The 444,846-nt window shown below is 52.1% G+C and carries 409 protein-coding genes, 6 tRNA genes, 4 rRNA genes, 2 other RNA genes, 3 pseudogenes, 2 riboswitches and 1 other annotated feature (1 of these 427 running past the window's edge); of the genes and pseudogenes, 313 read left to right on the top strand and 111 right to left on the bottom strand.

The annotated features are described in order from the left end of the window. From BN1247_RS14890 to BN1247_RS14990, 22 genes are all read right to left on the bottom strand, one after another. A protein-coding gene (locus tag BN1247_RS14890) for an N-acetylmuramoyl-L-alanine amidase family protein (protein ID WP_054951075.1) crosses the window boundary here: on the bottom strand, positions 1–1,336 show its 5' portion. Its footprint begins 389 nt before the window's first position; the window shows 1,336 of its 1,725 coding nt (coding positions 1–1,336); it begins with the start codon at positions 1,334–1,336; the stop codon falls past the left edge of the window. A 306-nt stretch (positions 1,337–1,642) separates the two neighbouring features. Next, positions 1,643–1,759, bottom strand: a 5S ribosomal RNA gene (rrf, locus tag BN1247_RS14895). Between the two features lie 67 nt (positions 1,760–1,826). After that, a 23S ribosomal RNA gene (locus BN1247_RS14900) occupies positions 1,827–4,761 on the bottom strand. Between the two features lie 178 nt (positions 4,762–4,939). Beyond that, positions 4,940–6,503: ribosomal RNA gene (locus tag BN1247_RS14905) — 16S ribosomal RNA — on the bottom strand. A 327-nt stretch (positions 6,504–6,830) separates the two neighbouring features. Then, positions 6,831–7,055, bottom strand: a complete 225-nt coding sequence (locus BN1247_RS14910) for a pro-sigmaK processing inhibitor BofA family protein (RefSeq protein ID WP_231633307.1) — start codon at positions 7,053–7,055, stop codon at positions 6,831–6,833. Positions 7,056–7,184: 129 nt separating this feature from the next. Next, the gene (locus BN1247_RS14915; protein WP_054951077.1) at positions 7,185–7,499 is read right to left on the bottom strand and encodes a YaaL family protein; all 315 of its coding nucleotides are present in this window, start codon (positions 7,497–7,499) and stop codon (positions 7,185–7,187) included. 79 nt (positions 7,500–7,578) lie between these two features. Next, positions 7,579–8,175: a recombination mediator RecR gene (gene recR / locus BN1247_RS14920; protein WP_054951078.1), complete on the bottom strand. Its 597-nt coding sequence runs from the start codon at positions 8,173–8,175 to the stop codon at positions 7,579–7,581. Next, positions 8,175–8,486: a YbaB/EbfC family nucleoid-associated protein gene (locus BN1247_RS14925; protein ID WP_054951079.1), complete on the bottom strand. Its 312-nt coding sequence runs from the start codon at positions 8,484–8,486 to the stop codon at positions 8,175–8,177. The genes recR and BN1247_RS14925 overlap by 1 nt, the downstream gene beginning before the upstream one ends. Positions 8,487–8,498: 12 nt before the next feature. Further along, the gene (gene dnaX / locus BN1247_RS14930) at positions 8,499–10,211 is read right to left on the bottom strand and encodes a DNA polymerase III subunit gamma/tau (RefSeq protein ID WP_054951080.1); all 1,713 of its coding nucleotides are present in this window, start codon (positions 10,209–10,211) and stop codon (positions 8,499–8,501) included. A gap of 173 nt (positions 10,212–10,384) precedes the next feature. Next, positions 10,385–11,809 (bottom strand): ATP-binding protein, encoded by a 1,425-nt coding sequence (locus BN1247_RS14935; protein ID WP_231633309.1) that lies wholly within the window; start codon positions 11,807–11,809, stop codon positions 10,385–10,387. 194 nt (positions 11,810–12,003) lie between these two features. Next, positions 12,004–12,269: signal recognition particle sRNA large type (gene ffs / locus BN1247_RS17325), an RNA gene on the bottom strand. Positions 12,270–12,313: 44 nt separating this feature from the next. After that, positions 12,314–13,759 (bottom strand): DUF6179 domain-containing protein, encoded by a 1,446-nt coding sequence (locus tag BN1247_RS14940; protein WP_147675261.1) that lies wholly within the window; start codon positions 13,757–13,759, stop codon positions 12,314–12,316. Next, on the bottom strand, positions 13,743–14,216 hold the full coding sequence (locus BN1247_RS14945; protein ID WP_054951082.1) for a DUF6323 family protein: 474 nt from the start codon (positions 14,214–14,216) through the stop codon (positions 13,743–13,745). The genes BN1247_RS14940 and BN1247_RS14945 overlap by 17 nt, the downstream gene beginning before the upstream one ends. 408 nt (positions 14,217–14,624) lie before the next feature. After that, a tRNA-Ser gene (locus BN1247_RS14950) sits at positions 14,625–14,715 on the bottom strand. Positions 14,716–14,877: 162 nt separating this feature from the next. After that, the gene (locus BN1247_RS14955) at positions 14,878–16,161 is read right to left on the bottom strand and encodes a HAMP domain-containing sensor histidine kinase (RefSeq protein ID WP_054951083.1); all 1,284 of its coding nucleotides are present in this window, start codon (positions 16,159–16,161) and stop codon (positions 14,878–14,880) included. Continuing rightward, positions 16,158–16,892, bottom strand: a complete 735-nt coding sequence (locus BN1247_RS14960) for a response regulator transcription factor (protein WP_074011194.1) — start codon at positions 16,890–16,892, stop codon at positions 16,158–16,160. The genes BN1247_RS14955 and BN1247_RS14960 overlap by 4 nt, the downstream gene beginning before the upstream one ends. A gap of 144 nt (positions 16,893–17,036) precedes the next feature. After that, the gene (locus BN1247_RS14965; protein WP_054951084.1) at positions 17,037–17,696 is read right to left on the bottom strand and encodes a hypothetical protein; all 660 of its coding nucleotides are present in this window, start codon (positions 17,694–17,696) and stop codon (positions 17,037–17,039) included. Positions 17,697–17,788: 92 nt separating this feature from the next. After that, positions 17,789–18,259: a tRNA adenosine(34) deaminase TadA gene (gene tadA / locus BN1247_RS14970; protein ID WP_231633467.1), complete on the bottom strand. Its 471-nt coding sequence runs from the start codon at positions 18,257–18,259 to the stop codon at positions 17,789–17,791. Between the two features lie 739 nt (positions 18,260–18,998). Next, entirely contained in the window at positions 18,999–19,688 is a 690-nt protein-coding gene (locus BN1247_RS14975) for an ABC transporter permease (protein ID WP_054951085.1), read from the bottom strand. A gap of 55 nt (positions 19,689–19,743) precedes the next feature. Continuing rightward, the gene (locus BN1247_RS14980; protein ID WP_054951086.1) at positions 19,744–20,670 is read right to left on the bottom strand and encodes an ABC transporter ATP-binding protein; all 927 of its coding nucleotides are present in this window, start codon (positions 20,668–20,670) and stop codon (positions 19,744–19,746) included. A gap of 101 nt (positions 20,671–20,771) precedes the next feature. Then, positions 20,772–21,707: a sensor histidine kinase gene (locus BN1247_RS14985; RefSeq protein ID WP_054951087.1), complete on the bottom strand. Its 936-nt coding sequence runs from the start codon at positions 21,705–21,707 to the stop codon at positions 20,772–20,774. Further along, complete coding sequence (locus BN1247_RS14990) at positions 21,704–22,420, bottom strand: response regulator transcription factor (protein WP_054951088.1); 717 nt, start codon at positions 22,418–22,420, stop codon at positions 21,704–21,706. Before BN1247_RS14990 ends, BN1247_RS14985 begins: the two co-directional genes overlap by 4 nt. A gap of 125 nt (positions 22,421–22,545) precedes the next feature. Between BN1247_RS14990 and BN1247_RS14995 the strand changes: the two genes are divergently transcribed. Together BN1247_RS14995 and BN1247_RS15000 are read left to right on the top strand one after the other, a co-directional pair. Further along, positions 22,546–23,193, top strand: coding sequence for a Crp/Fnr family transcriptional regulator (locus tag BN1247_RS14995; RefSeq protein WP_054951089.1), 648 nt, complete (start codon positions 22,546–22,548; stop codon positions 23,191–23,193). Between the two features lie 74 nt (positions 23,194–23,267). Continuing rightward, positions 23,268–23,768, top strand: a complete 501-nt coding sequence (locus BN1247_RS15000) for an OsmC family protein (RefSeq protein ID WP_222705244.1) — start codon at positions 23,268–23,270, stop codon at positions 23,766–23,768. A 153-nt stretch (positions 23,769–23,921) separates the two neighbouring features. Here the strand turns inward: BN1247_RS15000 and BN1247_RS15005 are convergent, their stop codons facing one another. The 9 genes from BN1247_RS15005 to guaB all read right to left on the bottom strand — a co-directional run bounded on the left by BN1247_RS15005 (position 23,922) and on the right by guaB (position 32,511). Next, the gene (locus tag BN1247_RS15005; RefSeq protein WP_054951091.1) at positions 23,922–24,656 is read right to left on the bottom strand and encodes an ABC transporter permease; all 735 of its coding nucleotides are present in this window, start codon (positions 24,654–24,656) and stop codon (positions 23,922–23,924) included. After that, positions 24,634–25,572 carry an ABC transporter ATP-binding protein gene (locus BN1247_RS15010; RefSeq protein ID WP_054951685.1) on the bottom strand — a complete coding sequence of 313 codons (939 nt, stop codon included), beginning with the start codon at positions 25,570–25,572 and terminating at the stop codon, positions 24,634–24,636. The genes BN1247_RS15005 and BN1247_RS15010 overlap by 23 nt, the downstream gene beginning before the upstream one ends. Positions 25,573–25,685: 113 nt before the next feature. Further along, a complete protein-coding gene (locus BN1247_RS15015) occupies positions 25,686–26,594 on the bottom strand; it encodes a sensor histidine kinase (protein WP_054951092.1) in 909 nt (302 codons plus the stop codon). After that, positions 26,591–27,298: a response regulator transcription factor gene (locus tag BN1247_RS15020; RefSeq protein WP_054951686.1), complete on the bottom strand. Its 708-nt coding sequence runs from the start codon at positions 27,296–27,298 to the stop codon at positions 26,591–26,593. Before BN1247_RS15020 ends, BN1247_RS15015 begins: the two co-directional genes overlap by 4 nt. A gap of 71 nt (positions 27,299–27,369) precedes the next feature. Then, positions 27,370–27,446: transfer RNA gene (locus BN1247_RS15025), tRNA-Arg, on the bottom strand. A gap of 141 nt (positions 27,447–27,587) precedes the next feature. After that, positions 27,588–27,677, bottom strand: a tRNA-Ser gene (locus BN1247_RS15030). Between the two features lie 187 nt (positions 27,678–27,864). Continuing rightward, positions 27,865–29,142 carry a serine--tRNA ligase gene (serS, locus tag BN1247_RS15035; RefSeq protein WP_054951093.1) on the bottom strand — a complete coding sequence of 426 codons (1,278 nt, stop codon included), beginning with the start codon at positions 29,140–29,142 and terminating at the stop codon, positions 27,865–27,867. A 45-nt stretch (positions 29,143–29,187) separates the two neighbouring features. Continuing rightward, positions 29,188–29,379 (bottom strand) — a binding site (T-box leader). A gap of 233 nt (positions 29,380–29,612) precedes the next feature. Further along, entirely contained in the window at positions 29,613–30,896 is a 1,284-nt protein-coding gene (locus BN1247_RS15040; protein ID WP_231633311.1) for a D-alanyl-D-alanine carboxypeptidase family protein, read from the bottom strand. 157 nt (positions 30,897–31,053) lie between these two features. Beyond that, the gene (gene guaB, locus BN1247_RS15045) at positions 31,054–32,511 is read right to left on the bottom strand and encodes an IMP dehydrogenase (protein WP_054951094.1); all 1,458 of its coding nucleotides are present in this window, start codon (positions 32,509–32,511) and stop codon (positions 31,054–31,056) included. 101 nt (positions 32,512–32,612) lie between these two features. Between guaB and BN1247_RS15050 the strand changes: the two genes are divergently transcribed. After that, positions 32,613–33,752 carry a YaaC family protein gene (locus tag BN1247_RS15050; RefSeq protein ID WP_054951095.1) on the top strand — a complete coding sequence of 380 codons (1,140 nt, stop codon included), beginning with the start codon at positions 32,613–32,615 and terminating at the stop codon, positions 33,750–33,752. A 161-nt stretch (positions 33,753–33,913) separates the two neighbouring features. On the opposite strand, the gene gyrA is transcribed toward BN1247_RS15050, so the two are convergent. From gyrA to dnaA, 7 genes are all read right to left on the bottom strand, one after another. After that, positions 33,914–36,460: a DNA gyrase subunit A gene (gyrA, locus tag BN1247_RS15055; RefSeq protein ID WP_054951096.1), complete on the bottom strand. Its 2,547-nt coding sequence runs from the start codon at positions 36,458–36,460 to the stop codon at positions 33,914–33,916. A 24-nt stretch (positions 36,461–36,484) separates the two neighbouring features. Beyond that, positions 36,485–38,413 carry a DNA topoisomerase (ATP-hydrolyzing) subunit B gene (gyrB, locus tag BN1247_RS15060; protein WP_054951097.1) on the bottom strand — a complete coding sequence of 643 codons (1,929 nt, stop codon included), beginning with the start codon at positions 38,411–38,413 and terminating at the stop codon, positions 36,485–36,487. A gap of 27 nt (positions 38,414–38,440) precedes the next feature. Beyond that, on the bottom strand, positions 38,441–38,674 hold the full coding sequence (remB, locus tag BN1247_RS15065; RefSeq protein ID WP_054951098.1) for an extracellular matrix regulator RemB: 234 nt from the start codon (positions 38,672–38,674) through the stop codon (positions 38,441–38,443). Beyond that, positions 38,674–39,783, bottom strand: coding sequence for a DNA replication/repair protein RecF (recF, locus tag BN1247_RS15070; protein WP_054951099.1), 1,110 nt, complete (start codon positions 39,781–39,783; stop codon positions 38,674–38,676). The genes remB and recF overlap by 1 nt, the downstream gene beginning before the upstream one ends. A gap of 11 nt (positions 39,784–39,794) precedes the next feature. After that, complete coding sequence (gene yaaA, locus BN1247_RS15075; protein ID WP_054951100.1) at positions 39,795–40,013, bottom strand: S4 domain-containing protein YaaA; 219 nt, start codon at positions 40,011–40,013, stop codon at positions 39,795–39,797. A gap of 13 nt (positions 40,014–40,026) precedes the next feature. After that, positions 40,027–41,163, bottom strand: a complete 1,137-nt coding sequence (dnaN, locus tag BN1247_RS15080) for a DNA polymerase III subunit beta (RefSeq protein ID WP_054951101.1) — start codon at positions 41,161–41,163, stop codon at positions 40,027–40,029. Between the two features lie 266 nt (positions 41,164–41,429). Beyond that, on the bottom strand, positions 41,430–42,776 hold the full coding sequence (dnaA, locus tag BN1247_RS15085) for a chromosomal replication initiator protein DnaA (RefSeq protein ID WP_054951688.1): 1,347 nt from the start codon (positions 42,774–42,776) through the stop codon (positions 41,430–41,432). Between the two features lie 618 nt (positions 42,777–43,394). Between dnaA and rpmH the strand changes: the two genes are divergently transcribed. From rpmH to BN1247_RS15145, 12 genes are all read left to right on the top strand, one after another. After that, positions 43,395–43,529 (top strand): 50S ribosomal protein L34, encoded by a 135-nt coding sequence (gene rpmH, locus BN1247_RS15090; RefSeq protein WP_054951102.1) that lies wholly within the window; start codon positions 43,395–43,397, stop codon positions 43,527–43,529. 53 nt (positions 43,530–43,582) lie between these two features. After that, the gene (rnpA, locus tag BN1247_RS15095) at positions 43,583–43,933 is read left to right on the top strand and encodes a ribonuclease P protein component (RefSeq protein ID WP_054951103.1); all 351 of its coding nucleotides are present in this window, start codon (positions 43,583–43,585) and stop codon (positions 43,931–43,933) included. Positions 43,934–43,942: 9 nt separating this feature from the next. After that, positions 43,943–44,152 carry a membrane protein insertion efficiency factor YidD gene (gene yidD, locus BN1247_RS15100; protein ID WP_054951104.1) on the top strand — a complete coding sequence of 70 codons (210 nt, stop codon included), beginning with the start codon at positions 43,943–43,945 and terminating at the stop codon, positions 44,150–44,152. A 16-nt stretch (positions 44,153–44,168) separates the two neighbouring features. Continuing rightward, positions 44,169–44,921, top strand: a complete 753-nt coding sequence (gene yidC, locus BN1247_RS15105) for a membrane protein insertase YidC (RefSeq protein ID WP_390622051.1) — start codon at positions 44,169–44,171, stop codon at positions 44,919–44,921. Next, positions 44,918–45,544 (top strand): RNA-binding cell elongation regulator Jag/EloR, encoded by a 627-nt coding sequence (gene jag / locus BN1247_RS15110; RefSeq protein ID WP_054951105.1) that lies wholly within the window; start codon positions 44,918–44,920, stop codon positions 45,542–45,544. The genes yidC and jag overlap by 4 nt, the downstream gene beginning before the upstream one ends. 694 nt (positions 45,545–46,238) lie before the next feature. After that, entirely contained in the window at positions 46,239–47,621 is a 1,383-nt protein-coding gene (gene mnmE / locus BN1247_RS15115) for a tRNA uridine-5-carboxymethylaminomethyl(34) synthesis GTPase MnmE (RefSeq protein ID WP_054951106.1), read from the top strand. Between the two features lie 12 nt (positions 47,622–47,633). Continuing rightward, positions 47,634–49,520: a tRNA uridine-5-carboxymethylaminomethyl(34) synthesis enzyme MnmG gene (gene mnmG / locus BN1247_RS15120; RefSeq protein ID WP_054951107.1), complete on the top strand. Its 1,887-nt coding sequence runs from the start codon at positions 47,634–47,636 to the stop codon at positions 49,518–49,520. Then, positions 49,510–50,235: a 16S rRNA (guanine(527)-N(7))-methyltransferase RsmG gene (gene rsmG, locus BN1247_RS15125; protein WP_054951108.1), complete on the top strand. Its 726-nt coding sequence runs from the start codon at positions 49,510–49,512 to the stop codon at positions 50,233–50,235. Before mnmG ends, rsmG begins: the two co-directional genes overlap by 11 nt. 192 nt (positions 50,236–50,427) lie before the next feature. After that, a complete protein-coding gene (gene noc / locus BN1247_RS15130) occupies positions 50,428–51,252 on the top strand; it encodes a nucleoid occlusion protein (protein WP_054951109.1) in 825 nt (274 codons plus the stop codon). Positions 51,253–51,393: 141 nt separating this feature from the next. After that, positions 51,394–52,155 (top strand): ParA family protein, encoded by a 762-nt coding sequence (locus BN1247_RS15135; RefSeq protein ID WP_054951110.1) that lies wholly within the window; start codon positions 51,394–51,396, stop codon positions 52,153–52,155. Continuing rightward, positions 52,148–53,002, top strand: coding sequence for a ParB/RepB/Spo0J family partition protein (locus BN1247_RS15140; RefSeq protein ID WP_054951111.1), 855 nt, complete (start codon positions 52,148–52,150; stop codon positions 53,000–53,002). Before BN1247_RS15135 ends, BN1247_RS15140 begins: the two co-directional genes overlap by 8 nt. A gap of 366 nt (positions 53,003–53,368) precedes the next feature. Beyond that, positions 53,369–53,884, top strand: coding sequence for a DUF4446 family protein (locus BN1247_RS15145; protein ID WP_054951112.1), 516 nt, complete (start codon positions 53,369–53,371; stop codon positions 53,882–53,884). Between the two features lie 133 nt (positions 53,885–54,017). Here BN1247_RS15145 and yyaC read toward each other — a convergent pair whose 3' ends face one another. Then, the gene (gene yyaC / locus BN1247_RS15150) at positions 54,018–54,611 is read right to left on the bottom strand and encodes a spore protease YyaC (RefSeq protein ID WP_054951113.1); all 594 of its coding nucleotides are present in this window, start codon (positions 54,609–54,611) and stop codon (positions 54,018–54,020) included. A gap of 101 nt (positions 54,612–54,712) precedes the next feature. Between yyaC and BN1247_RS15155 the strand changes: the two genes are divergently transcribed. The 19 genes from BN1247_RS15155 to BN1247_RS15245 all read left to right on the top strand — a co-directional run bounded on the left by BN1247_RS15155 (position 54,713) and on the right by BN1247_RS15245 (position 73,720). Further along, positions 54,713–55,750, top strand: a complete 1,038-nt coding sequence (locus BN1247_RS15155) for a YkvI family membrane protein (protein ID WP_054951114.1) — start codon at positions 54,713–54,715, stop codon at positions 55,748–55,750. 66 nt (positions 55,751–55,816) lie between these two features. Then, on the top strand, positions 55,817–56,029 hold the full coding sequence (locus BN1247_RS15160) for a DUF951 domain-containing protein (protein ID WP_054951115.1): 213 nt from the start codon (positions 55,817–55,819) through the stop codon (positions 56,027–56,029). Between the two features lie 122 nt (positions 56,030–56,151). Then, positions 56,152–57,270, top strand: coding sequence for a redox-regulated ATPase YchF (gene ychF / locus BN1247_RS15165; RefSeq protein ID WP_054951690.1), 1,119 nt, complete (start codon positions 56,152–56,154; stop codon positions 57,268–57,270). A 221-nt stretch (positions 57,271–57,491) separates the two neighbouring features. After that, positions 57,492–57,794, top strand: coding sequence for a 30S ribosomal protein S6 (gene rpsF / locus BN1247_RS15170; RefSeq protein WP_054951116.1), 303 nt, complete (start codon positions 57,492–57,494; stop codon positions 57,792–57,794). A gap of 17 nt (positions 57,795–57,811) precedes the next feature. After that, positions 57,812–58,243 carry a single-stranded DNA-binding protein gene (gene ssb / locus BN1247_RS15175; protein WP_054951117.1) on the top strand — a complete coding sequence of 144 codons (432 nt, stop codon included), beginning with the start codon at positions 57,812–57,814 and terminating at the stop codon, positions 58,241–58,243. Between the two features lie 172 nt (positions 58,244–58,415). Further along, positions 58,416–58,643 carry a 30S ribosomal protein S18 gene (gene rpsR, locus BN1247_RS15180; RefSeq protein ID WP_054951118.1) on the top strand — a complete coding sequence of 76 codons (228 nt, stop codon included), beginning with the start codon at positions 58,416–58,418 and terminating at the stop codon, positions 58,641–58,643. A 111-nt stretch (positions 58,644–58,754) separates the two neighbouring features. After that, complete coding sequence (locus BN1247_RS15185; RefSeq protein ID WP_054951119.1) at positions 58,755–59,054, top strand: MazG-like family protein; 300 nt, start codon at positions 58,755–58,757, stop codon at positions 59,052–59,054. Positions 59,055–59,059: 5 nt separating this feature from the next. Then, positions 59,060–60,001: a DUF2232 domain-containing protein gene (locus tag BN1247_RS15190; protein ID WP_187119805.1), complete on the top strand. Its 942-nt coding sequence runs from the start codon at positions 59,060–59,062 to the stop codon at positions 59,999–60,001. Between the two features lie 46 nt (positions 60,002–60,047). Then, a complete protein-coding gene (locus BN1247_RS15195; RefSeq protein ID WP_054951121.1) occupies positions 60,048–62,012 on the top strand; it encodes a DHH family phosphoesterase in 1,965 nt (654 codons plus the stop codon). Then, complete coding sequence (gene rplI / locus BN1247_RS15200) at positions 62,009–62,452, top strand: 50S ribosomal protein L9 (RefSeq protein WP_054951122.1); 444 nt, start codon at positions 62,009–62,011, stop codon at positions 62,450–62,452. Before BN1247_RS15195 ends, rplI begins: the two co-directional genes overlap by 4 nt. A gap of 37 nt (positions 62,453–62,489) precedes the next feature. Further along, complete coding sequence (gene dnaB / locus BN1247_RS15205; RefSeq protein WP_054951123.1) at positions 62,490–63,839, top strand: replicative DNA helicase; 1,350 nt, start codon at positions 62,490–62,492, stop codon at positions 63,837–63,839. A 289-nt stretch (positions 63,840–64,128) separates the two neighbouring features. After that, a complete protein-coding gene (locus BN1247_RS15210) occupies positions 64,129–66,906 on the top strand; it encodes a sigma-54-dependent transcriptional regulator (RefSeq protein ID WP_054951124.1) in 2,778 nt (925 codons plus the stop codon). Positions 66,907–67,158: 252 nt separating this feature from the next. Then, positions 67,159–67,578 carry a PTS sugar transporter subunit IIA gene (locus tag BN1247_RS15215; RefSeq protein WP_054951125.1) on the top strand — a complete coding sequence of 140 codons (420 nt, stop codon included), beginning with the start codon at positions 67,159–67,161 and terminating at the stop codon, positions 67,576–67,578. 18 nt (positions 67,579–67,596) lie between these two features. Next, positions 67,597–68,067 (top strand): PTS sugar transporter subunit IIB, encoded by a 471-nt coding sequence (locus BN1247_RS15220; RefSeq protein ID WP_054951126.1) that lies wholly within the window; start codon positions 67,597–67,599, stop codon positions 68,065–68,067. A gap of 101 nt (positions 68,068–68,168) precedes the next feature. Next, complete coding sequence (locus BN1247_RS15225; protein ID WP_054951127.1) at positions 68,169–68,951, top strand: PTS mannose/fructose/sorbose/N-acetylgalactosamine transporter subunit IIC; 783 nt, start codon at positions 68,169–68,171, stop codon at positions 68,949–68,951. Beyond that, entirely contained in the window at positions 68,932–69,783 is an 852-nt protein-coding gene (locus BN1247_RS15230; RefSeq protein WP_054951128.1) for a PTS system mannose/fructose/sorbose family transporter subunit IID, read from the top strand. Before BN1247_RS15225 ends, BN1247_RS15230 begins: the two co-directional genes overlap by 20 nt. Before the next feature lie 58 nt (positions 69,784–69,841). Next, positions 69,842–70,915 (top strand): SIS domain-containing protein, encoded by a 1,074-nt coding sequence (locus tag BN1247_RS15235; protein ID WP_054951129.1) that lies wholly within the window; start codon positions 69,842–69,844, stop codon positions 70,913–70,915. A gap of 100 nt (positions 70,916–71,015) precedes the next feature. Further along, positions 71,016–72,026: an SIS domain-containing protein gene (locus BN1247_RS15240; protein WP_054951130.1), complete on the top strand. Its 1,011-nt coding sequence runs from the start codon at positions 71,016–71,018 to the stop codon at positions 72,024–72,026. Between the two features lie 407 nt (positions 72,027–72,433). After that, positions 72,434–73,720, top strand: a complete 1,287-nt coding sequence (locus tag BN1247_RS15245; RefSeq protein ID WP_054951131.1) for an adenylosuccinate synthase — start codon at positions 72,434–72,436, stop codon at positions 73,718–73,720. A 194-nt stretch (positions 73,721–73,914) separates the two neighbouring features. Here the strand turns inward: BN1247_RS15245 and BN1247_RS15250 are convergent, their stop codons facing one another. Continuing rightward, the gene (locus BN1247_RS15250) at positions 73,915–74,727 is read right to left on the bottom strand and encodes a YheC/YheD family protein (protein ID WP_054951132.1); all 813 of its coding nucleotides are present in this window, start codon (positions 74,725–74,727) and stop codon (positions 73,915–73,917) included. A 341-nt stretch (positions 74,728–75,068) separates the two neighbouring features. Here BN1247_RS15250 and yycF point away from each other — a divergent pair, with 341 nt between their 5' ends. The 5 genes from yycF (at position 75,069) to BN1247_RS15275 (ending at position 80,549) form a co-directional block, all read left to right on the top strand. Beyond that, positions 75,069–75,779, top strand: a complete 711-nt coding sequence (yycF, locus tag BN1247_RS15255; protein WP_054951133.1) for a response regulator YycF — start codon at positions 75,069–75,071, stop codon at positions 75,777–75,779. A gap of 34 nt (positions 75,780–75,813) precedes the next feature. Next, the gene (locus BN1247_RS15260) at positions 75,814–77,595 is read left to right on the top strand and encodes an ATP-binding protein (RefSeq protein ID WP_315969658.1); all 1,782 of its coding nucleotides are present in this window, start codon (positions 75,814–75,816) and stop codon (positions 77,593–77,595) included. Then, entirely contained in the window at positions 77,592–78,935 is a 1,344-nt protein-coding gene (gene yycH / locus BN1247_RS15265; protein WP_054951134.1) for a two-component system activity regulator YycH, read from the top strand. Before BN1247_RS15260 ends, yycH begins: the two co-directional genes overlap by 4 nt. Position 78,936: 1 nt before the next feature. Next, complete coding sequence (gene yycI, locus BN1247_RS15270) at positions 78,937–79,659, top strand: two-component system regulatory protein YycI (protein WP_054951135.1); 723 nt, start codon at positions 78,937–78,939, stop codon at positions 79,657–79,659. Between the two features lie 101 nt (positions 79,660–79,760). Continuing rightward, positions 79,761–80,549, top strand: a complete 789-nt coding sequence (locus tag BN1247_RS15275) for an MBL fold metallo-hydrolase (protein ID WP_054951136.1) — start codon at positions 79,761–79,763, stop codon at positions 80,547–80,549. Positions 80,550–80,724: 175 nt separating this feature from the next. On the opposite strand, the gene BN1247_RS15280 is transcribed toward BN1247_RS15275, so the two are convergent. Further along, entirely contained in the window at positions 80,725–80,919 is a 195-nt protein-coding gene (locus tag BN1247_RS15280) for a hypothetical protein (RefSeq protein ID WP_231633321.1), read from the bottom strand. A 155-nt stretch (positions 80,920–81,074) separates the two neighbouring features. Here BN1247_RS15280 and BN1247_RS15285 point away from each other — a divergent pair, with 155 nt between their 5' ends. Beyond that, positions 81,075–82,286 carry a S1C family serine protease gene (locus BN1247_RS15285; RefSeq protein ID WP_054951138.1) on the top strand — a complete coding sequence of 404 codons (1,212 nt, stop codon included), beginning with the start codon at positions 81,075–81,077 and terminating at the stop codon, positions 82,284–82,286. Between the two features lie 147 nt (positions 82,287–82,433). On the opposite strand, the pseudogene BN1247_RS17500 reads toward BN1247_RS15285, so the two are convergent. Next, positions 82,434–82,598, bottom strand: a pseudogene (locus BN1247_RS17500) (rhodanese-like domain-containing protein); the annotation flags it as partial. 193 nt (positions 82,599–82,791) lie between these two features. On the opposite strand from BN1247_RS17500, the gene BN1247_RS15290 reads away from it, so the two are divergent. From BN1247_RS15290 to BN1247_RS15300, 3 genes are all read left to right on the top strand, one after another. Next, positions 82,792–83,022: a hypothetical protein gene (locus BN1247_RS15290; protein WP_054951139.1), complete on the top strand. Its 231-nt coding sequence runs from the start codon at positions 82,792–82,794 to the stop codon at positions 83,020–83,022. 199 nt (positions 83,023–83,221) lie between these two features. Continuing rightward, positions 83,222–85,012 (top strand): DNA helicase RecQ, encoded by a 1,791-nt coding sequence (gene recQ, locus BN1247_RS15295; RefSeq protein ID WP_054951692.1) that lies wholly within the window; start codon positions 83,222–83,224, stop codon positions 85,010–85,012. Between the two features lie 210 nt (positions 85,013–85,222). Beyond that, a complete protein-coding gene (locus tag BN1247_RS15300) occupies positions 85,223–86,407 on the top strand; it encodes an MFS transporter (RefSeq protein ID WP_231633323.1) in 1,185 nt (394 codons plus the stop codon). Positions 86,408–86,602: 195 nt separating this feature from the next. Here BN1247_RS15300 and BN1247_RS15305 read toward each other — a convergent pair whose 3' ends face one another. From BN1247_RS15305 to hutH, 3 genes are all read right to left on the bottom strand, one after another. Beyond that, a complete protein-coding gene (locus BN1247_RS15305; RefSeq protein WP_315969659.1) occupies positions 86,603–87,238 on the bottom strand; it encodes a thioredoxin family protein in 636 nt (211 codons plus the stop codon). A 77-nt stretch (positions 87,239–87,315) separates the two neighbouring features. Next, entirely contained in the window at positions 87,316–88,638 is a 1,323-nt protein-coding gene (locus BN1247_RS15310) for a Na+/H+ antiporter family protein (RefSeq protein ID WP_054951140.1), read from the bottom strand. Positions 88,639–88,838: 200 nt separating this feature from the next. After that, positions 88,839–90,311, bottom strand: a complete 1,473-nt coding sequence (hutH, locus tag BN1247_RS15315; protein ID WP_054951141.1) for a histidine ammonia-lyase — start codon at positions 90,309–90,311, stop codon at positions 88,839–88,841. A 353-nt stretch (positions 90,312–90,664) separates the two neighbouring features. Between hutH and BN1247_RS15320 the strand changes: the two genes are divergently transcribed. The 4 genes from BN1247_RS15320 to BN1247_RS15335 all read left to right on the top strand — a co-directional run bounded on the left by BN1247_RS15320 (position 90,665) and on the right by BN1247_RS15335 (position 96,194). Continuing rightward, positions 90,665–92,200 (top strand): AbgT family transporter, encoded by a 1,536-nt coding sequence (locus tag BN1247_RS15320; protein WP_074011197.1) that lies wholly within the window; start codon positions 90,665–90,667, stop codon positions 92,198–92,200. 91 nt (positions 92,201–92,291) lie between these two features. Further along, a complete protein-coding gene (locus BN1247_RS15325) occupies positions 92,292–93,485 on the top strand; it encodes a M20 metallopeptidase family protein (RefSeq protein ID WP_054951142.1) in 1,194 nt (397 codons plus the stop codon). After that, the gene (locus BN1247_RS15330) at positions 93,482–94,819 is read left to right on the top strand and encodes an amidohydrolase (protein ID WP_054951143.1); all 1,338 of its coding nucleotides are present in this window, start codon (positions 93,482–93,484) and stop codon (positions 94,817–94,819) included. The genes BN1247_RS15325 and BN1247_RS15330 overlap by 4 nt, the downstream gene beginning before the upstream one ends. Before the next feature lie 67 nt (positions 94,820–94,886). Beyond that, positions 94,887–96,194 carry a helix-turn-helix domain-containing protein gene (locus BN1247_RS15335; protein ID WP_054951144.1) on the top strand — a complete coding sequence of 436 codons (1,308 nt, stop codon included), beginning with the start codon at positions 94,887–94,889 and terminating at the stop codon, positions 96,192–96,194. 105 nt (positions 96,195–96,299) lie between these two features. On the opposite strand, the gene BN1247_RS15340 is transcribed toward BN1247_RS15335, so the two are convergent. The 5 genes from BN1247_RS15340 to BN1247_RS17840 form a co-directional block, all read right to left on the bottom strand. Continuing rightward, the gene (locus tag BN1247_RS15340) at positions 96,300–97,583 is read right to left on the bottom strand and encodes an L-lactate MFS transporter (protein ID WP_231633325.1); all 1,284 of its coding nucleotides are present in this window, start codon (positions 97,581–97,583) and stop codon (positions 96,300–96,302) included. Positions 97,584–97,690: 107 nt separating this feature from the next. Continuing rightward, entirely contained in the window at positions 97,691–97,987 is a 297-nt protein-coding gene (locus BN1247_RS18610; protein ID WP_074011199.1) for an FmdB family zinc ribbon protein, read from the bottom strand. Positions 97,988–98,030: 43 nt separating this feature from the next. Then, on the bottom strand, positions 98,031–99,218 hold the full coding sequence (fmdA, locus tag BN1247_RS15345; protein WP_054951146.1) for a formamidase: 1,188 nt from the start codon (positions 99,216–99,218) through the stop codon (positions 98,031–98,033). Between the two features lie 361 nt (positions 99,219–99,579). Next, positions 99,580–99,735: a hypothetical protein gene (locus BN1247_RS17835; RefSeq protein WP_187119806.1), complete on the bottom strand. Its 156-nt coding sequence runs from the start codon at positions 99,733–99,735 to the stop codon at positions 99,580–99,582. 109 nt (positions 99,736–99,844) lie between these two features. Further along, complete coding sequence (locus tag BN1247_RS17840) at positions 99,845–100,012, bottom strand: hypothetical protein (protein ID WP_157360872.1); 168 nt, start codon at positions 100,010–100,012, stop codon at positions 99,845–99,847. 217 nt (positions 100,013–100,229) lie between these two features. Here BN1247_RS17840 and BN1247_RS15350 point away from each other — a divergent pair, with 217 nt between their 5' ends. Beyond that, entirely contained in the window at positions 100,230–100,970 is a 741-nt protein-coding gene (locus BN1247_RS15350) for a Cof-type HAD-IIB family hydrolase (RefSeq protein ID WP_261796049.1), read from the top strand. Between the two features lie 120 nt (positions 100,971–101,090). After that, a complete protein-coding gene (cls, locus tag BN1247_RS15355; RefSeq protein WP_054951147.1) occupies positions 101,091–102,536 on the top strand; it encodes a cardiolipin synthase in 1,446 nt (481 codons plus the stop codon). Between the two features lie 71 nt (positions 102,537–102,607). Here cls and BN1247_RS15360 read toward each other — a convergent pair whose 3' ends face one another. Then, positions 102,608–103,912, bottom strand: a complete 1,305-nt coding sequence (locus BN1247_RS15360) for an NCS2 family permease (protein ID WP_054951148.1) — start codon at positions 103,910–103,912, stop codon at positions 102,608–102,610. 302 nt (positions 103,913–104,214) lie between these two features. Here BN1247_RS15360 and BN1247_RS15365 point away from each other — a divergent pair, with 302 nt between their 5' ends. Continuing rightward, the gene (locus BN1247_RS15365) at positions 104,215–104,733 is read left to right on the top strand and encodes a YwhD family protein (protein WP_054951149.1); all 519 of its coding nucleotides are present in this window, start codon (positions 104,215–104,217) and stop codon (positions 104,731–104,733) included. Between the two features lie 203 nt (positions 104,734–104,936). Further along, complete coding sequence (locus BN1247_RS15370) at positions 104,937–105,170, top strand: hypothetical protein (RefSeq protein ID WP_054951150.1); 234 nt, start codon at positions 104,937–104,939, stop codon at positions 105,168–105,170. 116 nt (positions 105,171–105,286) lie between these two features. Here BN1247_RS15370 and BN1247_RS15375 read toward each other — a convergent pair whose 3' ends face one another. Beyond that, a complete protein-coding gene (locus tag BN1247_RS15375) occupies positions 105,287–107,389 on the bottom strand; it encodes a transglycosylase domain-containing protein (protein WP_147675262.1) in 2,103 nt (700 codons plus the stop codon). A 212-nt stretch (positions 107,390–107,601) separates the two neighbouring features. Here BN1247_RS15375 and speE point away from each other — a divergent pair, with 212 nt between their 5' ends. The 23 genes from speE to BN1247_RS15495 all read left to right on the top strand — a co-directional run bounded on the left by speE (position 107,602) and on the right by BN1247_RS15495 (position 130,899). Next, positions 107,602–108,441: a polyamine aminopropyltransferase gene (gene speE, locus BN1247_RS15385; RefSeq protein ID WP_054951153.1), complete on the top strand. Its 840-nt coding sequence runs from the start codon at positions 107,602–107,604 to the stop codon at positions 108,439–108,441. After that, positions 108,441–109,328: an agmatinase gene (gene speB, locus BN1247_RS15390; protein WP_054951154.1), complete on the top strand. Its 888-nt coding sequence runs from the start codon at positions 108,441–108,443 to the stop codon at positions 109,326–109,328. The genes speE and speB overlap by 1 nt, the downstream gene beginning before the upstream one ends. Positions 109,329–109,433: 105 nt before the next feature. After that, the gene (locus tag BN1247_RS15395) at positions 109,434–110,318 is read left to right on the top strand and encodes an SPFH domain-containing protein (protein ID WP_054951155.1); all 885 of its coding nucleotides are present in this window, start codon (positions 109,434–109,436) and stop codon (positions 110,316–110,318) included. Then, positions 110,315–110,503: a type II toxin-antitoxin system antitoxin gene (locus BN1247_RS15400; protein WP_054951156.1), complete on the top strand. Its 189-nt coding sequence runs from the start codon at positions 110,315–110,317 to the stop codon at positions 110,501–110,503. The genes BN1247_RS15395 and BN1247_RS15400 overlap by 4 nt, the downstream gene beginning before the upstream one ends. 73 nt (positions 110,504–110,576) lie before the next feature. Beyond that, entirely contained in the window at positions 110,577–111,080 is a 504-nt protein-coding gene (locus tag BN1247_RS15405) for a YwiB family protein (RefSeq protein WP_054951157.1), read from the top strand. Positions 111,081–111,140: 60 nt separating this feature from the next. Continuing rightward, on the top strand, positions 111,141–112,811 hold the full coding sequence (gene argS, locus BN1247_RS15410; RefSeq protein WP_054951158.1) for an arginine--tRNA ligase: 1,671 nt from the start codon (positions 111,141–111,143) through the stop codon (positions 112,809–112,811). 504 nt (positions 112,812–113,315) lie between these two features. Beyond that, positions 113,316–115,442, top strand: coding sequence for a (Fe-S)-binding protein (locus BN1247_RS15415; protein ID WP_054951159.1), 2,127 nt, complete (start codon positions 113,316–113,318; stop codon positions 115,440–115,442). A 125-nt stretch (positions 115,443–115,567) separates the two neighbouring features. After that, entirely contained in the window at positions 115,568–116,749 is a 1,182-nt protein-coding gene (locus BN1247_RS15420) for an acetyl-CoA C-acetyltransferase (RefSeq protein WP_054951160.1), read from the top strand. Between the two features lie 30 nt (positions 116,750–116,779). Beyond that, the gene (locus BN1247_RS15425) at positions 116,780–117,631 is read left to right on the top strand and encodes a 3-hydroxybutyryl-CoA dehydrogenase (protein WP_054951161.1); all 852 of its coding nucleotides are present in this window, start codon (positions 116,780–116,782) and stop codon (positions 117,629–117,631) included. Positions 117,632–117,642: 11 nt separating this feature from the next. Then, positions 117,643–118,770, top strand: coding sequence for an acyl-CoA dehydrogenase (locus BN1247_RS15430; protein ID WP_147675263.1), 1,128 nt, complete (start codon positions 117,643–117,645; stop codon positions 118,768–118,770). Positions 118,771–118,803: 33 nt separating this feature from the next. Beyond that, the gene (locus tag BN1247_RS15435; protein WP_054951162.1) at positions 118,804–119,943 is read left to right on the top strand and encodes an acyl-CoA dehydrogenase; all 1,140 of its coding nucleotides are present in this window, start codon (positions 118,804–118,806) and stop codon (positions 119,941–119,943) included. A gap of 74 nt (positions 119,944–120,017) precedes the next feature. Next, a complete protein-coding gene (rpoE, locus tag BN1247_RS15440) occupies positions 120,018–120,503 on the top strand; it encodes a DNA-directed RNA polymerase subunit delta (protein WP_187119807.1) in 486 nt (161 codons plus the stop codon). A 179-nt stretch (positions 120,504–120,682) separates the two neighbouring features. After that, entirely contained in the window at positions 120,683–122,290 is a 1,608-nt protein-coding gene (locus tag BN1247_RS15445) for a CTP synthase (protein ID WP_054951164.1), read from the top strand. Between the two features lie 120 nt (positions 122,291–122,410). Then, on the top strand, positions 122,411–122,776 hold the full coding sequence (locus BN1247_RS15450) for a response regulator (protein ID WP_054951698.1): 366 nt from the start codon (positions 122,411–122,413) through the stop codon (positions 122,774–122,776). 68 nt (positions 122,777–122,844) lie between these two features. Next, entirely contained in the window at positions 122,845–123,699 is an 855-nt protein-coding gene (fba, locus tag BN1247_RS15455; protein WP_054951165.1) for a class II fructose-1,6-bisphosphate aldolase, read from the top strand. Positions 123,700–123,785: 86 nt separating this feature from the next. Continuing rightward, positions 123,786–124,436 carry a fructose-6-phosphate aldolase gene (fsa, locus tag BN1247_RS15460; protein WP_054951166.1) on the top strand — a complete coding sequence of 217 codons (651 nt, stop codon included), beginning with the start codon at positions 123,786–123,788 and terminating at the stop codon, positions 124,434–124,436. Positions 124,437–124,533: 97 nt separating this feature from the next. Then, positions 124,534–125,793: a UDP-N-acetylglucosamine 1-carboxyvinyltransferase gene (locus tag BN1247_RS15465; RefSeq protein WP_054951167.1), complete on the top strand. Its 1,260-nt coding sequence runs from the start codon at positions 124,534–124,536 to the stop codon at positions 125,791–125,793. Positions 125,794–125,886: 93 nt separating this feature from the next. Then, on the top strand, positions 125,887–126,852 hold the full coding sequence (glpX, locus tag BN1247_RS15470) for a class II fructose-bisphosphatase (RefSeq protein WP_054951168.1): 966 nt from the start codon (positions 125,887–125,889) through the stop codon (positions 126,850–126,852). A 69-nt stretch (positions 126,853–126,921) separates the two neighbouring features. Then, entirely contained in the window at positions 126,922–128,193 is a 1,272-nt protein-coding gene (gene rho, locus BN1247_RS15475; protein ID WP_054951699.1) for a transcription termination factor Rho, read from the top strand. Between the two features lie 97 nt (positions 128,194–128,290). Further along, the gene (locus BN1247_RS15480; protein ID WP_054951169.1) at positions 128,291–129,337 is read left to right on the top strand and encodes a peptidoglycan DD-metalloendopeptidase family protein; all 1,047 of its coding nucleotides are present in this window, start codon (positions 128,291–128,293) and stop codon (positions 129,335–129,337) included. 127 nt (positions 129,338–129,464) lie between these two features. Then, positions 129,465–129,668: a 50S ribosomal protein L31 gene (rpmE, locus tag BN1247_RS15485; protein ID WP_054951170.1), complete on the top strand. Its 204-nt coding sequence runs from the start codon at positions 129,465–129,467 to the stop codon at positions 129,666–129,668. 75 nt (positions 129,669–129,743) lie between these two features. Continuing rightward, a complete protein-coding gene (locus BN1247_RS15490; RefSeq protein WP_054951171.1) occupies positions 129,744–130,328 on the top strand; it encodes a thymidine kinase in 585 nt (194 codons plus the stop codon). Between the two features lie 127 nt (positions 130,329–130,455). Next, entirely contained in the window at positions 130,456–130,899 is a 444-nt protein-coding gene (locus BN1247_RS15495) for a YhcN/YlaJ family sporulation lipoprotein (protein ID WP_054951172.1), read from the top strand. A gap of 62 nt (positions 130,900–130,961) precedes the next feature. On the opposite strand, the gene BN1247_RS15500 is transcribed toward BN1247_RS15495, so the two are convergent. Next, a complete protein-coding gene (locus BN1247_RS15500; protein ID WP_054951173.1) occupies positions 130,962–131,288 on the bottom strand; it encodes a helix-turn-helix transcriptional regulator in 327 nt (108 codons plus the stop codon). Between the two features lie 169 nt (positions 131,289–131,457). On the opposite strand from BN1247_RS15500, the gene BN1247_RS15505 reads away from it, so the two are divergent. From BN1247_RS15505 to BN1247_RS15765, 53 genes are all read left to right on the top strand, one after another. Beyond that, positions 131,458–131,664, top strand: a complete 207-nt coding sequence (locus BN1247_RS15505; protein ID WP_054951174.1) for a helix-turn-helix transcriptional regulator — start codon at positions 131,458–131,460, stop codon at positions 131,662–131,664. A 304-nt stretch (positions 131,665–131,968) separates the two neighbouring features. Beyond that, positions 131,969–133,036 (top strand): peptide chain release factor 1, encoded by a 1,068-nt coding sequence (gene prfA, locus BN1247_RS15510; RefSeq protein ID WP_054951175.1) that lies wholly within the window; start codon positions 131,969–131,971, stop codon positions 133,034–133,036. Between the two features lie 5 nt (positions 133,037–133,041). Further along, the gene (gene prmC, locus BN1247_RS15515) at positions 133,042–133,929 is read left to right on the top strand and encodes a peptide chain release factor N(5)-glutamine methyltransferase (RefSeq protein ID WP_054951176.1); all 888 of its coding nucleotides are present in this window, start codon (positions 133,042–133,044) and stop codon (positions 133,927–133,929) included. Positions 133,930–133,997: 68 nt separating this feature from the next. Further along, positions 133,998–134,645 (top strand): stage II sporulation protein R, encoded by a 648-nt coding sequence (gene spoIIR / locus BN1247_RS15520; protein ID WP_054951177.1) that lies wholly within the window; start codon positions 133,998–134,000, stop codon positions 134,643–134,645. Positions 134,646–134,947: 302 nt separating this feature from the next. After that, a complete protein-coding gene (locus tag BN1247_RS15525; protein ID WP_054951178.1) occupies positions 134,948–136,078 on the top strand; it encodes an L-threonylcarbamoyladenylate synthase in 1,131 nt (376 codons plus the stop codon). Between the two features lie 118 nt (positions 136,079–136,196). Beyond that, positions 136,197–136,760, top strand: a complete 564-nt coding sequence (locus BN1247_RS15530; RefSeq protein ID WP_054951179.1) for a manganese efflux pump MntP — start codon at positions 136,197–136,199, stop codon at positions 136,758–136,760. A 32-nt stretch (positions 136,761–136,792) separates the two neighbouring features. Further along, positions 136,793–137,584 (top strand): low molecular weight protein arginine phosphatase, encoded by a 792-nt coding sequence (locus BN1247_RS15535; protein WP_054951180.1) that lies wholly within the window; start codon positions 136,793–136,795, stop codon positions 137,582–137,584. A gap of 64 nt (positions 137,585–137,648) precedes the next feature. Then, the gene (gene rpiB, locus BN1247_RS15540) at positions 137,649–138,107 is read left to right on the top strand and encodes a ribose 5-phosphate isomerase B (protein ID WP_054951181.1); all 459 of its coding nucleotides are present in this window, start codon (positions 137,649–137,651) and stop codon (positions 138,105–138,107) included. Then, positions 138,104–138,643, top strand: a complete 540-nt coding sequence (locus BN1247_RS15545) for a TIGR01440 family protein (protein WP_054951182.1) — start codon at positions 138,104–138,106, stop codon at positions 138,641–138,643. The genes rpiB and BN1247_RS15545 overlap by 4 nt, the downstream gene beginning before the upstream one ends. Before the next feature lie 43 nt (positions 138,644–138,686). Continuing rightward, complete coding sequence (locus tag BN1247_RS15550; protein ID WP_147675264.1) at positions 138,687–139,934, top strand: serine hydroxymethyltransferase; 1,248 nt, start codon at positions 138,687–138,689, stop codon at positions 139,932–139,934. A 277-nt stretch (positions 139,935–140,211) separates the two neighbouring features. Continuing rightward, the gene (gene upp, locus BN1247_RS15555) at positions 140,212–140,841 is read left to right on the top strand and encodes a uracil phosphoribosyltransferase (RefSeq protein ID WP_054951184.1); all 630 of its coding nucleotides are present in this window, start codon (positions 140,212–140,214) and stop codon (positions 140,839–140,841) included. 235 nt (positions 140,842–141,076) lie between these two features. After that, entirely contained in the window at positions 141,077–141,298 is a 222-nt protein-coding gene (locus BN1247_RS18615) for an AtpZ/AtpI family protein (RefSeq protein WP_390622052.1), read from the top strand. A gap of 13 nt (positions 141,299–141,311) precedes the next feature. Continuing rightward, complete coding sequence (locus tag BN1247_RS15565) at positions 141,312–141,707, top strand: ATP synthase subunit I (RefSeq protein WP_054951186.1); 396 nt, start codon at positions 141,312–141,314, stop codon at positions 141,705–141,707. After that, positions 141,708–142,418 (top strand): F0F1 ATP synthase subunit A, encoded by a 711-nt coding sequence (atpB, locus tag BN1247_RS15570; protein WP_054951187.1) that lies wholly within the window; start codon positions 141,708–141,710, stop codon positions 142,416–142,418. Positions 142,419–142,632: 214 nt separating this feature from the next. Continuing rightward, positions 142,633–142,851 (top strand): F0F1 ATP synthase subunit C, encoded by a 219-nt coding sequence (atpE, locus tag BN1247_RS15575; protein WP_054951188.1) that lies wholly within the window; start codon positions 142,633–142,635, stop codon positions 142,849–142,851. Positions 142,852–142,956: 105 nt separating this feature from the next. Continuing rightward, a complete protein-coding gene (atpF, locus tag BN1247_RS15580; RefSeq protein ID WP_054951189.1) occupies positions 142,957–143,445 on the top strand; it encodes a F0F1 ATP synthase subunit B in 489 nt (162 codons plus the stop codon). Next, a complete protein-coding gene (locus tag BN1247_RS15585; RefSeq protein WP_054951190.1) occupies positions 143,442–143,984 on the top strand; it encodes a F0F1 ATP synthase subunit delta in 543 nt (180 codons plus the stop codon). Before atpF ends, BN1247_RS15585 begins: the two co-directional genes overlap by 4 nt. 26 nt (positions 143,985–144,010) lie before the next feature. Then, positions 144,011–145,528, top strand: coding sequence for a F0F1 ATP synthase subunit alpha (gene atpA / locus BN1247_RS15590; RefSeq protein WP_054951700.1), 1,518 nt, complete (start codon positions 144,011–144,013; stop codon positions 145,526–145,528). 41 nt (positions 145,529–145,569) lie between these two features. After that, on the top strand, positions 145,570–146,421 hold the full coding sequence (gene atpG / locus BN1247_RS15595; protein WP_054951191.1) for an ATP synthase F1 subunit gamma: 852 nt from the start codon (positions 145,570–145,572) through the stop codon (positions 146,419–146,421). 61 nt (positions 146,422–146,482) lie between these two features. Then, positions 146,483–147,895, top strand: a complete 1,413-nt coding sequence (gene atpD / locus BN1247_RS15600; RefSeq protein ID WP_054951192.1) for a F0F1 ATP synthase subunit beta — start codon at positions 146,483–146,485, stop codon at positions 147,893–147,895. Positions 147,896–147,924: 29 nt separating this feature from the next. Continuing rightward, positions 147,925–148,329: a F0F1 ATP synthase subunit epsilon gene (locus tag BN1247_RS15605; RefSeq protein ID WP_054951193.1), complete on the top strand. Its 405-nt coding sequence runs from the start codon at positions 147,925–147,927 to the stop codon at positions 148,327–148,329. Positions 148,330–148,583: 254 nt separating this feature from the next. Further along, complete coding sequence (locus BN1247_RS15610) at positions 148,584–148,955, top strand: NADH-quinone oxidoreductase subunit A (RefSeq protein WP_054951701.1); 372 nt, start codon at positions 148,584–148,586, stop codon at positions 148,953–148,955. Beyond that, positions 148,946–149,464 (top strand): NuoB/complex I 20 kDa subunit family protein, encoded by a 519-nt coding sequence (locus BN1247_RS15615; protein WP_054951194.1) that lies wholly within the window; start codon positions 148,946–148,948, stop codon positions 149,462–149,464. The genes BN1247_RS15610 and BN1247_RS15615 overlap by 10 nt, the downstream gene beginning before the upstream one ends. Then, positions 149,461–150,360: an NADH-quinone oxidoreductase subunit C gene (locus tag BN1247_RS15620; RefSeq protein WP_082415964.1), complete on the top strand. Its 900-nt coding sequence runs from the start codon at positions 149,461–149,463 to the stop codon at positions 150,358–150,360. Before BN1247_RS15615 ends, BN1247_RS15620 begins: the two co-directional genes overlap by 4 nt. A 5-nt stretch (positions 150,361–150,365) precedes the next feature. Continuing rightward, positions 150,366–151,466, top strand: coding sequence for an NADH-quinone oxidoreductase subunit D (locus BN1247_RS15625; RefSeq protein WP_054951195.1), 1,101 nt, complete (start codon positions 150,366–150,368; stop codon positions 151,464–151,466). Continuing rightward, positions 151,467–152,480 (top strand): NADH-quinone oxidoreductase subunit NuoH, encoded by a 1,014-nt coding sequence (nuoH, locus tag BN1247_RS15630; RefSeq protein WP_054951196.1) that lies wholly within the window; start codon positions 151,467–151,469, stop codon positions 152,478–152,480. A 14-nt stretch (positions 152,481–152,494) separates the two neighbouring features. Next, positions 152,495–152,914, top strand: coding sequence for an NADH-quinone oxidoreductase subunit NuoI (gene nuoI / locus BN1247_RS15635; RefSeq protein ID WP_054951197.1), 420 nt, complete (start codon positions 152,495–152,497; stop codon positions 152,912–152,914). A 2-nt stretch (positions 152,915–152,916) separates the two neighbouring features. Beyond that, a complete protein-coding gene (locus BN1247_RS15640; protein ID WP_082416073.1) occupies positions 152,917–153,411 on the top strand; it encodes an NADH-quinone oxidoreductase subunit J in 495 nt (164 codons plus the stop codon). Next, on the top strand, positions 153,412–153,717 hold the full coding sequence (gene nuoK, locus BN1247_RS15645; RefSeq protein WP_054951199.1) for an NADH-quinone oxidoreductase subunit NuoK: 306 nt from the start codon (positions 153,412–153,414) through the stop codon (positions 153,715–153,717). It abuts the gene before it with no gap. Between the two features lie 113 nt (positions 153,718–153,830). Beyond that, on the top strand, positions 153,831–155,702 hold the full coding sequence (nuoL, locus tag BN1247_RS15650) for an NADH-quinone oxidoreductase subunit L (RefSeq protein WP_054951200.1): 1,872 nt from the start codon (positions 153,831–153,833) through the stop codon (positions 155,700–155,702). Then, complete coding sequence (locus BN1247_RS15655; RefSeq protein ID WP_054951201.1) at positions 155,702–157,240, top strand: complex I subunit 4 family protein; 1,539 nt, start codon at positions 155,702–155,704, stop codon at positions 157,238–157,240. The genes nuoL and BN1247_RS15655 overlap by 1 nt, the downstream gene beginning before the upstream one ends. Before the next feature lie 5 nt (positions 157,241–157,245). Further along, complete coding sequence (locus BN1247_RS15660; RefSeq protein WP_054951202.1) at positions 157,246–158,790, top strand: NADH-quinone oxidoreductase subunit N; 1,545 nt, start codon at positions 157,246–157,248, stop codon at positions 158,788–158,790. Between the two features lie 253 nt (positions 158,791–159,043). Then, positions 159,044–159,277, top strand: coding sequence for a DUF1146 family protein (locus BN1247_RS15665; RefSeq protein ID WP_054951203.1), 234 nt, complete (start codon positions 159,044–159,046; stop codon positions 159,275–159,277). 192 nt (positions 159,278–159,469) lie between these two features. Beyond that, the gene (locus tag BN1247_RS15670; protein ID WP_054951204.1) at positions 159,470–160,237 is read left to right on the top strand and encodes a YwmB family TATA-box binding protein; all 768 of its coding nucleotides are present in this window, start codon (positions 159,470–159,472) and stop codon (positions 160,235–160,237) included. Between the two features lie 24 nt (positions 160,238–160,261). Next, a complete protein-coding gene (gene murA, locus BN1247_RS15675; RefSeq protein WP_054951205.1) occupies positions 160,262–161,581 on the top strand; it encodes a UDP-N-acetylglucosamine 1-carboxyvinyltransferase in 1,320 nt (439 codons plus the stop codon). Between the two features lie 153 nt (positions 161,582–161,734). Beyond that, on the top strand, positions 161,735–162,829 hold the full coding sequence (gene spoIID, locus BN1247_RS15680) for a stage II sporulation protein D (RefSeq protein WP_054951206.1): 1,095 nt from the start codon (positions 161,735–161,737) through the stop codon (positions 162,827–162,829). A gap of 86 nt (positions 162,830–162,915) precedes the next feature. Beyond that, positions 162,916–163,614: a M23 family metallopeptidase gene (locus BN1247_RS15685; protein WP_054951207.1), complete on the top strand. Its 699-nt coding sequence runs from the start codon at positions 162,916–162,918 to the stop codon at positions 163,612–163,614. A gap of 143 nt (positions 163,615–163,757) precedes the next feature. Beyond that, positions 163,758–164,048: a sporulation transcriptional regulator SpoIIID gene (spoIIID, locus tag BN1247_RS15690; protein WP_054951208.1), complete on the top strand. Its 291-nt coding sequence runs from the start codon at positions 163,758–163,760 to the stop codon at positions 164,046–164,048. A 510-nt stretch (positions 164,049–164,558) separates the two neighbouring features. Further along, complete coding sequence (locus tag BN1247_RS17505; protein ID WP_054951209.1) at positions 164,559–165,548, top strand: DNA-directed RNA polymerase subunit beta; 990 nt, start codon at positions 164,559–164,561, stop codon at positions 165,546–165,548. 66 nt (positions 165,549–165,614) lie between these two features. Then, entirely contained in the window at positions 165,615–166,040 is a 426-nt protein-coding gene (fabZ, locus tag BN1247_RS15700; protein ID WP_054951210.1) for a 3-hydroxyacyl-ACP dehydratase FabZ, read from the top strand. A 200-nt stretch (positions 166,041–166,240) separates the two neighbouring features. Beyond that, positions 166,241–166,972, top strand: a complete 732-nt coding sequence (locus BN1247_RS15705; RefSeq protein WP_054951703.1) for a glycerophosphodiester phosphodiesterase — start codon at positions 166,241–166,243, stop codon at positions 166,970–166,972. A gap of 121 nt (positions 166,973–167,093) precedes the next feature. Beyond that, positions 167,094–168,818 (top strand): phospho-sugar mutase, encoded by a 1,725-nt coding sequence (locus BN1247_RS15710; protein WP_054951704.1) that lies wholly within the window; start codon positions 167,094–167,096, stop codon positions 168,816–168,818. 445 nt (positions 168,819–169,263) lie between these two features. Beyond that, the gene (locus tag BN1247_RS15715) at positions 169,264–170,331 is read left to right on the top strand and encodes a glycosyltransferase family 2 protein (protein WP_054951211.1); all 1,068 of its coding nucleotides are present in this window, start codon (positions 169,264–169,266) and stop codon (positions 170,329–170,331) included. A gap of 131 nt (positions 170,332–170,462) precedes the next feature. Further along, the gene (locus BN1247_RS15720) at positions 170,463–171,179 is read left to right on the top strand and encodes a phosphocholine cytidylyltransferase family protein (RefSeq protein ID WP_054951212.1); all 717 of its coding nucleotides are present in this window, start codon (positions 170,463–170,465) and stop codon (positions 171,177–171,179) included. Between the two features lie 27 nt (positions 171,180–171,206). Further along, entirely contained in the window at positions 171,207–172,271 is a 1,065-nt protein-coding gene (locus BN1247_RS15725) for an iron-containing alcohol dehydrogenase family protein (RefSeq protein ID WP_054951213.1), read from the top strand. Between the two features lie 15 nt (positions 172,272–172,286). Beyond that, on the top strand, positions 172,287–173,063 hold the full coding sequence (locus BN1247_RS15730; RefSeq protein WP_054951214.1) for an ABC transporter permease: 777 nt from the start codon (positions 172,287–172,289) through the stop codon (positions 173,061–173,063). A gap of 2 nt (positions 173,064–173,065) precedes the next feature. Continuing rightward, the gene (locus BN1247_RS15735; RefSeq protein ID WP_054951215.1) at positions 173,066–173,800 is read left to right on the top strand and encodes an ABC transporter ATP-binding protein; all 735 of its coding nucleotides are present in this window, start codon (positions 173,066–173,068) and stop codon (positions 173,798–173,800) included. Positions 173,801–173,806: 6 nt separating this feature from the next. Further along, entirely contained in the window at positions 173,807–174,931 is a 1,125-nt protein-coding gene (locus BN1247_RS15740; protein ID WP_231633329.1) for a CDP-alcohol phosphatidyltransferase family protein, read from the top strand. A gap of 50 nt (positions 174,932–174,981) precedes the next feature. Next, positions 174,982–176,361, top strand: a complete 1,380-nt coding sequence (locus BN1247_RS15745) for a sugar transferase (protein WP_054951217.1) — start codon at positions 174,982–174,984, stop codon at positions 176,359–176,361. A 32-nt stretch (positions 176,362–176,393) separates the two neighbouring features. Beyond that, positions 176,394–177,287: a UTP--glucose-1-phosphate uridylyltransferase GalU gene (galU, locus tag BN1247_RS15750; protein WP_054951218.1), complete on the top strand. Its 894-nt coding sequence runs from the start codon at positions 176,394–176,396 to the stop codon at positions 177,285–177,287. Positions 177,288–177,471: 184 nt separating this feature from the next. Further along, entirely contained in the window at positions 177,472–179,349 is a 1,878-nt protein-coding gene (locus tag BN1247_RS15755; protein ID WP_054951219.1) for a SpoIID/LytB domain-containing protein, read from the top strand. A gap of 16 nt (positions 179,350–179,365) precedes the next feature. Then, positions 179,366–179,875 (top strand): hypothetical protein, encoded by a 510-nt coding sequence (locus BN1247_RS15760; RefSeq protein WP_054951220.1) that lies wholly within the window; start codon positions 179,366–179,368, stop codon positions 179,873–179,875. A gap of 35 nt (positions 179,876–179,910) precedes the next feature. Continuing rightward, entirely contained in the window at positions 179,911–180,831 is a 921-nt protein-coding gene (locus BN1247_RS15765; protein WP_054951221.1) for an NAD-dependent epimerase/dehydratase family protein, read from the top strand. A gap of 363 nt (positions 180,832–181,194) precedes the next feature. Here the strand turns inward: BN1247_RS15765 and BN1247_RS15770 are convergent, their stop codons facing one another. The 3 genes from BN1247_RS15770 to BN1247_RS15780 form a co-directional block, all read right to left on the bottom strand. Further along, positions 181,195–181,956: a YigZ family protein gene (locus tag BN1247_RS15770; RefSeq protein WP_261796050.1), complete on the bottom strand. Its 762-nt coding sequence runs from the start codon at positions 181,954–181,956 to the stop codon at positions 181,195–181,197. A 52-nt stretch (positions 181,957–182,008) separates the two neighbouring features. After that, positions 182,009–183,112, bottom strand: coding sequence for an LCP family protein (locus tag BN1247_RS15775; protein WP_054951223.1), 1,104 nt, complete (start codon positions 183,110–183,112; stop codon positions 182,009–182,011). A gap of 260 nt (positions 183,113–183,372) precedes the next feature. After that, positions 183,373–184,350, bottom strand: coding sequence for an LCP family protein (locus BN1247_RS15780; protein ID WP_082415967.1), 978 nt, complete (start codon positions 184,348–184,350; stop codon positions 183,373–183,375). Between the two features lie 223 nt (positions 184,351–184,573). Between BN1247_RS15780 and BN1247_RS15785 the strand changes: the two genes are divergently transcribed. From BN1247_RS15785 to BN1247_RS15820, 8 genes and pseudogenes are all read left to right on the top strand, one after another. Then, positions 184,574–187,021, top strand: a complete 2,448-nt coding sequence (locus tag BN1247_RS15785; RefSeq protein ID WP_054951225.1) for a S8 family peptidase — start codon at positions 184,574–184,576, stop codon at positions 187,019–187,021. Between the two features lie 96 nt (positions 187,022–187,117). Continuing rightward, positions 187,118–187,471: pseudogene (locus BN1247_RS18465) on the top strand (S-adenosylmethionine synthetase N-terminal domain-containing protein); the annotation flags it as partial. A gap of 163 nt (positions 187,472–187,634) precedes the next feature. Then, positions 187,635–188,510, top strand: a pseudogene (gene metK, locus BN1247_RS15795) (methionine adenosyltransferase); the annotation flags it as partial. Between the two features lie 169 nt (positions 188,511–188,679). Then, positions 188,680–189,969, top strand: coding sequence for an O-antigen ligase family protein (locus BN1247_RS15800; protein WP_054951227.1), 1,290 nt, complete (start codon positions 188,680–188,682; stop codon positions 189,967–189,969). Between the two features lie 88 nt (positions 189,970–190,057). After that, a complete protein-coding gene (locus BN1247_RS15805) occupies positions 190,058–190,474 on the top strand; it encodes a hypothetical protein (RefSeq protein ID WP_054951228.1) in 417 nt (138 codons plus the stop codon). A gap of 120 nt (positions 190,475–190,594) precedes the next feature. Beyond that, a complete protein-coding gene (locus tag BN1247_RS15810) occupies positions 190,595–192,382 on the top strand; it encodes an ATP-dependent helicase ComFA (protein WP_187119808.1) in 1,788 nt (595 codons plus the stop codon). Between the two features lie 208 nt (positions 192,383–192,590). Beyond that, entirely contained in the window at positions 192,591–193,394 is an 804-nt protein-coding gene (locus BN1247_RS15815; RefSeq protein ID WP_054951230.1) for a ComF family protein, read from the top strand. Positions 193,395–193,523: 129 nt separating this feature from the next. Further along, positions 193,524–193,796, top strand: a complete 273-nt coding sequence (locus BN1247_RS15820; RefSeq protein ID WP_054951231.1) for an HU family DNA-binding protein — start codon at positions 193,524–193,526, stop codon at positions 193,794–193,796. Between the two features lie 105 nt (positions 193,797–193,901). Here the strand turns inward: BN1247_RS15820 and BN1247_RS15825 are convergent, their stop codons facing one another. The 4 genes from BN1247_RS15825 to BN1247_RS15840 form a co-directional block, all read right to left on the bottom strand. Then, entirely contained in the window at positions 193,902–194,249 is a 348-nt protein-coding gene (locus BN1247_RS15825) for a PTS lactose/cellobiose transporter subunit IIA (protein ID WP_054951232.1), read from the bottom strand. A 29-nt stretch (positions 194,250–194,278) separates the two neighbouring features. Then, positions 194,279–195,580, bottom strand: coding sequence for a PTS sugar transporter subunit IIC (locus BN1247_RS15830; protein ID WP_054951233.1), 1,302 nt, complete (start codon positions 195,578–195,580; stop codon positions 194,279–194,281). A 35-nt stretch (positions 195,581–195,615) separates the two neighbouring features. After that, positions 195,616–195,930: a PTS sugar transporter subunit IIB gene (locus tag BN1247_RS15835; protein WP_054951234.1), complete on the bottom strand. Its 315-nt coding sequence runs from the start codon at positions 195,928–195,930 to the stop codon at positions 195,616–195,618. A gap of 144 nt (positions 195,931–196,074) precedes the next feature. After that, the gene (locus BN1247_RS15840; protein ID WP_054951235.1) at positions 196,075–196,320 is read right to left on the bottom strand and encodes a hypothetical protein; all 246 of its coding nucleotides are present in this window, start codon (positions 196,318–196,320) and stop codon (positions 196,075–196,077) included. A 578-nt stretch (positions 196,321–196,898) separates the two neighbouring features. Here BN1247_RS15840 and BN1247_RS15845 point away from each other — a divergent pair. From BN1247_RS15845 to argF, 13 genes are all read left to right on the top strand, one after another. Next, complete coding sequence (locus BN1247_RS15845) at positions 196,899–197,096, top strand: cold shock domain-containing protein (RefSeq protein ID WP_054951236.1); 198 nt, start codon at positions 196,899–196,901, stop codon at positions 197,094–197,096. A gap of 169 nt (positions 197,097–197,265) precedes the next feature. Then, on the top strand, positions 197,266–197,820 hold the full coding sequence (hpf, locus tag BN1247_RS15850; RefSeq protein ID WP_054951237.1) for a ribosome hibernation-promoting factor, HPF/YfiA family: 555 nt from the start codon (positions 197,266–197,268) through the stop codon (positions 197,818–197,820). Positions 197,821–198,060: 240 nt separating this feature from the next. Next, positions 198,061–200,613 carry a preprotein translocase subunit SecA gene (gene secA / locus BN1247_RS15855; RefSeq protein WP_054951238.1) on the top strand — a complete coding sequence of 851 codons (2,553 nt, stop codon included), beginning with the start codon at positions 198,061–198,063 and terminating at the stop codon, positions 200,611–200,613. A 108-nt stretch (positions 200,614–200,721) separates the two neighbouring features. Then, positions 200,722–201,829, top strand: a protein-coding gene (gene prfB / locus BN1247_RS15860) for a peptide chain release factor 2 (RefSeq protein WP_147675265.1) whose coding sequence is annotated in 2 segments (ribosomal slippage) — positions 200,722–200,796 and positions 200,798–201,829 — 1,107 coding nt in all. Because the reading frame shifts where the segments join, the coding sequence is not laid out codon by codon here. Between the two features lie 826 nt (positions 201,830–202,655). Continuing rightward, positions 202,656–204,650: a transketolase gene (gene tkt / locus BN1247_RS15865; protein WP_054951240.1), complete on the top strand. Its 1,995-nt coding sequence runs from the start codon at positions 202,656–202,658 to the stop codon at positions 204,648–204,650. 240 nt (positions 204,651–204,890) lie between these two features. Further along, positions 204,891–205,256, top strand: coding sequence for a c-type cytochrome (locus tag BN1247_RS15870; RefSeq protein ID WP_054951241.1), 366 nt, complete (start codon positions 204,891–204,893; stop codon positions 205,254–205,256). A 272-nt stretch (positions 205,257–205,528) separates the two neighbouring features. After that, entirely contained in the window at positions 205,529–206,563 is a 1,035-nt protein-coding gene (gene argC / locus BN1247_RS15875; RefSeq protein WP_054951242.1) for an N-acetyl-gamma-glutamyl-phosphate reductase, read from the top strand. Positions 206,564–206,659: 96 nt separating this feature from the next. After that, positions 206,660–207,913 (top strand): bifunctional glutamate N-acetyltransferase/amino-acid acetyltransferase ArgJ, encoded by a 1,254-nt coding sequence (gene argJ / locus BN1247_RS15880; protein ID WP_082415970.1) that lies wholly within the window; start codon positions 206,660–206,662, stop codon positions 207,911–207,913. A 106-nt stretch (positions 207,914–208,019) separates the two neighbouring features. After that, positions 208,020–208,862, top strand: coding sequence for an acetylglutamate kinase (gene argB, locus BN1247_RS15885; RefSeq protein WP_054951243.1), 843 nt, complete (start codon positions 208,020–208,022; stop codon positions 208,860–208,862). Next, entirely contained in the window at positions 208,816–210,114 is a 1,299-nt protein-coding gene (locus tag BN1247_RS15890) for an acetylornithine transaminase (protein ID WP_074011201.1), read from the top strand. The genes argB and BN1247_RS15890 overlap by 47 nt, the downstream gene beginning before the upstream one ends. Next, positions 210,111–211,313: a carbamoyl phosphate synthase small subunit gene (locus BN1247_RS15895; RefSeq protein ID WP_074011203.1), complete on the top strand. Its 1,203-nt coding sequence runs from the start codon at positions 210,111–210,113 to the stop codon at positions 211,311–211,313. The genes BN1247_RS15890 and BN1247_RS15895 overlap by 4 nt, the downstream gene beginning before the upstream one ends. After that, a complete protein-coding gene (locus BN1247_RS15900; protein ID WP_054951245.1) occupies positions 211,306–214,686 on the top strand; it encodes a carbamoyl phosphate synthase large subunit in 3,381 nt (1,126 codons plus the stop codon). The genes BN1247_RS15895 and BN1247_RS15900 overlap by 8 nt, the downstream gene beginning before the upstream one ends. A 65-nt stretch (positions 214,687–214,751) precedes the next feature. Continuing rightward, a complete protein-coding gene (gene argF / locus BN1247_RS15905) occupies positions 214,752–215,717 on the top strand; it encodes an ornithine carbamoyltransferase (protein WP_054951246.1) in 966 nt (321 codons plus the stop codon). Between the two features lie 65 nt (positions 215,718–215,782). Here argF and BN1247_RS17845 read toward each other — a convergent pair whose 3' ends face one another. After that, positions 215,783–215,965 carry a hypothetical protein gene (locus BN1247_RS17845; RefSeq protein ID WP_147675266.1) on the bottom strand — a complete coding sequence of 61 codons (183 nt, stop codon included), beginning with the start codon at positions 215,963–215,965 and terminating at the stop codon, positions 215,783–215,785. Positions 215,966–216,165: 200 nt separating this feature from the next. On the opposite strand from BN1247_RS17845, the gene BN1247_RS15910 reads away from it, so the two are divergent. From BN1247_RS15910 to BN1247_RS15940, 7 genes are all read left to right on the top strand, one after another. Continuing rightward, a complete protein-coding gene (locus BN1247_RS15910; RefSeq protein ID WP_054951247.1) occupies positions 216,166–217,410 on the top strand; it encodes an argininosuccinate synthase in 1,245 nt (414 codons plus the stop codon). A 21-nt stretch (positions 217,411–217,431) separates the two neighbouring features. Next, complete coding sequence (gene argH, locus BN1247_RS15915; RefSeq protein WP_074011350.1) at positions 217,432–218,829, top strand: argininosuccinate lyase; 1,398 nt, start codon at positions 217,432–217,434, stop codon at positions 218,827–218,829. 379 nt (positions 218,830–219,208) lie between these two features. After that, positions 219,209–219,895 carry a cell division ATP-binding protein FtsE gene (ftsE, locus tag BN1247_RS15920; protein ID WP_054951249.1) on the top strand — a complete coding sequence of 229 codons (687 nt, stop codon included), beginning with the start codon at positions 219,209–219,211 and terminating at the stop codon, positions 219,893–219,895. Next, positions 219,885–220,775 (top strand): permease-like cell division protein FtsX, encoded by an 891-nt coding sequence (ftsX, locus tag BN1247_RS15925; protein WP_054951250.1) that lies wholly within the window; start codon positions 219,885–219,887, stop codon positions 220,773–220,775. The genes ftsE and ftsX overlap by 11 nt, the downstream gene beginning before the upstream one ends. A gap of 58 nt (positions 220,776–220,833) precedes the next feature. After that, entirely contained in the window at positions 220,834–222,081 is a 1,248-nt protein-coding gene (locus BN1247_RS15930) for a murein hydrolase activator EnvC family protein (protein WP_054951251.1), read from the top strand. A 190-nt stretch (positions 222,082–222,271) separates the two neighbouring features. Beyond that, positions 222,272–223,726 carry a S41 family peptidase gene (locus BN1247_RS15935; RefSeq protein ID WP_147675267.1) on the top strand — a complete coding sequence of 485 codons (1,455 nt, stop codon included), beginning with the start codon at positions 222,272–222,274 and terminating at the stop codon, positions 223,724–223,726. 86 nt (positions 223,727–223,812) lie between these two features. Beyond that, positions 223,813–225,210: a PDZ domain-containing protein gene (locus BN1247_RS15940; RefSeq protein ID WP_054951252.1), complete on the top strand. Its 1,398-nt coding sequence runs from the start codon at positions 223,813–223,815 to the stop codon at positions 225,208–225,210. A gap of 512 nt (positions 225,211–225,722) precedes the next feature. Here the strand turns inward: BN1247_RS15940 and BN1247_RS15945 are convergent. After that, entirely contained in the window at positions 225,723–226,199 is a 477-nt protein-coding gene (locus tag BN1247_RS15945; protein ID WP_054951253.1) for a hypothetical protein, read from the bottom strand. 508 nt (positions 226,200–226,707) lie between these two features. Between BN1247_RS15945 and uvrB the strand changes: the two genes are divergently transcribed. From uvrB to BN1247_RS16095, 30 genes are all read left to right on the top strand, one after another. Then, complete coding sequence (uvrB, locus tag BN1247_RS15950) at positions 226,708–228,687, top strand: excinuclease ABC subunit UvrB (protein ID WP_187119809.1); 1,980 nt, start codon at positions 226,708–226,710, stop codon at positions 228,685–228,687. 8 nt (positions 228,688–228,695) lie between these two features. After that, complete coding sequence (gene uvrA / locus BN1247_RS15955; RefSeq protein WP_054951255.1) at positions 228,696–231,560, top strand: excinuclease ABC subunit UvrA; 2,865 nt, start codon at positions 228,696–228,698, stop codon at positions 231,558–231,560. Positions 231,561–231,759: 199 nt separating this feature from the next. Next, the gene (locus BN1247_RS15960; protein ID WP_054951256.1) at positions 231,760–232,155 is read left to right on the top strand and encodes a DUF302 domain-containing protein; all 396 of its coding nucleotides are present in this window, start codon (positions 231,760–231,762) and stop codon (positions 232,153–232,155) included. A 112-nt stretch (positions 232,156–232,267) separates the two neighbouring features. Further along, on the top strand, positions 232,268–232,606 hold the full coding sequence (locus tag BN1247_RS15965) for a phage holin family protein (RefSeq protein ID WP_054951257.1): 339 nt from the start codon (positions 232,268–232,270) through the stop codon (positions 232,604–232,606). Positions 232,607–232,743: 137 nt separating this feature from the next. Continuing rightward, positions 232,744–233,856 carry a PucR family transcriptional regulator gene (locus tag BN1247_RS15970; RefSeq protein WP_082415973.1) on the top strand — a complete coding sequence of 371 codons (1,113 nt, stop codon included), beginning with the start codon at positions 232,744–232,746 and terminating at the stop codon, positions 233,854–233,856. Positions 233,857–234,104: 248 nt separating this feature from the next. After that, positions 234,105–235,214 (top strand): ABC transporter ATP-binding protein, encoded by a 1,110-nt coding sequence (locus BN1247_RS15975; protein ID WP_054951259.1) that lies wholly within the window; start codon positions 234,105–234,107, stop codon positions 235,212–235,214. A gap of 237 nt (positions 235,215–235,451) precedes the next feature. After that, a riboswitch (cobalamin riboswitch) is annotated at positions 235,452–235,642 on the top strand. Between the two features lie 232 nt (positions 235,643–235,874). Further along, a complete protein-coding gene (locus BN1247_RS15980; RefSeq protein ID WP_054951260.1) occupies positions 235,875–236,951 on the top strand; it encodes an ABC transporter substrate-binding protein in 1,077 nt (358 codons plus the stop codon). Continuing rightward, positions 236,908–237,978: a FecCD family ABC transporter permease gene (locus tag BN1247_RS15985; protein WP_054951261.1), complete on the top strand. Its 1,071-nt coding sequence runs from the start codon at positions 236,908–236,910 to the stop codon at positions 237,976–237,978. Before BN1247_RS15980 ends, BN1247_RS15985 begins: the two co-directional genes overlap by 44 nt. Before the next feature lie 2 nt (positions 237,979–237,980). Beyond that, positions 237,981–239,543 carry an ABC transporter ATP-binding protein gene (locus tag BN1247_RS15990; protein ID WP_054951262.1) on the top strand — a complete coding sequence of 521 codons (1,563 nt, stop codon included), beginning with the start codon at positions 237,981–237,983 and terminating at the stop codon, positions 239,541–239,543. Between the two features lie 151 nt (positions 239,544–239,694). Next, a complete protein-coding gene (locus tag BN1247_RS15995) occupies positions 239,695–240,306 on the top strand; it encodes a cob(I)yrinic acid a,c-diamide adenosyltransferase (RefSeq protein ID WP_054951263.1) in 612 nt (203 codons plus the stop codon). 247 nt (positions 240,307–240,553) lie between these two features. Continuing rightward, positions 240,554–243,280: a terpene cyclase/mutase family protein gene (locus BN1247_RS16000; protein WP_054951264.1), complete on the top strand. Its 2,727-nt coding sequence runs from the start codon at positions 240,554–240,556 to the stop codon at positions 243,278–243,280. Positions 243,281–243,341: 61 nt separating this feature from the next. After that, positions 243,342–243,911, top strand: coding sequence for a class D sortase (locus tag BN1247_RS16005; RefSeq protein WP_315969670.1), 570 nt, complete (start codon positions 243,342–243,344; stop codon positions 243,909–243,911). A 251-nt stretch (positions 243,912–244,162) separates the two neighbouring features. Continuing rightward, positions 244,163–245,098 (top strand): HPr(Ser) kinase/phosphatase, encoded by a 936-nt coding sequence (hprK, locus tag BN1247_RS16010; protein ID WP_054951266.1) that lies wholly within the window; start codon positions 244,163–244,165, stop codon positions 245,096–245,098. A gap of 115 nt (positions 245,099–245,213) precedes the next feature. After that, positions 245,214–246,107 carry a prolipoprotein diacylglyceryl transferase gene (gene lgt, locus BN1247_RS16015; RefSeq protein WP_231633333.1) on the top strand — a complete coding sequence of 298 codons (894 nt, stop codon included), beginning with the start codon at positions 245,214–245,216 and terminating at the stop codon, positions 246,105–246,107. Between the two features lie 18 nt (positions 246,108–246,125). Then, complete coding sequence (locus BN1247_RS16020) at positions 246,126–247,088, top strand: nucleoside recognition domain-containing protein (protein ID WP_054951707.1); 963 nt, start codon at positions 246,126–246,128, stop codon at positions 247,086–247,088. A 91-nt stretch (positions 247,089–247,179) separates the two neighbouring features. Next, positions 247,180–247,680, top strand: a complete 501-nt coding sequence (locus BN1247_RS16025) for an acyltransferase (RefSeq protein ID WP_054951268.1) — start codon at positions 247,180–247,182, stop codon at positions 247,678–247,680. Between the two features lie 185 nt (positions 247,681–247,865). Beyond that, positions 247,866–249,044: an ATP phosphoribosyltransferase regulatory subunit gene (locus BN1247_RS16030; RefSeq protein ID WP_054951269.1), complete on the top strand. Its 1,179-nt coding sequence runs from the start codon at positions 247,866–247,868 to the stop codon at positions 249,042–249,044. After that, positions 249,037–249,777: an ATP phosphoribosyltransferase gene (gene hisG / locus BN1247_RS16035; protein ID WP_054951270.1), complete on the top strand. Its 741-nt coding sequence runs from the start codon at positions 249,037–249,039 to the stop codon at positions 249,775–249,777. The genes BN1247_RS16030 and hisG overlap by 8 nt, the downstream gene beginning before the upstream one ends. Next, the gene (gene hisD, locus BN1247_RS16040) at positions 249,774–251,132 is read left to right on the top strand and encodes a histidinol dehydrogenase (protein ID WP_074011204.1); all 1,359 of its coding nucleotides are present in this window, start codon (positions 249,774–249,776) and stop codon (positions 251,130–251,132) included. The genes hisG and hisD overlap by 4 nt, the downstream gene beginning before the upstream one ends. Positions 251,133–251,247: 115 nt before the next feature. After that, positions 251,248–251,850, top strand: coding sequence for an imidazoleglycerol-phosphate dehydratase HisB (gene hisB / locus BN1247_RS16045; RefSeq protein WP_054951708.1), 603 nt, complete (start codon positions 251,248–251,250; stop codon positions 251,848–251,850). Next, on the top strand, positions 251,851–252,459 hold the full coding sequence (hisH, locus tag BN1247_RS16050) for an imidazole glycerol phosphate synthase subunit HisH (RefSeq protein WP_054951271.1): 609 nt from the start codon (positions 251,851–251,853) through the stop codon (positions 252,457–252,459). Beyond that, complete coding sequence (hisA, locus tag BN1247_RS16055; RefSeq protein ID WP_054951272.1) at positions 252,459–253,190, top strand: 1-(5-phosphoribosyl)-5-[(5-phosphoribosylamino)methylideneamino]imidazole-4-carboxamide isomerase; 732 nt, start codon at positions 252,459–252,461, stop codon at positions 253,188–253,190. The genes hisH and hisA overlap by 1 nt, the downstream gene beginning before the upstream one ends. A gap of 27 nt (positions 253,191–253,217) precedes the next feature. Beyond that, positions 253,218–253,979 (top strand): imidazole glycerol phosphate synthase subunit HisF, encoded by a 762-nt coding sequence (gene hisF, locus BN1247_RS16060; protein WP_054951273.1) that lies wholly within the window; start codon positions 253,218–253,220, stop codon positions 253,977–253,979. Then, positions 253,973–254,677: a bifunctional phosphoribosyl-AMP cyclohydrolase/phosphoribosyl-ATP diphosphatase HisIE gene (gene hisIE / locus BN1247_RS16065; protein ID WP_054951274.1), complete on the top strand. Its 705-nt coding sequence runs from the start codon at positions 253,973–253,975 to the stop codon at positions 254,675–254,677. Before hisF ends, hisIE begins: the two co-directional genes overlap by 7 nt. Positions 254,678–254,782: 105 nt before the next feature. Next, on the top strand, positions 254,783–255,733 hold the full coding sequence (locus tag BN1247_RS16070; RefSeq protein ID WP_054951275.1) for a ribose-phosphate diphosphokinase: 951 nt from the start codon (positions 254,783–254,785) through the stop codon (positions 255,731–255,733). A gap of 295 nt (positions 255,734–256,028) precedes the next feature. After that, positions 256,029–257,777: a HEAT repeat domain-containing protein gene (locus tag BN1247_RS16075; RefSeq protein ID WP_231633335.1), complete on the top strand. Its 1,749-nt coding sequence runs from the start codon at positions 256,029–256,031 to the stop codon at positions 257,775–257,777. Positions 257,778–257,904: 127 nt separating this feature from the next. Beyond that, positions 257,905–258,774 carry an RNase adapter RapZ gene (gene rapZ / locus BN1247_RS16080; protein WP_261796051.1) on the top strand — a complete coding sequence of 290 codons (870 nt, stop codon included), beginning with the start codon at positions 257,905–257,907 and terminating at the stop codon, positions 258,772–258,774. 16 nt (positions 258,775–258,790) lie between these two features. After that, positions 258,791–259,840, top strand: a complete 1,050-nt coding sequence (locus tag BN1247_RS16085; RefSeq protein WP_074011206.1) for a gluconeogenesis factor YvcK family protein — start codon at positions 258,791–258,793, stop codon at positions 259,838–259,840. Between the two features lie 6 nt (positions 259,841–259,846). After that, complete coding sequence (gene whiA / locus BN1247_RS16090) at positions 259,847–260,791, top strand: DNA-binding protein WhiA (protein ID WP_054951276.1); 945 nt, start codon at positions 259,847–259,849, stop codon at positions 260,789–260,791. Positions 260,792–260,838: 47 nt separating this feature from the next. After that, positions 260,839–261,105 carry an HPr family phosphocarrier protein gene (locus BN1247_RS16095; protein WP_054951277.1) on the top strand — a complete coding sequence of 89 codons (267 nt, stop codon included), beginning with the start codon at positions 260,839–260,841 and terminating at the stop codon, positions 261,103–261,105. An 85-nt stretch (positions 261,106–261,190) separates the two neighbouring features. Here the strand turns inward: BN1247_RS16095 and clpP are convergent, their stop codons facing one another. Both clpP and BN1247_RS16105 read right to left on the bottom strand, forming a co-directional pair. Further along, complete coding sequence (gene clpP, locus BN1247_RS16100; protein ID WP_054951278.1) at positions 261,191–261,784, bottom strand: ATP-dependent Clp endopeptidase proteolytic subunit ClpP; 594 nt, start codon at positions 261,782–261,784, stop codon at positions 261,191–261,193. Between the two features lie 326 nt (positions 261,785–262,110). Further along, positions 262,111–262,185 (bottom strand) — tRNA-Arg (locus tag BN1247_RS16105). A gap of 94 nt (positions 262,186–262,279) precedes the next feature. On the opposite strand from BN1247_RS16105, the gene rpoN reads away from it, so the two are divergent. From rpoN to BN1247_RS16150, 9 genes are all read left to right on the top strand, one after another. Beyond that, positions 262,280–263,632 carry an RNA polymerase factor sigma-54 gene (rpoN, locus tag BN1247_RS16110; protein WP_054951279.1) on the top strand — a complete coding sequence of 451 codons (1,353 nt, stop codon included), beginning with the start codon at positions 262,280–262,282 and terminating at the stop codon, positions 263,630–263,632. 183 nt (positions 263,633–263,815) lie between these two features. Continuing rightward, the gene (locus BN1247_RS16115) at positions 263,816–264,862 is read left to right on the top strand and encodes a sugar-binding transcriptional regulator (RefSeq protein WP_054951280.1); all 1,047 of its coding nucleotides are present in this window, start codon (positions 263,816–263,818) and stop codon (positions 264,860–264,862) included. Positions 264,863–264,868: 6 nt separating this feature from the next. Next, positions 264,869–265,867: a type I glyceraldehyde-3-phosphate dehydrogenase gene (gene gap, locus BN1247_RS16120; protein ID WP_054951281.1), complete on the top strand. Its 999-nt coding sequence runs from the start codon at positions 264,869–264,871 to the stop codon at positions 265,865–265,867. 250 nt (positions 265,868–266,117) lie between these two features. Then, positions 266,118–267,302, top strand: coding sequence for a phosphoglycerate kinase (locus BN1247_RS16125; RefSeq protein ID WP_054951282.1), 1,185 nt, complete (start codon positions 266,118–266,120; stop codon positions 267,300–267,302). 231 nt (positions 267,303–267,533) lie between these two features. Next, positions 267,534–268,289, top strand: coding sequence for a triose-phosphate isomerase (gene tpiA, locus BN1247_RS16130; RefSeq protein ID WP_054951283.1), 756 nt, complete (start codon positions 267,534–267,536; stop codon positions 268,287–268,289). Between the two features lie 12 nt (positions 268,290–268,301). After that, the gene (gpmI, locus tag BN1247_RS16135; RefSeq protein ID WP_054951284.1) at positions 268,302–269,855 is read left to right on the top strand and encodes a 2,3-bisphosphoglycerate-independent phosphoglycerate mutase; all 1,554 of its coding nucleotides are present in this window, start codon (positions 268,302–268,304) and stop codon (positions 269,853–269,855) included. Positions 269,856–270,030: 175 nt separating this feature from the next. Continuing rightward, positions 270,031–271,326 (top strand): phosphopyruvate hydratase, encoded by a 1,296-nt coding sequence (gene eno / locus BN1247_RS16140; RefSeq protein ID WP_054951285.1) that lies wholly within the window; start codon positions 270,031–270,033, stop codon positions 271,324–271,326. A gap of 496 nt (positions 271,327–271,822) precedes the next feature. Next, positions 271,823–272,164, top strand: coding sequence for a hypothetical protein (locus BN1247_RS16145; protein ID WP_054951286.1), 342 nt, complete (start codon positions 271,823–271,825; stop codon positions 272,162–272,164). 378 nt (positions 272,165–272,542) lie between these two features. Continuing rightward, on the top strand, positions 272,543–272,848 hold the full coding sequence (locus BN1247_RS16150; protein WP_147675268.1) for a hypothetical protein: 306 nt from the start codon (positions 272,543–272,545) through the stop codon (positions 272,846–272,848). Between the two features lie 192 nt (positions 272,849–273,040). On the opposite strand, the gene BN1247_RS16155 is transcribed toward BN1247_RS16150, so the two are convergent. From BN1247_RS16155 to BN1247_RS16180, 6 genes are all read right to left on the bottom strand, one after another. Continuing rightward, a complete protein-coding gene (locus BN1247_RS16155; protein ID WP_054951288.1) occupies positions 273,041–274,381 on the bottom strand; it encodes a (Fe-S)-binding protein in 1,341 nt (446 codons plus the stop codon). Then, positions 274,378–275,790, bottom strand: coding sequence for a glycolate oxidase subunit GlcD (gene glcD / locus BN1247_RS16160; RefSeq protein WP_054951289.1), 1,413 nt, complete (start codon positions 275,788–275,790; stop codon positions 274,378–274,380). Before glcD ends, BN1247_RS16155 begins: the two co-directional genes overlap by 4 nt. Positions 275,791–275,824: 34 nt before the next feature. After that, a complete protein-coding gene (locus tag BN1247_RS16165) occupies positions 275,825–276,694 on the bottom strand; it encodes a LutC/YkgG family protein (protein ID WP_082415976.1) in 870 nt (289 codons plus the stop codon). Continuing rightward, the gene (locus tag BN1247_RS16170; protein WP_054951290.1) at positions 276,691–278,118 is read right to left on the bottom strand and encodes a LutB/LldF family L-lactate oxidation iron-sulfur protein; all 1,428 of its coding nucleotides are present in this window, start codon (positions 278,116–278,118) and stop codon (positions 276,691–276,693) included. Before BN1247_RS16170 ends, BN1247_RS16165 begins: the two co-directional genes overlap by 4 nt. Positions 278,119–278,209: 91 nt before the next feature. Further along, positions 278,210–278,926: a (Fe-S)-binding protein gene (locus tag BN1247_RS16175; protein ID WP_054951712.1), complete on the bottom strand. Its 717-nt coding sequence runs from the start codon at positions 278,924–278,926 to the stop codon at positions 278,210–278,212. A 228-nt stretch (positions 278,927–279,154) separates the two neighbouring features. After that, positions 279,155–280,741 carry an L-lactate permease gene (locus BN1247_RS16180; protein WP_054951291.1) on the bottom strand — a complete coding sequence of 529 codons (1,587 nt, stop codon included), beginning with the start codon at positions 280,739–280,741 and terminating at the stop codon, positions 279,155–279,157. Between the two features lie 237 nt (positions 280,742–280,978). Between BN1247_RS16180 and secG the strand changes: the two genes are divergently transcribed. From secG to BN1247_RS16205, 6 genes are all read left to right on the top strand, one after another. Next, a complete protein-coding gene (gene secG / locus BN1247_RS16185; protein WP_054951292.1) occupies positions 280,979–281,212 on the top strand; it encodes a preprotein translocase subunit SecG in 234 nt (77 codons plus the stop codon). Positions 281,213–281,332: 120 nt separating this feature from the next. Continuing rightward, on the top strand, positions 281,333–282,016 hold the full coding sequence (locus tag BN1247_RS16190) for an alpha/beta hydrolase (protein WP_054951293.1): 684 nt from the start codon (positions 281,333–281,335) through the stop codon (positions 282,014–282,016). 123 nt (positions 282,017–282,139) lie between these two features. Continuing rightward, entirely contained in the window at positions 282,140–284,509 is a 2,370-nt protein-coding gene (gene rnr, locus BN1247_RS16195) for a ribonuclease R (RefSeq protein WP_054951294.1), read from the top strand. A gap of 216 nt (positions 284,510–284,725) precedes the next feature. Further along, positions 284,726–285,196, top strand: coding sequence for an SsrA-binding protein SmpB (gene smpB / locus BN1247_RS16200; RefSeq protein ID WP_231633343.1), 471 nt, complete (start codon positions 284,726–284,728; stop codon positions 285,194–285,196). Positions 285,197–285,283: 87 nt separating this feature from the next. Next, positions 285,284–285,649, top strand: a transfer-messenger RNA (tmRNA) gene (gene ssrA / locus BN1247_RS17340). Positions 285,650–285,697: 48 nt separating this feature from the next. Next, positions 285,698–285,773: transfer RNA gene (locus BN1247_RS16205), tRNA-Thr, on the top strand. An 85-nt stretch (positions 285,774–285,858) separates the two neighbouring features. Here BN1247_RS16205 and bla read toward each other — a convergent pair. Then, positions 285,859–286,752 (bottom strand): class A beta-lactamase, encoded by an 894-nt coding sequence (bla, locus tag BN1247_RS16210; protein WP_054951296.1) that lies wholly within the window; start codon positions 286,750–286,752, stop codon positions 285,859–285,861. 347 nt (positions 286,753–287,099) lie between these two features. Between bla and BN1247_RS17850 the strand changes: the two genes are divergently transcribed. Together BN1247_RS17850 and BN1247_RS18470 are read left to right on the top strand one after the other, a co-directional pair. After that, positions 287,100–287,237, top strand: coding sequence for a PNPOx family protein (locus tag BN1247_RS17850; protein WP_157360873.1), 138 nt, complete (start codon positions 287,100–287,102; stop codon positions 287,235–287,237). 162 nt (positions 287,238–287,399) lie between these two features. After that, positions 287,400–287,522, top strand: coding sequence for a hypothetical protein (locus BN1247_RS18470; protein WP_261796052.1), 123 nt, complete (start codon positions 287,400–287,402; stop codon positions 287,520–287,522). A gap of 120 nt (positions 287,523–287,642) precedes the next feature. On the opposite strand, the gene BN1247_RS16215 is transcribed toward BN1247_RS18470, so the two are convergent. After that, a tRNA-Ala gene (locus BN1247_RS16215) sits at positions 287,643–287,718 on the bottom strand. 266 nt (positions 287,719–287,984) lie between these two features. Between BN1247_RS16215 and BN1247_RS16220 the strand changes: the two genes are divergently transcribed. The 3 genes from BN1247_RS16220 (at position 287,985) to BN1247_RS18045 (ending at position 290,205) form a co-directional block, all read left to right on the top strand. Continuing rightward, positions 287,985–288,794: an N-acetylmuramoyl-L-alanine amidase gene (locus BN1247_RS16220; protein ID WP_054951297.1), complete on the top strand. Its 810-nt coding sequence runs from the start codon at positions 287,985–287,987 to the stop codon at positions 288,792–288,794. Positions 288,795–289,042: 248 nt separating this feature from the next. Further along, a complete protein-coding gene (locus BN1247_RS16225) occupies positions 289,043–289,819 on the top strand; it encodes a metallophosphoesterase (protein WP_054951298.1) in 777 nt (258 codons plus the stop codon). A 17-nt stretch (positions 289,820–289,836) separates the two neighbouring features. Continuing rightward, a complete protein-coding gene (locus BN1247_RS18045) occupies positions 289,837–290,205 on the top strand; it encodes a hypothetical protein (protein WP_187119810.1) in 369 nt (122 codons plus the stop codon). On the opposite strand, the gene BN1247_RS16230 is transcribed toward BN1247_RS18045, so the two are convergent. After that, on the bottom strand, positions 290,155–291,240 hold the full coding sequence (locus BN1247_RS16230; RefSeq protein ID WP_315969674.1) for an MBL fold metallo-hydrolase: 1,086 nt from the start codon (positions 291,238–291,240) through the stop codon (positions 290,155–290,157). The two genes, BN1247_RS18045 and BN1247_RS16230, sit on opposite strands and share 51 nt — an antisense overlap. Before the next feature lie 247 nt (positions 291,241–291,487). Between BN1247_RS16230 and BN1247_RS16235 the strand changes: the two genes are divergently transcribed. From BN1247_RS16235 to BN1247_RS16245, 3 genes are read left to right on the top strand one after another with little or no spacing between them, the layout of a single operon-like run. Further along, the gene (locus BN1247_RS16235) at positions 291,488–292,501 is read left to right on the top strand and encodes an ABC transporter ATP-binding protein (RefSeq protein WP_054951299.1); all 1,014 of its coding nucleotides are present in this window, start codon (positions 291,488–291,490) and stop codon (positions 292,499–292,501) included. Next, on the top strand, positions 292,494–293,285 hold the full coding sequence (locus tag BN1247_RS16240) for an ABC transporter permease (RefSeq protein ID WP_054951300.1): 792 nt from the start codon (positions 292,494–292,496) through the stop codon (positions 293,283–293,285). Before BN1247_RS16235 ends, BN1247_RS16240 begins: the two co-directional genes overlap by 8 nt. Positions 293,286–293,289: 4 nt before the next feature. After that, complete coding sequence (locus tag BN1247_RS16245) at positions 293,290–294,075, top strand: ABC transporter permease (protein WP_054951301.1); 786 nt, start codon at positions 293,290–293,292, stop codon at positions 294,073–294,075. 7 nt (positions 294,076–294,082) lie between these two features. Here BN1247_RS16245 and BN1247_RS16250 read toward each other — a convergent pair whose 3' ends face one another. From BN1247_RS16250 to BN1247_RS16265, 4 genes are all read right to left on the bottom strand, one after another. Next, positions 294,083–294,460 (bottom strand): YmaF family protein, encoded by a 378-nt coding sequence (locus BN1247_RS16250; RefSeq protein WP_231633345.1) that lies wholly within the window; start codon positions 294,458–294,460, stop codon positions 294,083–294,085. Between the two features lie 101 nt (positions 294,461–294,561). Then, entirely contained in the window at positions 294,562–295,890 is a 1,329-nt protein-coding gene (locus BN1247_RS16255) for an alkaline phosphatase (RefSeq protein ID WP_054951303.1), read from the bottom strand. Between the two features lie 60 nt (positions 295,891–295,950). Next, positions 295,951–297,168, bottom strand: a complete 1,218-nt coding sequence (locus BN1247_RS16260; RefSeq protein ID WP_054951304.1) for a CDP-alcohol phosphatidyltransferase family protein — start codon at positions 297,166–297,168, stop codon at positions 295,951–295,953. A gap of 108 nt (positions 297,169–297,276) precedes the next feature. Next, positions 297,277–297,564, bottom strand: coding sequence for a hypothetical protein (locus tag BN1247_RS16265; RefSeq protein WP_054951305.1), 288 nt, complete (start codon positions 297,562–297,564; stop codon positions 297,277–297,279). Positions 297,565–297,691: 127 nt separating this feature from the next. Between BN1247_RS16265 and BN1247_RS16270 the strand changes: the two genes are divergently transcribed. Both BN1247_RS16270 and BN1247_RS16275 read left to right on the top strand, forming a co-directional pair. Next, entirely contained in the window at positions 297,692–298,627 is a 936-nt protein-coding gene (locus BN1247_RS16270) for a 4-hydroxy-3-methylbut-2-enyl diphosphate reductase (protein WP_054951306.1), read from the top strand. Between the two features lie 92 nt (positions 298,628–298,719). Further along, positions 298,720–299,292, top strand: a complete 573-nt coding sequence (locus tag BN1247_RS16275; RefSeq protein WP_054951307.1) for a DUF4190 domain-containing protein — start codon at positions 298,720–298,722, stop codon at positions 299,290–299,292. A 55-nt stretch (positions 299,293–299,347) separates the two neighbouring features. Here BN1247_RS16275 and BN1247_RS16280 read toward each other — a convergent pair whose 3' ends face one another. Together BN1247_RS16280 and BN1247_RS16285 are read right to left on the bottom strand one after the other, a co-directional pair. Then, positions 299,348–300,091 (bottom strand): FHIPEP family type III secretion protein, encoded by a 744-nt coding sequence (locus BN1247_RS16280; protein ID WP_054951308.1) that lies wholly within the window; start codon positions 300,089–300,091, stop codon positions 299,348–299,350. 57 nt (positions 300,092–300,148) lie between these two features. After that, entirely contained in the window at positions 300,149–300,460 is a 312-nt protein-coding gene (locus BN1247_RS16285) for a DUF1811 family protein (protein ID WP_054951309.1), read from the bottom strand. Positions 300,461–300,559: 99 nt separating this feature from the next. On the opposite strand from BN1247_RS16285, the gene BN1247_RS16290 reads away from it, so the two are divergent. The 8 genes from BN1247_RS16290 to BN1247_RS16325 all read left to right on the top strand — a co-directional run bounded on the left by BN1247_RS16290 (position 300,560) and on the right by BN1247_RS16325 (position 310,698). Then, positions 300,560–301,483, top strand: a complete 924-nt coding sequence (locus BN1247_RS16290; protein WP_054951310.1) for an alkaline phosphatase family protein — start codon at positions 300,560–300,562, stop codon at positions 301,481–301,483. Between the two features lie 199 nt (positions 301,484–301,682). Then, positions 301,683–302,459 carry an enoyl-ACP reductase FabI gene (gene fabI / locus BN1247_RS16295; RefSeq protein WP_054951311.1) on the top strand — a complete coding sequence of 259 codons (777 nt, stop codon included), beginning with the start codon at positions 301,683–301,685 and terminating at the stop codon, positions 302,457–302,459. A 209-nt stretch (positions 302,460–302,668) separates the two neighbouring features. Continuing rightward, positions 302,669–303,079 carry an adenosylmethionine decarboxylase gene (gene speD, locus BN1247_RS16300; RefSeq protein WP_054951312.1) on the top strand — a complete coding sequence of 137 codons (411 nt, stop codon included), beginning with the start codon at positions 302,669–302,671 and terminating at the stop codon, positions 303,077–303,079. 115 nt (positions 303,080–303,194) lie between these two features. Beyond that, the gene (locus BN1247_RS16305; RefSeq protein ID WP_054951313.1) at positions 303,195–303,428 is read left to right on the top strand and encodes an indolepyruvate ferredoxin oxidoreductase subunit alpha; all 234 of its coding nucleotides are present in this window, start codon (positions 303,195–303,197) and stop codon (positions 303,426–303,428) included. Between the two features lie 280 nt (positions 303,429–303,708). Further along, complete coding sequence (locus BN1247_RS16310; RefSeq protein WP_054951314.1) at positions 303,709–306,111, top strand: 3-hydroxyacyl-CoA dehydrogenase/enoyl-CoA hydratase family protein; 2,403 nt, start codon at positions 303,709–303,711, stop codon at positions 306,109–306,111. A 12-nt stretch (positions 306,112–306,123) separates the two neighbouring features. Continuing rightward, on the top strand, positions 306,124–307,305 hold the full coding sequence (locus tag BN1247_RS16315) for an acetyl-CoA C-acyltransferase (RefSeq protein WP_054951315.1): 1,182 nt from the start codon (positions 306,124–306,126) through the stop codon (positions 307,303–307,305). 185 nt (positions 307,306–307,490) lie between these two features. After that, the gene (locus BN1247_RS16320) at positions 307,491–309,272 is read left to right on the top strand and encodes an acyl-CoA dehydrogenase family protein (protein WP_054951316.1); all 1,782 of its coding nucleotides are present in this window, start codon (positions 307,491–307,493) and stop codon (positions 309,270–309,272) included. A 409-nt stretch (positions 309,273–309,681) separates the two neighbouring features. Further along, complete coding sequence (locus tag BN1247_RS16325) at positions 309,682–310,698, top strand: RluA family pseudouridine synthase (protein WP_231633347.1); 1,017 nt, start codon at positions 309,682–309,684, stop codon at positions 310,696–310,698. Here BN1247_RS16325 and BN1247_RS16330 read toward each other — a convergent pair. From BN1247_RS16330 to BN1247_RS16345, 4 genes are all read right to left on the bottom strand, one after another. Further along, the gene (locus BN1247_RS16330) at positions 310,693–311,643 is read right to left on the bottom strand and encodes a hypothetical protein (RefSeq protein WP_147675270.1); all 951 of its coding nucleotides are present in this window, start codon (positions 311,641–311,643) and stop codon (positions 310,693–310,695) included. The genes BN1247_RS16325 and BN1247_RS16330 overlap by 6 nt on opposite strands. Before the next feature lie 290 nt (positions 311,644–311,933). After that, positions 311,934–314,222, bottom strand: coding sequence for a gamma-glutamyltransferase family protein (locus BN1247_RS16335; RefSeq protein ID WP_054951318.1), 2,289 nt, complete (start codon positions 314,220–314,222; stop codon positions 311,934–311,936). A 134-nt stretch (positions 314,223–314,356) separates the two neighbouring features. Beyond that, positions 314,357–315,286 (bottom strand): LysR family transcriptional regulator, encoded by a 930-nt coding sequence (locus tag BN1247_RS16340; protein WP_054951319.1) that lies wholly within the window; start codon positions 315,284–315,286, stop codon positions 314,357–314,359. Between the two features lie 126 nt (positions 315,287–315,412). Beyond that, positions 315,413–316,255: a DegV family protein gene (locus BN1247_RS16345; protein ID WP_054951320.1), complete on the bottom strand. Its 843-nt coding sequence runs from the start codon at positions 316,253–316,255 to the stop codon at positions 315,413–315,415. Between the two features lie 313 nt (positions 316,256–316,568). On the opposite strand from BN1247_RS16345, the gene ggt reads away from it, so the two are divergent. The 14 genes from ggt to BN1247_RS16415 all read left to right on the top strand — a co-directional run bounded on the left by ggt (position 316,569) and on the right by BN1247_RS16415 (position 331,867). Then, positions 316,569–318,425, top strand: a complete 1,857-nt coding sequence (gene ggt, locus BN1247_RS16350) for a gamma-glutamyltransferase (RefSeq protein WP_054951321.1) — start codon at positions 316,569–316,571, stop codon at positions 318,423–318,425. A 430-nt stretch (positions 318,426–318,855) separates the two neighbouring features. Further along, complete coding sequence (locus BN1247_RS16355) at positions 318,856–319,854, top strand: TAXI family TRAP transporter solute-binding subunit (RefSeq protein WP_054951322.1); 999 nt, start codon at positions 318,856–318,858, stop codon at positions 319,852–319,854. A 52-nt stretch (positions 319,855–319,906) separates the two neighbouring features. After that, positions 319,907–320,446 (top strand): DUF1850 domain-containing protein, encoded by a 540-nt coding sequence (locus BN1247_RS16360; protein ID WP_054951323.1) that lies wholly within the window; start codon positions 319,907–319,909, stop codon positions 320,444–320,446. Further along, entirely contained in the window at positions 320,436–322,463 is a 2,028-nt protein-coding gene (locus BN1247_RS16365) for a TRAP transporter permease (RefSeq protein ID WP_054951324.1), read from the top strand. The genes BN1247_RS16360 and BN1247_RS16365 overlap by 11 nt, the downstream gene beginning before the upstream one ends. Before the next feature lie 194 nt (positions 322,464–322,657). Next, the gene (locus tag BN1247_RS16370; protein WP_054951325.1) at positions 322,658–323,278 is read left to right on the top strand and encodes a DUF47 domain-containing protein; all 621 of its coding nucleotides are present in this window, start codon (positions 322,658–322,660) and stop codon (positions 323,276–323,278) included. A gap of 14 nt (positions 323,279–323,292) precedes the next feature. Then, a complete protein-coding gene (locus BN1247_RS16375) occupies positions 323,293–324,294 on the top strand; it encodes an inorganic phosphate transporter (RefSeq protein WP_054951326.1) in 1,002 nt (333 codons plus the stop codon). Between the two features lie 121 nt (positions 324,295–324,415). Then, the gene (locus BN1247_RS17510) at positions 324,416–327,049 is read left to right on the top strand and encodes a transglycosylase domain-containing protein (RefSeq protein ID WP_054951327.1); all 2,634 of its coding nucleotides are present in this window, start codon (positions 324,416–324,418) and stop codon (positions 327,047–327,049) included. A 229-nt stretch (positions 327,050–327,278) separates the two neighbouring features. Next, complete coding sequence (locus BN1247_RS16385; protein ID WP_054951328.1) at positions 327,279–328,304, top strand: ABC transporter substrate-binding protein; 1,026 nt, start codon at positions 327,279–327,281, stop codon at positions 328,302–328,304. Positions 328,305–328,369: 65 nt separating this feature from the next. After that, positions 328,370–328,942, top strand: a complete 573-nt coding sequence (locus tag BN1247_RS16390) for a glycerol-3-phosphate acyltransferase (protein ID WP_054951329.1) — start codon at positions 328,370–328,372, stop codon at positions 328,940–328,942. 168 nt (positions 328,943–329,110) lie between these two features. Then, on the top strand, positions 329,111–329,458 hold the full coding sequence (locus BN1247_RS16395; RefSeq protein ID WP_054951715.1) for an arsenate reductase family protein: 348 nt from the start codon (positions 329,111–329,113) through the stop codon (positions 329,456–329,458). 281 nt (positions 329,459–329,739) lie between these two features. After that, positions 329,740–330,279 (top strand): peroxiredoxin, encoded by a 540-nt coding sequence (locus BN1247_RS16400; protein ID WP_054951330.1) that lies wholly within the window; start codon positions 329,740–329,742, stop codon positions 330,277–330,279. 156 nt (positions 330,280–330,435) lie between these two features. After that, positions 330,436–330,879, top strand: coding sequence for a redoxin domain-containing protein (locus BN1247_RS16405; protein ID WP_054951716.1), 444 nt, complete (start codon positions 330,436–330,438; stop codon positions 330,877–330,879). Positions 330,880–330,900: 21 nt separating this feature from the next. Then, the gene (gcvH, locus tag BN1247_RS16410) at positions 330,901–331,290 is read left to right on the top strand and encodes a glycine cleavage system protein GcvH (RefSeq protein ID WP_054951331.1); all 390 of its coding nucleotides are present in this window, start codon (positions 330,901–330,903) and stop codon (positions 331,288–331,290) included. Positions 331,291–331,453: 163 nt separating this feature from the next. After that, positions 331,454–331,867 (top strand): hypothetical protein, encoded by a 414-nt coding sequence (locus BN1247_RS16415; RefSeq protein ID WP_054951332.1) that lies wholly within the window; start codon positions 331,454–331,456, stop codon positions 331,865–331,867. A 5-nt stretch (positions 331,868–331,872) separates the two neighbouring features. Here the strand turns inward: BN1247_RS16415 and BN1247_RS16420 are convergent, their stop codons facing one another. Next, a complete protein-coding gene (locus BN1247_RS16420) occupies positions 331,873–332,373 on the bottom strand; it encodes a peroxiredoxin family protein (RefSeq protein WP_147675271.1) in 501 nt (166 codons plus the stop codon). Positions 332,374–332,485: 112 nt separating this feature from the next. Then, a riboswitch (SAM riboswitch) is annotated at positions 332,486–332,599 on the top strand. A 75-nt stretch (positions 332,600–332,674) separates the two neighbouring features. On the opposite strand from BN1247_RS16420, the gene BN1247_RS16425 reads away from it, so the two are divergent. The 9 genes from BN1247_RS16425 (at position 332,675) to sufB (ending at position 342,286) form a co-directional block, all read left to right on the top strand. Then, positions 332,675–333,709: a methionine ABC transporter ATP-binding protein gene (locus BN1247_RS16425; RefSeq protein WP_054951334.1), complete on the top strand. Its 1,035-nt coding sequence runs from the start codon at positions 332,675–332,677 to the stop codon at positions 333,707–333,709. Continuing rightward, a complete protein-coding gene (locus tag BN1247_RS16430; RefSeq protein ID WP_315969680.1) occupies positions 333,693–334,355 on the top strand; it encodes a methionine ABC transporter permease in 663 nt (220 codons plus the stop codon). The genes BN1247_RS16425 and BN1247_RS16430 overlap by 17 nt, the downstream gene beginning before the upstream one ends. Before the next feature lie 78 nt (positions 334,356–334,433). Continuing rightward, the gene (locus BN1247_RS16435; RefSeq protein WP_054951335.1) at positions 334,434–335,297 is read left to right on the top strand and encodes a MetQ/NlpA family ABC transporter substrate-binding protein; all 864 of its coding nucleotides are present in this window, start codon (positions 334,434–334,436) and stop codon (positions 335,295–335,297) included. A gap of 125 nt (positions 335,298–335,422) precedes the next feature. Then, entirely contained in the window at positions 335,423–336,754 is a 1,332-nt protein-coding gene (locus BN1247_RS16440) for a tetratricopeptide repeat protein (RefSeq protein ID WP_054951336.1), read from the top strand. Between the two features lie 363 nt (positions 336,755–337,117). Continuing rightward, positions 337,118–337,906 (top strand): Fe-S cluster assembly ATPase SufC, encoded by a 789-nt coding sequence (sufC, locus tag BN1247_RS16445; protein WP_054951337.1) that lies wholly within the window; start codon positions 337,118–337,120, stop codon positions 337,904–337,906. An 18-nt stretch (positions 337,907–337,924) separates the two neighbouring features. Then, positions 337,925–339,235, top strand: coding sequence for a Fe-S cluster assembly protein SufD (gene sufD, locus BN1247_RS16450; protein WP_054951338.1), 1,311 nt, complete (start codon positions 337,925–337,927; stop codon positions 339,233–339,235). Between the two features lies 1 nt (position 339,236). Next, positions 339,237–340,460 carry a cysteine desulfurase gene (locus BN1247_RS16455; RefSeq protein WP_054951339.1) on the top strand — a complete coding sequence of 408 codons (1,224 nt, stop codon included), beginning with the start codon at positions 339,237–339,239 and terminating at the stop codon, positions 340,458–340,460. After that, positions 340,447–340,875, top strand: coding sequence for a Fe-S cluster assembly sulfur transfer protein SufU (sufU, locus tag BN1247_RS16460; protein WP_054951340.1), 429 nt, complete (start codon positions 340,447–340,449; stop codon positions 340,873–340,875). The genes BN1247_RS16455 and sufU overlap by 14 nt, the downstream gene beginning before the upstream one ends. 13 nt (positions 340,876–340,888) lie before the next feature. Next, a complete protein-coding gene (gene sufB, locus BN1247_RS16465; protein WP_054951341.1) occupies positions 340,889–342,286 on the top strand; it encodes a Fe-S cluster assembly protein SufB in 1,398 nt (465 codons plus the stop codon). A 236-nt stretch (positions 342,287–342,522) separates the two neighbouring features. Here the strand turns inward: sufB and galU (BN1247_RS16470) are convergent, their stop codons facing one another. The 3 genes from galU (BN1247_RS16470) to shc all read right to left on the bottom strand — a co-directional run bounded on the left by galU (BN1247_RS16470) (position 342,523) and on the right by shc (position 347,499). Then, a complete protein-coding gene (gene galU / locus BN1247_RS16470) occupies positions 342,523–343,464 on the bottom strand; it encodes a UTP--glucose-1-phosphate uridylyltransferase GalU (RefSeq protein WP_074011209.1) in 942 nt (313 codons plus the stop codon). A gap of 147 nt (positions 343,465–343,611) precedes the next feature. Beyond that, complete coding sequence (locus BN1247_RS16475; RefSeq protein WP_054951342.1) at positions 343,612–345,384, bottom strand: glycosyltransferase; 1,773 nt, start codon at positions 345,382–345,384, stop codon at positions 343,612–343,614. 228 nt (positions 345,385–345,612) lie between these two features. Next, complete coding sequence (gene shc / locus BN1247_RS16480; protein WP_054951343.1) at positions 345,613–347,499, bottom strand: squalene--hopene cyclase; 1,887 nt, start codon at positions 347,497–347,499, stop codon at positions 345,613–345,615. A 97-nt stretch (positions 347,500–347,596) separates the two neighbouring features. On the opposite strand from shc, the gene BN1247_RS16485 reads away from it, so the two are divergent. Further along, the gene (locus BN1247_RS16485; RefSeq protein WP_147675272.1) at positions 347,597–348,451 is read left to right on the top strand and encodes a DUF72 domain-containing protein; all 855 of its coding nucleotides are present in this window, start codon (positions 347,597–347,599) and stop codon (positions 348,449–348,451) included. A gap of 42 nt (positions 348,452–348,493) precedes the next feature. Next, complete coding sequence (locus BN1247_RS16490; RefSeq protein ID WP_054951344.1) at positions 348,494–349,318, top strand: sulfite exporter TauE/SafE family protein; 825 nt, start codon at positions 348,494–348,496, stop codon at positions 349,316–349,318. Positions 349,319–349,500: 182 nt separating this feature from the next. Here the strand turns inward: BN1247_RS16490 and BN1247_RS16495 are convergent, their stop codons facing one another. Then, on the bottom strand, positions 349,501–349,980 hold the full coding sequence (locus tag BN1247_RS16495) for a QueT transporter family protein (protein ID WP_054951345.1): 480 nt from the start codon (positions 349,978–349,980) through the stop codon (positions 349,501–349,503). An 88-nt stretch (positions 349,981–350,068) separates the two neighbouring features. Between BN1247_RS16495 and BN1247_RS16500 the strand changes: the two genes are divergently transcribed. The 15 genes from BN1247_RS16500 (at position 350,069) to BN1247_RS17865 (ending at position 367,683) form a co-directional block, all read left to right on the top strand. Next, positions 350,069–350,347 (top strand): DUF6154 family protein, encoded by a 279-nt coding sequence (locus tag BN1247_RS16500; protein WP_231633349.1) that lies wholly within the window; start codon positions 350,069–350,071, stop codon positions 350,345–350,347. A 215-nt stretch (positions 350,348–350,562) separates the two neighbouring features. Continuing rightward, positions 350,563–350,874, top strand: coding sequence for a YunC family protein (locus BN1247_RS16505; protein ID WP_054951346.1), 312 nt, complete (start codon positions 350,563–350,565; stop codon positions 350,872–350,874). A 525-nt stretch (positions 350,875–351,399) separates the two neighbouring features. Beyond that, the gene (locus tag BN1247_RS16510; protein WP_054951347.1) at positions 351,400–351,948 is read left to right on the top strand and encodes a DUF420 domain-containing protein; all 549 of its coding nucleotides are present in this window, start codon (positions 351,400–351,402) and stop codon (positions 351,946–351,948) included. A 272-nt stretch (positions 351,949–352,220) separates the two neighbouring features. Beyond that, a complete protein-coding gene (locus BN1247_RS18475) occupies positions 352,221–354,152 on the top strand; it encodes an ABC transporter ATP-binding protein (RefSeq protein ID WP_054951720.1) in 1,932 nt (643 codons plus the stop codon). A 59-nt stretch (positions 354,153–354,211) separates the two neighbouring features. Further along, positions 354,212–355,156 (top strand): hypothetical protein, encoded by a 945-nt coding sequence (locus BN1247_RS16520; RefSeq protein WP_054951348.1) that lies wholly within the window; start codon positions 354,212–354,214, stop codon positions 355,154–355,156. Positions 355,157–355,320: 164 nt separating this feature from the next. After that, on the top strand, positions 355,321–356,061 hold the full coding sequence (locus BN1247_RS16525; protein WP_054951349.1) for a MurR/RpiR family transcriptional regulator: 741 nt from the start codon (positions 355,321–355,323) through the stop codon (positions 356,059–356,061). A 495-nt stretch (positions 356,062–356,556) separates the two neighbouring features. Further along, entirely contained in the window at positions 356,557–358,110 is a 1,554-nt protein-coding gene (locus tag BN1247_RS16530; RefSeq protein WP_054951350.1) for a PTS transporter subunit EIIC, read from the top strand. Between the two features lie 18 nt (positions 358,111–358,128). Beyond that, complete coding sequence (locus tag BN1247_RS16535; RefSeq protein ID WP_054951351.1) at positions 358,129–359,505, top strand: class-II fumarase/aspartase family protein; 1,377 nt, start codon at positions 358,129–358,131, stop codon at positions 359,503–359,505. Between the two features lie 86 nt (positions 359,506–359,591). Beyond that, entirely contained in the window at positions 359,592–360,803 is a 1,212-nt protein-coding gene (locus BN1247_RS16540; RefSeq protein WP_054951352.1) for an NAD(P)-dependent malic enzyme, read from the top strand. Positions 360,804–361,080: 277 nt separating this feature from the next. Further along, positions 361,081–362,196, top strand: a complete 1,116-nt coding sequence (mmgD, locus tag BN1247_RS16545; RefSeq protein WP_054951353.1) for a citrate synthase — start codon at positions 361,081–361,083, stop codon at positions 362,194–362,196. Positions 362,197–362,411: 215 nt separating this feature from the next. Beyond that, on the top strand, positions 362,412–363,842 hold the full coding sequence (locus BN1247_RS16550) for a bifunctional 2-methylcitrate dehydratase/aconitate hydratase (RefSeq protein WP_054951354.1): 1,431 nt from the start codon (positions 362,412–362,414) through the stop codon (positions 363,840–363,842). Positions 363,843–363,887: 45 nt separating this feature from the next. After that, positions 363,888–364,805 carry a methylisocitrate lyase gene (gene prpB / locus BN1247_RS16555; protein WP_054951355.1) on the top strand — a complete coding sequence of 306 codons (918 nt, stop codon included), beginning with the start codon at positions 363,888–363,890 and terminating at the stop codon, positions 364,803–364,805. A 169-nt stretch (positions 364,806–364,974) separates the two neighbouring features. Beyond that, complete coding sequence (gene yunB, locus BN1247_RS16560; protein ID WP_054951356.1) at positions 364,975–365,781, top strand: sporulation protein YunB; 807 nt, start codon at positions 364,975–364,977, stop codon at positions 365,779–365,781. A gap of 259 nt (positions 365,782–366,040) precedes the next feature. Next, positions 366,041–367,546 carry a sodium-dependent transporter gene (locus BN1247_RS16565; protein ID WP_054951357.1) on the top strand — a complete coding sequence of 502 codons (1,506 nt, stop codon included), beginning with the start codon at positions 366,041–366,043 and terminating at the stop codon, positions 367,544–367,546. Further along, positions 367,543–367,683, top strand: coding sequence for a MetS family NSS transporter small subunit (locus BN1247_RS17865; protein ID WP_147675274.1), 141 nt, complete (start codon positions 367,543–367,545; stop codon positions 367,681–367,683). The genes BN1247_RS16565 and BN1247_RS17865 overlap by 4 nt, the downstream gene beginning before the upstream one ends. A gap of 243 nt (positions 367,684–367,926) precedes the next feature. Here BN1247_RS17865 and BN1247_RS16570 read toward each other — a convergent pair whose 3' ends face one another. The 3 genes from BN1247_RS16570 to BN1247_RS16580 form a co-directional block, all read right to left on the bottom strand. Further along, a complete protein-coding gene (locus BN1247_RS16570) occupies positions 367,927–368,913 on the bottom strand; it encodes a M23 family metallopeptidase (RefSeq protein WP_054951721.1) in 987 nt (328 codons plus the stop codon). 204 nt (positions 368,914–369,117) lie between these two features. Then, entirely contained in the window at positions 369,118–369,630 is a 513-nt protein-coding gene (locus BN1247_RS16575; protein ID WP_054951358.1) for a DUF4149 domain-containing protein, read from the bottom strand. A gap of 149 nt (positions 369,631–369,779) precedes the next feature. Next, a complete protein-coding gene (locus BN1247_RS16580; protein ID WP_054951359.1) occupies positions 369,780–370,508 on the bottom strand; it encodes a YhcN/YlaJ family sporulation lipoprotein in 729 nt (242 codons plus the stop codon). Positions 370,509–370,611: 103 nt separating this feature from the next. On the opposite strand from BN1247_RS16580, the gene BN1247_RS16585 reads away from it, so the two are divergent. After that, positions 370,612–370,917 (top strand): YutD family protein, encoded by a 306-nt coding sequence (locus BN1247_RS16585; protein ID WP_054951360.1) that lies wholly within the window; start codon positions 370,612–370,614, stop codon positions 370,915–370,917. A gap of 81 nt (positions 370,918–370,998) precedes the next feature. On the opposite strand, the gene BN1247_RS16590 is transcribed toward BN1247_RS16585, so the two are convergent. The 5 genes from BN1247_RS16590 to BN1247_RS16610 form a co-directional block, all read right to left on the bottom strand. Further along, on the bottom strand, positions 370,999–371,262 hold the full coding sequence (locus BN1247_RS16590) for a hypothetical protein (protein ID WP_147675275.1): 264 nt from the start codon (positions 371,260–371,262) through the stop codon (positions 370,999–371,001). Positions 371,263–371,338: 76 nt separating this feature from the next. Continuing rightward, positions 371,339–371,614, bottom strand: a complete 276-nt coding sequence (locus BN1247_RS16595) for a DUF3055 domain-containing protein (protein ID WP_054951362.1) — start codon at positions 371,612–371,614, stop codon at positions 371,339–371,341. A 144-nt stretch (positions 371,615–371,758) separates the two neighbouring features. Further along, a complete protein-coding gene (locus BN1247_RS16600) occupies positions 371,759–372,367 on the bottom strand; it encodes a MerR family transcriptional regulator (protein WP_054951363.1) in 609 nt (202 codons plus the stop codon). Between the two features lie 256 nt (positions 372,368–372,623). Further along, on the bottom strand, positions 372,624–372,956 hold the full coding sequence (locus BN1247_RS16605) for a spore coat protein (RefSeq protein ID WP_054951364.1): 333 nt from the start codon (positions 372,954–372,956) through the stop codon (positions 372,624–372,626). Between the two features lie 83 nt (positions 372,957–373,039). Continuing rightward, on the bottom strand, positions 373,040–373,249 hold the full coding sequence (locus BN1247_RS16610; RefSeq protein ID WP_054951365.1) for a hypothetical protein: 210 nt from the start codon (positions 373,247–373,249) through the stop codon (positions 373,040–373,042). A gap of 265 nt (positions 373,250–373,514) precedes the next feature. On the opposite strand from BN1247_RS16610, the gene BN1247_RS16615 reads away from it, so the two are divergent. From BN1247_RS16615 to BN1247_RS16680, 14 genes are all read left to right on the top strand, one after another. Beyond that, a complete protein-coding gene (locus BN1247_RS16615) occupies positions 373,515–373,949 on the top strand; it encodes a DUF86 domain-containing protein (protein WP_054951366.1) in 435 nt (144 codons plus the stop codon). 40 nt (positions 373,950–373,989) lie between these two features. Further along, entirely contained in the window at positions 373,990–374,646 is a 657-nt protein-coding gene (locus BN1247_RS16620; protein WP_054951367.1) for a helix-turn-helix transcriptional regulator, read from the top strand. Between the two features lie 228 nt (positions 374,647–374,874). Continuing rightward, a complete protein-coding gene (locus BN1247_RS16625; RefSeq protein WP_054948550.1) occupies positions 374,875–376,170 on the top strand; it encodes an IS110 family RNA-guided transposase in 1,296 nt (431 codons plus the stop codon). Positions 376,171–376,586: 416 nt separating this feature from the next. Next, on the top strand, positions 376,587–377,057 hold the full coding sequence (locus tag BN1247_RS16630; protein WP_054951368.1) for a redoxin domain-containing protein: 471 nt from the start codon (positions 376,587–376,589) through the stop codon (positions 377,055–377,057). A gap of 246 nt (positions 377,058–377,303) precedes the next feature. Continuing rightward, on the top strand, positions 377,304–378,707 hold the full coding sequence (locus tag BN1247_RS16635) for an FMN-binding glutamate synthase family protein (protein WP_054951369.1): 1,404 nt from the start codon (positions 377,304–377,306) through the stop codon (positions 378,705–378,707). Between the two features lie 129 nt (positions 378,708–378,836). Beyond that, positions 378,837–379,700 carry an ABC transporter ATP-binding protein gene (locus BN1247_RS16640; RefSeq protein ID WP_315969685.1) on the top strand — a complete coding sequence of 288 codons (864 nt, stop codon included), beginning with the start codon at positions 378,837–378,839 and terminating at the stop codon, positions 379,698–379,700. Further along, positions 379,693–381,900 carry an ABC transporter permease gene (locus tag BN1247_RS16645; RefSeq protein WP_054951371.1) on the top strand — a complete coding sequence of 736 codons (2,208 nt, stop codon included), beginning with the start codon at positions 379,693–379,695 and terminating at the stop codon, positions 381,898–381,900. Before BN1247_RS16640 ends, BN1247_RS16645 begins: the two co-directional genes overlap by 8 nt. Continuing rightward, positions 381,901–382,590, top strand: coding sequence for a hypothetical protein (locus BN1247_RS16650; protein WP_054951372.1), 690 nt, complete (start codon positions 381,901–381,903; stop codon positions 382,588–382,590). It abuts the gene before it with no gap. A 46-nt stretch (positions 382,591–382,636) separates the two neighbouring features. After that, entirely contained in the window at positions 382,637–383,236 is a 600-nt protein-coding gene (locus BN1247_RS16655) for an RNA polymerase sigma factor (RefSeq protein WP_054951373.1), read from the top strand. After that, positions 383,233–384,054, top strand: coding sequence for a hypothetical protein (locus BN1247_RS16660; protein ID WP_054951374.1), 822 nt, complete (start codon positions 383,233–383,235; stop codon positions 384,052–384,054). Before BN1247_RS16655 ends, BN1247_RS16660 begins: the two co-directional genes overlap by 4 nt. Positions 384,055–384,165: 111 nt before the next feature. Then, positions 384,166–385,512, top strand: coding sequence for a cytochrome P450 (locus tag BN1247_RS16665; protein ID WP_054951375.1), 1,347 nt, complete (start codon positions 384,166–384,168; stop codon positions 385,510–385,512). A 99-nt stretch (positions 385,513–385,611) separates the two neighbouring features. Next, entirely contained in the window at positions 385,612–386,499 is an 888-nt protein-coding gene (locus BN1247_RS16670) for an ATP-binding cassette domain-containing protein (RefSeq protein ID WP_054951376.1), read from the top strand. Between the two features lie 138 nt (positions 386,500–386,637). Then, a complete protein-coding gene (locus BN1247_RS16675) occupies positions 386,638–387,039 on the top strand; it encodes a hotdog fold thioesterase (RefSeq protein WP_054951377.1) in 402 nt (133 codons plus the stop codon). Positions 387,040–387,259: 220 nt separating this feature from the next. Further along, positions 387,260–388,234: an MBL fold metallo-hydrolase gene (locus BN1247_RS16680; RefSeq protein WP_054951378.1), complete on the top strand. Its 975-nt coding sequence runs from the start codon at positions 387,260–387,262 to the stop codon at positions 388,232–388,234. On the opposite strand, the gene BN1247_RS16685 is transcribed toward BN1247_RS16680, so the two are convergent. Further along, complete coding sequence (locus tag BN1247_RS16685) at positions 388,231–388,740, bottom strand: phosphatidylglycerophosphatase A family protein (protein WP_054951379.1); 510 nt, start codon at positions 388,738–388,740, stop codon at positions 388,231–388,233. The two genes, BN1247_RS16680 and BN1247_RS16685, sit on opposite strands and share 4 nt — an antisense overlap. A gap of 142 nt (positions 388,741–388,882) precedes the next feature. On the opposite strand from BN1247_RS16685, the gene BN1247_RS16690 reads away from it, so the two are divergent. The 3 genes from BN1247_RS16690 (at position 388,883) to BN1247_RS16700 (ending at position 391,622) form a co-directional block, all read left to right on the top strand. Beyond that, the gene (locus BN1247_RS16690) at positions 388,883–389,653 is read left to right on the top strand and encodes an SDR family oxidoreductase (protein WP_390622055.1); all 771 of its coding nucleotides are present in this window, start codon (positions 388,883–388,885) and stop codon (positions 389,651–389,653) included. Between the two features lie 231 nt (positions 389,654–389,884). Next, on the top strand, positions 389,885–390,967 hold the full coding sequence (locus tag BN1247_RS16695; RefSeq protein ID WP_147675276.1) for a hypothetical protein: 1,083 nt from the start codon (positions 389,885–389,887) through the stop codon (positions 390,965–390,967). Between the two features lie 85 nt (positions 390,968–391,052). After that, positions 391,053–391,622, top strand: coding sequence for a GNAT family N-acetyltransferase (locus BN1247_RS16700; protein ID WP_054951382.1), 570 nt, complete (start codon positions 391,053–391,055; stop codon positions 391,620–391,622). Between the two features lie 78 nt (positions 391,623–391,700). Here BN1247_RS16700 and BN1247_RS16705 read toward each other — a convergent pair whose 3' ends face one another. Continuing rightward, complete coding sequence (locus BN1247_RS16705) at positions 391,701–392,078, bottom strand: DUF3899 domain-containing protein (RefSeq protein ID WP_054951383.1); 378 nt, start codon at positions 392,076–392,078, stop codon at positions 391,701–391,703. Positions 392,079–392,501: 423 nt separating this feature from the next. Between BN1247_RS16705 and BN1247_RS16710 the strand changes: the two genes are divergently transcribed. The 6 genes from BN1247_RS16710 (at position 392,502) to BN1247_RS16735 (ending at position 400,387) form a co-directional block, all read left to right on the top strand. Continuing rightward, positions 392,502–394,193 (top strand): peptide ABC transporter substrate-binding protein, encoded by a 1,692-nt coding sequence (locus BN1247_RS16710; RefSeq protein ID WP_054951384.1) that lies wholly within the window; start codon positions 392,502–392,504, stop codon positions 394,191–394,193. A gap of 227 nt (positions 394,194–394,420) precedes the next feature. Further along, entirely contained in the window at positions 394,421–395,350 is a 930-nt protein-coding gene (locus BN1247_RS16715; protein ID WP_054951385.1) for an ABC transporter permease, read from the top strand. Next, the gene (locus BN1247_RS16720; protein WP_054951386.1) at positions 395,350–396,282 is read left to right on the top strand and encodes an ABC transporter permease; all 933 of its coding nucleotides are present in this window, start codon (positions 395,350–395,352) and stop codon (positions 396,280–396,282) included. Before BN1247_RS16715 ends, BN1247_RS16720 begins: the two co-directional genes overlap by 1 nt. A gap of 11 nt (positions 396,283–396,293) precedes the next feature. After that, on the top strand, positions 396,294–397,310 hold the full coding sequence (locus BN1247_RS16725; RefSeq protein ID WP_054951387.1) for an ABC transporter ATP-binding protein: 1,017 nt from the start codon (positions 396,294–396,296) through the stop codon (positions 397,308–397,310). A gap of 165 nt (positions 397,311–397,475) precedes the next feature. Beyond that, positions 397,476–398,468, top strand: coding sequence for an ABC transporter ATP-binding protein (locus tag BN1247_RS16730; RefSeq protein ID WP_054951388.1), 993 nt, complete (start codon positions 397,476–397,478; stop codon positions 398,466–398,468). A 131-nt stretch (positions 398,469–398,599) separates the two neighbouring features. Further along, a complete protein-coding gene (locus BN1247_RS16735; RefSeq protein WP_054951389.1) occupies positions 398,600–400,387 on the top strand; it encodes an ABC transporter substrate-binding protein in 1,788 nt (595 codons plus the stop codon). Positions 400,388–400,407: 20 nt separating this feature from the next. On the opposite strand, the gene BN1247_RS16740 is transcribed toward BN1247_RS16735, so the two are convergent. Continuing rightward, positions 400,408–400,641 (bottom strand): NifU family protein, encoded by a 234-nt coding sequence (locus tag BN1247_RS16740; protein ID WP_054951390.1) that lies wholly within the window; start codon positions 400,639–400,641, stop codon positions 400,408–400,410. A 369-nt stretch (positions 400,642–401,010) separates the two neighbouring features. Here BN1247_RS16740 and cysK point away from each other — a divergent pair, with 369 nt between their 5' ends. The 6 genes from cysK (at position 401,011) to BN1247_RS16770 (ending at position 405,850) form a co-directional block, all read left to right on the top strand. Then, positions 401,011–401,937 (top strand): cysteine synthase A, encoded by a 927-nt coding sequence (gene cysK / locus BN1247_RS16745; RefSeq protein WP_054951391.1) that lies wholly within the window; start codon positions 401,011–401,013, stop codon positions 401,935–401,937. Positions 401,938–402,098: 161 nt separating this feature from the next. Further along, on the top strand, positions 402,099–403,238 hold the full coding sequence (locus BN1247_RS16750; protein ID WP_054951392.1) for a bifunctional cystathionine gamma-lyase/homocysteine desulfhydrase: 1,140 nt from the start codon (positions 402,099–402,101) through the stop codon (positions 403,236–403,238). Between the two features lie 139 nt (positions 403,239–403,377). Next, positions 403,378–403,719 (top strand): DUF1462 family protein, encoded by a 342-nt coding sequence (locus BN1247_RS16755; RefSeq protein ID WP_054951393.1) that lies wholly within the window; start codon positions 403,378–403,380, stop codon positions 403,717–403,719. Between the two features lie 77 nt (positions 403,720–403,796). Then, a complete protein-coding gene (locus BN1247_RS16760; protein ID WP_054951394.1) occupies positions 403,797–404,063 on the top strand; it encodes a DUF1450 domain-containing protein in 267 nt (88 codons plus the stop codon). A gap of 1,106 nt (positions 404,064–405,169) precedes the next feature. Further along, on the top strand, positions 405,170–405,418 hold the full coding sequence (locus BN1247_RS16765) for an aspartyl-phosphate phosphatase Spo0E family protein (RefSeq protein WP_054951395.1): 249 nt from the start codon (positions 405,170–405,172) through the stop codon (positions 405,416–405,418). 75 nt (positions 405,419–405,493) lie between these two features. Beyond that, the gene (locus BN1247_RS16770) at positions 405,494–405,850 is read left to right on the top strand and encodes a HesB/IscA family protein (protein ID WP_054951396.1); all 357 of its coding nucleotides are present in this window, start codon (positions 405,494–405,496) and stop codon (positions 405,848–405,850) included. A 140-nt stretch (positions 405,851–405,990) separates the two neighbouring features. On the opposite strand, the gene BN1247_RS16775 is transcribed toward BN1247_RS16770, so the two are convergent. The 3 genes from BN1247_RS16775 to BN1247_RS16785 form a co-directional block, all read right to left on the bottom strand. Further along, entirely contained in the window at positions 405,991–406,260 is a 270-nt protein-coding gene (locus BN1247_RS16775; RefSeq protein ID WP_054951397.1) for a hypothetical protein, read from the bottom strand. A 7-nt stretch (positions 406,261–406,267) separates the two neighbouring features. After that, positions 406,268–406,483, bottom strand: coding sequence for a hypothetical protein (locus BN1247_RS16780; RefSeq protein ID WP_054951398.1), 216 nt, complete (start codon positions 406,481–406,483; stop codon positions 406,268–406,270). A 211-nt stretch (positions 406,484–406,694) separates the two neighbouring features. Further along, complete coding sequence (locus BN1247_RS16785; protein WP_054951399.1) at positions 406,695–407,696, bottom strand: NAD(P)/FAD-dependent oxidoreductase; 1,002 nt, start codon at positions 407,694–407,696, stop codon at positions 406,695–406,697. Positions 407,697–408,000: 304 nt separating this feature from the next. Between BN1247_RS16785 and BN1247_RS16790 the strand changes: the two genes are divergently transcribed. From BN1247_RS16790 to BN1247_RS17515, 3 genes are all read left to right on the top strand, one after another. After that, positions 408,001–409,206 (top strand): NAD(P)/FAD-dependent oxidoreductase, encoded by a 1,206-nt coding sequence (locus tag BN1247_RS16790; RefSeq protein ID WP_054951400.1) that lies wholly within the window; start codon positions 408,001–408,003, stop codon positions 409,204–409,206. 160 nt (positions 409,207–409,366) lie between these two features. Further along, the gene (locus tag BN1247_RS16795) at positions 409,367–409,633 is read left to right on the top strand and encodes a YuiB family protein (protein WP_082415986.1); all 267 of its coding nucleotides are present in this window, start codon (positions 409,367–409,369) and stop codon (positions 409,631–409,633) included. Positions 409,634–409,828: 195 nt separating this feature from the next. Next, positions 409,829–410,584 carry a 3D domain-containing protein gene (locus tag BN1247_RS17515; RefSeq protein ID WP_231633353.1) on the top strand — a complete coding sequence of 252 codons (756 nt, stop codon included), beginning with the start codon at positions 409,829–409,831 and terminating at the stop codon, positions 410,582–410,584. Here the strand turns inward: BN1247_RS17515 and BN1247_RS16805 are convergent. Further along, positions 410,581–411,063, bottom strand: coding sequence for a divergent PAP2 family protein (locus BN1247_RS16805; protein WP_231633355.1), 483 nt, complete (start codon positions 411,061–411,063; stop codon positions 410,581–410,583). The genes BN1247_RS17515 and BN1247_RS16805 overlap by 4 nt on opposite strands. A gap of 260 nt (positions 411,064–411,323) precedes the next feature. Here BN1247_RS16805 and BN1247_RS16810 point away from each other — a divergent pair, with 260 nt between their 5' ends. From BN1247_RS16810 to BN1247_RS16820, 3 genes are all read left to right on the top strand, one after another. After that, complete coding sequence (locus BN1247_RS16810) at positions 411,324–411,896, top strand: TetR/AcrR family transcriptional regulator (RefSeq protein WP_054951402.1); 573 nt, start codon at positions 411,324–411,326, stop codon at positions 411,894–411,896. A 71-nt stretch (positions 411,897–411,967) separates the two neighbouring features. Beyond that, the gene (locus tag BN1247_RS16815) at positions 411,968–414,349 is read left to right on the top strand and encodes a YhgE/Pip domain-containing protein (protein ID WP_054951403.1); all 2,382 of its coding nucleotides are present in this window, start codon (positions 411,968–411,970) and stop codon (positions 414,347–414,349) included. Between the two features lie 299 nt (positions 414,350–414,648). Then, a complete protein-coding gene (locus BN1247_RS16820) occupies positions 414,649–416,280 on the top strand; it encodes an esterase/lipase family protein (protein WP_054951404.1) in 1,632 nt (543 codons plus the stop codon). Between the two features lie 244 nt (positions 416,281–416,524). Here BN1247_RS16820 and BN1247_RS16825 read toward each other — a convergent pair whose 3' ends face one another. Next, on the bottom strand, positions 416,525–418,030 hold the full coding sequence (locus BN1247_RS16825; protein WP_054951405.1) for a sensor histidine kinase: 1,506 nt from the start codon (positions 418,028–418,030) through the stop codon (positions 416,525–416,527). Next, positions 418,017–418,709, bottom strand: a complete 693-nt coding sequence (locus BN1247_RS16830; RefSeq protein WP_054951406.1) for a response regulator transcription factor — start codon at positions 418,707–418,709, stop codon at positions 418,017–418,019. Before BN1247_RS16830 ends, BN1247_RS16825 begins: the two co-directional genes overlap by 14 nt. A 252-nt stretch (positions 418,710–418,961) precedes the next feature. Here BN1247_RS16830 and BN1247_RS16835 point away from each other — a divergent pair, with 252 nt between their 5' ends. The 8 genes from BN1247_RS16835 (at position 418,962) to BN1247_RS16870 (ending at position 429,292) form a co-directional block, all read left to right on the top strand. Then, a complete protein-coding gene (locus BN1247_RS16835; RefSeq protein WP_054951407.1) occupies positions 418,962–420,017 on the top strand; it encodes an ABC transporter ATP-binding protein in 1,056 nt (351 codons plus the stop codon). A gap of 1 nt (position 420,018) precedes the next feature. Then, positions 420,019–420,990 carry an ABC transporter ATP-binding protein gene (locus BN1247_RS16840; protein ID WP_054951408.1) on the top strand — a complete coding sequence of 324 codons (972 nt, stop codon included), beginning with the start codon at positions 420,019–420,021 and terminating at the stop codon, positions 420,988–420,990. A gap of 36 nt (positions 420,991–421,026) precedes the next feature. Further along, on the top strand, positions 421,027–422,682 hold the full coding sequence (locus BN1247_RS16845) for an ABC transporter substrate-binding protein (protein ID WP_054951409.1): 1,656 nt from the start codon (positions 421,027–421,029) through the stop codon (positions 422,680–422,682). Between the two features lie 184 nt (positions 422,683–422,866). After that, the gene (locus tag BN1247_RS16850) at positions 422,867–424,513 is read left to right on the top strand and encodes an ABC transporter substrate-binding protein (protein ID WP_054951410.1); all 1,647 of its coding nucleotides are present in this window, start codon (positions 422,867–422,869) and stop codon (positions 424,511–424,513) included. A gap of 42 nt (positions 424,514–424,555) precedes the next feature. Continuing rightward, positions 424,556–425,557, top strand: a complete 1,002-nt coding sequence (locus BN1247_RS16855; protein ID WP_054951411.1) for an ABC transporter permease — start codon at positions 424,556–424,558, stop codon at positions 425,555–425,557. Positions 425,558–425,669: 112 nt separating this feature from the next. Continuing rightward, positions 425,670–426,566, top strand: a complete 897-nt coding sequence (gene nikC, locus BN1247_RS16860; RefSeq protein WP_054951412.1) for a nickel transporter permease — start codon at positions 425,670–425,672, stop codon at positions 426,564–426,566. Between the two features lie 170 nt (positions 426,567–426,736). Then, entirely contained in the window at positions 426,737–428,230 is a 1,494-nt protein-coding gene (dacB, locus tag BN1247_RS16865; protein ID WP_054951723.1) for a D-alanyl-D-alanine carboxypeptidase/D-alanyl-D-alanine endopeptidase, read from the top strand. 126 nt (positions 428,231–428,356) lie between these two features. After that, entirely contained in the window at positions 428,357–429,292 is a 936-nt protein-coding gene (locus BN1247_RS16870; protein WP_054951413.1) for a S66 peptidase family protein, read from the top strand. Between the two features lie 23 nt (positions 429,293–429,315). Here BN1247_RS16870 and BN1247_RS16875 read toward each other — a convergent pair whose 3' ends face one another. Then, positions 429,316–430,176, bottom strand: coding sequence for a LysR family transcriptional regulator (locus BN1247_RS16875; RefSeq protein WP_054951414.1), 861 nt, complete (start codon positions 430,174–430,176; stop codon positions 429,316–429,318). A 364-nt stretch (positions 430,177–430,540) separates the two neighbouring features. On the opposite strand from BN1247_RS16875, the gene BN1247_RS16880 reads away from it, so the two are divergent. Then, positions 430,541–431,338: a class I SAM-dependent methyltransferase gene (locus BN1247_RS16880; RefSeq protein WP_054951415.1), complete on the top strand. Its 798-nt coding sequence runs from the start codon at positions 430,541–430,543 to the stop codon at positions 431,336–431,338. Between the two features lie 181 nt (positions 431,339–431,519). Here BN1247_RS16880 and BN1247_RS16885 read toward each other — a convergent pair whose 3' ends face one another. The 4 genes from BN1247_RS16885 to BN1247_RS16900 form a co-directional block, all read right to left on the bottom strand. Beyond that, the gene (locus BN1247_RS16885) at positions 431,520–432,632 is read right to left on the bottom strand and encodes a PRK06851 family protein (protein WP_054951416.1); all 1,113 of its coding nucleotides are present in this window, start codon (positions 432,630–432,632) and stop codon (positions 431,520–431,522) included. A 209-nt stretch (positions 432,633–432,841) separates the two neighbouring features. Further along, positions 432,842–434,521 carry a sensor histidine kinase gene (locus BN1247_RS16890; protein WP_054951417.1) on the bottom strand — a complete coding sequence of 560 codons (1,680 nt, stop codon included), beginning with the start codon at positions 434,519–434,521 and terminating at the stop codon, positions 432,842–432,844. Further along, positions 434,511–435,206, bottom strand: coding sequence for a response regulator transcription factor (locus BN1247_RS16895; RefSeq protein WP_054951418.1), 696 nt, complete (start codon positions 435,204–435,206; stop codon positions 434,511–434,513). The genes BN1247_RS16890 and BN1247_RS16895 overlap by 11 nt, the downstream gene beginning before the upstream one ends. After that, complete coding sequence (locus BN1247_RS16900; RefSeq protein ID WP_054951419.1) at positions 435,158–435,838, bottom strand: phosphatase PAP2 family protein; 681 nt, start codon at positions 435,836–435,838, stop codon at positions 435,158–435,160. Before BN1247_RS16900 ends, BN1247_RS16895 begins: the two co-directional genes overlap by 49 nt. Positions 435,839–436,106: 268 nt before the next feature. Between BN1247_RS16900 and bcp the strand changes: the two genes are divergently transcribed. The 9 genes from bcp to perR all read left to right on the top strand — a co-directional run bounded on the left by bcp (position 436,107) and on the right by perR (position 442,396). Continuing rightward, positions 436,107–436,574: a thioredoxin-dependent thiol peroxidase gene (bcp, locus tag BN1247_RS16905; protein WP_054951420.1), complete on the top strand. Its 468-nt coding sequence runs from the start codon at positions 436,107–436,109 to the stop codon at positions 436,572–436,574. A gap of 338 nt (positions 436,575–436,912) precedes the next feature. Further along, positions 436,913–437,491 carry an RNA polymerase sigma factor gene (locus BN1247_RS16910; RefSeq protein WP_054951421.1) on the top strand — a complete coding sequence of 193 codons (579 nt, stop codon included), beginning with the start codon at positions 436,913–436,915 and terminating at the stop codon, positions 437,489–437,491. Next, positions 437,451–437,933 (top strand): anti-sigma factor family protein, encoded by a 483-nt coding sequence (locus BN1247_RS16915; RefSeq protein WP_054951422.1) that lies wholly within the window; start codon positions 437,451–437,453, stop codon positions 437,931–437,933. The genes BN1247_RS16910 and BN1247_RS16915 overlap by 41 nt, the downstream gene beginning before the upstream one ends. A gap of 42 nt (positions 437,934–437,975) precedes the next feature. Continuing rightward, entirely contained in the window at positions 437,976–438,572 is a 597-nt protein-coding gene (locus BN1247_RS16920; RefSeq protein WP_054951423.1) for a DUF6677 family protein, read from the top strand. After that, positions 438,573–439,751, top strand: coding sequence for a DUF4097 family beta strand repeat-containing protein (locus tag BN1247_RS16925; RefSeq protein ID WP_054951424.1), 1,179 nt, complete (start codon positions 438,573–438,575; stop codon positions 439,749–439,751). Positions 439,752–439,846: 95 nt separating this feature from the next. Beyond that, positions 439,847–440,800, top strand: a complete 954-nt coding sequence (locus tag BN1247_RS16930) for a D-2-hydroxyacid dehydrogenase (protein ID WP_054951425.1) — start codon at positions 439,847–439,849, stop codon at positions 440,798–440,800. A 66-nt stretch (positions 440,801–440,866) separates the two neighbouring features. Then, a complete protein-coding gene (nth, locus tag BN1247_RS16935) occupies positions 440,867–441,517 on the top strand; it encodes an endonuclease III (RefSeq protein WP_054951724.1) in 651 nt (216 codons plus the stop codon). Between the two features lie 16 nt (positions 441,518–441,533). Beyond that, entirely contained in the window at positions 441,534–441,812 is a 279-nt protein-coding gene (locus BN1247_RS16940; RefSeq protein WP_054951426.1) for a cyclic-di-AMP receptor, read from the top strand. 137 nt (positions 441,813–441,949) lie between these two features. Continuing rightward, positions 441,950–442,396, top strand: a complete 447-nt coding sequence (perR, locus tag BN1247_RS16945) for a peroxide-responsive transcriptional repressor PerR (protein WP_054951725.1) — start codon at positions 441,950–441,952, stop codon at positions 442,394–442,396. Between the two features lie 66 nt (positions 442,397–442,462). Here perR and BN1247_RS16950 read toward each other — a convergent pair whose 3' ends face one another. Beyond that, positions 442,463–442,783 carry a DUF2614 family zinc ribbon-containing protein gene (locus BN1247_RS16950; RefSeq protein WP_074011212.1) on the bottom strand — a complete coding sequence of 107 codons (321 nt, stop codon included), beginning with the start codon at positions 442,781–442,783 and terminating at the stop codon, positions 442,463–442,465. A gap of 449 nt (positions 442,784–443,232) precedes the next feature. Here BN1247_RS16950 and BN1247_RS16955 point away from each other — a divergent pair. Continuing rightward, positions 443,233–444,796: ribosomal RNA gene (locus BN1247_RS16955) — 16S ribosomal RNA — on the top strand. Positions 444,797–444,846 lie beyond the last annotated feature (50 nt).

Raw genomic sequence — 444,846 nt, forward strand, 5'->3', positions numbered from 1 at the left:
GGGTCATGATGACACGAGCCCCTGCCTCGCGCAACAATTGTTCCACGTAATGCGCTGTCGACAAGGTGATGTCTTTTTCCCTTGTCCCGTGTTGCCCGATCGCCCCAGGATCGCTACCGCCATGTCCAGGATCGATCACAATCGTTTTACCTTGGAATACAGACGGCGGTGTCGGCTTTGGCTTCGCTGCCGCTCCTATGACCACGTATCCGGCCGACACCCACCCTTTACCATTATTAAAGGCAATGCGATGCCAACCGTTTTTCGTCTCGTAAATCGACACTGTCGCACCGTACTTCAATGTCCCAATCACGCTAGCACTCAAACCCGGGCCACTCCGCACGTTAAGCACATCGGCAGTCACACTGCCTTGCTTTGGTTTCGGCGCGGGCTTTGGCTTCGGTGCTGGTTTCGGTGCTGGCTTCGGTTTTGGCTTCGGTGCTGGTTTTGGCTTCGGTGCTGGCTTCGGTTTTGGCTTTGGTGCTGGTTTTGGCTTCGGTTTAGCCTTCGTTACTTTAAGGTAGTCGCCAGACACCCACCCGCGCAACTTTTTGTACTCGATTTGATACCAGCCTTTACTTTTTTTCAGCACCTTTACTTTGGTACCCTTCAGGAGCGTGCCGTCGACTAGCGCCTTCGTCGACGCTGACCGGCGCACGTTTAGAACCGATGCAGTTACGGTGCCATTACCGTAGGTAGGGGACGGCTTTTTTGGCTTCGGTTTCGGTTTTGGCTTTGGTGCTGGTTTTGGCTTCGGTTTAGCCTTCGTTACTTTAAGGTAGTCGCCAGACACCCACCCACGCAACTTTTTGTACTCAATTTGATACCAGCCTTTACTTTTTTTCAGCACCTTTACTTTGGTACCCTTCAGGAGCGCGCCGTCGACTAGCGCCTTCGTCGACGCTGACCGGCGCACGTTTAGAACCGATGCAGTTACGGTGCCGTTACCGTAGGTAGGGGACGGCTTTTTTGGCTTCGGCTTCGGTTTTGGCGCAGGCTTCGATTTAGCTGCAGACGTTTTAGCCTTCGTCACTTTAAGGTAGTCGCCAGACACCCACCCGCGTAACTTTTTGAACTCAATTTGGTACCAGCCTTTGCTTTTCTTCAGCACTTTCACAGTCGTACCCTTTAAGAGCTGACCGTCAATCATCGCCTTCGTCGACGCCGTTCGGCGGACGTTTAAGACTGATGCAGTTACCGTGCCTTTACCGTATGTAGGAGACGGTTTTTTAGCCGCTTCAGCAACTGAAATAGGGTCCACAGAAAAAAGTGCCGTTACATTTAATAGCGCAATTGCTAGTACAACGGCAATTAATCGTTTGCTTTTTTTTACCAATTTAAGCCTCCTCACCCTTAATTTTTGGGTTGTTCCCTACTAAGAACCAAATATACCATCAATTTAATATTAATGAAAGGCAAACTGTATATTTCTAATGAGTAAGAAGATAAAGTTCGCCAATATTTGTTAATATAGGTGGATAAGGAGTATAGAAAGGACAAATGTAGCGCATAAAACGTTTCCTAATAGTAACCAAGCCATCCATTTCGTAAAGCGTCATTGAGATAATAATATTTCTGCTGAAGGCATTAATGAAGTCATTAAAAAAAAAGCCTGAATAAGGCTCTTTTTTACTATGTATCCGTCTGGCAACGTCCTACTCTTCCAAGGGCTCGCGCCCTAAGTACCATCGGCGCTGGAGGGCTTAACGGTCGTGTTCGGGATGGGAACGCGTGTGTCCCCTCCGCTCTCGTCACCAGACAGGAGATGTCGTATGAAGTTGTTTCCTTCAAAACTAGATGGAAGCATTCCCAGTTACTTACTTATATTGATTAAGCCGATCGACCGATTCGTATCCGTCAGCTGAACACATTGCTGTGCGTACACCTCGGACCGATTCTCCTCGTCTTCTACAAGGGGTCTCATGGGAAATCTTATCTTGAGGGGGGCTTCACGCTTAGATGCTTTCAGCGCTTATCCCGGCCACACTTGGCTACCCAGCGGTGCTCCTGGCGGAACAACTGGTACACCAGCGGTGTGTCCATCCCGGTCCTCTCGTACTAAGGACAGATCCTCTGCAAATTTCCTACGCCCGCGACAGATAGGGACCGAACTGTCTCACGACGTTCTGAACCCAGCTCGCGTACCGCTTTAATGGGCGAACAGCCCAACCCTTGGGACCGACTTCAGCCCCAGGATGCGATGAGCCGACATCGAGGTGCCAAACCTCCCCGTCGATGTGGACTCTTGGGGGAGATTAGCCTGTTATCCCCGGGGTAGCTTTTATCCGTTGAGCGATGGCCCTTCCACTCGGTACCACCGGATCACTAAGTCCGACTTTCGTCCCTGCTCGACTTGTAGGTCTCGCAGTCAAGCTCCCTTCTGCCTTTGCACGCTTACACGCGATTTCCAACCGCGCTGAGGGAACCTTGGAGCGCCTCCGTTACTCTTTAGGAGGCGACCGCCCCAGTCAAACTGCCTACCTGACACGGTCCCGCTACCGGATAACGGTAGTCGGTTAGAACTTAACGATGATCAGGGTGGTATCCCAACAGTGCCTCCACCGATCCTAGCGAACCGGCTTCTATGGCTCCCACCTATCCTGTACAAACCACCGCCAAATTCAATATCAGGCTACAGTAAAGCTCCACGGGGTCTTTCCGTCTTGTCGCGGGTAACCAGCATCTTCACTGGTACTACAATTTCACCGGGTCTCTCGTTGAGACAGCGTCCAAGTCGTTGCGCCTTTCGTGCGGGTCGGAACTTACCCGACAAGGAATTTCGCTACCTTAGGACCGTTATAGTTACGGCCGCCGTTCACTGGGGCTTCAGTTCAGAGCGTTGCTAACGAATCGTCAGCTAACCCTTCCCCTTAACCTTCCAGCACTGGGCAGGCGTCAGCCCATGTACTTCGCCTTACGGCTTCGCATAGACCTGTGTTTTTGCTAAACAGTCGCTTGGACCTCTTCACTGCGACCCCCTCAGGCTATTCACCTTAACGGGGCACCCCTTCTCCCGAAGTTACGGGGCGATTTTGCCGAGTTCCTTAACGAGAGTTCTCCCGAGCGTCTTAGGATTCTCTCCTCGCCTACCTGTGTCGGTTTGCGGTACGGGCGCACAACCTTCTCGCTAGAGGCTTTTCTCGTCAGTGTGAGATCAGGGATTTCGCTACTGCAATCTTCACTTAACCGTCGGCTCAAGGTATGCGTAAACGGGGATTTGCCTCCGTTTACCCTCTCGCCTTCCGGACAGAACTCCATCAGTCTGCTCCCTTACCCTCCTGCGTCCCCCCTTCGCTCAATCGAAGGTCGGCGGTACAGGAATATCAACCTGTTGTCCATCGCCTACGCTTTTCAGCCTCGGCTTAGGCCCCGACTAACCCTGAGCGGACGAGCCTTGCTCAGGAAACCTTAGGCTTTCGACGGAGAGGATTCTCACCTCTCTTTTCGCTACTCATACCGGCATTCTCACTGCCTTGCACTCCACCGACGCTTTCGCGTCTGCTTCTATGCGCAAGGTACGCTCCCCTACCACGCAAGGTAGATCCTTGCATCCATAGCTTCGGTGATCCGTTTAGCCCCGGTACATTTTCGGCGCGACGTCACTTGACCAGTGAGCTATTACGCACTCTTTAAATGATGGCTGCTTCTAAGCCAACATCCTGGTTGTCTAAGCAACGCCACATCCTTTCCCACTTAACGGATACTTAGGGACCTTAGCTGATGGTCTGGGCTGTTTCCCTCTCGACGATGGATCTTAGCACCCAACGTCTGACTCCCAAGGTCGAAAACTGTGGCATTCGGAGTTTGACTGAGTTCGGTAACCCGGTGAGGGCCCCTCGCCCAATCAGTGCTCTACCTCCACGTTTTATCCTTGAGGCTAGCCCTAAAGCTATTTCGGGGAGAACCAGCTATCTCCGAGTTCGATTGGCATTTCACCCCTACCCACACCTCATCCCCGCATTTTTCAACATACGTGGGTTCGGGCCTCCAGTGCGTGTTACCGCACCTTCACCCTGGACATGGGTAGATCACTCGGTTTCGGGTCGACGGCGTGCAACTTAGATCGCCCTCTTCAGACTCGCTTTCGCTGCGGCTCCGCCTCATACGGCTTAACCTCGCTACACGCCGTCACTCGCCGGCCCATTCTACAAAAGGTACGCCGTCACATCTCTACGGATGCTCCGACTGCTTGTAGGCACACGGTTTCAGGTACTCTTTCACTCCCCTTCCGGGGTGCTTTTCACCTTTCCCTCACGGTACTGGTTCACTATCGGTCGCCAGGGAGTATTTAGCCTTGGGAGGTGGTCCTCCCGGATTCCCACGGGGTTTCACGTGCCCCGCAGTACTCGGGGTTCGCCTCGGAGTGACTAAAATGTCGACTACAGGATTGTTACCTTCTCTGATGGGCCTTTCCAGACCGCTTCGTCTATCCCAGTCATTTCTTACTCCATGTGAGACGCCCCACAACCCCTCGAGGTAAACCTCGAGGTTTGGGCTACTTCCGTTTCGCTCGCCGCTACTCAGGAAATCGAGTTTTCTTTCTCTTCCTCAGGGTACTAAGATGTTTCAGTTCCCCTGGTTGCCTCCGCGTTGCCTATGTGTTCAGCAACGGGTACTCTCCTATGAAAGAGAGTGGGTTTCCCCATTCGGAAATCCTCGGATCAGCCTGCTTACGGCTCCCCGAAGCATATCGGTGTTCGCTCCGTCCTTCATCGGCTCCTGGCACCTAGGCATCCACCGTGCGCCCTTTGTAGCTTAATCTTATTCTTTCATTCTGGAATGATACATCTTACGATCATCCCGGTGAATGCTTCCTATCCAGTTTTCAAGGAACAAATGCCGCGCAAGCTAACGTGTCTCGCTAACTTCCGCAGCTGTTTGAAGGAATGTTCCTTCAAAACCAAACGAACACTGCCAACGTGCCTTATATACTCCGTAGAAAGGAGGTGATCCAGCCGCACCTTCCGATACGGCTACCTTGTTACGACTTCACCCCAATCATCTGTCCCACCTTCGGCGGCTGGCTCCTAAAAGGTTACCTCACCGACTTCGGGTGTTACAAACTCTCGTGGTGTGACGGGCGGTGTGTACAAGGCCCGGGAACGTATTCACCGCAGCATGCTGATCTGCGATTACTAGCGATTCCGGCTTCACGCAGGCGGGTTGCAGCCTGCGATCCGAACTGAGACCGGCTTTATGGGATTGGCTCCGCGTCACCGCTTCGCTACCCTTTGTACCGGCCATTGTAGCACGTGTGTTGCCCAGGACATAAGGGGCATGATGATTTGACGTCATCCCCACCTTCCTCCGGTTTGTCACCGGCAGTCAACTTAGAGTGCCCAACTCAATGCTGGCAACTAAGCTTAAGGGTTGCGCTCGTTGCGGGACTTAACCCAACATCTCACGACACGAGCTGACGACAACCATGCACCACCTGTCACTCTGTCCCCGAAGGGAACACTCTATCTCTAGAGCTAGCAGAGGATGTCAAGCCCTGGTAAGGTTCTTCGCGTAGCTTCGAATTAAACCACATGCTCCACCGCTTGTGCGGGCCCCCGTCAATTCCTTTGAGTTTCAGCCTTGCGGCCGTACTCCCCAGGCGGAGTGCTTAATGTGTTAACTTCGGCACTAAGGGTATTGAAACCCCTAACACCTAGCACTCATCGTTTACGGCGTGGACTACCAGGGTATCTAATCCTGTTCGCTACCCACGCTTTCGCGCCTCAGCGTCAGTTGCAGGCCAGAGAGCCGCCTTCGCCACTGGTGTTCCTCCCGATCTCTACGCATTTCACCGCTACACCGGGAATTCCGCTCTCCTCTCCTGCACTCAAGTCCCCCAGTTTCCAATGCCATCCCACGGTTGAGCCGTGGCCTTTCACATCAGACTTAAGAGACCGCCTGCGCGCGCTTTACGCCCAATAAATCCGGACAACGCTCGCCCCCTACGTATTACCGCGGCTGCTGGCACGTAGTTAGCCGGGGCTTCCTCCTGTGGTACCGTCACGCTTAAGGCAGTGACTCCTCAAGCCATTCTTCCCACATGACAGAGCTTTACAACCCGAAGGCTGTCCTCGCTCACGCGGCGTTGCTCGGTCAGGGTTTCCCCCATTGCCGAAAATTCCCTACTGCTGCCTCCCGTAGGAGTCTGGGCCGTGTCTCAGTCCCAGTGTGGCCGATCACCCTCTCAGGTCGGCTACGCATCGTCGCCTTGGTGAGCCGTTACCTCACCAACTAACTAATGCGCCGCGGGCCCATCCGAGAGCGGTAGCTTGCGCCACCTTTGGACAGTCGGTCATGCGACCGTCTGTCGTGATCCGGTATTAGCGCCGGTTTCCCGACGTTATCCCCGTCTCTCGGGCAGGTTACCCACGTGTTACTCACCCGTTCGCCGCTAGGTTCCGCTGCGTCCACCCGAAGGCTTCGGCTGCTTCACCCCGCGCGACTTGCATGTATTAGGCACGCCGCCAGCGTTCGTCCTGAGCCAGGATCAAACTCTCCATAAAAGGTAAGTTTGTTATTCCTAACTGTTGTCCATCAAGTGAATGATGGGTTCCTCGCACGTTGGCTTGTTCGTTCAGTTTTCAAGGAACATTCTCGTTCTTTGCTGCCGCGCTCTCTCGAGGCGACTTTCTTATCTTATCACGCAGCTGAGCGTTTGTCAACAACTTTTTTTAAGTTATTTTCGCTCGAACCCGTGCCCGCCGCGGCTATCTTATCTTGCCGCTTTGGCTGTCGCTGGCGTTCGCGGTAACCCGCTCTCACGGCGACAAGTTATATACTATCACGGATCGACGGCTCACGTCAACACCTTTTTTTAAAAAAAATCGCTGTTATACAATCCACAGCTTGACGATCGTCAAACAAACTAGTCCCGGCAAGCCTAAAACACCCGTCACAAAAGCCGTCACTGGATTGATCGGCAAGTGAAAGTCCCATAACCCGCCCAATAAATTGATAAGAAAAAGGACGATACCGCCAATCGCCGTATAAAGCAAACCTAGCCAAATCCATTTGAGTGGTTTCGCTGCGTAGGCTGTCAGTAGAAGCACTGTCACCTCCACCTCCTTCCTGTTTCGTGCCTATCTTACTATATCGTTTTCTGCTGCAGTCCTTCGTCGCCGCGCTTTCGCCCCTTGCTGCCCCAAACTAGGGGGGCAGAAAAAGCTGGTGCTTTTTCGCGGGACTTATCGTCCGTCGACGTTGTGCGCCACTCCGTCGGACTCGGTCATCCCACACAGTTCTACATCTATAGCGACGTATTCCTTTGTGGTGTGTCCTTTCTTTTTTGCCTGCTTGATTAAATAGGCGTACATAACTTCGGCCGCTTGAAGCCGATACACAGCGAAGTCGATCAGTTCGGGTTCGCGAGCCCAATTTAAGGTGCTGTGTGCCGAGCGCCATTCGCGACGTGTCCGCGCGAGCGCGAGCAATAAATCGTCTGCTTGCTCCTCGCCATTTTGTCCGGCGTGCACTTGGCGACTAAAACGAAAGCGAGCCATCCGGATTCCGCCTCCCTCGGGACAAGTCAGTTAATACATGTATAGTCCCGGGATGGATCCAGTATGACTCGCTTTTTACTTACAGTTCACGCCGGCCTTCCAGCGCTCGCGTCAACGTCACTTCATCTGCATACTCTAGATCGCCGCCGACAGGTAGCCCGTGGGCGATCCGCGTCACTTTAATGCCGAAAGGGCGCACTAATTTGGAAATGTACATGGCCGTCGCTTCCCCTTCGATGTTCGGGTCTGTCGCTAAAATGAGCTCCTGCACTTCATCGTTCTCCAACCGCCGCAAAAGTTCGGCGATGTACAGCTCCTGCGGTCCGATGCCGTCCATCGGGGAAATAGCGCCGTGCAATACGTGATACAACCCGTTAAATTCGCGCGTTCGTTCCATTGCGATCAAGTCCCGCGGGTCTTGCACGACACAAATGACCGAGCGATCCCGTTTGCTATCCGCGCAAATCGCACACGGATCGCGGTCCGTAATGTTGTAGCAAACGGAACAGTAGTGTAGGTCGCGCTTGACGCCGACGAGTGCCTTCGCAAAATCGGTCACATCGTCGTCTTCCATCGTCAAAACATGAAAGGCCAAGCGCTGTGCCGTTTTCGGGCCTATGCCGGGCAAGCGCATAAACCCTTCAATTAACTTGGCGATCGGTGCTGGATAATGCATTAAAACAATCCGGGGATGTTTAAACCGCCGGTAAATTTCCCCATATCTTTAGCGACGAGTTCGTCCACTTGCTTTAACGCTTCGTTAACAGCCGCAGTCACTAAATCTTGCAACATTTCAACGTCGTCCGGATCGACTGCTTCCGGCGCAATCTCGACACTCAAAATTTGCTTATGCCCGTTAGCCGTCACCTTCACGACGCCACCGCCAACTGTCGCCTCGACGGTCTTTTCGGCTAATTCCGCCTGTGCCTTCTCCATTTGCGCCTGCATTTTCTTTACTTGTTTCATCATTTGATTCATGTTTTTCATGCGGTTATCCCCCTAGTCTTTGATCTCGACCAAATCTTCGCCAAACCACTCTAACGCCTTCTGCACGTGATCATCTTCGCCACCTTCAGCAGCAACCGCTTGTTCACGCGCGCCGCCTTGTGCTTCTAACTGTTGCCAGTCGCTCTTCATACACGTCACGAGCTCACTGTCGCTTCCTGTAATCGCGGCGACCACTTCTTCAATTAACTGCTTGTGACTCGGTTTCTCGGTCGTTTCCCGGTGAATGGCACTTTTAAAAGCGACGACGATGTGACTGCCGTCGGCGGCTACCGGTTCACCGTCCATGAGCCAAGCGTGTACGCGGACGTTTTTTTCCTTTATATGCGAAAGGACGTCTGGCCATTTCGCTTGTACAGCCGACCGCTGCTGAATGCTTCCCGTTTGCCACACCGTCTGCAGTTTTTGCCGCTCCGCACTCGTCAATCCGCTTTGTTGTCTTTTTCCGTACGCTTTTCCCGTTGCCGCTACTTTGGGAGTAGTTGTCCCCTCTTGTTTTTGCACGGGGACGCGTACGATTTCGCCAGAAAGTCGCTTTAACTCCCGTTCCAACGTTTGCACCCGTTTAACGAGCGGGGCGAGCGCATCACTCGGCACCTCGGGCGCGGGCGCGCTACTTTGCTCGCGGGCGTGGGTGAGCTTCAAAAGCAACATCTCTAACAGGACGCGTGGCTGTGACGTCCACTTCATCTGTTGCAACGTCTCATTCGTCTGTTCCATCATGGCAAAAAGATCGTCTTCTGTAAACAGTGGCGCCACCCGGCCGAGGGATTGGTGCGCTCGCAATCGCGCCTCGGTTTCCGCTAAGTGTGGCGCTGTTTTAACGAGTAACAAATCGCGAAAGTAGCATAATAAATCGTGGGTGAACTTTTCCGGGTCATACCCTTCCTGCATCAACTCCGCGGTAACGTCCAACACGCGCGACGCCTCGCGTTTCGCGGCGAGCGACATAATTTTATCAAAAAAGGAATCGGCTACCGTTCCGATGACAGCGCGAATGTCTGCCTCGGTGATGCGGTCATCGCCAAACGCGTACACTTGATCCAGTAAACTCAGAGCGTCCCGCAGCCCACCTTCCGCCACTTGGGCAATTAAGTACAGCGCCGCCTCTTCGATCGCCATGCGTTCACTTTCGCAGATGGCAGCGAGCAACGTCACAATTTCGTCCGCCGCGACGCGGTGGAAGTCGAAGCGCTGACAGCGAGAAATGATCGTTAGCGGCAATTTGTACGGCTCCGTCGTCGCCAAAATAAACAAGACGTGCTCCGGCGGTTCTTCCAACGTTTTCAGTAGAGCGTTAAAAGCTTCCGTCGTCAGCATGTGAACTTCGTCGATAATATATACTTTTTTGCGAACTTCAGTCGGGGCATATTTAACTTTTTCCCGCAGGTCGCGAATTTCTTCGACGCCGCGGTTGGATGCCGCGTCAATCTCGACGACGTCTAGCACAGCGCCTTGCGCAATTTGCCGACAGGCTGTACAGTCGTTGCACGGCTCAGCTGCTGGCCCCCGCTCACAGTTGACCGCCTTGGCCATTACTCTTGCTGCACTCGTCTTTCCCGTCCCCCGCGGACCGGAAAAAAGATACGCGTGAGAGAGGCGCCCCTGTTTGATCGCGTTTTGCAAGGTACGCGTAATGTGCTGTTGTCCGACGATATCTGCAAAGGTTTGCGGCCGCCACACCCGGTAGAGTGCACGATAAGTCATGAGTTTGCCTCCTGTAGGATCAAGCACTTTTCCTGTATATTATACACGATTCCCCCCCCGTCCGGGCAACAAACGACGTAGCCCTTCGCCTGCGTACACGTGTCGCGGCATCCGCTTGGAGACAAACGTTGCAACACCCCTGCTCAATAGGATTAACGATGTAACGTCGGTTGTCAGTACAGCTTTAAACCGCTGTAGCGGCAAGGAATAAACACACTAAACGTCGTCCCGAATCCTTTCGTCGATGCGCGAATGTTCCCACCGATGTCGTGAATAATGCGCTGGCACACCGGGAGTCCGAGACCTGTCCCGTTCTCCTTCGTCGTAAAAAACGGATCAAATATTTTATCGATGACGTAGTATGGGATACCGGGGCCTGTATCTTGAATATCGATGACGACCTCTTGCCCAGAAGAGGCAAGCCGTTCCCGCACGGTCAACTTTCCGCCTTCGACCATCGCTTCAATCCCATTTTTACACAAATTAAGGAAAACTTGTTTTAACAATTCACTGTCCGCAATGACAGGCGGTACGTTTTCCTCGCGTTCATAATGAACGTCGACATTATGTAGTAAGGCTTCATTGCGAATAATCGGTAGCAATTCGGAAAAAACCGCGGCAACATCCACTTCTTCGTAACTTGCGTGACGCGGTTTGCTCAATAACAGGAATTCACTCACAAGATCGTTAATACGATCGATTTCTTTGAGCATAATATCTGTATATTCTTGTTCCTTTAGTAAGCCCTTTTCTACTAGCCCGTACTTTAGCACTTGTAAAAACCCTTTAATTGACGTTAACGGATTGCGAATTTCATGTGCTGTACCAGCAGCAATTTGTCCGATCATCGCGAGGCGGTCGCTGCGCTGAATTTGTTCGTCCAACGAACGTAGCTGGGTAATGTCTTTAAAAATGACATATGCTCCAACTGTATGACCCATTTCGTCAAATAACAAGTTAGAGTCTAACAACAATTCATAGCGCTGCTTACCGTTCGTCCACGAAGTCACTTTGTTGCGTACAGTCACCCCGTCCAACAAGTTTTTTTGAATCAGTTGCTGTTCGTTCGGTATTTCTGGGAACACTTCTGCGAGTGACTTATGGAGCACATCTTCACGTGTCACCCCGAGTAATCGGCACGCTAAATCGCTCAGCGCCACAAGGCGACCCTCCTGGTCGACCACCAAAACACCTAAATCGATATCCGAAATCAAGCTATTCGCAAAGCGCTGTACTAAATGATACGTATGTACATGCATGACGTTGACAAAGTGGAACAAATAAAAGCAATCTTCACCGTCGCGCCATCGCTGGTACCCGACCGTGCTGAAAAGTCGCTGCTTGTTAGCCGTCACAATTTCCCCTTCTAGCAGTGTAAACGGTTTTAACGAACACAATGGCGGTTCACCGAAAAGCGTGACGTACCGACTGCGATGTTCTCCTTTTAATTGCGAAAGACTCGCCCCTGTAGCCTGCATAAAAATCTCGTTTACGTGAATGATGTTTTCGTGATCGTCCACGAAGAGCGCCGCAAAGGGAAGCTGTCCCATAAGTTGGAATAGATCCGTTAACGACGTTTGTGAGGAAAAATGGATCAACTGCCGTCACCCCTTTAATTTACGCCGAACTGCAGCGCTTTTTGTTACATATTCGCCTTAAGGGTAGGCATTCCTGCTAACGGGCGTAATTTCGTCGACAGTTTGACACCTGCTACGAAAGAATTTTTTCTTGTCACAACAAAAAAACACGCCTCATCCGAAAGTGCGTGTTTTGATCGAATATTAAGTAAAAGCCGTACACCCGCCCTTGACTAACGCTCACCGAGCGTATCCGAACAGTTAGCTCGAATCGGGCCACCCTGCGGCACACGAAAGGATTCACTTACCGCTGCTTCCTTCCGGACCTGACGGGGTTCATGAAATTCCGTTGCGCAGGACCCGACTGTCAACACCACTTATTCGAACCAGACCTCGACAAACGTATAGCCGCAAACAGGAATTCGACCCCGCTACAGCGGATTGCGGGTACAGGGCACCGCTACCTCCCCGTCTAGTACGGCATCTAATATTGTAACATATATGCATCTGCCGCCGCAATGCAAATTACGAAAAAAACGCGACTTCCTCATAGTCAATCTGAGAAATAACAGTTTCGATGGCGCTGAGCCGCTCTTTGCTTAAACGTTGCAAAAAATGAACATAATGCGTTTTCCATTCAGCATCGGTCTCTGTGCTGTCCCACACGATCACATCAAATTGTACGGAGCTGTTCCGTAGCTCTTCATAAAACACGATTTTTGCAAAGATGGCAAGTTCCGTATCGCCAAAAGTCGCAAACAACGCCTCATACTCCTCCGCGAACAAACAATCGGCATCGAGTAAATCCAAATAATCGTACAACGAATGGAAGTTTTCCCTAATGAGTTGAACCTTCGCTTCTGTTTGGTCACAGCGCACAATTTTTTCAATCAATACGCGCAAGCGTACATCGCTCATTTTGTCGGCTTCGTTCACTAACAGCACCTTCTGTTTCGGCTGCTCTTCTATTTCCGTAATGATGACCGACTCCAAGCTGTCGTGATTAGCAGCCCCCGCGACGCGCTGTACAAGGTCGTTTCGGCATTCGTTCATGTAAGCTGTGAGGGAAGGATCCGTCTGTAACTCTTGTTGCAGTCGAGCCATCGCGCGGTGAATGGCAGATCTGATTTCAGCGTCACTTGAGCGGGCGAACGACAATCGCAGTCGGTTAAATTGCTCAGCTGTTAGGGTGACCTTATTCGCATCCCCACCAGACAAAACCGAGAAAACGGCATGGTCCAGTACTAATCTAAAAATGTTAAACAGCTCAATCCGGTAATCAAAGCGGCACACTTTTCCGTAGTCGGACAATAACTGTCGCACGTCCTGTTCGGCAAACTGGTGGCAAAATCGCGTCTCGATGGCAAGGTGCTCCAAATATTGCTTCATGTAAAATACACCTTGCAAGCGCATGTCGTCAATCGCCAGTGGATAATCAATGCTCGCCATCGTATGGTGCGCCTCAAAAACAATACCGTATTTTCTCATAAACACGGGAAACGCTTCATCAATCGTTAAGTTGTAGGCGTCTACCGGGACAGCTAATTTATTTTTTTTGATCTCTTTGTAGAGCTGTTTCGTTTCTATGAAGCATTGGCTGACTAGGGCAAGCCCCTCTTCGTACACATTTCTGACGTCGTTGCCTTTCAAACACTGAACAGCCGCGTCTGGTTGGGCAAAGCTTAGCGTATAAGCGTCAACCGCGTACATGATGGAGGCCATGATTCCTTCAGCCGTGTCGGTCGCAACCGAGGAACTTTCCCCTTTCGTGTACCGACTGATCAACTCTCGCAGGATCGACATTAGCCCGTGTTGGACGTTGTAAACGTCCTCGCTGCTTAACATCCCCGTACGCAGCCCTTCATTCAGGAGAGAGACGGTGTATGCGTTGCGCTGTAGATTCGCCTCATTTATTTTACTCCGTGCAGCTAATGCCGAATCGTCGTTTAAGTTCTCACAATCCAAACTCATCATCCTCTCCGAACAGAGATTCACTGTGCAATGCGCGCCTTCTGAATTGCTCTGCAAACTCCTCCAGCGTGCTCTTTAACAGCTCTAACGAACCGGCACATTCATTGTCAAAGTAATCTTTCATCAAGCCGATCAGCTTCGCGTCGCCGATCTTATCTTCCGTTTCGTTTCTTAAATAATAAAAGATCTCGTGCAACTCATGCAGCGTAGTTGCATAATTTTCATTATTGATATAAGGGGACGCGCAAAACAGTTCCATTAGTTGTTTCGTTACCTCAAAACCCAGTTCGACCCGTCCATAATCGCGGAGCACTTTATTTCTAGCAGTGATCATCTGTTGTATTTGCGCGGGAGTTAAGGTTAGACCGAACGCTTGCGTCTTCTGATTCATTTCGAGTAATTCATTCACAACCTTTTCCGGAACCGGAAAGTTGTAAACGCGGAATAACGAGGACAATTCCCTTCCCCCCTTCAATCGATCGGCATCGGCGACCTGTTCGCTCGGCTACTCAGCCTGTGTACAGTGTAGACGTTTTTCCATTTTCCCTCCTCCGATCTTTAGAGGTCGGTTTTGCTAAAAAAAACTGTTGACACCGATCTTTTTTTATGGTATGTTATAGATGGGAGATTATAAATGATGACATAATGCTAATCCCAATTATTATATACCATAACCGTGACTTCCGTGTCAAATATATGTTTTCGAGTATAAATAACTTACTATTCGGAAATTAACTTACGCACTCGTTCGTATCGGTCAAAAGGACTGATCGGTGCCTGATGTGCAGGATGACACAATATGCACGTTGCGTGTAGATGTAAAAAGAAGCTGCCCGAATGTCGGACAGCTCTCTCTTTATTCGTCTGGCGGAGAGGGTGGGATTCGAACCCACGGCGCGGCAGTACCGCGCAACGGTTTTCGAGACCGTCACCTTCAACCACTCGGACACCTCTCCATCTGAGTGCTTATTTTATCAAACAAACAATATTGTACCATGAATGTCGTCGCATCTCAATAGGCATTCGCGGGAAAAATTAAGAAAAACGGATAAAACGCCCGTCATCCATTTCGCACATCGTCACTTGCTGCAATCGCACAGCCGGCGGTAACCCGCTTTCTACGGCACGGCGTCAGCTAGCGGTAATACGATCGTAAACGTACTCCCTCTACTGTCACTGTTTACAGTAATCGTCCCTTCATGCCGCTCCACAATTAGTTTAGCGATAGCGAGCCCGAGGCCGGTTCCCCCAGAGTGGCGTGCTCGCGAACGGTCGGCGCGGTAAAACGGCTCAAAAACGACACGCACATCGTCAGCGGGAATACCGACACCGGTGTCGCTAATTGTCAGAAGCAACTGCTTACGCTCCCGTTGGCACTTTACCGTAATCGTCACCTTACCGTTCAGTCGGTTGTAGCAAATGGCATTTTCGACGATGTTGCTTAGCGCGCGATTGAGTAAATCGCGTTGTCCTAAACAGACGGCAGCCTCGTCCGCATGCAAGGAAACGTCCACTTGTCGTTCAGCCGCAAGCGGCGCTAACTCTGTCGTCACTTCCGCCAGCATCTGTGCTATGTCGATCCTTTGTTTGCGGCGAATGATGTCGCGGCGCGACAAGTGCAACAGTTCGTCGACTAAGCAGTTTAAGCGGGCAACTTGTCGTTTTAACACGTATAGCGTTGCGCGATAGTCTTCCGCCGTCGCCTCATCGTCGTCGAGTTGCACCTCTACATTCGTCTGCATAACCGACAACGGCGTACGTAATTCGTGCGACGCACTGGACACAAATTGATACTGGTGCTGAAACACATCTTCCAACCGGGTTAACATCGCGTTGAACGATTGCGCCAACTGCTTCATCTCGTCGTCCGGTCCGTCAGTCGGCAAGAGTTGTTCGTCAAGGCGGGTAAAGCTGTCGGGGCGAATGTGAGCGATCGTCTCACTCAACTGTTTGATCGGCTTTAGTGGCTTTTTAGCTAGCCAGTACGCGCCTGCGCTACCCAACACGACGACACCGCTCAAACTAACGACGGAAATGACGATTAAATCGTCCAACGCTTTTTCTATCGTTTGTTGTTGTACAGCTTCCTGAGGAACAAGCTCAAACGAATGATCGTTAGTCAATTCCATTTGGTGCGGGGTTAACAATGGTGCTGAAGCTGTTTCGCTTTCCTGAAGAGGCAGCTGTGAACTCTCGTGTAACTCTTTTTGTTGTGTATCCCGCTGTGCCTCCCGATTGAGAGATCCCTCATTCACGATCGATACAGTAGGAAAAACTGCCACAGCTAACCCGTTGATGGACGCGATTAATGCGATGCCCGAGAGCGACAACATCGTTGCTGTCCATAGTGCAAGGCGCCATCGCAACGTCAAACGGAATCTTTTTCGCTTCATTTTGCTCATCGCCGCACTTCCCTTGACTCGTCATTGTCCGTCACCGTAGGCGTTCCGTTTACATGCCCCTTTACATTTAAGCGGTACCCGACGCCGTGAACCGTTTCGAACGTAACCGGCTGTGCGACCCGTTGCCCGAGCTTACGCCGCAAGGCATTAATGTGGACGCGAACGACATTTGTAAACGGATTCACCGACTCGTCCCACAAACTTTCTAACAACTCCTCTTGGCTAACGACGACGCCGGGACGCATAAGAAAGTATTGCAACAAGGCAAATTCCTTCCGCGTCACCGTTAGCGGCTGTCCGCCGTACGTCACCGTTTGCTTCGCTGGATCGACCGTTAACGAGCCGCAGCGGAGCACGGGCTGCTGTAACTCGAAGCGTCGCCGCGTCAAGGCGCGAATTCGCGCGCGCAACTCGGTAAAGGCAAACGGCTTCGTCACATAATCACACGCCCCTAGATCGAGTCCTTGCACCCGTTCCGCCACTTCCGTTCGTGCGCTTAAAATAAGTACTTTGCTTTGCGGCCGTTCCTCGAGTACGCGTGCGAGCACGTCCAAACCGTCCATGCCCGGTAAATTGAGATCCAACAACATTAAATCGTAGGTGTTTACTTCTACGTAATAAAGTGCCTCTTCTCCGTCTAACGCCACGTCTACCGCATAGCCGTCTTTGCGCAAACCTTTGGCTAAGGCGTGCACTAGATCCACTTCATCCTCCACGATTAACAGCCGCAAAGCTTTTCCCCCTTAATCTGTTGAACAGTAGCGGTCACCCGGATCTTCCGCCCGGGCATTCCGCTACAATCAATCCAAACGCGAGTACGCACGTCTAGATAACAACATTACCCGCGGTTACACAGTTATGTCCAATGAAGCCAGTTAGATCGTGATATAGCCGTTGTAGTTAATCCCGTGTGGCCCGATATTCCAAACCATGATCCGATAGTTACCCGTTTTATTCACTTTAAAGTTAGCTTTACCCGAACCGCCGCTTAGCGTCGTATAGTAAAACGTTCCCGAACTGTCCAGTAAGCCGACTCTTACTTTGGACGCCCCCGGTACCCAAGTGAGTGAGATTGACCCAGTTTCACCAGTTACAAAGCTCCAAGGGCCGTATTGATGCGCATAGTTTACACCGAGTGACCCACTAACGCGGTAAGTCGCTTCCTTTCCGTTGTCGTCTCCCGCCACTTTGTCAGCCTCTGTTAAGGTAATATTCTGGACATTCTTCGGTAGCTGCTTCGTCACATTGGCGGGAGCCCCGTTAATAGTAACCGTATTCGATTGCTCTGCCTTTTTATCCTTAGTCGCATTCGCCGGGGGATCATCAACGATCTCCATCGTCACGTCAGCAGAAGCGTCCTTTGTCACATCGACCAGTTTAAACTGCTCACTAGGATTCTTAATCGCCTTCTCGGACGGGTTTAACGACATCACACCGGAGTTTACATCCGATCCATTCGCAGCGACGACCACCGTAGACACCCCTAACACGACGACGAGGATAGCAACGCCAACTAACCACTTCTTTTTACTCATTTTTCGTATACCTCCTTCAAAAATCGTGGCATAACTGTGTAACCACTTTTATTGTAGGACGGAAGGTATAAATAATTTGTTAAGTTTAATCATTACTTGTTGCGTTGCCGTAGCGAGCGAAAGAAGTTGCTGAGGCGCGCGGCACACTCTGCCTGCAATACACCACTTTCGACGTGTACGCGGTGATTAAAGCGTGGCTCGGTTAGCAAATTCATTAACGTCCCAGCACAACCCGCTTTCGGATCTGGCGTGCCGTATACGACTCGTTTAAGGCGCGACTGTACGATTGCCCCCGCACACATCGGGCACGGTTCAAGCGTGACGACGAGGGTACAACCAGGCAACCGCCAACCGCCTAACTGCGCACTAGCGGCTCGAATCGCTACCATCTCCGCGTGGTTCGTCGGATCTTTCGTCGTTTCGCGCAAATTATAGCCGGTAGCGATAATATCACCGTCTCGTACGATCACGGCGCCGATCGGTACTTCCCCGATCGCTTCCGCGCGATCGGCCTGTTCTAAAGCAACTTTCATATAAGGGATCCATTCGTTCTCCACGTAAATCGTTCATCCTCAACTTAGTAGTATCATTAATAAAAGTTACCACTCGACAACGGAGGGTGTCAAACAGAAGCGACCGCCATCCATTTATGGGTGGCGGTCGTGTGAATTGGTGGTCGTCCTTCGTGCCGACTCACACTTCTCTTGGTGGATATCGGTCGTTTTTCCTCGCAAATAATGCCTTACGAAAAGTGAACGCTAAGGAAATTCCAGTAATATAAAAACACCGAATATGTCAGCCCCAACACGATGACGGTCGCGAAACCAGCCTTCCGCCACCAGTTAACGACTGCACGTACTCTTTTCCAAAGACCGATTAACCAGAAAGAAAGGATAAACGAAAGGATCGGAAGTGAGCATACGATGTCGTTATACCAAGCCGGAAACCCATACATGATCTCCAGACCACCACTTTTGGCAATTAAACGAAATGTAACGACAAAAAACAGACTGTTCAGTACCTCCCGTCACTCACTGCTTCGAGTCGGAAAGGATCGGCCAAAAATGCGAACCATTTCCCATACCCGTAGGTGGGATGTCGGCTAATCATGTAATTCCAGGCGAATAAATAACATGAATACTATAGAAAATTTTCTCCAGTTCAATTGAATACTCCTCTCGGTACGATAATCCGTAGAATACGCAGGATTAGTTCCGTGTGAATGTGCCGATGGCAAAGCGTAAAAGATTAACAATTAGTGCGCAAACGAGGAGCGGCTTAACTGGGGCGACCGAGACCCGTTTAAAGGACGTCGGTCGTTTCCACTTTGCGGATGGCCAAAACGGCAATCGCAATCCCGACGGCTGCGAGCGATAACGGAATGTAAATAATTGAGGCTACAGAAAACACCGGATTGTGTGAGCTGATGAGCACGACGAGTAAGAGGGCGGAAACGATCGTCGCTGGGACAGATTGTTTTCGCATCCCGAAGTATAAAGGAATTAAGCTCGTCCCCGTCGCGGCAAAGGCAAAGGCGACGATGCTTAGCAATTGCTGCCCGATCGTATCAGCTAACGTGCCCGGAATAAACGGAACGTATGTGTTCAATCCGAAAGCGACACCCATGACGAACAAGTTGGAAATGACCATCGTGAAGAACGTGAGCCCACTGACGATCAATAGTTTGGCGGCCATGAGCTTCTTCCGTCTGATCGGGTACATGAACGTAATGAACACCGTTTTGTTTTTATATTCTTCGATGACGAGTTTGGCAATGAGTACAGCGGCAAAAATAGTAAACGTTGCCCGTACGATCGCTCCCATCACGACAATAGCTTCCTCAGCACTAGCAAATGCCGCAGTTTGTTCTATTTTTTCGATATAGCCGATAAAACATACTAACGCCGCAATGAGCACATTCGCAATGACCGCTCCACTGACATACCAACCTAATTTCACTTTCTGCAATTCCAATTTTATTAATTTCATCATTTGATGGCACACCTCGTTTGATCGTTCCTCTTGTTTGATCGTACACCCCTGTTTTTTACGAAACGTCTCTCTGTCCCTCATGAATTAAGTTCAAAAAATACTCCTCTAAAGAAGTAACCTTTTTGTTAATCCCTTCAATCGCGACGTCGTTTAGAACGAGCGTTTTAGAGATTTCTGCCTGGGACACTCGCGCGTCGTAAATGCGGACGATTTTCTCATTAACCGTTTTGAAGTTGGATATATGGAGTTGATCGGCGAGCACAACACACGCTTTACGTTGATGGGCAGTCACTAATTCGATGTATTCCGTATGTTGCCCTCTTATGTTGTCCATCGTCACTTCCTCAATCAGCCGACCGTCGCTAATCACGCCGATCGTATCGGCAATTTGCTCGATTTCCGCGATGATGTGACTCGAAATCAATAGCGTGATTCCGTATTCTTTACTTAACATGTCGAGCACGTGGCGAATCTCTTTAATACCTACAGGGTCGAGGCCATTAATCGGTTCATCTAAAATTAGCAATTCCGGTTTCGTTATAATCGCTCGCGCAATACCTAACCGTTGTTTCATTCCGAGAGAAAAGTTTTTTACCATCTCGTCCTCGATATTTTTTAGGTTGACTAATTTTAGCGCGTCATCGATCGCACCTTTGTCGTAGTAGCCCATGTATTCACAATGCAGCGCTAAATTTTCTCCCGCCGTTAGCCTTTCATAAAAAATAGGGTATTCGATGATACTACCTATTCGTCCTAAATAGTCGTATGAAGTAGGCGTTACCTTTTCCCCAAAAATTTCAATTTCCCCTGCGGTCGGTTTGACGAGGTTCGTGAGCATTTTCATGACTGTCGTTTTACCAGCGCCGTTCGGACCGAGAAAGCCGTAAATTTCTCCTTTGCGAATGTGCATATTAACGTTCGACACCACTTCCTTTCCTTGAAAGGACTTCGTCAAACCATTCGTCGTTACAACGTACGCCACCCGTCATCACCTTTCTTCCTGTCGCTTACGCGTACTATCTTCTATTGTAGCTATGAACCGTTTCTTTTTTGTTTCTCAATTCTTAAGAAAACCTTACGTCGTCAATACGTCAACCGGTTTAACTTAATCGTGAACGTCGTTTGACGATACGGCTCACTCTGTAAGGTAATCGTCCCTCCCATTTCTTCAACGAGCTTTTTCGTAATCGTCAAACCGAGCCCGCTACCTTGAAACGTTTTGTTTCGAGACTCCTCAAGTGTATACATGCGCTCAAAAACACGCGCTTGTTCGCGTTCGTCGATTCCCTTCCCGCGATCCCACACGGCGACAGACACGTGCGTGTTATCGTATGTCAAGGAGAGGCCGACTACTTTTCCGTCAGCGCCGTATTGAATCGCGTTGGACAATAAATTGTGTAACACGCGGTTAAGCGCCTCCGCGTTAGCGACGGCGTACACGGGGACGTCGGGAATTTGAATCGCCACGTCAAAACCTTTCGCTTGTAGCGTATCGTAAAATGAGAGCATATTGTTTTTGCAGCATTCGTTCATTGACACCCGCGTTAAAGGGATCTCTTTATCCCCGGACTCCAACTTAGCTAAATCAAAAAATGTATTGATCAACTTAATAATTTCCACTGTTTTATTGTAAACGTTATCGAGCAGTCTTTCCCTCTCTACAGCGGCCATCCCGTGGTCGTGCTGCATCATTTCGATATACCCTAATACGACGGTCAACGGCGTTTTTAAGTCGTGGGAAATGTTCGCTAGCATTTTTTTCATTGAACGTTCCGTTCGCGTGAACTGGGCGAGGTTTTGCTGGGTGACGTCCAACAACCGGTTGATCTCAACTAACAGAAGCTGCAGTTGTTTGTCATCCGTCACGTGTAACAACTTCTCAGCTGACTCTTGCTTCAATATGCGTCGCAGCTTGGCGGATAAGGCATCTAGCTCTACATCCCTCCGCTTCTTTAGCCGGTATTGCCCGATATTGACGGTAGCTAGCACAACGATGACACTGACGAGGAGAATCGTCATTGTTCGAATTCCCCCAAGCGATAGCCGATCCCCCACAACGTTTTTATATACTTAGGCGACGACGGGTCATCTTCTATTTTTTCGCGCAACCGACTCATGTGGACGTTAATAATGTTTTCGTCGCCGTAATAATCGTCCTGCCAAACCGCGCGGTAAATCTGCTCTTTCGTAAACACTCGCTCGGGATTTGTAAAAAACAACTTCAATATTTGCCACTCTTTTGCCGTGAGCTTAATCTCTTCCCCGTTTTTCTTCACGCGCATATTTTCAATGTCGAGCGCAATGTCCCGTATGTGAATCACCTGGTGCTGTACATCCTTATCGCCGTCTTTTGGGCTGCCGGTATACTGTGTCGCGCGGCGGATCGCTGCTTTCACACGCGCCGTCAGCTCAATTAAGGAAAACGGTTTGGTCACGTAATCGTCTGCTCCAAACCCGAGACCTAACGCTTTTTCCACATCGCCGTCTTTGGCAGAAACGATCAACACAGGAACGGTACTTTTTTCGCGAACAGCTTTTAAAAAGTCCATGCCGTTAAGCTTCGGCAACATCAAATCGAGCAGAATTAAATCAAAAGACTCCCGCGCAAACGCACGCAATGCTTCTTTGCCGTCACACGCGTGTGCGACGCGGAATCCTTCCTTCGTTAGATGGTTTCCTACCATGTCACTAATCGCTGGATCGTCTTCTACGAGTAAAATGTAATGATGCATGTTGCGTCACCGGCCTTATCGTGTAGTCATTTTAGCTATATGTTTTATGTTATCCTATTGTTGAGATGTGTGACAGGATCGTTTAGATTATACATCATTGAGCAACGTGAAAGGGGATCGTCCAAGTGGCATCAAGACAGCAACCGCTCCAACTGTTTCCGGAAACAATCCGGCGCGAGTGGTTGAACAGACCACAAAAAAGCTTTGCGAAAGGACAGATGATTGTCACGCCCGGTGACTCGTCCGCCTATTTGTACTTAATCGTCGCGGGGAACGCCCGCCTGTTCCATTTACACCTCGATGGCAAAGAATGCACGCTCGACATTTTGTCTGCTGGCGATTTTATTAACTGGCTCAACTTATTTATCGATAGTGAAAAAGAGTCCTTTTGTCGGGGGTTAACGGATGTTACCGTCGTTTCCGTTCCTAAAAAGGAAATATTCGCGGTAATTGAATCGACGCCGCCAGGACTAGCCATGTCGTTGCTAAAAGACATGGCGCTGCGCTTGCACGAGACGACGGCGATTTTGGAACAAGTCGCTTACGGAAAAGTAGAAGAGCGGATCGTGTTTTTGTTTGAAAAACTGACAGAAGGGCGTGGACAAGCAGGAGAATGTGTGCCTTTACCGCCATTTTTAACACATAAAGACCTCGCTGGGATGATCGGCTCAACGCGAGAGACGGTCACGTTTTTACTTAATAAGTTGCAACAAGAAGGAGTGGTTGTACAAAAGGACAACCAGCTCTTGTTTCGCAAGGGAGCGCAAAATTGATGATGTGTAAGCTCCCTTACATACAAAAGAAGGACACCTTGTTACGATGGGATTATCAAACATCCTAACGAAAGGTGAATGACGTGAACAACATTAACTTTACAGCAGTGAAACAAATGGCAGCAGCGATTCAGTCCAACCCCGAGTTAAAAATGCGCAACTGGCAGGCGAAAGTGACTTGGAAAGACGGCGTGCAAAACGACGTACAAATTAGGGAGTTCGCCCCTTTCCGTACGGACGAACCAGCACCGTTAGGCGGGACCGATGTGGCACCGAACCCCGTCGAATATTTAATCGCCGCAGCAGCGAGTTGCTTTACGATTACGTTCGAAGTGCTCGCTAGTGAACAAGGGATTCGATTGAATGACGTAGAAGTGGAGATTGAAGCGGATTTAAATGCGGCCGTCTTTCTCGGCTTAGAATCAGGGGATGGCGGAATTTTAAATCCCGTCATTCATTTGAAGGCTGACACTTCCGCGTCGCCTGAAGCAGTAGAAAAAATTGCTCGTACAGCATTGGAAAAATCGCCGGTGCTGGCTAGTTTGAAAATGGAAATCGGTTTACAAGTTCATTAATTAAGTGAAGGTCAGCTGGATCGAGCTGACCTTTTGACTGCAAGAAAACATAAAACCGTTAAGGGCGATGCACCTTCCGAACAATTATACGAGCTTAACCCCAAAATACATCGGTTTTTATTAATTCCAAAATATCCATTAATAAGCCCCCTTTTACATATCCTGTTTCTTAAAATATACAAAACTAGCGGAAACGCCGAGGAGGAAAACTAAGCATATAATCATAAGAGCTGTTTCAGTCGGATAGTGAAATTTTGCAATATCCCCACTTGCAATCAAATAAGGAGACGACCATGGAAACAGCACCGCTAAGTCTTCATTGGCAAGTGCAACATTACAAAGAACGACTGCTGCAGCGACAATCATCGGTGTCACTAAGTTTTTAAGCCAAAGTGTTATAAATACGAAAGGCGACATGGTAAAATACAATAATAAAACGCCTAAAAAATACTCCTTTAGCGACTGCGTAATAACGTCAACGCTAAATGCCGCGGCATTGCCGACAACACTTAAAATCAACGTGGATCCCCATGCTACTGCTGTTAAAAGGATCATCCACACAAACAGCATCAGGAATTTCGCTGTTAAAAAAGCTTCTTTTGAAACAGGAACAGTTAGTATGGACTTCATTGTTTTTTCAGCAAACTCTCGGCTTAAGAGATGGGCAGCGATCACGCCGTAAACGATCACCCCAAACAAAAGCAATACATACAAGTTTGTCTGCTCTAACATGTCCCAGTAAGTAATAACCTTATCAGGTTTTGTAATTTTTGCCTTTATAAGCCCTGCAAAAACCATTACAGGCGCTACAAGTGCACCTAGAGCACTAATAAAAAACATCTTTGAACGTTTTAGTTTTAAAAATTCACAGTAAAGCAGATTGAGCAAGATCCCCACCCCCAATCAAGTTTGAGAAGTAATCTTCCAGCTTTTCTTCACTAATATTGATTTTTGATACTAATATACCGTTTTCTACAAAATAGCGATTAACTGTTGATCTCATCTCTAAATGAGAATACAGGCGAATACTTCCCTTATCATGTACACTATAATCAGTTAGTCCAAACTTTTGCTCAAGCAGAAGACAAGCTTTGTTTTCATCTGACACGACAAACTCAACATACTGTCTGTTTCGCTCATGCAGTTCCTGCATGGATACTTCCTCAATAAGCTGACCTTTGTTCATAACCCCGATAATATGTGCAAGCTGTTCAATCTCGCTTAAAATATGACTTGAAATGAGTATGGTGATACCTTTTTCAACACTAAGCGTTTCTAGGTATTTCCGCACTTCCCGTATACCTACTGGGTCAAGACCGTTAATTGGCTCATCCAAGATGAGTAACTCCGGTTCGTGCATAATTGCCGCCGCTATGCCAAGACGCTGTTTCATCCCAAGAGAATAATTGCCAAAGGTCTTTTTTGTTTCCTGGTCAAGGCCGACGATTTTAAGTGCATGTTGGACGCTGTTTGGATCGTGCTGTCCTCTAAGGCGAGCAAAGATTTGTAAATTCTCTGCCCCTGTTAGGTTTTCATAAAAACCCGGTGTTTCAATCATTGAGCCAATACGGCGGTAAGTTTCCTTTCGGTTTTTTCTGTAATCCTCCCCGAACAATGAGATTTCTCCACTCGTAGGAGTTGCAAGGTTTAACAACATCCGCAACGTCGTCGTTTTGCCCGCACCGTTTCTGCCCAGTAGCCCATAAATTTTACCCTGTGGGACGTGCATATTTACACTGTCCACACCTTTTTGTTCGCCAAATTGTTTTGTCAGCTTTGTTGTTTTAATGACGTACTCGGTCATTTGCATAACCTCCCACTCCTTACGACACTTATTATATCAAGCAATACTGACCCTCCCCTTACGCAAGTCTTACTTCTTCCTTACTTGCACAAAAAAAGAGATGACAAAGGCATTCATCTCTTAACGAGCGGCAGCTTAATGGTAAATTGTGTGTACTCATCCACTTGGCTTTGTACGAGCACCTTACCACCCTGCATCTGTGCAAGCTCTTTAACAATATAAAGGCCAAGACCACTGCTGCACTTGCTTCTTGCCTTGTCCACTTTATATAGTCGTTCGAAAATATGAGGTTGTTTATTTTTGGCTATACCAATCCCGTTATCTTTTACTGTGATGCTAATTGTATCGCTATACTGGTTTATGGCGACCTCTAAACAGCTGCAACCGCTATGCTCTACTGCGTTTTGAATGAGGTTTGATACCATTCGTTCATATGCTACGACATCGAGGGCAACGATCCATTCCTCATCTGGAATTTCTATTTTGGGGGTAATTTCTTTTTGTTCTAATGTAGGCAGCCAATCAATAACGATCTCCTTAGTCCTTTCGCAAATATCGGTATTCTGCATGGACAGCTGCATTTCTTTAGAATCAATCTTGAACCAGTCAAACAGCGTATCTACAAGCCCCTTTAAGTCATATGCCTTTTTTCTTGCAATTTTTGTGTACTCTTCTCTTTCGTCACCTTGGACAATACCACTTTCCAGTGCATCTAAATAACCGAGCAATGATGTTAGGGGCGTCCTGACATCGTGTGAAAAGCTTATGAGCAATTCTTTATTGGCTTTTTCCAGCTTTTTCAACCGAGATAATTCTTTATTATGGGAATAAATGAGGGCATTAACTTCATATCCTAATTTGGAAACTGCTCCGTTGCCTTTCATAAATACCTTTTTGTTATCTCCGCGCTTAGCTGCTGCGAGCGCATCAAGGATCTGTCTTAACTGTTTCCTCTGCTTAACGAACAGAAATATTAACAGGCCGCAAACGAGTACGAGGATCACTATAATATAACCGGTCATTTGCTTTCCCCACCGTTAAATTTATAACCAACGCCCCAAACAGTCTGAATAAATTGTGGCTGGTCAGGATTAGGCTCGATTTTTTTACGAACCCTGCGAATATGCACCATAATGTTATTATCATCAAAGGCATAGTCATCCTTCCATACGGCGCGATAAATTTGTTTTTTTGTAAAAACCTTGCCATTGTTGTTTGCGAGGAAATAAAGCAAATCAAATTCTTTTGCTGTAAGTTCAACGGACGCCCCAGAAACTAAAACTTCTCTTTTATCCGCATTGATTGAGAGGTTTTCAAATGTTAACATAAGTTGACTTTGTATATGACTCTCGCCACCTAAGGCGGTGTAGCGCCGAATGAGCGATTGAACTCTTGCAACAAATTCATTCATGCTAAATGGTTTTGTGAGATAATCGTCCGCACCGAGCCGAAGACCCAAAACAGTGTCGATTTCTCCATCCTTTGCAGTTAGCATAAGTACCGGTACGCGACTTGTTTTACGCAAATCTGAAAGCACGTCAAAGCCGTTTTTCTGTGGGAGCATGACATCAAGCACAATAAGTTGATATCCATTCGTTAAACCTTCTGTAAGACCGTCAGCGCCATTATGTTTGACTGCAACGCTATAGCCCTCTGTTTCAAGGTATTTTTTAACAAGAAGACAAAGATCTACATCATCGTCTACGATTAATATTTTTTTCTTCAAGATGTCACCTCCACTAAAAATGGCGCGGTTTCTCAAGTAATCGAAAAACCGCGCCATATCAACGTTTTTCATGGCGCGCCCGGCAGGATTCGAACCTGCGACACCCAGTTTAGGAAACTGGTGCTCTATCCTGCTGAGCTACGGGCGCCCAATAATTGGCACCGCAATTAATATCAGAAATATGCAAATACGCGATCAGGCATGATTGCGATCGCCATTGGAACATATGTCGTCAATAACCTTAACGACTTCGTAAGCGCTACGCTATGTTATTCATGAAAAGGAATTGTGGCGGAGAGGGTGGGATTCGAACCCACGGAGGACGCAAGCCCTCTACGGTTTTCAAGACCGTCGCCTTCAACCACTCGACCACCTCTCCAAAACAGTAACGAATTAATGATAGCACATTTCCGCTCGCCCCTTCAAGAGGAAAAAAAGGGCGGAGCTCGCTGTATGCCCTTTTAACAGTAGCATACCCCCGCCCCATCTTCCCCAGTCCCCTCTCCTGTAGCACTAATTTATCCGCTTTTTGGCATGCTGTTACACATGCTGCCGGGGAAGTGGTGTCAATTTGCGATAACCGTCTTGCCGCCCATATAAGGCTGCAAAACGTCGGGAATGGCCACGCTGCCATCTTCCTGTTGGTAGTATTCCAAGAGGGCGGCAATCGTGCGGTCGATCGCGAGACCCGATCCGTTTAGCGTGTGCACGAATTCCGGCTTTCCTTTCGATCCGCGCCGAAAGCGGATGTTGGCGCGGCGCGCTTGAAAATCTTCGAAGTTGCTACAGGAGGAAATTTCTCGATATGCACCGCTTCCGGCCATCCACACTTCGAGGTCGTACGTTTTCGCTGCTGAAAAGCCGAGATCGCCCGTGCACAAGTTGACGACGCGGTAAGGGAGTCCCAACAACTCGAGCACCCGTTCCGCTTGTCCGACTAACGTTTCCAACTCAGCATACGAGTCCTCCGGTTTCACGAACCGCACCAGCTCGACTTTATGAAATTGGTGCAGGCGGATTAACCCGCGCGTATCGCGGCCGTGCGCACCCGCCTCAGAGCGAAAACAGGAGCTGTAGGCGGTAAAGCAGCTTGGCAAATCTTTTTCGGCCAACACGTCGTCACGGTAGTAATTCGTGACAGGTACTTCCGCCGTAGGGATTAAGTAGTAGTTGCTGTCCTCTAATTTAAACGCGTCTTCCGCAAATTTCGGTAACTGCCCCGTCCCGGTCATACTTTGCCGATTGACGATGTACGGCGGTACGAGTTCCTTATACCCGTGCGCATCCACGTGCAAATCGAGCATAAAGTTGACGAGCGCGCGCTCTAGCCGTGCCCCTGCTCCTGTATAAAATACGAAGCGCGAACCAGTCACTTTACCCGCCCGTTCCCAATCGCAGATTCCTAACTCAGCTGCGATGTCCCAATGCATTTTCGGCGCAAAGCTGCGCTCGGCGGGTTCGCCGACGTAGCGCACGGGGACGTTGTCGGCATCGGACTCCCCGTCGGGGACACTGTCGTGGGGTACGTTCGGGATCCCCAGTAACACCTGTTGTAACTTAGCTTCCGCCTCCCGCAACTGTTCATCTAACCGCTTAATTTGTTCCCCGACTTCGCGCATTGCGCGAATGTCCGCTTCCGCGTCTTCGCCTGCTTTTTTCTTCTGGGCAATTTGCTGTGAGACGCTGTTACGTTCACTCTTCAATTGTTCACTTTCTTTTAGCAGTTTGCGCCGCTGCACATCTAAGCTAGAAAACTGCTCCAGTGCCTCGGCTGCTTCGCCGCGCCGGGATAACCGCTCTTTGTACGCCGCAAAATGTTGCCGCAGCTTCTTCATATCCAACACGACACACCACTCCTTTCAAAAAAGTAAAAGGCCCTTCCACCCCGTAAAAGGGACGGAAGGACCGCGTTGCCACCCTAATTGGCAGAATTGTTTCCTGCCCACTTTCGTTTCGATAACGGTGAATGCCGTCTTCGCGCTCAGAGGTGGATTCGCCTTTTTACCTGCACCGGTTCACAGCGACCACCGGCTCTCTGCAGCAGTATATAAAAGGTTACTCGGTCTCGTCATCGCGTGTTAATGTATAATCCTTTAAGTCACCTTATATTTTACAGTAACCATTTCCTGTTGACAACTCACCTGCTATTTAGGAATACGAACAAATGATGTGCTGTCATTCGTTTTACCCATAAGCAGAGGCATTTATACGTTATAGCTACGACTTTGGCGACATGTTCAGCGACTGAAGAGCCGTTGCCAGCAAGCGTACACCTTACATTAAACAGTCGTAGAAACGCGGTTAACTAAGCCAACTAGGAGAACAGCCCTTTGATGCTGTCGGCAATTCCGTTGAAGAAGTTGACGAAAATGTCCTTGATGCTGCGGAAAAATAGCCGCAGCCAACTCGCTTCTTCGACATCGTCTTTCGCGACGAGCTTTACCGGCTCAATGTTCGGAACCGGCTTTCCGTTTATAGTATAAGTGACTTCCCCGACGACATCACCTTTTTTAATTGGGGCTTGCAAATCGCCTTTCAACGTCACTTGCGGTTTGTACTTCTTCTCTGCAGACGTTTTGTAAGCCATGCGCACCCGCGCCGCCGTCGTGACGCCGACTTCTGTTTCCGTGCCACCCGTCACTTCAACTGTCTCGAAACCTTTTACTGTAGCGTTTTTCTTCATAAATTCTTTCACTTTGAAGTTAGAAAAACCGTAGTCTAGCAGCTTTTTCGTCTCTTCAAAGCGCGTGTTGCGCGACTTTGTCCCCATGACGACTGTAATGAGACGCATCTTACCCCGCTTGGCCGTTCCAGTAAAGCAAGCGCCAGCGGCATCCGTTTCGCCCGTTTTAAGGCCATCGACACCTTCGTACTCAAAATCGAGACCTTTAATCATCCAGTTCCAGTTGACCATATCGATCGCACCCGGTTCTCCTTTGCGGAACGTTTGCTCCGGAATCGTGGAGAACTCCGTAATTTCTGGGTAATCCTGCAGTAAATGTCGTGCGAGCGTCGCGCTGTCCTTCGCCGACATATAATGCTTGCCGCCTACTTTTGGCGGATCGGGATACATGTTTTGCGGCAAACCGGTACTGTTGCGAAAATGGGTATTTATTAACCCCATTTTTTTCGCTTTGGCGTTCATCTGCTCGACGAAAGCCGTCTCGTCGCCAGCGAGTAACTCCGCCAAGGCGACGGTGGCGTCGTTCGCGGAATAGACGGACATGGCGGTAAACAGTTCTTTCACCGTACGTACTTCTTTTTCCGCTAACCACACTTGTGAGCCTTCAATTTTTGACGCGTTCGCGCTCACCTTTACTTTTTGATCCCAACTGATGTCACCTTTTTTAATCGCTTCGAGCACCAAATACTCGGCCATCATTTTTGTCATACTGGCGGGAGGTAAGGGCGTATCTTCCTTCTTTGCAAGCAAAATACTACCGGATTCCGCATCCATTACAACGTATGATTTTGCCTTGATCTTTGGTGTTTTTTCCGCCGCCTGTGCACGCGGAGCAAATCCTCCGCTTACGAGCAGCAAGATGAAGGCGAGAATTGTCATTCGCCACAACCACGGCTTTGCCTTCTCTTTAATCACGAGGCCACCTCCCGAGTCACTCTCCCAATATGTACAAGCCGTAAATATTGTATCACAAGCGCACACACAAAAGAAGACAGGGAATACATCCCTGCCCTCGTTGACCGCTCCAATTTATGCCATGCAAACAAATTCCCGTTTATGCAGGCTTACTTCCCTACAAGTGGTAGTTCGGCGCTTCCTTCGTCACTTGTATGTCGTGCGGGTGGCTTTCCGACAGCCCCGCGTTACTTATGCGTATGAAGCGCCCGTTGTCCCGCAAATCGTTTAGCGTCGCTGTGCCGCAATAACCCATGCCAGAACGAATGCCGCCTACTAATTGGTAAACAGTGTCAGCCAGCGGCCCTTTATAAGGGACCCGCCCTTCGATCCCTTCCGGCACAAGCTTCTGTTCATTTTCTTGGAAGTAGCGATCGCTACTACCGGCCTTCATCGCCCCGATCGAGCCCATGCCACGGTAAACTTTAAAGCGGCGGCCTTGGAATATTTCCGATTCTCCCGGGGACTCCTCTGTGCCGGCGAGCAAGCTGCCGAGCATGACCGCGTGTGCCCCTGCTGCCAATGCCTTCACGATATCGCCGGAATAGCGGATGCCGCCGTCGGCGATAATCGGTACGCCGTACTCGCGCGCAACGGTCGCACAGTCGTAAATGGCGGTAACTTGCGGGACGCCGATCCCGGCAATGACACGTGTTGTACAGATGGAACCCGGGCCGATACCGACTTTGACGACGTCGGCGCCAGCTTCAATTAAGTCGCGCGTACCTTCCGCTGTCGCTACATTGCCCGCGACGATGACGACGTCTGGGAAGTGCTTGCGCATGGCGGCAACTGTCTCTAGTACGCCGTGAGAATGTCCGTGCGCCGTATCGACGACGAGTAAGTCGACGCCAGCATCGACGAGGGCGGTCGCACGTTCTAACGTATCTTTCGTCACGCCTACAGCCGCGCCGGCGAGTAGTCGCCCTTGGTCATCTTTCGCCGATTGTGGGAAGGCAATCGCCTTTTCGATATCTTTAATCGTAATGAGCCCTTTTAGTTCATTGTGGGCGTCGACGAGGGGTAATTTTTCAATCTTATGTCGTTGTAAAATGTGTTCTGCGTCTTTTAACGTCGTACCGACTGGCGCAGTGACTAAGTTTTCACTCGTCATCACGTCGGAAATCAGTAGCGAGTAATCGTGAATAAACCGCAGGTCGCGGTTAGTGAGAATACCGACCAGTTTTTTATGTCCATCGACGATCGGCACGCCGGAAATGCGGTACTTCGCCATCAGTTCTTCTGCGTCATACACTTTATTGTGCGGGTGTAAGTAAAAAGGATTCGTAATGACGCCACTTTCGGAACGTTTCACGCGGTCGACTTCTTCCTTTTGTGCGTCAATGGACATGTTTTTATGAATGACACCGAGCCCGCCCTGCCTAGCTAAGGCGATCGCTTGCGCTGACTCAGTCACTGTATCCATTCCTGCACTTAAGAGGGGAACGTTCAACCGAATGCGCGCTGTCAACTGTGTCGAAACATCGACATCGCGCGGCAATACGTCCGATTTCGCTGGAAGTAGCAGCACATCGTCAAATGTTAATCCTTCTTTGCTGAATTTATCTTCCCACATGTGGATCATCATCCTTTAGACGTCGTCTTATTTTATGCAGTGTAACAAAACGTATAAAAGCCTGTCAAGGTAATAAAAATAGGCGTTAAGGAGGCAATCGTGTGACGCGTTCGAACCGTTACGTTTTCGCTGAACAACCAGAGCAAAAAATGTGGGATACACTTTTGTTTTTAGAGGGTGAAACGGCCGCGCGGCAGCTACTCGAGCACCGCTATAGCACACGCGAGATAAACGACGCCTCAAGGTTAGCTTTTCAAAACAGCGCGCCATTTATATATTATTTAAAGCAAGCTCGCGCATATTTCCTCACCGCCCAGTCGGCGAGCTTACTCGTTAAACCGCCGCTGCTCTACTACGGCATGATGGGGCTGACGAAGGCGTACGTGCTCACACTCGACCCGTTCTACCCCAACCAGACGAGCTTGCTTAAACACGGTATGACGACGCGCAAATTGAAAAAGCGCGCCTACGATTTACTCGCGGACAGCGTAAAAGTACAAAAAGAAGGCTTATTACCGCACGTGTTGCGTTTACTCGGGCTAAGACAAGCGCTAGAGGAAAAGTTTGAGCTCCACCACTTGTTCGGCCAACTACCGCATTTGTACGACGTATGCGCTCAAGTGGCATGCCCTTCGTACCTCGAACCGCTCGTCGTCGAAGGGGTACCTTCCACTCGTGAGAGTGGCAGCAGCAATGAAAACAGCGGCACAAGTAGCAGGCACGGTACCTCGATCTTAGTGCAACAAACGGTCCTCGACCACTTTCACTTAAGTGCCGCAAGTTTTGTACACCTGCTCAACCGACACCATACGACGCTGGAGGGCGGCCAGTTCCAATTACAAGTGGGCGAAGAGGCTGTGCGCGAAGGAAGGGCGCAATGCGCTTCACGCGGATCATACGTGTCCCTCGTATGGTATCATCCCCACGTTAGCCACGTCTCGGAGTCCGGCAGTGGCTTTCAAAACGATTTGATCGTCGGCGATTCGTCGAGCCGCTTCTTTTTGCGGTTGCTCACTGAGCGTAAGTTCCACCTACCGGAATTTTCCTATTACCTGCTGTTAGTGTTCCATCTCGGGATGCTCGCCCGCTACGAACCCGAGCGGTGGGGTGAAATCGTCCTCGGCTTCGGCAGTGACGAGTTATACGTCGTGCACGCGATCGTGCAAGCGGCGGAACAGCATTTTCCGAATTTATTAGTAAGTGAGCTGCTGCAGGAACGATTCGTTTTTCGCCACATGTAAGCGGGCTTGCAGCTACCGAAAACGAACGCTGACGAGATCAGAAAGGATAAGAATAGAGCCGGCCAACATCGCTGCAGGGCCGCCCCCTATGACTAACACCCGTTCTTTTGTCCCCCAGCGGTTTGTTTTCCGCTCACGACTACATCTCCGTTAATGACAATCTACTCGTCGCGGTCGGATCCGTCCTCATACCGAGACTGTTCCCCGTCAATCGGATCTTCTTCGTCCTGTTCGCCTTCACTTACGTCTTTACCGTCATGGGCGTTCGCCTCTTCCACCCGATTGTCCATCTCTTCAACGCGAGCAATCGTCGCAACCTGTTCCTCGTCTTTCAGGGCGATCAACTTCACCCCTTGCGTATTGCGGCCCATGACAGAAATTCCGTTCACTGACTGTCGAATGATAACGCCCGCTTCAGTGACGATCATTAAATCGTCGTCTTCTAAAATGACCTTTATCCCGACGATTTCACCGTTACGTTTGGTGATGTTGAGTGTTTTGATCCCTTTACCTCCGCGCGTTTGCAAACGGTACTCGTCCAAAGACGTCCGCTTGCCGTAACCGCCTGTAGTGACGACGAGGACGTGTGCGTCTTCTTTGACGATATCCATCCCGACGACTTTGTCTCCAGCGGACAAAGTAATCCCTTTGACGCCCGTTGCGTTGCGGCCCATCGTGCGCACGTTTTTTTCCGAGAAGCGAATCGATTGCCCGTGCGCCGTACCCATAATGATTTCTCGGTCGCCGTCCGTGAGTCGCACGTCGATCAGTTCGTCGCCTTCGCGCAAGTTGATCGCAATGAGGCCTGCTTTGCGGATATTCGTATAGTCGACGAGCCGCGTTTTTTTCACGATACCGTGACGGGTAGCGAAAAACAAGAACAGCTCCTCAGAGAATTGGGTGACGGGAATAATTGCTTCGATGTATTCACCACGCTCGATTTGAATTAAGTTGATAATCGGCGTGCCGCGCGCAGCGCGCCCCATCTCCGGTATTTCGTACGCCTTTAGGCGGTATACCTTGCCGAGGTTTGAGAAAAATAAAATGTAATTGTGCGAGTTGGTAATGATCATCTGTTCGACGAAGTCGTCTTCTTTCGTTCCCATCCCGCTCATGCCGCGCCCGCCGCGCTTCTGACTGCGGTACGTCGATAGCGGCATCCGCTTCGTATAGCCGCTGTGAGTCAGAAGAACGGCGACTTCCTCTTCCGGTATGAGGTCTTCCATCTCGATGTCGCCTGGATCGTACGTAATACGCGTGCGCCGCTCATCCGCGTACTGTTCCTTAACGGCGAGTAATTCTTCGCGGATGACGGCGAGGATCTTCAGTTCGTCAGCGAGAATCGCCCGTAATTCGCTAATCGTTTGTTGCAGTTCGGCGTATTCCGCTTCGATTTTTTCCCGCTCCAGGCCTGTTAGGCGCTGCAACCGCATGTCGAGAATCGCTTGTGCTTGTTTTTCCGACAAATCGAAGCGATTCATTAAGACTGTTCTCGCTTCTTCCGTCGTCTTAGAGCCGCGAATTAAGCGAATCACTTCGTCCAAGTTATCGAGCGCGATGCGCAAGCCTTCTAAAATGTGGGCGCGTGCGAGTGCTTTATCGAGATCGAATTGCGTACGCCGCCGGATGACGTCTTTTTGGTGCTCCAAATAGTGGTAGAGAGCGTCGCGCAAGTTCAACATGCGAGGTTCGCCGTTTACGAGAGCGATCATGTTGACGCCGAAACTCGATTGTAACGCCGTTTGCTTATACAAGTTATTGAGCACGACTTGCGGGTTGGCGTCACGTCGCACTTCGATGACAATGCGGAGTCCGTCGCGGTCCGATTCATCGCGCAAGTCGGTAATATCTTCTATCTTTTTCTCGCGCACGAGTTCGGCAATCCGCTCAATGAGACGCGCTTTATTCACTAGGTACGGGATTTCTTCGACAATGATCTTGCTTTTACCGCTCTTCGCCTCTTCGATAAACGCCTTAGCGCGCATGACGATACTACCGCGCCCGGTAGCGTACGCTTCGCGAATCCCCTTCATACCGAGAATGAGAGCCCCGGTAGGAAAGTCTGGCCCTTTAATATGTTTGGCCAATTCGTCGACCGTCGCATCCGGGGCGTCGATGAGGTGGACGACTCCGTCGATCACTTCACCTAAATTGTGTGGTGGAATGTTTGTCGCCATGCCGACGGCGATTCCCGACGTCCCGTTGACGAGTAAGTTTGGAAAGCGCGCCGGCAGTACGTGTGGTTCTCGCTCCTCACCGTCGTAGTTAGGACCGAAATCGACGGTGTTTTTGCCAATATCCCTTAGTAGTTCGGTGGCAATTTTTTCTAAGCGCGCTTCGGTGTAACGGGGGGCCGCAGCGGCATCTCCGTCGATCGAGCCAAAGTTGCCGTGCCCGTCAACTAACGTGTACCGTTGAGAAAAATCTTGCGCCAAGCGCACCATCGTTTCATAAGCGGGACCGTCGCCGTGCGGATGGTATTTCCCGATGACCTCCCCGACGATACGCGCCGATTTTTTGTATGGCTTATCCGGGGTCACCCCCAATTCGTTCATCGCGTGCAAAATACGGCGGTGGACCGGCTTAAGGCCGTCGCGCACGTCGGGGAGCGCCCGACTGACGATGACACTCATCGCGTAGTCCATGAACGAATGGCGCATTTCTTGACTTATATTTACTTCGAGAATTCGCTCGTTACGTTCCGACATGAAATAATCCTCCGCTCATTCGTACTATACGTCTAAATTGCGCACTGTTTTGGCGTGTTGCTGAATAAACTCACGTCGCGGCGCGACGCGATCGCCCATTAACGTCTCAAAAATTTCGTCTGCTTCCATCGCGTCTTCGAGACTCACTTTAAGCAACGTACGGTTTTCCGGATCCATCGTCGTTTCCCACAACTGTTCGGGATTCATTTCCCCGAGACCTTTATACCGTTGCAAGTTGGGTCGCGGACGCTCGCCGATTTCCGCGAAGATGCGATCTTTTTCTTTGTCGTCGTACGCGTAGTACACTGATTTTCCCTGCTCGATTTTGTACAGCGGCGGTTGCGCGATGAGCACGTACCCTGCTTCGATGAGCGGGCGCATGTAGCGAAAGAAGAAAGTGAGCAACAACGTGCGTATGTGTGCCCCGTCGACGTCAGCGTCGGTCATAATAATGATTTTGTGGTAACGCGCTTTGGAAAGGTCAAAGTCTTCGCTTATGCCGGTACCGAGCGCGGTGATAATCATGCGAATTTCTTTGTTCGACAAAATTTTGTCTAACCGCGCCTTCTCGACGTTAATAACCTTACCCCGAAGCGGTAAGATCGCTTGAAACTTGCGGTCGCGCCCTTGTTTGGCCGAACCGCCGGCGGAGTCCCCCTCAACGATGTACAGTTCACTGATCGACGCGTCGCGCGAGGAGCAGTCCGCTAATTTCCCCGGTAAGGAGCTCACTTCCAAGGCACTTTTCCGCCGCGTCAGCTCCCGCGCTTTACGTGCTGCTTCGCGCGCCCGCGCCGCCATGAGCGATTTATCGATTACTTTTTTCGCCACAGCCGGATTTTCCTGCAAAAACTCGGACAACGCTTCTGCGAACAGTGATTCAGTAATGTAACGCGCCTCACTGTTGCCGAGTTTCGTCTTTGTCTGTCCTTCGAATTGCGGTTCGCGTAGCTTAATGCTAATGACCGCCGTTAGCCCTTCGCGCACGTCGTCTCCACTTAAATTCGCTTCGTTTTCTTTTAACAAGTTGTTTTTGCGCGCATAATCGTTAATGACGCGCGTCAACGCCGCTTTAAAGCCCGACTCGTGTGTCCCGCCTTCGTGCGTGTGAATGTTGTTCGCAAACGAGTATATATTCGACGTGTAGCTGTCGTTGTACTGCATCGCGATTTCGATACTGACGTCCTCTTTTTCCCCTTGGACGACGATCGGTTTCTGATGCAGCACGTCGCGGTTGCGGTTTAAGTAGGTGACGAACTCACTGAGCCCGCCTTCGTACGCGTACGTGTCTTCACGCACTTTGCCTTCTTCGTCTTTGCGTTCGTCGCGCACAGTTATACGTAAACCGCTGTTCAGAAAGGCCAGTTCGCGCAGCCGCCCTTGCAAAATGGTGTAGTCGAATGCCGTTACTTCGGTAAAAATTTCCGGATCGGGTTTAAACGTGACGCACGTACCGTGCGCTTTCGTTTTCCCGACGACTTCTAGCGGACTAATCGGCACGCCGCGGCGGTACTGCTGCTCGTACACGTTTCCTTTTTGCTCTACACGCACTTTAAGCGATGCGGAAAGGGCGTTGACGACTGACACCCCGACGCCGTGCAATCCACCGGAAACTTTGTACCCTTCGCCACCGAATTTACCGCCGGCGTGTAACATCGTCATGACCGTTTCCACCGTCGACTTGCCCGTTTTTTCATGGACGCCGGTCGGGATTCCTGCACCGTTGTCCGTCACGCTCACACTGTCGTCTTCGTGGACGGTGACGACGATGTGGTCACAGCGCCCAGCTAGCGCTTCGTCAATCGCGTTGTCGACGACTTCCCACACTAAGTGGTGCAAGCCGCGGCTACTCGTCGAACCGATGTACATCCCCGGTCGTTTGCGAACAGCTTCCAACCCTTCTAACACTTGAATTTGTGACTCGTCGTACACGTGTGTTTGCTCTTTGCCCAAAGAGTATCACCTACTCCATATCATTTGTCAGTAAATGGATGATTCCAATCGGCGCTTTAACGTGAAAGATGAAATGGGTGAATAGTACAACCCTCGCTTCGTCACCACGATTGACTTTATTTCTTCCGCTTCCGCTAAATACCGATACCGTTCGCCAAACGCGTGCCGTGGCAGCGGCGCTGTCTTTTCGATATCGATCGAGAGCACAGCAATAACAGCATCTGCTTGGATGACGGTCGTCCCGCCGATATCGACATACATTACGCTTTCCTCACCTTTCCACTCTCCACGTCGTAAATAGCGGCTTGCTTGAGCGCGCCGACGTGGATGTCCGCAGTACTCGTCGTCGTCACGAATGTTTGCACTTTTTGCCGAATCGTTTGCAGTAAATGCGTTTGCCGCGATTCGTCTAGCTCAGATAATACGTCGTCTAAAAGTAAAATCGGGTACTCGCCAATCTCTTCAAAAATAAGTTCTATTTCAGCTAGCTTTAAGGAAAGGGCGGTCGTCCGCTGTTGCCCTTGCGAACCGAACGTCTGTACATCGATGCCGTTGACCGCAAAGGCGACGTCGTCGCGGTGTGGCCCGACGAGTGTCAGCCCCCGTTCCCGCTCGCTCGCTCGGCGTTTTTTCAGTTGTTCGTGGTACATATCTGCTAATTCGGTTGGCTCTATTTCGTCCTCTGCGAGAAACGTCCGGTAGGTGAGTGCAAGTGTTTCTTGTTCATTCGTAATTTGTGACTGGATCGTTTGTGCCCAAGTTTCTAGTTTACGAATAAAGTGCCTTCTTTTCAAGAAAACCTCCACGCCGGATGCGACGAGCTGCTCGTTTAACACTTCTAACAAAACCTCGCCGCCGGACGTGCGCCGCAAATTTTTGAGCAAGTTGTTGCGCTGCGCGAGTATTTGATTGTACCGCGATAAATGATGGACGTATGCCGGCTTTACTTGACTAATGGCGACGTCGAGAAAGCGGCGGCGCATGCCCGGACTCCCTTTGACGATAGCCAAGTCCTCTGGCGCGAACATGACCGCGTTCAGCGTGCCGATATAGTCCGATAGCCGGCGTTGTTCCACTCCGTTCCGCTTTACTTTTTTACCTTTGCCCGAAAGCACGACTTCCAAACGGTGTGTGCGACCGTCGCGCGCCATTTCCGCCTTCAGAATACTAAAAGGGGTCTGCCAGCGAATCAGTTCGCGTTCGCGGTGCGTCCGATGCGATTTGCCTAAGGCGAGCAAATAAAGCGCTTCTAGTACGTTCGTTTTTCCTTGCGCATTCGCACCGCGAAAGATGACAACCTGTTCGGGAAACGCGCCACAAAACGACTCGTAGTTGCGGAAATCAGTGAGTTGTAAGCTGTTCACGCGCAAAGCGATTCCTCCTACGACGGTGCGACGACGGAAACTGTCCCCCAACCGTCAACTGTTACGACATCTCCGGCGACAAGTTTACGACCGCGCCGGGATTCCGTCTCACCGTTAACAAGTACTTCTCGCTCTTGGAGAAACCACTTAGCTTGTCCCCCTGTTTGAATAATATCGAGCCGTTTCAATAGTTGCCCTAGCGTGATGTGTGCAGTCTCCAATACAAATTGTTCCACTTTGCGCTCACTCCTAATACGTGCGAACAGGCAAGATTAAGTAAAGGCAATGGTCGCCGTCGGTTGGTACAATGACGAAAGGCGCCATCGGACCGATAAATTCGATGCGGATCTGCCCACTGTCAAGCACGCGCAGTACATCCATCATAAATTTGGCGTTAAAGGAGATGTGTAACGGTTCGCCTTCGATCTCCTTCACTTGCACCGATTCCGATACTCTGCCGATTTCCGGTGTATGAGCCGAGATTTCGACTTTCTGATCGTCTGTCTCTAATTTTACCACATTATCTTTGCCCGCTTTCGTTAAAACAGCTGCGCGGTCGATCGAATTGAGTAATTCGCGCGTATCGAGCACCATTTTTATTTTACCCGATTGGGGAATAATGCGCGACGTGTCGGGATAATTCCCCTCTAACAAACGCGAATAAAACAAAATGTGTTTCGATTTAACCAATAGTTGGTTATCGGCGACAACGACGTCGGCGAGCTCATCGTCGTCTTCCAATATTTTGTTTAAATCCGACAAACTTTTTCCCGGTACGACGACGTTGTGAAAACTGTGCTCGCCCGTTACTTCTACTTGTGCGTCTCGCTGCGCCAAGCGGTGACTGTCAGTGGCGACAAACCGCAGGTTTCCTTCCTCAAGCTGCCAAAGTACGCCCGTTAAAATCGGGCGCGATTCCGTTGTCGACACGGCAAATGACGTCTGCCGGATCATTGCCTTGAGTAGACGGTTGGGGAGGCTGAATACTTTGTCTTCGACCAGCCGCGGCAAGCGCGGAAATTCATTCGCGTTCATGCCGTTTAGCTGAAAATCTGCTTGGCCAGAGCGAATGGTCGTCGTATATTGCGGATGTACTTCGATTTCCACCGTATGCCCCGGCAGCTTGCGGACGATTTCCGAAAACAGGCGCGCTGGAAGGACGATACTTCCCGTTTGTTCAACTTCGAGTACAGGATCGTCATCAATCGTTTGCGGTATTTCCACTTGTACAGAAATGTTTGAATCACTAGCCGTCAATGTGCAGTGTGACTCTTCGACTGTCAGTTTAATCCCGGTCAAGATCGGTGTCGTCGTCTGCGCGGATACGGCAATTGTTACGTGGGATACAGCTTCGACGAGCGGTTGTTTTCGTATCGAGAATTTCATCAAAAAAAGAGCCTCCTAATAATGAATGATCGCGACATATATTAATAAATCTTTAATAAAACAGTAGTAATAGTCATAGGCGCTGTGAGTATGTGGATAACACGCAAAATGCTAGGAAATGCCGATATACACAGGCTGGGGATAACCTGTGTATAAAAGTGCGTGCTTATGCACATTTTCCGACTTGTGCATAACGCCGTCCGGTGGCGTCGGGCACGTACATCACCTTTTAAAAGTGTTGCCCGGTTACCCGGTTACCTAGCCTTTTAGCCGTTTTTAATACTTTCGGTCAACGTGTGGATCGCCTGGTTCAATTCCGCATCGCTCTGACGTTGTTTAGCGATCTTGTCATACGCGTGAATAACGGTCGTATGGTCGCGTCCGCCGAATTCTTCCCCGATTTTCGGCAAGGAAAAGTCGGTCAACTCGCGCGAGAGATACATCGCGATTTGCCGTGGGAAAACGACGGTACGCGTGCGCCGCTTCGCCTTCATGTCTTCGACGCGCAGTTTGTAGTAGTCACTCACGACACGTTGAATGTCGTGAATGGTAACTACTTTCGGCCGATTTGCCGGGATAATATCTTTAAGTGCTTCGGCGGCGAGCTCGACGTTGATCTCCCGGTTGGTGAGCGAAGAATAGGCGACGATGCGAATAAGTGCTCCCTCGAGTTCGCGAATGTTCGTGTCGATTTGATTGGCGATGTACACCATGACGTCGTTAGAAATAACGAATCCTTCCGCTTTTGCCTTCTTGCGCAAGATAGCGATGCGCGTCTCTAAGTCTGGGGGCTGGATATCGGTAATGAGTCCCCATTCGAACCGGGAGCGTAACCGATCCTCTAATGTCGGGATTTCCTTCGGTGGACGGTCGCTCGAGATGACGATTTGTTTTCCTTCCTCGTGCAACGTATTAAACGTATGGAAAAATTCCTCTTGCGTTTGCTCTTTGCCAGCGAGAAATTGAATGTCGTCGATCAACAAGACGTCGATGTTGCGGTATTTGTTGCGAAACTCGACCGGATTGTTGTCGCGGATGGCGTTAATAAATTCGTTCGTAAATTTTTCCGACGACAAGTACACGATTTTCGCTTCCGGGGTGTGGTCGCGCACGTAATGGCCGATCGCGTGCATGAGATGCGTTTTTCCAAGTCCGACTCCGCCGTAAATAAAGAGCGGGTTGTACGATTTTGCCGGCGCCTCTGCGACAGCGAGGGAGGCGGCGTGCGCGAAAATATTTCCGTCGCCGACGACAAACGTATCGAACGTATACTTAGAGTTAAACATGTTGCGGTGTTCGTCGTCCGGTAGCGGGCGCGGCGGCAGTTGTGGTTTCGAGCGCTCAGTTTGTGGCGACGTTTCTTCTTCCGGAATGATAAATTTGATGTCGATTTTCATGCCGGTCAATTCTTCGATCGTGTCTTGAATAAACGCGATGTAATGTTTCGCTAACCAATTGCGTACAAATATATTCGGCGTTCCGATAATGAGGGTGCCGTCTTCGTACGTGACTACTTTCGTTTGCGCGAGCCACGTATCGAAACTCGGTTTACTCACCTTACCTTCAATGGCCTGTAACGTTTCATGCCACAGCTGTTCAACTGTTTCGGCCATAGGTTGCATGTGCCTTGCTCCTTTCCCCAATTTTCCCATGAAGAATTAAGCCGCAGCGTGCGGCTTACGATTTAGGAGTGTCACCCAAATATGTAGTAACTAACTGCGGCCGTAAAATATTTTTACTTTCAGTGCCAATCCAGTGCCGATCGGAATGGCGGTTACGTTTATATAGTGTATCGAAATATGCACATAGTGTGCCTCAAAATATACACATCCCGCCGCACTTGTCCACAACGTTATCCACAGCCTGTGAATAAAAGCAGGTATTTTCCGGTTTTCCACATGGCAAAAGTAAGTTAATCATATCAGATTAACCTTGCTGCTGCAATGAATACACCTGTTCTCGTACAGTTATCTACAAGTAGTGGGCGCGCGTTATCCACACCACTATATTTTGTGAATAACTGTTTGACTAGCTGTCGAAAATGAGGAAAGGGTGTCGAAGATTGTCCACAAGAGGAAAAGTAAGGTGTCAATAAATTGTGGGTGGCAAGGGAGGTCGCTTGCCTTGACAAAGAAAAAGTATGCTCGTTATAATATGTGAGACTGTCTACTGAAAATGTATGATACGTTCATATTGGATTTTTAGTGTCGACGAGGGAGGTGCCGACCCAGGTGAAACGCACATTTCAGCCGAATGTACGGAAGCGTCACAAAGTACACGGTTTTCGCAAGCGGATGAGTACAAAAAACGGTCGTAAAGTCATTAAGAACCGTCGCCGCAAAGGAAGAAAAGTGTTATCTGCCTAGGCCACCGTTTTTAAGTGGCCTATTTTCATTTTGTGTGAGGATGACGATCGTTCATGCAGCAGCAATATCGCCTCAGAAAACGGCGTGATTTTCAGCGCGTGTTTAAATACGGAAGATCGGTTGCCAACCGTCACTTTGTCGTGTACGCCCTGAAAAAGAATGGTCAAACGTCAGTGCGGGTCGGTGTTTCCGTCAGTAAAAAGGTCGCAAAGCGCGCCGTCGACCGCAACCGCGTGAAGCGTTTGGTGAAAGAGGTCGTGCGGCAGTGGGTGGGGCAACTCGCGCCTGAATACGACATTGTCGTCATTGCCCGCGGTGCTGCGGTCGACTTAAGCTACGGGCGCGTCGAGCAAAGTTTACACCATGTATTGAAGAAATCCCTACTTTTTACACGTGGGAAGTGAGGGGTTTTTATGCGTACTGTCATGCTTCTGCTCATTAACTTTTACCGCAAAGTGCTCTCACCGTTAAAACCGCCGACATGTCGGTTTTATCCGACGTGTTCCGCGTACGCTTATGAAGCGATTGCGCGCTACGGCGCGTTCAAAGGCGGTTGGCTAGCTTTTAAGCGGATTTGTAAGTGTCACCCGTTTCATCCGGGCGGAATAGATCGTGTACCTTAACGAGGAGTGGTGACTTTTGTTACGACGAAAGCGGTATGTCGCGATTACACTCATTATTTGCTTCGCCGTCGTTATGGCAGGGTGTTCGACGGCAGATTTGCAGAAGAAAGAAATTGACCCGAACAACGGTTTTTGGGATCGCTTTTTCGTTTACCCGTTAAACTTAGCTTTAGAATGGTTTGCCAAATTACTGTTTAACATATACGGGCTTTCCATTTTAGTTGTCACGATTATATTACGGTTGCTTATATTGCCGCTGACGGTAAAGCAACTAAAAAGTTCAAAGGCAATGCAGGCGATTCAGCCGGAAATGAAAAAGATTCAGGAGAAATACCGGAACAACCAGCAGAAAATGCAAGAAGAGACGATGAAGTTGATGCAAAAGCATAACGTCAATCCGCTCGCCGGCTGTTTACCGCTCCTCGTGCAAATGCCGATTTTAATCGCTTTTTACCAAGCGATTATGCGTAATGCACACATTAGTGAAGCGAGTTTTCTCTGGTTACAACTCGGGAGTCCGGACCCGTACTATATTTTGCCCGTCGTCGCTGGGATCACGACGTACTTACAGCAAAAGTTAATTACCGTCAATACGAACCCACAAATGAAGGCGATGCTAACGATCATGCCGCTGTTCATCGTGTTCGTAGCCATTAACTTGCCGTCTGCCCTTGCGCTTTACTGGGTATATGGTAACCTATTCACAATGGTGCAATCTTACTTTCTCCGGGACATGTACAATGGACGTAAGGAAGGTGCTGTCAAGTGAATAAAGTGACGGCCTCAGGGAAAACGGTGGAAGAAGCGATCGAACGGGCACTGGCCCAATTAAATACAGTCCGCGAGAAGGTCGAAGTACACGTCATCGAAGAGCCTTCTCGCGGCTTCCTCGGTTTTTTCGGCAGTAAGGAAGCGAAAGTGGAAGTCGTGCGCATCGCCGACCCGCTGCATGATGCGATCGCATTTTTGAAGGATGTAACGTCGAAGATGAACTTAGCGATCGATGTGTCCGCTGAAGATAACGACGCGCACACGGTCTTACATCTGCGAGGAGACAATATTGGCATGGTGATTGGCCGCCGCGGCCAGACGTTAGACGCGCTCCAGTACTTAACGAATATCGTCGCCAACCGGGCACATGCGCGGCGCATGCGCTTTGTACTCGACGCCGAGAACTATCGCCAGCGGCGCCTAGAGGCGTTGGAAAAGCTGGCCGACCGCCTCGTGGAAAAAGTTAAGCGTTACCGCCGCGAAATACGGTTAGAGCCGATGAATCCGCTCGAGCGGAAAATCATTCACACGCAAGTACAAAAGCACAGCGGAGTGACCACGTACAGCGAAGGAGACGAACCGTACCGCCGGGTTGTCATCGCGCCGCGGGAAGGGAAGTAAGGGCAAGCCGATTTAAGGGAAAGCGGAGGTTGTGAGGGAGTAAGTGTACACACGCGGTAACATTTTTTGTAAGTCACAGGGGCTAAAGGGCTATCTTACGTGTCTTGTCTCTCCGCTTGTTTAATGCGCGGCGTTGTCGTTTTATGCGACGGCCAAATGTGTATCATTAGAATGAAAGCGCTGTAATACCGAAGACTCGTCGGGGATTTTCTTCGGCAAAGAATGTGAAGAGGTGATCAAAAGGGCTTTTTTACTAAGGAAATATTGAAATTATTAATCGTCCAATAAGAACGACTAGCAGCCCTTGTCTCCTCGATTAGTATACACAAGGGAGAATTGACTAAAAGTGTTTCATCCAGTTCACTGGTCTAGTCTTGTTACGGTTGCCGCCCATGCCGCTTTTTGTCAATAGAAGTTGCGACCATCACAAGCGATCTGATCGATTATTTAGCGGCCGTTACCGTAAAGCCCACCATACAAAAAAAAACCTTGCGCAGGTTTTTTCTTCGCCACTCAGTTAGACAAAGCACGCTAACCGCTGCTACGCGCCCCCAGAGGAAAAGATTTTAGCAGACCGCCCTGTGGATAAAATAGCGCTTGTACATGGTAATTGTTATCCACATGTGTTAATCTTTACTGTTAGGAAAAACTAATATCAACAGTTGTGGATCGTTTGAATGTGGAGTGAATACGAATGTTAGATACAGATACGATTGCGGCTGTCGCCACTCCGATGGGAGAGGGAGGCATCGCGATCATTCGCGTAAGCGGAGCGGAAGCGATCGCCGTCGTGGATTGCGTGTTCCGAGGGAAACAACGCTTATCCACTGTGGACAGCCACACGATTCATTATGGGCATATCTGTGCGACAGAGAGCGGGGAAACGTTGGACGAAGTGATGGTGACGGTGATGAAGAGTCCGAAGACGTTTACGCGCGAAGATGTCGTTGAAATAAATTGTCACGGGGGCGTTATTCCCGTGAAGCGCGTCTTAGAGGAAGTGCTCCGCGCGGGGGCGCGTTTGGCGGAACCGGGCGAATTCACGAAGCGCGCTTTTTTAAACGGGCGCATCGATTTGTCGCAGGCGGAGGCGGTCATTGACTTAATTCGCGCGAAGACCGACCGGGCGGCGAAACAAGCAGTCGGACAGATGGAAGGGAAGCTGTCGCGCATGGTTCAGCCGTTGCGACAGCGCATTCTCGAGCTGTTGGCAGCGATTGAAGTGAATATCGACTACCCGGAATACGATGCGGAACAAGTGACGTTCGAGTTAGTGTTAACGGCCGGAGAAGAGATCCAAGCCCACATCGGCCGTTTACTTCGTACGGCAGAACAAGGTAAAATTTTAAGAGAAGGTATTCAAACGGCAATCATCGGCAGACCGAACGTCGGGAAGTCGTCGTTGCTCAACGCGTTAGTGCAGGAAAATAGGGCGATTGTAACCGATATTCCCGGAACGACGCGGGACGTCATTGAAGAATACGTCAACGTGCGCGGCGTGCCGCTGCACCTAGTCGATACGGCCGGGATCCGCAAAACGGAAGACGTCGTCGAGCGGATCGGCGTCGAACGGTCCGAGCGCGCGCTCGAGGTCGCCGATTTGTTACTAGTGGTCGTCGATAGCAGTGCACCGCTCAACGCTGAAGACGAGCGACTGCTCACTTTGACGCGCGAACGGAAAGGGATTGTCATCGCAAATAAAATGGACTTGCCACAGGCGCTCAGCGATGCGGACATTAAGCAGTACACCGGGGAGACAACGCCGCTCGTCCACCTATCGCTACGCCGCGAAGAAGGGATCGAAGAATTGGAAAAGGCGGTCGCCGCATTGTTCTTCGGCGGTGAATTAGCGGCTGACGATGCGGTTTACGTTAGCAACGTGCGCCATATTCACTTGTTGGAGCAGGCTTTAGACAGCTTACAGGAAGCGTTAGCTGCTGCCGGGCAAGAGATGCCGATTGACATGGTGCAAATCGATTTGCGGCGCACGTGGGAATTACTCGGCGAAATCATTGGCGATACAGTGGCCGAAGATCTCGTCGACCAACTGTTTTCTCAATTTTGTCTCGGGAAATAAGGGGGCTTTACGATGTCATACGAAGGTGGCCATTTTGACGTCATCGTCATCGGCGCTGGCCACGCCGGGTGCGAATCTGCCCTGGCGGCGGCGCGCATGGGCTGCTCGACCTTGCTATTGACACTCAGTTTAGACACGATAGCGTTCATGCCGTGTAACCCGTCGATCGGCGGTCCGGCGAAAGGGCACGTCGTGCGCGAAATTGATGCGCTCGGCGGCGAGATGGCGCGCAATATCGACCAGACATATATTCAAATTCGCATGCTCAACACCGGTAAAGGGCCAGCAGTGCGCGCCTTGCGCGCCCAGGCGGATAAATTTTTGTATCAACAGGTGATGAAAGGGACGCTGGAAAGCGAACCTAATTTGTTGTTGCGGCAAGCGATGGTCGAAGAGTTAATTGTCGAGGACGGTACCGTGAAAGGAGTCCTTACGAAGACAGGTGCGACGTACACAGCGGAAGCGGTCGTATTAACGACGGGCACGTACTTGCGCGGCAAGGTGATTCTCGGGGAATTGGCCTACGAAAGCGGCCCAAACAACCAGCAGCCTTCGATTAATTTATCGTATAATTTACAGGCGCTCGGTTTTGACCTCGTCCGCTTTAAGACGGGGACGCCGCCGCGCGTGCATCGGGACAGTATCGATTTTGATAAAATGGAGGTTCAGCCAGGGGACGAGGAACCGCGCGCGTTTTCTTATGAGACGACGACGTTCAATCAAGACCAGTTGCCGTGTTGGCTCACGTTTACGAAAGAGGAAACGCACCAAGTCATTCGCGATAATTTGCATCGCGCGCCGATGTATTCCGGTATTATTGAAGGGACGGGACCGCGCTACTGCCCGTCGATCGAAGATAAGATCGTCCGCTTCGCCGACAAAAACCGGCACCAAGTATTTTTGGAACCGGAAGGGCGCCATACGGCAGAAATGTACGTGCAAGGGCTGTCGACGAGCTTGCCGGAAGAAGTGCAACAGCGCATGTTGCGCACCGTCCCCGGTATGGAGGACGTGCGTATGATGCGCGCTGGCTACGCGATTGAGTACGACGCAATCGTACCGACGCAACTGTGGCCGTCGCTAGAGACGAAACGGGTGAAAAACTTGTTTACTGCCGGACAAATCAACGGTACGTCAGGTTATGAAGAGGCGGCCGGACAAGGGATTATGGCGGGCATTAACGCCGCGCGCCGAGTACAGAAGCAAGAACCGCTCGTCCTTGACCGTTCCGAGGCGTACATCGGCGTTATGATTGACGACCTCGTGACCAAAGGGACGAATGAGCCGTACCGACTGTTGACGTCGCGTGCCGAATTTCGCCTGTTGCTCCGGCACGATAACGCCGACTGGCGCCTGACGGACATCGGCTATCGGATCGGCTTAATTAAAGAAGAGCGCTACGTGCGCTTTCAGCAAAAGAAGGCGGCAGTTGAGGCGGAACTTCAGCGACTGCAAGAGACGAAAGTGCGTCCGGAGCCGGAAGTACAAGCGATTTTGGAAAGAATTGATTCCAAACGGTTGGACAACGCTGTCCCTCTGGCGAGCCTGCTCAGGCGGCCAGAAGTGAAATACACGCACATCGCGCAAATGAGTCCGCCAGAGCAACCACTCGGTGACGACGTACAAGAACAAGTAGAAGTACAGATCAAATACGAAGGGTACATCCGTAAATCGTTGCTGCAAGTGGAGCGGATGAAAAAGCTAGAGAACAAGCGGATTCCGGATTGGGTTGACTATGACCGCATTTCCGGACTCGCCTCGGAATCGCGAGAGAAACTGAAGAGGATCCAACCGGTGTCGATCGGCCAAGCGAGCCGCATTTCCGGCGTTAATCCGGCTGACATCTCCATCCTGCTCGTATATATTGAACAAGGTGGGCGTATTCACAATGCGACATGACGATTTAGAAGAACGATTTGCTGCGCGACTGAAAGAGCAAGGGATTCAGTTATCTGCTCTACAGCGCGACCAGTTTGCGCGTTATTACGAACTGCTCGTCCAGTGGAACAAAAAAATGAACTTGACGGCGATTACGGAGCGGCCAGACGTGTATTGGAAACATTTTTACGATTCCCTGACGCTCGCCTTTGGGCAAGGCGTAAGCGACGTACGTTACGTGATCGATGTCGGCTCGGGAGCTGGATTTCCTAGCTTGCCGTTGAAAATTGCATTCCCTCACCTGCAAGTAACGATTGTCGACTCGTTAAACAAACGGCTCACTTTTTTGCGCGAGCTGTGTACGGAGTTGCTTTTAAGTGATGTACAGACAGTACACGCGCGCGCAGAAGCGCTCGGGCAAGACGGCGATTACCGCGAGGCGTTTGACCTCGTCACCGCGCGTGCCGTCGCACGGTTGAACGTGTTAAGTGAATACTGTCTGCCCTTTGCTCGCGTCGGTGGCCAGTTTGTAGCGATGAAAGCGGACGCTTATGAAGAAGAATTGCACGAAGCGGAGCGGGCGATTGCGCGACTCGGCGGCCGGGTGAGCAACACGCAAACTCTTGCGTTGCCGGAACAGCTCGGTAGCCGAGCAATCATTACGATTACAAAGGAGCACGTCACGCCGAAAAAATATCCACGCCAACCGGGTACGCCAGCGAAATCGCCACTGTAATAAAAAAAAACATCTACTTTAAACGACACCTTTCGACTCGTTCAACGATGTATCGACACGTTTCGCAATGTTTCACGTGGAACATTGTCGAACGGGCTCGTATAATTGACGTAGCATAACATTTTCCGTTAGCAGGGAAATAAGGTAAAATGACGAATAGTTAGGGGAAGGGAAAGTAGGTGGTATACGGTGATGAAAGAACCGTTTGCACGATGGTTTGGATCGCAAACGAATGGCGGACGGACAGAAGAACACGTCGTGCAACTGTCGGTTGAACTCATTGATCCGAGCCCATATCAGCCGCGCACGGTGTTTAACGACGACAAACTGGAAGAACTGTGTCAAACGATCCGCACTCACGGCATCATCCAGCCGATCGTCGTGCGTAAAAAAGGCGACAGGTATGAGTTGATCGCCGGCGAGAGGCGGCTGCGAGCGGTAAAAAAACTAGAATTAGAGAGTATACCCGGTATTGTCCGCGAGTTTAACGATAGCCAAGCGGCTTCGATGGCACTTATAGAAAACTTACAACGTGAAGGGTTAACGGCGATCGAGGAAGCGATCGCTTATCGCCAGTTAATCGACTTGCACGGCCTCACACAAGAAAGTCTTGCGCAACGGTTAGGTAAAGGTCAGTCGACGATAGCAAATAAACTGCGCTTACTCGCACTGTCGCAAGTCGTGCAAGATGCGTTGATGCAGCGAAAACTGACGGAGCGGCACGCACGGGCGTTACTCGCCCTGGACGATGCACAAATGCAAGAAAGTATGTTAAAAGAGATCATAGAAAAAGAGTTAAACGTCAAGCAAACGGAAAAACGCGTTCAGCAGTTGCGAGAGCAACAACGCGGCAATAAGAAACGTAAGAAACGCTCCGCCATTTCGCGCGACACGCGGTTAGCGCTCAATACGATTCGCCAATCAGTAGATATGATTGCGAAGACGGGGTTCGAGGTGTCAACCGACGAGAAAGAGTTCGACAACTACATCCAATTCGTCATAAAAATTCCGAAATAGGAACGGACCGGTTCATTCTATTTTCGTTTTTTACTAAATGATGGTGACTCGAGAACGCTTTTCTCGTTATATGATGGTAGTGACATCATATCATTCCCGTTCAGTGGAAGTAAGTTGCTTAACGGTAGAGAGGTGAAACAGTTGTCTAAAGTGATTGCCGTTGCGAATCAAAAAGGCGGAGTCGGTAAAACGACGACAGCTATTAATTTGGGGGCGAGTCTCGCCTCGCAAGGGAAAAAAATATTGCTCGTAGATATTGACCCGCAGGGCAATACGACGAGTGGGATTGGAATTAACAAGGCAGAAGTTGAGCAGTGCATTTACGATATACTCATTAACGACGCGAACCCGCTAGACGTGATTCTTCCGACACTCTTGCCCAACTTAGAAGTGATCCCTGCGACGATTCAACTCGCCGGGGCAGAAATTGAACTCGTGCCGACGGTGTCGCGCGAGGTGCGCTTAAAGCGGGCTTTGCAGATCGTTAGCGATTCTTACGATTATGTCATTATTGATTGTCCGCCGTCACTAGGTGTGCTCACGATTAATTCCTTAACTGCTGCAGATTCGATTTTAATTCCGATTCAGTGTGAGTATTACGCATTAGAAGGTCTCAGTCAATTGTTAAACACGATTCGCCTTGTGCAGCGACATTTGAACAAGGAACTGCAAATTGAAGGTGTGTTATTGACGATGTTTGATGCACGCACTAATTTAGGCATTCAAGTCGTTGACGAAGTGAAAAAGTATTTTCAAAACAAAGTGTACCGCACCGTTATTCCGCGTAACGTCCGTCTAAGTGAGGCGCCGAGTCATGGAAAATCGATTATTACGTATGACCCGCGTTCACGCGGCGCCGAAAGTTATATGGATTTGGCAAAGGAAGTGATTGCGCGTGAGTAAACGGTTGGGGAAAGGTTTAGACGCGTTAATTCCGACGTTGGACATCGCGGAAGATGACAACGTGACTGAGGTAGCGGTCGACGAGCTTAGACCGAACCCGTACCAGCCGCGCAAACATTTTTCCGAAGAGGCGCTGGAAGAATTGGTCGCCTCGATTCGGGTGCACGGCATTGTCCAGCCGCTAGTCGTGCGCCAATCAATTAAAGGGTACGAAATCGTAGCCGGTGAACGCCGCTATCGCGCCGCGGTACGTGCAAGCTTGGAGTCGGTACCGGTCGTCGTTAAATCGTTTAGCGATAAACAGGTGATGGAAATCGCGCTGATCGAAAACTTGCAGCGCGAAGATCTCAATCCGATTGAAGTCGCCAATGCTTACCAAAAGCTAATGCAAGAATTCTCCTTAACACAAGAGGAACTCGCGCTAAAGGTAGGGAAGAGCCGCCCGCATGTCACAAATTTTTTACGGTTGCTACAGTTACCCGCTTCATTGCGCGAAGATGTTTCACGTGGAACATTGACGATGGGACATGCCCGCGCCTTGTTAGCGATCAAAGATTTGGAACAACAAAAGGCGCTTGCCAGTAAAGTAAAGCAAGAACAGGCGAGTGTGCGGCAGCTAGAAGAGTGGATTGCCCGCATTAACGAAGCACAACGAAGGAAAGATCAAAAAACGAAGCGCAAAGTAACGCGCGACTATGCGCTACAAAGCTATGAAGAAAACTTGCGGACGACGTTAGGCACGGCAGTACGCATTCACGAAGGAAAGAATAAAGGGAAAATCGAGATCGAGTTTTTTTCCCGCCGCGACTTGGAGCGGCTCATCGAGCTCCTATCGGACAAGCATTAATTGATGCCGAACTGTACGTGTGTACCAGAAAAGTTTGCTCTTAGAACTTGCAACAAAAAATTTTTTCGCGAAAAAAATTGCAACTTAAAGCGTGCGAATGACGTCTTACGATTAGGCGTTAATCGGTACGCATACGGGCGGCAGTTATTCTTCTTTTGCTATGCGACGCTTTGTACGGCATCGCACCGCGTATGTCCGTTTCACGATGTGAACGCTGAACGACGTCTTTTTTTCTTGTCGAGAAGGGTGTAGTATGTAAGGTATATTTGGCTTGTCGGTGTTCCCAAGGGGGGGCGTTTCGTGACAGCGGCTCCCGTTTTGTCCGAACAGAGAGGGAAATGTAGGTAAAAGGGTGGAGAAAAGTTAATGAATTCGTTGCAGGAGTTGTTAGCTCCTTACAGTAGTGAGTGGATCGTTGGGCTTGCATGCGTCCAGTTGATTTTTGCTGTGTGGCTTCTGATCACTTGGGTGAAGTTCAAAAAAATACGTCGCCAGCAGAAACGTTTACTTAAAGGGGTAAGTGATCAGACGTTAGAAACACTATTGACGGGTTACGCTGAACGATTACAGGCGGCCGAAACGACAGTGGCCGAATTGTCGGGACTTTTCGAGATACTAGATGAGAGGCTTAAGCAACAGAAGGGACGTGTCTCGATTGTTCGTTATAACGCATTGACTGAACAAGGCACTAATCTTAGTTTTTCCATTGCGATCGTCGACGAGGAAAAAAACGGTATCGTCTTAAGTAGTATATACGGAAGTGAGCAGTCTTACATTTATGCTAAACCGCTAGAGAACGGTGCATCCGAATATCAACTGACACAAGAAGAAAAAAAGGTGATCGCCATGGCGAGCGAAGTGAAACAAGAAGTGTACGCATAAAAAACCGCCGCACCTTTAAAAAAAGAAGTGTCATCAAATCCCCTTCATGCATGAAGGGGATTTCTCATGACTAATCTCCAAAAAGGGCAGAGGAAGACAATGAACTTTCCCGGGAGGTTAGACGATCACGCACTTACAACGGCGGAAATTCATTTGTATAACGCCTGTCCCGCAAACGTGCGATTGACAAGAACAGAGAAGAGGCGATCGTGTCCGCCATTTTAACGACCGTACTTAAACGCGTATTTTGCAACACGATATACTCCATAAACCCGCCGACATTAACGATCCCGGTAATGTGTAGGTGACCGACTTCTGGTAACTTCTTATTGACCCCTGCGCCCGGTTTTAGTGGTCCGACGCCGAGTTGGACGTTACCGACGCTACTCAATTGGCCTAAACAGGCATCGATGGCGATGACCGTCGTCTCTTGGTATTCTAGCGCGATGAGGCGCAGCGTGTCTTGCAAATTGACAGCGTGTACGGGATGATCTAACGTTCCGAACACGGTGAGTCCGTTGAGCTTTAGTCGATCTAGTTTAGAACCGACAAGCGGCCCTAAGGAGTCGCCCGTCGAGCGGTCCGTACCGATGCATATACAGACAATTTGGCGCTTATGCTGGCAGTTGTGGAGTGCAGCTAACAGATGCTTTGCCAGCGAGCTAACCGCTTGAGGATGAGTGTATGCGATACGAAAAGACTGGGCAGCGTTTGCCGATGACGCCATAACACCCAACCTCCAAAAAAATAATTAGTATCAGTATACGGCAATTGACAGTCCAATATACATAAGAGGACAACCTAACTATTATTTGCGGAGGGACTGGCATGAAGCCAAATATTCAGCAGGCGTGGAAGATTTGCTTTACGATCGTCGGAACGAATATCGGGGCCGGCTTTGCGTCCGGTCGTGAAATATGGGAGTTCTTCGGGAGCTATGGCCTACAGAGTACGGCGTACTTGCTGTTCTCGATGGCTTTGTTTGCACTCAGCAGTATGATCATTTTGTGGGTAAGTTGGAAAGAGCAGACCGATCACTATTACAGTTTGCTAAAAGTGGTCATGGGCGAACGCGCGGCGAAATACTTTGACGGGCTCATCTTACTCTATTTAATCGCCAGCTCACTCGTTATGTACGCTGGCAGCGGCGCCACCTTCACCCAGTGGAATTGGTCGTACTTACTCGGTTCAAGTTTGCTCGCCATAGCCGTATGGACGATTTTGTTTTTCGATGTCCAGGGCATCCTTTCGCTTAACGTCATGGTGATGCCGATTTTGACAGTGATCCTCTGTATCGTGTGTCTCGTCTTCTTGAGGCAACACACGGAGCAACCTGACCCCGGAGCGGCAAATCTGCCATGGTTACCTGTGTGGCCGTCTGCGGTAACGTATACCGCTTTAAATGTCATCCCACTGATGGCCGTGCTAGCGACATTCGGAAAAAAGATCCAGCATCCGCTGGAAATCGCCATTGCTGGCGGCGGCAGTGCGCTCTGTTTAGGTGCCGTCGGGGTCATGTTAAACGCTGCACTGCTTCGCATCGAGCATCTCATCCCGCTATACGATATCCCGCTGTTTGCCCTCATCGAATCATACTCCCCGCTGTGGATCGGCATTGTGTCACTCATTTTGTGGCTGGCGATCTACACGACAGCCGTCAGTAACGTGTACGGAGCTGTCTTCCGCATCAAAAGCTGGACAACCGCGCCGCCGTGGTTACTTGCACTCATGTTATCGGTCGGGATGATTCCGCTCGCTCAATTCGGATTTGCCAAACTGTTGGGCGTCATTTACCCGCTGTACGGTGTCGTCAATATGATCGTATTAGCGATGATTATGTTTTACCCGCTCACTCGCATCCGTTAAACGATTGCTATTCTCGTTTATTCACCGTATAATGAAGCAAAAAGAGACAGGCAGTGTGAGCGTGAAGTGGAAAAAAAACAGTTTGGCTTAGGCGATATTGTACAAATGAAAAAACCGCATCCGTGTGGAACGAATGCTTGGAAAATCATTCGCATGGGGATGGATATTCGCTTAAAGTGTACGGGCTGCCAGCACAGTGTGCTATTGCCGCGCACCCGGTTTGAACGGCGCTTAAAAAAAGTGTTAATCCCCGCCGCCCCAGAGCAGGAACAACAATGAGCGAACTCGTGCTACGACGGGAACGCTTTTTTTGTGGAAGTTTTGCTGCTGTACGTGCGTTCGGTGATCATTGAAGGGAAAAGTCCGGTAGTTTCGTTTGGCGGTTAAGACGAATTTTAATGATGGAAAGGATTGGTTTTTGCGTGCTGTCAACTGGAATCGTTGGATTACCAAATGTAGGAAAATCAACGCTATTTAATGCGATCACACAAGCGGGGGCGGAGTCGGCCAACTACCCGTTTTGCACGATCGACCCAAACGTCGGCGTGGTGGAAGTGCCTGACCGGCGTCTCGATCAATTGGCGGATATCATTAAGCCGCAGCGGGTGTTGCCAACCGCGTTTCAATTTGTCGACATCGCCGGCCTCGTCAAAGGGGCGAGTAAAGGCGAAGGGCTAGGAAACCAATTTTTATCCCACATCCGCGAAGTCGATGCGATCGTGCACGTTGTGCGCTGCTTTAAAGATAAAAACGTGACACACGTCTCCGGAGCGGAGGACCCGGTCGCCGATATTACGACGATCAACTTAGAATTGATCCTCGCCGACTTAGAGACGGTGGAGCGACGTATCGATCGCGTCTCGCGGCAACTTAAGACGGGAGAGAAGCGATATAAACTGGAAAAGGCGCTGCTCGAACGGATTAGAGACGCTTTTGAGCGGGAATTGCCGGCGCGCAGCGTGGTGGTGACAGAAGACGAGCGCCCGCTGTTGCGCAACTTGCACTTGCTAACAATGAAGCCGATCCTATACGTCGCCAACGTCGGCGAGGACGACATAATGGCGGTCGAGGACAATCCGTACGTGCAGCGCGTGCGCGAGTTCGCCGCGGGCGAAGGTGCCGAGGTCATTCCGATCAGTGCGAAAGTAGAAGCGGAAATTTCCGAATTGGAAGGCGAAGACAAGGCGCTGTTTTTGGAAGAACTCGGTTTAGAAGAGGCTGGCCTCGATCGGCTCATTCGCGCCGCTTACCGCTTACTCGGGTTGATGACGTTTTTTACGGCAGGTGAGAAAGAAGTGCGCGCCTGGACGGTGCGACAGGGGGCAAAAGCGCCCCAGGCGGCCGGGACGATTCATACCGACTTCGAACGCGGCTTTATTCGCGCCGAAGTCGTCTCCTATGACGATTTGCTCGCCGCAGGGTCATACGCTGGCGCCCGTGAAAAAGGTGTGCTGCGGTTGGAAGGGAAAGACTACGAAGTGCAAGACGGCGATGTGATGCACTTCCGCTTTAATGTGTAACGACTTGTACTTGAGTGAACATTCCTCGGGCACACCTTATTGGCAAGCACATGTGCCACCGTGTGCGGGACTCACATTTAAGTCACTATTTGTTCGCTTCTCTTGTCAAAGGGTAGTTTACTTTGCTATAATTATGTAATGCGAGTAGGCGAAATACGTTTGCTTCGCTCCTTGTCCCAGCTGACAGTTGGGACCGTCAGTCCAGAAGGAGGTGCTAATGAATGACTCATTACGAATTGATGGTGGTTTACGCTCCGAACTTAGAGGAAGAAGCCTTAGGTGCCGCGAAAGAAAAAGTGCAACAAGCGATTGCGAACAACGGCGGCACGGTCGGCGAAGTGAAAGAGATGGGTAAACGCCGCCTCGCTTACGAAATCAACGATTTTCGCGAAGGCGTGTACCAAGTCGTTAATTTCGAAGCGGAAAATCTTGAAATCGTAAATGAACTCGAACGCGTCATTAAAATCGACGATCGTATGATTCGTCATTTAGTCATCAACTTGACGAAAGATAAGAAAGAATAATATGGGAGGGTGCGTCCATGATTAATCGGATCGTGTTGATTGGTCGTTTAACGAGGGATCCAGAGCTCAGGTATACGCCGAACGGTGTTGCAGTTACGACGTTTACGCTCGCTGTGGACAGGCCGTTCACGAATCAACAAGGCGAACGCGAAGCGGACTTTATTCGCATCGTCACGTGGCGACAGCTGGCGGAGCTGTGTGCCAACTATTTGAAAAAAGGTCGGCTCGCGGGAGTAGACGGTAGGTTGCAAGTGCGGTCGTTTGATAATAACGAAGGCCGACGCGTGACCATGTCCGAAGTTGTCGCAGACAATGTGCGCTTTCTCGACTCCGGTGGAGGACGCCAGCAAGACAATGTTTCACGACCTTCCGGTAACAACAACATGGACGACCCTTTTGCCCAAGAGGGAAATACAATCGATATATCGGACGACGATTTACCGTTTTAAGAGGTGCGCCACTGCTCGCGAAAGCTGTCCGCGCATGCGGCGCAGGCGCCGCGACAGGTGAACGGCGTCGCAGGCGTGGCTGCAAAGTGCGACGACAGGTAAAAAGTCGCGGCTTAAGCGAGTGAACGAAGGCGTGCGAATACGTTAATTGTTGTGTGAGGGAGGGATACAAGTGGCTCGCAGACGCGGAAATAAACGCCGCAAGGTGTGTTATTTTACAGTTAACAAGATCGACTACATCGATTATAAAGACGTCGATTTGCTGAAGAAGTTCATGAGTGAACGCGGGAAGATTTTACCGCGCCGGGTGACCGGAACTTCGTCTAAGTATCAGCGGCAACTGACCCGCGCGATTAAACGTGCCCGTCAAGTTGCGTTGTTGCCCTATACAACTGAATAAACGTAAAAACACCTCTAAGGGCATCGTTCGATGCCCTTATGTTGTATGACTTTATGATGAGTAAAGATGCGAGTAAAGAGGATGTCAAAACGGGATGGAGGAGCGAGAAAGATGGAGCGCCAACAAATTGCAAAAAACCTCAAAGTACTAGAATGGTTAAAATGTGAAATACTTGATCACGTCGCAGCCGTATATCGCCATGTGATGCACGGTAAACTGCACGGCGCGCTCGACGCGTTAGCCAGTTTAATCGTCGCTGTCATTATGATGGCACGGCGCCTCGGTTTTTCTTTCCGCGAATTAGAAAATGCAGTCACAAAAAAACTGCGTGAACACGTGCGACAAGGGCACCAAATGGAGGAATGGTACGGTGACCTTTCGGCACTGGAGGAATATATGAATAAGAGGTGACATTGTTGTCGGAGCAAACCACTGTGCGCGATGGTTTTGTAGCGTCAATCTTTTTTTGGTTATTGCTCACCGTTTCAATCGTTGGGCCGCCCTTTGCGCTCATTAGTTTTATCCTTTTGCCGACCCCGTTTATCGTGTTTACGGCGAAGCATTCCCGCCGAGCGGGCGCGGTGCTTGTGCTCATACACAGCGCGTTAAGTTTTTTTCTCGGTGTCATTTGGGTGGCGATTGCGTTCGTCATGGGGGCAGCCGGTTGGGCGATGGGGCAGTACCATCACGAGAGCCGCCAAAACATTAGACAACTCCTACTTACCGGGACCGCGACGTTACTTTTCGGCTTTATCGCGATTCTCGCTTTACTGAATGCCGTTTACAACATTTCGCTTCAAGGTGAATTGGAACAGCAATTTGAAGCGAACCTACCCCTGTATGAAGAAATGTGGGGAAACTTCGGCATGCAAATGGACGAAAAGCAGCTGTCGCAAGTGAAGGAGACGCTGCTGTCGCTGCTGCCGGCGATCTTCACGATGATGGCCGTGACAGTCGCTTTTGTTAACCACGGGGTTAGCCGAGCGATCTTGAACCGTCGCAACATATCGACAGCAAAGTTGCCCCCGTTTCACGAGTGGCAACTGCCACGTAGCTTAGTGTTGTGGTACGGTGTGAGTGTAGTCGCGCTATTACTCGCAGGTACGAACAATTATTGGCAGACTGCGTCGTTAACAGCCGTCACACTGATCCAACTGTTGTTCGTCATTCAAGCGTTCTCACTTATTGCGTTTTTTGTCACGCGTTTCATTCGCATACAGACGGTTTGGAAGGTACTCATCACCGTCTTACTAATACCGTTTATTGCCTTCTTGCTTCCGATGCTGTTCATCCCGTTGTCGCTGTTCGGGATGATTGCAGTAGCCTTCGACTTGCGCAAGAAATTTCGGCGTCCGTAACTTGACAGATGCCGATGGAGTGCTAACGTTAAGGGGCTGTAGATTCATGCCGAGATTTTTGTTAAAGCGGTGGCACGGTTACCATATCGTGTTGACGCTCGTTTTTTGCGTCATCTTAATCGCTCTATTATCGCTGACACACTGGGTGTACGGCCTTGTCGGACTCGGGTTGCTTTTCGGTCTCGCGTACTACTTGTTTGCGGCGGAAAGAGCATTTCAACGCGATTTTACCGACTACGTCTGTACGCTCGGCGAGCGGGTGAAACGGGCTGGTAGCGACGCAGCCGAGCAATTGCCGATCGGGATCGTACTTTACGATGAAAATTTGCGCATCGATTGGCACAACCCGTATGTCGAGAAGATCGTCGGCGAACAAGAACAATTAATTGGCCAAACGATTGCAGACTGCTTTCCGACGCTCCGCGACTGGCAGCCGACAGAAGAGACGGTCGAGTTTCAGTTTGCCGACAAAGTGTATACAGCAGAGACGAAGCCGGGCGAACGGTTAATGTTTATATCGGATGTGACCGAGTTTAGACATTTAGAGAAAAAATATGACGCGGAACAAATCGTTTTCGGTATTATCCATCTCGACAACTTAGATGACGTGACACAAGAAATGGATGATCAAAATCGCATTTTGTTGCAAACGACGGTGACGAGTGCGATTACGGAATGGGCGAATGCCAACGATATTTTACTGCGGCGACACGGCGATAAATATTTAATGATTTTTCACAAACAGACGCTGGCGCTGCTGGAGCAAGCTAAGTTTGATATATTAGATATAGTGCGGGAAAAAACGGCCGACAATAAAATACCCGTCACGTTAAGTATCGGCATCGGCAGTTATACCGGATCGCTATTTGAGCGCGTCCGTGTTGCACAAGGGAGTCTAGACGTTGCCCTCGCCCGCGGCGGCGACCAAGCAGCCGTGAAAAAAGGGGAGCGGATGACGTTTTACGGCGGTAAGTCGAACGCTGTCGAGAAGCGGACGCGCGTGCGTGCCCGCGTCATCGCCCACGCCTTGCGCAACCTCATCCGCGAGAGCGAGCGCGTGCTCATCGTCGGGCACGAGAATCCGGACATGGATGCAATAGGGGCGGCCGTCGGGGTATGGAAAGCGGCGAGTTTGCAAAATAAAGAGGCGTACATCGTCGTAGACGAAGACAACCCGTCGATTACGCACTTAATGTCCGCCATTTACGCGCACGATTATTTAGGCGACTACATCGTGAACGGAGAGGACGCACTCGCGCAGTGCAATCGGCGCACGCTCGTCGTCGTCGTCGATACCCATCGTCCGACGATGACGATTGAACCGCGACTGTTGCAAAAGTCGGCGCGTGTCGTTGTCATCGACCACCACCGACGCGGTGAGGAGTTTGTCGAAGACCCGGTGCTCGTCTACATGGAACCGTACGCGTCTTCGACGTGTGAGCTCGTCACCGAGTTACTACAGTATCAGACGGAGCGCGTGTCGATGGACAAATTGGAGGCGACGGCCTTGTTTGCCGGCATCGTCGTCGATACGAAGAGCTTCGCCTTCCGCACCGGCTCGCGCACGTTTGAAGCGGCCTCTTTTTTGCGGCGGCACGGTGCTGATTTAGCCCTCGTACAAACACTGTTGAAAGAAGATCTCGACATGTTCGTGCAGCGGGCGGAAATCGTACGCCACACAGAAGTCGTGTACGACCGCGTCGCGGTTGCAGTCGGGGGCGATGACGCCACTTACGATCAGTTGCTCATCGCGCAGTCCGCGGACACACTACTCAATATGAACGGCATCGCCGCTTCGTTCGTCATCGCGAGACGGCCGGACGGGGTCGTCGCGATTAGTGCGCGTTCACTTGGCGACATTAATGTGCAGGTCATTATGGAAGAGCTGGGCGGCGGGGGGCATTTGACGAATGCTGCGACACAACTTCACGAGACGACGCCTTCTAAAGCGAAAAAGACATTACTACAAACGTTAAAAAAATTTGAGCTCGAGGAGGAGAACGGCGAATGAAAGTCATTTTACAAAAAGATGTGAAAGGCCAAGGAAAAGCAGGGGAAGTTAAAAACGTCTCTGACGGGTATGCGCGTAACTTTTTACTGCCGCGGGGCTTGGCGGTGGAGGCGACGGCCAGCAATTTGAACGCGCTCAAAGATTTAAAGCGGAAAGAGCAGCAAAAAGAGCAACAAGACGAGCAGGCGGCACGTGCTCTAAAAGTTAAATTAGAGCAGTTCGATTGCAAAATAGCGGCGAAGGCGGGAGAGAACGGTCGCTTATTTGGGGCGGTCACCTCGAAGCAAATTGCGGAGGCGCTCAAAAAGCAAAAAATGACCGTCGACCGCAAAAAGATTGTCTTATCCGAACCGATTCGCACCCTCGGGGTGACACAAGTGGCGGTAAAACTGTACCCCGGCATTCAGGCGACGCTCAACGTACACGTCGTGGAACAGTGAGCCAGTTGTTTACGTGTGAGGAAACGGTGAGTAGGCGATGAGTGAGCTGTTTATGGAGCGGGTGCCGCCACAAAACATCGAGGCCGAACAAGCTGTATTAGGTGCCATTTTTTTAGAAAAAGAGGCCTTAATTACCGCTACCGAAATTCTCGTTCCTGAAGATTTCTATCGCCAAGCGCACCAGCGGTTGTTCCAAGTAATGGTTACTTTGTCCGAAAACAGCGAGCCTGTCGACTTAGTGACAGTGACGGCGAAGCTTTCCGACGAAAACTTGTTAGAAGAGGTCGGCGGCGTCACGTATTTAACGGAGCTGGCAAACGCTGTGCCGACGGCGGCCAACGTCGAACATTACGCGCACATCATTGAAGAAAAGGCCGTTTTGCGCAAACTGATTCACGTGGCGACGCACATTGCTAGCACGGGGTACGCGGCGAGTGAAGACGTGTCGGAAATTATTGCTGAGGCGGAGAAGCGCATTTTGTCGCTGTCGGAAAAGCGGACGAGCGACTCCTTCATCCCGATTAAAGACGTGCTGTTAGAGACGTTTGAACGGCTAGAGGCCATGCACGCAAACCAGGGACAGCTAAGCGGGATTCCTTCCGGATATCCTGACCTCGACCGCATGACGTCGGGGTTCCAAAAATCCGACCTCATTATCGTCGCCGCGCGTCCTAGTGTCGGTAAAACGGCGTTCGCCCTCAACGTCGCGCAAAACGTGGCGGCGCGTTCCGGGGAGACGGTAGCGATCTTCAGTCTAGAAATGGCTGCTTCACAGCTCGTGCAGCGGATGCTCTGTGCGGAAAGTAACATCGACTCACACAAGTTCCGTACCGGGGCGCTCGAAGATGACGATTGGGGCAAACTGACGATGGCGATCGGTACTCTCGCCAACGCGCCAATTTACATCGACGATTCCGCGGGGACGACGATGTACGACATTCGCGGCAAATGTCGCCGGCTGAAAGCAGAGCGCGGCGAAATCGGACTCGTCCTCATCGATTACTTGCAGCTCATTAACAGCCGCCACAATCGCGACAGCCGCCAGCAGGAAATTTCCGAAATCTCGCGTTCGCTCAAAACGTTGGCGCGGGAGCTCGACTGTCCGATCATCGCCCTGTCACAGCTCAGCCGCAGCGTCGAGCAGCGGCAAGATAAGCGGCCGATGCTATCTGACTTGCGGGAGTCCGGTTCGATCGAACAAGACGCCGACATTGTCGCCTTTTTATACCGCGAAGATTATTACGACCCGGAGACGGACAAGCAAAACATTATCGAAATTATTGTCGGCAAGCAACGGAACGGTCCGGTCGGCAAGGTAGAACTCGTCTTTTTAAAGAACTACAACAAATTTGTCAGCCTAGACAAGACCCATATGGTCGAAGCGTGAACCCCCTTCCTCGCGTTTATAGGAAGGGGGTGTATTTATTGTCGCGTCTACCGAACGCACCTTCCCCCCCACGATTTCTCCCGTTAGACTCTGCTTCGGCACTTTTCCCAATCGTTCCCTGTGGCATGCGTTTGTCAACGAACGAGGCGTGCGTTATATTGGGGTTAGGAGGAATAACTTAATATTTTTTAGTAAAAATTCAATAAAGTAACAGATGATAGTTTCTTATGTCGTTCAACGACATCGTTTACACGAATTGTAGGTAATTGCAAAGAGGTGGCATACAAAGATGTTAAAAGAGGATCTTCTTTCGTACCTCGATGAAGAGACACGTCGATTTGTATGGGAACAACAGCGAGAGACAATTACCGCGGCAGCGATGGCCAAGCAGTTTCGCGTGAAAAGGAATACGGTTAGTCACTATCTCAACCAAATGGTCAATGAAGAACGTGTAATAAAAATTAATACGAGACCCGTCTATTTTTTAAGTCGCTCTGTTTTCGAGGAGAGGTTTTTTTCACCCACCAGCTGTGTGTTTGAAAGCTTTGACCAATTGCAGAAGAGTGCACCCCAGGCGACCGCCGCGTCGGACTTATTTGACCAGCTAATCGGTGCTCAGAGGAGTTTGCGCAAAGCGATTGAACAAATTAAGACGTCCGTGTTTTATCCAGACGGCGGATTGCCGCTTATGTTGAATGGCCCGACGGGTGTCGGTAAAAGCTATCTCGCCCATCTCATTTACCGTTATAGCGTCGCACAGGGCGTGTTGCCTGCCGATGCCCCGATGATCAGTTTTAACTGTGCCCAATACGCCAACAACCCCGAGTTGTTATCGAGTCAATTGTTTGGCTACGTCAAAGGGGCCTTTACTGGTGCCGAGACGACGAAACAGGGGATGCTCGACTTCGCCGACGGAGGTATTCTCTTCTTGGACGAGGTCCACCGACTGAATCCAGAAGGACAGGAAAAATTGTTCAGCTTTCTCGATCGCGGGGTCTTTCGCCGCATGGGGGAAAGTGATGGTGGGCATAAAGCGCGGGTGCGCTTTATTTTTGCCACCACAGAAAATTTGGAGCAAAGCTTTTTGCCGACTTTTTTGCGTCGTATCCCGATTCGCGTGTGGGTACCAGCGCTAGATGAACGCGGGGAGCAAGAGAAGAAGCAGTTCATATACATGTTTCTAATCGACGAGGCGCGCAAATTGCAGTTGCCCTTGCGCCTCTCCAGCCGTACCGTCGACGCGTTAGTTAAACATACGTACGAAGGGAACTTAGGGGATTTAAAAAATACGATTACGTATATCGCCGCTTCTGCATATGTGAAGCAGAAGGATCGCCCCGAAGTGTCGCTGACATTGCGCGATTTACCGGAGAACGTGTTAGAAGATACGATGCGTTACACGGAAAACAAATACAAGCCAAACGACGATATCGTCATTTCACCGCATGCGACGTTAGATCAACTATACGAATCGAGCGCGTCGCGCCTCAAGCTGATCAAAGAGACGTATGAGCGCATCTTAGCATTTTGCGAGAAAGCGATTGCGAAAAAGTACGATTACGCGACGTTCGAACAAAATGTGTTTCAAGAAATACTCGTCCTCTTTGATAAGCTCATTTTTCAATCGTCTTCAGAAAGTACGGGTGTCATGATGGAATTGACGACGGTGAGCGTGCAGGAAGCGATTCGCTACTTGGAAAGTGCGCACAACGTCATGTTTAATGGCAACAGTGTGTATGCCGTGGCTCACTTTCTGTACCATAAGGGCGACGTGGCCTTTCAATGGAACGCGAAACAACAAGCGACGATTGCTAAAATCGCTAAGTTTGTCGATGCGCATTGTAAAGTGGAACAGCGGTTGGCGAAGCAGCTCGTCCACCTGTTAGAGAACAAACTCGACGTAAAGTTGTACCGCATGGACAAAATCTTTTTGACCTTATATTTGAAAAGCATGCACATCGAACGCGCCAGCCAGCAAATGAAGGCAGTTATTATCGCGCACGGCTACGCCACTGCGAGCAGCATTGCGAACGTGGCCAACCGCTTGCTGCGGCGCAACGTTTTTGAAGCGTTTGACATGCCGATCGACGTTTCTGTCGAAGAAATCGTTAAACAATTATCGCTTTTCATAGACGGGCACGACGTGTCGAAAGGATTAGTTATTTTAGTCGATATGGGCTCGTTAGAAGGTATTCATTCACAACTTAAGGACCAAGTGAACGGTCCGGTAGCGATCATCAACAACGTTTCGACACAGATGGCCTTTTTCCTCGGTGCCATGTTGGACAAAGAGATGTATTTAGAAGAAATGATAGAAAAACTTAACACGTACAATAAGACGGAGTACAGCATCATTTACCCGGTAAAAGAAAAACAAAAGGTCATCGTCACCTCGTGTTTGACGGGAATGGGTACGGCGGTACAAATTCAGAAGTTGCTGGAAGCGAGTATTCCCGAAGATCTCGGCATTGACATCATTGCCCACGATTATGACCGCTTGAAAATGCACGGGGCGTCGGAAGCAATTTTCCAAATGTATCACGTTCTCGCCATCGTCGGTACAGCTGATCCGGGGCTGGAGCAAGTGAATTATATTTCGCTTGAAGATTTGATCTCTGGCGAAGGGGAAGAGGCGTTGCGCAAGACGCTGCAACCTTATTTTAGCGAGAAGCGTATTCAAGAAATAAATAATAATATTATTCGCCACTGTTCACTCGAACGAGTCATAGAATCGGTGACGATCTTAGATACAGAAAAAATACTTGCACACGTGGAGGCGTTTCTGCAGCGCTTAGAATTATTACTGAATAAACGGCTGACGAACGACAAAAAAATAGCTCTTTCCGTTCACGTCAGTTGTTTAGTCGAGCGCCTAATCCGGCAAGCGCCGATCGAAAACTACGCCAACCTAGCGCAATTGGAACAGTGTCAAAAAGAAATGATAGAGAAGATCAAAGAAGCATTTAGTGTCATAGAAACGATGTATAATGTCAAAATAAACGACGCGGAAATCGGCTACATTTACGATTATTTGGCGCAAGAGTCAAGTGGCGACAACGATTTTTAACGTTAAGCGATATGTGAACTAGGCGCGTGACACAATGTTGGCACGCGTCTTGCTTATTTACTTGGGTAGATGGCTTAGCCATCGTTTCTGTAGTAAGTAAATAAAGTGAAATGATGGCACATATTTCACCTTCGAATGAATGGCGAAGACAATTTGCGTGCAGGAAGGAGTGTATGCCTAGGAAGCATAAACGGCAGAAATTAAAGCGCATATTGGACGGAAACAGTTGATGAGGAAGTGACATAAACGACGATGAGATATTTTTTATTTGCGACTCACGGTAGGTTTGCCACAGGCATACTCGATTCCGTAGAGCTCATTACCGGGAAGCACGACAACATTTTAACCATTAACGCCTATACGGACGAAAACGATGATCTCGACGCGCAAATCGCGCAAGTGCTCAGTAGACTTGCAACAGCGGACGAACTTGTCGTCGTCACTGACCTATTCAGTGGCAGCGTGAACAACGCGTTCATGAACCGCTTAGACGACGAGAGGATTCATTTAGTCGCCGGATTAAACTTGCCGCTGGCGATTGAACTCGTGACGATGAGTGCGCAAGAGCCGGATACGGTCAAGCTGATTGAGACGGCTCTCAACAGTTCAAAGCAATCGATCAAATATTGTAACCAGGAGTTGCACTTCGAAAGGACAGACGACGACTTTTAAGTGAAGGGGACGGTCACTGTGATTAAGTTGTTGCGGGTCGATCACCGCTTATTACATGGACAAGTTGCTTTTTCTTGGACACAAAATTTAGGAGCAGATTGTATCTTAATCGCCAATGACGACGTGCCAGTTAACGAGCTGCGCAAGACGACGATTAAACTGGCCAAACCGCAAGGTGTCAAGCTTGTGATCAAAAATATCGTCGACTCGATTAAAGCGCTGCAAAGCGGCGTTACCGACAAATATAAACTGTTTATTGTCGTCGAATCCGTAGCAGACGCTGAAAAACTCGCCAGTGCCTACCCTGACATCCGTCAAGTTAACTTAGGGGGGATAAAAGCGAAGGAAGGGGCGCGCAACATTTCCAAAGCGGTCAATCTGTTACCGGAAGAAGAACAGCTCGTGAAAAAAATGGTCGCACAAGGCGTTGAAGTAGAAATTCGGCAAGTTCCTAACGACAAAAAACTGCTCGCGCAAGACGTGCTATAGACGGTCTAGCGCTAGGTTCCCTCGCGGGACTATAAGACAATGCTAAATAGGATGACCAAGAAATGCATGATCCAAATACGTGACTACAGGAGGTATAACAAATGGGTACTGCACTAATGCTCGGGCTCGTCGCCTTTTTCGCCCAATGTGAGTACGCCTTAGGTACGAGTTTAATTTCCCGCCCACTCGTCACCGGGCTACTTACCGGCCTTGTGATGGGGGATGTGAAGACGGGCGTCATTATGGGCGCGACGTTGGAATTGGCCTTCATCGGGTCATTCTCCGTCGGTGCTGCCATTCCGCCCGACGTCGTAACGGGTGGCGTGTTAGGGACAGCCTTCGCCATTTCATCCGGCGCGGGTGCAGAAACGGCCTTGCTCCTCGGTTTACCGATCGCCACCCTTGCACTCGTGTTAAAAAATATTTACTTGGGTCTGTTCTTGCCGATTCTTTCGCACAAAGCGGACGAATACGCCGCCGAGGCGAATACGCGCGGGATTGAAGCGATGCATTTAATCGGGGGATTCGGCCTCTCCCTCATGCTCGGCACCGTCGTGGCGATATCGTATTTCGTCGGTAGTGACGCGATCAAAGGTGTGCTAGACTCGATCCCTAAGTTTGTGCAGACAGGTTTGGAAGTCGCCACAGGGATACTTCCAGCACTCGGGTTTGCCATGCTTGCAAGATTGCTCATCAATAAACAAGTTGTCCCTTATTTCTTCTTAGGATTTGTCATTGCCGGCTACTTAGGCGTTCCGGTAACGGGGATTGCCATCATCGGGGCAATTATCGCCGTAGTCATGGTTAATATGATGAAATACGCCAAACCGCAATTGGCGACGAGCGAAGGAGGAGTAGCTGACGATGACGACGATGACTTCTAATAGCGAACAGGAAGCGGCTGTAGCCGAGTGTGTCAATAAGAAAGATCTCAAACGCGTGTTTTGGCGCTCCTTTCAGATGGAGTTTTCGTGGAACTACGAACGGCAAATGAATTTAGCTTATACGTACGCGATGATCCCCGTTTTAAAGAAACTGTATAAGAAAAAAGAAGAATTAGCACAAGCATTGCAGCGTCATATGGAATTTTTCAATACGACGCCTCACATCGTCACGATGATGCTCGGCATTTCGACGGCGATGGAAGAACAACATGTGAAAGACAAAAATTTCGATCCCGACACGATTAACAACGTTAAGGCTTCTTTAATGGGACCGTTGGCCGGTTTGGGCGATTCCTTCTTCTGGGGTACACTGCGCCTCATCGCCACTGGGATCGGGACTTCGCTTGCGCTGCAAGGTAACATACTTGGTCCCATTTTGTTCTTACTCGTCTTCAACATCCCCCATATCCTCCTTCGGTATGTGCTCACCGGATTGGGCTATAAGATGGGGACGGGATTTTTACAACGTCTGCAAAAGAATGGCACGATGAGTCACTTGACGTATGGCGCCGCTATATTGGGCTTGATCGTGATCGGCGGCATGAGTGCCTCGATGATTGAGATGCACGTGCCGTTGACGATTGGCAGTGGCAAAGGGGCGACAGCTGTGCAAGACATCATAAACGATATTATGCCGGGACTGTTGCCGTTAGGAGCCTTTTGGCTTATTTATTGGTTGCTAGGGAAAGAAGTTAAAGCGACGACGATTTTGCTTGGAATTGCCGTTGTCGGCATTTTAGGTGCTTGGCTCGGCGTTTTGGGCGTCAAGTAATCCTTCTTTTCCCACCCTTTTCCAGCAAGGGGGGGCGCGACAGAAGGGGAGTGGTACGATGAAAGAAACAATGTTGACGTATATAAATGAAGAAGTGTACATGTGCCGCCATATTATAGCTAACGCTAGCGACAATTTACGTCAATTTGCGCAACTAGTGGCTGCTAAGCGGCCGCAAAACTGGCTCGTGTTAGCCACAGGCTCAAGCGCGAACGCGATGTGGAGTGCGAAGTACTACGTGGAAAAAGTGGCGGGTGTTTCGCTCGACATTCGAGAGCCGTTTAACTTCGTCCATTACGAAGACGTCCACGCGGAGACAGATCTAGTCGTCGCCGTTTCCCAAAGTGGACAAAGCTATTCCACGATTGAAGCACTGAAAAAGGTACAGGCACACAGTGCGCTACCTACCGTTGCACTAACTGCAGAAGCGGATCGTCCACTGGCCGACTACGCCGATGTTGTCATCGATATCGGCTGCGGCCCGGAAAAAGTCGGTTTCGTGACGAAGGGATTTACAGCGACCGTCTTAACCGCGATGTTAAGCGGCATTGTCAGTGGCAAGGCTACCGGTGCTTTATCGTGGGAAGCTGCCGCCGCGGAAACCGCCCAGTTAGCGCATGTGACGGAGCAAATACCGCACATTATCGATAAAACAGAGGAGTTTTATCGCATGCACGCGGCAGAACTGACCGCCTTGTCGCGGTTTGCGGCAATCGGCTACGGTCCTACGGTAGGGACAGCGAAAGAATGCGAGACGAAGTTTACGGAAACGGTTCGCGTACCGACACAAGGGTTTGAATTAGAGGCGTACATGCACGGACCGTATCTAGAAGTTGATGCTGATTACGGCTTGTTTTTCATTAACACGAACAGCCCGCTTCACAGCCGCGCCGAAAAGCTGCGGCGCTATTTGCAAGACTATACGGTACATTGTTTTACTGTTACCAGTCTGGCTGAGCCAACAGATGACAAAACGCTCGCCTTAGCGGTTGACGTCGCTGAGCTCATGAGTCCACTTGTCATGGCGATTCCGTTTCAACTCTTATCTTACCGCGTGGCGACTGGTAGAGGAATTGACCTAAGCGTGCGTATATTTGACGATTTTGATGAAGTACTAAAGAGCAAAGTATAACAAGAGCGACAAGTAGTCGCCGCATTCACTATAAAGGACGAGTGGCGTAAAAAATTACGCAACTTATCGCGTTACATTATTACTAATGGGGTGGATCGCAATGCTGAAATTCGATGAAAATGTGTATTTGGAAAACGGGCGCCTGACGTATGAAACGCGGGAGGAAATCGAGCAGGTAGCCGATGAAGTTTCTAAGGAAGGATTTAAGAATATCTTTTTCATTTCCGTCGGTGGCTCGATCGCGATTATGTGGCCGATCCAAGAAATGCTAAAACAGCTGACCGACATTCCAGTGTTTGCTGAACAAGCAGGGGAAGTTGTGTTAACGGGACACAAACAACTAACAAAAGACTCGATCGTGATCATGGCTTCTAAATCCGGCGATACGAAAGAAACTGTCAAAGCGGCCGAATGGTGCCAGGAACGCGGATACCGCGTCGTCTCACTCATAGGAAAACCAAATACGCCGTTAGAAAAAGCAAGTAACTGGGTCATTCCGAACAAAGCACTTAACGGCGTCGAGTTTGAATACATGCAACTATTCATGCTCGTATTTAAAATGTTACACAATAGAGGAGAATTTCCGGCTTACGAGCGCTTTGCCGATCAATTGGAGAAGCTACCGCAAAACTTACTGGCAGCGAAGAAAAAGTTTGAACCGATGGCTGACGAAATCGCGAAAAAGTACCACAACGAACCTTACAACATTTGGATTGGCAGCGGGGAAATGTGGGGCGAAGTCTACCTCTTCTCCATGTGTATTTTAGAAGAAATGCAGTGGGTGCGGACGAAAGCTGTGTCTTCGTCGGAGTTTTTCCACGGTACGTTAGAATTAGTAGAAGAAGGCGTGCCTGTCTTTCTTGTGAAAGGTGAGGGGAAACGGCGCACAGTCGATGAGCGGGTAGAAAAATTTTGCAGTCAGCACACGAATAAGCTAGTCGTCATCGACACGAAAGATTATGCACTGGAAGGGATCGACGACGAATTCCGCTGGATATTAGCGCCGACTATTTCTTCGCCGCTCCTCGTCGACCGCTTAGCGCGTTATTACGAAAAGTATACCGGCCACGATTTAGACATTCGCCGCTACTACCGGCAATTCGATTATTGATTGCGGTCGAACGCGCGGATTGAACGAGCGAGTTTAGACATACAATAATGGCTGATCCATCAACGGTATGGGTCAGCTTTTTTGTGCATCACAAGTGGTCTCCAAGCGGTCTCCAATATCGTGTGTCACCTGTTTGTCCCACAAGCTGTGTGTACGATTGTGACGGATTGCGGATTATAAATTCGTATACAACAGTGGTGACGAAATGAGAGTCGTTAAAGGTATATTTAAGAAAGGTTATATCACGTTTCGGTAACAGTCCCAGACCGGTGGATACATGTACGAATAAATAACGGTTTAAAGGGATTATTGTTCGGTTTTCATTTGACAAAAGCGTTTTTTAACTGCTAAACTGAAACTGAACAGGGAATAAGAACGTGTAAAATGCGAATGAAGAGGTGAGTGCCTTGTCGTCTGTTGTTGTTGTAGGAACTCAGTGGGGAGACGAAGGGAAAGGCAAAATAACGGACTTTTTAGCGGAAAAGGCTGAAGTCGTCGCCCGGTATCAAGGTGGAAACAATGCCGGCCATACGATTTCGATTAAAGGGAAAAAGTACAAATTGCACCTCATCCCCTCGGGGATTTTTTACACTGATAAGCTGTGCGTGATCGGCAATGGCATGGTGATCGACCCGCAGGCGTTAATTGAGGAGCTCAGTTATTTACACGAAAACGGATTCAGCACGAATAATTTGTTCGTTTCTAACCGGGCGCATGTCATTATGCCGTACCATATTACGTTGGACCGCTTAGAGGAACAGCGCAAAGGAGTCGGCAAGATTGGCACGACGGGGAAAGGGATCGGCCCCGCCTACATGGATAAAGCGGCCCGCTGCGGCATCCGCGTCGCTGATTTACTCGATAAGGACGTGTTTCAGAGTAAATTAAAACAAAACCTCGAAGAAAAAAATCGGTTGCTGCAACGGTTATACGACAGTGAAGGCTTCGACTTTGAGCAGGTGTTTACCGAATATAACGCGTATGCCGACCAGTTGCGCCCGTATGTGACGGATACATCTGTCGTATTAAACGATGCGATCGACCAAGGACAGCGCGTGCTGTTTGAAGGTGCGCAAGGAGTCATGTTAGATATCGATCAAGGGACGTACCCGTATGTCACGTCGTCCAATCCCGTCGCTGGCGGGGTGTGCATCGGATCCGGCGTCGGCCCGACAAAAATTCACCACGTCGTCGGGGTAGCTAAAGCGTACACGTCCCGCGTCGGCGACGGTCCGTTCCCGACCGAATTGACGGATGCGACCGGCGACCGCATTCGCGAGATTGGGAAAGAGTATGGGACGACGACGGGGCGTCCGCGGCGCGTCGGCTGGTTTGACAGTGTCGTCGTGCGGCATGCGCGCCGCGTCAGTGGGCTCACCGGGCTTTCCCTTAATTCCGTGGACGTGTTGACGGGGCTACCGAAGATAAAAATTTGTACCGCTTATCGCTACCGCGGCAAAATCGTCGAGGATTACCCGGCCAGTTTGAGTATGCTCGCGGAATGCGAACCGGTCTACGAAGAATTGGACGGCTGGACGGAAGATATTACCGGAGTCCGCACGCTCGACGAATTGCCGCTCGCGGCGCGTCACTATGTCGAACGCATTAGCCAATTGACCGGTGTACCGTTGACGATTTTTTCCGTCGGCCCGAACCGCGAACAAACGAACGTCGTCCGCAGTATTTACGCTTAAAGCCGTCCTACGGCGCCACACGACTCATTATAGCTACTTATGAGGGCTCCACAGGGCTCCGCGCTACACATTTTTATGCGGCGCGGAGTCCCTTTTTTATGATGCACACTACCCGCTTTCCGAGCGGTATGGCGAAGCTGTCGAAGTCAAACGGAATTCGCTTAAAGTGCGTCAAGATGTCCTCTCACCAATCGTCATCCGCGCTGTTGTGTCCTTTTGTGGGCGTAAGCGGATAATGCGCGCTTCTGCTCATCCGCTATAATTTTGCGTTGGTTGTCGATAATTTGGCGGTAACGCGGGGGATCGACTGTCTGGAATAAATGAAACAGCGGCCGCGTGTTCACTTCAAAAATCCACGGACACCCGCTGTCGTCAAAGCCGACATCTAACCCTAGCACGCGCAAGCGCGTAAACCGCTCGCAGAGGGCAGAAGCCGTCTCGAGCGCAATGGCGGTCAACTGCTGCTGGGCGTTCTTAATTTGTTCCTCACTAGCGTGGAAACTCTTGCTCAGTGCGTCGGCAAAAGAGAGGGCCATTCCGCCGCCAGCGCGATTCGTGACAACTTTTGCTTTCGCTGCTACTTTTGCGACCATGCCCATGATGACCCACTTCGCCTCCGGCTTTTGTACGACGATGCGAATGTCGAACGGGCGCCCTTTAATGCGCGCGAGCGGAATCCCGCGTTGTAAAATGTACCGTTTTCCGGAAAGCATGCGTTGTGTTAAAAAAGTGAGCAACGCGTTGTCGCCGATCACGTTTTTGCGCACGGTGGCATAATGGACGACATATTGTCCTCTCGCCGGCATTTCGACGCGCACGACGCCAACCCCCCCACCTCCTTTGTCCGGTTTCAAGTACACTAAACCGTATCGCTCTAACAGCGAGAATAAGTGCTCCCTCTGAAACCACGTCGTCGTTGGAATGTACGGCACGAGGCGCTTATTTTTGAGCATCACTTGTGTCTTCAGCCATTTACTGGCAATCTGTTGAAAAGGATATTTCCCCATGGCCTCCCCTTCTTCGTCCGCATAAGTGCTTGAAAAGTGCAGGAATCCTCCCTGCTTTACGCGTGTTGTTATTGCCGTTACCGTCGTTACCGTATCGTATTCAATCGCACTGTGGGAGGGAAGGGATTGTGTACACGAGTGGCGGAAGAGGTGAAAAGACGCTAGCGAAAAAAATGTCGCACATGCCGATGGAGGGGCGGCCGACCCTGCAATTCCCTCTCTGCACCCCGGTACAGTATGTTATCATTTGGTATATAGGGACGTTGTTTTTTGTTGTTTATTGTATGCCACGAATACGTTAAGAACACGCGTATTCGTTTACCATAGGAGAGGTGGACAAAGTGGTAGTAAATATTTTAGTTGTCGAAGACGAAAAGCCGATCGCCGATATTTTAAAATTTAACCTCGAAAAAGAAGGGTACGCGGTGACGTGTGTCGAAGACGGAAACGAAGCGATTCGCTCCGTCGAAAGCGCGCCGCCCGATCTCATTTTGCTCGATCTCATGTTACCGGGCAAAGACGGGATGGAAGTATGCCGCCACATACGCCAAAAACACCGCATGCCGATCATCATGCTCACGGCGAAGGACTCCGAGGTCGACAAAGTGTTAGGGTTGGAACTCGGTGCGGACGATTACGTGACGAAGCCGTTCAGTAACCGGGAGTTATTAGCACGCATTCGTGCCAATTTGCGCCGTTTCGAGCAGCAAAGCGAGCGGGACTCCGCCGCGGGCGAACAAGTAACGCGCATCGGCAATGTCACGATCGACATGCGCAGTTATTCGGTCGAAAAACAAGGGGAAGCGATCGAATTGACGCACCGCGAATTTGCCTTACTGAACTATCTCGCGCAAAATGTAAACCGCGTCCTCACGCGGGAACACTTGTTGCAATCCGTATGGGGGTACGACTATTTCGGCGACGTGCGCACGGTGGACGTCACGATCCGGCGCTTACGCGAAAAAATAGAAGATGACCCCAGTAAGCCGCAATATATCGTCACTCGCCGTGGGCTTGGATACACGATGCGGAATCCACACGCTGACAGGTGATGTTATGCGCCCGATGAGACGCTTATTTCAAACCGTGCAATGGAAACTTGTCATCATATATATTTCACTCATCCTCATTGCGATGCAAATTATCGGTCTTTACTTTATTCGCACCGTGGAGGGGTCGTTTGTCGACAATTTTACGGACTCCTTGAACTACCAGGCGCAGTCGCTCGCATTTAACGTCGAGCCGTATTTAAGTGACGGGCATGAAGCAGAAGGTGAAAAGTGGAAAGATCTAAATAAACTAGTGAACAATATTTTGACACTCAATAACGGTGGGGCGCAAGTGATCGACCGCAACGGCATCGTCGTCGGGGCGTCGGAGTCGGAAAAACAACTGCGCGGCCAGAAAAATGTCCAAGTAGAAGTTAACCGGGCCTTACTCGGAACGCGCGCCTCCGACATCCGTACCGACCGCATGTCCGGACATCGCATCATGGTCGCGACTGCCCCGGTGCAAAACGACGAGGGACAAACGGTCGGGGCCGTCTATTTGTGGGCGTCTATGAAAGGGATGTACGATACCGTGCGACGCATTAACAACATTTTAGCGACGGGGACGATCGTCGCCCTCGTCCTAACGGCCGCTCTCGGAGTCCTCTTGTCGCGCACGATTACGACTCCCGTCAAGGCGATTACGGAACAGGCAACCGCCATGGCTTCCGGTGATTTTAATCAAAGAGTTAAAATTATGAGTAATGACGAAATTGGCCAGTTAGGGGAGGCGTTCAACCATTTAACGGTGCGCTTAGATGAGGCGTTGTCCCAAAACGAGGAGGAACGGGGAAAACTCGCTTCCGTCCTTGCAAATATGAGTGACGGTGTCATTGCGACCGACTGGCAAGGGCGCATCGTCGTCTACAACGAGCGGGCACAGCATATTTTGCAGCGCAAGATCCGGCAAGGGGATGACTTGGTGGACGTATTGCCACCTTTTTCGCCTAAGCCGTCGTGGCCGTTGTTAGAGGAACGCGAGGTGTATGCCGAGGTCGGTTCCGGAGAAGAAGCTGTGACGCACCTGAAAATGTCGTTTACGACGTATCAGCGGCAAGACAGCCCGGGTGGCGCGATCGTCGTCGTGCAAGATGTGACGGAGCAAGAACGGTTAGAACAGCAGCGGAAGGACTTTGTAGCGAACGTGTCGCACGAATTGCGTACGCCGCTGACGACAATCAATAGTTATTTAGAGGCGTTAGACGACGGTGCGCTGCACGATCCCGAGTTAGGTCCACGTTTTTTGCACGTGACGCAAGCGGAGACGGAACGGATGATTCGCCTCGTAACCGACTTGTTGCATTTATCGCGTTTAGATTCAAAAGAGACGTATTTTCATAAACAAGAGGTGCCGCTCCTCCCGCTATTAGAGGAAGCGACTAACCGCTTCTTAATTCCGTGTGAACAGAAGCGGATCGCGCTGCAATTAAATGTCGCTTCTCCGCTGCCTACTGTGCGGGTCGATCGCGACCGGATCGTGCAAGTGGTGAACAACTTATTGTCCAATGCGCTAAAATATACACAAGAAGACGGTAAAATCGAAGTGAGTGCTGCAGTAGAAAGCGAGTCGTTCGTGAAAGTCAGTATACGCGATAACGGCATCGGCATTCCTAAGCAAGATTTATCGCGAATTTTTGAGCGGTTTTATCGCGTCGATAAGGCGCGTTCGCGCGCCATGGGCGGAACGGGGCTCGGTTTGTCGATTTCCCGGGAAATTGTACGCGCCCACGGGGGGCAAATCGACATTGACAGTTGCGTGGAGCAAGGAACGACTGTTTCGTTTACGTTGCCAGCGGTACGTAAGGGGGAATTCACGTGATCGAGCGGGTAAAATCGGTCGTATTAGCTGTGCTCATGTTGACGAGTTTGCTCTTAACGAGTTTGTTGTGGTACAGTTCCCCCAATGCGGAAGAGCTTGACCGGAACAATTACATCCCGCAGCAGGCGATTGGTGAGCCTGTGGAGTTGGAGCAGCTCGTCCTACCGCGCACGCTTGTGTTCCATTCCGGTACAGGGCGACATGCACTCGTGTTTGCCGACAATCAGCTGTACGATCGCATTGTTTCCTCGTTACACGACTGGCGCGTGTTACAAACGAAAAAGCGCGTCGTGAGTAAAAAAGAATGGGAGCGGCAACTACAGCATGCACAAGGTTGGGAACTCCGTTTTCCGACTTCTCTCCCCACGAGTTTGTTCGTCAACCGGCTGTTGCCGGATTTGAAAAACTTGGAAGAGCAACATTGGATTGACCGCATATGGATTTACCGCGAGCGGGGCGAAATGTTTGCCCTTTTCATCTCCGACCTCGAAAACAGCGTGTACGAGAGCAAAATCGTCATCGAAAGCGGAGATGATTTTCTGTGGGATCCCGATGGCAAGATGTTGGCAGTGAATCCAATTTTGTCCACGGAGACGTCGGCACGAGGGGAGGCTCCGGCGATCGTCAACATACAGTACTTCCCTGTGCAGCCGCTCGTCCTCCCTGAGAGACAAGCAGCGCTAAAAAGCATTGAACTGGATCATATGAAGAACTTGCTCTTTTTAGACCCGTCACTCGTGCGCGCCGTGACAAACCACGAGGACAATACGACGATTATGCAAGACGGTTCCCGCTCTGTTCGGTACGTCAAAGCGAATCGGATGCTCTATTATCAAAACTACAAAAAAAGTGTCGACTCGAAGTCGATCGCCACGGACTTGCGCCAAGCGATTAAGTTTGTCAATCAAAACGGGGCTTGGATGGGCGACCATTTTTTAGTGGTTGGCGAAGGAGTAGAAAGTGCGGAGCTGGCCAACCGCTATGCTTTTCGCGCGCTGCAACACGGGCTACCCGTATACGATAAAAAGAATAAAAATCGCTACGATACGCTGTTAACTGTCGAGAGTGAAGGTGGTCAAGTGTTGCGCTACAGTCGCTCTCTGTATTATCCGTCGCAGAAGAGCGACGTAACCGCAAACCGTACGGTCACTGCGGGGGGAGATGATTTGCAGCACTTAATGAAAAATGTCGATTTACGCCGCGTACGCGACATGTTTCCCGCTTACGAAGCCGTCACTAAAAAAGGGAAAGGTCTGTTATACGTTCCTGGATGGCGAATCCAATATATTGACGGAACCGAGGATTGGTTTTCGCCGCCTGTAAAGGGGAAGAAGGGATAAGATGGACTGGAGCAGGGCAAAAACGATTCTTATAATTTCTTTCGCTTGTTTAAACGCGCTCCTCGCCTATCAACTGTACGTGACGTGGACCGACCGCAATGAGGACAATGTCGTCAGTACGCGTACAGTCGAAGAGTTGAATCAATTACTCGCGGCGCACCAAATACATTTGGAAGACACGCTGCCGATGGATCTGCAAAAAATGGCATACGTCCAAGTACGCGTGGAACGGGACGATACTTCTTGGCACAGTTTGTCACCTGCGGTCGATGCAACCTCTGACAGAAGTCGCCAAAAGGTCGAAGCGGAACTAAAAAAGCAAATACCTTCCTTAAGTGGGTACGAATTCGCTATACTTGAAGGGAGCCGCGGGGAATGGCGTTACTACCAATTAGTTGACCAGTACCCGGTTTACGCGGCACCGCTAGCGATCAAACACGTCGATCAGCAGTTAACGGCTTTTCGACAAATTAAAGTACAAGTTTTGTCAAAAGAGCAGCCGAATGTCGTCATCTCGGCACACGCCGCCTTTAAAACGGCAGTCGAAGAGGGGTTCGTTCCGCACGGCGCGACGGTTAAACAAGTGCGCCTTGGCTATATCGGCCAGTTAGCAGAGGGAGACAAGCAGTTTTTAGTTCCCGTATGGCGCTTTCTCGTCGACGGTCGCGAGCCGACCTTCGTCAATGCCGTTACGGGGAGTATTGAAACAGAACACTTACAGTAACTTTGTATGGTGCAAGTGTCCGTGCAACACGTGTCCAAGCCAAATAATGTATGAACAACGTTTTGACCGGTTGGATCATCTAACTTGCGAGGAGGTAAACTGTGCGATTTAGTATATTAGCGAGCGGAAGTACGGGGAACGTTACCTACATTGAAACAGAACGCGTCCGCGTGCTCGTCGATGCCGGACTGAGTGGCAAGCAAATAGGCGCCCTGTTAGGAAAAATTGGCGTTAAACCGGAGTCGCTCGACGCCATTTTGTTAACGCACGAGCACCTCGATCACGTGAGGGGGTTAGGCGTGATGGCGCGGCGCTACGGTCTTCCGATTTATACGAATGAAGCGACGTGGCAGGCGTTGCCGAAATCGGTCGGGGACATTGCCGAAGCGCAGCGGCACATTCTACCGTGTGACGCGGAGATGACGATCGGCGATTTAGCCGTCGAATCTTTTGGCACGTCGCACGATGCGGCGGAGCCGATGGGATTTTGTTTACACCATAAAAACGCAAAGCTGAGCTTAATGACTGACTTAGGGTACGTAAGTGAAAAAATTGTCGCTAAAGTGCGTGGCTCTCACACGCTCATCTGCGAGGCGAATCACGACACGAACATGCTACAAATGGGGCGCTACCCGTGGAACGTGAAGCGGCGCATTTTAAGTGACGTCGGGCATTTGTCGAATGAAGATGCGGGAGATGCGCTATTGGACATTCTCGTGAGCGAGACGCGCAACGTGTACCTCGCCCATTTGAGCCGCGACAACAACATGATCGACCTCGCGCACATGACAGTGGCGAATGTTTTGACCGATTCCGGGGTAGAAGTAGGGAAAGAAGTACGGCTACACGATACATACCACGATCGGCCGACTCCGCTCGCTGAAACGTAGCGAGCTACTCGGAGGGCGATCTCGCGCAGCGGCGTTAGCTCGGGGCGACTCGCTGTCGATCGTCGCTCTGTGATCGTCGCTCTCCTTTACTGTTCGGCACCGTGCAGCGCACGGGGTGGCGGTTTTGTGGCCGAGTGTTAATGTAGACGCCTAACTTCATGGGTAGTCGCTTGTTTTACGGATTGTCGCTGAGGGCTGCAAGGTGCAATTGTGCGTCCAAGTCTGCTTTTGCTTGCGTGATTTCTTCACGCGTTACGAGACGTTTGGCGATTAATAGTTCGATCAGTGCGCCAATTAATAACGCATTTTCATAGTCTACGTCCTTCAAATCTGCGAGTTGTGCCATTACATTCACTTCTTCTATAGTCACCTGAAAGTCCCCCTTTGTCATCGATTATGGCCTTATCGCCCATTTTTAACACGTTTTCGAACTAAGCTGTAAAGGAATTGTGAATAAAAAGGTGGTTAAGATATATTAAGGAGAGGAAAGATTATATAACGCGTTAGCGGAAGGATGGAGCAGTCATGGGATATTACGATGAGGATAGTAGATATGAGCGGCAGCGTGCGCCGAAACGGAGCTCTTACATGTGGACTGCGCTTATTTCGGCGGTGATTGGCGGGCTACTCGTACTCGGTTTATCGCCGTTTATCTTACAACAGCAGCCCGGCGCAGAGCCACAATCGAAGGCAGACGTCGGTCGGAACAAAGACCAAGTGAACAATAAGGAGCAAGTGAAGTCTGTCAGTGTGAAGGTGACGGACAACATTGCCGATGCAGTCGACAAAGCCCGGCCAGCTGTCGTCGGGGTCGTTAACGTCACGCGCGGTGTCGACCCGTGGACGCGGGACGAACAATCGATGCAGCAAGGGACGGGGTCAGGCGCTATTTTCGAGAAAAAAGGTGGCAAGGCGCGCATCGTCACGAATAACCACGTCGTTGAAGGTGCCGATCGCCTCGAAGTCGTCCTAAGCGACGGGACACACGTGCCAGCAGAATTGGTCGGGACGGATGAACTGACCGACCTCGCCGTATTGGAAATTGACGCAGCCAAAGTGAAGGCAGTCGCCGAGTTCGGCGATTCAAGTCAATTGCGCGTCGGGGAGCCGGCGATCGCGATTGGCAACCCGTTAGGATTAGAATTTTCACAGACGGTCACTTCGGGCGTCATCAGTGCGGTCGACCGATCGATTCAAGTGAATAAAACGAATTCGATTCACGTCGTGCAAACGGATGCGGCGATCAACCCTGGCAACAGCGGGGGGCCACTCGTCAATATCGCCGGGCAAGTGATCGGCATTAACAGTTTAAAGATTGCCCAACAAGGGATTGAAGGGCTCGGCTTTGCCATTCCGATCAACGACGCCAAGCCGATCATTCGCGACCTCATGGCCCACGGACGTGTCATTCGCCCGCACATGGGGGTGCGGGTGACCGGTCTCGACGTGTTGTCGATGCAACAGCGGCGCATGCTTAACTTGCCGAACGATATCGAGGAAGCTGTGTTCGTTTACCAAGTTGACCGCGGTTCCCCAGCGTATGACGGCGGCGTGAGGCAAAACGACGTCATTGTCAAGTTAGATGAGACGAACGTCGCCGGCCCGGCCGAGTTGCAGTCGTACTTACACAAGGAGAAAAAAGTTGGCGACAAGATGAAGGTGACGTTGTATCGCGACGGGAAAAAGATGACGACCGAGATGACGCTCGGCGAGACGCCACTCAACCTGTTGCAGTAAAAGTTTCCAGGCAGCAATGCCGGGGCGGTTCCCACTGCACAATAGACGTCTAATTAGCGGCGGTGTCGTTTTCGCTACTCAGGATACGAAAACGTACCGTCAACTAAAAAATGAAGAGGAAGTGAACCTAGCCGTGAGAGGAAGCGGCTAGGTATTTTTTTGTACCGAATTGTCCGGGTAACTAATCCAGTCACTCCAACTGCCCGCGTACAGCTTGACGTTCACATCTTTACCGCTGAGGGCGAGGGCGAAGGGGTTCGCACACGCGGTGACGCCCGAGCCACAGTAGACGATGACTTCGGAGTTGTCGCTGGATCAGGTGATAACGCGGACGAATGATGTGTACGCTTTGCCAGGCGCTGAGAGGGGTTACTTTCCTGTGGCGCGTACGAACCCGCGTACGAACCACGGATCGCGCAGATGTTTTTTACGTTCGTGCTGTTGCAGTCACACAATTGGAACGATTTATGCAGTGCAAGCGTTAAAAAAGTAAGGGGGGAAGATTGTGTTATTTGTCAGGCAACAGACTCTCGACCGTTGGGTCGAACAACTTAAGCAAACAGTATACGAAGTAGACGGCACTGACTATTCTTTCATCGATCCGTATATTCGAAACAAACGATTTGTGGTACTCGGGGAGAGCAGCCACGGGGTAGGCGACTACCAAAGGATGAGAATTGCGCTCATCCATTATTTACAGCAACAACACGGGTTTGCAGGTGAGCCCCCCAACTAGGTTGCAAGGGGATTGAATACGGAATAAATGGGTGTGCGCGACATGGATACGAGGAGGTAGATCTTTTTTAATAGGTGCGGTGAGGCGGTCACCGTGTGTCATGGGAGAAAAACGGTGGTACAATGGATGGAAGAACACGTGTCGTCTTTCGAGGTGACATGAGTAACGGTATGAGGTGTTATAGCAGTTGGCACACGCAATGGCATTCGCGCAAGATGTGTTACAAAACTACTACGGGTACCCGTCTTTTCGGCGCGGGCAGGAGGAAATTGTCGCTAGCATTTTAGCGCGCCGCGACACGCTCGGCATTATGCCCACCGGAGGTGGGAAGTCCCTCTGTTACCAAATTCCCGCGTTATTGTTAGACGGCGTCACTCTCGTCATCTCGCCGCTGATTTCCTTAATGAAGGATCAAGTCGATGCGCTACACAGTATTGACGTCCCGGCGACGTACATAAACAGTTCCCTTTCGCAAGAGGAAGTCGACGAACGGATGGTTACGGCGGCACAAGGATCGTACAAGCTGTTGTACGTGGCGCCGGAGCGGTTGGAGTCGCCTAGGTTTACCGCGATGATCAAAAAGTTGCCCGTGCCGCTCGTCGCGGTGGACGAAGCACACTGTTTGTCGGCGTGGGGTCACGACTTTCGGCCCAGTTATTTAGCGATCGCCAAGATGATCGACTTATTGCCGGTGCGACCGATCGTCGCCGCGTTTACGGCGACCGCGACGAAAAAAGTGACCGAAGACATTGTGAACTTGTTAGGCTTGCGCGGCAATAATGTGTTCATCGCCGGCTTTGACCGGGAAAATTTGACGTTTAACGTCGTGCGTGGCGCGAACAAGCGCGATTTTGTGACCGAGTACGCGGCAGCCAACCGCGAGCAGTCCGGCATCGTTTACGCGGCGACGCGCAAAGAAGTGGATCAACTACACCACTATTTACAGAAAAAAGGGTTTGCCGTCGGCAAGTACCACGCAGGTTTAACGGAAGAAGAGCGGACGCTCGCGCAAGAACAGTTTTTGTACGACGACGTGCGTATTATGGTCGCGACGAACGCCTTTGGCATGGGCATCGACAAATCGAACGTCCGCTACGTCGTGCACTACAATATGCCGAAAAATATGGAGGCGTATTACCAAGAAGCGGGGCGAGCCGGACGCGACGGGGAAAAAAGTGCGTGTACGCTTTTGTTCAGCCCGCAAGATGTGCAAATCCAAAAATTTCTCATCGAACAGAGCCAAGCGGCTGACGAACGAAAAGCGTTTGAGTATAAAAAGCTGCAGGCGATGGTCGATTACTGCCATACAACGCGTTGCTTACGCCAGTACATCTTGCACTACTTTGATGACGCCCACGATGGCGACTGTGGCAACTGCAGCAATTGCAATGACTCGCGGGAGCTGGTCGACGTCACGGTCGAAGCGCAAAAAGTGTTCTCCTGCGTGCGCCGTATGAACGAAAACTTTGGCGCGACGATGGTGGCGAAAGTGCTCAAAGGGTCAAAAAGCCAGAAGGTGTTGCAACTCGGCTTACAGCGCTTGTCCACCTACGGCATTATGACGCGTCAGACGGAAAAAGAGATCGTCGACTTTATCCACCGCTTAATCGCGGAAGGCTATTTGACGTTGACGGAAGGGCAGTACCCTGTCGTAAAGCTGGCACCACCAGCCGTCGGTGTGTTAAAAGGGAAAGAAAACGTGTGGCAGAAGGTTCAGCAGAAACAGGAGCAAATCGTCGCCGACGACAGTTTGTTTGAAGCGCTGCGCCGGTTGCGCCGGCAGCTTGCGCAAGACGAAGGCGTACCGCCATACATCATTTTTCCCGACAGTACGCTTCGCGAAATGAGCCGCGTCTGCCCACTGAACAAATCTGCGCTACGAGGTGTCAAAGGGGTCGGCGAGGCGAAGTTAGCTAAGTACGGGGAAATTTTTTTAACGTTTCTTCGCGATTACGTAGCAGAGAACGAGCAACTGACAGCGGGGGATTAGTAGACGCGAATCGGTAAGTGGTTGCGAAGAAGTTGTAATGAATGAGGCGTACTTGTGATACGGCAACAGTTATAGTCGAGAGGTAGTTACAAAAGAACAAGTTGTGATACAAATGCAGTTGTGAATGAACAAGAAGGAGTAGTGAAGGGGAGTAGTGAAGGATCTCGTAGCAGGAGAAGTATAGAAAGAGAGAGAAAGAAGGTTAACGCCGTGGAGAGGATTGAGCGAGAGCCATACTACCCGATTTTAATTTTAATCGGCGTCGCCCATTTTTTGAACGATTTAATGACATCGGTCGTACAGGCAATGTTGCCGGTCCTGCAGAAAGATTTGCACTTGACATACGCTCAGCTTGGTACAGTCGTCATGGTCAGTACGTTGACGGCGTCACTGTTACAGCCCGTCGTCGGACTGTTTACCGACAAACAGTCGCGCCCGTGGTTATTGCCGTTGGCGGCGTTTTTTTTCGTGTGCGGTTTACTTGGGGTGGCGAATGCGCACAACTATGCGACGACGCTGCTCTCCGTCGTGCTCATCGGGTTCGGTTCGGCTACGTTTCACCCGGAAGGCTCGCGTGTCGCCCATTTAGCTTCCGGCCCGCGCAAAGGGTTGTCGCAGTCGATTTTTCAAGTCGGCGGAAATGCGGGACAAGCGTTTGGGCCTATAGCGGTTTTGTTTGTTTTTTTGCCGTTTGGACTAAAAGGTGCTTATTGGTTAATTGTCGCGGCAGGAGCATCTGGCGCCATTTTGCTCGTCATCGCGAAGTGGTACCGGCAGTTCAAGGTGAGGAAAGCAGTACAACGCGAAGGGGAGAACGCTGCGCCACAGTACGGGGCACTCGCGTTACTCGTCGCTGTCGTGAGCATGCGTTCGTGGATTCATAGCGGTGTCTCCAGTTTTTTGCCGCTCTACTATGTCAATGTGGCCGGGTGGACGCTTAAAACGGCAGAAATCGCTCTGTTTATTTTTTTGTTGGCGGGTGCAGTCGGGACGTTTTGTGGCGGCGTGTTATCGGAACGGTATGGCATGAAAAACATACTCATCTTCTCGATGGTCGGGACGATTCCTTTTTTGTTACTGTTGCCGTACGTCGACGGCGTCTGGTCGTTCGTCGTCGTCTTTATCGTCGGTTTCATCAGCTTATCGAGTTTTTCGGTGACGGTCGTGTACGGACAGCATTTGTTTCCGGGAAAGATCGGCCTCGTCTCTGGCCTTATGATCGGGTTTGCGATCGGCATGGGAGGCATCGGCGCCTCGCTCATGGGCGGTTTAGCCGACCGTATCGGCTTAGCGGCGCTGTTGCAGCTGTTTGCCGCGCTGCCGCTGCTCGGGGGGTTGCTCGGGCTGCCGCTGCCGAACGATCAACGGGAGCGGCAGTTGAAACAGTCGGCGTAAAGTAGCGGCGTTGCGACTGAAACACCGCATATACGGGCCAAGCCAATAACCGACAGTGTCCATCGGAGCTCCTTTTCTTCAAGTACAAAACATACAAAAACCGTAAGTATTACGTAAGAAAAACGGAAGGGAGCAGGAGTGCCCTTCCGTTTACGTGGCGTGGCATTAACGTTGTCGCGTGTCGCGTTATAACATTCAAATTAACGGTTGCAGCCGCTCTTGCAAGCTACGGCTCACAGCCCGCCAAAGTGACTCGTCGGACAGAATGCGCGCCTTGAATGTCCGGTACATTTCGCGTTGCTTCTCCTCGTACGTCGGGTCGTCTTCGGCGGGAATCGTGGTGCGAAGGTCGTCGATCAGTTGTTGTACTTCCGGTGCGCGCGGACCCCACACCGCTTGTTCGTCGCCAGACTCATCGATAAAAATGAAAATTGGGATCGAGCGAGACGTGCCGTTCGTCAAATACTGATCCATCAGTTCTAGATTTTTGTCGCGGACGAGCAACCGGATGTCCATCGCTGCTGTGTCGGCAATGTGCATCAAAATCGGCACCGACAGCATCGCGTCGCCACACCAATCGGCCGTTAAGGCGATGACGCGCAATTGCTGTGCCTGCAACTGGGTAAAGAAGGCGCGATCTTCTTCCGTCAGGGCAAAAGTCTCGTATACGTGCAGCATATCTTTTTTATTAATTTTCATGCTGTCGATATAATCTTCGGTCGTCATTCCGGATTCAAACCAATCGTTTAGCGTTACCTTTTCATTTAACAGGTTTTCTTCGTTTGCCATCATTTTTTCAGCCTCCGTCATATGTGCTTCGCGCACTGTCACACGACACATTCTTTCTAAACCAAAGTATATAAAAAACCGTTGGCGAAGACAAACGGTTCCTTTGTGAGGTGTAACGTTTATAACACCATTGCGGCGACGATCCCGAAAATGAACAGCGGAATGTTGAAGTGAATAAACGTCGGGACGCACGTATCCCATATGTGATGGTGTTGCCCGTCGGCATTTAATCCAGACGTCGGGCCGAGTGTGCTGTCGGACGCAGGGGATCCGGCGTCGCCGATCGCGCCAGCGGTGCCGATTAACGCCGCAGTCGCTAGCGGACTAAAGCCGAGTGCCGCACAGAGCGGGACGAACACTGTGGCGAGAATGGGGATCGTACCGAACGATGTCCCGATGCCCATCGTCACGAGCAGACCGACGGCGAGCATGATCGTCGCACCTAACAGTTGGCTGCCGCCGAGCCATTCACTAGCGGCTTTGACGAGTTCGTCGGTGGCGCCCGTCTCGCGCAAAATATGGCCGTATCCGGAAGCGATTAGCATGACAAAGGCGATGACGCCCATCAGTTTGATGCCGTCTTGCACGAGTCCGTCGCCGTCGGTCCATTTGACGACGCGGGTGAAGAATAACGTCAATATACCTCCGAGCGCACTGATGACGAGCGATTCGTACTTAAATTGTAAGGCGACGACGACAACGATGGCGACGATCGTCAACGTGTGTTGCCACGTCCAAGCCTTTTTGGCTTGCTCTGCGGCAGCAGCTGCTTCGTTTGACGCGGCAAAAGTAACGAACGAGTCGTACGTGCGCGGTTTGCGGTATGTGAACAATACGGCAATGATGAGCCCGAGCACCATACCGCCGACCGGGATGAGCATCGCGGACGGAATTTGTGACAGTTCGATTGCCACTCCATTTTTCGTCATCTCTTCTTGGACAATCCCTTGGAAAATTAAGCCGAAACCAGCCGGAATAAGAATGTACGGTGCTTTTAATCCGAAAGTGAGTGCCGTGGCGACGGCGCGACGGTCGATCTTTAAGTGGTTAAAAATGGCGAGTAACGGCGGAATGAGAATCGGAATAAAGGCGATGTGGACTGGAATGACGTTTTGCGATAAGCAGGCGAAAGCGGCAATCGTAAAGACGATGACGGTGTGTTTCCCTTTCATCTTCGGGAGCACAGACTGGATAAGCAGTTCTGTAATACCCGTACGGGCAATAATGACGGCGAAAATCCCTAGTAAAAGATAACTGAGCGACGTTTCTGCTTGTCCGCCCATCCCGGCGATGAGCGTTTTGAATGTCTCTTCTATCGGTAATCCTGCTGACAAGCCGGCGACGGCTGCCGCCGCGAGCAAAGCAAATATGACATTAATGCGGGCTAAACTGAGGGCGGCGAGCACGAGTACAGATAAAATGACAGGGTTGAGTAGCAGCACGTGACAATCCTCCTCTTTTCGCGGTAATGAATAATATTATTTTATCATATTACCACATTAAAGTGGCGATACGATAAAGGTAATATCTGCAAACTGGCAGTATGGAACCGAGAGGCGCAACGATGCCGCCTCTCAGGTTAACGAAAAGGATTGGGCTGCTCGCGGACGTTGGGTCGTACGATTGTGGGGCGGCCGTACCGTCATTGAATCCACGCCGCAACGCGCTCGATGTCGGCGCTCAGCGAGCGGTCACTCGTTAGCGGCGCCACTAACGAGCGCACGTCGCGGTGCAGTTGCTGCGTGCCCCGTCCTGCCTTTTCCGGTCCGCGCACGTCGAGTGCTTGGGCAGCGCAAATTGCCTCGATCGCTAACACGCGGCGGGCGTTTTGTACGATTTTTAGCGCGTGGCGCGCTGCGGTCGTTCCCATGCTCACGTGGTCTTCTTGGTTGGCGGAAGACGGAATCGAATCGACACTCGCTGGGTGGGCGAGCACTTTGTTTTCCGAGACGAGTGACGCGGCGACGTATTGCGGGATCATCAACCCCGACTGCAACCCCGGTTCAGGGCTTAAAAAAGCGGGCAAGTCGTTCAACTGCGGGTTGACGAGCCGTTCGATGCGCCGTTCCGAAATGTTGGCCAATTCGGCGACGGCGATTTTTAAGAAATCGAGTGCCAAGGCGATCGGTTGTCCGTGGAAGTTGCCGCCGGATATAATTTCACCACTTTCTGTAAAAATGAGCGGGTTGTCCGTTGCTGCGTTCATTTCGATTTCTAGTTTTTGCTTGACGTAAGTGAGCGCTTGGCGGCTTGCCCCGTGCACTTGCGGGATGCAGCGCAGCGAGTACGCGTCTTGTACGCGCTGTTCACCTTGCCGCGTGACGAGTGTGCTGCCTGAAACGCGGGTCAAGATGCGCTGAGCGACTTCGGCCTGTTCTGGATAAGGGCGTACGGCGTGTACGTCAGGGGCAAACGCGTCAGTAATGCCGCGCAGCGCTTCTAACGTCATCGCCGCAATGTCGTCGGCGCGGTGCGCGACAGCCTCCGCATGCAAATAGGCGATCAGTCCGGTTGCCGTCATCGCTTGCGTGCCGTTGATGAGTGCCAGTCCTTCTTTGGCGGCGAGGCGAAGCGGTGTGAGACCAGCCTTAGCTAATGCGTCGCTGCCGGATAGGCGCTGACCGCCTGTGATCGCTTCCCCTTCGCCGACGAGGACGAGGGCAAGGTGCGCCAGCGGTGCTAAATCGCCGCTCGCTCCGAGAGACCCTTCACTCGGGATGACTGGGTGGATCTGTTCATTTAATAGCGCGAGGAGCCGTTCGAGCAGTTCGCGGCGCACGCCGGAAAAGCCCTTCGCCAGCGCATTTGCACGCAGTAGTAACATGGCGCGGCTAATCGGTTCCGGAAACGGTTCGCCGACGCCGCAAGCGTGACTGCGAATAAGGTTTAGCTGTAAGTCACTGACCATGCCGTTTTGAATCGCTACATCGCTAAATTTGCCGAATCCGGTCGTAATTCCGTAGACGACGTCGTCATTTTCGACAGCCTGTTCGACGAGGGCGCGGCTTTCTTCCACGCGTTTCCACGCAGCAGCTGTTAAAGCGACTTTCTCGCGGTCAAATACAACCGCGCGGCACATGTCGAATGTGAGTGTCTTTCCATCGAGTAAAATCATGTACGCTTTCCCCCTCAATATAAAAAGGAGGCCACACTAAATAAGTGTGACCTCCTAATGGACTAATGGACTATAGGTCGCTTTCAGTACGAGCACTATATTGTCAAATACTGCGTCAATGTTCTACCGTACGACGCAACCGGCGAACATAACACGTCCTTTTCATTATACGAATAGGAAGCGCTTTTAACAAGAGGCGACTTCTGCTCTTTGTGATACGAAGACGACATCACTTTTTTCCTAGAAAAATTGAGCAACACCTTGACAACTAAGGAGTAAGCGCATACTATTTATTTACGGAATATATATGGAATATATCCGAATATGGTCAAAAAAAGACAGGAGGTATTGTATTGAGTCAAACACCGCAACAGGTACAGCTAGAGGGTGGCAATCAACCGAAGGGATTGCTCCGCTTTTTGAACGTCATCGAGCGAATGGGGAACAAACTGCCGGAGCCGTTTATTTTGTTCTGTTACTTAGCACTGTTTGTTGTCATTATATCGGCGATCGTCAGTGCGCTCGGCGTATCGGTCGTCCACCCGGGAACTGGCGAGGATACGCCGATCAAAAGTTTGCTTTCTAAGGAAGGCATCACGTATATGTTGACGGAAATGCTAACCAATTTTACCGGCTTTAAGCCACTCGGTTTAGTGTTGGCGATGATGCTCGGGATCGGCCTTGCCGAAAAAGTAGGGCTGTTAGAAACTGCGATGAAGAAGACGATTGTCGGTGCACCGAAAGCGTTAATTACGTATGCGGTCATATTTGTCGGAATTATGGGCAACTTAGCTTCCGACGCCGCGTTCGTCATTGTGCCACCGCTGGCGGCGATGGTGTTCTACACGGTCGGGCGGCACCCGTTGGCCGGTTTGGCAGCCGGTTTTTCCGGTGTCGGTGCCGGCTTTACGGCCAACTTGTTAGTCACTGGCACGGACGCGCTACTTGCCGGTATTTCAACTGAGGCAGCAAAGACGATCGATCCGAATGTCATCGTTACTCCGGTAAGTAACTGGTACTTTATGGGCTCATCCGTCATTTTCTTATCGGTGATTGCAGCGCTAGTGACTGAAAAAATTGTCGAACCGAAGTTAGGACAGTACAAGGGCGAAGTGAAAGTGAAGATGGATGAAGCGACACCGCAAGAAGTGCGCGGATTGCGTCACGCGGCATTTGCTGGGATTGCATACGTCGCCTTACTCGTGTTGGCAATCTTCGTTCCGGGGTCACCACTCGTGAATGAAAAAGGTGGGTTAATTCCTTCGCCGTTTTTAGACGGCATCGTACCGATTATTTTGCTCTTTTTCGTCACGGTCGGGGTCGCGTACGGGGTAACGGTGAAGAAAGTTACACGCACGGGCGACATTCCGAAGTATATGGCAGAAGCGATTAAAGACATGTCTGGATATATCGTGCTCATTTTCGCGGCAGCGCAATTTATTGCCTACTTTAACTGGAGCAATCTCGGGACGTGGGTCGCCGTCGAGGGGGCCAACTTATTAAAAGCGATTAACTTGACGGGGTTAGGGGCACTCATCGCCTTTTCAATTTTAGCGGCACTTTTGAACTTGCTCATTTTCAGCGGATCGGCGCAGTGGGCGCTAATGGCGCCAATTTTTATCCCGATGTTTATGTTACTCGGCTTCAAACCGGAACTCGTGCAAGCGGCGTTTCGCATCGCCGATTCGTCGACGAATGTCATTACGCCGCTCAATCCATACATCGTCGTCATCCTCTCGTTTATGAAGGAGTACGACAAAAAAGCCGGTTTCGGTACGTTGATTTCGATGATGTTGCCGTATAGCATCATTTTCTTAAGCTTCTGGATCGTGTTGCTCATCGTGTTTGTCGTGTTTGGAATTCCGCTCGGACCGGGGGTGAGTATGTAAGGGGCAAGTAATTGAGCGACGTCCTTGACGATTAGGAAGTTAATTCGCGTCATAAGTGTAACGGCAAAATATATATAGGGGAGAGACCGCTATGGATTTTAAAGGAAAGGGCGCACGCGTTCGCGAGTTCGTTACGTCAGTTAGGAGGGATCTACATCGCCATCCCGAACTAGGGGGTGCAGAACGGCGCACGTCAGGGCGCGTACAGACGTTTTTGCGGGAGTGGGGCATCGACGTGTATACCGGCTTTGCCGGGACGGGAGTACTAGGGGTTATTAATCCCGAGAGTGATGGGCCGTGCGTCGCCTTGCGCGCCGATATGGACGCTTTACCGATTCAAGAAAAAAACGCATACGACTTCGTTTCGACTGTTCCCGGTACGATGCATGCGTGCGGGCACGATGCACATACGGCGATGTTGCTAGGGGCAGCCAAGTTACTGCAAGCGGAGGCCGACGCCTTGCCGGGAAAAGTGTTGCTCGTCTTTCAGCCGGCGGAGGAAGTATCGCCACACGGAGGAGCAGGTCCAATGATGCAGGACGGGGTGTTTCAGGCGTACCGCCCGGACGCCGTTTTCGGGCAACACGTATGGCCTGATTTGCCAGTTGGAGAGGTCGGTGTCGTGTCGGGGCCGATTATGGGTGCGTCCGACCGTTTCCGCATCGTCGTCAGTGGGCAAGGTGGACACGCGAGTATGCCGCACCAAGGGGTTGACGCGATTGTGATTGCGAACCAATTGCTACAAGCGATACAAACGATCGTCAGTCGCAACGTTTCGCCGCAAGAGGCAGCGGTCGTAACGGTCGGTCGCATGAGCGGCGGAGTCCGCTACAACGTGATTGCTGCTGAGGTAGAGATTGAAGGGACGGTGCGCACGTTTCGTCCGGAAGTGAAGCAGATGGTAAAGCAACGGCTGAGCGACATCGCCGAGCGCGTCGTGCAGGCGATGGGCGGAACGGTGGCGTTCGACTATTGGGACGGCTACCCAGCGACCGTCAATCGAGCGGCGGAGACGGAAACGGTGCGCGGGGCGGCTTTGCACATCCTCGGGGAGGGCGGGCTGCCCGACGTACAGCCGGCACTCGCGGGCGAAGACTTTTCCCGCTTTTTAGAGCGGTACTCAGGCGCCTTTTATTGGCTCGGTTGCGGCAGTCCCGACCCGTTGCTAAACAAACCGCTCCACGATGCAGAGTTTCACCTCGACGAAGCGTGCCTGCCGCTCGGCGCGGAACTGCTGGCACAAGTGGCGGCGAACTTTATGCGCGAAAGGCGGGATAGACAGTGAGCGATGCGCGGCCTACGAATGGCGACGGCAATCGCGATTGGCTCGCGCGCGACGTGGCGCAACTGTACCCCCAGCTCGTTAAGTGGCGGCGAGACTTTCATCGCTTTCCGGAACCGGGGTGGACGGAATACCGTACGACGGCGCGGATCGTCTACTGTTTGCGCGAGTGGGGGTGGCGTGTCTATTTAGGAGACGATGTGACGCGTGCCGACAAGCGCATGGGAGTCCCGGCGGAGTCCGTGTTGCGCGCCAGTGAGGAGCGGGCGCTTGGCGCTGGCGTCTCCGCTGAACTGCTCGCGGCGATGCGCGGCGGAAAGACGGGCGTCGTCGCCGAGTGGGCGACGGGAGTCCCTGGTCCAGTGATCGCGTTCCGCTTTGACATCGACAGTAACGACGTGGCAGAAGCGACTGACGAAACGCACCGACCGACAGCGGAACGGTTTAGCTCCGAGTACGCAGATTGTATGCACGCGTGTGGCCACGACGGGCATGCTGCGATCGGCTTAGGCGTCGCTCGCCTCGTCGCACAGTACGCGAACCGATGGAAAGGGACGATTCGCCTGCTGTTTCAACCGGCGGAAGAAGGCGGGCGCGGTGCGCTGGCGATGGTGCGCAAAGGTTGGCTCGACGACGTGGACGTCTTTTTAAGCGGGCATATCGGTTTTCGTAGCGATACACTCGGGGAGGTTGTGTTAAATGCACACGGTTTTTATGTGACGACGAAGTGGGACGCTGCTTACGCGGGACGGGCAGCGCATGCCGGCGGAAACCCGGAGCTCGGTAAAAATGCGCTGTTAGCAGCGGCGACAGCCGCGTTGAACTTACACGCGATTCCGCGACACAGTGGCGGTGCTTCGCGTGTCAATGTCGGGACGCTCTACGCGGGTACAGGGCGAAACGTCGTGCCCGCCGAAGCACACATGGCGCTGGAAGTGCGCGGGGAGGACGACACGGTGCACCGTTTTCTCGATGAAGAGACGGTGCGCATTTTACGCGCCGCTGGCGACATGTACGATGTAGGGCTCACATTGGACAAAGTCGGTTCAGCGGGACAGGCGGAAGGTGATGCGGCGTTAATTGAGCAGCTGCGGCCGCTTTGGCAGGGCGTGTCCGACGTGCACACGGTGCGCGACAGTGTCGTTTTTGGCGCTTCCGAAGACGCGACGCACATGATGCAGCGGGTGCAACAGCGCGGCGGGATGGCATCGTATATGCTATTCGGCACCCCGCTCGCCGCGCAGCATCACCAGTCGACCTTCGACTTCGACGAACGCGTGTTGCGCGTAGCGGTCGAAGGGTATGTACGGACATTGACGATGTTTCTGCAGGAATAGGATAAAATTAGGTAACGGTTGCGTCGCACGTCACACCGATCTGCTATAATAAAGGAAATATTGGCGGATGGTTGTGGTGCGAGAGATGGCGATTAAGGTGGGATTAATCGGACCTGAAGATTCGGTGAAACTGATGGTGGAGATGGGGCGGGAACACCCCAACCTGACGTTTCTCCCTTTTTGTTATCGAAATGTGCAAGAAATGACGGCGCACATTGAAGCGGAGCGCGCGGTCGATTATTGGCTCTTCTCTGGTCCTGTCCCTTACGAGTACGTCGTGCAGCGGGGAATGTTGACCGAGGAATGTGCGCTGTATACGCCGCTCATCGGTTCTAGTTTGACGAGTACGTTGCTGAAAGCGGTCATCCACCGCGGACTTAAACTTGCGCGCATCAGTTTTGATACGTATAAAGAGAGTGAAATCGCCGAGGTGTTTACGGAACTCGGCATTGAACCGGAACACTTCGACGTGTTGCCCTTTCACGACTACTTGGAAACGGAGAAGCTCGTCGCTTTTCATCGCGACTGTTACGAGCAGCGGACGGCGGATTACGCTATAACGTGCATCCAGTCCGTCTACCAGCAGTTGCAACAGGAAGGCGTGCCCGTGTTGCGCGTCGTACCGACGCGGATGATTATTCGCCAGACGATGGCGTTATTACAACAAAAAATTGCTACCGCTCATTACATTCACTCGTCGATTGCGGTCGTAGCGGTCGAATTCGCTTGGCAGTCGTCTGAGCCGGAAGCGACGTATTCGTATAAGTTCCGTCAGCAGCAGCTCGCCTTTGAAGAGAAGTTGCTCGCCTATGCCGAAACAGTCGACGGATCGCTGATCCGTACGGGCGACGTGTCGTTTTTCATTTTTACGACGCGCGGTGTGTTGGACGATCGGGCGCAGGCGGGGCACAGCATGGGACGGTGGTTGGAAGAATTGTACGCCGAGACGCAGTTGAAGGCGTACGCCGGCATCGGCTATGGACAAACAGTGTTTACCGCCGAAAAAAATAGCCGCCTAGCCTTGCAGTTTGCCAAACAGTACGAGCCGCTGCACGCCTTTCTCGCGACAGAAGAAGGAGAGGTGCGCGGACCGCTAACCGCAACGGGCGATGCGAGAACCGATGTCACTTTTGCGTTGCGTAACGACGAACAGACGTCGCCGCAGTGGATGCGCGTACAGGCGTATTTGCGAAAGTACGGAAAAAGCGACGTGACGGCGAACGAGTTAGCGACGTTGCTGCGGGTGACGACCCGCAATGCGCGACGTATTTTAGTTGAACTGGAGCAAGCGGGGCTCGCCCGGGTCGTCGGGGAAGAACGGCCGGGTCCGAAAGGGCGCCCGCGCAAAGTGTACCGCGTCGAAGTCGAACGGTAATGAGACAAGTGTGTCCTTGCGCGCCCATGCCAGTGGGCGCGTTTTTTGGCTATTAAGCCTCGACTCCAGGGTTAGCAAACAAAGGTTAACCTCTGTCATTGATCGTTAGGAGCACTTAGCTTCGGTATGCGCTCCGTCGTATGGTCTTCCGTTGAGCTCTTTTTGTAACTTGTTGAGATTGCGGTGTAGCCCGATCGCTGCAAAGAAAGCAATGACTAATAGTAGATCAAAAATGTAAAATGTCGTCGTGTAGCTCTTAGTCGCATCGTACACCGTCGATACGATCATCGGACCGGCGATGCCAGCCATTGACCAAGATGTCAGTAAATATCCGTGAATTGCGCCTAATTGTTTCGTCCCAAAAATATCGCCGATGAAGGCTGGGAGGCAAGAAAATCCCCCGCCGTAACAGCTAACAATAATAAAAGCGAGAATAGAAAAAAACACGTCATTGGAAGTGTAAGGGAGTAAGAAGAAAGCAACAACTTGGATCGCAAAAAACAGCAAATATATGTTTTGTCGTCCGATATAGTCAGAAAATGCTGCCCAACCAATGCGCCCTGCCCCGTTAAACAAGCCGATTAAGCCGACCATCGTCGCTGCGGCCATGACGGACATGCCAGTTATTTCTTGGGCCATAGGCGAGGCGACAGATAAAATCATAATACCTGCAGAAATGTTTATAAACATCATGGTCCAGAGGAGCCAAAACCGCGGAGTCTTGATTGCCTCGCTAGCTGTCATTTGTGCAAGGTCTGTCTTTACTTTTACACGGCCGGAAGTTACTGTTTCTTTCATACCGGGTGGCATCCAGCCCTCTTGCGGCCGTTTCAAATACGATGCGCCGAGAGACATGAGGAGTAGGTACATGACTCCTAAAATATAAAATGTGTTTGGGATGCTAGTCACTTCTATTAACCGACCTGCAATCGGGCCAGTCACTGAGGCGCCTGCTCCGAATCCCATCACGGCTATACCGGTAGCTAATCCCCGGCGGTCGGGAAACCATTTGACCAATGTTGAGACGGGAGAGATGTAACCGACGCCGAGCCCGATTCCTCCGATCACGCCGTAAAACAATAAAAAAAGTGGGTATGATTCAAGCGTTATGGCTACACCGGCACCTAATGTCCCTATACTAAAAAACGCCGCAGCCACGAATGCCGCTTTCCGCGGTCCGTATTTTTCTACAAAACGGCCTAAAAAAGCTGCAGACATCCCGAGCATAAAAATCGCGATCGTAAAGGCTAAGGAAACGTCTGTCGTATTCCATCCGTACTGTGTAGAGAGAGGTTTTTGATACACGCTGTAAGCATAGACAGAGCCGATCGATAGATGTATAGCTACGGCGGACAGTGCGATTAACCATCTGTTTTTTGTTTTCCCCACGATGCATACTCCTCTGCTGCTCATATTGTTGGAACGGAGAATAGGATACCGGAGACATTTTCATGGCCAGCGAGATAAAAAATGGGTGGCTTCCGATTTGAAAGATTTTAATGTCCTACTTGCCACGGACGGTGCGTCCGATGGTGGGTGTGTGTCGTTTGGTGGGAATGCGGGGTGTGGCTGTGAGTGCTCTCGTCATGTGCACGCGTCACCCTTTTAGGCTCTGCACCATACTCGATTCGCCTTCGTACGGATTGAGGAGTGGTAATGAGAGCAGGGGAGCCGTATACGCGTTTCGCAACGGAATGACACTTAGGACATATTGTATCTTTGTCAAGCTCTTTGATCGTTTGCCACGTTTCAAACGGTCCGCATGCGGTACACTTAAATGTATATAACGGCATCTGTTCACCCCCCCTCTGGTTAAAGTCGCCCCTTAATTATTGTTTAACGCGGCAACTTTGCGCGAATTTCTTCACTAAAAATGGCTGTCGGGATCGACACAGTGCAACACGCATTCGGTACGTCGACAATACCGGCAATTCTACCTTCAATAGGTGCACAACTAAGCAACATATACGCTTGCTCACCGGTAAAGCCGAGCGTCTTTAGAAATTCAATCGCATTTAAGCAGGCGCGGCGATAGGCGGTCGTTGAATCGATATAATACTGCTCACCGGTAAACTCGTCTACGGAAATACCTTCAAATACGAGGTATTCGGAGAACTGCGGCTCGACAGGTCCCGGCTTAAAGACCGGATTATCGACAATGTGGTATTTTTCCATGCCGCCTTTAATAACTTCAACATGTAAATCGATCCAACCGGACATTTCGATGCCGCCGCAAAATGTAATTTCGCCATCTCCTTGCGAGAAGTGCAGGTCACCGACGGAAAGTTTAGCGCCGTCGACAAAGACTGGGAAGTAGACGCGTGATCCTTTGGACAAGTTTTTAATGTCACAGTTGCCCCCGTTCTCTCGCGGTGGCACTGTACGCGCGCCTTCTTTGGCAACGCGTTCAAACTGTGCGCCGCGCAATGAACCGAGGACAGCGTAGTCGGGTGTGGGGGGGTTCGCTAAAGTCGGCACCCGCTGTGGGTCTTGCGCCCTAAGTTTAGCCTCCCGCTCGTTCCACTTAGCCAGCATGTCGTGGGAGGGAGCTACGCCGATGATGCCGGGGTGGATAATTCCGGCAAACTTAACGCCGGGAACGTGACGGGAGGTCGTGTAAATACCGTGAAAGTCCCAGATTGATTTCGCAGCTTGCGGATAGTGGTCGACGAGAAAACTGCCGCCGTTCTCTTTAGCAAAGATGCCATTAAAACCCCATTCGGCTTCGGGGAGTGGTCCGACATCTAAAATATCGACGACGAGCAAATCCCCTGGTTCAGCTCCTTCTACGTGGACGGGGCCACTTAACACGTGCACCCTTTCTAAGTAGGCATCGCGTATGTCGGACGGATCGTCGTCGTTGGCGATTTGACCGTCGGTCCACTCTTTACACTCCATGCGAAAGACCTCGCCTGGCTTGACAGAAACGGCTGCGGGTATGTCCGGGTGCCATCGGTTGTGTCCGGGGATTTCCTGTTCTTCCATCTGTTTTGTGACATCAATCGGGAAGATGACTTCTGGCATGAGGATACCTCCTAGATTTGTTCAACGACTGTGAAATAGTGACAACAATTCATGACACGATACGCATTAATTGTTTACGACGCTACTTCTTGTGAGTGATTGAACAATAGATGCCAGACAAACGCTGTTGTCAAACTGTTAGACACCCATGCACGGTTGGCGCTTTCATCATCATCCATACGCATTCACAAGGAAAAGTATCACAACCTTATTTTCGTATTAACTCTCAATGTACCTTAAATAATTATTTTTGTCAAATTAATAATAATATAGTTGGTATTTTGTACTAACTATTGATTTAAGTATGTGATGGTAGTAAATGATTGCACGTTACGGCGACATGTGATCCTGGCGCAAGCTTTTATGGCTGCACGCGTTCGATCGCAATTAGTAACGTTGGCCAATCGCTCGCTTGTTCAATCGCCGTAAACGCTAGCCGGTAGGCGGATACGAGCCATTCGACGCCAACGCGTTCGGTTGCGTCGCGAGCGGCGATCAGTAACTTCACGGCAATCACCTAAGGCGAAGAAGCTAAAAGGTGCCACCGCGGTACACGGTGGCGAGGCAGTTCGGGTGTGCCTTTCGGTTCAGCACTTTTTATGTCATCGGGCATTTTTCCACGCTTGTTACGTCGCAGGGAAATTCGGTCCGTCTACATTGCGGTTGTCAATTGGCTCGTCGTCCTTATGGGCCTGCTGTTGTGCATGCTGTCTCTGCTCGAGAGACATGTTTTCTTCGGGTACGTCGATCTCGTTGTGCGGTGTTTGTCGTTTGTCTGCTTCTCGTTTCGGCAACTGCACGCACCTCCTTTCCTCATGCGGTGGGAACATCTAACTATCGTGAGACTGAAACATATGTATATATTGTCCCACCGACCGGCTAAACATAAAGGATTGATAAAAAAAATGCCCGCCTTTTCCACTAACGACCGTTTTGTGCGATAATAGGGGAGGTGGAAAAGGAATGTCCGTTATTACTGCTTAGTACTGTAGAAACGATGGGGGTATTCAATTGTCTCACTTTAAAATAGTTGCTTTAGACATGGACGGTACATTACTTGACGACGAATTAAACGTCTCGCGTGCAAACCGGGAGGCGATCGCCGCTGCCGAGCAGCTTGGCGTTAAAGTCGTGTTAAGCACAGGTCGAAATATTGGCAGTGTACGCGAATACGCCGCTTCACTCAGCCTTTCTTCATATTTTGTCACAGCTAACGGCGCAGAAATTTGGGAAGGGCCAAACAACGTCTTGGCGCGGCACCGCATACCTACCGACATCATCGCCTGGTTAGTCGAACTTGCACATCAGCACGACACGCGCTATTGGGGAATTACGACTGACGGGCCGCGGCGGGGCGCACATTTTCCGTCTGACTTGCACGCAGAGGAATGGTTGAAATTCGGTTATTCCTCCTCCGATTTGCGTAAGTTAGCGGCCATTCGCGAAGTACTAAGGACAAGTGGGCAATTAGAGGTGACTAATTCTGCGGTGACGAATATCGAAGTCAATGCGAAAGGCGTCAGCAAAGCGAGTGCCCTTCAGACGGTCTGCCGCGAGCTGAACACGACGATGGACCGCGTCGTCGCGGTCGGCGACAGTTTGAACGATATGGCGATGATTCGCGAGGCTGGTTGCGGCGTGGCGATGGGCAACGCCCAACAAGTGGTTAAAGAGGCTGCCGATTGGGTGACGGAAACAAATACGTCCGACGGCGTCGCTGCAGCGATTGAGCGTTTCGTGTTGTCGAAGTGATCGGTATGACCGATCGCCGGAAGAGGTTTCGTGTTATCCGAGGCGGCAAATCATTTAGTTGGGGTTTGTCGCCGTTAAGGTTACAATAGATGAAACACGTTTGAATGTGAGGAAAAGGCTGTGTCTTGGTTCATATACGTGTTGCTGCTAACAATTTTTGTTATATATTTGTTTACGCTTGTCGTCATTATTTTAGAAAAGCGCAACCCTTCGAAGACGGTGGCGTGGGTCATCGTCGTGACATTTTTACCGGTAATTGGCTTTATTTCCTACTTAATGGTCGGACAAAATTTCCGGAAAAGGCGGAAGTTCCGCAGGAAGGAACTAGAAGACTTTGGGGAGTTGGCGCTACTTATCGACCAACAAGCGGTCACGAATGAGCCGGAACAAATGCTCGCGACGGATACAAACCGTCGCCGTCTCGTCAATCTCATATATAAAAACTCACAGGCCCCGTTTACGGTTAAAAACCACATTACCGTGCTCACGAACGGTGTAGAGACGTTTCACGCCCTCTTGCAGGCGCTCCGCACAGCGACGCACCACATTCACATGCAGTATTACATTTGGCGCGACGATGCCCTTGGCCAAGACATCGCGCGCATTCTGAAAGAAAAAGCGCGGGCGGGCGTAGAAGTGCGCGTCATTTACGATGCGGTCGGTAGTTGGAGGCTAAAAAAGTCGTATATTGCCGATTTACAAGCAGCTGGGGTACAAGTGTACCCGTTTCTTCCCGTGGCGTTGCCGTTAGCGACGAGTAAAGTGAACTACCGCAATCATCGTAAAATCGTCGTCGTCGACGGCAAAGTCGCTTTTACCGGTGGGCTCAACATCGGCGACGAGTATTTGGGAAAAGATACGCGGATGGGCTTTTGGCGCGACACCCACCTCATGTTGCGCGGCGACGCCGTTTACCCGCTGCAGGCGATATTTTTCATGGATTGGGCCTTCGTAAAAGACGATACGCACCATTGGCTGCACAGTGGCGCGTATTTTCCGGCTCACGCAATCGAGGAGAAGCACTTCGTGCAAATTGCCTCTAGCGGCCCTGACTCCGATTGGGAGGCGATTTTACAGGCGTACTACACAGCGATCGCCTCTGCCACGCACTCCGTGTACATTACGACACCGTACTTTATTCCCGATGATAGCATTTTGATGGCGATCAAGACTGCTGCCCTAAGCGGGATCGACGTCAAACTGATCATTCCCGCGCGGCCGGACCACAAAATCGTCTTTTGGGCGACGATGTCGTACGTGGAGGAGCTTCTCGAGGCCGGGGTAAAAGTGTACCAGTATGAAAAAGGGTTTGTGCACGCCAAAGTGCTCATCGTCGACGGCGTCGTCGCTTCACTCGGTACGGCTAACATGGATTTGCGTAGCTTTTTTTACAACTTCGAAGTGAACGCGCTCATTTACGACAAAGAAACGGTGACGCGACTGGAAGCAGATTTTTCCGAAGACTTGCGGCACTGTCGCGAGGTGACGCTCGCCGAAATGTACGGGCGCCCGCTGCGGCGAAAGTTAATCGAGTCGAGCGCCCGCCTGTTTTCACCGCTATTGTAACGAAACACCGGTTTACGCAACTTCGTGTTGCGCGTTTTTTTGCGGCGGCGGAGGGCACCTCGCACTTTCCCTCACTCGGGCAAAAAGGCGAGTTGCAAAATGAACAGCACCATAAAGACGTACAAGAGCGGGTGAACGTCGCGAAACTTGCCGCGCACAACTTTTAACAGCGGGTACGTAATGAAGCCGAAGGCAATCCCGGTCGCGATACTCGACGTGAGCGGCATGCTTAACATGACGAGAAAGGCGGGGAACGCTTCGTCAAATTCAGCCCACTTGATGTTAGCCAATCCGCCCATCATTAAACAGCCGACGATGATCAGCGTCGGTGCCGTAATCGCCGGTACAGAAGCGATGGCACTAACGAGCGGCGCAAAAAAGAGGGTGGCGAGCAATAAGGCGCTGACGGTGACGGCGGTCAACCCGGTTCGCCCGCCGCTGGCGACGCCCGAAGACGACTCGACATACGCGCTCGTCGGGCTTGTCCCCATAACGGCACCGGCTGTGACGCTGACAGAGTCGGCGAGCAGTGCCGCTTTAATGCGCGGGAATGTGCCGTTTTTCATTAAGCCAGCTTGTTCGGCGACACCGATCATCGTTCCCGTCGTATCGAACAGCGTCACGAGGAGAAAGGCAAAGACGACGGCGTACAGTCCCTCGCTGAAGACGGACGGAACGGCGAGGACAGCTTTGCCGAACGTCGGCGCTAAGCTCGGGGGCAGCGAGACGAGCGCACCGCTAATGGACAGCATTCCGCTGAGCCAAGCGATGAATGCCGTACAAGCCATGCCGAGAAAGAGCGCTCCCGGGACGCGGAGTGCCATGAAGATGAGCGTCAGCAGCAAACCGAGCAAACTGAGCACAGTGATCGGCTCGTGAAAATGGCCGAGACCGACGAGGTTTGCCTCGTTAGCGACGATGATGCCGGCCGAACGCATTCCGATAAAGGCGATAAACAGCCCGATGCCGGCGGTAATGCCGAATTTCAAACTGTCGGGAATCGCTTTGATTAGCGCTTCGCGAAAGGAAGTAAACGTTAACAACAAAAAGGCAATCCCCGCTAGCAAGACGGCGCCCATTGCCGTTTCCCAGCTGACGTCGCCGCGGCCGACGACGCTGTAGGCAAAGTAGGCGTTCAGTCCCATGCCGGGGGCAATCGCTATCGGGTAATTGGCGCACAGCCCCATAATGAGTGTACCGAGTGCCGCAGTCAATACGGTCGCTACGAACACGGCGCCAAAATCCATCCCCGTTTCTTGTAAGATCGCCGGGTTGACGACGACGATGTACGCCATCGTCAGGAAGGTCGTCAAACCAGCGACCATTTCCGTGCGCACATTCGTATCTCGTTTCTTAAGTTGAAACCAATTGGACAACGTAACCGCTCCTTTTTTAAAACACGAATGATAATACCTGTACAGTATATAATATTCGTTTCTAGTCCGTTAGTGCAAGCTTTAATTAGCGAAAAAAGCAAGGAGTTATGTTTTTAGTACGATTGCTTGCCCTGCGAAGTGGTGTGAAAGATGTGACGATGCTAGTGTCGCGTTACATTTTGGACAGCAGTCGTAATAAAATAGCGTGTCAATGGCTAGGGGCTGTACGAGGCTTTGCTATCGTTTAACAGGATGAGGTAAAATAAACATACACGTGCTTAACCGGATAGGAGGATGAGGAAATGGCGAGAAAAAAAGACTTGGGCGGCGGGTTTCAAATCATTAGCAAGACCGACTCGACGACACACGGCGGCTACGTAACTGGGACGCTAAACTTAAACGACATATCGGCCGTTCTCATCGACGACGATGAAGCGACGATCGACCTAGGGGCGATCCACGGAAAAAGTAAAGCAGAGCGGGGTATCAAGTTCATTAAAGACCCAGACTTAATCGAGAGTGAACTACCGAATGCGAAGACGTATTACATCGTCTGGGTCGCCGTCTCGCGCGGTGAGAACGGCCCGTATTACGCCGGGATTGCCGATTGCACCGTGGCGATTGACCGTGCGACGCGGCGCGGCTTCAAAAATATGGCCGAACACGTCAACCAAATGGATGCGGCGATAAAACGGAAAACACGGCTTCGCCACCTCGACGATCGGGCGAAAAAAGCGTTGAAGACGCTTTTGATGACTCACGACGAACAAATGTGGCACAATACGCCTGAGGAGACAAAAGAAGTTTTTGCGGCAATATGAAAGGTTTGTGAACAAAAGGGAAACCGCTTGCCGCACATGAGTAGCTTTCGGTACACTTGAATCGGACATAACCACATATACTAGGACACGCGAACGGCGGATGCTTACAGCATGCGCCGTTTGTGTATTTATAAGCGGTGCACTAGCTGGACACAATAGGTGTGCGCGCGTGACGCGCGCACACTATATTCGCTGTGGAGTGAATGACATTGACGCAAACACCGCAAGAACATTTCGCCCGGCACGGCGGCGTCCATTTTCAAAACAACCGCCCGCCTGCAGAAATTAACGCGTTTGTACGGAGCTTGCCGCCGGAGAAACGGGATAGTTTTTACGAAGTTCTGGCGGAATTGAGCGCAGCAGGACTCATTACGCTGTACAACGATCATCTATGGGCTGACGGCGAAGGCGAGCTCGGCGGCAGCGACGACTGTTAGTGTGATGGAGCGCGTGACCGTTCAACTGCGACGTGCCAGCTTATCGTACCTTTTGTCACAGGAGGTGTGGCGCCCGATCGGGTCGGTTGCGTTTGTAAGTGAATGAGCCTGACGGGTCATTCGCTTTGTAACCAGTCTTTCAGACGGTCAAACCAGCGGCGCCGCTTCTTTTTGTTCGTGTCGTCGTTGGGCGCATCCGGGCGTAGCGGTTTGCTTTTCTTGCCTGCGGCGTGTACGGTACACATACCGCTCGGCTCGCTGCCACTCTTGAAGTACTCTAAATAATACGTCGGGCAGTGCTCTGTGGCAAGTTTACCTGATTCCGCATCGATGTAAGCTGCAGTTACACCGCGCGGCACCGGGAATGTGCGCCCGGGTCGATCGCCGGCGGCCCGCTGCATAAATGTGCCCCAGATCCACTTCGACAGCCGCTCTTCGTCGCTAGACAACTCGTTATTTTCGTCGTAACCGACCCACACGGTGGCGACGAGTTCCGGGGTGAAGCCGACGAGCCAGCTGTCCCAATCGGTGGAGCCGGTTTTTCCGGCGACGGGGAAATTGACCATTTGCCGCACGATGTGCGCGGTACCCGCCTCGTCAGTAAAGACGCCTTGCATCATATGGGTGAGCACGAACGACGAGGCAGCTGAGGCGACCCGTTCGCGTGCGGCGAGCGGGTCTTCCTCGACTAAGACGTTACCTGCACTGTCTTCAATCCGCTTAATCGCGACAAGCGGGATGTGTTCGCCGTATCTGGCGAGTGTCGTATACGCTTCGCTCATCGCCAGCGGCGTGACTGGGGTCGCGCCGAGTGCGAGCGAAGGGTAAGGCTCGAGTTTGTCACCGATGCCGAGTTTTGTCGCCGTTTCCGCAAGGGGCGTAAGGCCTAAGCGGAAGTGTGTTTTGACGGCGTAAATGTTATCAGAGGTAGCGAGTGCTTCGCGCATCGTTATTTTTTTGTTCGGATAGACGTCGTTGTAGTTGTGCGGCTTGTACGTCTGGCCGTCGTATTTGAATGTCGTCGGTTCACTTTTTATTTTAGTCGTTGGTGTCATACCTTGTTCCAACGCTGCTAAATACAGAAAAGGTTTAAACGACGACCCCGGTTGCCGCGCCGCCGTGACGCGGTTGTATTGCGACTGCTCGTAATCGGTCCCGCCGACCATGGCGCGAATGTACCCGGTACGCGGGTCGACGGCGACGACCGCCGCTTGAATGTCGGCTTTTTTTGCGATGTGCTTTTGCACCGCTTGCTCTGCCGCCGTTTGTTGCTTCATGTCGAGTGTCGTATAAATGCGTAGGCCTCCGGCGTCAACTTGCTCGGGCGGCAAGTTGTAGCGGTTAATGGCTAGCTGGCGCACGTAGTCGCGAAAGTACGGTGCCCTCACTTTGACGGCGCGCGGCGGTTTGTACGCGAGCGGCTCCCGTTTGGCGGCGGCGACTTCCTCGGCCGTCAAATAGCCGACGTCACGCATCGCCTCTAATACAACGAGTTGGCGCTTTTTTGCATTGTCCGGGTGTAAATACGGAGAATAGACGCCTGCCCCTTTTGGAATGCCGGCGAGTAGCGCGCACTCGGCGACGCTTAGCTTGCGCAGCGGCTTATCGAAATACATATTTGCCGCTTCGGCGACACCGTACGCTTGCTCACCGAAGTATATTTCATTCAGATACATTTCCAATATTTTATCTTTGTCAAAATGAATTTCGAGTTGTAGCGCATATTTCATTTCCTTCAGTTTGCGTGTCCACGTGCGATCTTGCCCTAAGTAAAGGTTGCGCGCCAGTTGCTGCGTGATCGTACTCGCCCCTTCGACGATCGCTCGCTGTTTAAGATCCGTCCACAAGGCGCGGGCGATGCCGCGCGGCGAAATGCCGAAGTGGCTATAAAAGTGGCGGTCCTCGATAGCTAACACGGCGTTGATGAGGGCGGAAGGCATTTGCTCCAGCGGTACGTAGTCCCGTTTTTCCCCGCGGTGGAGCTCGCCGATGATGGCGCCGTCGTCGCTGTATATTTTTGTTGTCAACGGTTGTTTCGGTTCAGGTAACGGCTGGGATTTCAAGATGACATACCCTAAAAAAAGCGCAGCACAGCTGCCGAGGACGAAGAGGCCACACCAGCGTAAAAAACGTTTGCCAGCACGAAAAAACTTCGTGTCGCTGAGCGGCGTCCAGTCTGCACGCGGGCGAGGATTCGTTTTTTGCATCTCGTCTCCCATACGGATCGTTCCTTTCTCAAAAATGTAAGCGATTTGATGCGTGCGAAAATGTACGGTGCGGTTATGCGACTTTTTTTACCAGTATTGCTGCTAACGTCTGTTTGTATACGCGTGCGGCGCCTGAAAACGCCCGCCACTTTTTTCGGGTTTCCGGGCGTGTTTTTGATATAATGAGCAAAGATTCGATTTAGGACATAAGCGAGGGAACGTCAATGGAACTTTGGTATACGGAAAAACAGACGCCGCAGCTCGGCATTACGATGAAAGTGGCGCAGACACTGCACACGGAAAAAAGTGCGTACCAACAGATCGACATCTTAGAAACGGAGCAGTTCGGGCGCATGCTCGTGTTAGACGGCATGGTCATGACGACGGAAGTAGACGAATTTGTGTACCACGAAATGATCGCTCACGTCGCTCTACATACGCACCCGCATCCGGAAAACGTGCTCGTCGTCGGCGGTGGGGACGGCGGTGTCATCCGCGAAGTGATTAAGCACCCGGGCGTGAAGCGGGCGACGCTCGCGGAGATCGACCGCCGCGTCGTCGAGTTGTCTCGGCAATATTTACCTCAAATCTCCAGCGGGCTAAGCGACGAGCGGGTGACGGTTCAGTTTGTGGACGGGGTACGCCATATTGAGGAATATGCAAATGCATACGATGTCATTATTATCGATTCGACGGAACCGGTCGGGGCGGCCGTCGGGCTGTTTCAAAAACCGTTTTACGAAGGGGTGTTTCGCGCGTTAAAAGCGGATGGCATCATGGCCGCGCAAACGGAGTCGCCGTGGTTTAACCGCGACTTAATTAGGGGTGTGTACCGTCGTGTCAGCGAAGTATTTCCATTGGCGCGCCTGTACGCGGCCAATGTGCCGACGTACCCGAGCGGTCTGTGGACGTTTACGATCGGTTCAAAAACGTACGATCCGCTCGCGGTCGACCCGGAGAGCTTGCCGCTGCTCGACACGAAATACTACACGCCAGCTTTGCACCGCGCTTGCTTCCAGTTGCCGGAATTCGTCGCTGCGCTGACGCGCGAAGGTGACGCCTAATGCGGTTTTGCGAAGCGTATTCGGGGAAGGTGTTTATCGGCAGCTGTGCCGAGTTCACCTCTGCCCGCGCCGTGCTCTACGGGATGCCGATGGATTGGACGGTTAGTTTTCGTCCTGGCAGTCGTTTCGGACCGGCAAAAATTCGCGAGGTGTCCATCGGGTTAGAGGAATACAGTCCGTACTTGAAAAAAGATTTGACCGATCTTTGTTACTTTGATGCCGGGGACATTCCATTGCCGTTCGGCAACGCTGCCGGTAGTGTCGCGGCGATTCGCCGCTTTGTCGCTAAGCTCTTGGGCGAAGGGAAGTGGCCCCTCGGATTAGGCGGAGAACACCTCGTCACGTGGCCGGTCGTACAAGCGATGGTCGTTCACTACCCACAGTTGAAACTGATCCATATCGACGCCCACGCCGACTTGCGTACCGCGTACGAAGGAGAAGCGTTGTCCCATGCGACGCCAGTGCGTAAAATAGCGGAACTGATCGGGCCACAAAACGTGTACCAGTTCGGGATTCGTTCCGGCGACAAAAGTGAATTCGCTTATGCGGCACAGGCTAATGTAAATATGTATCCGTTTGACGTGTTAGCGCCGCTAAAACGCGTCTTACCGCAACTGGCCGGGTGCGACGTTTACGTGACGGTCGACATAGACGTGTTAGACCCGTCGTGTGCCCCGGGGACGGGGACAGCGGAAGCGGGGGGCATTACGTCGCGCGAACTGCTGGCCGCTATTCACGCCATCGCTGCCTCCGACGTACGCGTCGTCGGTGCCGACCTCGTCGAAGTCGCCCCCGTGTACGACCCGTCTGAGCAAACGCAAATTACCGCGGCGAAGCTCGTGCGCGAAATGTTGTTAGGGTTAGCGCCGTGCCAGGAATTGAAATAACTGTACCGATACAGATTCACCGCCCCGTAAGGGGGCGGTTTTTTCTTGCATCTTTAGTATTAAAGTGATATCATATTAATAACAAAACGATAAAGGGGCGTACTTATGAGCAAGACAGTAGAAACGCGTGCGTGGCGGATGAACGGTTTTCACATGATCGGTGTTGTGTTACTGCTTTTAGCAGCTGGGATCTATTTGTTTGTGGACGGTATCGTACTGGCCCCGGAACCGGTCGTAGCGGCAGGCGTGACGGGAGGTGTGCTCGTCGCAGCAGCCCTCTTTTTGGCGCTCGGTTTTACGATGGTGCAGCCGAACGAATCGCGGGTACTCATTTTTTTCGGGAACTATAGCGGAACGGTTCGCGATGCAGGTTTTTACTGGGTGAACCCGTTAGCGATTAAAACGCGAGTCTCTCTTCGGGTGCGCAATTTTAACAGTGGGACGTTAAAAGTGAACGATGCACACGGCAACCCGATCGAGATCGGCTCGGTCGTCGTCTGGCGCGTCGTCGACACAGCGCGGGCGACGTTCGACGTGGACGATTACGAGGAATTTGTCGCCATTCAATCGGAGACGGCGATCCGCGCCTTGGCGAGCAGTTACCCGTACGACAGCCCCGACGATTCTGTCCCGTCACTGCGCGGCATTCCCGAAGAAATCGCAGAATCGATGAAGCGGCAAGTGCAAGAGCGGTTACAAGCGGTCGGGGTCGAAGTGCTCGAAGCGCGTCTCAACCACCTGTCTTATGCGAAGGAGATTGCGCAAGTAATGTTGCGCCGCCAGCAAGCTGACGCCGTCATCGCTGCCCGGGAAAAAATTGTTGAAGGTGCGGTCGGCATGGTCGAAATGGCCTTGCAGCGGTTCGAGGACCAGCAGCTAATCAAAATGGATGACGAGCGCAAAGCAGCAATGATTAATAACTTAATGGTATCGCTCGTCGCGGACGGGGATGCCCAGCCGGTGATCAACACTGGTTCGTTATACACATGAGTAGCAAAAAGCGCTTTCTACTGCGCATCGACCCCGAGCTGTACAACGCGTTAGAGAAGTGGGCTGCCGACGAGTTTCGCAGTGTGAACGCGCAAATCGAGTACTTGCTAAAAATGAATGCCCGCAAAGCGGGAAGATATAAAACGGACACACATAAGGGGGAAACGTCGGGTGAAGACGCCTGACGTTTCCTTCTTGGCATGACGGCGACACAAGTGATAAGATAACGGAGAATTGGCGAGACAGGAGGCAGGTGCGGTGACGAAAAAAGGGATACCAGTCGCCGTCGTCATGACAGTGGCACAGCAACTGCCTGGGGAGCAAGCGTTCCAGCGCGAGGGGCAGGAGCAGCAAGCTGTGCAAGAGCACCGTTACACGGGCACGGCGTGGATCGGTAGCAAGCAGTGGGTCGTCCGCTATGTCGAACAAGCTCAGGCGGATGATCGCGAGCGAGAGCGGTCAGAAGTGCACACGACGGTGAAAGTAAAAGCGGATGAACTACTCGTCATTCGCCGCGGCGCGGTGGCGATGCGTCAACTGTTTCGTCCGGGAGTAGAGACGAGTGGGTCATATGTGACCCCGTACGGGGCGATGCACATGGTGACAGCGACAGAGCACCTCGCGCAGAAGACGACGGCGCCTGAAGAGAGCGACTCTACGGCGAAGGGGAACTGGTACGTTGCGTGGCGCTATCGCTTGACTTTAAACGGTGCCGACGCCGGTACATTTGCGATGACGCTAACCGTGCAACCACAGCAGTAGGCGATGCTAAAATTGAGTGATTCGATCGTAACAATATGCATATGTGGAGTGAACAAGCGAGTGAACATTTTAGAACAACTACAAGAGACATTAAAAAAAGAAATTGCGAAGGCTGTCGTCGCTGCCGGATTGGCGACCGCGGACAACGTGCCAGCCGTCGTCTTAGAGACGCCGAAAGATAAGGCGCACGGCGACTTGGCGACAAACATGGCCATGCAGCTTACGCGCATCGCACGGCGCAATCCACGGGAAATAGCTAGCTTACTCGTGGCACATATCGATCAACAAGCGGCTAGTATCGAAAACATTGAAATTGCCGGGCCAGGATTTATTAATTTCTTCCTACAGAAATCGGTGTTAACTGAAGTTGTTTCCACCGTACTTACACAAGGCGACGCCTACGGGCAAAGTGCGCACGGGGGCGGGGAACGCGTTAACGTCGAATTTGTCAGTGCCAATCCGACGGGTCACTTACATTTAGGTCACGCGCGGGGCGCAGCCATCGGCGATTCATTATGCAATATATTGGAAGCTGCCGGTTACGACGTCGGTAGGGAGTACTACATTAACGATGCGGGTAACCAAATGGACATGCTCGCCCTGTCCGTCGAAGCGCGCTATTTACAGGCACTTGGTCGCGACAAAGAGCTTCCCGCCGACGGCTACCACGGGCAAGAAATTGTCGCGCTAGGCCAAGAAATAGCTTCAGAGTACGGCGATCGCTTCGTTAACGTCTCTGAAGAAGAGCGGCGTGACTTCTTCCGCGAGTACGGGTTAAAGCGGGAACTGGCGAAAATTAAGGCGGACTTGAAACGGTATGGCGTCGCGTTCGACAAATGGTTTTCCGAGACGTCGCTGTACACGTCGGGGGACGTGCAAGAGACGTTAGACGAATTGCGAGAACTCGGGCACTTGTACGAACAGGACGGGGCGACGTGGTTAAAGACGACGGCGTTCGGCGACGACAAAGACCGTGTACTCGTAAAGTCGGACGGGTCATACACGTATTTGACCCCGGACATCGCCTACCACCGCAACAAGTACGCCCGCGGCTTTACCCGTTTGATTAACATTTGGGGGGCAGACCACCACGGGTACATTCCGCGGATGAAAGCGGCGATGGAGGCGTTCGACTACCGTCCGGAGCAGTTGCAAGTGATCGTGACGCAAATGGTGCGACTGTACAAAGACGGCGCTGAGGTGAAGATGTCGAAGCGGACCGGCAAAGCGGTGACGCTGGAAGAATTGATGGACGAAGTTGGCGTCGACGCGGCGCGCTATTTCTTCGCGATGCGCAGCTCGGACACGCACCTCGACTTCGACATGGATCTGGCTGTGTCGAAGTCGACGGACAACCCGGTGTATTACGTGCAATATGCGCACGCCCGCATTCATAGCGTGCTCAGACAAGCGCGGGAGAAAGGGATCGATGTCACGCGCGACGAGCAAGTGCTGCCGCGCCTCGTCCACGAGCGGGAAAGTGAGCTATTAATGAAAATTGGCGACTTTCCGCAGGAGGTTGCAGTGGCTGCTGAGCAGCTCGCGCCGCACCGTGTCGTCAACTACTTGTTTGACTTGGCGACACTGCTACACAGTTATTACAACGCAGAGCGCGTGCTTTCCGACGATGCCGAACTTACCCGCGCGCGGCTTCACTTGCTGCAAGCAGTTGCCACCGTCATTAAGAACGGCTTGGCGCTCATCGGCGTGTCCGCGCCGGAACGGATGTAATTTAAACGCTATACGGATGGATGCCATACACCTGCATACGATAGATGTAACGTTCGATGTAGCGTTTGATGTAACGTCTTTATCGGAGGGGGCTAATCGCCCCCTTTCTCCCTCTTCGTTTACCACTTATTCCACTCGTGTTGGACATGCGAACCGAATCATTCAATCAATTTTTTGTTCTGCCAATCAACCTTTCAAACTTCATTGCTTCGCGCTGCCCATTCGTGTGCTAACATGCCGTACGAGTACATATCGTACGTTTTGCCGTCGCGCTGTAAAAATTCGCAGTAGGTGCCTTCCGCCGCGATAGCGAGATTGTGTATGAAAAACAAAACATAATTGTGTATAATGTAACTTGTAAGGGCTGTCAAGATTTCCGGCCTGATTTTTTTGGCAGAAATAAAAAAGTGAATGAATGGCCACTCATTTTATGGTACAATAGCTGATAAATGAATAGGCTTACAACAAAATGCACACGAGTACATCAGATAAGGAGTGGCTCGAATGAATGTGTGGCAAATTGTCAATTTACTCATCTTTTTAGCAGTAGCAACTTATGCCTTCTATTTGTTCGCTTACATCGTGTACAGCCGTTATATGTTTATCAGGCTGGGAGAAAAGGCGCCCTTCAAAAAGCAATTTGACGCGCGCATGCGGCAAGTGTGGGTGAACGTATTTGGGCAGAAGAAATTGTTAAAGGATAAAAAGAGCGGTTGGATGCACGTCATCATGTTTTACGGCTTTATCGTCATCCAATTTGGCGCCATCGACTTATTTATTAAAGGGTTGGCGCCCGGGAAGCATCTACCGGTTCCCGCCTACGGGGCGTTTACGTTTATCCAGGAAATCACGACGTTGCTCGTTCTACTAGCGACGTTGTACGCCGCTTACCGTCGCTTCGGCGAGAAGTTGCCTCGCCTGAAGCAGAACTGGAAGGCAGGGCTCGTCATTTGGTTCTTGACGTCGCTCATGTTGTCGATTCTCTTCTCGGCGGCGTTCGAAATGGTGTGGTACGGCGAACCGCTCGGTTGGGCGCATCCGGTGGTCTCCCTCTTAGCATATCCGCTCTTCGGTTTGTCGGAAACGGCGGCGATGGTCGGGTTTTACGTGTTTTGGTGGATTCACGCGCTCGTCGTGTTCTCCTTTTTAGTGTACGTACCGCAATCGAAGCACGCGCACTTAATTGCCGCGGTCGTCAACACGTTTTTCAAGCGACTCGACCCGCCGGGGAAACTGTCTAACGTCGACTTTGCCGATGAAAATGCGGAGTCCTTCGGGAAGAATAAAATTGAGCAGTTTGACCAAAACAACTTGCTAGATTTGTACGCCTGCGTCGAGTGCGGCCGCTGTACGGACGTATGTCCGGCTGCCGGAACAGGCAAAATGTTGTCGCCGATGGACTTAATCGTGAAAATGCGCGACCACCTGACGGAAAAAGGAGCGGCGGTTACGTCGCGCACACCGTGGATGCCAGCGTTCGCTTTTTCTGGAGCGAACGAAGCGATTTTACAGACGGCGGCGACCCAGTCGAATGAAGGGGTCGAAGGGGTGCACCCGGAATACGACTACCCAGTCGAACTGATCGGCGACGTCATTACCGAGCAAGAGCTGTGGGCGTGTACGACGTGCCGCAACTGTGAAGATGCGTGCCCAGTCAGCAACGAACACGTCGGAAAAATTATCGATATGCGCCGCTATTTAGTGTTGACGGAAGGGAAAATGAGCCCCGAGGCGAGCCGCACATTCCAAAACATCGAGCGGCAAAGCAACCCGTGGGGGATTAACCGCAAAGACCGCATTAAGTGGGTAGAGGAGCGGGAAGCGCTCACTGTGCCGACAGTGAAGCAAGTGGACGAGTTTGACTACTTGTTCTGGGTTGGCTCGATGGGTTCGTTTGACAACCGCTCGACGAAAGTGTCGGAAGCGTTCGTGCGCCTGATGCACGAAGCAGGTGTGAAGTTCGCCATTTTGGGCAACGAGGAGAAAAACTCCGGCGATGTGGCACGGCGGATGGGGAACGACTTCTTGTTCCAGGAGCTTGCTGCGGAAAACGTCGCGCTGTTTGAAAAATACGGTGTGAAAAAAATTGTCACCTGTGACCCGCACGCGTACAACACGTTCAAACACGAGTACGCCGACTTCGGCCTCGAGGGCGTAGAAGTGCTGCACCATACCGATTTACTAGCGGAATTGTTGCGCGAAGGGCGTTTGCAGCCACAGCACGAAGTGAAGGAGCGCATTACGTACCACGATTCGTGCTACTTGGGGCGGTACAACGACCAGTACGATGCGCCGCGCGACATTATTAAGCATATTCCTGGCACCGAGCTCGTCGAGATGGCGCGGAGCCGCGAGAACGGGATGTGTTGTGGCGCTGGCGGCGGCATGATGTGGATGGAAGAGACGGAAGGCGTCCGCGTGAACGTCGCGCGCACCGAGCAGGCGCTGGCGGTGAGCCCGAGCACGATTGCGAGTGCTTGTCCGTATTGCTTGACGATGATTAGTGATGGCACGAAAGCGAAAGAGGTTGAAGAGCGCGTGCAGACGAAAGATGTCGCCGAAATCTTGGCGGAGTCCGTATTCGGCCCCGACAGTGATGGTGGGGTGCCCGCAACCGAAATGGTGCAATAGTGGAATTACAGTATGATCATCGTTAATTCATGTAACTTTCGTAGTCAGTAGGCGGCACCGCTCGTCACTGTGGCGAGCGGATGCCGTCCTATGCTCTAATTTTTTATGAGGAGAGAGGGACGTCGATGCGACAGACAGTTATTGTCGAGGGCGCACGGACTCCGTTCGGTAAGTTGGGCGGAGGCCTGAGTGCTTTACCAGCGGTCGATTTAGGTGCGGCTGCGATGCGCGCGGCACTACAGCGGGCACGCGTGCCCCAAGAAGCAGTAGAACACGTCATGATGGGAATGGTATTGCAAGGCGGGGCGGGACAGATTCCGGCGCGGCAAGCGGCGCGGAAGGCGGGTCTCGCTTGGGATGTCGGAGCGGAGACGATCAATAAAGTGTGTGCTTCCGGTTTGCGGAGTGTCACGATGGCGGAGCAAATGATACGCTGTGGCGATGCGGACGTCGTCGTCGCCGGCGGGATGGAGAGCATGAGTGGGGCGCCTTACGCCTTGCCGGCGGCGCGTTTTGGGCAGCGGATGGGGCACGGCGAGATGCGTGACTTAATGATTCACGACGGTTTGTGGTGCGCCTTTGAAAATGTACACATGGCCGTGCACGGCAGCAACGTCGCCGCTGAGTACGGGATCGATCGTCAGCGGCAAGATGAGTGGGCGCTACGAAGTCACGAGTTAGCGCTCGCAGCCATTGCCGACGGGCGCATGGGTGAAGAAATTACTGAAGTGATTGTACCGGAGCGCAAAGGGGAGCGGCGCGTTGTGACCGACGAAGGCCCTCGTCCGGATACGTCACTTAAAAAGCTGTCTGCGCTATCCCCGATCTTTCTGGCAGACGGGACGGTGACAGCGGGCAACGCGCCAGGGGTTAACGACGGCGCCGGAACGTTCGTGTTAGCTTCGGCAGAAAAGGCAGCCGAGCTCGGCGTTAAGCCGCTGGCGGAAATTGTCGGCCACGCGTCAGTCGGTGCGGAGGCACCATATTTAGCGACTGTACCCGCGCTAGCGACACAAAAGCTCCTATACAAGACAGGATACAACGTTCAGGATATTGACTTGTTCGAAATTAACGAAGCATTTGCGGCGGTGACGTTGACAAGTATGCAAATGCTTGGCGTGGAGTCCGCTAAAGTGAACGTCAATGGCGGTGCGGTAGCGCTCGGCCATCCGATCGGAGCGAGCGGAGCGCGCATTTTGCTAACTCTCGTTTATGAGCTTAGGCGGCGCGGCGGCGGATTAGGCGTCGCTGCGATTTGTAGTGGCGCGGCGCAAGGGGATGCGATTCTCGTGCGCGTTGCAGGATAGGTCACTGGAAAAAGGAGGATGTTACGACAAATGGCAATCGAGACGATCATGGTCGTCGGTGCGGGGCAAATGGGCAACGGCATCGCCCAAGTAGCCGCTCAGAGTGGTTACAGTGTCATTTTAAACGATATAAGTACAGAAGTAGTCGAAGGTGGGCGTGAAGCGATTACCGCGCGGTTAGAACGCCTCGTCGCTAAAGAACGGCTCACGCGGGAAGAAAAGGCAGGCGTTCTCTCGCGTATACGCCTTTCGACTGAACTAGATAGTGCGCGGCAAGCTGATTTTGTCATTGAAGCAATCGTCGAACGACTGGATGTCAAGTGCGACGTGTTGCGCAAGCTCGATGACGCGGCTCCTTCACACGTCATTTTAGCAAGTAACACGTCATCGCTGCCGATTACGGAAATGGCGGCAGCGACCGGACGGCCGGACCGCGTCATCGGCATGCATTTTATGAACCCGGTACCGGTAATGAAATTAGTGGAAATTATTCGCGGCTTACAGACGTCTGACGCCGTGTATGAGACGGTTGAAGGACTGGCGCGGGAACTTGGTAAGACACCAGTCGAGGTGCAAGACTTTCCCGGGTTCGTCGCCAACCGGGTGTTAATGCCGATGATCAATGAGGCGATTTACACCGTATACGAAGGGGTGGCGGCGCCGGAGGCGGTCGACGAAGTGATGAAGCTCGGAATGAACCATCCGATGGGGCCCCTGCAACTGGCCGACTTTATCGGTCTCGACACGTGTTTGTACATTATGGAAACGCTGTACGAAGGCTTTGGCGACTCGAAGTACCGCCCCTGTCCGCTACTGCGTAAATACGTGCGCGCCGGCTGGTTGGGCAAAAAGAGCGGCCGCGGCTTTTACCAGTACGGTTAGGGGGGACGTTTGTGCATCTACAGTTTACGGAAGAGCAACAAATGATGCGGCGTACGATACGTGATTTTGCACAAGAAAAAATTGCGCCGCTCGTGCGAGAAATGGACGAGGGCGACGTCTTTCCGACCGCGCTCATTCGCGACATGGGCGCACACGGATTACTCGGCATTCCGATTGCCGAAAAGTGGGGTGGGGCTGGTAGTGACTTCGTGACGTACACGATGGTCATTGAAGAAATATCTCGCGTCAGCGCCACTGTCGGTGTGATCCTCGCCGTTCATACTTCCGTCGGCACGATGCCGATCGTCTCCTTCGGGAGCGAGGAACAAAAAGCGCGTTTCGTCCCGAAACTGGCCCGAGGGAACTATATCGGCGCGTTTGCGTTGACGGAGCCAAATGCTGGTTCTGACGTGAAACACATCAAGACGCGCGCTGTGCGCGACGGCGACTCTTACGTGTTGAACGGAACGAAGATGTTCATTACGAACGCTGGGGCAGCGGACACGTACGTGACGTTTGCCGTCGCTGAACGGGGTATTACCGCCTTCGTGGTCGAAAAGGACACCCCCGGGCTCATCGTCGGAAAGCAAGAAAAAAAGATGGGGCTCGGCGGCTCCAATACGCGTGCCCTTACATTTGAAAATATGTGCGTCCCCGTCGCCAACCGGCTCGGCGAAGAAGGGCAAGGGCTGAAGGTGGCACTTTCCAACTTGACCGGCGGGCGCATCGGCATTGGGGCGCAAGCGCTCGGGATTGCTACCGCCGCCCTCGAACAGGCGCGGTCGTACGTTCAAGAGCGACGGCAATTTGGCAAACCGCTCGCGGAACTGCCGACCATCCAGAGTAAGTTGGCTGATATGGCCACGGCAGTCGAAGCGGCTCGCCTTTTCGTTTACCGTGCGGCTTGGTTGCGCGCCGAAGGTCGCACGTGTGCAAAAGAAGCAGGAATGGCTAAAATGTTCGCTTCCGATACGGCGATGCGCGTGGCGACCGAGGCAGTGCAACTGTTCGGCGGGTACGGCTACACGCGCGACTATCCGGTGGAACGGTTGTTTCGCGATGCGAAGGTGACGCAAATATATGAAGGGACGAACGAAATTCAGCGCATCGTTATTAGCAAGTCGTTGCTAAAGGACTAGCGGTATAAAACAAAGACAACGAGGTGGAGAGGAATGGATTTTCACTTAAGCGAAGAACACGAGATGATGCGAAAAATGGTGCGTGAATTTGCCCTTGAGGAGGTGGCTCCGACCGCGGCGGAACGCGATGAGGCGGAACGGTTCGACCGTTCCATTTTTGACAAGTTGGGGCAACTCGGCTTGGCGGGCATTCCGTGGCCGGAAGAAGTCGGTGGCGGCGGCGCCGATTTTTTAAGTTACGTTATCGCCGTCGAGGAACTGTCGCGCGTCGATGCGTCGACCGGCGTGACGTTGTCGGCGCACATTTCGCTCGCTAGTTGGCCGCTATTTAAGTTCGGGACAGACGCGCAAAAGCAAAAGTATTTGCGACCCCTTGCCGAAGGAAAGAAACTCGGGGCGTATGCGTTGACCGAGCCGAGCTCCGGTTCAGACGCTGCAGCGATGAAGACGACGGCGGTGCGCGACGGCGACGACTACATCCTTGACGGCACGAAAATATTTACGACGAACGGGGAAGCAGCCGAAACGTACATCGTGTTCGCCGTAACCGACAAGGAGGAAAAACATCGCGGCATTACTGCTTTTATCGTCGAAAAAGGCACTCCTGGTTTTTCCTTTGGCAAGAAGGAGAAAAAGTTAGGGATTCGTTCCTCGCCGACACTGGAACTCGTTTTCGACAATTGCCGCATACCGGCCGCTAACCGGCTCGGAGAGGAAGGGCAAGGGTTTAAAATCGCAATGATGACCCTCGACGGCGGGCGAAACGGCATCGCTGCACAAGCCGTCGGCATTGCCCAAGGGGCGTTAGATGAGGCGACTGCGTATGCGAAAGATCGGCTACAGTTTGGGCGGCCGCTCGCCAGTTTGCAAGCGATTCAGTTTAAACTGGCCGACATGGCGACGAAGGTTGAAGCGTCCCGGCTTTTGACATACCAAGCCGCCTGGTTAGAAAGTGTCGGGGCACCGTACGGTAAAGAGTCGGCGATGGCCAAGTTATTCGCCGGCGATAGCGCGATGGAAGTGACGACGGAAGCAGTACAAATATTTGGCGGGTACGGTTATTCGCGCGAGTACCCGGTCGAGCGGATGATGCGCGATGCAAAAATTACGCAAATATACGAAGGGACGAACGAAATACAGCGCCTCGTCATAGCTAAACACGTCTTAAAATAAGAGTATAAATATGTAAAAAAAAACTGTTTGACATCGACCTCCTTTTGGTTACAATAGTGATGTTGCCAATCAAGGTGAAGGATCACGGACAGAAGGGAAGTGTCACCATGACCGGAGAAGCTGCCTTGGAACTTTCGCCGGAAGAAGCGCGAGAAACGCCGATGATCGACCTCGTGTATGAGTTTTTGCACAATACAGGCGATCCCCTTAATTTTGCGGATTTGGTGAAGCGCGTTGCCGAAATAAAAGGATTGAGTGAAGGGGAAATGCGAGGCTACATGCCACAACTGTACACGGAGATTAACATCGACGGGCGTTTCATTTGTGTCGGCCGCAGTTTGTGGGGACTGAAAACATGGTACACTGTCGAACAGGGTAGTGATGCAGCAGTCGCGCAAAACGTGAAAGACGATGATGACGACTATTTCCTCGACGAAGAGAAAGCGGTCGATGGGGATAAACAGGTAGCCGAGGACGAAGAAGAGGAGATCGCTGAGGACGACGACCTGTTCGAGGAGAAAGATCTTGACGACGCCGAACTAGACGACGAGTCGTTTTAACGCGCTTGACAATGTGTGCTGCCAAGAGTAAACTTATCGTTGGGCGCTAAATACGCCATTGAGAAATCGGAAGCTACGCACACAAGCGTGCCCCCTTATTTTAAGGGTGGCACGTTTTTTTTGTATTATTTTTTCCCCTTCCCGTTCAGGCTATGGATAGCGAAAGGAGATTATACAATATGGCTAAGTACATTTTTATTACCGGAGGAGTTGTTTCTTCCTTAGGGAAAGGCATTACCGCCGCCTCTCTCGGACGCCTATTGAAAAACCGCGGTCTCAAAGTGACGATGCAAAAATTTGACCCTTATTTAAACGTCGATCCCGGCACGATGAGTCCTTACCAGCACGGGGAAGTGTACGTGACTGAAGACGGAGCAGAGACGGATTTAGATCTCGGCCACTACGAGCGGTTTATCGATAGCAATTTGAACTGCAATTCCAACGTGACGACAGGTAAAGTTTATTCGTCCGTCATTTCTAAAGAACGGCGCGGCGACTATATGGGTGCGACGGTGCAAGTTATTCCCCACATTACGAATGAAATCAAAGAGCGCGTGTATCGGGCGGGCAAAGTGGGGGACAGTGATGTCGTCATAACGGAAATTGGCGGTACGGTCGGGGACATCGAAAGTTTGCCGTTCCTCGAGGCGATCCGGCAAATTAAAAGTGAAGTAGGGCGGGACAATGTCATATACATTCACTGTACCCTCATTCCATATTTAGGCGCGGCTGCCGAATTAAAGACGAAGCCGACTCAACATAGTGTCAAAGAGTTACGCAGCATCGGGATTCAGCCGCAAGTGATTGTCTGCCGTTCCCAGCAGCCGCTCACGCAAGAAATGAAAAATAAGATCGCCCTGTTTTGCGACATTGACCGCGATGCCGTCATCGAAAACCTCGACGTGGACAACCCGTACGAAGTGCCGGTGATGCTGCAAGAGCAAAAGTTTGACGACATCGTCATCCGCCACCTCAACTTGCCTGCCGGCGAACCGCAAATGGAGGGATGGCACCGCCTGATTGAGCGGGTGAACAATTTGTCAAAAACGGTGACGATCGCGGTGATCGGCAAGTACGTCGCCTTGCGCGATGCGTATTTAAGTGTGCTCGAAGCGTTAAACCACGCTGGTTTTACGCACGATACAGAGGTGGACATCCGCTGGATCCAAGCAGATGAAATCGACAGCGACAACGTCGCGGCGCGACTCGCAGGCGTCGCCGGAATTTTAGTGCCTGGAGGGTTCGGCGACCGTGGCATTGAAGGAAAGATTGCCGCCATCCGCCATGCGCGCGAGAAACAAATTCCGTTTTTCGGTATTTGTTTAGGGATGCAGATGGCTTGTGTCGAATTTGCGCGTCACGAGCTTGGCCTCGTTGGAGCAAACAGCTCAGAAATGGACACTGCGACGCAGCATCCGGTGATCCATTTATTGCCTGAGCAACGCGAGGTCGAAATTCCGGGCGGGACGATGCGCCTCGGTGCGTACGATTGTCAGCTCAAGCCGGGAAGTTTGGCGCATGCCGCGTACGGGCAGGAAGTGATCAAAGAACGCCACCGCCATCGCTACGAATTTAATAACGCCTTCCGGGAGCAGCTGGAACAGGCGGGGATGCGCGTCACGGGTACGTCTACCGACGGAAATTTAGTGGAAATTGTCGAGCTTGCCGGCCACCCTTGGTTTGTCGGATGCCAGTTTCACCCAGAGTTTACGTCACGTCCCAACCGACCGCATCCGTTGTTTGAAGGATTTGTCGATGCTGCATTAGCGTACAAAAATAATCTATAAGCATTTTTTTACGAAGCTTTACCCATAATGAATAATCATTTAGAAGGAATATTGCCCGTTTAAGCGAAAGAGAGAAAGAGGCGGTAGTGAGGGAAAAGGAAGGAGTTGCTTAAATTGGCAATACGCAGGAAAAGACTGTTAATCGTTGATGACCAGTACGGCATTCGCATGCTGCTTAAAGAAGTGTTTCGCAGGGAAAACTACGTGACTTTCGAGGTGGATAACGGACGCGCTGCGATTGACATCGTGCAGCGCGAAAGGCCTCACCTCGTCTTGCTCGACATGAAAATCCCGGGGATGGACGGCATACAGATTTTAAAGCGGATGAAACAAGTCGAGCCGGACGTACGCGTCATCATGATGACGGCGTACGGAGAGCTAGAAATGATCAAAGAAGCGGCCTCACTCGGCGCACTGTCTTATTTTACAAAGCCGTTCGATATCGATGAGTTGTGTCAGGTAGTTAACAAACAGCTGCAGAACTAGCGATCTAACTATATTATTGATATAATGTCCATCGTGAGACAGAGTGTTTACTTTAAGGGGGAACTATTATGCCGCTCGTGCCGATGACACATTTTTTACCGCAAGCGAAAGAGCAAGGATTTGCGGTCGGCCAGTTCAATATTAACAACTTAGAATTTACCCAAGCGATCACCGAAGCAGGTATGCAAGAAAAATCCCCGCTCATTTTTGGAGTCAGCGAAGGCGCCATGCGCTACATGGGGATCGATTACGTCGTCGCGATGGCTAAAGTTGCAGCAGAACAGTCCGCGTTACCTATAGCCCTTCACTTAGACCACGGCAGCAGTTTTGACGTCGTCATGAAATGTATCCGCGCTGGTTTTTCCTCAGTTATGTTTGACGGCTCCCACTATCCGTTCGAAGAGAATATCCGGCTAACAAAAGAAGTCGTAAAAGCAGCACACGCAGTCGGCGTGTCCGTCGAAGGAGAACTCGGGACGATCGGCGGGGTCGAAGACGACGTTAGCGTCGATGAGAGTGAGGCAGCGCTCGCTAAGCCGGAAGAAGCGATTCGCTTTTACGAAGAGACGGGTGTCGACGCCCTTGCGATCGCGGTCGGAACGGCGCACGGGATGTACGCGGGTGAACCGAAGATCCACTTCGACATCATTAAAGAAGTGAGTAGCAAAATCGACGTGCCGATCGTGCTGCACGGTGGATCAGGCGTTCCCGACGAAGCGATCGAGGAAGCCATTTCCCAAGGCGTCGGCAAAATAAACGTCAATACGGAAAGCCAAGTGGCCTGTACGGAGAAGGTGCGCGAGTTATTAGCGGCCGATGGGGCGATGATCGACCCGCGGAAATACTTAGGTCCAGCGCGCGAGGCGATTAAAGCGGTCGTCGTAGACAAAATTAAATTGTTCGGCAGCTCGAACAAAGCCTAAGCGATGTGTGACACTTTAGACAGCCATACAGTCAGTTGACAGCGCACTTAGCTAGTTTTACGAGTGAACTGTAGGGAGGTTAGTTCATGAAGATTTTTATCGACACGGCCAATGTCGACCACATCCGCGAAGCGTATGCGTGGGGTGTGTTAGACGGGGTGACGACGAACCCGTCGCTCGTAGCGAAGGAAGGCCGCGACTTTGAAGAAGTGTTGCGGGAAATCGTCGAGATCGTCGGCGATTTACCGGTTAGCGCCGAAGTGCTCAGTTTGGATGCCGACGGCATGGTCGCTGAAGGTGAAAAGTTGGCCGCTGTGGCCGACAACGTCGTTATTAAAGTGCCGATGACGACCGAAGGGTTAAAAGCGGTGCACCGTTTTGCGCAACAAGGGATTAAGACGAACGTCACGCTCGTCTTTTCCGCTAACCAGGCGCTGCTCGCCGCGCGGGCAGGGGCGACGTACGTCAGTCCGTTTATCGGCCGCCTCGACGATATTAGCCACGACGGCATGCAATTAATCGACGATATTGCGGAAATTTTTGAGGTACACGGCATTCCGACGGAAATCATCGCCGCTAGCATCCGCCACCCCGTACACGTGACGGAAGCGGCAAAGCTCGGCGCCGATATCGGTACGCTGCCGTTTAACGTCATCGAAAAAATAGCGAAGCACCCACTAACCGATCAAGGAATCGAACGATTCCTCGCCGACTGGGAACAGGCGAACAAAAAGTGACGGTTGCTACAAACGCGGCAGTCGCGTCGATTGTCGCGTTTGTAGCGATTATTTTTTCCCGAAAGAAACACCGGGTAGATAGGGAGGCTTTTTCGTAATGGAAGTTTTAAAGATAAAAGGCGGACGGGCATTGCGCGGCGCGGTTCACGTCAGCGGCGCGAAAAATAGTGCTGTCGCCTTAATTCCGGCGACGCTCCTTGCGGAAACGCCAACGACAATCGAAAACTTGCCAGATATAAGCGATGTACGCATTTATCGTCATCTACTCGAAGAGCTAGGTGCACACGTGACACACGAAGGGCCGCTCATGCGGGTCGACACTTCCGACATTGCGAATATGCCGTTGCCGAATGGGCATGTGAAACAATTGCGAGCTTCGTATTATTTAATGGGCGCGATGCTCGGAAGGTTTAAAGAAGCGGTGATCGGGTTACCTGGCGGTTGTAACTTAGGCCCGCGGCCGATCGACCAGCACATTAAAGGATTTGAAGCATTAGGCGCACAAGTGACGTATGAACAAGGTGCCGTGCACCTTTCCGCCGACCGTTTAATCGGCTGCCGCATTTATTTAGACGTCGTCAGTGTCGGCGCGACGATCAACATCATGTTGGCCGCAGCGCGCGCGGAAGGGCAAACGGTCATCGAGAACGCAGCGAAAGAGCCGGAAATTATTGACGTAGCGACGTTGTTGAACGCGATGGGGGCGAAAATTAAAGGAGCCGGCACGGATGTGATTCGCATTTACGGCACGCCGCGACTGACGGGTTGCCGCCATGCGATCATTCCTGACCGCATCGAAGCGGGCACGTACATGATTGCCGCTGCTGCAACGAAGGGCGACGTCGTCATTGACAACGTCATCCCGAAGCATTTAGAGCCGATCTCAGCGAAATTGCGAGAGATGGGCGTTACTGTTCTAGAAGCGGAAGACTCTTTACGCGTCACTGGCGTGGAAGAAGTTGAATCCGTTGACATTAAAACCCTCCCTTACCCAGGTTTCCCAACTGATTTGCAACAACCGGTCACAACACTGTTAATCCGCGGGCGCGGCACGAGTATCGTCACCGATAACATTTATTCGTCGCGTTTCAAACACGTCGATGAACTGCGGCGGATGGGAGCGAACATTAAAGTGGAAGGGCGCTCAGCTGTCGTGGAAGGCGTGACAGAGCTGCAGGGGGCACGCGTGAAAGCGACTGACTTGCGCGCCGGAGCAGCGCTCGTCATTGCTGGATTGATGGCGCAAGGTGTGACCGAAATTACGAGTGTCGAACACATCGATCGCGGCTACGAGCATTTAGAAGCGAAATTACAAGCGCTTGGAGCGGAATCGTGGCGCGAACTGAAAGAAGATTAAAGCGAAAAAAAGCGGTCATCCGGGTTGCACTTGAAATAGTATAACATATATACTAAATTAGGTTATATTATTCCGGATGAGAGGATGAGTTTTGTGGAGCGTAGTTTGACCTTGGAATTAGTGCGCGTGACGGAAGCGGCAGCGCTGGCTTCCGGACGTTGGATGGGGTGCGGAAAGAAGAACGAAGCCGATCAAGCAGCGACAGAAGCGATGCGGACCGTATTTGATACGATTCCGATGCGCGGTACAGTCGTCATCGGCGAAGGCGAGATGGACGAAGCGCCGATGCTCTATATCGGTGAGCGGTTAGGGCTCGGCTACTTACCAGAAGTGGACGTCGCGGTCGATCCGTTAGAGGGTACGAACATCGTGGCAAAAGGTTTGTGGAATGCGATTTCAGTCGTCGCGGTGGCGGACCGCGGCTGTTTATTACACGCCCCCGACATGTACATGGAGAAAATAGCAGTCGGGCCAAAAGCGGTCGGACATATTGACATAAACGCTTCTGTCGCTGATAATTTAGATGCTGTCGCCAAGGCGTTAGGGCGCGACGTCGGAGACCTCGTCGCCGTCATTCTCGATCGTCCTCGCCACAGTCAACTGATCGAAGAAGTGCGTGCAGCCGGTGCGCGAATTAAACTCATTCCGGATGGCGATGTTGCTGCTGCCATTAATACAGCCTTTCCCGACACAGGTGTCGACATCGTATTTGGGGCCGGTGGCGCACCGGAAGGTGTCCTCGCAGCCGTCGGTTTAAAATGTCTCGGGGGAGAAATTCAAGGCCGCCTCTTGCCGCAAAACGAAGCAGAAACCGAACGGTGTAAGCGCATGGGTATTAGCGATCCGGGAAAAGTGCTGCGGATGGATGATCTCGTCAAAGGCGACGATGCTATTTTTGCTGCGACTGGCGTCACGGACGGTGAATTGCTCAAAGGCGTCCGCTACCGCGGCACGATGGCGACGACGCAGTCACTCGTCATGCGGGCGAGGACTGGGACAGTTAGATTTGTCGACGGGAAACACCGTTTAGAAAAGAAACCAAATTTCGTTTTGGAATAGATTTAAGCATCATTGGAAATGCTGGAGGAGAAAAAATGTTTATGGAAATGTGGTGGATTCGCTTTGGAAATGCACTTGGGTGATCTTGAGAGTAAAAAATTAACTGAATTATATAAATTAGCCAAAGAATATCAGATCCCCTCTTATGCACAGCTAAAAAAGAAAGAACTTATTTTCGCGATTTTAAAAGCGCAATCGGAGCGTGACGGTCTGACGTTTATGGAAGGCGTGCTCGAAGTTTTGCCGGAGGGCTTTGGTTTCTTGCGGCCGATTAATTATCTTCCTTCCGCCGAAGATATTTATATTTCCGCTTCGCAAATACGGCGCTTCGACTTGCGCACCGGCGATTTAGTGTCGGGGAAGGCGCGGCCGCCTAAAGAAAATGAGCGGTATTTCGGATTGCTGCACGTCGAAGCGGTAAACGGTCAAGACCCCGACACTGCTGCTCAGCGATTACACTTTCCTACGTTAACTCCGTTGCACCCTGACCGGAAAATTAATCTCGAGACGAGTGCGGAACGCCTCTCGGCACGCATCGTCGATTTAGTATCCCCAATCGGTTTCGGGCAGCGCGGCTTAATCGTCGCCCCACCTAAAGCTGGTAAAACGATCTTACTGAAAGAAATTGCTAACAGTTTAGTCGCAAACGTGCCGGAGGTCGAGCTATTTGTCTTACTCATCGACGAACGGCCGGAAGAAGTGACCGACATGCAACGCTCGATTAAAGGTGAGGTCGTCGCCTCGACGTTTGACGAATTGCCGGAAAACCATATTAAAGTGGCTGAACTCGTGCTCGAGCGCGCGCAGCGGCTCGTCGAACACAAGAAAGACGTCGTCATTTTGCTCGACAGTATTACGCGGTTAGCCCGCGCGTACAACCTCGTCATTCCGCCGAGCGGACGGACGTTGTCCGGCGGGATTGACCCGGCTGCCTTTCACCGCCCGAAGCGCTTTTTTGGTTCGGCACGCAACATTGAAGAGGGCGGTAGTCTAACGATTCTCGCTACGGCTCTCGTCGAAACTGGGAGTCGCATGGACGATGTCATCTACGAAGAATTTAAAGGTACGGGCAACATGGAGTTACACCTCGACCGCAAAATGGCTGAGAGGCGCATTTTCCCGGCGATCGACATCCGCCGTTCTGGCACGCGCCGCGAAGAATTGCTTTTGACGCGCGAACAATTGGACAAACTGTGGACACTGCGTAAAAATATGTCTGACCACCCAGATTTCACCGAAGGCTTTTTACGGAAATTAAAGCAGACAAAAACGAATGAGGAATTTTTAGCAACGCTAGATAGCTCTCCTTCTGCCAAGTCTTCCCGTACGCCAACCGCTTGACGGCTGTCTCTTTTTTTTGGGTCATCTATTCATATTGGGACAACGGCGCTGCATACTGTTGTACCAAAGCCGGCACAATTTGCAAAGAGGTGATGTGATGACCCCGAAGCGAAATAAACTGTTTCTTTCTTCGTTAGGGATTTATACAGCTTCTTGGTTGTTTCCCGTACACGGAAACGTAGCTGTCGCTTCAACAGAGGTGCCAGCTGAAGACGCGCATGCGGCGAAGGCGCATATTGCGGAAGAAGCGTTATACCGCTACTATCATCCACTGTCTTCTCTCGCTGAGGTCAGACCGTTAAAAACGTCGAAACATCCGCTCGTATACGAAGTACAAAACGGGGATACGCTTGGGGAGATTGCTAAGAAGTACGAGACGACCGCCGAGCAGTTGGCGGTGTTAAACGGTATTGTCGATACAAATGTCATCGAGGTCGGGAAAAAAATTAAGATCCCTTACCACGCTAAAGAAGTACGGATCAAGAAGGCACAACTTCTCACTGAAGTCGCTAAACAGTACAACGTCTCTAAAGCACTAATGGACAAGTTGAATCCGGATTTGAAGTGGTCGGACGGTAATTTGTATGCCGGGCAAGTGATAAAAGTCCCTAAGCGGATTGACATCGAGCCGCCACCATTGGCGAGAGAGCAGCTAATGGTCAAAACCGGCAGTTTACAGTTGGCGACGCGCACAGGAGATCGGCAGCAAGAACGGACGTCTACGGTCGACGAAAGGCGGGACACCGCTCAGGTACCAGCTTCAAATCGCTCGTTTAACGGGACGTTCAGCTGGCCTGTGGGGGGACAAATCACGAGCCCGTTCGGTGACGGTAGGGGGCACGTGGGCATCGACATTTGGAATAGCGCGGAAGGGCAAGCGCCGATTCGGGCGGCAGCGCCTGGTACGGTAACGTTTGCAGGCGTTAACAACGGTTATGGCAATCTCGTCATTATCGACCACGGATCGGGCTGGTCTACATATTACGCACACTTGCGGGCCATTCACGTCAGTAACGGGCAGTCGCTCGCTAAGGGAGAGCAACTGGGCTTTATGGGGACGACCGGAGACAGCACGGGCTATCACCTACACTTCGAAGTGCGTTTAAACGGCACTCATTTAGACCCCTTGACGATGTTGCCTTAGAGTCTTGTGCCGACCGCTTGCGCACCGTTTGTCTATCGTGCTATAATCGACTCTGTGCAAATAGTTAGGATCGGTAATCATGCGACCCTTATATATGTCAAATTACACGGAAAGAGGTGAAAGAACGATGCGCACAGCTATTCATCCTGAATACAAACTGACGAAAGTTACCTGTGCTTGCGGCAATACGTTCGAGACAGGTTCTACTAAGGAAAATTTGCGCGTGGAAATTTGCTCAGCATGTCATCCGTTCTTTACCGGAAAACAAAAATTTGTCGATACCGGTGGTCGGGTTGATCGGTTTAACAGAAAGTACAACTTGAAAAAATAACGATGACAACGAGTGGCAGGCAAGCGGCCTTATTCCCGCTTGCCTGTTTGCTTATACATACGGGGAGACATGGCTATGTTGTTTGTATCGCGAGAGGGATGGGTTGAAATCATTTGCGGCAGCATGTTTTCGGGGAAGACAGAAGAACTGATCCGCCGTATTAACCGGGCGAAAATCGCCAAACAAAACGTTCAAGTCGTTAAACCGATGGTCGATAATCGCTACAGCGAGCGAGCGGTCGTTTCACACACGGGCATTCAGGCAGACTGTGAGCCACTCGCATCGGCGAAGGACATTTTAAAAGTCGTCGACGCGGATACTGACGTCCTAGCGATCGACGAGGTGCAATTTTTCGACGACTCCATCGTCGATGTATGCACGACGTTAGCACGTCGCGGGGTTCGGGTCATCTGTGCCGGCCTGGACACCGACTTTCGGGGCGAACCGTTCGGGCCGACCCCGCTCGTCATGGCGACCGCGGAATACGTCACCAAGCTACAGGCGATTTGCATTAAGTGCGGGCAACCAGCTAATCGCACGCAACGATTAATCGATGGAAAACCCGCTTATCGCGACGATCCGGTCATTTTAGTCGGGGCTTCTGAGTCGTACGAAGCCCGCTGTCGACACTGTCACGAAGTACCGCAGCGTGGGCGCTGACACGACAAACACAAGAAGACGACCCTTTGAACGCTTATTGTGACGAGGTCGCCTTCTTTTTTTATTCCATTTTCCCCCGTTATGATGGTTGCCTCTATGGATACACTAAAGCCGAGGAGGTGGCTACGTGAAAAAACGGCGAGTCATTGGACTGTGCACCTTTTTGCTCTGTTTTTCCCTCGCGGCGTGTAGCGTTGGCCCCGAGACAGAACAGATCGGCGAACGGACCTCCAAACGGGTAAGTTATCGCTGGAACGATGGGGACAACAATTATGCGCGACAAAATCCGAATATTCGCGTCGGTAATCCGACGCCAACGACATTAAACAACGATGGTCGCAGGATGAAACTAGCAGCGGAGAGCGTTGACGGGGTAGCGAAGGCAAACGTGTATATCGTTGGGGGAAACGCATTAATCGGCTTAACGATTGATCGCAGTGAAAGCAGAGCGCGGGCGTTAGCAATTGAAGATGACGTACGGCGACAGTTGCGGGCGCTCATGCCGCGCTATGCTGTTTATGTCACCTCAAGTGCGCGCTCGTTTTTAATGATGCGTGGCAACTTTAGGTGACAGAGCGAAAAGAAAATACGTAAAAAAGGAAGCTGGCGATTCCCGATTGGTTTGCCAGCTTTTTATTTACGCTCCCTTATGATGTACCAAATGCGAATAAGCTCTTTTTGTTGTTCAGCGGGTGCGTCGCGAAATTCGCTTACAAAGCTTTCTGTAAGTGGATCATACCCTTCCGCTTCTCGCTTACAATCTAAAAAGTCGTCAACTGTCATTTGGAAAAAATCGGCTAACCGCTGCACCATTAACAAGTCAGGTACGCGGCGGTCGGTCTCCCACATAGCGATCGTGCTACGACTGACGCGCATTTGGTTAGCTAGCTCAGTTTGTGAAATACTGCGTAACTTGCGGAGGGTCCGCAAGCGATTTCCTAAACTTTTTTCTCCGCTCATAATCGTCCCTCCTACTAACAGCGTATCACGCATAGTGACAAAAATAAAGAGCTGCTTTGCTCGTCACCTATAGTGTCTGAAAACGTTTTATTATGTCACGACATGTGATAAACTAATTAGTGAAGACTAATGCGGATCGTGGAAAACGTTAGAAGGGGGGAGACTCTGCGTGAAGCAAACAAAATTAATCGCTTTGCGCGAGGCAAGGGGAATGACCCAAGTAGAAGTGGCTGCCTCGGTCGGAATTTCACGCAGCATGTACGCGATGATTGAACTGGGGCACCGTGTCGGCAGCTATTACACATTAAAACGCCTTGCGGACTTTTACAATTGCCCAATGGAGGAAATACTAGTATGCGGGGAACAGCGAAACTAAACGTGCGGGAGGTGAAAGCGGTGGCAAAATCATCTGATACGAAGCGCAAACCCGCCCCACACCCCGGCGGCGGCCCGCAACCTATGCTGTCATTTTAACTACGTCGAGCAAGCTTCTTCGCTAAAAATGACATCCAGGTGCCCTTTGGGTGCAACCTATGCTGTCATTTTAACTACGTCGAGAAGGTGGACAAGCCCGTGGCGCGAGGCGTACAGCGCACGCTTTTTTTCTCCTCAAAAGTGTACTATAATTAAAGGATGTTATCCTTTAACCGTGTACAGTGGAATCACGAGGTGAACAAAGCGTGCTCGATCAATTAAAAGCAGTTGCTGACCGTTATGAGGAATTAACTGCGTTACTGTGTGATGCAGACGTTGTCAGCGATCCGCAAAAATTGCGGCAGTACTCGAAAGAGCAATCTGACTTGCTAGAGACGTACGAAGCGTATAAACAATATAAATCCGTTTGCGAACAATTAGACGACGCCAAGTCGATGTTGGATGAGAAACTGGAAGCGGACATGCGCGACATGGTGAAGATGGAAATTGACGAACTGTCTGCGCGGCTAGAGGAATTATCGGATTCGATCCGCATGTTGCTCCTGCCGAAAGACCCGAACGACGACAAAAACGTCATCGTGGAAATTCGCGGTGCAGCGGGTGGGGAGGAAGCGGCCTTGTTTGCCGCCGACTTGTACCGCATGTATACGCGTTATGCCGAAGACCGACGGTGGAAAACGGAAATCTTGGAAGCAAACTACACTGAGTTAGGCGGCTTTAAAGAAGTTATTTTTTCCGTACAAGGCAAAGGGGCGTACAGTCGGCTGAAATACGAGAGCGGTGCGCACCGCGTCCAGCGCGTACCGACGACTGAGTCCGGCGGGCGCATTCATACGTCGACGTCGACAGTCGCTGTGTTGCCGGAAGTTGAAGAAGTCGAAATCGACATTGCGGAAAAAGATTTGCGCGTCGATACGTTTTGTTCTAGTGGTCCTGGTGGACAGAGCGTGAACACGACGCAGTCGGCAGTGCGTGTGACACACTTGCCGACGGGGATCGTCGTCTCATGCCAAGACGAAAAGTCACAAATTAAAAACCGCGAAAAGGCGATGCGCGTCTTACGCGCACGCGTGCTAGATAAATATCGCCAAGAAGAACAAGAAAAATTAGCAGATGCGCGCAAGACGCAAGTCGGTACCGGGGATCGCAGCGAGCGCATTCGCACGTACAATTTCCCGCAATCGCGTGTGACTGATCACCGCATCGGGTTAACGTTACACAAATTAGAAAGCATTCTCGACGGCGGGCTCGACGAAATCGTCGACAATCTTATTTTGGCCGAGCAAACCGAGTTGCTGCAGAAAGTGGAGTAACGTCTATGTGTCAAACGGTTGAAGAAGCCCGCAGGTGGGCTTCTTCCTTTTTACAGCGTGCCGGCATTAGCGAAAGGGAGTCGCAATTTGCGGCAGAGCGGTTGTTGCGGCATTTATTGCAGTGGGAGCGGGCCCGCTTTTTTGCGTATCGCGAGACACAACTGCCCCCGAAGTTGTGGCCTAAGTATGAACGCTTAATTATGGAACGGGCGGCGGGCGCGCCGTTACAACATCTCGTAAAGTATCAAGAGTTTTACGGGCGCGACTTTCGCGTGTCACCAGACGTGCTTATCCCCCGTCCCGAGACGGAAGTGCTCGTGGAGGAAGTCCTGCAAACGGCGCGTTTCATTTGGGGGGAACAGCCTTGTGCCGTCGTCGACGTCGGCACAGGGAGCGGGGCAATTGCCGTGACATTGGCGGCCGAACAGCCGTCGTGGCAAGTAGCTGCAGTCGATCTATCGCCCGCGGCGTTACGTGTTGCGACACATAATGCCGCGGCACACGGGGTGGGCGAACGCATGCGGTTCTTGGAAGACGATTTGCTGACGTCATTAGTTGCAGACGGCGAACAGTTTGACATCGTCGTCTCCAACCCGCCGTATATTCCCACTGGCGACATTGTCGATCTAGCTGTAGAAGTACGGGAACACGAGCCCCGCCTCGCCCTCGACGGCGGTACGGACGGGCTAGCCGTGTACCGCCGACTGACGGCGATGTTACCTTCGGTTGTGAAAGAGAAAAAAGGCTTGGTCGCCTTCGAAGTCGGAATTTTTCAGAGCGGACACGTCGCACGCTTGCTACAGCAGGCGTTGCCGTTTAGCACGGTGCGTACGATGTCGGATTTACAAGGCATCGCGCGCGTCGTCCTCGCTTCGTGGCAGCTTCATTCGTAAGTCGTCCGTTTATCGCTTTCCTTCTCTGGCCATACTGTTAGCGAGAGAGGGAAAGCGAGGAGAGCGGCATGTATAAAAAATACGTTTACATCGTTTTTGCAATTTTAATATTAATGATCAGTTGGGAAGGGCAAAAAAATGAGGCAGTCGTCGCCGCGGAGGGGACGATTCCGGATGAAGCCATTCGGCTGCGCATCTTAGCTAACAGCGACGATCCGCAAGACCAATGGTTGAAACGGCAAATACGGGACGAGGTCGTAGAGTCCATCGGGCAGTGGACAGGACAGTTGGACGACCTTGCCACTGCGCGAAGAGTGATCGTCGAACGGCTCCCCGAAATCAAACAGCTGGCGGAGCGCATCGTGCGCAAGCACGGTTTCCCTTACCGCGTTGACGTCGATTTTGGCCAGGTCCCTTTTCCGACGAAATTATACGGCCAAACGGTTTACCCGGCTGGCGACTATGAAGCGGTGCGCATCGCGATCGGTGAGGGAAGCGGCGCCAACTGGTGGTGCGTCCTCTTTCCACCTCTCTGTTTCGTCGACATGAGCAATGCCGACGCTGTAGCCGCTGCGCAGCAGACGGAGGAAAAACGAGAGGTAAAAGCGGGCGAACAGTCGTCACTCAGCACCGACAGCGATCAAGTAGAGGTCCGTTTTTTCCTCATCGATTGGTTACTCAGTTTGTTTGACCGTTTAATAGCGACCTTCGCCTGACAGCAGCCGACATACGCATCTCGTCGGCGTTTACAGTACCTGTCCGCTACCGAAACCCTTGATATTTCAAGGGTTTCTCTTTTTTAACTGCATCGACTCTAAAGATTCGGAGCCGAAGCGGTGCAATCGTAGAAAATTAGGGATTTGGGGGCAACACCTGCGTTAGTGCGTTTAGATTGACACAGTTGAGGTTCCCTTGAACAGCGGCGACAACAGCGGAGTAGCGACAGGGCGATTTTGCGCACACAGTTACTTGTGATACGATCGAACTAAGAGTAAAATCAGTAGATCGGGGTATACGAATGGAGACAATAGTTTGGAAGTTATCGGCTGAAGACGGTGTGCAACAGTTACTGCAACACCGTTACATCGAACAGGCTGCCGCAGCGCTAAGGAGAGGGGAACTGGTGGCCTTCCCGACAGAAACAGTGTACGGGCTAGGTGCCGATGCGACGAACGACGACGCAGTAGCAGCTATTTTTGCAGCCAAGGGACGGCCTAGCGACAATCCGCTCATCGCGCACATCGGTTCACACGCCCAACTGGAAACAGTTGTTTCCAGTGTGCCGCCCGTGGCCGAACGGTTGATCGAGCGGTTTTGGCCCGGTCCTCTGACACTCGTCCTCCCTTCGGCAGGGACGGTGTCGCGTAAAGTAACCGCGGGCCTGGCGACAGTCGCCGTACGCATGCCGAGCCACCCGATTGCGCGCGCGCTCTTGCAACAAACGGGGTGTCCGGTCGCGGCGCCGAGCGCCAACCGCTCCGGCCGACCGAGTCCGATTGCGCGCGCGCTCTTGCAACAAACGGGGTGTCCGGTCGCGGCGCCGAGCGCCAACCGCTCCGGCCGACCGAGTCCGACCGATGTCCAGCACGTGCTCGACGATTTGGCTGGACGTATTTATGTCGCGCTCGATGGGGGCGAAACGGGTTACGGCTTAGAATCGACAGTGCTCGATGTGACCGAGTCAACGCCTGTCGTTTTGCGGCCGGGTGGGATTACTTTAGAAGAGCTGCGGGACGCGTTAGGAGACGTTCAGGTCGATCCGTTTTTGCAGCAGCAAAGCGGCACACCGCGTTCGCCGGGGCTAAAGTACCGCCATTACGCCCCGCGCGGAGAAATGACATTAGTTAAAGGGAAGGAACGAGAGATGGTAACGCGTATTCGCGCGTTAACGGAACAGTACCAGCGGGAAGGGTGGAAAGTCGGCGTGTTGACGACAGCGGAGCACCGCAACGCTTACGAGGCTGACGTCGTCATCGCCTGTGGCCAGCGGAGCGAGTTGTCGACAGTTGCCCACGGACTGTACCGCGCCTTGCGGGAGTTTGACGAAGTCGGTGTCGAGCGGGTGTTAGCAGAGACGTTTCCGGAAGTTGGCGACGGCGCAACGATTATGAATCGCCTGCGCAAGGCGGCCGGCGGACGAATCATTTAACAGTTCGCGTAGGCGACCGCAAGTCGCCGCTAGTTGGCTCGGTGGATTGTCCACGTCGTCGCATGATTTGTCCCCTCCGGACATATGTTGTACGAGACATGTGTGCCGGAGGGATGACATGTTTCAAGGACCGGAATACTGGGGTCAATTTTTTACGTTGCTCCTCATTGCTGTCGCACTCGGGATGGACGCTTTTTCTCTCGGTTTAAGTATCGGCATCCGCGGGGTCACGATGCGCAAGGTGTATGTCATAAGCATATTAATCGGCTTTTTTCACTTTTTTATGCCTTTACTCGGGATGCTGATCGGGCACGTACTAAGTGTGGTGACGCGTACGGTCGCCACAAACATTGGCGGTGCCTTGTTGTGTATATTGGGGATCAATATGATCTGGTCGGGCTTAAAAAACGACCGGGAACAGGCGTCGTTGAACGTGTCTTCTGTCGGGGCGACGATTGTATTAGCGCTTAGTGTCAGTGTCGATACACTATCCGCTGGCCTATCGTTCGGTTTGTTTTCGGCTAATGTGTTATTGGCGGTTATATTACTCGGCAGCGGCGGCGCACTCATGGCGGGATTAGGGTTACTGCTCGGGCGCTACGCTAACAAATGGTTAGGGGATTATGGTGAATTAATCGGGGGGGCAATTTTGTGTGGCTTCGGGGTAAAATTTTTACTATAAGTTGAGAGCGATTGACAGAAGGAGGATGAGCTGTGCGCGTGTTATTTGTTTGTACGGGTAATACTTGCCGCAGCCCAATGGCGGAAGGGTTGCTGCGAAAAATCGCGGCAGAAGAGGGTCTGGAGATTGAGGTGAAGTCGGCGGGGGTCGCCGTCACTCCGGGTACTGCTTTTGCCCTCCATGCGCGAACAGTGCTTAAGGAGAAAGGCGCTTCCTTTAAAGGAAAGGCGACGTGGTTGGACGATCCGTTACTCACTTGGGCCGATCTCGTCCTCGTCATGACGAAAGCACACAAGGTCGTTCTATTAGAGCGTTATCCGGCATACGTCGACAAAGTGTATCTATTGAAGGAATACGTAGAAATGCGCGGCGAAATCGCCGACAAGCTCCGGCAACTAGATGAGTTGTATGCTGCAGCAGAGCTAAAACGAGCGCAGTTTTTCGCGGAGAACAAACGGCACCTCGAACAGTTGGAGCGACGGTTCAAACAACAGCAAGCGAAAAGTGGCGAACAACTGGAAAATAATCCCTCTAATGACCAATCTGGGAACCAAACGGACGACGATGCTGAGCAACATGCCAGTGATCAACTCGATGCGCCAACAGGCGAATCGTTCGAGCAGCAATTAGCCCGCTGGCGGGAGCGCTTGTACGAGTTGACCCGACCAGAGGAGGAAAAGATTCGCCAAATCGAAAGGGAGCTACCCGACTTCGACATCGTCGATCCGTTCGGTGGCACGCTAGATGAGTATCGCGCGTGCGGTGAACAATTGGAGACGCTCCTGAGGCGATTTGCCCGACAGTTAAAAAATGACGCTATATAACTTCACAGCTAAATTCGTTATAATAATTGACGTGTACGTAAAACCGTAAGGAGGTTCATTACGCATGAAAGTCGTTATCGGTTCTGATCACGGCGGATACCACTTGAAACAAGAAATTAAGGCGGTTTTAGCTGATTTGGAAGTAGAGGTAGAAGACGTCGGCTGCGACTGTACCGATTCGGTCGACTACCCGGATTTCGCCCTTCCGGTCGCGCAAAAAGTGGCAGCTGGAGAAGCGGATCGCGGCATTCTCGTCTGCGGTACGGGGATCGGCATGTCGATTAGCGCGAACAAAGTGAAAGGCATTCGCTGTGCGGTCGTTTCCGATCCGTATTCGGCGCGCATGAGCCGCGAACATAACGATGCGAACGTGCTCGCGCTCGGTGAACGCGTCGTCGGTCCGGGACTCGCTCACGACATCGTTAAAACGTGGATGGAAACGCCGTTCGCCGCCGGGCGACACGAGCGTAGACTCTGTAAAATAAGCGATATCGAGGCGGTAGACGGCGGTGACGAAGCATGACAACCGGGTTGGCGGAGCAAGTGGCACAAGTGCTGGGCGAGCTCCGTGCAGTCGCTAAGCTTACGGCGAACGACTTACTCGTGTTAGGTGTAAGTACGAGTGAAGTGGGTGGTGCACACATTGGCACGTCTAGCAGCGGTGAAGTAGCTGCGGCTATTTTGCAAGGCGTGGAGAACGTGCGCAAGCAGCACCCGTTCCACCTCGCGGTGCAATGCTGCGAACATTTGAACCGCGCCCTCGTCGTCGAGCGGCGGACACTCGAACAGTTTGCTCTTACTGAAGTATCTGTCGTACCCGTTCCGAATGCCGGCGGGGCGATGGCTGCTCATGCCTACCGCCATTTGCCGGACGCCGCTGTCGTCGAAAGTGTACAAGCCCACGCGGGGATCGACATTGGGGACACACTGATCGGCATGCACTTAAGGCCAGTCGTCGTACCGGTGCGCCCGACCCTTCAGACGATTGGCCGCGCACATGTGACGATGGCGCGCACGCGCCCGAAACTTATCGGCGGCGCGCGGGCCGTATACGCGTAAGATGCTAGACTATAAGCAATTTGCTTCTTAGGAGGAGATGTGGTTGCAACACGTTCGGCAAAAAGATCCGCAAGTAGCGGACGCGATGGCTCAAGAATTAAAACGGCAACAGGAGAAAATTGAATTGATTGCCTCGGAAAACTTCGTCAGCGAAGCCGTGCTCGAGGCGATGGGTTCGGTGTTGACGAATAAATATGCAGAGGGTTATCCGGGAAGGCGATACTACGGCGGCTGTGAATACGTCGACGTCGTCGAAAATTTAGCGCGCGAACGGGCGAAGCAGTTGTTTGGTGCAGACCACGCAAACGTGCAGCCCCACTCGGGATCGCAGGCGAACATGGCAGTCTATTCAGCTGTGCTGCAGCCGGGCGATAAAGTGCTCGGGATGAATTTAGCGCACGGCGGTCACTTGACCCACGGGAGCCCGGTTAATTTTTCCGGCAAGACTTACGATTTTATCGCTTACGGGGTCGATCGGGAGACACATCTCATCGACTACGACGACGTGCGCCGGATCGCCCGCGAACAGCAACCGAAAATGCTCGTCGCCGGCGCGAGTGCTTATCCGCGCAAGATCGACTTCGCCGTACTCGCCGACATTGCGAAAGAAGTCGGCGCCTACTTCATGGTCGATATGGCGCACATTGCCGGTCTCGTCGCCACCGGGCACCATATGAACCCGGTGCCGTACGCCGACTTTGTGACGAGTACGACGCACAAGACGTTGCGCGGACCGCGCGGCGGGTTAATCTTGTGTAAAGAAGAATACGCGAAAGCAGTTGACAAAGTGATCTTCCCCGGTATTCAAGGCGGTCCGCTCATGCACATCATTGCGGCGAAGGCAATTGCGTTCGGTGAAGCGCTGCAAGACCCTTTTAAACAGTATTCGGCCGACGTCATCGCAAATGCGGCAGCTTTGGCCGACGCCTTAATCGAAGAAGGGTTTGACCTCGTCTCTGGCGGCACCGATAACCACTTAGTGCTAATCGACGTCCGCAATCTCGGTTTAACCGGAAAAGTGGCGGAAAAGCTGCTGGACGATGTCGGTATTACTGCCAATAAAAACGGCATCCCGTTCGATCCGGAAAAACCGTTCGTTACGAGTGGGTTGCGCATCGGCACGCCGGCGGTGACGACGCGCGGTTTTGACCGCGAAGCGATGCGGGAGATTGCTGCTATTATAGGCTTAACGTTAAAACAACCGGAAAGTGAAGAGGCACAGCGCGTCGCAAAGCATAAAATTAACGTTCTTTGCAAAAAATACCCACTGTATACGGATTTAACGTATTAATAGGTTGTGAACAGTAAGTGTGCGTAAACAGACGCCAGCCCGTCTTCGCTTATGATAACCATTGACGGCGACGGCGGGGTCTGTCGCACCTTAGGCACCCCGTCGCCGCGCAAACGAAACTCGCGACAAAGTTCTTGTGTGGCAGCTCGTGGGCAGCGGTACGCGTGCAGTCAAGGGGGCAGCTATCTGTAAAAAAAATCGTTAGATGCAAGCATTGGACAAGCGGAGAGTTCCCCGGTAAAATGTTTTAGAAGAACTAGAGGGGATGACTTTTTTTATGAGTAAACTGTACATATTGGACCACCCGCTCATTCAGCACAAATTGACGTACATTCGCGACAAACGGACCGGGACGAAAGAATTCCGCGAGCTCGTCGACGAAGTCGCGACGCTCATGGCTTACGAAATTACGCGCGACATGCCGCTCGAAGAGGTGACGGTAGAAACGCCTGTCGCCGAGGCGACGTGCCAGGTCATCGCGGGAAAAAAACTCGGTCTCGTGCCGATCTTGCGCGCCGGACTCGGAATGGTCGAAGGTATTTTAAAGCTGATCCCGACGGCGAAAGTCGGGCACATCGGTTTGTACCGCGATCCAGAGACGCACGAACCGGTCGAGTACTACTGTAAACTGCCGTCAGACATCGAAGAACGCGAATTAATCGTCATCGACCCGATGCTCGCCACCGGCGGTTCGGCTGCGGCAGCGATTCAGTTGCTCAAAGAAAAAGGGGCGCGAAACATCAAACTGATGTGTTTAATCGCCGCGAATGAAGGCGTGTCTCGCGTGCAAAGTGAGCATCCGGACATCCCGATTTACATCGGCGCCGTCGACGAACACTTAAACGAAAAGCGGTATATCGTGCCCGGACTGGGCGACGCCGGCGACCGGTTATTTGGTACAAAATAACACCTGTCCGTTCACGGAAACGTCACAAATATTTTTGTAGTGCGCACGCGAATTACTTACAATAAAGAGATACGGAGCCATACCTCATCCTATATTTGTGATTTGTTTGACAAACAATAACGCCTATTGTAACATAGCGAAGGGTAGCTTTATTAATTGATAAAGTATCCTAAGTACAAGTGTGGTCGTTTGCGCATAAAAAGCCTGTTAGTGCTGGGTGCGAACTTCTCATGAGGTGCTTCCGTTGCCAAATCCAAAACCGAATCCTTGGCGTGAACTAAGCCTGTTAGGCGCGATAGGCATTAACTTTACGATATGGGTCCTAGGTGGGCTCTTTGGCGGTCGCTCGCTGGATCGTGTGCTCGGGACGCAACCCCTTTTTTTGCTAGTAGGTGTTTTTTTAGGGATTGCGGCGGGCGTTTACACGGTTGTGCAGCTGATCAAACGTTACCTTTAGGAGACGACACACGATGTTGAAGGAACAGGTTGTCAAGCTATTAAAATACTCCTGTTTTCTTCTCGCCCTTTTCGTCATCGGTTGGGGACTTACGGAGCACAAGGCGTTTTTTTTGGGCCTTATTTTAGGGACGTGTGCAGGCCTGTTTAATGCCCTGTTCATGGCGTACAAAGTATATCAGTTTGGAGTGCGGCAAGCCCAAGGCAGGCCGATGTTCGGAACGGGAATGCTCACGCGTTACGCGGTAGCGATCGTCGCCACGTTTTTTGCTGTGAGGTACCCGGAATGCTTTAACGTCGTGACGACGGTGATCGGTTTGGCGCTCGCGCAGCTGATTTTGTTCGTCAACGGGCTGTGGGACAGCGTGCGCACTAGCCGAACGCCAACAGTGCGAAAGGGGGGAGAGTAAGTGGAACACGGGAATCCAGTTGTCACGTGGCTGGGGATGCAGTTTAACTTGTCGACGATGTTAATGACCGTGATTACCGCGGTGATCGTGCTCATTATCGGGATCGCCGGATCGCGTCATTTGAGCATGCGCAACGTAGGCGGTATGCAAATGTTCATGGAATGGGTCGTCGACTTCGTAAAAGGCCTTGTCTCAGACACGATGGATTACAAAAAAGGGGAACGGTTTATCGGGCTCGCGCTCACGTTGCTCATGTTCATTTTCGTCGCCAACATGCTCGGTGTGCCGTTTGGCCTTATCGTAGACGGAGACTTGTGGTGGAAGGCGCCGACGGCTGACGCCCACGTCTCGATGACATTAGCGATTATGGTCGTCGTTTTAACGCACTACTACGGGATCCGGATGCGAGGCGCAGGTCCGTACTTCAAGGCTTATTTTGAGCCGAACTTTCTCTTTTTACCGATTAACATCATCGAGGAATTTACGAAAGTGTTGACGCTAGGTCTGCGGCTATTCGGAAACTTGTACGCGAAAGAAGTGTTACTAGCTCTGCTGGCAGGGGCATATCACGCGGGAGTTTTTGGCATGGTCGCCGCCGCACCGGCAGTACTCGCCTGGCAAGGGTTTGGGCTGTTTGTCGGCACGATCCAAGCGTTTATTTTTACTGTGCTCTCATTAGTGTATATGGCTCAAAAAGTCGAAGGGCATTAATAGGACAAAGTATCGCGCAGTACACGTATGGTGGCTTTAGAGGTTCCTTTGGAAAAAGTCACTCGTAGCATACTTGATTTGTAGGTACATTAACTTATGGTAGTAAGCGGAGGGTAAACGGCAAGCGGCACAAACTTGAGGACGCAGGCTACGGTTTACGCATTCCGTGTAACAAATAACTTATTTTACAGCAATTAAAGGAGGATACTTCATAATGGAATTAGTGACATTAGCAGCGGCAATTGCCGTCGGATTATCGGCAATTGGGGCCGGCATCGGTAACGGGATGCTCATCAGTAAGACGACAGAATCGATGGCACGGCAACCGGAAATGTTTGATAAGTTGCGTATGGTGATGTTTATCGGTATGGGGATCATCGAGGCGATTCCGATTATGGGTGCTGTTATTGCGTTCTTGTTAGTGTTTAGATAAGCGTCTTAAGCAATAGCTGGACCGCGCAATCGATGGCGGGGTCTGTTTACAGGCCTACGCCTTCTCTTTTTATGTCGCACACTGCGATGAAAGGAGTGAACGTCCATGCCCAATATCGAATGGGGCACCATGCTGTTTACGCTCGTCGTATTCATGATTTTATTAGCTCTTTTGAAGCGGTATGCACTGGGACCGTTACTAGGCATCATGCAAAAGCGGCAAGAGCGGGTAGAAAGTGAATTAGCGACGGCAGAAAAGAACCGTCAAGAATCTGAGACGCTCCTCGCCAAGCAACGGGAAGAGCTCGAAAACGTACGGCACGAGGCACAAGGCATCGTCGAACGTGCGACGAAGACGGCCGATACGCAGGCGCGAGAATTGTTGCAGGCGGCGCGCCAAGAAGCTGACCGCTTGAAAACAGAGGCTCAAAACGACATTCAGCGGGAAAAAGAGCGCGCCATTTCCGAGTTGCGCGATCAAGTCGGTACGCTGTCCGTTTTGCTAGCCTCGAAGATTATAGAAAAAGAATTGGACGACGCAGCGCAAAAGGCGTTAGTTGACGACTACATTAAAGAAGTGAGCGATCGCTTATGAGAGCAGTTGCCAAACGGTACGCCGCAGCGTTGTACGCACTCGCAGAGGAACAAGGTGTAGTAGACGCTGTGCAAAAGGAATTAGAAGTCGTCAGTGACACGTTAGAGCGTCATTCGTCGTATGCGTACTTGCTCAACCACCCGCACATTTCCGTACAGGAAAAGAAGGATATGCTGCTAAGCGTGTTTAGCGAAATGTTGTCGGACATTAGCCGTCATTTTTTACAATTGCTCGTCGATAAAGGCCGTCAAGAGATCATCGCGGACGTCGCGACTGAGTTTGCTGCGATTGCGAACGAGGCGCGCGGCGTATTCGTCGGGGAAGCGGTCTCCGCTGTGGCTCTTTCCGACACTGAGCGGAGCCAGTTGGAAGCAGCTTTTGCGGCGAAGGTGGGCAAGCGAGTCGAACTGCGCAACGTCGTCGAACCGACCCTTAAGGGCGGTGTTCTCCTACGTCTCGGGGACAAAGTTTACGACGGTAGCGTAGCCGGTAAGCTAACCCGGTTCAAAAAACAGTTGAGAGACGTACAAGTACAGTGAGACTGGGGTGAGTAGTGGGAATGGGAATGAGCATTCGACCAGAAGAAATTAGCTCGTTAATTAAACAGCAAATCGCTAACTACGAGTCGATGATCGAAGTGACGGAGGTAGGCTCGGTCATTCACGTCGGCGACGGGATTGCCCGAGTTCACGGGCTGGCAAACGTCATGGCTGGCGAGCTGTTAGAGTTTCCAGGCGGCATTATGGGCATGGCCCAAAACTTAGAAGAAGACAACGTCGGGGCGATTATTCTCGGCCCGTATGACAATATTCGCGAAGGTGACGAAGTGAAGCGCACCGGACGCATTATGGAAGTACCGGTGGGCGAAGCGCTGTTAGGGCGTGTCGTCAACCCCCTCGGACAACCGCTCGACGGCCGCGGGCCGATCGAAGCGAGTGAGTATCGCCCGGTTGAATCGTCGGCACCCGGGGTGATCGATCGGAAGTCGGTGCACGAACCGATGCAGACCGGTATTAAAGCGATTGACGCGTTAGTGCCGATCGGCCGCGGACAACGGGAATTGATCATCGGCGACCGGCAGACTGGTAAAACGACGATTGCCGTCGATACGATCCTTAACCAAAAAGGGCAGGACGTCATCTGCGTGTACGTCGCGATCGGCCAGAAACAGTCGACGGTCGCTGGTGTCGTAGAAAAACTGCGCCGCCACGGAGCCCTCGATTACACGATCGTCGTCTCCGCGACGGCATCTGATCCGGCGCCGTTGTTGTACCTTGCGCCTTACGCCGGGTGTGCAATGGGCGAGTACTTTATGTACAACGGTAAACACGTATTGTGCGTGTACGACGACTTGAGTAAACAAGCGGCTGCTTACCGGGAATTGTCCTTGCTGTTGCGCCGTCCGCCAGGACGCGAAGCGTATCCGGGTGACGTGTTCTACTTGCACTCACGCCTACTCGAGCGCGCGGCGAAGTTAAGTGATGAAAAGGGCGGCGGTTCGCTGACGGCATTGCCGTTTATCGAAACGCAAGCAGGTGACATTTCGGCGTATATTCCGACGAACGTCATTTCGATTACGGACGGGCAAATATTCCTCGAGTCCGACCTGTTTTACTCGGGACAACGTCCAGCTGTTAACGCCGGCTTGTCCGTGTCGCGGGTCGGTGGCGACGCACAGACGAAGGCGATGAAGAAAGTCGCTGGGCCGCTCAAACTCGAGTTGGCGCAATACCGGGAATTAAAGGCGTTCGCCCAGTTCGGTTCGGACTTGGACAAGGCGACGCAAGCGCGCCTAAACCGCGGGGAGCGCGTCGAAGAAATTTTGAAGCAAGGGGAAAACGAGCCGTTAACAGTGGGGCGGCAAGTCGTCTCACTCTATCTTGCGGTAAACGGTCACTTGGACGACATTCCGGTGGAAGACGTCGGGCGGTTCGAGAAAGAATGGCTAACCTTCTTAGACCAAGAAAACCCGGAAATTGTCAAGGCGATCGAGGCGAGTGGCAAGCTCGAAGACGAAGTGACAAGCAATCTCGAAAAAGCGATTGCGCTGTTTAAAAAAGGGTTTGCCGTTTCGGCTTCATAATAAATACGCGATGGACGAAAAGCATAAGGTGGTGAAGCCACATGGAGAGCATGCGCGAGATTAAACGTCGCATCGGGAGTATGCAAAATACGCATAAGATCACGAAGGCGATGGAACTCGTTTATGCGGCGAAGTTGCGCCGCGCCCAAGAACAGGCGGTTTCCTCGCGTCCGTATGCCGAAAAAATGCGCGACGTCATCGCGAGTATAACGACGAACACCGATTACTCGCACCCGATGCTCGAAAAGCGCTCGGTGAAGCGGACGGGGTACTTGGTCATCACGTCGGACCGCGGGTTAGCGGGCGGCTACAACGCCAATATTTTGCGGCACGTCGTGCAGCAAATTGAGGAGCGACACGCCTCCTCCGACGAATATGTCCTGTTCGTTATCGGGCGCAAAGGCGTCGACTTTTTCAAGCGGCGCAATTATCCTGTCATCGAAACGCTGATCGGTTTGTCGGATTCACCTGGGTTTAGCGACGTGAAAAGCATCGCCAACCGCGCGGTCAACATGTTCGCCGACGAATCGTTTGATGAACTTTATATACACTATAACGCGTTTCAAAATGCTGTGACGCAAATTCCTACGGAAAAGTTGCTCTTGCCGCTCGCCGATGTGTCGAGCGAGCGCACGGCGGCTAACTACGATTACGAGCCTTCAGAGGCAGAAGTGTTAGCAGCGTTGCTACCGAAGTACGCGGAAACGGTCATTTACAGCGTGTTGCTCGAAGCGAAGGCGAGTGAACACGGGGCACGGATGACGGCGATGGGCAATGCGAGCGAGAATGCGGACGAAATGATTTCGACGCTCACATTGCAGTTCAACCGCGCGCGGCAAGCGGCCATTACGCAAGAAATTGCGGAAATTACCGCGGGAGCTAACGCTTTGTAAGTCACACGCTCGTTACAGTTAGTGTGCAACATTAATATTCATTGAAGCAGGAGGGAAATAAATGAGCGAAGGACGCGTTGTCGAGGTAAAAGGCCCTGTCGTCGACATTGAATTCGCCGGCGGCCAATTACCCGAACTCAACAATGCCGTTCGCATTGTCCACAAAGCGGCCTCCAGCAGTGAACGCGACATCGATTTAACGGTCGAAGTAGCGGTTCACTTAGGAAATAACCGCGTGCGCTGTATCGCGATGGCGTCGACTGACGGCATCGTACGCGGCATGCAAGCTCACGATACGGGAGGGGCGATTTCCGTCCCTGTCGGAGAGGAGACCTTAGGGCGCGTATTTAACGTACTTGGTGACCCGATCGACGAAGCGGGTCCTGTACAAACTGAATCAAGGCACCCGATTCACCGCCTCGCACCGGATTTCGTCGATTTGACGACGGAAGATGAAGTGTTAGAAACAGGGATTAAAGTTGTCGACCTGCTGGCTCCGTACGCGAAGGGCGGAAAAATTGGTCTGTTCGGCGGTGCAGGTGTCGGAAAAACAGTTCTCATTCAAGAGCTCATTAACAATATTGCGCAAGAGCACGGCGGTTTGTCCGTGTTTGCCGGCGTCGGAGAGCGGACGCGGGAAGGAAACGACTTGTATCACGAGATGCGCGATTCCGGCGTCATCGATAAAACGTCGATGGTATTCGGACAGATGAACGAACCGCCGGGTGCGCGGATGCGCGTCGCCTTGACGGCACTGACGATGGCCGAGTACTTCCGCGACGAGCAAAACCAAGACGTGTTGTTGTTTATCGACAACATTTTCCGTTTTACCCAAGCGGGTTCTGAAGTGTCCGCTTTGCTCGGCCGCATGCCGTCAGCTGTCGGTTACCAGCCGACGCTGGCGACGGAAATGGGTCAATTGCAAGAGCGGATTACGTCGACGCGTAAAGGTTCCGTCACGTCGATTCAAGCGATCTACGTGCCGGCGGACGACTATACCGACCCGGCGCCAGCGACGACGTTTGCCCACTTGGATGCGACGACGAACTTGGACCGAAAATTGACCGAGATTGGGATTTATCCTGCGGTCGATCCGCTAGCCTCGACGTCTCGTATTTTGACGCCTGCCGTCGTCGGGGAAGAACATTACCGCGTGGCGCGTGGCGTGCAAGAAATTTTGCAGCGGTATAAAGAATTGCAAGACATTATCGCCATACTCGGGATGGACGAACTGTCGGACGAAGATAAACAAGTCGTTTCCCGCGCCCGCAAGGTGCAGCGCTTCTTGTCGCAGCCGATGCACGTGGCCGAACAGTTTACCGGTCAGCCCGGTAAATACGTGCCCGTGAAAGAGACGGTGCGCAGCTTTAAAGAAGTGCTCGAAGGGAAACACGACGATCTCCCTGAAGATGCGTTTTACATGGTCGGAACGATCGAAGAAGCGCGCGAAAATGCCGAGAGCAATCGGCGTTAACGCTATAAGCGTGGGGAGGGACGCAAACAATGCGAACGATGCAAGTAGATGTCGTCACACCTGATCACAAAGTGTTTAGCGAACAAGCAGAGATGGTCGTAGCGGAAGCGGCGGAGGGGGAGATCGGTATTCTCCCCGGTCACACGCCGTTCGTCTCGACGTTAAAAATTGGCCCCGTGCGCATTAAAATGGCGGAACACGAACAAATTGCCGCCGTCAGCGGCGGGTTCATCGAAGTGCACAACGACCACGTTACTATTTTAGCTGAGACGGCAGAATTGCCCGGCGATATTGATCTAGAACGTGCACGTGCCGCGAAGGAGCGGGCTGAACGGCGCCTTGAGCGCGTGCGAGACGATGAAATCGACTTTCGCCGTGCTGAATTGGCGTTACATCGAGCGATGAATCGCATAAATGTCGCGAATAGGCGATAAGGTAAGTTAACGTAGCGGGAAAAGAGGATGTGTCACGCATCGCTTTTTCCCGCTAGCTTTTTTTGTGTAAAAAAGTGGAAAGGGCCCAGCTGCGGGCTTCTTCTGCCACGTGAAGTTAGACACGATGTTATGCATTTGCTATAATTGTAGCCGTATACAGGAAGGGGAATTTTCGTCATTTTACTATCGTTTAATTCGTGGAAGCGCTTGCGACGCTTCTAGCGAATGACACTACCGTGTACGGGGGTACGCCTATGTATGCAAACAATCACTTTATGATCGCTATCTTCCTGTTGTTAGGACTCGTCCTACCGATCGTCGCGTGGACGCTGAGCCGCATGTTGCGCCCGTCTAACCCGACAGCGGCTAAGCGATTGACGTACGAGAGCGGGGTCGATCCGTTTCAACAAAGTTGGCTGCAATTCAACATCCGTTACTACATGTTTGCCTTGTTATTCATCGTCTTCGATGTGGAAGCGGTCTTCCTCTACCCGTGGGCAGTCGCGTACAACGCTCTTCGCAGCGATATCGGTTTATTCATTTTAATCGAAATGGGTATATTTGTATTCCTGCTCGTCGTCGGGTTAATTTATGCGTGGAAGAAGAAGGTGCTAGAATGGGATTGAATTTGGAAGAGCTTTCAGTGGAAGAAAGCGCATTCGTCAAGCGCAATGTGCTGATGACACGGTTGGAGCAAATTAAGGGGTGGGCACGCAGCAATTCGATGTGGCCGCTACAGTTCGGACTCGCCTGCTGTGCGATTGAAATGATGGCGACGAGCGGGGCGCATTACGACTTCGAACGCTTTGGGGTGTTTTTTCGCGGTTCGCCGCGGCAAGCCGACGTGATGATCGTCGCCGGGACGGTGACGAAAAAAATGGGGCCAGTATTGCGCCGCCTGTACGACCAGATGGCAGAGCCGAAGTGGGTCATCGCGATGGGTTCGTGTGCGACAGCGGGGGGGCCTTACGTCAAATCGTACGCGGTCGTTAAAGGGGTTGACCAAATCGTCCCGGTAGATGTCTACATTCCAGGCTGCCCACCGAATCCAGCGGCACTCATTTACGGGGTGAACAAACTACAAGAAAAAATTCGCTACGAAGCAAAAACTGGGAAGAAGGTGACCAGTGAGTGAGTGGAGAGCGAGAAAAACAGACAGACCGAACGAAAGTAGACGAAGCAGCGACAGGGGCGTCACCATTAGTGAATGACGCGAGTGGCGAGGTGACAAAAAAGAAAACGGTAACAACCGCCGCAGACGATGTCACCAAAGAGGGAAAAAAAGACGGTGCACGGCTGGAAAAAGGCGATGCGCCCCTAGCGAAAAAGGAAAAAAACGTTGGCGCAGCGAAGGCAGTTTCGAAGGAGAACGCCGCTACGGATGAAAGGGCAGTTTCGAAGGCGAACGACACTACGGAAGAAAAGGCAGCCTCGAAGGCGAAAGCAGCTGTGACGGCGAAGGTGGCCGCCAAAAAAAAGCAAGCGGCTAAAGCTAAAGCCCGCCCGCAGCGCAGCGCCAAGGCGAAAAAGGAGGAGCCGCCACCGGAGCCTTCGCCGAAACAGCCACTGTTAGACGATTACTTGCAAAAACTAAAAGCGGAACTTGGCACGGACATTGTGGAAGCAGCGACGATTAACCGCTTAAATGATCATTTGCCGACAATTCGCGTCAAGCGGGAACAGTGGGCCGTAGTAGCGCAATTATTACATACCGATCCGTTCTTCGACTTTGACTATTTGTCGGATTTAACGGCTTACGACGAGCAGGACTACTTGTCGGTTGTCGCCCACCTGCTGTCTTTGTCGCGGAAAGAGAGGCTCGCTGTCCACGTTCATACAGAGCGCGAGGCGGCGTGGGTGCCGTCGGTCACATCTGTCTGGGCTGCTGCAAATTGGAACGAACGGGAAGTGTACGATTTGTTCGGCATCGACTTTCGCGGTCATCCGAACTTGACGCGCATTATGATGCCGGACGATTGGGTGGGGCACCCGTTACGTAAAGACTATGAACCATTAGATGAGGAGGTGTGAGCACCGTGGTCCGAACAGAAGAGATGTTGTTGAACGTCGGCCCGCAACACCCGAGTACCCACGGTGTCTTGCGCATCGTCATTAAAATCGACGGTGAAATCGTGCGCGAAGCAAAGCCCGTGCTCGGTTACTTGCACCGCGGGACGGAAAAGTTAGCGGAAGATTTGACGTACACGCAAATCATTCCGTATACCGACCGGATGGATTACTTGGCGGGGATGACGAACAATTACGCTGTCTGTCATGCCGTCGAGACGTTGATGGGTTTAGAGATTCCTGAGCGCGCCGAATATTTGCGCATCATCGTCATGGAACTAAACCGCATTGCTAGCCACTGCATTTGGTACGGGACGTTCCTGCTCGATTTAGGGGCAACGACGCCGTTCATTTACGCGATGCGCGAACGGGAAACGATTTTGCAATTTTTTAACGAGCTGTGTGGGGCACGCATTACGTTTAACTATATGCGCGTCGGCGGCGTGAAGTGGGATGCACCGCCCGGTTGGATCGAGCGCGTGCGCGACTTTTTGCCGATTATGAAGGAACGCGTGCAAGAATATGAGCAACTCGTCACGGGAAATGAAATATTTCTCAACCGCGTGCGCGGCGTTGGCAAGTATACGCGGGAAGATGCGATCAATTACGCGCTCAGCGGCGCCAATTTGCGTGCGGCTGGCGTGAAATGGGATTTGCGCAAAGACCAGCCATACTCGATTTACGATCGCTTTGAGTTTGACGTCCCGACGGCAGAGGAGGCGGACTGTCTCAGTAAGTACCACTGCCGCATGGAAGAAATGCGCCAGTCGATTCGCATTCTGGAACAGGCGCTCGAACAATTTCCTACTTCCGGACCGGTGATGGCAAAAGTGCCGCGGGTGTTACGCGTGCCGGAAGGAGAGACGTACGTCGGCATCGAATCGCCGCGCGGCGAACTCGGCTGCTACATCGTTAGCAAAGGCAAAGCGAGCCCGTGGCGCATTAAGTGGCGTCGCCCGTCCTTTAGTAATCTACAAATACTTCCTAAGCTGCTGGTCGGCGAAAACGTATCCAACCTCGTGGCTATTCTCGGTTCGATCGATATCGTGTTAGGGGAGGTGGACGGATAAATGAGCGATTTATTGACCCAGCCGCTTTCCCAGGCCAATGTCACGTTAATGGTTTTAGCGGCTACTGCACTACTCTTCATCGTCCTCGGCTTCGTCACGTACGCGATTTTGTTCGAGCGCAAAGTGCTCGGGTGGGCGCAGGCGCGTCGTGGCCCCGTGCGCGTCGGTCCGTGGGGGATGCTCCAGACGGTCGCCGACGTGCTTAAGCTGTTGTTGAAGGAAGATACAATTCCGGAGCGCGCCGATCGCGGGCTGTTTATTATCGCACCGATCGTCGCATTTGTCCCAGCGTTTGCCGTCATCGCTGTCATCCCGTTTACGGAGAACCTCTACTTTAGCGACGTCGGCATCGGTTTGCTGTACTATTTTGCCCTGACTGGCATTACAGTAATCGGTATGCTGTCGGGCGGTTGGGCGTCTAACAACAACTATGCGCTGCTCGGGGCAATGCGCTCCGCGGCGCAGATGATTAGTTATGAAATCCCACTCATCTTATCGGTCGTCGGCATCATTATGGCCACCGGTTCGCTCAATTTAATCGATATCGTCGACGCCCAACAGAAAGTGTGGTTTATCTTACCGCAAATTGTCGGTTTCGTCGTTTTTCTCATCGCTTCCATCGCCGAACTGAGTCGGCTGCCGTTTGACTTACCCGAATCGGAATCAGAGCTCATTGCCGGCTATTTCGTCGAATACAGCGGCTTTCGCTGGGCGTTCTTCATGTTGGCGGAGTATGTGTACATTTTTGCGATGGCTTCTTTGACGACCGTTCTGTTCCTCGGGGGATGGCATCCGCCGTTCGCCGCGCTTAGCTTTATTCCGGGAATCCTTTGGTTCCTATTAAAGTTCTCTCTCATCGTCTTTTTCTTGTTCTGGATGCGCGCGACGTTGCCGCGGCTCAGAGTCGACCAGTTGATGGGCTTAGGTTGGAAAGTGCTTTTGCCGCTAGCGATCGCTAACATTTTTCTCTCTGCCCTACTCAAAGAAGTGCCGTGGATCCAGCAATTCTTTTAATTGGAGGTGATTTCATGCGCGGTCTTATTCAAGGTTTTTCGTTAACCCTAAAGCAAATGACGAAGAAAAAGGTCACTTACAGCTATCCGGACGAGCCGATCGAGATGCCGGACCGCTTTCGCGGGATCCAACACCTCGATCCGGAGAAATGCATCGTCTGTAATCAGTGTGTGCGCGTTTGTCCAACGGCGTGCATTCAACTCTCCGGCCGTGCGCACCCGGATCCGAACAAAAGAGGGAAAATATTGGAGACGTACGACATTAATTTTGAGATTTGTATTTTGTGCGATTTGTGTACGGAAGTGTGCCCGACTGAAGCGATCGTCATGACGAACAACTTCGAGTTGTCTGCGTACAGCCGCGATGAACTGTTCAAAGACCTCGAGTGGCTGCACGACAATAACACGAACGTCCGGAGTGAGAACAAAGTATGAATATCACTGGGGAACTTGTCGCGTTTATGATTATCGCCGTTTTTGTCATCGGCGGGGCCATCTTTATGATCAATATGACGAAGGTCGTGCACATGGTGTTTGCCGTCGCCTTGACACTCATCGGAATCGCCGGAATATTCGTCCTACTACACGCGGAGTTTTTGGCGGTCGTGCAAGTGCTTATCTACTCCGGCGCGATGACGATCTTGATGCTGTTCGGCATTATGTTGACGAAGCACCGGGACGAGGAACAGCCGAGTCGTGGCATACACAACGTACTCAGCTTTTTTGTCGTCGCTGCGTTTTTCGCTTTCCTCATGTGGGGTATTTATACGACGCCCTTTCCGGCAGAAACGGCAGATGTGAGTACCTTTACGGTGGAAAACATAGGGACAGTCCTGTTTAAAAAATATGTCATCCCGTTTGAGCTAACATCTGTCCTGTTGTTAGTCGCCCTCGTCGGCGCAGTCATTTTAGCGAAGAAGGAGGCGGACTAAGTGCCAGTGCATCCATATCTCGCGCTCGCAGCTATTTTGTTTTGCGTCGGTCTATACGGCGTCTTAACGAAAAAGAATGCTGTCATCGTGCTCCTTTCGATCGAATTAATGCTAAATGCCGTCAACATCAATTTAGTCGCTTTCGCCAAGTACGGTCTGGAAGCAAATATGACAGGGCACATCTTTAGTTTGTTTACGATTACAGTTGCGGCGGCGGAAGCAGCTGTCGGCGTAGCGATCATTATCGCTCTCTACCGCAAGCGCGGCTCGGTAAAAGTCGAAGATTTTGACTCCCTCAGGCGATGAGCAGTCGTTCGGAACGAACTGTTATGTACAGAGGTCATGCACGAACCGTTAAGTACAGAGTAATGCGTGTTTTACAGACGCTTATTTTTGATTGAAGAAGGTTGGGTGATCCCATGTTGGCTAACGCATGGCTGATACCGCTCTTTCCGTTAATCGCCTTTCTGCTAATACTCGTCAGCGGACGGAAGATGAACAGCGCTTCTTCCTTCGTCGGGATGCTTGCGACACTTGTTTCCCTCGTGACGGCTGGACTCGTCTTTTTCGAGCAGCTCACGTCGTCTGAACAAGTGCGCGTCGCGTTCGAATGGTTCAATGTTGGGGAGACGAGTTTAACGATGGGGTTTGAAGTCGACAGTCTTAATGCGCTTATGCTGTTGATCGTGTCCCTCGTCAGTTTCCTCGTACACCTCTATTCGCGCGGCTACATGGCAGGCGACGAGCGGATATCGGTTTATTACGCTTACTTGGCGCTATTTACATTTAGTATGTTAGGGCTAGTTATCGCCCCTAATTTGTTGCAGCTGTTTATTTTTTGGGAACTCGTCGGCTTAAGTTCTTTTCTGCTGATCGGCTTTTGGTACTTTAAGCCAGCAGCAAAAGCGGCGGCGAAAAAGGCGTTTATCGTCACGCGCATCGGCGACATCGGGCTGTTCACCGCGATGATTTTGCTATTTTGGCAAGTCGGCAGTTTTGAGTATGCGGCAATCTTCGCTGCAGTCGATAGTGGGAAAATTGCCGCGGGAGCTCTCAGTCTCATCGCTGTGCTCATCTTCGTCGGCGCCGTCGGGAAGTCGGGCCAGTTTCCGTTACATACGTGGTTACCGGATGCGATGGAAGGACCGACGCCGGTCAGTGCCCTCATTCACGCCGCGACGATGGTCGCCGCCGGGGTGTATCTCGTGGCGCGCCTGTTTCCGCTAATGGCCGCTTCGACCTTGGCGCTCGACGTCGTCGCTTACGTCGGTGCGTTTACGGCGATCTTCGCCGCACTGATCGCGCTGGCGCAAAACGACATTAAGCGCGTGCTCGCCTATTCGACGGTAAGCCAACTCGGTTATATGATGTTTGCCCTCGGTTCCTCAGGGTATACGGCTAGTCTGTTTCATTTGACGACGCACGCCTTTTTTAAAGCGCTGTTGTTCCTCGCAGCCGGGGCGGTCATTTACGCGTGGCACGGCGAACAAGACATTCGGCGCATGGGTGGCTTTTTCCAGCGCAACAAAGCGGTCGGCACATTGTTTTTAATCGGTTGTCTCTCCCTCGCTGGCGTGCCGCCGTTTTCTGGCTTTTTTTCCAAAGAGGAAATTCTCGCTGCCGCTTATGCCGATGGTCGCTTCGGCGTGTTTACCGTCGGGGTGGTCGCGGCGTTTCTGACAGCCTTGTACGTCTTTCGGCTCTTTTACCTCGTCTTTACCGGAGAGGTTCGCGGCAAACAAAGCGAGCTGATGCGAGTGCCCGCGGTGATGACGGGGCCGATGTGGGTACTAGCGCTGTTTTCCGTCGGTGCTGGATTTGTGCAGACGCCGTGGTACGATGGCTTGGCGCGCTGGCTGACCGGTGGCGGCAATTACGTACCCGCCGCTGAAAGTGGGGGTGCTCCGCTTTGGGTACCGTTTGTGGCAATCGCGGTGTCGCTTGCGGGGATCTTCCTCGCGTGGACGCTGTATGGCAAGCAGCAAAGGGCGAGCGCGCATGAGGACGCTACCCCTTCACTTGGCTACCGCTTACTTGCCAATAAGTTTTACATCGACGAGCTTTATGCGTACGGCATCGTGAAACCGCTCGGTGGCCTCGGCTACGCCTTACAAGTCGTCGACCGCTACATTGTGGATGGCCTCGTCGCCTTCGTGGCCAAAGTGGCGGTAATGATCGGGCGCGGCGGCAGTAAGCTGCAAAACGGTCAAGTGCAGACTTACGGGCTCGTGACGGCGCTCGGCGCCGTGCTCTTACTGCTCGTTCTCACGATTGGGGGGTATTTCGGATAATGGAACAGCTAATTATGACGTTGCTCACCTTTTCGCCCCTCATCGGTGTCTTGTTGCTCGCGTTTGTCCCCCGAGACAAGGAGAAGGCGTTAAAAGTAGTCGGGGCGTTCGGAACGCTGCTACCGCTCACCTTGGCACTCTTCCTCTTTTTCAACTTTCAAGTAGGAAAAGAAGGGGCGCAATTTACGCATACGTTAGACTGGATCGCGCTGACCTTTGAGATGCCGTATGGCGTAGCGAAGTTACCGATTGCATACAGTATGGGCGTGGACGGCTTGTCGCTGCCGCTCATTGTCTTGACCACGATTATTGCAAGTCTAGCGGCAGTCGCCTCGATGTACGTGAAGCAAAAGTGGAAGTCGTATTTCATCACCCTGCTCGTACTAGAAGTAGGGATGCTCGGCGTGTTCGCCGCCCGCGACTTGTTTCTGTTCTTCCTCTTTTTCGAAGTGACGCTCGTGACGACGTTTTTACTCGTCGGCGGCTGGGGGTATGTCAACCGGGAGCGGGCGGCGAACCAATTCCTCTTGTACAACGGGATCGGTTCCGGCATAATGTTGCTCGCCTTCATCGCCATGTGGTTCATCTTCGGCACGATGCAGTACGATGCGATCGCGGCGGAAGTTCCCGGTGTGACGAAATTGTTAGCCGATGCGGCGGACTCGCCACTTTTCCACGAGGATAAGTGGCTCATATCGGCAGCGTTTTTCGGTCTACTCGTTGCTTTCGGCATTAAGTTGCCGTTTTTTCCCTTTCATACGTGGATGCTGCGCGTGCACGTTGAAGCGCCACCGGCTGTCGTCATGCTGCACTCCGGGGTGTTGTTGAAGATGGGGGCGTACGGGCTACTACGCTTTGGAGTGGGGATGTTTCCGTGGTATGTGAAGGAGTTTGCTTATGTCATCGGCGTACTCGGGGTGATCAACATTTTGTACGGCGCGGTGCTCGCCTTCGTGCAGAAAGATTTGAAGCGGGTGATCGCCTACTCGAGTATTAGTCACATGGGCATTATTTTGCTCGGCATTGCAGCACTGAACACAGCTGGGTTGCAAGGGGCCGTGTTTCAAGCGGTGTCACACGGGTTTATCTCCGCTTTGTTGTTTTTCTTTATTGCCGCGCTCAGCGAGCGGACCGGGACGACACTCATTTCCGAACTCGGTGGTCTGGCCAAGTCTACACCAGTACTGGCGGGAATTTTCCTCGCCGCAGGGATGGCTACGCTCGGCTTACCAGGAATGTCCGGTTTTATCGGCGAATTTCTGGCTTTCCTCGGTATCTTTAAGACGGTGCCTCTCTTTGGTGCGGTCGGCGTATTTGGCATCGTGTTGGCCGCCGTGTACACGCTGCGCGCCGTGCTCCGGACGACGTACGGGCCGGAGCGGGAGCAGTGGCAAGCACTCCCCGATACGCGTGCGATCGAAGCCGTGCCGATGCTGGTGCTGTTAGCGTTTATCATACTTCTCGGCGTTTATCCAGCTGTCGTGAGTGAACCGCTGCAAATGACGCTGCAAACTATCGTAGCAGGGATCGGGGGTTAATCGGAATGGGAGCAGAAAAATATTTACTCGCTTACGATTGGACGTTGCTTACCCCTGAACTATCGATGATCGTCGCGGTGACAATTATGACGTTGGTCGATTTATTTGTAGGCAAGACAGGGCGCCGTTTGTCGCCGTGGATCGGCTTAGCCGGCGTCGTCGTCGCGGCTGCCTTCGTCCTAAGTGTACTCGGGCGGGAGCCATATCAAATATTGGCGGATACGTACCGTCTAGACGGTTTTTCCAAAGTGTTTAAACTCGTCATCTTAGGCGGGACCTTTCTCGTGCTGCTTTCTTCGCTGTCTTATGGGAAAAAGTCGCACATCCCTGATCGCGGCGAATATTACTCGCTGCTTTTGACCGCCGCGCTCGGTGGGATGATGATGACCTCTTCCGCCGATTTAATTACGCTGTACGTCGGGCTAGAACTTCTCAGTATCTCGTCGTACATTTTAGTCGGGACGCGTAAACACGTGCTGAAAGCGAAGGAAGCCGCGTTTAAGTATTTTGTGCTCGGCGGCGTGGCGTCGGCGTTTATGCTGTACGGGATGTCCTTCGTTTACGGTTTGACGGGTACGACCAACTTGTATGCGATTAGTGCCGATTTATCGCGGGCGGCAGAGGATGGCTACGAATTCTTTGTTGCATTGTCATTCATCCTCATCGTCGTCGGTTTAGGTTTTAAAATCGCTGCGGCGCCGTTTCACATGTGGGCGCCGGACGTGTACGAAGGTGCGCCGACTCCGGTGACCGCTTTCCTCGCCGTCGTGTCGAAAACGGCAGCATTTGCACTACTGTTGCGCCTCGTCTTCGTCGCTTACAGCGGGTGGATGAGTGCTGCTGCAGATTTCGGAGAGGGCGTATACGTCATGTTGCTCGTCCTCGCGGCGCTGTCGATGATCGTCGGTAACAGTGTTGCGCTACGGCAGCGCAATGTGAAGCGGATGATGGCCTACTCCAGTGTCGCCCAAGCCGGTTACGTCCTCGTGCCTGTTGCAGTGATCGCCTTTTTGTCGGGGCAAGGAGAAGGTGGTTACATTTTCCTTCCTACTAGCTTAAACGCCGTCAGCTTTTATTTAGTCGCTTATTTGTTTGCGACAGTCGGCGCCTTTGCCGTGATCGCAGCCGTAAACCGCGATCGCGACACGGAAGATATAAGCGCCTTTGCCGGCCTTTACGCACGTGCACCTTGGACGGCGTTAGCGATGCTCACGTTCGTCTTATCCCTCGCCGGCATTCCGATCACTGGCGGGTTTTTCGGGAAGTTTTATATCTTCTTTAGCGCACTGAGTGTGCAAAGTTACTGGATTGCGGTGATTATGGTCGCTGCTAGTGTCGTCTCGTACTTTTACTACTTTGAAATCGTGCGGCAAATGTTTTTCCGTCGCGCGGCTGTGCAGGAGAAGTTTACGCTTCCCGTCGGCTTGGCGATCGTCGTCTTAATCGGGGCGATTGGTACACTCGCGCTAGGGGTCATACCGCAAACGGCGTTAGACTATATCGGGCAACTAAACGTGTTCGAGCTGTTTTTCCCAACTCCAAATCAGTAACTTGCTACTTTGTCTGCACGCTAGACATAACATCCCCCTCCGTAGGAAGGGGGATGTTTTTTTTGAAAGGGGCTGTACTTTTTGGGAGGGTGGCTGTAATATACGATAGTAATGATGCGATAATGATGGGGTGCACTCCATAAATTGTCAGTTGGAGAAAGTCATACTTTTTCGCGCCAACTATTGTGTAGCAGAAATGTTTGCGATACTATAAAATAGTAATGTCATGCTCTTTTAAGGAGTTGTTGACACGATGACAGAGGGCCTTGGAGTTAGTGCCATCGTCAATATCACCCTGACACTTGTTTGCATCGGCGTTAGCTGGTGGGCTTTACAAAGTGTGAGGTTCGATCTCTTTCTTGCGAATACAAAAGGTGCGAAAGCGAAGACGCTAATGATTGTGTTGTCCATCGTCCTCGGCCACGGATTGGCACGTTTTTTGGTGGACTACATGGGCTGGTCGCGGATGCTCACTGATTTGTTTTAACGACTGTAACATTCGTGTGACAAAAGCAACAAATGGTTGTAAAAACGTCGAAAACAGTCGCATTTTGCCGCTGCTTACTATATAATGGGATTCGTATATAACGTGCATTTTCCATTGTAAATAGCAGTATAGAACCTCCTTTATTCGCGAACAATGTGTAATACATAGACACCGCGGACGGGAGAGGTTCATATGGTAAAGAAGTGGGGATTTTCTATTCTCGCCTTGGGACTTATTTTAGCGTATGCAAGTTCCGCTCGTTCATCTGCGCTGCCGGGGACAGCTTATGAGGCAACACCGCACGATCTAGCTCATCAGACTGTGCGACCTGATCCAACCCGCGAAACCGCACAGCTTGTAAAACTGTTTCAAGCAGACGGCATTCGCGTGACGACATGGACGATTCACCACGGCAGTTTGCTCGAACGGCCGCTAACGGATCGACAGTTAGCGCAGCTAGCCCGTTATTTTCAAGCCGCACCTAATTTCAAGAAGTCCGAACAGGTTTTCTTCTCACACTGGAGGCGAAACATTTCACTCGAAATTCGCGTTATTAGGCGTGGGTATGAAAAATCGGATTACGTCGTGGCCAAGATGACGGCACGCGAGCAAAGTGCGCACTTACTTAGTGAGGCAGTCGCACACGTGGCGAGCGGTTTGTCACAGGCAGGCATCGTGCCTGACCTACACGTCGCTGTGCAAGGAACGGCGAAGCACGTACTTAATCCCGAGGAACAGAAAGAGTGGGTCCAACAGGCGATAGAAACTTTGGACGCTTATGAGGTGGAAGCTTTGCGTGACGCGACTATGACGAGTGTCTCCGCGTTCTCTCCACATTTTGGCAGTTCCATCTTGTCTAACAAACAGCCGATTAATGTACAGATGGCGATTAGAAGCGACAAATTTGCTGGGCGAACTGTTTTTACAATGGGAACCCCAATTATCACAATTGAATACTAACCAACTAGCGCGGAGGGAAGAAGATTGGAGAAAATCGTAGTCCGCGGGGGTAGGCGGTTAAAGGGAAAGGTAAAAGTCGATGGGGCCAAAAACGCCGTGCTTCCCATTATCGCTGGAACCCTCTTAGGCGCACGCGGGGAGAGCCGAATATTTGAAGCCCCACCCCTTAATGACGTTCACAATATGGTGAAAGTATTAGCAGCACTCGGCGTCGATATTAGTTACGATAACGGACAAGTACGCGCCAATGCGGAAAAAATAGTTAATGTCGAGGCACCGTACGATCTCGTGCGCAAAATGCGCGCCTCGTTCCTCGTGATGGGCCCGTTACTCGCGCGGCTCGGAAAGGCGCGGATCCCGTTGCCGGGAGGCTGTGCGATTGGGACGCGTCCGATCGATCAGCATTTAAAAGGCTTTAGGGCGATGGGTGCATCCATTGAAATGGGGCAAGGTTTTATTGAGGCTTCGGTCGATGGTAAGTTGCAAGGCGCAAACATTTATCTCGACATTGCCAGCGTAGGCGCAACCGAAAATATAATGATGGCAGCAGCACTGGCGAAGGGTCTTACTGTGATCGAAAACGCCGCTCGCGAACCGGAAATTGTCGACTTGGCCAACTTCTTGAATAGTATGGGAGCTAAAGTCCGCGGGGCGGGGACGGGCGAAATTCGTATCGAAGGAGTCGATTTCCTGCGCGGTACAGAACATACGGTCATTCCGGATCGCATTGAAGCAGGCACATTTTTAGTTGCTGCGGCGATTACCGGCGGCGATGTGTTTGTCGCAGGTGCGATCGGTGACCACATTCGTCCCGTCATCGCCAAGTTAGAGGAAATGGGAGTAACCGTGCGGGAAGAGGACGAAGGGATTCACATTGCCGCAAACGGCGCGTTAAAGCCAGTTGATATTAAAACCCTTCCTTATCCCGGATTTCCTACCGACATGCAGGCACAATTAATGGCGCTCTTACTCGCGGCACAAGGCACCAGTCTCGTGACCGAAACAGTTTTCGAAAATCGTTTCATGCACGTCGAAGAGTTTAAACGGATGAGCGGGAACATTAAGATTGACGGTCGCACGGCAGTGATCGAAGGTGGGCACCAACTATCGGGTGCGCGTGTCAAAGCGACAGACTTAAGAGCAGGGGCTGCCCTCGTGTTAGCGGGCCTCATTGCTGACGGTGTGACCGAAGTGACGGAATTACATCATATCGACCGCGGTTACGTCGACTTTACGGGTAAGTTGCAGCAGCTCGGCGCCGACATCGAACGGTTGCCAGCAGAAGCGTCCGAAAGCGAACGCCACACGTCCCCAAAACTGGTCGTACAACCATCATATGCTTAAAATCCGCACTAATAACTGAAAAACAGGGCCGTCCACTCATACATTTCTGTGGACGGCCTTTTTACGTTCTTTTTACGTTCTATTTTTGTTCTGAAAGCTTTGCCTCCTTCATAATGTTAACAGAGGCCAACTTATAAGGGGGCGTGATACGTATTGAACAGAGCAATCGCAGGAATCGTCATGCTACTCGTCGTCACCATGTTAGTCGTACCAGCAGTACTCGTCAGTTTTCAAGCAAAGACACCGAAAGATCTACAGCCACAGCCGCAGCAGCAAGCGAAAGGGCGCGAGGTGAAAAAAACGGTGCCGTTGCAACAAGGGAAAGATGCGATCGACGTACCCGTGTACCTCTCGCGTGAACAACGCGTCATCCGCGTACCGCTCGAAGCGTACATTCGCGGTGTCGTCGCGGCAGAAATGCCTGCCGACTTTAATCACGAGGCCTTAAAAGCGCAAGCGCTAGCGGCGCGCACGTACATTATCGACCGCATTGCGAGACACGATTTTAGCGATATGGAGCGGTTGTACGGGGCGGACGCAGCCGGCGCTTGGGTGAGCGATACGGTGCAACATCAAGTGTACTATCCAGATGAGGCACTGAAGGCGAATTGGGGCGGCGCTTTTCAAGAAAAGTCAAGCCGCATTAACAAGGCCATCAACGACACACGCGGTCAAGTGATTACGTATGCCGGCCGTCCAATTTACGCCGCTTTTTTCTCCGCGAGCAACGGGCGCACGGAAAACTCCGAGGATTACTGGAAAGAAAAGTATCCGTACTTACGTAGTGTCGACTCGTCGTGGGACAAACAGGCACCCGCGTACAGAGCGGATCCTGTCACGATGTCGCTCGCTGACTTTCAGTCCCAGTTAGCGCAGTATACGGGTAAGCAGTTTGCCATACCAGTTAGTGCTGGGAACGGGGAGTGGCTGAAAGTCGTCCGCAAAACGAAAGGTGGCAAAGTCGCTGAGCTAACCGTGGGCGACGAGACGTTTACTGGGCGCGAAGTACGCGAAGCGCTAAACTTACGCTCAAGTGATTTTTCGTGGAAAATAGTAGGTGATCGCATTGCGTTTACGACCCGCGGGTACGGACACGGTGTCGGTATGAGCCAATGGGGCGCGAATTATATGGCGCAAGAAGGAAAGACGGCGGAGCAAATTGTGAAACATTATTATAAAGGGGTCAAAATCGAAGACTACTACCAGTGGGTGCGTGAAAAGGAGCAAAATAAGAAGCGCAAAGGGTAAGTGACGCGGACTTTTTGCAAAAATCACATATCTAAACGTATGAAAACGCCTTATGCTGTCAACACTGATGGCAGAGGTGATTAACTATGGACAACAAACCTGAGCAGAAATCTAGCAAGCCTGTTCAGAAGGTTAGTAAACCGACCGCCAAGTGGAAAAGGTTCTTCGGCAAGAAGTGGGTATTTCCGGGAATCTATATGTTAGCTGCAGCCCTTATCTTAGCCCTCATGTGGTGGATGCAAGGTTCGCGCATCGAGATGAACCCCAATCAACAGGGCACAGGTAGCCAGCTGCAACAGACGACTGACGATCGTAAATCCGTCCCTGCAAACGCGAAGGAAGAAAAAATGGCGTCTCCAGCTGCGAACGATACGCACGTGACGATGAAGTTTTACGACGAAGGTGCGTCAGCTAAAGAAAAAGAAGCGGCACTCGTCCAATACGACAACAGCTTTAGCCCGCATACAGGCGTAGACTTCGCACACAAAGAGGACAAGTCGTTTGCCGTATCGGCAGCTCTGTCGGGAACGGTCAAATCGGTTAGTTCTCATCCGCTAAATGGACAAGAAGTACGTCTGGAACACGCGGGCGGGTTAGAAACCGTCTATCAAAGTTTAGCGGAAGTGAAGGTGAAAGCAGGAGACAAGGTGGCGCAAGGTGACCAACTCGGCATGGCCGGCAGCAATAAGGTGGAAAAAGATGCCGGTCTGCACCTCCACTTCGAAGTGTGGAAGGACGGTAACCCAGTCAACCCTGAGACGTACTTGACGTCGAAGGGGCAATAACAAATTGTTCCATACCGTCTGCCGATCGTTCGGTGGACGGTTTTTTCTTTGACCAACAGCTTGTCAAGGCTTGTAAGACGTGAATAACCGCTATTTCGCCTCATATAATGTACCAGACATTCCGAATCAGGGAGGCGAAAGGAGTGCACGATTACATCAAAGAACGGACGATCAAGATCGGTCAATACATCGTAGAAACGCGGAATACCGTGCGTACAATAGCGAAAGAATTTGGCGTTTCCAAAAGCACCGTCCATAAAGATTTGACCGAGCGATTACCGGAAATTAACCCGGAATTAGCAACGCAAGTAAAAGAAATTTTGGAATACCACAAGTCGATTCGCCATTTAAGGGGAGGTGAAGCTACTAAAATAAAATATCGTCGCCCGAAAAAAATGCGTGAAGAGGAAGAGACCCAAACACTAAACGTATAAGCGCTATACCCCCTTAAGTTTTTAGACCTCATCGTCGCTACATACGCGATCCTCGACCATACACGGTTCACAATTTCCGTCACACACGCATATAAGGGTGGTCAAACGTAGACAAATCGTCATCCACCTGAACGGCAACACTATTCGCCCCCCCGGGATGACATACAAACATAATGAAGACAGGTGTAAAAGCGCAAATTGTTAGGAGGTACGACCGTGTACTTGTCGTGACCGCCTCTTCTCTTAAAGCGTTTCCGGACAAGTTGACAAAGCGGACAGCTAACAGAAGAAGCAGATTAACGGAAAGAACGCGCAACAGGACACCTTACGCGCTGCATAATGGCGTGGACAAGCCACCATACATATTCTCCCCGGTATTTATACAATATGCACATTGCCAGTTACGAGTTCGCATGATAGCATAAAAAGGTAAACGACACAGACCGTATGTATCACAAAGCTGTATTTGTGTGGTATTATTATATCCTTAAGTTGAAGGAGGGACCGCGTGTGACGAACAATGTCAAAACGGCAAGCGAGTCCCGCAAGCCGCATAACGAGCACAACTTAGAGAAAACAGAAAGCAGTGCCGAACAGGGGTCTCAAGCGGCGCGCGATTCCGCTGCCGTTACTATCAATTCAAAAGCGGACGACGTTGACGAAGCACCTAAGCGGCAAGCGGCTGGGGAGTCTCAGCCATTAGAAGAAGCGAAGTCTAGTGCTGGAACACCGGATCAGAAAACGGTCGACCAAGAACCGCAACACGTATCTGCAGGGAAAGCTGACAACAGTGAGCAGTTGCCCCCGCACAAAAAGGGGGCGGACGACCAAGAACCGCAACACGTATCTGCAGAGAAAGCTGACAACAGTGAGCAGTTGCCCCCGCACAAAAAGGGGGCGGACGACCAAGAACCGCAACACGTATCTGCAGAGAAAGCTGACAACAGTGAGCAGTTGCCCCCGCACAAAAAGGGGGCGGACGACCAAGAACCGCAACACGTATCTGCAGAGAAAGCTGACAACAATGAGCAGTTGCCCCCGCAGAAAAAAGGGGCCGACGACCAAGAACCGCAACACTCACCGAAAAAAATGGAAGACGACAACAAGCAGCGCCGCGAAGGGAAAAAGAGCGCCGGCGACAAGGTGTCAGAGGAGACGAGGGAGGCGCAGGCACAATCGAGTGCGGCCGCGGAAGTAGCGTTAGAGACAACGTCTGATGCAACTGTCGCGGTTGAGGAAGCGGACGGCGAGCAGGCGCAAACGAGGCGCGAGGCGCGCCAAATGAAACGGTTAGAAAAAAAAGCCATACGGAGTAGCTCCTGGGGCTGGCGCACCTTCCGCCTCGTATTCCATTTGTTATGGTTACCGCTGCTAACGGTATCGGCGATTGCAGCCGGATTATACATCGGTTATTCCGTCATTGGCGGACAACCGGCAAGCGAAGTGTTAGACTTTGACCTGTGGAAATATTTATACGATATCGTTTACGCCGGGGGCTAACAAACCAGCCATAATTAATACGATTTTTATGGAATTACGAGTACGGACTAGTTGGAGGGCGAAGAAGTGGAATTAGATATTAATGCCATCAAACAAATCATCCCGCACCGCTACCCTTTTTTACTCGTCGATCGCATCGTGGAATTGGAGGCGGGGCAACGGGCAGTCGGCATCAAAAACGTAACCGTTAACGAGCCTTTCTTTAACGGGCATTTTCCCGAATACCCAGTCATGCCAGGGGTGTTGATCGTGGAGGCACTGGCACAAGTCGGCGCGGTTGCCGTATTGGGCAAAGAAGAGAACCGTGGCAAGATCGGCTTGTTGGCGGGCATTGACAAGTTCCGTTTTCGCGAACAAGTAAAACCAGGGGATACACTCACGTTAGAAGTCGAGTTTACGCGAATGAAAGGGCCGATCGGCAAAGGGCGCGGCACCGCCAAAGTCGACGATAAAGTCGTCGCTTCAGGCGATCTCATGTTCGCCTTGCAATAAAAGAGCGAATGTGACCTATTTAACGACAAGGGGCAAGGGATTAACTGTGCCCCTTTTTTGTGACGTCATTGCGAAAACTAAAAGGCAGATGACTACCCTACTATGTTTCAACTACACTATAGAGGAAAGGCACACGGAACAATAGTCGCCGTTACATACATTCCGTATCGTGCATAAGGAGGTTGTAGCAGATGAAACGGATTACGCAAATATTTGCGCACCGCGGCGCGATGGGGACACACCCGGAAAATACGATGGCCGCTTTCAAAGAGTCACACCGCGTCGGCGCTGACGGCATCGAACTAGACGTACAGCTGTCGCGAGACGGTGTACCCGTCGTCATTCACGATGAAACGGTTGACCGCACGAGCAACGGCACGGGTTGGGTGAAGGATTTGACGTGGAGTGAGCTGAGGCAGCTCGACTTCGGCGCACCGTATGCGGACAGCTTCGCTGGCGAACGCATACCGTCGCTAGAGGAGGTGCTATCGTGGATCGCCCACACGCCGCTTACCTTAAACATTGAGCTTAAAAACGGCATCGTGCGCTACCCGGGACTCGAAGATAAAGTGATCACACTCGTTCAGCAGTACGGTTTAGAAGGAAAAGTCATCGTTTCTTCGTTCAACCATTACAGTTTAGTCGATGTCAAACAGCGTTACCCGCACATCGAAACGGCGATATTATTCATGGAAGGGCTGTATGAGCCGTGGCGCTATGCCCGGGAGATCGGCGCGAGCGGCCTGCACTGCCTCTTACCGGTCGCCGTGCCGGAATTTTTGCAAGCGGCGGCCGCTGCGGGCATGCCGGTGCGTCCGTTTAACGTGAATAGAGAAGAGGACGTCGTGCGGCTTATGCAAGGGGGATGTGACGCCATCTTTACGAACTGGCCCGAGCGGGCGCGCGAGTTGCGCGAACAGTTCGCGCGGTAACGGACAAACTTTCTTGAATCGCACACAATCGCTGGATAAAGAGGCGCAAATTGCCGCTAATCGTATGTTATGATGAAAAAAGTAGCTTTTGTGAGAGAGAGGCGATAGTTTGACGCAAGAAATGGCATTGTACCGTAAATGGAGCGAATTTACGGCGTTGGACGAACCGTTGAAACGTGAGTTACAGGAAATTCGTGGGGACGCGCGGGCGATTCAAGACCGCTTTTACCAGTCACTCGCATTCGGTACGGGCGGGATGCGCGGCGTCATTGGCGCCGGGACGAATCGGATGAACATATACGTCGTGCGCAAAGCGACTGAAGGGTTAGCGCGCTATTTACTCAAACAAGGGCCACAGACAAAAGCGCAAGGAGTCGCCATCGCGTACGACTGCCGCCACCAGTCGTCCCGCTTTGCCGAGCAGGCGGCGCTCGTGTTTGCCTATCACGGGATAAAAGCGTACGTCTTTGACGCGCTCAGGCCGACTCCGGAATTGTCGTTTGCCGTTCGCGAACTAGGGACAGCGGCGGGAATCGTCATTACGGCGAGTCACAATCCGCCAGAATATAACGGGTATAAAGTGTATGGGCCGGACGGCGGGCAAATCGTCGGCGACGTCGCAGATGCGATCGTCGCAGAAATTGCTGCAGTGACCGATGAACTGGCGGTGCGCGTTTTGCCGCGGGAAGAAGCAGTGGCGAAAGGCTTGTTTCAGTCGATCGGCGACGAGATTGACGCCAAGTATCAAGAGCGCCTGTTGACGTTGTCGCTCAACCGAGACATCGCACGCACAGAGGCGGCCGGCATGCCGATCGTTTATACACCGCTGCACGGAACCGGATATACCCCCGTCTGCGAGGGACTACGCAATTTCGGGTTTACGAACGTGTCGGTCGTGCCGGAGCAGGCAGAGCCTGACCCGCAATTTCCGACTGTTGCATCGCCTAACCCGGAAGAACACGCCGCGTTTGGGCGGGCAATAGCTCTAGGAGAGGCGCGCGGCGCAGAGTTGCTGCTCGCAACTGACCCGGACGCCGATCGCGTCGGCGTCGCTGTAAAGGATAATCGCGGCGAATACGTCGTCCTTAGCGGGAACCAACTCGGCGCCCTGCTGTTGGAATACATCTTGTCGGTACGCGCCGCGCGGGGGACGCTGCCGGAGAACGGCGTCGTATTAAAGACGATCGTCACGTCGAACTTAGGGCGAGACATTGCCGCGCACTACGGTGTGCAAACGCTGGACACGTTAACCGGTTTTAAATACATCGGCGAAAAAATTGGTCAATTCGAAGCGACTGGTGCGCATACATTTTTGTTCGGTTACGAAGAAAGTTACGGTTTTTTGGCCGGTGACTTTGTCCGTGATAAGGATGCGGTGCAGACGTGTTTGCTCGCAGCCGAAATGGCCGCCTACTACAAGGCGCAAGGGAAGACGCTGTACGAACAGTTACAGCAACTGTTCCACACCTACGGCTTCTACTATGAGGATTTGCGATCACTCACCTTCGAAGGCAAAGAAGGCGCCGAAAAAATTGTCCAGATGTTGGAGCGATTACGCAGCGAGACACCGCGCGTCTTGGCCGGTACGAAGGTGGAAGTTGCGCGCGACTATTTGCGCGGCACAGGACACAATCTACTGACCGGAGAAGAGACGCCGACGCATCTGCCGCGGGCGAACGTGCTTCACTATACGCTTCAGGACGGTTCGTGGTTTTGCATTCGCCCTTCCGGCACCGAGCCAAAAGTGAAGTTGTACTTTGCCGTTCACAGTACGGCCTCCGAAGAGGCAATCCAAAAACTAGACGCGCTCAAGGAGGCAGTTACCGCGCTGGTCGACAGTGAATGAGCGGCTAACCGGCCTACTGCCCTGGTCGCCCGACAAATGCCCCGATCGAACACATCGGATTCGGAACCTCGAAAAAATCGTAGACCACACCACACCGTAAGGTGCGACCCGTTGGAGCTGCTCGCGAGGGCAGCTCTCCTCTTAACCTAAACGGATGCAAACTATTATAGCGCTCACAAAAGTGTACAAACGTATGGAAATGATTACATCGAATAGGGCAATACTTGGGGTATTGACGAATATTACATAAGCCATTCGCAAGAAAGGGTGGTATAATAGTATACCTGAGGGCGTGAGTTTGACGCCGTTTTGGCATTGCTTACGTTACTATGTATAGAATCGCCTCGTCCCTAGCATCCTTCCTCGGTGGTGAAGGTGTCGCTCGTGAGACACACCGTAGAGGGGAAGGCGTAGCGAATCGAAAAAGAAGAGCGAGTGATTGACCATGGACAGTAAGTACATTTTCTCGCTTATATTAGTCGTGCGTAACGAGATTCATTATATTGAGCGCGTGTTGGAAGCTGTTTTGGCGCAAGATTTTCCGTGCGACCGTTACGAAATCATCGTCGTCGACGGCCAATCGAACGATGGGACGCAAGAAGTGATTGCCGATTACATCAAGCGGGACCCGTCGCGCATGACTTACTTAACGAACCCGCAGCGGACGTTGCCGACGGGTTGGAACATGGCAATTAAGTGTGCGCGTGGGGAGTACGTCGTCCGCGTCGACGGACATAGTCACATTTCGTACAACTTCCTCACTAAAACGTACGACGTCGTACGGCGTCACCCGGAAGCTACGTGCGTCGGCGGCGTGATCGAGACGAAAGGAAAAGGGTTCTGGGGCGAAGTGAACGCCTATGTGTATTCTCACCCGTTCGGCGTCGGCAATTCAAAGTTCCGCACGACGAAAGGACAGTGGGAAGGTTACGTCGATACCGTGCCGTACGGTGCCTACAAGCGAGACGTATTTGAACGGGTCGGCTATTTTGACGAAAGCCTCAAGCGGAACGAAGATTTAGAGATGCACGCCCGCATTCGCCGCGACGGGGGGCAGTTTTTTTTATCGACGGACATTCGTTCGACGTATTACGCGCGCAGCTCCCTTAGCGGGCTTGTTAAGAAGTCTTTCAGCGACGGTAAGTGGACGTTTGTCGCTTCGCGGCGCGGACAAGGTGTATTGCGCCCGCGGCACAAAATACCGCTGTACGTCTCGATCGTCGGGAGTATTTTAACCGCTGCTTCTTTTTTCAGTGCCACCAGCTTTTGGGTCTTGCTAAGCTTGGCAGCGGTGTACAGTTGTTTAATAGGCGTTGCTGCGGCAAAGTTGGGTAAACAAAAAGGGGCGCGCTATTTCTTCGCGTGCATGATCGCCTTCTTTTTGTTACACTTAAGTCGCGGTTTCGGCTCCGCAGCGAGCTACTTCAGTAAGGATTACTGGCGAGGTAAGCAAAGGCTTGCGCGTCAACAGCCGCACGTTTCTAATCCTTCGCTGGAGCGGCTACACCGTTAAAAGCTTAACGGGAATATAAGTATACGGAGCCACTTATATCATAAACCGTTCGTATGAAATTAATGTTACACACATGTTGCGAGAATATTACACACGTGTTAATTCGCGTTAACGTTTATGAGGTGAATCAGGTGAAAGTAGTAATTTTGGCCGCTGGCGTCGGCAGTCGGCTGCATCCAGAGACTGCGGACAAACCGAAGGCGATGATTTGCGTTAAAGACAAGCCGCTCATCCAATACCAGGTTGAAAGTGTACTTCGTGCAGGCTTTACGCACGACGACATTTACGTGCTCGGGGGATATAAAGTTGAGCGGATTAAAGAACATTTTCAAGGAACGGACGTCCACTTTATCGACAATCCGCACTATGCGACGATGAACAACATTTATTCGTTCTTACTAACGCGGGAAATCGACGACGACTTGTTGCTCATTAACTCGGACGACTTTTACGACGAACGGCTCATTCCGCGGTTGTTAGACGCAAGTGCGCGAACGGCCATTTTAGTCGACCAGCAAAAAGTACTCACCGAAGAAGCGATGCGCGTCCAGCTAGAAGACGGCGTGTTGCGCTTCGTTAACAAAAAAATTCCGCTTGCGAAAGCGGATGGGGAATATATTGGCATTTCCAAATTAGGTGCCGCTGAGTTAGACGCCCTCTACCGCCGCGCCGAAGAAATGATCGCCGCTGGCGATACGAACGCGTGGTACGAAAATGTGTATGAGGCGTGTGCTGAGCAAATCGACATTGTCGGCGTGGATACGGGGGACTACCGCTGGATCGAGATCGACGACTTTAACGATTTGGAAGAGGCACAGCAGCTAGCCACATCGCTCGTTCGCTCATAAGGGTTTGCGCATAAGGAGGGGATCGCTATGGCTCAGACGGTCGACATACCGACCCAACTAATTATCGAGCACGGGGCGATTGACCATTTACACCGGACAGACATTTACGGGTGGTTGGAAGGACGTAAAATTGCCCTTATCAGCGGCACCGGGGAGACGCGGAAATTTACGGAGCGCATTAAAGAGGCTGTCCTGCCGCAGGCGAAAGACGTGCAGTTGCTGCCGGCACAAGATAACGCGTTAGAGACGATTAACGCGATCGAACGGGAAGTGCTCGAAGCGGGCTCGGACATGATTATCGGCGTCGGCGGCGGCCGTGCACTCGACGTGGCCAAAGTGGTCGGTACGCGCTCCAACGTCACCGTCTTACTTATGCCGACCGCCGTGTCCAACGACGCCATTTGCTCGCCTGTCGCCGTCATCAAAATGTCGAAGCGGACGAGTATCGGCGTGCACATGCCGTCCGCGGTCATCGTCGATTTGGACGTACTCGCTTCGTCTCCGGAACGGCTCGTGCGGGCCGGCATCGGCGACTTGATCTCTAACCGGACAGCGCTGTACGACTGGGATTTGGCGCACCGCGCCGATCAAGGTAAAATGTACACGTTCGCCCGTCTAATGGCGAACAATGCGATCGAAGCGTTCATGAATACGATTAAAAGTGCGTCGTTAACAGAAACGGAGTTGTTGCGCGCGCTCACAGAATCGCTCGTCATGAGCGGGATCGCCATGTCCGTCGCAGGATCGAGTCGCCCGTGCAGCGGATCGGAGCACTTAATTAGCCATGCGTTAGACTATTATTGTGGCGGCAAGGCGCTCCACGGCGAACAAGTGGCGATCGGCGTACTCATTGCCGAATACTTGCAAGGGCGGCACCACTCGGAAGACAATTTGCGTCAGTATTACAAAAAGCTTGGCTTGCCGCTGCACTACGAACAACTCGGTTATACGCGAGAAGAGATGTGGGAGGCGATTCGCCGCGCCCCGACGATGCGCAACCGCTATACGATTTTAAACGAGTACGCCTTAACAGACGCACAAATTGAACAAATACTCACTGACGTTTTTCCGGACGAATCTCGCCTAAATTAGGGCAAGGAGTAAAACATGTTTAAAGAACTAGCAAAGTACAAAGAACTCGTATACTTTTTAGTGCACAAAGAGTTACGTATACGTTATCGCAACACGATTTTCGGGTTTTTCTGGACATTGCTTGAACCGTTAGGGCTCATGCTCATATATACCGTCGTTTTTTCGATGATTATGCGCTTTGGAGATAAGGTCGACAACTATCCGTTGTTTCTGTTGTCCGGGCTCATTCCGTGGATGTTCGTATCCCAGTCGTTGCAAAAAGGGACGCGCTCACTCACGAGTAACCAATCGCTCATAAAAAAAGTGTACTTTCCGCGGCAAATCTTCCCTTTGACGACGATCATCGCTAATCTCGTCAACTTCGTCATGGCGCTGTTGCTCGTCTTTGCTTTTGTCATTGTTTTACAAGGGAACATCCTTTGGTGGCGGCTCATCTTTTTACCGCTTATCATATTGTTACAGGCGGTGTTCGTGTACGGGGTGGCACTTTTTTTGTCGGTGGCAAACGTGTTTTACAAAGATGTGGAATTTATTTTAACTGTTGCCTTGCGCGGGTGGATGTATTTATGTCCGATTATTTACCCGCTCGAGCAAGTGCCGCAGGAGTTTCTCGATTGGTATTTACTGAACCCGATGGCGGTAATCATTTCTTTATACCGTTGGGCGCTATTAGGTTTTGAGACGGCGCCGCTCAATTACGTGTTTTACGCGATCGGTTTGACGTTCGTTGTACTCGCTATTTCGTGGCTCGCCTTCAATAAATTAAACCGTAGGGTAGGGGAAGTGATTTAACGATGGATGCGATCGCCGTCAAGCATCTGACCAAACATTTTCGCAAAAAATACGATAAGACGTTGAAGGGCTACTTTATCTCCTTGGCCAAGCGCGAGAAGCGGTACGAACAGTACACCGCCTTAAATGACGTGTCGTTTACGGTAAAAAAGTCGGAAGCGTTCGCCATCATCGGCGATAACGGCGCCGGCAAAAGTACGCTGTTTAAGGTGTTGAGTGGCATTATTCACCAAGATAGCGGCGAGATAGAAATTAACGGGAAAGTGGCGCCGCTCATCGAGTTAGGTGCCGGCTTGCACCGCGAACTGAGCGGGATGGAGAACATCCGCCTCAACTGCGCGATCTTCGGGCTTAACAAAGAGCAAATTGAAGAAGTGATCCCGCACATTATCGCCTTTTCCGAACTAGAAGAGTTCATCGAGACACCGGTGAAGTTTTACTCTTCGGGAATGAAGGCGCGGCTCGGCTTTTCCATCGCCGTACACATTGACGCTGACATCGTCCTCATCGACGAAGTACTAGCTGTCGGGGACAAAGCGTTTAAGAAAAAGTGCAACAAAAAAATGAAAGAACTGAAGGCTGAAGGTAAGACACTCGTCATCGTCTCCCACAGCTTGAAGCCTCTACGCAAACTTTGCGATCGCGCCTTGATATTGCACAAAGGGGAAGTTGTCAATATCGGGGAGGTTAACGCGATCATCGACAACTACGAACAGGGTAAAACACGAGGAGCGTGACCTTTGTTGGAAGGCAAACAATTTACGTTGGAAGATGTGCACCAAACGTATAAAGCGAAAGACGCTTGGTGGACCGTCTTACTGGTCGACCCGGTCGCTTCGCGACTCGTCGTACCAGTCGCTAACCGGACGAACATTACACCAAACCAAATTTCACTCGTTTCGTTTACAATAGGGATGGTGGCCGCGTATTGCTTTTATATGAGTACGACAGGTTCACTCATCACAGGCGCCATCCTTTACCATATTAGTTTTATTCTCGATTGTATGGACGGGAAAATCGCGCGTTTAAAAGGGACCGGCTCGATGTTTGGCGTGTTGCTCGACATTATGCTTGACCACATCCGCGTCGTCATTTGTACAGTTGCCCTAACGTTTGGCTTGTTTTATAAAACGGGCGACTACACTATTTTAATGTTGGCGCTGCTGTTTATTTTCGCTTACTTTTTTCGCCACTACACGGCGTTAACCATTTATAAGTTGCGGCGGCAAATGAAGGGGAGACTGAATAAGGCGCGGCGAAGACTGAAACGGGCTGAGAAACGGCAGTCGCGCGCCGAGTTGTTAAACGTGGAAAACATGTTAAACATCGTGACTGACGAACCGACCAATGAGCGGTTAAAGCGTCTGAAAGGTACGTACGAGGAGCAACTAGAAACGCTGCCTACAGGGATCGCGTCCGCCTCCTCCGCCGTCGGGCAGGAGACTGCGCATACGGGGGATCGCGATGCTGGCGGTAACTCTGCTCACATCGCTGACGCTGTAGAAGGCACTGATAAGGCGGAGGTGGTGGACGAAGAACAACTGCCCGTGTCACAGCGAAAAACTGATTTGCAGCACGGCTTTAAACAGAAGTTTACGCTTTATTTGCGCATTCGCGATGCCTTGTTGACGAAACGGATTCGCATGCATCTGTTTAGCGGCATCGAGTTTCAGATGTTTTTGTTCGTCGTCGCGCCAGTCGCTTATTTCTTTAGCGAAGTGATGAATGTGTTTAAAGGCACGATGCTGTTCGGCTCGATTTTACTACTCGCATTTGAGCTCGCCATCATTTACAAACTGTGGATGAGTACGCGAGACTTTGAAAGTGAGATGGCGCTAATCGCTGAGGAGCGGTTGCAGTACGACTGACAATCTGCCCTTCAAGCGAAGACTGATTGAAGAGAGAGGAGGGCTTCCGCATGAATCACCTGAAGGAACGCAAATTGTTGTATACATTCTTGCTACTCGTTGATACGTTCCTCGTACTCGGGTCGTATTACGCGGCGTTTTTAGTAAAGTTTCCGCTCGGCGATATTCCAGAGCGCAACTTCGAGGCGTACGTCGCCGTGTTACCGTGGATCGCTTTAATTTCGGTGATCGTCTTCTTAATATACGACACGTATGCGGTCGCTCGTCGGCTAACGTGGGAAACCGTGTCGTCGACCATCGTCTCGACGGTCGTCATTGCCGGGTGTGTCGGGCTCGCGTCGTTTGTTTTCCGTGCCTTCGCTTTACCGCGGTTAGTCATACTCATCGGGTCAGTCATCTCGTTTTTCGCTATTTTGCTGTGGAAGTTCATCTTGTCTGTCCTCATTAAAGAGAATAAACAGAAGGTGCTGCTCATCGGCAGTGACGAAGAAATTGCGCATGTGAAAGAAAAAGTAGCGGCTAACCTTCCGGCTGGCTCACAGTTTAATTCCTGCCACCCCGGGCAAAAGCGGGCGCACATTTTTAAAAAGCTACAAGAAGTCGATACTGTGTTCATTTGCGCCGGGGTCGAGCAGCGGGTGAGTCAAGAGATGATTCAAGCGAGTATGATGCATAACGTGCAAGTTTACGTCGTGCCCGCTTCGTACGAGTTACTGCTCAAAAACGCCGACGCGCGCACCTTCGACGATTTGCTCGTCATGTCGGTGAAAGATTGGGGCCTACCGCTCGAGCAGCAATTGATCAAACGGGTAGGTGATCTCGTCTTTTCGCTCTGTCTGCTCGTCGTCACCTTGCCGATCACCGTACTGACGGCACTCGCCATCAAATTTTCCGAACCGAAACACCCCGTCTTTTATAAACAGAAGCGCATCACGATGCACGACAAAGAGTTTAACATTTACAAGTTCCGCACGATGGTGCCGAACGCCGAAGGGAAGAGCGGCCCCGTACTCGCCGAAAAAAACGATAACCGCATCACGAAAATCGGTAAGTTTTTACGCGCGACGCGCATTGATGAATTGCCGCAGTTGTTTAACGTGCTGAAGGGCGACATGTCTGTCGTCGGCCCGCGTCCCGAACGGCCGCACTTTACGGAGATTTACAAAAAAACTTACGGCAACTACTGTTACCGCACCTCGGTGAAAGCCGGGTTAACGGGCTTGGCGCAAATTGCCGGCAAGTATGAAACGGACGTTGAAGATAAGTTGCGGTACGACTTATACTACATCCGCAATTACTCCGTCTTCTTCGACATTGTCATTATTTTGAAGACGTTCAAAGTCGTTTTGGATAAGCAGAAGGCAGACGGCGTGATCAAGCCGAAACAGCGGCAAACGAAGGTGAGCAGCGAAAAAAATGTCGGGATGTAACGGAAATATACGATTAAAGGGGCGATGATTGAGTGGCGATTAAGAAGGCGATCATTCCCGCCGCCGGGTTAGGCACCCGGTTTTTACCCGCGACGAAAGCGCAACCGAAGGAAATGTTACCAATTGTCGATCAGCCGACGATCCAGTACATCGTCGAAGAAGCCGTCGCTTCGGGCATTGAAGACATTATTATCGTCACCGGGCGGGGGAAGCGGGCGATCGAAGATCACTTCGACAAGTCATATGAGTTAGAGGCAATTTTAGCGGCAAAAGGCGAAGGCGGGGAAGAACAGCTGAAGCGCGTACAGCGCATTTCCAACATGGCCGACATTCACTACATTCGGCAAAAAGAGGCGAAAGGGTTAGGGCACGCGGTGTGGTGTGCGCGCAAGTTTATCGGGAGCGAGCCGTTTGCCGTCATGTTAGGCGATGACGTCGTCGTTGCGGATGAGCCGTGTTTAAAGCAGCTAATGGCCGTCCACGAACGGTTTAGCGCCTCCGTGCTCGGTATCCAACCGGTCGTACCGAGTGAGGTAAATCAATACGGTATCGTCGAACCGACGGGAAATACGGGACAACAGGGAGTTTACAAGCTTGCGAATGTCGTTGAAAAGCCAGATGCGGATCGCGCCCCTTCGAACTTGGCGATCATGGGGCGCTACATTTTGCAGCCGGATATTTTCGACATCTTACACGATTTGCCACCAGGGGCAGGCGGAGAAATACAGCTGACAGATGCGATTCGCGAATTGAGTAAACTTAAGCCTGTCGTAGCGTTCCAGTTTGCTGGCAAACGGTACGACGTCGGTAACAAGTTTGGTTTCATTCAAGCGACGGTCGACTTCGCGCTGGGCCGCGACGATTTGCGGCAAGACGTCGCCAAATATTTGGAGCGGACCGTCGCTGAGCTTAAACAGGGACAATGACGACTTGGCCTTTGTGTGAAGCGCAAGCTGAGCGTAAACGGTACGAATGTAGCGTCGGCTATCCCTAGCGAAGTTGCAATCGCAAGTGTTACGGTTCGACGTATTTACTGAAACGAAAGGCGAGACATTAACCGTTATAGTAGTTGTAAGCTAGTGATACATAACATTGGGGAGGAGTACAGTTGTGAAGCGAACGATGGCGATCGCCTGTCTGTGTACACTGCTAGCTGTCATCCCGCTCGTTACCGCTGCGATCGCTAAAGACAGTGAGGAGTCCCAACGATTGGAGATGGAAAAAGGTGCAGCTGATCGACGTGCTGATGAAGAAGGCGGTGTTGATGAAGAAGACGGTGCTGATGAAGAAAGCGGTGCTGATGAAGAAGACGGTGTTGATGAAGAAAAGGCGGTTAAACGCGATGAAGGTGAAGAAGGCGAAGAAGGGACAGATGCGGGCGACGATCGCGAAGAAAGTACGGCTGAACGCGATGTAGATGAAAAGCGCGCAGAAAAACGCGACGCTCAGTCTGAAGATGAGCAAGCTTCTGGGGCGAAGGCACGCACGGTTGCAGGGACCCAAGCGGCCGCCTACGATAAAATAATTTACCTGCCGACACGGAAGTACGTGAAAGTAAAAGCGAGCAAGGTGAACGTTTATCGGGAAGCGACAACGGGTTCTACCGTCGTAGGAACCGCTACAAAATCGACGACGTACCGTTTACTCGAGGAGAAAAGCGGCTGGTTTAAAATCCAATTTTCCGACAAGGTGACCGGTTGGATGCAAACGAATAGCGGCGCCAACGCGTTTAAAGTACCCTTCATTCGCGTCGCACTTTCCGCTGGAAGTAAAACGAGCAAAACGTTTCAGCCGAGTCAAACGAGTTATGCGCTGTTGGAAGACGGCTCGAGCAAAAAATATTACACGTTACAAGGTGGAACGACGTACAAAGTTAACTATGAGAGTAAAAAACTGGTTCTGTACGAAGGTACGCGGAAACTTGTGACGTCGACGAACGCTAACGCGAGTTTGCGCGTTTCTCCGGCCGGTTACGGCGGGACGTTCACGATTGGAAAGTACAAGTACCTTGGCCACCTTCACTTCAAGTACTACGACCCGTCGTTACAAGTTGTTAACGAAGTAGATATGGAAGACTACTTAAAAGGTGTCGTCCCGTTTGAGATGAGCGATTCCTTCCACCTCGAGGCGCTGAAGAGCCAAGCGGTAGCTGCCCGTACATATGCAACGCGACACCGCAACAGTTACGGCGGTAAAGCGAAGGATTATATTACCGACACCGTGTTATACCAAGTTTACCGCGGCTACGACGCGGCGTATACACAGTCGATTAAAGCGGTAGAACAAACAGCGACCGAAGTACTCGTCTATGGTGGCGCAGTGATCGACGCTGTCTACCACGCCTCGAATGGCGGGTACACGGAAGACGCCGCCAATGTGTGGACGGGGTCAATTCCGTACTTTCAGAGTTATCCCGATCCATATGACAAGCGCGCGGGGCAATATCACAACTGGACGTACAAAGCGAATGCGAAGGAACTCGCCGCGCTCGTGGCGAAAAACAACGACACGCCGCTCGATCGCATCGCCAAACTGTCTATTACAAAAAAAGCTGCTTCTGGCCGCGTCGTCGAAATGCGCATTAACGGCTATGAGAAGCAAAAAAGTAAGACTGTCACGCTACTCAAAGAACGGACGCGTACAGCGTTTAACTTGCGCAGTCAGCTGTACAGCGTGACGCGGAGTAATCCGAAAGTGTCGGTCGTCGACTCTTCAGGCAAAGCGAAGTCGCTGTCGTTAACTGACCAAACGGTTATCGCCGCCGATGCGGGAAGCACGAGTAAGTATACGGGTGCTGCAACGCTTTCCGACGGGACAAAAAAAGTTGACCGCCTTGCGACTTTTACGTTTACGGGGAGCGGCTTCGGACACGGCATCGGCATGAGTCAGTGGGGTGCGAAGCAAATGGGCGACGAAGGGAAAACGTATCGCGATATATTGTCGTTCTACTACCGCGGCACGAAGGTAGTCAAGCAGTACAACGAGTGAGCAGGGGGGAGAAACAGTGAAAAAATATTTAATGAAAAACGGGATAACGTTAGTGGCGATCGTAGCGATTCTTTGTGCGGGCATTACAGTCGTCGCCAGCCAAACGGGCACGACGTCAGCAGCTCCAGGGGAAGCGAGCGACCCGCTTGTCACTAAAAGTTATGTGGACAAGAAGGTTAAGGCAGAGATTAATAAATATAATACCGATATGAATAAAGGGACGATTATCGGAATGGACAAAGGCGTCATCATAAAGGGGAAAGTTGGCAGTAAATTCATCTTGCGCGAAGGTAAAGCGACGGTTTTCAGCCCGAAATTAGGTTTAATCAATACGACATCGGGAAAAAGTGTATTAAACGGTAAGAACGTCCCGCTCTCAAAAATGATGCTGCAACAGAATACCGGGCAAGGTATCCAAGCGACGACAAATTACACGGAAATTATGGTGATCGGTCCGTACTCGATCGACCGCAGTAAAAGTACGAAGGGCGGCGTAAAGATCGCTGGAAAGTGGACGTACAAATAATAAACGTATAATCCACAAAAGGGGGGACTATTGCGATGCGCGTATTAGTTACTGGCGGCGCAGGTTTTATTGGGTCACATATCGTAGAACAGGCGCTTGCGCGCGGTCACGACGTCTGTATTATCGATGACTTATCGAGCGGCAAGAAGGAGTTCGTCTTCCCGGAGGCGCAATTTCACGAGCTGAACATATTAGCGGACGAAGCGAAAAGAGTGATTAACGACTTTCGCCCGGAAGTAATTATTCATCAAGCGGCGCAAACAGTCGTGCAAAAATCGCTGGCCGACCCAGTGTTCGACGCAGAAGTGAATGTTGTCGGGACGATCCATTTATTGCAAGCCGCGCGCGCGTGTGGCTGTCCGCGCTTCGTGTTCGCGTCTTCCGCAGCCGTATACGGCGACAACGACCAGCTGCCGATTTCCGAGGAGCAAGTAGGCCGCCCACTCTCTTTTTACGGGAGTTCTAAATACGCATCTGAGCACTATATCGACGTATTTAGTCAACTTTACGGAATCTCTACAGCGATTTTGCGGTACTCCAACGTATACGGGGTGAGGCAAGACCCGCGCGGCGAAGGTGGGGTTATTTCCATCGTCATCGAGCAAGCCATTAAAGGTGATACGTTCCACGTATTTGGCGACGGCTTACAGACGCGGGACTACATTAACGTACGGGATGTGGCGGCAGCAAACATACGAATGGCGGAGTCAGATGTGAGTGGCACGTTTAACGTGTGCACGGCGCAGGCGACATCGCTCTTGCAAATTGTCGATACGGTGTCACGCATAAGTGGCAAGTCGTTAGATGTTGCGTTTGACGCACCGCGTGCGGGAGATATTTTGCACAGTGCACTCAGCTACGAGCTGTTACACAAACAGATCGGCTGGAAACCGACTGTAGCGCTTGCGGAAGGGTTAAAAGAAACTTACGACTACTATGCCGAGCGGGCTAAGTAGGCTAACGATGCGCGCACATAAAAACGGGGCTTAACGATATTAAGTCCCGTTTACTTATACCTTCTATCTTCAATTTAAGACGCTATAATTTTAATTAACAAGACCAATAAACCCCACAGAGGCACACTTCCTAACGTAGCGGTTGCTACACCAATCCAAAAAGGCGCGTGAACGTGTTGTGATTCGTTCATGTTGACACCCCCATCGGTTAGTTCGTACTTTTATTATAGGGGGTGTATGTTACAGTATCTTTACAGGGACGTTAAAACACATTAAGGAGTCGTTAACAGTACGTGAAGGATGCGTTAGGCCGAGCACGTTATAACGAGGAGCTCGGGACACCTTTATAAAAGTACTGACGATTTACACCGGGACGTCGACGTAGTCGCGGTGACTGACGACGTAGCTCACTTGTCGCTGCGGCCACTTGTCGAAATAGGCGCGCAGTTCCGCTTCGCGCTCTAGGGCGACCGAGACGGTAACGGTGACGTGCGCCGTAAACGAGCGGTCGTGCAGTAGGCTGCGCGCGGTTAACGGCTGCTCGATGCGGCTCCAAGTCGCGTAATCGATGGTCGCAACGAAGAACGCGTGCTCTTCTTTACGCACGAGTTGCGCTTGCTCGATGCCAGCCGCCGTCGCCCGCGTGTAGGCGCGTACTAACCCGCCCGCACCGAGTTTGATGCCGCCGAAGTAGCGCGTCACGACGACAGCTGTATCTGTCAGTTCATTTTTTTTAATCGTTTCTAAGATCGGGACGCCAGCGGTGCCACTCGGTTCCCCGTCGTCACTCGCTTTTTGGATGTGTGCGCGACGGCCGAGCACGTAGGCGTAACAGTTGTGGGTCGCATCCCAATACTTTTTTTGCGTTTGGCGGACGATCTCCTTCGCTACTTCTTCATTTTCTTCCGCACCGTCGAGCGGGAACACCTGGGCGATGAAACGCGACTTTTCAATCGTAATTTCTGCCTGGGTACCTTTCATAACCGTAAGGTAGGACAATGGCTTCTCCCTTTCAATCGATCTAAATATTATGGTGTCGCAAGAGGCGGCGCTTGTCAAATACGCGCTAAAAAAATGAGGAGGCAAGCGGCTAACGCCCTGCCCCCCCTCACGGCACCTTTTCACCGTATCACAAGCTCGCTCACATTCAACTTGTGGGGTACGGTGTGTGCTCGTCTTATTGCCCCGCTTCTGTTTGCGCCTCCGTGTCCGCCGATTCCGGCTCTAAATCCCCGCTGCCTGTACCTTCCGTAGCCTCTGCACCGTTTTGGTCACCCGTCGTCGTGTGCATGATCGGTGGTAATTCCAGGTGTTTGCGCAATAAATTTCCGACGCGTTCGGCCTCGCCGTCATTAAGCACATAATAGTAAACACCGTCGTTTAAGTCTTTCCCTTTCAAGGTGAGGGTTTCAATGTCCTTACCCGAGATCCCGCTAATTAATCCTTGAAACTCGAGTAACTGGTTCGCCGAGACGTTCATTTTCACATTCTGGCCAAGCGCATCGACTAAATCGTCAATTTTCGTGACGTTAGAGAAGTCTTTGCCCTTCGTTATGAGCTTCGTCAACACTTCGCGCTGCCGCTCGTTACGGCCTAAATCGTCCCCGAACTCTTTACGCATGCGCACATACGCAAGGGCATCTTCACCGTCTAGGTGGGCCGGGCCTTTTTTGAAATAGCGCCACGGTTCGCCGTCGAACGCCTTGGAGCGGAAGTCCCGCGGCACGTTCACATCGACGCCGCCGAGTGTGTCCACGATATCGACAAAACCGTGAAAATTGACATCGACATAGTTGTCGATCGGGATGTTCAATAACCTTTCAACTGTTTTTACCGTGCTCTCAATGCCAGTTCCTTCTTCTTCTGATTCCGCGAGCGAATACGAGTGGTTAATTTTGTCCTCCACATTAAAGGTTGGAATATACGTTAACGTGTCGCGCGGAATGCTCAAGAGCTTCATTGACTTATCTTTCGGGTTCACTGTGGCGACCATTAACACGTCTGGGCGACCGACGTCTTCTTCGTCGGAACGTTTATCGATGCCCATAATGAGAAAGGCACGTGGATCGTCGTTCGCAATCGCCGTTTCACGTAGCTCCGATTTGTCGCCGCGGCCGAGTTGATGGAAAGTTTTGTCAAACTTATTATATAGCTGCCAAAAGTACAGTCCACCCCCGGCGACGAGACAGGCGATGAGCAGCAACGAAATGCGCAGCACCCAGTTGCGCTTTTTACGCTTCGTTTCGAGCCGATCGTTGCGACTCTCGTTGATCTTCTCCATATTAACCTCACTTCATTTCTTTTAGAAAAATTTTCATACTAGCATGTGACCGAAACATTCTGTCGCTTTTCTATGAACGTACCACATATTATTTTTGTTAGAAATTAGTTTACCCTATCATAATGCTTCTTTTGGATTTCGGCAACAGGGTAGTAGGTGAAAAAACGACAAAATATGACAAAAACGCCGCGCATTGATAGCGCTTACTTGCTAAAAGTGGTGTTCAACTCCCCTCCAACGAACCGATCTGACGAACCTACTTATTGTAACTGCAGATGCGCGTGTAATGTTTCGACAATGTTTTTTTTACTCGTTTCGTCGGCGACAAAATAATACGCATCCGACCATTCATCGCGTCCACTTAGTTGCAACGATTCAATGTTGTCGTTACCGACCTGACCGTACAAACGGTGTAGTTGAAATATTTGCCACGGAGTTAAGTCGGTTTTTACATTTTGGCCAAAAACAGTCAAGATCTCGGTTATGTTGGCGAGTGTCGACCATTTCGAGGCGCGTGCGACTAAGGAGCGGACGACTTGTTGCTGCCTGCGATGGCGGTCAAAGTCGGAACTGTTTGTCCGTTCGCGGACATAGTACAGCGCGGCTTTGCCGTTTAGTTGCATCGAGCCTCGTTTATAGTGATAGCCGTGTGAAGCAAAGCTGTCTTTGACGTGGACATCGACCCCCCCGAATAAGTCGACAATTTGCGTGAAACCTTTCATATTGACACTAACTGTGTAGTTGACAGGGATGCCGAGAAACTGTTCGACTGTTTTTTTAGTCGAGGAGATCCCGTTGCCACGGGAGTATGCGTGATTGATTTTGTCATATGCGTCTCCCGAAACGTCTGCGAGCACTGTTTTCGTGTCGCGTGGGATGTTGAGCATTTTAATGGAGCGGTCTCTTGGATTTACAGTAAACACCATAATCGTATCCGTCCGTCCACTGTCCTTAAGTCGCTCGTCAATGCCGACGACGAGTATACTGAGCGGTTGCTTGCTAAGGCGTTTGCGTGGGTGTGCGCGGTCGCTAAGAGGTTCGTCCATATACTCGCCTTTATCGCGGTATCGCTGCGGCGACTGCTCCGGTTCTGATTTTATGTGGCGTCCTGAAGCGCCGCCAGACGGTTGTTGCTGCTCTCCCGTGAATACGGCTGTTAGCGCGAACGCTAGTAGCAGGCTAAGGCAAGTTAGGGTGAAAAGTAATATGCGCGATCGTGTGCTCCTCGATTTGGACATGTCACTGACTCCAGCTGAATAGTTATTATTATAGTATGCACAAACGGCGCCAGCAAATGCGCACTATTTCCCTCAAGTAAACGTGTGTAAGTGTGAATAAGCGAGCACGGGCGAAAATGAGAGTGAAAAAAACTGTCACAGTTTTTGTTGCCAATTTGATAGCGTGATATTCGCTTGTCGTGATAAACTAAGGAATAGTACGTACAGGAGGCGAGAGGCCGTTATGTTTAAGCAACTGATGAGTGTCTTTGTCATTGCGTTACTCCTGCTGCCAGTCGCCTGCCAACCAGCTTCGGAGAATAAGCAACAAACGAATACTAAAGAAGAGGCGGAGACGAAAGAATGGGTTGTGAAGTGGAAGGCGCAGCCGAAGGGCGAGTTCCTTAGGACGGTTGACGTGTTGCGGCAAAACGACACTGACAACACGATGCTCGTTAAGGTGAAGCCAGATGTCGATGAGGAGAAGTGGCTCGTCGAGTGGCAATTAGACGATCAAATCGAGTACATTCAACCGAACTTCGACTATAAACTAAACAACGAACCTGTTCTAGGGGAGGCTGCTCAATGGGAGCCTCCTCGCGACTATTTTTTACAGATGACGAAAGTATTTGAAGCGCTCCCACGGTTTAAGCCACAGCGGGATGTCACGATTGCAGTGATCGATACGGGGGTCGACACGAACCACCCGTTAATTGCACCACATCTCGTGAAACAGACGAATGTGTTATCTCCTGGTGAGGGAGCAGACGATATAACTGAAGACGACGTGCTTTACCCGGAGGAGCGGGGCAAAACGGCGCAAGAAATCGAACAGATGTATAACGACAATGAAGATTACGGCGGCTACGACGATTATTTATCGCGCACCGGGGCAGTCGGACACGGGACGAGCGTCATCGGCGTCCTCTTGCAAACGCTCGGGTTAATTGACGGCGACCAACCAGTTGCTCCGACGAAACATTCGGCCAAGATTATGCCGGTTAAAGTGATGGGTTATCGGGATGGGGTCAAAGAAGGCGGCTCGGATTTCGATATGGCGGAAGCGATTCGCCTGGCCGTCAACCGTGGCGCAGACATCATTTCGCTGTCGCTCGGTGATTGGGCTTATTCCAAAAACGCCCGCGACGCGGTAGCATACGCCGAACAGTCGGGGGTGCTCGTTACCGCAGCCGCGGGCAACCGGCAAGGGAGCATTAACGAGCCGATTTTTTATCCGGCCGCTTTTCCGACCGTGCTCGCCGTCGGCGGCGTGACGACAGCTGGCGTGTACGATCCATACTCAAACCGCGGGCCGGGAATCGATCTCGTCGCTCCGGACGAGATGATTTGGACGACGAACGTCGGTGGGGGCTTTCGCTATATCGACGGCAATTCGTTCGCTACGCCGCAAGTGGCAGCTGCTGCGGCCGTCGTCATGCAGCACGATCCAGCGATGTCTCCGGAGCGGGTGCGCAATTTTCTGCGGCAGACGGCTGACAGTTACGAAGACGGTTGGAGCGAACAGACTGGTTACGGGCGGTTGAATATGGCTCGCCTATTGACGGAACTGCCGAAGGCGACTATTTTTTCAGCTAACGACAGCCAGGAGCGTGCGGCGCGCGTGTCGGTCGACAGCGCGTTTGCTTCCGTGTTGCGCAAAGGAGCCACCGAAGAGTGGTTTAAGTTCGACGTGCCAAAAATCGGAACGGACATTAACTACCACCTTAAAATACACGTGAAGTTGCCGCGGGCGTTGGAAAAAGGGGTGGAGATGCGTGTCAAGCGACCCGGGAAAGGCGGGTTCGTCACGTACAACTTAACAGAGAGCGACGACGTGTTCGTCACGGTCGATCCAGGAGAGGTGTACCTCAGCTTCCGCTTTGCGGAGGACGAGCCCAGTCCATACGTCAGTTACAACGTGGAGACAAAAATCATGCCTGCACCCGACGCGTATGCGGATAACGATCACCCGTGGAACGCTTATGAATTAGATCCGTTAAATGACAGTTTGATCGAAGGGACGTTCCACAAAGAAGGCGTGCACAATTGGTTTCGCGTGAAAACGCCAGAGGCGGGTAACTTGACGGTTAAACTGTACGCGAGCAGTCCACGCATTAACCCGGTCCTCTTTATCCAACAGCTCGGCGGGACGTACGGTGTGTTGCTAGACGAAGGTAGCCCTCTCGCTGGGGAGGAGCGGACAATCCGCGCCGAAGCAGGCGGCGTTTACTATATACGCGTCAGCGACGGCAATATGAGCTCGTCGATGGGGAAGTACGATTTGCTGATCAATTACGAACCGCTCGTGGCAGACAGCAACGAGCCGAGCAACTCTTCCGAGCAGGCACTTCATTTACCTAACGGCACGGCTGTGAATGCGTCACTGTCGGGCTCCGTCGATTACGATTGGTACAAGTTCCAGCTTACGGAAGAAAGTGAGGTCACGTTAACGACGACGATCGTCGAGAACGATGCGCCGCTGGAACTTGTTTTGTACAACGACAAACTGACTGCGGTTGCGAACAAGTCGATGGATCCGCGCAGCGGTGAACTGAAGTGGACGGAAAAACTGTCTGCGGGCAAGTACTTCGTCCGTGTACGGCGTTTGTCGGGTACCGAGACGACCGCTTATCAAATGGGTGCGTCGGGTGCACATTTGCGCGCTCCCGATCAATCGCTGTCAGGCGAATAGGTAAAACTGTGCGTTCTAGCCGACATTGACAGTTGACAACGCGTTGCGCTAATATTAAACTTCGAGGGTAGTTTTTAACGATGCGGAGGAATAGGAATGGTAGATAAACGAGGGAGACGCTTGTTTACGTCCGAATCGGTGACGGAGGGTCATCCTGATAAAATTTGTGATCAAATCTCGGACGCTGTGCTCGATGCGATATTGAAGCAAGATCCGGAGGCGAGAGTCGCTTGTGAAACAGCGATTACGACAGGGCTCGTCCTCGTTGCCGGTGAAATAACGACGACGTGTTACGTCGATATTCCGAAAATCGTGCGCAAGACGATCGCCGATATCGGCTATACGCGGGCAAAGTACGGTTTCGACGCAAGTACGTGTGCCGTATTAACGTCGATCGACGAACAGTCGCCAGAAATTGCCGCTGGCGTCGATGTCGCCTATGAAGGGCGGGGAGCAGATACGGCGGGCCAAACCGGAGAAAGCCCCCGCCGCGCGGGGGGACAAAGACTAATGTTTTGCTTTTTGGTCTATGGAACAGAAGAAATAGTTGCTCTCCCCAATTCCTTTTGCCCTCAGTTTTCCCGCCCATTGCGTGTAGTTCGATGTCGCCTATGAAGGGCGGGGAGCAGATACGCGGGGCCAAGCCGAAGAAGCCGCTCTCGGCGCGGGGGATCAAGGCTTAATGTTTGGCTATGCGTGTAATGAGACAGAAGAATTGATGCCTCTACCGATTTCCTTGGCGCATCAGTTAGCCCGCCGTTTGAGTGAAGTGCGCCGCGACGGCACGCTACCTTACTTACGGCCTGACGGCAAAACGCAAGTGACCGTCGAGTACGACGGCGATCAGCCACTGCGCGTCGACACGGTCGTCGTCTCTACCCAACACGCCGACGATGTGACGCTCAAACAAATTACGCGGGATATGAAGCAGCACGTTATTAACGCCATTATTCCGTCCCACTGGATGGATGAAAAAACGAAATATTTCATTAACCCGTCCGGACGGTTCGTCATTGGTGGACCGCACGGGGATGCTGGTTTAACCGGAAGGAAAATAATAGTCGATACGTACGGCGGTTACGCGCGTCACGGGGGCGGCGCTTTTTCCGGTAAGGACCCGACGAAAGTGGATCGCTCCGGCGCGTACGCCGCGCGCTATGTCGCCAAAAATATCGTCGCAGCTCGTTTGGCGGAGCGCTGCGAGGTGCAGTTAGCTTATGCGATCGGTGTGGCCCAGCCCGTTTCGATTAGCGTCGATACGTTTGGAACGGGCAAGGTGCCTGAGCACGTGTTAGTTAAGCTTATTCGTAAGTACTTTGACTTGCGCCCAAACGGTATCATAAATATGTTAAACTTAAAGCAACCGTTGTATCAGGGGACTGCCGCTTACGGCCATTTCGGGCGCACGGATCTCGATTTGCCTTGGGAGCGGATTGATGTCGCTGAAGCGCTGCAAAAAGACGCGAACACTTTAACGAATGAAGAGTAGACGTCAAACATATAACCGCAGTTGCGACACTTACAGAAGAACAGCTGCTATATGACACACACATAAAAATGGTAGTTTTAACAAATAAGGCGTATATAGGCAACCCTTTCGTACACAGTTTACGTTGATATAGTAGGGTGAGAAAAAAAGCCTTATGGGGGATTTCATCGTGAAAATAAATAAGCAATACGTTGTGGAGGACGGGCCGCAAAACCGCCTGTTGCTCGCGCTGTTACTATGTACTGTCATGTCACCGATTCTACCGGGCATATGCTTGGCTGCCATCGCTGGATTAGCCCTATGGAAGTACCGCTGGTCGCTGTGCGATCGGGACCTTGTCTCAATTGCGCTACTCGGACTCGCCGGGGTCGCCGTCATTGCAACCATCGTACAGCAGACGATGTGGGGATTTGTGTCCATCCTTGCGTTTCTCATTTACTTTGCTGTTTACGGGTGGATGAAGCGAGAAGTGACTGTGCGCGACTTTGACCGGGGGCTTACGTTTGCCAGTGTGGCCGGAGTCGGCATCATCGTCGTTATGCTCATTGAACAATGGGGCGGTTTTGCTTTCATGCCGGATGCAGTGGGGTACTTTTTCGGGTTAGACTCGTGGAAACCGACCGAGTCGCTTAGAAGTACGGGTACGTCAGGGAACGCCAACTTGGCTGCTTCGCTGTTAGTTGCATTAGCGCTCGTCGCTTTTTACAAGTTGCTTAGCCCAGGGCAGACCGTCCAGGCGAAGATATTATGGACGGGTGTCGCAGGTTCTTATTTAGTCGGGATTGCGCTTACGGAAACGCGCATGGCGTGGATTGCACTCAGCTTTGGACTCGCGGTGCAGTTCGTGTTCGTATACGGCGAACGGGTACGGCGCGAAATGAAGCGCCTGCACGTTTCACACTACGTCGTCGGGCTCATCGCTTGCGGCATCTTTTTGGCCGCGAACGCCGATTTATTGCCGCGGCATGATAGTCTCGGCTCCGACATGCTACTACGCTTTGAAATTTGGGAGCGCGCGTTACGCATATTTAATGACAATTGGTTAGTCGGCGTACTGCCCCTTCACTTTGGCGAAGTATTTTTACACGAATTCGGCGTTTACGAATTTCACGCGCACAATATGTTTATCGGGATTGCCGTCGATTTTGGTATAGTCGGGTTTTGTCTGTTCATGTTGTTGTTCGTCTCGGCAGTCGTACGCGGTATTCAATGGTTCGCTATGGCGGACAATGCGCGCGATAAAGGTTTAGCCATCGTCTTATTGTCAATCGTCGCCTCCTATGTGGGGCAAGGGTTTGCCGACTACACGATCCTCGTGCCGCAAACCGGGTGGCTGTTTATAACGTCGCTTGCTTTCATGCACATTCGCTGGCTGCAACTCGCACCGCATAAACAAGCGAAAGCAGCGAAGCGCAAAATGGCGCACGTCGCCCAAGCCTTTCATTTAATCCCCAAATAAGTGGGGGTTTTTTTATGGAAAATACTAGTTTTTTGTCAGACACTCGCCCCTCCTGCTTTGCATACAATGCAGAAAAGGAGGGGGTAAGATGTTCGTTTGGATCTGTGCGCTCGTTATTGCAGCTGGATCGGCTGCTGGACTGTTCCTCCATTCGCGAACGCGTCATAAAAGGCCCCGAACGAAAAAGTACCTCGTCATCATTGCAGCGGATAGTCAATCGACCATCGAATGGTGGGTAAGGACGTATATGTTTTGGAACTGGCTACGCGGCGTCAATTGTGAGGTCGTCTGTATCGACTTAGGCTCTCAAGACGACACACGCGCCATCCTCGTACGTCTAAAACGGCGTTTTCGGTGGCTAGAAATTATAGAATACGCAATTGAGGAGCGGGGTGAGTCTGCTGAACAACTCATTCCACATGGGCTATTAGTGAAACAGCCCGTCGTACTCGATTTGCGCCAGCCGACCGACCTGCGCCTTAAAAGTGTCGTCCAACACCTTTAGGGAAAGCAAAATGTACAAAAAAGGCACTGTAAGTAGATTGAGAGTTTTGATATAATTGCCCTAAACGCCGTGTGATCGACGGATGACGGGTTGGTGTCAATGGATGTTTACACGTATGTTATGAACGGAAAATGTTTTCTGACGCTAGCGCCAGAAGTCGATGCAGCGCACTGGCACGTGCGTGGCGCCCGCGTGGCTGCGTGGTGGAAGTATCGGCAAGTGGCGCAAGCGGCGGCCGATGTGGCACGTTTGCTAGCGGTAGAGAAGCGGATCGGATCGAGGTGGCGAAAACGTCGCTGCGACAGCCGTCGCCAAGATGGCTCCCGTCACAGTGGCCGTCTTCGTCACGATTGTCCACGCGACAGTCGTCGCGGCCAGCCTCGCGGGGAACGGATTGCCGCAGTGTCACCGCTCGATGTGGCCAGTTGGGAGGCGTGCATAGCAGAATGGCACGAGTGGCAGCCGTTCTGCGCTGGTCGATCGCTGTTGTTACCTGAAGTGTACCGCCTGCTGGAAGTTAAAGTAGCGCTACCCGACCACTGTTTACTCACGGCGCGGCGCGTTAACCGTGCGCTACAAGTCGGTGTGCTACGAGGTGAGGCACACCTTTTGCCTGCGATTGAGAGACACAAAGCAGCAGCCGCATGGAAATGTGAGCGCTGTCAAGCAGGACGTACGGCGCTCAGAGAGGTGTCGTGTGCGACTTGTGGCCAATCGTGTGTGTACTGTGAGTACTGTTTGTTGCTCGGGCGCAGCACGGCCTGTACGCCGCTCTTGCAGTTTTTGCCGAGCGGGCGACAAGACGCCGTGGGGCAGCAGTGGCGACGCAGCCATCGGGTGACGGTCGCGACGGCGCCTACGTTAACAGCGGCACAGCAGCGGGCGGCGGACGAAGCAGTCCGTTTCGTCAGTAGCAGCCGCGACGAAACGATGTTGTTGTGGGCCGTTACCGGTGCTGGAAAAACGGAAATGACGTTTGCCGTGATCGCGCACGTATTGAGCTGTGGGCAGCGGGTTGCCGTAGCGACGCCGCGCAAAGACGTCGTCTACGAGTTAGCGCCGCGCCTTAAGGTAGCCTTCCCAGACACTCGCGTCGTCACCTTACACGGCGATAGCGCCGAAACGTGGGATAGGGGCGAGCTATTCGTCGCTACGACGCACCAACTGTTACGGGCCTATCGCGCCTTCCGCCTTATTGTCGTCGACGAAATCGACGCCTTTCCTTTCCGCGGCGACGCGGTGTTGGCGGCGGCGGTAACGCGTGCACTCGTGGCAGGAGGGCAGCAATTGTGGTTGACGGCGACGCCGTCCAGGCAGCAGCAAGCAGCGTTTTGGGCAGGGAAATTACCCGGTGTGACGATTCCGGTGCGTCACCACCGCCGTCCCCTCCCCGAACCGGTTCTCGCGCGCGAGCGCAGGTTGTGGCAACGTCTCATACGCGGACAGCGGCTGGCGGAAGTGCAGCAGTTTTTTGCGCACGTCTCTGCAGCGGGCGGACAAGCCTACGTGTTCGTGCCGAGTGTGGCGGCGATCGTTCCTACAGTTGCGTGGCTGAATCGGTATGTGCCTGACCTGTCCGTCGCCGGAGTGTCGAGTCGCGACGTAGCGCGTACGGACAAAGTGGCCCGCTTCCGCGCGGGGGAGCTCCGCTGTCTCGTGACGACGACAATCTTGGAGCGGGGAGTGACGGTGCCGCACGCGCACGTGCTCATTTTGCAAGCCGATCACCCGATCTTTGATGAAGCGGCGTTAGTGCAAATGTCCGGGCGCGCCGGTCGTTCCGCCGCTCACCCGCGCGGCATCGTCTATTGGGTTGCCGCAGAGTGGACAGCGGAGCAACTGCGGGCGAGGAAGCACATTATACGCATGAATCGGGAAGCGCAGGCACGCGGGTGGCTGGATGAGTGACGTTGGACAAGAGCGGATGGCACGCACAAGTTGTGCGCGCGATGCCGCGTGCCGTATGACTACCGCGCGGTAAGCAGGTACAATCTATTACGGAACCGTACCGGTTACGGCGGGCAGGGGATCTCATGCGTCGAATAGGCTGTCCCACGGTGGGAAGGTAGTTAGCTGGCAAGAAAAAATGTGGCATGGGTGAAAGAGGTGACCGGGGGTGTGTGCGTTCTGGAAGCGCGCCTTATTTCCGCAGGCGCATAGGTGTGCTTTTTGTTCGCGTGCCTTTGCGCGGCGGGCAGGGAACACGGTGACAGGCGTGTCGCTTTGTGCACAATGCACCGCAGAAATTGGATGGATCGCGCCCCCGCGCTGTGAACAGTGTGGGCGGCAACTGCCGGCGGATACGGCAATTGCTACAGACGGGATCGATCCACCAGATGCGACCGGCGTAGTGGACGCGGCTGCTGAAGTGGACGCAGCGCACATTTGTGGCGATTGCGAACGGTTTAGCGGTGTGCCGCTCGTGACAAACCGAGCCGTCGTCCAATATACGCCGCTGGCGCGCGAGCTCGTTAGCGTCTTTAAATACCGCGGGCGGCAGTCGCTCGCTGTACCACTCGGTCTCTTAATGGCTGAGCTCGTGCAACGCGAGTATCGCCGCCAGCTACCGCACGTCGTCACGTACGTACCGCTGCACGCGCGGCGCGAGGCCGAGAGAGGGTTTAACCAGGCTGCCTTGCTCGCGGCCGTCATCGCGCGGCAGCTGCGCCTTCCGCTACACCACTTGCTTGCGCGCGACATCGACACGCCAAAACAGAGCAAACGGGGGAGGCAGCAGCGGCTGGCCAGTTTAGACCGTGCCTTTTCCGTGAACGTGCCGGTGAGGAGAAACTTTTACCGCCAAGTTACGTTACTGATAGTTGACGACATCTATACGACGGGGGCGACACTTCGGGCGTGTGCCCGCGAACTGTCGCAACTCGGCGTGCCGCGACTATTAGCCGTCACGTTCGCTCGCTGAGGCGATCGAACAAAAAATGCTACAAAACTTCAGAACATAGGTATATTTTATGTGCATCCGGGTTAGAAAGAGAATGAAACGTTATACAACGTGCTCAAAGTTAGCATTTAATAAAGGAGAGTGTTAGGAATGAACAAAACGGATCTCATCGAAAAAGTGGCGACGGACATCGGCATGACGAAGAAAGACGCCACGGCCGTCGTCGATACGGTGCTAGAGACGATCTCTGAGGCGCTCCAGCGTGGGGAGAAAGTTTCGCTCATCGGTTTCGGTAACTTCGAAGTACGTGAACGTTCGGCGCGCAAGGGCCGCAACCCGCGTACCGGTGAAGAAATCGAGATCAAAGCGAGTAAGGTGCCCGCATTCAAACCGGGTAAGCAATTAAAAGAATCGGTTAACTAGAGAAGTAGAACAGCGCCCCGAACAACTGTCGGGGCGCTGTGCGTTATATTTTTATTCCACTAACTATGACGCCCGCTAACAGCGCGATAGTTTCCAGTGGGCTAATCAGTTGTCACTAGTGGCTTTTGCTTCTAGTTTCTCGATGCGTTTCTCCAACTGTTCGATGACGCGGTAACTGTGAATCATGCGTTTAATGAGATTCATTTCTGCGAGAGCCGTCATCAAGTGGTCTTGCGCGTGAATCGACAAGAAACTCGGCACCTCGTCACCAGTCGTTTGGATCAGTTCCGTTTGCCACTTGTGTCCACTTAAAAACTCTTCTTCCGCTTGTTGCAAATGTTTTTCTGCCGTGGCGAAGTCGCCCTCTTCCGCCGCGTCGAGCGCTTCGTACGCTTCGCCGCGCGCGTTTCCTCCGTGCAAGACAAGTTGGAAGATCGTTTGTTCTAATTCCACGATGCACCACTCCTACTACTATGTTTGTCTTATGCGTGTTGTGCTGCTCTGGCTTCTTCTTGTTTGACTAACTGCTTTTCGTACGCTTTAAAGAAGGGCCAGTAAATGAGGGCACAGATGACACCGTTCATAATTTGTACTAACCCCGCGAGTACCGAGCCACCTGTCGCCAAGAAGCCGCCGATGAAAATCGGTACCGTGAACGGCGGTTGCATAATAACTGGCGGTAAAATACCGGTGGCGAACAACATGTAGTTGATCGTCACGACAATCGCCGGGCCTAAAATGAACGGGATAAACATAAGCGGGTTTAAGACGATCGGCACCCCGAAAATGACCGGCTCGTTAATGTTGAAAATCGTCGGAACAAGTGCCGTCTTACCGACTTGTTTCAGCTGACGCGAGGCAGAGAAGAGCATGAACAAGACGAGCCCCCACGTCGCTCCCGAGCCACCGATGTGTGTAAACATGTGGAAGAACGGTTCGGTGACGATCCCTGTCGCTGCTTCGCCAGCGCTGACGGCCGCCGCGTTTTCGGCCAACTGTTTCATCCAGAACGGGTACGCGACCGAAGCGACGACGTTCATCCCGTGAATCCCCATCGACCAGAGCAACAGCATTAACACGATCATCCCGAGTGCAGCCGGATACGAGTTCGAGGCGGCGACGAGCGGGCTGAAAATGTTCAATACGGCTTGCGGAATGGTGATGCCGAAGTTGGCCCACACGATCCACTGCAAAATCCAGACGGTCGGTAAAATTAACAAAAACGGTACGAGGGCGCGGAACGTGCGCATGACGTACGGCGGCACCCCGGCAGGCATTTCGAAGGCAAACCCTTTATTAATGAGAAAGCGCATCGCTTCCGTCGTTAATATTCCAAGGATAATCGCCACGAACAAACCTTCACCGCCGAGGTAAGTCAAAATTTCTCCAAACGGCACTTTCGTAATGTCGGTCATCGGAAACGCCGTCATGAAGAAGGCGAGCATGGACAGAATCCCTGCCATCACTGAGTCCATTTCGCGTCGTTCGGCGAGACTGTACCCGACCCCGAAAGCGACAGTTACAGCCATGAGACCGAACGTCAACTGGAAGGGGAAGTTAATTTGCGGCAGAATCGGTTCGACCGCCTTCGCCCACGCTTGGATCGGTCCCCACTCAATCGCCGTCGGCGGGTTGGCGATAATGAGGAAAATCGATCCCGTTAAAATGACCGGAAGGGCAAAAATAACGAAAGCGTCGCGAATCGATTGTAAATAAATGTTTTGCGCCATTTTCCCGAGCGGGCCCATTAAGTGTTTTTCGAGCCATTTAATAAAATTGTCCATCGTTTGCTCCTCCTAATCGTATTGGACGTGGCGACTTACTTCAACATGTTCAGCACTTGGTCGAGAACTTTATCTCCGTCCATCATGGCAAAAGCGAACTGGTCGACGAGCTCGAGCGGAATGTTGTGCTGCTCAGCCACTTTCGACACTTCTTTTTTCAAGTGGCGCACTTGCGGTTCCAATAGGGCGACGTTGTATTGGCCCGCTTTTTTGCTAAATTCACCGGTGCCGCCAGCGTCGGCTGTTAGCGCAACGCCACGTTTTTCTGCTGCTTCTTGTACTTTTTTCGCTAACTGGCTCGACGTTGCGCCCCAGCTGCACAAAATGATCAATTTAATCGGTTGTTCCATGATAAATCCCTCCACTGTGCGTATTAGTTATCGGCTTTTATGACAAAGTTAAAGGAATCGTAGTTCCTGAAGTTGGTGTCCGCGCAGGCGGTCGACAAATAGTTCACATGCCCAATATACTCCATATGCCTAATGTGTCCTTTGTCACGCCTTTTTGCCGTCTGCTTTGCGGCGAAGTGCGGCGCTCACTTTTTCGTCGAACGCGCGGTAATGTTTGTTCATGAGCCACTGGCTCAGTCGCGTCGCGGCGAAAATGAGGACGGCAAAGGCGATGCCGAAGGCGAGAACGAGACCGGAAGAAGGTGTGCCGCGTACGACTGCGTACAGTCCGTAACCGATCCAGATGAAAGCAAATACAGCGGCATACCCTTTAGCAAAGCGCGAACTCATGTGGATTTCCTCCTCTCTTCGTGCGCGTTACCACAAAGACAAAGTGTTGCTGACGTATCGGAGTACCAGATAGGTTTTCCCGGCCAGCTGCACTGTATGTGCTGTTTTTCCAGAAACACCTTGTCACTTAATAAATAAGCAAGAAGCATGCCAACTCAATAGTAGCGGGCGATTTCAAGTAAAAATAAGCGCTGCACACACATTGCACACATTAAGAGGGAACGGGTGACACCATCCATCACACGGTGCAGGCGAAAATCCGCACACATTGCACACTTTTGTGCGCGTGCCGAAGCTATACTCGCGAACGTTTGCCAATTTCTATGTGATTGCTAAGTAACTGCCGTGGCCAATCTATATTGTGGAGGATGTGGACACGATATTGTGGATTGTGTGGATAAAACTGTGCATAACTTGCTGCGCGCCTATTTCTATTGTGGAAAAGCTGGGTGAAACGGCGCGGATAATAGTTAGTGAATATACTGTCATTGACTAAAAATGAGGATAAGTGGTATAGTAACATTGAATGAGATGCCCTCTCATATCACTCTTTAAACGAGAAAGGATTGTGTAAGTTAATGCAAGGCAAAGTTAAATGGTTTAATGCTGAAAAAGGCTACGGTTTCATCGAGCGCGAAGACGGCGGGGACGTATTCGTCCATTACTCCGCGATCAGTGAAGAGGGCTTTAAGACGTTAGAAGAAGGACAAAGCGTTGAATTCGAAATTGTAGAAGGCGCCCGCGGTCCGCAAGCGGCCAACGTCGTGAAACTGTAGGTTTTGCGGAGACGCGTTTTTTCAACAATTACGATACCCCTTGGCAACTGCACCAAGGGGTTTTTTAACAACTTGTTTACCGTTTAACTGGTATAATTGAAGTATAGCAGCGGGGCGATTCTGCTATGTAAGTGGGGAATTTAAAGCGCTTAAGGAGGGAACCAATGTTATGGAATATAACATTAGGGGAAATAACATCGAGGTCACGGACGCTTTACGCGATTATGTCGAGAAAAAGTTGAGCCGGATCGAAAAGTATTTTACGACCGCACCGACGTCGCCGGCGAACGTCGCGTTAACCGTACTCAAAGACATTCACAAAGTGGAAGTGACCATTCCTTTTCCGGGCGTCATGTTGCGGGCAGAAGAGAGCAATACGGACATGTACGCGTCGATCGACCTCGTCGTCGAAAAGCTCGAACGGCAAATCCGCAAATATAAAACCCGCGTGAACCGCAAAGCGCGGCAAAACGGCAGCTTGCGGACGCTGTTTAAAGCTAACGGCCAAGTTGATCCAGCAGTCGACGAAAACGACGAGGCTGGATTTGAAGTCGTGCGTACGAAACGGTTTACGTTTAAGCCGATGGATGTGGAAGAAGCGATTTTACAAATGGACATGCTCGGCCATAACTTCTTTGTTTTTTCCAACGCCGATACGCGGGAAGTAAACGTCGTGTACAAACGGAAAGACGGGCGCTACGGCTTGATCGAACCGGAAGCGTAAGGCGCCAGGTATTAATAGCTGTATGAGACTTGCGACTTTAGACGACATTATGAGATGTGATTGGTATAAAAAAACGGGGCCTGCTCTTTCGAGCAGGTCCTTTTTTTGCTTTTTTTACGATCGATTAGGTACTGCGCGTCCATTCGTGATAAAATATACAGTATGTGTTTTCGCTTATAGATCGTGTTCAAAAAGCGTTTTGTTGAGCGACAGTGAAAGGAGCGATGTGCATTGTCTCTAATGTCAGCTTTACGCAAAGTGTTCCCTAGTCAAAACGACCGCGAACTAAAGAAAATAACGAAAGTTGCCGATAAAATAGAGGCGTTAGAGCCGGAAGTGAGCCGCTGCTCTGACGAAGAGCTGCAGCAAAAAACGCCGCAATTTCGGGAACGGCTCGCGCAAGGTGAGACGCTGGACGACTTGTTGCCCGAGGCGTTCGCTGTCGTGCGCGAAGCGTCGAAGCGCGTCTTAGGTTTAAGGCACTTTTACGTGCAATTGCTCGGGGGGATCGTCCTGCACCAAGGAAAGATTTCCGAGATGAAGACCGGGGAAGGGAAAACGTTAGTCGCGACGTTGCCTGCCTACTTAAACGCCCTGCCCGGAAAAGGTGTCCACATCGTCACCGTGAACGACTACTTGGCGCAGCGCGACCGGGAAAGCATGGGAAAAATTTATGAGTTTCTCGGATTGACAGTCGGCATGAACTTACACGATATGGACGAAGAAGAGAAGCGGGCCGCCTACGCTGCAGACATTACGTTCGGGACGAACAACGAGTACGGCTTCGACTACTTGCGCGACAATATGGTGCTGTACAAAGAACTGATGGTGCAGCGTCCGCTCAACTTTGCCATCGTCGACGAAGTGGACAGCATTTTAATCGACGAGGCGCGTACGCCGCTCATCATTTCCGGACAAGCGAACAAGGCGACCGACTTGTACTATGCCGCGGATCGCTTCGCCAAAAGGCTGAAGCGGGAAGACGACTATACGCTCGACGAAAAGACGCGCACAGTGACGTTGACAGAGCAAGGGGTGGACAAAGCGGAAAAGGCGTTTGACATCGACAACTTGTTCGATACGAAAAACATGCTTTTAAACCACCACATTAACCAAGCGCTAAAAGCGAACGTCACCATGCACCGCGACGAAGATTACGTCGTGAACGAAGACGGCGTCATCATCGTCGACGAATTTACGGGCCGCCTCATGCACGGTCGTCGTTACAGCGACGGCTTGCACCAAGCGATCGAGGCTAAGGAAGGCTTACAGGTGCAAAAGGAAAGCATGACGCTAGCGACGATTACGCTGCAAAACTACTTCCGCATGTATCAAAAGTTAGCTGGCATGACCGGGACGGCGAAAACGGAAGAAGAAGAGTTTCGCAAAATTTACGGGATGGACGTCGTCGTCATTCCGACGAACAAACCGATGATCCGCAAAGACGAAACGGACATTTTATATAAGACCGAAGACGTAAAGTACCAAAAAGTCGTCGACGAAATCGTCGCACGTCACGCCAAGGGACAGCCGGTGCTCGTCGGGACGGTGTCGATTGCCAACTCCGAGCGCCTTTCGAAAATGTTAAAGAAAAAAGGCGTGCCACACAACGTGCTCAATGCGAAATTCCACCGCCAAGAGGCGGAAATTATTGCCCAAGCAGGACAGCTCGGGCAAGTGACGATTGCGACGAACATGGCCGGTCGCGGGACGGACATCGTCCTCGGCGACGGCGTGGCGGAACGCGGCGGCTTGCACATTATCGGCACCGAGCGGCACGAGAGTCGCCGCATTGACAACCAGTTGCGCGGGCGGGCGGGACGACAAGGCGATCCGGGGTCGTCGCAGTTTTTTCTCTCCTTCGAGGACGAGCTCATGCGCCGTTACGGCCAAGACCGGCTCAAGGGGATTATGGAAAAAGTTGGCATGGACGACGAGCAAGAAATCGAAGGGCGCCTCTTTACAAAGGCAGTCGAAACGGCGCAAAAACATATTGAAGGTGCCAACTTTGACACGCGTCGCATCGTGCTGCAGTACGACAACGTCATGAACGAGCAGCGCAACATCATATACAAACAGCGGCGTGAAGTGTTAGAGGCGGACAGCGTACGCGACATCGTGCGCGGAATGATTAAGGCGGTCATCGGACACGTCGTCGAGCTGCACACGCCGGAAGAGGAAGTGCCCGAAGATTGGGACGTCGACGCCATCGTCGACTACGTGAACGGCAATTTGTTAAAAGAGCCGGTCCGGTTAGAAGTCGACGACATAAAAATGCGTGAGCGTGACGAAGTGACGGCGATCATCGAGGAAAAAGTGCTCGCCTATTACGACCAGCGGGAAGCCGAGCTCACGCGGGAGCAAATGGACGAATTTGAAAAAGTCATCGTGCTCCGCACCGTCGACCGCAAATGGATGGATCACATCGACGCGATGGAGCAACTCAGGCAAGGGATTCACTTACGCGCCTACGGGCAAAAAGACCCGCTGCAGGAGTATCAGTTCGAAGGGTTCAACATGTTTAACCAAATGGTGTTCGAAATTTCGGAGGAAGTTTCTAAACACGTGATGCGCACAGAAATTAGCAGTGATCAACTTGAACGGGAAGAAGTGGCCGTTGAGCAAGAGGCGACAACGCGCAGTTACGACCAGCCGCCGGAAAAAGAAGAACCGCGCAAACGGCAACCGGTACGCGTACAATATAAAGCAGGCCGTAACGACCCGTGTCCGTGCGGCAGCGGCAAAAAGTACAAACAGTGTTGCGGCGCCCCCGGCAAAACGGGGACAGAATAACCATGCACGACACCACGTCGGCACTATACAACGTTAGCGCACAACGCGTTCGTACGATACGCAAGGGCGAGTTAACGTTCTTCCAAACGATAGAAAGGCAGATGACTGATGAACGATTACAGTGAACTGAAACAAGATGTGACGACTACAGCTAAACGACTGGCGGAAATAAGGGGGTCTCTTTGACCTCGCTCAAAAGAAGGAACAAATCGCAGCGCTCGAACAAGAGATGAGCGCGCCTGACTTTTGGAACGACCAGCGCGAGGCACAGCGCGTCATTGACGAGAACAACCGCTTGAAACATTTAGTTGAACAGATGGAAGTGTTGGATGAGTTGTACGACGACGTTCAAGTGCTGTGCGAACTGGGCAAAGAAGAGGGCGACGAGTCGTTGTTTGACGATGCCGCCGCACAGTTGCACGACCTTCATGAGAAACTGTCTGCCTTCGAGCTGGAACTGTTGCTCAGCGACCCGTACGACCAGAACAACGCCATCCTCGAATTGCACCCTGGCGCTGGCGGGACGGAGTCGCAGGACTGGGCCGACATTTTGCTGCGCATGTATACGCGCTGGGCGGCCGATCACGACTATCGCGTCGAGACGCTCGACTACCTCCCCGGCGACGAAGCAGGCGTGAAAAGCGTCACCTTGCTCATTAAAGGGCACAACGCGTACGGCTATTTGAAGGCGGAAAAAGGCGTGCACCGCCTCGTGCGCATTTCGCCGTTCGACTCCTCGGGACGACGGCATACGTCGTTCGTCTCGTGCAACGTCATGCCCGAAATTACGGACGACGCCGAGGTGACGATTAATAGCGAAGACTTGAAGATTGACACGTACCGTTCGAGCGGCGCAGGCGGACAACACGTCAATACGACCGACTCCGCCGTGCGCATTACGCACGTGCCGACAGGCATCATCGTCACGTGTCAATCGGAGCGCTCGCAAATAAAAAACCGCGAACAGGCGATGAAAATTTTGCGTGCGCGTCTGTACGAAGTGAAAGAGCGGGAGCGCCAGCAGAAGCTGTCCGAAATACAAGGGGACCAAAGTGAAATCGGCTGGGGCAACCAAATCCGCTCCTACGTGTTCCACCCATACAGTATGGTGAAAGACCATCGTACGAACGTCGAGGTCGGCAACGTGAACGCCGTCGTCGACGGTGAGATCGACGTGTTTATCGACACGTATTTGCGGCAGCATATCGGGAAATAATGGGCCAGTAAACGGCCCGTTTTTTTTATATATATTTTGTGTCGGAGATAAAAAAGTAAACTTTATCTTGACAAAGTACGCGTTTTTTGTAATCCCTTACATACAGAAGGGATGTGAGGAGATGTTCTCTATTAAGAACAAAAGGAAGTTGCTATTGTCTAGAGATATATTATTGGGAGTACATGTTGCCCCCCGATCAAAAAACGATGTGTCCCCTGCAATTTCCTGACTTTGAGGGGGCGACGGGCCACGTAGCCTTTAAATTGGCGTGGTTGAGTGACCCCGGGAAAGAAGATTCTGCGGTTACGGGGATGGAGACGATTCGGTTAACAGTTGAGAGAAAATAACTACCCAAACGTCGAGTGGGCGTGATTACTTGCTATTCGTACGTACGACATTGCTTTCCGTAAGCAGTCGAGCGAGCAAGCGATCACGCTTTTTTTGTGCCCGGGAAACACACGTTTCGTCGTCTCAGTAACCACTGAACAATTAAAGTCGCGGGGCTGTCCAAATTGTGACAACGACACGTTTCGTATGAGTGGGAAAAGAACAGTATAGGGCACTGACGTCACGACTCTATTTTGTGACAATGAAGATACGATAAATCCGCCCTTCGAGCACACAGGTTGGGCGAAGTATTTCAGACCCTTTTTTAAATAGCGTGTGAAAAAGACGTCGCGGACAACTTTGTGTATAATAAGGGGGAGTTTAGCCAACTGATCGCCGGTGAGGGGGTCGCTTAGATCACTTTAAGTTGTCACTTTTTGCTAAGCAGGCGCCCCATCGGTACACGACAACGATTACACTTAAGGGAGAATCGACGTTGATGACTTTTACAGAAAAAGACCAACTTGCGGTAAATACGATTCGCACACTGTCGATCGACGCGGTGGAAAAGGCGAATTCTGGGCACCCGGGCATGCCGATGGGCGCTGCGCCGATGGGCTACGTGTTGTGGACGCGTTTTATGCGCCACAACCCGCACAACCCAAAGTGGCCGAACCGCGACCGCTTCGTGCTGTCGGCCGGACACGGATCGATGCTGTTGTACAGTTTGTTACATTTGAGTGGTTACGACGTCTCACTCGACGATCTCAAACAGTTCCGCCAATGGGGCAGTAAAACGCCGGGCCATCCGGAGTACGGCCACACACCGGGTGTGGAGACGACGACTGGTCCGCTCGGGCAAGGGATCGCCACGGCTGTCGGGATGGCGATGGCGGAACGCTTTCTCGCCGAGACGTACAACCGCGACAAGTTTGATATATTTAACCATTATACGTATACGATCGTCGGCGACGGCGATCTGATGGAAGGGATCGCGGCAGAAGCGGCGTCACTTGCCGGTCACTTGAAGCTCGACCGCCTCATCGCCTTGTACGACTCGAACGACATTTCGCTCGACGGCGATTTGGACAAGTCATTTACAGAAAATGTGGCTAAGCGGTTTGAAGCGTACGGCTGGCACGTGTTACGCGTGGAAGCGGGTAACGACCTCGCGGCGATCGCCCGCGCCATCGAACAGGCGAAGGCGCACAAAGGGCAGCCGACGTTGATCGAAATTAAGACGAATATCGGCTACGGCAGTCCGAACCGACAAAATACGTCGGCCGCCCACGGACAACCGCTCGGTGTGGAAGAAATGGCGCTGACGAAGCAGACGTACAAGTGGGAGCACCCGGAATTTTTTGTGCCGGAAGAGGCGCGCGAGGCATTTCGCGTCGTCCAGGAAACGGGTGAGCGCGCGGAAGGCGAGTGGAACGAGCTCCTGAAGCAGTACGAAGCGGCTTATCCCGAATTAGCCAAACAGCTACAGCAAGCGCTGGCGGGCGAGCTGCCGGACGGCTGGGACGCTGACTTGCCTGTATACGAGGCAGGGAAAAAAGAAGCGACGCGAAACGTGTCCGGGGCTGCACTCAACGCTGTCGCCAAACACTTGCCGACGTTGCTCGGCGGTTCGGCCGACTTGAGTGGTTCGAACAAGACGACGTTGAACGACTTCCCGATGTACAGTCCAGACGACTACGCCGGACGCAACGTCTGGTACGGCGTGCGCGAACACGCGATGGGCGCGGCGCTGAACGGGATCGCCTTACACGGTGGCGTACGCCCGTACGCAGGAACGTTTCTCGTGTTCGCCGATTACTTGCGGCCGTCGATTCGCCTTGCGGCGTTAATGAACCAACCGGTCATTTACGTGTTGACGCACGACAGCATCGGTGTCGGCGAAGACGGGCCGACCCACCAACCGATCGAAGCTATGGCTGCGCTGCGGGCGATTCCGCAACTGACGGTCTTGCGGCCGGGGGATGCCAACGAAACGGTCGAAGCGTGGCGCTACATTTTGGAGCAAAAAGAAGGGCCGTGTGCCCTCGCCTTGAGCCGTCAGAGCCTGCCGGTGTACGCAGAAACGGCGGAAAAAGCCCGCACTGGTTTGCGGCGCGGTGCGTACATTTTGAAAGAAGCCGAGAGCGGCGATCCAGAAGCAATTTTAATCGCAACTGGCTCAGAACTGCAATTGGCGATGGAGGCGCAAAGCCGCTTAGCCGAGGAAGGCACGCACGTGCGCGTCGTCAGCATGCCGAGTTGGGAGCTGTTCGAGGCGCAAGACGAAGCGTATCGCGACAGCGTATTGCCCCCGGCAGTGACGAAGCGAGTGGCTATAGAAGCTGGCTTGACGATGGGATGGGAGCGGTACGTCGGATCCAAAGGCGCGATCGTCGGCATTAACCACTTTGGCGCTTCTGCACCAGGCGAAAAGCTAATGGAGGAATTCGGCTTTACCGTCGACAACGTTATTGCCCATTTGCGGAAGTTGTAAAGTGAAGGGGACCCTACGCCGTGAAAGTGCGTGTTTACTCCGTAGCGATTACTAATCACATTTAACGGACGATTACTTGTTAGCTTTGACGGGACAATAAACGGTCACTCACTCGCCGGTCTGTTTATATACAGGCCGGTTTTTTTTGGCGCAACGAGTATCGGCGCATAAGAAAAATTTGTGTATAGAATGAGTTTCCTCCGCGCAACCTAGCAAAAAAGACGGTTAGGAGGGTGACTCATGCGACGAAAGTGGTTAACGCTCGCGATCTGTTTATGTCTGTCGCTCGCGTTACTCGGCGGGTGCGGTGCGGCGAACAAGCAAAAAGGTGCACCGACCGAGGAAAAGGCTCCGGCGGCGCAAAAAGGTGATTACGATGAAGCAGCAGCGAAGGACGCGTATGAAAAAGGGACGTGCATGAGTTGTCACGGCGGCAACTTAGAAGGGAGCGCCGGTCCGTCGTTACAAACGGTCGGCAAAAACTTGAGTGCTGATGAAATCGTCGACATTATTAATAACGGGCGAGGTGGCATGCCCGCACTCGGCGATAAATTAAACGATGACGAGAAGGAAAATCTCGCAGCGTGGTTAGAGGCGCATAAGTAACGGGAGTGTCTATAACTAACGCGGGAATGTACGGCGTACCGTGTATGAAGAGGATGTGCGCCGCCTTTGCCGCCTTTCGCTGACGGCAACGTTCTGCGCCACGCGCTCGTCTTTGAGTACACGAACGCCTCGGTTTACGTGAACACGGTGAACTGGGGCGTTTTATTTATTTTAAAAACACCTATTGTATTATTATCAATGTCAATGTATAATAATACAAACTCATAGTTGCGATTAACTTTTATAATAATTTGCGAAGGTGGTTGTCTAACGTGCGTGTCGTCATCGTAGGATCTACCGGCTACGGTGGATTGGAACTCATTCGTTTATGTGAAGCACATCCGCAGTTGGAAATTGGGGCACTCGTTTCTACGTCTGTAGCTGGCGAGGCACTCGGTGACGTTTTCCCCCATTTGCGTCCTTTAGAGCTGCCCTTTACGCCGCTTAGCGTCGAAGCAATCGCCACTGCTGGTGAGGTTGTCTTTTTTGCGACTCCGGCTGGCGTTAGCAGTGAATGGGTACCGCAGCTACTCTCGCGGGGACTAATTTGTATCGATTTATCGGGGGATTTTCGCTTGCCGGACGGCGAGGTGTACCGCGAGTGGTACGGGCGAGAAACGGCTACAGACGACGAACTAGCACGCGCTGTTTACGGTTTGAGCGAATGGGAGCGGATCGCCGTGCGCGAGGCGCAGTTAGTAGCTAATCCAGGGTGCTACCCGACGGCGACACTGCTCGCATTGTTGCCGTTGTTGCAGCAGAAGTTCATCGTTCCGGAGACAGTCGTCATCGACGCGAAGTCGGGCGTGTCCGGGGCGGGGCGGACGGCGCAGTTGCCGCTGTTATTTACGGAAGTTAACGACAACTTGCGTCCGTACAAAGTGGATCGACACCAACACATTCCGGAAATTGAACATACGTGTCAGCGGGTGACGGGCGAGAGTCTTAACGTCTCCTTTACCCCGCACCTCATTCCGATGAGCCGCGGCATTTGCTGTACGGTGTATGCCTCGCTCGTTAGCGGAACGACGCCTAGCGACATTCGCGACGTTTACAGAGATCGTTACGGTACGGAACCTTTTGTACGCCTTCGTCCACAAGGGGAGTGGCCGCAAACGAAAGATGTGACTGGAAGTAACTACTGTGACATTGCGTTCCAAGTCGATCAGCGCACGGGGCGCGTCATTATCTTTTCCGTTATCGACAACTTGATCAAAGGGGCCGCTGGGCAGGCGGTGCAAAACTTGAACATACGGATGGGTTGGCCCGAAACGATGGGATTGAGCAGCTCGCCGCTTTATGTGTGACCGATGCGGTGGCGACGACCGAGTGATTCAGACGATATGGAGCAAGAAGATGTCGGATGAAAAAATTTAACCTTGCGGAGAGGGAGAGAGAGTCGGATGAACAGTCACGTACTAACTGCAACAACGCGGGAACAGGGCGACGGGTTTAAAATTGCTGCAGAACCGAGGATTACAGCGCCGCGTGGGTTCACGGCGGGAGGGATCAACTGTGGCATTCGGCGCTCGCGGCTCGATTTAGGGATCGTCGCTTGCACGGTCCCAGCGACAGCGGCGGCAGTATACACGACGAACGCGTTTCAAGCGGCCCCGCTCAAAGTGACACAAGCGAGTTTAGCGATTGAGGGCAAGTTACAGGCGCTCGTCGTCAACAGTGGCGTCGCGAATGCGTGCACGGGAGAGAAGGGAGAGCAAGATGCCCGCGCGATTCAAAATGAAGCGGCTGAGCTGCTCGGCATCCCCCCTCACTACGTCGGCGTCGGTTCGACGGGGGTGATCGGCGAACGGCTACCGGTAGCGAAAATGGTGAACGGATTGCGTACACTCGCGCCGCGGTTGGCACCGGAGGGCGCGGAACAGTTTTGCGAGGCGATTTTAACGACCGATACGGTGACAAAAAAAGTGCAGGTGACGGTGACGGTCGACGGCTGCGAGGTGCACATTGCCGGGGCGGCAAAAGGATCGGGCATGATTAAGCCAAACATGGCGACGATGCTTAGTTTTATTACGACGGATGCAGTGATCCCCCAGTCCGAGTTAGAGCAGTTGCTGCGGAAGACGACGGACGACACGTATAACATGATTACGGTCGACGGCGACACGAGCACGAACGATACGGTAACAGTGCTGGCGAGTGGATTGGCCGAGCACCGTTCGTTGCACGAAGGACACCCGGATTGGCTAGCGTTCGCTGCTGCCTTTCACTACGTAAACGAACAGTTGGCACAGGCGATCGCCCGGGACGGCGAAGGGGCGACGAAGTTGGTCGAAGTGAATGTGTGCGGCGCGCATACGGTGGCCGATGCGCGGCGAGTGGCGAAAACAATCGTCGGTTCGAGCTTAGTGAAGACAGCGGTGTTTGGCGCTGACGTCAATTGGGGGCGGGTTATTTGCGCGATCGGTTACGCGGGGGCGTCTTTTGATGCTACTCAAGTAGACATCGCCATTGGCGGGGTGCCGGTCGTGCAGCACAGCGTCGCGGTCGACACCTTGGAAGCAGACGTACGGGCCGCCATGCAAAGGGAAAAAGTTGTGATCGATGTCGACTTACACTCAGGGGATGTGGGAGCGACCGCGTGGGGATGTGACCTTACGTACGATTACGTGCGCATTAACGCGAGTTATCGCACGTGAATAAAGGCGCGCTGATTTTACGGTTACTGGGAAAGGTTAGTGGCGCCGCGGCAGTGGTGCTGCGGCACATTTTTATACACGTATTCAAAAGGAGTGGGGAGTGGGGATGAAGAACGAAACAGTCGTCATTAAGTTAGGGGGGAGCTTGCTGGGAGAGCTGCCAGACGCTTTTTTTCAGCAGTGTGCAGCATTGAAGCGCGCGGGTGTGCAGCTTGTCGTCGTGCACGGCGGTGGGCCAAAAATTAATGCGTACATGGAGCGATTGGCGCTCCCGGCGACGTTCTCGGGGGGGCTGCGCGTGACCGACGCGCCGACACTCGAGCTCGTCGAGATGGTGCTTGCGGGGACGCTGAATAAACAGATCGTCTCCCGGTTGGAAGGAGCTGGGGCGGCGGCGCTTGGCATTTCCGGTGTCGACCGTGGCTTGCTACGCGTACAGCCTTATGATAAGGCGCTCGGTTACGTCGGACGAGTCGACCGCGTCCGCGTAGACGTGCTCCGCAAACTGTCTTCCAGTGGGTGGATTCCAGTTGTCGCTTCGCTCGGCGTCGATGCGCAGGGACAGCATTACAATGTGAACGCCGATAGTGCCGCGGGAGCAATCGCGACCGCGCTCGCGGCAAATAAACTCGTCTTCGCCACCGACGTTCCGGGCATTTTAGCCCGCGATGGGCAGACGCTGAAGCAAGTGACGCCCCAGCAGCTAGAGCAACTGATCGAGGTGGGGACGATTGCTGACGGGATGATCCCGAAAGCGCAGGCCGTGTTGACGAGTGTCGCCGGCAATGTCGCCGCTGTCTGTATCGGTGACGGCAAGCATCCTGACATGTTACAGGCGTTGTACACTGGCGGCGGAGAGGCGTTTCCAGGGACGCGTGTCGTAGTGGAAGGAAGTGAGACAAATGGCGTTAATGGCGACGTATACGCGCTGGCCGATTACACTCGTTAAAGGAGAGGGCGCCTATGTGTGGGATGACGCTGGGAGGCAATATTTAGATTTTACAGCGGGAATCGGGGTCGTAAACGTCGGGCACTGCCACCCGCACGTCGTGCAGGCGCTCGAGAAGCAGGCACACCAATTGTGGCATGTGAGCAACTTGTTTACCGTTCCGGCGCAAGAAGAGTTAGCCGCGCGGCTGACAGCTGATAGTCACTTGGACGCTGCCTTTTTTTGCAACAGTGGTGCCGAGGCTAACGAAGCGGCGATTAAGTTGGCACGCAAAGTGGCCAGTGAACGGAAAGGGATCGAGGCGCCGGAAATTGTGACCTTTACGCATTCGTTTCACGGGCGCACGTTGGCGACGTTGACCGCGACAGGTCAAGAAAAGGTGAAACAAGGGTTTGCGCCGCTGCCATCCGGGTTTGAGACGGTACTGTGGGGCGATGCGGCGGCGTTGGCCGAGGCGCTTAAGCCGCACACGGCGGCAGTGATGCTCGAAGTCGTGCAAGGTGAGGGCGGGTTACGTCCGGCGGACTCCGCGTGGTTACACCAGGTTGCCGAGCTCTGCCGCGCCCGCGATGTGTTACTCATCGTCGACGAAGTCCAAACGGGAATGGGGCGCACGGGGACACTGTTTGCCCACGAGATGTACGACTTCGCGCCCGATATCGTCACGTTGGCCAAAGGGTTAGGGAATGGTTTTCCGATCGGTTGTACACTGGCGACGAAGGAAGTCGCACAACATTTTGGGCCGGGAAGCCACGGATCGACATTTGGTGGCAACCCGCTGGCGATGGCCAGTGCGCACGCCGTACTCGATGTGTTGACGGCGGAAGGCTTTTTGACCGAAGTAAAGCAAAAAGGGGAATGGCTTAAAGCTGCACTTGCGGAACAGCTGCACAGTCACCCGCTAGTCGCTGATGTGCGCGGGCACGGGCTAATGCTCGGCATTGCCTTGCGTGAACCGCGCGCGGCGGAACTCATTGCGGCATTGCAGGGACAAGGCATGCTCGTCTTACCGGCAGGTGCAGACGTCGTGCGCTTGTTACCGCCACTCGTTGTAACGGAAGAGCAGTTAAAAGAAGCGGTCGATTTACTCAAGGCTGCTTTTGCCGACGCAGTAGCTTCCGCGGATCCGACAGCAGCTTCCGATTCCGCTACACTTACGAAACACGAGAGTCCGTCAACCGTTTCGGTACCTTCTAATTCCGCTACACCTGCGGGATCTGCTGTCTCTCAGTCGGGGGTGCCGTCGCAATGAAGGCATACTTCACCTTGCAGTCAGGGGAATCGTTTAGCGGAAAATGGCTCTGCTCTCCCAGCGGGGCTCAAGGGGGTGTGGTACAAGGAGAGGTCGTCTGTTACATCGGTGCGGGCGGCTACGAGCACGTGTTGACGAACCCTTTGTACCGCGGGCAGATCGTCGTTTTTACGTATCCGTTAGTCGGCAATTACGGCTTTCCGCTTCCCAAAAGGGAACGGGACCGCGTGACTGTCGCCGGTGTCGTCGTGAGCGACTACTGCACATTTCCGAGCGCGCCTGATGGGACGGCGACGTTAGCCGACGTGTTAGCAGCGGACGGCGTTCCCGCCTTGTACGGGGTCGACACACGCGCCGTCGCAGCGTCCCTTCGCGGGCAGGCGTCTGTGTACGGTGCGTTCGGCCTTGCGAGTGGTGCGGAGTCGGTCGCGCGCATGGCGACAGCGGGGTCTGCGCGTACGGATGTGCACGCGCTGCAGCACGCTGACGTAGGAAAGGCAGTAACGTATGCCGGAGCGGCGGACGCCGCCCACCTCGTCGTGCTCGACTTCGGTTGTGTGCAACCGCTCGTCACTCGTTTGCGGGCAGCGGGATACCGCCTGACGATCGTGCCGTACCACTGGTCGGCACCGCGCATTTTAGCAGTGAAAGCAGACGGGATCGTGTTGTCCGACGGACCAGGCGATCCGCGCAATGTGTGGGCGAGGGCTGCGTCGCTGCCATCCCTCGCTACCAAGCTGCCGATGTTCGGTTTTGGGCTCGGTTACCACGTCGCCGCCTTGGCGCTCGGCGCTACGACGACACGCTACCCGTCTCCGTTCCGCGGCATGCGCCAGCCAGTCGTGCACATTGCTAGCGGACGCGTGCACCACGTGGTGCACCATAGTCGTTACATCGTCGCGAAGCAATCGCTCGCCGCGGCACATTGGAAAGTAACGCAAGTAAGTACAGACGGGCAGATCGTATTTGCGTGCGAGCACCGCGACTACCCGTTGTACGGTGTGCAGTGTCAACCGCACGCCAGCGAACCACACGTTCCGTTGTCGCAGCAGTTACAATACGGGAAACTGTCGCCCGAATCGCGTCAAGCTGGCGATGCATGGCACGCGGTCGAACTGTGGCCCCCGTACTGTGAGCAGATGTGGCACAGCTTTGCCGAGCGAGTCAATGTTGTGCGAAAGGAGAGCGTCTATGCCTAAGCGAACGATGTTGCAAAAAGTACTCGTCATCGGTTCCGGCCCGATTACGATCGGGCAGGCGGCTGAATTTGACTACGCCGGGACACAGGCGTGTCTCGCCCTGAAAGAAGAAGGGGTACACGTCGTCCTCGTCAACAACAACCCGGCGACGATCATGACCGACGAGGGAGTGGCAGACACGCTGTACTTGGAGCCGCTCACGGTAGAATCCGTCACGGCGATTATCGCGCGGGAACGTCCAGACGGCCTAATCGCCTCAACTGGCGGCCAGACCGGATTGAACTTAGCGCTTGGGTTGGCAAAGTCGGGGGTACTCGACCAATACGAGGTAGAACTGTTGGGCACGCCGCTCGCCTCGATTGAAAAAAGCGAGAACCGGGAGCAATTCAAACGCGAAATGCTGCGCATTGGGGAACCGGTTCCCGAGAGCACGGCGGCGCGAAACGTCGGTGACGCAGAGCGTTTTGCTGCAGAAATTGGCTTTCCGCTCATCGTCCGCCCGGCGTTTACACTCGGCGGTGCGGGCGGCGGAACAGCGGCAAATCGCGAGGAACTGCAGCAACTCGTGCGGCGCGGTATACAAATGAGTCCGATTCAGCAAGTACTCGTCGAGCAAAGCATCAAAGGTTGGAAAGAAATCGAGTACGAAGTGATTCGCGACGCAAACGACACGTGTATCGTCGTCTGCACGATGGAAAATGTCGATCCGGTCGGCATTCACACCGGCGACAGTATCGTCGTCGCCCCGGTGCAAACTATGTCTTACGCACAAGAACAAATGCTACGTCACGCCGCGGTAAAAGTCATTCGCACACTCGGAGTGGTCGGCGGGTGCAACATTCAATTCGGGTTTAACCCCGCGACCAGCCAGTACGCGATCATCGAAGTAAATCCGCGCGTGAGTCGTTCCAGTGCGCTTGCCTCCAAGGCGACCGGTTATCCGATTGCGCGTGTAGCTGCCAAATTGGCACTCGGTTACCGATTAGACGAAGTCGTCAATCCGCTCACAGGTGCGACGGACGGGAGTACAGAACCGGTGCTCGACTACGTCGTCGTGAAGTTGCCGCGCTGGCCGTTCGACAAGTTTCCCCAAGGTGACCGCCAGTTAGGGACGCAAATGAAAGCGACGGGAGAAGTGATGGCGCTCGACCGCAATTTTGAAGGAGCGCTCATGAAGGCGATCCGCTCTCTCGATACGGGACGGTACGGCTTGTTAGAGGCGGGAACGGATTCCTTGTCTGACGCCGCGTTACGCCGACGGTTGGCGCAAGCGGACGACGAACGGTTGTTTTTACTCGGCGAGGCGTTTGCCCGCGGCTGGTCGCTCGACGATGTGCACGATCTAACGTTGATCGATCCGTTTTTTTTATTTAAAGTAGAGCGGCTCGTCAGGTTGGAGCGACAACTGGCGGCGACACCTTGGAAAGAATTGCCGCAAGAGTTGCTCCACGAGGCGAAGCGGTATGCGTTTTGCGACACGCACCTTGCCACACTGTGTGGAGTCCCGGTAGACACTGTCCGTGCCCGTTGGCAACAGTGGGGGTGGCAGCCCGCGTTCAAAAGTGTCGACAGCTGTGCTGCCCAGTATGCGGCGCAGTCGCCGTATTTTTATGCGACCTGGGACGGCGTGGACGAAGTGGTCGTCACAGGTACAACAAAGGCAATAGAGGCTGCTCCTGCAGCAAACGGAGGTGACGCAACAGGCGCTAAAGACGAAGACGCTGCAAACGCAGCAGACGTGGCGTTTGTGGAAAGTGCAGCAGCAGTAGGCGCGGAATCGAAGCGGCAAAAAAAAGTACTCGTCGTCGGCTCGGGGCCGATTCGCATCGGGCAAGGGATTGAGTTTGACTACTGCTCCGTGCACGGGGTAAAAGCGCTGCAGCAGCTCGGCGTCAGAGCCGTCGTCGTCAACAACAATCCGGAGACGGTCAGTACAGACTATGTAACTGCCGATCGCCTCTATTTTGAACCGCTCACGATTGACGACGTGCTCGCCGTCGCCGAGAAGGAACGCGTCGACAGCGTGATCGTCCAGTACGGTGGACAGACGGCGATTCAATTGACGACTGCGTTAGAGGCGAACGGGCTGACTGTACTTGGAACGAGTGCGGAGACGATCGCGCGAGTCGAAGACCGGGAACAGTTTTACACGATGCTGAGACAGCTGGCGATCCCACACATCGTCGGGGAAACGGCGGCGTGCGCAGCCGACGTCCTGCCGATCGCCGCGGAACTCGGCTATCCTTTACTCGTGCGACCGTCGTACGTCATCGGCGGGCAAGGGATGCAAATTGTGCACAGCGAGGGGCAACTGCGCCACTTGTTACAGCGAGAGTCGTATCAGCCTTCTGCATACCCCCTATTGTGTGACCGCTACGTCGAAGGCGAGGAAATCGAAATCGACGTCGTCACCGACGGGTGTGACGTAGCGATCCCGCTCTTCATTCGCCAAGTAGAGAAAGCGGGCGTCCACTCCGGCGACAGCATTGCCTTTTTCGGTGCGGAAGGCATCGCGGAAAGCGTCCAGCGCGACATCGTCACATACACTGAGAATATCGCCCGGGCGTTACAGCACAAAGGCGTGCTCAACATTCAATTCGTCGTCGACGGGGACACCGTGTACGTGTTAGAAGTGAACGCGCGGGCGTCGCGCACCGTACCGCTCGTCAGCAAAGTGACAGGGTACCCGATCCTGCTGTGGGCGACGCGCGTGCAGCTGGGCGAGAAACTGGCTGACTTTGCCCCGTGCGGACTACTTAAGGAACCGCGCGGGTTCGCAGTAAAAGCACCGGTGTTTTCCGCGGAAAAACTGCGCGGAATCGATGCCGCCCCGAGCCCGAATATGCGCTCGACCGGAGAAGTGATCGGTCTCGGAGCGACTCCAGAAGAAGCGTTTGGCAAGGCCGTGCCAGAAGTACGCGCTCTGTGGGACGGCGACGGTGCAACAGGTGTACTGTTCAGCGTGTGCGACAGTAAAAAGGCGGCACTCGTCCCGTTTGCGCAACAATTGCACGATCGCGGAGTCCCGTTGTTTGCGACGGCGGGTACTGCGACGGCGCTACGGGCGCACGGGCTGAAGGTGACCGCTTGTTCGCTCGAGGAAGCACTCGGGCACATTGCCGCCGCGCGCATCCGTGCGGTCGTCAACGTGCCGACGCAGGGCGGCGAGGCGGATCGCGCCGGACGCAGGGCGGCGAGGCGGATCGCGCCGGCTTCCGCCTGCGTGAGCAATGCTTGTTGCACGGGGTGCCACTCTTTTATTCACTTGAAACGCTCGCCTGGTCTCTCCGCGTGCCACAAGAGCAGACGGCGCCTCGCGTTTCTTCGTTGGCACAATTTCGCGCCAACGCATGAGTCGTGTGCCAACGCATGAGTCGGCAGGTTACAACCATTTTCACTAGTAGAACGGTATCTCTCCATTTAGAAAGGAGCGTTTTTATGTCGGACAGTGAGCAAAGCGTAACTAAAACTACCGCACAGTCGTTAAAGGGTCGTCACTTTTTGACACTGCTAGATTACAGTACCGCACAATTACAGGGGCTCGTCTCGTTAGCGGCGCAACTCAAACAGCAGCATAAAGAAGGAGTCCCGTACCGGCCGCTAGCAGGCAAAACGTTGGCGATGATTTTCGCCAAAGCGTCAACGCGGACGCGGGTCTCGTTTGAGACAGGGATGTATCAACTCGGCGGGCACGCCCTCTTTTTAGGGCAAGACGATATTCAATTAGGGCGGGGGGAGACCGTTGCCGACACGGCGCGGGTCCTCTCGCGCTACGTCGATGGCATCATGGTTCGCACTTTTTCCCATAGCGACGTCGTCGAACTCGCCCGCTGCGCCAGCGTGCCGGTCATTAACGCGTTGACGGATCGCTTTCATCCTTGTCAAGCGCTCGCCGATATGATGACCTTAATGGAACAGTTCGGCGACGTTAAAGGACGAAAACTGGCGTACATCGGCGACGGCAACAACATGGCCCACTCGCTGTTAGCCGGAGCCGTAAAGTTCGGGATGCACGTTGCCGTCGCTGCGCCACCCGGCTACGAGCCACTCGCTGACATTGTCGCCGAGTGCCGGTCAATAGGAAAAGAGACGGGCGGCACCGTGACGATTACGAACGAACCACAAGTGGCAGTAGCAGGTGCCGACGCCGTCTATACGGATGTGTGGGCAAGTATGGGGCAAGAAGCGGAGACTGCGGAGCGACTGCAAGCGTTCCAGCAGTTTCAAGTCGGTGAGTCGCTTTTGGCGCAAGCGACGGAGCATGCCGTCTTTATGCACTGCTTACCGGCTCACCGCGGCGAAGAAGTGACAGCTGGCGTCATCGATGGCGCGCGTTCGGTCATCTTCGAGCAAGCGGAAAACCGCCTACACGCACAAAAGGCGATTTTAGCGAGTTTATTGTGACCTCTTTTTATCACTTTTTATTATTAGGAAGGCAGGTTGGGCGTTCACTAGTAAGGAGGCGGTTGCTACCCCTTTTTCTCTTCGCGGGCGAGGACGAATACGAGTACGGAGGCGATGAAGGCGATCGCCGCACTAATCATATACAATAGACGCGACATATAAAACAGTTCGGTCTCTTCGGGAAAGTTTGGTCGAGTTAGTTTTTGCCTCCAGTTTGGCGGGTGTCGCCTACGCACAGGTTGTGGCATCAGATCATCCCTCACTTTCTGTCCTACATGTATATTCAACAATAATAAAAGTTGATAATGCTTAGTGGCGACAGCGCAATCGGCACTCACTATCTCATGAATAAGCGGCAACCGAAAGTAGAAAAAAAACTAGCTTTTTGCGCGGAACTGTGTATAATTATTCTTAAGGATGAATGATTATTTAGGGGGACGATGTTTACATGGCTAAACAAAAAGTGGTGCTAGCCTATTCGGGCGGCTTAGATACGTCAGTGGCGATCAAGTGGTTGCAAGATAAATACGGATACGATGTCATCGCCGTCGCGCTCGATGTCGGGGAAGGGAAGGACTTAAACTTTGTACGGGAAAAAGCGTTACAAGTAGGCGCGATTAAATCACTCGTCATCGACGCGAAAGAGATGTTTGCCGAGGAATTTCTAAAACCGGCGTTGAAGACGAATGCGATGTATGAAGGGAAGTACCCACTCGTGTCGGCGCTGTCGCGGCCGCTCATCGCCAAAGTGTTAGTACAAGTCGCGGAAGCGGAAGGGGCCGAGGCGATTGCGCACGGGTGTACGGGAAAGGGGAACGATCAGGTGCGGTTCGACGTCGCCGCAGCGGCGCTAAACCCGGATCTACAAGTGATCGCTCCGGTGCGGGAGTGGGCGATGTCGCGCGAGGAAGAAATTGCCTATGCGAAAAACCACAATATTCCCGTGCCAGTCGATGTCGACAAGCCGTACAGTGTCGACCAAAACTTGTGGGGTCGCAGTAACGAGTGCGGCATTTTAGAAAATCCGTGGGCGGAGCCGCCGGAAGATGCCTACGAGTGGACAGCACCTTTAAACGAGACGCCCGATGAGCCGGCTGAAATTGAATTGACGTTTGAAAAAGGGGTTCCCGTCGCACTCGACGGTAAAAAAATGACGCTCGCAGCGCTCATTTCCAAACTGAATCAACTGGCAGGTAAGCACGGCGTCGGACGGATCGACCACGTCGAAAACCGTCTCGTCGGCATTAAGTCGCGCGAAGTGTACGAATGTCCGGCAGCGGTGACGTTAATGACGGCGCACAAAGAGCTAGAGTTTTTGACCCAGACGCGGGACATTTGCCAGTTTAAACCACTCGTCGAACAAAAATGGGCCCAGCTCATTTACGAAGGGCTATACTTCTCCCCGCTCAAAGACGCCCTCGACGCCTTCGTCGACGAGACACAGCAGTATGTCAGCGGTAAAGTACGCGTCAAGTTGTTTAAAGGCCACTGCACGGTGACAGGACGCACCTCGCCACAGTCGCTGTACAACGAAGAGCTAGCGACATATACGGCTAACGATACGTTTGACCACTCGGCAGCCGTCGGTTTTATCGAGCTGTGGGGTTTGCCGACGAAGGTGCACGCCCAAGTGACCAAAAAGCACGCTCAAGGGAGTTTCGTCGTCAAGGGCGAACAAGTCGAGCAGTTGTAGGGGGGATCGACAGTGACAAAAATGTGGGGTGGGCGCTTCACCCAACCGACGAATAAATTGGTAGAGGCCTACACGGCCTCTCTTGCGTTTGACCGCCGTTTGGCAGAAGAAGACATCCGTGGGAGCCTAGCGCACGTGCACATGCTCGGTAAAATCGGCGTATTAACGCAAGACGAAGTGACGACGATTAGCGACGGACTACAGAACGTGCAACAAAAAATCGCCGCCGGCGACGTAACGTACGATGTGGCCGACGAAGATATTCATATGAGTGTGGAAAAGTGGTTGACGGAGGCGATCGGCCCGCTCGGCGGCAAACTGCACACCGGGAGAAGCCGCAACGACCAAGTCGCCCTCGATTTGCACTTGTACGTGCGCCGCGCGACGGTTGACGTCGTGCGCCTCACCGCCGCCCTGCAAGAGGCGCTGCTCGCACAGGCAGAGGCGCACGTCGATACGGTTTTGCCCGGCTACACCCATTTACAGCGGGCACAGCCGATCCGCTTCGCACACCACTTACTGGCGTACGTGGCCATGTTTGGGCGCGACATTGCGCGACTGATCGACAGTTACGCGCGTGTCGACGTCTGTCCGCTCGGTGCGGGCGCGCTTGCCGGCGCTTCGTTCCCGCTCGATCGCCACATGGTTGCAGAGGAGCTCGCTTTTGCCGACCTGTACGACAACAGCATTGACGCTGTGAGTGACCGCGACTTCGTCGTCGAGTTTTTAAGTGGGTGTGCGCTGCTCATGACGCACTTGTCGCGCTTGTGTGAGGAACTCGTGCTCTGGTCGAGCCAAGAATTCGCCTTTATCGAATTAGACGACGCCTTTTGTACCGGTTCGAGTATTATGCCGCAGAAGAAAAATCCGGACGTCGCCGAACTCGTGCGCGGCAAGACCGGCCGGGTGTACGGAAACCTCGTCGCGCTTCTGACTGTACTCAAAGGGCTGCCGCTCGCTTACAACAAAGACATGCAAGAAGATAAAGAAGGATTGTTTGACACGGTCGACACTGTCGTCGGCGCGCTTAAGCTTATGGCTCCGATGATGGCGACGATGCGCGTCAACGGCGCTAACATGCGGCAAGCGGTGGAACAGGACTTTTCTAATGCGACTGACTTAGCCGACTATCTCGTGCGCAAAAACATTCCGTTTCGCCAGGCGCACGAAATTGTCGGGAAAACGGTGTTGTACTGCATCGCGCAGCAGAAATTTTTACTCGACCTCAGCCTAGACGAGTTTCGACAGTTTGCGCCAAAAATCGGCAACGACGTCTACGAGGCATTGGCGATCGAGCGAGTCGTCGATGCACGCGACGTGTACGGCGGGCCTGCGCGAGAACAGGTGGAAATTGTGATAGAAAAAAGAAAAAGCGCATTAAGTGAAACTGAACAGTGGTTGAAGCACGTTAACCTATAAGGATAGATACTTAAACACTCTCATTACCATCCCGGTCAAAATGAGAGTTTTTTTTGCACAAAAATAACATTTGTTTTTCGCAGGAGTCGCGTTATAATGTGATATAATCGTTTTGTTGAATTTTGTAGCCGCGTCGTTCGTAACAATTAGTCGAACAGCCTTTGCGGCTAGTACGAGACGATGACGAGACTCGCAAGCGACTGACGCGACTCATATGCGAATCGTACGAGATTTGGGCTGCGGATGCGACTTACGCACCTAGCTCTACTTAGCGACTACCCGCTTGCAACACTCGTCGCACGCGTGCACAATTGTCGCATGAACAGTGTACATACCGTGTCCTACGAGCCATTCTTACAGAGGAGTAGGGTGATCTAGTTTGATAGAAATGTATGACGTATGGAAGACGTACGACAACGGCAACGATGCCTTGCGCGCGATCGACGTCAAAATTGATCAAGGGGAATTTGTTTTTCTCGTCGGCCAGAGTGGCGCTGGTAAATCGACGTTTATTAAGCTCATTTACCGCGAAGAAAAGCCGACGAAAGGGAAGATTTACATTAACGGCATTAACGTCGACCGCATTAATGAGCGCAAAATTCCACAACTCAGACGGCACATCGGCATTGTTTTCCAAGACTTCCGGCTGTTGCCGCGGAAAACGGCGTACGAAAACGTCGCCTTTGCCATGGAAGTTATCGGCGAACCGCGGAAACGGATCGAAGAGCGCGTCTCCGAAATGTTTGAGCTCATCGGTCTCACCGACCGCATGCACGCCTACCCCGACGAACTGTCGGGCGGGGAAGCGCAGCGCGTCGCCGTGGCGCGAGCGATGGTCAACAGGCCGAGTGTGCTGATCGCCGACGAGCCGACCGGTAATTTGGATCCAGAAACGTCGCTCGATATTATGAAGTTGTTCGAAGAAATTAACGATATGGGTACGACGCTGTTAATGTCGACGCACAATCGGGACATTGTCAACAGCATGAAAAAGCGCGTCATCGCGGTTGAGAACGGGCAAATCGTGCGCGATGAGATGCGAGGGGATTACGGTTATGAGGATTGATGTCGGTTTCCGTCACATACGCGAGGGAGCAAAAAGTTTCGTCCGCAACGGCTGGATGAGTGTGGCCGCTGCAGGCGCTGTCTCGGTGACGTTACTTATACTAGGTGTCGTCTTACTACTCGCCATGAATGTCAACTACATCGTCAACTCGGTCGAGAACCAAGTCCAAGTGCGCGTCATGCTCGATTTAGAGACGAAAGAAGCGCAGGCAAAAACGATCGAGAGTGAAATGTTAGCGATCCCCGGTGTGAAGCACGTCGAGTTCGTCTCCAAAGAAGAGGCGCTGGAACAGTTGAAGACGGACATGGGCGACGCGAAGTTGCTCGAAGGCATGGAAGGGAAAAACCCGCTGCCGCACGCCTTTATCGTCAAGACGAGCGAGCCGGAACAGGTCGAGGCGGTCGCAAAAAAAATTAAGGTGATTGACGGCGTCAATAAGGCCGAATACGGGGCGGATTACACCGGAACGCTGTTCAGTACGACGAGCGTGTTGCGCACAGTCGGCATCGTCTTCATCGTCTTACTCGGCGTCGCCTCCGTCTTTCTCATTTCGAACACGATTCGCCTGACGATCTTAGCGCGGCGTCGGGAAATCGAGATTATGAAACTCGTCGGTGCGACGAACTGGTTTATTCGTTGGCCGTTTTTCATCGAAGGGTTGTTCATCGGGCTCATCGGGGCGATAATACCTACCATCTTATTACTAATCGGGTATTACAATGTGAGTGTCGATGTGATGAAGTCGTTGCAAATACCGTTCTTAAAATTGTTGCCGATGTACCCGACGGCGTACCAAGTGACAGGGTTATTATTAGCAATAGGGGCATTCATCGGAGCGGCAGGGAGTTTTCTATCGATGCGCCGCTTCCTAAAAATATAAAGTTACAGAAAGAGAATCGTGAATAATAGAATCGCGGGAGAATAAAGGAGGAATCGATGTGAAGAAGAAACTACTGCCGTTTGCCGTCGCTACGACACTCGTCCTATCTGCTATTTCTCCATCGGCAATTGCCGCAAACGTCGACGACGATATTAAGGAATTGCGCAAAGAGGTGAAAAAGCAGGAAGACAAGCAGGCGGAAGTGCAACAAAAGCTCAAGAAAAACGAGAATGCACAAAAACCAGTAGAGCAAGACATCGAAAAGTTGGACAAGCAGTTGTCAGATACGGAGAAAAAGCTTCGCAAGCTGAATGACGACATTGTCGTCACCGAAGAAAAGCTGGACAAGGCGGAACGCAAGTTAAAGGCAGCGGAAAAACGCGTGGCCGAGCGGGACGAGATTTTGAGTGAGCGCTTGCGCCTCATTTACGAAAAAGGGGAAGTGTCGTACTGGGAAGTGCTCTTAGGGGCAAAAGACTTCAACGACTTACTGTTGCGCTTCGACTCATTACATACGATTGCCCAGCAAGATAAGGAATTGCTCGAAGCGCAAAAGCGCGACCGCGACATCGTGGCCAAAGCGAAGCGAGCAGTCGAGCAAAACTTAGCGAAACTGAACACGCTCAAAGCTGAGGCGAAGGAGCAGCGCACGCTTCTTGCGAAGCAACAATCGAAGAAAAAAGTCGCACTCGCCAGCTTGCAAAAAGAGCATAGCAATTTGGAAAAAGCAAAAGAACAATACGCCCAAAAAGCGCGGGAACTCGCAGACGAACTCGCAAAAAAAGAAGAGGAAAAGCGGCAAGCAGAATTGCCGATTCAAGCGCCAGTACCTGTACCGAGCGACAACGGCGACTCCGGTAAGCAGCCGTCTAACGGCGGCAATCCCGCGCCTCCCGCGCCGAACAAAAATGATGCGCCTCCGAAGAACACCGGTGGAAAACTGTTGTGGCCGGCCAACGGTACGCTCACTTCCGGCTACGGGTCACGTAGTGGCGGGTTTCATAAAGGCATCGACGTGGCGGGACCGGTCGGCACGCCGATTTACGCTGCGGAAGGCGGCGTCGTGACGTTCGCTGGTGCGATGCAGGGCTACGGCAACGCAATCATCATTGCACACGGCGGCGGCATGTCGACGCTTTACGGCCACATGTACGATAACGGTGTGTACGTAAAAGCTGGTCAACGCGTCAGTCGCGGGCAGACAATCGGTGGAATCGGGAACAAAGGTTGGTCAACGGGTCCACACGTGCACTTTGAAGTGCTCATTAACGGCTCGGCAGTCAATCCGATGAGTTATTTGCGCTAAACGGAACATATGACCTGTTGCCGTCCATTGGCTAGCGTTTGGATGAAATTGAAAATTTTTGTTAGAGCGGACCCGTTTTTCCACTTGAGAAAACAGCGCATCATTTGATAAAGTGAAACAAGTGAGCTTTTAATAAAATGGTCCGGTTCGACATATACTGGGAACCAGACTGTTAAAGGTGGTGCAGCGGATGTTTTTGCGGAGGCGGACCGCTCTCTTTGTAGTTATCGTTTCACTTTTGAGCGTCAGTATGCTTACGAGTGCTTGTAGTTTGGGAGATTGGTGGACGGGACAACCTGTCAGTTCCAACCAGGAAGCTACGCCGGAGTCAGATCAGCAGGCGGTCAAAGGAAATAGTGATTTTTCTAAGCTGGAAAAGGCTTATAAGATTTTGAAGAAGAAGTCGATGTATGAGATTGACGACGACCAACTGATCGAGGGTGCCATTAAAGGGATGGTTGAGTCGCTTGGCGACCCTTATTCGGCGTATATGGATGCGGAAACGGCGGAACAGTTCCTCTCTTCTTTAGAATCGTCGTTTGAAGGAATTGGCGCCGAAGTGATGTTGCAGGACGGCAAGGTGACAATCGTTTCGCCGATCAAAGGATCGCCTGCGGAAAAAGCTGGACTGCGTCCGAACGATCACGTGTTGTCGGTAGACGGCAAAAGTTTGGACGGGCTGTCGCTGACGGAAGCTGTCGCGAAAATAAAAGGTCCCAAAGGAACGAAAGTAAAGTTAAGCATTTTACGCCCGGGCAGTTCGGCGCCGCAAAATATTACGATTACGCGCGATGAAATACCGCTTGAATCCGTTCACGCGGAAATGATGGATAATCGCATCGGTAAAATCCAAATTACAAATTTTGCTGAGAAAACAGCGCAAGACTTTGCTAAAGAGATAGCTAAGCTGGAAAAACGAGGCATGAAGGGTCTTGTCATCGATGTGCGCGGCAATCCCGGCGGCTATTTGAACGCCGTAGAAGAGATCGGTAGCATGCTCATACCGCACAACGAACCGATTTTGTGGACCGAAGGTAAAGACGGTAAACAAGACGCCGTACGTTCCAAAAATAAGGACAAAAAGAAGTATCCGATCGTCGTGCTCATCGACCGCGGCAGTGCGAGTGCCTCAGAAATTTTGGCAGCAGCGTTGCAAGAAGCGGGCGGTTCTACAGTCGTTGGGGAACGCTCTTTCGGTAAGGGCACAGTACAATCGGCTGACGATTTCCCCGATCACAGTAATTTGAAGTACACGATTGCCAAATGGTTGACCCCGAAGAAAAATTGGATCCACGAAAAGGGGATTAAACCTGACATTAAGGTGAAATACCCGGCGTATTTTGAAGCGACACCGCCGTCGAGCGAGCACGAATGGGCCTTTGACGACAATGCGGAAGAAGTGCGCGGTGCGCAGTTGATCCTCGAAGGTCTCGGGTTTAAGCCAGGGCGTCACGACGGCTACTTCAGTAAAGGAACAGAGAAAGCCGTTAAAGACTTCCAAAAGGCGCACGGAATTAAAGTGACCGGTAAGATTGGTAAACAAACGGCGACAAAACTACAGCAACAACTGTTTGAACTCGTGCGCGAACCGAAGAAAGACCCACAGTTGCAACGCGCGATTACGGAACTACAGAAAAAATTGTGACGACGTGCAGGAAACGTTAGTCGCTTTATCGAAGTACTTACGCTAACAGTTAGCGTGAGTACTTTTTTTTCTAGGAGTGTGTGCGTATGAACGTGTCGCTACATTCAGTGCTACATCCATTACTACATCCATTGCTGCAGTCGTTTTTTAATCCACTTTTGTACGTCGCTTTCGGAATGACGATTTGGCAAGCCTGGCGGCTGCATAAGGCACAGCTTTTGTTGTGGGGAACGCGCCTCTACCCCACTCGTCGAGACGTTTTCCATCGATTGGCGAGCGGTATTGTCGCGGGAATCGCTGTAAGCGGTGTAATTGCCCTTTGCGCGGCACCCATCGTTGACGTGCCGCATTTACAGCAGTTCGGGGATGCGTCACAATCACAGGTGTTGCCTGAAGGCGGAACGCAATTACAGGCGTTGCCTGCGGGTGCTTCGCAAGTACAGGTGTCACCTGGGGGTGGATTGCTGTCACAGATGCAGTGGATGGGCGCGTTAGCACTCTTGCTCGGACTCATTCGCACCCGTTTCCTCAACGTTTATTACGCGGCCGGGATGATCAGTGTGCTCGCCTTAGTCGCGCCCTTAGTCGAGACGTTGCCGTTGGTGCAGTCACTACCAGCTGTTGCGCGAGTGTTCGCCTTTTTGCATGCAGTCTATGTTCCCAGCTTGTTGTTTTGCGCTGCTGTTGTGGCGATCGCTGGCGGGGTGCTGACGATGTGGCGCGGTGGGGACAGTTACTGTCCGTCGTTAGTGTCGCACCGCGGTGCGGCGGTCGGCGTCTACGTGTTGCAAGTCTTTTGGGCCATTCCTCTCGTCCTAGCCGTAGGTGACAGCTGGCTCGTCGTCCCAGCGCTGTTCGTTTACGACGATCGCGCCACGGCACGGCGACGAGAACAACGCGCGCGGCTAAGTGGTGTGGCCATCGTCGTTTTTGGCCTCGTCCTCAGCTTTCTGTGCTGGGTGGGATCACTCTACCCGCCTTCGTCGTGGTTCGCCGCGGTGTGGGCGCTCGGCGGGGCGGAGCTCATTGTGTCGTTGTTGCGTTATGCGGAGAATAGACGGCCGTTTTTATTCGCGAACAGCGGCAGCGGTATTTGCGTGTTAGCGGTGAAAGCGAGGAGTCCGGCAGCACTGATGGGTGTTCGCGCCGGGGAAACCGTCATTGCGGTCAACGAGCAAGCGGTGAATGACATGAGCGAGCTCTACGCGGCACTCCGAAAATCCCCTGTGTACTGTAAATTGCAAGTTGCCGATCCCGCTGGCGAGCGGCGCTTCGTGCAGCGCTCGCGCTACGCCGATGAACCGTACCAGCTCGGTATCGTCCCCGTTGTGCGCACCGCGGTGACGGCGCCTGCTTTATCGCCGCGGCGCGGCTGGTGGACGCTGTTTGCGCCCTTGGAGCCCGCGGCTCAACACGGTGCGTGTCGAGGAGACGATCTCGCTCTGTCGCTGAAGGCGGACGACGACCCTTCTGCCTCGCACTAGGTGGGTGGATTCACAACTTCGTTTATACTGAACCCCCGAAACGACGCTCTGAATAGAAGACAGCGGTGTTAGCCGGAGGCGCAGCCGTACCGTTAATCGGAACGAGTAGGAAAAGGTTGCTCGTTATTATAAGCACTATCGGTTGAGGAGGTAAATTCCATTTTTGTTATTTATTATAATAAATACTTGCATATGATCAACTCCTTACGCTATATTAGGGTCAATAAGTCATTAACGAATTGGAGGGAGTAATAAATTGGGCATTTTGTCTTCTTTTTTTATACTGTTTTTGGTTTTTCTCCTATTCAATCACTTCGGTCTTAGATTGTCGGGTGTAAAAGGTTCTATTACTCTAATGACGTTTATATTATCGCTAGTTGAAGCGGTGTTAAGTTTATTGTTTGCAATATACGTTATTTAGGTGTAGGACTACATTAATATCTTTAAATGCTTATTCAACTAAAAACAATAGGGATCCCCCAACTATCGGCGATCCCTGTTGTATACCTAACTTAGTTTATTTTGGCCCTATGGATTTGGTACGTTCCACTTCCATAAAGACCAATCTCAATGTTCGTAGTATATTCAACCGGTGAATACTTTAGCGCTCTAAAGGATCCTTTAGTGCTCACTCTTACTACGCTTGGATCAGTTCTTTTTGAGGACTTTTTCGAACTTTTTGCGTATAGCGGGCCGCCGTAATCATCGTTATAGTAATAATTACCGACCTTTCCTTGTCTATATTTAAAGTCTCCATATAGCTTGTGCCAAAATCCCCCAAAGCCACCTATTCCACCATACGACACTTTGGCCGAAAAATTCTTCTTTTTCCAGGCCGGTTTCTTTTTCTTAGCAGTTGTAACAAAATCTTCTGTTTCTTCATCGTAGCTTACACTAAATGAAAATGTGACAGGTCTTTCACTAAAACTAAGCTCTTTAGCTCCAGAAACATTTGTTTTTCCTTTAGCGAGTTCTTCATTAATTTCCAATCGAAGCTCTTCTAGTTTCTGGTTGACCTCCTTTTTTTGCTCCGGAGTAAGTACCCAATCATCTTTTACATTATTTGAACCAGCAGCTAAAACTAGATTCTGACCGACAAAAAGGAGTGAGACAATTAGAGATAGACAAACTACCTTTGTGAAAAAAAATGATTTTTTTCATTTGAACAACCTCTTTTCTTGTTTAAATAAAATGTGCCGCTCAACTAAGTATAAAAATATTGAATAAAGCCCTTTAATCACCCCTTTCAAGCACCTTTCAAATATATAGACGCTTTAAGGTCAGAGATCGTTCCCTATTTATCAAATGTTATGCTCGCTTATAGATAAAACACTTTCGCACGTCATCTTTAGCATCCTTTTGCAGTAGTTATTGGTAATTACTTAGGGTAGTAGCGGACACGAGTGTGTTAGAGATAAAATGTTATTAGAACGCACGTTCCCTGACATGCCTTTTGTGGTATAATGAAAAGAGTGCCACAAAAGAGGTGATATGCTCGTGAATGAACGTTTTCAACTCGTTTCGGACTACAAACCTCAAGGTGACCAGCCACAGGCGATTGCACAGCTCGTGGCCGGCATAAACGACAACGAGCAGCAGCAAGTGTTGCTCGGGGCAACGGGTACCGGGAAGACATTTACGATGGCTAACGTCATCGCCCAGGTCAACAAACCGACCCTCGTCATCGCACACAACAAGACGCTCGCTGCCCAACTGTGCAGTGAGTTGAAAGAGTTTTTCCCGCATAATGCGGTCGAATACTTTGTCAGTTATTACGATTACTACCAACCGGAAGCGTACGTACCGCAGACGGACACATATATCGAAAAAGACGCGTCGATCAACGACGAGATCGATAAATTGCGTCACTCGGCGACGAGTGCGCTGCACGAACGGAACGACGTCATTATTGTCGCCAGCGTGTCGTGCATTTACGGGTTAGGGTCGCCGGAAGAATACCGCGACTTAGTTTTGTCGCTGCGCGTCGGCATGGAAATCGAGCGCAATGAGGTATTGCACCGGCTCGTCGACATTCAGTACAACCGCAATGACATTAACTTTACGCGCGGCACCTTTCGCGTGCGCGGCGACGTGATCGAAATTTTCCCCGCCTCGCATTCGGAACAGGCGGTGCGCGTGGAGTTTTTCGGCGACGAAATTGACCGCATCCGCGAAATCGACATCGTTACTGGAGAAGTGATCGCCGACCGCGACCATATTGCCGTTTTTCCCGCGTCCCACTTCGTCACGCGCGAAGCGAAAATGAAAGTGGCGATTCAATCGATTGAACAGGAATTAGAGGAGCAGTTAAAGGAACTGCGGGAAGCGGGCAAACTATTGGAAGCACAGCGCTTGGAACAGCGCACCCGCTACGACATCGAAATGATGCAAGAAGTCGGCTTTTGCTCCGGCATCGAAAACTATTCGCGCCACTTGACGGGGCGCAAAGCGGGGGAGACGCCGTATACGCTGCTCGATCACTTCCCAGACGACTACTTGATGTTCGTCGACGAATCGCACGTGACGTTGCCGCAAATTCAAGCGATGTACAAAGGCGACCGCGCGCGGAAGCTAACGCTGATCGACCACGGTTTCCGCCTGCCGTCAGCAGCGGACAACCGGCCGCTTAAGTTCGACGAATGGGAGCAGCACGTGCACCAAATCGTGTACGTGTCGGCGACGCCCGGGCCGTACGAACAAGAGAAAAGTCCATGCGTCGTCGAGCAAATTATCCGTCCGACCGGATTGCTCGACCCGAAAATCGACGTACGGCCGATTCAAGGACAGATTGACGATTTGATCGGAGAAATTAATGCGCGCCGCGAGCGAGATGAACGGGTGCTCGTGACGACGCTGACGAAAAAAATGGCGGAAGACCTCACCGACTACTTAACCGACGTCGGGATCAACGTGCGCTATTTGCACTCCGACATTAAGACGATTGAGCGGATGCAAATATTGCGCGACTTGCGCCTCGGTGTGCACGACGTCGTCGTCGGCATTAACTTGTTGCGGGAAGGGCTCGACTTGCCGGAAGTGTCCCTCGTCGCCATTCTCGACGCGGATAAAGAAGGGTTTTTACGCGCCGAGCGCTCCCTCATCCAGACAATTGGCCGCGCGGCGCGCAACGCGGACGGGCAAGTGATCATGTACGCCGATAGGATCACTGATTCGATGCGTCGCGCCATCGATGAAACGGAACGGCGGCGAACCATCCAACACACTTACAACGAAACACACGGCATTACGCCGCAAACGGTACAAAAAGCGGTACGCGACGTGATCGAAGCGACGCGCGTCGCCGAAGAACGGGCCGACTACTTGGACACCGATCTGCACAAATTGCCGAAAAAAGAGCGGCGGGAAACGATTCAGCGGTTAGAGCAAGAAATGAAGGAAGCGGCCAAAGCATTGCAGTTTGAACGCGCGGCTGAACTGCGCGACCTCATTATCGAGTTAAAAGCGGAAGGAGCCTAAATCGGTTCATGGCACATGAAAACATCGTCATCAAAGGTGCACGCGCACACAACTTGAAAAACATCGACGTGACGATCCCGCGCGACCAGTTCGTCGTGTTGACGGGACTGAGCGGCTCGGGTAAAACGTCGCTCGCTTTTGACACGATTTACGCCGAAGGGCAGCGCCGCTACGTTGAGTCGCTGTCTGCTTACGCGCGCCAATTTTTAGGGCAAATGGACAAACCGGACGTCGATTCAATCGACGGCTTGTCGCCAGCGATTTCCATCGACCAAAAAACGACGAGCCGCAACCCGCGCTCGACGGTCGGCACGGTGACGGAAATATACGATTACTTGCGGCTGTTGTTCGCGCGCATCGGTCGGCCGCACTGTCCGGTGCACAAGATCGAAATTACGTCGCAAACGGTCGAGCAGATGGTCGACCGCGTCATGACGTTGCCGGAGCGGACGCGCATACAAGTGCTCGCCCCGCTCGTACAAGGGCGCAAAGGTGAACACGTCAAGTTACTGGATAAAATTCGTAAAGACGGGTACGTGCGCGTGCGCGTCGACGGCGAACTGCGCGAAGTGACGGAAGAGATTAAGCTGGAAAAAAACAAGAAGCATACGATCGAAGTCGTCATCGACCGCATCGTCGTCAAGGAAGGCGTTGAGACGCGTCTTTCCGATTCACTGGAAACAGCACTCGAACTAGCTGGGGGAACGGTGCTCGTCGACGTGATCGACGGCGAGCAACTGCTATTCAGCCAAAACTTAGCCTGTCCAGAGTGCGGCTTTAGCATCGATGAGTTAGCGCCGCGCATGTTTTCGTTCAACAGCCCGTTCGGCGCTTGTCCGGCGTGTGACGGGTTAGGTAGCCACATGGAGGTTGACCCGGAGATGGTCGTGCCTAACCGGAAAAAATCGCTTAACGAAGGGGCGATCGATCCTTGGGCCAACTCGTCGTCGACGTATTACGAACAACTGCTGCACACGGTGTGTACCCATTACGGCATCGATCGCGATACGCCTTTCGGCGAGCTTTCCGCAGCGCACGCGGACGTTCTTTTGTACGGTGGCAAAGAGCGCATCCCGTTTCGCTATGAAAACGACTTTGGACATGTGAAGGAAACCTCCATACGTTTTGAAGGGGTCATCCCTAATTTGCAGCGCCGCTACCGCGAGACGTCGTCCGATTACGTGCGCGATCAAATCGAGACGTATATGAGTGAGAAGAAGTGCCGTTCTTGTAAAGGGGCGCGTCTCCGTCCCGAGTCGCTCGCCGTCCTCGTCGGAGGCGAAACGATTAATACGGTGACGAATCGTTCCATTCGCGAGGCACTGACGTTTTTCCGCGAACTCGAGTTAAGTGAGAAGGAACAGGCGATCGCGCGGCTCGTGTTGCGGGAAATAGAGTCGCGGCTCGGCTTTTTAGTGAACGTTGGGCTCGACTACTTAGAGCTCAACCGCGCAGCAGGGACCCTATCCGGCGGTGAGGCGCAGCGCATTCGCTTGGCGACGCAAATCGGCTCCAGCTTGATGGGTGTGCTGTATATTTTGGACGAGCCGAGTATCGGCTTGCACCAGCGGGATAACAACCGACTCATCGATACGTTGAAAAGTATGCGCGACCTAGGGAACACGCTCATCGTCGTCGAGCACGATGAAGACACGATGCTCGCCGCCGATTACATTATCGACATCGGGCCGGGTGCGGGGGCACACGGTGGCCGCGTCGTCTCGCAGGGGACGCCGGAAGAGGTCATGGCGGACAAACAGTCGCTCACCGGCCAGTATTTGAGCGGGCGCAAGTTTATTGCACTACCGGCCGAAAGGCGCCAGCCGAACGGCAAGTGGATCGACGTGCGCGGGGCGAAAGAAAACAATTTGCAAAACGTGGACGTCAAGTTTCCGCTCGGTACGTTTACGGTCGTCACCGGAGTTTCTGGTTCAGGTAAAAGCACACTTGTCAACGAAATTTTGTACAAAACGCTGGCGCGGGAGCTGCAGCGGGCGAAGGCAAAGCCTGGGGCACACCGAGAAATTCGCGGCTTGGAACATTTGGACAAAGTGATCGACATCGACCAGTCGCCGATCGGCCGCACGCCGCGCTCCAATCCGGCAACATATACAGGCGTGTTCGACGACATTCGCGACGTATTCGCCACGACGACGGAGGCAAAAGTACGCGGGTACAAAAAGGGGCGTTTCAGTTTCAACGTGAAGGGGGGCCGCTGTGAAGCGTGTCGCGGTGACGGGATCATCAAAATTGAAATGCACTTCCTTCCGGACGTGTACGTGCCGTGCGAGGTGTGTAAAGGGAAACGATACAACCGCGAGACGTTAGAAATTGGCTATAAAGGGAAAAACGTCGCTGACGTGCTCGACATGACCGTCGAAGAGGCACGCGAATTTTTTAAAAACATTCCGCGCATTAAGCGCAAAATTGACACGCTGTACGACGTCGGGCTCGGCTACATGAAGCTGGGGCAACCGGCGACGACACTGTCCGGCGGCGAGGCGCAGCGGGTGAAACTGGCATCTGAACTGTACCGCCGCAACACCGGTCGTTCGCTGTACATTCTCGACGAGCCGACGACCGGCTTACACGTCGACGACATCGCGCGCCTCCTAAAAGTGCTACAGCGGTTAGTCGAAAACGGGGAGACGGTCGTCGTCATCGAACACAATTTGGACGTTATTAAGACTGCTGACTACTTGATCGACCTCGGACCGGAAGGAGGCGACGGCGGCGGGCGCATCGTCGCCACGGGCACGCCGGAAGACGTGGCGCGGGTACCGGGGTCGTATACAGGGCAGTTTTTAGCGCCAGTACTGACGCGCGACCGCGCGCGGACGGCAGCGCTATACGATCGCGCCTCGAACGAGTAACAACGGAAAGGCACGGGAAGGCGGGAGGAGGACGTCTGCCCCTGCCAGTCTGTCCGCGACGTGGCGGATGCTTTTAAGCAATCCCTAGCTCGGGCAGGGGATTGCTTTACTTTTTTGCTGTCGAAAAAATGGTATACTAAATGGTGAAAATGTACGTGAAAGTAGGGACAAATAAGGTTTATTAAAGGAGAGACGGGAGATGTTGTTTCACTACACGATAGAGACGGCGCGTACGGTAGAAGAAACAGTGAAAGCGTGCGAAGAGAGTTGCCAGCGGCGGAAATTGAGTACTGTAGGACACCTGAATATTCCGCTCAAATTACTAGAAAAGGGCATCAATTTACCGCAGCAGTATCGTATATTAGAAGTGTACCATCCGGATGTCGCAAAAAAAGTACTGTCGTACAACCAGGTAGGTGGGTTATTCCTCACCTATAAAATCGCCGTCTACAAAGACAGGGAGACGGGAAAAACAACGGTCGGTCTCGTGCGTCCGACGGTTTTAATGGAGCTGGTGGACGATGACCGGTTGGTTGCAATGGTGCAAGATGTCGAAGCGGCACTCCTTGCAGTGCTCGACGAGGTGAAAGGCTGACATCGAAGCGTCGGGTCAGGTGTACCTTGTATGTTTCACCGGTAAATGTGAGAAGGTTGATACAGAGAAATATGTTTGGCGGCAAAAATCTCTCAAAAGGAGGGGTGCCAATATGCGGTGGATCGTGAAACTGATCTTCAATGCGATTGCGGTAGTGATCGCGGCAGAAGTACTGGATAGTATTCAAGTCAGCGGAATGGGGGCAGCACTCACGGCGGGGCTCATTTTGTCGATTGTCAATACGTTTTTTCGACCAGTGCTCGTGTTTCTCACTTTCCCGTTAACCGTTGTAACTCTCGGCCTGTTTTTGCTTATCATTAACGCTTTAATGTTGATGCTCACGAGTGCGCTCGTGCCCGGTTTTACCGTCGTCGGCTTCGGGGGAGCGTTTTGGGGCGCGGTCATTGTCAGTTTTGTAAGCTGGTTATTGAACGGGCTATTTCGCAAATGATCGTTGTCGTATGCGCGTTACGCTGTTGCAAACGCATAACCCCGACCTACGCACATAACACGCAAAGAACAGCGTGTCATTGTATCATTAATGAACCGAAGGCATTGAAAAGACCTTAAGGTCCGGGGTCTGTACGTATGAGTAAAAATTTGCGGGGAAGAAGTCCACAGTTTGGAGGGTTTAAACGCGTGAATGTGTATCGCCAGTGGCATGACATTGCGCCCGATTTGGCGCGCATTTTACAAACGGACGTCGCGTGGGGCACGTCGGAGGACTACCGCGAGTTTGTAGCGCGGGCGGGAGTAGAGGAGCAGACGTTTATTCCCGTCGCGACGCAGGACGGCGAAACGTGGGGCTGGATCATTTCCGGCACGTTGACAGCACGCGAACGCCAGTTGCTCGTGCTGTTAACGTCGCAGTCGTTGCGGCGGTCAGCGGACAGTGACGCACAGACAGAGGGGCCACTTCTTCCTCAGCGCGCGTTAGCCGATTACTTGTGCGACGTCGCTCACAGTGGTCACCTGTTGCCGGTGCCACCTGACTTAGTACATGTAGATATCGGGGAAAGAGTGCCGTTTTACGTCGTTTGTCACGGCAGTGCGAGGCAGCTAAATCAAAAAGAAGTTTTACGCGTGTTACAGTCTTTTTTTGACGGCGATGTGTGGGTCGTAAACGTGGCGCCGAACGATCGCCTCGTCTTGCCGCAAGTTTCGCTCGTTCTAGACGATACGATCGAAGATTGGAAGGACTCCCTTTACCACTGGGCTGCAGGGTTAGTTGAACTGTTTGCCGCTGAGCTCGGGGAGGATGTCCACTGTATCGTGCATCACTCGGCAGCAACCGTGCAGGCGTTGGGCCAATCCCTGTTGCAACTAAAGCAGTCGTATGTCCTCGGGCAGTCTATTTATCCGCGGCGAAATGTTTTTGCGACGTGGGACTTACCCTTGGAACGGTTACTGCACGGGTTGCCGTCGGATCTTTGCCGCACGTTTTTGCACGACTTGTCATACGACGCCCACAACTGGTGGCGTGACCAAGAGATGCGCGACACGTTAGAGACGTACTTTCGCCTTAACTTGAATGTAAGTGAGACAGCGCGACAGTTGTACGTGCACCGCAATACGCTCCTTTACCGCCTCGACAAGTTGAAACAAGAGACAGGACTCGACGTGCGCAACTTTGAGGATGCGATGCTATTACGCCTCGCGTGGCTGCTCACGGCCACTGAAGATGCCGAACCGACCGAGTAGCACGGAGACCACGCACGACTACAGGACTACACGATTACGCGACGACACGGCTTCAGGACGTTACACCATTTAGATCACTCTTTTAAATACTTTCATAAATCGCTTCATGTCGCTAGGAACGAAGGATGGGTGCCTTTTTTGGGTAATGTGCTCAAAAAAGGCGCCCATTTTTAGGAGGATTGTCTATAGCGGGATAGCCCGCGAAGGCGATAAAATAAATGTATAATACCTTCTTGGGGGCATGGATAATGGCAGGCTTAAAATTAAATCATATTTACAAGCGCTTTGGCGATGTGACTGCGGTTGAAGATTTCAATTTAGATATTAAAGATAAAGAGTTTTTAGTGCTCGTCGGTCCGTCTGGCTGCGGGAAGTCGACGACGCTGCGGATGGTTGCCGGTTTGGAAGAAATTTCGGAAGGGGAGTTGTATATCGGCGATCGTTTAGTAAACGACGTCGCCCCGAAAGACCGCGACATCGCGATGGTGTTCCAAAGTTACGCCCTGTACCCACACATGAACGTGTATCAAAACATGGCCTTCGGGTTAAAACTGCGCAAGTTTAAGAAAGAAGACATCGACAAACGCGTAAAAGAAGCGGCACGCATTCTCGACATTGAGCATTTGTTGGATCGTAAGCCGAAGGCGCTTTCGGGGGGGCAACGGCAACGGGTAGCACTCGGACGGGCGATCGTGCGCGAACCGCAAGTGTTCTTGATGGACGAGCCGCTGTCGAACTTGGACGCGAAGCTGCGGGTGCAAATGCGGACGGAAATTAGTAAATTGGCCAAACGGCTGGAAACGACGGTCGTTTACGTCACGCACGACCAGACGGAAGCGATGACGATGGGCGATCGCATCGTCGTCATGAAAGACGGCCTCATTCAGCAAGCTGACACACCGGATAAAATTTACAACGAGCCGGCTAACGTGTTCGTCGCCGGATTTATCGGGTCACCTGCGATGAACTTTATTAGCGGCTCTTTAGTCGAGACGGGCGGTAACGTGCACTTTAAAGCGAACAATGTCGACGTGGAGGTGCCGGAAGGACGGGCGAAGTTGTTGCGGGACAAAGGGTACGTCGGTAAAGACGTCGTCTTCGGCATTCGCCCGGAGGACATTCACGACGAGCCCGTCTTTTTGGAAGCTTCTCCGGAAAGCGTGCTGAAGACGAAGGTAGAAGTGTCAGAAAACATGGGTTCAGAGATGTACTTGTACTTAAGCGGACTCGGCGACGACATGTTTATCGCCCGCGTCGATGCCCGCGCCAACGTCGGTATGGGTGACGAAGTGAAACTCGCCTTCGACATGAACAAGTGCCACATTTTTGACAAGGAAACGGAAGAGGCTGTGTTTTAACCTGCCGATCCTTTAGGCGCCTCTTAAATAGAAACCGCGAGCTATTGATCAGCTGCGTCGGTAAAAAAGCACCGCCGTGAGGCGAGCGTTGGCTCGGTTTTGCGGCGGTGTATTAAGGTTGACTACTCCTCGAAAACAATTCCCACAGGAAGCATATGTCAATATTTTTGGAGCTGGCTTATTTTTTGGAGCAATAGCAGCCACACACCGAAATAGTGATATAATAGAGTGGCTCGATAAGTGAAAAGGCTATAAGGTCACTCGCAACGCGAGTGTTAAAAAGGGAAGTTTGGTGCGAAGCCAACGCGGTCCCGCCACTGTGATCACTAGGATGTGCTTGCAACCCCACTGTCGCCTTGTGCGTGACGGGAAGGGAAGGACGTCTGTGACGTGTCAGCCAGGAGACCTGCCTTATAGTTCTGTGCGGCCTTCGCGGAGAGGTGTAGCAGAGTCGTAGATCCTAGCGCCACGTGTAGCGCACGTGCGTCTTTATTTCCATTGAGCCATTACTGGTGCTTCGTGGGATTGCTAGGTGGTACGTACCTGTTTACATAAAGTCCCCCGCGCGGGGATTTTTTTAGTTGGATGTCATGTCGTTGGATGTCGTTGGATGACGGTAGATTCTTTGCTAGATCCGGTGGAAGGAAGGGAGATACACGTATGTTTAAGTCGAAAAGGTGGAATCGGTGGTCACTGTTTCTCACCGCCCTCCTCGTATTTGCGCTGCTAATCGGGTGCGGAGCGCCAGAGGCCGACGAACAGGCTAAAGGGGCAAACGACGGCTCTAACGTGGAGCAGCAAGCAGGAAAACAGGACGGGAAGCAAGGTGCGGCACAGCAGAAAGGTAAGCAAAAGTCCAAGGAGGAAGACGCGCAAGCGGAGGGTTCGTTTCCTGTTTCGATTACGGACGCTCGCGATGAAAAGGTTACGATCGAGAAAAGGCCGCAGCGGATCGTTTCTCTCATTCCGAGTAACACGGAAATTGCCTTCGCCCTCGGCTTAGGAGCGGAAGTCGTCGGCGTCAGCGATTTTGACAATTACCCGGAAGAAGTGAGCAGTAAAGAAAAAATTGGCGGCATCGAGTTTGACGTAGAAAAAATAGTATCTTTAAAGCCGGATCTCGTCCTCGCCCACGCGTCGAGTGCCGACAGTGCCAAAGAAGGGCTTAAACAGTTGCAACAGGCGGGTGCGACGGTGCTCGTCGTCAACGACGCCACGACCTTTGCCGACTTGTACCGCTCGATCGAGATGATTGCGGAAGCGACGGGAACAAAGGCAAAAGCGCAGGAGATTGTCGCTGGGATGAAGGAAAAGCTGGATGACATGAAGCGAGAGGCAGAAAAAATAGCAGCGGATGAGCGGGTGACGGTGTGGGTTGAAGTCGCGGCGCCGCCGGAAATGTACACGACTGGCACGGAGACCTTCATGCACGAAATGCTCACTGCGATTAACGCCACTAACGCAGCGGGAGACGTGGAAGGATGGGCGAAATTTACGGAGGAGGACGCGGTAAAGCAAAACCCGGACGTCATCGTGACGACGTACGGCGACTACGATAAAGAGGCGAAGAAAAAAATACTTGCCCGCAAAGCGTGGCAGGACGTGCCAGCAGTTAAACACAAGCGCGTGTACGATGTCGATCCCGATACGGTCACGCGTCCGGGGCCGCGCTTAATCGAAGGGGTCGAACAACTTGCGGCGGTCGTCTATCCAGACGTCTTTAAGAAAAAGAAATAACGTTGCACTGGCGTATGGGTTTGCGCTGGTACTGCTCGTCGTCGCGATGTTTTTGGGAGTAGCGGTCGGGAGTGTCCCGATTTCGTTTGCGACGATCTTGGATGTGTGTGCCGCGCAATTTTTCCCGCGGCAGTTTGCGTCTGAAGCTGATCCGATGGTGGCGAACATCGTGTGGTACATTCGCTTGCCGCGCGTCGTCCTCGCCGCGCTCGTCGGGGCGTCGCTGTCCCTTGCTGGCGCGGCGTTTCAAGGATTGCTCAAAAACCCGCTCGCCGACCCGTACACGCTCGGCGTGTCGTCGGGCGCTTCCGTCGGCGCCGTCGTCGTCCTCTTTTTCGGACTGAGTTTGCCTTTGTTCGGATCGTTTACGTTGCCGTTCGTTAGCGTGATCGCCGGGTTTGTCACGTTACTGGCCGTGCTCGCCTTTGCGCGTTTCGTCGAACGCGCCTTGTCTGTGCAGACGATTGTTTTGACCGGGATTATTTTCAGTTCGTTTTGCGGCTCGCTCATTTCCTTAATGATCGCTTTAACTGGGGAAGAACTGCGACAAATTATCGGCTGGCTGTTGGGGAGCGTCGCAATGCGCGGGTGGGAATACGTGGCACTGCTCGTGCCCTTTTTCGCCTTTGGCGCGGCTATTTTACTTGCGAACGGGAAGGAATTGAACGCTCTTGCCTTCGGGGAGGAGACGGCGCAGCAGTTAGGCGTCGACGTGCGCCTGCGCAAGATGGCGATTCTCGCTGGCGCCTCACTGCTTACAGGGGCGGCGGTCGCCGTTTCGGGGACGATTGGCTTCGTCGGACTCGTCATGCCGCATCTGACGCGGTTGTTGTGGGGACCTGACCATCGGCACTTGTTACCGCTGGCGATGCTGCACGGAGGCGCATTTTTAGCGATGGCCGATTTGGCGGCGCGGACGATTGTCGCGCCGCAAGAGTTGCCGATCGGCGTCATTACCGCTCTGATCGGTGCGCCAGTGTTCGCTGTCGTCTTTTGGCAACAACGCAAACGAGGGAAGCAGGGATAACTGTGCTAACAGTTGAGTGTCTCACAAGTGGATACGGGGAAAAAACGGTCTTGCACGACGTGTCGTTTACGGTGGAAAAAGGGGAAGTTTTTGGCATTGTCGGGCCAAACGGCAGCGGTAAGACGACATTGCTCAAAGTGGTGGGCGGGTTACTCCCGGTTCAGTGCGGCGCCATCTACTTGCACGGGCGCCCGCTCACAAGTTACAAGAGTAAAGAGCTGGCGCGACTCATGGCCGCGTTGCCGCAAACTGTCGAGCCGTCGTTTGCGTATACGGTACGCGAAATTGTCGCCCTCGGTCGCTATCCTTACCAGCGTGGCATGTTCGCGCCGTGGACGAGAGCGGACGAAGCGGTCGTTCGACAGGCGATGCTGCAGACGAATGTACAGCAGTTTGCGCACTCTCCGTTGCAGTTTCTGAGTGGCGGGGAACGGCAGCGCGTGTTTTTGGCGCGCGCCTTAGCCCAAGAGCCGCAGCTGTTACTGTTGGATGAACCGACGAACCACCTCGACCTTTCCCATCAGACAGAACTGTTCGACGCGCTGCGGCAATGGGTGAAAGAGGAGCAGTTGACGGTGGTGCTCATTTCTCACTCCCTCGATTTAGCTAGTCTTTACTGTGATCGGCTACTGCTGCTCGACCGCGGGGCGGTGACGGCGCTTGGCACGCCGGCAGCGGTACTGGAAGAGGAGCGGCTGGCGCGCGTGTACCGCACGATACTCAAGCGGCAAGACCACCCAGACGTGCCGCGGCCGACGATTACGCTACTGCCGCGCGCCCACCGCGACTACAAGCGGGAAGCGTCACTAGACGACTTGCGCGTAACGAAGAGTGAGCGGTTACTTAAGATTGAATCGCCCGCGCCATTGAAACGGCTGTCGTCTGCCGCCGTTGGCGGGGGAAGCGGCTGGAGTCACACCTTTGTCACCTGCTGTGTGCCGTCAGCGGATCGCGTGGCTGTCGGTGCGGAGGACGGCCACCAGCCGGCTGGCGAGTTAGTCGGCTATTTACAGCGACTCGGAATTAACGCTCCGGAGAGGGAGACGGTTGCAACGGTGACGGCGGCTGACGCTGTCGAGGTGGCGAGCGCATGCCACGAAGAGGACGGCTTGGCGTTGCGCGTCGTCGCGTCAGCGGGATTCTCTGAAGTGGGAGGCGTTCCCGAAAGGGGGGACAATTCCGATGTGGTCGCCCTTTCCGATCGCCAAACAGCGGGAGTCGGGACCGTGCACATTTTCGTGTTCGTGGCCGGCGAGTTGACGGAGGTGGCGTTTGTGCAAGCGTTAATGACGGCGAACGAGGCGAAAGTGCGGGCGCTCGCCGCGTGTGTCGGGAGCGGCCCGCGATTGGCGTCGGTCACAAATGTATCAGCGGCCCCGTCAGAGGAAGAGGGCTCATGGATGCGGAAGGTATCGGTAGCGGGGACCGCGTCGGATAGCATCGTCGTTGCCGCAACTCAAAACGGGTCACCGTACACGCGCGTAGATGCGGCGACTTCTGTCGGTCAGGCGCTTGCTCGGGCGGTTTATCGGGCGACTGTGGATGTAGTCGCCCAATGTCGGTAAAAGTTATTACACAAGTCGCGGCGCCGTTTCGGATGTGTCATTCAAGCTTTATTTAAGCTAAAACCGACGAGATAGTAAGTGTGGGGAGAAACTTTATTAAGGCAATCACTTCGGACAAACTTATAGTCGTCATTGTGTAGGGGGTATATGCGTGCGTTTGTATACGAAAACAGGAGATAAAGGACAGACGAGTGTCGTCGGGGGGCGGGTGGCCAAAGACGATGTGCGCGTCACCGCTTACGGAACGATTGATGAGGCGAACTGTTTTGTCGGGCAGGCGATTACTCAGCTAACAGGGGAGCAGTACGCCGATTTGATTCCGGAATTGCAGCGTGTGCAGCACGAACTGTTTGATTGTGGCAGTGACTTGGCGCGGATTGACAGTGGGCGGCCTTACAAAGTGAACGAGGCGATGGTGACGTTTTTAGAAACGCGCATCGATGCGTACATCGCGGAGGCGCCCGAGTTGAAACGTTTTATTTTGCCGGGAGGAACCGCTGCTGCTGCGACATTGCACATCGCGCGCACGGTGACGCGCCGCGCAGAGCGCTATGTCGTCACGTTGCAGCGCGAAGCGTCGCTCAACGAAGTGGTTTTAAAGTACTTGAACCGCCTGTCGGACTATTTATTCGCCGTCGCGCGGGTCGTTAACGCACGTGCAAATGTGAAAGACGTCGAATATGCGCGCAGTGGAATTGTCTTTCGCGGCGGCAAGCGGCAGGCACGCGGCGGTAAGCGGCAGGCAAAAAAACGAGACGAGTAGTCGCTGGGACATACAATGTTCGAAAATATGTGGCGAACTGTTGGAGATTTGGATGAAAACGCGTTTTTTTTTGCCTGTGATAACCGGGTAGCAGGATTTTTTCGACGCGTGGTAGAACTTGTTGTGATAGAACTTGTTAACGCATAAGGTTGCGATACAAGGTTAACCCCCAACACTTACTGACGAAACGAGCGAGCTAGGACAGCGAAGAGTCAAGTCGTTTTGTTGCATACAGGGAGGAGAAGACGTGCGGAAACTAAAAGTTACTGTCGCTTGTAGCGCGGTGCTAGCGCTGTTAGTGTCACTCGTCGCGGGAGCGGTACCGGCTATGGCTGCTGTAGTGAACAATATCGCGGTGACGAACAATATCGCGGTGACGGACGACATCGCAGCGGCACACAACACTCCCGCCGCTGATGTAAACAGGGTGCGAAGTGATCACCCAGTGCGCGTCAGTGTGCGCATCGAGGGAGCGCGCGAGACGCTCGTGCCGGAAACAGACCTCGACGTGCGTGCGTTAGACTTGCAAAAATATGTGGCAAAAGGTACAGCGGCAGGAAGCAAACAAGGCGCTGACGTCAGTAACGACGCCCGTAACGACGCCGGTAAACGGGGCAGCGCGCGCACTGACCGCTCGCCAAACGTCGCCGACGCTGTCGTCAGCGCTTTGCAGCAGCGGGGGATGGATATCAAAGACTCGCAAGTGTTCGCCCTTGCGGAAGGCGGTAAACGCATCGCGCGGTTAGCCGGCCTCGCCGACGGCGGACACAAGAAAGAGGGTTGCTGGATGTACGCCCTACACCGCGACCGCGCCTCAAGGTCAAAAGGAACGGTTAAAGTGGGGGCGGAACCTATGCTGCTGCAACAATTAGACCGCGAGCTCCAAGACGGCGATTCAATAGTCGTCTTTTTCGCCAGCGATCCGGCCAAGACGGCGTATGCGTGGTTCGCGCCCGCCGACGTTGTGGCGAAAGTCGGAGAGGACGTGCAGCTGCAATTAAAGAAGGTGCCGTTAGCCTCGCTCGCCTCTAACGCAAGTAAAGGCAATCGTACCGGTTCGTCTACGAAAGATAGCCAATCGACAACGCCGAGTAAGACAAACGGTAAAGGGTCACAGCCGCTCGCCGCAGCGACTGTGCGCGTCGACGATGCAGGAGTCGCACATAAAGGCGCGCCGCAGAGGCAAAATGGTCCAAACAAGCCAAGCAAGGCACGTAAACTGCACACGGACAAAGCCGGAAACGTGACGCTGAACGTTCGCGCCCCGAAAACGTACCGCCTGTCAGTGACTGACAACCCCACCGACGGCAGCGAACGCATCATTAACGCATACGCGCGAGTAACTGCCGACGGTGCAGAGGAGATGTCCCAAGCCTTATTTGTAGTAGACGGGCTAAAGGAAGGAATGATTGTGAACGAACGACAGTTGCAGTTTAAGGTGACGCCGAGTGACGGGCATCCGCTCGATGAGTTCATCGTCACTCACAACGGCAAACATGTGCAGAAACGAGCAGACGATTCATATAATTATGAGGTCACGTTGGTGGAAGGTGGGAACACGATCCACATTGCCGCAAAAGGCGAAGCTGACGAGGAAGAAAGTCAAACGTATAAAGTCACCTATGAACCCCGAAAAAACGACGCGCGCCGTCTGCAACAGGCGATTGACGCTGCGAGTGCGTACGTGCTTAAGAACGGGGTGACGAGTGTACATACCGCCGTCGCCCTAGCCCGCGCAAGCAAGGCACTGCCAGACGATTACGCGCAGACGTTTAAAGAAAAACTGACGGCCGAAACGGCGACCGTCACCGACATGGCCGAATGGACACTGGCGGCACAAGCACTCGGGAAAGATCCCCGCCGCGTCGAAGGGCACGACCTCGTCGCTAAGCTGTACAACAGCCCGGCGGAAGCGATGGGAGCGCAAGGGGGGCGTGGACCGATTATGGCTCTTATCGCCCTCGACAGCGGTCAATTTACCGTGCCGGCAAACGCATCGTGGACGAAAGAGAAACTCGTGCGGCACATCGTCGAACAGCAGCGCGAAGAAGGGTATTGGACAGAGTCGCCAAACGACCGTTTCGTCAATTACGACTTGACGGCGAAGGCACTCGTCGCCCTCGCCCCTTATAAAGGGCAAGCCGACGTACAGACGGCACTAGATAAAGCTGTCGACTTTTTGAAGGCGGCGCAAGACGCACACGGTGGCTTCGCCGAACCTGCGGCGGATACACACAATCGCTCCGTGCGGACGAGCGATGCGACGGCGCACGTCATCGTAGGTCTTGCGGCGCTCGGCATTGACGCCGCGGGGGAGCAGTTTAAGAAAAACGGAACCGATTTGCTGGCCCATTTGTTCAGTTTTCAAAACGAGGACGGCAGCTTTAAACCGGTCGCCGACGGGGCGGTAGAGCGACAAGCGACAGCGCACGCCCTGCAAGCACTCGTGGCGTACGATCTTTTTTCCAAAAATAAGGGGTCGCTTTACGCCTTCCCCGCCAAAAAAGATAACCGTCAACCCGTACTGACCGTTCGCGGGCTGACGGACAAGGCGACTGTGTCGGCGGCTAAGCTGACCTTTACGGCAACAGCTGTCGATGCACGGGGGGCGGATCTCACACCTGAGGTGCGCCTAAACGGCAAAGTCGTCGCGGCGAAACGAGCGGGCGAGTACGAGGTGACGCTTTCCCGCGGGAAAAACGACATCGCGGTGAAAGCGACCGATGCGGGTGGGCAAACGGTACAGCAAACGTATGAAGTAACGTATACGCCGGTGCAAAACGATACACAAGCCGGTCCGGGGAAAACGAACAACGATAAAAATAAAGGTAAACCACTGCCTAATACGGCGACAAACGTGTTTCGCTTTATGGCGCTAGGACTAGGTCTTTTTGTAGCTGGATGCGGGTTGTTCTTCTGGCAGCAGCGCCGGGTGGCCATCGTCAAGCAGTTAGCGAGGAGACGGTATTTGTAGCGATCGAGTCACACGGCTGGCTTACGCGCAAAACAATCGCGAGGACAAAGGGGGTGTGGTGGTGAAGAAGTTGTCCATCGTTCTGATGGCCGCTGGCGTGCTGCTAATCGGTTACAGCGTGTACCAACTGTGGAAAATGGATACGCTGCAAGAAGAGGCGCTGCAAGACGCGGAGACGGTAGTTGCGACAAAGGGCGAGAAAAAGGGTTCTGCTGAATATTTTGCACCGAAAACAGGTGACGCAGTCGGTATTCTTCGCCTCCCCCGCTTGCAGGAATCGCTGCCGATTGTCGAGGGCGTCACGGACGAACAGTTGGCGCGGGGAGTCGGCCATTATGCGGGGACGGCGTTTCCGACTGAAGGGAATCAAATCGTGCTATCCGGACACCGCGATACAGTATTTACGCGCCTCGGCGAATTGAAAATTAACGATGAATTGGAAGTGGAAGTGCCGTACGGGACATTTACGTACGTCATCGAGCGGACGGAAATTGTTCCGGCAGACGATCGTACCGTCATTCGTCCGACAGCGCCTGAGGAAGTGTTGACGGTGACGACGTGTTACCCGTTCGGTTACATTGGCGATGCACCTGACCGCTATATCATTCACGCCAAACGGAAACAGGATTAGCAGCGGTACATTGCAGTACATTTATTTCAACGGTTACAAAAACGCGTGAAAAAATTGTACGGGCGGCGGAGCGCGAGCCGCCCTTTCGCGTGAGCGCAATTATCGACAACTGCTGCAGCAACTGGCAGCTGCCAGTTGCCTCGGACAATCGGTAGTCGCCATTAAAGGAGTAAAGCTACTACCGCGACTTTCATCTTCGGAATAGATTTGCTAACATCGGGGTAATAGAAACTGCACAGCAGGAGGACATCATGGTAGATTGCGTAACAGTAGAAGATCTCGTGAGACGGTTTGACTTACAAGTGTTGTGCGGCAGTGTCGGTTTAGATCACAAGTTGTGTATAAGCGATTTGTCGCGGCCAGGTTTGGAAATGGCGGGTTATTTTACATATTATCCCGCGGAGCGCATTCAACTGTTGGGGCGTACAGAATTGACGTTTTTTCAAAGTTTGAGCGCGGAAACGCGCACAGACCGCATGCAGAAACTGTGTCGTCCAGAAACGCCGTGCATCTGTATTACGCGCAACTACGAAGCACCGCCCGAATTGCTTGAAGCAGCAGAGGCGATTGATTTGCCGGTGCTGCGCACGGATATGCCGACGACAAAGTTCGCAAGTAAGTTGACGAATTATTTGGAAGTGGTGTTGGCACCGCGGGAGACGTTGCACGGTGTGCTCGTCGACGTGTACGGCATCGGCATTTTACTCGTTGGATCGAGCGGGATCGGCAAGAGTGAAACGGCGTTGGAGCTCGTGAAGCGCGGCCACCGCCTCGTCGCCGACGATGCCGTCGAAATTCGCCAAGCGACGGAAAACCGCCTCGTCGGCGCTGCCCCGGAGCTCATTCGTCACTTGTTAGAAATACGCGGCCTCGGCATCATTAATGTGATGACGTTGTTCGGGGCTGGCGCTGTACGTAACCATAAGGCGATTTCCCTCGTTATGCGGCTAGAAGTGTGGCAAGAAAACCGCATGTACGAACGGCTCGGGTTAGACGAAGAGCGGATGAAAATTATCGACACCGAGTTGCCTCTGCTCACGGTGCCAGTCAGGCCCGGAAGAAACTTGGCGGTCATCATCGAAGTGGCGGCAATGAACTACCGCTTAAAAAGGCTCGGCGACAATGCGGCGGTAGATTTTGCTCAGCGCCTCAAAAGTGCCATCGAAGCCGATGACGAAGTGGAATGAACAAGTCGGCAGAACAAGTCGACTAAACAAGCTGAATAAAAAGGCGTGTTGGAATGACTAGTGAGATAAGATACAATAAACGTCGAAGTCAATGCACAAGGAGGGGAACCGACACGTGTCACTTTTTTTAGCATCTACCTTAAACCCCGTCGCTTTTAAGCTCGGGCCCTTGTCCGTGCACTGGTACGGCATTATTCTCGGTTCGGCGACCTTAATCGGATTGTGGGTCGCCATTCGCGAAGGGCGCAGACTCGGCGTACATAGTGACGTTTTTCTCGACATGTTACTGTGGGTATTGCCAGCGGCGATCGTCGGCGCAAGGCTTTATTTTGTCGCTTTTCAATGGGAGTATTACTCGCAGCACCCGGGTGAGATCATTGCCATCTGGAACGGTGGCATTGCGATTTACGGGGCACTGATCGGTGCCGTCATCGCCGGTTATTTTTACACGCGCAAAATTGATATGCCCTTTTTGAAATTGGCGGACATCGTCGCTCCGAGTATTTTGCTCGGGCAGGCGATCGGTCGCTGGGGGAATTTCGTTAACCAAGAGGCGCACGGCGGAGAAGTGACGCGCGCTTTTTTGGAAGGGTTGCATTTGCCCGATTGGATCATTCGCCAAATGTACATCGAAGGGGCGTATTACCATCCGACGTTCCTGTATGAATCGGTGTGGAACTTTGCCGGCGTTTTGGTGCTGCTCGTCTTGCGGCGGTTAAACTTGCGCCGCGGGGGGATGTTTTTCAGCTATATTGCTTGGTACGCGCTGGGGCGGTTTTTTATCGAAGGGTTGCGCACGGACAGTTTAGCCTTTGACGGACCAGGTTGGTTAGAGGCGTTCGTCGACGCCATCTGGTCGCCGATGAGTCTGTTCTTCGAACCGGGTGCGATGGCTTACGGCAATATTCGCACCTCGCAATTGCTTAGCTTATTACTGTTTATTGCTGCGGCGGCGGTCATCGTTTTCTGGCAAGTAACAGGAAAAGAGAAACAAAGGTATACGGACTGAGGTGAAGCGGGGTTGGCGATGAAGGTGATTAAGCGAATTAGTTGGCGGGACGGCGTGCGTTCCGGTTTAAGGACGGCGTGGTCGCTCGGCAAAGTACTGTTTCCGGTCACGTTCGCCGTCGCGCTGTTGCAACATACGAAAGTGATCGAATGGGTAGTCGCCGCTTTTACGCCGTTTATGCAGTGGATCGGGTTGCCTGGCGAGGCGGCGATTCCGCTTGCGCTCGGCAATTTGCTCAATTTGTACGCGGCGATCGGCGCTGCGTTAACGATGGATTTTACAGTGAAGGAAGTATTCATTCTCGCCGTCATGCTCAGCTTTTCCCACAATTTGCTCGTCGAAGGTGTCGTGTGCCGCAAAGTCGGCATCAGCCTGTTCGCGATTACAGCCGCGCGGTTGACGATGGCGTTCAGTACGGCGGCGCTCATTAACGTCGTGTGGCACGGGGGCGCTGAGCGGGCGTTCACGCTTGCCCGGAGCGGAAACGAGACGGAAGCGATTAACGGCTTTTTTCCCGTTGTCGGCGATGCGTTTCAAACGGCTATGTACGGGACGCTGCAGTTTGCACTCATCGTCTTCGCCGTTATGATCGGCATCCAACTGTTAAAAGACTTGCGCGTCCTCGCCTTCATCTCACAAAAAATGGAGGCGACGATGGGCTTTCTCGGCATCCCGGGTCGCGGCGCGGTGACGATGGCGGCTGGCTTGCTCTTCGGCATCGCCTTCGGCGCCGGCGTCATTATCGAACAGGCGCGGGAGCAAGCGTTCTCCAAACGCGACTTGTACATTATGTTGCTATTTTTGAGCGGGTGTCACGCAGTTATCGAAGATACGCTATTGTTTGTGCCCCTCGGTGTTCCCGTGTGGGCACTGCTATTGCTGCGCCTCGTCGTCGCTGTCGTTTTGACGATCGCGGTAGCGCGCATTTGGCGGGGGCCGGGCATGCAGCGGGCAGCAGTGCCGAGCGACATACGCAGCTAGGTTGTCACCTACATTAGCGGCAACTTCATCTAGGCGTGGTGGCTTACACATATGACATATAAGACTGTCACGGCGGGGAGGTTACTATAAGATGCGTCGCACAGATCGGTATCCCGTCCACGGAAGCAACTCACTTTGGCAAGTGTACCGCACGGTCTCGTTTTGGAAAGTAGTCAAAAACTTCATCGTCATCCAACTGGCGCGGTACTGCCCGAGTTTACGCATAAAAAACGCACTGTACCGGCATTTGTTACGGATGCGCGTCGGCGAGCAGACGGCCGTCGCGCTCATGGTGATGATGGACGTGTTTTTCCCAGAAAAAATTAGTATCGGCAACAATGTGATTATCGGCTACAACACGACCATTTTGACCCATGAGTATTTGTTGGAAGAGTACCGACTCGGGGAAGTAACGATTGGCTCAAACGCGATGATCGGCGCGAACTGCACGATTTTGCCCGGCGTAAGGATTGGCGAAGGGGCGATTGTCGGTGCCGGCTCAGTAGTGACGAAAGACGTGCCGCCGCATACGTTTGTCGCTGGTAATCCGGCGCAATTCGTCAAAGGCCTCGACAAGGACAGAGGAAGCTAACGTCAGGGTACCATGTGTGTCATTTCTTGCTTTTGGAAACGCCATCATCGGGTCCGTATAGCTATCCCTTGCAAAACTATAGCAAAAGGTGTGTTGACGCTACGTTGACGGCATGGTATAATTTCCGGCAATAAACAAAATCCTTTAGTTTGCTACCATACTAAAGCGATGAGGGAGAGAGCGCGATGACTAAGCCACTCGGATTTGAAAAGCCGGTGGGCGTTCGCGATTATTTGCCGGAATCAGTGTACAAACTGCGCGTGATCGAGCAACGGCTGAGCTCCTTATTCAACAGCTGGGGTTATGAGGAAACGATGACGCCGACATTAGAATATTACGACACAGTAGGAGTCGCCAGCGCGATCGCTGACCACCGGTTGTTTAAACTGCTCGATACACACGGTCGGACGTTAGTCCTCAGACCGGATATGACGACACCGATTGCGCGTGTCGTCGCTTCGGTTATGCAGCGCGAGGTGTTGCCGCTTCGCTTGTCATACCACGCAAATATTTTTCGCGCGCAAGAAAACGAGGCGGGGCGCAGCGCTGAATTTTTTGAGAAGGGCGTGGAGCTGATCGGTGACGCTTCAGTGGACGGGGATGCGGAAATGTTGGCGCTAGCTGTCGCCAGTTTGCAAGTGAGTCGGGTCAGCTCTTTTAAAATAACAGTCGGTCACGAAGCGTTCTTGACTGCTTTTTTACGGGAGCGAATTGCTGAGTCGCGCGTGCGGGATGCGTTAAAGCGCGAGCTGCACGACCGCGACTACGTCGGCTATCGACAGCGCGTCGCCACTTTACCTGTTGAGGAAGAAACAAAACGTGAATTAAACGCGCTCCTTTTACAGCGCGGCGGCGAAGATGTGCTCCGTGCGCAGTTACCGCATTGTCGTTCGCGCGAGGAAACGAGTGCCTTGAACCATTTGCTCGCGTTAGCGCAGGCGCTAGAGGCATACGGGGTGACGTCGTTTATCACTTTCGATCTCGGACTATTAGGGAAAATGAATTATTATACCGGTATTTGTTTTGAAGGGTACGCCGAACAGCACGGTTTTCCGCTCCTTAGCGGTGGGCGCTACGACGCGTTACTGCAAAAGTTCGGGCGGCCTGCGGCGGCGGTCGGTTTTTCGCTCAAGCTGGATCGTTTGGCCGAGTTGAGTCCCGTGCTGACTTCAATGCCGCGTCGCTGCTTAATCGTATACGCACCCGAGGCGCGTATGACCGCCTTAGCGGCGGCGGCTGCACGGCGTGAAAAAGAGTGGCAGGTCACCGTACAAGTGTCGACGGCGTTATCGCCTACCGCCCTTAAGCAGCTGCGGTCGCGGTATGACGAAGTCGTCGTCGTAAAGGGGGAGGCCGATGAATGAGCTGGATGCACGGGCAGGCCAGTTGAGGCAGGCTGCGGAGGCAGAACAATTGCTCACTGTGGCGATGCCGAAAGGGCGTATTTTTTCCGAAGCCACGGCGTTGTTACGGCGGGCGGGTATGCCGCTGCCAGCGGATTTGAGTGACGATTCACGTAAACTGATCGTACCCGTTCCCACAGCTAACGTTTCGCTAATATTGGCTAAACCTACGGACATTCCGACGTATGTCGAATACGGGGCGGCCGACATCGGTATCGTCGGCAAAGACGTGTTATTAGAAGAAGCGCGGGACGTGTATGAACTGTTGGACTTAGGCATCGGCCGCTGCCACCTCGCCGTCGCCACCTTGCCACAGCAAGAGTCGCGCCCATTCGCGCGCGTAGCGACGAAATACCCGCTGACCGCGACGCGTTACTTTCGCGCTAAGGGACAGCAAGTCGAGGTCGTCAAGCTGAACGGGTCGGTCGAACTCGCACCGATGATCGGATTGGCGGAGCGCATCGTCGACATCGTGTCGACAGGGCGTACGCTGCGCGAGAACGGGTTAGTCGAAACGGAGACCGTATGCACCGTGACGTCTAGGCTCATTGCCAACCGCGTCAGCTACGGCATGAAGTATGAGGTGATCGATGCGCTCTGTCGGCAATTGAGCCGTGTTGTACAGTTGGCCGAAGATAGCGTGTTAGGAGAAGGTAGCGTGTTAGGAGATGTTCGGGAGGGGAATGTGCGATGATTAGACGAGTAGCGCCAGCGGCTTTATCGATTGAACGGCAAGTAGAAATAGGGACTGCCGCACAGCGACAAACGGTAGACGACATCGTGCAAGCCGTGCGCGAGTGCGGGGACGACGCGGTGCGGCAGTGGACTGCTGCGCTCGACGGCGTGGAGTTGGCCGAATACCGCGTCGCAGAGGAGGAAATAGCTCGTGCCCTACAGGCGACAGACGCGGCGTTGCTGCGAGCGTTACAGAAGGCCGCGGAGCGGATTAGGCGGTTTCACGAGCGGCAACGGCGCACGTCGTGGATCGAGCCGGAAGCGGACGGGACGGTGCTCGGGCAGCTTGTACGTCCGTTGGAAACAGTCGGTGTGTACGTACCGGGCGGACGTGCCGCTTATCCTTCTTCGGTGTTAATGAGTGTCATCCCGGCGCGAGTTGCAGGTGTTCAGCGCATCGTCATGGTGACGCCACCGCACAAAGACGGGAGTGTCCACGCAGCGATTCTTGCGGCGGCACACGTGGCAGGTGTCAGTGAAATATATAAGGTCGGGGGGGCGCAGGCGGTGGCGGCGCTCGCCTTCGGTACGGCGACGATTCCGCGCGTCGACAAAATAGTCGGGCCGGGTAACATATACGTCACACTGGCCAAGCGCGCCGTGTTCGGTACAGTCGCCATCGACATGATCGCCGGTCCGAGCGAGATTGTCGTGTTTGCCGATGAAACGGCGGATCCGGTTGCGGCCGCTGCCGACATGCTATCTCAAGCGGAACACGACCCGCTCGCCTCCGCCGTGTTGGTGACGACGTCAGCCGCGCTCGCGGATGCGGTAGAGGCGGAGCTTTCGCGGCAGTGCCGAGAGCTCGCACGGGCCGACATCGCTGCTGCGGCTCTGCGCGATTACGGGGCGATTTGTGTCGCGGCGAACGAGGCAGAAGCAATTGCGGTCGTGAACAGGCTGGCACCGGAACATTTGGAACTGCTCGTGCGCGACCCGTGGGCAGTGCTCGGGCGCGTACACCACGCTGGCGCCATTTTTCTCGGACACAATAGTCCGGAGCCAGTGGGCGATTATTGGGCCGGACCGAACCACATTTTGCCGACGAACGGTACGGCCCGCTTTTCTTCTCCACTCGGCGTGGACGACTTCTTGAAGCATTCGAGCGTCATCGCCTACAGCGCGACGGCACTTGCCCGCGACGCGGCACAAATCGTCACATTGGCCGAAAGCGAAGGGCTCGGGGCGCACGCTGCAGCCGTGCGGGTGCGCGTCAAAGGCTGCGAGGCGGGGGCACACAAGGACCGCGCGGCTGGAATGCATGTGAACCGTACGGAAGAAATGCATGGAACCGTAAGGAAGATGTACACGTGAACCGTACGGAAGAGATGCATGTGAACCGTACGGAAGATGTACACGCGAATAAAGAGGGGGGATTGCCGTGAGGAGCGAAGGAATAGTGAAAACGAAGAAGCAGCCGCCAGCGCCAGTGCAGCAACCGCCAACGCCGCGAACAGCGGAAGTTAAGCGGACGACGAAAGAGACGGATATCGCGCTTGCGCTCTGTTTAGACGGCAGCGGCGAGACGCAGTTAAATACGGGAGTGCCATTTTTATCACACATGCTCGATCTATTTGCTAAACACGGCCAATTTGACCTCAGCGTTACGGCTAAAGGAGATACGGAAGTTGACGATCACCATACGACGGAAGATATTGCGCTCTGTCTCGGGCAGGCGATTCGGCGCGCTTTAGGGGACAAGCGCGGCATTTGTCGCTACGGGCACGTTTTTGTACCGATGGACGAGGCGCTCGGACAAGTTGTCGTCGATTTAAGCAACCGCCCACACCTCGAGTTCCGCGCTTCCTTACCGAGTCAGCGTGTCGGTACGTTTGATACAGAACTGGTACACGAATTTTTTTGGAAATTAGCGTTAGAGGCACGCTGTAATTTACACGTCATCGCGCATTACGGTTCCAATACACACCATATGATCGAGTCGCTGTTCAAGGCACTTGGCCGCGCCTTGGACCAAGCGGTACAAATCGATCCTCGCGTGCAAGGGGTGCCGTCTTCGAAAGGGGTACTGTAAGTGATTACGGTCGTCGATTACGGGGCTTACCATGCACAAGCGGTGGCGCAAGCACTCAAGCGGTTGACTAGCGATGAAACAGTAACAGTGAGCACCGACCCGGAAGTCATCTTGCAGAGTGACGGCGTCATCGTACCGGGCGGGGGCGTTTGCGCTGTGGCGATGCGCGGTATTCAACGCAACGGGCTACGCGACGTATTGTGGCAAACGTCACTTCGCGGAGTGCCGCTGCTCGGCATCGGACTCGGCATGCACGTATTGTTTTCCGAAAGTGAGGAACACGGGCTGCACCGCGGTCTCAATTTACTTCCCGGTTGTGTGGAGAAATTACCCGTTCCCCACGTCGGTTGGAACGCTCTAGCCATCGCTCAAGCGCACCCGCTGCTCGCCGGACTGGCAGGACAAATTGTGTACTTTTCCCACACCTACGGCGCGACTGTTGCCAATTACGATGAAACGCTAGCAATCGCGGACGACGGCGGGGGTATAGTCGCAGCGGTTGGTAGACATCCCGTTTACGGCGTGCAGTTTCATCCGGAAAAAAGCGGTGCCGCTGGAAAAAGGCTATTAGAAAACTTCGTCTCAATGTGCCGAAAGGAGCGGAAATGATGTTTACGATTTATCCGGCGATCGATTTGCGCGGCGGTCAGTGCGTGCGGCTCGTGCAGGGCGATTACGACCAGGAGACAGTGTACGGGCGCGATCCCGTCGCAGTTGCTAAGCGATGGGCACGCGAAGGGGCACAGTGGTTACACCTTGTCGATTTAGATGCAGCGCGTACGGGAAAAGCCGTCAACTTGCCGCAAATAGCGGCGATTGTCGACGCCGTCGACATTCCGGTACAAGTCGGTGGCGGCATTCGCGACCGCGCGCGCATCGAGCAGTTGTTCGCGCTCGGGGTGCAGCGGCTCATCGTCGGGTCGGCTGCCATTGACGACGTCGATCTCGTTAGCTGGGCACTGGAAGCTTACGGCTCGCGCATTGCGATCGGCATCGATGCGAAAGAAGGTTACGTGGCGACGCACGGCTGGTTACAGACGAGTGACGTTCATGCGGAAAAGTTAGCACAGCAGTTGCGGCAACGTGGTGCTAGGACGTTTATTTTTACCGACATCGCCCGCGACGGGATGCTCAGCGGGCCGAATATCACTGCCATTCGCCAGTTTGCTGCCGCGTCTGGCGGCGAAGTGATTGCTTCCGGCGGTGTAGCGACCCCCGCCCACTTGGCGGAACTAAAGGAGCTGGCGGAGAAAGGAGTTGTTGGTGCCATCGTCGGTCGCGCGCTTTACACTGGGGATGTCGTGTTGTCAGAGGCACAGGAGATGTTAGCTAAGGAATAGAGACGGCGATAGAAAGGACGGTTGACGATGGTTGCGAAGCGCATTATCGCATGTTTGGATGTGAAAGGCGGCAGAGTCGTTAAAGGGGTGTCGTTCACTCGGCTCCGCGACGCGGGCGACCCCGTCGAACTGGCGCGCGCGTACGACAGGGAAGGGGCTGACGAACTCGTTTTTTTAGACATTTCAGCGACGAATGAAGAACGCGAGACGACTGTTGAAGTTGTCCGCGACATCGCGGCCAATATCAGCATCCCGTTTACGGTCGGCGGGGGCATTCGCTCCGTCGCCCAGATGGAGCAATTGCTTCGCGCCGGCGCCGACAAAGTATCGCTCAGCACGGCAGCAGTGGAACAGCCACAGTTAATCGCTGAGGGCGCACGCAAGTTTGGCGGTCAGCGCATCGTCGTCGCCATCGACGCCCGATACGATCGGCAAAAAAAAGATTGGTTCGTGTATACGAGGGGCGGCCAGCAGCGAACGGCGCTGCCGGCGCGTGCATGGGCCGAACGAGCGGCCGAGCTAGGCGCTGGCGAGCTGCTTCTCACGAGTATGAACCGCGACGGACATAAAAACGGGTACGACGTGCCGCTGACGAGAGAAGTTGCGACTCACGTCGCGGTGCCGGTGATCGCTTCCGGCGGTGCAGGCAGTGCTGCTCACTTCGTCGACGTCTTAACCGACGGTAAAGCAGCGGCTGCACTCGCCGCATCCATTTTCCACTTCCGCGAAGTGACGATCTCCGAAGTGAAGGCACGACTTAAGGAGAAAGGGGTGGCCGTACGATGCTAACTGCGGCACGACTACCGGCACGCCTACGCTTTGACAGCAACGGTTTAGTTCCGGCGATTATCCAGGACGCCGCGACGAAAGAAGTGCTGACTCTCGCATATATGAATGAAACGGCGCTTACCCACACGGTAGAAACGGGCGAGGTATGGTTGTGGAGCCGCTCGCGACAGCAACTGTGGCACAAAGGGGAGACGTCGGGAAACACCCAGCGCGTCGTAGCGATCAGCTTTGACTGCGACGACGACGCATTGCTCGTGCAAGTTGTCCCGCGGGGGCCTGCGTGTCATACGGGGACGGTTTCTTGTTTCCGCGAAGCGGCGTATAGGGACAGCGAGGAACGAACAGATGCACCTACTGGAGCGACTAACGAGGAGCAACCGATATCGACAAAGGCAGCGAGTGACGACTTACTCCGCGTTCTGCGCGAATTAGAGGTAGTTGTCGCGGCGCGGGAGAAGGAACGGCCACAAGGGGCGTACACGACGTATTTATTCACTGAAGGACTGGACAAAATATTGAAGAAGGTCGGGGAAGAGGCGAGTGAAGTCATTATCGCGGCCAAAAACCGCTCGGCGAGCGAATTGCGCGCTGAAGCGGCGGACCTTCTCTACCACTTACTCGTTTTGCTACGCGAACAGCGACTCCCGCTAGCGAGTGTGCTTGAAGAATTACAAAGCCGGCAGCTACAGAGCGAGTAAAAGTAGCGTCGTCCGTGCTATAATATAACGAGATGAGAAAAGCGGATCGGTTGCTAAACCCATCCGCTCTTTCCATTAAAAAAACAGCGCAGAAAAAGGGGACGAATGGTGAAGGATACTAAGTTGTTTGCTGGCTCGTCAAATGCTCCGCTCGCGCGCGCCGTCGCCGAGCGACTGCAGGTCGATTTAGGAAAAGTACAACTGAGCCGTTTTAAAAGCGGGGAAATTTACGTGCACTACGAAGAGAGCATACGCAACAAAGACGTTTATTTGTTGCAGTCGTTTTCGCCGCCGATCAACGAACACTTCGTCGAATTAATGATTATGGCCGACGCGGCAAAGCGCGCTTCGGCACGCTCTGTAAACGCGATCATTCCGTACTACGGCTACGCGCGCCAAGAAAAAAAAGATGCTCCGCGCGAGCCGATTTCGGCAAAACTCGTCGCAGACGTGTTGGCGACTGCAGGCATTGAGCGCGTCGTGACGCTCGACTTACACGCGCCAGCAATTCAAGGCTTTTTTAACATTGCGGTCGACCATTTGACAGCGCTTGACATTATTACGAAGCGGCTACAGGAGATGCACATCGAAAAGCCGGTGATCGTCTCGCCCGACGCCGGGCGGGCAAAAACGGCGGAAAAGCTCGCGACGTACCTCGATGCGCCGTTTGCGATCATGATCAAGAGGCGTCCGGCACACAACGAAGCGAAGGTGACGCACATTGTCGGAGAGGTCGCCGGACGGACGCCGGTCATTATCGAAGATATGATCGATACGGGCGGCACGATCGTCAACGTCGTCGAAGGATTACGCGAAAAAGGGGCGTTAGACGCCATCGTCTGTGCGACGCACCCCGTCTTTTCCGACGGAGCGATTGCGCGGCTCGATCATCCGTACATTCGCAAACTGATTGTGACGGATACCCTTCCGCTACCGGAATTACTGCCAGACCGCTATGAAGTCCTCACAGTAGCGCCGCTCATCGCGCAAGGTGTAGAGATCATTCAGCACGGCGGTTCGATTAGCACGTTATTTCGCTCCGGCTCAGGTAGTTAATAGGCTTCTTGCCGTTCCGTCTACGCGTCGTTTTGTCTACGTTTCGCTCAGTTAACGGATCGCGAGCAATCTCGTTAAGTTGAGGCAGTGAACGGATTACGGGCGATTCTGCTCAGACCGTGGGTGGTGCCGCTTAAGGAGAGACCGTTAGCATTCTGTTCCAGTTCTTGTAGTTAGCCGACGGCAAATATGATATACTTTGGCCATACTATTTTTGGCGGTTGAAGAGTGGACAGACGTTGCAGCTAAGTGGCGTTAACGCTCCGACGTCCGCCTGACTGGAGGGAACCTTTCGTTGAATAAAAGAACAGGTGTCTCCCATCACTTTAAAAATGTCATTCGCCTGCCGATGGATGCAAACTTCTTTTTTGAACGGGCGGTTCATTCCTTAGAGCGGCACCATTACGATAAAGCGTTAAAATATTTCCGTTTAGCAGTGGAAAAAGAGCCTGCAAACCCAGTCAATTATTGCAACTTAGCCGGTGTTTTATCGGAAATGGGGCGTTTTGAAGAATCGAATGAGGTGTTGCGGCACGTGACGCAACACGTCGATCCGGATCTAGTCGAATGTTATTTTTACATGGCGAACAATGCCGCTAACATGGAAAGTTTCGAGGAAGCGGAGAAGTATATTTTGCGTTACCTGCAAGCTGACCCGGACGGGGAATTCGCCCAGGAATCGAGCGAGATGTTAGATATGATCGCATTGGAAATGGGACGAACCCCGCTTTCGCCCGAAGACGTCCCGTACGTCGAATGGATGGAAGCGCACGAACGGGCTCGTACATTGCTAGAAAACGGTCAGTTTACGAAAGCGCGTGAGCAGTTGCAAAAGCTCGTGGCAGATTATCCCGACTGTGTGCCGGGGCGGAACAATTTAGCATTGGCCTATTATTACAGCGGCGATTGTAAACGGGCGATCCAAGAGGCCGAAGAGCTGCTGTCCGACGCTCCCGGCAATTTACACGCGCTGTGCAATTTGGCCGTGTTTTACTATGATGCGGGCGCTACCGAGCGGCTGACGCCAATCGTGAACGGGCTGAAAAAGTGTATTCCTCTCGAGCGGGAGGCGCTGATCAAGCAAGCGACGACGATGGGAATCGTGCACGAACACGAAGCGGCTTACGACATGTTTCACCGCTTGCTGAAGTACGATTGGGAGGCAGAGCCAGCCTTGTTGCACAATGCGGCTGCGGCAGCGTTCAACACCGGACGGTTTCACATCGCCGAACGCTATTGGAAACAAGTCGAACGGGTCGACAGCACGGCAGGGATCGCTGCCTTCTATTTAAGCCAACTACCGCATTGGCGCGCGTTGGACAGTGCGCAGCGCCCGCGCATTAGTTATCACTACTATTTGCCCTTTGAGGAACAGTTTCGCGCGCTCGAGAACGACACGTCCCTCGAACCGGAGCAATTTTGTCGCGATCCGCTCATTCGCGCGTCGTTTTTTTGGGCCTTGCGCCACGGTGATTACAGTACGAAACTGAAAGTCATTCAGGCGCTCGGGTGGATCGGCGACGAAGACGTCGAAAACGTGCTGCGCGAGTTTTTGCTCGACAAAAAAGAAGACGACACGTTGAAGCGGATTGCCCTCTTCGTCTTGCGGCAAATGCATGCGGAAGGCGACGTCGCCGTCTGGCTTAACGGCAAACAGCTCACTGTGAACCCGAGCGAGGTGTACGCACAGTTACCGGTGTGGCGCCGTTCTTGGCAAGCGGTCATCGACAGCGCGCTGCGCGGGATGGAACTCGATTACGATGTCATCCAGCAACACGATGTGGAGGCGTTGTGGCTCGAGTACTTGCACAAAGTTTACCCGGACGTTCCGACGATCCGCAAAGCGGAAGGTTGGGCGGCAGCGCTCGAATATTTGGTCGCCCGCATGTACGGGCACGCGATTACACAAGGAGAAATTGCCGCGAAGTACGCCGTTTCCCCGGCGACAGTCGGACGCCACGCCCGGGACATCGAAGCCGTCTGCGGCGTTTTTCACCGCATGGCGTACCGAGTCGCCTTTCCGTTTCACGACAACGGGAAGTAAAACGTAAGCAAACGCCACCTTTTCATGTAAATATTGGATGTTAAGCATAGGTGTCCCCTGTGCTTTTTTCCTTTTTTGCGATAAGATTGAACCACGGGAAACTAAATCGTTGGGTGGTAACGACAAAGTGGAGAGAGAAGTTAACCTACTTATTATTACAGGCATGTCTGGCGCAGGTAAAACAGTTGCCGTGCAAAGCTTAGAAGACTTAGGTTTCTTTTGTGTCGATAACTTGCCGTCCCAGTTAATACCGAAGTTTGCAGAACTGATCGAGCAGTCGGACGGCAGAATCGGCAGGGTGGCGCTCGTCATCGACTTGCGCAGCCGCGAGTTTTTTCACTCGCTCATCGCGTCGATTGACTCGCTCGCGGCGCACCCACACATTCACTATCAAATCTTGTTTTTAGACGCGGACGACGGCGCGCTCGTGCGCCGCTATAAAGAGACGCGCCGGCGCCATCCGCTGTCGCAGCAGAGCTCTCTCTTAGACGGGATCCAAGAAGAACGAACGATGTTAGAGGAAATTAAAGGACGGGCCCACCAAATTATCGATACATCGCACTTGCGCCCGGCGCAACTAAAAGAAAAAATTACGGCGTTCTTTACCGGCGAAGAACAAAACCGACTCTCGATCACCTTTATGTCTTTCGGGTTTAAATACGGTGTGCCGATCGACGCGGACCTCGTGTTCGACGTGCGCTTTTTGCCAAACCCGCATTATGTCGATTCGCTTAGGCCGCTTACCGGTAAAGAACGCGATGTGTATGAATATGTATTAAAGTGGGCAGAAACGAAGCAGTTTTTGCAGCGGTTGACCGACTTACTCACCTTCCTGTTTCCGCACTACCAACGGGAAGGAAAGACGCAGCTCGTCGTGGCGATCGGTTGTACAGGCGGCAAACACCGTTCGGTAGCACTCGCTGAATATTTACACAGTCAGTACGAGGAACAGTTGCACGCGTCGGTCCATCACCGCGATTGGAAGAAAGATCACTAGTAAAAGAGGTGGCACGATGCCAAACACCTTTAATACATCGCCGAAAGTAGTCGCGATTGGCGGGGGAACGGGGCTGTCGGTTATGCTGCGCGGTCTGAAGCAGTACGATCTCGACCTAACCGCCATCGTGACTGTCGCTGACGACGGCGGCAGTTCCGGTCGCCTGCGCTCAGAACTGAAGATGCCGCCACCTGGCGACATTCGCAATGTGCTTACCGCTCTAGGCGGCGCAGAACCCCTTCTACAGCAGTTGTTGCAGTACCGTTTTAAAAACGGGAATGGACTTGCGGGGCACAGTTTAGGCAACCTTATCCTGGCGGCGATGAAAGACATTACGGGCGATTTCGTGACGGCCATTCAAGAAATGAGCCGCGTGCTCGCCGTGCGCGGGCAAGTGCTGCCGGCGTCGGAAGAAGACGTTGTGCTCAAGGCTGAGATGGCGGACGGCACCGTCGTGAGTGGCGAATCGAATATCCCGCGCTACGGCGGGCGCATTAAACGCGTGTTTTTGGAACCGCCTGAGCCAAAACCACTGCAGGCGGCGATTACAGCGATTGGTGAGGCAGACGCGATCGTCATCGGACCGGGAAGTTTATACACGAGCATTCTTCCTAACTTATTGGTGAACGATATGGCTACAGCGATTCGCGCGGCGGATGCGCTAAAACTGTACGTGTGCAACATTATGACGCAACCGGGAGAAACCGACGACTTTCAGGTGAGTGATCACGTGCGCGCCCTTCAGGAGCACGTCGGTGCTAGTTTGTTCGACTACGTCCTCGCCAACGACAACGAACCGCCGCCCGATGTCGTCGCTCGATACCGGGAAAAGGGCGCGACCGTCGTCCATTTAGACGAAGACGAGGTCAAACAGATGGGGTACGGGGTCATCGTCGATCACTTTTGGCAGTATGAAACGTATTTGCGTCACCATACGGGTCGTTTAAGTGCGCGCATTGTCGATCTCATTCGCGCATCGTCGCCTTCCCACGCAGTCGAAGGAAAGATGAATCAAACGTGTACCGAACGCCCGGGGGATGCTAGAGGGTGTACAGTAGAGGGGTGAACGAGCATGTCTTTTGCCTCGGATACGAAAAAAGAGCTGACGCAAATCGATGCGTCTCCGTGTTGCCAGCGTGCCGAGTTGTCGGCGATCGTGCGTATGAATGGCACGTTACAACTGCACGGCGGGCGGATAACGTTAGAAGTGCGCACGGAGAACGCTGCGATTGCGCGACGCATTTATACACTGTTAAAAAACTTGTTTAGCGTCCAAGCTGAACTGTTGGTACAACGCAAAATGCGCCTGAAAAAAAATAACGTGTACCTCGTACGCCTCCCGGGGCGCGGGATGGAGTTGTTAAAAAGCTTGCTGATCGTCGGTGACGAGGGCGAGTACATTCACGGCATCGACGAGGAGCTCGTCGGTGAGACACACTGCGCAGGGGCTTATCTCAGAGGCGCCTTTTTGGCCGGCGGCTCGGTAAACAATCCGGAAAGTGCTTCCTACCATTTGGAACTGGCGTCACTGTACGAAGAACACAGTCAAGCGCTTTGTAACTTGTGTAATTCGTTTCAACTAAACGCGAAGTTGATCGAACGCAAAAACGGCCACGTCGTCTACATTAAAGAAGGCGAAAAAATAACGGAGTTTTTTAGTCTTGTCGGCGCGCACCGCGCCTTACTTACGTTTGAGGACGTGCGCATCGTGAAAGACATGCGCAATTCCGTAAATCGCATTGTCAATTGTGAAACGGCGAATTTAAACAAAACGATTAGCGCAGCGATGCGTCAAGTGGAAAATATTCGCCTCATAGAGGAGTCGATCGGTCTCGACCAGTTACCACCGCGCCTTAAGCAGGTGGCAGAGGTCCGTTTAAGACATCCGGATATGAGCCTGAAAGAACTTGGTGAGCGCCTACCAGGCGAAAAAGTGAGTAAATCGGGTGTCAACCACCGATTACGAAAGTTGGAACAGATTGCTGACAACTTGCGAAAAAAGAGTAATCCGGGGTAAAATCGTGTTATAATAGGACAAGTGACATTTGTAGGGGGATGAACGCAATGGCAGAAACTGCAGAAAAAAACGTTGTCGTTAAATTAAAGACGGGATTACACGCTCGGCCTGCCGCGCTTTTCGTGCAAGAAGCGAATAAATTTGCCGCTGAAATCTTTGTTCACAAAGGTGACAAAAAAGTAAACGCGAAAAGCATTATGGGCATTATGAGCCTGGCGATTAGTACGGATACGGAAATTAAGGTTTCCGCGACCGGATCCGACGCCGCGGAAGCAGTCGAAACGTTAGCTGCAATGGTTGAAAAAGACGAATAAACGTGAAACACATGGAAAAAGGCATCGCCCCTCAATAGGATCGATGCCTTTGCCTTTTGCCTTTTGTCGTTTATTTGTTGTCTGTTTATTTGTTGTCCGGTTTTTGGCGAATAATGTCGTCGACTAAACCGTACGCTTTCGTTTCTTCCGCGCTCATAAAGTAATCGCGATCGGTGTCCCGTTCAATTTTTTCCAGAGGTTGGCCGGTGCGCTCCGCCAGAATCGCATTGAGGCGTTCGCGGGCGCGCAAAATGCGTTTCGCGCGGATCTCGATGTCAGACGCCTGCCCTTCGGCACCGCCGAGGGGTTGGTGGATCATCACTTCGCTATTGGGGAGCACGAAGCGTTTCCCTTTCTCCCCCGCAGCGAGCAAGAAAGCGCCCATGGAAGCGGCCAATCCGACGCAAATCGTCGAGACGTCCGCTTTAATGAGTTGCATCGTGTCGTAAATAGCCATCCCTGCCGTAATCGACCCGCCAGGGCTGTTAATGTACAGCGAAATGTCTTTATCCGCGTTTTCTGCGTCTAAAAAGAGCAACTGCGCGATGACTGTGTTGGCGACGTTGTCGTCAATCGCACTGCCGAGAAAAATGATGCGATCTTTGAGCAAACGCGAATATATATCGTAGGCGCGTTCGCCGCGGTTCGTTTGCTCGATCACTGTTGGAACTAACGTCATATGTGGAACCCCCTCAATAGTTTGTCATCTTTCCTGTTCTTATTGTAACCTTTTGTAACCCTTTGGTCAAGAAAGGTCAAACGCGTCTTAAGGCTGTAAATTTGCGATGGACGCGCTTCAGACGATGTCTTATGTAACGAAGTGGAGCTATTTTCTATTGTATACCACATTGTCGATTTCGATAAACGCGTTTGCGGCTGGGCGCGGCCTAGAAGCCGCCGACCGGTCACATACGCGAAGCGACTGACTGCCAATGACGGGACAGCGTACGAAGCGCTTCAAATGAGAAAAGCCAACCGCGGAGAACGCAGTTGGCTAATTACTGTTGGCGCGCCTACCAGGATTCGAACCTGGGCACCTGGTTCCGGAGACCAGTGCTCTATCCCCTGAGCTATAGGCGCATAAACGAACAAACATTATTATATACAAAATCCGAGTAAAAAGCAAGATGGTATTGCAGGCCGTTTTTGCTTATCATAAAGGTAGGTGATTGCGATGCAAACTGGCTTACATTTAGTGCAAGAGCAAAGACAACAATTGGTGATGACGCCAGAATTGCGCCAGGCGCTCTCTGTACTGCAGTATTCCGCCACCGAGTTAAACGCTTACTTGCAAGAGCAAGTGCTGGAAAATCCGGTACTCGATATAGCGGAGCAACCGGTGAAGAAAGGAGCGGGCGAAGGCGACGTATATGCGACGTCTTGGCACGGCGTTACCCGGTCGTCGCGCCGCAGTGAAGGCGAACTAGACAAGTGGTGGGAAAACGTCAGTGGCGAGCAGACGCTTCCCGAGCATATGGAGGAGCAGCTGCGCTTTAGTGAATTGGACGCCGCCGAACGGAAAATCGCGCGGTTTATAATTGGCCTTCTCGATGAACGAGGGTATATAAACATTTCTGTCCAGGATATATGTAAACGTTTTGATATTGAGGGAGTAGACGCGGAACGCGTGATCCACACGTTGCAGCAGTTTGAACCGGCAGGTATTTTTGCCCGCAATTTACAGGAATGCCTCTTACTGCAAATTGCTCGACAAAACGATCCTCATCCGCTACTCGCGGAAGTCGTCAAGCACCATTTGCAGCAGCTAGCAGATGGTAAGTGGCAACAAGTGGCGCGCGCACTTGACTGTGAATCGAGCGAGTTGCAACAAGTCGTCGAGGCGCTGCGGCGGCTAGATCCGAATCCAGGGTTGCAGTTGATCCACAAACCCGGCAACTACGTCATTCCTGATGTCGTGATCGAAGAGGTGAACGGAACGTACGTCATCACGGTGAACGATTATTACGGTGAGCGGCTACGCATTCATCCGGAATACGAACCGCTCAGACATACGTCCGCGCAGCACTCGAAACAAGTGGCCGATTACTTACACGACCGGTTTCAAGCAGCTGACTGGCTGTTCCGAAGTTTGGAATCGCGGCGGCAGACATTGTTAAACATTACGCGCGTTATTCTCGAGTACCAACAACAATTTTTTAAACAAGGGATCGCCTTTTTGCGCCCGATGACACTCCTCGACGTAGCGGAGCGGCTCGAGGTGCACGAATCGACCGTCAGTCGCGCGATCCGCAATAAATACATGCAAACGCCGCGCGGGCTCGTCCTATATAAAACGTTATTTTCTAGTGGCCTAAAGACAGTCGGTGGCGGTGAGACGTCGCGCGAAGGGGTCAAACAACAAATTAAAGAGATGGTACAAACGGAAAACAAACAGCGCCCCTTTTCCGACGAACAATTGGCGCGCGCTCTAAAAAGTAAAGGTGTAAAAATATCACGACGCACGGTGGCGAAATACCGAGAAGAGCTAATGATTCCTTCCTCGACGAAGCGTCGCCGCCTTGGCTAAAACGCTTTACTTAATTAAAATATATACTATTCGTGGACGTTACGTGTCTATTTTGCAAAACAGCTTGCATAAGTTGCGTCAAGTTAGCTAAAATAATGGTGTGACGTATTCGTCCACTTTTTTTACGTCCCGTGGGACATTATACGATACGCGGGACTATATCCGACCCGAGGGGAGAAAAGCATGGAGCAACTGTTGGCAATGCAAAAGCAGCTCCTGCCCGATTTACTCGATGTGATGCACACGCGGTATAACGTGCTCCATCACATCCGCCTGATGCAACCGATCGGGAGAAGGAATTTGGCTGCTGCGATGCCGATGACCGAACGCGTTCTCCGCCGCGAAGTCGATTTTCTCAAAAGCCAACAGTTAATCCAAACGGCGAGTATCGGGATGCGCTTGACGTCGGAAGGCGAGGAGCTTCTCGAAGGGATGGAGCCGTTGATCAAACGGTTGTTCGGCTTAGGGGAGATTGAGGAGGAAGTAGCCGCCGCATACGGTTTGACCGACGTCGTCATCGTTCCCGGCGACTCCGACGAATCGCCTGTTGTGAAGAAGGCGTTAGGCCGCGCAGGTGCACATATGCTCGCGTCTAAGGCGCGCAAAGGGGACGTCATCGCCGTCAACGGGGGAACGACAGTCGCTACCGTTGCGGAAATGCTGACGGCAACCTCGACGTTAAAAGAAACAGTGTTCGTACCAGCGCGGGGAGGACTAGGGGAAGCGGTCGAGTTGCAGGCGAGTTACCTCGCGTCCTCGATGGCAAAAAAGACGGGTGCTTCTTACAAGTTAATGCACATTCCGGAACAGATGAGCGAAGAGACGTATCATTCGTTAATGAATGAGCCGCACACGCAGGAAGTCCTGCAACTGTTGCACCGCGCCCGCATCGTCGTACACGGCATCGGCGATGCGCTAGCGATGGCTAGAAGGCGTAAAGTATCGCGGCAACGCATTGAAAAACTGTTGGCGGGTCACGCAGTCGGGGAGGCATTCGGGTACTATTTTGATCGATGGGGCAAGTTAGTTTACCGCATGCAGACGACAGGACTGCAACTTGAGGACGTGCGTCAAGCAGACATCGTCATTGCCGTCGCAGGCGGAAAAAGTAAGGCAGCTGCCATCGCTTCAGTCTGTCGTGGGGGCAATGGCGACATTCTCGTCACAGATGAAGCAGCAGCGCGACAAATGATACATCTTTATAAAAGTGAACCACACTTAGGAGGATGAAACATTATGGCAGTAAAAGTAGCAATAAACGGTTTTGGTCGCATCGGGCGTCTCGTCTTTCGCGCCGCACTCAAACGGGACGACATGGAAATCGTCGCAATTAACGATTTGACCGATGCAAAAACGCTAGCACACTTACTTAAATACGACTCCGTCCACGGCATTCTCGACGCCACAGTAGACGCGAAGGACGGGGCGATCGTCGTCGACGGTAAAGAAATTAAAGTACTGTCCGAACGCGATCCGGCACAATTGCCGTGGGGCGACCTCGGCGTCGAATACGTCGTCGAATCGACCGGCCGCTTCCGCAAGCGCGTCGATGCCGCCAAACATATCGAAGCAGGTGCGAAAAAAGTCGTTATCTCTGCACCGGCTGGCGATGCCGACTTGACGATCGTCATGGGCGTCAACGAAGAGCAGTACGATGCTGCGAAACACGACGTTGTCTCTAATGCTTCTTGTACGACGAACTGCTTGGCTCCGTTCGCTAAAGTGTTACAAGAAAACTTCGGGATCAAGCGCGGCTTGATGACGACTGTCCACTCATACACGAACGACCAACAAATTTTGGACCTCCCGCACAAAGACTTGCGGCGGGCGCGTGCAGCGGGCGAATCGATCATTCCGACGACGACCGGTGCCGCCGCAGCTGTCGGCCTCGTCTTGCCAGAACTTAATGGTAAACTGAACGGTTTCGCGATGCGCGTCCCGACCCCGAACGTGTCCGTCGTCGACCTCGTCGCCGAATTGGAAAAGGACACGACGGTCGAAGAGGTAAACGCCGCGCTGAAAGCTGCCGCTGAAGGGGAACTGAAAGGCATTCTCGGCTACTCCGAAGAGCCGCTCGTGTCCAAAGACTACAACGGCAACTCTAACTCCTCAATCATTGACGCGCTGTCGACGATGATCATCGGCGACAACCTCGTCAAAGTCGTCTCCTGGTACGACAACGAATGGGGTTACTCCGAGCGGTGTGTTGACCTCATCGCCCACATGGAAAAATAAGCTTAACTGTCACATACTTTCGCTGCTTAAGGATGCGTTCAAGAGGCGCTGTTACCGGCGTATGGTAGACCTTTAGTCGCTTTTTGAACAACTTAATGACAGCGGGATATAAGAGGGAGGAGATGGGATGTCTCCTCTTTCCTTTGATCACAAGTTAGTACGAGACGTTTTAGTTAGACAACACACAGGCGGGCAATGATCCGAAAAACCGTCCAAAGGATCAACTCTTACATTACGAGGAGGACTTCCCATGGAAAAGCAATCCGTTCGCGACATCGACGTACACGGCAAGCGCGTGTTTTGCCGCGTCGACTTTAACGTGCCGTTAGAAGATGGCCGCATTACTGACGATACGCGCATTCGCGCCGCATTACCGACCATTCAATACCTCGTCGAGCGCGGGGCTAAAGTTGTTCTCGCCAGCCACTTGGGGCGTCCGAAAGGTCAAGTCGTCGAACAACTACGGCTCACTCCGGTTGCACACCGCTTGCAAGAGCTGTTAGGAAAAGACGTACAAAAAGTAGACGAGGCAATTGGAGAAGCGGTCCAGCAAAAAGTGGCTGCCTTGTCGGAAGGCGATGTACTGCTACTCGAAAACGTACGCTTTTACCCCGGTGAAGAAAAAAATGACGACGAACTGGCGCGCGCTTTTGCCGCTTTAGGCGACGTATTCGTCAACGACGCTTTCGGCGCTGCCCACCGGGCGCACGCGACGACGGCAGGCATTGCGAAATACTTACCTGCTGTCGCCGGACTGCTGTTAGAAAAAGAATTAGACGTCCTCGGCAAGTCGCTCGACAAACCGGAACGACCGTTTACAGCGATAATTGGCGGGGCAAAAGTAAAAGATAAAATTGGCGTCATCGACAACTTGCTCGACAAAGTCGACAACCTCATCATCGGCGGCGGGCTCGCCTACACGTTCGTCAAAGCGAAAGGACTGGACATCGGGAACTCGCTGTTAGAAGAAGATAAAATCGACTTAGCGAAGCAGTTCATGGAAAAGGCAAAAGAGCGCGGCGTACGCTTTTACATGCCTGTCGACGCCGTCGTCGCCGATCGCTTCGCCCCGGATGCCGAGACGAAAGTCGTCGCGATTGAGGAAATCCCAGCGGATATGGAAGCACTTGACATTGGTCCGAAGACAGCAGACACTTATAGCGAAGTGGTTAAAAAGTCCCAGCTCGTCATTTGGAACGGACCGATGGGCGTCTTTGAATTTGACGCCTTTGCCAAAGGGACGAACGCGGTCGCACAAGCGATGGCCGACACCGTGGCAACGACGATTATCGGTGGCGGAGATTCGGCTGCAGCAGTTGAAAAAGCGGGATTGGCTGATCAAATGACGCACATTTCGACTGGCGGCGGCGCTTCGCTCGAATTTATGGAAGGCAAAGCGCTCCCGGGCGTCGTGGCACTAAACGACCGGAAGTAAGTAAAGTAAGTTACGATGCTTTTTCCGAAGGGATTATGCAGATAGCTAGCGAGTTAGTGACAGACGATACGAGCCAGTGACAGTCGATCTAGTCAGCGACAGTTGACGAGCTAGTGACAATCGATCTAGTCAGTGACAGTTGGCAAATTAGCGACTGTCCATCCGATTAGTGACAGTTGTTGAGCTGTTACTCTGAACGGCAACTGTCATTTAGAAGGAGGAGTTCCTATTATGCGTACGCCCGTCATTGCGGGAAACTGGAAAATGTATAAAACGATTGAAGAAGCACAATCGTTCTGGGCGGAGATTAGTAACCGGCAAAAGCCGGAAGGAGTAGAAGCGGTTATTTGTGCCCCGTACCTCGCCTTACCTACTCTAGTCGACGCTGCACGCGGCAGCGGAATCGGCATCGGGGCACAAAACGCGCACTGGGAAAAAGAAGGTGCCTACACAGGTGAAATAAGTGTCAATATGCTTCAAGCACTCGGAGTCGGCTATACGATTGTCGGACACTCGGAACGGCGCGCCTATTATGCGGAAACGGATGGGACGGTCAACAAAAAGACGAAAGCATTACTCGCGGCCAATATTATTCCGATCGTCTGCGTCGGCGAACAGCTCGCTGAACGGGAAAGCGGCGAGACGAAACGCGTCGTCGAACAACAAGTGAAAGGTGCATTAGACGAGGTACCTGCAGAGGATGTCAAGCGCATCATCATCGCTTATGAACCTGTATGGGCGATCGGGACAGGAAAAACGGCGACCGCAGAAGATGCGGGTGGCGTGATCCACTTCATTCGCCAGCTGATCGCCGAATTGTACGATGCAGAGACGGCCGCAGCGGTGCGCATTCAGTACGGCGGCAGCGTCAAGCCGAACAACATCGCCAGTTTCATGGCACACGAAGACATTGACGGCGCGTTAGTCGGCGGGGCTAGCCTCGATCCAGCATCGTACTGGGCACTCGTAGAAGCAGCCAAACAGTAGGAGGTTACGACTATGGCAGCACCAAAACCGGTGGCGCTCATTATTTTAGACGGCTTCGGCTTGCGCGAAGAACAGAAGGGCAATGCCGTCGCGCAGGCACACAAGCCGAATTTTGACCGATACTGGAATAAGTATCCGCACGCGATCTTGCGCGCTTCGGGCGAGGCGGTCGGTTTGCCGGACGGGCAAATGGGGAACTCGGAAGTCGGACATTTAAACATTGGCGCCGGACGCGTCGTGTACCAAGACTTAACCCGCATTACGAAAGCGATCGAAGAGGGCTCGTTTTTCCAAAACGAGCGGTTGCTTCAGGCGGTTGAGCAGGCGAAAGAAAAGGGCGGGGCGCTCCACGTCATGGGCCTGTTATCGGACGGCGGCGTGCACAGCCACCAGCGCCACTTGTACGCGCTACTCCGCTTGGCGAAAGAACAAGGCGTTGCGCGCGTTTACGTCCATGCCTTTCTAGACGGTCGCGATGTCACACCCGACAGCGGCGTCGGCTTTTTACAACAGTTACAAAAAGAAATGGACGCCATCGGCGTCGGCGAACTCGCTTCAGTGCAAGGGCGCTATTACGCGATGGATCGCGACAAGCGGTGGGAGCGCGTCGAAAAGGCCTACAACGCTATTCTTTTAGGGGAGGGCAAGCCGACGAACGACGCGGTGCAAGCCGTGCGCGATTCGTACGCTGCAGGTGTGTACGATGAATTTGTCGAGCCGATCGTCTGTGTCGATCAAGGCGGCCAACCAGTCGGTGTACTAGGTGACGGTGATGCAGCGATTTGCTTTAACTTCCGTCCGGATCGCATGATCCAATTGTCGCTCGCGTTAACCGACCCCGATTTTGCCGGCTTTGTGCGTAAAAAAGTGGCGCGCGATCTGACGTACGTCTGTATGACGAAATACAGTGACGACATTCCCGCCCCGATCGCTTTTCCGCCGAACCAACCGCAGGAAACGTTAGGGGAAATCGTCAGCGACGCAGGTTTGCAGCAGTTGCGCATCGCCGAAACGGAAAAATATCCGCACGTCACCTTTTTCTTCAACGGCGGTCGCGAAGCGGAATTTCCAGGGGAGCGGCGCATTCTAATAAATTCGCCAAAAGTGGCGACGTACGACTTAAAACCGGAAATGAGTGCCTACGAAGTGACGGAAGCACTCGTGCCAGAAATCGAGTCGGAGACGCTCGACATGATTATCCTCAACTTCGCCAATCCGGACATGGTCGGCCATTCCGGGAAGTTGGAACCGACAGTTCGCGCGGTCGAAGCGGTCGACGAATGTCTCGGTAAAGTCGTTGACGCCATTTTGCGCGTCGATGGGGTGGCGATCATTATTGCCGACCACGGCAACGCCGACATGGTGACAGACGAAGAAGGGCACCCCGTCACCGCGCACACGACATTTCCGGTACCGTTCATCGTGACGAAAGAGGGACTCACGTTGCGCAGTGAAGGGATTTTAGCCGATATTGCCCCGACGATGTTGCAGCTGATGCGACAGCCGCAACCTGAGGCGATGACCGGAAAGAGTATGATTGTGACCACCGAAGACGAACAGAATTAAGGCAGAGATCAGCCTCTGAAGTAAAGGAAAATGCGTCGTCCTATGGTAAATGTTTTAAATTGGCGTGCGCTAAGCGCGTGATAATGCTGGCATATGCAATGTGATCCGATGGATGAGCGACAAACGCGTTACTGAAACAGCTGTTGCTGTTAAACCCTTAAGGAGGTAGTAATTAATGACGACAATTTTGGAAGTGTACGGTAGAGAAGTGTTAGACTCGCGTGGTAACCCGACAGTCGAAGTAGAAGTCGTACTCGAATCCGGTGCCGTCGGGAGGGCGATCGTTCCGTCGGGCGCTTCGACCGGTGCTCACGAAGCTGTGGAATTGCGCGACGGCGACAAGGCGCGCTACATGGGGAAAGGTGTACAAAAAGCGGTGGCGAACGTGAACGACATCATCGCCCCTGAACTCGTCGGCTACGACGCGCTCGACCAAGTCGGCGTCGACAAAGCGCTCATCGCCTTAGATGGCACAGAAAACAAAGGGAAACTCGGCGCGAATGCGATTCTCGGCGTTTCCTTAGCGACAGCCCGCGCCGCTGCGGACGCGCTCGAAATCCCGCTTTACACGTACCTCGGCGGGTTTAACAGCAAAACGTTGCCAGCTCCGATGATGAACATCTTGAACGGTGGCGAGCACGCCGACAACAACGTCGACATTCAAGAGTTTATGGTGATGCCTGTCGGTTTTGACAGCTTTAAAGAAGCGTTGCGCGTCGGTGCGGAAGTGTTCCACAACTTGAAAGCTGTGTTAAAAGAAAAAGGATTGAACACCGCAGTCGGCGACGAAGGTGGCTTTGCCCCTAACTTGAGCTCGAACGAAGAGGCGCTGCAGACGATCGTCACCGCGATCGAACGCGCCGGCTACAAACCAGGCGAGCAAGTATATCTTGCCTTAGACGTTGCCGCTACCGAACTGTACCGCGACGGTCAGTATCACTTAAGCGGTGAAGGGGTCACGAAGTTGACCGACGACATGATCACCTACTACGAAGAACTGATCGGCAAGTACCCGATCATCTCCATCGAAGACGGCCTAGCCGAAGACGACTGGGACGGTTGGAAGAAACTGACGGAACGCCTCGGCAGCAAAGTGCAACTCGTCGGCGACGACTTGTTCGTCACGAACACGAAACGGTTGGCGCGCGGCATTGCCGAAGGTAGCGGCAACTCGATCCTAGTAAAGGTCAACCAAATTGGTACACTAACGGAAACGTTCGACGCGATCGAAATGGCGAAGCGCGCTGGCTACACGGCTGTCATTTCCCACCGTTCCGGCGAAACGGAAGACACGACGATCGCCGACATCGCCGTCGCCACGAACGCTGGCCAAATTAAAACTGGTGCGCCGTCGCGTACCGACCGCGTCGCCAAGTACAACCAACTGCTGCGCATCGAAGACGAACTCGGCCACACGTCCCAATACGCCAGCACCACCGCCTTCTACAACCTTAAAGGTCAATTTAGCTAAAGCTAAATTGACATCCCGAGTGCTGGCGCAGAGCGGCAGTGCAACCTTAAAGGTCAATTTAGCTAAAGCTAAATTGACATTCCGAGTGCTGGCGCAGAGCGGCAGTGCAACCTTAAAGGTCAATTTAGCTAAAGCTAAATTGACATCTCGAGTGCTGGCGCGGAGCGGCAGTGCAACCTTAAGGGTCAATTTAGCTAAAGCTAAATTGACATCTCGAGTGCTGGCGCGGAGCGGCAGTGCAACCTTAAGGGTCAATTTTAGCGACGTCGAATAAGCTACTCGGCTGATATGACATAAAATAAGAGCTATCCTTTCTCCTAGGGAGAGAAGGGATAGCTTTTTTCACGAGGCAAAGTCCTCAAATGCCGTAACGTGTCAGCTTAATCAAATGTGAAAAACAATTTTTGCAAATACAGTTGACGCGATAGATTAAATAATTTATAATAGTGTTCAGTTTATAAATGATAGCGCATACATTCCCGTTAGGGGGAGAGACTTGCCAAAGAAAGTATTAATTATTATTGTCGCTGTGATTGCAATCGGGGGGATAATAACTGTGGTCAAAGCATATGAAGAGAAGGATTTTGTAGAACAGAATCGGGAAAAAATTGAAGAGCGGGTGCGAGGTTACATTACACCCTATAAGCTCGATTCGGATAATATAGAAATTAGGAACATCGGCAAACCCCTACAGTTGCCAACGGGGGAAAAAGTGTTCAGCATAGACATTGAGTATACGGGGTTCCCTTATTTCACTATGATTTTGAGAGGTAATGCGGATACCCTTGGCATGAACGAACCTACAGATCATATTATTGTTGAGATAGCCGACCATTGACTACTTAAGGGGCCTCGGAATTATTGATCCAATTCGTCCCGAAGACACAAAGGTAAAATATTTTGACACAAGCGTTGGACTTAATTCCGAAATAAACCGCGACCTAAAAAGGGCGTTTAATGAAAGTGACGAGACGATTAATAAGTTAAGGCAATATATTCGAGACAACATCGAGTTAATTAAGAAGTTGGATACGAACATTCACATTATAGGAACTAAGAAGGGCATTGATGAGCAAAAAGCCGGAGAAATAAAAAAGAGCTTATGAATATTCTACCCAAAGGAAAGTATTACGTTAGTTTAGATAAGGGACTTAAAGACAGGTGTACCTAAAGAAGGTCTTTATAAAACTATAGAAATTAAGAGAGGTGCCGGAAAATGACGAGGTCGTTTACGCCAGGGGAACACCAGCCTATAAGTATGGATGCTAGTTATTGGGCAGAGAACTATGTAAGAGAGGTTCAACAAATAAAAAGTGAAGCGGATATTGAAAACCTTAAAACAAATATGGTGAAAGAATACCGTAGGTATTTGAACGATGAAAGCATTAACCTCGTAGAAGGTGTTCCACAACATTGGAAAGACACCGCGATGGTCGGTATTAAAAAGTTAAAATGGGAATCCGAAACGGGTTTTCACGCCAATGCAATTACGAGGGAAAATTTCCGCAAGACGTTCGTATAACAAACACCCTACCTCAGCCGGTCGTGGACAAAGGTAGGGTGCAACCTCATAGGGATCGATGCCATTAACGCTTCATACAACTGATTTTTCAACTACTCACACGAGCATATACTAACCCATGGAGGCTGGCGACATGTTCATACAGATTTTTTTACTCGATCAGCTTTTGCCACCACACTAACACACACTAACTCAAGACACCCGCTTATTTGCGTGTTCATACGCCCGTAGCAGCAAGTCGACAATGTGCACGGCTTCCATCCGATCGGACAAGCCTTCGCGTTCGATGCCGAGCTTCATTTGCAGCAAGCAGCCCGGGTTGGCGGTGACGATCGTCTTCGCTTCCGTTTTCTTCGCCTGCGCCATTTTGTAGTCCAAAATTTGCATCGACATTTCCGCTTCAATAATGTTGTAAATACCGGCCGAACCACAGCAGCGGTCCGCATCGTGCATTTCCACGTAAGTCACCCCGTCAATCGCCTGCAGTAGCTGTCGCGGTTCCTTAAATGTCTTTTGCACGTTTCGCAAGTGACATGAATCTTGGTACGTCACAATTTGCTCATCGAGGCTTAACGGCAATTTATGAAAGTCGAGCTCGACTAACACACTCGTAATATCTTTAATTTTGTTAGAAAAGGCTTCCGCGCGCTCGTTCCAATCGGGATCGTCCTTGAGCAAGTGGCCGTAATCGACTAAGAAGGCGCCACAGCCACCCGCGTTCGTAATGATGTAGTCGACGCCAGCTTCTTCAAACGCGGCGATGTTCCGCTTGGCCATTTCCCGCGCCCGCTCCCGTTCTCCGCTGTGTCCGTGCAATGCGCCGCAGCAGCCTTGTGTTTCCGGGACAACGATTTCACAGCCGGCAACCTGTAACAGCTTCGTCGTCGCTTCGTTCGTCGGCAAAAACATCGTGTCCATCAAACAGCCAGTGAAAAAGGCGACTTTCTTCTTCTGTTTCGCGAGGGGCATGAGATGGCGTGGCCGCTGTTTGATTTCCTTTTTCTTCGGTACGGGTGGAAGCACTTTTTCCATTGTCCGTAAATTTTCCGGAAACAACTTCATAATGCCCGTCGATCGGGCGACGCGTTGCAACCCGGAACGTTGGTATAACCCTAACAAACTCGTCACGCCGACCATGCGCTCTTGGTGCGGGAACAATTTGTCGAACACGAGGTTGCGCACCGCTTTTTCCGGTAGCGATTTTTTGTTGCTCTGGTAAATCGCGTCGCGCGCTTGCTCGAGTAAGTGGCCGAAATTGACGCCGGACGGGCAGACGATTTCACAGGCGCGACAGCCTAAACACATGTCGATCGAACGCTTCACTTCGTCGCTCGGTTCAATTTGTCCATCTACGAGGGCCTTCATTAAGGCGATTCTACCGCGTGGCGAATGGGCTTCGTCTCGACCCGTTTCGATATACGTCGGGCAGCTCGGCAAACAAAAGCCACAGCGGGTGCAATTCATCAGTTCATCGTAGTCCATCTTTTCCTTGAAGTCTTTTTGAATGCGCGCCTTCTCTTTGCGATCCATCATTTTCTTACCACCACCCTGTTTCGTTCCGATTTGGCGAAGATTTTACTCGGGTTCATAATGTTGTTCGGATCAAGTGCTTCTTTAATACTGCGCATTGCTTCGATCCCGGCTTCGCCCACTTTCAAATGCAAGTACGGTAACTTCATCGCGCCGACACCGTGTTCCCCTGTAATCGTGCCGCCCATCTCTACCGCCTGCTGGAAAATTTCCTCAAACGCTTTTTCGACGCGGGCGATTTCTTCTTCGTTGCGGGCGTCGGTTAAACACGTCGGATGTAAGTTGCCGTCTCCGGCGTGACCGAATGTACAAATGTTTACATTGTACTTTTCTGCGATTTCCGTAATCGCCTTAACCATTGGCGCAATTTCTGAGCGGGGGACGGTGGCGTCTTCCAAAATCGTCGTCGGCATTAACCGCGACAGTGCGGATAAAGCCGTACGCCGCGCCGCTGTTAACGCTTCTGCTTCTTCGTTTGTCTTAGCGATGGAGACGTCGAACGCCTTGTTTTCTTTACAAATCTTGGAGATTTTCTCGATGTCGCGGGCGACGACTTCCGCGGGGCCGTCCTGCTCGATGAGGAGCACCGCCTTCGCGTCAGTCGGTAAGCCGATTTGCGCAAAGTCCTCGACAACTTTAATCGTCGCTTGGTCTAAAAACTCGAGTGTCGCCGGAATGATGCGGTTAGCGATAATCGCTGAAACAGTTTCCGCCGCTGCTTCTAAATCGTGGTACAGGGCGAGCATCGTTTTTTTCGTCTCCGGTTGGGGCACGAGTTTTAAAATCGCTTCGGTGATGACGCCGAGGGTGCCTTCCGAGCCGACGTACAGGCGCGTCAAGTCGTATCCGGCGACGTCTTTCGCCAGTTTTCCGCCGGTGCGAATGACGTTACCGTTCGGGAGCACGATTTCCAAACCGAGGACGTAATCGCGCGTCACCCCGTATTTGAGTCCGCGCAAGCCACCGGAATTTTCGCTAATGTTGCCGCCGATTTGCGAGATGTGCATCGAACCGGGATCAGGTGGATAAAACAGACCGACCGCTTCCGCCGCTTTGAAGACGTCTAGCGTAAATACGCCGGGCTGTACGGTCATCGTTAAGTTTTCTTCATCGACTTCCAAGATATTGTTCATATGTTTGAACAGTAGCACGATGCCGCCTTCGAGCGGGGTCGTGCCCCCACACAAATTCGTTCCCGAGCCGCGCGGGACGATCGGTACTTTGTATTTGTTGCACACTTTCACGATGGCGGCAACTTCTTCCGTGTTGCGCGGCGAGACGACAGCGTCCGGCATCGCTTGAAACCGCGGCGTCGAATCGTAAGAGTAAGCTAGCAAGCTCGCATCGTTCAGTTCTACGTTTTGCGAACCGACGATCGCCTCTAGTTCCTTCCTCACTTTCCCCTTAAGCATCGGGCATTCTCCTCGTCATAAAAATATTTTTTCGTTAGTCGTCGACGACGATGTACGTGGCGTGGATCGGGCCGTGTACGCCTACAATTAACTTCATTTCGATGTCGGCACTGTTACTGGGGCCGGATATGAAGCACACGCAGGAAGAAATGTCCTCCCCGCGCTGCTCGGCGTCGTGCAAGGCCTTCGTCGCTTGCGTCATCCGCGGCACAATCGTCTGCTTCGGGATGATGGCGATGTACGCTTTTGGCAGTAAACTAATCGAACGGCCGTGGTCCTTCCCCGTAAACAACGTCACTGTCCCTGACTCGGCGAGAGTCATGTCACTGAACGTTATGCCGATATCGGCGCGTTCGGCAATGACTTGGTTTTGTTTGCCGAGCGATGCGTCCCAAATGTGCACGTTATGCCCTTCTGACTGCAACCCGTTGTAAAAATCGGTTAATCCGTAAGCCTCGTTACGCGCATCTCGTGCGGCGACGATCGACTTTCCAGCGTAACCGTCAATCGTTTCCTGCAACGCGCGCGGGAGGTCGGCGCGTGCGGTCCGTTTAAAAGCAGTGTGAATAGCGGCACACTGCGCTTCCAGTACGTCGACTAACTCATCCACTGTCAGTCCGTCAAACACATCCCACTGCGGGCGGACGGACCACGTTGGACGCTGGAAGCTCGATAGCGAGCTTTCAGCACCCTTTATTAAGCGTTCCGTACTCGATAGCGGGCGTGCAGCACCCTCTAATGGACGTTCAACGCCCGGCGGGGCAGTACCTTCTATCGGGTGTTCAGCACCCGTTGACGGTTGTGCAGTATCGAATGACGGCTGTATTGCACCCGCTCTGCGTCGCGGCCGACCGAGGCGATGAGCGATATGGTCTAAAAACGGTTCGCGGTTGTGCACGGTCATCGGGAATCACTTCCTCGTTGTCTGTCTTTAAACCAGGCGCGGAACGACTGTTTACTCGGTGCGGGGAAGTCGCGAGAGGCAGTCCAACCTTTTAGTGGCCCTGGGCCGTTTGCGATCGTGCCGTTTTTCGTCCACGGTTTCAGCACAGGCCGCGCCAGTTTAGCACTCGTTTTGTACAGATTCGGATGGCCTGCCCACTGGGCAAAACCTTTCATCGCTAACTGTTCCGCCTTTGGCGCTTTCTTTTCCCGCTCGACGATCAATTGCCTATGGCGTACGAGGTGTTCGTGCAGCGGGATTTTTACCGGGCACGCCTCCGTACACGCGGCGCACAAAGTTGACGCGTACGGGAGCTCTTTGTGCTCGTCGTAGCCGTCGAGTAACGGTGTCAAGACGGCGCCGATCGGGCCGGGATAAATCGAGCCGTAGGCGTGGCCGCCGACGTGGCGGTACACTGGGCAAACGTTAATACAGGCGGCACAGCGAATGCAGTGCAGGGCGGATTGGAATTCTGTGCCGAGTATGTTTGAGCGTCCGTTGTCGACGATCACTAAGTGGTATTCTTCCGGTCCATCCACCTCACCTTCGCGGCGCGTCCCCGTAATCGCCGTCACATAACTTGTCAGTTTTTGTCCGACGGCGGCCCGCGTGAGAAGACTGACTAACACGTCGAGTTCCTCCCATGTCGGTACGATGCGCTCCATTCCCATCACCGTAATTTGCGTGTCCGGTAACGTCGTCACCATGCGCGCGTTGCCTTCGTTCGTGACGAAAGTTACGGCTCCCGTTTCGGCGACGGCGAAGTTACACCCGGTGATGCCGACATCGGCAGACAAAAACTCCTGCCGCAGCTGTTTACGGGCGAATAGGGCAAGCTCTTCCGGCTTAGACGATCGATCGTACCCTTTTTTCGCGGCAAACGTCTCGCGAATTTGCTCCTTATTTTTGTGCAGTGCCGGGGTGACGATGTGGGACGGCGGATCCTCGTCTAATTGCAAAATCCACTCGCCCAAATCGGTTTCGACGACGTCTACCCCTACTTCTTGCAGCGCTTCGTTTAAGCCGATTTCTTCCGTTACCATCGATTTGGATTTGGCGACTTTTTTCGCCTTTCTCCGCTCGATCACCTGTTTAATATAGTCGTTCGCCTCGGCAGCCGTCTGGGCAAAATAGACGTGGCCACCGTGCGCCACCACTTGCTCACTCAATTGCTGTAAATAATAGTCGAGGTTGTCGATCGTATGGGCGCGAATTTGTTCCCCGAGCGTACGCCACTCCTCCCAATTTCCGAGCGTCTCCGCCGCATTTAGCCGTCCGCTGCGGAACCGCCCTTGCGCGCCAGAGACGGCTTGGCGCATGAAATCGTTGCGAATCCCTTCTTGCACCCGCTCTCTGTACGGACTGTGGCCGATCTTTATACTCACGCGCCGTTTCCCCCTTTCAACTGTCGGTCTTTTATAATGACTCGTTTTCCCAAAACCTTTCCGTATACTGGACTAACCGGATGATCAAGGCTCATCGGTGGTTTAATATTTCCGTAATGTGGGCGACTTTCACATCTTTCCCGTTGCGGGACAAGCGGCCGCCGATATTCATTAAGCAAGCCATATCGCCGCCGATTAAATACTCGGCGCCCGTTTCGACGACGTGTGTCGCTTTTTCTTGCACCATTTCGGTGGAAATGGCCGCATTTTTCACGGCAAACGTGCCGCCGAAACCACAGCAGTCTTCTTTTAACGGCAGTTCCACTACTTCGAGTCCGCGTACGTGTTCAAGTAAGGTGAGCGGCGCATCTTTGACACCTAACAGGCGCGTCATATGACAAGACGGGTGGTACGTCACTTTGGCCTTAAAGGTGGCACCGACGTCGACAATGCCGAGCACATCGACGAGAAACTGTGTGATTTCGAACGATTTAGCCGCCAGCCGTATCGCTTCCGGCTCCCATTCCGGGTCATCTGCAAAAATATCCGGGTATTGCTTTAACATACCGACGCACGAACCGGACGGACCGACGACGTACTCGGCGTGCCGGAAGGCGCGCATCATTTGTTTCATCGCTTGCTTCGACTGTCGCAAGTAGCCGCTGTTGTAAGCCGGTTGCCCGCAGCACGTCTGTGCCTCGGGAAAGTTGACGCGACAGCCCACGTGCTCTAACAGCTCAACCGTGTCCTTCCCTACATTCGGGGAGATGAGGTCACACATGCACGTAATAAACAGTGAGACGTTAATCGTAGTCATCCCCTTTATCGTTAACGTTCGAGATTGAGGTAAAAACTTAAATACGTGGGGCAAACCTTCACTGCTACTTTTATCATAAATCGTTGTAACGACACGCGACAAGGGTTGCCCCGGCCATTCCATAAGACACATGGCACAAATTACCGAACGAAAGCTTACGGTTAAAATCGTAAAATAATAAAGTTGGTGTTGCTTATCGGCGTTGCTTATCGGCGTTGCTTAAAAGAAGCTGAGTAAAATAAATCCGCCGATCCCGACTAAGATACCGTAAACAAGTGCCGGTCCTAACGTCTTACGAATAATATCGCCTTCTTTCCCTGTTAAGCCGACAACGGTTGACGCGGCGACGACGTTGTGCACACAAATCATGTTCCCCGCGGCAGCCCCAATAATTTGCGCCGCTAACACGATGTTGACATCCATTCCTGTCTCGAGGGCAATGCTGTGTTGCACCGGAGCAAACGTCAGCGTCGACACGGTGGCGCTACCAGTAATAAACGCGCCGAGTTCGCCGAGAAACGGTGCGACGAAAATCCACATCGACCCGAACGCACTCGCCAATGCTTGTGCAATATATTGTGGCATACTGATAAGGTCGTTCCCGTTCATCGCCGAGTTCGTAAATACTTGCACGAGGGCGAGGGTCGAGATGAGGGCGAAACTGGCATTTTTAATCGACACTAACGATTCTTGCATTGCCTTCGTAAAATGGGCGAAGGGCCGACGTTGGATCCACACAGCGACCAATGCGGCGAGCACTAAGACGGTCCCTGGCGAATACAACAGTTCCCATTTGGAAGTAATGCCTTCGACACCGAGAATGTTACTCCACGTCAAATTGACCGCGTTCAAGGCGAACGCTTTCACAGATGGGATGATGCGGGTCATGAGCAACAAGGCGATGACGACTAAATACGGTGCCCACGCGGTGAATAGCCCCATCTCCGACTTTCCCGCTTTCAATTCAAAACCATCTTTTAAGGCGTCGGTCCATTCTTCCTTCGGTAATAACCATCCTTTTTTTGCGGTTAACGTCGCGACGACTAGCCCAGTGAGCGACGCTAAAATGGAGACGAACTCCGGACCGAAGAGGGCAGCGTACAGAAGGGCTGACCCGGTATACGTCAAGCCGACGAGTAACGTCCACGGCAAGAAGGCTAACGCGTCAGAAAACCCTTTCTTCTTCCCAAAAAATAAGGTGAGGACGACGACGAGAATAAACGGCACGAACGTTCCGGCGACGAGATCGATCGACGCGATTTTCACACCGATGTTTTTGTAAAAGGCGAGATCTGCGCCGGGCAAGTTACTTAAGCCGACTTGAATCGGCGTCCCGACAGCACCGAAGGAAACGGCGCTGCTATCGGCAATGAGTGCTAACGCGGCAGCAGCCATCGGGTTGAACCCTAACGCGATCATGAGCGGACCGGTGACGGCGGCAGGCGTCCCAAACCCAGCAGCGCCTTCGATTAACGACCCGAACAAGAACGCGACGATGACCGCTTGTACGCGCATATCGCCGGAAATGTTGCGAAACCCTTGATTAATTCGGTCAACGGCACCCGTATGGCGCAACGTGTTCAGCAAGACGATCGCTCCGAACAGGATTAAGAGGATCGTCATTGCTTTATGTGTGCCTTCTAACACCGACGCTAACACGATCTTTCCTTCCATCCCCCATACTGTCAAACCTAAAGCGATTACAATGAGTGCACTAAAAAACATTCCTTTAAGCGCTGGCATCCTAAAAATGACTAAGAAAATGAATGGGGCGATGATCGCGCTTAGTGCCACCAGTAGTAACATTGTGATTAATTCCCTCCACTATCATTTTAAAGTGCTTTCATCGAGCGTCAAAAAAACGCTCCTTTAAACAGATGACATGGTCAGATGGTTATCTGATGACTCGATGATAGTTTAAGTGATATTTTGTATTTCGTCAAATAAATGTTTCGTAACCATCGAACGGGACCTTGAATTTAGTCGACACTTGTGGTAAAGTTACGGAAAGAAGGTAGGTTCGGATGTTAGGAGGGGTGGACTGTGGCGCTCGCAATGAAGATTTTACTCGTTATCGTTTCCATTGCACTAATCACTGTCGTCGTGTTGCAGTCAGGCCGCAGTGCCGGTTTGTCAGGTGCCATTGCCGGTGGTGCTGAACAGTTAATGGGCAAACAAAAAGCTCGCGGAATCGATGCGTTGCTCAGTAAGCTTACCGTCGTGCTCGCGGTGTTGTTTTTCCTTTTGACGTTGACGATTGGGTTTTTTATTTATTAGTGGATAAGCTATATAGTGTAAATACGTGTACAAAAACAGCAGGAATAGGGCCTTGCTGTTTTTTTGTTTCAGTTGTGGGCTGTTTGTCCGAAAACCGTTAAGGTAAAGGAGGAGTGTCACTTGGTCGGTTGTTTACTCCTGCACGGATTTACCGCGAGTCCGCTGGAAGTAGAGCCGCTTAAGCAGTACTTAGAAACATGTGGTCTGTACGTGATCGCCCCTACGTTAGCGGGTCACGGTGAGGATCACCAGCAGACATTAGAAAATGTCGTATGGCAGGAATGGGTGAAAAGTGCTGAAGAGGCGTTAATAGATCTTGTGGCCAGATGTGACACCGTTTATGTGCTCGGTCATTCGATGGGCGGTTTAATTGCCGCGTACCTGGCGAACCGCTACCCGGTGCAGAAATTAGTGCTACTAAGTGCCGCTGTGTTTTACATTAATCCTAAACAGATGGCTAAAGACTTGGTTGAGGCGCTGCCCGCCTTGTTACACGGCGAGGCCAGTAACCAATATAAGCGCTACCGGGCACGTATTAAAGCGACGCCACTGCGCGCAGTGGCGCAATTTCGCCGCCTCGTACGGGCACTGAAGCCGGAATTCGCGCACATTCGCATTCCTACGCTCATCGTCCACGGTGGGTGCGACGACATTGTCGACCCAAAAAGTGCGCAGTACATTTACGAGCAGATTCCGATTGCGGAGAAACACATACACATTTTGCCGCAATCGAAACATATCGTCTGTCACGATTGCGAGCGGGACGAACTGATGGCGGTCGTCGGTCAGTTTTTGTCAGCCTAGCCGCCGTTCTTATAGCGCCAGTGCGGCATTGACGCGAGCAAGTCCGCCCGGAATATCGTTTTTAGCACACGTGAATTACGGGTATACTGAAAAGAAATGTATAGCGGGAAGGGAGTTAACAGTTTGATCGAAAAAGAAGACATTATCGCGTTTATGCGTGAAAAGGCGTATAAACCGTTGACGGTACAAGAGCTGGAGCAACAATTTCAACTCGAAGGGGCAGAGGCGTTCCGCAATCTCGTCAAAACGTTAAACGAACTGGAGCAAAGTGGCGATATTGTGCGCACGCGGACGAACCGCTACGGCGTACCGGAGCGAATGAATTTAATTCACGGGAAATTAACGGCTCACCCGAAAGGGTTTGGGTTTGTCGTTCCTTTAGACGTTGCTCACCCCGATGTGTATATTCACGCCAACGACATGAACGGTGCAATGCATGGAGATACGGTGATCGCACGTGTCAACAAACAACAGAGTGGGCCAAAGCGGATGGAAGGGGAAATCGTGCGCATTATTGCGCGCAATTTTAAAACGGTTGTCGCGACGTTCCACGCCAACCGTAATTTCGGTTTCGCTGTGCCGGACGATAAGCGGCTGACAGCAGACATCTTTATCCCTCCGGAAGGCGTTAACGGCGCTTTGGACGAGCAAAAAGTCGTCATCCAATTGACGGATTATCCGAGTAAGCATAAAAGTGCCTCCGGGGAAGTCGTCGAAGTGCTCGGACAGAAGGGTGACCCGGGCGTCGATATTTTGGCGATTATTCGCAAGTACGCATTGCCGGAAGCGTTTCCGGAGGACGTCGAGGAAGCCGCTAGCCGCGTGCCGGAACAAATTACAGCCGCTGATTGTGAGGGGCGACGCGATTTGCGCGAGCGACAAATCGTGACGATCGACGGCAGAGATGCGAAAGATTTAGATGATGCCGTCTCGGTCGAAGTACTCCCGAACGGCTATACTAGGCTCGGAGTGCATATCGCCGATGTCAGTTATTACGTGACCGAAGGTTCTGCCCTCGATAAAGAAGCGTATCGCCGCGGGTGTAGTGTGTATTTAGTCGACCGCGTCATTCCGATGCTACCGCGCCGCTTGTCAAACGGCATTTGCAGCCTCAACCCGCACGTCGATCGTTTAACGCTCTCGTGCGAGATGGACATCGACGCGCAAGGTAATGTTGTCAATTATGACATTTTCCCTAGTGTCATTCGCTCGAAAGAACGCATGACGTACGACGATGTGTACCGCATCGTGGAAAACGAGGACACAGCGCTCAGCGATCGCTACCGCGAACTCGTCCCAATGTTTCAGTTGATGAAACAATTGGCACAGACGCTTCGGAAAAAACGGATTGCCCGCGGCGCGATCGATTTCAATTTCACCGAGGCAAAAATTGTCGTCGATGAGGAAGGGAAGCCACAAGATATCGTTCCGCGGCCGCGTACGATTTCCGAACAAATTATCGAGGAATTCATGCTAGTAGCGAACGAAACGGTGGCCACACACTGTTTTTGGCTCAACGTGCCGTTCGTCTACCGCATTCACGAACACCCGAACAGTGAAAAGCTGCAGACATTCCTTGAATTTGTTACGCACTTTGGCTTTACGGTGCGCGGGAAGGCGGACGACATGCATCCGCGGGCATTACAACAGTTACTGGAAACGATTAGCGGGGAGCCGGAAGAATCGGTCATTAGCCGCGTGTTGCTGCGCTCGATGCAGCAAGCGCGTTACGAGGCGCACAACGTCGGCCATTACGGCTTAGCTGCCGAACATTACACGCACTTTACGTCGCCGATTCGCCGCTACCCAGACCTAGTCGTGCATCGGATGATGCGCGAATTGATCAGAAACGATAACCAGTTGCCGGCGAAGCGAAGTGGCTATTGGCAGGAACAGTTGCCGGACATCGCCGAGCAGTCGTCGCAGCGCGAACGGGTGGCCGTTGACGCGGAACGGGAAACAGATGACTTGAAGAAAGCGGAATACATGTTAGACAAGGTCGGGGAGGAATACGTTGGCGTCATTAGCGGTGTCACTTCCTTCGGACTGTTTGTCGAGCTGGAAAACACAGTGGAAGGAATGGTCCACGTCAGCTACATGGTGGATGACTACTACCATTTTGTGAACGAGCAGCAACTGCTCGTCGGCGAGCGCACGGGTCAACAGTTCCGACTCGGCGATGAGGTGCACGTGCGCGTCAGTCACGTTAATCTCGAGGAACATACGATCGACTTTGAGTTGCTCGATCGAAAGACCCGTGCGAAGCGCAAAAAGAAGCAGCGCCCGACAGTCATCGTCGGCGAACATAAGCGAAATGGGAAGCGGAACGGAGACAGGAACAACAGAGGAGAAGGAAAAGCGGGTGGGAATAAAAATAGAAGTCGAGCTGGAAAATCTAAGGGAAAAATTCGCAAACAATCCGACGCGCAAGCGGCAAACAAACCGTTTTACGAGCCGTTCACAAAAAGGAAGAAAAAGAGAAAACGAAGATAGGAGACCCGCGCGGCTACGATAAGAAGAAGCGGTACGATCCTTTACACGATCCCCGCTCCTCTGTCCGCCCGATATATCGCGAGCGAACCCAGTGGAACCTGTGATATTCGCAGGATGTGTTGACGGCTCGGCGCTTTTGTTGGTATACTAATTTTTACCCCTAATAGCGTTGTACGCGACCGATATAAAGAGGAAAAAGGCATGGAGGTGAGCACAGTGGGGAAAAAAGGCGTTAAAGTGTTGGCGCGAAACAAGAAAGCGCGGCACGATTATGAAATTGAAGAGACGTTTGAAGCGGGGATTGTGCTCACCGGTACAGAAATTAAATCCATCCGTGCCGGGAAAGTCAATTTACAAGACAGCTTCGCCCGTATTATGAATGAGGAAGTTTTTTTGCTCAACATGCACGTGAGTCCGTTCGAACAAGGAAACCGTTTTAATCAGGATCCGACACGGACCCGCAAACTGTTGTTGCACAAAGACGAAATTAAGAAGCTAGTCGGTAAGACGCAAATAAAAGGGTATGCCCTCATCCCGCTCGACTTACACTTGCGGGGTGGTTTTTGTAAAGTGGAACTGGCGCTTGCCAAAGGGAAGAAACTGTACGACAAGCGACGGGACATCGCCAAGCGAGACGCGAAACGCGAGATGGAGCGTGTCTTTAAAGATCGTCAGCGGCAATTTTAAAATTTCCCCTTTACAAGAGATAGCGACAGGTGATATAATAAATCTCGTGAGGTTATTTCACATCTCGACTGACAGTACGTTGAATCCGGGGGCGTTTTTTGGATTCGACGGAGATAGTTCGAGCGTTAGTAGCGAGCCGAGGGGCTGCGTCCTTCGTAAAAACGCGGAACGCCAAATGTAACTGGCAAACAAGAAAACTTTGCTCTGGCTGCTTAATTAAGCTAGTCAGGATCCGCTACTCTATCGCCCATGTAGAGTAATCGGGTCTCATTAACAGTGGGATAGCCAACCGGAGTCGTTGCCGGCCGGGCGGTGAAACAAAGGTAACTAGCCGTAAGAATCGCCTGTCACTGGGCAGTTCATACGTGTGAAATTTGAATACAGTGACTGCGCTCGGAGAATCTGGCGTGGCGATATCTTCGGACAGCGGTTCGACTCCGCTCGCCTCCACCAAACTAATAGGAGCAACAAAACTGACAAGTTTTACGACAACTTAAATATGCTGACGTAGCTCAGTTGGTAGAGCACTTCACTCGTAATGAAGGGGTCGGAGGTTCGAATCCTCTCGTCAGCACCAATTGCCAAAGAACAGGGTTTTCCCTGTTCTTTCTTATTTATATTCAATATGAACCTCAATGTTTGGTTGTTGCTCGGGTTTTTCCTTACTCATGGTTGGCTTTAAGAGTATCGATTACCTTTTTTGTTGCTTGTGCAATGAGCTTGTCGTTATAATCAGCGTCCTTTTTATCACGACTGGAAAGTACAGCCAGAACAATGGGATCTTTATCCGGAGGCCAAATGATAGCAATGTCATTTCGCGTTCCATAAAACCCGGCTCCAGTTTTATCTGCAACTTTCCAACCTTTGGGTACTCCTGCCCGAATTAATGTATCTCCAGTAGTGTTTCTCTTGAGCCAATCTGTTAAAAGCGCACGTTTTTCCGTTGGGAGTACGTCTCCTATTGTGAAAGCCTGTAGACTGGTGGCAAGTGCTCTCGGCGTGCTGGTATCCCGGGTCTCTCCTGGATTAACCTCGTTTAACTCCGGCTCAAATCGTTCAGGGTTGGTAATTTCATCACCAATTTCCCGAAGCGATTTTTTAAGACCCTTAGGTCCACCTAGCTCCTTAAGAATGAGGTTATGCGCAGTATTGTCGCTATATCGAATCGAAGCATCGCAAAGCTCTTTGAGAGTCATTCCCGTATCGAGATGTTTCTCCGTGATCGGATTATAATCTACAAGATCATCACGGGTATAAGTAATTGTTTGATTAAGATCTTCTATTGACTTTTTTTGTAACAGTACGCCTACAGTTAATGCTTTATGAGTGGATACATGTGCGAAACGCTCATCGGCCCGATAAGTAACTGTTTGGTTTGTGCCAGTATCCAATGCAAAGACACCAAGTCTGGCATCAAATTGTTCCTCGAGCTTGGCAAAATCACCCGAATTTTTTGTTTGAGTAGAATGGGGATGATCGGCTGAACAACCTACAAGCGTTACACAGGCTAGAAGAAGTAAGGGTACAATTTTTTTGAGATTGGGAGTATATTTCATTAAAATAAGCTCCTTTCAAAAAGGTGTGGTTATCACTATTCTTAGACTGGCCTAAGATCTGTGACGGTTTTTCATAAACATTATATCAATTACATTCCTTAAGTAAAGGAGAAAATAAATAGGGAAAATTTGGCTATCATCTGTGCAACTTTCAGCTTCAATATTTGGCGGTACGACCCCCTTATTGTTGCTTTGGTGGTCGAGGCAGTTGTCAAGAAAAGTGCGCCTTCACTTTTTTGTTCAACCTATTTTATATGTTCGAGAAAAGTGTTATAATCGATGTATAAAGAAGAAGTCTATATTAATCGATCGACTGGGGTATGAGTAAAAGAGGAGGAAGGTTACCCGTGAAAGTGGAAAAACGTGTGCTCATCGAGCACCTAAAACGTCTGGACGTTTACGAACCGGGAATGAAATATTGGAACGTTGACCGGTTGGAAGAAGAGTACGTTAAAGCGCTCGGACAAAAAGGGATTTGGAAATAAGGCAGCAGTTTGTGGGGCTGCATGAAGCAAGGCGCGAACCGCCCTCTTCCCACCGCGGAAGAGAGGCGGTTTTTTGTGATTAAAAAAAATGGATTAATAATAAATAGAAAAGGCATACATCTTTGTAAAATTGTAAGGACTACGTAGAAGAGGACGGTAAAGATGCAAAAAAGTTGGCAGATTTTCTTAAACGATATAAGAAATATCGGTAAAAACTGGGTGGTAGCTGTCGTCGTCGGCGGGCTCATATTGTTGCCGTCAAGACAAAATGCCCTTCAACTGTAACCTATTGCAACGTAACATCGATAGCGAAAACCATTGTATAACGACCGCATATTTTTTCGGCCGTAAACATAAAAAAAACCTTGCAAAGCAAGAGTTTTCCCGCGATGCAAGGGTTTCGTTTGGTGGAGCATAGCGGGCTCGAACCGCTGGCCTCTACACTGCCAGTGTAGCGCTCTCCCAGCTGAGCTAATGCCCCACAACAGGTGCCTTTTGTTTCAACAAAATATATCATACAGCATTTAAATCGGTTTGTCAACAAAAAAATCGCCACATTGAACGTCGCAATCTACACGACGCCGATGGAAGCCGCCTCCACTTTTTCATTCGACAAAGATCGACAAAATTCGACAACGATAACGTTTATTTGGTATAGTTCTTAATGGAGAACAACGGAAGCGTAAAGTGCCGTAAGAGCTAGTCACGGCGTATGTCGTTAAATTTGCAGAAAGGAGCAAGCAAAAGATGAAAATTTATATCGATCCGGGACACGGGGGAACTGATCCTGGTGCAGTGGCTAACGGAATAAAAGAAAAAGATGTTACCCTCGCCATCGCCCTTAAAATTCGTGATTACTTGAAGCAATACGAAGGCGTATCGATTAAAATGTCGCGGACGAAAGACGAGACGGTAAAGTTACAGACGATCACGAACGAAGCGAATAAGTGGAAGGCCGATTTTCTTCTCTCAATCCACATTAACGCCGGTGGGGGCACTGGTTTTGAAAGTTATATTTATAAGTCGCTGTCGTCCGGGAGTAAGACGGCTAAGATCCAGAACTCCATTCACGCTGAGATCGTCAAACAAATCGGCATGACCGATAGAGGTAAAAAGAAAGCTGATTTTCACGTCTTGCGCGAATCGACGATGGATGCGTTGCTCACGGAAAACGGATTTATCGATCGGGCGAGCGATGCAAAACTGATGAAAGACAAAAAGTGGATCGAAAGAGTGGCGCGTGGTCACGTCAACGGATTAGCAAAAGCGTTTAGCTTAAAGAAAAAGCCGTCGATGTCGAAACCGAAGCCGTCCCCAAAGCCGACACCACAGCCGTCCGGTAAGCTGTACCGCGTGCAAATTGGGGCGTTCAAAGACCAAAAAAATGCGGCCGCTTTAGAAGCAAAGGCAAAAAAAGCGGGCTTCGACGCGATGATCAAGAAGGAAGGCACGCTGTACAAAGTGCAACTTGGTGCGTTTAAAGAACGAAAAAATGCGGATGCACTAGCAGAAAAGGCAAAGAAGGCCAAGTTCGACGTCACGATTAACTACAGTTAAGTGCCGTAAGGTGCACAGTTGCCGTACAGAAAGTAAAAAAGTAGCACGCTAGAAAAGTAGTGTACAGAAAGTAGTGTACAGAAGGCAGCCCGCTCTCAGTTTGAGGTCGGGCTGCTTCCATTATTTTTCGTTGCGGTGTACATACCGATGTTCTGCTTGACGAATAGCGTGAGACGATATAACGTGTTAAAAAAGGGTTCAAACGCGGTGGCGGCACCCGCCTTTTTGCTAGTTGATAGTAGGGGGAAATGACGATCGACAGTTATGTTTATATCGTTTTTATACTTGCAGTTGTATTGTTTTATACAACCTGTATATTTCCGACGCAATGGTTAAAAATCGAACGCGTCAATTACCCGCTCGGGTTAAATAAAAAGATATTACAAATTAGCGACTTGCACGTGGAACGCCTGCGGATTAGCCCGAACAAGTTAAGAGCGGTCATCGCCGCGGAACAGCCGGACTATATTTTTTTGACCGGCGACTTTACGAAGCGGAGAGAGATGCTGCCCCGCGTCGCCCAATACTTTGCCGTATTTCGCGACAGTGGCATTGCGACGTACGCCGTGCTCGGCAACCACGATCACGACGTGCCGTTCACCGAGGAAGACCGCGCCTTTTTTAACCGTTACGGCATTCATCTCATGCGCAATGAATCGCGGCGGCTCAGTCAATTTGCACTCATCGGCATTGACGATGCGTATAGCGGTTTTAGCGACGTCGAACAGGCGTTTCGCGGTGTCGACAAACAGCTTCCCAAAATCGTCATTACGCATGACCCAAATGTCGTGTTGGAGATTGACGAACCGTTCGCGTACTTAATGGGCGGCCATTTTCACGGCAAACAATTCAATGTGCCGTTTCTGTTTGCGCTTAAACCGATGGGAAAGCTGCCGCGGCAAGGAATATATAAAGGATTACACGAGAGTAAATTCGGCCCGTACTACATTTCTAAAGGCATCGGGCAATCGCGTTTGAATTTGCGCTTTTTAGTTCGCAGTGAAGTGACTATTCACTATTTGTAGAAATCTAACTGCCGAGCATGGGTGGTAGAGGATTTTTCCTATTTTGCCGCGGCGTCCCTTCCGCTTTCTATCGGCTCGGTTGCCGCAATGAAGCGAAAGGGATCGTTTACGGCAGGCACCGCGGGCGATTCGATATCGACGAAGATTGTTTGCCGCTCGGCGCAGCACTACAAGTGCAAATGTGCTCAATTTCCTCCGGTAACAGGGTAATTAGTTTGCCGTTCGCGGTAGACCGGTTCGCGGTAGATCGGAGACTGAACGCCGTGGGCGAGACACCACCGACATCCGTTCTTTTAACGACGTTGTGTGCGGTGCGGCGAATTTGCTATCAGTGGCTACTTCTGCAAATAAAGCGCGATGCCCATTGCACAGACGGCGAAGTCTAAGGTTAAAATGTCATATACTGGGTGGTCGGAGGGGATGCGCGCGGCGTTTAAATAGTCACTGACGAGTTGTGACAGGCGCACCGTAATGCCGTCGACACTTTCGCCGCTCGCGAGTGCGTCTTCGCCCGCCTCGACGAAGCGCGGAATCCAAGCAGACACTTCGTCAAGCGCCTCGTTGACGTCCTTCGTCGCGCCGTAGTGACCGAAACAGATCGTCTCGCTATTTAGGGCGCGAATTTTTGCGAGTGATGCTTGCATCGCCTCGGGGTCAAACTGATTAGGGGACGTCGTGGGCAAATAAAACGTTAAACCGCAGTCTCTTGTCTGGTGGTAGCGGATGCCGGCGGTGTCCCCGGTGTACACTGTTTTGCGCAGTGGATCGAAAATGCTAAAGTGGTGCTTGGCGTGACCGGGCGTATGTAAAAATTGTAATTTGCAGTCGCGCCCGATCGGTAGCGTTTCCATGTCTTCCTTCACTAATAGTCGTTCAGCCGGGATCGGTTCGATCGGCGCGAACAAGGCGTCGAACTGGTCGCCGTAGACGGACCGGGCACTTTTAATTAGTCGAGCAGGGTCGGCAAGGTGGCGCGCACCGCGGGGGTGAACGACGACGGTCGCGTTCGGGCAATGTTTTAGTAACACGCCGGCTCCTCCGGAGTGGTCGAGGTGAATATGGGTGACGACGATGTATGTCACCTCGTGTGGATGTATGCCGAGGGTGTGCAGCCCGTCTAATACATAGGGGATGGACGGGCTCGGCCCCGTTTCGATTAACGTTAACTGCTCGCCCTGAATGACGTATGTCCCGGTGCGCCCGGGCATCCCGAGGTCAAAGCCGTCAATGAGGTACGTGTCGTGTCCGAGTGCCTGTGGCTGTCCTTTGTGGTCGGCGTTTCGGGGGACCGTTTGCCCGGTCGTATGCTTCCTCGTGTTCACGGCATTGTTTCGATTCGTGCCCTTTTCACGGTTCGAGTTTTTATCCATTTTTGCTAATCTATTCGTATTTACTGCTTGACGATTCGACTGTTGTTCCATGAACGTCTTCTCTCCCCTCGAAAAGAAATGAGTCTACACGCAGTTCCTACACCTAATATTGTCCAATTTATCCCCCGCTTACGCAAGCCCTTACATATACTTTGCAGTTGATATACATGAAGAAATCGAAAACGAGAGACGTCAGATCGCATCCGCTTCGTCAGCGGGTTAACCATTGCTACACCTTTTTTATCCATTGAGTTACAGGAAAAGCTTCGATACACTAAATGATTGGAGGGAGACATTAATGGAAGATGTTATATATGTAGACAATTTGCGGAAGGAATTCAAGGCGTATTCGAGTCGCCCCGGCTTAAAAGGGGCGTTTCGCGATTTGTTCACCCGTAATTATGCGATCGTTCCTGCTGTCGACGGCATTTCTCTGCGAGTGAAACGCGGGGAGATGGTCGGATACATCGGGGAGAACGGTGCGGGTAAATCGACGACGATTAAAATGTTGACCGGCATTTTGACGCCGACTGCGGGGACGGTGCGCGTCAACGGAATGAATCCACACAAAGAGCGGGAAAAGTTCGTGCGCACGATCGGCGTCGTGTTCGGGCAACGCTCGCAGCTGTGGTGGGACATCGCCGTGCAAGAGTCGTTCCGCTTATTGAAAAAAATATATAAAGTGTCGGATCGCGCGTACGAGGAGCACATGGGGCACGTCATCGCTTCGCTCGACATTGCACCGCTGTTGGACAAACCGGTGCGCAAGTTGTCCCTCGGGCAGCGTATGCGCTGTGAGCTGGCAGCTGCACTCATTCACAACCCGCCGCTGCTTTTTCTCGATGAACCGACAATCGGTTTGGACGTCCTCGTCAAGTTGAAGATCCGCAATTTTTTACAGGAGCTTAACGAAAAATATAAGACGACGGTACTCTTAACGACGCACGACTTATCCGACATCGAAGCGCTTTGCGAACGCGTCGTCATGCTTGACGACGGTAAAGTTATTTACGACGGACGGCTCGATGATTTGCGTGCCAAGTGGGGCGAAGGGAAACAAATCTCGTTTTCGTTTGCGACACGCGTGACGCGGGACGAGCTACAAGCGCTCGTGCGGGAGTTGGCCGTCACGTGGACGGCGGGCAAAGGGGAAAACGTGTGGATTGCTAATGTGGCGAACGAGGAACAGGAGATTTCTGAACTAATTGGACGCGTCGTCACCGCACACCGCATAACCGATATGAAAATTGTCGATGCGTCGACTGAGGAAATTATTCGCAACATTTACGAAGAGGGTGTCGTGGATGCCTAAGTACTTGGAGATGATCCGCATCCGCTTTTTAATGTTGCTCGCCTACCGCACGAACTACTACAGCGGCATCCTCATTTACAGTATCAATATCGGCGCATACTATTTTTTGTGGCAGGCGATTTACGGCGACAAACAGACTCTCGCCGGCATCGATGTGACGCAAATGACGACGTACATCGCCGTCGCGTGGATGGCGCGGGCGTTTTACTTTAATAACATCGACCGCGAAATCGCCAGCGAAATTCGCGAAGGAAAAGTCGCCGTCGAGCTGATCCGTCCGTACAATTACTTACTGATGAAAACGATGGCGGGGTTGGGCGAGGGGCTGTTTCGACTCCTTTTTTTCTCTGTGCCAGGGATGGTCATTGTCAGCCTGTTGCTTAAACTCGACTTCTCCGCCTCTGTGGCGACGTGGGGATTATTTTTTATTTCCCTCGCTTTTAGTTTTGTCATCAACACGCAAATTAATTTATTGACCGGGATTTTAGCGTTTTTCTTGCAAAATAACATCGGCTTAATTCGCGGTAAACGCGTCGTGATCGACTTGTTTTCCGGTTTACTGTTGCCGCTCAGTTTCTTTCCTGGGTGGGCGCAAGCAGTGATGAATGTGTTGCCGTTTCAAGCGATTAGTTACATTCCGAGTATGATTTTTACGGAGGCATTTCAAGGGATGGAAATTGTTCGCGCGCTATCGCTGCAAGCCTTTTGGGTCGCCGTGCTCATCGTCCCGATTCAACTGTTGTGGGTGCTGGCGAAACGGCAACTGGTGGTGCAAGGGGGCTAAACACATGTTTTATTTGTCGGTTTTTGGTCGTTATACGGCGCAATATTTAAAGACGCGGCTCGCGTACCGCGTCGACACACTCGTGGCGATTTTTTCTGACTTGTTGTCTCAGGCAGTCAATCTCGTGTTCATTCTCGTCGTGTTCGGGCACACACAACTGTTGGCTGGCTGGACGCGGGATGAAGTCATTTTTATATACGGCTTTTTTCTCGTGCCGTACGCCATCTTCTCCGCTTTCTTTAATTTGTGGGATTTTAACGACCGCTATATTATAAAAGGGGAAATGGACCGCGTACTGACGCGGCCGGTGCACAGTTTGTTCCAAATCGTTTTGGAACGGATGGAGTTAGAGTCGTTGTTCGGGGCGGTAACAGGCCTCGTGGTGATGGGTTACGCTGGCTCGCGGTTAGGTTTGACTGTCACGTGGTACGACCCGTTCGTTTTTATCGTGTTAGTGGTGAGCGGGGCGATGATTTACGGCGGTATTTTTATCTCCCTTGCTAGCATTAGCTTTTGGTCGGACAGCCGGACGGACATTATGCCGATGATGTACAACATCGGCAACTACGGGCGGTACCCCGTCGACATTTACAACCGCATCATTCGTTACGTGTTGACGTGGATTTTGCCTTTTGCCTTCGTCGGCGTGTACCCTTCCGCTTACTTTTTAAGAAAAGAAGCGTGGTACGGTTATACGCTGTTGACTCCCGTGATGGGGACGATCTTTTTAACGCTGGCAATCCTGCTGTGGAATATCGGCGTGACGAAGTACCGCGGTGCTGGTAACTGAAAAGACGTTACTTCTCGGTGATGCCCCAGTAGCTGTGGGCGTGCGGGGGGCCGCCGGGACGGGCATCGACAGTCGTCTCCCCTTCGAGGATGTGGTAGTGACTGCCGTCGGGTAACGGAATCGCTGGACCAGTGACGCCGGCATAGTTGTGTTTGTGGCCGTCGTCAAACGTCGTCGTCCCTTCGAATTTGTGCACGTGCGGGACGCCGGTCGGCGCGGGTGCAGTCACGCCGAAGATGCGGTGGTAGTGGTGGAAGTCGTAGGACGTTTCCCCTTTATACGGGTGGACGTGTTCCGGTAGCGCACCGTCGTAAAATACCAATTGGAAGTCGTGGGCGTGATCGCCGTCGATCCGTATCTTCGCCTGTTTTTTTTGCTTACTCATTGCCATCTCCCCCTCGGGTGAGTTTCCTCATTTATCGATATGAGGGGAGGGGGGAAATGGACACGGCGAGTGGCTAACGGGACGTGTAGTTTTCATACGGTTTACGGTGAAAATCGAAGTTGCAATGCAGCAGCGATCAGCCGCGGCAGTTCGGTGTTGTCGCGCAGTCCAGCAAAGGTGTGGGAGGAAGGGCCGTAGGCGTAGAGCGGAATGTCAGTACCTGTGTGCGTGTCGCTCGTCCAACTGACAGCGGCGCGTTTGCTGATGACGACGTTAATGGCCCGCGCCGGTTGTTCTGCCCGCTTGATCGCTTCACCCTCTTCCGCTGTCAAAGTGATACCGGTGTGCTGAAACACGATTTCCGCGACGTTGCTACGGTCTGCGTTAAGCTTTGCGGCGATTGCGTTCCCCGAGGCGTTGACGTGGCGTAGCACTTCTAAATTTGCCTCTTTTTTGTTGTAACCGCCGACCGACATGCCTCCGGTGTCGTGATCGCCGGCGATCACGACGAGCGTATGGCCATCTGCGCGGGCGAAGTCGACGGCCGTCTGCACCGCTTGCTCAAAAGCGGCGATATCTTTCATCGCCCAGGCAGCGTCGTGGGCGTGGCTGGCGCGGTCGATTTGGCTACCTTCCACCATGAGAAAAAAACCGGAGCTGTTTTGGGAAAGAATATCGATCGCTTTCGCCGTCATTTCTTGCAAACTCGGTTCATTCGTTTCGTCGCGATCTAGTTCCGGCGCCATTTCGGCGTTAGCAAACAGACCGAGTATTTTATCGGCACGCGCTAAGCGCAAGGCGGCGCGGTTTTCGATCAGGCGAAAGCCGCGTCTGTTCGCTTCTACTACGAGGTCGCGCCCTTGTTGTTTCCCGCCCTTTGCCATCGGTAAAAAAAATTGCTTACCTCCGCCGAGGAGGACGTCGACGCGGTCGAGCATTTGTGGAGCGATAGCCCTTTCGTTGTGACGCGAGGTGACGTGGGAGGCGAATACGGCAGGTGTGGCGTTCGTCACGTTGGACGTCACGACGAGACCCGTTTTTTTGCCAGCGGAGCGCGCGGCTTCGAGAATCGTCTGCCGCTCCTTTCCTTGCGGGTCAACGCTGATCATCCCGTTGTTTGTCTTGACACCGGTCGCCATTGCCGTGCCGGCAGCGGCAGAGTCCGTTATTTTATTATCGGCGGAGTGCGTTTTCACCATGCCTACTAACAGGTCGTCCCAAGCGGCTTTGCGGCCCTTAAACCAGCGATAGTTCGTCGCGTGGTCGGCGGAAAAGCCGTCAGGGATCATGAAGATGACGTTAGTCGCTATTTGTTCCGGCGGGCCTTGCTTCGCTAAGCTTCGTACACTCGTAGGTGTGGCAACAATGGCGGTGAGGAAAATGAACGCGATAAAGAGAGATAGGTGTCGTCTAACTGTGTGACGGTACATCGACTTCCTCCTAAACTTACGTATGCCATTAAGTTTAGAAGGAGGAGACAATTTTATTCACTAAGCCTTCTCAGAGGTGAGCGGTGTCAGCTCTTGCGCGACCGGCTCCTCAACTCGTTCAGGGACGATCTTGTCAATTTTTTGCAGTGTGCGGTTTAGATCGCGCGTACTTAAAAACATTTTGTAAATAATGCTTAATTCGAAGGCGAGCAGTAAGATGGCGCTGGAAATGACTGTCTCCTTAATGATCCCACAAATAGGTGCAATAATAAATATAAACATTTGGAACTCGACGCCACTAAATAAATGGGGGCGAACTCGTACCTTTTCTAATGCGTGGCGTACTTTCATATACCATCCGAACCGCGATTTAAAGGTTTGTTGTAAATCTACCGTTCCTTTTTTTCGCTTCCGCTCAGGCTGTGGCTGTGTGGAGGTATCTTCAGTCGCATGGGCGGAAGCGTTCGCAGTGACCGCCTCAGCAGTAGCTACTTTTTCGTGTGACGCTTCATCCTTTGTTTGACGCACACCTGCTTGCGTATTATCTTGTGGCGCGGCGTTTGGCTGTAACGGATGATCCTGATCGGTATCTTCCGAATGTCTATAGAGCGGGACTGACTGAACGGGTTCGTTTCGATATTCCTGGTTTGCCACGTCAACGAGCGGAGGTTTTAAAGGGCCAAAATAGCGCTCCAGTTCTTTTTTTTGTTCTTGGGCAATCGGTTCGTGATGCGTCCGTTTCAGTCGCTTTAGGACAACTTTCCTTTTCTGATTGATCCGTTTGCGCATTTCGCGGCGAATCTTATACATGTTGAGGGCGTCTATGTAGCGGATTGCGTCTAGGGCGATGATGACAATCGCGTAATACACATAACTGAAGTCACCTGTCATGTGGAACTGGCCGACGCCGAGTGCTGTGGCACAAATAATGACGCGGACGCGGTCGAGCGTATAGTCGAGCCACATGCCGAACAGTGTGCCTGTTCCTTTCAGCCGTGCGACTTTGCCGTCCATACAGTCTAAAACAAAACTGAAATGGAACAATACGGCCCCGGCCACTAATGCGGAGTAATGACCTAGATAAAAATAGTACGCCGAAAATAATCCAATAATAAAGGCGAAGAGAGACAGTTGGTTCGGAGTGATGCGCGTATAGTTAGCGACTGGCAACACTAAGCGCGCCGCGAGTGGATCGACGAGAAAAACGGTCCACCAAGCGTCGCGCTTTTTGTAGGATTTTTCCTTAACGTCAGCTAACGTGAACTTCCCAAGTTCCATATAAAATAAGTACCTCCATCCAAAGTGAATGTAGGGGAAATATACCACAATTCAAACTGTCAATCAAGTAAGCGGATGCACAATGTTGATTGGCGGTGCGCAACACGGTCAAAAAATGATGAGGACGAGCAAAAAGTGGAGAAGAATACCGACACAAAAGCCTGATACAGTGACTAAATACGCTTGGTTAACCTTGAAATAAGATGATTGTTCGCGTTCCTGTGCGATGCGTCGTTTACTTAAAATAAATGCGAGCACAGGGATCGCTAGCGCTAAAATGAGGATTAGTGGGTTTGACGTGGCGATAGCGTATGTGACGCCTAGCGAGAAAAGCAGTGTGAACATTAAGCCGCTAATAAAACCGCTAAGAAAGAATCTCCCGTACGTTCGCTTCATCTGTCCCAGCCCCTTGTTTTACAATGATAAACGTCCTAACTGCACATAGCGACTACATGTGAAGTACGCTATAATCAAATTATGTAACGGTACTATTACGTTTACTCTCGATTTGGAGGGGAATGATATGGAAGTCATCAAAATTACACCGCGCGGCTACTGTTACGGTGTCGTCGACGCGATGGTGATCGCGCAGCGGGCGGCGAAAGACCCGACGTTGCCGCGCCCGATTTACATTTTAGGAATGATTGTCCACAACCGCCACGTCGTGGATGCTTTTGACGAAGAAGGAATTATTACTCTCGATGGAGAGAATCGGATACAACTATTAGATCAAATAGACAAAGGAACAGTTATTTTCACGGCGCACGGCGTGTCGCCAGAAGTAAGGGCGAAAGCGCAGCAAAAAGGGTTAACCGTGATCGATGCGACGTGTCCTGACGTGACGCGGACGCACGACCTCATTCGCGAAAAGACGGCGAATGGGTACGATGTCGTGTACATTGGAAAAAAAGGGCATCCGGAGCCAGAAGGAGCGATCGGCGTTGCCCCAGACCGCGTGCACTTAGTGGAGAAGGCGGCCGACGTCGCTGCCCTCGACCTTAGTAACGAGCAGATCATCGTGACGAACCAAACGACGATGAGTCAATGGGACACGCTGCAGTTGATGGACCTTATTCGCGAGAAATACCCGCAAGCCGAAGTGCATAACGAAATATGCATGGCGACACAGACGCGGCAAGAAGCGGTTGCTGAGCAGGCAAAACAGGCGGATGTCACGATCGTCGTCGGCGACCCGCGTAGCAACAATTCGAATCGACTGGCGCAAGTTTCGGAAGAAATTGCTGGTGTTAAGGCGCATCGCATTAGTAACGTAAGTGAAATAAAGCCAGAATGGTTGTTAGGCAAGAAAAAGGTTGCTGTCACTTCGGGCGCTTCCACGCCGACTCCGCTAACGCGCGAAGTGGTCAAATACGTCGAGCAGTTCGACGAAAATGATCGTCACACGTGGCAGCCGCAGCGCATGGTTGACGGTAAAAAAATATTGCCGAAAATTCGATAACTGTTGCTACAAACTATACGGAAAGGGACATTGGTATAAGTGACGATAACGTAAGAGAAGCTAGGGCGTTGAATGAGGAGGGAGGGGAGCAGATGGAAGAAAGAAGGAACGACAAAGAGTACGGCTATGCGTCGGGCGTTAAGATTGGTGGCGAAGCGGATCGCGACGCTAGCTACTCCGAATACGATGCCGACACCCGCTACGACCGCGATACACACTACGACGGTGCAAGCCATACAGAAAATACGCCGTTCACGGGTGCGTACAATGGAGGAGATCAGCCGCACGGACAGCGTCTTTACGAGGGAACCAGCGGAGCTCCGTACGGTGACGGATCACCAGTTGGGGGTACGTACGATAGTCATGGAGCGGGTTCGCTATACGGACAACACATGACAAAGAAACCTAACGGATTGGGGACGGCCGGGCTAATTTGCGGCATTGTCGGGGCTGTTTTGGCAATCGTTCCTGTATTTCTCTGGTTTTTCTCCTTCGTATTGGGTATTTTAGCCATCGTTTTTGGCGCCATTAGCAAAAAAAGAGACGGTTCGGGAATGGCCGCGATTGTGTTAGGTGCGGCTACCTTTGGGATCATGTTGTTGTGGGTCCTCGGTTTCGTATTATTGGCCGCGGTATTCGAAACACAAGGGACGCAAATGTACTAACAGGATTGTACTGACGGAACGGAAGAGGGGCTGGCTTTAGTGAGACCAGCCCCTCTTACTCGATGCGGTGGATGACGGCGGTCGGTCGCTTCGGTGGCGGGAGTCGCTTTTTCTTTTGCTTAGCGACGTATTTGACGATGTCGTCCGGGTGGGCGCTCGACCATTCCGGAGGTGCATGACCCTGTGGCGGGTGTACGACATAGTACGCGACGATCGTCTCTAGCAATTGTTCAAATGGATGGAGTGGGATGCGTTGCGCTAACAGTTTACGCATCACTTGCCACATTAAACCAGTGGTCATCCCTCTTTTCTCCAACTCTTTATACAGCAGAGGTGTATGGGTGCGCGCTTGTAGCCACCAGCGCGACGCTGTTTCAAACGTTAACAAGTCGGGTGCTTTTTTCTCCATAACGTAAAGTAAGTGGTCGAGCAACAGATCGGCCGCAGGTGTCCCGTCACTGTCCGTCCACACGCCAGCCTCGTTCGTCACGGGATGAACACCCGGCTCCCCCTCCTCGTGTACACTGCTGAACAGGAGCGGCGGGCGTAACACACCTTCGCCAGCCAGTTGCCCCCGCGTGCGCACGACGTAACGGTGCGGGGCGAGCTCGGTCGGCTTAATGCGGATGGCTGGGACAAAAAGACCGTGTGTACCCATAATGCGCTGTCGCAAGTGCTGGACGCGGATGGCAAGGTCCGTCTGTTTAAACAGCGTGTCGTACAGAGACGCCCCAAGCTCCAATGCGAGTACATCGTATTTTTGTTTGCTGTAAGCATCAGAGATGGACCAGTCGTTCATCGGATATGATCCCCCTTGCGCGTCGTATTTTCATCCTCTGTCACTGCCGGGATGTCATTAATAGTCGGGTTGGTAAAGGCGGCCAAGTGGGAAGGCGCGTTCCGGTTCCTCGTTGTTGAGGTAACCCCAAGCCATTACCCCGTTAATGTACGTTACTTTAAAAACGCCAGCCTCGCCGTGAATGTGGTAAACCGTTCCGGGCACGATGTGCTTCGGGTTGACGAGGTACGATTTTGCAAAGTAATATTGCTGTTCGAGCACATTCACCTCATAAAACCTACCGGCGCGCAGCTTCTGGTCTGCCTCTTGGCGTAGGCGCTCAGTTTCTTGGATAAGTTCATCGCGATTCATTTGGCTAAATCGATCCACGGGCTCTATCCTCCAGTAGTAAAAATACGGTGGTTGACTATTATTATAACAGACGACAGCAAGCGATCGTGCGACAGGGAACGAGAAAGGAGCGAAACGATGGCAGTCTTACTGTTATTTATCGATGGCGTCGGCTTAGGCGACCGCGCATCGTACAATCCGTGGTACGCGTTGCCGACGCCGCACGTAAACCGCTTGTTGGACGGGCAGTCGCTAACGAAAGAGGCTGTCGGTTCGTATGCGGACGGGGTGCAGCTCGTCGCGACCGATACGCTGTTAGGCGTCCCTGGGTTACCGCAAAGTGCGACGGGTCAGGCGACAATTTTTACCGGGAGAAACGCGCCTAAGTTTTTACAAAGGCATATGAGCGGCTTGCCGTTTCAACGTTTGCGCCAGTTCGTGCGCGAAGACAACTTGTACTTACAGTTGGAGCGCGCCGGGCTGCGGCCGACGTTTGCCAACGCGTATACGGAGGAGTACTTTGCCCGTCCGGCGACGAAGCGAGGCTGGATGTCGGTATCGACAGTAGCGATCGACAGTGCAGCGGCACCGCTGCGCTTCACGCAGCATTTGCTCCAAAACCGTGCGCTCTTCCACGATTTGACGCGGGCGTATCTACGCCAGCTTCGTCCCGACATTGCGGAGGTCACACCGGAAGAGGCGGCGGAGCACGCGCTCGCGCTCGTCTCGGACTACGACCTCGTCGTGCATGAATATTTTTTGAGTGACGTCGCTGGCCACAAACAGGTGCCGGGGATGATCGAGAACGTCGTCGATACGTACGACCGCTTTCTCGGGCACATCGCAAAGGGCAAGCGACGCGAAGACACAGTTATTTTGGTCAGTGACCACGGAAACAGTGAAGACTTTCGCCGGCGCACGCACACGATGAACGAAGTTCCCACGTTAATCGTCGGACCGGTTCCGCCGCTCGGCGAGGAAGGGCGAGCGAGTTGGGATTTGACGCGCATTGTGCCACTCATTCGTCGCGTGCTCGACGTCGAACACCTACAAGTAAATTGACAGCTGCTCACAATTTAGGTACATTTATTATTACATATTATGATCAGGTGCTAAAAGCGGACTGCGGCAGTGTTGAACAGGTGGATTGCTCGCTCGTTAGCGATTTTTTAAAGGGATACAGAGACACGCGGCATACTAGGGAATCTCCGGTGGGCACTCGTCCGCGCGCGGGCACTAATCACGGAAAGAGGGATGCACAATGACAAAATTAATGGATGGTAAGCGGTTTGTCGTGATGGGAGTCGCCAATCACCGTAGCATCGCTTGGGCGATTGCGCAAGCGATGCACGAAGCAGGGGCGACGCTCGCTTTTACATATTTGGGTGAACGGGAAGAGAAAAAACTGCGCGAGTTGATCGCAAAGGCGCAAATGGACGATGCGCTACTACTGCCGTGCAACGTGACGAACGACGGAGATATCGCTCACGCGTTTCAAACGATTGGCGACAAGTGGGGCACGATTCACGGGTTAGCGCACTGTATCGCTTTTGCTAAAACGGACGATTTAAAAGACGGCTACGTGAACACGTCGCGCGACGGCTACGCACTCGCACAAGACATTAGCGCGTACTCCTTAGTCGCCGTGGCACGGGCTGCCCGTCCACTCATGCGCGAAGGCGGCAGTATTTTGACGATGACCTACATGGGCTCGGAACGGGTCATTCCTAACTACAACGTGATGGGGATCGCTAAGTCGGCCTTGGAGATGAGCGTCCGTTACTTAGCGTACGATTTAGGAGAAGACAACATCCGCGTGAACGCCGTTTCTGCCGGGCCGATTCGCACGCTCGCAGCGAAAGGGATTAAAGATTTTAGTACGATGATCCATCACGTGGCGGAAAAAGCGCCGCTCAAACGGACGGTTGAAGTGACGGAAGTTGCCAACACGGCGCTGTTTTTAGCGAGCGATTTATCTTCGGGCATTACCGGTGAAGTGGTGCACGTCGACGGCGGATACAACATTATGGGCATGTAATCATTGGGCAGTAGCGGTTTCCGCGTTTTCCCTTGAATTCACTCTGTCCGTGTGGTAAAGTAGATTTCGTTACGCGATGGAGGATAGACACGAACCAATATTCACTTAAAGGGTTGGGACCTCGATGGACTAACCTTCCCCCGTGGTGAATGGTGACGGTCCTAGCGAATTTTTATCCTATCTCGTTTGCTAGGGAGGGGGACGAAAGCATGGAGCAAGTATTTTCCACTTTCGGACGGCATGTTGCGGTGGACACGTGGGGCGTCGATTTTTTGAAGCTTAACGATGTCCGCTATTTGGAGCAACAATTAGTGCAGGCAGCACAAGTTTGCGGGGCGACTGTTTTGTCGACGCAGTCGAAACAGTTTGAGCCCCAAGGTGTTACAGTTCTCGTCATGTTATCGGAGAGTCACCTCTCCATTCACACCTATCCGGAAAAGGGCTTTGCTGCTATTGACTGTTACACGTGCGGCACGTCGGTCGATCCGCAGGACGCAATTGACTATGTGCTCACAGCGCTGCAGCCAAGCGAGCGGTACAGTCACACGCTAATACGCGGTCAAGGTCCAATCGAGGTTATGGCAGTTGCTCCGACGGAGCGAGTAGCTGCGGAAGCATGATTTTTTTTGACGTTTTATTATAAAAAAAGCGTTTTCCTAGTGTATAATAAATGCGGATGCCAATCTACGTAGCAAAGGTAAAACCTAACCTAAATGCATAAGGAGGAAATAGGAGATGGCCTACATCATTACGTCCCCGTGTATCGGTGAAAAGCATGGCGATTGCGTCGACGAATGCCCAGTAGACGCAATTCACGAAGGTGAAGAGCAGTTTTTTATCGATCCAGACGTCTGCATCGATTGCGGTGCGTGTGAACCGGTATGTCCGGTAGAAGCGATTTATCAAGATGAGTTCGTGCCAGAAGACGAGCAGGAATTCATCGAGAAAAATGCCGAGTTCTTCCGGTAAATTTTCGCGATTCCGAAGAGGGGACGTGCTTCGCTTTAGCATGTCCTCCTCCTTTTTGCATTTTTCGAGTTTTTGTCAGGGGAAATTTAAACAAATTTGTCTGTTCCCCTTGACGGATGACGCATTTTACGTTAATTATATTAATTAGAGGTACCACTTTCCAAGCACAGCAAAATCGAAGCCTAATGTAATCGCTTAGGTTCAGAATGGTGTGCACACAAGGAAGTATTTTTTTTAACCCATAGTGAATGAGTGTTCATTCAAAATAGAGGAGGGAACAATGTTGCGCGATATTCGACAAGCGGCGGTGCTCGGAGCCGGGGTAATGGGAGCGGCAATTGCTGCTCACTTAGCGAATTGTGGGATCGATTGTTATTTGTTCGATATCGTTCCGCGCGAGTTGACGGGGGAAGAGGAGCAGCAAGGGAAGACGCTGAACGATCCAGAGGTGCGCAACCGATTTGCACTGCGGGCGTTAAAGCGATTGCAGAAGGAAAAACCTTCACCGATTTATACGAAAGGGACTCTCGAGCGTATCACCGTCGGCAACTTTGACGACGATTTAGACAAGTTGGCTAAAGTCGACTGGATCATTGAAGCAGTTGTGGAAGATTTAAGTATTAAGCGGCAACTACTCAACCGGGTAGAAAACGTGTGGCAGCGGGGGACGGTTGTCAGTTCGAACACGTCCGGCATTTCCATTACACAAATGGTTGAACAGTGTTCACCCGAGTTTCAAAAGCATTTCATGGGGACGCATTTCTTTAATCCACCGCGCTACATGAAATTGCTCGAAGTCATTCCGACGGAAGCGACCGATCGCGATCTCGTCCAATTTATGAGCGATTTTGGCCGGAACAAACTTGGGAAAGGCGTCGTCATGGCGAAAGATACACCGAACTTTATCGCCAACCGCATCGGCGTTTACGGGTTACTCGCGACGTATCGCGAAATGGCCGCGAGCGGTTTAACGCCGGAACAAGTCGATGCGATTACTGGTCCGGCGCTCGGGCGGCCCAAAAGCGCGACGTTCCGCACGTTAGATTTAGTTGGGTTGGACACGTTTGTCCACGTTGCAGACAACGTGCGGCACAACGTGGATGATAAGGAAGAGCAAGAGGCATTTGACGTACCGGCGAAACTTAGGCAGCTCGTGGAAAAAGGCTGGCTCGGTGAAAAGAGCGGGCAAGGGTTTTACCGCAAAATTAAAGGTAAGGGCGGTAGTACGATTTTGAGTCTCAATTTAGAGACGATGGACTACCAACCGCGGGAAAAACTGCGCGCGAGGTCGCTCGAAGCGGCCAAACGGGCCAAGACGCTCCCGGACAAACTGAAGACTCTTTTATACGCTGAAGACGTCGCTGGCAAATTCGCTTGGAACATTACGAAGCGCGTGCTGTTGTACAGTGCGGCGAAAGTACCAGAAATTGCCGACGACATCGCCGACGTCGATTTGGCGATGAAGTGGGGCTTCAACTGGAAGCTCGGGCCGTTTGAAATGTGGGATGCGCTCGGCGTCGAACGCGCGGTCGAGCGGATGCGTGCGGAAGGTGAGACGATCCCCGCGTGGGTCGAGGATATGCTCGAAAGTGGTCGCACCAGTTTTTACGAACGCATTGACGGTCAACCGACAGTGTTTACGCGCTCGGGGGACGTGCGCGAAGTGGTAGCCGATCCACGTGCCATTTCCCTCGCCGAGTTAAAAACGGCCGGAAAGCTCATTAAAGGCAACCGCGGCGCGAGCTTGATCGATATCGGAGACGATGTCGTCTGCTTAGAATTCCATTCGCCGAAAAATGCGATCGCTACCGATATAGTCGCGATGATGAACACGGCAGTGAAAGAAGTCGCCGCCAATTACCGTGGACTCGTTATCGGTAACCACGGCAGTAACTTTTGCGTCGGGGCGAACTTAATGATGATATTGATGGAAGCGCAAGACGACAACTGGACGGAAATTGAATGGGTCGTACGCCAATTCCAAGATGCGACGATGGCGTTGAAAGCGTGTCCGCGTCCGGTCGTCGCGGCGCCGTTCGCGATGACGCTCGGCGGCGGGGCAGAAGTGTGCTTCCCGGCAGATCGCGTACAGGCAGCGGCAGAAACGTACATGGGCCTCGTCGAGGTCGGTGTCGGTCTCATTCCTGGCGGCGGCGGAACGAAAGAAATGCTCATCCGCTATACGGACGGGACTGGCAAGCCAAACGCGGTCGGGCTGCAGGGGCAATTGAATCAGGCTTTCGAGCGAATTGCGATGGCACAAGTGTCGACGAGTGCAGCACACGCGCGGGAGCTCGGCTATTTGCGGCCGCAAGACCGGATTACCGTAAACGGTGACTACTTGCTGTTCGACGCTAAACAGTCCGTGCTCGAACTGGATGCAGCCGGCTACGAAGCGAAAGGGGCGGGACTCGTACCTGTCCTCGGGGAGAGCGGTTATAATACGTTGAAATTGGGCGCTTACGGCATGTTGAAGTCGGGCTACATTAGCGAACACGATTACAAAATCGCCTCTAAACTAGCGTACGTACTCGCTGGTGGGGACGTGCCGGAAGGGACGTACGTCACGGAACAGTACTTGCTCGACTTAGAGCGGGAAGCGTTCTTAAGTTTAGTCGGCGAGCCGAAGTCGCAGGCGCGCATGCAGCATATGTTGACGAAGAACAAACCACTGAGGAACTAAGGAGGAGAGACGATGAGAGAAGCGGTAATTGTCGCTGGTGTGCGCAGTGCAGTAGGCAAGGCGCGACGCGGCAGCTTAAAAGATACGCGCCCGGACGACTACGGGGCAGAAGTGGTGAAAGCGCTCCTCGCGCGCGTACCGGAAGTCGCTCCGGAAGAAATTGACGACTTATATCTCGGCTGTGCCTTTCCCGAAGGGGAACAAGGGATGAACGTCGGGAGAATTATCGGTCAGCGGGCAGGGCTCCCGGTAGAAGTGTCAGGCGTGACGATGAACCGGTTCTGTGCATCCGGTTTACAGACGATCGGGATGGCGGCGGCAAGCATAACCTCTGGGTTTGCCGACATCATCGTCGCCGGCGGCGTCGAAAGTATGACAATGGTGCCGATGGGCGGCAATAAACCGGCCCCGAACCCGTATTTGATGGACAACTATCCCGAAGTGTACATGTCGATGGGGCATACCGCGGAGGAAGTCGCGCGGCAGTACGGCGTAACCCGCGAAGAACAAGATGAGTTCGCCGTCGCCAGTCATCAGAAAGCGTATGCGGCAATTCAAGCGGGACGCTTTAAGGACGAAATTGCGCCGCTCCGCGTGAAGGTGAAGCAGTACTCGGAAGACAAAGGATTGCAAGTGACGGAGAAAGTGTTTGACACAGACGAAGGGGTGCGTCCGGACACGACGTTAGACGTGCTCGCCTCGCTCCGACCCGCCTTTTTGCAAACCGGCACTGTCACCGCGGGGAACTCGTCGCAAATGAGTGACGGTGCAGCGGCCGTCATGGTCATGTCGGCCGAAAAGGCGCAGCAACTAGGCTTGAAACCACTTGCTGTGTTCCGCTCCTTCGCCGTCGGGGGCGTCGCACCGGACGTAATGGGCATCGGCCCAGTTGCCGCCGTGCCGAAAGCGTTAAAGACGGCCGGTCTCACCCTCGATCAAATCGACTTGATCGAACTGAACGAAGCGTTTGCTTCCCAATCGATTCAAGTGATCCGCGCGTTGGAAATGGATCCGGCGCGGGTGAACGTGAACGGTGGCGCGATCGCGCTCGGACACCCACTCGGCTGCAGCGGCGCGAAGCTAACGGTGACGTTGCTGCACGAACTAAAACGGCGCGGGGGCAAGTACGGCCTCGTGACGATGTGTATCGGCGGCGGTATGGGCGCTGCGGGTGTACTAGAAATGGTGTCCTAGGGGAAAGCCACATTTTTAGAAGACGTGGCGTATACGTTGAAGGACGTAATCAAAACTGACAGTGCATGAAAAAATGCAGGGCGGAAGAAATGGACGGTAGTGTGCAAAGAGTGTATGGTTGGGAAAAAAGCGGAATGAAATAAACGACGTGTCTAAATAATGCAAGGCAAAAAGGAGAGATGGAGATGGCGTTACAGACAGAAGTACAAAAAGGCGGCCAATTTCTTATCGGCTCACCGGAAGTCGAGCAAGTGTTTACGCCGGAAGACTTTACCGAAGAGCACCAGATGATCGCCAAAACGACGGCCGATTTCGTGGAGAAAGATGTGCGCCCCGTGCTGGAAGAAATCGAAGCACACGATTTTTCACACAGCGTACGCTTACTGAAACAGGCGGGTGAACTCGGCTTGCTCGGCGCCGACGTCGCCGAAGCACACGGCGGCGTCGGACTCGATAAAATTAGTTCCGCGCTCATTACGGAAAATATGGCTGGCGGGCGCTCGTTCGGCCTCAGTCACGGCGCGCACGTCGGAATCGGGACGTTGCCGATCGTTTTCTTCGGCAACGAGAAACAAAAGCAGCAGTACTTGCCGAAGCTGGCGAGTGGGGAATGGATTGCCGCTTACGCCTTGACCGAACCGGAGTCCGGCTCCGACGCACTCGGCGCCAAGACGACGGCGAAGCTAAGTGCAGATGGCACGAAATATATTTTAAACGGGCAAAAGCAGTGGATTACGAACTCTGCCTTTGCCGACGTGTTCGTCGTGTACGCGAAAGTTGACGGCGACAAGTTTACTGCCTTTATCGTCGAAAAAACGTTCCCCGGCGTCTCGACCGGTCCGGAAGAAAAGAAGATGGGCATTAAAGGATCGTCGACGCGTACGCTCAACCTGGAGGACGCCGAAGTGCCTGTGGAAAACGTGCTCGGGGAAATCGGACGCGGTCACGTCATCGCCTTCAACATTTTGAACGTCGGGCGTTACAAATTAGCGGTGGGGTGTGTCGGATCAAGCAAGCGGGTTCTTGAACTGAGCACGAAATACGCTAAGGAGCGCAAGCAGTTCAAGACGCCGATCGCTAGCTTCCCGCTCATTCAACAAAAGTTAGCGGACATGGCGATTAAGACGTACGCCGTAGAAAGTATGGTTTATCGCACAGGCGGCTTATTCGAAAACTCGCTCGGTCAAGTGTCAGCTGACGACGGGCAAGCAATTGCGAAGGCGATTGCCGACTATGCGATTGAATGCTCGATGAACAAAGTATTCGGTTCCGAAGTGCTGGATGCGATCGTCGACGAAGGCGTGCAAATTCACGGCGGTTACGGCTTCATGCAAGAGTACGAAGTGGAAAATGCGTACCGCGACTCGCGCATCAACCGCATTTTCGAAGGGACGAACGAAATAAACCGCTTGCTGATCCCGGGCACGATCATGCGTAAAGTGATGAAGGGCGAGCTGCCGCTGCTGCAAGAGGCGCAGTCGTTGCAAGAAGAGCTCTTGACGTTCATGCCGCCGATGTTTGACGATCCGGACACGCTGGAAATCGAGGGGCACTTAATCGAAATGACGCGCAAAATCGCACTCATGACAGCCGGTTTAGCTGTCGAAAAGTACGCCGAGAAGCTGGAGCGCGAACAGGAGCTGCTAAGCGACATCGCCGATCTCGTTACCGCTTTGTTCGCGATGGAAGGCTGCTATTTACGGGCGCAAAAGGCCATTCAAACCGTCGGGCTGGAGAAGGCGTCGCTGCACGTCGATTACACGTCGGCGTTCGTGTACGACACGTTTGAAGAGGTTGAAATGAAAGCGCGCGGGATCCTTGCGGCGCTAGAAGAGGGCGACATGTTGCGTGCCCAACTCGCCGTGCTGAAAAAGTTAACGCGCTACACGCCGATTAACAAAGTCGCCTTGAAGCGTCGCATCGCAGCTGTCATTATCGAGGAAGAAGCGTACGTCTGCAGTAAATAGTGTGAGTGGAGGCGTTCGTTTCATCGTAAAGAGGGTCGTGCTGGAAGGAGTAAGTCGCGTCATAGCGAGGTAAATTGTCTCACAAGGAAGAGCGTTTTGCTCTCGTGTTGTTAACAGTATTAGCAGTACGTTTTCGTACGTTGAACGATCCACTTAAGCAAGATCCCATAACGAATACACATTATCCCCGCTCAGCCGTTGAGCGGGTCTTTTTTTACGCAGTCGCTTTACGTATTTTGGGTAAAGTGCGTGAGAGGGTTTGCGCTGCGTCGCTTAAGCACCACGAAGCTTAGGCGACGATGCCGATGGCCAGGTGAGTCAGGTTGAGACAAGGCACGCGAGTTGCGGGACCACCTGCGATTTGCTACAGTTGAACAGCAAACAATTAACCTTTTGGGAGCGTACGGCGATGTCAGATCGATCCGATATGTACGGTGCACGATACGATAGACTTAGCATATGTGGCCCATCCGATCGGGGCGACGCTTTTGAACAGCCTAGTAAGTTCGATCGACGAGGTGAGTCCGATTTTTCTTTTACGGTTGACGCCGCTGAAGAGGGAAAGCTCCTGCAACGGGTGTTACAGAGCCGCTTTCGCTTTTCGCGGCGCTTTTTAAGGCGATTAAAGCAAACGGGCGCAGTCACGGTGAACGGCGACATTGTCTATTTCACATCGCGCGTGCGGACGGGTGACGTCGTGCGCGTGCGGATGCCGGCGGACGATGTCCCACACCTACCGCCCGAACCGGTGCCGCTCGACATTTTACACGAAGACAGCGACATTCTCGTACTTAACAAGCAAGGGGGCGTCGTCGTCCACCCGACGAAAAATTATGCGCACGGGACGTTGGCGAACGGCGTCGTCGCCCATTGGCAGGCGCGGGGGGAGAACCGCCTCGTCCGCCCTGTCAACCGACTAGACAAGCAGACGACGGGCGTGTTAGTCGTCGCCAAACACGCGTATGCGCACGACTTTATTGCGAAGCAGTTGCACACGAAGGCGAGTGAGCGCGAATATCGCGCGCTCGTGCTCGGGCTCGTCGCGGAGGGCAGCGGGACTGTATCCTTACCGCTTGCCCGCAGTACGGAAAACTTAAGTCGCCGTATCGTCGCTGCGGACGGCAAGCGAGCCGTGACACATTACGACGTACTCGCACGCTTCCCCCGCGACGGGGCGACGTACGTGGCGTTGCGGCTAGAAACAGGGCGTACACACCAAATTCGCGTGCACATGCAGGCGCTCGGACACCCGCTCATCGGCGACGCGATGTACGGGGACGAAAGCGAGAACCGCCGCTTGATCATCCCCCGCCAAGCACTGCACGCGGTGTCGCTTCGCTTTACTCACCCGCGGACGCGCATCCCTGTACAGTTCTCGGCGCCGTTGCCGCCAGATATGCGCCACTTACTCGACTCGTTGTCATAGTGCCTGTTCGGTTCGCGGAGACAAGCCGCGCGGCAAACCGGCGTCTGCCATCGTCAGCAAGCCTGTCTCGGTGGATTGGGCGAGCATTTTGGCACTGTTAACGGCGATCGCTGCGGTCGCCGTATCGCCGAAAATTCCCTCCGGAACGAGGAGCCGTTCCGTCGAATCGCCAGTGACGACGATCTCGTCAAACTGTTCGACTCCGAGCGCCATCGTCAAATCCAAATTAATGTCGATCCCGCCCGTCGTTTTTCCGACCGACGTCTGATGCAGGCCACTGACACTACTTTCGCTAGGTGGGACGATCGGCGCGATCGTATTTGCGACGTCTGTCAAGGTGTGGCCTAGTCCGTACGCGATGAGACGCACCGACTCTTCTAATCCGACGTGGCCGATTTTACCGTCTGCAGCAAGTTGGCGAAATTTCGCTTCATCCATACCGACACCTACTTTTTGCTGAAGCGGTAGGCGCCGTTTAGAAACGTCTACTTGCCGTCGCACCTGGATGGCAGAGACAGCGTCGGTTACCGCCGTTAGGGCGAGGACGAGCGTGTCCATGACGAACCCGGGATTTACCCCTGTTCCGAGTACGGCTAACTTTCTTTCTCGCGCATACGCGTCGATTTCTGCCGCTAGGTCTGGATAGCGGTGCCACGGGTACGATAGCTCTTCACATGTGGAAACAACGGAAAAACCGTGTGCGAGCAGTGCGCGAATTTGTGGCCATACTCGTGGTAACTGTGAGCCCGTTGCGTGGATCGCAATTTTACTCGCTGCAGTACACTCCTGAGGAGGTATTTCCTCTAAGTGTGAACGAACTGCGATCCCGAGAGGCTGCGCCTCGATTAATGTCCCGAGGTCACGCCCTACTTTCGCCGGGTCGATGTCTACGGCACCGAGCAACGTCACGTTTCGTGCGCGGTAGCATTTACGCAAAATTTGCATACCGATTGGCCCCAGGCCAAATGGTAATATATAGAATTCATTAGAAGAGTGCTGCGCAGGGTTCATCTATAAATACCGCCTTTCAATTGGTGTATGCGGTTCGATAGTAACATTCGTTATGTGAATGAGGGAAATATGAAAACGTTATATAAGTTATAAGTATCATCTATAAATTGGTCTATTCGTTAATCTAAAATTATTAAACCCTACTAAAAAAAGGCTGCCTCTCGTTTGAGACAACCTTTTATCGCGAAGACATTTTTTTGTTTGTGTCGGTGTCGCCATACGCCTTATCTTTCGGATTTCCGTTGCTTTTCCTTTCCCTTTTTTCCCTTATTTGCCGACGTGTTGCCCTTCTTCTTTTTCTTCTTTTTTGAGTCCGTTTTTAACGTTTTAATCGGGTGCTCGACCATCGCGCTACCACCGCCGCGGCGTACCGGTTCAGCCACTGCTTGGACGAGGCCGCTCGGGGAAAAGGCGATGGCCGTCGCTGCGCCAATCCCTTGCTTTAATGTCGAGACGGAAAATTTGTGCCCGCGTTTCTTTAGTTTACGGTAAGTTTTGTCCTTCGTAAACGCTGGTTCGACGGTTGTACTGTCCGTAGAAATATTCATTTGCGATACGCGGGGGGCAGCGACTGCTTGCGGTAAACTCATTTCAAAGTCGAGATAACTGATGACGATTTGCAAAACGGTCGTAATGATTGTCCCGCTGCCTGGTGCACCGACGGTTAACACCGGTTGCCCGTCTTTCATGACAATCGTCGGCGACATGCTACTGAGTGGGCGCATCCCCGGTTCAGGTGCGTTCGGCTCCCCTTGTTTTCGGTTTAGTGGCACGTGGGCCGACAAGGCGTTGTTGAGCAGGAAGCCGTAGCCGGGGACGACAATGCCGTTGCCGCCGATCGTGACGATTGTCGACGTGTAACTGACGATGTTGCCGTCTTTGTCGGCTACAGACAGATGGATCGTCGACTGCTTGTCTGGATTGTAGCCACCTCGATTCGCGGTGAGCATGTAACCGGCTGTGCCGAGAGAGGTGTCCTCGCTGCCGATGTGACGAAGTGTCAGGTCGTTTCGTTCCTCGCTGCCCGTGCTATCGCGTGCCATATCCCATCGATCCTCGCCGCGGATGCACGCGAACGGCGTGGTGGCTATTTGTCCACCTGTTTGACCCCCTGCACTTAGTACACTGTCCGTCCCTCTACTCGCGGCGAACAGGGTGGATACGGTACCTGCAAGTGGCATGGAAACTGCGTGAGCTGCCGCGTAGTGGCGGAAAAACAAATGTTCGTCTTCGTCCATTTCTGGTGTGGGCCAGCGCGCCGGTTTTACATATGGCCACGGGTTGCCGGGACGAATGATACCTTTCGAGGCACGGCGCCCAATTTTTTGCCGTCTCTCCGCGGCATAACCTTTGGACAGTAGGCCGCTGAGTGGGATGTCGACGAGAGTCGGGTCGCCGAGGTATTTGTTGCGGTCGGCAAACGCGTGGCGGGAAGCTTCGATGTAGTAGTGCCAAGCTTTGTCGCGCGGCATTTTAGAGAGGTTATACCGCTCCAAAATGTTCAACGCTTCGCCGATCGTCGTGCTGCCGCTCGACGGCGGCGGCATGCCGTACACGTCGTAGCCGCGGTAGGACACTTTGATCGGGTCAGTCGTCATCGTTTCGTAATTCGCCAAATCGGCCAGTGACATGTCGCCCGCTTTGACAGGGAACGGACGTTTAGAGACTGTTGGCGGTCGGTTGACAGTATCGACGATCGCCTCTGCAATTTCCCCTTCGTAAAACGCGCTGCTACCGTGTTTGGCGATGAGGCGGTACGTGCGCGCCAAGTCGCGGTTCCGTACCGTTGTCCCGCTTTTAGGCACTCTTCCTTTGTGCGTCAGAAACAGTTTGCGACTAGAGGAAAACATGCGGAAGCGAGGAGCGTTTTCCGTCGTTTCCCGCACGTAATTGTCGTCGACGGCAAACCCTTTTTCAGCGACGGCAATAGCAGGTCTGAGCACTTGCCGCATTGACATCGTTCCGTACGCCGTTAGCGCCTCTTCCCACGCCATTACTGCGCCGGGAACACCGGCTGCAGCGCCACTACTCTGCCTGACGTTGGCCGGAAGGACGTTCCCTTTCGCATTGAGGAAGCTGTGCGCGCCGAAGGAGCGGGGAGCCATCTCGCGGTGATCGATGGCGACGAACCGCTTTTCTTTAGCCAAATAGATGAGCATCATGCCACCGCCGCCGATTCCCCCCGAGTAAGGGCGAGTAACACCTTGCACGGCAGCTGCGGCAATGGCCGCATCGACGGCGTTTCCGCCTCGTTTAAGAATGTCTAGCGCAGCTTGCGAGGCTGCAGGGTGTTCCGAGGCGACGGCGCCACCGGTTCCGGTAGCGGTTGGCCGCTGTTTTGTGGGCCAGTTGAAACGCGACTTGCTTTTGGCTTGGCGAGCTTGACTGACTAAAAAGAGGTCGTCAGACGCCACTCTTGTGAACGGCACTGACGTAGCTCCCGTTAACGGGAGTGTAAATAGTAACGATATAACAATCACAACGCGCACAATTTGTGCGCCTCGACGTTTCAATACATACTCCCCCTAAGTGGCAAAACGATAATTACAATATGACTCCAAATAAGTCATTATAAACGACTCTTGTAATCAGGTGGTTATTATTTTTAACGAGTTTTTCTGTCCAATGTCGTCAAAATTTACGCTTCTTACGTGTTATCCGCTGTCATCGGGGTGCTATCGTCAGTGTCATTTAGCATTTGTAACAAGCCGTGCATAGCAGGAGGAAAATAACTTGCGCCGTGCCATACGGCGGAAATGGAACTTTCGAGTTGTTCGTTGGCGATGTCGATCGCGACAACTTTTTTTGGTTCTAGAAGCGTAACCATGTCTTGCGGCATGATCGTCACGCCTAGTCCATAGGCAATAAGGTTAGCCATCGTCAAAATTTCTGGCCCGACACACAGCGTATTCGGGATAAAGCCGGCCGTCACACACGCCCGCTCTAACAAAAAGTACAGTGCCGGCGATCGGCGCGGGTCGTAGTGAATGAAGTGTTCGTTTTTCAGTTCGGACAAATTGACTGTTTTTTTGCTAGCTAGGCGATGGTTAGCAGCTACGACAAGTTGTAGCCGGTACCTCATAAGCTCGATCGTTTTCAAATCGTGAGTCGCTAGCAGCGTTAAATCGACGGGCGTGCGGATGAAGGCGATGTGGCAGTGCTGTTCCTTGAGCAGTTCGACGGCTTCATTGGATGTCGTCTCTTGCAAATAAAACTCTGTACCCGGGAAGTCCCGGTGCAGCGCATTGAGTAGTTTTGGCAAGTAAACACTTGCCGCAGACGGGACAGTCGCTATTTTTAAAACGGTGTGGGGAACGGCACTGTTCCGCGTAATCTCGCGCATCGTCTCTTCAATATTAGCAAAAGAATGGTTAAGTTTTTTGTATAAATATTCCCCTGCCTCCGTTAGCGAAACTTTGCGCGTCGTGCGATGGAGTAACTTAAACCCAAGTTCCTTTTCTAGCGCGCTAATCTGTTGGCTTAGACCGGGTTGCGAGATATGCAACTTTTGTGAGGCAATACTGAAGTTAAGGTGTTTTGCCAGCTCCAAAAAGTAGCGAAGTGCTAAGTAGTTCATAGCCACGCCCCCATTTTCATCCTAATCATTCTATTAGACGCTCACTCTGCATGCGAATTTAGACTTGATCGGTAAATAAGATTGCCAAGCAAACGTATGCTTGACAACTTTATTTACCTATTGGACTTACTCCGCATAATACATAAAGCCGATCGCCCCGGCACCCGTATGGGTACTAATAATTGGTGTCGTTACCTCTATTTCTATAAGATCAAAACCGGTTGCTTGCACAATTGCCTGTTTTAACTTAGATACGAGTTCCGAAGCTTCAGCGTGGGCAATGCCTATTTTCTTAATCGTTTTTCCCATCGCATCTTCCGTCAGTTTTTTCGTCAAATACTTCACGACTTGCGTGTGGGTCCTTACTTTAGCTACCGGGTTGTATACACCGCCCTCTAAGGAGGCGATCGGCTTAATATTTAATAGTGAACCAATAAGGGCTTTCCCCTTGCCAATTCTCCCGCCTTTTACTAAGTTATCTAGTTTTTCGACGACGACGAAAAGTCTCGTTTGTAATCGAATCGTTTCCAATCTGTTTACAATCTCTTCGATGCTTTTTCCTTCCTGCGCTAAAACGGCCGCTTCTATTACTTGAAACGATAACGCTTTGGAAATGAAGCGAGAATCGACTACCGTCACGTTTGCTTTGGACATAGCGGCGGCATGCTTGGCAGCATTCACTGTCCCGCTCATGCCACTGGTCATATGAATCGATAGGACGTCATACCCTTCTTCGCCTAAGCGGTCATACAATTGTAAGAAAGCGCCAACGGAAGGCTGGGAGCTTTTTGGAAGCTCGTGAGCTTCATTCATCTTTTGAATAAACTCGCTTGGTGATAGATCGACGCCATCGAGATAACACTTTCCATCGATGTATACGGATAAAGGGACGACCTCGACACCCAACTTTCTAATTAACTCATTCGACATATCTACCGTTGAATCAGTGACGACTTTAATTTTGCCCAACGCTAAACCACCTTAATAGGGAAGTATTTTTAAGCATAATACACGATTTGCGGATGTTTTTGCGGCAATGCCTCATTTTATCTCGTGTCATGGCGAAGTTATTCGGTTTCGTAGCTTAAGCCATTACCCGCAGTCTAGAGTTTGCCTACTAACTTGTCAAGGTAATTATACAACCAACTGAACGGAACGTTTATCATTGGCCGATCGGACGTCCAGGCTCCCCATTTCAATTATAAAACAACAGTACTAAATGAATTTTCATACTCATACAATGTAATACACTTGTCCAAATAGTAAAGGAGTGCGATTAAACATGAAGCGACGCTTACGGATGGTGTTCATCGCGTGGTTGACGTTACTGACAATAAACGCTTGCAGTTTCTCATTTAAGGGCAGTATCTCGCAAGTTTTCGCGGCAGAGGACGGGAGTGTGCACGGCGAACGCGGCCGCAGCAGGGCGAACGTGAGTGACGGCGCGAACGGCGCACGGTCCGAACAAGTGGCGACAGGTGACGAAGGAATGGTTGTGACCGCACACCCAGCGGCGTCGCGGGTCGGCGCTGACATTTTAAAAAAGGGTGGTAACGCGGTCGATGCTGCGGTGGCCGTCCAATTCGCCTTGAACGTCGCGGAACCGATGATGTCAGGGATCGGCGGCGGGTTCATGATGGTCTACAATGTGCACGACCAAAATATACGTATCATTAACAGCCGTGAAAAAGCGCCTGGCGGGGCGACGCCGGACATGTTTTTAGACGACCAAGGGAAAATTATTCCGTTTCCTGTACGTTCGACAAGTGGCAAGGCAGTCGGCGTCCCGGGCACGCTCAAAGGCGTGGAGCGCGCGCTCGAAGAGTGGGGCACGATGTCGCTTGCTGAGCTGATTGAACCGGCGGTGCAATTAGCTGACCAAGGGGTAGAAGTAAACAGGATATTGGCGGACGCGATTGCCGACCACGCCGATAAACTGCGGCGGACGGCGGCGAAAGACGTCTTCTTGCCTAACGGGGAACCGCTTGCCGAAGGTGACCTCCTCGTACAAAAAGATTTAGCAAAAACGTTTAAACTCATCCAAGAGGAAGGGACGGACGTTTTTTACGAAGGGGCAATCGGCGCCGCAATCGCAGAGACTGTGCAGCAGTTTGGTGGCGCGATGGAGCTGGAAGACCTTAGTCGTTACGAAGTGAAGGAAGAAGTGCCGCTGTGGGGTTCGTATCGCGGCTACGACATTGCGACGATGCCGCCGCCAAGTTCTGGGGGCGTAACGCTTTTACAAATGCTGCAGTTACTTGAGCCGTTTAATATGCGCCAGTACGACGTGCGCGCGACGGAAAAATACCACCTCGTCACCGAAGCGATGCATCTCGCCTACGCCGACCGCGGTGCGTACATCGGCGATCCGACCTTCGTCGATGTACCCGTTGAAGGGATGCTCCATCCGGACTACATTGCCGAACGGCACAAACTGATCGACTTGAATCGTGCGAACGACGACGTACAGCCGGGCGACCCGTGGCACTATCAAGAAGGAACACGGCGCGCAATTGTTCCCCAGTTGGACGACCGCCCGCTCGGGGAGACGACTCACTTCACCGTCGCCGACCGCTGGGGCAACCTCGTCGTCTATACGACGACGATCGAGCAGTTGTTCGGAACGGGGATCATGGTCCCGGAGTACGGTATTATTCTCAACAACGAGCTAACCGACTTCGACGCGCGTCCCGGTGGCCCGAATGAGGTTCAACCGTACAAGCGCCCGATGAGCAGCATGACGCCGACGATCGTCTTTGCGAACGGGCAAGGGCGGGATGCCAAGCATAAACAGCCGCTCATGACGGTCGGCTCGCCGGGCGGAGCGACGATTATTGCCTCCGTGTTACAAGTGACGCTTCATGTGCTCGACTTCGACATGGGACTAAAGGATGCGATTGAGGAACAGCGCATTTACAGTAACAACTACCCGCAAATTCGCTGGGAAGAGGGCATTCCTGACGCTGTGAGGCAGGAGATGGTACAGCTTGGCCACGAGTGGGAACCGCGTGCAACTGCGATCGGCAACGTGCAAAGCATTATGATCAATCGCGCGGGCACGCGTTATCTCGGCGCAGCAGATTCATCGCGTGAGGGGAGTGCTATTGGCCTCGGGAAAGCGAATATCATTAAGAAGTAATATTTTACACCAACAAATTCCTGACAAATAGTTGACAAGTGTTCGTAACAGTTGTACGATTGTCCAAGAAAGTGCAGTCTTCAGTGCCGTCACGCGGTAAAACGCTGTCAACAGGGTCGAGTGGTTGGAAGTGATTCGACGCAAAAAAATATACGTAAGCCGTGGCTCGTTACGTGTTTGCCAGCACCCGTCGCATGTCCCCAGCACTTTCTACTAAACAGCACCAGCTGTTTTACCTTCTTTTGATGCGAGCGCTTTTATAATCACACGTAAGCGCCCATCTCCCGCGCTCGCGTCCTACAAAAACTTTGTCACTCTTGCATCAGTGGTAATGGATCGTCTTTTCGGTTTAAGTGTACGGACTACTTAACTAGTAGGTTGCAATGCGCGACAAAATAAACGAAGTTACAAGCAGAAAGGATGACAATGGTTGAAGCGGATCATTAGTACGGCATTACTCGCTCTCATTTTAGTTGTAGGGGCTGTTGGCTGCTCTTCTTCCGACGGCGACGGTGGCGGCAATGGTGGCGGGGGCTCTGCGTCCGACCCCGATGCGATTCAAATCGCGACTGGTGGGACGAGCGGGGTTTATTACCCACTAGGTGGTGGGATGGCCAATATTTTCTCGGAAAAGATGGACATTAAAGCAAGTGCGCAGACGACAGGTGCTTCAGTTGAGAACATGCAACTGTTATCGAAAGGGTCTGTACAAGTCGCCTTTACACAAAATGACATCTTAGAATACGCGGTAAACGGCGGCGAAGAAAAAGTTTTAAAAGAGAAGCTCGATAAAATTCAAGCAGTCGGTGCGTTGTATCCGGAGATTATCCAACTCGTCGTACTCGCCGACAGTGACATTCAATCGATTCAAGACTTGAAGGGCAAAAAAGTGTCGGTCGGGGCGGCTGGCAGCGGCAACGAAGCGAACAGTCGACAAATTCTCGAGGCCGCGGGGCTCTCTTACGACGATATCAAGCCGGAATTTAAGTCTTACGGCGATTCGGCCGACGCCTTTAAAGACGGGGGCATCGACGCGATGTTTGTCACCTCCGGCATTCCGAACTCGGCAGTACAAGATATCGCCGTGACGAAAGGCGTGCGCGTACTCGGCTTAGACGATGACATCATTAAAAAAATAAAAGACAAGTACCCGTTCTACATCGATTCGGCCATTCCCGACGGCTCGTACGAAGGACAGAAAGGTGAAGTGAAGACAGTCGCCGTGCTTGCATCGCTCGCGGTTAACAGTGATTTAAGTGAAGACTTCGTGTACAACTTGACGAAATCGCTGTTTGAAAACTTAGAGGAGCTGGAGAAGACGAACGCTAAAGCTTCGGAAATTGAGCTAAAGAAGGCCCTCGAGGGCATTACTGTTCCCGTCCACCCAGGCGCTGAGAAATACTACAAAGAAAAAGGGATCGAAAAATAATGCGGCTGAAGGGATTAGGGGAGCTAATTTCGATTAGCTCCTTTGCCTTCATATGATCGCTGTCAGTAGGCAACGCAAGCGGAAAAAGTGGCTGTGGCACTGTGCGGCTCTCGCTCTGCTTACCATCGCCACAGTGGCGGCTTTTTGGCCATACAGTACGGTGTTAGTCATTTCAGCGAACGAGACGGGAGACACGCTGTGGCAGCGGGACGTATCCGTCGGCGATACGTTTGCGATTCGCTTCACCCACTCGGTCGCGCGGACGGACGTAGACGACGTCATTAAAGTAGGGGATGGCAAACTCGTCGTCGACGCGACGATTTACGAGTCGTTCGGAGCTGGTTTGCCCGACAGCGTGCACGGGGAAGAGACAATCGCCTTGGAGGACGGGAAAGTTATGATTCGCCACTTAGGGCGCGCACTGCCGCAGATCGACCTGTTTATAGGACAAGTCGTCGCCAACCACCGACTCGTCTTCAGTGACGAGGTCATTCCGTTTGCTCGCTTTAGTCCGCCCGGAACATCCGTGCGCCTATCGCTTGAACAACAAAATTTTGTCACTTTTATCGGGAGGTGTTTGCGTGGCAGATAACGGAAAGACAGACAATATATCGGAAGAAGAGATTCAGAAACTGCGCGAGCAGTACGATCCAGAAGCCGCCGGCGATTCGCTGCAGGGCGTCATGAAATGGATCGTTTTTACCCTAACTGTCGCTTTTTCACTGTTTCATCTATACGCTGCACACAGCGGGGGCTTTGCCTCGGAAATTCAGCGCTCCATTCACCTCGGGTTTGCGCTCGTACTCATTTTCCTCGTCCACCCCTTTGCAAAAAGGAAGAAAAAGGGCGGTCAAGTACCGCCGTGGGATACGGCCGTTTCATACAGCCTCGCGGGTGTCGGCGGTTTTATCGGCTTGTACTGGGTCTTAAACTTTTCTGACCTCATGTCGCGCGCGGGTGCATATACAGCCACGGACTTGACCGTCGCCGTGTTGGCGATCGTCCTCGTGCTAGAAGCGACACGTCGCGCAGTCGGCATTCCGATTACGATTATCGTTTCACTCTTTTTACTGTACGCTCTCGCTGGACAGTACATGCCTGGATTTTTAGGTTTTTCTGGCGTAGAAATCGATCGGCTCGCCTCGCACATGTTTTTTACGACTGAAGGTATTTTAGGTACGCCGCTCGGTGTATCGTCGACCTTTATTTTTATGTTTTTACTGTACGGGGCGATGCTAGACAAAACGGGAGTCGGCAATTACTTCAACGACTTAGCGCTCGTCGTCGCCGGACGCTTCAGCGGTGGACCGGCAAAAGTTGCCGTATTTTCCAGTGCACTGCAAGGGACGATTAGCGGAAGCTCTGTCGGAAACGTCGTGACGACCGGTTCCTATACCATCCCGTTAATGAAGAAACTCGGCTACCGCAAAGAATTTGCCGGCGCGGTGGAAGCGGCGGCGTCGACGGGCGGGCAGCTCATGCCTCCCGTCATGGGTGCGGCGGCGTTTATTATGGCCGAGTTTACACGCATTCCGTACTGGGATATCGTCATTGCAGCTTCGATTCCTGCCGTGTTGTACTTTACGGGCATTATTATTATGACCCACTACGAAGCGAAGCGACTCGGTCTGCGCGGAATGACGAAGGAAGAGTTGCCCAACCCGCTCGACGTGTTGAAGCGCGCTTACTTGCTCTTGCCGATCGTTGTCATGATTTATTTGTTGGCGACAGGCTATACGCCGATGTTCGCAGCGCTGTACGGCATTTATACGGCAGCGGCGATCGGATTCTTGCAAGAGTTGATTAAGCACGTCAAACAGGATGGCTTCCTCAAAGGAATCGGCGGGGCGATCGTTGCGACGATTAAGTTGTTCATCGAAGCTCTCGCCTCTGGTGGCCGGACAGCGATGTCTGTCGCCATCGCCTGTGGGGCGGCGGGAATGATCGTCGGGGTCGTCACGTTGACGGGGCTCGGCTTGAAGTTCGGTACGGGTATCGTTACGCTCGCTGGTGGCAGTGTCGCCTTGGCACTCATTTTGACGATGGTGTCGAGCCTGCTCCTCGGGATGGGGATCCCGACGACGGCGAACTACATTATTACGTCGACAGTTGCCGCACCGGTGCTCATTCAGATGGGTTTTCCGTTGCTCGCTGCGCACATGTTCGTCTTCTACTTCGGCATTGTCGCCGATATTACGCCGCCGGTAGCGTTGGCCGCGTTCGCCGCTTCGGGCATTAGCCGCGGCGATCCCTTAAAGACGGGTGTACAGTCCACGCGATTAGCGATCGCTGCGTTTATGATTCCGTACATTTTCGTCTTTTCGCCGCAAATGCTGTTAATCGACACGACGTGGTCCGAGGCAGCGCTCGTCTTCGTCAGTTCGACGATCGGCATGCTCGGTGTCGGCGCCGGTATGATCGGTTACTGGCAAAAGAAATTGCACCCGCTCCTACGCCTCGTGACGATTGTGGGCGGCGTCTTGATCGTCGTCCCGGAATGGAAATCGTCACTCGGCGGGTTAGCGATCTTAGTCGCCGTTTGGTGTTACCAGCGGTGGATACAAAAAGTAGATAGCGACAGCGGCGCTCCAGTGACTCTCAGTCAGTAAAGGTAGTCCTATCAGTAATAGCAACTCAACCACAACAATCGCACAGGAGGAATCCTGTGCGATTGTTTACGTTATTCGTGTCGGATCGCACGCCATTTTTCGGCTTGTTCCATTCGCGCGATGAATTTGCTATAATCCTTGTTGAACGGCAAATGTCAAAAACGAACGTCATATCATATGGAGGATGCTGTTGCATGATTTTTTCCGCGAAAAAGGACGTATTTTTGGAGATGCTTTCATCAATTGCCGAAAATGTAAAGGAATCGGCACATTTTTTTGTGGATTTCACGATTCGAAATGAAAACGATCTGAAGCAATTCGCAAAGACGATGAAGGAGTTTGAAACGAAAGGGGATACGTTCGTCCACGACATTATTGTGACGTTGAATAAAACGTTTATTACTTCCCTCGAACGGGAAGATATTTTAGCGCTGGCGATCGCCATGGACGATATTCTCGACGGGATGGAGCAGTTTTCGTCGCGCCTAGAAATATACAACATTACGCAAATCGACGACATTATGGTTCAATTCAGCGAGAAAATTCTCGCGAGCACGGCCGAAGTCGCAAAATCGACGAAGCTGCTCGACCGGAAACAGTTGATGGACATCCGCCCGCACGTCATAAAAATAAACGATATTGAATCGGAATGTGATACGTTACTGCGCGACGGTCTAAAGAACTTGTTCGCGACGGAAAAAGACCCGATTAAAATTATCCAATACAAAGAGTTGTACGAGACGCTCGAGGGTATTTCTGACAGCTGCGAAGACGCCGCCGACACCTTAGAGACAATCATTATGAGAAACGTGTAAGGAGTCCGTAGTTGATGGATACAACGTTACTACTTATCGTTTTAATCGTCGTTTTTGCGCTCGCCTTTGATTTCATTAACGGTTTTCACGACACGGCGAACGCCATAGCGACGTCTGTTTCGACCCGGGCGCTTCATCCGCGCGTCGCAGTCATATTAGCTGCTGTCATGAACTTTGCCGGCGCACTGACGTTTACGGGTGTGGCGCAAACGGTCACGGAAGACATTGTCGACCCTTTTACGATTAGTAACGGCATGGTCGTCGTACTGGCCGCGTTAATTTCTGCGATCTTTTGGAACTTGCTCACGTGGTATTTCGGTATCCCGAGTAGTTCCTCGCACGCGCTCATCGGTTCGGTCGCCGGGGCGGCCATTGCTTCGGCTGGTGTCGATGCGATCCATTTCAAAGGTTTTTTGAAAATTATTGAATCTCTTGTTTTTTCACCGTTCATTGCGTTATTTCTCGGCTTTATCATGATGCGCGGCATCGGTTATGTTTTCAGAAATTTCGACCTGGTAAATACGAATCGCAAGTTCCGTTACTGTCAAATATTTACTGCTGCCTTGCAGTCGTTTTCCCATGGGACGAACGACGCCCAAAAAGTGATGGGTATTATTACGATTGCCTTAATCGTCGGCGGTTATCATACGACTGCTGACATTCCGCTGTGGGTACGAGTAGCCGCCGCTCTCGCCATGGGCATAGGGACGTCGGTCGGCGGATGGAAAATTATCAAAACAGTTGGTGGAAAAATTACGAAGTTGAAGCCAGTCAACGGGGTGGCCGCCGATTTAACGTCTGCCATCATTATTTTTGGCTTTACAGCGCTCAAGCTACCAGTTAGTACGACGCACGTCATTTCTTCTGCGATTATGGGGGTCGGCGCGGCCAAGCGGGTGCGCGGCGTGAAGTGGGGCGTCGCCGGACGCATTGTCGTGACGTGGATTATCACCCTCCCTATGTCGGCGCTCATTGCAGGGCTCACATATTGGCTGTTGTCGACTTTCGTGTTCTGAAACTTTTATTGCTGTCATACGTCTTAATATATAGGCAGCCGTGTGTGCGCTATATGAATAAAATGTGTATCGCTATTCCAGCTAATTTGGGGTAGAATGCAGGTGCAGGAGGTTATGCCCCATGAACGATACGACGCATTCCGTAGCGAATCGGAAAGCATTGAAAGGGCGAAAAAAGAAACGCGATCTTAAACAACCGGAGCAAAAACCGGGTCGCAAAAAAAAGCGGCGCTTTATAAAATGGGCAGCACTCGTCATTATCGCTTCCATTTTTTTAGTGATGGTCGGGTGTTCTGCGGTCATTTTAGCTGGTAACTACGTCGTCGACGAGGAGAAGCTCGCCATGCCGCAAACATCGGTATTTCTCGACAAAAAAGGGAAAGAGTTTGGGCAGCAAGGGGAAGAAGACCGCGAATACGTCAATATATCTGACACGCCGGAATACCTCGGGCAAGCGTTTATCGCTGTAGAGGACAAGCGGTTTATGGATCACTTCGGGGTCGACCCAAAAGGCGTCATGCGTGCCGTTTGGATCGACATTAAGAGTGGGAGTCTCGCCGAAGGGGCGAGTACGATTACGATGCAATTAGCGCGTAACGTCTTTTTAACGCAGGACAAAGATTTTAGTCGCAAATTCAAAGAGATGCTGATCGCGATTAATTTGGAGCAAAATTACACGAAGGATCAAATACTGGAAATGTACATGAACCAAATATATTTTGGGCATGGAAAGTACGGCGTGGAGACAGCTGCGCAATGGTTTTTCGGAAAGACGGTGCGGACGGACGGCAAGCAACCGACCATCACGCTCAGTGAAGCGGCGATGTTAGCCGGTGTGCCGAACGGGCCGGAAATATTTTCACCGAAGAAAAACTTAGACAACGCGATCAAGCGGCGCAACCTCGTCTTAGCACAGATGGCAGATGCCGGCTTTATAACAAAGGAAGAAAAAGAACAAGCGATGGCAGAAAAAGTGACACTCGCTTCCGACAAAAAAGGCGGCAACAAATACGAGGCATACCTCGATGTCGTGCGCAAGGAAGCAAAAGAGCGGTACGGATTGGACGAGGATGAACTGAACCGCGGCGGCTATCGCATTTATACGAACTTAAACCGTCAAGCGCAAAAAGCGGCCGAAAAAGCTTACAAAAACGACGAATTATTCCCGCCTAACGGCGAACACGGTAAGGTCGAGAGCGGGATGACGATGATGAATGTGAAGACGGGGGAGATCGTCGCTGTCGCCGGGGGCCGCAAATACGAAGTGGGAAACTTCAACCGCGCCACTGCTCGCGTGCAACCGGGATCGACGATGAAGCCGCTCGCTTCGTACGGGCCGGCGCTCGAATATAACGGGATGACGCCGTACGATATTGTAGACGACACGCCGATCGAGAAAGACGGGAAGCCGTACCCGCAAAACTACAATAACGGTGCGTACAGCGGTAAAGAATATATGATCGACGCGCTGAAAAAGTCGGATAACGCTGCCGCCGTACGCTTGTTACACGACGTCGTCGGGGTGAAAAACGGCTATAAGTTTGCCTCGAACTTGGGCTTAAAAATTGACGAAAAGTTTAACAACGATGAAGCGTACAGTTTGACGCTCGGCGGCAACGAAGTGTCGACGCTAGAAATGGCACAAGCGTACAGCGCCTTCGCCAATAAAGGGGTGATGGTCGAAGGACACGCCATCGATAAAATCGAACGGTCCGACGGTTCCGGAGTCTCAGTTGACGACCCGCAAGTGAAAGAAGTGATGAGTGCGCAGACAGCGTACTACATGACGACGATGCTACAGGCGGTCGTCAACGAAGGGACGGGGATCGCCGCCCAAATTCCCGGACGGGAAGTCGCCGGTAAAACAGGAACGACCGACTCGGAAGCGCGCCTCTGGTTCGTCGGCTACACGCCGCAGTATGTCACCGCCCTTTACTTTGGGCGCGACGAGGACACGACCTATCCCGTTGGTGGGGATAGCAGCGGGCCTGCGCGTCTCTTTTCGATCATTATGGCCGAGGCGTTAGAAGGGATGCCTGCCGAAAGCTTTACTAAACCGGACAACGTGAAGAAAGTCGTGAAGCCGGTCGAGTTGCGCAAAGTAACTGACTTACGAGCGAGTTACGATGCCGAGAGCGGACAAGTGTCCCTTAGCTGGACGGCGAACGACAACCGGGTCAGCTATGAAATATACCGCTCGGAAGGTAGTGGCAGCGCGAGCAAGATCGGCGATACGAGTGGCGGTAGCTATACGGACAGCAGCATCGACGTCCCGAAAGCGGGCGGACTGTTTGGCGCCAAAGAGAAGACGTACCACTACTATCTCGTGCCGGTAAACCCGGACAGTGGGGAAAAAGGCGATAAATCGAATTCTGCGACGGTCGTCGTTACACCGCTAGAGGACAAGCAGGAAGAGGAGCCAGACGAGGACGAGAAGAAGGACACTCCTGAGGAAGAAAAACCGGATGAGCAGGAAGAACCCGGGGATGTCGAGCAGCCAGGCGACGATCAAGGTGACCAAGGAGAAGACGAACAACCTGGGGACGAGCAGCCGCCGGGCGATGATGGCGATGATGGCGACGATGGCGACGGCGGTGACGGCGGTGACGGCGGTGATGGGGGCGACAAGGAGCAGCCTCCTGTTGACGTCAAACCGCCCGGACAGAAGCAGCCGCCGGTCAGGCAAAAACCACCGGGTCAAAGTCAACAACCCGGAGCCAATAGTCAAGGAAATAAACAAATCGACGGCGAGTAAGCCCCCTTGTAAATAGACACCAGCTGGCTCACTAAGTTGCGGCTTATCTTTATGTTGCGTTCGAAATGGCGGTGACGGGTATCAAAACTACCTTCGAACCGCTAACTGCGAGGCCTCAGTCCCCATTATGGACTGAGGCTTCCCCATCATGGACTGAGGCTTCCCCATTAAGGGACTGCTGTTTCCTATTCTCAATAATATTGCCGACATAGAGACGGAGAGGATTGTCGTGAAGAGAGCAGCACTGTTTGCTTGTGTATGGCTAACGGTCATGTTAGGCGGTTGTACGTTTGGACAAGCCGAATCCCAAGTAGCGACAACCGAAAGTACGGGCGGTGGTACCGTGCGCGTATGGATTGCGGGCGAACAATTTCCCCTCAAGGCGTTCCAAGCGTTTACCGAGGCGACGGGCATCGCGGTGCAACCCCAATTTGGCGACGAACGCGACTTTGTGCGTCAAGTGCTACAACATAAAGGGCAACCACAGGCCGATCTGTTTTGGAGCGACAATGCGCTCGACTTAGCCGTCTTGGCCGGGCGCGGCGCTTTTGAGGCATATCGCTCGCCCCATGCGGCAAAAATCCCGAGTACAGCGAAAGACAGTGACGGATTGTGGTACGGACTAACCGAGCGACGGCTCGCATTATTATATAAGCCGGCGAAACTTTCCGATGACAAGGTGCCAAAGACGCTTGATCAACTCGAGCAGTTTGCACATAAAGGTAAGATTGGCGTGCCCGCACCTTCTTCGTCACTTTGGACGAGCGCAGGTGCGGCGATCGTCCCAGTCCAAGGTGAGTTTGGGATGCAAAGTTTTTTTAGCGGGCTCAAAGAATGGAACGTTTATTTCGCCAAGGAAGACCCGCCGGGCGCGGCACTCGTGTTGGAGGAAAAAGTACCGTTACTGTTGTCGACGAGTGAACAGGCGTTGCGCCACATGAGCAAACAGCGGAAAGACGCGAAACATACAAAAGACGCGGCACTTCGCATACAGCCGCTCGTTGCCGACAACGGCGAGCCGCTCAACGTTACGACTGGGATCGGTATATTGAGGGGCACAGAAAAGAAAAAGGAAGCAGAGCAATTCATCGATTTTATGCTGCGTGAACAAAATCGGAGTGACCTAGCGACCGCGCGCATGCACGAAGCACTCGCTTCAACCGGACCGGCTTCGCGTCTGCACCCGGATGAAATGGTGCAACTTTCGCCCCTCATCGCTCATTACCTTGCCGTCAGTTTCCCCGATGCCCCCTAATCATGATCTCGCTCCCCGGACATACAATGGTTGTATAAAGCCCTTATTATAGGGGGGGGGAAGTGATGAGTTATTTAATTCTAGCCTTGTTTTCGTACGCGTTAGGGGTGACCCCATCTGCACTATTGCTCAATGTACGGCAAGGGAGGTTAGGGCGTGCGCGGTTGTCACGTCACTACGTCCCGTCCTCACAGCGCTTTACGGTAGCAGGTCTCGATTTTTTGAAGGGGGTAGCCGCGACGTTAATCGGTCTATTCGTCGCCGGTTGGGGCGGCGCGTGTACGGCTGCCGTAGCCGTGAACGCTGGCGGCGTGTTTCCGCCGTCGGTCGCGGCGACACCAGGTGCGCGAACGACAGGGACGGCGGCTGGTTCGTTGCTAATCCTTAGCCCGTTACTGCTGTTAGCGGGAGTGGTCACCTTCGTGCTCGTGTTGTACTTTACCCAATACTTGTCCCTCTCGACAGCGCTCAGTACGGTCGTGGTCATGATTCTCAGTTTTTTCATACGGCCGTCTTGGTTTATTCTCGTTGTCATCTTACTATTAGGTTTGGGTGTCCTTTATTTACACCGCAACAGCTATGCCCGCTTTATGAGGGGAAAAGAGCCGGTTTATCCTATTCGTCGCTGGTTGCGATGAGGGGTATTTGTTCGAGTTAAAGTTGACCTGCGGTGAAAAAGTGACGGAGTAGTGTCGCCTATCGTCAACGGTTGGCGACTTTTCTTTTTTCCGTATACAATGGAAGTACGTTTTGCCGCGTAAATTGGACAAGTTGACAGGGAGGCTTTCTCATTGAGTAAACTAAAAATGTATGAGTATCCGCGGTGCGGGACGTGCCGCAAGGCAAAAAAGTTTCTCGACGCACACAGCGTTGCCTATACGACGCAACAGATCGTCCAGCAACCGCCGTCTAAGCCTGAGCTCGCCGAGTTAGTCGCCAAAAGTGGCTTGCCGCTGAAGAAATTTTTCAATACGTCGGGCAAATTGTACCGGGAACTTAACATGAAAGAAAAGGTAAACGTGCTTAGCGAAGATGAGCTGTTAGAGTTATTAGCCGCGCACGGCATGTTAATTAAGCGCCCGATTGTAACCGATGGCGTGAAAGTGACTGTCGGTTTTAACGAAGAGACTTTCAAGGAGATGTGGTTGGTTTAACGCGATTTGCAACCGTTTTACCTAGCCAAATATGCGGCTTCCGACTGAGAATGGTTACCTTATTATAATCATTATAAAATAGTATTGACTTTAATCCTCAGTCGTGCTATCTTAAGAATAAGCCATTCAGTTGGTTCTCCTGCCTGGCAGAAACGACGTAGAGACAAGCTTTTTTTTACGTTTAACGCACCTGACGTTAGGGTAAAGTATTAATGGTTGTCCGCGTTGGTTTACGTTGGTTTACTGTAGGTAGGAGAGAAATATTATTAGGAGGGCTACATATGAGCAAACGTTTAGTTGGTTTACCAGCACCAGATTTTGAAATGGAGAGCACGAAGGACTTAGAAAACCTCGAAACACCCGTACGTCTATCTGACTACAAAGGCAAATGGTTAGTCCTGTTCTTTTATCCGTTAGACTTTACGTTTGTATGTCCTACCGAAATTACGGCATTGAGTGACCGAGCCGACGAGTTTAAGGCGTTGGACACTGAAATTCTCGGCGTGAGCACAGATAGCAAATTCTCGCACCGCGCGTGGATGAACGTATCCCGCGACGACAACGGGATCGGCGACATTAACTTCCCGTTAGCTGCGGACACGACGCACCAAGTAAGCCGCGATTACGGGGTGCTCATTGAAGATAGAGGTGTGGCGCTCAGAGGACTGTTCATTATCGATCCGGAAGGCATCCTGCGCTACCAAGTCGTCAACGACGAAAATATCGGTCGCAGTGTCGACGAAACGTTGCGCGTGCTGCAAGCACTGCAAACGGGTGGCCTGTGCCCGGCCAACTGGAAACCGGGTCAAAAGACGCTATAATTTTGGAGACAATATAGAGGAAGAGGGCGGAGGGTTTTATTCAATCCCTTCGCCTTCGCTGTCCTTTTTTACGTATATGAGACAAAATCACATTTAACTTGGAAATGCCAGCAAAAACGGTTTATAATTACACATAAGGAGGAAATTACGATGGCGTTGCGCTTACGCTCCGACATGCCCGAGTTTAAAAACGTCACTGAATGGGTGAACGGTGAGGTGACCAAAGAAGACTTACAAGGTCATCCGGTACTCGTTCACTTCTGGTCGATTAGCTGTGGCGTATGTAAACAGACCTTGCCCGACGTGAATGAATGGCGCGAAAAATACAAAGAACACAACTTGAAAGTGGTCGGCGTGCATATGCCGCGTTCCGAAAAAGATACCGAAATCGCACCGGTCAAAGAAGCGATCGAAAAATACGAACTCATTCACCCGCAAATGATCGATAACACGCACAGTGTCGTCGACGCATTCCAAAACGAATACGTCCCGGCTTACTATTTGTTTGACCAAGAGGGGAAATTACGGCACTTTCAAGCGGGAGAAAAAGGATTACACATGGTCGAACAACGCCTGAAGCGCGTGTTAGACATAAAATAAACGCTACGGAGGATTTGAAGTATGAACTTACCAAAAGAGTTAAAGTACAGCCAAGAACACGAATGGGTAAAGGAAGAAGGGAACAACCGCGTACGAATCGGCATTACCGATTTTGCACAATCCGAGCTCGGTGACATCGTCTTCGTCGAGTTGCCGGAAGTGGGTGACGAAGTCGAAGCGAACGAACCGTTCGGTAGTGTCGAGTCGGTGAAAACTGTTTCTGAACTGTATGCTCCCGTCTCCGGTAAAGTGGTCGAAGTAAACGGTGAGTTAGACGATTCACCAGAACTGGTGAACGAGTCCCCGTACGAAAAGGCGTGGATGGTCGTCGTCGAGCTGTCGAATGCGGCTGAACTGGGTGACCTCTGGTCGGCGGAGAAGTACGAAGAGACGTTTAAGGAAGACGAATAAAAAACTGTCGACATTCGACTCGCGTTCTAAGGATATATCCGGATAGCTATTAATGGCAATGTTGCTGTGAGAGCTTTCACCTGTTCCATGCACCGCAAACACGGTTGACAAGTGTGGTACAATAGGTGAAAGCTCTTTATCTATCTTAACGGAGGGATAGCCTATGAGTTTTTGCTGTGGAGCGAGTATGATTGGTGCTGTAGGCGCGATCAAAAGCAAACAGGTCCTTGTCGACGGCGTTCCCTTTTTGTTTTGCCCTGTCTGTCACAAAGTAGACGTCCATCACTCCGTTAAAGAACCGTTCGATTTACTCGTCGATCATGCGCTAGGGGATGGCGCGAAGCACGTTGATTTTAGAGAGCACGTCACCGAGCCAAGTGATGACATACTGAGTAACTGTATTTCGGTCGAGCGCGGTAATCCAGAGCAATTATTAACAGAACAAATCGACAATGCCCTTGATTTATACGGTTTCGCAAAATATATCGGTGACCGCGAATGGCAAGATACGCTAGTCAAACGGTTGAAAGTGTTTACTGCTGGGCTCGCCCGTTACCGACAAGGGGAGAACGTGTGATTCGCTTAGCCGCTTATAGTGGTACTGAACGTTTCCAGTACGTGGATAAACGGCACGTCTGCGCCGTAACGGCCGACGATCATCCCTCGGGCGTCAATCACAACCCACGATGGCACCGAAGTGAGTCCGAAAGCGTCGTACGTTTCCCTGCCGCGATCACTCAGCACAGGTAACGTGAACGCATTGTCCTTAAGAAATGGGATCGCGTCGTCCACGTGTCGTTCGCGACCAGTGACGTTAACGGTAACGATGGCAGCTGCTTCGCGAATGAAGGAGCTGCCGTCATTCGCGAGGGAGCGGTGAAACACTTCCATTTTTGGCAATTGCGCATGGCAGTCCGGGCACCAACTGACCCAGAACGCGAGGAGCAAACTTTTGCCGCGAAAAGCGGATAAGCATACTTCTATTTGTGCGTCTTGCAGAGTCGGCAAGCAAAAATCGGGTGCACGTTCGATCGGTAGCACCTCCCCTGTGCGATATGTCCGACCTAATCGGTTAGTACCCATCTTATCGTGAAAACAGCGTGACTTCAACGGAAACAAAAATTGCCGCAAAAATACAGTTGTGCTATTTTGGTCGGCATGTTACAATCACGAATAATTGCATAACCTTTGGATTCTCTTATCCAGAGAGGTGGAGGGAAAGGCCCGATGAAACCCGGCAACCATTTTCACGCGCGGCGTGTGAAAAAAGGTGCCAATTCCTTCAGGCGCTGTGCCTGGCAGATGAGAGAGAACGGATCTTGTTGAGGCAAGTCCTTTCCCGTCTGCGGAGAGGACTTTTTATGTTTTATAGGGGGGATGGCGGTTGATTCGACTAAGTGGGATCCGCAAACATTTTCCAACGCGGCACAGTGAAATTCGCGCGGTCGACGGGGTCAATTTGACCGTTGAGCCGGGGGAAATATTCGGCGTGATCGGTTACAGTGGCGCTGGCAAAAGCACCCTCATCCGCACGATTAATTTGCTCGAGCCGCCGACGGAAGGGAAGGTTATCGTCGGGGATCGTGTGTTAACGGAGTTGTCGGCGCGAGACTTGCGCCTAGCGCGGCAAGAGATCGGCATGATTTTCCAACAATTTAATTTGCTTTGGTCGCGTACTGTTGCAGAAAATGTGCGCTTTCCACTCGAAATTGCGGGATTAGACAAGCAGACAGCTGCGGACAAAGTGCAGCATTTGTTGGAAGTAGTTGGATTAAGTGACCGAAGAGACGCATATCCGGCACAGCTGTCCGGTGGCCAAAAGCAACGCGTCGGGATCGCACGGGCGCTGGCGGGCGATCCAAAAGTGCTCTTGTGCGACGAAGCGACGTCTGCCTTAGACCCGAAAACGACCGAAGACATTTTACAGTTACTACAAAAAATTAATCGCCAATTCGGCTTAACGATCGTACTCATTACGCATGAAATGGACGTCATCCGTAAAATATGTCATCGCGTCGCGGTGATGGATCACGGCAAAATCGTGGAGAGCGGACCCGTCGCCGCACTGTTTCGCCGGCCACAGACGGCGATTACGCGGCAATTTGTGCAAGAAAGTGTCGGGGCACAAGGGGCGGATGAATCGCTGGACGTGTTGCTAGAGGAAGTGACGGCTGGCGCTATCCTCAAGTGTACGTTTCCCGGATCGGGAGCGACACAGCCGGTCATTAGCCGCTGTATCCGCGAATGTGACGTCGACTTAAACATTTTGGCAGGACAGTTGCATCGTGTGCAAGGGGCATCTTACGGCACGCTTTACGTACAACTTGACGCCCCGGAGGAGCTACTCGCGCGCGTTGTACGTTACTTGCGCGACAGCGACATCGAAGTGGAGGTGGTAAAGCGTGGCACTCCTGCCTAATGTGCAGTGGGATCTTATGCTCGAAGCGACCGTCGATACGGTATACATGGTGTTTATTTCTACTTTTTTCACGGCGCTCCTCGGAGTGCCGCTCGGGATCTTACTCGTCGCAACTGACGTGAACGGGATTCGTCCATTGCCGTTGCTGCAGCGCATCGTCGGGGTCTTTGTCAACTTGTTCCGCTCTGTGCCGTTTATCGTGTTAGCCGTCTGGATGCTCCCGGTGGCACGTGTCATCGTCGGTAACTCGCTCGGCCCGACAGCCGCTTGCGTGTCGCTTATCGTCGGTGCCGCACCGTTCTATGCGCGACTCGTCGAAACGTCGTTGCGCGAGGTCGGAAAAGGGGTCGTCGAGGCAGCGCGAGCGATGGGGGCGTCGCGCCGACAAATTGTGCGCAAAGTACTCCTTCCCGAAGCGTTGCCGGGTATCGTTTCCGGCCTTACCGTCACGTGTATTACGCTCATCGGCTACACAGCCATTACCGGATTAATCGGCGGCGGCGGTTTAGGTGACCTCGCCTACCGCTACGGGTTTCAATCGTTTCAAACGGATGTTATGATCGTCGCCACAGCGATTCTCGTCATCATGGTACAACTCATTCAAGTGCTCGGTGACCGCCTCGTGAAAAAAATCGATAAGCGGTAAACCGACATTCGTGGTTCGCCCAGGCTTCCTTAGCCCGGGAGCAATAAATATTTTGTAATTTTAGGAGGAGAGAAATAGGTGAAAAAGCTGTTTAACGTACTATTAGTAACGATACTCACGCTCGCTGTCGCCGCCTGCGGTTCAGCGGCAAACGAAACGGGGAAAGACGGTGACGCTGGAGGTAACCAGGGAGCGAAAGAACCGGTTAAGAAAGAACCGGTTAAGCTAACAGTAGGCGCTTCAGCTGTACCCCATGCGGAAATTTTGGAACACATTAAGCCGGCGCTCGAAAAGGAAGGGATCGCGTTAGACGTTAAAGTGTTCCAAGACTACGTCTTACCGAATAAGACGCTCGCTGAAGGAGAGTTGGACGCCAACTACTTCCAGCATAAACCGTGGATGGAAACAGCGAACGAAGAAAACGGTTGGAAGCTCGTCGACGCCGTCGGCGTACACATCGAACCGATCGGTGCCTACTCGGAAACACACGATTCGGTGGACAACATTCCCGACGGGGCGACAGTAGCGATTCCGAACGCGACGGCGGAAACGCACCGAGTGCTCTTGCTACTGGAAGCGAACGGGCTGATCAAATTGAAAGCGGGAGACGGCAACAAGAAGTTGGCAGACATCGCCGAAAACCCGAAAAACCTTAAGTTTAAAGAAGTAGAAAATGCGATGCTGCCGCGAACGCTGCAAGATGTTGACTTTGCTGTCATTAATACGAACTACGCCTTGCAAGCCGACTTGAACCCGACGAAGGATGCTTTGTTTATCGAGGATGCGCGCTCCCCTTACGTCAATGTGTTAGCGGTAAACGCAGGAGATGAGAAGAAGCCGGAAATTGAAACACTCGTCAAGGTATTGACCTCGGACGACGTAAAAAAATTTATTGAAGAGAAGTATGAAGGCGCCGTTGTCCCAGCGTTTACAAATAAATAATTGCGCGGACAATGCGTGAAGCACCAGAACGCATTTTTTGTGCGGTCATAAAAAATTCCCAGCAGGGATTTTTAAACCTCTTGTCGAAGTGTATAGTAATCAACATCAGAAGGCAGGGATGCAGCATGTCGATCGAACGAATCGAACTTGGCAATATTATTCGTAAAAAGAGAAAGGAACTCGGCCTAACCTTGAACGATCTGGCAGGAGATAATATTTCTGTCCCGACCATCAGTAACATTGAGCGCGGCATTACGCACAATGTGAGCGATGAGAAGATTACTTATCTCCTCGACCAATTGGGACTAGATGAGCAGACGATCGCCAAGATGAAACAGTCGGGAGCAGTGGAAAAGGAGCACGTCGAGCTCGAACTCGTCAACATTGCGCACCTGGTCGAACTGAAACTTTTCGACCTAGCGCGCGAGCGCATTATGGCCTTAGAGAAACAAGACATTATCGATGAAAATGCGCACTTTTCCGCCCATTTGCAACTAACTAAGGCCAATTTATACCTTTATCGGCAGCATTGGGATCGTACCGAGCGCATCTTAAAGAAGGTTGTTCGCCTCGTCAAAGAGTGTGCCATCGACGCGAAAACGAACATCGAAGCGGAAGCGTACTACTTGTGGGGGCAGATCGTCTTTTACCGCGACCAAGATACAGAACAAGCGTTGCGCTACAGTGATTGGGCCTTGGACGCCTTTCATCTAGGTGGCGATAAGCCGTACTTAGAAGGGCGCATCAACTATAACATCGGCGTTTATCACTACCGTGCGGAAGCGTATGCGCCAGCGTTAAAATATATTAGCAAAGCAAAGAAAATAAGCGAACAGACGAACGATATGCGTACGTTGGCGATGACCTTTTATATGGAAGGAAATATTTTGAAGAAGCAAGAAATGTATCAAGAAGCGATTCCGTTTTTCAAGAAGGCAATTAACGTGTCGCGCACACTTTATCCGAACAATGATCTCGCCTGTCACCTCTATATTAATATGGGGGACAACTATTATTGTGCGGAACAGTACGAAGAGGCGATCCGCTATTACAAAATTGTACGGGAGCTGTGCCACGTAACGAAAGATCAACAGATGATGGCGCACGTGTACAGATCGTACGGGGAAGTATATTTAGCGACTGGCGATTATGACCGGGCGGCACTTTGTGCCGATAAGGCGCTCGACTTAATGAAGAAAGTTCCGTCGCCGTTCGACCGTTTTCGCCTCTTACTGCTCTGTGCAAATACTGCCCTGTGTCAAAAATCAGAAAAGACAGTCGACTACTGTCAAGAAGGGATTCGCCTCGCCGACGAATTGAAACAGTATCGTATGAAAAAGGAATTCCACTTTTTGTTGGCAAAATACTATAGCGGGGTAGGAAACAACGAGAAGCATCTAAGGGAACTGCAGCATTTGTTCTACGTCGAGACAGTATTGAACAAAGAAGCCCGCTAAGTCGCAGGTCAATTGACCGCCTACGTCTACGCGATCCCCGTGCGCTGAAACAGCAACCGGGGATCGCCGTTTTATGTCCAATCAATTTCCCTCGTACATATGAGACGTATAACTCTGCGCGATAACTTTGCGCGATAAGGAGGGGCACCGCCACTTATGCCTTCCCCTATACGGTTAATTGAGAATGACCGACAGTTCGTACTGTTGAAACATCATTAAAGTTCCTTATACGGTGTTACTTCTTTGGCGAGTATGGTATACTTTACAATGAGAATACATTAAGAATGATTATAAACTGAGAAAGCAACGGCGGCTTTTAAAACACGGCCTTTAAATATAGCAACTACACTGGAGGAATGCCACATGTCAAACATCCCTAAGTTAACAGTAGACGACTTGCACGTCTCTATTGAAGATAAGCACATCCTTAAAGGTGTCAACTTAGAAGTTAAGGGCGGCGAAATCCATGCGATCATGGGGCCGAACGGCACCGGTAAAAGTACGCTCGCCTCTGCGTTAATGGGTCACCCTAAATACGAAGTGACACAAGGCGCCGTTACGCTCGACGGCGAAGATGTTCTAGACATGGAAGTGGACGAGCGGGCGCGCAAGGGGATTTTCCTCGCCATGCAATACCCGAGTGAAATTAGTGGCGTGACGAACGCCGACTTTTTACGCAGTGCCGTCAACGCACAGCGCGGTGAAGGTAATGAAGTATCGATCATGAAGTTTATCCGCCAGCTTGACAAGAAGATGGAAGCGTTGGATATCGACCCGGTGTTTGCGGAACGTTACTTAAACGAAGGATTTTCCGGCGGGGAGAAGAAACGGAACGAAATATTGCAAATGATGATGTTAGAGCCGCGCATTTCTATTCTCGACGAGATCGATTCGGGACTCGACATCGACGCGTTGAAAGTAGTGGCCAAAGGCGTTAACGACATGCGCAGCCCAAACAACGGCGTGTTAATTATTACCCACTACCAGCGGTTGTTGAACTACATTAAACCGGACTTCGTGCACGTGATGATGCAAGGTCGTATCGTAAAATCGGGTGGACCGGAGTTGGCTGAGCGCTTAGAAGCGGAAGGTTACGAATGGGTCAAAGAAGAACTCGGCATTAAAGACGAAACAGTCGGCCAAGAGGCTTAAGTAGGAGGGATGTCAAAGATGCCAGTAAATACGTCAGACTTGTTGTTTGACCGCGAAGTCGTCACCGAGTTGTCGCAAAAAAACAATGAACCGGCATGGATGCTCGAGCGTCGTTTACAAGCTCTAGAGCTGGCGTCAGAGCTCCCGTTGCCTAAGCCGGATAAAACGTCGATTCGCTTTTGGAACTTGACGAAGTTTGCGCCGTATACGGCGGAAACCGTCGTGTCCGAGTTCGCGCAGTTGCCGGAAGCTATTCGTACGTTTGTCGGACGGGAGGAAGGCGTGCGGAACCTCGTCGTGCAGCACCATTCATCCGTCGTCTACAGCGAATTAGCGCCAGAAGTTGCGGCGCAAGGAGTCATTCTCACCGACTTACACAGCGCACTCACGGAACATGGGGCGCTTATGCAAAAGTACTTCATGAGCGAAGCTGTCCGCGCTGATGAGCATCGATTAACCGCGCTGCACGGGGCGCTGTGGAGCGGTGGCGTCTTCTTGTACGTACCGAAAAACGTCGAAGTGTCACTCCCGATTCAATCGCTCTTCTGGACCGACCGCCCGGGAGTCGGCGTATTGCCCCACGTCCTCATCGTCGCCGAAGCAAACAGTAAAGTAACGTTCGTCGACAACTATTTAGGCGACGACGAAGTGAGCGACGTCGTTCACAACGGTGTAACAGAAATTTTTGCCGGTGACGGCGCACACGTGCAGTATGCGACATTGCACCATTACGGGGCTGGCGTGCGCGACGTGTCATACCGCCGCGCGGTCGTCGGACGCGACGCCCACGTCGAATGGATCTTGGGCGAGCTGAACAACGGCGACACCATTTCCGATAACGACTCGCTACTCGCGGGACAAGGAAGTAGCTCGGTCGTTAAAACGTTAGCGGTCGGCTCCGGGAAGCAAACGTCGAATATGACGTCGCGCATCCGCCATGAAGGGAAACATTCCGAAAGTAACATCCTTGCCCGCGTCGTCATGAAAGACGAGGCGACCGGTATCGTAAACAGTGTGACGAAGATCGAGAAAGGCGCCTCCAAGTCGGACGGGGAGCAAACCGGACGGGTGTTAATGTTAGATGAAAAGGCGCGTGGCGACGCCAACCCGATCTTGTTAATCGAGGAAAACGACGTCATTGCCGGTCACGCGGCAAGTGCTGGACAAATCGATCCGCTGCAAATTTATTATTTGATGTCGCGCGGTATTTCCAAAGCCGATGCGGAGCGGCTGATCGTATACGGATTCCTCAATCCACTCCTCGCGGAAATACCAATTCCCGGTGTCATCGATCATTTGCAACGGGTGATCGAAAGGAAGTTGCGATAATATGGATGCCCGCGAAGTGCGTAAACAGTTTCCGATTTTTGAGCAACAAATTAACGGCCACCCGCTCGTTTACCTCGACAGTGCGGCTACGGCGCAAAAGCCGCGATCCGTACTGGAAGCTGTCGACCACTATTACGAGTTTGCCAACGCTAACGTGCACCGCGGCGTCCATACTCTCGCCGCGCGGGCAACGGACATGTACGAAGGGGCACGGGAAAAAGTGCGCCGCTTTATTAATGCGCGCTCGACGAAAGAAACGATCTTTACGCGCGGGACGACGACGAGTATAAACATCGTGGCGACGTGCTATGCGCGAGAAGTCCTGCAAGTGGGAGACGAGATCGTCCTTACCGAGATGGAGCACCACGGTAACTTAATCCCATGGCAACAAGCGGCGAAGGCGACGGGAGCGACGTTAAAGTACATTCCGCTGCAAGAAGACGGGACGATCGCGTTAAGCGATGTAGAGGCGACGGTTGGCGAACGAACGAAAATCGTCGCGATCGCCCACGTCTCCAACGTCCTCGGCACAATTAACCCGATTAAAGACATCGCCCGCATCGCCCACGATCGCGGTGCCGTCATCGTCGTTGACGGAGCACAAAGTACGCCGCACATGGCCATCGACGTGCAGGATCTCGATTGCGACTTCTTCGCTTTTTCCGGACACAAAATGGGTGCGCCGACAGGCATTGGCGTGTTGTACGGTAAGCAGCAGTTGTTGGAACAGATGGAGCCGTACGAGTTCGGGGGAGAAATGATCGACACTGTCGAGTTGTACGACTCGACGTGGAAAGAACTGCCGTGGAAATTTGAAGGCGGCACGCCGATTATCGCTGGAGCCGTTGGACTGGGGGCGGCGATCGATTTCATCGAAGAGATCGGCCTTGCAGAAATCGAAGCACACGAGAATAAACTCGCGACGTATGCGCTGGATCAGTTGCGGCAGATTGACGGCCTCGAAGTGTACGGTCCCGAGGAGCGCGTCGGCCTAGTCACGTTTAACTTAACGAACGTCCATCCGCACGATGTGGCCACGGTACTCGATTCAGAAGGTATTGCCGTCCGTGCCGGACACCACTGTGCACAACCGTTAATGCGCTGGCTGAAGCAAACGGCGACGGCACGGGCGAGTTTCTATTTATACAACACCGAAGAAGACGTCGACCGCCTCGTGCGCGGACTTTTAACGGCAAAGGAGTTTTTCGGTCATGTCTTTGGATGATTTATACCGCCGTGTCATCATGGATCATTATCAAAAACCGCGCAACCACGGGTCGCTCGGCGAAGATGCCCTCTCCGTCGAATTGAACAACCCGACGTGTGGCGACCGCATTACGCTGCAAATGCGCGTAGAAAATGATATAATTGAAGATGCAAAATTTATCGGCGACGGCTGCTCAATCAGTCTCGCCTCTGCCTCGATGATGACCGAAGCGGTCAAAGGGATGCGCGTCGAAGAGGCGCTGCACCTGTCAGAGCTTTTTTCGCAAATGATGCAAGGGGAGGACATCGACGTCGACGAGTTTCCACTCGAAGACATCGAAGCACTACAAGGGGTGTGCAAATTCCCCGCCCGCATTAAGTGTGCGACTCTCGCCTGGAAGGCGTTAGAACGCGCGCGCCAAACTAATCGTTAAGGAGATGAAGACGATGGCTGAACAGTTGCCGGATTTCTCCGAGTACAAATATGGCTTTCACGATAAAGACGTTTCCATCTTCCGCACGAAGCGCGGTTTAACGCGTGAAATTGTGGAAGAAATTTCGCGCATGAAGGACGAACCGCAGTGGATGTTGGACTTTCGTCTTAAGGCGTTAGACGTTTTCTATAAAAAGTCAATGCCAAAGTGGGGCGGTGACTTAAGTGAACTCAACTTCGATGACATCACGTATTACGTGAAACCGTCGGAGAAGCAAGGAAAGACCTGGGAAGAAGTACCTGAAGAAATCAAAAACACATTTGACAAGTTAGGGATTCCGGAAGCAGAACAGAAGTTTCTCGCCGGTGTCTCCGCTCAGTACGAGTCTGAAGTCGTGTACCAGAGCATGAAGAAAGACTTGGAAGACCAAGGCGTCATTTTTTGCGACACGGATACGGCTGTCCGGGAATACCCTGAGTTAGTAAAAGAGTACTTCGGGACCGTCATTCCGATGACAGACAACAAGTTTGCCGCGTTGAACAGCGCCGTCTGGAGCGGTGGCAGCTTCATTTACGTCCCGAAAGGTGTTAAGTGCGAAGTGCCGCTACAGGCGTACTTCCGCATTAACACGGAAAACATGGGGCAGTTCGAACGGACGCTCATTATCGCCGACGAAGACAGCTTCGTCCACTACGTCGAAGGGTGCACCGCGCCGATTTACACGACCGCTTCCTTGCACAGTGCCGTCGTAGAAATTATCGTCAAAGACCGCGCCCGCTGCCGCTACACGACGATCCAAAACTGGTCGCCGAACGTGTACAACTTAGTGACGAAGCGCGCCGTGGCGCACGCCGACGCGCACATGGAATGGGTCGACGGCAACATCGGTTCGAAAGTGACGATGAAATACCCCGCTGTCATTATGAAGGGTGAAGGGGCTCGGGGTGACGTGCTGTCGATCGCTGTGGCCGGTAAGGGGCAAAACCAAGACTCTGGCGCGAAACTGACTTTCCACGCTCCGAACTGCTCCGGCTCGATCGTCTCTAAGTCGATCAGCAAGCACGGCGGGAACGTGACGTACCGCGGTCTGACGAGCTTCGGTCGCAACTCCGGCGGTTCGAAAGTGAACGTCGAGTGCGATACGATCATTCTCGACGATCAGTCGACGTCAGATACGATTCCGTACAACGAAGTGAAAAACGACAACGTCACCTTGCAACACGAGGCAACTGTCAGTAAGGTGAGTGAAGACCAACTGTTCTACTTGATGAGCCGCGGGTTGACGGAAGAAGAAGCGACACAAATGATCATCATGGGCTTCATCGAACCGTTCACGAAAGAACTCCCGATGGAGTACGCGGTGGAGATGAATAGATTGATAAAATTCGAGATGGAAGGCAGTATTGGTTAATATAAGGCAGTATCGGTTTATAAACGAAACCCTTGTCACAGCAACGTCTGTGGCAAGGGTAATTTTTTTATGACTTTCTATTTAATAACAATAACGCCCTCTTTCGTTTCGACTGAAAGCATAGTATTAGAGATGGACATATTTTTTAGATTAGCCATGCCTGCAGATGTTTAAAAACACCCTCTTGCAATGTTCAAGAGGGTGTTTCTTATCGTCGGTTGGCTTTTAGCGACTAACTATGAATGCACGCCCGTACGATCCTTATGATCAGTTTGATCAGTATGATCTGTATGGCGTCGATCGTCTCTTAAGCGCCTAACGAGGGACTCTAAATACCGCTGTAGTTCGCCACTCAAGTCTTTCCGCCCGAGCGCCATTTCAATCGTCGCCTTGATAAAGTTCAATTTGTCCCCTGTATCGTAACGGCGCCCACTGAAGTTGTAGGCAAAGACAGCCCGTTGTTTCGCGAGCGCGTTGAGCGCATCGGTCAGTTGAATTTCTCCTCCCGTTCCCGGCTGCTGCCTCGTTAGCAGTTCGAAGATATCCGGCGTTAACACATATCTCCCCATGATGGCGAAACGAGAAGGCGCCGTAGCAATGGCTGGTTTTTCTACCATCGCCTTGACTGCCGCGACCCGTTCGCTGACACGTTCTACTAGGTCGACGATGCCGTACTTGACGACATCGCGTTCCGGGACGGGCTGTACGCCGACGACAGGGCCACCGTGCGCCTCGTACACCTCGAGTAACTGTTTAATGCACGGGACGTCGGATTGCACGATGTCGTCGCCGAGTAAGACCGCAAACGGCTCATCCCCGATGAATCGCTTAGCACAGCCGATGGCGTGACCGAGACCTTGCGCTTCGCCTTGACGAATATAGTGGACATTTCCGAGTTGCGAGATGGCTTGCACCTCCGCGAGGAGCTCGACCTTCTTCCTTTTCGCCAAAGTTTCCTCGAGTTCATAAGATGTGTCAAAGTGGTCTTCGATCGCGCGTTTGCCGCGTCCGGTTACGATGATCAAATCTTCGATACCGGCGGCGACTGCCTCTTCGACGATGTACTGAATTGCAGGTTTATCGACGATTGGCAGCATTTCTTTCGGTTGTGCTTTCGTCGCTGGTAACAGACGCGTCCCGAGGCCAGCCGCCGGGATAATTGCTTTTTTGACTTTCATTGCGGTTCTCCTTTTCCATATCTCGTACTATGAGTATGTCGACGGTCGAAAGCTACGCCGATGCCGACACGTTTGTCCGAAAGAAAACGTTAGGCGTTACCCCTTCGTAGCATCGGTTTCTGCGCTATCCTCGCTTTTTTATGTTACTCACTGAGCCCGCATGCGGGGCGTTACGCGGCTCTCTGCCTCCGTTCCCGCTTTTGCTCCTGTTTCTGTTTCCGGGGCAGGTGCAACTTCAGCAATCAGTGAGAGCCACTGCTGACGGTATTTTTCTACGCTGAACCGTTCGTTCGCGGCTACCGCGTTGCGCGACAGCTTTTCGCGTAGTGCCGGTTTGCGCAAAATGCGGACAATTTTATTCGCCAGCAGTTTTTGTTCTCCTTTTGGGACGAGGTAACCGTCGACGCCGTCGCGAACGATGTCTAGCGGTCCGTATTTACTCTGGTACGCGACGACTGGTGTCCCTACAGCTAAACTTTCCGTCAAGCTGAGTCCGAACCCTTCGAAGTCAGAGGTCAACACTGAACAAGCGGCGCGGCGGTACACGGCCGCAGCATCTCGCGTGAAGCCCATTAAGCGTACGTGCTTCTCCAACTTAAGCTTTTTGATTAACTGCTTGAGTGCCTTTTCTTCCTCGCCAAACCCGTATATTTCGTAACGCGCCTCGGGCACGCGCTGCACGACGTGACGGAACGCTTGAATTGCCTCGTCGAGCCGCTTTTGTTTCACGTAGCGCGCGAGTGTGACGACGAGGTGTGGATGGTAGTCGTCGGGCTCGTGCGGATGTTCGTGAAGTCGCACAGCGATGGTAGGCACGCTGTGCGGAATGACGCAAAAGTTGTCGTGGGCGCCGAATTGCTGCTGAAAGTCTGTGAGCTGTTCGCGCGTAAGAAAGACGATGCGTTCAAAGCGGTCAAAGTTGCGCAGTAACGTCTTCCATCTGCCCCGTACGGGAGCACCCATCGTAAAAGGCTCGTCGAAGTGATTGTTATGTAGCACGGCAACCCGCTTGACGGTTGTGTTTTCGACATTCAAGACGATCGCATCCGTATCGCGCGCGTCGGACATTAATACCGCGTGTGGGATGGAAGCGACTTTTTGCGTGATCCAAAAACTGCACAAGTCGTTGAAGCTACCGAATTCGCGCGTCGTCGGCTGGAGTAGGATGCAGCGCCCGACTTTTCCTGTCTTGCTGTCGAGCCACGTCGTCAAATAACAACTACCGTTGCGACTAAAATAGCGGTCCAAACTCGGCTTGTTCGTGACGAGGTCCATGTGCCGAATGCGGACGAGGTCCCCTTGCTCATTAAATTCTTCGCGGCGGAGGCGGTGCCGATTTTCATTAAAATAATCGATAAACGCGAGCTGCCCGTTTTCGTCGAAGCGCTCGTAATGGACGTATAGGCCATTACGGTAGCAGCGGTATGAAAGAGATGGTGCTTTCTTGTCTTCGATCTTAACGATGCCATTCGCACCAAGTTGCGCGAGAGTAATCTCCGCAGCCGTCGTCTGTTTGCCTTCGCAAGTAGTGGTTCGAGAAACAGCACGCTCTCCCGTGTCAGGTGTAACACCCATAGGAGAAGCCGTTCGATCTCCGTGCGGAGTGACATCTACAGGCGCGTACCGTCCACGTTCGTTAGGGGTAGCTCCATATGCAGCAGCTCCGTCCACAGCCGACTCCTCTTTAAACGGGTCTAAATCGAGAAACATGTTGTAGGTTTGTACGCGTGCATCGAGGGCGTTCGACTGATACAACTTGTCAATAATCTCGCGATGGTTGCGCTGAAACTTTAGAGTAAAAAAGTGGACTGAGTCGAAGTGGTCGCTCAACGTATTTGCCCGCGTCAATACGGCCTTCGTCAGTCCGCCTCTTTGCGTATTAAGGGAGTTAAATACAAATATTGGAGTGACTCTCCTCATTACGAACAACATCCTCCTCTTATTGTGCCGGATTAGGGAGATTAAGAAATAGCTCCAAGGACATTTCTTTACACGTAGATCGTTTTGATTAGCTTCCAAAACATTCCACATGCTCTTAACCAATTAGACGTTCGAGGGAGGCGTTTGGTTGCACCTTCCGTGGACTTTTTGGCAAATAAAAAGTTTAACCGCACTTAACGACATCGTTACGGTACGTTGCGGCGCTGTTTAATGGTACCTTTTGTAGTAGTTACCTAGAGCGACTAAGGGCCAGATGTAGCGGTAGCTGTGATAGTTAATGTAAAAATTTCCGGGTAAACCTGCCCCTGTCGGATAAGTCGTCGTCCAGTCACGTCTATTCGCTGTGTTTAGGAGATAGCGAATCCCGCGTGTAATCGTCGGAGTCGGTTCATCGTGCACGGCGATGAGCGCGTCGACAGCCCACGCCGTTTGCGACGGCGTGCTCGCTTTAAGTGGCACGTACTCTTTTTCGACGTCGCTGCTGCACGACTCGCCCCAACCGCCGTCCTCGTTTTGGATGCGCGTCAACCAGTGGGCAGCGCGTGCGATCGCAGGGTGATCGGGGGAGACGCCGACTGCGCGTAGACCGGTGAGGGCGGCCCACGTGCCGTAAATGTAGCAGACGCCCCAGCGCCCATACCACGAACCGTCCCGCTCTTGGTGTCGGACCAGCCATTCCGTGCCGCGGCGGATCGCGCGGTGGCGCACCGTTAAATGGGCATAGTTGCCGAAAAGTTCTAATGTGCGTCCGGTTAGATCGACTGTCGACGGGTCAGTAGCGGCGGCGTCAGCCCCTTCGATCGGAATTAAGCGGAGTAGCTCGTGGTTAGCGTCTTTTTCGAAAGCAGCCCAACCGCCGTCGCGGTTTTGCATTGAGAGGAGCCACTGACAGCCACGCCGAAACGCGTGTCGGTACGTGTCACTTTTTTTGGACAGGCGGTAAATGGCGCGTAGGGCGGCGGTCGTGTCGTCGTTGTCGGGGTTAATCGTGTTGATGTCGGAAAAACCCCAGCCACCCGGGGCGGTGTCCGGGCTGTGCACCGACCAATCGGCGTACGTGTTTTGCTGCCGAGAAAGCAAGTACGCGCCAGCTTTTTTTACAACTTGGGACGAGGCGGAGAGGCCGGCCGTTTGTAAACTAGCGCTCAGCAGGGCCGTGTCCCAAACAGTCGAAGTCGAATTTTGTAAGTGGATGTGGTTGTCTGTGCGGCACACGAGAGTCTTAAGCCCTTTGACCGCACGGCGGACGGTCGGATGGTTTTTCGGGTAACCGACGGCGAGCAAGGCGAAAATCATGAGAAAGGTGGCACTGGCATAACTGTATAGCGTGCCGTCGCTTTCGATGCGCGCCAACATGTAGTTGACGGACTTGTTTAGCGCCGTTTCGTGTATTTGCCGCGGCAAGAGCGGTACCGACTGGATCAACTGTCCGACGGATAAGGCGAGCGTATTGTCTTCGTTCGCCAAGGCGTGATACGATTGTTCCTCGCCTTCTTGGCCCGCGAAACTTAACAAGCGGGGTAGGCTCGGCAAGTTGTCGCTGTGCAGGACGAACTTACGGTCAGCGGCGACGAAAATCGGCGTCAAGTGCACGCGCGCATAGCCAGAAAAATCGTAAAAATTGAGCGGGAACGAAAGCGGGAGTAAGACGACTTCTACCGGAATTTTGAAGTGACGTGGCCACGGAATTTGCCCCGTAGCAGCGAGTAACGCCTTTGTCATCGGGCCGACCTTATGTAAGCCGCCCGCTTCGTGGATGAATTGCTGCGCGGCAATCATGCGGCGGTCCGTCGCCTTGTAGTAACCGGAACTGAGCAAGGCGTAGTACGCTTCGACCGTTGCGGAAAGGTTGCCGCCGGGCTCATCGACGTACAGTTTCCACACACCGCTGTCGTCTTGAATGCTCGCAATGCGTTTCGCCAACTTTTGGATGAACGGTTCGTCGTTTATGTTTAACGCACGCAATAAAACGATTGTAAACGAGTCGGTCATCGGTCCGCTTTCAAAGCACATCCGCCACGTGCCGTCTTGTTTTTGCAAAGCTTGTAGACGGTAGGCGATCCGGCGAATTTCTGCCCTTATCTGCTCCCTCATCAGTAGACAAATCCTTTCTTTATGCTGGTAATAGCCTATAATTAACGTATTCCGTTCGATTCTTTATGGTTCAACGCCAAGGGGGAGTACGGTAAACGTGACACATATTTTTATTGGTGTAACGGGTTGGGGTGACCACGAACAACTATATCCGGCGGGCACGCGACCGAGTGAAAAACTGTCGCTTTATGCGGGTCACTTCCCGCTCGTCGAAGTGGATGCAAGTTTTTATGCGCTACAACCGCAGCGCAATTTCGCGTCATGGGCGAAGCAAACGCCGGACAACTTCCAATTTGTCGTGAAGGCACACCAACGTATGACTGGCCACCAGCGCGGCGACGACCTTAAGGGGAAAAGGGCTAAAGACGTCTTCACGGAATTTCGCGATTCCTTAAGCCCGCTTCGCGAAGCCGGAAAATTAGCGACCGTGTTGTTCCAGTTTCCGCCTTGGGTTGATTGCCAAAAAAAGTACGTGGCATACATTCGTCAATGTCGCGATTTTTTCAACGATTTGCCACTCGCTGTCGAATTTAGGCACCAGAGTTGGTTTTCGCCGCGCTATAAAGAAGCTACCTTAAACTTTTTGCGACAAGAACAGCTCGTGCACGTCGTTTGCGACGAGCCGCAAGTCGGCTCCGGGTGTGTGCCGATCGTCCCTGTTGTCACGCATGCCGAGAAAGTACTCGTCCGCTTTCACGGACGTAACCGCGCAGGGTGGGTGAATCGCGGTCAGGACAATTGGCGTGCCGTGCGTTACAATTATCGCTACAATGAGCGGGAACTACGTGAATGGGCCGATCGGTTGCGTGCGCTGGCTGAACAAGCAGCACACGTTTATGTTTTGTTTAACAACAATTCAAAAGGGGATGCTGTACCGAATGCGCGGGAGATGATCGATTTGTTAGGAATCCGCTATCGCGGGCTTGCCCCCCGCCAATTGGAATGGTTTTGAGGCGTCGTGTACAATGAGGAAAATACGGAAAGGATGGGATGGATGGCGTGGGATTGGGCCTTATTGTTAGCTACGGGAATTCTCGCAGGGACACTCGGTAGTTTAGCTGGGCTAGGCGGCGGGATTGTCGTCGTCCCAGTTTTGCTGTTGTTAGCGGGTACGCTGCCTGACTTTGCGAGTATTACGCCGGCGGTCGCCGCAGGGAGTGCGCTCGTCGTCGTCGTCATTAACGGGTTGTCGGCGACGTTCGCTTATGCGCGGCAACGGCGAGTCGATTTTAAAAGCGGTTTGCTCTTCTTTGCAGGCAGCGGTCCCGGATCGTACGTCGGCGCCTTTTTTAGCACTCATTTAAGTGTTGCTTTGTTTAATGTCCTGTTCGGTGTGCTCATTGTTGTCGTCGCACTGTTGTTAAAGCGTGGGAACACGCGCCGCGAAGGGCAAGTTGCGTGGAAGGTTAAGCGGCATTACGAAGATGAAGAAGGCAAGACGTACGTGTATGGCTACTCGCCGTTACTTGCCGTCGTGTTGACGTTTATGATCGGTCTCGTCGGCGGGTTGTTTGGCATCGGCGGCGGCCTGTTCTTCGTACCGCTAATGGTACTTTTATTTCGGTTTCCGCCCCACTTGGCGACGGCGACGTCTATGTTCGTCATTTTTCTGTCGTCACTTACAGGCAGTGTCACTCACACCGTGCTCGGCAATGTGTACTGGTGGGCTGTCCTTTGGTTGGCTCCCGGGGCGTGGCTCGGAGCCAAGTTCGGTGCGGCGATTTCGCGGCGCATGAGCGTGTCATTGTTAGTGACGGTGTTGCAAGTCATTTTTATCCTACTCGGCGTGTACATGATTTGGGGCGGTTTAACGGCGTAATCGCGGTAGCTCCATAGCTCGAAGCACCTTCACACAATTAAAAGTAACGGTGTGAAGGTGCGGACGATTACGCGGGGCGTGGGCGGATCCGAGTGGGCGTCTGCTTCTTCATTCAACGCAATAGCAACTCACTTAATGCCTCGCAATAGCAACTTACTCAATGCCTCGCAATAGCAACTCACTTAACGTAACTGAAACGCGCCGCGTTCCTTCAAACGCAGTAACACGAATAACACCGGAAGCCCTAACCCGTAACAGACACCTAGTTGGCCGAGCCCGACGTATGCCATTGCCGCAAGGTAACCGACATCGGCGGGCATACTGAGCGTGTAGACGGCAACGGCGCCAATAATGACGGCGTTGACGATGACTGGTGGCAGTGGCGCCAACCATTTGGACGGCATTTTATACGTCAAATAAGCTGCGATTAGCGACGAGAGACTGCCGAAGATGACGTCGAGCGCCCCAAGCGGGCTAAACAAGTTGGCGATCAGCGCCCCGATAAACAAGCCGGGAACGGCGAGTGGTGTAAGGAACGGGAGCACCGTCATGACCTCGGAAATACGGAATTGAATAAAACTGTAAGAAAGAGGGGCAAAAGCAAGGGTTAGTGTGACGTAGATCGCGGCGATGACGCCGACGAACGCTACTTTTCGCGCCATATATATCCCCCTTTCGCTGTTTACTTATTAGGCATACATTATATAATAACATTCAGGTGAATGCATACAGCAACGATCGCGCGACGATATGATGTACAGAAAGGATGAAAACATGCGATTTGTCGACGACTTATTCGCCTTTTACAAGGAACAGTTCTCCGGGGACGAAAATGAAGCGATTATGTTGATTTGGAGTGTGTTAAACGAACAGCGGCGCGAAGACCTCGTAAAGTTGCTCGAGGAAATGAGCGACGAAGAAGTGAAGCAAATGTTCAGCCTTTACTTGATCGAACTGTTAAAGGTGCGAATGATTAAGGAGGGGATCTTGGAAGGAATGGACGCGCCGGAGTCGCTCAGGTACCATTGACGATCACTGTTTTCGGGTTCGCCGCGACGGATACGAGCATTCGCAGCGTTGCTTAGAAAGGCGCTACGTGATTGTTACCTTTAAAAGGTCTTGGTACACATGCATACCGAACGATTTGACTGATACATATAATTGTTTTGTTCTTCGAATAGGCACTTGCTGCCCCCCTCCCTCATATGTTGTATAAAGTGAAGCGCAAGGAGGGGGCAGCGGGCGTGATTGAATTAAAGCCACTAAAAGTGGATGACACGACCGTAACTGGCATCGAGGTGGCATTGCCGAAGACGAAGTTGCTCATCGTGGCGACCGACGTCGGTTACATTATGTGTGGGGCGTTGGACATCGCGCTGTTGAACGAACGGCTACAGGAACGGGAAATTGTCGCCGCACGCGCAATTGGCGTGAGAACATTGGAAGACTTGTTAGCTGCGCCGCTCGAGTCTGTGACATATACCGCCGAAAGCTTCGGCATCCTGCCAGGTATGACTGGGCGCGAAGCGCTGCGCAACATGTTGGCCGCAAATTGATTGAAAAAGACACATTAGAAAAAACGTGACGACGTGTCGTGAACAGGCATTTCCTACAGCATGAAAAGATGGATCCCACCCCCAGGGGAATATTCTCGGGGGTTTTTCATGTGATACGACAATTTTTTCACCGTAGGAAATAGCGCACCTTTTCCCGGGAAATAAGTTGACTGCTGTCGATACGGCAATGCGATCGTGTCGAAAAAGAAGTGACATCGTTCGGCAGACTCACGCGATCATACGCCGCACCGTATGACGCGCTGTTTGTAACAGCTAGCGACGAACAACCGGCACCTGCAAGCAGGGAAGCAGCAAGTAGGGAACCAGCAAGCGGCAACCAGCAACAATAGCCACGCCATGTGCCGTCGGGGGGCGGGGACTCTGCTGGGAGTCCCGTCTATGCCTGTCATTCGCACGCCAACGCGCGTCGTATTCACAGAGCTGTACGATCTTCACTCCTCACACCATAACGATACTTATGGTAAAATAAAGTTATTATAACGACGAGGGAGCTATGTTAAACGTATGAAACAACATGCTACGCCACCACCAGTCAAACAGCGCAATTACACGCCTCTGATCATCGTGCTGACAATCGTTATGTACGCGGTTATTGCCGCTTTGTCCTTTTTACCGAAAATCGAAGGGGAAACGAGTTTTGATCTGACGCTTTTACCGCTGTTAAATGCGATCTTCAATAGCTTTACGTTCTTATTTTTACTGTCTGCGCTCATTATGATTAAGCGCAAAAACATTGTCGCACACCGTCGCTTCATTTACGCGGCGTTTGCGACGACGTTTTTCTTTCTCATTTCTTACGTCACGTATCACGCCCTCGCCGAGTCGACGGCGTACGGCGGCAGCGGGCTACTCGCGGGCATTTACTACTTTGTCCTCGTATCGCATATCGTGTTGGCCGCAGTGATCGTCCCGCTGGCCCTGTTCACAGTTGCGCGCGGACTGAATATGCAAGTTGCCCGGCACCGCAAAATTGCCCGTTGGACGATGCCGCTCTGGCTGTACGTCAGCTTAACTGGCGTGCTCGTCTATATAATGATCGCCCCGTACTATTAACAGCGAGAAATAGGCGTGTACGCACATATGCTAACGGCGAACCCACATCATACCTGGCTGATAACGAATTGTTTGTGGCGGAGACAGAAACACGCACCCGATGCAAATCACATCCGGCAAGCGTGCATCTATCCGGCGGACGCGAATGAGGCGCACTACTAGTAGAAAAATGTCGGACGCTTACGTCGAACGGCGTTTACACTGTGTACGACAGGAGGGGCTTTTCGTTGCGCAATGCCCACAGCAAACAACCCGCTGGGAAACAGTTGCCGATGAAGCAGTCTAAAAACGACTGGAAGGCGTTCTTAAATCTAATTAAAGAAACAGAGTTGTCAAAGGCGATTCTGGCAGTTGCCGTCACATTAAGTCTACTGGAGACGGCAGCTGGCCTCGTGGCGCCGCTATTCATGCAACAATTAATCGATAAAGTGACCACTGCATCCCTCGATGGGCGGCTTTTGGCGCTGTTGATCGGCGCCTTCGTGTTGCAGGCGCTTTTTGCCGGCCTCTCTTTTTACGCGATGACGCGACTCGGACTGAAAGTCGTCGCTTCCTTGCGTTCACGCCTGTGGCAAAAAACACTGGCGCTGCCGGTGTCTTTTTTTGACGAACACGAATCGGGGGAGACGATGAGTCGCATAACGAACGATACGAGCGTCGTCACCAACTTAATGACGAACCACCTTATTTCCTTTTTTTCTGGAATCGTCACTATCGTTGGCGCCGTCGCTATTTTACTGTACTTAGACTGGCAAATGACGCTTATCTTACTGTTGGCCGTCCCGCTGTCGTTGGCGATCATTATGCCGGCCGGGCGAAAAATGTACGCCATCTCGAAAAAGACGCAAGATGAAATGGCAGGCTTTACGGCCGGACTGAGTCGCGTGTTGTCGGATATTCGCCTCGTCAAGTCGAACAACGCCGAGGAGAAAGAGTGGGGGCACGGACGGACAGGAATCGACAAGCTGTTCCGCCTCGGGTTGCGCGAGGCAAAAATTCAGGCCGTCCTATCACCGCTCATGACGTCGGTGATGATGATTTTGCTCGTGGCAGTGCTCGGATACGGCGGCGTGCGAGTTGCTGCTGGGACGTTATCTGCCGGGGCGCTCGTGGCGATCATCATTTACTTGTTCCAAATCATCGTCCCGTTTAGCCAATTTGCCACCTTTTTTACTCAATTGCAAAAAGCGATGGGGGCGACAGCGCGCATCCAGCTCATCCTCGATCATCCGCTTGAGGAAGCGGAGCGTATCGGTCAGGGAGATGTTCGTGAGTCGCGCATAGGCGAGGATCATGTAGGTGAAGAGCACGTAAGTGAGACACATGAAGGTGTGAAACGCGTCAGCTCGGAGCATGTTCGCGGGAAACGTACGGGCCAGGAGCATGTCCGGCGAGAGAGTGAAGGCGGGGAACGTGGGGAAAGTTTTATCGGAGACATCCAGTTTAAAAACGTTACTTTCGCCTATAAACCGGGTGAAACCATCCTGCACGACGTTGACGTCACTTTTCCCGCGGGGGAGATTACGGCGATCGTCGGACCGAGTGGCGGTGGAAAAACGACGATGTTCGCGCTTCTCGAACGGTTTTACAGCCCGGATCGCGGGCAAATTTTGTACGCCGGCCAGCCGATCGAGCAACTGCCGCTCACGGCGTGGCGTAGCCGCTTAGGCTACGTGTCGCAAGAGAGCCCGATCATCGCCGGGACGATTCGCGACAACATCGTGTACGGCTTGCAGCGCGACGTTAGCGACGAAGAAGTTGTGCGCGTCGCGGAAATGGCTTATGCGGCGTTGTTTATTGACGAATTGCCCGAGCGGTACGAGACAGAAGTCGGCGAACGCGGCATTAAACTGTCTGGCGGGCAGCGGCAACGCATCGCCATCGCGCGGGCACTACTTCGCAACCCACAAATCCTTTTGTTGGATGAGGCGACGTCCAATTTGGACAGTACGTCTGAGCAGTATGTGCAGCATGCGTTGACGAATTTAATGGAAGGGCGCACGTCGCTCGTCATCGCCCACCGTTTGTCGACCGTCGTCGGGGCAGCACAAATCGTCGTCGTGGAAAAAGGGCGTATTACAGGAGTCGGTACGCACGAGTCTTTAATTGCGGATCACGACTTGTACCGTCAGCTAGCGGAACAGCAATTCGGGTCAGGCGGACCTGTGGACGACCATAACACCGTTCCAAAAAAAGTTAAGTGACGGGACGAATGATGAAGGAGGTACAAGTGACACATGCTATAGTAGGGAGGTCATAACGAGTGAGCATACGAACGGTCGCACTGAGCGTTACCTTAACGCTTACATTGGTGGGATTAGGTGTCCCAACTGTCGCTGCTGCGAAATACGAAGACAATATAACAAACGCAGAAGCTTATGAAGCGTATAAACAGGCCGTCTACAGGACGCGCACCGCCAAAAGTAAAAAGGCAGTTTTTCAATTGGAAGTGACCGATAACGGCCAGCAAGTCGTTTGTATACGTTCGACGGTAAAGGAAAATCGAGAACGACACGCACTGAGTAAGCAGACGGTTTTTTTAGAAAACGGAAAGCAAAATGAGGTGTTTGTGCACCGGGAAAACGGTACAGAAACCGTTATTCGAAGTGACGGCGGCACTAATCGAGCGCACGCACAAGTGATCACCTTGCCGACCGCCAAACAGGTAAACCGTTTGGACGATCGAACTGTAAACCGGCGAAAAGCGAAGGAAAGAGAAGGGGCTGTCACGCGCACGAAACAGTCGTCTGCAGCCAACTTTAGAACACCACAGGCGGCGGCCACCTTCTTCGATGCACTCGTCGCTGATTTGCCGGGAAAGATTGAGCACAAGCGCGCGCCGGACGGGGCACAAGTGATCAGCCTTGCACTGACCCATGAACGCATGCCGCCCGTTGCCCAACTTTTACTCACGTCATTAATGAAAAACGACGGATCACATGAGCCGAACAAGCTTCCCACCGATTGGCTCACCGCTTTCTCCGGTTACGTCCAAGCTCGCCTGCCACAGATATCTCAGCTCCGCTTAGAACGGGTGCACTTAGAGGCGCACATTCACGCGGAACGGGTTATTGAGCGGCAGGCGGTACACGTGCGGTGGGTGGGTACCGCGCGCGACGGCACAACCCATACATTGACCGCCCTGTTCACGGTCGCCTATTCGGACTACAATCAGACAACCCCTGAGTCTCTGCCCACGAGTGCCTAGTGCTCGACGTGCTCACATCATTGGTGTGACCAGCTTTTCGCGAGACGTAAATTGCCCCTCCACACGGTGACAAATAGTCGTTCCATTGTCGTAGCTGCCGTTCAAGTGTGCGCTCGCGATGTGCTATACTGAAAATAACTTACGTGAATAAAAGAGGCTGCAGCATGATCAATTTTCTCGACAGTTACGATGAACTAACGGCTAGTGAGAAAAAAGCGTTGAAATATATGATCGATCATACCGAAGAAATCCCTTACCTATACATTAATGACTTAGCCGAGGCAGCGTTTGTATCGAAAACGGTCATCATTAATTTATCACAAAAACTGGGATTCAGTGGCTACAAAGAGTTAAAATACCATATTAACAACGTCGTGCGCGCGGCCAAAAATGAAGTGAGCCAACAAAGATTACCTATTACGGAAAATTTACGGCGCAGTATCGACAAAACGTTTTCGCTCGTATCGGAAGAGGAATTAAAGCGGTGCGTGGACGTCATCTTAAACGCCAAAAATTTGTTCGTCATGGCGCGGGGGACGAGCAAGGCAGCGGGCTATTACTTGGAACATTTGCTCTTCTCTTTAGGGATTCACTGCATTTTTATTAAGGACTACAATTTATCGGAGTCGTTTACGAATTTAGTGACAGATCAAGATGTGGTCATTTTAATTTCCTTATCGGGCAATACGAAAAAAATCGTGGAAACAGCTAAAAAAATTGAATTAAAAAAGGCGAAAATCATCAGTATGACCTCGTTTCAATCAAATACGTTGACGAGTTATACGGATTACCATTTGTATTGTCACACGGACAATTGGGATACGAAGCGCGACGATACGATCTCGCGCATCGGCTTCTTTATTTTGATCGATTTGTTAATCAACTATTTGGGCGAGGCTGTTTAACCTGCCAATTCGGCAACAGCAATCCTTTGACTGCTTACGATGTCCGAAACAGCAATCCCTTGACTGCTTACGATGTCCGATGAGTTTGTTCGGCCATGCTGTGCGATCCCACGGTGTGCGGTAACTCTGTCCGGAATAACCCTTCCCATCTACGGTGCGCATCAGGAGATGGGGTACGCTCCTTTCCCAGGGGGCGTTTTTTTGTTTGGCGAACAGAATGACGGATGACCTAGGTCAGGAGCCATGACCTAAGTCACTAAGTATAACGTGTCAGCGCTTTTTGTAAAGATAGGCGCATGCTAGTATAAGGGTACACACCATGGTGTATCACTTATGTTTAGATGTATAGAGATCCAGAGGTTCATGTGAGGATCTGTTCAAGCATCAGATTGAGGAATCATAAGTCGTAAGTTGCTTTAGCAAGTGGTGAGTACCTTTCAAGCAAGTAAACAAACACAAGCACGTGGCATGACCTAAAAAAAGGAGAATGTACCTATGAAAAGGAAGGGAAAATTCAGCGAGTCGATTCAAAGATTTGGTCGCACGCTGCTCTTGCCGATTGGCGTGTTAGCGCCCGTCGGGATGATCCTTGGGATTAGCGGCGCCTTAGTGCAGCCGTACATGATCGAACGCTTTGCATTTCTAGGCAATGATAACGTTAACGCCATCCTCGTCAGTATTCGTACCATTGCTAGCATTATTTTCGACAATATTCCCCTACTGTTTGCGATGGGTGTCGCTTACGGGATGAGTAAGAAAGATAAAGGGATTTCCGTATTTGCGGCAACAGTCGGCTACTTGACTCTCATCATTACGATGAACGTCTGGTTGACGTTGACGGGCAAAATGGCTGATCCAGAAGTGATGACGCAAGTGGGACAAATTAACGTCCTCGGGATTCAGACGATGAATATAAGCGCCGCCGGGGGGATCATTACCGGGTTAATTGCCGCTTGGGCGACGGACAAGTACTACAACTTGGAGTTACCGACCGCCTTAGCTTTCTTCTCCGGTAAAAAATCGGTACCGATTATTACGATCGGCGTTATGATCGCGATTGGCGCCGTGCTGCCGTTCATTTGGGAGTTTTTTGTCGGAATCCTAATGAAATTGTCAGTTGTGTTCGTTAGTGCCGTCGGGCCATTCTTTACCGCTGCCGGTGAACGGCTGTTTATTCCGTTCGGGTTACACCACGTGTGGAACGCGCTGTTCCGCTTTACGGAAGCGGGTGGCAGTTATGTGATCGGGGATGAAACGTTTGTCGGGGTCGTCCCGGCGATGACGGAAGTGTTGTTCAACCAAGGGCCGAACAGTGAATACTGGGCGATGTTGCCGAAACTGACGCGCTTTATGGCGCAACAGCAAATGTTAGTGACGCTGTTCTTGTTCCCAGCGATTGCGCTGGCGATGTACCGCGCGGCGCGCGTGGAGAACCGCCCTGTCGTTAAATCGATGTTAATTACGATGGTGTTAACTGCGGTACTCGGGAACGTGACCGAGCCGTTAGAATTTACGTTCGTGTTTATCGCTCCGTTACTGTACGTCGCCTACGCCTGTATCGTTGGGATCGGCGCGGTCTTGCTCTCCTTCGCTAGCGTAGGAATCGGCTACATCCGCGGCACGATTTTTGACTTTGCGATTTTCGGTTTGCTCTATGAAAAGACGAATTGGATTTTCCTCGTCTTAATCGGTTTAGGCCTTGCGGTCGTGACGTATTTCTTCTTCTACTGGGCGATTACGAAGTTTGACATTAAGACGCCTGGTCGCGAAGAATCGCAAAACGTCGATAACACCTTAATTAAAGAGAAGCGCTACGGTGAGATTGCCGACATCGTCGTGCGCGCTTTAGGCGGTAAGGGGAACATCATCAACGTGGACAACTGTATTACCCGTCTGCGTATTGACGTAGCCGATGTGCGCGTCATCGATAAAGATCTGTTACAGACGTCAGGTTGCACCGGATTTTTCTTACCGGCCGAGAAGCACGTCCACATCGTGTACGGGCCGCAGGTCGAGTTTGTCCGTAACGCTGTCGACGAGAAATTGTAACAGGTAGGAGGATTTGTCATGAGAGCATTATACGATTCCAAAAGTAAAACGATCGACGACCGCGGCATTAAGGAATTATTGTCGCCGGAAGCGAAGTATAAAACATGGCTTAAGTTTGAGGCTGCTTTAGCCGAAGCACAAGCGGAAGCTGGCTTTATTCCGCAAGAAGCGGCGGCAGGAATTAAAGAAGGGGCGAAAATCGAGAACATCGATTTCGCCGAGATGGACCGCATTTATCGCAAAATCGGGCATGGTTTTGTCCCGTTTTTAAAAGTGCTCGTGAAAGCTTGCCCCGGTGACAGCGGCAAATACGTACACTACGGTATTACGACGCAAAATATTCAACAGAGCTCCCAACTGTACATGGTTAAAACAGTACATGAAAAATATATGCAACTGTTGGGGGAAATTTTAAGCAACTTAAGTAAGCTGGCGGAAGAGAATAAAAATGCGGTCATGCCGGGAAGGACGCACGGCCGCCACGCCATTCCGATCACGTACGGTTACAAAGTAGCGGTGTGGATTAGCGACTTTATCGCTTGCTCCGAACGGATGCGCGAAGTTGAAAAGCGCGTATTCCAAGTAATGATGGGGGGAGCCGTCGGTACGTTTAGTTCCATGCCCGAAGTCGGTGTACAAGTGCAAAAGCGCGTCGCCGAATTAGTCGGGATGTACCCGATGGAAGTGCCGTCGCGCAATATTAGTACGCACAAAGTAGAATACATGATGAACTTAGCGTTAATGGCGAACGTGTGCCATAAAATTGCCGAGGAAGTGTACAGCACGACGTTGGAAGAAATCGCTGAAGTATCGGAGGGATTTAGCAAAGGGACGGTCGGCAGCAGTACGATGCCGCACAAGATTAACCCGAAACTGGCGAAAGGTATTATCGCCAACTCGCAAAAACTGTATTCGTTACCCGGCGTCGGCATGTACTCGGCGGTAAGACCGTACGAAGGCGATAGCAGTTCTTACATGTTATTCGACGGGATCTTGGAAGAAGCGCTCGAGTTGACAACAGAAATTTTACTGCGCTGTGAAGAATTAACCCGGACGCTTGTGCCGCACAGAGAGCGTATGCTTCACAATGCCATGCGCAATAAAGGATTAGACAACAGTGAGTACGTCATGATGAAACTGTCGGAGAAGCTGGGGAAAGATCAAGCCCACGGGCTTATGTACGAAATTGCGATGAAGACGGCTGCTGAAGGTGAAGACTTCTATACGAATTTAATCGCCAACGATGTAATTGCGCGTGAGTTCAGCGAAGAGGAAGTGCGGGCGATGATTGATCCGCGCAACTATACTGGGCTATCGGTACAATTGGCAGAAAAAGAAGCGGCGCGCGCGAAAGAGACAGCAGCAAAAATCGCGGCACAGTACAGCGCGTCGTAAGAATTTGTTTTTTGAAGGTTAGTCGCCCTTTCCTTTCTTCTTGAAAGGAGAGGGATTTTTCTTGGAAAATTAAAAGGAGTAGACTGATGAATAAGCAAACACCGGCTTTGCAAATGCACGCAGCTAACAAAGGGAAAATATCTATTGTCAGTAAGGTAAGAACGGCCAATAACGAAGATTTAGCCCTCGCCTATACGCCTGGAGTAGCAGAGCCTTGCGAAGCGATTGCCGAAGACCCTGCTGCTTCTTACGAGTACACCGCAAAGGGAAACTTAGTCGCTGTCGTCTCCGACGGATCCGCTGTTTTGGGGATGGGCAATGTCGGACCAGAAGCAGCGATGCCTGTCATGGAAGGAAAAGCGATTTTGTTTAAGGCGTTCAGCGGTGTAGATGCGATGCCGATTTGTTTGGATACGCAAAAACCAGGTGAAATCATTGAGACGGTGCGGCGGTTAGCCCCTACTTTTGGCGGCATTAACTTGGAAGACATCGCTTCGCCCCAATGCTTTGCCATCGAAAAAGCGCTCGACGAAACGTTAGATATTCCCGTGTTTCACGACGACCAGCACGGCACCGCGATCGTCGTTGCCGCGGCTGTGCTAAACAGTTTAAAACTGACAGGGAAAAAAATCGACGAAGTGAAAGTCGTCCTAAACGGACCAGGTTCCGCCGGCACCGCCATAATGAACATGTTGCTCACGATGGGTGTCCGACGAGCACGAGTTTGCGACGAACACGGCATATTGGCTGCCAACCGCTCGGCACCGCTCGCTGCACATAAAAAGGAGCTGGCGCTCGCGACGAATCCGAGCGGTGAACAAGGGACGTTAGCCGATGCCATCGTCGATGCGGACATTTTTATTGGCGTGTCGGTCGGGAATGTGTTGACGAAAGAGATGATTGCAACGATGAAGGGTGAGCCGATCGTTTTTGCGTTGGCGAATCCGATTCCGGAAATCATGTACGATGAGGCAAAGGCCGCCGGAGTGCGCGTCATGGGCACGGGGCGCTCTGATTTTCCAAACCAAATCAACAACGTGCTCGCCTTCCCAGGTATCTTCAAAGGCGCCTTGTCGGTGCGCGCGACGACAATTAACGCTGCGATGAAAATCGCAGCCGCCCACGGGATCGCCGATTTAGTGCCTGCTGACGAACTGAGTGACACGTACATTATTCCAAATCCGTTCGATGAACGGGTAGCCCCGCAAGTAGCGGCGTACGTCGCCGAAGCGGCGCAGAAAACTGGGGTCAGCCGATTGCAGCAGGGCGGCCGTAGGAGACCGCAAAACTATCGCTAACAATCGTCCCGACGACACGTTCACGCCGTGTCGTCGGGACGATCCTATAGGTCGTGTGCGTTATACTCCCATTAAAGCCGTTTAGCCGTCCCTGGCAACAAGTTGAGCGCGAACTGTGACATTTTCGTTAAAAATTGATACAATACAGGTGGCGCCAGCGGATGCCATGTCGTCAGCGCCGCACGCGTTGAAAACGCTCACTATGGCAGATCGGTGAATGACAGCTTAGAAAGGGGCGTTCATGCGCAAACTGAACGAGCGTAAAGGAGAGGATCGAATGGAGACGCAGCAAACGTTTCGTCCCGGGCTAGAAGGCGTCATTGCGAGTGAGACACGCATTTCTTACCTCGATGTCGCCGGTGAAGAAATCGTTATTCGTGGTTACGACTTAATTGAACTGGCGAAGAAAGTGTCGTATTTAGACGTCGTCGCGCTCATACTCGACGGCGCCTTACCGTCAGACGAGGTGCGGGAGAAGCTTGCCCAAAGCTTGCAAGCCGAGTACGAACTGCCGGAAGCGGTTTTGACCGTACTTAAGTCACTGCCGCCAGAAACGCACGCTATGGACGGCCTTAGGACAGGCATTTCCGCGCTGGCAGGCTTCGACCGTGACCTTGAAGACCGTTCCGCAGAAGCTAACAGGCGTAAAGCGATTCGGCTATTAGCGAAGGTACCGGCGATTGTCGCCAACAGTTATCATTTAAAAGAAGGGCACGCCGCCGTCACACCGCGCCAAGATTTAGCGTACAGCGCCAACTTCTTGTACATGATTACTGGTCAAGAACCGAGCGATGCGGAGCGGTGGGCGTTTGAACAGTCGCTCATCGTCTACAGCGAACACGAAATGCCCAACTCGACCTTTGCGGCACGCGTCATCGCTTCGACACAGGCTGACCTTTACGGCGCGTTGACTGGTGCCGTCGCTTCGCTCAAAGGAACACTGCACGGCGGCGCGAATGAAGCGGTGATGAAAATGTTGCTCGAAGCGAAAACGAAAGAGAACATCGAGCCGCTCATCTTGCAGAAGCTGGCCAACAAAGAACGGATTATGGGCTTCGGACACCGCGTCTACATGCGTAAGATGGATCCCCGTGCGGAGTTAATGAAGGAAGCACTCGTCAAACTGGCCGCGGAAAAAGATGCCGGGGAGCTGTTTGAAATGTGCGAGATCGGGGAGCGCGTGATGCATCGCGAGAAAGGACTGTACCCGAACCTCGACTACTACGCTGCCCCAGTTTACTATTTGTTAGGGATTCCGATCGAGCTGTACACGCCGATTTTCTTAGCGGCGCGCACAGTCGGCATCGCGGCGCACGTCAGCGAACAGCACGACAACAACCGTTTGTTTCGACCGCGCGTCAACTATTTAGGACCGCGTAACTTGCACCCGTAACCGCTTGCGCACAGGGGTCTATATACACCTACAAAAGTCATTGACTGAAGCTAACTGCAGTAAACGCTTCAGCAGCTTGAACGCGCACAACGACTCATGCATTCGTCGAACTAATACATCTGTCAACGTTGCTACATTTGTTAGCGCTTCACAGGCGATGAAGTTTTTGATTGTATCCTTTCATTAGCTACAATAGAGGAGGAGTTGGAGAGACTATGGCTGTAAACCGTCCTGCACCTGATCACCTACTTACAGAAATTGCTGATTTTGTCTTGAACACCGTTATTGACAGCGAGGAAGCGTACGATACGGCTCGTTACTGTTTAATGGATACGCTCGCTTCCGGATTCCTCGCTTTGCGTTATCCGGAATGTACGAAACACTTGGGTCCGATCGTTCCCGGGACTGTGGTGCCGAACGGGGCGCGCGTCCCGGGGACGCAGTTCGAGCTCGACCCGGTACAGGCCGCCTTCAACATCGGTTGCATGATCCGCTGGTTAGACTTTAACGATACGTGGCTCGCGGCAGAATGGGGACATCCGTCGGACAACCTCGGCGGCATTTTAGCTACGGCCGATTTCATCGACCGCCAGCGACTAGTAGAAGGGAAAGACCCGCTCACCGTGCGCGACGTTTTGAATGCGATGATTAAAGCGCACGAAATTCAAGGCGTACTAGCGTTAGACAACAGCTTGAACCGCGTCGGTCTCGACCATGTCCACTTCGTTAAAGTCGCTTCCACTGCTGTCGTCGCCGCGCTGTTAGGCGGGACGAAAGACGAAGTGATCAACGCGCTATCTAACGCGTGGATCGACGGTGCAAGCTTGCGCACGTACCGCCACTTCCCGAACACCGGGTCGCGTAAATCGTGGGCGGCCGGTGATGCGACGAGCCGCGCCGTACGCTTAGCCCTCATGGCGTTAAAAGGAGAAATGGGATACCCGACTGCGATGTCTGCACCGACGTGGGGATTCCAAGACGTGTTGTTTAATGGGAAAGAAGTGACGTTGGCGCGTCCACTCGGGTCGTATGTCATGGAAAATGTGCTGTTCAAAATCTCTTTCCCGGCCGAGTTTCACGCTCAAACGGCTGTCGAGTGTGCCTTCCAGCTGCACGAGCAAGTGAAAGACCGTCTGGACGAGATCGAAAAGGTGACGCTGACGACGCACGAATCGGCGATCCGCATTATCGACAAAACGGGACCGCTCCACAATCCAGCCGACCGGGACCACTGCTTGCAGTACATGGTGGCGATCGGACTCATTTTTGGCGACTTGACCGCCGACCATTACGAAGACGACGTCGCCAAAGACGCGCGCATAGACGCCCTGCGGGAAAAAATGGTCGTCGTCGAAGACGAGCGGTACAGCCGCGAATACCTCGACGCCGACAAACGCTCCATCGCTAACGCGGTACAGGTGCACTTCACTGATGGGAGTGCGACGGAAAAAGTAGCCGTCGAGTATCCGATCGGCCATCGTCGGCGCCGCAGCGAAGGTATCCCGAAGCTCGTTGAAAAATTCGAGGACAGCTTAGTGACACGTTTTCCGGAAAAACAAGCGGCGGCGATTCGCGAGCTGTGCCTCGATCGGGAGCAGTTAGAGGCGACGCCGGTGCATACCTTCATGGAAAAATTCATCATTTGACGTTTGTCTGTTAAGGATGACGCACGCGTTTAAGGAGGAAGGACATTGTCTTGGCTCATCGAGAATAATCGTTCACAGCAAGAATTGGCCACAGCGTTCCAGCAGTTAATGAAAGCCCCCGACATACTTAAACTTCCGGGGGCTCACGACGGCATGGCCGGGCGCGTGGCGAAACACGTCGGTTTTTCCGCCTTGTACTTGTCCGGGGCGGCGTACACGGCGAGCCGCGGTCTGCCCGATTTAGGGATTGTCTACTCGAACGAAGTCGCTGATCGCGCGCGCGACATCGTCCGGGCGACCGGGCTACCGCTGCTAGTCGACATTGACACCGGCTTCGGCGGTGTACTAAACGTGGCGCGCACGGCAAAAGAAATGGTCGAAGCAAAAGTTGCCGCGGTGCAAATCGAAGACCAGGATTTGCCGAAGAAGTGTGGCCACCTCAACGGGAAGAACCTCGTCACGCCGGAAGAGATGGTGCAAAAAATCCGTACGATCAAAGAGGTAGCGCCGTCGCTCCTCGTCGTCGCTCGCACCGATGCGAAGGGCGTCGAAGGGATCGACGCAGCGATAGCCCGCGCGCAGCAATACGTCGCCGCAGGGGCGGACGCCATTTTTCCTGAGGCGCTCGTCGGCGAGGCGGAGTTTAAGCGCATTCGCGCAGCGGTAGACGCGCCCTTACTCGCCAACATGACCGAGTTCGGCAAGACGCCGTACTATACCGCGGAGCAGTTCGCCGTGTGGGGCTACGATATGGTCATCTATCCAGTCACGTCGCTCCGCGTCGCGGCGAAGGCGTACGAACGCGTCTTCACCGAGATTAGGGACAAGGGCACGCAAGCGGATGCGCTCGGAGACATGCAGACGCGCGAAGAGCTGTACGAGGCGATTAACTATTACGACTACGAAGATCTCGACGGCAAAATCGCGAAGACCGTCCTGCCCGACATCGGGAAAGAAAGCTGAAGCTCTGAAACAGTCCAGTAGGACGATAAAAATGCGAGATAATTCTTTAACACGGCTATCAGTGTTCCGGCACTGGTAGCCGTGTGTTTATAATTAGTCGGGCGTATTGATATCCGTTGAAATACGGACGGGCCTGTGCGCATACGTTGGGGTAAGGGGGGATGGGCCCGTGTTGTTCAAGTCGCCCGCGAAGCGGTGGAAACGGCGTACGATTTTTTTATTTGCTCTATTCTTTGTGCTGTTAAGCGGCGCTTATACACTGCTTAAAGTCATCGAACACAACGTGCAACCGGTCATGACGGCGCTTGCTGAGACGCAAGTGCGGCAAATAGCGGCTGACGCGATTAGCGAAGCGTTGAATCGGCAAGTTGTCGCCAAGCAGGAATTTGACGGGCTCATCAAATTTGAAAAAGACAACAACGGCAAAGTGCAAGGGGTCATTATCGATCAATACAAACAGACAAAACTGCAAGAAGACACCCTCACGCGCATTCAACAGTACTTACTGACGGAAATGTATCCGCGCATGCAAGAAGAGGGGCGCGATAAAATGGACATTTACTTCGGGCAGATGTTCAAGAGCAAGTTGTTTGCCGACAAAGGTCCTTCTCTCTCCGTTACAATTATTCCGAAGGGCTCGGTAGAAGTGACGCTCAACCCGACAATCGAAGCAGCTGGTATTAATATGGTGCTCGTCAACTTGTTTATCGACATTAAAATGAAAGTTGGCTTGGTTGCTCCCTTTCCGTCGAAGGCGGTGACGGTGACAGCGAGTTACCCGATTGCGACGGCGATGGTCGTCGGCGATACCCCGAAGTGGTACTGGAATAGCGGCGATGCGGGCAAAGGGGCGGGCGGAAATATACCTGGGCTGCCGATCACGCCAGCACTCCCCGACAATTCGACGCCGCCCGGCGCCGAATTGAACGACCAATCGAACGATCGACAAGTGGATCGCGGAGGAAATGGGAACTAAATCATAAGGATAAAAAGACGGACAAATAGAGACAATGATGCGGCTTAGTGGTATAATAGGCTATAAGCTACAAGTGTCTAATTATTTCGATTTAACCTGTTTTTGTATCTTTACATCATAAGAGGGGATTTTAAATTTTCTGGGAAGGAGGAGTACGACGAGCCGAACAGCAAATGTCAGTGTACATCTTACATTTATGTTTTCATGTTCTTTTATCATTAAAATTGTTTCAATGTTCAAAACGAGGGGGAGTTGACGTATGGAACAGCGAGAACAATGGGGGAGCCGTGCCGGTTTCATTTTGGCTGCCGTCGGTTCCGCCATCGGTTTGGGTAACATTTGGCGCTATCCTTACATTGCTTATGAAAACGGTGGGGGCGCGTTTCTCATTCCTTATTTATTTGCACTTTTAACGGCAGGGATTCCGATTCTCATTTTAGAGTATGCTGTCGGGCAAAAAATGCGTGGCTCGGCACCGCTGTCGTTCCGGCGGCTGCGGGAACGGTGGGAGTGGCTTGGTTGGTGGCAAGTGGGGATTAGTTTCTTCATTTTGACGTATTACACGGTCATCGTCGGCTGGGCCCTCAGTTACACGTATTTTTCCATTGGTCAACAATGGGGGAACAAACCGGAAGAATTTTTATTTGGGAGTTACCTCGGTTTAACGGAAACGGGAGGGAACATCTGGAACCTAGTCGGGATTAAGTGGGGTGTGTTTTTGCCTGTTGCTATTATTTGGGCAATCACGTTTTTCATTTTGTTCCGGGGGATTCGTCGCGGCATCGAGGTGACGACGAAAATATTAATGCCGATCCTCGTCATCGTCATGATTGTCATTACGATTCGCGCCGTGACGTTACCAGGTGCTGCCGAAGGGTTAAACACACTGCTGCAGCCAGACTGGAAAGCGATGGCCAATCCGAAAGTGTGGGTGAGCGCGTACGGGCAAATTTTCTTCTCTTTAAGCATCGCCTTTGCCATTATGATTACGTACGCCAGCTACTTGCCGAAAAAATCGGATCTCGCGAACAACGGGTTTATTGCTGCCTTTGCGAACAGCGGCTTTGAGTTTTTAGCTGCTTTTGCCGTCTTCGGCGCGCTCGGGTTTTTGGCTCAAGTACAAGGTGTGCCGGTTAAAGAAGTGGCTAAAGCGGGGATTGGGCTCGCCTTTGCCGTCTTTCCGGAAATTATTAACCAAATGCCGGCGTGGAACGATTTGTTCGGTGTGTTGTTTTTCGGGGCACTCACCGTCGCTGGCCTCACCTCGTCCATTTCGATTGCCGAAGTGAGTATTACGGCCATTCGCGAGAAGTTTAACTTGACGCGTACGCAAGCCGTTAGCTGGGTGTGCGGCGCCGGCTTTTTTGTCAGCCTCCTTTACACGACGTACGCTGGCATGGGCTACTTGGACATTGTCGACAACTTCATCAACAATTACAGCATCGTGCTCGCGGGGCTCGTCGAAGTGGTGTTACTCGGTTGGTTCTTTAAACTGTCGACGCTGCGTACACACATTAACGGCTTGTCCGACATTAAAATCGGTACGTGGTGGGACGTTTGCTTAAAGGTGATCACTCCGCTCGTGTTAATTACGATGAGCGTGCTCAACGTGTACAACGAGGTGTTCGTCAAATACTATGGCGCTGACGATTACACGTTTAGCCAAGTGCTCGTCGTCGGTTGGGGCGCCGCGCTCGCAGCTTTAGTCATCGGTTTTGTGTTCCGGGCGTTACAGTGGAAAGGTGAGGAGGGATTGAGCCAATGAGTGTGAGTGCGTGGATTATGTTCGGAGTGGGTGCCGTCTTGCTGTGGGGCGGTTTGATTGCCTCGATCGTCCATGCGATGCGGGCGAGTAAGAAGCGTGCACATAAGGAGGATACCCATTCAACGGTATCTTCATAAGCGAATTGATCGAGCGAGTTACGGCAGCGACATGCGCGTTACATGACGATCGGGCTGTAGACGATCGCAACGTCTAAGTGTCATGCATCGTTTAAATCGTAAATCGTCATCGGATCGGGTTACCCGCAAGCATAAAGGGGTTATCGTAAGTTTAACCCCTCTAGTGCTGCGGGGGCCCCTTTTTTTTATTCCTTCTGCTGTCTTCCTTCCACGCCGGAGATATTTGTGCGGGCTTGGGATTTTTTATTGATACTGCTGCGTGCGCTTCTTTTGCCGCGTCTCTTTTTCCCATACGCGTAAATACGGATACGGGTCAAAGGACCATTCCGTTTTACCGTTAAATTTGTACATGCCGTAATGCAGGTGTGGGGGGAATTTGCCGGCCGTCCCCGGTGGGCCGTAACCCGAATTGCCGACGTAGCCGATTAACTCTCCGGGCCGCACGACTTTCCCGACGCGAATGGCTTTGTCAAAACTGCCGAGGTGGGCGAAGTAATGGTAATTGTTGTGTACGTCGCGAATACCGAGGCGCCAACCGCCGTATTTGTTCCACCCTTTTGCTTCGACATAGCCGTAACACGTACTGTAGACGGGCGTGCCGTGGTGGGCGAATATGTCTGTGCCTTCGTGAATACGTCGCCCGCCCCAGCCGCGTGTCGCGCCCCACGTACTGCGGTATGTGTAATTGTGCCGCAATGAAACGGGAAAGTGGTTTTCCTGTACATTCATCGTTTGCATCGCCCTATAAATGGTCGCGATGTGGCTGACTGTGTCGACGGCGCTCGGATGTTTGTACAAGTCCCATACTGCCGTACGCAAACTGAGCCAGTCCACGCCGTACGTTTGTAAGTACAAAATAAGTGCGTACAGCGCGTCCGTTTCCGATTCACGCTGCGCGAGCCCGTCGCCGTCGCCGTCGGCACCGATCCCGCCGAAGAAACGAATCGTGTGTGGGTCCGTATCGTCCTTAAGGGGATTAAGTAATCCTACCCACTGCTCAGTCGGTAGTTGAACGGCAAGTAACTGCTCGTGGGGGACATCGGGTAAATCGCGCCGGGAGTTGCGGACGTTGCGCTCAAACTGGTCAATTGCAGCGAGAAAGTACCACGGGATGCCGTACAGCGTCTCAATGCGGCGAAACAGTCGCTCCCGCTCTAACAGTCGGTTCTCGGCTGTCTGATCGGCAGTGCCGGTACTTTGGCTTGTAACTCTAACATTAGGAGTATTCACGCTAAAGATAGTAAGGCGATTCGTAGCATACACCTTGTGCGTACGGGCATCCGCAAGGAAAAATACGAACAATACAAGCAAAATAACGACCTTTTTTCGCATAACACCTTCACCTGTCGTCACGACGAGATATTTTGCGCTTAGTGTGTAACAGATAGCAGGTGCTTAGCAATCCTTTTTATGGTTCTAACCGCCTTAGCGGGCCTAACCGTGGAAGGAATAACCGCTCTTTATCGGTTTAGCGGGAAGGATGCGCATATCGACGGCGGTGAACAACAGTACGAACAACCCGAACAGGCATTGCAGCAAGTTAATCATTTGCGTATACGACTGAAGTTTGGTGAATTGTTTGACGTCTGAGGTTGCGCTTTTGAACGATGTGATTTTCCCCTGCAGTGCATCCATTTGCGGCAACACGATAAACGTAGCGACACAATTTAAGGCAAACATCATTAAAAGCAACAGCACGATCCACTTGAGCAACCGTTTTGGCCGCTCAGCGCGCAACGTGCGGAACAGCGCGATTAAGAGGACGAGTAGGCCGACCACTAATCCTAACTGGTAAGGGATGGGCCGGACGACGTTAAGTACTTCATAATATTGGTGAATCGAGATAGCCGTTTTCAGTTTTGGGATGAGCAGTAGTTCAAAAAACATTACCGATCCGAGCCAACAGACGATCGATAGTAGAAACAACCAATTTACAATAGCACGCATCAAAGAGCCTCCTCATTTTTTCGGCAATCTCTGTTCATTGTATCACGATATGTTTTTCAGGAAAAATGCAATCAGCATTTAGGGTATAATGGGAATATGGAAAAACAGCCACAGTTAAAGTAACCGTGGCTGTTTTATAAAAAAAAATGTTAGCGGCTAGTGCTAGGAGTTATCGGGGTACGATTATTCATATTTATTCTACCGTCTTGGCTGCGGACGGGAGTCGGATCGCCCATTTTGCGCAGCAACGCACTAAGGTCATCTCGATATTGGGTAACGGTGCCCCCGTTAGCCAATTTACGTCCTATTTTTGTCATTTGCTTGTGCAATTGTTTGTCCGTCGTCACGTGCACGCGGTAATAGCGCGGCGTGATCGCCAAGGCGGACTTACGGACTTTTTCGACGGTAGCAGCGTCAAGTTTTTTCCCGATGTCATCGATACCGACAAAGACGCGGTCATCGGTGACGAGTACAGTGGATTTACGCACTTGTGGATACGTCGTTACGAGGTACCCGATCTGATTTGCAAGCGCGTTGCGGTTTACTTGTAGGTTGGATGCGGTGACGCGAACGCCGTCGCGGGTGCGAAAGTCGTCGGGTGTAAAACTGCTAAAGCCGACTTCGTTCTGGCCGCGCACCACCGGGTTGACGGTGCCGCGATAGCCGTAACGATAGGGGATCGTTCCCGTTCCCGTTCCCGTTTGATTGCGATACGAGGTAAAGCGGTTGTCAATACCTGTCGTGCGGTCGACGTATAAGGAATTGTCATACGCATTCGTCGTCGGACGCTGTGCCATCGGTGGACGCTGCGTCGCCGGCGTACAGGCGACGGAAAAGACAATCACCCCGACAATCGGGAGTACCCATTTAGGTAACACTTAACCACCTCCTATCGCTAGCGTATCCTTACGCCAGCAGGCCAACCCTGACAAATAACGTGTCACTTGCCAAAAATATAGGTACGGTAAGGAATGAGGACAAATGATACGCATACAATCGAACGCGTACGAATTAGTGATCGATTATCGGAACGGCTGGAATCAAGAAGCATTTAAGCAGCGCTATAGCGAAATATTAGGAAAGTACGACTTCATCGTCGGCGATTGGGGATATGGGCAATTGCGTTTGAAAGGATTTTTTGCCGACAAAAACCCGAAAGCGAAGCGCGACAACCGCATTTCACAGCTAGAGGAATACGTTCACGAATATTGCAATTTCGGATGCGCCTATTTTATTTTGCGTAAAGTGTCAGACAAAAAAATAAAAAAAACCGTCCACGACCTGTAAAGTTCGCAAACGGAAGTAACGGATGTGTATAGTCGTAAACGGAAGTAAGTGTCTCCTTAAACAGAAGTAATCGGTATGAAGTTAAAGTTCTTTGTCTTGCTCCGGATCGTCGTGCGTCTGGTGAGCGATCGGATCTTGCCGCACGATTCCTTCGTGGAACTCGCGGTTTTCATACGTGTATTGCGGACTCGCGTGCTGTGAGGCGAGGTACGGCGTATCTTTGCCGAGCTTATCGTTACGCGGGTTGCCGTAGGCACCTTCGGGAAACTCCTCTGCCACGAGTTCGTTGCGCTGCGACTCGACGGTAGCGAGATCGGTAAGCGGTGTGTTTCTTTTCTCCTTCAAAAAGAACAACCCCTTTTTCACCTAACATGTGCGTGAGAAAGGGGTTTTATACGTTATTGCGATTAAACGAGGTCGTCTAGACGAGAATGTCGGACAAAAACTGCGTGAGCTCCGCGGCTTCTTCCGGCGATACATTGTAAGCGCGTTCTAAATAGCCCGCTTCTTCCAAGTCGTCCTGTCCGAGTACGGCAAATTTATTCGACTGCATGTTGAGAACTAACTTTTTGCCAAAGAAGCGATCGGTTGTGATAATGCATAAGTCAAAGCGGTTCGTCTCCCCAACAAAACTGACAAAGCGCGACTCCGTATTTTCTGTTTCATCATAAAGAAAGAAAACATCGTCTCCGGTCATGTAGCGACATCGTCCTTTCCTGAGCGTTCCTTCCATTATACACAAATATAGCAAAAAACTGCTGCATCTGTGCATCGTTCGTAGTAAAAAAGAACGCCCACCGCCTGATCGTCCGTTTCGTCGTCCGCGAACCGTCTAAAAGCGCTAGCGGAAAAGTTGCGAGAGACGGAGTGCGCCCGATTTTTTACGTTTACCGCGGCTGTCTTCGCCTGCGGCTTCGAGGCGCTGGTCAAACGTGGCGTTACGGATTTCTAGTTTTAGGTGTTCCTGTTTTTTGCGCACATCTTCGATCTGTTCGTGCAACTGTTCGAGCAGTTGCAGCGTCGTTTGTTGGTTCGCTTCGATGTGGGACAAATGTTCGGTTAGCGCCTGTCGGTCGTTCGTCAACAAATGTTCAGTGACCGCGCGTCGTTCCGTCGCCGCTAACCGCTCGCCAATGGCTTTCAGCTGTTGCGTCACACTTTCTGCCAAGAGGTGAAAATCGTCTTTTGTCTCTTCGTGTACTGTGGGCGGTGCTGCTGGGATATGACCGTTCTTAACTAACTCGACGCGAACTTGCCGCAACGATTTGTTCCCGCTTTTCAGCTGTTCCCGGATCATTTGTAACGCCTGTAAGCTTGCATCGCTCAATTCGTAATGACCGCGTCCGTTCACCTCGGGTTGGACAAAGTCGGCAAAGGAGTCAATCCATTTGCGCACCGTGCGCGCGTGTACGTGCAACTGTTCCGCAGCTTCTTTCGTCGTGTATTTCACGATAACTCCTCCCATACGATAAAAGTAATACATACTATTCGCGGGGAAAAGGGTAACTCCTGCCTGCCCGACAAACGAAGTCAACAGGTGGCAAAGGTAGTCATGTTGCGACAAAGCGGTGCTAAAAATCGACGAAAACGGCAGCCCCCGACCATCTGGGTGCTGCCGTTTCTGTCAACTACCACTTCGTCAAGTTGGCAAGCGGCAAGTTCGATTGTCCAGCAATGTCTGTACGTGCGAAAATAAGGGGAGTCGCTCAAGCGTACGGAAACTGGGTTTGATAGTTGCTGAACTGTTCGAACGTCTGGCTAATTTGCGCGGGGTTAGCGGGATCGACTTTGTACCAGCCTTTTTTCGACATTAACAGAAACAAGTTGTGCTGGCAGTCGTGCAAGGCATTCAAAATTTGCAGCTGGTCTTTGTACAGCCACGGTGTACTCGCTTCGTTGACGGCGACGTTGTAGCCGCTCGTCAAATACTTTTCCATCGACAACACGTCGTTGAGGCGGTCGCGGTCATTCATTTCTGCCCCTTTAACGACGGGCATCGTCGCCTGTTGCTGTTGTTGTCCCTGAGTCGGTTGGACCATACGGATAAACCTCCTTATTTAAAGCTCGTGGTTCAATGTTTGCACATTACGTGCAAATCTTTGGCGCTCGATCTTAAAGTCCTCTACTGCACGGGTGCCGTACCGCTCGGATTGAGGTGGTTGAGCAACATTTCATAATGCGCTTGGTGCATGCGCCCGACTTGCTCAAGTTGCTTTTGTATTTCTTGATCTTGACACTCTCCGGCATAGTGGTGGCATTTTTTCATTGCTAACAGTTCCCACGACAGCTGGTCTTTGACGTAATGTAAATCTTTGCTGCTCAGCTGGTCCATCGTCGGTGTCCCTCACTTTCAATGATTAATCAGTCTTAACTTGCGCGGATTTAAGGATAATTATTCTTCACTGCAGACTATGTTCATATGTGAACAAAGTCTTACAAAAGCCGCTTCTGATAGTGTTTGTAACGTAATTGTAAGCAAACGCATCGACATTTCTTTTAAAACTCGTCTATACTAAGAATTATAGTTTACTTAAATTGTTCGGCATTCACATGAGGTGCCGATGCATACGGTGACGATGTAGAGGAGGGAACTATTTTTGTACAACGTAGACACAACACGCATTGAACAGCAATTGACTCAGTTAAAAACGTGTGTCGATGTGCTAGCTGAATTGCCCCCGCTAAGTGCTAGCGAGACGGGGATCGTTGAACAGTTTGCGGCTGCACGGGCGTTCCACGTGGCGATCGAATGCGTAACCGATGTCGGTAACGCGTTGATCGACGGGTTTATTATGCGTGATCCAGGAAGCTATGAAGATATATTGGAAATTATGCTAGACGAGCGCGTGCTGCCAGCCGCGGAAGCGACACAACTTAAGCGTCTCGTCGAAAAGCGAAAGAAACTCGTCATTTTCTACACTGAAATAACAGTCGACGAGTTAGTGCAGATGGGGGAGAGCGTATCGGCACTGCGCGCGTTTCCGGAGCAGGTGCGCCGTTATTTGCAACAAGAGTTGGGAGCGGGAGTGTAGGTTTGCGATCGTAAAAACTAACTAGGGGAAGGTGAGTGTCATGGCTGCAAAAGTACCGACGACTCGTAAGCAAATCCTCAATATGTTAAAGTTCCAAGGAAAAATGTCCGTCAGCGAGATGGCTAGTCAGTTAAGTATTACGGAAATGGCTGTGCGGCGCCATTTGAATACGTTAGAGCGCGATGGGCTAATCTATTCTACCCTCGTACGGCAATCGATGGGGCGTCCGACGAATATGTATATGTTGACGGATACAGCTGACGATTTATTCCCAAAAAATTACTATGGGCTCACGCTCGAATTGTTGGAGGACTTAGCTAATACGGAAGGGAAAAAAGTGGTTGACGAGCTGTTCGTGCGACGGAAAGAGCGGATGACGGAGGCGAATCGCCACCACATTGACGGCGAGCTGCTGGAAGAGCGCGTGGAACAGTTGGCCGAACTGCAGAACAGTAAAGGCTATATGGTCAAATGGGATAAAATAAGCGAAGGTAAATACCGTGTAGTCGAACACAACTGCCCGATTGCGCGGGTGGCGAATAAGTTTAATCAAGCGTGTGCGTGCGAACTAAGTTATTTCCGCGATATTTTAGGAGACGCTGCTACTGTCGTACGCCCAGAATGTAAATCGAGTGGCGACGCCAACTGCGTGTACGTGATTGAAGAAAAAACCGTAGAGAAAGCGAAGGAAGCATGAGTTGTCATCGTCGCCCATCCATCCGGCCCCTGCACCGTACGTAAAAACGTATGGTGAAAGGGGTTGTTTTTGTTTACAATAAGGGAGAACGCAAGTTTAGTAACATATTAAAGGAGCCATTCCTGTAATGAATTAATTTGAGGTTTGCACAAAAAAAGTGCCTCCAGTAAGCTTGGGTTAGAATGTAGCGCTACACTCATTCATCCCAAGGCAAAAGGAGACACTCACATGAAGTATAAGATGAAACAGAAGAAAAATCAACGCATTTTACGCATGACCGAAAAAACCTTAATCGTTGGGGCAGACATTGCCAAGCAGACACACGTCGCTCGTGCGATCGACTTTCGGGGGATCGAACTCGGAAAAGACTGCGTGTTCGAGAATACGCACCAAGGGCTAACCAAACTGGTGAAGTGGATGAAGGACTTAAAACAGGTTCACAACAAAACAGATGTGCTGTTTGGCGTTGAACCAACTGGACACTATTGGTTTCCTTTAGCGGCATTTTTAAAAGAAGAAGGCATCAAAGTCGTTGTGGTTAACCCACATCATGTCAACCGAAGTAAAGAGTTGGAAGACAACTCACCGACGAAAAACGACTACAAAGATGCCAAAGTGATCGCGGATCTTATCCGCAACGGTCACTACGCTGAACCGAAGTTCCCGACACAGGTTTATGCCGATTTACGGATCATCATGAACCTGCGAGAAAAAGTAATGGTGAACTTTAATCAAGCAAAACTGCGTATTCAGAACTGGCTAGACCGCTTCTTCCCTGAGTACCATCAAGTGTTTAAAGACTGGGAAGGCAAAGCATCGCTAATGACCTTGCGTGAATTTCCAATGCCCAATGAGATTGTCGCTTTAGGCGCCGAAGCCATTCTCAAGCATTGGAAATCGGAAGTGAAGCGGGCTGTCGGGATAAAGCGCGCCGAGAAGTTGGTGAAAGTAGCGACAACTTCTATCGGGCTTACAGAAGGCATGTATGCCGCGAAGATTGAATGTTCGATGCTGCTAGATCAGTACACCTTGTTAGCTGACCAACTAGAAGAGATCATGCGGCAAGTGGAGCAACTGCTTGAGAAAATCCCCGGTACCGAAGCAATGATGACCATTCCCGGTGTGGGCATTGTCACACTCGCTGGTTTTCTAGCAGAAGTGGGTGATTTAAATGACTACGACCACGGGCAACAAATCATCCGCTTGGCGGGGTTGAATCTCAAAGAGAATAGCTCAGGCAAGAAGAAGGGGAAAGCGAGTATTAGTAAACGAGGACGTGCAAGGTTACGTGCCCTGCTATTCCGATGTGTCCTCCCGATGGTCGCTAAAAATGCCGAGTTTAAAGCGATGCATCGTTACTACACGACACGTCGTCACAATCCCCTGAAAAAGAAGCAATCGCTTATTGCCCTATGCTGCAAACTGATCAAAGTTCTGCATACGCTCGGTACGAGGCAGATTGCGTATGATGCGAAGGATGTTCTGGGTCCAGTGCGCCAGCAACAGTTACAGATGGCTGCTTAAAACGAATTAGCCAATCGTCGTGTGACCTTAAGTTTTTCCGTAGGGAAGGCAAAGACAACTGAAGCACGGAGTAGCCGCAGTACAATTTCCATAAGGGCAACGACCCAGTAAGGGAGCAAGAAGCGGCCTCCACCCCTTGAGAGGTAGAACGAAGGAATGTAAGGGCAATAGACCCCGTGTGACATGGGAGGGTAAACCGCAAGGGTGAAAGTGGAGATCCAGGGTGCGATCATCGCATAATGACTGGGGGAATATGGAATTTAGTGTTATTTCTCTGTTCCCGCACCAAACCCCGATCCCATAAAAACACAGTTATGCACTTATTATCCATCACACTCAAATGTCAAGGGCTGAAATACGGTGAATGAGTGAGGAAACACGAGATAAAACTAATTTATAGTGGGAGGAAGTGTCTGATGAGCGTGACCGTTGGTCAACAAGCTCCCGACTTTACGTTGAAAGCTACGGGGGACAAAGAAACAATTAGTCTGGCCGATTACCGAGGGAAAAACGTCGTCGTGCTGTTCTATCCGTTTGCGTTTAGTCCGGTGTGTACCGATGAGTTGTGCGGTTTAAGTGACGGTTTATCCGACTACAGTCAATTAGGCGTGGACATCGTTGCGATCAGCGTCGACAGTCCCTTTGCGAACGCAGCGTTTGCAGCCGAGCAAAATATCCAGTTGCCGCTGTTGAGTGATTTTAATAAAGAGGTGTCGGCTGCATACGGCGTGTTGTACAACTTAGGCGACTTCCAAGGGGTCTCCAAACGGTCTGCCTTCGTCGTCGATAAAAACGGTGACGTACAGTATGCGTGGTCGTCGGACGATCCGAAGCAGCTGCCCGATTTTGCCGCGATTAAACGCACGTTGGAGCAGTTGAACGGCTAGAGCTACTGGTACCGTCTAAAGCTGTCTCTGAACGGCTAAAGCTACTAATATCGTTTAATGCTACCGATCATACAACTGTTATGAATGATTCAAGCTACATAAGCGTCCTTGTGCGAGGATGCTTTTTTGTATGCGTATAGCACGTGTCTTTTTGTAGTATGCACCTCGTGCGCATGCCTTTTTGCTAATTGGGTATAATATCCAAAATGCGTGCGGTACTCCGGTTGAAAAAGGTAGGTGGTGTGGATGGGAAATTTTTTAGCGGCAATGGCAGCGTCTTTTGTTGCTGTGGCACTTTTCTTTACTATTGTTTATATGTTGCATCGCAAACTGGTGAAGGCGTTCGTGCAGCGCTTTTTAACGCGACTGTTAACGGATGAATATGTGGAAAACATTTGGGAGATTGTATCGGCGCTGAGGCGCTCAGGGGCGCAAAATGTGTTTGAGAACAGTTTGCGGGCCGAATTCGGAACCGTCATTAAGCGTCCGCTAGGCAGTCCGCGGGCGTTTTTACACTTTGACGGACTGATGTTCAATCCAGCGCAAATTTACCGTTTAACCGTTTCGGAAGATGCCGATGTCGATACGCGCGTCATTATCGGTCCACGAGCCAAAAAGCCGTTAACGTTGCAAACTCCGCTCATCGTCGCTGCATTCGGTTACGGGGTCGGTGTGAGTGAGAAGGTGAAACTAGCCTTAGCGAGGGGCGCGCGGCAAGTGGGTACGGCGTCGAATACGGGCGAGGGGCCTTTTTTGCAATCAGAGCGAGATGCTGCGGATTTTCTAATCGTCCAGTATCATCGCGGCGCATGGCTGAAAGAGGATCGTTATTTGACGCAAGCTGACGCGATCGAAATTCATTTCGGTCAAGGGGCGACAGCGGGCCTAGAAAGTGTCACGCCGCCGGAGTTACTGACGCCAGAAGCCCAGCAAATGATGGGACTCAAGGCAGAGGAGTCTGCGGTCATTCGCGCCAATTTCCCAAATATCAAGGATAGTAAAGATTTACGGCACGTCGTCCACGAGCTGAAGGAGATGACGGGTGGGGTGCCGATCGGAGTGAAGATGCTTCCGACGCACGATTTAGAACGAGATTTACAACTGGCGGTCGAAGCGGGTGTCGATTTTGTGACACTCGACGGCGCGCAAGCGGCGACGAAAGGGTCGCCGATCATTATTGAGGACAATTTTGGGTTACCGACTGTTTACGCTCTTTGTCGCGCGGCACGCTTCTTAAAGGAGAAAAAGTTGCAGTCGCGCGTGTCTCTACTCGTCTCCGGTGGGTTGTCTGAACCGGGACACTATTTGAAGGCGCTCGCCCTCGGTGCCGACGCGGTCTACATCGGCTCCGCACTGCTGTTTGCGATGACACACGTACAAGTAACGAAATCGGTGCCGTGGGAAAACCCACTCGAACTCGTGCTCGACGACGGCAATCAGGCAGAAGCCTTCGATGCGGATGAGGCCGAGCGGTGTGTCGTCAACTTTTTTACGTCTTCTGTCGAAGAAATGAAACTCGGCGTCCGGGCGCTCGGGAAGCGAGCGATTAGCGAGGTGAACCGCTCCGATTTGTGCGCCTTGGACAGTTGGACGGCGGACGTGACTGGAGTCGGGTTGTGTTATGGGGCAGGTGTGGGACGTCGCACGTAAAAAAATATACGTTGGGCTTTAAACCTTTTTTCTTTCCGATCCGTTATATAAGTACTTACAGCAGGAAGTGATCGCGATCTACCGCTGTGAGTAATAACGAGAGGGAAGTAGGCATTCGCAATGATCGAAATGAAACGTGTCAGTAAGCGCTACGGAAAAACGTACGCACTAAAAAATATCGATTTATCGATCGGCAAAGGGTTGTTCGGTTTACTCGGCCCGAACGGCGCCGGCAAGACGACGTTAATGCGCATCCTCGTCACTTTGCTCAAACCGACGGAAGGAGAGGTGACCGTCAACGGTCTCTCCCTCACGAAAAAACCTGATGCCGTACGGGAGCAAATTGGCTATTTACCGCAGACATTTCACTTATACCCGCATTTGACCGGGCGCGAGTTTCTCGACTATGTCGCCGTCATGAAAGGGATAAACGCGAAACGGGAACGGACGAAAGTGATCGATGAGCTGTTGGAGCAGGTAAACTTGACCGACAAGTCTAGACGCAAAATTAAGACGTACTCCGGCGGGATGCGGCAGCGGCTCGGCATTGCGCAAGCGCTGTTAGGGGACCCACACGTGCTCGTCGTCGACGAGCCGACGGCGGGTTTGGACCCGGAAGAGCGTGTGCGCTTCCGCAACCTCCTGTCGCAAATTAGCGTCAACCGCGTCGTCATTTTGTCGACACACATCGTCGCCGACATCGAAAGCAGCTGTAACCGCCTTGCCGTCATGGATCGCGGCCGCGTGGTCACGACCGGGACGCTAGCTGACTTGCGGCATGAAGCCGAAGGAATCGTTTGGGAGATTACCGCGAGCGATGAAGAATACGCTGCGCTCGAGTCACATGTGAAAATTGTGTCCACGCGCCGCACGGACACGGGGATACAATTGAAAGTGATCGCCCGCGATAACCCCCTCGGACGGGGGACGCCGCTTAAACCGACGCTCGAAGACGGGTATATGGCGCTGTTAGGTGGGACGTCTCATGCTTAAGTGGTTTAGGCAGTTTCGGATGGAGTGGCGGCACATTGGGCGCAACTGGTTTTTTCTGTTGGCTGTACCTGGCTTTGTCGCATCGTGCATCTACTATTTACAGCCGAACGTCTCCATCACGGAAACGAGCAATTATTATACACATCTGTACGGATTTTCCTATCTAGGACAAACGATGACCGTCGGTGTGGCCATCATGCTCGGCATGTTGGCGATCCGTCGCGACACGCGGCAGCGGACGGCGGAGGTGCTCGAATCGTGGCCGCTCGGCAACGGTACGTGGTTGACGGCGAAGTATGTCGCCTGCTATACGTACTTGTCGCTGTTCACGCTGGCATTCGCCGTCATCGGGGTCACCGTGTACGCGCAGCACGGTATGTCCGCGGCCAAAACGTGGCAAGACATCTCGTTTTTGGTCGGGCAGTACGCGATGTCCTACGCGGTCAGTCTCGCCTTAGGGATGGCGCTGGCGACGTGGATTCGCCACCGCATCGTCTATTTGATCGGCTTTTGTGCGTGGATGTTCGGCACCTTTTTTATGGAAATGTATATGATCGACCGCTACGACTGGCAGTTTTTGCGCACGTTCCACCTTAATCAGCTGTTACGCGGCACGGACTGGGCGCACGACGTGTGGGGAGCGGCCCTCGCTTCCGATGAGTTGCTCCGTTCGCGTCTATTCGTCGCCTTATTCACCCTCACGCTTCTCGCGGCGATCGTCATCACGCGCTACGTGCGGCGACCGGGACGGGCAGCGCGATTGTGGCAAGTGGGCGGTGTTGTCGTCTGCTGTGCAATGCTCGCAGCCGGTACGTGGTATCAACTGTTGTGGAGTGAGCGGGCGGAAACGAAAGACCTCGTCTACCGATTATGGGTGGAGAGAGGAGAAGAAGAAGACAGTGTGTGGGAAAACACCGACAAGACAGCTGCACGCGTCACATCGTACGCGATCGATGTGATGAAAACGGGACAACGCGGCCTGACAGTCGGCGCGCAGTTCGACCTCGACTTGCAAGGCCTCGGACAAAAGGCAAAAGAGGTACCGTTTACGTTAGAACCGCTGTTTCAGCTCGAATCGGTGGCAGTTGACGGGAAGAAGGTTAAGTTCCACCGTTCGAAAAACTTATTGACAATCCCACGCGACCAGTTTCCAGAGGGAGCGCAAAAAGTAACCGTGAATGTGCGATACTCTGGCGACGTGTTCGTCATGTCGCGAGACAAGACTGTGGCCTTCGTCCACGATAAGCAACTGTTATTACTGGGTTCTTATTTAGATTGGTACCCGTTGCCATATAACGATCAATTTGAGAACAGCATAGCGGGCATGGCAGAAAAGCAGAAAGACCGTGTGCCATTTAAGGTCACCGTGGGTGGGTTTCCGGGACGTGTGTACAGTTCACTCGCCAAAGCCGAGGGCCGCATTGGGAGACAGACGTTTAGCGGCGACGCGTGGAATAGACTGTCGTTAGTCGCTGGCGATGTGACGGACATCGCCTATAAAGGGTTACACGTTATTGCGTCGCCGTGGCACGTAGAGGAAGGGAAGAAAATGTTGCGCTACCTCGCCGACGATGCCTACCCATACTACGATGCGTGGTTAGGAAATCGTTATAAAGACAGGCGGCCAACGACATTTTTCTATTTGCCGCTCGAACGGGCTTACTTTTCGTTAAGCTGGCTAAAGGAAAATAAGGTGGCCTTCATCCATACATGGCCGAATCGTTCCCTCGAAATTTATGCTGAAATGGCTGAGAAGCCACATCGACGGGACGAATACTTGGCGAACGTGCGCGAGCAGCTATACGACCACTTGTTTAAAAACAATGAAATTTATGTCGATGACGAAAATAAAGATAAGAACGATGTCACCGAATCGGTGCGCGGCGCTTATGTGTACATGTATTTACGGGAAAAAAAGGGCTGGACACACGATGAAGTGACGGAGTTATTCATCAATACTTACGCGGGGGAGGGCGACGGCGAGGTCGACGACCAAAAAACGGCGAAGCTGCCGCGCTCAAAAGTGTTTGCGATGCTCGGTCGGGCGTTTGACGACGGTAAGAGCGCTCAAGTAAAAAAACTGCTGCGTGCCTACTACCCGCAATGTGCCGCGTACGGTTACGACGATTCAAAAGTCGGCTACGGACCACGCATTATGTGGGACGAGTGGCAGGCGAAGTGGAAGGAGTTTGGATTATAAGTGAGTAAGTGGCAAAAGGAATTCGCAAACGTCTTAAGCTGGCCCGGCATGTTGATCGCCGCCTACCTCCTGTTACTCCTTTGGACGATCCTCACGTCAGACAAAACGCGCAGTCTCGTCAACTACAGCGAACTAGCGATGATGCCAGTGGCGGTGATGGTGACGTTCTTGGCGTTTCAGCGGGAAATTGGCAGTGGCTTTATGGAAATACTCGCGACATACCCGTTGTCGCTGCCACGCTTGCTTCTGCACAAATGGCTACTGAGCATACTGACCTTCACCGCTTGCCACGCGGTGGTAGTCGGCGTATACTACTGGCAGTTTCAGCAGCTCAAGATGGATATCTATCCGTGGCAGGGTGGGGAGTCTGTTTGGCGGACGGTCAGTTGGTGGGAAGTGTACGTGCAAGCACTGCCAGGCTTCTTGTTTATGTCGGCGCTCGCCGTGTTCGGCTTTATGGTGACGCGGCAAGTGTACGGCGGCTTGATTCTCCCATTCGCCTACTGGCTGCTGGAAATGTTGATGGGAGGACTGTGGCTGCCGCTGCATACGATGTTTTTGCAGGAAACGGATATGTTCGTCGTTAACCGTCTATCGCATATTGTGGCGGTTGTCGTGCTCATCGGGTCGTCACTTGTTCTGTTCAATCGGCGAACGCGCTGGATTGCTGCTGAGAGTGACGTGGCGTAGCAGCTTGAACGAAGGTAACAATTAGCAAAGAAAGGGGGAGTTGACCGTGCTCGCAGATCGCACGCTAGCAGAACAAGTCGCCCGCGGCGACCAGGCGGCGCTGGAAACACTCGTCTACCGTTATCACGCGCCGCTACACGGATATTTAGAACGTATGCTGCGCGACCGACAAAAAGCAGAGGACGTCACACAAGAGGTGTTCGTGCGCTTTATTCGACAAGCGAGGGAGCGCCAAGTGCCGACGCAAGTAAAAGCGTGGCTGTACCGCGTCGCGACGAACTTGTGCCGCGACTACTGGCGCAGTGCCAGTTACCGCTCCGAATGTTTCGTACAGGAGCAACTGCCGCCGCAAGTGGACGAACGCTCCTCCGTCGTAGACATTTTTGAACGGCAAGAGCTGCGGCAAGAAGTGTTGACCGCGCTTAACATATTGTCCGACACGCAGCGGACGATCGTCATTTTACGTTTTTACCAGGATATGAAGTTACAAGAAATCGCCGATGCGTTGCAAATACCACTCGGATCGGTGAAATCGAGTTTGTACCACGCGATGCGGTATTTAAAAAAGGAGCTACTAAAAGAGCGCAAGGCCGATACCGTAGACGAAGCCAATATGTCACTCAGTGAAAGGAGGAAATCGCGGTGATGAAGGAAGGGGAACAGTTTGTGTGGACTGAAGCGCAAGAACAGGAGTTTCACCAATTAGAACGCGAACTTGAACCAGCGTTACAATCCGTACTCGTGTCGCAACCTAGTCAGGGGGAGACACAGGCGCTATTGACGTCGCTACTTTCCTCGCTAGAAGATGAAGATCGAGAGGAAGCTGACGTCTGGCAAACGAGACAGCGGGAGGCGCCTGCTCTGTGGCCACAAGTTAAGGCGCAAGCAAAAATGCACGGCAAATCCTTTTGGATCGTCAGTGCGCTTTTGTTTACGCTACTGACAATCATGATGCAAGACGCAGTAGTTACGCCGGAGGCGACGGGTTTGATTGCCTTATGGTTCACGCCGCTCGTGCTGCTTACCAGTCTCGTGTACAGTTTTCGTACGTGGGATGCGGGCATGCGCGCAGTTGAAAGTGTTACTGTTTTTCCGCCAGCTTTGTTGCTGTTAAGCCGGTTTCTCGTCGTATTACTCCTCGACCTCGCCCTCGTGCTAATCGGGAGTGTCTATATTTTGTTAACCGCAAAGTTTACGAGTCTCGCTGTGCACCCGTTTATGTTCGTCATCGGTTGGATGACCCCGCTACTCTTCTTTTTTGGGGTGACCGCAAATGTTATGCTATATAAAGGCGTTAAAACCGGGATGGTTACGGCTACCGCCTTGTGGCTCTTCACTTGTGCACTCGTCGTCAGCGACACACTCGCGCTCGTCGTCGTCCCCGTCTGCTTTTTGCTGGGTACGCTACTTTCAATTCGCGCGTATGTCCACGCAAAAAGGCTTTTTCGCGTCACGGTGAGTTAAGTCTGTCGCAGCGTAACGTGTACGGAAAAACTTATGCCGCACGGTGTCTCTTAATAAAACGTCTGTCCCGGGGGGATGTTATAATTATCCCACCATTAAAGGAGGACTACGATGGATGCGGCACAATTAACAGGTCCGACGGGTCTTTTACTGACTGGCAATTTACTCGCCTTCAGGAAAGACCCGCTCGCCTATTTGATGAAAACGGCGCACGATTACGGCGAGATCGCGCGCTTGCGCTTCGGTCTGAAACAGAACGTCTATCTCATCAACAGCCCTGACGACATTCACGAAATACTCGTAAAGAAACAAGATCACTTTCACAAGACGACAACGTTAAAAATTGCAAAAGTCGCCCTGGGGGCAGGGCTGCTGACGAGTGAAGGCGAGGCGCATATGCGGCAGCGCCGACTCATGGCACCAGCGTTTGCGCGGAAACATATCGGAACGTACGCCGATACGATGGTTAACTACGCCTCCCAAGAAATTGCCGCGTGGCAAGACGGTGAAGAGCGTGACATAAACCGCGCGATGATGGAAATTACGTTGTCAGTCATTACAGAGACGATGTTCGGTACGCAAATCTCACAAGGCTTCCGCCAAGTGGCTGAGGCGATTGAAATGGGCATGCGCTACATCACCGAGCGGGCGCGGGCCATTGTTTATTTGCCAGAGGAAATTCCGACGCCGAAAAGTAAAAAGTTCCACGAAGCGATTACCGGCCTAAACAAGGTCATTTATGAGATTATTGAGGAGCGGCGCCAGCACCCGGAATTGAATGAACGCGGCGATTTGCTCGCGACGTTGCTACGCGCGCGAGACGAAGACGACGGAAGTGGGATGACGGACGAACAGGTGCGCGATCAAGTGTTCACTATCTTTATGGCCGGACACGAGACGACGGCGAACACGCTGTCATGGGTGTTTTATTTGTTAGCGAAGCACCCTGAAATAGTGGAAAAACTGGAACGAGAAGTGGACGACGTGTTGCAAGGGCGGCTGCCTACGCTAGACGACTACGACAAACTAACCTATGTGCAACACGTGATTAGTGAGACGTTGCGCCTTTATCCCGCCGCTTGGAAAATAAGCCGCGAGGTCGTATCGACAGTAGAAATTGGCAGTCACCAGTTTGTCCCGGGAGAAATTTTGCTCATGAGCCAGTACGTCATGCACCGCAACCCGCGTTTTTACGACGACCCCGCCGACTTTCGACCGGAACGGTTTGCGGGCGACATGTTGAAACGGATCCCGAAGTTCGCTTATTTTCCGTTTGGCGGCGGGGCGCGCATCTGTATCGGCAACCATTTTGCCTTACTCGAGGCGGCTCTCGTGCTAGCAACGATTGTGCAGAAGTTCCGTCTCTCTTTACCGGAAGACCGTCAAGAAGTTAAACCGGAGCCGCTCATTACGCTCCGTCCGCAAGGTGGTTTGCCTATGGTTGTCTCCGCCAGATAAGGGGAGTCGCAAGGTATAGGGGCAGGGAACGGTGTGACCCGTGTGCGCACTTGTGTGTTATGTACGAACCTATAGAAGTAGCTGAACGGAGAGGAAGTTATGATCCAATTAGAGGGTGTGCAAAAGCAGGTTGGCAGTTTCCAGCTAAACGTAAATGCGTTGAAGGTGGGACCAGGTTTAACGCTCGTTGTCGGCAAGAACGGGGCTGGTAAGTCGACCCTGTTGAAAGTGTTAGTCACGGCCCTGGCTGCTGACCAGGGCACGATTACGTACGCCGGGAAGCGGGCAGAAGACGACTTGGCCCTCATTCGCAGTCGTCTCGGCTATTTACCGACAGATATCGACTATTACCCGCAGATGACAGTCGGACAGTTGCTCGCGCACATCGGGGAATTAAAAGGACTGCCACCGCAAGATTTAGAAGAAGATACCCGTTACTTGCTAAAACAGTTTGCCCTTGCCGATGTCGCTGGCGAACGCATCGCCAATCTATCTGAAGGAAGGCAGCGCAGTCTCGGCATCGTGCAGGCGCTGCTCGGGCAACCGGTCTTTCTTTTTCTCGACGAACCGTTAACGAGTCTCGACATCGTTGAGCAAAAGCGGGCCGTATCGTTTTTGTACCGTTACGCGGCACGTCGCTACGTCGTCGTCGTCAGTCACGAACTGTATTGTTGGGAAGGTCAGTGCGACAGTATCGTGTGGATCGACGAAGGGGGAGTTGCCTTCCACGGGACGCCAGAGGAGTGGGTAGCCCACCCCGACCTCGCCGTTTGGGAAGGGACCGTGTCACTGCGCGAGGCGGATGACTTGCAGCGCCGCTACCGCGTCGTGCGGCGGCAACAAGTGGAAGGTGGAGGACAAGGCGACCCGCTCGCACAACACGTGCGCTTAATCGCGGCTGAATGCCCGGGGGCGTCATTTTCCCCCGCAGCTGGCACGCTGGAAGACGGTTACTTTTTACGTACCAAACACGTCGTCGACCGCTAAGGACACTATCACCTCGCTTCACGATAATTTTAATGCTTCGTGTGGCGAGGTTTTTGTGTACAATAGAGAAAGAGTCAGACGAGCTACTATTTCCCTTAGTAGGGGCTTAAAACCATACTGAAGAAAAGGAGGATAACAATGAAAAGTAAGATTGAACAACTGAATGAAACGGGAACGATCGTCGATGCGCTCGGGATCCAAATGGTCGAAGCGTCACCAGACAAAATGGTGATGACGATGCCCGTCAACGGAAACACGCGGCAGCCCTTTGGCTTGTTGCACGGCGGTGCCTCGGTCGTGCTTGCGGAGACGATCGCCAGCTACGGTGCGTGGCTCAATGTCGACCAGAAAAAAGAGGCAGTTGTCGGGTTAGAAATTAACGCTAACCACGTGCGCAGCAAACAGGACGGGATGGTGACCGGCATCGGCGTGCCACTGTTTCGCGGTCGCAAGACGATGGTGTGGGAAATAAAAATTGTCGACGAAGCGGAAAAGCTCATCTGTATTTCTCGTTGCACAGTTGCCGTTATCCCACAATAAGCTGGCACGCGGATGTACGTCGCTTTCGCTTTCGTCAAACATCGCGCAAGATAACAATTGGCCGCGAAAACTAACCGAGTAAGTCGCAATATTTGTAAACGCTCGCAAGATGCGCGGCACGCCCCGTTTGCGTACGCCGTTATTTACCTTTATACGTAAAGGTGTGCGGGCACGGGTGGTCTGCGTTGTATGATACAATAGTCGAAGGAGTGGATTGAGCGTGGAACTAGAGACGTTAACTAAGTGGGAAGACGGCTGGCGGGTGAGATTGCCGTTGCCGTTTCAATTAAAGTGGATTCATTCATACTTGTTTCGCGGGGCGGAAGGCTATACGATCGTCGACTGCGGCCTGAACGACGATCGAGCGTGGGCGACGTGGCAACAAGTTTTTGCGCATTTGCGGATCGAACCGCAACAAATTACGCGCATCGTCCTTACGCATTACCACCCTGACCATTACGGTTTGGCCGGCAAATTGCAAGAACTGACTGGGGCGGAGGTATGGATGTCCCGCCTCACATATGAGCAAGCGCAGCTGTTTTGGGGAGAAAAAAACAAGCACATTGACGACATTGCCATGTTTTTCCGTCGACATGGCTTGCCGAATGACGTCGCGTGTGACTTGGAAGACAATTTGCAGAAGTTTATCGGTTATGTCACACCGCACCCCGACCCGCAGTTTCTCGAGCCGGGTGAGACGGTGATGCTCGGTGACCGCCCGTATGACGTATGGCATACGCCGGGACACGCGGAAGATCACCTCAGCTTCTTTGATTCCGAGCGGCAGTGGCTAATCGGCGGCGATGTATTGCTTCGTAAAATCACCCCGAATGTAAGCTTGTATCAAGCAGGTGATCAAAACCCGCTGGAAACGTTTTTGACGACGTTAAAGCAATTGAAGAAAAAACCGATTCGCCGCGTGTTGCCGGCGCACGGTCCTCTGTTTACCGACGTCGCGACGCGCATTGAGGAGATTTTGGCGCATCACGACGAGCGGCTACAGCAAATGAAACAACTTGTCGACGGTAAGCGGACGGCTTACGACATTTGCCTACTCGCGTTTGGGAACAACCTTTCCGTCCACAATTTGCGCTTTGCTCTCGCGGAGACGCTTGCCCACTTGGAGTATTTGCGACAAAAAGGTGAATTATTGTGCGCAGACGGGCAAGAAATAACGGTCTATCGACAAGCTTAGTGCGCCCGGCCATGGGCGAGGCGAGCAGCGGCGGCAGCGGCAATCGCCCCGACGATATCGTCGAGAAACGTATGCACCTCGCCGGTTGAGAGATCGTTAAGGCGTTCGAGTATACCGGGCTTTATTTTATCGACGTAACCAAAATTCGTAAAGCCGATACTGCCGTATATGTTGATAATGGCAAAAGCTAACACTTCGTCGATGCCGTACAAACTTTCGTCGCGGGCGACCATCGTTTGCAATGGCTCGTCGAGCTGCTTCTGTTCGGCTAAGTAATCCAACTGTACACCGGTTAAGATCGCGTTTTGAACTTCTCGTTTCGAGAGTACTTTTTCGACCTGTTCTCGGCATTCGTTCCGGGTCAGGTCTGGGTAGTACTCTGCTTGTAAAAAAATGACGAGGTCGATCAGGTGATCCATCGTGACGCCGCGTTTTAATAAATAGTGACGGGATGCATCGCGAACAGACCGTTCGCTTGCACCCGTACGCAAGTGTTCATTGTTCATAAGGGCTCGCCCTTTCTAAAAAAGTGGTGACCAAATCGTTGTTATTATTCCCGTATCTAACTGCGACCATTACCCGCCAATCATTTCTTTTAAGTGGCAAGCAGCGAGGTTCGAGTATGGGAACGAGAGGATGTTGTACAAGGTGCGTGTCGCAATCGTTACAGGCAGTTCGCGCGGACTAGGGAAAAAAACGGCTCTTGCGCTCGCCGCGGACGGTTTTCGCATTGTCGTGAATTACCGCGACGATGCTGAGGCAGCTGCGGACGTCGTCACAGACATTCGCGCGGACGGTGGTGAAGCGATGGCCGTGAAGGCCGATGTAACTAAACGGGAGAACGTGCAGCAGCTAGTCGCCCAAGTGATGGCGGCGTGGCAACGCATCGACGTGTTAGTTAACAACGTCGGCCCGTTCATGCGCGAACGTAAGCGGTTCGCCGCTGTGACAGCGGCGGAAACAGATGTCCTGTTAGACGGCAATTTACGTAGCGCGCTCGACCTCGTGCGCGAAGTGCTCCCCCATATGCGCCACAACGGGTGGGGACGGATCGTCCAATTCGGCTTCGGGCGGGCGGTAGAAGCGCCTGCGTGGCCAGACCGGGCCGTCTACGCTGCCGCTAAAGTCGCCTTAGTTAGTTTCACAAAATCGTTAGCAGTAGAAGAAGCGCCGTACGGCATTACGGTGAACATGATTTGTCCCGGCGATATCGTCGGTGCGAATAAAGAAAAGGACATTGCCGACGTACGCCACCTAACCGATCCGGAAGCGCCGCGCGGACGCCCTGGCGCAGGAGAAGACGTGGCACGCGTCGTACGCTTTTTATGTGAAGAAAACGCCGATTTTCTAACTGGAAACATCATCAACGTCACCGGTGGCCTCGATGTCATTCACCCCGTATCCAAAGCGCCCATGTAATCCTTCACGCATTTTCTGCGTTCATCATACATTATGGCATAGCAAATGGCATAACAGCCTAGACCGCTCTGGCGGTAGCGGTCCTACGGGCAGGATGTCGGGGCTCGTTTCACTTCTCTGCGGGGAAGTTGCGCCTTGCGTCGGAACGCAAATAGCCGTGTGCTGTACGAGCGAATATACCGCTGCTAGGGCAGAAAAGGCGTGAAGGGGAATATAACGGAGGTGGGGGTCGTGCCGAAACGCGAGTTACATCATGCGGGGAGTGATCTTCCCGAGCCTCGCTTAACCGAGTTAATGGCGTATCATTACGATTTGACTGTACGGGGGGTACGACCAGCACCTCACGGATGGCACCTTGTGACTGACCGCGGTCTGGTGACGATGTGTCCTGTTAAAAACAGAAAAAAAGCGTATTGGGAATGGCTGGACGGGTTACTTGCGCACCTGCGACAGCAGGGGTTAACGCAATTGCCGCACCTCGTGCGAACACAGCGAGGGAAACTGTCCTTTAGCGGCTTCCGCGGCAACTATGCGCTTTGGTTAAATAAGGAGGGTCAGCCGTGTCAATGGCGCGATGCCGCGACGTGGTCGCGTGTGGCACAAACGTTAGCGGCCATTCACCGTGCCTCGCGCGACATGTCACTGGCGAGCGCCCCTCGTCGAGTCCTTACAAGAAGAAATTGGCGGGCACGGTGGGAGGAAGACCTCGCCTTCCTGACAACGGTTCGCACCGCGTGCACGGTGGTCACTAACCGTACAGCTGTCGATCGCCTCTGGTTAAACAGTTACACATATGTCGCGACGTTGTTGGAGACAGCACGCAACTATTTAGATCGGCTCGGCAGTGAGCGCGACGTACGAGCGTCCCTTAAGCGTGGAACCGTCACCCAGCGGCATTTATCGCGCAAAATGTGGGTCAGGCGCGCGAGCGGTGCCTACAGTTACCTCGACTGGGACGATACAGTCGTCGACAGCCCCGTCACTGACCTTGCGCAACACATTCATCTCGCCGCCGGAAAAAGGAGTGTCTTCATCGAGCGCTTGCACCACCTGTTAGGTGGTTACGAAACCGTTAACCCGTTAAAAGAGAACGACTGGGGGTTACTATATGCGCGTCTTTTGTACCCCGAGCAGCTTGTGCGCGCCGTGAGCCGCATTTACTTACAACGCGGTATTTCCGAGGAAGATGCTGCGACGCACCTTGCGCGTGCCCTCGAAGAGCAACGGCGGCGCGAGTACCACTTACGCCTCATCCCCTCCTTGTTTAAAGACACTTTTCATCGTTCCATTCCAGAAGTAGACTGGCTAAAGTAGAAGAACTCCTGTATCCAGGCCGTACATATTATGCGGTAACTCGGGGTATACGAACCATAAACAGCAGAAATCGAGGGATATTTGCATGAATTGGTATGAGAAACTCGCGAAGTACTTTCCGGAAGAAGAAATGAAGAGTAAAGAACATATGGAGCGTCTGCTTGCGGACAAACCACATATTTATAAAAAGGATGTCGGTCCGGAGCACGTCGTCATGTACGCGGAGTTTCCGGATTTCCTCTTTGTCGACTATTTACTCGTCGCCAAGGAGGGCCGCAGCAAAGGGTTAGGCAGTCAGCTGATCGAAAAAATGAAGCGTAAACAGAAGCCAATCATTTTAGAAGTGGAGCCGATCGACTATACGGATAGCGACACGGTGAAGCGGCAACGGTTTTATAAGCGGATTGGGTTTCACAAGGCCCAATTGATCAACTACTGGCCGACCGATATAGAAACGGGCAAACCGTATGAACTGGAAATCCACTATTGGAGTCCGACGAACGAATCCGAACAGGCGATTTACAAAAAGATGAAACACGTGTACAACAACATCCACACGTATAGAGACAAGGAGATTTACGGAAAGGAGGATAAACCAGTGGAAGAAATATTGACATTGGACGAGGAACCGCCAGTTGAGAATCAGATCGGGTAATGTGAGATCAAAGAAGGGCCGCCTTTTTGTAGGGCGGTTCTTTCGCTCACGGTACAGAGTGTCGATACGAGTTCGAGTTCAACTATAAGCGACCATTACAATTAATAAAATAGAAACGAACACATCGACGATGCCGGCAAAGAATGTGATGAGCATAATGTTGCCGGCCAATCGTTTTGTATGTCGCTGATCATTTGTTTGGTTGTGTTCGTCAATAGCGGGGGTTGTATCAGCCATGTCTTTGGCCGTAAACAGCAAACGGAAACCATGCCATACACCATGGCCGAATTTGCCAGATAAGAGGAGTGTACAAGCAGCAACGATTAACAACGCGATTCCGCATAGAAAAAGCCGATCACTAAATGAAAGCACATTAACAGGGGTATAAAAAGCGATAAAAAATGTCATGGAAATGACACTAACTATACCAATAAGTACTGTTTTTAATTTTACCATTATTGCTTTCACCTTCCCATTTAAGATAATATTACTCATAACTATAACTGACCCTTGTGGATTTTTTAGCTTTGGTTGCCATCAGTCTATTTTGCAAGCAATCTAAACACTATGTTACAAGAAATCACAAATAATAAAAAGCGCTTTACAAATAGAGGTAATAGGTTTATGATTGCATATAACAGAAAAGGGTTTGTTATTGCATAAGGCGCTACAGGGAGTTAATTTTGTTTTACCTTGCAATTGGATGCGCTATCATTTTATGTAAAAATGAAAGTTCTCGTGAACCCTTTACTAAACAACGCATAACGAAGGAGTCTGCACAAGTAAGATGGTTGAAAGGGGGGCGATGCTGCCGATTATCAAGACGGTAAAGAAATGTGAGAACGTGTGTATCTAGCTTAATTTTAGGGGGGTTAATTAGTGAATAAAAAATTTTTACTGCTTAGTATTGTGTTTGTCCTCATCTTAACAACGTTTGCTGCGGGGTGTGGGCAAAAAAGTGCCAACGAGGGCGACGGTCAAGGGAAGCAAGCAGCGAACGGCGAGGGGAAGAGTGCGGAGAAAGGTAAAAATGACAAGCCGGCGAAAGAGCAAGTGATTCACATGAATGAACGGGCCGAGCCGCCGGATCTCGACAGTGCGACATCGACCGATGCGGCTTCACACATGATTCTTTCGAATGTCATGGAAGGATTAGTGATACTGGATAAAGATATGAAACCGATTCCAGGAATGGCGGAAGAATTGCCGGAAATAAGTGACGACGGAAAGACGTACACGTTTAAACTGCGAGACGCCAAGTGGAGTGACGGTTCCCCGGTGACAGCGAACGATTTCGAGTACGCGTGGAAGCGGGCTTTAAACCCAGAGACGAAATCACAGTATGCTTTCATATTTTCCGAAATTAAAAACGCTGAAGCGTACAATAAAGGAAAAGCAAAAGCGGAAGATGTCGGTGTCAAAGCGGTCGATGAAAAGACTCTCGAAGTCACGTTAGAACATCCAGTGCCGTACTTTACGTCGAAAATGGCTTTCAGTACGTTTTATCCACAAAAGCAAGAATTTGTCGAGAAAATGGGGAAGAAATACGCGAAAGAAGATGACGCACTCCTTTACAATGGGCCGTTTAAATTAGCTAACTGGAAGCACGAATCTGGATGGGAGTACGTGAAAAACGAAAACTACTGGGATGTTGACTCGGTGAAGTTAGATAAGGTGACGTGGGATGTCGTTAAGGATACTTCCACGGGGATCGACTTGTACGAAACTGGTAAATTCGATGTCACTTTGCTCAGCCAAGATTTTGTGACCCAGTACAAAGATCGCGAAGACTTCACGACGCGACCAGAATTTGTAACTGCTTATTTAGAGTTTAACTTATTGGATCCGTTCCTCAAGAATGACAAAATCCGAGCGGCGATCGCCGGTGCTTTCGATAAAGAAACGCACGCCAAGGTCATCATGAACGACGGCTCGACTGCTGCTTACGGTTTCGTTCCTCCTGGAATGGCAGGACCCGAAGGGACGGATGGTGAGCCGTACCGCGAGTACGTCGGGGAAATTAAGACCGCGCAAAATGTCGAGGAAGCGAAAAAGCTTTTCAAAGAAGGACTTAAGGAGCTAGGTTTGTCGAAACCGCCCAAACTGGAGTATTTGACCGACGACAACGATACTGCTCGGAGGACTGCAGAGTTTCTGCAAGAGGAGTTTAAGAAAAACCTCGGGTTGGAAATCGAAATTAACCAACAAACGTTTGCTGCGCGATTAGACCTCGCCCGCGAAAAGAAATTCCAGCTTTACCTTTCGCTGTGGGGTGCAGATTACAACGACCCGCTGTCCTTTATGGATCTGTTCGTAACAGATGGGCCGTACAATGACGCTAGCTGGAGTAACAAAACGTTCGACGAGGCGATCAAGTTCTCCCAGACGTCAGGCGATCAAAAAGCTCGGGTAGATAAAATGGCGGAAGCAGAGAAACTTTTGATCAAAGAGGCTCCGATTGCCCCGCTGTACTATCGTCACCGCGCGTATTTGTGGCGACCGGAAATCAAAGAATTAATTAGGCCGCCATACGGACCGGGCTTTTACTTCAAATGGGCCTACGTCGAGTGATCAAAACCATGAGTGTATTAGCATAGGGTATTAGCATAATAAGGTGTGCATCTTAGCGGCAAATGGGGAGGATATGTGACGAGTATTCCTCCCCTACTCACGAACAAAACATGTCATCCGGTTGGAAACTATTTTTAATAGTGATGTGATGACAATCGTATGAACGGTACGACGGTATTTTTCCTAGCGAATGAACGACATGTTTAGGGGATTAGTGGGGTGACAGAGTGGCGCGGTATATATTCACACGTTTTTTGTATGCGTTAGTTGCATTTTGGCTCATTGTTACAGTGACTTTTTTTACGATGCACTTGCTGCCAGGTTCGCCACTGCAAAATCAAGCGAAACTACCAGCTGATATGCGGGAGCAGATTGAGGAACATTACGGGCTGAAAGATCCGCTTCCCGTTCAATACGTAAGATACTGGGGTGATTTGCTCCAAGGAAACCTAGGATTATCTTTTACTTTTGCTGGCCGTAGTGTGAATCAGATTATCGAAGAACGAATTTGGCCTTCAGTCTTGGTCGGGCTTCAGGCGATCGTTTTTGGGACGGTTGCCGGGGGGATTCTCGGAGTTATTGCCGGCCTCAAGCAAAATACGTGGTATGACTATATGGCAATGGTCATCGCGATCCTCGGAGTGTCTGTCCCGAGTTTTGTAATTGCCGTTATTTTACAGTACTTACTCGGTGTCAAATGGGGGTTGTTACCTGTTGCTTTATGGGGTGACTACGAGCATACGATTATGCCGTCATTTTGTTTATCAATGTCGATTGTGGCGATGATGGCACGCTTTATGCGAACAGAAGTCATCGAAGTAATTGGACAAGACTATATAAAAACAGCGAAAGCAAAAGGTATTTCGACACCAGGTATTATACGGAGACACGTCATCCGCAATGCACTGTTCCCGGCAATTACTGTATTGGGAACTATTGTCATTGGAGTGGTCACAGGATCGATCGTCATTGAACGGTTGTTTAGCATCCCAGGAATCGGTGAACAATTTGTTACATCGATCTTGGCTAAAGACTTGTATGTCATCATGGGATTAACGATTTTGTATAGTGCGTTGTTTATTGTGACTATTTTCATTACCGATGTGATGTACAGTGTGATTGATCCCCGCGTACGCTTGGCGGAGGTGAAAAGTTAATGAGTGAGTTACAAGCTAAAACGTATCGTCCGGAAGACTTTATGTCCGCCAACATTAGCCAAACAGCGAAAGAGCAGATAACCCGTGTGCCTACTTCACTCTTAATAGATGGGTGGATGCGCTTGAAACGGAACCGAGGCGCGTTAATCGGGCTAATCGTTCTAACCGCCTTGTTCGTAATGGCTCTTGTTGGTCCGCACGTGGCGAAGTATACGTACCACGAGCAGCACTTAACGGATACGAATAAAAGTCCAAGTGCGGAGTACTATTTTGGTACAGACCATCTGGGGCGCGACATGTTTGCACGCGCGTGGGAAGGCCTGCGTGTGTCTATGCTAATCGCCTTTATTGCGGCGTCGCTCGATCTTTTAATCGGCTTAACATATGGTAGTATTTCTGCTTTTTATGGAGGACGCATCGATAACGTGATGCAGCGCATTATCGAGGTGTTGTACGGTATTCCGAATTTAATCGTGATTATCTTAATGATGATGATCTTACAACCCGGTATTATTGCGATAGCGTTTGCGATGGTGATTACTGGGTGGGTGCCAATGGCGCGAATTGTTCGCGGTCAAATTCTTAAATTGAAAAACCAAGAATATATTATGGCGTCACGAACGCTGGGAGCTAGTAATGCACGATTAATTTGGAAGCACCTTATACCAAACACGTTAGGTCCAGTCATTGTCAACTTGACATTTACTATTCCGACAGCGATTTTTTTTGAAGCCGTTCTTAGCTTTATCGGCTTAGGTTTGCAGCCCCCGAATACGAGTCTCGGCGTTATGATCAATGAGGGATTTCGTATGTTACGTTTTTATCCCCATGAGACAATCATACCCGGCGCAATGATCGCTTTACTCATGTTAGGCTTTAATCTATTGGGTGATGGGCTGCGTGATGCGTTTGACCCGAAATTGCGTAGATGAGGTGTCATAAGATGGGCAAGATACTAAAAGTAGACGACCTACACATTTCGTTTGACACCCATGCGGGTGAAGTTCATGCAGTTAGGGGTGTTCAATTTGACCTTGAAGAAGGGGAAACACTAGCCATTGTCGGAGAATCTGGATGCGGAAAAAGCGTGACTGCTCTCAGTATCATCGGCTTAATTCCCGTTCCCCCGGGGCGTTACAAGAGCGGGAGTATCCAGTTTGGGGGTAAAAACCTTACCGATTTATCTGAAAAGGAAATACAAAAAATACGCGGTGCAGAAATATCGATGATATTTCAAGACCCGATGACCTCTCTTAATCCGACGATGACGGTCGGAAAGCAGATTGTAGAAGGAATCGTCAGGCATCACAAGATTAGTCGAGACGTGGCGCGCAGTCGGGCGATTGAAATGTTAAAGCTCGTCGAAATCCCTAATGCGGAAGTACGAATTGACCACTATCCGCACCAATTTAGCGGAGGAATGAGACAACGTGTCATGATTGCGATTGCACTCGCGTGTGAACCGAAGATTCTCATAGCCGACGAGCCGACGACTGCACTAGACGTAACGATCCAGGCGCAAATTCTCGATCTGATGAAAGGGTTGCAGCGCAAAAAGAAAACATCTGTTATTTTGATCACGCACGATCTAGGGATTGTCGCCGATGCCGCGCATCGCGTCGTGGTGATGTACGCTGGAAAGGTAGTTGAGACGGGGACGATTAACGACATATTTTATCATCCAAAGCATCCATACACTTGGGGATTGTTGACGTCCGTTCCTCGACTTGATGCATCACGAGATAAACCTTTAATACCAATCTTAGGGACACCGCCTGATTTGCTTTCGCCTCCGAAAGGATGTCCCTTTGCTGCGCGATGTCCGTATGCGATGACTATTTGTCAGGAAGAGATGCCTGCATATTCATACGTTTCTACTGGACATACGGTTACGTGTTGGCTGGAGCACCCCATGGCCCCTCCTGTCAGTCCCCCGGAAACAATTGCAGGAGTGAAATAAACATACGTTTGAACGTAGCTTTCAGGCAGCGGATGGCTATCTCAACCCTTGGTTTACGACGCCTAAACTGCTAATATTGAAAGAAAAGTAGCGTGAAACCGATGTCAAAGCGTCAAGGCCAGGCTAGGTAGATTCACCCTGACAGCTGTGCGACGCGATCGGTCGATGAAAGGTTTACGGACGAGGAGGAACACAGTGAGCGCAGAACGCATTCTTGACGTACAACACGTAAAAAAATACTTTACCGTCGAACGGGGCGCACAATTGCGCGCGGTGGACGACGTCTCCTTTTATATCCGGCAGGGGGAGACGTTCGGTCTCGTCGGCGAATCCGGTTGCGGCAAATCGACGTTAGGTCGCACGATCATTCGCTTGTACGAAGCGACAGCGGGGAAAGTACTGTACAAAGGAAAAGAAGTGCACAAAAAGACGAACAAACAAATGCGTCAGTTTAACCGGGAAATGCAAATGATTTTTCAAGACCCCTATGCGTCGCTCAATCCGCGCATGCCGGTTGGCGACATTATTGCGGAAGGGATCGACATTCACGGCTTGGCTGGCAGTAAACAGGAGCGGCAAAGTCGTATTTACGAGTTGCTAGAAACGGTCGGTTTGAACCGGGAACACGCCAATCGCTATCCGCACGAGTTTAGCGGCGGCCAGCGGCAGCGGATCGGCATCGCCCGCGCACTCGCCGTAGAGCCGGAATTTATCGTGGCGGACGAGCCGATTTCTGCGTTGGACGTGTCGATTCAAGCGCAAGTCGTTAATTTGTTGCGCCAATTACAGCGTGAAAAAGGGCTTACGTATTTGTTTATTGCGCACGACTTATCGATGGTTAAGCACATTAGCGACCGCGTCGGTGTCATGTACTTAGGGAGCTTAGTCGAAGTGGCAAACAGTGAAGATTTGTACGATGAGCCCCTCCACCCGTATACACATGCACTGTTATCGGCAATCCCGATTCCCGATCCCGAAGTAGAGCAAGGGAGGGAGCGCATCGTGCTCGAAGGGGATGTTCCCAGCCCGATCAATCCGCCGAGCGGCTGTCGCTTTCGCACGCGCTGTCCCCACGCGATGCCCGTTTGCGCGGAGCAGTCGCCGACGTTTGCGGAAGTGAAACCGAATCACTGGGTCGCTTGCCACTTAGTCGGCTAGATCGTACATCACTACTCAATGGCATGATCGCCCGCCCACCAGTATTTTAGTCATATTCCCCGGGGACAAGCATACATTGCTTGTAACGAATGGTGGACAGGTTATTGACCTGACCATAGGGGGAGATGACTATGGGAAAACGCAAAAACACGAGTGAGGCGAAGAAGTGGCTACTCATTACTGGAACAGTGTTTTTGTGTGCGAGTCTCATTTTGGCCTTCGGTGCCTTGTTTATGAAAGGATGGCAGCAACCGACGACCGCCGAGCGAGCAGCGAATCGTTCAACGGGTGAGAAAAACGCCGATCATGCCGCTAGTAGCGAAGGGTTGGACAAGCCTACACCCGGCGGCAGTGTGGCGATCCCGCTGTATGAAGCTATTCCGCAAGAGCTACACCCGCTTGAGCCGACCAACAGTGCAGCGAAAACGGTGACAAACTTACTTTTCGAACCGCTCGTACGCGTACAGCCCGACGGCCAAGCAGAAGGTGTGCTCGCGAGCGAGTGGGACATCTCACCCGATCGGCGTACTCTTACCGTCCGCGTGCAACGCGGGGTGAAGTGGCATGACGGTCAGCCACTAACGGCTCAAGACGTCGTGTTTACGTACCACCAACTCGCTTCCCCCACTTACAAAGGTCCGTACCGGCACGCGGTCAAAAACATTGTCGGTTTCCAGGCGTTTAACTCCGGAAAGGCGAAACAACTAAAAGGGATCGAACGGTCGTCAAAAGGCGGTGGGGCGATCGTGTTTCACTTACAACGGCCGCTCGCACAATCACTCGATTTACTGCAAGTCCCCGTAATCCCAGAGCACGTATACAGCCAACCGCAAGCGAACGCTCGAAACAAAGTGAAGGATCACGCCAAACATGCACGCAATGACCAAGTTGTACGCAACGACCAAGCTAAATCGAATGAGCAAAGGATGTTAACGCTTATCGGTTCAGGACCGTATCAATTAACAGCACAGTCAGAGCGAAACGGGATTGAGTTGGAAAAGTTCCTTCACTATCGGCAGACAGATATCACCTACCTTGAGCGGATCACCTTTCGCCCGCTGTCCGTAACGGAGGCGGCAACTGAATTTGCCCAGGGGAATGTGGACGTGTTGCCGTATTTAGACGCGGCACTCATCGAAGCAGACAAGCAGGTCGCTCACTCGGTTGCAGGAGAGACAAAAGACATTGTCCAAGTGACGTGGCCCGGAGAACTATTCCACTATGTCGCCTTTAACCCGGAGCAAAAGCTGTGGGGGGACCGCGCCTTGCGTCAGGCGGTCGGACAAGTGATCGATAAAGAGCAACTCGTACAGCAGTGGTTAAACGGTTACGGTGAACCGATCGACACCCCCCGCGGCACGACAGTGGCAGCAGCGAACGGAGAAGGCGAACAGCAACAGGCACGGGATCTCTTGCGCCATAAGCTAAAAAAGAAAACGATTCGGTTACATTATGCGTCCGAATGGGTCGAACGGGAACGGTTAGCCGATCAGTTGCAACAGCAGTGGGAGGCCGCTGGTTTGTCCGTCAAACTGGTCAAACATAAGCGCGTCGCCGAGTTAGCGGAAGCTCTACAAGAAGGGGAGGCCGACTTGTTCTTAATGTCAGATTGGATCCGCGCGGATGCAGACCCACTTGTCAAGTGGTGGACGGATGGGGAGTGGCGCCATTGGACGCGTTGGCCGACACCGAACTTGCAAAAAACACTTAAGAAGTGCTTAATTGCGCCTGCCGCGAAACGCGAGCGCCTATTGGCGGAATGGGAAGCGCAATTTGTCCGCGAGGCGCCGCTGATCCCGCTCGTCCAGCCCCAGTCGATTGCGTTGGTTAACAGCAAGTTGCGGGATGTCGGCGGCGGTGACTTTAAAACTGATTATTTGCGCCTTTACAATTGGTGGGTGAAAAAAAGCAGCTCCTGAAACGCGGGAGCTGCTTTTTTTTAAAAAACTTGTTCGACTTCAGTAATTCCTTTAACTTCCTCGACAAGTGCGCGCTCGATACCTGCTTTGAGGGTAATCGTTGAAGCGGGGCAGCTGCCACACGCACCGAGTAGGCGAACTTTTACGATCCCGTCTTCGACGTCGACGAGTTCGACGTCGCCACCGTCGCGCTGGATAAATGGGCGCAGTTTATTGAGGACTTCCTGTACTTGCACGATTTGTCCTGTAGACATAGTGCTCGACTCCTTTCCCTTCGTAAGATTGTTTATAACAGATGTTCAAAAAGTCCGAGAAAGTATTCAGCGGCGCTATTTGAACGAATTTATTCGCTAACGATTTACAGTAGACGGCATCAAACGATTAGTCGATTAGCTATTGCGATCACTTAGCAATCGCTTGGCAATCACTAAGAATCATTGAGCGATAAACTGAGCAATCACTGCGCGATCATCGGTGAACGTTTTGTTAACGCTACTTTCATTTTACTCGATTAACCGTACATTGACAAATGGTTTATGCCCCGCGCTTTCGGCCACAGACGATAAATGATAAGATATAAGTGCAACAATATGCTGGAATGTTCTGTGGAGAGGGAGTAGTGGATGAGGCATATCGCAAACAACGTTCAGGAACTGATCGGCCGTACGCCGATGATCCGCATACGGCATTTTTCTTTGCCCCATGGGGTTAACCTTTATGCTAAATTGGAAATGTTCAATCCGGGAGGAAGTGTGAAAGACCGTCTTGGCGTCGCGCTCATAAAAGCGGGGGAAAAAAGTGGCGCCCTCGTCCCGGGAGGTACCATTATTGAGCCGACAGCTGGAAATACCGGTATAGGCCTAGCGTTGGCCGCAGTCGGGACAACGTATCGCGTCATCTTCGTCGTCCCAGAAAAGTTTTCACAAGAGAAGCAACAACTAATGCGCGCTTTAGGTGCGGAAGTCGTCAATACGCCGACGCAGCTCGGGATGAAAGGGGCAATCGCACACGCGCAAAAGTTAACAGAGGAAATCCCGAACGCCTATTGTCCGCAGCAATTCGGTAACCCGGCCAACCCCGAGGCACACTATCTAACGACCGGACCTGAAATTTGGGAACAGCTGGAGGGCAGCGTCGATGTGTTCGTCGCGGGTGCCGGCTCGGGCGGAACGTTTATGGGCGCCGCGCGCTTTTTAAAAGAGCAGCGAGAAGACGTCCGAACCGTCATCGTCGAGCCGGAAGGATCGGTCATAAACGGCGGCGAAGCGGGGTCACACCGGACCGAAGGGATTGGCATGGAGTTTTTACCCGACTATATGGACCGCTCATATTTTGACGACGTCCATACGATTACCGACGAAGACGCGTTTTACTACGTACGCGAGTTAGCGAAGCGGGAAGGCTTGCTCGTCGGCAGTTCCTCTGGGGCGGCATTCGCTGCGGCGTTACGCGAAGCGCAGCAAGCAAAAGTCGGCACGAATATCGCCGTTATTTTTCCCGACGGCAGCGAGCGCTATTTAAGCCAAAACATTTATGACTTCCCATCTTGAGGGCGCTTACGTCGCGAATGTTATAACGATTCGGTAGAGGCTATTACCGACAACTGTTATCCGTCAACTGACGCAAACGGTATTCGTTCTTATATTTTTTTGTATAAGCGCGATATCATTGATTATTTCATAACTTAGCGACTATACGGAGGGATTATACGATGCGTTTAGATACAAAGCTCATTCACGGTGGCGTGTTTGGCGACGAAGCGACCGGCGCTGTCAGTGTCCCGATTTATCAAGTGTCTACTTACCGCCAAGAGCGGGTCGGCCAGCATAAAGGGTATGAATACTCGCGTACCGGCAATCCGACGCGCGCCGCACTGGAACAACTCATTGCCGAGTTGGAAGAGGGATCGCGCGGCTTTGCCTTCGCGTCTGGCATGGCGGCAATTTCGACGGTCGTCATGCTGTTCGATCAAGGCGCCCACTTTATTGTCGGCGACGATGTGTACGGCGGGACGTACCGGGTGTTAAGCAAAGTTTTCAACCGCTTCGGCATCGAAACGACGATGGTTGATACGAGTGATCCAGCGCAAGTTGAACAAGCCATACGCGATAATACCAAGGCCGTTCTGCTCGAGTCGCCGAGCAATCCGCTGTTGAAAGTGACGGACATTGCCGCTGTCGCCGCGATTGCCAAGGCACACAATTTACTATTAATCGTCGACAATACGTTTATGACTCCTTATTTACAACAACCGCTCGCGTTAGGTGCCGACATTGTCTTGCACAGTGCGACGAAGTATTTGGGCGGGCACAGTGACGTCGTCGCGGGGTTGGTCGTCGCCAAGGACGAGGCGCTCGGGGAACAGCTCCATTTTCTACAAAACTCAGTGGGCGGGGTGTTAGGGCCACAAGATAGCTGGCTGTTAATGCGCGGTATGAAAACGCTCGGTCTCCGTATGCAGAGGCACGATGAAAATGCGCAAATGTTGGCGGAGTGGTTAGACGGGCGCATCGACACGGAGCGCGTCTTTTACCCTGGGTTGACAACCCATCCCGGGCATGAGGTAGCGAAACGGCAAGCGCGTGGCTTTGGCGGTATGCTTTCGTTTGATATCCGCAGCGGCAAGCGTGCCGAAAGAGTACTAGAACGCGTCCGTTACTTTACATTAGCGGAAAGTTTAGGTGCGGTCGAAAGCTTAATCTCCGTACCGGCGCGTATGACGCACGCCTCGATTCCGCCGGAGCGGCGCGCCGAGTTAGGCATTAGCGACGGCCTCATCCGCCTGTCCATCGGCGTGGAAGACGTGCGGGATTTGCAAGACGACTTAGCGCAAGCGTTAGACAAAGCATAGTAGAAGTGTAGCATAGCGGTTAAGCGTGAGGCGTGCAAATGTATGAAAGTGTGCCTTCGTTTCAAGTGCGTGGCTTGCAGTGACTTGCGCTGCAGTGACTTGCGCTGCGGTGAGTTCGCGCTATAAGGGGGGTAGCAGCATGATACAACAACGAGAGACGGTCGAGCTTGTCGTTTACGGAGCGAAACAAATATGTGCGAGTTGTATTAACCAACCGTCGTCGGAAGAAACGGTTAGTTGGTTACAGGCGGCGCTAAGCCGCGATTACGGGGATACTGTACACGTCCGTTACATTGATGTGGAGGAAGTGCCCGAGGCGGCGAGTGAAAGTGAGCAGCGCTTTATCGAAGGTATTATGCAGGACGAATACGCTTATCCGTTAATCGTCTTGAACGATGAAGTCGTCGCCGAAGGAAACCCGCGCTTAAAGGTGATCCGCAGCAAGTTGGAGCAACTCGGGATTAGGCGAACGTCTCGATAGCGAATTGCAACGAGATTGACTCCATTACACCGATAGTTGTACGATATGTGCGGTGGTTAGAATGGAGTGATGGACACATGCGGCCACTTGTGGAATTTTGCGTAAGCAATTTAACGCCAGAAGTGGAGAAAGTGAAAGAGGAACTCGAACGAGACGATGATATAGATGTGGTGGAATACAGCTGCTTAGGAAATTGCACGGAGTGTTACGTACGACCGTATGCGCTTGTCGATGGCGAATTTATCGCAGCCGATTCGGGTCCAGAACTACTCGTCGCGATTCGAGAAGCGATCAACGAGCAAACGAGTATGTGGGATGAACTAGACCGCCTGTTAGACGACTAAAGTCACAGGCGGTTTTTCGTATTTTTGGATCTACCTCATCGTTCTTCTTTCCTCCCTTGCCGCTCACCCTCATACACAACCAGCTCAGTTTTCTTCGTCCGCAGTGAGCGACACCGTTTGCTACACCCAGTAGACACTATAAAAAAGAAAGGAATCTCTCATTAAATCAATCAACCTGATTTTAAAATAGGTTAATCGAAAGTTAAACAAGAGTCATGTAATTTTTTGCGTATTACACGACTAGGAAAAGGCTTGTCTCAGTGAGGGGAATTAGAGTGCATCGGATGGGACGTACGTCTTTCTGTTAAAACTTCTCCTCAAAGTCGAAGTTGACCGGCACATCCGGTAAATCGTCTGTCGGTTCCAAGTTCGCCGACGAGACGGACGAGTCGACTTCCGTTAGCTAGAACGCACCGAACCGTACGGTGCCTTGTTTCGGTTAAAAAGACGCCGATCCAAATCGATTTGCTACTAAGTGGTGTGATCATATGCGAGTCATCCTTTCGCTCGATTAATCGTTGGAAAAAGCGACAGAATTGTCCGGGTGTCATTAAGTGATACTGTTTGAATGCGCGTATAAACGCTTCGTACGATCCAAATTAGTACGAGAGGGCGATGTCAATCAGCGGCCCTTCGCCGTAAATTAAATCGCTCGCCGCGTTCGTCAGACGACATTTATATGTATATTCATACACTGATATTTTTACATGATGGCAAAAAATACGATGAAAATTACAAAGTAAAAAATGACGTGTTTTGCTATATCTTTAATCATAATGATTTTATTTAAGTGGTTTTTAATACAATCGATCGCCGCGTGTACGGTCGCTTCATGTACTTTGTACACGCATCGTTTTTTGATATTTTTTGCGGTCTTTACAGCCGGAAAAGCATGTTAGTTGAGCGCATTCACTTTCGAACATTGTCCCTCAATTGGCAAAACTCTTCAAACAGCACACGGACGCTGGGACTACGGCGAACCACAGACGGTGTAGGCAAAGTTGAAAAGAAATGCTTACTTATTTTGTCGGATTAATGTTGATATAGTTATAACAGAGTAGTAAAATGAACATAGAACGTATATTCTACAGGAGGAATCAGACATAGTGAATCAGTTGGAAGACGCGATCGAACACTTGCGGGAGCAAATGGTAACGCTTGCGTTACGCGTTGGGCTAGACCACCCGGAGGTGTACCGATTGAGTCGGCAAATCGACCAATTACATACGGAATGGTGTCACCTTAAACGCGGCGAGGCGCGTGCAGATGTGCGGGCAGATGCGGGCAACACATACAGCATTAACCGCTTTACATCCAAATTGCGCGAAGAACGGGCGGCACTCGCTTTTGCGTAAGGTTGAGCAACACCGTTTTTCTTTGTATACTTAAAGTACATAAAAACATCTCAACCACCGAGAGGGGGAAAGATGATGATTCACATTAGTGAACAAGCTAGCTTCAAAATTAAAGATATGATGGCGGAATTAGGCGATAGAGACAACTTATACTTGCGAATTGGCGTGAAAGCCGGTGGCTGCAGCGGCTTTACGTACGGCATGGGATTCGATAAAGAAAAGCACGAGGACGATCAATTGTTTACAGAACAGGGGCTCTCTGTCGTCGTCGACGCAGAAAGCTTACCGTTAATTGACGGCTTAGAAGTCGACTATAAAGAGTCGATGATGGGTGGCGGCTTTACATTAACGAATCCGAACGCGATCGCCACGTGTGGCTGTGGGACGTCGTTTCGTACGGCGAAGCGAGAGGGACAGCCGGAGGAGTGCTAGTCACTAACTGCATGGCGTACAATAAAAAAAACACACCAACCTACATTGTGATAAAACGCGCGAACGGCTGTCCGATCAGTCAGCAGTTGCGTGACAGTGGTGGATGGTGTGTTTTTTTGTTATAGGGCGCACAAATGCCTTTACGGCATTTGTGTCTCTTGGATACCGAGCGATTCTTCTTTGCCGCACCGTTTGCAATAAAAGACGTGCATACAGTGCGACGCTTCCAGATCGACGTAACGGTTCGTCAGGCGCAAGTCATCGCTTTCGCGGTAAGGGCTGTAGTTCGCAAAGTAATCTTGCAGTTTACCGGCATCTGTCATTGGCCGTTCACACGTCGGGCACGGTGCGACTGCCGCTTTTAAGCCGTTACAGACGGGGCAGCCGAAAGGAACGTTACTTTCGCTCACGTCGATGTCACTCCCGCCGATTTAACGCGCGCGTCTTCCCGACGTACAACGCTAACAGCAGTAAAGTAAGTAACGCTACGGCTGCACCGAAAAAGATGCGGCTGCCGTCGAGCCAAAAGGCACCGAAAATCAATAGAGGAATACCGATCGTTGCGATGACGAGAAATGCATGGTACATGCGGGCTTTAAACAATCTGTGCGCATTGCTTTGCTCCGAGTTCACGGCATCTGCCCTCCTTGCCGCTAGTATGAAGCAAGGGGGCGTGTTTTACGCACGAGACTATACTACCAATATACGCCAAGTACACCGCCGTTTAACTTGGCACACCCACATACGCTAATCGGTTACACTATTTCGGTTGCAACAATCTGTCGCATGAATCGGTTACGCCATTGGTAGCAGTTTGACAGTTGAATATGTTGGCGTTGTAGTCTCAAAAGCTCATATTAGAACTGTGACCGGGTTGTAACTTCGCTTCCGGATCGATATACTGCTTGGCGTTGTTCACGGCCGTCGGCGCCTCGCCGAAGCCGCTGGCGATTAGCTTGACCTTCCCGGGGTACGTGCTTATGTCTCCCGCGGCGTATATACCGGGAATATTCGTCTCCATTTTCGAATTGACGACGATGGATCCTTTCTCGATCTCTAGTCCCCAATCTTTAATCGGACCGAGCGAGGAAATAAAACCGTAATTGACGATGAGTGAGTCGACTTCCACGTCAGTCGTTTCTTTACTTTTCTTATCGATGAGAGTGATGCGTTCGATTTTGTCCCCGCCGTGTAAACGGGCAATTTCTTTTGGGGTGACGATGTTGACGCTCGAGTTGAACAAGTTTTCCACACTGTGTTCGTGGGCGCGAAATTGGTCGCGTCGGTGTACGAGCGTCACTTCGTCGGCGATTGGTTCTAGCATGAGCGCCCAGTCGACGGCGGAATCTCCGCCTCCGGCAATCATGACGCGTTGCCCTTGAAACGATTGCATATCACTCACAAAGTAGTGTAAGTTTTTACCTTCATACCGCTCGGCATCCGGCAGGCGTAACTTACGCGGTTCGAAGGCACCGACGCCAGCGGTAATAATAATCGTTTTAGCAAGATGGGTTCCTTTTTGCGTCGTCATTAAAAAATGGTCGCCTTGCTTCTCGACGTTCAGCACTTTCTCTTCGAGGCACACCGTCGGATTAAAGTGGCGGGCTTGTTCGGTTAAGTTGTCCACTAACTCTTTGGCGCGCACTTTCGGGAATCCGGCGACGTCGTATATGTACTTTTCTGGATATAGTGCCGCTAGCTGCCCGCCGAGTTGCGGCATACTGTCCAATATTTTAACCGACGCGTTTCGCATCCCCCCGTAAAATGCTGCGAAAATTCCGGTCGGTCCACCGCCAATGATCGTAATATCGTACAGTTTTTCTTCACGAAAAGCGTCTTCGGCCATGTGTCATAAACACCTCCGTCATTTTGCATCCAGTAACTATTATAAGTGTTATCCGTATTGATTAAAAGGATTTTGGAAAAAGCGGTAATGAGATAAAAAATGTAACAAAAAAGACAACAATTTCATGGAACATCGCGAGGAAAAACCTTTCTTATTAGCGAATATGAAGCGTTTACCTGTTGCAAAATACTTGTGAACGATTTATCATAGATACTGTTGTGAGGGATTTGTGAACGGATAATCACACTAGTGAATTTGTGAGCAGTCACACACACTGTTACTACATTTGGGAAGTGATCAAAGGATGAGTCAATTGAAGAAGATCCTCATTTTGGGTGCGGGTTACGGCGGCATTGTGACCGCGATTAATTTACAAAAACAACTCGGCTTCAATGAGGCAGAAGTGACACTTGTGAACATCAACGATTACCATTACATTACGACACACCTGCACGCGCCGGCTGCAGGGACGTTTCCGCACGACAAGACGCGCGTCAAGATCGACGACCTTCTCGACGGAAACAAAGTTAACTTTATACAGGACGCCGTGACGAAAATTCGTCCAGACGACCAACTCGTCGAATTGAAAAACCGCGAAGAGCCGCTTGCGTACGACTATTTGGTCGTCGGATTAGGGAGCGCGCCTGCAACGTTCGGCATTGAAGGTCTGTTAGAAAACTCGATGGTCATTCGTAACATTAACAGCGTGCGCATGATTCGGACGCACATTGAGTATATGTTTTCCCGTTATCGCAATGAGCCGGACCGCGATGACTTAGTGACAATCGTCGTCGGCGGCGCTGGCTTTACCGGCATCGAATTTGTCGGCGAATTGGCATACCGCATGCCGGAGCTATGCAAGGAGTACGACATTCCCCGGGAAAAGGCGCGCATCATTAACATTGAAGCAGCGCCAACGGCACTCCCCGGTTTTGACAAAGAGCTCGTCGAATACGCGATGGAGACGCTCGAACGACGCGGCGTCGAATTTATGATCGGTACACCGATTAAAGCGTGTCAAGAAGACGGTGTCGTCGTCGGCGATGACGAAGAAAAGATTAAAGCGGCGACCGTCGTTTGGACCGGTGGGGTTACCGGAAACCCCCTTGTCGCTGACGCAGGTTTTGAGGTGAACCGCGGCCGCGTACAAGTGGACGAATATTTGCGTGCCCCGAATTACGACAACGTGTTTATCGTCGGGGACTCCTCGCTCATTTTCAACGAGGAAACGGGACGTCCATTCCCGCCAACAGCACAAATGGCGACGCAGCAAGGCATCAATTTGGCCAAAAACTTAGTGACACTCGTCCGCGACGGGGGAGCGCTCACGACGTTTAAATACGAGCCGAAAGGAACCGTAGCCTCCCTCGGTAAAGGGGAAGGGATCGGCGTCGTCGGCAAGAAGAAACTGTTCGGCTGGCAAGCAGCGCAAATGAAGAAAATAATTGACTTGCGCTACTTGTACATGATCGGCGGCATATCCCTCGCGATGAAGAAAGGACAGTTCTAATATAAGCGAACGATTATAGGTCATCAGCTAATAAATGGAAAATAAATGAGTGATCTTGTAGCCGGATCCGTGCGGGTTCGGCTTTCTTTTTCCGATTGCTAACGGGACTGTTTTTCTGTACACTTAATGTGATTTGCCTCTGTAAGGGAGTGAGTACCGAATGCAAATGAATATATACCAATTTATAGTTTCCATTCCACTATTTATGGTGTTGGCCTTTGGACTCGGGTTTATTTTAAACATGATCGTGAAAACGACGTGGATGCCGATCGTTTTATATTTCCTCATTGCGGGTTATTCCGTGTTTGACCGCATCGGCGAGCTACGCACCTCCGATTATGTCATTCTCATATCTGGTTTGGTCGGAGTCGCACTCAGCAGTTACGTCATTGTCCTACTACGCAAAAAAGGGTTTCGCATGTTTTGACAGCGGCTTACGCATACTGCACACACTCTGCCAGCGACGCTTCTGCCGCGACGCAGCTTGGACCGGTTCATGGTGAACCGGTTTTTTTGTGTATATTTTTCTTCCCCCTAACAGAAGCTAACGGCTGATTAAAAATCCCAGATGCTTAAGGAGGGGGAGTCTATGTTTAGTCTCTTGTATAGGAGAAGAAAAACAGTGCTGCTTCTCTTAGGTGCATCGTCCATCGTGCTAGCTGGAAGTTATGCCGTAGCCCCGCACATCACGAATGAGCGCGCTGGTCAGCCACAAGGCGCGAGCGTGTCGTCCGCAAAGGAGAGAAAGGATCGAACAGCTCGCGCAACAAACGAGTCAGAAATAAAGAAGCCGAAAGCGAACGAGTCGGACGCGACAAAATCAGCAGTAAATAAGCTAAAAGTAAATAAGGCGAAGGTAACTAAGCCAAAAGTAAGTAGGGCAAAGGTAACTAAGCCAAAAATAAGTAGGGCAAAGGTAAATAGGTCAAAAGGTAAAGTGGTGAAGGCGACGAAAGCGACGCTACCTCACCCGCCGGGCGAGTTGTCTCGTTACGAACGGGTCGAAGTAGTAGCGACAGGTTATACGGCAGGCTATGAATCGACTGGAAAAACAGTGTCCCATCCGGCATACGGGATCACGAAGTCCGGCGTACACGTCCATCGGGGGATTTACTCGACGATCGCCGCCGACCCCGACGTCTTTCCGATTGGTTCCATTTTGTACATTCCCGGCTACGGCTACGGCATCGTCGCCGATACCGGTTCCGCCATAAAAGGGAACCGGATCGACCTCTACTTCGATACAGTAGACGATGTGTATCGGGAGTGGGGGAAAAAGGCGACTGCGGTATACGTCCTTGAACGCGGGAGCGGGGAGCTCACTCAAGAGAGGTTTGAATCTTACAACCGCTTTGCCGAAATGAACGGTTCGTACTAATTCATGATCCAGTCGATGGCGAAAGCGATGAAAATGCCGAACCACGCCCCGACGAACACTTCGATCGGTTTATGTCCTAACAGCTCTTTCAAACGCGTCCGATTTTCCGGAGGGGTGCGCTGTTTCATCGTCTTTAAATTTTGCACCATTAAGTTAAACTCCTTGACGAGTTGGTTTAATAGTGCCGCGTGCATCCCCGCCTGACGGCGGACACCGGTAGCGTCGTACATGACGATAATGGCGAAGACGACGCTCAAGGCAAACAAGTGCGAATCGATGCCGTCTGCGATGCCGATTGCTGTTGCAAGTGCGGTCACGGCTGCCGAGTGTGAGCTGGGCATACCACCGGTGCTGAAGAGAAACCGCCATTCCCAGCGGCGTTGAAGGGCGTAATACAGGGGAACCTTGATTGCTTGGGCTGCCCCGATCGCAAGTAAAGCCGCTATGAGGGGGTAATTAATAAGCTGATTTGTCCACACCCGGACCATCCTTTCTAAAGGCTTTCTTTCATCATAAACGATATGAACGCCACATACCACAACCCGCGTATTAAGGATTATTTAAAAAAAGTTCTTCCTACAGTAAGGCTACTGTCGGCGCGAATGTTAGCGCTCACTTAATAACAATAGTAACAGATAAAGTTGAAAAAGTTGTTGCCTTATTATTTTGTGCGTGCTATATTAGTTACTGAACGTTTGACCATAACGGTTTTTTGGTCATAAAAGAGGGAGGCATAAGGGTGGCTGTTGATCGAAAGCAACAAATTCTTGAAGCGGCCTACGGATCTTTTGCACAATTCGGCTACAAAGCGACAACGATGGATCAAGTGGCGAAAATGGCCGATGTCGGCAAAGGGACGATATACACGTTTTTTAAAAATAAAGAAGAGCTCTTCCAAGAGATCATTGAGCAAGTGATCGGGGAGATGCAGCGGGTCGTCGACGAAGTGATCGACCGCGAGCGACCGTTCTTCGACAATTTACATCGCTTGTTGTACCGACTGCTCGACTTTCGCGCGCAACACGAGTTACTCATTCGCTTGCTGCACGAAATGGTATCCGTTGGGACAGTCGCTTCGAAGCGCGCGTTAGACCGGTTAGAGCGCGCCATTATCGACATATTGGCGAAAGAAATTGAACGTGGGATCGTGCGAGGGAACGTGAAAGATTGTGATCCTGAAGTGACGGCTTTTGTCATGTTGAAGTTGTACATCGCGCTCGTATCCGATTGGAAAAAAAGTCGAGAACCGTTTAGCAAGGAGGAGATTGCGCGGCTATTTCAACTGTACGTCGTTGAAGGTGTCGCGAAGTAACTTTTTTTGCCCTAAAATGACCAAGTGAACAAAACAGTCAATGTTGTGGAAGGTGATAAGAGATGCGTGGAATGCGACTATTTGCATCGGAAATGAAGAGAATATTGACGGATAAAAAGGTACTTGTTGCCGTGATGGCTGTACTATTTATACCGGTCCTGTACAGCTCCCTCTTTTTGTGGGCCTTCTGGGATCCTTACGAACGGCTTGAAGAGCTCCCCGTGGCGGTGGTCAACCTCGATCAAGGCACCGTCTACAACGATGAAAAGATTCATGCTGGGAAGGATTTAGTCGAGAAGATGAAGGAGGAAGGAGAAGAGGGGTTTAAATGGGACTTCGTCGACAAAAAGACGGCGGCAAACGGGATGAAAGATAACAAATACTACATGACGATTGTAATACCGAAAGAGTTTTCGGATCATGCGGTCACCGTGCTCGACGACGAGCCTAACCCGATGCAACTCGAATTTATCCCGAACGGCGATTTTAACTTCTTGTCGGCACAAATTGGTGAAACGGCGATGGACAAGTTGAAGGAAAAGGTCTCCAAACGCGTCACCGAGATGTATACCGAAGTGTTGTTCGACAACCTGACCAAAATTTCCGATGGGATGTACACGGCGAGCGACGGCGCGAAAAAATTAGCCGACGGGTCCGATAAAGCGTTAAGCGGCGCTTTAGAAATTAATGAACATATGCGCGACCTCGTCGACGGATCCTCTGCGATTTCCGGCGGTTTGAACGACGCGTTCGCCGGCAGCAACGAACTAGTGACAGGGTTGCAGACGGTCGAAGAAGGAACGCGCGAGTTAATGAATGGGATGAAGGAAAAATCCGGTTCGCTAGGAGAATTGCAAAAAGGTGGTAAAGAACTCGACCAAGGGACTCAGACGCTGGCAGACGGGCTAAACCAACTTGCGGAAGGTGTCGCTCCACTTAAAAAAGGGATCAACCAATCGCAAAAGGGTGCCTCGGCCTTACAAGACGGTGCGCACCGCGTGTTGGACGGCATTAATGAAGCCCACTCAGGCGTAAACGCCTTGAGTGACGGGACGGGTAAACTACAGTCCGGGACAGCGGCATTAGCCGAAGGGACCGCGACGTGGCAAGAGAACGCGGCACAAGCGCAGCAAGGCGCTAGCCAGCTTTCCCAAGGGCTAAAAGGCCTCGCCGCAAAAAACCCGGAATTGGCGAAGGATCCGATGTTCCAACAATTGCTCGGCGCCAGTGAACAACTCGCCGGCGGCATCGGAGAATTGAGCAAAGGTGCAGAAAAAATTGGCGTCAGTGCACAGCAAATTGCTGGTGGTATGACGGAGGTGCAGAAAAACCAGCAAAAGTTAGTCGAAGGACTCGGTAAATTAGCCGAAGGTCAAGGTCAAGTGGCCTCTGGGATCGACAGTTTAGCAGGCGGGCAGCAGAAATTGGCCGACGGTGCGAATGTGTTGGAAGAGAAGTTGCAAGAAGCGGCTGCCGGCGGGAACAAATTAGCTGACGGATCGGCTAAACTTGCCGATGGGATCGATACGGCGGCAGCAGGCTGGCAAACGGTCATCGGTCACTTAGAGCAGCTTGCCGACGGTGGACGTCAGTTGACTGAAGGCGGAAAATCGTTAAACGACGGGTTGTCGAAGTTAACGGACGGATCAGGCAAATTGACTGACGGCGCGCAGCAACTCGAAGAAGGGTCGGGCAAACTAGCGGACGGCTTGTCCTCTGTCGCCGAAGGAAACACCGAATTGGCGGATAAATTGGCCGACGGCGCGAGAGAAACCTCTGAGACCAAAGGTAAAGATTCGCTGTACGACATGTTTGCCGAACCAGTACGCGTGTCCAAAGACGATCAATACGAAGTACCGAACTACGGGACAGGGTTCACGCCATACTTCTTATCACTCGGTTTGTTCGTCGGGGCGTTACTCATTACGATCGTGTTGCCGATTCGCGAACCGGCTGTATTACCTAAGTCGCCTTTAAGCTGGTTTATTTCTAAGTTTGGTATGTTGGCATCGGTCGGGATTATACAAGCCTTCATTGCCGCAACGGTGCTGTTGTACGGGCTCGGCGTAGAGGTAACGAGTGTGCCGAAGTTTTACTTGTTTAGTATATTGACGAGTTTAACGTTTATGGTGCTCATCCAGTTTCTCGTCACCTGCTTTGGCGACGCGGGGCGGTTCATGGCGATTCTCATTTTAATCCTGCAATTAATTTCGAGCGCGGGGACATTCCCACTCGAATTAGTTCCGGAAAGCTTACAGGTTCTCAACGCCTGGTTGCCGATGACTTACAGTGTCGTTGGGTTTAAAGCGATCATTTCCAGCGGGAACATGGCCTTCATGTGGCAAAGCGCGATCGCGCTGTTCGTCTTCATCGCACTCTCGATGGTCGGTACGATGGTGTACTTCACACTGAAGCTGAAACAGTTGAAGGCAGAAGCAGCCGAAGCTCAATAAGCGTTTACCGGTAGTAAAAGACGCCAGTAGTAATGACTTACGGTGACAATCGCCATTGGCGATCACTGTTCCAGGGGGATCGACCGAGCGAGTACACGTTTAGTGGCTCCGCACGGTCGGTCCTTTTTTGCTATTTAAAAGTAAACTTTCATAACAAATCTATTGTTTTATTGTTGCGATAGTTTTACAATAGGGAAAGCAACGCCGCCGCGGCTCACATGTATCCAATATACTGTATGTTGGGAAAATGGTTGCTTGCTAAAAGGAAACGATCAAATGGGTTGAAGGAGGAGTTAAGGATGAAAAAACGATACTTTTCGTTAGTGCTCACATTGCTAGTTTTGGTAGTACTCGTCTTTCCTACCGCAGTAACTGAAGCCGGCGGGCTATTTCCGAAGCCAGGTAAAGGACGCCCAGGGGATATTTATTACGGGGAGCTACCGGATGACGTTGATCCGAACAAGCCCGCTGTCGTGTTTGTACAAGGGTTGACGAATGACGCCAGTATTTGGTATGAGGGGAATGACATGTACGAGCGCGCACGCCGCGCTGGGTTTGAGACGGCGTTTGTCGAGCTGTACGATTCGGCGGGGACACCGAAGAGCAACTGGACGAACGGCGAAATGCTAGCGGGACAGCTAGAGCAAATCTCTGCGCACTTCGGCGGGAAAAAATTAGTCGTCATCGGTTATAGTAAAGGTGGGGTCGACGTACAGACGGCACTCGTCCATTACGGAAAACATCCGCTCGTTTCGAATGTGGTGACGATCGGTTCACCGCACTGGGGGACACAGTTGGCCGACCTTGCGTACAGCGATTGGGTATGGTGGCTTTCCGAGTTGCTCGGTTCGCGAAATGAAGGCGTTTACAGCATGCAAACTGGCGTGATGAACGCTTTTCGCGAGCAAACTGATTCCCGACCGGAAGTGAGGCGCAATAGTTATTATACGCTGGCGGGCGAAAGCTGGGGTAAAGTCGGCTCGTCCAGTTGGTTTGGCGGGTTGTACTTATCGTCGTGGGGAAAAAGTGACGGTGTTGTTCCAGTGGCCAGTGCGTCTCTCGCGGGCGGGACAGTGTTAGCTGTCGGCAAATGGGACCACACTGCGATTCGCCAAGGGAAAAACACGTTCAATCTGTTTAGGGACCGCCTAACGCTTGCACAAGGCGCTACAAAGACTGCGGTGGAAACTTCAGCTAACGGCGGTGCTACGGCGGCCGAACGGGAAACGGCGGCTTCCGTAGAACAGCAAACGTTCGCGGTGCCGAAAGGGGAGCCACGTGCAGCCTCTGACCTGTTCGTGCGCGGCGGGGAGCAGCACGGATCGGCTGCGGAAACGTTTTACGTCGAGAACGGCGTGCGTGAACTGACTGTCGATTGGTTGAGTGCGACGAAGGTCGGCGCAGTTGAGCTAGTCGATCCTAACGGCAAGGTCGTCGAGGCGCCCGTTCGCACGTGGCTAGACGACGACTTGTTTCACGGTGCGTATCACCATGTCGCGACACTAAAAATGCCACTTGCGGGGAAATGGGAGATTCGCACGCGCTCAGCCGTTAAGACCGCCTATGCGTTCGTGGCCCAATTTGATTCGCAACTGTCAGAGCAGCTAAAGTTACACAAGAAAGCGGACAGTCTCCGTTTAAGTCTTGCAGTAGACGACAGTAGGGCCCAGAAGAAAATGAAAGATGTGCAGGCGACGTACAACGTAGCGTTCATTCCCGAATACAATAATGCGAATAAAGCAAAGAGCAAAGATATCACCCCGAAAAATGGCGTTAACTTGCAAAAAGGGGAGACACTGAACATTCCGCTACAAGGGGCGGGTGTTTACAATGTGACGATGGACGTTACAGGGACGACAGCGGAAGGGAAGCCGTTCGCGCGGACGGTCATTCAAGCGTTTTACGTCGATGACAATGGGAAGGTTTACTAGAGTGTTGTCGATTGAGAGATGGCTGCGTGTCGCTTGGCGCAACTTTATAGCAAAGTGAAACTAGCAAATTGGGCGATCTTTTATCGCGATTTGTAGCAACTTTTCATAGTTTCGTCATAAGATACTATTAACCGTATCCACCATCTCCCTCTTTGCCCGCGGTGCATCCTCCTTTTTCTGTTCGGGCAAAGGAAATTCCCCGTCGCATAACAGACGGGGATTTTTTTGAACGTTTGCCAATCGACTACATTGGGCTGTCACCGATATTTCTTACCTCGTTGTGCGCGTTACCGTGTAGCCGCTCTCGCGCTGGAATCCTAAAGGCGAAGCGGACGCCGCTTAAATCTGGTAAATTGCGGCCGTAAATCGTTCCGCCGTGTAAGTGGACGAGCTCTGCCGCGATCGCTAGCCCGAGGCCTGTGCCGCGTTGCGAGCGCGACTTGTCCACCTTTGTGAACCGTTCGAACACGTACGGCAGCTCTTGTTCCGGTATCGTTGTGCCGCTGTTTTCGACAGCGATTTCGACGAAGGTTCGCTCGGGCGTTTGCTCGCTGGGCAAATGAAGTGGCTGACGTTCCGGATGCTGTACAGGATCGCTTGCCGCTCTAGCGGAAATGCGCACCCGTTCGCGCTCTGGCGAATGTTGCACGGCGTTACCGATTAAGTTGAGCAGTATTTGTTGCAGGCGGTCTTCGTCCGCGTATACGGACAGGTGCGGTGGTACGGTCACTTCAAGGTGTAAGTTTTTTTGTTCCGCTTGCGGCATAAGCCGCTCGACGGCGCTTTCCACGGCAGATGCGAGCGGTAGCTGTTCGCGCGAGAGCGCAATTTTGCCCGTCTGTAACCGCGACAAGTCGAGTGATTCGTGTACGAGGCGACTTAAGCGGTCAACGTCGGTGCGCATCATCGCAATGACTCGCGCGCGGTCGCGGTCCGGAATTTTATTTTGTTCGAGCAATTCGAGGAAACCGCCGAGCGAAGTGAGCGGGATGCGAAATTCGTGGGACACGTTGGAAATAAATTCTTTGCGGAGCTGGTCAAGGCGCGCTTGCTCAGCGATCGTCTCTTCCACGCGGTCGACCGTCTGGTTGTACGTCTGTGCCAAATCTTGCAATTCATCATACGTCTCCAGCTGCACGCGATGCCGAAAGTCGCCGCGTACGACTTGGCGGGCGACGGTCTGTATTTGGCGAATCGGCGCTAAAATGTAGCGTGCCGTACCGTACGAGATGAGCACGGCCAACACGAGGGCGATGACACTCGAATAAAGCACGGTGCGCCGCATGTTGGCGACTGTTTTCGCCGCGTCTTTCATCGGGTTTTTCAATAAGATAAGGCGCTTGTGGGCAGAATCGACTAAATACAGCTCCAGTTCGGGTAGGCTGAACCAGCCGTTCCCCTTCTTACGGAACAGTTGGCGTTCGTTGCGCAGTTGCATGAACTGTTTGTCTGTGAGCCGCAAACTGTGGACCGCTTCTGGTGGGAAGGCGTACACTTCGATGCCGGCTAAGTTGAGCGTGTCAACAATGACTGACTGTTCAGAACGAATAATATAAGAACCTTCGTCACCTGGGACGACGACTTCGCGCGCCACCGCGGACACTCTGTCGACGAGGCGCGACGTTTCCTCACTAACGAGGAAGAGGCGGAAAAACGTATCCGCCGCGAGGCCGATCGCCGCCACAGCGATGAGGACGACGATGGCGTGGGATGTCATGAGGCGCATGAACAGCGAATTATTCTTTTTCATTGCGCATCACTTCGAACGCGTAACCGCTGCCCCACACGGTGCGGATGTAGCGATACGGGGTCGTCCGCGATTCCAGTTTTTCGCGCAGCCGTTTAATGTGTGTGTCGACGGTGCGCGTGTCGCCGAGGTAGGCATAGTCCCATATTTTAGCAAGTAAATGTTCGCGGCTAAATATTTGTCCGCTGTACGTCGCTAAATACAACAGTAAATCAAATTCTTTTCGCGTTAATGGGACAGGCTCCCCCTTCGCCTTTGCCAACCGCTCGTCGCGCAAAATTGTCAAGTTCGGCCAACTGAGCACTTGTTGCTCTTTCGGTTCGGTGCGCCGCAAGACAGCGCGGATACGGGCGATGAGTTCACCGGGGCTAAAGGGCTTGGCGATGTAATCGTCGCTCCCTAATTCGAGTCCTTTTATTTTATCTTCGACCTCACCTTTTGCCGTGAGCATAATGACTGGCGCCGAACTGCGCAGGCGAATGCGTTCTAGCACTTCCCAACCGTCTAAATCGGGTAACATGATGTCTAACAAGACGAGATCGGGAGTCACTTGTTCGAACAATTCCAACCCCTCGCGGCCCGTCGCCGCTTTGCTGACGCGGTATTGTTCGCTTTCCAACGTATATGTCAAAACTTCAGCTATGTGAGCGTCGTCTTCGACGACGAGGATGTGTGTGTGCATGTGTATCCCTCCATACGTCGATGATAACACGGACGGCACAATTTCTGCATCGTTAGGAGAAGTCATTATAGGCAAAGTGGCGTAACATGTGGTAAACTAGTGGCAACATAGCGGGAATTTCCCGTAATGATATTGTTTGGAGTAGGTGATATCGGGGGAAATCCCACCCTTTTACTATTGTGATACGTTTTATAACTTTCGCTAGCTTCGTGGAATTGTTAGTCGGAATAACTTCGAGAGAGGGGTGGAGAAGTGAGTGACCCCGTTATTTACATCGAGCAGTTGCGTACATCCTTCCTTACGGACGACGGGGAAATACCGGCGGTTGACGGCGTCGACCTCGCACTTTACCCGGGGGAAATATTAGGGGTTGTCGGCGAGTCAGGCTGTGGTAAAAGCGTCACCTCGTTATCGATTATGGGGTTAATTCCGTCGCCTCCAGGGAAGGTCGTCGGTGGAACGCTCACGTTCAAAGGGGAAGATTTAACGCAAGCGTCCGAGCGGCGCATGCGCCAACTGCGGGGCAATGAGATTGCGATGATTTTTCAAGAGCCGATGACGTCACTCAATCCTGTATTTACGATCGGCGACCAACTCGTGGAAGCGTATCGCCTGCACGAACGCGTAGGACTTAAGCAGGCGCGTGAACGGGCGGTTGAGATGCTAAAACTCGTCGGGATGCCGCGCGCGAAGGAGCTGTTAAAGCATTACCCGCACCAACTGTCCGGCGGCATGCGGCAACGGGTAATGATTGCGATGGCGATGCTGTGCAACCCGGATGTGCTCATCGCCGACGAACCGACGACTGCTCTCGACGTGACGATTCAAGCGCAAATTTTGCACTTGATGAAGCAGTTGAACAAACAGTTTAACACCGCCATTTTATTGATTACGCACGACCTCGGCGTCGTCGCGCAAATGTGTAAGCGCCTTATCGTCATGTACGCCGGGCAAGTTGTCGAAGAAGGGGCTACGACGCGCATCTTTAAACAGCCGAAGCACCCGTACACCGTCGGTCTGCTTAAATCGGTACCGGACTTGCGGGGACGGAAAAAACAGCTTTACTCCATCCCTGGCAACGTGCCCAAACCGGGCGCGATCCGCGATGGGTGCCGTTTTGCCCCACGTTGTGAACACGCCCTAGCCCGCTGTTTTGAAACATTGCCACCACTTATTGCTATGGAAGACGGGTCGCGCGTGCGCTGCTGGTTACACGACGCATCGATTGAAAGCGATTTCGGTAAACGCGCCTCCGGAACTGCCGAAAAAGTGACAGCCACGGCTACTTTACGAGCAAAGGGGGACTAACATGGACGACGCCATCCTTACGGTCAAACATTTAAAAAAGTCCTTCCCGGTGAAAGGCGGCATATTCGGGAAAAGAGTCGGCAGCGTACAGGCAGTGGACGATGTGTCCTTCTCGCTTAAAAAAGGGGAAACGCTCGGCTTAGTCGGTGAATCGGGCTGTGGGAAGTCGACGACTGGCCGCATGTTACTGCGTCTCATCGAACCGACGTCGGGCGACATTACGTTTCAAGGGAAAAACATGACGGAACTGTCGCCACGGGCATTGCGCGAGGTGCGCAAACAGATGCAAATGATTTTTCAAGACCCGTACGCGTCGCTCAACCCGCGCCATTCGGTAGAGAAAATTATCGAAGAACCGTTGAAAGTTCATGGCTTTGGCAGTTCAGCCGAGCGTAAGAAACGCGTGCGCGAACTGCTAGAAGTCGTCGGGTTAAGTAGTTACCATGCGAAACGGTACCCGCACCAGTTCAGCGGTGGCCAGCGGCAGCGCATCGGCATCGCACGGGCATTGGCTATTAAGCCACAATTAATCATTGCCGACGAACCGGTGTCGGCGCTCGATGTCTCCATTCAAGCGCAAGTGATCAATTTGCTGCAGCAGTTGCAACGCGAGTTTCAACTGACGTACGTGTTGATCGCTCACGACCTCGGGGTCGTGCGGCAAATTAGCGACCGCGTCGGCGTCATGTACTTAGGGCGGCTCGTCGAGCTCGCCGACGGTGAACAGTTGTATGCACAGCCGAAACACCCGTACACGGAAGCGTTACTCGCAGCAGTGCCTGTGCCGGATCCGGAACTGCAGCGGGAACAAATTATTTTGTCTGGCGACGTGCCGAGCCCGGCCAATCCGCCGCGGGGTTGTGCTTTCCACACCCGCTGTCCCGCACGGCAACCGGAATGCCGCGAGGTACGGCCGGAGTTTCGCGAAGTTGAACTAGGGCATTATGTTGCTTGTCATCTTTATAACGCGTAAGGAGTAAGCATAGCAAAAAGCGATGGAGGGAAAAAGATGAAACGGGGATTTTTGTTAGCGATCACCTTTTTGTTACTGTTCTCATTGGCACTCGTCGGCTGTCAAGCGAACGACGGCGGTAGCGCGAAAAACGAAGAAAAGGCCGGGGGAAGTGAGGAGAAAGGTAAGGAAAAAGATAGCGCCAAGGGCGGGGAAGGACAAGATCTACTCGTCTACGGGCGCGGCTCAGATTCTGTCTCGCTCGACCCAGCTGTCGTCACCGACGGGGAATCGCTAAAAGTGACGAAGAACATTTACGACACGCTCGTCGATTACGGGGAGCAAGATACGACGATCCACGAAGCGCTGGCGACGGAGTGGGACGTCTCCGACGACGGCTTAACGTACACGTTTAAACTGCGGGAAGGGGTCAAGTTTCACGACGGCACCGATTTTAACGCCGACGCGGTCGTCAAAAACTTCGACCGCTGGATGAATGCGAAGGACAAAAATGCGTTTGCCTACTATGCGTCGCAGTTTGGCGGTTTTAAAGGCGATAAAGGACACGTCATTAAAGAAGTGAAAGCGGACGGCGACTATAAAGTCGTCATTGCGCTCAACCGTCCCCAAGCGCCGTTTTTACAAAACATTGCCATGTCGCCCTTCGGCATTATCAGTCCGGCGGCGTTGGAAAAATACGGGGACAAAATCGGGGAAAACCCAGTCGGTACTGGCCCTTACGCGTTTAAAGAGTGGAAGCGCAACGAAACGATCACGCTGACGAAAAACGATAATTACTGGCAAGAGGGCGCGCCGAAGCTGAACACGTTAATTTTCCAAGTCATCCCAGACAACTCGGCGCGGTTGACGGCACTAAAAACGGGTGAAATCGACCTCATGGACGGCGTCAATCCGAGCGACGTCGCCGGAGTGGAAAAAGAAGACGGGTTGCAGATTATCTTGCGTCCGCCGATGAACGTTGGCTACCTCGGGTTTAACGTAGAGAAAAAGCCCTTTGACGACAAAAAGGTGCGACAAGCGCTTAACCACGCCGTCGATAAACAGGCGTTAATCGACGCCTTTTACGCCGGAAACGCCGATCCGGCGAAAAACCCGATGCCCGACGTGATCGCTGGCTATAACGATAAGATCGATCCATACCCGTACGACGTGGAAAAAGCGAAGAAGCTACTTGCGGAGGCAGGGTTTAAAGATGGGTTTGAGATGGAGCTGTGGGCAATGCCGCTGCCGCGCGACTACATGCCGGAACCGCAAAAAATAGCGGAAGCGATTCAGGCGGACTTCGAGCAAGTCGGCGTCAAAGCAAAAATAAAAACGTTTGAGTGGGCGACGTATTTAGACAAAGTGCAAAAAGGAGAAGCGCCGGCCTTTCTACTCGGCTGGACCGGCGACAACGGCGATGCGGACAACTTTATTTACGTTTTGCTCGATAAAGATGCGATCGATAGTAACAACTATTCGCGCTACAGTAATGACAAGTTACACGATCTGTTAGTGAAAGCGCAGTCGGAAACGGACGAAGCGAAGCGGGTCGCACTGTACGAAGAAGCGCAAGAGATCATTCACGAAGACGCCCCGTGGATCCCCCTCGTGTACGCCAAACCTGCGTTGGCGGCAAAAGACACGTTGAAAGATTTTAAACCGCATCCGACGGGCTCGGACCGGTTTACCGACGTGTACTTCGAAAAGTAAGTTTTATGTGCAAAGCCATTGTGAAGAGGCGGTGCGCGAAAAAACATAGCATTGTAACATGTCGCGCAAAGCAAGTGAGGTAATTGCTAGAGGCGCTAAGCGCAAAGGCTCACGTTAGGAGAGTCGCGAGGGGGTAAATATTCCCCCCTCTCGTATGCCACAACTAGACGAGCGGAGGAGAAAAATGCGTAAAGGAGCGTTAAGGACCGCACTGCTCGCGATCCTCGTCGCGATTGTGCTCACAAGTTGCTCGTCACCAGACGGAGCGAGTGGTTCTAAGGGCAATGAGGGCATCACTGGTAGCAAAGAGAATGCCACAGAGAAAGCGCAAGGCGCAAAAACGGGAGCTAGCGACTTGCTCATTTATGGGCGCGGCGCCGATTCGGCGTCACTCGATCCGATGAGGGTGACCGATTTGGAGTCGTTCAAAGTGACGAAAAACATTTATGACACCCTTGTCGATTACGGTCCCGACGATACGTCGATCGTGCCGGCGCTGGCAACGAAGTGGGACGTTTCTAAAGACGGGCTAACTTATACGTTCACTCTGCGTGAAGGGGTCACCTTTCACGACGGCACGGCCTTTAACGCCGAAGCAGTGGTGAAAAACTTCGAACGCTGGATGAACGGCGAACGCAAAAAGTTCCCTTATTACGCCGATATGTTCGGCGGCTTTAAAGGGGACAAAGAGCACGTCATAAAAGAAGTGAAAGCGACCGGCGAGTACACGGTGCAGTTTATGCTATTCCGCGCCCAAGCACCATTTTTGAAAAACTTAGGCATGCCTCCCTTCGCCATCGCTAGTCCGACGGCGTTCACTAAGGACGGCGACACGTACGGGCAGCATCCCGTCGGCACCGGCCCCTTCGTCTTTAAAGAGTGGCGCGGCAATGAAACGATTACGCTGGAGCGAAACGAAGCCTACTGGGATGGGGCGCCGAAACTTCACACACTCGTCTTCCAAGTGATCCCAGACAATTCGGCTCGTTTGAACGCACTGAAAAAAGGCGAGATCGACGTGATGGACGGGCTCAACCCGAGCGATGCCGACGGCGTAGCGCAGGAGAACGACTTACAACTGTTGCTGCGTCCCCCGATGAATGTCGCCTATATCGGCTTCAATACGAAAAAAGAGCCCTTTGGCAATCCGAAAGTACGCCGCGCCTTAAATCACGCCGTCGATAAACAAGCGATTATCGACGCCTTTTACGCCGGGAAAGCGGAGCCAGCGAAAAACCCGATGCCGCCGGCGATCGAAGGGTACAACGACGACATTGAGCCGTATGCGTACGATTTAGACAAAGCGAAGCAACTGTTAGCGGAAGCAGGGTATGAGAACGGCTTTGAGATGGACTTGTGGGTCATGTCAGCGCCGCGGGACTACATCCCTGAACCGCAAAAAGTTGCCGAGGCGGTGCAAGCGGATTTCGCCAAAATTGGCGTGAAGGCGAAGCTCGTCACGTATGAGTGGGCGTCGTATACGCAAAAAGTGCGGGAAGGGGAAGCACATGCCTACTTTCTAGGCTGGATCGGCGACAACGGCGATGCGGACAACTTTATTTACGTGCTGTTAGATCCAGAAAACGTGAAAATGAGTACCGGCTACAAAAACGACAAATTACACGAACTGTTAGTCGCGGCACAAACGGAAACAGATGAACAGAAGCGCAACGAGATGTACAAACAGGCGCAAGTGCTCATTCACGAAGATACGCCGTGGGTTCCGCTCGCGCACGGACAAGCGATCCTCGCTGCCAAAAGCAACGTGAAAAATTTCAAACCGCATCCGACGGGCGCCGACAAGCTGACGAACGTCTATGTAGAAGAATAAAATTAGTTACTACTTCTTTTCGGGAGTGGAGGTGGTCACACCGTGTTTTCTTATACGATTCGCCGCTTACTTATGCTCATTCCCGTGCTCATCGGTATGTCGATCATCGTCTTTTTAATTGTTCGCGCCATTCCTGGTGACCCGGCCCAAACAATTTTAGGAGAAAAGGCGACGCCGGAAGCAGTTGAACATTTGCGGGAGCAACTCGGGTTAAACAAGTCGTGGTACGTGCAGTACGCCGATTACGTCAAAGGGTTGCTGTCAGGTGATTTGGGGCAGTCGATTCGCACGCAAGCGGCGATTAGTTCCGAACTGTGGCCGTATTTGGCGGCGACATTTGAACTGACTTTCGTAGCGATGCTGTTCGCTGTCGTCTTCGGCGTCAACGCCGGCATTATAAGTGCCTGGTTTCAAAACTCGTTCTTCGATTACACGGCGATGATTTTAGCCCTAATCGGCGTGTCGATGCCCGTGTTTTGGCTCGGGTTGATGGAGCAGTGGGTGTTTGCGTTGGAACTGGATTGGTTTCCGACGATCGGACGAGAAAGTGTGCGCAATCCAATCGAAGGGATTACCGGTTTGTATTTGCTCGATACGTTAATGCAAGGGCGGCTCGACCTGTTCTGGCAGACGCTGCGCCATTTAACGTTGCCTGCAATTGCGCTCGGGACGATTCCACTCGCCGTCATCGCGCGCATGACGCGCTCGAGTATGCTGGAAGTGCTCCGCTCCGACTACATTCGCACGGCACGGGCGAAAGGGCAGCGCATGTTTTGGGTTGTGTACAAACATGCGTTGAAAAACGCTTTTATTCCCGTATTGACCGTGATCGGACTGCAGACGGGGCTCCTATTAGGCGGTGCGATTTTAACGGAAACGATTTTTGGCTGGCCAGGCATCGGTCGCTACATTTACGAGGCGATTAACTTCCGCGACTATCCGGTCATTCAAGCGGGCATTTTAGTGATTGCCACGATCTTCGTGTTTGTGAACTTGATCGTCGATTTGCTGTACGCTGCGTTTGACCCGCGCATTAAATATTGAGCGCGATTAGAGTGTGGGGCAGACACGATATGCTTCTTGCGGGAGACGCGGGATAGCCTCAAAAGTTAGGCGCACGTAATATGTCGTAAGTAGTGAGGAGGAGAGTGAGGGAATGGCAGAAATCGCGACAGAGAGGGAGCCGCTCGCTGTGGGCGACGTAGGTGAGGCCGTTTCTCCTTGGCGCGAAACGTGGCGCCACTTTAAAAAAAATAAACTGGCCTTGCTCGGTGTAGGGATCGTTTGCTCTTTTGTTCTACTCGGCGTTTTTGCTGCTGTCATCGCGCCCGAAGGGTATAATAACCAAGTGTTGGCGAATCGTCTGCAAGCGCCGAGCGGCGAGCATTGGTTTGGGACGGACGATTTTGGTCGCGATATTTTGGCTCGAGTCGTATACGGGGCACGCATTTCGCTCTGGGTCGGCTTTTTCGCCGTGCTCGGGTCGTGTGTGATCGGGTCATTATTAGGCATTTTGGCCGGTTTTTACGGTCGCTGGGTCGATATGGTCATTTCGCGCCTGTTCGATATCATGCTCGCCTTCCCGAGTATTTTGCTCGCGATCGCGATCGTCGCTATATTAGGTCCGTCGCTGTTCAATGCGCTGCTGGCGATCGCCATCGTGAACATCCCAAACTTTGGTCGCCTCGTCCGTTCGCGCGTGCTCAGTATTAAAGAAGAAGAGTACGTTACTTCGGCGCGGGCGATCGGGATGCGCGACGGGCGCATTTTATTTCACCACATTTTGCCTAATTCGCTCGCACCGATTATCGTTCAGGCGTCGCTCGGGATCGGCACGGCGATTCTCGAAGCGGCAGCACTCGGTTTTCTGGGGCTAGGGGCGCAAGCACCCGAGCCGGAGTGGGGGCGCATGCTCAGTGATGCGCGGCAGTACATTCAAGATGCGCCGTGGACGGTCGTCTTTCCCGGTTTAGCGATTATGCTTACCGTACTCGGCTTCAATTTACTCGGCGACGGCTTGCGCGACGCCCTCGACCCACGCATGAAAGAGTAGCGGCGCCACTAATAATATGTACTGGAAAGCGTCAAGTATCATCCCAAGAAGGGAAAAGGGTCCGGGTTCTCTTTTTGACAAGGTGTTAAAGAGGGACGAGCTGCCATCGATCTAGGTGCGTTCTTAGAGTGTTTTTTTAAAAAAAAGGAGAGGTTAAGATGCGAAATAAGATGCGAAAAAATATTAAACCGTTATTGCAGTACGCGCTAATCGTCAGTGTTGCTGCCGTCTTCCTTTTTTTCACGGCGATCAGCCCTCCGGAACGGACGGCGGCGCAAGATGAACTCGCACAGGAGCTCGACAGGCTTCTCGCGGACCCGGCCTTAGATGGCGCGTTTGCCAGTGTGGCCGTCCGTTCCGGAGAAACGGGCGCGCTCATTTATTCGCACGGAGGGGACAAGCGGTTAGCACCTGCATCCAATCAGAAACTGTTTACGGCAGCGGCCGCCCTCGATACGTTAGGGGCGGATTACCGCTTTACGACGACAGTTTCCACGGACGGAAAGGTCAAGGGGAAAGAAGTGAAAGGTAACCTTTATTTAAAAGGGACCGGTGACCCGACAATGCTGCAGAAAGACTACAAAAAGTTGGCGAAAGATTTAGCGAAGCAAGGGATTAAGAAAGTAAAGGGGCAGTTAGTCGCCGACGATACGTGGTTTGACGATGTGCGCCTCGGCAGCGACTGGAGCTGGGACGACGAGCCGTACTATTACAGTGCGCAAATATCGGCACTCACCCTCTCGCCGAACGAAGATTACGACTCTGGAACTATCATCGTCAAAGCGACGCCCGGGAAGCGCGTCGGGCAAGCGGCGGATATTGAGATAACACCGAAGACGGACTATGTCACAATCGTTAATAAAGCGAAAACGGTGCCCAAAGGGGAAAAAAATACGATAGAGATCGAGCGGGAGCACGGCAACAACAACATTGTCATTACCGGTAACATTCCGTTAAAAAAAGACGAGAACACGCGCGAATGGATGTCGGTGTGGGAGCCGACCGGCTATGCGGCCGCTATTTTTTACGATGCGCTAAAGGACCAAGGGATTAAAGTGAAAGGCGGCATCGCCTACGGAGAGACGCCGAAGGGCACTGCGCCGCTAGCGGTACACCGTTCGATGACGCTGGAGGAGTTACTCGTTCCGTTCCAAAAATTGAGTAATAACGGTCACGCGGAAATTCTCGTGAAGGCGATGGGCCGGCACGAACATAACAAAGGGAGTTGGTCTGCTGGACTGAAAGTCGTCAAGGCGTATAGTCAAAAGGCTAACTTGAATGAAAAGACGATTGTCGTGCAAGACGGTTCTGGGTTGTCGCGGCGCAATTTCGTCCCTGCGGAAGAAGTGAGCAACTTGCTCTACTACGTCCAGGACGAAGCGTGGTTCCCGATCTTTTACGACGCGTTGCCGATTGCCGGTATGAGTGACCGTTTTGTCGGCGGCACGCTGCGCAACCGGATGAAAGGGACGGCTGCGGAAGGAAATGTGCATGCCAAGACTGGCTCACTGACGGGCGTGTCGTCGCTGTCGGGGTATGTCGATACCGCAGGAGGTGAGCGGCTCATTTTTTCGATAATGATGAACAACTACACAGTGTCCGGAAGTGTCATGACCGGGATTCAAGATAAGATCGCGATTAAGCTAGCCGAGTACGGTGGCTAGTAAAGGGGAAACTCGACTGATTTAGATGGGGATCTTTGCAAACGATGCGAATGAGGTGAACGGTACGTGGTCGGATGAATAAAAGAGGTTAGGGGATCGGGAAAGAGAGAGGGAGGTTCAATCTCGATGAAGAAAGGAAAACGGTTGACAGCGGACAGTACGATTGGGATCGTTGCACCGGCTAGTCCGACGAAACGTGTCGACGACGTCTATGAAGCAAAAGACGCCGTTGAAGCATTAGGGTTCCGCGTGAAGCTCGGCGCAAGCTGCTTTGCCGAGTACGGCGGTTATTTGGCGGGGACGCCGGAGGAGCGCGCTCAAGATGTGAACGCGATGTTTTGCGATGTGGACGTCGACGCGATTATGTGCCTGCGCGGCGGCTACGGCACGCCACAACTACTGACGCTGCTCGACTACGAAGCCATAGCCGCTAACCCAAAACTGTTCATCGGGTACAGTGACGTGACAGCGTTACATACGGCGATCAGGCAGCAGACTGGCCTTGCGACCGTTCACGGGCCAATGGCCGCTTCCGACCTCACTGTCGCGAGCGACTTCTCCAAGCGTTCGCTGCTAAAGGCGATGACTGAGACAGTGCCGCTCGGCAAAATGAACAATCCGCCGGGGGAGGACATTTGCTGCCTCGTAGCGGGAGAGGCACGTGGAAAGCTCGTCGGCGGCAATTTGTCGTTGATCGCTGATACGCTTGGGACGGCCTTTGAATTAGATACGAAAGGGTGCATCCTGTTTTTGGAGGATGTCGGCGAAGAGCCGTTCCGCGTCGACCGCATGTTGACGCAACTCGCCTTAGCCGGAAAGTTCTCCGATGCGGCTGGCATCGTGTTGGGCGATTGGGCGGACTGTGCGTCGAAAGATTACCCACACGGGTTTACGGTGGCCGATGTCGTGGCGAAGGTCGTTGCGCCATATGGGAAGCCGACAGTGGTCAACGTGAAGGCGGGACACTGTGACCCGACGCTGACGTTACCGCTCGGTGTCACAGTCGCACTCGACGCGACGCGCGGCGAGTTCGTCGTCGAGGAGAATGTCGTCGTTCCTTAAGATTCTCGCGGCGTGCAAGGCGTTCATTGCTGTTCGAGTAATTCGATGAACGCCTTGACTTGTTTTAGTTCCACGGACAGTTTATCGGCGCACAGCCACGTGTCGCGTTGCAATGGCTCACGATGGTCGTCATACAGCGGAATTTTATGAATGCCCTCTTCCTGGGGCAAGCTAATTTCCGGCAAGATGGCGTAACCGATGCCGTTTAGGACGAGTTGTTTACACGTTTCGATTTGATCGACGGCAATCATCCGCTTTGGTTGACTGCCGATCCGCTGCCGCCACCACTGTTGGATTTGTAGATCGTACGTCGAGTCGCTCTTGAATTGAATAAACGGTTTGGCCGTACAGGTTAGTTCGTCGACTGTGGTGATCGCGGTGTCGACGAGGTACAATTGGTCGCTGAACAAGTGTTTCTTTTGCTCTGCCCAGTCGATTTTTCCGCGCACGATACCGATGTGAAAGTCACCTTCGTATAGACAGCGCAAAATCTCTCTGCTCCAGCCGGTCGTCAACGATAGTTGCACGTGGGGGTAGGTCTGCACGAACTGCTTTAACATCGGGGGCAACCAGTAGGTGCCGACGACAGTGGAGACAGCTAGTTTAAGCGTACCGCTCACTTCGTTGGTTAACATCGCCAACTGATCTTTCACTTTTTTTTCCCGTGCGAGTGACTCTAAGGCGAAACGAATAATCTGTTCACCGGCGGGAGTTAATGTTAACCCCTTGCGCGAGCGAAGAAAAATCGTCTCGTTCCAAACCTTTTCAATCGCTTGGAGACGCTGGCTAAGGGCAGGTTGTGATACGTAAAGGCGTTCTGCAGCTTTGCGCATATTGAGTTCTTCAGCAAGGGTCGCCAATATTTCCAGATCTGTTGACCGCATCGTCGCCTCTCCTACCTTATCGATAAGTATTTCTTATGCATATCTATAATACAAAGCTATTTTAAGTATTTATGTCACTACGATATAGTGAGGGTAGCTACTACTAGTAACGTCATTTCCCGCTCAATAGTGTTCAAAAAAGTTATTGCGCTTATATCCTAAAGGGACATCTTTTTGTGTAGACGTCGTGCAATATCTAGAAAATGGTGAGAAATAAGCGTGTAAAAAAATGATTTTTATGCTGGTGCCGGTTTAGCGCTGTCGAGGAGGCGGGGATGGTAAGGACGACGTCTGTAAGGAGCTGTTTAAGATTGAGGAGCGGGCATGAGAACCTTGTGCTTCGTTTCGAGAAGGAGGTCATTTTATGAAGGACAAAGAGGTTAAACGAGCGGTACAAACGCACTTCGGGCGCCATGCGGCAAAGTATGTCACGAGTGAGTCTCACGCTAAAGGGGACGATCTCGCGTTACTCGTCAATTGGCTGCAGCCTGAGCCTCACTGGCGCGTGTTAGATGTAGCTACTGGCGGTGGACACGTCGCCAAAAAATTAGCCCCTCGTTGCGCGCACGTATACGCCACTGATTTTACGAAAAATATGTTAGCGGCAGCGCGCGACCACTTGGAGCAAGAGCTAGGTGACGATCGGCGCGGTCATGTGTCGTACGTTGTCGCGGATGCGGAGGCGTTACCTTTTTTGGACGATGCGTTCGACGTCGTGACGTGCCGCATTGCCGCCCACCACTTCCCACATCCCGAACATTTCGCGCGCGAAGTGGCCCGTGTGTTGAAAAAGGGTGGCGCGTTTTTGTTCATTGACAATGTTGCCCCAGAGCAGCAGAAGCTTGCTGCACATATGAACGAAGTCGAACGGTTAAGGGATCACAGTCATGTGCGCTGCTTAGCGGTAAGCGAGTGGCAGCAATTGTTCGCTGCGTACGGCTTACGCGAAGAAAAAGCGGCGCTCAGCAAGAAGACGCACGTGTTTCCGCAATGGGTGGCGCGTACAGCGGAGACGGCTGCGCAACGTGAAACAGTGGCACAGTTTATTTTAGCGGCCGAGCGGGACGTGCGCGACTATTTTTCCGTGACGGTCGAAAACGGAAGTGTCACTTCATTGCAAATTGACGAGTGGCGCACATTGTATCGGAAAAAAGAAGGCTGAGGCAGAACAAGGCATTCGAGAGACAGCAGAAGATCAACATCATTCCCGGGGTGAATCGGTTTTCCTTTCGCGACCCGTTCGGGAATCGCATCGAGTTCATGCAGTACGATTGAGGGTGGAACTTCTGACGCTAGATGGCGGGCGAACACGCGCGAAAGGGGTCAGCGATGTGTCGTTGATGCTAAGTACTGTGAGCTATAAGGACGTCAATTTCGTGCGCGATGTCGCGTGTCATTTGCTCAATGAGCGAGAAGTCAGTTGCGGCGACGTAAATGGCTTCTAATTCGTCGCGCAGCACTTTCGTCTCTGCTAAGTGAGCGATTCCAGCTTTCATTTTGTTTTTGTAACGCGCGTGAGTGTCGCGGATGTGGTCGGCGTTTGCTTCATCGGTGCCGGGTGAGACGGCGAGGGCGTACAGGTCGATCACTTCGTCACTCGCGCGGTCCGGGAAGTATTCGTGGGGCGCCGTGCTGTCAAAGACGGCGACACTTAATTCGGGTAGCAGCACCATGTCGAGACTGTCGGGGTCAAACCCACAGTGGTATATTTCGGCATCAAAACCGCGCGCGCTCGCAGCGGCGGCGATTTTTTTTAGCAGACTCGATTTGCCGCAGCCAGCGCGGCCTTTCAGGAAATACCGTTTGTCTAGTCCCGTCGTTATGCTCGGGATGTGGTCCGTTGCGCCTTGCGGTGTCGCTGCCCCTAAAAACATGTGCCGGGAGCGCGCCCGTTTCGGCAATTGTTCATGGGAAAAAATGTCGTTGACGAGCCGCGTTGCGATATCGTTTACTTTCGTCACGTCGAGCGCTGCAATATAAATTTGTTCCAACTCATCGTGGATGGCTAAGGCGGCCGCGAACGTGTCGTACGCTTCTGTATAACGGTCTTTAATTTGTTCGTTTAAGGCGGCGATTGTTTGTTTTTTCTCTTTTAATTGTTGGACATCCCACGCTACCCCTAAATTGACGTACTGTTCGACTGCGCCGGGCAGCTTCGGTTCAATGACGTGCGGTGCGGTTCCGTCGACGATGCCGATGCCGTAGTCCGAGATGATCACCGCATCGAGTGACTCTTTATCCGCGGCACAATGGACGAATTCCATGCTAAGCCCGCGAGCGCAAAGCTCTGTGCCGATTGTTTTCATTAACGTCGACTTGCCGCCCCCCGGACCACCTTTAAGGATATACAGGTGATCGAGGCCCGCGAGAACGGAGTCAAATAAACTGTAAAAACCTTTAGCTGTGTTGCCGGAAGCGAAGTAGCGGCGAATGTTACTTTGAATGGTACCTTCCATCGAAGACGCTCCTTTCCTTGCAGATGTATGAAAAACGGATAACGGAAACAGTCGCGAATACGTACGCTGCGAGGCACGCGTCTGGTTTTATTATATGCCTATGCAAGTCGTTAGGTGTTTGCCTAGTTTCCAAAAAAAAGCCGCGCAGCCGCGGAAAATAAAGCAGTATTTACAGCAAGCGGACGAAGATTTTAAAGTTGAGTTGACTGTTACGGCCGCGTGTCATACCGCGTCGGTGCGCCATCCGGAGCGTAGCGCAAAGGTAGTCGCACCGTGATGTGGACGATGTCGCCGTCGGATTCAGCCCAAATGTTCCCGTCGTGTAAGTCGACGATACTTTTGGCGATGGCGAGGCCTAAACCGGAGCCGCCCGCTTCTGACGTACGGGCTGAATCGACGCGATAAAATCGTTCAAACATGCGCGTCAGTTGCTCTTGTGACAGCGGTTTGCTCTTGTTGCTAATTGTTACAGTTACGGCGTTGTCGCGTTGCGCCATCGTCGTGCGAATGGCGCTCGGTTTGACGCTATATTTGATCGCATTCGTCAATAAGTTTTCGAACACGCGGGAAATTTTATCGGCGTCGACGGTCACCATTAGTTTTTCTTGCGGCAATTGTGTGTGAAAAGTGAGTGTGTTTTCTTCAGCGTACGAAGCGAGTTCGGCAAGTAATTGTTCGAGCAAGTCGTTCAAGTAAACGGCTTCTAGTTTGAGCGGTGTTCCTTTGTTCGACAGCTTCGTGTACTCAAACAAGTCGTCAATGAGTACTTTTAAGTTTTCCGATTTGCGGAAAGCGACGTCGATAAACGACTCCAACTGTTGCTCGTCTTTGTACTCTTTGTCTTTTAAAAGGCGCAAATAGCCCATAATGATCGTCAGCGGCGTGCGCAAGTCGTGGGACACGTTCGTAATGAGCTCTGTCTTCGTGTTTTCTGCTCGGCGCTCTTCGGCGATCGTCCGCTCCAGCTCCGTCGTCATATGATTAATACTCGTCGCGAGCATCCCTAACTCATCGGTGCTTTTATAGGCGACGCGGTAGTTCAAGTTGCCAGCGGCAACCGTACGCAAACCTCGCGCCAATTCCGCGATGTATCGTATTTTTCGCTGGGTGAGTAAGTAAAACAACGAAATGAAGGAAACGAACGGTACGACGTATGTGAGAGGGTTAATGGAGGTTATCGTTTGGTAACTAAGTTCGTGTATGGCGTAGCCGCGGACGACGAAATACGCGGCCTCGCCGTTTAAACTGAGTGGAACGACCGCCACTTGTTCCTCATCAGAGATAGCTTTATGGCCACCAGTTTCGGGACGGTCCCCCACATTTGCTCTGTCGCTGTCAGCTACCTCAGTCTGGTCGTCGTTTTCCTTCTGTTCATCGTCGTCCCCTGCTTCTTCTACGTAACTGCCGTCGTCGACATCATCCTCTGGGGCATTTGTTGTAAAATGGGAGTTTTTGGCGTTTGAGCGTTTGATTAGTTCGTCGATTTTTACCGTTTTTTGTTGTGCGTTTTGCGACTTGTGTAGCACCTTCCCGTCGACGCCGACGACCATCAGTTGATAGTCCTTGTATTCGTCAACTTGTTCTTTTGCCGCGATAAATTGCTGTGCGGACATGCCTTGGACTAATTCCGCCTGAAGTTCGGGGGCGAGATCGTAGGCGACTAAGTCAGCAGACGATTCGATATAGATAGGGATATCTTTCGTAGTTTCGCCGAAAAAGTTGTAAAAGAGAACCGTCGTTACGATCGTGAACACTGTACAGGCGATAAAGACGAGAATAAGTTGGATCCGTAAACTGCTATGGACGCGTTGCGCTAAAAAACGAGTCGTCCGATGAAACAGTTTAACGGGGTAGAAAGGCCACTTAAGGTAACGCCACTTAGTTTTCAACTTTATAGCCAATCCCCCATACCGTTTTAATGTAACGCGGTTGGCGCGGGTTGTCCTCCAATTTTTCCCTAATCTTGCGAATGTGTACCATGACCGTATTGTTGGCGCCGAAAAAAGGTTCCTTCCATACCGATTCGTATATTTTTTCGATGCTAAAGACGATGCCGCGGTTGCGGGCGAGCAATTCGAGGATCGCAAACTCTCGTGGCGTTAATTTTATTTCACGACCGTCTATCTTCACTTCGTGTGTGGCGACGTTGATCGTTAAGTCGTCGACGGTTAGTTCTTCGGCGGGTTGCGCCGTCGGCACGTTGAAACGGGTGTAGCGGCGCAGTTGCGACTTAACGCGCGCGATTAATTCCAGCGGGTTGAACGGCTTCGTCACATAGTCGTCGGCACCAGTGCTAAGACCCATTATTTTATCCATATCTTCACTCTTTGCAGATAACATAATGATCGGCATGTGCATTTGTTCGCGTATTTTCATGCACGCGGCGATACCGTCCATGTGCGGCATCATCACGTCGAGTACGATGAGTGAGATGTCGTGCGTGCGGAGAGCTTCTAACGCCTCGAGGCCGTTCGTCGCATGAACCGTCGCATACCCTTCGTTGTGTAAATATATTCCTAGTAAGTCTAGTATTTCCTTTTCGTCGTCGACCAGGAGTATCGTTTCTTTTGCCATGACAATACCCTTCCTCTGTTAAATTGAAACGGCGCTTTACAGATGAAAATGAAGATGACCTCACCGATCACAATTGCCGCTACGGCATCTAAGACGACGTGTTGTTTGACAAACACGGTCGAAAGAATGATGGCGAGCCCCATCGCGTCGACCGCGGTTCGCGCGAATGTGTTGCGAGAGACGTAGCGAAAGGCGCGCATCATTAAATACGTGCTAAGGACGTGAATGCTCGGAAACGCGTTGTACGGTTCATCGGCTGCGTAAATGAGCGTGACGAGTTGTGTCATTAGGTCATCACCTGATAGCGCCGGACGTTCAACGTGTGTTTGATAGAAGAAGTAAATAATATAGCAAATGACCAAACTTATGTTGTAACTAACCAATGTGCGATAATACATCTGTCGGTCTTTGTAACATAAGTAAATGAAAAGTGCAAAAATGAAAGGGTACCACAAAATATACGGGACGATAAACCACTTTAGGAACGGGATCGCCCCGTCCACAGTGAGCGCTAAGCTTTGCGAGCCGCGGCCAGCGTTGTTTAATAAAATGTAGGCAATGTTTAAGATCGGGATAGACAACAAGAAAACGAGCGGCTTCATCTCTTTGAGTTTTAATAAATATTTATTCATCGTCTACTTTTCTCCTCAAACTGTAAATATGTGCCCGTCGTACACACTCTATAGTATAAGACGAATAAGTTAACAAACAGTTTCATTTCACCTTAATAAAATCTTAACATGGATGCAAGTCATTGTGCACTTACGCGGTATGGAAATGTGTACAACAGAAGTAACAGTGTTCCAATTAAGTAAACGCGTTCATACGTCCGTTTGTTTCCTGTCCTAAGGAGAGGTAAAATAGAAAGAAACTTACTACATTATTTTAGGGGGATTTTACGTGGCTGACGTACAAGTGGGACAAGTCGTACCTGAATTTCGCTTGCCGGCGTCGAACGGCGAAGAGGTGGCGCCTAGCGATTTTAAAGGAAAAAAAGTCGTGCTTTACTTTTATCCGAAAGATATGACGCCAGGATGTACGACGGAAGCGTGTGATTTTCGCGATGCGCACAGTCAGTTCGAAGAAGAGAACGCCGTCGTGCTCGGCATTAGTCCGGACGACCTCAAATCGCACCACAAATTTATCGATAAACATTCGTTGCCGTTTTTGTTGTTGGAGGACACGGCACACGAAGTTGCTAATTTATTCGGGGTGTGGAAATTAAAAAAGAACTTTGGTAAAGAGTATATGGGAATTGAGCGTTCGACGTTCGTGATCGACGAGGAGGGCAAGCTAGCGAAGGAGTGGCGCAAGGTAAAAGTGAAAGGTCACACGGAAGAAGTACTCGAGTTCGTGAAGTCGCTGTAACGAAAGTGTTATGGCGTCAAGGAGGTCGGTGCGCTAACAGTCGAAAGGCAACCAAAAGTTGAGCGACTCGTTCTTTATAATTGACGGGGTTAGTGATCGACTTATTTCATGTCGGTCATCTACCCTGTCTTTTTTTGCGCAATCGCGCGGGATGTTTTGGGCGTAGTCGACGAAAAGCGGTGCTTTGAAATAATGTAAGCAACGTTTTTGTAAAGAAGTGAAGTAATCGCTACTTGCGTATCGTCTTATATAGTAGGACAGCGTCGTTTAATATAGGTAGGAGTTTTTGATAAACTTGGTGGCCCAAGCCTCTACAGACAGTGAGGTGGAGACAATACGTGACAGACGAAGAATTGGTTGAGCGGGTAAAGGGCGGAGAGCAAAGGGCTTTCCGGTTATTAGTGGCGCGTTATCAGTCGTTCGTCTACACGCTTATTGTGCGGATGGTTAGAGACCGGCAGCTCGCGGAAGATTTGGCACAAGAGACGTTTTTACAAATGTACCGCTCGCTCGTCAGCTTCGACGCCAGAGCCAAGTTTTCGACATGGCTGTATCGCATTGCCCGTAACAAAGTGATCGACTGGAGTAGATCGCGGGCTTACAAGGAACAACAGGGTGAACGAGAGTTGCACGATGTATTTTGTACAGAGGAGTCAGTCGAGGATGAGGTGATCCGCCGCGACGCGACAAGACAGTTGCTGCAATTAATGGAGCAGCTACCGGATCATTGCCGCGCGGTGTTGTGGATGTATTATGTACACGACCTTACGGGAAAGGAAATTGCCGAGCAACTACATATTCCTTATCGTACGGTTCAGACGAGGATCGCACGCGGAAAAAAGCAACTGTACAAACTGTGGCAGGAGGTGAACCGCCATGCGTTGCGAGCAAGTATGGGAACGGATGTGGGATGTTGACGGTGTGCGGCAAATGGAAGCGCACATCGCGACGTGTCCACGGTGCGCGGCAGAGTGGCAGTTAGTTCAGCAGTTCGAACGGGAATTAGCTACGATAACGGCCGATGCCCCTTCCGCACGGTTTACTGATCACGTGATGGCGCGGGTGGCGAAGGAGCCACCGTTGTCGAAACAGTTGTCACAACAATCGCATGCCACGGAATCGCAACGACAGCCGATGCAGGCAAACGATGAACCGTCAGCTGCTGCACATCGTCCATCCGGCTGGACATGGTCTACGCTTAACCACTTATGGGTGGCGAGTGCGGCGACATATGTGTTCATGCTCGGCGGTCGAACGTTTGTGGACGACGGCTCAGGGTTGCCGCTCGTCGCCGTTTACTCGGTCCGCTTGGGGCGAGCGATTGCGGATATGGTCGGATGGATCCCGTCGCTGTTTTAAACAATTGTCGTGCTCAGCGTTTTGGTAAACGGAGGAGGTTGGATGACTTTGCAGCATATACAACGAGAAAAATGGATGGCTTGTCTGTTAGCGATCCTTTTTCCAGGACTCGGTCACTTTTATTTAGGTAAAATTGAACGCGGCGTATTTATTATGGGCGCGTTCATCTTAAATATTTGTGCGATCGTTTTTTTGTCGGTCACGATGTTCGAGTCGATTTTTGCCGTAAATATCACCTTGATCACTCTGTTAGGTTTAATGCTGCCTGCCATATACTTTTTTAATATTTTCGACGCCTTGCACCACGGGGCGCACTGGAAGCGTTCGGATTGGCTCCGGCGCACTCCTGCCCGTGGGGACGTTTCAGGCGTAGACGACTTGGAAGATTTTGAGACGCTCGACTGGATGCGTGAAGACACTTACCCGCCCAAGCGTCATTCACGACAGGCGCTACCAGTGAAAGGCGTCGGCATGGCCTTAGTTGCAGTCGGTATTTTTTTGTTGATAAGTACGCTGTTTTCCAATCGGCTGTTACTGTGGGCGCTGGACAACTTGCGGACGATCGGTGGCGTTTTTTTACTGGCGAGTGGCGGTTGGCTCATTTGGAAACAGTGGAAGTATCGGAAGGGAGGTCCATAAATGAAAGTCGGTAGATGGACGGTAGCGGGAGCGTTAATCGTCATTGGCGTTACGTTGCTGCTAAATCAGTGGGCGGAGACGAACCTTTTCTTGCAAATGATACCGTGGTGGCCAGTGTTGCTCATCGCGCTCGGCATTGAAGTGATGGTCAGCTACAGTCGCGGGAAGGAAGATGGCAGGCGGAGGAAGTTCGACGTCGCCGGCCTCATCGTTCTCTCGTTAATCGTCGTCGTCGGGGCCGGTACGGCGCTGGCGCAAGATTTAGGTTTCGACATATCGTTCCGCGACGGGTTTAACGTCGCGATCGGCGAGAACGGGGAGCCGCACGAGTTGGAACGCTTGGTTATCCCTGTCAAGGAACAACAACTGCTCAAATTGGAAAACGATAACGGCAGTATCGACATCGCGGCATACGACGGCAATGACGTCGTGGTTGAGCCGACGCTTCTGTTGTCGGCAAAGAGAGAAGGGAAATTAGAAAAAATAAAAAAGGAGGTCCGTTTCGACGTCAACGAGAAAGGGCATGTCATGTCAGTGGAGGTGAAGCGGTCGAAGAGTCAGTTTTCGCTGTTCAATTTGTTCAGGGGAGACGATTTCTATGCTGTGCGATTGCAAGTAAAGGTACCACGTGCTCTTGCCGTCGATGCGAAGACTTTAAATGGAAAGGTTGTTGCGCAGGATGTACGCGGGGACGTGACATTGGAATCGTTAAACGGTGACATTCAAATAGCTAAAATTGAAGGGAACGCGGTGTTAGAGACGGCAAACGGATCGATTCGCGGTACGGATGTGAGCGGATCGGTCCATGCAGAAACGTCGAATGGGTCTATTCATTTACAAAACGTTAGCGAGGCAGTCGAGGTGGAAACGACGCTCGGTTCGATTGACCTTACCGACGTAGCCGCGGCAGTGAGAGCCGAGACGAGCGCGGGTAGTATCGTCATAAACAGTAGGAAAATCGGGGGAAATTGGCGTGTATTTACTTCAGCTGGTAAAATTGACGTGACACTACCCGAAACGGCAGACGCGCGCATCCGCGCCGAGACGACCCTCGGTAAGGTAACGAGTGATTTCCCGTTGGACGGAGGGAAGGGACATCGCGGCTCGGTCGGTAACGGGACGTACGACATCGACTTGGAAACGTCTGCCGGCAGCATTGCGATAAAAAAAACGGAGTAATTGATTAATGAGAGTGTGTGGATTTTATTTGGGATGCGTGGCGTTCGGCAGGAATATCGCGCGGAACCAAAGTAATGGTTACAGGAGGTGCTCGTGTGATTGTAGTCAGTACGACAAAAATGAGCAATAAACACGTGCAGCGTTTAAACGAACAGTTTCCAGAGTGTGAATTCATTCATACCGCAAATACGGAAGAAGCGCGGGCCGCACTAGCGAAGGCAGAAGTATTCGTCACGTTCGGCCGGGATGTGACGAGTGAGCTCGTCGGCGAAGCGCCCGCTTTAAAATGGGTGCACGTGATGAGTGCCGGGTTAGACCCCTTACCTTTTGATGCCCTTAAGGCGCGCGGCATCGCGGTGACGAACGTCCGCGGCATCCACGCCATTCCGATGGCGGAATATACGTTTGCGGTGCTGTTGCAAATTGTGCGGCAGGTCGATGCGTTGACGGAAGCACAGCGCGCCCAGCGCTGGGATCAAAGCGTGCGCTTCGCAGAATTGTGGGATAAGACGCTCGGCATCGTAGGGGTAGGGGCGATCGGCCAAGAAATTGCCCGCCGTGCAAAAGTGTTCGGGATGCATACACTCGGGGTAAATACGTCCGGTCGCGCGGTCCCGCACGTCGATACGATGTTCTTGACAGACGAACTGGCGCAACTAATGTCAGCGAGCGATTATGTCGTCGTGACGGTGCCGTATCTACCGGAAACACATCATTTGATCGACGCGAAGGCACTTGCTGCGATGCGGCGCGAGGCGTATTTGATCAACATTTCCCGTGGGTCGGTCGTCGACGAACACGCGTTAATGGCTGCACTCGAACAGCAGGAGATCGGTGGAGCGGTGCTGGATGTGTTTGTGCAAGAGCCGTTGCCGACGACCCACCCGCTGTGGACGATGGACAACGTCATTCTTACACCGCACATTGCCGCGTTGTCGCCGATGTATATGACTCGTGCGGTACATATTTTAGTACACAATATGACCTGTTATTTGCAGGGGGATTGCTCACATATGCAGAACGTCGTCGACTTGGACAAGCGGTATTAACAGAAAGACTAAATGCCTTATTTTCTTCTTATATAATGGAGTAAACGATTGGAGAGTGTGCGCAAGATGAAGCCAAAGCCGAAACGCGTGCAAACGACAAAAATTTTGTCTACACTACAAAACATGTACCCGGATGCGACATGTGAGCTTAACTTCCGCACGCCGTTTGAACTGTTGATCGCCACCATTTTATCCGCTCAGTGTACTGATAAGCGCGTCAATGAAGTAACGGCAACGCTGTTTGCGAAGTATAATAAACCCGAGGATTTTTTGTCTTTGAGCGAAGAACAGATGCAGCAGGAAATTCGTGGCTTAGGTTTATTTAAAACAAAAAGCCGCAACATATTATTAACGTGCCGTATGTTATGTGAACAGTACGGAGGCGAAGTGCCGCGCGACCGAAAGGCGCTAGAAGCGTTGCCTGGAGTCGGCCGCAAAACGGCTAATGTCGTATTGAGTAACGCTTTTGACGTTCCGGCGATCGCCGTCGATACTCACGTGCAACGCGTGACGAACCGATTAGCGCTCGCTGACAGCGACAATCCGTTGGAAACAGAGCGCCAGTTGATGCGCAAAATTCCACGGGCGAAGTGGTCAGACGCCCACCACCAGCTCATTTGGCACGGACGCCGCGTATGTGTTGCACGCAGGCCGCGTTGCTCGCAGTGTGATTTATTACCTTACTGTTGGTACGGTAAATCGGTTCACACTGTATAATAAGGAGGGAAGTGCCATGAAAATCGTGTTGTGTATCGCTGGACAAAAGATATGTCCGGACCTGCAGGCAACGCTCGGGCAGCACGACTATCGCGTGACAAAATTGGCAAGCGAAGGCGGTTTTTTGAAAAAAGGGAATGCGACGTTTCTCATCGGCGTCGATGACGATAAAGTCGAAGACGTCCTCAGCTTAGTTCAGGAAATAAGCGAAGAAAAAGGCGGGGGAACTCCTGCAGACCGGGCACTTGCCATCGTCATGAACGCACAGGCGGGGGCAGATTTACTGAACGAGTAACGGCAGCCGCCCCACTGTTTTCCAGCATTTTATAGCTACTCGTATTGACAAAAGATAGTTCCTCGACATACACTTATATTATAGTCATTATAAACTGAGAATGATTATGCTTATTTGTGAAGGCGAGGTGCATGACGATGGCCGAGGAACGATTTAAAGCTGCAGTGGAACGATTAAAAGCTAAAGGGATTCGAATGACGCCGCAACGTCATGCTATATTAGCTTACCTTTTAGGGACGCTATCCCATCCGACTGCAGACGAAATTTACCGGGCATTGGAACGAAACTTTCCGAACATGAGTGTAGCGACGGTTTACAACAACTTACGCGTGTTTAAAGATGCAGGATTGGTACGAGAGTTAACTTACGGTGACGCATCGAGTCGCTTTGATGCGAATGTGAGTGACCATTATCACGCTATTTGTTCCTCCTGTGGGAAAATTGAAGATTTCGATTACCCGACTTTAGAGATGGTTGAACAGCAAGCAGCGCAGGAGACAGGGTTTCATGTGTATTCCCATCGCATGGAAGTGTACGGTCTTTGCAGACAGTGTCAAAACAAGAAGCAACTGGCCGCTAACTGAACAAAAAAGGCCCTAACCGCGAACGAACGGTTAGGGCCTTTTTTGCCTCTTCATCTATTTGCCGATTTAGTCAGCTTGCGTCTTATTTTCCGGTGCATATTGCGGATCGAACGACAAGGCCGCTTTGCAAAACATGCAATGGTCGTCTTTTCCGAGCATTTTTGTCGTTCGGCTACATTCGGGGCAGACGACTCGCGCTGCCTGAGTGGACAGCATACCGGCCCAAAAATACATGCCGAAACTGGAAAACATGACGAGTAGCCCTATTATAAAGAAGAACACCATTGCTGGTTTCCATAAGAACCCTAGGTACATAACTGCGACGCCCAGAAATACTAACATTAGCGCAAGCGTCCTGAGCTTATTAATTTTGCTGGCGAATAACACGATCGGATCCCTCCTCGCTCATTACGTATAGTATAAGGCAATCCGGCGAAATAAGAAACGCATATTGATCAACGCAGCAATCACACATAGGCATGCAAAGTGTTTTATAGCCTCGTTAACACACAATTACGACTATAATTTTAGGTGTTGACGTGAGCCGTCGATCCGTGATAGTATATAACTTGTCGCCGCGAGAGCGGGTTACCGCGAACGCCAGCGACAGCCGAAGCGGCAAGATAAGATAGCCGCGTCGGGCACGGGTTCGAGCGAAAATAACTTAAAAAAAGTTGTTGACAAACGCTCGGCTGTGTGATAAGATAAGAAAGTCGCCTCGAGAGAGCGCGGCAGCAAAGAACGAGAATGTTCCTTGAAAACTGAACGAACAAGCCAACGTGCGAGGAACCCATCATTCACTTGATGGACAACAGTTAGGAATAACAAACTTACCTTTTATGGAGAGTTTGATCCTGGCTCAGGACGAACGCTGGCGGCGTGCCTAATACATGCAAGTCGCGCGGGGTGAAGCAGCCGAAGCCTTCGGGTGGACGCAGCGGAACCTAGCGGCGAACGGGTGAGTAACACGTGGGTAACCTGCCCGAGAGACGGGGATAACGTCGGGAAACCGGCGCTAATACCGGATCACGACAGACGGTCGCATGACCGACTGTCCAAAGGTGGCGCAAGCTACCGCTCTCGGATGGGCCCGCGGCGCATTAGTTAGTTGGTGAGGTAACGGCTCACCAAGGCGACGATGCGTAGCCGACCTGAGAGGGTGATCGGCCACACTGGGACTGAGACACGGCCCAGACTCCTACGGGAGGCAGCAGTAGGGAATTTTCGGCAATGGGGGAAACCCTGACCGAGCAACGCCGCGTGAGCGAGGACAGCCTTCGGGTTGTAAAGCTCTGTCATGTGGGAAGAATGGCTTGAGGAGTCACTGCCTTAAGCGTGACGGTACCACAGGAGGAAGCCCCGGCTAACTACGTGCCAGCAGCCGCGGTAATACGTAGGGGGCGAGCGTTGTCCGGATTTATTGGGCGTAAAGCGCGCGCAGGCGGTCTCTTAAGTCTGATGTGAAAGGCCACGGCTCAACCGTGGGATGGCATTGGAAACTGGGGGACTTGAGTGCAGGAGAGGAGAGCGGAATTCCCGGTGTAGCGGTGAAATGCGTAGAGATCGGGAGGAACACCAGTGGCGAAGGCGGCTCTCTGGCCTGCAACTGACGCTGAGGCGCGAAAGCGTGGGTAGCGAACAGGATTAGATACCCTGGTAGTCCACGCCGTAAACGATGAGTGCTAGGTGTTAGGGGTTTCAATACCCTTAGTGCCGAAGTTAACACATTAAGCACTCCGCCTGGGGAGTACGGCCGCAAGGCTGAAACTCAAAGGAATTGACGGGGGCCCGCACAAGCGGTGGAGCATGTGGTTTAATTCGAAGCTACGCGAAGAACCTTACCAGGGCTTGACATCCTCTGCTAGCTCTAGAGATAGAGTGTTCCCTTCGGGGACAGAGTGACAGGTGGTGCATGGTTGTCGTCAGCTCGTGTCGTGAGATGTTGGGTTAAGTCCCGCAACGAGCGCAACCCTTAAGCTTAGTTGCCAGCATTGAGTTGGGCACTCTAAGTTGACTGCCGGTGACAAACCGGAGGAAGGTGGGGATGACGTCAAATCATCATGCCCCTTATGTCCTGGGCAACACACGTGCTACAATGGCCGGTACAAAGGGTAGCGAAGCGGTGACGCGGAGCCAATCCCATAAAGCCGGTCTCAGTTCGGATCGCAGGCTGCAACCCGCCTGCGTGAAGCCGGAATCGCTAGTAATCGCAGATCAGCATGCTGCGGTGAATACGTTCCCGGGCCTTGTACACACCGCCCGTCACACCACGAGAGTTTGTAACACCCGAAGTCGGTGAGGTAACCTTTTAGGAGCCAGCCGCCGAAGGTGGGACAGATGATTGGGGTGAAGTCGTAACAAGGTAGCCGTATCGGAAGGTGCGGCTGGATCACCTCCTTTCTACGGAGTATATAAGGCACGTTGGCAGTGTTCGTTTGGTTTTGAAGGAA

It is taken from the genome of Numidum massiliense, assembly GCF_001375555.1.
GTDB lineage: Bacteria > Bacillota > Bacilli > Thermoactinomycetales > Novibacillaceae > Numidum > Numidum massiliense.

Coding starts and splice junctions, on each gene's coding strand:
- perR (WP_054951725.1), top strand. CDS start 441,950: ATGGCCGAGGAACGATTTAAAGCTGCAGTGGAACGATTAAAAGCTAAA.
- BN1247_RS16275 (WP_054951307.1), top strand. CDS start 298,720: ATGGAAGAAAGAAGGAACGACAAAGAGTACGGCTATGCGTCGGGCGTT.
- BN1247_RS16280 (WP_054951308.1), bottom strand. CDS start 300,091: ATGAACGACTGGTCCATCTCTGATGCTTACAGCAAACAAAAATACGAT.
- BN1247_RS16620 (WP_054951367.1), top strand. CDS start 373,990: ATGGCTGCAAAAGTACCGACGACTCGTAAGCAAATCCTCAATATGTTA.
- BN1247_RS16495 (WP_054951345.1), bottom strand. CDS start 349,980: ATGGCGCGAAAAGTAGCGTTCGTCGGCGTCATCGCCGCGATCTACGTC.
- argJ (WP_082415970.1), top strand. CDS start 206,660: ATGAACAGTCACGTACTAACTGCAACAACGCGGGAACAGGGCGACGGG.
- BN1247_RS16310 (WP_054951314.1), top strand. CDS start 303,709: ATGTTGCGCGATATTCGACAAGCGGCGGTGCTCGGAGCCGGGGTAATG.
- BN1247_RS15670 (WP_054951204.1), top strand. CDS start 159,470: ATGGTAAAGAAGTGGGGATTTTCTATTCTCGCCTTGGGACTTATTTTA.
- upp (WP_054951184.1), top strand. CDS start 140,212: ATGAGTAAACTGTACATATTGGACCACCCGCTCATTCAGCACAAATTG.
- BN1247_RS16325 (WP_231633347.1), top strand. CDS start 309,682: ATGTCAGATCGATCCGATATGTACGGTGCACGATACGATAGACTTAGC.
- BN1247_RS15015 (WP_054951092.1), bottom strand. CDS start 26,594: ATGACCGGTTATATTATAGTGATCCTCGTACTCGTTTGCGGCCTGTTA.
- BN1247_RS15960 (WP_054951256.1), top strand. CDS start 231,760: ATGTTGTTTCACTACACGATAGAGACGGCGCGTACGGTAGAAGAAACA.
- BN1247_RS16180 (WP_054951291.1), bottom strand. CDS start 280,741: ATGTTACTACTGGTGGCACTAAGCGCGATCATCGCCCCATTCATTTTC.
- BN1247_RS16030 (WP_054951269.1), top strand. CDS start 247,866: ATGACTAAGCCACTCGGATTTGAAAAGCCGGTGGGCGTTCGCGATTAT.
- BN1247_RS16795 (WP_082415986.1), top strand. CDS start 409,367: ATGCAAATGAATATATACCAATTTATAGTTTCCATTCCACTATTTATG.
- BN1247_RS18475 (WP_054951720.1), top strand. CDS start 352,221: ATGAAGCAGTCTAAAAACGACTGGAAGGCGTTCTTAAATCTAATTAAA.
- fsa (WP_054951166.1), top strand. CDS start 123,786: ATGAAGATTTTTATCGACACGGCCAATGTCGACCACATCCGCGAAGCG.
- BN1247_RS15445 (WP_054951164.1), top strand. CDS start 120,683: ATGGCTAAGTACATTTTTATTACCGGAGGAGTTGTTTCTTCCTTAGGG.
- rpoN (WP_054951279.1), top strand. CDS start 262,280: ATGCAAACTGGCTTACATTTAGTGCAAGAGCAAAGACAACAATTGGTG.
- speD (WP_054951312.1), top strand. CDS start 302,669: ATGGAGCAAGTATTTTCCACTTTCGGACGGCATGTTGCGGTGGACACG.
- rpiB (WP_054951181.1), top strand. CDS start 137,649: ATGAAAGTCGTTATCGGTTCTGATCACGGCGGATACCACTTGAAACAA.
- BN1247_RS14965 (WP_054951084.1), bottom strand. CDS start 17,696: ATGAGTAAAAAGAAGTGGTTAGTTGGCGTTGCTATCCTCGTCGTCGTG.
- BN1247_RS15225 (WP_054951127.1), top strand. CDS start 68,169: ATGGGTACTGCACTAATGCTCGGGCTCGTCGCCTTTTTCGCCCAATGT.
- BN1247_RS15325 (WP_054951142.1), top strand. CDS start 92,292: ATGGATTTTAAAGGAAAGGGCGCACGCGTTCGCGAGTTCGTTACGTCA.
- BN1247_RS16610 (WP_054951365.1), bottom strand. CDS start 373,249: ATGGACCAGCTGAGCAGCAAAGATTTACATTACGTCAAAGACCAGCTG.
- rpsF (WP_054951116.1), top strand. CDS start 57,492: ATGACTCATTACGAATTGATGGTGGTTTACGCTCCGAACTTAGAGGAA.
- BN1247_RS16220 (WP_054951297.1), top strand. CDS start 287,985: ATGAAAATTTATATCGATCCGGGACACGGGGGAACTGATCCTGGTGCA.
- BN1247_RS16025 (WP_054951268.1), top strand. CDS start 247,180: ATGCGTCGCACAGATCGGTATCCCGTCCACGGAAGCAACTCACTTTGG.
- BN1247_RS16750 (WP_054951392.1), top strand. CDS start 402,099: ATGCGTTTAGATACAAAGCTCATTCACGGTGGCGTGTTTGGCGACGAA.
- sufD (WP_054951338.1), top strand. CDS start 337,925: ATGCCAGTAAATACGTCAGACTTGTTGTTTGACCGCGAAGTCGTCACC.
- rplI (WP_054951122.1), top strand. CDS start 62,009: ATGAAAGTCATTTTACAAAAAGATGTGAAAGGCCAAGGAAAAGCAGGG.
- mnmG (WP_054951107.1), top strand. CDS start 47,634: ATGTCATACGAAGGTGGCCATTTTGACGTCATCGTCATCGGCGCTGGC.
- BN1247_RS15965 (WP_054951257.1), top strand. CDS start 232,268: ATGCGGTGGATCGTGAAACTGATCTTCAATGCGATTGCGGTAGTGATC.
- BN1247_RS16525 (WP_054951349.1), top strand. CDS start 355,321: ATGATCAATTTTCTCGACAGTTACGATGAACTAACGGCTAGTGAGAAA.
- BN1247_RS15830 (WP_054951233.1), bottom strand. CDS start 195,580: ATGGACAATTTTATTAAATGGCTCGAAAAACACTTAATGGGCCCGCTC.
- BN1247_RS16675 (WP_054951377.1), top strand. CDS start 386,638: ATGAAAAGTAAGATTGAACAACTGAATGAAACGGGAACGATCGTCGAT.
- BN1247_RS16070 (WP_054951275.1), top strand. CDS start 254,783: ATGGTGAAGGATACTAAGTTGTTTGCTGGCTCGTCAAATGCTCCGCTC.
- sufU (WP_054951340.1), top strand. CDS start 340,447: ATGTCTTTGGATGATTTATACCGCCGTGTCATCATGGATCATTATCAA.
- noc (WP_054951109.1), top strand. CDS start 50,428: ATGAAAGAACCGTTTGCACGATGGTTTGGATCGCAAACGAATGGCGGA.
- BN1247_RS15980 (WP_054951260.1), top strand. CDS start 235,875: ATGTTTAAGTCGAAAAGGTGGAATCGGTGGTCACTGTTTCTCACCGCC.
- atpE (WP_054951188.1), top strand. CDS start 142,633: ATGGAATTAGTGACATTAGCAGCGGCAATTGCCGTCGGATTATCGGCA.
- BN1247_RS16820 (WP_054951404.1), top strand. CDS start 414,649: ATGAAAAAACGATACTTTTCGTTAGTGCTCACATTGCTAGTTTTGGTA.
- gyrA (WP_054951096.1), bottom strand. CDS start 36,460: ATGTCGGAACGTAACGAGCGAATTCTCGAAGTAAATATAAGTCAAGAA.
- BN1247_RS17510 (WP_054951327.1), top strand. CDS start 324,416: ATGAACGATACGACGCATTCCGTAGCGAATCGGAAAGCATTGAAAGGG.
- secA (WP_054951238.1), top strand. CDS start 198,061: ATGTCAGCTTTACGCAAAGTGTTCCCTAGTCAAAACGACCGCGAACTA.
- BN1247_RS15285 (WP_054951138.1), top strand. CDS start 81,075: ATGGGATATTACGATGAGGATAGTAGATATGAGCGGCAGCGTGCGCCG.
- BN1247_RS15685 (WP_054951207.1), top strand. CDS start 162,916: ATGGACAACAAACCTGAGCAGAAATCTAGCAAGCCTGTTCAGAAGGTT.
- BN1247_RS15785 (WP_054951225.1), top strand. CDS start 184,574: ATGTTTAAGCAACTGATGAGTGTCTTTGTCATTGCGTTACTCCTGCTG.
- BN1247_RS16240 (WP_054951300.1), top strand. CDS start 292,494: ATGCCTAAGTACTTGGAGATGATCCGCATCCGCTTTTTAATGTTGCTC.
- yyaC (WP_054951113.1), bottom strand. CDS start 54,611: ATGGCGTCATCGGCAAACGCTGCCCAGTCTTTTCGTATCGCATACACT.
- BN1247_RS16760 (WP_054951394.1), top strand. CDS start 403,797: ATGCGGCCACTTGTGGAATTTTGCGTAAGCAATTTAACGCCAGAAGTG.
- BN1247_RS16265 (WP_054951305.1), bottom strand. CDS start 297,564: ATGAAGCGAACGTACGGGAGATTCTTTCTTAGCGGTTTTATTAGCGGC.
- BN1247_RS15010 (WP_054951685.1), bottom strand. CDS start 25,572: ATGACCGAGTACGTCATTAAAACAACAAAGCTGACAAAACAATTTGGC.
- ssb (WP_054951117.1), top strand. CDS start 57,812: ATGATTAATCGGATCGTGTTGATTGGTCGTTTAACGAGGGATCCAGAG.
- BN1247_RS15810 (WP_187119808.1), top strand. CDS start 190,595: ATGAACGGAAAATGTTTTCTGACGCTAGCGCCAGAAGTCGATGCAGCG.
- BN1247_RS15605 (WP_054951193.1), top strand. CDS start 147,925: ATGCGAACGATGCAAGTAGATGTCGTCACACCTGATCACAAAGTGTTT.
- BN1247_RS16305 (WP_054951313.1), top strand. CDS start 303,195: ATGGCCTACATCATTACGTCCCCGTGTATCGGTGAAAAGCATGGCGAT.
- dnaB (WP_054951123.1), top strand. CDS start 62,490: ATGAGTGAGCTGTTTATGGAGCGGGTGCCGCCACAAAACATCGAGGCC.
- BN1247_RS15215 (WP_054951125.1), top strand. CDS start 67,159: ATGAGATATTTTTTATTTGCGACTCACGGTAGGTTTGCCACAGGCATA.
- spoIIR (WP_054951177.1), top strand. CDS start 133,998: ATGTATAAAAAATACGTTTACATCGTTTTTGCAATTTTAATATTAATG.
- BN1247_RS16230 (WP_315969674.1), bottom strand. CDS start 291,240: ATGGAACAACAGTCGAATCGTCAAGCAGTAAATACGAATAGATTAGCA.
- BN1247_RS15585 (WP_054951190.1), top strand. CDS start 143,442: ATGAGAGCAGTTGCCAAACGGTACGCCGCAGCGTTGTACGCACTCGCA.
- BN1247_RS16510 (WP_054951347.1), top strand. CDS start 351,400: ATGAAACAACATGCTACGCCACCACCAGTCAAACAGCGCAATTACACG.
- BN1247_RS15210 (WP_054951124.1), top strand. CDS start 64,129: ATGTTAAAAGAGGATCTTCTTTCGTACCTCGATGAAGAGACACGTCGA.
- nuoH (WP_054951196.1), top strand. CDS start 151,467: ATGAGCGATTTATTGACCCAGCCGCTTTCCCAGGCCAATGTCACGTTA.
- argF (WP_054951246.1), top strand. CDS start 214,752: ATGTCGGACAGTGAGCAAAGCGTAACTAAAACTACCGCACAGTCGTTA.
- BN1247_RS16790 (WP_054951400.1), top strand. CDS start 408,001: ATGAGTCAATTGAAGAAGATCCTCATTTTGGGTGCGGGTTACGGCGGC.
- uvrA (WP_054951255.1), top strand. CDS start 228,696: ATGGCACATGAAAACATCGTCATCAAAGGTGCACGCGCACACAACTTG.
- BN1247_RS15395 (WP_054951155.1), top strand. CDS start 109,434: ATGAGCAAGACAGTAGAAACGCGTGCGTGGCGGATGAACGGTTTTCAC.
- clpP (WP_054951278.1), bottom strand. CDS start 261,784: ATGACGTTAGTTCCAACAGTGATCGAGCAAACGAACCGCGGCGAACGC.
- BN1247_RS15500 (WP_054951173.1), bottom strand. CDS start 131,288: ATGAGCGGAGAAAAAAGTTTAGGAAATCGCTTGCGGACCCTCCGCAAG.
- BN1247_RS15735 (WP_054951215.1), top strand. CDS start 173,066: ATGGATGCGATCGCCGTCAAGCATCTGACCAAACATTTTCGCAAAAAA.
- sufB (WP_054951341.1), top strand. CDS start 340,889: ATGGCTGAACAGTTGCCGGATTTCTCCGAGTACAAATATGGCTTTCAC.
- BN1247_RS15835 (WP_054951234.1), bottom strand. CDS start 195,930: ATGGAACAACCGATTAAATTGATCATTTTGTGCAGCTGGGGCGCAACG.
- BN1247_RS15765 (WP_054951221.1), top strand. CDS start 179,911: ATGCGCGTATTAGTTACTGGCGGCGCAGGTTTTATTGGGTCACATATC.
- BN1247_RS15730 (WP_054951214.1), top strand. CDS start 172,287: ATGTTTAAAGAACTAGCAAAGTACAAAGAACTCGTATACTTTTTAGTG.
- BN1247_RS15940 (WP_054951252.1), top strand. CDS start 223,813: ATGAACGTGTCGCTACATTCAGTGCTACATCCATTACTACATCCATTG.
- BN1247_RS16290 (WP_054951310.1), top strand. CDS start 300,560: ATGGCAGTCTTACTGTTATTTATCGATGGCGTCGGCTTAGGCGACCGC.
- nikC (WP_054951412.1), top strand. CDS start 425,670: ATGGCAGAAATCGCGACAGAGAGGGAGCCGCTCGCTGTGGGCGACGTA.
- tkt (WP_054951240.1), top strand. CDS start 202,656: ATGACTTTTACAGAAAAAGACCAACTTGCGGTAAATACGATTCGCACA.
- BN1247_RS15660 (WP_054951202.1), top strand. CDS start 157,246: ATGGGAGCAGAAAAATATTTACTCGCTTACGATTGGACGTTGCTTACC.
- BN1247_RS15250 (WP_054951132.1), bottom strand. CDS start 74,727: ATGGGGAAATATCCTTTTCAACAGATTGCCAGTAAATGGCTGAAGACA.
- BN1247_RS15155 (WP_054951114.1), top strand. CDS start 54,713: ATGAAGCCAAATATTCAGCAGGCGTGGAAGATTTGCTTTACGATCGTC.
- tpiA (WP_054951283.1), top strand. CDS start 267,534: ATGCGTACGCCCGTCATTGCGGGAAACTGGAAAATGTATAAAACGATT.
- BN1247_RS15935 (WP_147675267.1), top strand. CDS start 222,272: ATGTTTTTGCGGAGGCGGACCGCTCTCTTTGTAGTTATCGTTTCACTT.
- BN1247_RS15895 (WP_074011203.1), top strand. CDS start 210,111: ATGAAGGCATACTTCACCTTGCAGTCAGGGGAATCGTTTAGCGGAAAA.
- BN1247_RS16685 (WP_054951379.1), bottom strand. CDS start 388,740: ATGAACAATGAACACTTGCGTACGGGTGCAAGCGAACGGTCTGTTCGC.
- BN1247_RS15715 (WP_054951211.1), top strand. CDS start 169,264: ATGGACAGTAAGTACATTTTCTCGCTTATATTAGTCGTGCGTAACGAG.
- atpG (WP_054951191.1), top strand. CDS start 145,570: ATGGAGAGCATGCGCGAGATTAAACGTCGCATCGGGAGTATGCAAAAT.
- mnmE (WP_054951106.1), top strand. CDS start 46,239: ATGTTAGATACAGATACGATTGCGGCTGTCGCCACTCCGATGGGAGAG.
- BN1247_RS15565 (WP_054951186.1), top strand. CDS start 141,312: ATGTTGAAGGAACAGGTTGTCAAGCTATTAAAATACTCCTGTTTTCTT.
- BN1247_RS14975 (WP_054951085.1), bottom strand. CDS start 19,688: ATGATGAAATTAATAAAATTGGAATTGCAGAAAGTGAAATTAGGTTGG.
- BN1247_RS16165 (WP_082415976.1), bottom strand. CDS start 276,694: ATGACCGTGCACAACCGCGAACCGTTTTTAGACCATATCGCTCATCGC.
- BN1247_RS16540 (WP_054951352.1), top strand. CDS start 359,592: ATGAATAAGCAAACACCGGCTTTGCAAATGCACGCAGCTAACAAAGGG.
- BN1247_RS15910 (WP_054951247.1), top strand. CDS start 216,166: ATGGCTAAACAAAAAGTGGTGCTAGCCTATTCGGGCGGCTTAGATACG.
- BN1247_RS16245 (WP_054951301.1), top strand. CDS start 293,290: ATGTTTTATTTGTCGGTTTTTGGTCGTTATACGGCGCAATATTTAAAG.
- dacB (WP_054951723.1), top strand. CDS start 426,737: ATGCGAAAAAATATTAAACCGTTATTGCAGTACGCGCTAATCGTCAGT.
- BN1247_RS16490 (WP_054951344.1), top strand. CDS start 348,494: ATGGCGTGGGATTGGGCCTTATTGTTAGCTACGGGAATTCTCGCAGGG.
- BN1247_RS16440 (WP_054951336.1), top strand. CDS start 335,423: ATGTCGATCGAACGAATCGAACTTGGCAATATTATTCGTAAAAAGAGA.
- BN1247_RS15970 (WP_082415973.1), top strand. CDS start 232,744: ATGAGTAAAAATTTGCGGGGAAGAAGTCCACAGTTTGGAGGGTTTAAA.
- BN1247_RS16635 (WP_054951369.1), top strand. CDS start 377,304: ATGGGAAATTTTTTAGCGGCAATGGCAGCGTCTTTTGTTGCTGTGGCA.
- BN1247_RS15435 (WP_054951162.1), top strand. CDS start 118,804: ATGGATTTTCACTTAAGCGAAGAACACGAGATGATGCGAAAAATGGTG.
- BN1247_RS16475 (WP_054951342.1), bottom strand. CDS start 345,384: ATGAGGAGAGTCACTCCAATATTTGTATTTAACTCCCTTAATACGCAA.
- BN1247_RS16755 (WP_054951393.1), top strand. CDS start 403,378: ATGATACAACAACGAGAGACGGTCGAGCTTGTCGTTTACGGAGCGAAA.
- BN1247_RS16115 (WP_054951280.1), top strand. CDS start 263,816: ATGGAGCAACTGTTGGCAATGCAAAAGCAGCTCCTGCCCGATTTACTC.
- BN1247_RS16370 (WP_054951325.1), top strand. CDS start 322,658: ATGATTTTTTCCGCGAAAAAGGACGTATTTTTGGAGATGCTTTCATCA.
- prmC (WP_054951176.1), top strand. CDS start 133,042: ATGTGTCAAACGGTTGAAGAAGCCCGCAGGTGGGCTTCTTCCTTTTTA.
- BN1247_RS15530 (WP_054951179.1), top strand. CDS start 136,197: ATGTTTCAAGGACCGGAATACTGGGGTCAATTTTTTACGTTGCTCCTC.
- dnaN (WP_054951101.1), bottom strand. CDS start 41,163: ATGAAATTCTCGATACGAAAACAACCGCTCGTCGAAGCTGTATCCCAC.
- BN1247_RS15230 (WP_054951128.1), top strand. CDS start 68,932: ATGACGACGATGACTTCTAATAGCGAACAGGAAGCGGCTGTAGCCGAG.
- BN1247_RS15425 (WP_054951161.1), top strand. CDS start 116,780: ATGGCAATCGAGACGATCATGGTCGTCGGTGCGGGGCAAATGGGCAAC.
- BN1247_RS15365 (WP_054951149.1), top strand. CDS start 104,215: ATGGCGAGAAAAAAAGACTTGGGCGGCGGGTTTCAAATCATTAGCAAG.
- remB (WP_054951098.1), bottom strand. CDS start 38,674: ATGTATGTCGATATCGGCGGGACGACCGTCATCCAAGCAGATGCTGTT.
- BN1247_RS15370 (WP_054951150.1), top strand. CDS start 104,937: ATGACATTGACGCAAACACCGCAAGAACATTTCGCCCGGCACGGCGGC.
- recR (WP_054951078.1), bottom strand. CDS start 8,175: ATGCATTATCCAGCACCGATCGCCAAGTTAATTGAAGGGTTTATGCGC.
- BN1247_RS15870 (WP_054951241.1), top strand. CDS start 204,891: ATGCGACGAAAGTGGTTAACGCTCGCGATCTGTTTATGTCTGTCGCTC.
- BN1247_RS16455 (WP_054951339.1), top strand. CDS start 339,237: ATGGATGCCCGCGAAGTGCGTAAACAGTTTCCGATTTTTGAGCAACAA.
- dnaA (WP_054951688.1), bottom strand. CDS start 42,776: ATGGCCGAAACAGTTGAACAGCTGTGGCATGAAACGTTACAGGCCATT.
- BN1247_RS16915 (WP_054951422.1), top strand. CDS start 437,451: ATGCGTTGCGAGCAAGTATGGGAACGGATGTGGGATGTTGACGGTGTG.
- glcD (WP_054951289.1), bottom strand. CDS start 275,790: ATGCTTAAGGGGAAAGTGAGGAAGGAACTAGAGGCGATCGTCGGTTCG.
- nth (WP_054951724.1), top strand. CDS start 440,867: ATGAAGCCAAAGCCGAAACGCGTGCAAACGACAAAAATTTTGTCTACA.
- BN1247_RS14955 (WP_054951083.1), bottom strand. CDS start 16,161: ATGAGCAAAATGAAGCGAAAAAGATTCCGTTTGACGTTGCGATGGCGC.
- dnaX (WP_054951080.1), bottom strand. CDS start 10,211: ATGACTTATCGTGCACTCTACCGGGTGTGGCGGCCGCAAACCTTTGCA.
- BN1247_RS16700 (WP_054951382.1), top strand. CDS start 391,053: ATGAATTGGTATGAGAAACTCGCGAAGTACTTTCCGGAAGAAGAAATG.
- BN1247_RS16740 (WP_054951390.1), bottom strand. CDS start 400,641: ATGTCTACAGGACAAATCGTGCAAGTACAGGAAGTCCTCAATAAACTG.
- BN1247_RS15145 (WP_054951112.1), top strand. CDS start 53,369: ATGAATTCGTTGCAGGAGTTGTTAGCTCCTTACAGTAGTGAGTGGATC.
- rsmG (WP_054951108.1), top strand. CDS start 49,510: ATGCGACATGACGATTTAGAAGAACGATTTGCTGCGCGACTGAAAGAG.
- BN1247_RS16880 (WP_054951415.1), top strand. CDS start 430,541: ATGAAGGACAAAGAGGTTAAACGAGCGGTACAAACGCACTTCGGGCGC.
- gap (WP_054951281.1), top strand. CDS start 264,869: ATGGCAGTAAAAGTAGCAATAAACGGTTTTGGTCGCATCGGGCGTCTC.
- BN1247_RS15375 (WP_147675262.1), bottom strand. CDS start 107,389: ATGGGAGACGAGATGCAAAAAACGAATCCTCGCCCGCGTGCAGACTGG.
- BN1247_RS16270 (WP_054951306.1), top strand. CDS start 297,692: ATGGAAGTCATCAAAATTACACCGCGCGGCTACTGTTACGGTGTCGTC.
- fabI (WP_054951311.1), top strand. CDS start 301,683: ATGACAAAATTAATGGATGGTAAGCGGTTTGTCGTGATGGGAGTCGCC.
- speB (WP_054951154.1), top strand. CDS start 108,441: ATGCGGTTTTGCGAAGCGTATTCGGGGAAGGTGTTTATCGGCAGCTGT.
- atpD (WP_054951192.1), top strand. CDS start 146,483: ATGAGCGAAGGACGCGTTGTCGAGGTAAAAGGCCCTGTCGTCGACATT.
- BN1247_RS15745 (WP_054951217.1), top strand. CDS start 174,982: ATGAATCACCTGAAGGAACGCAAATTGTTGTATACATTCTTGCTACTC.
- bla (WP_054951296.1), bottom strand. CDS start 286,752: ATGAAATATACTCCCAATCTCAAAAAAATTGTACCCTTACTTCTTCTA.
- BN1247_RS16095 (WP_054951277.1), top strand. CDS start 260,839: ATGGCAGAAACTGCAGAAAAAAACGTTGTCGTTAAATTAAAGACGGGA.
- BN1247_RS16500 (WP_231633349.1), top strand. CDS start 350,069: ATGATGTACAGAAAGGATGAAAACATGCGATTTGTCGACGACTTATTC.
- BN1247_RS16415 (WP_054951332.1), top strand. CDS start 331,454: ATGAGTTTTTGCTGTGGAGCGAGTATGATTGGTGCTGTAGGCGCGATC.
- BN1247_RS16150 (WP_147675268.1), top strand. CDS start 272,543: ATGACGAGGTCGTTTACGCCAGGGGAACACCAGCCTATAAGTATGGAT.
- BN1247_RS15235 (WP_054951129.1), top strand. CDS start 69,842: ATGAAAGAAACAATGTTGACGTATATAAATGAAGAAGTGTACATGTGC.
- BN1247_RS16250 (WP_231633345.1), bottom strand. CDS start 294,460: ATGAGTAAGCAAAAAAAACAGGCGAAGATACGGATCGACGGCGATCAC.
- BN1247_RS15335 (WP_054951144.1), top strand. CDS start 94,887: ATGGTTGTGGTGCGAGAGATGGCGATTAAGGTGGGATTAATCGGACCT.
- BN1247_RS16850 (WP_054951410.1), top strand. CDS start 422,867: ATGCGTAAAGGAGCGTTAAGGACCGCACTGCTCGCGATCCTCGTCGCG.
- BN1247_RS16605 (WP_054951364.1), bottom strand. CDS start 372,956: ATGGTCCAACCGACTCAGGGACAACAACAGCAACAGGCGACGATGCCC.
- BN1247_RS15890 (WP_074011201.1), top strand. CDS start 208,816: ATGGCGTTAATGGCGACGTATACGCGCTGGCCGATTACACTCGTTAAA.
- BN1247_RS14985 (WP_054951087.1), bottom strand. CDS start 21,707: ATGACGATTCTCCTCGTCAGTGTCATCGTTGTGCTAGCTACCGTCAAT.
- nuoL (WP_054951200.1), top strand. CDS start 153,831: ATGTTGGCTAACGCATGGCTGATACCGCTCTTTCCGTTAATCGCCTTT.
- BN1247_RS16315 (WP_054951315.1), top strand. CDS start 306,124: ATGAGAGAAGCGGTAATTGTCGCTGGTGTGCGCAGTGCAGTAGGCAAG.
- BN1247_RS16225 (WP_054951298.1), top strand. CDS start 289,043: ATGACGATCGACAGTTATGTTTATATCGTTTTTATACTTGCAGTTGTA.
- cysK (WP_054951391.1), top strand. CDS start 401,011: ATGAGGCATATCGCAAACAACGTTCAGGAACTGATCGGCCGTACGCCG.
- BN1247_RS15400 (WP_054951156.1), top strand. CDS start 110,315: ATGAGTAGCAAAAAGCGCTTTCTACTGCGCATCGACCCCGAGCTGTAC.
- BN1247_RS16885 (WP_054951416.1), bottom strand. CDS start 432,632: ATGGAAGGTACCATTCAAAGTAACATTCGCCGCTACTTCGCTTCCGGC.
- BN1247_RS16670 (WP_054951376.1), top strand. CDS start 385,612: ATGATCCAATTAGAGGGTGTGCAAAAGCAGGTTGGCAGTTTCCAGCTA.
- BN1247_RS15775 (WP_054951223.1), bottom strand. CDS start 183,112: ATGGAGAAGATCAACGAGAGTCGCAACGATCGGCTCGAAACGAAGCGT.
- BN1247_RS15415 (WP_054951159.1), top strand. CDS start 113,316: ATGAATGTGTGGCAAATTGTCAATTTACTCATCTTTTTAGCAGTAGCA.
- BN1247_RS16575 (WP_054951358.1), bottom strand. CDS start 369,630: ATGCGTGCTATTGTAAATTGGTTGTTTCTACTATCGATCGTCTGTTGG.
- gpmI (WP_054951284.1), top strand. CDS start 268,302: ATGGCAGCACCAAAACCGGTGGCGCTCATTATTTTAGACGGCTTCGGC.
- BN1247_RS16595 (WP_054951362.1), bottom strand. CDS start 371,614: ATGACCGGAGACGATGTTTTCTTTCTTTATGATGAAACAGAAAATACG.
- BN1247_RS14925 (WP_054951079.1), bottom strand. CDS start 8,486: ATGAAAAACATGAATCAAATGATGAAACAAGTAAAGAAAATGCAGGCG.
- BN1247_RS16920 (WP_054951423.1), top strand. CDS start 437,976: ATGACTTTGCAGCATATACAACGAGAAAAATGGATGGCTTGTCTGTTA.
- BN1247_RS15805 (WP_054951228.1), top strand. CDS start 190,058: ATGTTCGTTTGGATCTGTGCGCTCGTTATTGCAGCTGGATCGGCTGCT.
- BN1247_RS16155 (WP_054951288.1), bottom strand. CDS start 274,381: ATGATGGATCGCAAAGAGAAGGCGCGCATTCAAAAAGACTTCAAGGAA.
- BN1247_RS15780 (WP_082415967.1), bottom strand. CDS start 184,350: ATGTCCAAATCGAGGAGCACACGATCGCGCATATTACTTTTCACCCTA.
- BN1247_RS15480 (WP_054951169.1), top strand. CDS start 128,291: ATGACCCCGAAGCGAAATAAACTGTTTCTTTCTTCGTTAGGGATTTAT.
- yidD (WP_054951104.1), top strand. CDS start 43,943: ATGCGTACTGTCATGCTTCTGCTCATTAACTTTTACCGCAAAGTGCTC.
- BN1247_RS16235 (WP_054951299.1), top strand. CDS start 291,488: ATGGAAGATGTTATATATGTAGACAATTTGCGGAAGGAATTCAAGGCG.
- BN1247_RS16340 (WP_054951319.1), bottom strand. CDS start 315,286: ATGAACTACTTAGCACTTCGCTACTTTTTGGAGCTGGCAAAACACCTT.
- BN1247_RS16585 (WP_054951360.1), top strand. CDS start 370,612: ATGATACGCATACAATCGAACGCGTACGAATTAGTGATCGATTATCGG.
- BN1247_RS15655 (WP_054951201.1), top strand. CDS start 155,702: ATGGAACAGCTAATTATGACGTTGCTCACCTTTTCGCCCCTCATCGGT.
- fmdA (WP_054951146.1), bottom strand. CDS start 99,218: ATGCCAGAAGTCATCTTCCCGATTGATGTCACAAAACAGATGGAAGAA.
- galU (WP_074011209.1), bottom strand. CDS start 343,464: ATGAAAGTCAAAAAAGCAATTATCCCGGCGGCTGGCCTCGGGACGCGT.
- rnpA (WP_054951103.1), top strand. CDS start 43,583: ATGCAGCAGCAATATCGCCTCAGAAAACGGCGTGATTTTCAGCGCGTG.
- BN1247_RS18045 (WP_187119810.1), top strand. CDS start 289,837: ATGGGTGGTAGAGGATTTTTCCTATTTTGCCGCGGCGTCCCTTCCGCT.
- BN1247_RS15710 (WP_054951704.1), top strand. CDS start 167,094: ATGGCATTGTACCGTAAATGGAGCGAATTTACGGCGTTGGACGAACCG.
- argH (WP_074011350.1), top strand. CDS start 217,432: ATGTGGGGTGGGCGCTTCACCCAACCGACGAATAAATTGGTAGAGGCC.
- BN1247_RS16875 (WP_054951414.1), bottom strand. CDS start 430,176: ATGCGGTCAACAGATCTGGAAATATTGGCGACCCTTGCTGAAGAACTC.
- BN1247_RS17865 (WP_147675274.1), top strand. CDS start 367,543: ATGAGTGTGAGTGCGTGGATTATGTTCGGAGTGGGTGCCGTCTTGCTG.
- gcvH (WP_054951331.1), top strand. CDS start 330,901: ATGAACTTACCAAAAGAGTTAAAGTACAGCCAAGAACACGAATGGGTA.
- BN1247_RS16255 (WP_054951303.1), bottom strand. CDS start 295,890: ATGTACCGTCACACAGTTAGACGACACCTATCTCTCTTTATCGCGTTC.
- BN1247_RS15820 (WP_054951231.1), top strand. CDS start 193,524: ATGAACAAAACGGATCTCATCGAAAAAGTGGCGACGGACATCGGCATG.
- BN1247_RS16640 (WP_315969685.1), top strand. CDS start 378,837: ATGAAACGTGTCAGTAAGCGCTACGGAAAAACGTACGCACTAAAAAAT.
- BN1247_RS18470 (WP_261796052.1), top strand. CDS start 287,400: ATGCAAAAAAGTTGGCAGATTTTCTTAAACGATATAAGAAATATCGGT.
- yycI (WP_054951135.1), top strand. CDS start 78,937: ATGGACTGGAGCAGGGCAAAAACGATTCTTATAATTTCTTTCGCTTGT.
- shc (WP_054951343.1), bottom strand. CDS start 347,499: ATGAGGGAGCAGATAAGGGCAGAAATTCGCCGGATCGCCTACCGTCTA.
- rpmE (WP_054951170.1), top strand. CDS start 129,465: ATGCGCACAGCTATTCATCCTGAATACAAACTGACGAAAGTTACCTGT.
- ftsX (WP_054951250.1), top strand. CDS start 219,885: ATGAGGATTGATGTCGGTTTCCGTCACATACGCGAGGGAGCAAAAAGT.
- BN1247_RS15975 (WP_054951259.1), top strand. CDS start 234,105: ATGGCAGGCTTAAAATTAAATCATATTTACAAGCGCTTTGGCGATGTG.
- BN1247_RS15465 (WP_054951167.1), top strand. CDS start 124,534: ATGGAAGTTTTAAAGATAAAAGGCGGACGGGCATTGCGCGGCGCGGTT.
- BN1247_RS15610 (WP_054951701.1), top strand. CDS start 148,584: ATGTATGCAAACAATCACTTTATGATCGCTATCTTCCTGTTGTTAGGA.
- fba (WP_054951165.1), top strand. CDS start 122,845: ATGCCGCTCGTGCCGATGACACATTTTTTACCGCAAGCGAAAGAGCAA.
- BN1247_RS14990 (WP_054951088.1), bottom strand. CDS start 22,420: ATGCATCATTACATTTTACTCGTAGAAGACGATCCAGCGATTAGTGAC.
- hisD (WP_074011204.1), top strand. CDS start 249,774: ATGATTAGACGAGTAGCGCCAGCGGCTTTATCGATTGAACGGCAAGTA.
- BN1247_RS16020 (WP_054951707.1), top strand. CDS start 246,126: ATGAAGGTGATTAAGCGAATTAGTTGGCGGGACGGCGTGCGTTCCGGT.
- hisG (WP_054951270.1), top strand. CDS start 249,037: ATGAATGAGCTGGATGCACGGGCAGGCCAGTTGAGGCAGGCTGCGGAG.
- BN1247_RS16785 (WP_054951399.1), bottom strand. CDS start 407,696: ATGGCCGAAGACGCTTTTCGTGAAGAAAAACTGTACGATATTACGATC.
- atpF (WP_054951189.1), top strand. CDS start 142,957: ATGCCCAATATCGAATGGGGCACCATGCTGTTTACGCTCGTCGTATTC.
- BN1247_RS16420 (WP_147675271.1), bottom strand. CDS start 332,373: ATGGGTACTAACCGATTAGGTCGGACATATCGCACAGGGGAGGTGCTA.
- BN1247_RS15490 (WP_054951171.1), top strand. CDS start 129,744: ATGTTGTTTGTATCGCGAGAGGGATGGGTTGAAATCATTTGCGGCAGC.
- BN1247_RS15525 (WP_054951178.1), top strand. CDS start 134,948: ATGGAGACAATAGTTTGGAAGTTATCGGCTGAAGACGGTGTGCAACAG.
- BN1247_RS16375 (WP_054951326.1), top strand. CDS start 323,293: ATGGATACAACGTTACTACTTATCGTTTTAATCGTCGTTTTTGCGCTC.
- speE (WP_054951153.1), top strand. CDS start 107,602: ATGGAACTTTGGTATACGGAAAAACAGACGCCGCAGCTCGGCATTACG.
- hisIE (WP_054951274.1), top strand. CDS start 253,973: ATGCTAACTGCGGCACGACTACCGGCACGCCTACGCTTTGACAGCAAC.
- BN1247_RS15420 (WP_054951160.1), top strand. CDS start 115,568: ATGCGACAGACAGTTATTGTCGAGGGCGCACGGACTCCGTTCGGTAAG.
- guaB (WP_054951094.1), bottom strand. CDS start 32,511: ATGTGGGAAGATAAATTCAGCAAAGAAGGATTAACATTTGACGATGTG.
- BN1247_RS18610 (WP_074011199.1), bottom strand. CDS start 97,987: ATGCCGTTATATACATTTAAGTGTACCGCATGCGGACCGTTTGAAACG.
- BN1247_RS16320 (WP_054951316.1), top strand. CDS start 307,491: ATGGCGTTACAGACAGAAGTACAAAAAGGCGGCCAATTTCTTATCGGC.
- BN1247_RS16845 (WP_054951409.1), top strand. CDS start 421,027: ATGAAACGGGGATTTTTGTTAGCGATCACCTTTTTGTTACTGTTCTCA.
- BN1247_RS16900 (WP_054951419.1), bottom strand. CDS start 435,838: ATGAATAAATATTTATTAAAACTCAAAGAGATGAAGCCGCTCGTTTTC.
- atpA (WP_054951700.1), top strand. CDS start 144,011: ATGAGCATTCGACCAGAAGAAATTAGCTCGTTAATTAAACAGCAAATC.
- BN1247_RS16565 (WP_054951357.1), top strand. CDS start 366,041: ATGGAACAGCGAGAACAATGGGGGAGCCGTGCCGGTTTCATTTTGGCT.
- BN1247_RS16530 (WP_054951350.1), top strand. CDS start 356,557: ATGAAAAGGAAGGGAAAATTCAGCGAGTCGATTCAAAGATTTGGTCGC.
- BN1247_RS14915 (WP_054951077.1), bottom strand. CDS start 7,499: ATGGCTCGCTTTCGTTTTAGTCGCCAAGTGCACGCCGGACAAAATGGC.
- BN1247_RS16830 (WP_054951406.1), bottom strand. CDS start 418,709: ATGCACACACACATCCTCGTCGTCGAAGACGACGCTCACATAGCTGAA.
- BN1247_RS15900 (WP_054951245.1), top strand. CDS start 211,306: ATGCCTAAGCGAACGATGTTGCAAAAAGTACTCGTCATCGGTTCCGGC.
- BN1247_RS16730 (WP_054951388.1), top strand. CDS start 397,476: ATGAAAGGTTTACGGACGAGGAGGAACACAGTGAGCGCAGAACGCATT.
- hprK (WP_054951266.1), top strand. CDS start 244,163: ATGGTAGATTGCGTAACAGTAGAAGATCTCGTGAGACGGTTTGACTTA.
- BN1247_RS16735 (WP_054951389.1), top strand. CDS start 398,600: ATGGGAAAACGCAAAAACACGAGTGAGGCGAAGAAGTGGCTACTCATT.
- eno (WP_054951285.1), top strand. CDS start 270,031: ATGACGACAATTTTGGAAGTGTACGGTAGAGAAGTGTTAGACTCGCGT.
- BN1247_RS15185 (WP_054951119.1), top strand. CDS start 58,755: ATGGAGCGCCAACAAATTGCAAAAAACCTCAAAGTACTAGAATGGTTA.
- BN1247_RS16725 (WP_054951387.1), top strand. CDS start 396,294: ATGGGCAAGATACTAAAAGTAGACGACCTACACATTTCGTTTGACACC.
- BN1247_RS16125 (WP_054951282.1), top strand. CDS start 266,118: ATGGAAAAGCAATCCGTTCGCGACATCGACGTACACGGCAAGCGCGTG.
- BN1247_RS16870 (WP_054951413.1), top strand. CDS start 428,357: ATGAAGAAAGGAAAACGGTTGACAGCGGACAGTACGATTGGGATCGTT.
- hisA (WP_054951272.1), top strand. CDS start 252,459: ATGTTTACGATTTATCCGGCGATCGATTTGCGCGGCGGTCAGTGCGTG.
- hpf (WP_054951237.1), top strand. CDS start 197,266: ATGGAATATAACATTAGGGGAAATAACATCGAGGTCACGGACGCTTTA.
- BN1247_RS16400 (WP_054951330.1), top strand. CDS start 329,740: ATGAGCAAACGTTTAGTTGGTTTACCAGCACCAGATTTTGAAATGGAG.
- ggt (WP_054951321.1), top strand. CDS start 316,569: ATGAAGCGACGCTTACGGATGGTGTTCATCGCGTGGTTGACGTTACTG.
- nuoI (WP_054951197.1), top strand. CDS start 152,495: ATGCGCGGTCTTATTCAAGGTTTTTCGTTAACCCTAAAGCAAATGACG.
- BN1247_RS15545 (WP_054951182.1), top strand. CDS start 138,104: ATGACAACCGGGTTGGCGGAGCAAGTGGCACAAGTGCTGGGCGAGCTC.
- rho (WP_054951699.1), top strand. CDS start 126,922: ATGCACTTGGGTGATCTTGAGAGTAAAAAATTAACTGAATTATATAAA.
- recQ (WP_054951692.1), top strand. CDS start 83,222: ATGGCATTCGCGCAAGATGTGTTACAAAACTACTACGGGTACCCGTCT.
- mmgD (WP_054951353.1), top strand. CDS start 361,081: ATGGAGACGCAGCAAACGTTTCGTCCCGGGCTAGAAGGCGTCATTGCG.
- BN1247_RS16770 (WP_054951396.1), top strand. CDS start 405,494: ATGATTCACATTAGTGAACAAGCTAGCTTCAAAATTAAAGATATGATG.
- BN1247_RS16720 (WP_054951386.1), top strand. CDS start 395,350: ATGAGTGAGTTACAAGCTAAAACGTATCGTCCGGAAGACTTTATGTCC.
- BN1247_RS15615 (WP_054951194.1), top strand. CDS start 148,946: ATGGGATTGAATTTGGAAGAGCTTTCAGTGGAAGAAAGCGCATTCGTC.
- BN1247_RS16625 (WP_054948550.1), top strand. CDS start 374,875: ATGAAGTATAAGATGAAACAGAAGAAAAATCAACGCATTTTACGCATG.
- BN1247_RS15240 (WP_054951130.1), top strand. CDS start 71,016: ATGCTGAAATTCGATGAAAATGTGTATTTGGAAAACGGGCGCCTGACG.
- BN1247_RS16395 (WP_054951715.1), top strand. CDS start 329,111: ATGTATGAGTATCCGCGGTGCGGGACGTGCCGCAAGGCAAAAAAGTTT.
- BN1247_RS17845 (WP_147675266.1), bottom strand. CDS start 215,965: ATGCCACAACCTGTGCGTAGGCGACACCCGCCAAACTGGAGGCAAAAA.
- BN1247_RS15725 (WP_054951213.1), top strand. CDS start 171,207: ATGGCTCAGACGGTCGACATACCGACCCAACTAATTATCGAGCACGGG.
- BN1247_RS16630 (WP_054951368.1), top strand. CDS start 376,587: ATGAGCGTGACCGTTGGTCAACAAGCTCCCGACTTTACGTTGAAAGCT.
- BN1247_RS16330 (WP_147675270.1), bottom strand. CDS start 311,643: ATGCAAATTTTGCGTAAATGCTACCGCGCACGAAACGTGACGTTGCTC.
- BN1247_RS16665 (WP_054951375.1), top strand. CDS start 384,166: ATGGATGCGGCACAATTAACAGGTCCGACGGGTCTTTTACTGACTGGC.
- sufC (WP_054951337.1), top strand. CDS start 337,118: ATGTCAAACATCCCTAAGTTAACAGTAGACGACTTGCACGTCTCTATT.
- BN1247_RS16535 (WP_054951351.1), top strand. CDS start 358,129: ATGAGAGCATTATACGATTCCAAAAGTAAAACGATCGACGACCGCGGC.
- BN1247_RS16085 (WP_074011206.1), top strand. CDS start 258,791: ATGCCAAACACCTTTAATACATCGCCGAAAGTAGTCGCGATTGGCGGG.
- BN1247_RS16260 (WP_054951304.1), bottom strand. CDS start 297,168: ATGGAACTTGGGAAGTTCACGTTAGCTGACGTTAAGGAAAAATCCTAC.
- BN1247_RS16840 (WP_054951408.1), top strand. CDS start 420,019: ATGGACGACGCCATCCTTACGGTCAAACATTTAAAAAAGTCCTTCCCG.
- BN1247_RS15840 (WP_054951235.1), bottom strand. CDS start 196,320: ATGAGTTCGCGCTTTGCTAAAGGGTATGCCGCTGTATTTGCTTTCATC.
- BN1247_RS16815 (WP_054951403.1), top strand. CDS start 411,968: ATGCGACTATTTGCATCGGAAATGAAGAGAATATTGACGGATAAAAAG.
- BN1247_RS16390 (WP_054951329.1), top strand. CDS start 328,370: ATGAGTTATTTAATTCTAGCCTTGTTTTCGTACGCGTTAGGGGTGACC.
- BN1247_RS16705 (WP_054951383.1), bottom strand. CDS start 392,078: ATGGTAAAATTAAAAACAGTACTTATTGGTATAGTTAGTGTCATTTCC.
- ychF (WP_054951690.1), top strand. CDS start 56,152: ATGGAAAGGATTGGTTTTTGCGTGCTGTCAACTGGAATCGTTGGATTA.
- BN1247_RS16550 (WP_054951354.1), top strand. CDS start 362,412: ATGGCTGTAAACCGTCCTGCACCTGATCACCTACTTACAGAAATTGCT.
- BN1247_RS16925 (WP_054951424.1), top strand. CDS start 438,573: ATGAAAGTCGGTAGATGGACGGTAGCGGGAGCGTTAATCGTCATTGGC.
- BN1247_RS14940 (WP_147675261.1), bottom strand. CDS start 13,759: ATGAGTTTGGATTGTGAGAACTTAAACGACGATTCGGCATTAGCTGCA.
- BN1247_RS16895 (WP_054951418.1), bottom strand. CDS start 435,206: ATGGCAAAAGAAACGATACTCCTGGTCGACGACGAAAAGGAAATACTA.
- hisF (WP_054951273.1), top strand. CDS start 253,218: ATGGTTGCGAAGCGCATTATCGCATGTTTGGATGTGAAAGGCGGCAGA.
- BN1247_RS16940 (WP_054951426.1), top strand. CDS start 441,534: ATGAAAATCGTGTTGTGTATCGCTGGACAAAAGATATGTCCGGACCTG.
- BN1247_RS15665 (WP_054951203.1), top strand. CDS start 159,044: ATGACAGAGGGCCTTGGAGTTAGTGCCATCGTCAATATCACCCTGACA.
- hutH (WP_054951141.1), bottom strand. CDS start 90,311: ATGATTTTACTCGATGGAAAGACACTCACATTCGACATGTGCCGCGCG.
- BN1247_RS16825 (WP_054951405.1), bottom strand. CDS start 418,030: ATGAAAAAGAATAATTCGCTGTTCATGCGCCTCATGACATCCCACGCC.
- argB (WP_054951243.1), top strand. CDS start 208,020: ATGAAGAACGAAACAGTCGTCATTAAGTTAGGGGGGAGCTTGCTGGGA.
- whiA (WP_054951276.1), top strand. CDS start 259,847: ATGTCTTTTGCCTCGGATACGAAAAAAGAGCTGACGCAAATCGATGCG.
- BN1247_RS15845 (WP_054951236.1), top strand. CDS start 196,899: ATGCAAGGCAAAGTTAAATGGTTTAATGCTGAAAAAGGCTACGGTTTC.
- BN1247_RS15195 (WP_054951121.1), top strand. CDS start 60,048: ATGCCGAGATTTTTGTTAAAGCGGTGGCACGGTTACCATATCGTGTTG.
- BN1247_RS16645 (WP_054951371.1), top strand. CDS start 379,693: ATGCTTAAGTGGTTTAGGCAGTTTCGGATGGAGTGGCGGCACATTGGG.
- BN1247_RS16360 (WP_054951323.1), top strand. CDS start 319,907: ATGATCGCTGTCAGTAGGCAACGCAAGCGGAAAAAGTGGCTGTGGCAC.